This window comes from Lysobacter sp. GQ73 (genome assembly GCF_059758755.1).
In genome coordinates this window covers 399,430-860,802 of record NZ_JCAXEE010000002.1, presented here as the reverse complement: position 1 = coordinate 860,802, position 461,373 = coordinate 399,430, and the positions used below count along the sequence as shown (strand labels likewise).

At 65.8% G+C, this 461,373-nt stretch carries 376 protein-coding genes, 1 tRNA gene and 5 pseudogenes (2 of these 382 cut by a window edge); 213 read left to right on the top strand and 169 right to left on the bottom strand.

What is annotated here, in order from left to right; genetic code table 11:
- The 6 genes in view from AC6CH2_RS08550 to AC6CH2_RS08525 are tightly spaced (each overlapping or abutting the next) and all read left to right on the top strand, a layout consistent with a single transcriptional unit that may run on beyond the window.
- Nucleotides 1–309: the final stretch of an RDD family protein gene (locus AC6CH2_RS08550; RefSeq protein ID WP_498268867.1), read on the top strand. Its footprint begins 375 nt before the window's first position; the window shows 309 of its 684 coding nt (coding positions 376–684); its start codon lies beyond the left edge, outside the window; the stop codon is at nt 307–309.
- Nucleotides 306–1,322, top strand: coding sequence for a stage II sporulation protein M (locus AC6CH2_RS08545; RefSeq protein WP_498268866.1), 1,017 nt, complete (start codon nt 306–308; stop codon nt 1,320–1,322). Before AC6CH2_RS08550 ends, AC6CH2_RS08545 begins: the two co-directional genes overlap by 4 nt.
- Nucleotides 1,319–2,998, top strand: coding sequence for a DUF4129 domain-containing protein (locus tag AC6CH2_RS08540; protein ID WP_498268865.1), 1,680 nt, complete (start codon nt 1,319–1,321; stop codon nt 2,996–2,998). The genes AC6CH2_RS08545 and AC6CH2_RS08540 overlap by 4 nt, the downstream gene beginning before the upstream one ends.
- The gene (locus AC6CH2_RS08535; protein WP_498268864.1) at nt 2,995–4,221 is read left to right on the top strand and encodes a DUF4350 domain-containing protein; all 1,227 of its coding nucleotides are present in this window, start codon (nt 2,995–2,997) and stop codon (nt 4,219–4,221) included. The genes AC6CH2_RS08540 and AC6CH2_RS08535 overlap by 4 nt, the downstream gene beginning before the upstream one ends.
- A complete protein-coding gene (locus tag AC6CH2_RS08530; RefSeq protein WP_036147966.1) occupies nt 4,218–5,207 on the top strand; it encodes an AAA family ATPase in 990 nt (329 codons plus the stop codon). Before AC6CH2_RS08535 ends, AC6CH2_RS08530 begins: the two co-directional genes overlap by 4 nt.
- Nucleotides 5,204–6,595 carry a DUF58 domain-containing protein gene (locus tag AC6CH2_RS08525; RefSeq protein WP_498268863.1) on the top strand — a complete coding sequence of 464 codons (1,392 nt, stop codon included), beginning with the start codon at nt 5,204–5,206 and terminating at the stop codon, nt 6,593–6,595. Before AC6CH2_RS08530 ends, AC6CH2_RS08525 begins: the two co-directional genes overlap by 4 nt.
- A gap of 235 nt (nt 6,596–6,830) precedes the next feature.
- Here the strand turns inward: AC6CH2_RS08525 and AC6CH2_RS08520 are convergent, their stop codons facing one another.
- The 3 genes from AC6CH2_RS08520 to aroE are packed head-to-tail and all read right to left on the bottom strand — an operon-like array spanning nt 6,831 to nt 8,402.
- On the bottom strand, nt 6,831–7,094 hold the full coding sequence (locus tag AC6CH2_RS08520; protein ID WP_498268862.1) for a YkgJ family cysteine cluster protein: 264 nt from the start codon (nt 7,092–7,094) through the stop codon (nt 6,831–6,833).
- A complete protein-coding gene (locus AC6CH2_RS08515; RefSeq protein WP_498268861.1) occupies nt 7,091–7,525 on the bottom strand; it encodes a DUF952 domain-containing protein in 435 nt (144 codons plus the stop codon). The genes AC6CH2_RS08520 and AC6CH2_RS08515 overlap by 4 nt, the downstream gene beginning before the upstream one ends.
- A 7-nt stretch (nt 7,526–7,532) precedes the next feature.
- Complete coding sequence (aroE, locus tag AC6CH2_RS08510; protein WP_498268860.1) at nt 7,533–8,402, bottom strand: shikimate dehydrogenase; 870 nt, start codon at nt 8,400–8,402, stop codon at nt 7,533–7,535.
- 48 nt (nt 8,403–8,450) lie between these two features.
- Between aroE and AC6CH2_RS08505 the strand changes: the two genes are divergently transcribed.
- Together AC6CH2_RS08505 and AC6CH2_RS08500 are read left to right on the top strand one after the other, a co-directional pair.
- A complete protein-coding gene (locus AC6CH2_RS08505; protein WP_498268859.1) occupies nt 8,451–9,353 on the top strand; it encodes a TolB family protein in 903 nt (300 codons plus the stop codon).
- Nucleotides 9,354–9,418: 65 nt separating this feature from the next.
- Nucleotides 9,419–10,246 (top strand): hypothetical protein, encoded by an 828-nt coding sequence (locus tag AC6CH2_RS08500; RefSeq protein ID WP_498268858.1) that lies wholly within the window; start codon nt 9,419–9,421, stop codon nt 10,244–10,246.
- Nucleotide 10,247: 1 nt separating this feature from the next.
- On the opposite strand, the gene hemB is transcribed toward AC6CH2_RS08500, so the two are convergent.
- The 8 genes from hemB to AC6CH2_RS08460 form a co-directional block, all read right to left on the bottom strand.
- A complete protein-coding gene (gene hemB / locus AC6CH2_RS08495) occupies nt 10,248–11,240 on the bottom strand; it encodes a porphobilinogen synthase (RefSeq protein ID WP_498268857.1) in 993 nt (330 codons plus the stop codon).
- Nucleotides 11,241–11,470: 230 nt separating this feature from the next.
- Nucleotides 11,471–12,514: a sulfate/molybdate ABC transporter ATP-binding protein gene (locus AC6CH2_RS08490; RefSeq protein ID WP_498268856.1), complete on the bottom strand. Its 1,044-nt coding sequence runs from the start codon at nt 12,512–12,514 to the stop codon at nt 11,471–11,473.
- A gap of 21 nt (nt 12,515–12,535) precedes the next feature.
- On the bottom strand, nt 12,536–13,396 hold the full coding sequence (gene cysW / locus AC6CH2_RS08485; protein WP_498268855.1) for a sulfate ABC transporter permease subunit CysW: 861 nt from the start codon (nt 13,394–13,396) through the stop codon (nt 12,536–12,538).
- On the bottom strand, nt 13,389–14,255 hold the full coding sequence (gene cysT / locus AC6CH2_RS08480) for a sulfate ABC transporter permease subunit CysT (protein WP_498268854.1): 867 nt from the start codon (nt 14,253–14,255) through the stop codon (nt 13,389–13,391). Before cysT ends, cysW begins: the two co-directional genes overlap by 8 nt.
- Before the next feature lie 1,375 nt (nt 14,256–15,630).
- Nucleotides 15,631–16,638, bottom strand: a complete 1,008-nt coding sequence (locus AC6CH2_RS08475) for a sulfate ABC transporter substrate-binding protein (protein WP_498268853.1) — start codon at nt 16,636–16,638, stop codon at nt 15,631–15,633.
- 63 nt (nt 16,639–16,701) lie between these two features.
- A complete protein-coding gene (locus tag AC6CH2_RS08470; RefSeq protein ID WP_498268852.1) occupies nt 16,702–18,177 on the bottom strand; it encodes an OprO/OprP family phosphate-selective porin in 1,476 nt (491 codons plus the stop codon).
- A 139-nt stretch (nt 18,178–18,316) separates the two neighbouring features.
- Nucleotides 18,317–18,610 carry a hypothetical protein gene (locus AC6CH2_RS08465; RefSeq protein ID WP_498268851.1) on the bottom strand — a complete coding sequence of 98 codons (294 nt, stop codon included), beginning with the start codon at nt 18,608–18,610 and terminating at the stop codon, nt 18,317–18,319.
- Nucleotides 18,607–19,071: an RrF2 family transcriptional regulator gene (locus AC6CH2_RS08460; RefSeq protein WP_498268850.1), complete on the bottom strand. Its 465-nt coding sequence runs from the start codon at nt 19,069–19,071 to the stop codon at nt 18,607–18,609. The genes AC6CH2_RS08465 and AC6CH2_RS08460 overlap by 4 nt, the downstream gene beginning before the upstream one ends.
- A gap of 220 nt (nt 19,072–19,291) precedes the next feature.
- Here AC6CH2_RS08460 and AC6CH2_RS08455 point away from each other — a divergent pair, with 220 nt between their 5' ends.
- Together AC6CH2_RS08455 and AC6CH2_RS08450 are read left to right on the top strand one after the other, a co-directional pair.
- Nucleotides 19,292–20,152 carry an ABC transporter permease gene (locus tag AC6CH2_RS08455; protein ID WP_498268849.1) on the top strand — a complete coding sequence of 287 codons (861 nt, stop codon included), beginning with the start codon at nt 19,292–19,294 and terminating at the stop codon, nt 20,150–20,152.
- The gene (locus tag AC6CH2_RS08450; protein ID WP_498268848.1) at nt 20,149–21,699 is read left to right on the top strand and encodes a dipeptide ABC transporter ATP-binding protein; all 1,551 of its coding nucleotides are present in this window, start codon (nt 20,149–20,151) and stop codon (nt 21,697–21,699) included. The genes AC6CH2_RS08455 and AC6CH2_RS08450 overlap by 4 nt, the downstream gene beginning before the upstream one ends.
- A 166-nt stretch (nt 21,700–21,865) precedes the next feature.
- On the opposite strand, the gene AC6CH2_RS08445 is transcribed toward AC6CH2_RS08450, so the two are convergent.
- The 3 genes from AC6CH2_RS08445 to AC6CH2_RS08435 form a co-directional block, all read right to left on the bottom strand.
- Complete coding sequence (locus tag AC6CH2_RS08445) at nt 21,866–22,114, bottom strand: hypothetical protein (protein ID WP_031371268.1); 249 nt, start codon at nt 22,112–22,114, stop codon at nt 21,866–21,868.
- A gap of 203 nt (nt 22,115–22,317) precedes the next feature.
- Nucleotides 22,318–23,319, bottom strand: coding sequence for a chorismate transformation FkbO/Hyg5 family protein (locus tag AC6CH2_RS08440; protein ID WP_498269104.1), 1,002 nt, complete (start codon nt 23,317–23,319; stop codon nt 22,318–22,320).
- A gap of 14 nt (nt 23,320–23,333) precedes the next feature.
- Nucleotides 23,334–24,734 carry an NAD(P)/FAD-dependent oxidoreductase gene (locus tag AC6CH2_RS08435; protein WP_498268847.1) on the bottom strand — a complete coding sequence of 467 codons (1,401 nt, stop codon included), beginning with the start codon at nt 24,732–24,734 and terminating at the stop codon, nt 23,334–23,336.
- Between the two features lie 229 nt (nt 24,735–24,963).
- On the opposite strand from AC6CH2_RS08435, the gene AC6CH2_RS08430 reads away from it, so the two are divergent.
- The 10 genes from AC6CH2_RS08430 to AC6CH2_RS08385 all read left to right on the top strand — a co-directional run bounded on the left by AC6CH2_RS08430 (nt 24,964) and on the right by AC6CH2_RS08385 (nt 33,106).
- Nucleotides 24,964–25,233, top strand: coding sequence for a phosphopantetheine-binding protein (locus AC6CH2_RS08430; RefSeq protein WP_498268846.1), 270 nt, complete (start codon nt 24,964–24,966; stop codon nt 25,231–25,233).
- A gap of 58 nt (nt 25,234–25,291) precedes the next feature.
- Nucleotides 25,292–25,993 carry a COG4648 family protein gene (locus AC6CH2_RS08425; protein WP_498268845.1) on the top strand — a complete coding sequence of 234 codons (702 nt, stop codon included), beginning with the start codon at nt 25,292–25,294 and terminating at the stop codon, nt 25,991–25,993.
- A 206-nt stretch (nt 25,994–26,199) separates the two neighbouring features.
- Complete coding sequence (locus AC6CH2_RS08420; protein WP_498268844.1) at nt 26,200–26,505, top strand: ApeI family dehydratase; 306 nt, start codon at nt 26,200–26,202, stop codon at nt 26,503–26,505.
- Nucleotides 26,502–27,479, top strand: a complete 978-nt coding sequence (locus AC6CH2_RS08415; RefSeq protein ID WP_435397342.1) for a lysophospholipid acyltransferase family protein — start codon at nt 26,502–26,504, stop codon at nt 27,477–27,479. Before AC6CH2_RS08420 ends, AC6CH2_RS08415 begins: the two co-directional genes overlap by 4 nt.
- Nucleotides 27,394–28,131, top strand: coding sequence for a LolA-related protein (locus tag AC6CH2_RS08410; RefSeq protein ID WP_498268843.1), 738 nt, complete (start codon nt 27,394–27,396; stop codon nt 28,129–28,131). The genes AC6CH2_RS08415 and AC6CH2_RS08410 overlap by 86 nt, the downstream gene beginning before the upstream one ends.
- Nucleotides 28,131–30,473: an MMPL family transporter gene (locus tag AC6CH2_RS08405; RefSeq protein ID WP_498268842.1), complete on the top strand. Its 2,343-nt coding sequence runs from the start codon at nt 28,131–28,133 to the stop codon at nt 30,471–30,473. The genes AC6CH2_RS08410 and AC6CH2_RS08405 overlap by 1 nt, the downstream gene beginning before the upstream one ends.
- Nucleotides 30,460–30,891, top strand: a complete 432-nt coding sequence (locus AC6CH2_RS08400; protein ID WP_498268841.1) for a hotdog family protein — start codon at nt 30,460–30,462, stop codon at nt 30,889–30,891. The genes AC6CH2_RS08405 and AC6CH2_RS08400 overlap by 14 nt, the downstream gene beginning before the upstream one ends.
- Nucleotides 30,892–30,998: 107 nt before the next feature.
- On the top strand, nt 30,999–31,505 hold the full coding sequence (locus tag AC6CH2_RS08395) for a hypothetical protein (RefSeq protein ID WP_498268840.1): 507 nt from the start codon (nt 30,999–31,001) through the stop codon (nt 31,503–31,505).
- A gap of 118 nt (nt 31,506–31,623) precedes the next feature.
- Nucleotides 31,624–32,364: a 3-oxoacyl-ACP reductase FabG gene (gene fabG / locus AC6CH2_RS08390; protein ID WP_498268839.1), complete on the top strand. Its 741-nt coding sequence runs from the start codon at nt 31,624–31,626 to the stop codon at nt 32,362–32,364.
- 262 nt (nt 32,365–32,626) lie between these two features.
- Complete coding sequence (locus AC6CH2_RS08385) at nt 32,627–33,106, top strand: hypothetical protein (protein ID WP_498268838.1); 480 nt, start codon at nt 32,627–32,629, stop codon at nt 33,104–33,106.
- A gap of 227 nt (nt 33,107–33,333) precedes the next feature.
- Here the strand turns inward: AC6CH2_RS08385 and AC6CH2_RS08380 are convergent, their stop codons facing one another.
- The 3 genes from AC6CH2_RS08380 to AC6CH2_RS08370 are packed head-to-tail and all read right to left on the bottom strand — an operon-like array spanning nt 33,334 to nt 36,246.
- The gene (locus tag AC6CH2_RS08380; RefSeq protein ID WP_498268837.1) at nt 33,334–34,224 is read right to left on the bottom strand and encodes a glycosyltransferase family 2 protein; all 891 of its coding nucleotides are present in this window, start codon (nt 34,222–34,224) and stop codon (nt 33,334–33,336) included.
- Nucleotides 34,217–35,005 carry a beta-ketoacyl synthase chain length factor gene (locus AC6CH2_RS08375; protein ID WP_498269103.1) on the bottom strand — a complete coding sequence of 263 codons (789 nt, stop codon included), beginning with the start codon at nt 35,003–35,005 and terminating at the stop codon, nt 34,217–34,219. The genes AC6CH2_RS08380 and AC6CH2_RS08375 overlap by 8 nt, the downstream gene beginning before the upstream one ends.
- 38 nt (nt 35,006–35,043) lie before the next feature.
- Nucleotides 35,044–36,246 (bottom strand): beta-ketoacyl-[acyl-carrier-protein] synthase family protein, encoded by a 1,203-nt coding sequence (locus tag AC6CH2_RS08370; protein WP_498269102.1) that lies wholly within the window; start codon nt 36,244–36,246, stop codon nt 35,044–35,046.
- Between the two features lie 292 nt (nt 36,247–36,538).
- Between AC6CH2_RS08370 and AC6CH2_RS08365 the strand changes: the two genes are divergently transcribed.
- Nucleotides 36,539–37,222, top strand: a complete 684-nt coding sequence (locus AC6CH2_RS08365; RefSeq protein WP_435397357.1) for a YdcF family protein — start codon at nt 36,539–36,541, stop codon at nt 37,220–37,222.
- A 182-nt stretch (nt 37,223–37,404) separates the two neighbouring features.
- Here AC6CH2_RS08365 and AC6CH2_RS08360 read toward each other — a convergent pair whose 3' ends face one another.
- Nucleotides 37,405–38,112 carry a helix-turn-helix domain-containing protein gene (locus tag AC6CH2_RS08360; protein ID WP_498268836.1) on the bottom strand — a complete coding sequence of 236 codons (708 nt, stop codon included), beginning with the start codon at nt 38,110–38,112 and terminating at the stop codon, nt 37,405–37,407.
- 312 nt (nt 38,113–38,424) lie between these two features.
- Here AC6CH2_RS08360 and AC6CH2_RS08355 point away from each other — a divergent pair, with 312 nt between their 5' ends.
- Nucleotides 38,425–41,016 (top strand): serine hydrolase domain-containing protein, encoded by a 2,592-nt coding sequence (locus AC6CH2_RS08355; protein ID WP_498268835.1) that lies wholly within the window; start codon nt 38,425–38,427, stop codon nt 41,014–41,016.
- A gap of 85 nt (nt 41,017–41,101) precedes the next feature.
- Here the strand turns inward: AC6CH2_RS08355 and AC6CH2_RS08350 are convergent, their stop codons facing one another.
- The 4 genes from AC6CH2_RS08350 to AC6CH2_RS08335 all read right to left on the bottom strand — a co-directional run bounded on the left by AC6CH2_RS08350 (nt 41,102) and on the right by AC6CH2_RS08335 (nt 46,541).
- Nucleotides 41,102–42,916 (bottom strand): DUF885 domain-containing protein, encoded by a 1,815-nt coding sequence (locus AC6CH2_RS08350; protein ID WP_498268834.1) that lies wholly within the window; start codon nt 42,914–42,916, stop codon nt 41,102–41,104.
- 175 nt (nt 42,917–43,091) lie between these two features.
- On the bottom strand, nt 43,092–43,508 hold the full coding sequence (locus tag AC6CH2_RS08345; RefSeq protein ID WP_498268833.1) for a cytochrome c oxidase assembly factor Coa1 family protein: 417 nt from the start codon (nt 43,506–43,508) through the stop codon (nt 43,092–43,094).
- A 32-nt stretch (nt 43,509–43,540) separates the two neighbouring features.
- Nucleotides 43,541–45,757, bottom strand: coding sequence for a S9 family peptidase (locus tag AC6CH2_RS08340; RefSeq protein ID WP_498269101.1), 2,217 nt, complete (start codon nt 45,755–45,757; stop codon nt 43,541–43,543).
- Between the two features lie 73 nt (nt 45,758–45,830).
- Entirely contained in the window at nt 45,831–46,541 is a 711-nt protein-coding gene (locus AC6CH2_RS08335) for a glutathione binding-like protein (protein ID WP_498268832.1), read from the bottom strand.
- A gap of 210 nt (nt 46,542–46,751) precedes the next feature.
- Here AC6CH2_RS08335 and AC6CH2_RS08330 point away from each other — a divergent pair, with 210 nt between their 5' ends.
- Nucleotides 46,752–47,396: a TIGR00645 family protein gene (locus AC6CH2_RS08330; protein ID WP_498268831.1), complete on the top strand. Its 645-nt coding sequence runs from the start codon at nt 46,752–46,754 to the stop codon at nt 47,394–47,396.
- 25 nt (nt 47,397–47,421) lie between these two features.
- On the opposite strand, the gene AC6CH2_RS08325 is transcribed toward AC6CH2_RS08330, so the two are convergent.
- The gene (locus AC6CH2_RS08325; RefSeq protein ID WP_498268830.1) at nt 47,422–48,429 is read right to left on the bottom strand and encodes a hypothetical protein; all 1,008 of its coding nucleotides are present in this window, start codon (nt 48,427–48,429) and stop codon (nt 47,422–47,424) included.
- A 63-nt stretch (nt 48,430–48,492) separates the two neighbouring features.
- Between AC6CH2_RS08325 and uvrD the strand changes: the two genes are divergently transcribed.
- Nucleotides 48,493–50,673 (top strand): DNA helicase II, encoded by a 2,181-nt coding sequence (gene uvrD, locus AC6CH2_RS08320; protein WP_498268829.1) that lies wholly within the window; start codon nt 48,493–48,495, stop codon nt 50,671–50,673.
- A 268-nt stretch (nt 50,674–50,941) separates the two neighbouring features.
- Nucleotides 50,942–51,361 carry a hypothetical protein gene (locus tag AC6CH2_RS08315; RefSeq protein WP_498268828.1) on the top strand — a complete coding sequence of 140 codons (420 nt, stop codon included), beginning with the start codon at nt 50,942–50,944 and terminating at the stop codon, nt 51,359–51,361.
- Nucleotides 51,362–51,404: 43 nt separating this feature from the next.
- Here AC6CH2_RS08315 and AC6CH2_RS08310 read toward each other — a convergent pair whose 3' ends face one another.
- Entirely contained in the window at nt 51,405–53,759 is a 2,355-nt protein-coding gene (locus AC6CH2_RS08310; RefSeq protein WP_498268827.1) for a TonB-dependent receptor plug domain-containing protein, read from the bottom strand.
- Nucleotides 53,760–53,928: 169 nt separating this feature from the next.
- On the opposite strand from AC6CH2_RS08310, the gene AC6CH2_RS08305 reads away from it, so the two are divergent.
- Nucleotides 53,929–55,200, top strand: coding sequence for a phytase (locus AC6CH2_RS08305; protein ID WP_498268826.1), 1,272 nt, complete (start codon nt 53,929–53,931; stop codon nt 55,198–55,200).
- Between the two features lie 16 nt (nt 55,201–55,216).
- On the opposite strand, the gene AC6CH2_RS08300 is transcribed toward AC6CH2_RS08305, so the two are convergent.
- A complete protein-coding gene (locus tag AC6CH2_RS08300; RefSeq protein WP_498268825.1) occupies nt 55,217–55,798 on the bottom strand; it encodes a hypothetical protein in 582 nt (193 codons plus the stop codon).
- A gap of 184 nt (nt 55,799–55,982) precedes the next feature.
- Between AC6CH2_RS08300 and AC6CH2_RS08295 the strand changes: the two genes are divergently transcribed.
- The gene (locus tag AC6CH2_RS08295; protein ID WP_498268824.1) at nt 55,983–58,082 is read left to right on the top strand and encodes a S9 family peptidase; all 2,100 of its coding nucleotides are present in this window, start codon (nt 55,983–55,985) and stop codon (nt 58,080–58,082) included.
- Between the two features lie 357 nt (nt 58,083–58,439).
- Here AC6CH2_RS08295 and AC6CH2_RS08290 read toward each other — a convergent pair whose 3' ends face one another.
- Together AC6CH2_RS08290 and AC6CH2_RS08285 are read right to left on the bottom strand one after the other, a co-directional pair.
- Nucleotides 58,440–58,865 carry a GNAT family N-acetyltransferase gene (locus AC6CH2_RS08290; RefSeq protein ID WP_498268823.1) on the bottom strand — a complete coding sequence of 142 codons (426 nt, stop codon included), beginning with the start codon at nt 58,863–58,865 and terminating at the stop codon, nt 58,440–58,442.
- A 153-nt stretch (nt 58,866–59,018) separates the two neighbouring features.
- Nucleotides 59,019–59,351, bottom strand: coding sequence for a DUF2782 domain-containing protein (locus tag AC6CH2_RS08285; RefSeq protein WP_498268822.1), 333 nt, complete (start codon nt 59,349–59,351; stop codon nt 59,019–59,021).
- Between the two features lie 109 nt (nt 59,352–59,460).
- Here AC6CH2_RS08285 and polA point away from each other — a divergent pair, with 109 nt between their 5' ends.
- Nucleotides 59,461–62,232, top strand: coding sequence for a DNA polymerase I (polA, locus tag AC6CH2_RS08280; RefSeq protein WP_498268821.1), 2,772 nt, complete (start codon nt 59,461–59,463; stop codon nt 62,230–62,232).
- 429 nt (nt 62,233–62,661) lie between these two features.
- Here the strand turns inward: polA and AC6CH2_RS08275 are convergent, their stop codons facing one another.
- Entirely contained in the window at nt 62,662–64,644 is a 1,983-nt protein-coding gene (locus AC6CH2_RS08275) for a TonB-dependent receptor domain-containing protein (protein ID WP_498268820.1), read from the bottom strand.
- A gap of 266 nt (nt 64,645–64,910) precedes the next feature.
- Here AC6CH2_RS08275 and AC6CH2_RS08270 point away from each other — a divergent pair, with 266 nt between their 5' ends.
- On the top strand, nt 64,911–65,393 hold the full coding sequence (locus AC6CH2_RS08270) for a DUF421 domain-containing protein (protein ID WP_435395743.1): 483 nt from the start codon (nt 64,911–64,913) through the stop codon (nt 65,391–65,393).
- Between the two features lie 74 nt (nt 65,394–65,467).
- On the opposite strand, the gene hemF is transcribed toward AC6CH2_RS08270, so the two are convergent.
- Both hemF and AC6CH2_RS08260 read right to left on the bottom strand, forming a co-directional pair.
- Nucleotides 65,468–66,379 (bottom strand): oxygen-dependent coproporphyrinogen oxidase, encoded by a 912-nt coding sequence (hemF, locus tag AC6CH2_RS08265; protein WP_498268819.1) that lies wholly within the window; start codon nt 66,377–66,379, stop codon nt 65,468–65,470.
- Between the two features lie 163 nt (nt 66,380–66,542).
- Complete coding sequence (locus tag AC6CH2_RS08260) at nt 66,543–68,933, bottom strand: S9 family peptidase (RefSeq protein WP_498268818.1); 2,391 nt, start codon at nt 68,931–68,933, stop codon at nt 66,543–66,545.
- Nucleotides 68,934–69,463: 530 nt separating this feature from the next.
- On the opposite strand from AC6CH2_RS08260, the gene AC6CH2_RS08255 reads away from it, so the two are divergent.
- The 4 genes from AC6CH2_RS08255 to AC6CH2_RS08240 all read left to right on the top strand — a co-directional run bounded on the left by AC6CH2_RS08255 (nt 69,464) and on the right by AC6CH2_RS08240 (nt 75,738).
- Complete coding sequence (locus AC6CH2_RS08255; RefSeq protein WP_498268817.1) at nt 69,464–70,864, top strand: cytochrome ubiquinol oxidase subunit I; 1,401 nt, start codon at nt 69,464–69,466, stop codon at nt 70,862–70,864.
- 70 nt (nt 70,865–70,934) lie between these two features.
- Nucleotides 70,935–71,939: a cytochrome d ubiquinol oxidase subunit II gene (gene cydB, locus AC6CH2_RS08250; protein WP_435395739.1), complete on the top strand. Its 1,005-nt coding sequence runs from the start codon at nt 70,935–70,937 to the stop codon at nt 71,937–71,939.
- Between the two features lie 207 nt (nt 71,940–72,146).
- On the top strand, nt 72,147–72,404 hold the full coding sequence (locus tag AC6CH2_RS08245; RefSeq protein WP_498269100.1) for a YcgL domain-containing protein: 258 nt from the start codon (nt 72,147–72,149) through the stop codon (nt 72,402–72,404).
- Nucleotides 72,397–75,738, top strand: coding sequence for an ankyrin repeat domain-containing protein (locus tag AC6CH2_RS08240; RefSeq protein ID WP_498268816.1), 3,342 nt, complete (start codon nt 72,397–72,399; stop codon nt 75,736–75,738). The genes AC6CH2_RS08245 and AC6CH2_RS08240 overlap by 8 nt, the downstream gene beginning before the upstream one ends.
- A gap of 1,131 nt (nt 75,739–76,869) precedes the next feature.
- Here the strand turns inward: AC6CH2_RS08240 and AC6CH2_RS08235 are convergent.
- Entirely contained in the window at nt 76,870–78,702 is a 1,833-nt protein-coding gene (locus AC6CH2_RS08235; RefSeq protein ID WP_498268815.1) for a monovalent cation:proton antiporter-2 (CPA2) family protein, read from the bottom strand.
- A gap of 379 nt (nt 78,703–79,081) precedes the next feature.
- Here AC6CH2_RS08235 and AC6CH2_RS08230 point away from each other — a divergent pair, with 379 nt between their 5' ends.
- Together AC6CH2_RS08230 and AC6CH2_RS08225 are read left to right on the top strand one after the other, a co-directional pair.
- Nucleotides 79,082–79,219 (top strand): hypothetical protein, encoded by a 138-nt coding sequence (locus tag AC6CH2_RS08230; RefSeq protein ID WP_498268814.1) that lies wholly within the window; start codon nt 79,082–79,084, stop codon nt 79,217–79,219.
- A 257-nt stretch (nt 79,220–79,476) separates the two neighbouring features.
- The gene (locus AC6CH2_RS08225; RefSeq protein WP_498268813.1) at nt 79,477–81,273 is read left to right on the top strand and encodes an XVIPCD domain-containing protein; all 1,797 of its coding nucleotides are present in this window, start codon (nt 79,477–79,479) and stop codon (nt 81,271–81,273) included.
- Between the two features lie 841 nt (nt 81,274–82,114).
- On the opposite strand, the gene rho is transcribed toward AC6CH2_RS08225, so the two are convergent.
- Together rho and trxA are read right to left on the bottom strand one after the other, a co-directional pair.
- Nucleotides 82,115–83,887 (bottom strand): transcription termination factor Rho, encoded by a 1,773-nt coding sequence (gene rho / locus AC6CH2_RS08220; protein ID WP_498268812.1) that lies wholly within the window; start codon nt 83,885–83,887, stop codon nt 82,115–82,117.
- Nucleotides 83,888–84,144: 257 nt separating this feature from the next.
- Complete coding sequence (trxA, locus tag AC6CH2_RS08215; RefSeq protein ID WP_031373276.1) at nt 84,145–84,477, bottom strand: thioredoxin; 333 nt, start codon at nt 84,475–84,477, stop codon at nt 84,145–84,147.
- A gap of 256 nt (nt 84,478–84,733) precedes the next feature.
- On the opposite strand from trxA, the gene rhlB reads away from it, so the two are divergent.
- A complete protein-coding gene (rhlB, locus tag AC6CH2_RS08210) occupies nt 84,734–86,533 on the top strand; it encodes an ATP-dependent RNA helicase RhlB (RefSeq protein ID WP_498268811.1) in 1,800 nt (599 codons plus the stop codon).
- A 122-nt stretch (nt 86,534–86,655) separates the two neighbouring features.
- On the opposite strand, the gene AC6CH2_RS08205 is transcribed toward rhlB, so the two are convergent.
- Entirely contained in the window at nt 86,656–87,090 is a 435-nt protein-coding gene (locus tag AC6CH2_RS08205) for a hypothetical protein (RefSeq protein WP_498268810.1), read from the bottom strand.
- 273 nt (nt 87,091–87,363) lie between these two features.
- Between AC6CH2_RS08205 and ftsE the strand changes: the two genes are divergently transcribed.
- From ftsE to ung, 4 genes are all read left to right on the top strand, one after another.
- Entirely contained in the window at nt 87,364–88,050 is a 687-nt protein-coding gene (gene ftsE / locus AC6CH2_RS08200; protein ID WP_435395436.1) for a cell division ATP-binding protein FtsE, read from the top strand.
- Complete coding sequence (gene ftsX, locus AC6CH2_RS08195) at nt 88,047–89,057, top strand: permease-like cell division protein FtsX (protein ID WP_498268809.1); 1,011 nt, start codon at nt 88,047–88,049, stop codon at nt 89,055–89,057. The genes ftsE and ftsX overlap by 4 nt, the downstream gene beginning before the upstream one ends.
- A gap of 155 nt (nt 89,058–89,212) precedes the next feature.
- Nucleotides 89,213–90,067 (top strand): response regulator, encoded by an 855-nt coding sequence (locus AC6CH2_RS08190; RefSeq protein WP_498268808.1) that lies wholly within the window; start codon nt 89,213–89,215, stop codon nt 90,065–90,067.
- Nucleotides 90,064–90,774 carry a uracil-DNA glycosylase gene (gene ung / locus AC6CH2_RS08185; RefSeq protein WP_435395433.1) on the top strand — a complete coding sequence of 237 codons (711 nt, stop codon included), beginning with the start codon at nt 90,064–90,066 and terminating at the stop codon, nt 90,772–90,774. The genes AC6CH2_RS08190 and ung overlap by 4 nt, the downstream gene beginning before the upstream one ends.
- A 213-nt stretch (nt 90,775–90,987) precedes the next feature.
- Here ung and AC6CH2_RS08180 read toward each other — a convergent pair whose 3' ends face one another.
- Complete coding sequence (locus tag AC6CH2_RS08180; RefSeq protein ID WP_498268807.1) at nt 90,988–91,851, bottom strand: LysR family transcriptional regulator; 864 nt, start codon at nt 91,849–91,851, stop codon at nt 90,988–90,990.
- A 142-nt stretch (nt 91,852–91,993) separates the two neighbouring features.
- Between AC6CH2_RS08180 and AC6CH2_RS08175 the strand changes: the two genes are divergently transcribed.
- Complete coding sequence (locus AC6CH2_RS08175; RefSeq protein ID WP_498268806.1) at nt 91,994–92,401, top strand: tautomerase family protein; 408 nt, start codon at nt 91,994–91,996, stop codon at nt 92,399–92,401.
- 33 nt (nt 92,402–92,434) lie between these two features.
- Here AC6CH2_RS08175 and gcvA read toward each other — a convergent pair whose 3' ends face one another.
- Nucleotides 92,435–93,331, bottom strand: coding sequence for a transcriptional regulator GcvA (gene gcvA, locus AC6CH2_RS08170; protein ID WP_498268805.1), 897 nt, complete (start codon nt 93,329–93,331; stop codon nt 92,435–92,437).
- A 138-nt stretch (nt 93,332–93,469) separates the two neighbouring features.
- Here gcvA and AC6CH2_RS08165 point away from each other — a divergent pair, with 138 nt between their 5' ends.
- From AC6CH2_RS08165 to AC6CH2_RS08150, 4 genes are all read left to right on the top strand, one after another.
- Nucleotides 93,470–94,159, top strand: coding sequence for an FMN-dependent NADH-azoreductase (locus AC6CH2_RS08165; RefSeq protein WP_498268804.1), 690 nt, complete (start codon nt 93,470–93,472; stop codon nt 94,157–94,159).
- A gap of 134 nt (nt 94,160–94,293) precedes the next feature.
- Nucleotides 94,294–95,073, top strand: a complete 780-nt coding sequence (locus AC6CH2_RS08160; RefSeq protein ID WP_498268803.1) for a HipA family kinase — start codon at nt 94,294–94,296, stop codon at nt 95,071–95,073.
- Entirely contained in the window at nt 95,051–95,452 is a 402-nt protein-coding gene (locus AC6CH2_RS08155; RefSeq protein WP_435395428.1) for a DUF3037 domain-containing protein, read from the top strand. The genes AC6CH2_RS08160 and AC6CH2_RS08155 overlap by 23 nt, the downstream gene beginning before the upstream one ends.
- Before the next feature lie 84 nt (nt 95,453–95,536).
- A complete protein-coding gene (locus AC6CH2_RS08150) occupies nt 95,537–96,442 on the top strand; it encodes an EcsC family protein (protein ID WP_498268802.1) in 906 nt (301 codons plus the stop codon).
- A gap of 468 nt (nt 96,443–96,910) precedes the next feature.
- Here AC6CH2_RS08150 and AC6CH2_RS08145 read toward each other — a convergent pair whose 3' ends face one another.
- Nucleotides 96,911–98,233, bottom strand: a complete 1,323-nt coding sequence (locus AC6CH2_RS08145) for a sensor histidine kinase (protein ID WP_498268801.1) — start codon at nt 98,231–98,233, stop codon at nt 96,911–96,913.
- Nucleotides 98,217–98,924, bottom strand: a complete 708-nt coding sequence (locus AC6CH2_RS08140; protein ID WP_498268800.1) for a response regulator transcription factor — start codon at nt 98,922–98,924, stop codon at nt 98,217–98,219. The genes AC6CH2_RS08145 and AC6CH2_RS08140 overlap by 17 nt, the downstream gene beginning before the upstream one ends.
- Nucleotides 98,925–99,329: 405 nt before the next feature.
- On the opposite strand from AC6CH2_RS08140, the gene AC6CH2_RS08135 reads away from it, so the two are divergent.
- Nucleotides 99,330–100,124 carry a phosphatase PAP2 family protein gene (locus tag AC6CH2_RS08135; RefSeq protein ID WP_498268799.1) on the top strand — a complete coding sequence of 265 codons (795 nt, stop codon included), beginning with the start codon at nt 99,330–99,332 and terminating at the stop codon, nt 100,122–100,124.
- On the top strand, nt 100,121–101,800 hold the full coding sequence (locus tag AC6CH2_RS08130) for a phosphoethanolamine transferase (RefSeq protein ID WP_498268798.1): 1,680 nt from the start codon (nt 100,121–100,123) through the stop codon (nt 101,798–101,800). The genes AC6CH2_RS08135 and AC6CH2_RS08130 overlap by 4 nt, the downstream gene beginning before the upstream one ends.
- 25 nt (nt 101,801–101,825) lie before the next feature.
- Here the strand turns inward: AC6CH2_RS08130 and AC6CH2_RS08125 are convergent, their stop codons facing one another.
- The 3 genes from AC6CH2_RS08125 to AC6CH2_RS08115 all read right to left on the bottom strand — a co-directional run bounded on the left by AC6CH2_RS08125 (nt 101,826) and on the right by AC6CH2_RS08115 (nt 108,679).
- A complete protein-coding gene (locus AC6CH2_RS08125) occupies nt 101,826–103,094 on the bottom strand; it encodes a patatin-like phospholipase family protein (protein ID WP_498268797.1) in 1,269 nt (422 codons plus the stop codon).
- Between the two features lie 154 nt (nt 103,095–103,248).
- Nucleotides 103,249–104,652: a glycosyltransferase gene (locus AC6CH2_RS08120; protein ID WP_498268796.1), complete on the bottom strand. Its 1,404-nt coding sequence runs from the start codon at nt 104,650–104,652 to the stop codon at nt 103,249–103,251.
- Nucleotides 104,653–104,662: 10 nt separating this feature from the next.
- Nucleotides 104,663–108,679 carry an amino acid adenylation domain-containing protein gene (locus AC6CH2_RS08115; RefSeq protein WP_498268795.1) on the bottom strand — a complete coding sequence of 1,339 codons (4,017 nt, stop codon included), beginning with the start codon at nt 108,677–108,679 and terminating at the stop codon, nt 104,663–104,665.
- Nucleotides 108,680–109,442: 763 nt separating this feature from the next.
- On the opposite strand from AC6CH2_RS08115, the gene AC6CH2_RS08110 reads away from it, so the two are divergent.
- Nucleotides 109,443–110,132, top strand: coding sequence for a TetR/AcrR family transcriptional regulator (locus tag AC6CH2_RS08110; protein WP_498268794.1), 690 nt, complete (start codon nt 109,443–109,445; stop codon nt 110,130–110,132).
- Nucleotides 110,133–110,151: 19 nt separating this feature from the next.
- On the opposite strand, the gene AC6CH2_RS08105 is transcribed toward AC6CH2_RS08110, so the two are convergent.
- The 5 genes from AC6CH2_RS08105 to AC6CH2_RS08085 all read right to left on the bottom strand — a co-directional run bounded on the left by AC6CH2_RS08105 (nt 110,152) and on the right by AC6CH2_RS08085 (nt 114,047).
- Nucleotides 110,152–110,358, bottom strand: a complete 207-nt coding sequence (locus tag AC6CH2_RS08105; protein ID WP_498268793.1) for a hypothetical protein — start codon at nt 110,356–110,358, stop codon at nt 110,152–110,154.
- An 86-nt stretch (nt 110,359–110,444) separates the two neighbouring features.
- Nucleotides 110,445–111,821 carry an ATP-binding protein gene (locus AC6CH2_RS08100; RefSeq protein ID WP_498268792.1) on the bottom strand — a complete coding sequence of 459 codons (1,377 nt, stop codon included), beginning with the start codon at nt 111,819–111,821 and terminating at the stop codon, nt 110,445–110,447.
- The gene (locus AC6CH2_RS08095; RefSeq protein ID WP_498268791.1) at nt 111,822–112,520 is read right to left on the bottom strand and encodes a response regulator; all 699 of its coding nucleotides are present in this window, start codon (nt 112,518–112,520) and stop codon (nt 111,822–111,824) included.
- 137 nt (nt 112,521–112,657) lie between these two features.
- The gene (locus tag AC6CH2_RS08090; RefSeq protein ID WP_498268790.1) at nt 112,658–113,038 is read right to left on the bottom strand and encodes a hypothetical protein; all 381 of its coding nucleotides are present in this window, start codon (nt 113,036–113,038) and stop codon (nt 112,658–112,660) included.
- Nucleotides 113,039–113,063: 25 nt separating this feature from the next.
- A complete protein-coding gene (locus tag AC6CH2_RS08085) occupies nt 113,064–114,047 on the bottom strand; it encodes an alpha/beta fold hydrolase (RefSeq protein ID WP_498268789.1) in 984 nt (327 codons plus the stop codon).
- A gap of 141 nt (nt 114,048–114,188) precedes the next feature.
- Here AC6CH2_RS08085 and AC6CH2_RS08080 point away from each other — a divergent pair, with 141 nt between their 5' ends.
- The 3 genes from AC6CH2_RS08080 to AC6CH2_RS08070 all read left to right on the top strand — a co-directional run bounded on the left by AC6CH2_RS08080 (nt 114,189) and on the right by AC6CH2_RS08070 (nt 116,030).
- Nucleotides 114,189–115,031, top strand: coding sequence for a helix-turn-helix domain-containing protein (locus AC6CH2_RS08080; RefSeq protein WP_498268788.1), 843 nt, complete (start codon nt 114,189–114,191; stop codon nt 115,029–115,031).
- A gap of 116 nt (nt 115,032–115,147) precedes the next feature.
- Nucleotides 115,148–115,603 carry an SRPBCC family protein gene (locus AC6CH2_RS08075; protein ID WP_498268787.1) on the top strand — a complete coding sequence of 152 codons (456 nt, stop codon included), beginning with the start codon at nt 115,148–115,150 and terminating at the stop codon, nt 115,601–115,603.
- Nucleotides 115,604–115,673: 70 nt separating this feature from the next.
- Nucleotides 115,674–116,030 carry an ArsR/SmtB family transcription factor gene (locus AC6CH2_RS08070; RefSeq protein WP_498268786.1) on the top strand — a complete coding sequence of 119 codons (357 nt, stop codon included), beginning with the start codon at nt 115,674–115,676 and terminating at the stop codon, nt 116,028–116,030.
- 9 nt (nt 116,031–116,039) lie between these two features.
- On the opposite strand, the gene AC6CH2_RS08065 is transcribed toward AC6CH2_RS08070, so the two are convergent.
- The 3 genes from AC6CH2_RS08065 to AC6CH2_RS08055 are packed head-to-tail and all read right to left on the bottom strand — an operon-like array spanning nt 116,040 to nt 118,103.
- A complete protein-coding gene (locus tag AC6CH2_RS08065) occupies nt 116,040–116,513 on the bottom strand; it encodes a cupin domain-containing protein (RefSeq protein WP_498268785.1) in 474 nt (157 codons plus the stop codon).
- 37 nt (nt 116,514–116,550) lie between these two features.
- Complete coding sequence (locus AC6CH2_RS08060; protein ID WP_498268784.1) at nt 116,551–117,357, bottom strand: MBL fold metallo-hydrolase; 807 nt, start codon at nt 117,355–117,357, stop codon at nt 116,551–116,553.
- A gap of 41 nt (nt 117,358–117,398) precedes the next feature.
- The gene (locus AC6CH2_RS08055; RefSeq protein ID WP_498268783.1) at nt 117,399–118,103 is read right to left on the bottom strand and encodes a glutathione binding-like protein; all 705 of its coding nucleotides are present in this window, start codon (nt 118,101–118,103) and stop codon (nt 117,399–117,401) included.
- Nucleotides 118,104–118,219: 116 nt separating this feature from the next.
- Here AC6CH2_RS08055 and pdxR point away from each other — a divergent pair, with 116 nt between their 5' ends.
- Nucleotides 118,220–119,683, top strand: a complete 1,464-nt coding sequence (gene pdxR, locus AC6CH2_RS08050; RefSeq protein ID WP_498268782.1) for a MocR-like pyridoxine biosynthesis transcription factor PdxR — start codon at nt 118,220–118,222, stop codon at nt 119,681–119,683.
- Here the strand turns inward: pdxR and AC6CH2_RS08045 are convergent.
- Nucleotides 119,680–120,159, bottom strand: coding sequence for a hypothetical protein (locus AC6CH2_RS08045; protein ID WP_498268781.1), 480 nt, complete (start codon nt 120,157–120,159; stop codon nt 119,680–119,682). The genes pdxR and AC6CH2_RS08045 overlap by 4 nt on opposite strands.
- Before the next feature lie 451 nt (nt 120,160–120,610).
- Here AC6CH2_RS08045 and rpoH point away from each other — a divergent pair, with 451 nt between their 5' ends.
- Nucleotides 120,611–121,489, top strand: coding sequence for an RNA polymerase sigma factor RpoH (rpoH, locus tag AC6CH2_RS08040; RefSeq protein ID WP_498268780.1), 879 nt, complete (start codon nt 120,611–120,613; stop codon nt 121,487–121,489).
- A 164-nt stretch (nt 121,490–121,653) separates the two neighbouring features.
- Nucleotides 121,654–122,121, top strand: coding sequence for a DUF1203 domain-containing protein (locus tag AC6CH2_RS08035; protein WP_498268779.1), 468 nt, complete (start codon nt 121,654–121,656; stop codon nt 122,119–122,121).
- 99 nt (nt 122,122–122,220) lie between these two features.
- Here AC6CH2_RS08035 and AC6CH2_RS08030 read toward each other — a convergent pair whose 3' ends face one another.
- Both AC6CH2_RS08030 and tal read right to left on the bottom strand, forming a co-directional pair.
- Nucleotides 122,221–123,507 (bottom strand): NAD(P)/FAD-dependent oxidoreductase, encoded by a 1,287-nt coding sequence (locus AC6CH2_RS08030; protein ID WP_498268778.1) that lies wholly within the window; start codon nt 123,505–123,507, stop codon nt 122,221–122,223.
- Between the two features lie 16 nt (nt 123,508–123,523).
- Nucleotides 123,524–124,474 carry a transaldolase gene (gene tal / locus AC6CH2_RS08025; protein ID WP_498268777.1) on the bottom strand — a complete coding sequence of 317 codons (951 nt, stop codon included), beginning with the start codon at nt 124,472–124,474 and terminating at the stop codon, nt 123,524–123,526.
- 169 nt (nt 124,475–124,643) lie between these two features.
- Here tal and AC6CH2_RS08020 point away from each other — a divergent pair, with 169 nt between their 5' ends.
- The gene (locus tag AC6CH2_RS08020; protein ID WP_498268776.1) at nt 124,644–125,531 is read left to right on the top strand and encodes an NYN domain-containing protein; all 888 of its coding nucleotides are present in this window, start codon (nt 124,644–124,646) and stop codon (nt 125,529–125,531) included.
- A gap of 874 nt (nt 125,532–126,405) precedes the next feature.
- Here the strand turns inward: AC6CH2_RS08020 and AC6CH2_RS08015 are convergent.
- Nucleotides 126,406–128,664 carry a primosomal protein N' gene (locus tag AC6CH2_RS08015; protein WP_498268775.1) on the bottom strand — a complete coding sequence of 753 codons (2,259 nt, stop codon included), beginning with the start codon at nt 128,662–128,664 and terminating at the stop codon, nt 126,406–126,408.
- A gap of 542 nt (nt 128,665–129,206) precedes the next feature.
- Between AC6CH2_RS08015 and AC6CH2_RS08010 the strand changes: the two genes are divergently transcribed.
- Together AC6CH2_RS08010 and AC6CH2_RS08005 are read left to right on the top strand one after the other, a co-directional pair.
- A complete protein-coding gene (locus tag AC6CH2_RS08010) occupies nt 129,207–130,133 on the top strand; it encodes a hypothetical protein (RefSeq protein WP_498268774.1) in 927 nt (308 codons plus the stop codon).
- Nucleotides 130,120–130,770, top strand: a complete 651-nt coding sequence (locus AC6CH2_RS08005; RefSeq protein WP_498268773.1) for a DUF3106 domain-containing protein — start codon at nt 130,120–130,122, stop codon at nt 130,768–130,770. Before AC6CH2_RS08010 ends, AC6CH2_RS08005 begins: the two co-directional genes overlap by 14 nt.
- 457 nt (nt 130,771–131,227) lie before the next feature.
- Here the strand turns inward: AC6CH2_RS08005 and AC6CH2_RS08000 are convergent, their stop codons facing one another.
- Nucleotides 131,228–131,557, bottom strand: a complete 330-nt coding sequence (locus AC6CH2_RS08000) for a DUF4286 family protein (RefSeq protein WP_498268772.1) — start codon at nt 131,555–131,557, stop codon at nt 131,228–131,230.
- Nucleotides 131,554–133,032 carry a DUF3667 domain-containing protein gene (locus tag AC6CH2_RS07995; RefSeq protein WP_498268771.1) on the bottom strand — a complete coding sequence of 493 codons (1,479 nt, stop codon included), beginning with the start codon at nt 133,030–133,032 and terminating at the stop codon, nt 131,554–131,556. Before AC6CH2_RS07995 ends, AC6CH2_RS08000 begins: the two co-directional genes overlap by 4 nt.
- Nucleotides 133,033–133,153: 121 nt before the next feature.
- On the opposite strand from AC6CH2_RS07995, the gene AC6CH2_RS07990 reads away from it, so the two are divergent.
- On the top strand, nt 133,154–134,584 hold the full coding sequence (locus AC6CH2_RS07990) for an MATE family efflux transporter (RefSeq protein ID WP_498268770.1): 1,431 nt from the start codon (nt 133,154–133,156) through the stop codon (nt 134,582–134,584).
- A gap of 112 nt (nt 134,585–134,696) precedes the next feature.
- Nucleotides 134,697–136,583 (top strand): signal peptide peptidase SppA, encoded by a 1,887-nt coding sequence (gene sppA, locus AC6CH2_RS07985; protein WP_498268769.1) that lies wholly within the window; start codon nt 134,697–134,699, stop codon nt 136,581–136,583.
- A gap of 89 nt (nt 136,584–136,672) precedes the next feature.
- Here the strand turns inward: sppA and AC6CH2_RS07980 are convergent, their stop codons facing one another.
- The gene (locus tag AC6CH2_RS07980) at nt 136,673–136,912 is read right to left on the bottom strand and encodes a hypothetical protein (protein ID WP_498268768.1); all 240 of its coding nucleotides are present in this window, start codon (nt 136,910–136,912) and stop codon (nt 136,673–136,675) included.
- A gap of 85 nt (nt 136,913–136,997) precedes the next feature.
- On the opposite strand from AC6CH2_RS07980, the gene AC6CH2_RS07975 reads away from it, so the two are divergent.
- On the top strand, nt 136,998–137,774 hold the full coding sequence (locus AC6CH2_RS07975; RefSeq protein ID WP_031372121.1) for an SDR family oxidoreductase: 777 nt from the start codon (nt 136,998–137,000) through the stop codon (nt 137,772–137,774).
- Nucleotides 137,775–137,957: 183 nt separating this feature from the next.
- Here AC6CH2_RS07975 and AC6CH2_RS07970 read toward each other — a convergent pair whose 3' ends face one another.
- The 10 genes from AC6CH2_RS07970 to AC6CH2_RS07925 all read right to left on the bottom strand — a co-directional run bounded on the left by AC6CH2_RS07970 (nt 137,958) and on the right by AC6CH2_RS07925 (nt 149,401).
- The gene (locus AC6CH2_RS07970; RefSeq protein WP_498268767.1) at nt 137,958–138,635 is read right to left on the bottom strand and encodes a DUF4124 domain-containing protein; all 678 of its coding nucleotides are present in this window, start codon (nt 138,633–138,635) and stop codon (nt 137,958–137,960) included.
- Entirely contained in the window at nt 138,635–139,399 is a 765-nt protein-coding gene (locus tag AC6CH2_RS07965) for a DUF4124 domain-containing protein (protein ID WP_498268766.1), read from the bottom strand. The genes AC6CH2_RS07970 and AC6CH2_RS07965 overlap by 1 nt, the downstream gene beginning before the upstream one ends.
- 142 nt (nt 139,400–139,541) lie before the next feature.
- Nucleotides 139,542–140,108 carry an L-threonylcarbamoyladenylate synthase type 1 TsaC gene (tsaC, locus tag AC6CH2_RS07960; protein ID WP_498268765.1) on the bottom strand — a complete coding sequence of 189 codons (567 nt, stop codon included), beginning with the start codon at nt 140,106–140,108 and terminating at the stop codon, nt 139,542–139,544.
- A 115-nt stretch (nt 140,109–140,223) separates the two neighbouring features.
- The gene (locus AC6CH2_RS07955; protein ID WP_498268764.1) at nt 140,224–141,225 is read right to left on the bottom strand and encodes a lytic polysaccharide monooxygenase; all 1,002 of its coding nucleotides are present in this window, start codon (nt 141,223–141,225) and stop codon (nt 140,224–140,226) included.
- A 214-nt stretch (nt 141,226–141,439) separates the two neighbouring features.
- The gene (locus AC6CH2_RS07950; protein WP_498268763.1) at nt 141,440–144,010 is read right to left on the bottom strand and encodes a DNA topoisomerase I; all 2,571 of its coding nucleotides are present in this window, start codon (nt 144,008–144,010) and stop codon (nt 141,440–141,442) included.
- 241 nt (nt 144,011–144,251) lie between these two features.
- Entirely contained in the window at nt 144,252–145,307 is a 1,056-nt protein-coding gene (locus tag AC6CH2_RS07945) for an RDD family protein (RefSeq protein ID WP_498268762.1), read from the bottom strand.
- A 43-nt stretch (nt 145,308–145,350) separates the two neighbouring features.
- Entirely contained in the window at nt 145,351–146,109 is a 759-nt protein-coding gene (locus AC6CH2_RS07940; RefSeq protein ID WP_498268761.1) for a pilin, read from the bottom strand.
- 256 nt (nt 146,110–146,365) lie between these two features.
- The gene (locus tag AC6CH2_RS07935; protein WP_435397398.1) at nt 146,366–146,854 is read right to left on the bottom strand and encodes a DUF494 family protein; all 489 of its coding nucleotides are present in this window, start codon (nt 146,852–146,854) and stop codon (nt 146,366–146,368) included.
- A 102-nt stretch (nt 146,855–146,956) separates the two neighbouring features.
- On the bottom strand, nt 146,957–148,147 hold the full coding sequence (gene dprA / locus AC6CH2_RS07930) for a DNA-processing protein DprA (RefSeq protein WP_498268760.1): 1,191 nt from the start codon (nt 148,145–148,147) through the stop codon (nt 146,957–146,959).
- Between the two features lie 102 nt (nt 148,148–148,249).
- Nucleotides 148,250–149,401 carry a LysM peptidoglycan-binding domain-containing protein gene (locus AC6CH2_RS07925; protein WP_435397372.1) on the bottom strand — a complete coding sequence of 384 codons (1,152 nt, stop codon included), beginning with the start codon at nt 149,399–149,401 and terminating at the stop codon, nt 148,250–148,252.
- Between the two features lie 158 nt (nt 149,402–149,559).
- Here AC6CH2_RS07925 and def point away from each other — a divergent pair, with 158 nt between their 5' ends.
- The 5 genes from def to AC6CH2_RS07900 all read left to right on the top strand — a co-directional run bounded on the left by def (nt 149,560) and on the right by AC6CH2_RS07900 (nt 155,664).
- Entirely contained in the window at nt 149,560–150,072 is a 513-nt protein-coding gene (gene def / locus AC6CH2_RS07920; protein WP_435397371.1) for a peptide deformylase, read from the top strand.
- A gap of 179 nt (nt 150,073–150,251) precedes the next feature.
- Nucleotides 150,252–151,175 (top strand): methionyl-tRNA formyltransferase, encoded by a 924-nt coding sequence (gene fmt, locus AC6CH2_RS07915; RefSeq protein ID WP_498268759.1) that lies wholly within the window; start codon nt 150,252–150,254, stop codon nt 151,173–151,175.
- A 2-nt stretch (nt 151,176–151,177) separates the two neighbouring features.
- On the top strand, nt 151,178–152,533 hold the full coding sequence (gene rsmB / locus AC6CH2_RS07910) for a 16S rRNA (cytosine(967)-C(5))-methyltransferase RsmB (RefSeq protein WP_498268758.1): 1,356 nt from the start codon (nt 151,178–151,180) through the stop codon (nt 152,531–152,533).
- Between the two features lie 92 nt (nt 152,534–152,625).
- Nucleotides 152,626–154,380, top strand: a complete 1,755-nt coding sequence (locus AC6CH2_RS07905; protein ID WP_498268757.1) for an ArnT family glycosyltransferase — start codon at nt 152,626–152,628, stop codon at nt 154,378–154,380.
- A gap of 3 nt (nt 154,381–154,383) precedes the next feature.
- A complete protein-coding gene (locus tag AC6CH2_RS07900; RefSeq protein WP_498268756.1) occupies nt 154,384–155,664 on the top strand; it encodes an O-antigen ligase family protein in 1,281 nt (426 codons plus the stop codon).
- A 21-nt stretch (nt 155,665–155,685) separates the two neighbouring features.
- Here the strand turns inward: AC6CH2_RS07900 and AC6CH2_RS07895 are convergent, their stop codons facing one another.
- On the bottom strand, nt 155,686–156,516 hold the full coding sequence (locus tag AC6CH2_RS07895; RefSeq protein ID WP_498269099.1) for a glycosyltransferase family 2 protein: 831 nt from the start codon (nt 156,514–156,516) through the stop codon (nt 155,686–155,688).
- A gap of 205 nt (nt 156,517–156,721) precedes the next feature.
- Here AC6CH2_RS07895 and AC6CH2_RS07890 point away from each other — a divergent pair, with 205 nt between their 5' ends.
- Nucleotides 156,722–157,792 (top strand): CDP-glycerol glycerophosphotransferase family protein, encoded by a 1,071-nt coding sequence (locus tag AC6CH2_RS07890; protein WP_498268755.1) that lies wholly within the window; start codon nt 156,722–156,724, stop codon nt 157,790–157,792.
- A gap of 16 nt (nt 157,793–157,808) precedes the next feature.
- Here AC6CH2_RS07890 and AC6CH2_RS07885 read toward each other — a convergent pair whose 3' ends face one another.
- The 4 genes from AC6CH2_RS07885 to AC6CH2_RS07870 are packed head-to-tail and all read right to left on the bottom strand — an operon-like array spanning nt 157,809 to nt 162,354.
- Entirely contained in the window at nt 157,809–159,320 is a 1,512-nt protein-coding gene (locus tag AC6CH2_RS07885) for a PH domain-containing protein (RefSeq protein ID WP_498268754.1), read from the bottom strand.
- On the bottom strand, nt 159,320–159,946 hold the full coding sequence (locus AC6CH2_RS07880) for a PH domain-containing protein (RefSeq protein WP_498268753.1): 627 nt from the start codon (nt 159,944–159,946) through the stop codon (nt 159,320–159,322). The genes AC6CH2_RS07885 and AC6CH2_RS07880 overlap by 1 nt, the downstream gene beginning before the upstream one ends.
- Nucleotides 159,946–161,400, bottom strand: a complete 1,455-nt coding sequence (locus tag AC6CH2_RS07875; protein WP_498268752.1) for an SEL1-like repeat protein — start codon at nt 161,398–161,400, stop codon at nt 159,946–159,948. The genes AC6CH2_RS07880 and AC6CH2_RS07875 overlap by 1 nt, the downstream gene beginning before the upstream one ends.
- Nucleotides 161,401–161,433: 33 nt before the next feature.
- On the bottom strand, nt 161,434–162,354 hold the full coding sequence (locus AC6CH2_RS07870) for a lauroyl acyltransferase (protein ID WP_498268751.1): 921 nt from the start codon (nt 162,352–162,354) through the stop codon (nt 161,434–161,436).
- Nucleotides 162,355–162,506: 152 nt separating this feature from the next.
- On the opposite strand from AC6CH2_RS07870, the gene dtd reads away from it, so the two are divergent.
- Both dtd and rpoD read left to right on the top strand, forming a co-directional pair.
- Nucleotides 162,507–162,947, top strand: a complete 441-nt coding sequence (gene dtd / locus AC6CH2_RS07865; protein ID WP_498268750.1) for a D-aminoacyl-tRNA deacylase — start codon at nt 162,507–162,509, stop codon at nt 162,945–162,947.
- 71 nt (nt 162,948–163,018) lie between these two features.
- Nucleotides 163,019–164,884 carry an RNA polymerase sigma factor RpoD gene (gene rpoD / locus AC6CH2_RS07860; protein ID WP_498268749.1) on the top strand — a complete coding sequence of 622 codons (1,866 nt, stop codon included), beginning with the start codon at nt 163,019–163,021 and terminating at the stop codon, nt 164,882–164,884.
- 265 nt (nt 164,885–165,149) lie between these two features.
- On the opposite strand, the gene AC6CH2_RS07855 is transcribed toward rpoD, so the two are convergent.
- From AC6CH2_RS07855 to AC6CH2_RS07835, 5 genes are all read right to left on the bottom strand, one after another.
- The gene (locus tag AC6CH2_RS07855; RefSeq protein ID WP_498268748.1) at nt 165,150–165,515 is read right to left on the bottom strand and encodes a SnoaL-like domain-containing protein; all 366 of its coding nucleotides are present in this window, start codon (nt 165,513–165,515) and stop codon (nt 165,150–165,152) included.
- Nucleotides 165,516–166,815: 1,300 nt separating this feature from the next.
- Complete coding sequence (locus AC6CH2_RS07850; RefSeq protein ID WP_498268747.1) at nt 166,816–168,030, bottom strand: AGE family epimerase/isomerase; 1,215 nt, start codon at nt 168,028–168,030, stop codon at nt 166,816–166,818.
- Nucleotides 168,027–169,037 carry a carbohydrate kinase family protein gene (locus AC6CH2_RS07845; protein ID WP_498268746.1) on the bottom strand — a complete coding sequence of 337 codons (1,011 nt, stop codon included), beginning with the start codon at nt 169,035–169,037 and terminating at the stop codon, nt 168,027–168,029. The genes AC6CH2_RS07850 and AC6CH2_RS07845 overlap by 4 nt, the downstream gene beginning before the upstream one ends.
- On the bottom strand, nt 169,037–170,335 hold the full coding sequence (fucP, locus tag AC6CH2_RS07840; RefSeq protein ID WP_498268745.1) for an L-fucose:H+ symporter permease: 1,299 nt from the start codon (nt 170,333–170,335) through the stop codon (nt 169,037–169,039). The genes AC6CH2_RS07845 and fucP overlap by 1 nt, the downstream gene beginning before the upstream one ends.
- Nucleotides 170,332–171,381: a LacI family DNA-binding transcriptional regulator gene (locus AC6CH2_RS07835; protein ID WP_498268744.1), complete on the bottom strand. Its 1,050-nt coding sequence runs from the start codon at nt 171,379–171,381 to the stop codon at nt 170,332–170,334. The genes fucP and AC6CH2_RS07835 overlap by 4 nt, the downstream gene beginning before the upstream one ends.
- A 238-nt stretch (nt 171,382–171,619) precedes the next feature.
- Here AC6CH2_RS07835 and AC6CH2_RS07830 point away from each other — a divergent pair, with 238 nt between their 5' ends.
- Nucleotides 171,620–174,016 (top strand): GH92 family glycosyl hydrolase, encoded by a 2,397-nt coding sequence (locus tag AC6CH2_RS07830; RefSeq protein ID WP_498268743.1) that lies wholly within the window; start codon nt 171,620–171,622, stop codon nt 174,014–174,016.
- A 242-nt stretch (nt 174,017–174,258) separates the two neighbouring features.
- Nucleotides 174,259–174,331, top strand: a tRNA-Ile gene (locus tag AC6CH2_RS07825).
- Between the two features lie 247 nt (nt 174,332–174,578).
- On the opposite strand, the gene AC6CH2_RS07820 is transcribed toward AC6CH2_RS07825, so the two are convergent.
- The gene (locus AC6CH2_RS07820) at nt 174,579–174,851 is read right to left on the bottom strand and encodes a hypothetical protein (RefSeq protein ID WP_498268742.1); all 273 of its coding nucleotides are present in this window, start codon (nt 174,849–174,851) and stop codon (nt 174,579–174,581) included.
- Between the two features lie 195 nt (nt 174,852–175,046).
- Between AC6CH2_RS07820 and AC6CH2_RS07815 the strand changes: the two genes are divergently transcribed.
- From AC6CH2_RS07815 to AC6CH2_RS07735, 17 genes are all read left to right on the top strand, one after another.
- Nucleotides 175,047–175,466, top strand: coding sequence for a hypothetical protein (locus AC6CH2_RS07815; RefSeq protein WP_498268741.1), 420 nt, complete (start codon nt 175,047–175,049; stop codon nt 175,464–175,466).
- A gap of 1 nt (nt 175,467) precedes the next feature.
- The gene (locus AC6CH2_RS07810) at nt 175,468–176,103 is read left to right on the top strand and encodes a rolling circle replication-associated protein (RefSeq protein ID WP_498268740.1); all 636 of its coding nucleotides are present in this window, start codon (nt 175,468–175,470) and stop codon (nt 176,101–176,103) included.
- 92 nt (nt 176,104–176,195) lie between these two features.
- Entirely contained in the window at nt 176,196–176,549 is a 354-nt protein-coding gene (locus tag AC6CH2_RS07805) for a hypothetical protein (RefSeq protein WP_498268739.1), read from the top strand.
- A 3-nt stretch (nt 176,550–176,552) separates the two neighbouring features.
- Nucleotides 176,553–176,765 carry a hypothetical protein gene (locus AC6CH2_RS07800; protein ID WP_498268738.1) on the top strand — a complete coding sequence of 71 codons (213 nt, stop codon included), beginning with the start codon at nt 176,553–176,555 and terminating at the stop codon, nt 176,763–176,765.
- A gap of 28 nt (nt 176,766–176,793) precedes the next feature.
- Nucleotides 176,794–177,045: a hypothetical protein gene (locus AC6CH2_RS07795; protein WP_498268737.1), complete on the top strand. Its 252-nt coding sequence runs from the start codon at nt 176,794–176,796 to the stop codon at nt 177,043–177,045.
- A gap of 117 nt (nt 177,046–177,162) precedes the next feature.
- Nucleotides 177,163–178,797 (top strand): hypothetical protein, encoded by a 1,635-nt coding sequence (locus AC6CH2_RS07790; protein WP_498268736.1) that lies wholly within the window; start codon nt 177,163–177,165, stop codon nt 178,795–178,797.
- A complete protein-coding gene (locus AC6CH2_RS07785) occupies nt 178,794–179,117 on the top strand; it encodes a DUF2523 family protein (RefSeq protein ID WP_498268735.1) in 324 nt (107 codons plus the stop codon). Before AC6CH2_RS07790 ends, AC6CH2_RS07785 begins: the two co-directional genes overlap by 4 nt.
- The gene (locus tag AC6CH2_RS07780; protein ID WP_498268734.1) at nt 179,114–180,277 is read left to right on the top strand and encodes a zonular occludens toxin domain-containing protein; all 1,164 of its coding nucleotides are present in this window, start codon (nt 179,114–179,116) and stop codon (nt 180,275–180,277) included. The genes AC6CH2_RS07785 and AC6CH2_RS07780 overlap by 4 nt, the downstream gene beginning before the upstream one ends.
- A 4-nt stretch (nt 180,278–180,281) precedes the next feature.
- Nucleotides 180,282–180,785 (top strand): zonular occludens toxin domain-containing protein, encoded by a 504-nt coding sequence (locus tag AC6CH2_RS07775; RefSeq protein ID WP_498268733.1) that lies wholly within the window; start codon nt 180,282–180,284, stop codon nt 180,783–180,785.
- Nucleotides 180,786–181,081: 296 nt separating this feature from the next.
- Entirely contained in the window at nt 181,082–181,909 is an 828-nt protein-coding gene (locus AC6CH2_RS07770) for a site-specific integrase (RefSeq protein WP_498268732.1), read from the top strand.
- Nucleotides 181,910–182,539: 630 nt separating this feature from the next.
- Nucleotides 182,540–183,331 (top strand): NYN domain-containing protein, encoded by a 792-nt coding sequence (locus AC6CH2_RS07765; protein WP_498268731.1) that lies wholly within the window; start codon nt 182,540–182,542, stop codon nt 183,329–183,331.
- A 103-nt stretch (nt 183,332–183,434) separates the two neighbouring features.
- The gene (locus AC6CH2_RS07760; RefSeq protein ID WP_498268730.1) at nt 183,435–184,757 is read left to right on the top strand and encodes a hypothetical protein; all 1,323 of its coding nucleotides are present in this window, start codon (nt 183,435–183,437) and stop codon (nt 184,755–184,757) included.
- Between the two features lie 223 nt (nt 184,758–184,980).
- Complete coding sequence (locus AC6CH2_RS07755) at nt 184,981–185,508, top strand: hypothetical protein (RefSeq protein WP_498268729.1); 528 nt, start codon at nt 184,981–184,983, stop codon at nt 185,506–185,508.
- Between the two features lie 800 nt (nt 185,509–186,308).
- The gene (locus AC6CH2_RS07750) at nt 186,309–187,346 is read left to right on the top strand and encodes a hypothetical protein (protein ID WP_498268728.1); all 1,038 of its coding nucleotides are present in this window, start codon (nt 186,309–186,311) and stop codon (nt 187,344–187,346) included.
- 634 nt (nt 187,347–187,980) lie between these two features.
- On the top strand, nt 187,981–188,541 hold the full coding sequence (locus AC6CH2_RS07745) for an AbiU2 domain-containing protein (RefSeq protein WP_498268727.1): 561 nt from the start codon (nt 187,981–187,983) through the stop codon (nt 188,539–188,541).
- Between the two features lie 45 nt (nt 188,542–188,586).
- Nucleotides 188,587–189,129 (top strand): hypothetical protein, encoded by a 543-nt coding sequence (locus AC6CH2_RS07740; protein ID WP_498268726.1) that lies wholly within the window; start codon nt 188,587–188,589, stop codon nt 189,127–189,129.
- Between the two features lie 71 nt (nt 189,130–189,200).
- On the top strand, nt 189,201–189,494 hold the full coding sequence (locus AC6CH2_RS07735; RefSeq protein ID WP_498268725.1) for a hypothetical protein: 294 nt from the start codon (nt 189,201–189,203) through the stop codon (nt 189,492–189,494).
- 89 nt (nt 189,495–189,583) lie between these two features.
- Here the strand turns inward: AC6CH2_RS07735 and AC6CH2_RS07730 are convergent, their stop codons facing one another.
- From AC6CH2_RS07730 to AC6CH2_RS07700, 7 genes are all read right to left on the bottom strand, one after another.
- Nucleotides 189,584–190,282 (bottom strand): hypothetical protein, encoded by a 699-nt coding sequence (locus AC6CH2_RS07730; RefSeq protein WP_498268724.1) that lies wholly within the window; start codon nt 190,280–190,282, stop codon nt 189,584–189,586.
- A gap of 908 nt (nt 190,283–191,190) precedes the next feature.
- Nucleotides 191,191–191,700 (bottom strand): helix-turn-helix domain-containing protein, encoded by a 510-nt coding sequence (locus AC6CH2_RS07725; RefSeq protein WP_498268723.1) that lies wholly within the window; start codon nt 191,698–191,700, stop codon nt 191,191–191,193.
- 56 nt (nt 191,701–191,756) lie between these two features.
- Nucleotides 191,757–192,185 (bottom strand): hypothetical protein, encoded by a 429-nt coding sequence (locus AC6CH2_RS07720; RefSeq protein ID WP_498268722.1) that lies wholly within the window; start codon nt 192,183–192,185, stop codon nt 191,757–191,759.
- Nucleotides 192,182–193,516, bottom strand: coding sequence for a recombinase family protein (locus AC6CH2_RS07715; RefSeq protein ID WP_498268721.1), 1,335 nt, complete (start codon nt 193,514–193,516; stop codon nt 192,182–192,184). The genes AC6CH2_RS07720 and AC6CH2_RS07715 overlap by 4 nt, the downstream gene beginning before the upstream one ends.
- Nucleotides 193,513–193,902 carry a recombinase family protein gene (locus tag AC6CH2_RS07710; protein WP_057916336.1) on the bottom strand — a complete coding sequence of 130 codons (390 nt, stop codon included), beginning with the start codon at nt 193,900–193,902 and terminating at the stop codon, nt 193,513–193,515. Before AC6CH2_RS07710 ends, AC6CH2_RS07715 begins: the two co-directional genes overlap by 4 nt.
- The gene (locus AC6CH2_RS07705; protein WP_498268720.1) at nt 193,902–194,369 is read right to left on the bottom strand and encodes a DUF2924 domain-containing protein; all 468 of its coding nucleotides are present in this window, start codon (nt 194,367–194,369) and stop codon (nt 193,902–193,904) included. The genes AC6CH2_RS07710 and AC6CH2_RS07705 overlap by 1 nt, the downstream gene beginning before the upstream one ends.
- Before the next feature lie 177 nt (nt 194,370–194,546).
- Nucleotides 194,547–195,464, bottom strand: coding sequence for a hypothetical protein (locus AC6CH2_RS07700; protein ID WP_498268719.1), 918 nt, complete (start codon nt 195,462–195,464; stop codon nt 194,547–194,549).
- A 646-nt stretch (nt 195,465–196,110) separates the two neighbouring features.
- On the opposite strand from AC6CH2_RS07700, the gene AC6CH2_RS07695 reads away from it, so the two are divergent.
- The 10 genes from AC6CH2_RS07695 (at nt 196,111) to AC6CH2_RS07650 (ending at nt 203,136) form a co-directional block, all read left to right on the top strand.
- Nucleotides 196,111–196,317, top strand: a complete 207-nt coding sequence (locus AC6CH2_RS07695; RefSeq protein WP_057916339.1) for a helix-turn-helix domain-containing protein — start codon at nt 196,111–196,113, stop codon at nt 196,315–196,317.
- Complete coding sequence (locus AC6CH2_RS07690) at nt 196,314–196,784, top strand: hypothetical protein (RefSeq protein WP_498268718.1); 471 nt, start codon at nt 196,314–196,316, stop codon at nt 196,782–196,784. Before AC6CH2_RS07695 ends, AC6CH2_RS07690 begins: the two co-directional genes overlap by 4 nt.
- A 34-nt stretch (nt 196,785–196,818) precedes the next feature.
- Nucleotides 196,819–197,646, top strand: a complete 828-nt coding sequence (locus AC6CH2_RS07685) for an ATP-binding protein (RefSeq protein WP_498268717.1) — start codon at nt 196,819–196,821, stop codon at nt 197,644–197,646.
- Between the two features lie 14 nt (nt 197,647–197,660).
- Nucleotides 197,661–198,275, top strand: coding sequence for a hypothetical protein (locus AC6CH2_RS07680; RefSeq protein WP_498268716.1), 615 nt, complete (start codon nt 197,661–197,663; stop codon nt 198,273–198,275).
- A gap of 204 nt (nt 198,276–198,479) precedes the next feature.
- Nucleotides 198,480–198,908: a DUF6511 domain-containing protein gene (locus AC6CH2_RS07675; RefSeq protein WP_498268715.1), complete on the top strand. Its 429-nt coding sequence runs from the start codon at nt 198,480–198,482 to the stop codon at nt 198,906–198,908.
- Between the two features lie 10 nt (nt 198,909–198,918).
- On the top strand, nt 198,919–199,653 hold the full coding sequence (locus tag AC6CH2_RS07670) for a PD-(D/E)XK nuclease family protein (protein ID WP_498268714.1): 735 nt from the start codon (nt 198,919–198,921) through the stop codon (nt 199,651–199,653).
- Nucleotides 199,650–201,950, top strand: a complete 2,301-nt coding sequence (locus tag AC6CH2_RS07665; RefSeq protein ID WP_498268713.1) for a phage/plasmid primase, P4 family — start codon at nt 199,650–199,652, stop codon at nt 201,948–201,950. Before AC6CH2_RS07670 ends, AC6CH2_RS07665 begins: the two co-directional genes overlap by 4 nt.
- Nucleotides 201,943–202,545 carry a crossover junction endodeoxyribonuclease RuvC gene (locus AC6CH2_RS07660; protein WP_498268712.1) on the top strand — a complete coding sequence of 201 codons (603 nt, stop codon included), beginning with the start codon at nt 201,943–201,945 and terminating at the stop codon, nt 202,543–202,545. The genes AC6CH2_RS07665 and AC6CH2_RS07660 overlap by 8 nt, the downstream gene beginning before the upstream one ends.
- Nucleotides 202,542–202,751 carry a hypothetical protein gene (locus AC6CH2_RS07655; RefSeq protein WP_498268711.1) on the top strand — a complete coding sequence of 70 codons (210 nt, stop codon included), beginning with the start codon at nt 202,542–202,544 and terminating at the stop codon, nt 202,749–202,751. The genes AC6CH2_RS07660 and AC6CH2_RS07655 overlap by 4 nt, the downstream gene beginning before the upstream one ends.
- On the top strand, nt 202,744–203,136 hold the full coding sequence (locus AC6CH2_RS07650; protein WP_498268710.1) for a DUF6362 family protein: 393 nt from the start codon (nt 202,744–202,746) through the stop codon (nt 203,134–203,136). The genes AC6CH2_RS07655 and AC6CH2_RS07650 overlap by 8 nt, the downstream gene beginning before the upstream one ends.
- A gap of 173 nt (nt 203,137–203,309) precedes the next feature.
- Here AC6CH2_RS07650 and AC6CH2_RS07645 read toward each other — a convergent pair whose 3' ends face one another.
- The 3 genes from AC6CH2_RS07645 to AC6CH2_RS07635 all read right to left on the bottom strand — a co-directional run bounded on the left by AC6CH2_RS07645 (nt 203,310) and on the right by AC6CH2_RS07635 (nt 204,770).
- Nucleotides 203,310–203,531, bottom strand: a complete 222-nt coding sequence (locus tag AC6CH2_RS07645; protein WP_498268709.1) for a hypothetical protein — start codon at nt 203,529–203,531, stop codon at nt 203,310–203,312.
- 599 nt (nt 203,532–204,130) lie between these two features.
- Nucleotides 204,131–204,361, bottom strand: coding sequence for a hypothetical protein (locus tag AC6CH2_RS07640; protein WP_498268708.1), 231 nt, complete (start codon nt 204,359–204,361; stop codon nt 204,131–204,133).
- A 154-nt stretch (nt 204,362–204,515) separates the two neighbouring features.
- A complete protein-coding gene (locus AC6CH2_RS07635) occupies nt 204,516–204,770 on the bottom strand; it encodes a hypothetical protein (RefSeq protein WP_498268707.1) in 255 nt (84 codons plus the stop codon).
- Between the two features lie 835 nt (nt 204,771–205,605).
- Between AC6CH2_RS07635 and AC6CH2_RS07630 the strand changes: the two genes are divergently transcribed.
- A complete protein-coding gene (locus tag AC6CH2_RS07630; RefSeq protein ID WP_498268706.1) occupies nt 205,606–206,844 on the top strand; it encodes a site-specific DNA-methyltransferase in 1,239 nt (412 codons plus the stop codon).
- On the opposite strand, the gene AC6CH2_RS07625 is transcribed toward AC6CH2_RS07630, so the two are convergent.
- Nucleotides 206,841–208,244 carry a PIN-like domain-containing protein gene (locus AC6CH2_RS07625; RefSeq protein WP_498268705.1) on the bottom strand — a complete coding sequence of 468 codons (1,404 nt, stop codon included), beginning with the start codon at nt 208,242–208,244 and terminating at the stop codon, nt 206,841–206,843. The genes AC6CH2_RS07630 and AC6CH2_RS07625 overlap by 4 nt on opposite strands.
- A 131-nt stretch (nt 208,245–208,375) precedes the next feature.
- On the opposite strand from AC6CH2_RS07625, the gene AC6CH2_RS07620 reads away from it, so the two are divergent.
- Nucleotides 208,376–209,413, top strand: coding sequence for a DNA cytosine methyltransferase (locus AC6CH2_RS07620; RefSeq protein WP_498268704.1), 1,038 nt, complete (start codon nt 208,376–208,378; stop codon nt 209,411–209,413).
- 39 nt (nt 209,414–209,452) lie between these two features.
- On the opposite strand, the gene AC6CH2_RS07615 is transcribed toward AC6CH2_RS07620, so the two are convergent.
- The 5 genes from AC6CH2_RS07615 to AC6CH2_RS07595 form a co-directional block, all read right to left on the bottom strand.
- A complete protein-coding gene (locus AC6CH2_RS07615; protein WP_498268703.1) occupies nt 209,453–209,770 on the bottom strand; it encodes a hypothetical protein in 318 nt (105 codons plus the stop codon).
- A 393-nt stretch (nt 209,771–210,163) separates the two neighbouring features.
- On the bottom strand, nt 210,164–210,796 hold the full coding sequence (locus AC6CH2_RS07610; RefSeq protein ID WP_498268702.1) for a DUF3489 domain-containing protein: 633 nt from the start codon (nt 210,794–210,796) through the stop codon (nt 210,164–210,166).
- Nucleotides 210,797–210,866: 70 nt separating this feature from the next.
- Nucleotides 210,867–211,097 (bottom strand): hypothetical protein, encoded by a 231-nt coding sequence (locus AC6CH2_RS07605; protein WP_498268701.1) that lies wholly within the window; start codon nt 211,095–211,097, stop codon nt 210,867–210,869.
- Between the two features lie 181 nt (nt 211,098–211,278).
- Nucleotides 211,279–211,677: a hypothetical protein gene (locus AC6CH2_RS07600; protein WP_498268700.1), complete on the bottom strand. Its 399-nt coding sequence runs from the start codon at nt 211,675–211,677 to the stop codon at nt 211,279–211,281.
- Between the two features lie 183 nt (nt 211,678–211,860).
- A complete protein-coding gene (locus tag AC6CH2_RS07595; RefSeq protein ID WP_498268699.1) occupies nt 211,861–212,250 on the bottom strand; it encodes a DUF6900 domain-containing protein in 390 nt (129 codons plus the stop codon).
- Between the two features lie 923 nt (nt 212,251–213,173).
- On the opposite strand from AC6CH2_RS07595, the gene AC6CH2_RS07590 reads away from it, so the two are divergent.
- From AC6CH2_RS07590 to AC6CH2_RS07505, 18 genes are all read left to right on the top strand, one after another.
- Nucleotides 213,174–213,377, top strand: coding sequence for a hypothetical protein (locus AC6CH2_RS07590; RefSeq protein WP_498268698.1), 204 nt, complete (start codon nt 213,174–213,176; stop codon nt 213,375–213,377).
- A gap of 160 nt (nt 213,378–213,537) precedes the next feature.
- Complete coding sequence (locus AC6CH2_RS07585; protein ID WP_498268697.1) at nt 213,538–214,068, top strand: hypothetical protein; 531 nt, start codon at nt 213,538–213,540, stop codon at nt 214,066–214,068.
- A gap of 122 nt (nt 214,069–214,190) precedes the next feature.
- Entirely contained in the window at nt 214,191–214,733 is a 543-nt protein-coding gene (locus tag AC6CH2_RS07580) for an elements of external origin (protein WP_498268696.1), read from the top strand.
- Between the two features lie 3 nt (nt 214,734–214,736).
- Complete coding sequence (locus AC6CH2_RS07575; RefSeq protein ID WP_498268695.1) at nt 214,737–216,683, top strand: phage terminase large subunit family protein; 1,947 nt, start codon at nt 214,737–214,739, stop codon at nt 216,681–216,683.
- Nucleotides 216,684–216,747: 64 nt separating this feature from the next.
- A complete protein-coding gene (locus AC6CH2_RS07570; RefSeq protein WP_498268694.1) occupies nt 216,748–217,041 on the top strand; it encodes a hypothetical protein in 294 nt (97 codons plus the stop codon).
- Between the two features lie 104 nt (nt 217,042–217,145).
- Entirely contained in the window at nt 217,146–217,367 is a 222-nt protein-coding gene (locus AC6CH2_RS07565; RefSeq protein WP_498268693.1) for a phage head-tail joining protein, read from the top strand.
- Entirely contained in the window at nt 217,364–218,860 is a 1,497-nt protein-coding gene (locus tag AC6CH2_RS07560; RefSeq protein ID WP_498268692.1) for a phage portal protein, read from the top strand. Before AC6CH2_RS07565 ends, AC6CH2_RS07560 begins: the two co-directional genes overlap by 4 nt.
- Nucleotides 218,857–220,041 carry a S49 family peptidase gene (locus AC6CH2_RS07555; protein ID WP_498268691.1) on the top strand — a complete coding sequence of 395 codons (1,185 nt, stop codon included), beginning with the start codon at nt 218,857–218,859 and terminating at the stop codon, nt 220,039–220,041. The genes AC6CH2_RS07560 and AC6CH2_RS07555 overlap by 4 nt, the downstream gene beginning before the upstream one ends.
- A 1-nt stretch (nt 220,042) precedes the next feature.
- The gene (locus tag AC6CH2_RS07550; protein ID WP_498268690.1) at nt 220,043–220,435 is read left to right on the top strand and encodes a head decoration protein; all 393 of its coding nucleotides are present in this window, start codon (nt 220,043–220,045) and stop codon (nt 220,433–220,435) included.
- A gap of 3 nt (nt 220,436–220,438) precedes the next feature.
- Nucleotides 220,439–221,446, top strand: coding sequence for a major capsid protein (locus AC6CH2_RS07545; protein ID WP_498268689.1), 1,008 nt, complete (start codon nt 220,439–220,441; stop codon nt 221,444–221,446).
- A 4-nt stretch (nt 221,447–221,450) separates the two neighbouring features.
- Entirely contained in the window at nt 221,451–221,741 is a 291-nt protein-coding gene (locus AC6CH2_RS07540) for a hypothetical protein (protein WP_498268688.1), read from the top strand.
- Nucleotides 221,734–222,162, top strand: a complete 429-nt coding sequence (locus AC6CH2_RS07535; protein ID WP_498268687.1) for a hypothetical protein — start codon at nt 221,734–221,736, stop codon at nt 222,160–222,162. Before AC6CH2_RS07540 ends, AC6CH2_RS07535 begins: the two co-directional genes overlap by 8 nt.
- A complete protein-coding gene (locus AC6CH2_RS07530; protein WP_498268686.1) occupies nt 222,162–222,710 on the top strand; it encodes a hypothetical protein in 549 nt (182 codons plus the stop codon). The genes AC6CH2_RS07535 and AC6CH2_RS07530 overlap by 1 nt, the downstream gene beginning before the upstream one ends.
- A 52-nt stretch (nt 222,711–222,762) precedes the next feature.
- Nucleotides 222,763–223,521 carry a phage tail tube protein gene (locus AC6CH2_RS07525; RefSeq protein WP_498268685.1) on the top strand — a complete coding sequence of 253 codons (759 nt, stop codon included), beginning with the start codon at nt 222,763–222,765 and terminating at the stop codon, nt 223,519–223,521.
- Nucleotides 223,521–223,940 (top strand): DUF6631 family protein, encoded by a 420-nt coding sequence (locus tag AC6CH2_RS07520; protein WP_498268684.1) that lies wholly within the window; start codon nt 223,521–223,523, stop codon nt 223,938–223,940. Before AC6CH2_RS07525 ends, AC6CH2_RS07520 begins: the two co-directional genes overlap by 1 nt.
- Before the next feature lie 196 nt (nt 223,941–224,136).
- Nucleotides 224,137–224,358 (top strand): DUF7940 domain-containing protein, encoded by a 222-nt coding sequence (locus AC6CH2_RS07515; protein ID WP_498268683.1) that lies wholly within the window; start codon nt 224,137–224,139, stop codon nt 224,356–224,358.
- Nucleotides 224,339–224,815, top strand: a complete 477-nt coding sequence (locus tag AC6CH2_RS07510) for a glycoside hydrolase family 24 protein (protein WP_498268682.1) — start codon at nt 224,339–224,341, stop codon at nt 224,813–224,815. Before AC6CH2_RS07515 ends, AC6CH2_RS07510 begins: the two co-directional genes overlap by 20 nt.
- Nucleotides 224,812–225,111, top strand: a complete 300-nt coding sequence (locus tag AC6CH2_RS07505) for a hypothetical protein (RefSeq protein WP_498268681.1) — start codon at nt 224,812–224,814, stop codon at nt 225,109–225,111. The genes AC6CH2_RS07510 and AC6CH2_RS07505 overlap by 4 nt, the downstream gene beginning before the upstream one ends.
- Before the next feature lie 182 nt (nt 225,112–225,293).
- Here the strand turns inward: AC6CH2_RS07505 and AC6CH2_RS07500 are convergent, their stop codons facing one another.
- Entirely contained in the window at nt 225,294–225,758 is a 465-nt protein-coding gene (locus tag AC6CH2_RS07500) for a hypothetical protein (protein WP_498268680.1), read from the bottom strand.
- Between the two features lie 202 nt (nt 225,759–225,960).
- Here AC6CH2_RS07500 and AC6CH2_RS07495 point away from each other — a divergent pair, with 202 nt between their 5' ends.
- From AC6CH2_RS07495 to AC6CH2_RS07485, 3 genes are all read left to right on the top strand, one after another.
- A complete protein-coding gene (locus AC6CH2_RS07495; RefSeq protein WP_498268679.1) occupies nt 225,961–227,754 on the top strand; it encodes a sensor domain-containing diguanylate cyclase in 1,794 nt (597 codons plus the stop codon).
- 384 nt (nt 227,755–228,138) lie between these two features.
- The gene (locus AC6CH2_RS07490; RefSeq protein WP_498268678.1) at nt 228,139–231,447 is read left to right on the top strand and encodes a tape measure protein; all 3,309 of its coding nucleotides are present in this window, start codon (nt 228,139–228,141) and stop codon (nt 231,445–231,447) included.
- A gap of 292 nt (nt 231,448–231,739) precedes the next feature.
- On the top strand, nt 231,740–232,057 hold the full coding sequence (locus AC6CH2_RS07485) for a DNA-directed RNA polymerase subunit beta family protein (RefSeq protein ID WP_498268677.1): 318 nt from the start codon (nt 231,740–231,742) through the stop codon (nt 232,055–232,057).
- A gap of 627 nt (nt 232,058–232,684) precedes the next feature.
- On the opposite strand, the gene AC6CH2_RS07480 is transcribed toward AC6CH2_RS07485, so the two are convergent.
- Nucleotides 232,685–233,269 (bottom strand): GNAT family N-acetyltransferase, encoded by a 585-nt coding sequence (locus AC6CH2_RS07480; RefSeq protein WP_498268676.1) that lies wholly within the window; start codon nt 233,267–233,269, stop codon nt 232,685–232,687.
- A 501-nt stretch (nt 233,270–233,770) separates the two neighbouring features.
- Here AC6CH2_RS07480 and AC6CH2_RS07475 point away from each other — a divergent pair.
- Nucleotides 233,771–234,238, top strand: a complete 468-nt coding sequence (locus AC6CH2_RS07475; protein ID WP_498268675.1) for a hypothetical protein — start codon at nt 233,771–233,773, stop codon at nt 234,236–234,238.
- Nucleotides 234,239–234,866: 628 nt separating this feature from the next.
- Here the strand turns inward: AC6CH2_RS07475 and AC6CH2_RS07470 are convergent.
- Nucleotides 234,867–235,124 (bottom strand): helix-turn-helix domain-containing protein, encoded by a 258-nt coding sequence (locus tag AC6CH2_RS07470; RefSeq protein ID WP_498268674.1) that lies wholly within the window; start codon nt 235,122–235,124, stop codon nt 234,867–234,869.
- A gap of 285 nt (nt 235,125–235,409) precedes the next feature.
- Between AC6CH2_RS07470 and AC6CH2_RS07465 the strand changes: the two genes are divergently transcribed.
- From AC6CH2_RS07465 to AC6CH2_RS07400, 14 genes and pseudogenes are all read left to right on the top strand, one after another.
- Nucleotides 235,410–235,790, top strand: coding sequence for a hypothetical protein (locus tag AC6CH2_RS07465; RefSeq protein ID WP_498268673.1), 381 nt, complete (start codon nt 235,410–235,412; stop codon nt 235,788–235,790).
- Between the two features lie 24 nt (nt 235,791–235,814).
- On the top strand, nt 235,815–236,057 hold the full coding sequence (locus AC6CH2_RS07460) for a hypothetical protein (protein WP_498268672.1): 243 nt from the start codon (nt 235,815–235,817) through the stop codon (nt 236,055–236,057).
- A gap of 77 nt (nt 236,058–236,134) precedes the next feature.
- Nucleotides 236,135–236,344: pseudogene (locus tag AC6CH2_RS07455) on the top strand (alkylphosphonate utilization protein); the annotation flags it as partial.
- Between the two features lie 52 nt (nt 236,345–236,396).
- On the top strand, nt 236,397–236,750 hold the full coding sequence (locus tag AC6CH2_RS07450; RefSeq protein WP_498268671.1) for a YkgJ family cysteine cluster protein: 354 nt from the start codon (nt 236,397–236,399) through the stop codon (nt 236,748–236,750).
- A gap of 5 nt (nt 236,751–236,755) precedes the next feature.
- Nucleotides 236,756–236,959: a hypothetical protein gene (locus AC6CH2_RS07445; protein ID WP_498268670.1), complete on the top strand. Its 204-nt coding sequence runs from the start codon at nt 236,756–236,758 to the stop codon at nt 236,957–236,959.
- A 49-nt stretch (nt 236,960–237,008) separates the two neighbouring features.
- The gene (locus tag AC6CH2_RS07440) at nt 237,009–237,509 is read left to right on the top strand and encodes a hypothetical protein (RefSeq protein ID WP_498268669.1); all 501 of its coding nucleotides are present in this window, start codon (nt 237,009–237,011) and stop codon (nt 237,507–237,509) included.
- Nucleotides 237,510–237,960: 451 nt separating this feature from the next.
- A complete protein-coding gene (locus AC6CH2_RS07435; RefSeq protein WP_498268668.1) occupies nt 237,961–239,535 on the top strand; it encodes a hypothetical protein in 1,575 nt (524 codons plus the stop codon).
- Nucleotides 239,535–240,470 carry a hypothetical protein gene (locus AC6CH2_RS07430; RefSeq protein ID WP_498268667.1) on the top strand — a complete coding sequence of 312 codons (936 nt, stop codon included), beginning with the start codon at nt 239,535–239,537 and terminating at the stop codon, nt 240,468–240,470. The genes AC6CH2_RS07435 and AC6CH2_RS07430 overlap by 1 nt, the downstream gene beginning before the upstream one ends.
- A 6-nt stretch (nt 240,471–240,476) precedes the next feature.
- A complete protein-coding gene (locus AC6CH2_RS07425) occupies nt 240,477–242,186 on the top strand; it encodes a hypothetical protein (RefSeq protein WP_498268666.1) in 1,710 nt (569 codons plus the stop codon).
- Complete coding sequence (locus tag AC6CH2_RS07420) at nt 242,183–242,998, top strand: phage/gene transfer agent baseplate hub protein (protein WP_498268665.1); 816 nt, start codon at nt 242,183–242,185, stop codon at nt 242,996–242,998. The genes AC6CH2_RS07425 and AC6CH2_RS07420 overlap by 4 nt, the downstream gene beginning before the upstream one ends.
- Nucleotides 242,999–243,011: 13 nt before the next feature.
- Nucleotides 243,012–243,248, top strand: a complete 237-nt coding sequence (locus AC6CH2_RS07415) for a hypothetical protein (RefSeq protein WP_408951504.1) — start codon at nt 243,012–243,014, stop codon at nt 243,246–243,248.
- Nucleotides 243,249–243,250: 2 nt separating this feature from the next.
- On the top strand, nt 243,251–243,466 hold the full coding sequence (locus tag AC6CH2_RS07410; RefSeq protein WP_498268664.1) for a hypothetical protein: 216 nt from the start codon (nt 243,251–243,253) through the stop codon (nt 243,464–243,466).
- Entirely contained in the window at nt 243,453–245,666 is a 2,214-nt protein-coding gene (locus AC6CH2_RS07405; RefSeq protein ID WP_498268663.1) for a phage tail protein, read from the top strand. Before AC6CH2_RS07410 ends, AC6CH2_RS07405 begins: the two co-directional genes overlap by 14 nt.
- A gap of 2 nt (nt 245,667–245,668) precedes the next feature.
- Nucleotides 245,669–246,112, top strand: a complete 444-nt coding sequence (locus tag AC6CH2_RS07400) for a hypothetical protein (protein WP_498268662.1) — start codon at nt 245,669–245,671, stop codon at nt 246,110–246,112.
- 15 nt (nt 246,113–246,127) lie between these two features.
- On the opposite strand, the gene AC6CH2_RS07395 is transcribed toward AC6CH2_RS07400, so the two are convergent.
- The 13 genes from AC6CH2_RS07395 to AC6CH2_RS07335 all read right to left on the bottom strand — a co-directional run bounded on the left by AC6CH2_RS07395 (nt 246,128) and on the right by AC6CH2_RS07335 (nt 260,107).
- Complete coding sequence (locus tag AC6CH2_RS07395; RefSeq protein ID WP_498268661.1) at nt 246,128–246,961, bottom strand: hypothetical protein; 834 nt, start codon at nt 246,959–246,961, stop codon at nt 246,128–246,130.
- Between the two features lie 409 nt (nt 246,962–247,370).
- Nucleotides 247,371–247,820, bottom strand: coding sequence for a toxin-activating lysine-acyltransferase (locus AC6CH2_RS07390; protein ID WP_498268660.1), 450 nt, complete (start codon nt 247,818–247,820; stop codon nt 247,371–247,373).
- A gap of 2,338 nt (nt 247,821–250,158) precedes the next feature.
- The gene (locus tag AC6CH2_RS07385; protein WP_498268659.1) at nt 250,159–250,815 is read right to left on the bottom strand and encodes a hypothetical protein; all 657 of its coding nucleotides are present in this window, start codon (nt 250,813–250,815) and stop codon (nt 250,159–250,161) included.
- Between the two features lie 210 nt (nt 250,816–251,025).
- Entirely contained in the window at nt 251,026–251,883 is an 858-nt protein-coding gene (locus AC6CH2_RS07380) for a hypothetical protein (RefSeq protein ID WP_498268658.1), read from the bottom strand.
- A complete protein-coding gene (locus AC6CH2_RS07375; RefSeq protein ID WP_498268657.1) occupies nt 251,884–254,079 on the bottom strand; it encodes a peptidase domain-containing ABC transporter in 2,196 nt (731 codons plus the stop codon).
- A complete protein-coding gene (locus AC6CH2_RS07370; RefSeq protein ID WP_498268656.1) occupies nt 254,069–254,629 on the bottom strand; it encodes a hypothetical protein in 561 nt (186 codons plus the stop codon). Before AC6CH2_RS07370 ends, AC6CH2_RS07375 begins: the two co-directional genes overlap by 11 nt.
- Before the next feature lie 156 nt (nt 254,630–254,785).
- Nucleotides 254,786–255,019, bottom strand: coding sequence for a carbon storage regulator (locus tag AC6CH2_RS07365; protein WP_498268655.1), 234 nt, complete (start codon nt 255,017–255,019; stop codon nt 254,786–254,788).
- 319 nt (nt 255,020–255,338) lie between these two features.
- Entirely contained in the window at nt 255,339–255,995 is a 657-nt protein-coding gene (locus tag AC6CH2_RS07360) for a hypothetical protein (RefSeq protein WP_498268654.1), read from the bottom strand.
- 661 nt (nt 255,996–256,656) lie between these two features.
- Nucleotides 256,657–257,022, bottom strand: coding sequence for a DUF4189 domain-containing protein (locus tag AC6CH2_RS07355; RefSeq protein WP_498269098.1), 366 nt, complete (start codon nt 257,020–257,022; stop codon nt 256,657–256,659).
- 134 nt (nt 257,023–257,156) lie between these two features.
- A complete protein-coding gene (locus AC6CH2_RS07350) occupies nt 257,157–258,254 on the bottom strand; it encodes a TrbL/VirB6 family protein (protein ID WP_498268653.1) in 1,098 nt (365 codons plus the stop codon).
- A 19-nt stretch (nt 258,255–258,273) separates the two neighbouring features.
- Entirely contained in the window at nt 258,274–259,032 is a 759-nt protein-coding gene (locus AC6CH2_RS07345; RefSeq protein ID WP_498268652.1) for a hypothetical protein, read from the bottom strand.
- Nucleotides 259,033–259,110: 78 nt separating this feature from the next.
- Complete coding sequence (locus AC6CH2_RS07340; protein WP_498268651.1) at nt 259,111–259,452, bottom strand: hypothetical protein; 342 nt, start codon at nt 259,450–259,452, stop codon at nt 259,111–259,113.
- Nucleotides 259,453–259,471: 19 nt separating this feature from the next.
- On the bottom strand, nt 259,472–260,107 hold the full coding sequence (locus tag AC6CH2_RS07335) for a LuxR C-terminal-related transcriptional regulator (protein ID WP_498268650.1): 636 nt from the start codon (nt 260,105–260,107) through the stop codon (nt 259,472–259,474).
- A 918-nt stretch (nt 260,108–261,025) separates the two neighbouring features.
- Between AC6CH2_RS07335 and AC6CH2_RS07330 the strand changes: the two genes are divergently transcribed.
- The 4 genes from AC6CH2_RS07330 (at nt 261,026) to AC6CH2_RS07315 (ending at nt 267,211) form a co-directional block, all read left to right on the top strand.
- On the top strand, nt 261,026–261,532 hold the full coding sequence (locus tag AC6CH2_RS07330; RefSeq protein WP_498268649.1) for a hypothetical protein: 507 nt from the start codon (nt 261,026–261,028) through the stop codon (nt 261,530–261,532).
- Between the two features lie 14 nt (nt 261,533–261,546).
- Entirely contained in the window at nt 261,547–265,677 is a 4,131-nt protein-coding gene (locus AC6CH2_RS07325; RefSeq protein ID WP_498268648.1) for a phospholipase effector Tle1 domain-containing protein, read from the top strand.
- A 189-nt stretch (nt 265,678–265,866) separates the two neighbouring features.
- Nucleotides 265,867–266,814, top strand: coding sequence for a hypothetical protein (locus tag AC6CH2_RS07320; RefSeq protein ID WP_498268647.1), 948 nt, complete (start codon nt 265,867–265,869; stop codon nt 266,812–266,814).
- Nucleotides 266,815–266,860: 46 nt separating this feature from the next.
- Nucleotides 266,861–267,211 (top strand): GIY-YIG nuclease family protein, encoded by a 351-nt coding sequence (locus AC6CH2_RS07315; RefSeq protein WP_498268646.1) that lies wholly within the window; start codon nt 266,861–266,863, stop codon nt 267,209–267,211.
- A 903-nt stretch (nt 267,212–268,114) separates the two neighbouring features.
- On the opposite strand, the pseudogene AC6CH2_RS07310 reads toward AC6CH2_RS07315, so the two are convergent.
- Nucleotides 268,115–269,016 (bottom strand): annotated as a pseudogene (locus AC6CH2_RS07310) (IS3 family transposase).
- Nucleotides 269,017–269,311: 295 nt separating this feature from the next.
- On the opposite strand from AC6CH2_RS07310, the gene AC6CH2_RS07305 reads away from it, so the two are divergent.
- The 3 genes from AC6CH2_RS07305 to AC6CH2_RS07295 all read left to right on the top strand — a co-directional run bounded on the left by AC6CH2_RS07305 (nt 269,312) and on the right by AC6CH2_RS07295 (nt 272,300).
- Complete coding sequence (locus tag AC6CH2_RS07305; protein ID WP_498268645.1) at nt 269,312–269,752, top strand: transposase; 441 nt, start codon at nt 269,312–269,314, stop codon at nt 269,750–269,752.
- Between the two features lie 2,056 nt (nt 269,753–271,808).
- Nucleotides 271,809–271,961: a hypothetical protein gene (locus AC6CH2_RS07300; protein ID WP_498268644.1), complete on the top strand. Its 153-nt coding sequence runs from the start codon at nt 271,809–271,811 to the stop codon at nt 271,959–271,961.
- Nucleotides 271,962–272,051: 90 nt separating this feature from the next.
- On the top strand, nt 272,052–272,300 hold the full coding sequence (locus AC6CH2_RS07295; RefSeq protein ID WP_498268643.1) for a hypothetical protein: 249 nt from the start codon (nt 272,052–272,054) through the stop codon (nt 272,298–272,300).
- Here AC6CH2_RS07295 and AC6CH2_RS07290 read toward each other — a convergent pair.
- The gene (locus AC6CH2_RS07290; protein ID WP_498268642.1) at nt 272,265–272,801 is read right to left on the bottom strand and encodes a MepB family protein; all 537 of its coding nucleotides are present in this window, start codon (nt 272,799–272,801) and stop codon (nt 272,265–272,267) included. The two genes, AC6CH2_RS07295 and AC6CH2_RS07290, sit on opposite strands and share 36 nt — an antisense overlap.
- A gap of 1,545 nt (nt 272,802–274,346) precedes the next feature.
- Between AC6CH2_RS07290 and AC6CH2_RS07285 the strand changes: the two genes are divergently transcribed.
- Nucleotides 274,347–274,721 carry a transposase gene (locus tag AC6CH2_RS07285; protein ID WP_498268641.1) on the top strand — a complete coding sequence of 125 codons (375 nt, stop codon included), beginning with the start codon at nt 274,347–274,349 and terminating at the stop codon, nt 274,719–274,721.
- A 113-nt stretch (nt 274,722–274,834) separates the two neighbouring features.
- Here the strand turns inward: AC6CH2_RS07285 and AC6CH2_RS07280 are convergent, their stop codons facing one another.
- A complete protein-coding gene (locus AC6CH2_RS07280; RefSeq protein ID WP_487577342.1) occupies nt 274,835–275,476 on the bottom strand; it encodes a response regulator in 642 nt (213 codons plus the stop codon).
- A gap of 310 nt (nt 275,477–275,786) precedes the next feature.
- Between AC6CH2_RS07280 and AC6CH2_RS07275 the strand changes: the two genes are divergently transcribed.
- The 3 genes from AC6CH2_RS07275 (at nt 275,787) to AC6CH2_RS07265 (ending at nt 295,697) form a co-directional block, all read left to right on the top strand.
- A complete protein-coding gene (locus AC6CH2_RS07275; RefSeq protein WP_498268640.1) occupies nt 275,787–276,971 on the top strand; it encodes an EAL domain-containing response regulator in 1,185 nt (394 codons plus the stop codon).
- A 198-nt stretch (nt 276,972–277,169) separates the two neighbouring features.
- Nucleotides 277,170–281,879 (top strand): ATP-binding protein, encoded by a 4,710-nt coding sequence (locus AC6CH2_RS07270; protein ID WP_498269097.1) that lies wholly within the window; start codon nt 277,170–277,172, stop codon nt 281,877–281,879.
- A gap of 1,065 nt (nt 281,880–282,944) precedes the next feature.
- Complete coding sequence (locus tag AC6CH2_RS07265) at nt 282,945–295,697, top strand: autotransporter-associated beta strand repeat-containing protein (protein ID WP_498268639.1); 12,753 nt, start codon at nt 282,945–282,947, stop codon at nt 295,695–295,697.
- Nucleotides 295,698–296,740: 1,043 nt separating this feature from the next.
- Here the strand turns inward: AC6CH2_RS07265 and cpaB are convergent.
- On the bottom strand, nt 296,741–297,451 hold the full coding sequence (gene cpaB / locus AC6CH2_RS07260) for a metalloprotease secretion chaperone CpaB (protein WP_498268638.1): 711 nt from the start codon (nt 297,449–297,451) through the stop codon (nt 296,741–296,743).
- 112 nt (nt 297,452–297,563) lie between these two features.
- Nucleotides 297,564–299,357 carry a metalloendopeptidase CpaA gene (gene cpaA / locus AC6CH2_RS07255; RefSeq protein ID WP_498268637.1) on the bottom strand — a complete coding sequence of 598 codons (1,794 nt, stop codon included), beginning with the start codon at nt 299,355–299,357 and terminating at the stop codon, nt 297,564–297,566.
- Between the two features lie 594 nt (nt 299,358–299,951).
- Between cpaA and AC6CH2_RS07250 the strand changes: the two are divergent.
- Nucleotides 299,952–300,231: pseudogene (locus AC6CH2_RS07250) on the top strand (hypothetical protein); the annotation flags it as partial.
- A 347-nt stretch (nt 300,232–300,578) separates the two neighbouring features.
- Here the strand turns inward: AC6CH2_RS07250 and AC6CH2_RS07245 are convergent.
- From AC6CH2_RS07245 to AC6CH2_RS07235, 3 genes and pseudogenes are all read right to left on the bottom strand, one after another.
- Complete coding sequence (locus tag AC6CH2_RS07245) at nt 300,579–301,232, bottom strand: hypothetical protein (RefSeq protein ID WP_498268636.1); 654 nt, start codon at nt 301,230–301,232, stop codon at nt 300,579–300,581.
- 406 nt (nt 301,233–301,638) lie between these two features.
- Nucleotides 301,639–301,886: pseudogene (locus AC6CH2_RS07240) on the bottom strand (transposase); the annotation flags it as partial.
- Between the two features lie 655 nt (nt 301,887–302,541).
- A pseudogene (locus tag AC6CH2_RS07235) lies at nt 302,542–302,757 on the bottom strand (integrase core domain-containing protein); the annotation flags it as partial.
- Between the two features lie 1,920 nt (nt 302,758–304,677).
- Between AC6CH2_RS07235 and AC6CH2_RS07230 the strand changes: the two are divergent.
- The 5 genes from AC6CH2_RS07230 to AC6CH2_RS07210 all read left to right on the top strand — a co-directional run bounded on the left by AC6CH2_RS07230 (nt 304,678) and on the right by AC6CH2_RS07210 (nt 321,631).
- Entirely contained in the window at nt 304,678–306,813 is a 2,136-nt protein-coding gene (locus AC6CH2_RS07230) for a peptidase domain-containing ABC transporter (protein WP_498268635.1), read from the top strand.
- Nucleotides 306,803–308,188 (top strand): HlyD family type I secretion periplasmic adaptor subunit, encoded by a 1,386-nt coding sequence (locus AC6CH2_RS07225; protein WP_498268634.1) that lies wholly within the window; start codon nt 306,803–306,805, stop codon nt 308,186–308,188. The genes AC6CH2_RS07230 and AC6CH2_RS07225 overlap by 11 nt, the downstream gene beginning before the upstream one ends.
- On the top strand, nt 308,188–310,335 hold the full coding sequence (locus AC6CH2_RS07220) for a type I secretion system permease/ATPase (protein ID WP_498268633.1): 2,148 nt from the start codon (nt 308,188–308,190) through the stop codon (nt 310,333–310,335). The genes AC6CH2_RS07225 and AC6CH2_RS07220 overlap by 1 nt, the downstream gene beginning before the upstream one ends.
- A 73-nt stretch (nt 310,336–310,408) precedes the next feature.
- A complete protein-coding gene (locus AC6CH2_RS07215) occupies nt 310,409–319,642 on the top strand; it encodes a C80 family cysteine peptidase (protein WP_498268632.1) in 9,234 nt (3,077 codons plus the stop codon).
- Between the two features lie 1,593 nt (nt 319,643–321,235).
- Entirely contained in the window at nt 321,236–321,631 is a 396-nt protein-coding gene (locus AC6CH2_RS07210; protein WP_498268631.1) for a hypothetical protein, read from the top strand.
- 587 nt (nt 321,632–322,218) lie between these two features.
- On the opposite strand, the gene AC6CH2_RS07205 is transcribed toward AC6CH2_RS07210, so the two are convergent.
- Nucleotides 322,219–322,665 carry a DUF8243 domain-containing protein gene (locus AC6CH2_RS07205; RefSeq protein ID WP_498268630.1) on the bottom strand — a complete coding sequence of 149 codons (447 nt, stop codon included), beginning with the start codon at nt 322,663–322,665 and terminating at the stop codon, nt 322,219–322,221.
- Between the two features lie 2,007 nt (nt 322,666–324,672).
- Here AC6CH2_RS07205 and AC6CH2_RS07200 point away from each other — a divergent pair.
- Nucleotides 324,673–325,566, top strand: a complete 894-nt coding sequence (locus AC6CH2_RS07200; RefSeq protein WP_498268629.1) for a hypothetical protein — start codon at nt 324,673–324,675, stop codon at nt 325,564–325,566.
- 289 nt (nt 325,567–325,855) lie between these two features.
- Here the strand turns inward: AC6CH2_RS07200 and AC6CH2_RS07195 are convergent, their stop codons facing one another.
- The gene (locus tag AC6CH2_RS07195) at nt 325,856–328,204 is read right to left on the bottom strand and encodes a hypothetical protein (RefSeq protein ID WP_498268628.1); all 2,349 of its coding nucleotides are present in this window, start codon (nt 328,202–328,204) and stop codon (nt 325,856–325,858) included.
- 748 nt (nt 328,205–328,952) lie between these two features.
- On the opposite strand from AC6CH2_RS07195, the gene AC6CH2_RS07190 reads away from it, so the two are divergent.
- On the top strand, nt 328,953–329,225 hold the full coding sequence (locus AC6CH2_RS07190) for a DUF1488 family protein (protein ID WP_498268627.1): 273 nt from the start codon (nt 328,953–328,955) through the stop codon (nt 329,223–329,225).
- Nucleotides 329,226–329,540: 315 nt separating this feature from the next.
- Here AC6CH2_RS07190 and AC6CH2_RS07185 read toward each other — a convergent pair whose 3' ends face one another.
- Nucleotides 329,541–335,456 carry an AAA family ATPase gene (locus AC6CH2_RS07185; protein WP_498268626.1) on the bottom strand — a complete coding sequence of 1,972 codons (5,916 nt, stop codon included), beginning with the start codon at nt 335,454–335,456 and terminating at the stop codon, nt 329,541–329,543.
- A gap of 721 nt (nt 335,457–336,177) precedes the next feature.
- On the opposite strand from AC6CH2_RS07185, the gene AC6CH2_RS07180 reads away from it, so the two are divergent.
- Genes AC6CH2_RS07180 through AC6CH2_RS07170 form a run of 3 tightly spaced genes read left to right on the top strand, consistent with a single transcriptional unit; the run spans nt 336,178 to nt 337,727 of the window.
- Entirely contained in the window at nt 336,178–336,756 is a 579-nt protein-coding gene (locus AC6CH2_RS07180; RefSeq protein WP_498268625.1) for a hypothetical protein, read from the top strand.
- A gap of 31 nt (nt 336,757–336,787) precedes the next feature.
- Entirely contained in the window at nt 336,788–337,414 is a 627-nt protein-coding gene (locus tag AC6CH2_RS07175; RefSeq protein ID WP_498268624.1) for a DUF4238 domain-containing protein, read from the top strand.
- On the top strand, nt 337,356–337,727 hold the full coding sequence (locus AC6CH2_RS07170) for a DUF4238 domain-containing protein (RefSeq protein ID WP_498268623.1): 372 nt from the start codon (nt 337,356–337,358) through the stop codon (nt 337,725–337,727). The genes AC6CH2_RS07175 and AC6CH2_RS07170 overlap by 59 nt, the downstream gene beginning before the upstream one ends.
- Before the next feature lie 1,038 nt (nt 337,728–338,765).
- Here AC6CH2_RS07170 and AC6CH2_RS07165 read toward each other — a convergent pair.
- Complete coding sequence (locus AC6CH2_RS07165) at nt 338,766–338,891, bottom strand: hypothetical protein (RefSeq protein ID WP_498268622.1); 126 nt, start codon at nt 338,889–338,891, stop codon at nt 338,766–338,768.
- A gap of 403 nt (nt 338,892–339,294) precedes the next feature.
- On the opposite strand from AC6CH2_RS07165, the gene AC6CH2_RS07160 reads away from it, so the two are divergent.
- On the top strand, nt 339,295–339,738 hold the full coding sequence (locus tag AC6CH2_RS07160) for a hypothetical protein (RefSeq protein WP_498268621.1): 444 nt from the start codon (nt 339,295–339,297) through the stop codon (nt 339,736–339,738).
- Nucleotides 339,739–339,976: 238 nt separating this feature from the next.
- Here the strand turns inward: AC6CH2_RS07160 and AC6CH2_RS07155 are convergent, their stop codons facing one another.
- From AC6CH2_RS07155 to AC6CH2_RS07130, 6 genes are all read right to left on the bottom strand, one after another.
- Nucleotides 339,977–340,369 (bottom strand): hypothetical protein, encoded by a 393-nt coding sequence (locus AC6CH2_RS07155; protein WP_498268620.1) that lies wholly within the window; start codon nt 340,367–340,369, stop codon nt 339,977–339,979.
- A gap of 346 nt (nt 340,370–340,715) precedes the next feature.
- A complete protein-coding gene (locus tag AC6CH2_RS07150; protein WP_498268619.1) occupies nt 340,716–341,891 on the bottom strand; it encodes an aromatic ring-hydroxylating oxygenase subunit alpha in 1,176 nt (391 codons plus the stop codon).
- Nucleotides 341,892–342,068: 177 nt separating this feature from the next.
- A complete protein-coding gene (locus AC6CH2_RS07145) occupies nt 342,069–343,319 on the bottom strand; it encodes a hypothetical protein (RefSeq protein ID WP_498268618.1) in 1,251 nt (416 codons plus the stop codon).
- Nucleotides 343,320–343,847: 528 nt separating this feature from the next.
- Nucleotides 343,848–344,192, bottom strand: a complete 345-nt coding sequence (locus AC6CH2_RS07140; protein ID WP_498268617.1) for an SRPBCC family protein — start codon at nt 344,190–344,192, stop codon at nt 343,848–343,850.
- 67 nt (nt 344,193–344,259) lie between these two features.
- Nucleotides 344,260–344,694: an aromatic ring-hydroxylating oxygenase subunit alpha gene (locus AC6CH2_RS07135; protein WP_498268616.1), complete on the bottom strand. Its 435-nt coding sequence runs from the start codon at nt 344,692–344,694 to the stop codon at nt 344,260–344,262.
- A gap of 260 nt (nt 344,695–344,954) precedes the next feature.
- On the bottom strand, nt 344,955–346,193 hold the full coding sequence (locus AC6CH2_RS07130) for a hypothetical protein (protein ID WP_498268615.1): 1,239 nt from the start codon (nt 346,191–346,193) through the stop codon (nt 344,955–344,957).
- 318 nt (nt 346,194–346,511) lie between these two features.
- Between AC6CH2_RS07130 and AC6CH2_RS07125 the strand changes: the two genes are divergently transcribed.
- Nucleotides 346,512–347,348: a transglutaminase-like domain-containing protein gene (locus tag AC6CH2_RS07125; protein WP_498268614.1), complete on the top strand. Its 837-nt coding sequence runs from the start codon at nt 346,512–346,514 to the stop codon at nt 347,346–347,348.
- A 13-nt stretch (nt 347,349–347,361) separates the two neighbouring features.
- On the opposite strand, the gene AC6CH2_RS07120 is transcribed toward AC6CH2_RS07125, so the two are convergent.
- Complete coding sequence (locus AC6CH2_RS07120; RefSeq protein WP_498268613.1) at nt 347,362–347,817, bottom strand: hypothetical protein; 456 nt, start codon at nt 347,815–347,817, stop codon at nt 347,362–347,364.
- 1,439 nt (nt 347,818–349,256) lie between these two features.
- On the opposite strand from AC6CH2_RS07120, the gene AC6CH2_RS07115 reads away from it, so the two are divergent.
- The 4 genes from AC6CH2_RS07115 to AC6CH2_RS07100 all read left to right on the top strand — a co-directional run bounded on the left by AC6CH2_RS07115 (nt 349,257) and on the right by AC6CH2_RS07100 (nt 355,004).
- On the top strand, nt 349,257–350,330 hold the full coding sequence (locus tag AC6CH2_RS07115) for a right-handed parallel beta-helix repeat-containing protein (protein ID WP_498268612.1): 1,074 nt from the start codon (nt 349,257–349,259) through the stop codon (nt 350,328–350,330).
- 661 nt (nt 350,331–350,991) lie between these two features.
- Nucleotides 350,992–351,414 (top strand): fucose-binding lectin II, encoded by a 423-nt coding sequence (locus AC6CH2_RS07110; RefSeq protein ID WP_498268611.1) that lies wholly within the window; start codon nt 350,992–350,994, stop codon nt 351,412–351,414.
- 127 nt (nt 351,415–351,541) lie between these two features.
- Nucleotides 351,542–353,305: a hypothetical protein gene (locus AC6CH2_RS07105; protein ID WP_498268610.1), complete on the top strand. Its 1,764-nt coding sequence runs from the start codon at nt 351,542–351,544 to the stop codon at nt 353,303–353,305.
- 505 nt (nt 353,306–353,810) lie between these two features.
- On the top strand, nt 353,811–355,004 hold the full coding sequence (locus AC6CH2_RS07100; protein ID WP_498268609.1) for a hypothetical protein: 1,194 nt from the start codon (nt 353,811–353,813) through the stop codon (nt 355,002–355,004).
- Nucleotides 355,005–355,782: 778 nt separating this feature from the next.
- Here AC6CH2_RS07100 and AC6CH2_RS07095 read toward each other — a convergent pair.
- Complete coding sequence (locus AC6CH2_RS07095; protein WP_498268608.1) at nt 355,783–356,376, bottom strand: GNAT family N-acetyltransferase; 594 nt, start codon at nt 356,374–356,376, stop codon at nt 355,783–355,785.
- 372 nt (nt 356,377–356,748) lie between these two features.
- Here AC6CH2_RS07095 and AC6CH2_RS07090 point away from each other — a divergent pair, with 372 nt between their 5' ends.
- The 4 genes from AC6CH2_RS07090 to AC6CH2_RS07075 all read left to right on the top strand — a co-directional run bounded on the left by AC6CH2_RS07090 (nt 356,749) and on the right by AC6CH2_RS07075 (nt 361,152).
- Nucleotides 356,749–357,912, top strand: coding sequence for a sensor histidine kinase (locus AC6CH2_RS07090; RefSeq protein ID WP_498268607.1), 1,164 nt, complete (start codon nt 356,749–356,751; stop codon nt 357,910–357,912).
- A complete protein-coding gene (locus AC6CH2_RS07085) occupies nt 357,909–358,619 on the top strand; it encodes a LytR/AlgR family response regulator transcription factor (protein ID WP_498268606.1) in 711 nt (236 codons plus the stop codon). The genes AC6CH2_RS07090 and AC6CH2_RS07085 overlap by 4 nt, the downstream gene beginning before the upstream one ends.
- Nucleotides 358,620–358,743: 124 nt before the next feature.
- Nucleotides 358,744–360,108 carry an acyl-CoA thioester hydrolase/BAAT C-terminal domain-containing protein gene (locus AC6CH2_RS07080; RefSeq protein WP_498268605.1) on the top strand — a complete coding sequence of 455 codons (1,365 nt, stop codon included), beginning with the start codon at nt 358,744–358,746 and terminating at the stop codon, nt 360,106–360,108.
- A gap of 816 nt (nt 360,109–360,924) precedes the next feature.
- Nucleotides 360,925–361,152 carry a hypothetical protein gene (locus tag AC6CH2_RS07075; protein WP_498268604.1) on the top strand — a complete coding sequence of 76 codons (228 nt, stop codon included), beginning with the start codon at nt 360,925–360,927 and terminating at the stop codon, nt 361,150–361,152.
- 263 nt (nt 361,153–361,415) lie between these two features.
- Here AC6CH2_RS07075 and AC6CH2_RS07070 read toward each other — a convergent pair whose 3' ends face one another.
- Entirely contained in the window at nt 361,416–361,895 is a 480-nt protein-coding gene (locus AC6CH2_RS07070; RefSeq protein WP_498268603.1) for an SRPBCC family protein, read from the bottom strand.
- Between the two features lie 503 nt (nt 361,896–362,398).
- Here AC6CH2_RS07070 and AC6CH2_RS07065 point away from each other — a divergent pair.
- Nucleotides 362,399–362,524 (top strand): hypothetical protein, encoded by a 126-nt coding sequence (locus AC6CH2_RS07065; protein ID WP_498268602.1) that lies wholly within the window; start codon nt 362,399–362,401, stop codon nt 362,522–362,524.
- A gap of 382 nt (nt 362,525–362,906) precedes the next feature.
- On the opposite strand, the gene AC6CH2_RS07060 is transcribed toward AC6CH2_RS07065, so the two are convergent.
- On the bottom strand, nt 362,907–363,275 hold the full coding sequence (locus AC6CH2_RS07060) for a helix-turn-helix transcriptional regulator (RefSeq protein ID WP_498268601.1): 369 nt from the start codon (nt 363,273–363,275) through the stop codon (nt 362,907–362,909).
- Nucleotides 363,276–363,655: 380 nt separating this feature from the next.
- Between AC6CH2_RS07060 and AC6CH2_RS07055 the strand changes: the two genes are divergently transcribed.
- The 9 genes from AC6CH2_RS07055 to AC6CH2_RS07015 all read left to right on the top strand — a co-directional run bounded on the left by AC6CH2_RS07055 (nt 363,656) and on the right by AC6CH2_RS07015 (nt 385,440).
- Nucleotides 363,656–376,525, top strand: a complete 12,870-nt coding sequence (locus AC6CH2_RS07055; RefSeq protein ID WP_498268600.1) for an autotransporter-associated beta strand repeat-containing protein — start codon at nt 363,656–363,658, stop codon at nt 376,523–376,525.
- A 278-nt stretch (nt 376,526–376,803) separates the two neighbouring features.
- Nucleotides 376,804–377,598 carry a SapC family protein gene (locus tag AC6CH2_RS07050; protein WP_498268599.1) on the top strand — a complete coding sequence of 265 codons (795 nt, stop codon included), beginning with the start codon at nt 376,804–376,806 and terminating at the stop codon, nt 377,596–377,598.
- Between the two features lie 498 nt (nt 377,599–378,096).
- Complete coding sequence (locus AC6CH2_RS07045) at nt 378,097–378,699, top strand: hypothetical protein (protein WP_498268598.1); 603 nt, start codon at nt 378,097–378,099, stop codon at nt 378,697–378,699.
- A gap of 522 nt (nt 378,700–379,221) precedes the next feature.
- Nucleotides 379,222–380,490, top strand: coding sequence for a urate hydroxylase PuuD (locus tag AC6CH2_RS07040; RefSeq protein WP_498268597.1), 1,269 nt, complete (start codon nt 379,222–379,224; stop codon nt 380,488–380,490).
- A complete protein-coding gene (locus AC6CH2_RS07035) occupies nt 380,480–381,439 on the top strand; it encodes a Rieske 2Fe-2S domain-containing protein (RefSeq protein WP_498268596.1) in 960 nt (319 codons plus the stop codon). The genes AC6CH2_RS07040 and AC6CH2_RS07035 overlap by 11 nt, the downstream gene beginning before the upstream one ends.
- Before the next feature lie 133 nt (nt 381,440–381,572).
- Nucleotides 381,573–382,547: a urate hydroxylase PuuD gene (locus AC6CH2_RS07030; RefSeq protein WP_498268595.1), complete on the top strand. Its 975-nt coding sequence runs from the start codon at nt 381,573–381,575 to the stop codon at nt 382,545–382,547.
- A gap of 59 nt (nt 382,548–382,606) precedes the next feature.
- Nucleotides 382,607–383,911 (top strand): MFS transporter, encoded by a 1,305-nt coding sequence (locus AC6CH2_RS07025; protein ID WP_498268594.1) that lies wholly within the window; start codon nt 382,607–382,609, stop codon nt 383,909–383,911.
- A 91-nt stretch (nt 383,912–384,002) separates the two neighbouring features.
- Nucleotides 384,003–384,983 (top strand): Rieske 2Fe-2S domain-containing protein, encoded by a 981-nt coding sequence (locus AC6CH2_RS07020; RefSeq protein WP_498268593.1) that lies wholly within the window; start codon nt 384,003–384,005, stop codon nt 384,981–384,983.
- 244 nt (nt 384,984–385,227) lie between these two features.
- Nucleotides 385,228–385,440, top strand: coding sequence for a hypothetical protein (locus AC6CH2_RS07015; RefSeq protein ID WP_498268592.1), 213 nt, complete (start codon nt 385,228–385,230; stop codon nt 385,438–385,440).
- Nucleotides 385,441–385,501: 61 nt separating this feature from the next.
- Here AC6CH2_RS07015 and AC6CH2_RS07010 read toward each other — a convergent pair whose 3' ends face one another.
- Together AC6CH2_RS07010 and AC6CH2_RS07005 are read right to left on the bottom strand one after the other, a co-directional pair.
- Nucleotides 385,502–387,319 (bottom strand): peptidoglycan-binding domain-containing protein, encoded by a 1,818-nt coding sequence (locus AC6CH2_RS07010; RefSeq protein WP_498268591.1) that lies wholly within the window; start codon nt 387,317–387,319, stop codon nt 385,502–385,504.
- 26 nt (nt 387,320–387,345) lie between these two features.
- Nucleotides 387,346–388,041, bottom strand: a complete 696-nt coding sequence (locus tag AC6CH2_RS07005) for a hypothetical protein (RefSeq protein WP_498268590.1) — start codon at nt 388,039–388,041, stop codon at nt 387,346–387,348.
- A gap of 1,076 nt (nt 388,042–389,117) precedes the next feature.
- Here AC6CH2_RS07005 and AC6CH2_RS07000 point away from each other — a divergent pair.
- Entirely contained in the window at nt 389,118–390,320 is a 1,203-nt protein-coding gene (locus AC6CH2_RS07000; RefSeq protein WP_498268589.1) for a urate hydroxylase PuuD, read from the top strand.
- A 95-nt stretch (nt 390,321–390,415) separates the two neighbouring features.
- On the opposite strand, the gene AC6CH2_RS06995 is transcribed toward AC6CH2_RS07000, so the two are convergent.
- The 3 genes from AC6CH2_RS06995 to AC6CH2_RS06985 form a co-directional block, all read right to left on the bottom strand.
- Complete coding sequence (locus tag AC6CH2_RS06995; RefSeq protein ID WP_498268588.1) at nt 390,416–392,824, bottom strand: TonB-dependent receptor; 2,409 nt, start codon at nt 392,822–392,824, stop codon at nt 390,416–390,418.
- A 512-nt stretch (nt 392,825–393,336) separates the two neighbouring features.
- Entirely contained in the window at nt 393,337–393,804 is a 468-nt protein-coding gene (locus AC6CH2_RS06990; RefSeq protein ID WP_498268587.1) for a GNAT family N-acetyltransferase, read from the bottom strand.
- A gap of 232 nt (nt 393,805–394,036) precedes the next feature.
- Nucleotides 394,037–396,118 (bottom strand): TonB-dependent siderophore receptor, encoded by a 2,082-nt coding sequence (locus AC6CH2_RS06985; RefSeq protein ID WP_498268586.1) that lies wholly within the window; start codon nt 396,116–396,118, stop codon nt 394,037–394,039.
- An 85-nt stretch (nt 396,119–396,203) separates the two neighbouring features.
- Here AC6CH2_RS06985 and AC6CH2_RS06980 point away from each other — a divergent pair, with 85 nt between their 5' ends.
- The 3 genes from AC6CH2_RS06980 to AC6CH2_RS06970 are packed head-to-tail and all read left to right on the top strand — an operon-like array spanning nt 396,204 to nt 399,452.
- Nucleotides 396,204–397,400: an ABC transporter substrate-binding protein gene (locus AC6CH2_RS06980; RefSeq protein WP_498268585.1), complete on the top strand. Its 1,197-nt coding sequence runs from the start codon at nt 396,204–396,206 to the stop codon at nt 397,398–397,400.
- The gene (locus AC6CH2_RS06975; protein ID WP_498268584.1) at nt 397,397–398,473 is read left to right on the top strand and encodes a FecCD family ABC transporter permease; all 1,077 of its coding nucleotides are present in this window, start codon (nt 397,397–397,399) and stop codon (nt 398,471–398,473) included. Before AC6CH2_RS06980 ends, AC6CH2_RS06975 begins: the two co-directional genes overlap by 4 nt.
- A gap of 1 nt (nt 398,474) precedes the next feature.
- Nucleotides 398,475–399,452: an ABC transporter ATP-binding protein gene (locus tag AC6CH2_RS06970; protein WP_498268583.1), complete on the top strand. Its 978-nt coding sequence runs from the start codon at nt 398,475–398,477 to the stop codon at nt 399,450–399,452.
- 102 nt (nt 399,453–399,554) lie between these two features.
- On the opposite strand, the gene AC6CH2_RS06965 is transcribed toward AC6CH2_RS06970, so the two are convergent.
- The 4 genes from AC6CH2_RS06965 to AC6CH2_RS06950 form a co-directional block, all read right to left on the bottom strand.
- Nucleotides 399,555–399,956, bottom strand: coding sequence for a hypothetical protein (locus tag AC6CH2_RS06965; protein WP_498268582.1), 402 nt, complete (start codon nt 399,954–399,956; stop codon nt 399,555–399,557).
- A 323-nt stretch (nt 399,957–400,279) separates the two neighbouring features.
- Nucleotides 400,280–401,689, bottom strand: a complete 1,410-nt coding sequence (locus tag AC6CH2_RS06960; protein ID WP_498268581.1) for an FAD-binding oxidoreductase — start codon at nt 401,687–401,689, stop codon at nt 400,280–400,282.
- Nucleotides 401,670–402,764: a GNAT family N-acetyltransferase gene (locus AC6CH2_RS06955; RefSeq protein WP_498268580.1), complete on the bottom strand. Its 1,095-nt coding sequence runs from the start codon at nt 402,762–402,764 to the stop codon at nt 401,670–401,672. Before AC6CH2_RS06955 ends, AC6CH2_RS06960 begins: the two co-directional genes overlap by 20 nt.
- A gap of 178 nt (nt 402,765–402,942) precedes the next feature.
- The gene (locus AC6CH2_RS06950) at nt 402,943–403,695 is read right to left on the bottom strand and encodes a class I SAM-dependent methyltransferase (RefSeq protein WP_498268579.1); all 753 of its coding nucleotides are present in this window, start codon (nt 403,693–403,695) and stop codon (nt 402,943–402,945) included.
- A 376-nt stretch (nt 403,696–404,071) separates the two neighbouring features.
- On the opposite strand from AC6CH2_RS06950, the gene AC6CH2_RS06945 reads away from it, so the two are divergent.
- Together AC6CH2_RS06945 and AC6CH2_RS06940 are read left to right on the top strand one after the other, a co-directional pair.
- Nucleotides 404,072–404,845: a hypothetical protein gene (locus AC6CH2_RS06945; protein ID WP_498268578.1), complete on the top strand. Its 774-nt coding sequence runs from the start codon at nt 404,072–404,074 to the stop codon at nt 404,843–404,845.
- Nucleotides 404,835–405,473, top strand: coding sequence for a hypothetical protein (locus tag AC6CH2_RS06940; RefSeq protein ID WP_498268577.1), 639 nt, complete (start codon nt 404,835–404,837; stop codon nt 405,471–405,473). Before AC6CH2_RS06945 ends, AC6CH2_RS06940 begins: the two co-directional genes overlap by 11 nt.
- 163 nt (nt 405,474–405,636) lie before the next feature.
- On the opposite strand, the gene AC6CH2_RS06935 is transcribed toward AC6CH2_RS06940, so the two are convergent.
- Nucleotides 405,637–405,801: a hypothetical protein gene (locus AC6CH2_RS06935; protein WP_498268576.1), complete on the bottom strand. Its 165-nt coding sequence runs from the start codon at nt 405,799–405,801 to the stop codon at nt 405,637–405,639.
- 532 nt (nt 405,802–406,333) lie between these two features.
- On the opposite strand from AC6CH2_RS06935, the gene AC6CH2_RS06930 reads away from it, so the two are divergent.
- Together AC6CH2_RS06930 and AC6CH2_RS06925 are read left to right on the top strand one after the other, a co-directional pair.
- A complete protein-coding gene (locus tag AC6CH2_RS06930) occupies nt 406,334–406,516 on the top strand; it encodes a hypothetical protein (RefSeq protein WP_498268575.1) in 183 nt (60 codons plus the stop codon).
- Nucleotides 406,513–406,848, top strand: a complete 336-nt coding sequence (locus tag AC6CH2_RS06925) for a hypothetical protein (RefSeq protein ID WP_498268574.1) — start codon at nt 406,513–406,515, stop codon at nt 406,846–406,848. The genes AC6CH2_RS06930 and AC6CH2_RS06925 overlap by 4 nt, the downstream gene beginning before the upstream one ends.
- Before the next feature lie 193 nt (nt 406,849–407,041).
- Here AC6CH2_RS06925 and AC6CH2_RS06920 read toward each other — a convergent pair whose 3' ends face one another.
- Nucleotides 407,042–407,293, bottom strand: coding sequence for a nuclear transport factor 2 family protein (locus AC6CH2_RS06920; RefSeq protein ID WP_498269096.1), 252 nt, complete (start codon nt 407,291–407,293; stop codon nt 407,042–407,044).
- Nucleotides 407,294–407,533: 240 nt separating this feature from the next.
- Nucleotides 407,534–408,154, bottom strand: a complete 621-nt coding sequence (locus AC6CH2_RS06915; RefSeq protein WP_498268573.1) for a hypothetical protein — start codon at nt 408,152–408,154, stop codon at nt 407,534–407,536.
- 381 nt (nt 408,155–408,535) lie between these two features.
- On the opposite strand from AC6CH2_RS06915, the gene AC6CH2_RS06910 reads away from it, so the two are divergent.
- Complete coding sequence (locus AC6CH2_RS06910) at nt 408,536–409,090, top strand: GNAT family N-acetyltransferase (protein WP_498268572.1); 555 nt, start codon at nt 408,536–408,538, stop codon at nt 409,088–409,090.
- Nucleotides 409,091–409,142: 52 nt separating this feature from the next.
- Nucleotides 409,143–409,514, top strand: coding sequence for a low affinity iron permease family protein (locus tag AC6CH2_RS06905; RefSeq protein ID WP_498268571.1), 372 nt, complete (start codon nt 409,143–409,145; stop codon nt 409,512–409,514).
- Between the two features lie 22 nt (nt 409,515–409,536).
- Here AC6CH2_RS06905 and AC6CH2_RS06900 read toward each other — a convergent pair whose 3' ends face one another.
- Together AC6CH2_RS06900 and AC6CH2_RS06895 are read right to left on the bottom strand one after the other, a co-directional pair.
- The gene (locus tag AC6CH2_RS06900; protein WP_498268570.1) at nt 409,537–410,778 is read right to left on the bottom strand and encodes an MgtC/SapB family protein; all 1,242 of its coding nucleotides are present in this window, start codon (nt 410,776–410,778) and stop codon (nt 409,537–409,539) included.
- Between the two features lie 29 nt (nt 410,779–410,807).
- The gene (locus tag AC6CH2_RS06895) at nt 410,808–411,845 is read right to left on the bottom strand and encodes a zinc-dependent alcohol dehydrogenase (RefSeq protein WP_498268569.1); all 1,038 of its coding nucleotides are present in this window, start codon (nt 411,843–411,845) and stop codon (nt 410,808–410,810) included.
- A gap of 59 nt (nt 411,846–411,904) precedes the next feature.
- Here AC6CH2_RS06895 and AC6CH2_RS06890 point away from each other — a divergent pair, with 59 nt between their 5' ends.
- Both AC6CH2_RS06890 and AC6CH2_RS06885 read left to right on the top strand, forming a co-directional pair.
- Complete coding sequence (locus AC6CH2_RS06890; protein ID WP_498268568.1) at nt 411,905–412,741, top strand: response regulator; 837 nt, start codon at nt 411,905–411,907, stop codon at nt 412,739–412,741.
- Entirely contained in the window at nt 412,738–414,777 is a 2,040-nt protein-coding gene (locus tag AC6CH2_RS06885) for an ATP-binding protein (RefSeq protein ID WP_498268567.1), read from the top strand. Before AC6CH2_RS06890 ends, AC6CH2_RS06885 begins: the two co-directional genes overlap by 4 nt.
- Here AC6CH2_RS06885 and AC6CH2_RS06880 read toward each other — a convergent pair.
- Nucleotides 414,771–415,493 carry a helix-turn-helix domain-containing protein gene (locus AC6CH2_RS06880; RefSeq protein WP_498268566.1) on the bottom strand — a complete coding sequence of 241 codons (723 nt, stop codon included), beginning with the start codon at nt 415,491–415,493 and terminating at the stop codon, nt 414,771–414,773. The two genes, AC6CH2_RS06885 and AC6CH2_RS06880, sit on opposite strands and share 7 nt — an antisense overlap.
- 240 nt (nt 415,494–415,733) lie before the next feature.
- Between AC6CH2_RS06880 and AC6CH2_RS06875 the strand changes: the two genes are divergently transcribed.
- Nucleotides 415,734–416,636: a ribonucleotide reductase barrel domain-containing protein gene (locus AC6CH2_RS06875; RefSeq protein ID WP_498268565.1), complete on the top strand. Its 903-nt coding sequence runs from the start codon at nt 415,734–415,736 to the stop codon at nt 416,634–416,636.
- A 23-nt stretch (nt 416,637–416,659) separates the two neighbouring features.
- Here AC6CH2_RS06875 and AC6CH2_RS06870 read toward each other — a convergent pair whose 3' ends face one another.
- The gene (locus AC6CH2_RS06870) at nt 416,660–417,013 is read right to left on the bottom strand and encodes a hypothetical protein (protein WP_498268564.1); all 354 of its coding nucleotides are present in this window, start codon (nt 417,011–417,013) and stop codon (nt 416,660–416,662) included.
- Nucleotides 417,014–417,105: 92 nt separating this feature from the next.
- Nucleotides 417,106–417,942, bottom strand: coding sequence for a universal stress protein (locus tag AC6CH2_RS06865; protein WP_498268563.1), 837 nt, complete (start codon nt 417,940–417,942; stop codon nt 417,106–417,108).
- A 180-nt stretch (nt 417,943–418,122) separates the two neighbouring features.
- Between AC6CH2_RS06865 and AC6CH2_RS06860 the strand changes: the two genes are divergently transcribed.
- The 13 genes from AC6CH2_RS06860 (at nt 418,123) to AC6CH2_RS06800 (ending at nt 431,144) form a co-directional block, all read left to right on the top strand.
- Nucleotides 418,123–418,773, top strand: a complete 651-nt coding sequence (locus tag AC6CH2_RS06860; protein WP_498268562.1) for a BON domain-containing protein — start codon at nt 418,123–418,125, stop codon at nt 418,771–418,773.
- Nucleotides 418,774–418,799: 26 nt separating this feature from the next.
- Nucleotides 418,800–418,976 (top strand): cytochrome oxidase putative small subunit CydP, encoded by a 177-nt coding sequence (gene cydP, locus AC6CH2_RS06855; RefSeq protein ID WP_498268561.1) that lies wholly within the window; start codon nt 418,800–418,802, stop codon nt 418,974–418,976.
- Between the two features lie 6 nt (nt 418,977–418,982).
- Nucleotides 418,983–420,560, top strand: coding sequence for a cytochrome ubiquinol oxidase subunit I (locus AC6CH2_RS06850; RefSeq protein ID WP_498268560.1), 1,578 nt, complete (start codon nt 418,983–418,985; stop codon nt 420,558–420,560).
- The gene (gene cydB / locus AC6CH2_RS06845; protein ID WP_498268559.1) at nt 420,557–421,699 is read left to right on the top strand and encodes a cytochrome d ubiquinol oxidase subunit II; all 1,143 of its coding nucleotides are present in this window, start codon (nt 420,557–420,559) and stop codon (nt 421,697–421,699) included. Before AC6CH2_RS06850 ends, cydB (AC6CH2_RS06845) begins: the two co-directional genes overlap by 4 nt.
- On the top strand, nt 421,699–421,824 hold the full coding sequence (cydX, locus tag AC6CH2_RS06840; RefSeq protein ID WP_082559664.1) for a cytochrome bd-I oxidase subunit CydX: 126 nt from the start codon (nt 421,699–421,701) through the stop codon (nt 421,822–421,824). Before cydB (AC6CH2_RS06845) ends, cydX begins: the two co-directional genes overlap by 1 nt.
- A complete protein-coding gene (locus tag AC6CH2_RS06835) occupies nt 421,824–422,078 on the top strand; it encodes a cyd operon YbgE family protein (protein ID WP_498268558.1) in 255 nt (84 codons plus the stop codon). The genes cydX and AC6CH2_RS06835 overlap by 1 nt, the downstream gene beginning before the upstream one ends.
- Nucleotides 422,079–422,161: 83 nt before the next feature.
- Nucleotides 422,162–422,584, top strand: a complete 423-nt coding sequence (locus tag AC6CH2_RS06830) for a universal stress protein (protein ID WP_498268557.1) — start codon at nt 422,162–422,164, stop codon at nt 422,582–422,584.
- 52 nt (nt 422,585–422,636) lie between these two features.
- Nucleotides 422,637–424,316 carry an ABC1 kinase family protein gene (locus AC6CH2_RS06825; RefSeq protein WP_498268556.1) on the top strand — a complete coding sequence of 560 codons (1,680 nt, stop codon included), beginning with the start codon at nt 422,637–422,639 and terminating at the stop codon, nt 424,314–424,316.
- A 219-nt stretch (nt 424,317–424,535) separates the two neighbouring features.
- Nucleotides 424,536–424,892, top strand: coding sequence for a hypothetical protein (locus AC6CH2_RS06820; RefSeq protein WP_498268555.1), 357 nt, complete (start codon nt 424,536–424,538; stop codon nt 424,890–424,892).
- A gap of 157 nt (nt 424,893–425,049) precedes the next feature.
- Nucleotides 425,050–426,627, top strand: a complete 1,578-nt coding sequence (locus tag AC6CH2_RS06815) for a thymidine phosphorylase family protein (protein ID WP_498268554.1) — start codon at nt 425,050–425,052, stop codon at nt 426,625–426,627.
- Nucleotides 426,624–427,535 (top strand): ribose-phosphate diphosphokinase, encoded by a 912-nt coding sequence (locus tag AC6CH2_RS06810; RefSeq protein WP_498268553.1) that lies wholly within the window; start codon nt 426,624–426,626, stop codon nt 427,533–427,535. The genes AC6CH2_RS06815 and AC6CH2_RS06810 overlap by 4 nt, the downstream gene beginning before the upstream one ends.
- Nucleotides 427,532–430,024 carry a phosphoketolase family protein gene (locus tag AC6CH2_RS06805; protein WP_498268552.1) on the top strand — a complete coding sequence of 831 codons (2,493 nt, stop codon included), beginning with the start codon at nt 427,532–427,534 and terminating at the stop codon, nt 430,022–430,024. Before AC6CH2_RS06810 ends, AC6CH2_RS06805 begins: the two co-directional genes overlap by 4 nt.
- Nucleotides 430,017–431,144: an acetate/propionate family kinase gene (locus AC6CH2_RS06800; protein ID WP_498268551.1), complete on the top strand. Its 1,128-nt coding sequence runs from the start codon at nt 430,017–430,019 to the stop codon at nt 431,142–431,144. Before AC6CH2_RS06805 ends, AC6CH2_RS06800 begins: the two co-directional genes overlap by 8 nt.
- Nucleotides 431,145–431,149: 5 nt before the next feature.
- On the opposite strand, the gene AC6CH2_RS06795 is transcribed toward AC6CH2_RS06800, so the two are convergent.
- From AC6CH2_RS06795 to AC6CH2_RS06785, 3 genes are all read right to left on the bottom strand, one after another.
- Nucleotides 431,150–433,681: a cation-translocating P-type ATPase gene (locus AC6CH2_RS06795; RefSeq protein WP_498268550.1), complete on the bottom strand. Its 2,532-nt coding sequence runs from the start codon at nt 433,679–433,681 to the stop codon at nt 431,150–431,152.
- Nucleotides 433,682–433,805: 124 nt separating this feature from the next.
- The gene (locus AC6CH2_RS06790) at nt 433,806–434,063 is read right to left on the bottom strand and encodes a DUF6868 family protein (RefSeq protein WP_498268549.1); all 258 of its coding nucleotides are present in this window, start codon (nt 434,061–434,063) and stop codon (nt 433,806–433,808) included.
- A gap of 10 nt (nt 434,064–434,073) precedes the next feature.
- Nucleotides 434,074–434,625, bottom strand: coding sequence for a GNAT family N-acetyltransferase (locus AC6CH2_RS06785; protein WP_498268548.1), 552 nt, complete (start codon nt 434,623–434,625; stop codon nt 434,074–434,076).
- A 337-nt stretch (nt 434,626–434,962) separates the two neighbouring features.
- Here AC6CH2_RS06785 and AC6CH2_RS06780 point away from each other — a divergent pair, with 337 nt between their 5' ends.
- A complete protein-coding gene (locus AC6CH2_RS06780; RefSeq protein WP_498268547.1) occupies nt 434,963–436,417 on the top strand; it encodes an MBL fold metallo-hydrolase RNA specificity domain-containing protein in 1,455 nt (484 codons plus the stop codon).
- 12 nt (nt 436,418–436,429) lie between these two features.
- Here AC6CH2_RS06780 and AC6CH2_RS06775 read toward each other — a convergent pair whose 3' ends face one another.
- The 3 genes from AC6CH2_RS06775 to AC6CH2_RS06765 all read right to left on the bottom strand — a co-directional run bounded on the left by AC6CH2_RS06775 (nt 436,430) and on the right by AC6CH2_RS06765 (nt 438,630).
- Nucleotides 436,430–437,125, bottom strand: a complete 696-nt coding sequence (locus tag AC6CH2_RS06775; protein WP_498268546.1) for a murein L,D-transpeptidase catalytic domain family protein — start codon at nt 437,123–437,125, stop codon at nt 436,430–436,432.
- A gap of 18 nt (nt 437,126–437,143) precedes the next feature.
- Nucleotides 437,144–438,202 (bottom strand): L,D-transpeptidase, encoded by a 1,059-nt coding sequence (locus AC6CH2_RS06770; RefSeq protein WP_498268545.1) that lies wholly within the window; start codon nt 438,200–438,202, stop codon nt 437,144–437,146.
- A 71-nt stretch (nt 438,203–438,273) separates the two neighbouring features.
- Entirely contained in the window at nt 438,274–438,630 is a 357-nt protein-coding gene (locus tag AC6CH2_RS06765) for a GFA family protein (protein WP_498269095.1), read from the bottom strand.
- Between the two features lie 417 nt (nt 438,631–439,047).
- Here AC6CH2_RS06765 and AC6CH2_RS06760 point away from each other — a divergent pair, with 417 nt between their 5' ends.
- Nucleotides 439,048–440,745 (top strand): putative bifunctional diguanylate cyclase/phosphodiesterase, encoded by a 1,698-nt coding sequence (locus AC6CH2_RS06760; RefSeq protein WP_498268544.1) that lies wholly within the window; start codon nt 439,048–439,050, stop codon nt 440,743–440,745.
- 201 nt (nt 440,746–440,946) lie between these two features.
- On the opposite strand, the gene AC6CH2_RS06755 is transcribed toward AC6CH2_RS06760, so the two are convergent.
- From AC6CH2_RS06755 to AC6CH2_RS06720, 8 genes are all read right to left on the bottom strand, one after another.
- A complete protein-coding gene (locus AC6CH2_RS06755; RefSeq protein ID WP_498268543.1) occupies nt 440,947–443,073 on the bottom strand; it encodes a M13 family metallopeptidase in 2,127 nt (708 codons plus the stop codon).
- A gap of 456 nt (nt 443,074–443,529) precedes the next feature.
- Complete coding sequence (locus AC6CH2_RS06750; protein WP_498268542.1) at nt 443,530–443,844, bottom strand: hypothetical protein; 315 nt, start codon at nt 443,842–443,844, stop codon at nt 443,530–443,532.
- Between the two features lie 166 nt (nt 443,845–444,010).
- A complete protein-coding gene (locus AC6CH2_RS06745) occupies nt 444,011–444,421 on the bottom strand; it encodes an SRPBCC family protein (protein ID WP_498268541.1) in 411 nt (136 codons plus the stop codon).
- Between the two features lie 168 nt (nt 444,422–444,589).
- Entirely contained in the window at nt 444,590–445,276 is a 687-nt protein-coding gene (locus tag AC6CH2_RS06740) for a class I SAM-dependent methyltransferase (protein WP_498268540.1), read from the bottom strand.
- Between the two features lie 181 nt (nt 445,277–445,457).
- Nucleotides 445,458–446,459, bottom strand: coding sequence for an NADP-dependent oxidoreductase (locus tag AC6CH2_RS06735; RefSeq protein ID WP_498268539.1), 1,002 nt, complete (start codon nt 446,457–446,459; stop codon nt 445,458–445,460).
- 65 nt (nt 446,460–446,524) lie between these two features.
- Complete coding sequence (locus tag AC6CH2_RS06730) at nt 446,525–447,223, bottom strand: SDR family oxidoreductase (RefSeq protein WP_498268538.1); 699 nt, start codon at nt 447,221–447,223, stop codon at nt 446,525–446,527.
- 133 nt (nt 447,224–447,356) lie between these two features.
- Nucleotides 447,357–448,028, bottom strand: coding sequence for a TetR/AcrR family transcriptional regulator (locus tag AC6CH2_RS06725; protein WP_498268537.1), 672 nt, complete (start codon nt 448,026–448,028; stop codon nt 447,357–447,359).
- Nucleotides 448,029–448,113: 85 nt separating this feature from the next.
- Nucleotides 448,114–448,599 carry a hypothetical protein gene (locus AC6CH2_RS06720; RefSeq protein ID WP_498268536.1) on the bottom strand — a complete coding sequence of 162 codons (486 nt, stop codon included), beginning with the start codon at nt 448,597–448,599 and terminating at the stop codon, nt 448,114–448,116.
- Between the two features lie 261 nt (nt 448,600–448,860).
- On the opposite strand from AC6CH2_RS06720, the gene AC6CH2_RS06715 reads away from it, so the two are divergent.
- Nucleotides 448,861–449,073 carry a DUF6289 family protein gene (locus AC6CH2_RS06715; RefSeq protein WP_498268535.1) on the top strand — a complete coding sequence of 71 codons (213 nt, stop codon included), beginning with the start codon at nt 448,861–448,863 and terminating at the stop codon, nt 449,071–449,073.
- Nucleotides 449,074–449,249: 176 nt separating this feature from the next.
- Here the strand turns inward: AC6CH2_RS06715 and AC6CH2_RS06710 are convergent, their stop codons facing one another.
- The gene (locus tag AC6CH2_RS06710; RefSeq protein ID WP_498268534.1) at nt 449,250–449,732 is read right to left on the bottom strand and encodes a DUF4142 domain-containing protein; all 483 of its coding nucleotides are present in this window, start codon (nt 449,730–449,732) and stop codon (nt 449,250–449,252) included.
- A gap of 395 nt (nt 449,733–450,127) precedes the next feature.
- Between AC6CH2_RS06710 and AC6CH2_RS06705 the strand changes: the two genes are divergently transcribed.
- Entirely contained in the window at nt 450,128–450,745 is a 618-nt protein-coding gene (locus tag AC6CH2_RS06705) for a DUF892 family protein (protein WP_498268533.1), read from the top strand.
- Between the two features lie 191 nt (nt 450,746–450,936).
- Here the strand turns inward: AC6CH2_RS06705 and AC6CH2_RS06700 are convergent, their stop codons facing one another.
- The 5 genes from AC6CH2_RS06700 to AC6CH2_RS06680 all read right to left on the bottom strand — a co-directional run bounded on the left by AC6CH2_RS06700 (nt 450,937) and on the right by AC6CH2_RS06680 (nt 455,729).
- Complete coding sequence (locus AC6CH2_RS06700) at nt 450,937–451,491, bottom strand: cysteine hydrolase family protein (RefSeq protein WP_498268532.1); 555 nt, start codon at nt 451,489–451,491, stop codon at nt 450,937–450,939.
- A 67-nt stretch (nt 451,492–451,558) separates the two neighbouring features.
- Nucleotides 451,559–452,362 (bottom strand): exodeoxyribonuclease III, encoded by an 804-nt coding sequence (xth, locus tag AC6CH2_RS06695; protein ID WP_498268531.1) that lies wholly within the window; start codon nt 452,360–452,362, stop codon nt 451,559–451,561.
- A 54-nt stretch (nt 452,363–452,416) separates the two neighbouring features.
- Entirely contained in the window at nt 452,417–452,815 is a 399-nt protein-coding gene (locus AC6CH2_RS06690; protein WP_498268530.1) for a GFA family protein, read from the bottom strand.
- Nucleotides 452,816–452,818: 3 nt separating this feature from the next.
- Nucleotides 452,819–454,906, bottom strand: coding sequence for an FAD-dependent oxidoreductase (locus AC6CH2_RS06685; RefSeq protein WP_498268529.1), 2,088 nt, complete (start codon nt 454,904–454,906; stop codon nt 452,819–452,821).
- A 223-nt stretch (nt 454,907–455,129) separates the two neighbouring features.
- Nucleotides 455,130–455,729, bottom strand: a complete 600-nt coding sequence (locus AC6CH2_RS06680; RefSeq protein WP_498268528.1) for an RES family NAD+ phosphorylase — start codon at nt 455,727–455,729, stop codon at nt 455,130–455,132.
- A 394-nt stretch (nt 455,730–456,123) separates the two neighbouring features.
- Between AC6CH2_RS06680 and AC6CH2_RS06675 the strand changes: the two genes are divergently transcribed.
- Together AC6CH2_RS06675 and AC6CH2_RS06670 are read left to right on the top strand one after the other, a co-directional pair.
- Complete coding sequence (locus AC6CH2_RS06675) at nt 456,124–456,369, top strand: hypothetical protein (RefSeq protein WP_498268527.1); 246 nt, start codon at nt 456,124–456,126, stop codon at nt 456,367–456,369.
- Nucleotides 456,366–456,668: a hypothetical protein gene (locus AC6CH2_RS06670; RefSeq protein ID WP_498268526.1), complete on the top strand. Its 303-nt coding sequence runs from the start codon at nt 456,366–456,368 to the stop codon at nt 456,666–456,668. The genes AC6CH2_RS06675 and AC6CH2_RS06670 overlap by 4 nt, the downstream gene beginning before the upstream one ends.
- Before the next feature lie 27 nt (nt 456,669–456,695).
- Here the strand turns inward: AC6CH2_RS06670 and AC6CH2_RS06665 are convergent, their stop codons facing one another.
- Entirely contained in the window at nt 456,696–457,349 is a 654-nt protein-coding gene (locus tag AC6CH2_RS06665; protein WP_498268525.1) for a hypothetical protein, read from the bottom strand.
- Between AC6CH2_RS06665 and AC6CH2_RS06660 the strand changes: the two genes are divergently transcribed.
- From AC6CH2_RS06660 to AC6CH2_RS06645, 4 genes are all read left to right on the top strand, one after another.
- Complete coding sequence (locus AC6CH2_RS06660) at nt 457,275–458,609, top strand: SDR family oxidoreductase (protein WP_498268524.1); 1,335 nt, start codon at nt 457,275–457,277, stop codon at nt 458,607–458,609. The two genes, AC6CH2_RS06665 and AC6CH2_RS06660, sit on opposite strands and share 75 nt — an antisense overlap.
- Nucleotides 458,590–459,063 carry a DUF2269 family protein gene (locus AC6CH2_RS06655; protein ID WP_498268523.1) on the top strand — a complete coding sequence of 158 codons (474 nt, stop codon included), beginning with the start codon at nt 458,590–458,592 and terminating at the stop codon, nt 459,061–459,063. The genes AC6CH2_RS06660 and AC6CH2_RS06655 overlap by 20 nt, the downstream gene beginning before the upstream one ends.
- A 322-nt stretch (nt 459,064–459,385) precedes the next feature.
- A complete protein-coding gene (locus AC6CH2_RS06650; protein WP_498268522.1) occupies nt 459,386–459,688 on the top strand; it encodes a hypothetical protein in 303 nt (100 codons plus the stop codon).
- A gap of 98 nt (nt 459,689–459,786) precedes the next feature.
- Nucleotides 459,787–461,373 carry the 5' portion of a prolyl oligopeptidase family serine peptidase gene (locus AC6CH2_RS06645; RefSeq protein WP_498268521.1) on the top strand. It continues 417 nt past the right edge of the window, so the window shows 1,587 of its 2,004 coding nt (coding positions 1–1,587); the start codon lies at nt 459,787–459,789; its stop codon lies beyond the right edge, outside the window.

Genomic DNA, 461,373 nt, shown 5'->3' with positions numbered 1-461,373 from the left:
CTGGTCACCAGCCTGATCGATCCCTGGGGCCGCCGCCTCGGCGACATGGTCGCCGGCACCCTGGTCGTGCACGCCGCGCGCCAGACCGACATCCGCGCCGCCGCGATCAGCCCGCCGCTGGCGCCGTCGACGGTGCTGCTGCCGCACGAACAGGCGGCCGTGGTCGCGTTCGCCGAACGCGGCCCGGGCCTGACCGCGGCGCGCCAGGCCGAACTGGCCGACCTGACCGAGACCCTGACCCAGGCCCGCGGCGAAACCGCGGTGACCCGCCTGTACGGCATCGCCAACTGGCTGCTGGGGCGGCGATGAGGCAGGAGCATTTCGTCGCCCGCCACGAGGCCGAGTGGCGCGAACTCGAGCGTTGGCTGGAGATGCGCGCTGCGAGCGCCCGCAACGCGCGCAGCCACCGCCGCGACTGGACCGGCCTGCGCGACGACAAGATTCCCGAGCGCCACCGCCGCCTGTGCCAGCAACTGGCGCTGGCGCGCCGGCGCGGCTACAGCGCGGTCGTCACCGATCGCCTGCAGCAGTTGATGCAGCGCGGCCACAGCGTGCTGTACCGGACCAAGCCGGTGCACTGGCGGCGTGCGGCCGAGTACTTGCTGGCCGGTTTCCCGCGCCTGGTCCGCGCCGAGTGGCGCTGCATGCTGGCCGCGGCGCTGCTGTTCTGGCTGCCGTTGATCAGCATCTTCGTCGCCATCCAGATGCGCCCGGAACTCGCCGCGGGCCTGTTCGACGCCCAGTCGCTGGTCCGCTTCGAGCAGATGTACGACCCGGCCAAGCCCGACAGCGCACTGGGCCGCACCAGCGAAGACGACCTGCAGATGTTCGCCCACTACATCGGCAACAACGTCGGCATCGGTTTCCAGACTTTCGCCAGCGGCCTGGTCGCCGGGCTCGGCACGGTGTTCGTGCTGATCTTCAACGGCGTGATGATCGGCGGCGTCGCCGGGCATCTGCAGGCGGTCGGCCACGGCGAGCCGTTCTGGCGTTTCGTCGCCGGCCACTCCGCGCCCGAGCTCACCGCCATCGTCATCTCCGGCGGCGCCGGCCTGCGCCTGGGCCTGAGCCTGATCGCGCCCGGACAGCGCCGGCGTATCGATTCGCTGATCCACGGCGGCCGCCGCGGCGCGCTGATCTGCATCGGCGTGTTCGCGATGCTGGTGTTCGCCGCCTTCGTCGAAGCGTTCTGGTCGTCGATCGGCAGCGTGCCGGCGGGGATCAAGTACGCCGTCGGCCTGGTGCTTTGGGTGCTGGTCGGCCTGTGGCTGCTGCGCGGCGGCCGCAACGCCGTGCACCGCGACGACGAAGACGCGGCATGAAGCTCGAAGCGCTGACCGTCTCGCTGCGTCCGCGCACCGCCTGGGAAGCCTGCGAGCTCGGCATGGCCCTGGTGCGCAGCCACGCCGGCGCGATCTGGAAGCCCTGGCTGCTGGTGACCCTGCCGATCCTGCTGCTGCTCAATGTCGCCGGCTGGGCGCTGGACCTGCTGTGGCTGTCGGGCCTGCTGATGTGGTGGCTCAAGCCCTGGTTCGACCGCATCCCGCTGTTCGTGATCTCGCGCGCGGTGTTCGGCGAGACCCCGGGCACCCGCCAGACCGTGCGCGCGCAGCTGCGCTGGGGTGCGCGCTGGTGGCTGCCCTACCTGACCTGGCGCCGGCTCAGCCCGGCGCGGTCGTTGTACCTGCCGGTGGACCTGCTCGAAGGCGGCGACGGCGGCGAAGCGCGGCAGCGCCGTTCCGCGCTCGGCGCGCCGGTCTACGGCGTGTGCGCTTTGCTGACCCTGGTGTGCGTGAACTTCGAAATGGCGCTGGTCATCGGCAGCGTGCTCGGCGGGTTGATGTTCGTGCCCTTCGATTACCTGCCCGACACCTTCAAGTCGTTGATCGAAGCGATCGGCGTGGAGCCGCAGTGGCTCAGCGCCTTGTTCAACCTGCTGGCCTGGGGCGCGGTCAGCGTGATCGAACCGTTTTACGTCGGCGCCGGCTTCGGCCTGTACCTCAACCGGCGTACCCAGATCGAGGGCTGGGACATCGAGATCGTGTTCCGCCGCCTGCGCGCGCGCCTCGCCGCCGCGGCCGCGCCGATGCTGCTGGTGCTGTGCGCGATGATCGGTTTCTCGCCCGACGCGGCCGCGCAGACGCCGCCCGCGGTCGAGACCGGCGCCGCCGTGGACATCGACGCGGGCGCCGACGCGAGCGGGCAGGCCGCTGCCGACGATGGCGGCGGCGACATCGAGGAAGCCGTAGAGGACGCGGCGAGCGAAGCGCCGATCCGCGAATACGACGACAACGCCAAGAAGACGCGCAGGCTGCCGTCGACGCTCGGCGAGGTCTTTCGCGACGGCCGCAGCGACGATCGCGGCCTGCGCGATGCGGTCGCCCGGGCGATGAAGGACCCGACCGTCGACCCCAAGCGCAAGCAGAGCGTCTGGAAAGCCAAGTCCGAGAGCAAGGACAAGACCAAGGACGAACGCGAGGACGCGATCAACCAGGGCCTGTTCAAGGGGCTCAGCAGCGGCGTGGCGGGGGTTCTGCAGGTCGCGATGTGGAGCGTGGTGGCCCTGATCGTCGTCGCCCTGCTGCTGACCGCTTCGCGTTGGATCGGCTGGTTCCGCGACGGCGGCGTCGACGAGGACGAGGCGCCCGGCGACGTGCGCAACGCACCGCTGCCCGAACACGCGCCGCTGCCCGACGATATCCCGACCGCCATCCGCCGCCTGTGGCAGGCCGGCCGCCGGCGCGATGCGCTGGCCCTGATGTACCGCGCCGCGGTCGAATCGATGGCGCAACGCGCCGACATCGTGCTGGTGCCGGGCGCGACCGAAGCCCAGTGCCTGCGCGCCTCGCGCAAGCTGGCCTCGGCCGAAGACCGCGAGGCGTTCGCGCGTGCGGTGCGCACCTGGCAATACGCGGCGTACGCCGAAACTCTGCCGAGCGGCGACGACTTCGACGATCTGGTGGGCCAGCTGAGCCGGCGCTTCGGGTGGGCGGCATGAACCGCACCGGCCTGATCCTCGCCGGTGTCGGCGCGGCCGCGCTGATCGTGGTGGTGCTGACCGTCGGCGCGCTGTGGCGTCGCGACCACCACAAGGTCGAGGAAACCGTCGCCGCCGCGCGCAGCGGCGAGGCCGCGAGCAATCCGCTGTACGTGCTCAAGCTCGCCCTGCTGCGCGACAAGGTCAAGGTCGAGGCGCGCCAGCGCCTGCAACTGGCGACCCACCCGCTGCAGGCGCGCGACACGGTGCTGATCTACCGCGACCCGCGCACCCTGGCCGGCAGCGAAGCCGAGGCCTTGCTGGGTTGGGTCGAGCGCGGCGGTCACCTGATCGTGCGCACGCCGCCGCTCGAGGACCAGGTCGGCGACTCGCCGGTGCCGGTGCTCGATGCGCTCGGCATCACCCTGCTCGATGCCAGCGACGCCGCCGACCCGGAATACCTGCGCAACGAATGCGTCGGCCTGTACGAGCGCGGCCTGGAACCGAAACCCGTGTTCTGCTCGGCGCGCCGCTTCTATTTCTACAACAGCGACGCCGACCCGGTTTACGCCTGGGGCGACGAGGACAGCGCCTACGTGTATGCGCGCTTTCCGCGCGGCCAGGGCCATGTCGACGTGCTCGCCGACCTCGACTTCCTGTCCAACCGCACCGGCAGCGGCAACCCCCTGCTCGACCGCATCGCCCTGGGCGACGACGAGATCGCCGCGCCGGCGAACGCCGCGTTCGCGCGCCAGGTGCTGGCGCCGAACTACCGCGCCGGCACCGTGCACCTGATCTACGCCGCCGAAGTGCCCAGGCTGTGGAAGACCCTGCTGCGCGAGAGCTGGATGGCCTGGCTGCCGCTGCTGCTGTGCCTGCTCGGCTGGCTGTGGCAGCGCACCCAGCGCTTCGGCCCGCTGCGACCGGCGCCGGCGCTGGAGCGGCGCTCGCTGCTCGAACACATCGTCGCCAGCGGCGAGCACGTGTATCGCTACGGCTACGGCCCGCGCCTGTACGAGTCGGCGCGGCGCGCCTTCATCGCCCGCCTGCGCCGCCGCGACCCCTATGCCGCCGCGCTCGACGGCGAGCCGCAGATCGCGCTGTTGATCGAGCGCTTCAAGGCCGATCCGGCGCCGATCGCCGCCAACGACATCCGCGACGCCCTCACTCCGCCGCCGGTACGCGACCACGCCGCGTTCCGCGCCCGCATCGCCACTTTGATCCGCATGAGAAACCGCTTATGAGCCTCGACGCCGCTCCGCTCGTCCCGATCACCGGCACCGCGCTGGCCGAACGCGCCGCCGCCGTGCGCGACGAAGTCGGCAAGGCCTTCATCGGCCAGGCCGACGTGCTCGACCAGATCCTGATCGCCCTGCTCGCCGGCGGCCACGCACTGCTCGAAGGCGTGCCCGGGCTCGGCAAGACCCTGGTCGTGCGCGCGCTGTCCAAGGCCCTGGACTGTGGATACGCCCGCGTCCAGTTCACCCCCGACCTGATGCCCAGCGACATCAGCGGCCATGCGGTCTACGACCCCAAGACCGAGAGCTTCAACATCCGTCGCGGCCCGGTGTTCACCAACCTGCTGCTCGCCGACGAAATCAACCGCGCTCCGGCCAAGACCCAGTCGGCGCTGCTGGAGGCGATGCAGGAGCTGCAGGTGACCATCGAAGGCCACAGCTTCGAGCTGCCGCCGCCGTTCCTGACCCTGGCCACTCAGAACCCGGTCGAGCAGGAAGGCACCTATCCGTTGCCGGAGGCGCAGCTCGATCGTTTCCTGCTGAAGATACTGATCGGCTACCCGACCCGCGCCGACGAGAAGCGCATGGTGACCGCGGTCAGCCTGGGCCGCAGCGCGTCGGACTTCGACCTGTCTCAGGTGCGGCGCGTGCTCGGCCCGGAAGAGATCGTGGCGATGCAGCAGGGCACCGCGTTGGTGCGGGTCGACGAGACGGTGATCGACTACGTCGTGCGCATCGTCGGCACGACCCGCGACTGGGCCGGCATCGCGCTGGGCGCCGGCCCGCGCGGCAGCCTCGCCCTGGTCCGCGCGGCGCGCGCGCAGGCGGTGCTGTCGGGACGCGACTTCGTCACGCCCGACGACGTGCGCGAAATCGCCAAGCCGGCTTTGCGCCATCGCATCGCGCTCGCGCCCGAGCTGCAGATCGAAGGCCAGTCGCCCGACGACGTGTTGCAGGCGCTGTTGGCCAAGGTCGAAGCGCCCCGGCAATGAGCCGTGCCGCGCCACCGCCGTTGCCCGCCGGCGTCGCCGGCGCCGGCCTGAGCGTGCCGCGCGACCGGGCCCTGCCGCGTCGCGGCTGGGCCCGGCCGGCGCCGCGCTGGATCTGGCTGGCCTTGCCGTGGTCGGCGCTCGGCCTGGCGGCGAGCGCGGGCTGGCTGCAGGTCGCGGCCTGGCAGGTGGCGACCCTGGTCATCGCGCTGATCGCGATCGCCGATCTGCTGCGGCTGTTGTACGCACCGACGCCGCGGGCGGCGCGCCACATGCACGACACCTGGGCGATCGGCGTCGAACGCCCGGTCACGCTCGAGTTCGAAGCCGAGCGCCGGCAGCGCCTGGATGCCTTCGACCTGCACCCCGGCGGCTGGAGCATGCGCAACCTGCCGCGCCGGCTCGACCTGCGCCGCGGCGAGAGCGCCAGCTTCGAGTACGAACTGCGCCCGGGCACCCGAGGCGATTTCCAGTTCGACGGCGTGCAACTGCGCCTGCACTCGCCGTGGGGGCTGTGGTGGCAGTCGCGCATCGGCGGCGAGATCCAGCGCGTGCGCGTCTTCCCCAATTTCGCGCCGTTGGCCAAGTTCGCCATGTTCAGCGCCGAACAGGCCTCGCGCCTGGTCGGCGCGCACGTCAAAAGGCGCCGCGGCGAAGGCACCGACTTCCACCAGATGCGCGAATACCGCGTCGGCGACAGCCTGCGCCAGATCGACTGGAAGGCCACCGCGCGGGCGCGCCGGCTGATCTCGCGCGAGTATCAGGACGAACGTAATCAACAACTGGTGCTGATGCTCGACACCGGCCGCCGCCTGATGGCGCGCGACGGCGAGCATTCGCATTTCGACCACGTGCTCGATGCGGCCCTGGTCGTGGCTTACCTGGCCTTGCGCCAGGGCGACGGCGTCGGCCTGCTCGCGAGCGGCGGCGAAAGCCGCTGGGTGCCGCCGCAGCGCGGCGTCGGCGCGATCGACAACCTGCTGCGCGCCAGTTACGCCCTGCAGCCGCAGCCGGTCGCGACCGACTTCCTCGCCGCCGCGACCGAACTGTCGCTGCGCCAGCGTCGCCGCTCGCTGGTGATGCTGGTGACCAACCTGCGCGACGAGGACATGGACGACCTGCTCGCCGCCGTGCGCATGCTGCGCGGCCGCCACCTCGTCTGCGTCGCCAGCCTGCGCGAAGGCTCGCTCGATCAGGCGCTGGCCGAAGAAGTCGCCGACCTGTCCGGCGCGATCCGCGCCGGCGCCACCGCGCAATACCTGGAACACCGCGTCGCCGCCCACGAAGCATTGCGCAACCATGGCGTGATGGTGCTCGACGTCAGCTGCGACCAACTGGCGGCGTCCTTGGTCGAGAAGTACCTGGCGGTGAAGCGCGACGGTTTGCTGTAGGCGCGGGTGCTGAGTTCAGCCGGGTCAGGGCGACAGCAACAGCAACAGCAACAGTAAATCCCTACGACCGCTGCGCGGTCGTTCGCCCCCTTTTCTAAGCGGCGAGGGCAGGAACGCCGAAGCAAGCCTGCAATCGCAACGCCGTCGCCGCTCCCCCTAGGAAAAGGGGGAGGGCTTGCTCTAACGCCCCTTTACCCCGACCTGCCCCGCAGCCGTGAACGCGACGCCCGAGCGATCACTCCGGCCGGGTCTGCGCTTCCAGCCAGTCCAACCACTGCATGGCCTGCCCACGGTCCTCGCCGCACATCTCGCGCGATGGCTGCAGCGACCCGCAGAACGCCGGCCGCTCCGGCTTGCCGAACAAACGGCAACGCAGATCGTCGCCGAGTTGCACGCAAGGGATGCCGGCCGGCTTGCCGTGCGGCATGCCCGGGATCGGCGAGGTGATCGAAGGCGCGATGCAGCAGGCGCCGCAATGGCTGCGGCAGGCGAAGCTCATGGCGGCGCGGTGAACGGCTCGACCGCGCGTACCGCGCCCAGGGGAATCGCCGCGTACACGTGCGGGAAGAAATCGCCGCTGCGTTCGCTCCATTCGTAGCGCAGGGCCGGGCCGAGCGCGGCCGCGTCGATGCTCAATCGAAGCAAAGCGCCGCGCCCGCGCTGATGGCGTGCGATCACGCCGTCGAGTTGTTCCTGGGTCGCGCAGTGCATGAAGCCTTCGCGCAGCCATCCCTCGGGCGCGTAGGCGCCGGTGGCCTGCGCGCGCTGCCAGTCGACCGGGGCGGCGAAATGAAAGATCGTGTCGGGGCTAGGGGCGGGGCCGGACCGGGTGCCGGCGACGTCCGGTTGCCCGGACGGCTTGCGCTCGGCGGGGCCGGAAACGTTCGCCGCGCCGCGCTCGGGCACCGCGTCGCGGCCGTTCGCGCTCATCGCCGGCTCAGTCGGCGGTGACGAGGGCGTCGGCGCGTTCGCGCAGCATCGCGTAGACCGGATCGGTGTCCGGGCGCTTGCGGTGCCAACGCTCGAAACTCTCGGCGGCCTGTTCGACGAGCATGCCGAGCCCGTCGATGCGGTCGTGCGCGCCGGCAACCTTGGCCCAGGCCAGGAACGGAATCGCCACCTCGCCGTAGCTCAGGTCGACCGCGGCGGTGCGCGGTGTCGCCAGGCTCATCGGCAGGGTCGGCATGGCGTCGTCGCGCGCGGCCGAGGTCGCGTTGACGATCAGGTCGAAGTTGCCGAGCGTGCCGACGTCGGCGAGATAGCGCGGATGCACGCGGCCCGGCATGCCGAGCGCGTCGGCCAGGGCGTCGGCGCGTTCGCTGGTGCGGTTGACGATATAGAGGTCGCCGATGCCGGCGTCGAGCAGGGCCGGGGCGACGCCGCGCGCGGCGCCGCCGGCGCCGATCAACAAGGTGCGGCGCGAACGCAGGTCCAGGCCGTGACGCTCGGTGAGGTCGCGGATCAGGCCGGTGCCGTCGGTGTTGTCGCCTTCCCAGCCGGTTGCGCTGCGGATCAGGGTGTTGACCGCGCCGGCGCGTTGCGCGCGTTCGCTGAGGTGGCTGCAGATGCCGGCCGCGCGCGTCTTCAGCGGCAGGGTGATGTTGGCGCCCAGGCCGCCTTCGGCCGCGAACGCGGCGAGGGCGGCGTCGAACTGCTCGGGCGCGGCGTCGATCGCGATGTAGTCCAGGGCGATGCCGAGCTGGCGCCCGAACGCGGCATGGATGCGCGGCGACAGCGAATGCGAGACCGGGTGACCGAATACCGCATAACGAAGGACCGGGCTGGACGAACTGGAATCGATCGACATGGACGCGCCTCGTTCTAGACTGGTGACCCTCAATGCGGGAGACGCACGATGCGGCACGCCAGGGTCCGGTTCGGCCTCAGTCTACTCCTCGCCTGCGGGCTCGCCAGCACGGTTCAGGCCGCCCTGTCCGAATTCGGCATAGAAGGCATGGGAGTCGTATCGACCGTGCACAGCGAGGTGCGAGGCGCGGTGGCTCCCGACGGACGGCGCATCGTCTGGGGCAGCACCGACCGCCGCGGCGGCGCCGGCGGATGGGACCTGTGGCAGGCCCGCCTGACCGATGGCCGCTGGCAGGACCCGACGCCGTTGTCGGTGAACGCCCAGGCCAACGATTTCGACCCGGCCTTCAGCGCCGATGGGCGTTGGCTGTATTTCTTCTCGAACCGTCCCGGCGGCCACGGCGGCGACGATCTTTATCGCGCCGCGGTGCGCGAGGACGGCAGTTACGGCCCGGCCGAAAACCTCGGTCCCGGCGTCAACGGCCGCGGCGACGAATGGGCGCCGACGCCGAGCCGCGACGGCCGCCATCTCTTGTTCGCCAGCGACGGCTTCGGCGGCAGCGGCGGTCACGATCTGTTCGTCGCGCATTGGAACGGCCGGGCCTTCGCCGGGCGCACGCCGGTGCCTGGGGTCAACAGCGCCGACGACGAATTCGACGCGGCCTGGCTCGGCGACGGCAAGACCCTCGTGTTCGCGCGTTCCAAGGACGTCGAGAAACAACCGATCCGCCTGTACATCGCGCACTGCGACGGCACGCGCTATGCGCAGGCCGCGCCGCTCGCGCTGTCGTTCAATACCGAAGAGGCCTACACGCTCGGCCCGGCGGTCGACTGGAACAAACCCGGCGAGCTGCTGGTCAGCGGCTCGGCGAAGGCGCCGCGCGCCGGCAAGATGGACCTGTACCGGATGAAGGCGCCGGCGGCCGCGGGCAAGGACGGTTGCCTGTTATAGGAATTCTCGGAGCTAAGAATTAGAACCTGTAGCAATGGCCTGTGCTAGTCCTTCACGGAGAAGAGATGAACACATTATTGGAATTCTTGAGCAAAGTCCCGGCAGTAATTTGGTCTGGGCTTATCGCGTCACTAGTGACACTTTCTGGGGTCATGCTATCAAATTGGAGTAATACAGCTCGTCTTCTAAAGCAGCTGAGTCACGACAGAGAAGAGAAAGCGCGAGAAAGAAAGGCGGTTCTGCGCAGGGATGTCTATCTTCAGGCCGCAGGTGAATTTGTTCGCGCCGGCAGCAGGATTGGGTCTATTCCCCAGATAGATCCGACCAAGACAAACTATGCAGAAGGATTTGAAGATCTATTCGTAACAGCTTCAAAGCTGCAACTTGTTTCCAATGCTTCGACTTCAAATCTCGTCGGCGAGCTCATGGCCGTATACGGAGAGATCCTGCTTGATGTTGCAAGGGTCGTAAGTCCATTGCACGAAATCAAAATCGAATTAGGTCTCGTGAATCAAATGTATGAAAAGTACGTTGGCGAAACTAATAGAATTATTTCGGCAATGACTAGCTTTAACGAATCTGCAAAAAGAGAGTCGGAAGTGTTTTTCGCGTTATCGCAATCTTTTGAGTTCAATCAGAAGCAGTTCAGTGAATATGCAGCGCGGCGCCAGGAGCTAATGGAGAAGCAGATTGCACTGCAGTCTGACTTCTCGAGAGAGGTAATCTCGATGATCAAGAGGATTGAAGAAGCACGTACTCCAGTGATGATCGCTATCCGTCAGGAGCTTGATCTAGATGGGGATATTGAAAGCTTCAAAAAACAGGCGATTAAAAATCAAGGCCGTATCGAAGCGGCATTAGACATCGCGCTCAAAGACATGGGGCGCGGGTAACTCAGCGCGCCTCGCGCATCCACTGTGCCGCATCGAGCGCGAAGTAGGTCAGCACGCCGTCGGCGCCGGCGCGCTTGATCGAGGTCAGCGCTTCCATCACGCAGCCGCGTTCGTCGAGCCAGCCGTTCTGGATCGCGGCGCGCAGCATCGCGTACTCGCCGCTGACCTGATAGACGAAGGTCGGCACGCCGAACTCGTCCTTCACCCGGCGCACGATGTCGAGGTAGGGCATGCCCGGTTTGACCATGACCATGTCGGCGCCCTCGTCGAGGTCCAGCGCGACTTCGCGCAACGCCTCGTCGCTGTTGGCCGGGTCCATCTGGTAGGTGTACTTGTTGCCCTTGCCGAGCGCACCGGCCGAGCCGACCGCGTCGCGGAACGGGCCGTAGAAGCTCGACGCGTACTTGGCGCTGTAGGCCAGGATGCGGGTGTGGATGTGGCCGTCGAGTTCGAGCGCGTTGCGGATCTGGCCGATGCGGCCGTCCATCATGTCGCTGGGCGCGACCACGTCGCTTCCGGCGGCGGCGTGCGACAGCGCCTGCTTGACCAGGGCTTCGACGGTCTCGTCGTTCATGACGTAGCCGCGGTCGTCGACCAGGCCGTCCTGGCCGTGGCTGGTGTAGGGGTCGAGGGCGACGTCGGTGATCACGCCGAGGTCGGGGAAGCGCTGCTTGAGCGCGCGGATCGCGCGCTGGCACAGGCCGTCTTCGTCCCAGGCGGCGACCGCGTCGAGCGACTTGGCCTCCGGCGCGGTGACCGGGAACAGCGCGAGCGCGGGCACGCGCAGCTCGCTGGCGCGCTCGGCGACGCGCAGCAATTCGTCGATCGACAGACGCTCGATGCCCGGCATCGAGCCGACCGGCGCGCGGCCGTCGAGTTCGTGGACGAACACCGGATAGATCAGGTCGTCGGCGGTGAGGACGGTCTCGCGCATCAGGCGCCGCGAGAAGTCGTCGCGGCGCATCCGCCGCGGGCGCGAATAGGGATAGGTCATGGGCGCTAGTTTACCCCCGCCGGTCGCGGCGGCCTGCGACCGGCGGTCGCGCCGGGGCGCGGACGCTGCGTTCTGCCGACGCGCACAGGTCCGGCAGCGCGCCCGCACAAACCAGGAGTCCGGCCGGGTTTGCCGGTTCGGGCCGAATACACGCACTCGGCCCGGGGTTTGGGAGGCTGGCGCTGGCCCGCCTGCTCGGGCGGCGACTCGCGCCGCCGGCCGGCTGCGGCTTACTCCGAATACACCCGATAGCGCAGCGGGCGCACATGCACGGTGCTGCCCGGGGCCGGGGTGACCGCGTCCGGGGTCGCGACCAGGTCGAGTTCCAGCGGGCGGGTCTGGCCTTCGACCAACAGTTCCAGGGTGATCCGCTCGGCCAGACGGTGCGCGGACAGCACCCGGGCCGGCAGGCCTTCTCCGTCTGCGACCAGGGCCATGTCGTGCGGCCGCACGTACAGGCGCGCGCGGCTGCGGCTGCGGCTGTCGACCGGCAGGCGCAGGGCGTGGCCGTCGACCGAGAGCTGGCCGCCCTCGGTCTGGCCTTCGATGACGTTGGCGCGACCGATGAAGTCGAACACATAGGCCGAGGCCGGCGCGCTGTAGATCTCGTCGGGCGTGCCGGCCTGCTCGATGCGGCCGTCCTTGAGCACGACCACCCGGTCGGCCAGCTCCAGCGCTTCTTCCTGGTCGTGGGTGACGAACAAGGTGGTCTGCCCGGTCTGGTCGTGCAGGCGCCGCAGCCAGCGGCGCAGTTCGATGCGGACCTTGGCGTCGAGCGCGCCGAAGGGTTCGTCGAGCAACAGCACGGTCGGGTCGATCGCGAGTGCGCGGGCCAGGGCGACGCGCTGCTTCTGTCCGCCCGATAATTGTTCCGGATAGCGCGCGCCGAGCTCCGGCAACTGGATCAGGTTCAACAGCTCCTGCACGCGCTGGGCGATGGCGGCCTTGTCGGGCCGGCGCGCGCGCGGCCGGCTGCGCAGGCCGAAGGCGATGTTCTCGGCCACGCTCATGTGCTTGAACAAGGCGTAGTGCTGGAACACGAAGCCGACGTTGCGCTCGCGCAGGCTCAGCCGGGTCGCGTCGCGGTCGCCGAACAGCAGGCGGCCCGAGTCGGGTTGCAGCAGGCCGGCGATCACCCGCAACAACGTGGTCTTGCCCGAGCCGGACGGCCCCAGCAAGGCGACCAGTTCGCCCGAGGCGACGTCGAGGTCGACCGAGTCCAGTGCGGCGACGCTCGCGTAGCGCTTGGCGATGGCTTGAATGTGCAGATCCATGTCGGGCGGCTACCTATCGAATCAATGTCGGCGATGCGAACGCGCGAGCGCGTCGCCGTGGCGTGCCTCGAGCCAGATCTTGAACACCAGCGTGACCAGGGCCAGGCCGGCGAGCAGGGAGGCGACGGCGAACGCGGCCGCGGCTTCGCCGCCGAGTTGTTTGTACAACACCTCCACGTGCAGCGAGAGCGTGTTGGTCTTGCCCATGATGTTGCCCGACACCACCGTGACTGCGCCGAACTCGCCCATGGCGCGCGCGCTGCACAGCAGCACGCCGTACAGCAGGCCCCATTTGATGTTCGGCAGGGTCACCCGGAAGAACATCGTCCAGGCGCCGGCGCCGAGCGAACGCGCCGCGAGTTCCTCGTCGCTGCCTTGCTGCTCCATCAGCGGGATCAGCTCGCGCACCACGAACGGGAAGGTCACGAACATCGTCGCCAGGACGATGCCGGGCGTGGCGAACAGGATCTTGATGTCGTACTGGTTGAGCAGGTCGGCGAAATAGCCGTGGGTGGGGCTGAACAACAGCACCAGGCACAGGCCGGCGACCACCGGCGATACCGCGAACGGCAGGTCGATCAAGGCCAGCAGGGTGCGCTTGGCGCGGAACTCGAAACGGGTCAGCGCCCAGGCCATGAACACGCCGCAGATCGCGTTGACCGGCACCACCACCGCCGCGGTCAGCAGGGTCAGGCGCAGCGCCGACAAGGTATGCGGCTCGGTCACCGCGGCGATCCAGACCTTGAGCCCGCTGCCGAACGCGGCGCCGAGCAGCATCAGCAGCGGCAGCACCAGCACCAGGGCCATGATCGCGACCGCCAGGGCGATCAGGGTCCAGCGCACCCAGGCCGGTTCCTGCAATTGGTCGCGCGCGTCAGCCATCGCGGCGGCTCCCGTGCGCGAACAGCGCCGAGGCCGCGTTGATCGCGACCAGGCAGGCGAACGACATCAGCAGCAGCAAGGTCGCCAGCACGATCGCCGCGGTCACCCCGCCTTCTTCTTCCAGGCGGATGGTGATCAGCAGCGGTGCGATCTCGGTCTTCATCGGCAGGTTGCCGGCGATGAAGATCACCGAGCCGAACTCGCCCAGGCCGCGCGCGAACGCCAGCGAGAAACCGGTCAGCAGCGCCGGCAGCAGCTCGGGCAGGATCACCCGGCGCAAGGTGGTCAGACGCGAAGCGCCGAGCGAGGCCGCGGCTTCCTCCTGTTCGCGGCCCAGCGTTTCCAGCACCGGCTGCAGCGTGCGCACCGCGAACGGCAGTCCGATGAAGATCAGGGCGATGACGATGCCGGTGGTGTTGTTGACCAGCTTGATCCCGAGCGGCTGCAGCAACTGGCCTATCCAGCCGTTCTCGTCGTAGATCGCCGCCAGGGTGATGCCGGCGACCGCGGTCGGCAGCGCGAACGGCAGGTCGACCAGCGCATCGAGCAGGCGCCGGCCGGCGAAGCGGTAGCGTTCGAGCACCCAGGCGATCAGGGCGCCGCCGAACAGCGAGCAGACCGCGGCGATGAAGGCGGTGGCGAAGCTGACCTTGAGCGAGGCGATCACCCGCGGATCGCCGATCGCGCGCAGCCAGCCGTCCAGCCCGAGCCCGCCGGAGCGCAGGATCAGCGCGGCCAGCGGCAGCAGCACGATCAGGCCGAGCCAGGTCAGGCCCAGTCCCAGGCCGAGCCCGAAACCGGGCAACGGCCGGCGCCAGCGAACGGCGGAGGTCGGCAGGGGCAGGGCGTGCTCGCTCATGTGGCGTGGGCGGCCGTCTGAAGTCGGGGACAGAGGGGTGGGACGCTATCCCAGCGACGGGCGCCCAGGGAAATGCGCGTTGGTTGTTTCGAGGTGCGAGATGGCGATATGGCCAGGATGGCGCGGCCCGGAATCGCGGCGGGTGAAGCCGCGCGGGCCGGGCTAGGCGGGCCCAGCGGCGCTGGCCCTCCCGCGACCGCCGTGGCCCCCTCGGCCCGTGGAGCGCCGCGGGTCGGCTGGCCGCCCCGTCCGGACCGTCGATTCGCGGGATTGCGGTGCACAGGCTCATCTCTGCAGGGGCGAGCGAGTCGCGACCGCGGTCCTTCAACTCGCGCCGTATCGATAGGACTTTTGTAGGAGCGAGGTGAGTCGCGACCGCGGAACGTGCAGAGACAACGAACCCGCCGCTGTTCGTCGGAACGGCGTGTTCTCGCAGGGTAGGAGCGGCGCGAGCCGCGACATCGCTGCAGCGGTCTTGCGGCGCTTCTCTCAATCAGCATCAAGATCAACATCAAACCCAAAGCTTCCGCCACTAAAGCGGCGGGTTACTTTCTTTTGTCTAAAGCAACAAAAGAAAGGTAACCAAAGAAAAGTGCTTTTCTTTGAATCAAGGGCCCGCATGATCGATGCCGACGCGGGGATTTTTCATACGGGACATCCTTGTCCCGATGAAAAACGGCCTGCATCCCTGCAGGCCGCCCTTCGGGTCTCCCATGGCCTTCGCGAGTGCGCGGCGTAAAGCCGAAACGAAATCCACAGCCACAGCCACAGCCTTGATCGGCGGATACGCGTGCGACGTAGCGATCATTGTAGGAGCGACGTGAGTCGCGACCGCGGCCTCGCATTATCGCGTCGATGCCGGCCGTAGCTCGTCAGGGTAGGAGCGGCGCAAGCCGCGACCGGGCCATTACGGTCTTGCGGCGTATGGTGCATGGAAGGTCAACATTAAAATCAAAGCCAAAGCTCCGCCACTAAAGCGGAGGGTTACTTTCTTTTGTCTAAAGCAACAAAAGAAAGGTAACCAAAGAAAAGTGCTTTGTTTTGAATCAAGGGCCCGCACGAGCGGTGCATCCGCGGTGATTTTTCATACGGGACCTCCCTGTCCCGATGAAAAACGGCCTGCATCCCTGCAGGCCGCCTTCCGGGTCTTCTGTTGCCTTCGCTAGTGCGCGGCGGCGCACGGCGGGAGCGAGGAGCGGGAAACTAGGAACGAGCAACTAGGAATCAGAAACCAGAAACCAGGGTCAACGATGCCGGCCCGACCGACGGCGCGGCTCGCCGGCCGCCCGAGAGCCGCGGCTTGCTTTGCCGCCGCGGCGGCGGATGCGCGATGTGGGTTGCACAGGCAAGCCGCCGGCGCCCGTTCCCTGCGGGTTTACTTCGGCAGATAGATCTTGTCGAAGAAGCCGCCGTCGGAGAAATGCGCGGCCTGGGCCTTCTTCCAGCCGCCGAACGCGCCGTCGATGGTGACTTGCTTTACCGCCGGGAACTTGGCGAGCTCGGCCGCAGGCACCTTGCCCGGTTCGGCCGGACGATAGCCGTGCTTGGCGGCGAGGCGCTGGCCTTCGGGGGTGTACAGGAAACGCAGATAGGCCTCGGCCTGCTTGCGCGTACCGTGCTTGTCGACGTTCTTGTCGACCCAGGCCACCGGCGGCTCGGCCTTGATGCTCAGGCTCGGCACGACGATTTCGTACTTGCCGCGATTGGCCGGCTGCTCGAGGGTCAACAAGGCCTCGTTCTCCCAGGCCAGCAGCACGTCGCCGATGCCGCGGTCGACGAAGGTCGTGGTCGAGCCGCGCGCGCCGGTATCGAGCACCGGCACGTTCTTGAACAACCGGGTGAGATAGTCGATCACCTTGTCGCCGTCGCGGTATTTGGTCGAGGCCCAGGCCCAGGCGGCGAGGTAGTTCCAGCGCGCGCCGCCGGAGGTCTTCGGGTTCGGCGTGATCACGCCGAGGCCGGCCTGGGTCAGGTCGCCCCAGTCCTTGATGCCCTTCGGATTGCCCTTGCGCACCAGGAACACGATGGTCGAGGTGTAGGGCGAGCTGTGGTGCGGCAGGCGGCTCTGCCAGTTCGCCGGCAACTGCTTGGCGCTGGCGATGGTGTCGATGTCGCCGGCCAGCGCCAGGGTCACCACGTCGGCTTCGAGGCCGTCGACCACCGAGCGCGCCTGCTTGCCGGAGCCGCCGTGCGAAGCGCGCAGGTTGAGAGTCTCGCCGGTCTGCTGTTTCCACTGCGCGGCGAATACCTGGTTGACCTCGGCGTAGAACTCGCGGGTGGGGTCGTAGGACACGTTGAGCAATTCGACGTCTTTGGCCGAGGCCGAGGCCGAGGCGGCGGCCAGGGCCAGGCCGAGCAACATCAGGCGGAAGCGGGTTTTCATCGGTGAGTCCTGTGTGGGGCGACTGGGTAAGGAGGGTCGAAAGTGCGGCCTGCGGTGCCGGCGTCAGAAGGCGAACTGGGCGCGGGCGAAGAAGGCCTTCTCGTCTTCGCGATCGCGGCCCGCGGCGGCGCCTCCGTCGAATTCGGTCTGGGTGTAGTTGGCGACGAGCTTGAGATTGCCGGTGAGGTACCAGTTCAAACCCAGGCCCCAGGAGCGGGCCGCGTCGGCGACGGCGTTGCGGTCGGCGAAACGAGGGAAGGCCGCCTCGTCGATCTCCAGGCGCCCGTAGCGCGCGACCAGTTCGAACGCGCCCCAGCCTGCACCGCCGAGCGTAAACGGTTGATTAGGCCGGGCCACGCCCTTGTAGCCGGCGTCCTCGCCGGTCAGCACGTAGCCGCCGGTGAGCTGCCAGGCGCGGTGCTCGAGTTCGTCGGCGACCGCGCCGATGCGCAATTCCTGGCTGGAGCTGACGTACTCGCCGAGCAGGCTGAAGCCGTTGCGGTAGTACCAGGCCTGCGGCGACCAGCGTGTGTGTGCGCCGTCGGCCAGGGCGGTGCCGCGGTAATTGAAGAACTGGGTCTGCCCCGGGGTGCGATAGCGCGGCAGGAAGTTGTTGCCGCTGCCCTGCTTGTCGCCGCGGCTGCCGGCGAGGCCGAAGCCCAGGCCCGCCAGCGCGTTGCTGCGGTTCTTCCACGGCTCGAAGAACCAGCGCCCGGCGAGCTCGAAGTCGTTGTCGGGATTGACGGTCGGGCTGTCGCGGCCGTCGACCGCGCCGTTGTAGACGCCGAGTGCGTACGACACCGTCGCCTGCGCGAACTCGCCCTGCAGTTGCACGCCGAGGTCGCGGTTCGGGGTGAGTTCCGAGGCCAGGCCGAGTTCGATAAGCGCGGTCGAACCGCTGGACTGCAGGCGTTCCAGCCCGACCGGACTCTTGAACTTGCCGATGCGCACGGTGGCGCGCGGATCGAATTTCAGATCGAGGTAGGCATCGGCGATGGTGGCGCTGTCGCCGGCGAACTCCGGGGTCAGGCGGAAGCCGACCAACGAGCCCCAACTGCCTTCGATGGTCGGCATGATCCTGCGGAACAGGAAGCTGTCGTTCTGCGGCGCCGTTTCGTCGCCGATGAAGAAGCGGCCGTCGGCCTGCACCAGCGCCTTGAACTTCAGTTCCACATCGCCCGGCGGCGGCGATTTTACCGCCAGCCCCTTGCTCGCGCTGAGCGTCACCGACGGCGTGCTCGCGGCTCTGGCCGCGCTTTCCTCGGCCTGCAGTTCCAGGCGGCGTTCGATCACCCGCAGGCGTTGGTCGAGTTCGGCCAGATTGCCGCCGTTGGCGGCCGTATTGGCGCCGACCGCGCCGGCTCCGGCCTCGCCGCCGCCCAGGCGTTGTTCGATCGCGCGCAACCGCTTGGCGAGTTCTTCGACCGTGAGCGGAGCCGTCTGCGCCTGGGCCGGCAAGGCGAGTGCGCAGGCCAGTGCGCCCCACCGCCATGGCGTGGCGCGCGGCGCGGCCTTCGCGAGTCGGCCCGGGGTGTGCATGATGAGCTCCTTCAACGATGACTGGACAGGCGGCGAGCTCGAGGCTCGGGCCGGACGACGGGCAATGCGGATCGAGCGGCTTCGGCGCGCCGCGTACTTCAGCCTTGGCGTCGACAGCGGGTATCGAGGCGCACGACGCTCACGGACGCGGGCTCCGCGGCGGCGTCGCCGGCAGGCGTTGGCTGCGGGTGATGCTGACGATGCGCGAGCTGTGCACGACGACTTCGATCTGGCCCTGGCCGAGCTCGCGCACCGCGCTCAGCAGCTGGTACTCGCTGTCGCTGAGGTTGACGATGTTGATCTCGGGTTCGACCGCCGGCCCGGGCCGGTCGGGTTCGACTGTCCGCGTCCGTGCGGCCGCGCGTTCGCGCCGGCGCGGTTCGCTCGATGCGCGCGGGCCGGCGCCGTGTTCGCCCGGTACCCGCCGGCTCACGCGCCGTCTCCGGCCAGCGCGGCCAGGCTGGACCCCGGCGCCTGCGCCAGCTCGTGCAGGCTGCGCCGGTCGAGCACGTCGGAGATCGCGTCGCGCGCTTCGCGCATCAGCGAACGCAGGCTGCAGGCGTCCGGATCGGGGCAGTCGGAGCAGGGCTGATAGGCGCTGACGCTGGCGCAACGTACCGGCGCCAGCGGCCCGTCGATGGCACGGATCAGGTCGCCGATCATGATCTGGTCGGCCGGGCGGGCCAGGGCGTGGCCGCCCTTCTGGCCGCGCCGGCTGTCGATGAAACCGGCCTGGCGCAGGTCGACCAGGATGGTTTCGAGGAACTTGCCCGGCGCGCGGCTGTGCTCGGCGATCGTGCGCGCCTGCAGCCTGCCGCCCCGGGGCCGGCCGCCGTCGGCACGCGCCAGCGCGCACATCGCGCGCAGTGCGTACTTGGCCTTCATCGTCAGCATTTCCCATTCACCATGTAGGGAATGTCGCCGCGACCGGAGGCTCAGGGGAAAAGGTATTGCCTCATCTGCTTATGACTTGGGGCTATGTGGGCGGGGCGGGGCGGGTGGCGATGGCGCGGCCCGAGCGAGAGCCAGAGACAAATCCCCCTGACTCCCTTTCACAGGCAGGCGCTTCGGGCGAGCGTGGCCGACGCACGCGAAGCCGTTACGATGAGCGCCAATGCGTTCTCTCGCCTCGCTTCCGCCGCTCGCCCGCACCTGTCTGTCGGTGCTCGCCGTCCTCGCCGCCGCCTGCTGGCTCGCGCCGGCGTTGGGCCGCTACGGGCCGATCCTGCCCGACTGGGACGCGCTGTCGGTGCGGCCGGGCACGGCCGGGCACTGGTTCGGGACCGATGCGATCGGGCGCGACGTGTTCGCGCGCACTCTCGCCGGCGGGCGCCTGTCGCTCGGCATCGGCCTGCTCGCCAGCGTAGTCGCCCTGGTCATCGGCCTGGGCTACGGCGCCGTCGCAGGGCTCGCCGGCGGCAGAGTCGAGCGCGCGATGTTGCGAGTGCTCGACGTGTTCTCGGCGCTGCCGTTCCTGTTGGTGGTGATCCTGCTGCTGACCCTGTTCGAGCGCTCGCTGTGGTTGCTGCTCGCGGCGATCGGCGGTTATGTATGGATCGACCTGGCGCGGGTGATGCGCGCGGAGGCCGCGCGCCTGCGCGAGGCGCCGTTCGTGCTCGCCGCGCAGGCGGCCGGAGCGAGTTTCGGCCAGCGCCTGCGCTGGCACGTATTGCCGAACCTGATGCCGCTGGCCTTCGTCTACCTCGGCCTGATCCTGCCGCAAGCGATCCTGGTCGAGAGTTTCCTCGGCTTTCTCGGCCTGTCGATCGACGAGCCCTCGTCGAGTTGGGGCGGCCTGCTCGCCGAAGGCGTGCAGGAGCTCGACAGCGCGCCGTGGACCTTGCTGTTCCCGGCCGGGTTCCTGGTCGCGACCCTGGCCGCGTTCCAGTTCCTCGGCGACGGCCTGCGCGATTGGCTCGACGTGCGCGGCGATGTCCCCGACGGCGAGGCCAAGGTCGGGGCCGCGGCCGCATGAGCGCATTGCTGGATCTGCAGGCGTTGACGGTGGGGACGCGCACGCGCGGTGTGCTCGGCCCGCTCGATCTGCAACTGCAGGCCGGCGAATGCCTCGGCATGGTCGGCGAAAGCGGCAGCGGCAAGAGCCTGACCGCCCTGGCCTTGCTCGGCCTGTTGCCGCCCGAGCTGCGCGGCGAAGGGCGCCTGCAGGTCGACGGCGAACCCATCGCCCTCGGCGGCGCCGCGCACGCGCGCCTGCGCGGGCGCAGCCTGGCCTGGGTGCCGCAGGACCCGCTCGCGGCGCTGCACCCGCTGCGCCGGGTCGGCGCGCAACTGCTCGAAACCCTGCGCGCGGTCTGCGGCCTGTCGCCGGCGGCCGCGGGCGAGCGCGCCCTGGCCTTGTTCGAACGCGTGCAGCTGCCCGATCCGGCCAACGCGCTGCGACGTTATCCGCACCAGTTCTCTGGCGGCCAGCGCCAGCGCATCGCGATCGCCCTGGCGCTGGCGACGCGGCCGCGGGTGTTGATCGCCGACGAGCCGACTTCGGCCCTGGATGCGCGCATCGCCCGCGACATCCTCGACCTGCTCGATCGCCTGCGCCGCGAAGACGATCTCGCGTTATTGCTGATCAGCCACGACCTGCCGCTGGTCGGTGCCTACGCACAACGACTGTTGGTGTTGCAGCGTGGCGCGGTGGTCGAACGTGGCGACACCGCCGCGGTGTTCGCCGCGCCGACCCAGGCCTATACGCGCGAGCTGCTCGCCGCCGAGCGCATCGAAGCCTTGCCGGAAAGCGCGTCGCAGGCGCCGGTGCTGTTGCGCGGCGAAGGCCTGCGCATGCGCTATCCGCGCGCGGCGCACAGCGCGCTCGACGGCGTCGACATCGAGCTGCGCCGCGGCGAGGGCCTGGCCTTGGTCGGCGAAAGCGGCAGCGGCAAGAGCACGCTCGGCCGGGTAGTGCTGCGCCTGCTGCGCGGCGCGCAGGGCCGGGTGTCGATCGACGGCACCGAGCTCGGCAGCCTCGACGCGCCCGGCTTGCGCCGCCTGCGCGCACGCACCGGAGTGGTGTTCCAGGACCCCTACGCCTCGCTCGATCCGCGCCTGCGCATCGCCGAGATCGTGTCCGAACCCTTGCGCATTCACGGCCGCGGCGATGCCGCCGCGCGTCGCCGCCATGCCGCCGGGTTGATGCAGGCGGTGGGGCTGGACGAGGCCATGCTCGATCGCTATCCGCACCAGTTCTCCGGCGGCCAGCGCCAACGCATCGCGATCGCGCGCGCACTGGCGACCGACCCGGAGCTGTTGGTCTGCGACGAAGCGGTGTCGGCGCTGGACGCGCATCACCGCGCGGCGATCCTGGCCCTGCTCGCGCGACTCAAGCGCGAGCGCGGCCTGGCCCTGTTGTTCGTGACCCACGACCTCGCCGCGGCGGCGGCGGTGGCCGAGCGCATCGCCGTGCTCGAAGCCGGCCGCATCGTCGAAACCGGGCCGACCGCGCAGGTGCTGCGCGCGCCGCAGCACGCGCATACGCGGGCGCTGCTCGCCGCACGTCCGAGCCAAGGCTGACAGGTTCAACGCGGACGACCCGGCGCACACGAAGAGTCCGTACCGAGATCGCGCCCCGGAGCAGGGATGACGAATGCGGCGCCAGTTAGGCGGCTAAGACGAACGCACCCGGATTCAGCCGCCGCTCGCGCTGCGACGCCAGGACGAGCTCGCGCTCAGGCCGGCGTCAGACGATGCCGCCGCCGATGCCGAGGCGGACCACGCCGACCACGATCACGATCGCGTTGAGCAGCAGGCCGGTCTTGGCGCGGCCGTTCTTCTCCGAACTCGTGAACAGCACGCCGATCGCGGCGATGATCGCGCCGACCGCGGCGAACGGGATCAGGAACCAGTTGCCCCAGCCCAGCAGCGGGATCAGGGCGAGGATCATCCACAGCAGCGCGACGATGCCCCAGAGCAGGCTGATCAATCCCATCGTGTCGTACTCCGCAGTCGGCCGGTTTGGCCACATGGGCAACGTAGCGTCTGCCGGGGCGATTTCAAGTGCCGGAGGTGGCCGGGACCGATGGAAGCGCGCGTCGAGGCGACGCCGCCGCTGGCGCCGTAGTGGCGCCGGCATGCCCCGATTGATCGGCGATTCATCGCCGATTGCGGGTGATGAACGCCGCGCGACGGCGCTCAGCCGTGCGAGCCGTCGATCTCGACGCGCAACTCGTGGCGGCAGATCGCCGCATGCAGCAGGATGCGCGGCACCCGCTCGCCGAAGCGGCGTTCGAGCGCGGCGGCGACGTTGTCGATCTCCTCGGCGTCGCGCACGTACACCTTCAGGCAGGAGCCGCCGCCGAATGCGGTCGGCAGCTGCGGCCGGCGCTGGCGGGCGACGCCGAGCAGGCTGTCGAAGTTGGCCAGGGTCTCGTCGAGCTGGGCCAACACCGAATCGGCATGCCTGGATTCGTGGCCGACCACGGCCGCGGTGCCCGACAACAGCAGGGGCATCGCCGCCGGCTGCGGCGGCAGCATGGCGCGGGCGAAACTCGGCGGCTGCGGCCCGTACTTGCGCGGGTAGCGGTAAGCGCTGACCTGGCGCGGGTTTTCCAGCGGGGTGCCGGGCGTGCGCGAGGCCAGCCAGTACACCTGCAGGCGGCGCGCGCCGTCGACGCGGCCGATCGCGGTCGCCGCCGGCAGGCGGGCGATGTCGAAATCGCCCAGGCCCTTGGCGCGGCCCACGCAGAACACCCGGTAGCGCTCTTCGTCGCCGTGGCCGAGGGTGATGCCGTCGAGGTAGTTCCAGATCCGCAGCAAGTGCGGATAGCCGCGCGCTTCGGTGAAGGCGATCAGCTTGCGGTACAGGTATTCGGCGGCGCGCGCGATCTCGCCGTTGGTGGCTTCGCCCGGCAGCGGTTCGGGTTCGTCGAATTCGATCACGCCGAACTGCAGTGCGCCGTCTTCCGACCAGGCCAGGTCGCCGTCGCGGCCCTTGATCACCGGGCCGCGGCCGCGCCAGCGCTCCAGGCGCCGGTCGCCGAAGGGTTCCAGCGCCACCCGCAGATAGCGCGGGTCGTCGTGCCGCGGCGCCTGGGTGCCGAAGCCGAACACCGCCAGGGTGTCGTCCTGCGCCAGCAGCTCGGCCGGCGTGGCCGCGACGTAGTCGACCTGCAGTTGCGGCGGCATCGCCAGCATGGCTTCGGCCGCGCTCACGGGTTGCCCCGTTGCAGGGTGTCGCCGCGGAAATCCACGCCGACCTGGCGCTTGCGCCGCCACCAGCCGCGCAAGGCCTGCGGCGCCATGCGCAGCGCGGTCATCGCATAGACGAAGCGGAACACGCGCAGGCGGCGCAGCACTTCGCGGTTGTCGAACACGTCGCCGGCGAGCATCGAGATCACCGCCTGCTCGATCTGCCAGAAGTTGCGCGGGGCGTTGAACAGCTCGCGCATCACCGGCGTGGTGAAGCGATAGATGAACCACTGGAAATGGCGCAGGCCGCGCTTGAGGCGCTTGACCATCGCGGCCTGCAGTTCGGCCTCGCGCGCCGGCTCGCGCAGGGCGCCGTCGACCACCGCGGCGGCCTGCTCGCCGCTGTTCATGCCGAGGTAGACGCCGGAGGAGAACACCGGGTCGACGAAGGCGTAGGCGTCGCCGACCATGACCCAGCCCGGGCCGGTCATGCGCGAGCAGGTGTAGGAATAGTTGCCGGTGACGTGGACGTCTCCGCAGCGCTGCGCGCCCTGCATTCGCCGCCACACCGAGGGCTCGGACTCCAGCGTCCGCATCAGGAAGGCTTCGCTGTCGCCGCGGCGCTGCTTGAGGTATTCGGGGAAGCACACCGCGCCGACGCTCATCACGTCGCGCTGCAGCGGGATCAGCCACATCCAGCCGTGGGCGAAACGCTGCACGGTGATGTTGCCGGCGTCCTTGCCCTCGCGGCGCTGCACGCCGGTGAAGTGGCTGAAGATCGCCGCAGACTGGTGCAACGGGTTCTTCTGCTTGAGCTTGAGCTGGCCGCCGAGGAAGGTGTCGCGGCCGCTGCCGTCGACCAGGTAGCGCGGGCGCACCCGCAACTCGCTGCCGTCGTCGCCGCGGGCGTGGACCACGGCCGGGCGGCCGTCGGCGCCGAACTCGATCTTCTCGACCTTGACCCGCTCGCGCGCGTCGACGCCGTTGGCCCGGGCGTGGCGGAACAGCAGTTCGTCGAACTCCTCGCGCTTGACCTGGAAAGCGTAGCCATAGACCGGGTTGAGCGCGCGCTCGAAGCGGAAGGTGTTGTAGCGCTCGGCGTCGATCGGGAACTCGGCGCCGGGCTTGTGGATGCCGATCGCGCGCACCTGTTCGAGCACGCCGAGGCGATCGAGGATGGCCAGGTTCATCGGCAGCAACGATTCGCCGATGTGGAAGCGCGGGTGGCTGCCCTTTTCCAGCAGCAACACCTTCCAGCCCTTGCGCGCGAGCAGGGTCGCCGCGGTGGTGCCGGCCGGGCCGCCGCCGATCACCAGGACATCGGTGTCGATGGTCTGCGCGGCGTGGGAGGGGCTGGCCTTGCTGGAAGCAGCGGTGGCCGTCGGTGCGGCCGCGTCGGGCGCGGAGTCGGGCGGATTCATGCGCAAATGATAGCCTGCCGCCTCGGCCCGCTGCGCGACGGCGGCGGGTCGCCGGCGCCGTCGCGCCGCTGCGGCGCATCGCCTCAAGTGCCTGATAACGCAGGCCCGCCGCGGGCGGAAGCGGTCGCGGGACGGCACCGCAGGACGGGGCCGCCGCGCCCGGCGGTTGCGCCTGCGGCGCCGATGGCGGATCGTTGCGCCCCTCGTCCCACCGTGACCGGATCGCCCGATGTCTGAACAAAGTCCCGCCGAACGCGAACTGGCGCAGCTGCTGGTCGAGAGCCTGAACCTCGAAGACGTGGCACCGGAGGGGATCGATCCGGAAGCGGCGCTGTTCAACGAAGGCCTCGGCCTGGACTCGATCGACGCGCTCGAACTCGCCCTGGCGATCACCAAGCGCTACGGCTTCCAGCTGCGCTCCGACAGCGACGAGAACCGCCGCATCTTCGCTTCGCTGCGCGCGCTGTCGGCGCATATCGAGCAGCAGCGGGCCGCCTGAACGCCGCCGGCCGCGCGGCGACGAACCGCCCGCGCATGCGCCCGTCCCCGGAACCGACGTGAACCCTCCTTCGCCCAGCGCCCTGGCGCGCCTGTTGCTGGCGATCGCCTACCCGGTGCTCGCGCATTGGGCCAGCCACGACGGTGGCGGCGCACTGGCGGCGCTGGCCCTGGCCGATCTGGTCGTGTTCGTCACCATCGACGGCCTGCTGGGCCTGCGCTGGCGCGCCTGGGCGGCGACCCTGATCCTGCTCGCGGCGCTGGCCGCGACCGCCTTCACCCCGTACGCGCAGATGCTGCTGCTGGCCCCGCCGATGCTGTTCAACGGCTGGCTGGCATGGTGGTTCGGGCGCAGCCTGCGCGCGCCGCGCGTAGCGCTGATCACCCGCATCGTCGCGGCCCTGCACGAATGCCCGGTGCCGGCGCTGGCGCCGGAGCTGTATCGCTACACCCGCCGCCTGACCGCGCTGTGGGCGGCGGTGCTGGCGCTGCTGGCGCTGGTCAACGGCGCCCTGGCGATGATCGCCGTGCCCGACGGCGGGCTGGCGCGCCTGGGCCAGGTGCCGCCGATCGCGATCACCCAGGAGCAATGGTCCTGGTTCGCCAACCTGATCAACTACGGCATCGTCGGGGGGATGTTCGCCGGCGAGTACCTGGTCCGGCAGCGGCGCTTTCCGGTGCGGCCGGAGAGCGGCTTCTTCGATTTCATGCACCGCATGGCCAAGCTCGGCCCGGGTTTCTGGCGCGAGCTGTTCTCCTGAGGGCCTGAGGATGAAGGCCGGCCGCCGGCTGCCTGCCGCCGTCCGCTCCAGCTTGGCCGGTATCGCGCAAGCCCGGCGTTCAAGCACCGCCGCACACTGCGCTTTCGGTAATTCAAGGGCCGCCGTCGCAATTCGACGCCCCGCTGAATGCGCGTGCTTTATCCTGTGACCCTCGCCCCAGCCATCGACCGTCGCCGCCCGCCCGCATGCCCTTCGCGATCCCGTCCGATCATCCCTGCCTGCCCGGCCATTTCCCGGGGCGTCCGCTGGTGCCCGGCGTGGTCCTGCTGGAGCAGGTGATCGCCGCGGTCGAGGCCGCGCACGGGCCGCTGAGCGGATGGCGCCTGCCGCAGGTGAAGTTCCTGCTGCCGCTGCTGCCGGAGCAGGCGGCGCAGGTCGAACTGGAAACGCTCGGCGCGGCGCGCTGGCGTTTTCGGGTCCGTCGCGGCGACGACCTGCTCGCGAGCGGCGAAGTCGTCGCCGACCCGTCTGCCGCGGAGGCCTCGGCATGAGCGGCGAACACTGGAAACAACGCCCCGAAGGCGGCGGCCGCCTCGCCTTCCGCCTGATCGGCTTCATCGCCCGGCGCGGCGGCCGCTCGATCGCGCGCCTGACCCTGTACCCGATCGTCGCCTACTTCCTGGCCGTGCGCGGCCCGGAGCGGCGCGCCTCGCGCGACTACCTGGCGCGGGTGCTCGACCGCGCGCCGCGCCTGCTCGACATCGCCCGCCACATCCACACCTTCGCCGCGACCATCCTCGACCGCCTGTACATGCTCAGCGGGCGGATGGCGCCGTTCGACGTGCGCGTGGAAGGACTGGACAAACTCGAGCCCTATCTCGACCGCGGCCAGGGCCTGCTGCTGTTCGGCTCGCACCTGGGCAGCTTCGAAGCCTTGCGGGTGCTGTCGCGCAGCCGGCCCGGCCTGAAGCTTCGGGTGGTGTTCGACCGCGGCCACAACCCGGCCCTGACCCAGATGCTCGATGCGCTGGACCCGCAGATCGCGCGCACCGTCATCGACGCCGGCCAGGACGGCCCCTCGATCGTGTTCGCGATCAAGCAGGCCACCGACGAAGGCGCGATCGTGGCCTTGCTGGTCGACCGCGCCGCGCCGCACGAGCCGCGCACCACTGCGTCCTTCCTCGGCGCCCCGGCCGAGTTCCCGACCGCGCCGTGGCTGATCGCGGCGGCGCTGAAAGTACCGGTGGTGCTGGCCTTCGGCCTGTACCGTGGCGGTGCGCGCTACGACCTGGTGTTCGAGGCGTTCAGCGAAGGTGTGGCGATCGAGCGGCATAACCGCCCGGCGATACTCGCCGCGCTGGTCCAGCGTTACGCCGAGCGCCTGCAGGCGCAGGCGCGCGGCGCCCCCTACAACTGGTTCAACTTCTACGACTTCTGGCATGCCGATGACGCTCATCAAGCCTTGCATGTGGACTCTGGCGCTGATGCTCGGCGCCGGGTCGCTGCGCGCCGCTCCGGTTACTGAGGCCGCCGCGGCCCAGGGCGCGCCGGCCGGGGCGTCGGCTGCCGAAGCCGCGGTCGCGGCCGATCCGGACTGGATCCTGCCCCGGCTGGCGCAGCCGGTGCCGGCCCGCACCGACTTCGTCGAAGTGCGCGGCTCGGCCCTGCTCAAGGCGCCGCTGCGCCTGTCGGGCGAATACCGCCGTCCCGACGCGGCCACCCTGGTGCGCGAGGTGCGCGCGCCGTACGCCGAAACCACCACCATCCGCACCGGCGCCAAGCCCGGCCAGGGCGAGGTCGGTATCGTCCGCCCGGGCAAGCCGGCCAAGCGCTTCTCGCTGGCGCGCGCGCCCGAGCTGGTCGCCCTGCAGGCCAGCTTCGGCGCCTTGCTCGGCGGCGACCGCGCCCTGCTCGAACAGCATTACCGCGTGGCCGCCGAAGGCACCCGCCGGCAGTGGACCATCAGCCTGACCCCGAAGGACGCCGGCCTCGCCGCGCGCGTGCGCGAGATCGTCCTGCTCGGCCGCGACGACGAACTGCGCTGCATCGAAACCCGGCCGGCGCGCGGCAACGAACAGCAGCGCACCTTGTTGGCCAGCGCCGCGCGCGCCGCCGCCGGCGTCGCCGACGCCAGCCAGCTCGCGGCGCTGTGCCGCGGCCACGGCGCGGCGCGTTGATGACGCCGGCACGACGTCTCGGGCTCGCCCTGCTGTGGCTGGCCCTGCTCGCGCTGGCCGGCTGGGCGATCGGCAGCCGCCTGCAACTCAGCGGCGACCTGCGCCGCTTCATGCCGAGCGCGCAAACGCCGGCGCAGAAACTGCTGATCGACGAACTCGGCGAGGGCCCGGGCTCGCGCCTGTTGCTGCTGGCGATCGAAGGCGACGAGCCGGCGACCCTCGCCGCGCAATCGGCGGCGCTGCGCGAACGCCTCGCCGCACAGCCGCAGTTCAAGCTGGTCGCCAACGGCGCCGGGCAGGGACTGGACGCGGTGCCGCAACGCCTGCGTCCGTATCGCTATCTGCTGACGCCGACTTTCGACGAGCAGCCGCTCGACGCCGCCTACCTGCGCGAGCAACTCGACACCCGCGTGCAGGATCTCGGTTCGCCGGCCGGCGAATTGATCGAACCGCTGCTGCCGAGCGATCCGACTCTGGAAATGCTGCGCCTGGCCGAAGCCTGGCAGCCGGCGCAGGCGCCGCAGAGCGTGCACGGCGTGTGGTTCGATCGCGCCGGCAAGCAGGCCCTGCTGGCGGTCGAGACGCGCGCGGCCGGCTTCGACCCGACCGGCCAGCAAGGCGCGCTCGATGAAATCCACGCGGCCTTCGCGCAAGCGCGCGGCGCCAGCCCGGCCCGGCTGACGATCAGCGGCCCGGGCGCGTTCTCGGTCGAGATCGGCGGGCGCACCCAGCGCGAAGCGAGCCTGATCGGCACGATCGACAGTGTCGTGTTCGTGCTGCTGCTGTGGCTGGCCTACCGCAGCTGGAAGGCGCCGTTGCTCGGCGGCCTGCCGCTGGCGACCGCGGGCCTGGCCGGGCTCGGCGCGGTCGCCGCGCTGTTCGACGGCGTGCACGGCATCACCGTCGCCTTCGGTTTCACCCTGATCGGCGTGGTTCAGGACTACCCGATCCATTTGTTCAGTCACCAACGCCCCGGCCTGTCGCCGTGGGCCAGCGCGCGCAGCCTGTGGCCGACCCTCGGCACCGGCGTGGCCTCGACCTGCATCGCCTACCTGACCTTCTTCGTGTCCGGCGTCGACGGCCTGCAGCAGCTCGCGGTGTTCACCATCGTCGGCCTCGCCACCGCCGCGCTGGCGACGCGCTTCGTGTTGCCGGCGCTGATCGACCCTGCGCCGCGCGACGCCGCCGGTTCGCCGGCGCTGGCGCGGCTGTGGACGCGGCTGGCGCGCTGGCCGCGACTCGGCGTGGCCGGGGTGTCGCTGATCGCGGCCCTGGCGCTGGCGGTGATCCTGTTCGTGCCGGGCCCGTTCTGGCAGAACGACCTGGCCAAGCTGACCCCGGTGCCGGCCGACGCGCTCGCGCGCGACGCGCAGTTGCGCGAGGAACTCGGCGCGCCCGACGTGCGCTACGTCGTCGCCATCGAGGGCCGCGACGCCGAAGCCGCGCTGCAGTCCTCGGAAGCCTTGCTGGCCGACCTGCCGGCGCTGCGCCAGCGCGGTGCGATCGCCGGCTACGACCTCGCCGCGCGTTACCTGCCCAGCGCCAGGACCCAGCGCGAACGCCAGCAGCGCCTGCCCGATGCGGCGAGCCTGCGCAGCGCGCTCGACACCGCGGTCGCGGCGACGCCGTTCCGCAGCGATGCCTTCGCCGATTTCCTCGCCGACGTCGAACGCGCGCGACAGGCGCCGCCGCTGACCCCGCGCGACCTCGCCGGCACGCCGCTCGCGGTCAGCGTCGAAGGCCTGCTGCTGCAACGCGGCGACCACGCCACCGCCCTGGTGTCGCTGACCGGGCTCAACGATCCGGCCGCGGTCGCGACGGTGGTGCGCCGACACGGCGGCCAGTTGCTCGATCTCAAGCAAGCCTCCGAATCCCTGGTCGCCGACTATCGCGGCCGCGTGCTGATGGCGCTCGGCCTGGCCGGGGTGTTGCTCGCCGCTGCGGTCTGGGTGGCCCTGCGCTCGCCGCGCCGGGTGTTGCGCGTGCTCGCGCCGATGGCCCTGAGCAGCCTGCTGATCCTGGCGGTGCTGCGCGGCCTCGGCGTCGAGCTCAACCTGTTCCATCTGGTCTCGCTGATCCTCGCCGCCGGCCTGGGCCTGGACTACGCGCTGTTCTTCGACCACGCCGGCGACGATCGCGACGAACAACTGCGCACCCTGCACGCGGTGATCGTGTGCAGCCTGACCACGCTGCTGGTGTTCTCGCTGCTCGGGCTGTCGTCGATCCCGGTGCTGCGCGCGATCGGCGGCACGGTCGCGCTCGGCGTGGCGTTCAACTTCGCGCTGGCCTTGCTGATCGTGCGCGAACCGGCGGCGCCGGAGGCCGGCGATGCGCACGCGTGAGGCGATCGCCGCGCTGATCCCGCACCAGGGCCTGATGTGCCTGTGGGAAGAGCTCGTCGAGTGGGACGAGGAGCGCATCGTGCTGCGCAGCCACGGCCATCGCGATCCGGCGCATCCCCTGCGTCGCGGCGGCGTCCTGCACGCGGTGCACCTGTGCGAGTACGGCGCCCAGTCCATGGCCGTGCACGGCGGCCTGCTCGCGCGAAGGCACGGTGGCGCGGCCAAGCCCGGCGTCCTGGTGGCGCTGCGCGGGGTGCGCTTGCGGCTCGCGCGCATCGACGAGCTGCCCGGCGCGATCGAAGGCCGCGCGCACAAGCTCATCGACACCGGCGAGAGCTGGCAATACGAGTTCGAACTGCATCACGCCGGCGTGCCGATCGCGCAGGGACGCGCGGCGGTGATGGCGCGGCCGGACTGAATCTGCGCCGCGGCGCATCGCACCGTGCGTGTTCACACCCGGCCGGCGCCGGCGTTTCCTGGTGCAGAGGCGGCGATCGCGCCGCATCGCGTCCGGGAGCTTCGTGCATGCCGCTGCAGTTCCATTTCGACGATCTCAGCCCGCACCATGCCATCGACGAAGGCCGGGTCGGCCATCGCCTGCGCCTGCGCATCGTCCTGGGCCGCCGCGAAGGCGCGCGCCTGCACTGGCTCGAGCGCTGCGACCGGCCCTACGACGAAGACATGCCGGCCGATACCTGGGTCGACATGTTCCGCATCGCCGGCGGGCGCTCGGCGATCTTCGCCCAGTGGCTCGGCACCGCCACCGACGAGGGGCGGATCGAACTCGACTTCGACGCGTTGGCGACGATGCGGCTGGCGCCGGACGCGCAACGCACCCTGCAATGGTGGGTAGTCGCGGTCGACGGCGAGGACGAGGACGGCGCCTGCGCCTGGGCGCTATGGCGCGGCGAACAGCGCCTGCGCTGCGACGGGCAGGGGCGGCCGGTCGAGCGCGATCTGGTGCAGATCGACAGCCGTCGCGGCGACGACGGCGATCCGCCGTATCCGGATGGTTTCCGCGTTTCGACCTGAGCCGCGCGCGGTGGCGCCGACCGGCCGGCCAGGAGCGGCGACTCCCCGCTCCGCCGCGTGGCTTTCGCCACGGCGGCGGGGCGGGGACAATCGGACTTTGCCGCCCGGAGTCGCCCGCATGCCCAGCTCGCCCCCCTCGCCGCGCCGTGTCCTCGTCACCGGCGGCAGCGGCGATCTCGGCCAGGCGATCTGTCTCGCCCTGGCGACGGCCGGCTGGCAGGTGATCGTGCACGCCAACCAGCACCTGGAGCGCGCGCAGCAGGTGGTCGCGCAGATTCGCGAGGCCGGCGGCCAAGCCTCCGCGGTCGCCTTCGACGTCGCCGACGATCGGGCCGCGCGCAGCGCCCTGGAAGCCCTGCTCGAAGCCGGACCGATCCAGGGCGTGGTCAACAACGCCGGCATCCACGACGACGCGCCGATGGCCGGCATGAGCCTGGCCCAGTGGACGCGGGTGATCGACGTGTCCCTGCACGGCTTCTTCCACGTCACCCAGCCCTTGCTGCTGCCGATGGCGCGCGCGCGTTGGGGGCGCATCGTCAACGTGTCTTCGGTCGCGGCGGTGCTCGGCAACCGCGGCCAGACCAATTACGCCGCGGCCAAGGCGGCGCTGCACGGCGCCTCCAGGTCGCTGGCGCGCGAGATGGCCAGCCGCGGCATCACCGTCAACGTGGTCGCGCCCGGCGTGATCGAAGGGCGCATGGCCGAGGCGGCGTTCAGCGCCGAAGCGATCAAGCAGATGGTCCCGGCCGGCCGCGCCGGCCGCGCCGACGAAGTCGCCGCGCTGGTCGCGTTCCTGTGCTCGGACGCGGCCGGCTACATCAACGGCCAGGTGATCGGGATCAACGGCGGCATGGGCTGAGGGGCGCGGCCCGGTCGACGTGTACAGGCCGACGAGGGCGGGCCGACGAGGGCGGGCCGACGAGGGCGGGCGATGCGGGCGTCGGAAATCATGACCGCCGGGGCCGGGAGGCCTGCTTCAGCGCCGCGCTCGGCCAGCCTTGCGCCCGCGCGCCGATGCCGAGCATCGCTGGGCGGCGACCGCTCACCGGGCGCTCACCCGACGCCGGGCCGCCCGGCGTAGCATGAGCTGTCCGCCGCGAAGGCCGTACGGGAGACTTCCGATGTCGCGCAGCCTGTTCATCGCTTTGTTCGCGCTGGCCTTGTCGGCCTGCGCCAGTTCCCACGTGATCACCGGCCAGCCGCGGCCGCCGGTGCCGGTGTCGCAGGTGCGGGTGTATTTCGCGCCGCCGCCGAGCCGCTACGAGGAAATCGCCCTGCTCGAAAGCAACAGCGGCGCGTTCACCTACGGCGAGCAGAACAAGATGGATTCGGTGGTGGCCAAGCTGCGCGCCGAAGCGGCCAAGCTCGGCGCCAACGGCGTGCTGTTCCAGGGCACCCAGGACGGCTACGGCGGCAGCGGCGTCAGCGTCGGCGCCGGCGGCGGCAGTTTCGGCGGGCGCCACTACAGCGGCGGCGGCGTCGGGGTCAGCATCAGCCCGCGGCAGAAGTTCGCGCGCGGCGTGGCGATCTACGTGCTGAATCCGCCGCCGATGAACGACCCGGGCCCGCAGGCGCCGCCGGCTAATCCGCCGCGCAACTGAGGCGGCGCACGGCGTTCTTGTGGCACCTGCCGTCGTCATCCCCGCTGAGGCGGGGGTGAATGGATGCGCTTGCGAGCCGCTGGCTCGCGCATCCGTGAACGCCAGGGGCGCAGAGAGTTCCAGCGTTTTGGCCCGAAAGCCCTGGATTCCCTTCTTCGCGCGACTCACGCGCGGGTAGGCGACGAAGACGACTCGCACGCTCGGCGAGCCTGCTTCTGCGGTAGAGCTCAACGCGTATGCGTTTGCGCCTTGTGCTCGGCCGCGCCGGAAAACTCGCCGCTCGGGTCGTCGATCAGCGGCGGGTTGGCGCGGATGCTGCGATAGACCGCGGGGATGCCGCCGCGGCGCAGGCATTGGCCGACGATGTGGCTGGTGATGCGGCTGAAATCTCGCAGCGGTTTGAAATGGCTGGCGCGGAATTGTTCCTGCGAATCCTGGTTCCCATAGCGCGATTCGATCGGCACCGAGACGCAGCGGGTGCCCAGTTGCTGCGCCGCCGACATCAGGATCTGCGCCTCGAACACGAAGTCTTCGCCGGGCACGTCGCCCAGGGCGACCACCGCGGCCGGGTACAGGCGCTGGCCGCTCTGGCTGTCGGCGATCTGGTAACCGGTGCCCCAGGCCACGCCCCAGTCGCCGAAATTATTGGCCAGGCGCCGGTAGGTCGGCTGCGAGGCGCGCTTGCGCAGGCGCGCGCCGATCACGATGTGGTCGGGATAGCGGTTGGCGCTTTCGATCAGCCGCGGGATGTCCTCGGCGGCGTGCTGGCCGTCGCCGTCCATGGTCAGCACGGCGGCGAAGCCGCGGCGCAGGGCCTCGGCGAAACCGTCGCGCAGGCTCGCTCCCTTGCCCTGGCGCTGCGCGTGACGCAACAAGGTCACCGGCAGGTCGGCGATGCGATCGGCGGTGCCGTCGTCGGAACCGTCGTCGATCACGATCACGTGCGTGCACTGGGCCAGCGCGCCTTCGACCACTTCGCGGATGCGCAAGGCCTCGTTGAGCGCCGGAATGACGACCGCGACGTTGTCGCGATCCAGGCGCGGCGGACGGGTCCGGTGCGCGGTCGCCGTCGCTGGCGTGTGGCCGTCGCGTCCTGGCGAACCGGGTCCTTCAATCATGGATCAGCTCCACCCGCAGGGTCCGGCCGCTACCGGCCGGCAATGCGAGGCGATCATGGCCCGAGGCCAAGGCGTCGAACAAGGGCAGCATCGCGGCGCTGGCGTTGCCGGTTCCGCGACGGGACAGCCTGCCCTCGAGCGGCGACGGCGGCTCGTCGCTGAGCCAGGCGCGCAGCAGCGGTCCGTGTGCGCGGCGTTCGGCCGGCGCGCGCGCGAGCACCAATGCCGCGCCGAGCAGGCCGTCGCTGGGCCACATCGTCTGCAGCGGGCCGGTCGCGGCGCCGTCGTAGCCGACCAGCAGCACCGCCTCGTCGCCGGCGGCGATCTGGGCCAGCGCTTCGATCAAGCCCTGGGCGAAGGTCGCTTCGAGCGCGCTCAGCGCGGTGGTGGGGCGCATCGCGCCGGCGCCGATGGTCCAGTAGCCGGCGGCGGCGTTGTGCACCGAATTGTGGAAGCGGGTCGGCGAGATCGTCCGCGGTTCGCTCGCCAAGGTCGCGCACATGTAGTCGGTGATCGCCATGTCGCCGTGGCAGGACACGAATACCGAGGGCAGTTCGGCCGGATCGCGGGCGGCGGCCTGGCAGGCGGCGAGCGCGACTTCCAGGGCCACCGCCACCGTCTCCGGCGCGCGCCGGCGTTCGTTCGGCGCCAGCAACTGCGGCGACGGCCGCGAAGGCGCGTCGGCGACGAGTTCGCCGTGCACGGCGAAAGCGCGAGCGGCCTCCCACGAGGGCAGGCCGCGGCTCCAATAGCCCACGCTTTCGACGACGGCGCTGAGCACCGGCGAGCGCCTCGTCGGCGGGTCGAGATCGGCGGCGGTCATGGGCGCGCGAACACCAGCGAGCAATTGTTGCCGCCGAAGCCGAAGGAATTGTTCATGGCGTAGCGGATCCGGGTGTCGGCCGAATCGAAGCGGATCTGCGGGCCGTTGGCCGGATCGGGCACGACGCTGTTGAGCGTGCCCGGCAGATGCTCGCGTTCGAGGGCGAGCAGGGCGATGGCCGACTCGACGATGCCGGCCGCGCCGAGCGTATGCCCGGTCCAGCCCTTGGTCGAGGAGGCGTGCAGGGTGTCGGGGAACAGCGCGGCGATCGCCAGCGCTTCGATCCTGTCGTTGGCCGGCGTGGCGGTGCCGTGCAGGTTGAGGTAACCGACCTCGGCCGCGTCGACGCCGGCGCGGGCCATCGCGTCGCTCATCGCCAGGCGCGCGCCCAGGCCTTCGGGATGCGGCGAGGACATGTGGTGGGCATCGCTGGATTCGCCGTAGCCGCGCAGCTCGAGCGCGGCGCGTTCGCCTTCGTCGAGGCGTTCGAGCACGGCGTAGCCGCCGGCCTCGCCGAGCGACAGGCCGATGCGCTCGGCATCGAAAGGGCGGCAGGGCGCGCTGGAGACCAGTTGCAGCGAGTTGAAACCGAACAACACGCTGCCGCACAGCGTGTCGACGCCGCCGACCAGGGCCGCGTCGGCCAGGCCCGCGGCGATCAGGCGCGCCGCTTGGGCGAACACCTTGGCGCTCGACGAGCAGGCGGTGGCGACGGTCACGCAGGGGCCGCGCAGGCCGGTCGCGGCGGCGACGAAGGCGCCCAGCGAATGCGGCGTATGCAGGGTCGGCCGGGCCAGGTCTTCGGGGAATGCGCGGCCGTCGTCGCGCAGGCGGGTATAGGCCTCCTCGGTCGCGCCGATGCTCGAGGTGGAGGTGCCGACGATCACCGCGACCCGTCCGGCGCCGTGGCGGGCGACCGCAGCGGCCAGCGCTTCGCGCACGCCGTCGTGCTGCAAGCTCAGCCAGGCCAGGCGGTTGTTGCGGCATTCCCACCCGCTCAGCGCGTCCGGCAGGTCGGCGTCCTCGAGCCCTTCGACCCGGCCGATCCAGCAGTCCAGCGGCGCCTCGCCGGCGGCGAGCGGGGCGAAGTCGTTGGGCCGCAGGCCGCTGCGCCGCTCGCGCAGGGCGTCCGCCTGGGCGTCCAGGCCGCGGCCGAGCGCAGTGGTCGCGGTGTAGGCGCGGATCGCCAGCGGCGGCATCGGTAAAGGTGGGGACGTCACGTAGTCGGTAGAATCGCGCGGTGGGGAACGCCCGCAGTATAGCGAGGGGCGCTCGGGGCGCCGCCGGCGGGGCCGCGCGGTCCCGCTCGGCTGCCGCGATGCAGCGACGCTGAATGCTTCATGCGCGGGCGATCGAATCGGTCGGTGAATGCGTCTGAATCGCCTGTCCGCGCCGCGATGTCGCCTTGCGGCGGCGGCGCGGCATCCTCATACCGCAGTAACTCGTCGCCTCGTTCCGGTTTTCCTACCCATGCAGGTCGCTTCCGCCGCCATGTCCCACCGCCTCGGCCACCGCTTGTCCCTGTTGGGCGATCGCGACGTGCTGCACGTCGCCGCGGTGGCCTCGGCCGCATGCGTGCTCAGCGCCGGCCTGGTCTACGTCGGCTACTTCGTGCACGTGTTGCGGGTCGCGCGCAATGCGCCCTGCCAGCCCGAGCGAGGCGAATGCGTGCTGCTGTTCGGCAAGCATGCGCCCGGCGGCCGCCTCGACCAGGATTTCGAGGCGCGCCTGGACCGCGCGGTGTCGCTGTGGCGCGAGCGTCCGCCGCGCAACGTGGTGCTGCTCGGCGGCGGCGCCGCCGACGAGCCCAGCGAGGCCGAACTCGCGCGCCACGGCCTGCTCGCGCGCGGTTTCGCCGCGGATGCGCCGATGCAGCTGGAGTCGGAGTCGCGCGACACCCTGCAGAACCTGCGCAACGCCCGGGTCGTGCTCGGCGAGGGCATGCGCTCGCGCGTCACTTTGCTGAGCAGCCGCTACCACCTCGCGCGCTGCGCCCTGTTCGCGCGCCAGCTCGGTTACGACTGGGAGCTGTGCGCGGCCGAGCCGCGCCTGCGCCTGAGCCCGCGCATGATGTGGCGCCTGGCCGGCGAGGCGGCGTACGTGTGCATGAGCGACATCGGTGCGCGCTGGGCGCGGCTGACCGGCAACCGGCGCATGCTCGCGCGGGTCAGCTGAGCCCAATCGCTGAACCGCACCGCTGAACCGCGGGTGGCGTCCGGCCGCGCGACGCAGTTTCGCAATGCGAAAATCCGGCGTCGTGACCGGCGTCTGCGGCCCGTGTGACGGTTATCCGCAGTCGCCTGGACCGAACGTCCCTGCGCGCGCAGGTCTCGCCGGGCGGGCACGCGGCGCGAGGCTCAGACGCTGGCGCTGCGACGGGCCTTCGCCGGCCGCGCGGCCGGCACGCGGATCGGCTCGGCGGCGATCTTGCGCGACAGCGCCTCGCGCAGATGCGCTTCGTTGCCCGAGCACACCGCGAGCACGCGGCAGGGGCTCGCCGATGCGGCGATGTAGGCATGGCCCATCGCGCTGTCGAAATAGATCGAGTCGCCGACGTCCAGGCGCGCCGGCGCGTACAGCTCGCTGTGCAGTTCGACCGTGCCTTCCAGGACCAGGGCGAATTCCTCGCCGGTGTGGCGGATCAAATCGCCGAACTCTTCCAGCGAGCGCGCGTGGACCTCGGCGATGATCGGCACCAGGCGCTTGTTGAGCAGTTCCGAGGCCGGATAGAAGTGGTGGTAGTGCTCGGTGCGGATCGCATAACCCTCGCCGGCGCGGGTGATGCTGCGGCGTCCGCTGAAGTGTTCGTTGACTCCCGGCGGTTGCGACGAGAACAACTCGCCGATGTCGACTTCCAGGCCCTGGGCGATGCGGGTGAGCTTGTCGAAACTCAACGACATCTTGCCGTTCTCGATCTTCGACAGAGTCGAGATCGGCAGGCCGGTGCGCGCGCCGATCTCGGCCAGGGTCCAGCCGCGCTGACGGCGCAGCATCCGCAGCGCGATCCCGGGGTTCGGGACCGCGGGAGCGGCCGTGGTTACGTTCTGGCTGCGCTTGGCGGGCATGAAGGCGGCCGAGAGGGGTCACGGACGACTCTAGGCGGCCCCCCAGGCCTTGCCAAGCCGCTAAAGCCAACCGTTGTTTAATTATCGAAAATAGTTTTCCGATCCGGAAAGCGGGACGGCGCAGCCGCAGCCGCCCGGGAACAGGCGGATCCTCCCGTTTCGCAGAGGGATCGGGGCGATCGTCCGCGCTTCGCAGTCCGGGGCGCCGCCGCCGCGACCGCGTACACTCGCCGCGAACGTCCGCGCCCGGGGGCGACCGCCAGCGCATGCCGCGGAATACCGGGCGACGGCGCAGCTGCTTTCGGGGGTCAGATGAAGTCCAAGCGTTCGATGCGCGGCATCGCGGTGTCCGGCGTCGCGGTGATGATGTTGGCCGGTTCCCTGTGGGCGCAGTCGCCGCCGGCGGACCCGCCCGAAGCGGCCAAACCGCCGCCCGCGCCGGCCAAGGTCGAGTCAACCGGAGCCGCGCCAACTCAAGCCGCACCAACTCAAGCCGAGCCGATCAAAGCCGAGCCGATCAAGGCAGCGGCGTCCACGGCCGCAGCCGCCCCCCCGCGCACGCCCCCGCCGGTGGCGAGCCCGGCCCGGCCGGCCGCGTCGTCGGCGTTTCCGGCCGCCACCCGGGCGCTGCCGCTGTCGGGCGCCGCGCCGACCGCGCCCGCCAACACCAACACCAACACCAACACGAGTGCGGCCCGGCCCACGCGTGCTTCGCCGGTGCCCTCGAAAGTGCCGAACCCGTCGACGGATACGCCGGTCGCCGACGAGGCGGCGGCCATCGCGGTGAAGGCCGCGCCGGTGAAAGCCGCGCCGGCCAAGCCCGCGGCGGGCCCGGCGGCGGCGCCGGACCGGGCATCGCAAGCCACGACCGCGGCCAACGCGCCGGCGAGCTTCGCGCCGCTGCCGGAACCGTTGCCGGAGGCGATCGCCGACGCGATCGACCCGGCGCCGCCGACGCAGACCGGCGCCCGGTCCGAGGACGGCCAGGCGATCCAGGCCGCACTCGCCGGCGGCGACGCAGCGGCCAGCGAAATCCTGCTCGAGCCCGGCGCGGCCGCGCCGATTCCGGTGCTCAGCGCGCCGGACCTGGAAGCCTACGTCGACGGCCTGGTGCCGTTGGCGATCGCGCGCGGCGGACTCGCCGGCGCGGTCGTGGTGGTGGTGCGCGACGGCCAGGTGCTGTTGGCGAAAGGTTACGGCTACGCCGACGTAGAGCAGCGCAGGCCGATGGACGCCGCGCGCACTCTGGTGCGCCCGGGCTCGATCTCGAAATTGTTCGTCTGGACCGCGGCGATGCAGTTGGTCGAGCAGGGCAAGCTCGACCTCGACGCCGACGTCAACCGCTACCTCGACTTCACGATCCGCGACTACGCCGGCCAGCCGGCGACGATGCGCCAGCTGATGACCCACACCGCCGGTTTCGAGGAGTCGGCCAAGCATCTGTTCGCCGCCGACCCATCGCGGCTGTTGCCGCTCGAGCGGTACCTGAAGCGGGTGCAGCCCGAGCGCATCTATCCGCCCGGCAAGGTGCCGGCGTATTCCAATTACGGCGCCGCGCTCGCCGCCTACATCGTCCAGCGCATCAGCAAGCAGCCTTTCGACGACTACATCGAAGCCAAGGTGTTCGCGCCGCTGCGCATGCGCCAGTCGAGCTTCCGCCAGCCGCTGCCGAAGGGCCTCGCCGGCGACATGGCCAAGAGTTACAAGACCGCCGGCGCCGCGCCGATTCCGTTCGAGCTGGTCAACCCGGCGCCCGCCGGCAGCCTGTCGACCACCGGCCTGGACATGGCGCGTTTCATGATCGCGCAGCTCGACCAGCGCGGCGCCGGCGCGGCGACGATCCTGCAACCGCACAGCCTGCAGACCCTGCATGCGACCGCCTCGCGGCCGATCCCGGGCCTGGATGCGATGGCGCTGGGGTTCTTTCGTCGCGACACCCGCGGCCCGGTGGCGATCGGCCACGGCGGCGCGACCGAGGCTTTCCAGAGCAATCTGGTATTGCTGCCGGCGCACGGGCTCGGCCTGTTCGTGTCCGCCGACGGCCCCGGCAGCGCCGGGCGCGCGCTGCATCGCGACCTGATCCAGGGAGTGATCCAGCGCTATTTCCCGGTGCGTGCGGCGCAACAGCCGACGCTGCCGACGGCGCGTCTGCACGCCGAGCAACTCGCCGGCCGCTACGAGAACAGCCGTTCGTCGAGCAGCAATTTCCTCGCTATCGCGCGCCTGCTCGGCAGCGCCAAGATCGAGGTCAACGACGACGACACCCTGAGCGTGTCGGCGTTCCGCACGCCCGACGGCCGGCCCAAGCGCTGGCGCGAAGTCGAGCCCTATCTCTGGCGCGAAGTCGGCGGCGACAGCCTGCTCGCGGCCAAGCTCGACGGCAACCAAGTGATCGCGGTCAGCAGCGATGACGTGCCGGCGGCGATGTGGCTGCAGCCGGTGCCGGGATGGCGTTCGCCGGGCTGGATGCTGCCGTTGTTGTGCCTCGCGCTCGCGGTGCAGGCACTGGCGGTCCTGTTGTGGCCGGTCGCGGCGTTGGTGCGCCGCCACACCCAACGGCGATTGCTGCTGAGCGAACGCGATCGCCGCCTGCGGTTGCTGAGTTTCCTCGGCTTGATCGGCAATCTCGCGCTGGCCTTGCTGTGGCTGTGGATCGTCGTCCGCATCGACGCTTCGGTGCGGATGCTCGACGGCGCGCTCGATCCCTGGATTCGCCTCGCTCAGTTGCTGGGGCTGGCGAGCGTGGCGACGGCGGTGGTCGCGGTGCTCAACGCGCGCGCGGTGTGGCGCGCGTCGCCGCAGCGCCTGCGCCGGGTCTGCGCGATCGCGGTCGCCGCGGCCAGCGTGGCGATGGTCTGGTACGTATTTGCGTTGCGGACGATGAGTTGGTCGCTGGTGTATTGAGTCGCCGCGGCGAGCATCGCCTGAAACGACGAGGCCGCGGAGCGATCCGCGGCCTCGTTGCCTGATGCGGGATGTCGCCCTCGGCTCAGCGCTTGCCCTTTTGCGCCGGCACGAAGTCCTCGCGCACCGCCTTGCCGAGCAGGTCCGGCGGCAGCAGGCCCTGGTCGAGCAGGTAGTTGTTGAACTTGAGCCGGTCGAAGCGATCGCCGAGCGCAAGTTCGGTTTCCATGCGCAGTTCCAGGATGCGGCTGTAGCCGTAGAAATAACTGCCGGCCTGGCCCGGTGCGCGGAACATGTAGCGGTCGAGTTCCTGCTTGGCCATCGCCTCGGACAGGCCGACCTGCTCGGACAGCACCCGCCCGGCGTTGGCGCGGTCGGTGAGGCCGAGGTTGAGCATCGGGTCGAGGATCGCGCGCGCCGCGCGCAGCAGGCGGAACTGCAGCGCGATCAGCTGCCCGTCGAGCGGCTCGTACGGCACCATCTCGGCTTCCGCGTACAGCGCCCAGCCTTCGACGTTGACCGAGTTGAAGGCGAACATCGAACGCGCCAGCGAGATGCCGCGCTCGACCATCGCGGTGAACTGCAGTTCGTGGCCCGGACGGCCCTCGTGCGCGGACAGGGTCCAGGCCACCGACTCGTAGTTGAAGTCGTCGTACTGCAGGGCCTTGCCGTCGGGGCTCGGCACCGACAGAGGCAGCACGAACTGGCCTTGTTGACCGGTGTTGCCGACCAGCGGCGCCGGCAGGAAGTGCGGCGCCGGCTGCGCCGCCGATTCGGCCTCGCTGCCCAGGCGCATCACCATCGGCCGCTGCGGAACGTCTACGATCCCCTGCTCGCGGATGATCGGGTCGATCGCATCGATCACCTTGCGATAGCGCGGTTCGAGCTGGTCGTTGGGGATGGTGTCGCGCTTGAGCGCGCGTATGACCTGCACATAGTCCTGCGGGTCGGCGACCTTGAGCCCCTTGGCCTTAGCGACCAGCGGCGCGAGTTGCGTCATCGCCGCGCGGGTTTCCATGAACTCGACCTGGGCGCGGCGGATCAGCAACTGCGGGTCGACGTCGATGCCGAACTGCTTGAGCGAATAGGCGTACAGCTCGGGCGGCAGGCGCGCGTCGCTGCGCGCCTTCGGCAGCACCGTGCTGCGGGTCCACTGGCCGTACTCGCGCAGCTGGGTCTCCATCGCCCTCAGCGCCGGCTCGGCGCCGCCGATCTTGTATTTCTCGAACAGCTTGCGGATGCCGGCGACATAGGTGTCGACGTTGCTCAGGGCCTGCTCGACCTCGAGCTTGGTCGGCTGCAGCAGGTTGGTATCGCTCAGGCGCTCCTCATAGCGCTGGCGCGCGAGCGCGGTCAGCGGCTCGCTGCCCGGCGCCAGGCCGACATAGGCGTTCAGGCGCGCGAGCGCGGCGCCGTGGCGTTCGGGGGTCTGCTCCGACAGCAGCGCCTGCATGCCCGAGAACACGGTCTGCGGCGCGTCGAACCACGGCAGCATCAGGCGCTCGTTGAGCGCGCTGCCTTCGATGTTGTCCTCGGCGGCCTGGATCATGATCTGCAGGTCCTGGCGCACGTCGGGGTTGCGCTCGACTTCGAGCTTGGCCTGCAGCCCGCGCTTGGCCTCGGCCATCGCCGCGCGGAAGCGCTTGCCGACCTCGGGCTTGAGGTCGCTGACCTTGTCGTCGTAGCCGGGCACGCCGAAGAACGACATCTGTTCGGGGGCGAAACGGCCCTGCGCTTCGATCAGGATCTTGGCGTATTCGTTGCTCTGCGCGACCCAGGCCGGCACCGGCTTGGCGGCGGCTTGCGGTGCAGCCTTCGGCGCGGGGGCGGCGCCGGCGGGGGCGAAGGCGAGTGTGGGCGCGGACAGCGCGAGGGCGACGGCGAAAACGAGCGGCTTCATGAGGTGGCTCACTGGGTTGAAGCGGCCAGCATCGGCGCGGCGGCGCGCCGGGCCAAGCGCCGAAGGTCATGCGACGGGGCGGGATCGATTGGAGAACCACGAGTTCGAGCGGGCCGGGACCGCCACGACGATGCTGCGCCGGGCGGTCCTGTCGAAGGGGGCGTGGTCTAAGCGTTCACAGCAGATCGATCGAGGTGTGGTCCGCGTCGAGATTGACCCGCATCACGTGATAGCGCCAGGCGCCCTGCTCCTTGACCGCTTCGATCTGCACGTCGCCCTTGCCCTTAGGGCCGCGCACGAAGATGAACAACTTGGCCACGCCGTCCTCCTTCGGCTCGACCGCGCCGAGCACGAAGGTGTCCTCGAGCGGCTCGCCGAGCGCGGCTTTCACTTCGGGATTCGCGCGCGCCCGTTCCATCGCCTCGATGAACGGCGGGGTGTAGCGCATCGAATCCATCACCGAATAAGTCATCCATGCCCCGATCGCGAGGCTCAGGGTGAACAACGTGCCCAGGGCCAGCAGCAGGGTCAGGATCCAGTGACGCTGTACCCAGGGCTTGCGGTACGGCGCGGCGGGGCGGGAGGCGTTCATGGCAGGGCATCCATTCGGCGGCGTCGGCGCGCTCAGGGCTTGAGGCAGCGGTCGAAGAAGTCTTCGGTCAGGCGCAGCCGGTGCAGGTTGTCGCGGCCGCGCAGGCCGTGCTTGGCGCCCGGATAGGTCATCAGCTCGAACGGTTGGCCGCGCTGTTGCAGAGCGCTCATCAGCACGGTCGAGTTGGTGAACAGGACGTTGTCGTCGGCCATGCCGTGGATCAGCAACAGCTTCGAGGTCAGCCCGTCGATGTGCTCGAGCACGCGGCCTTCGCGATAGCCCTCGGGGTTGGCCTTCGGCAAGCCCATGTAGCGCTCGGTGTAGTGCGTGTCGTATAGGCCCCAGTCGGTGACCGGCGCGCCGGCGACGCCGCAGGCGTAGCGGTCGCTGGCCTTGGCCAGCAGCATCAAGGTCATGTAGCCGCCGTTGGACCACCCGTAGACGCCGATCTTGTCGCCGTCGACCCAGGGCTGCGACTGCAACCACTCGACGCCCTTGAGCTGGTCGGCCACTTCCACCGTCCCCTGCCTGCCGTACAGCGCGCCACCGAAGGCCGCGCCGCGGCGCGGCGTGCCGCGGTTGTCGATCGAGAACACCACGTAGCCGCGCTGGGCCAGGTACTGGTTGAAGTCCGGCGACCAGGTGCGCTTGACGGTCTGGGTGGCCGGGCCGCCGTAGACGTAGACCACCACCGGATAGCGCCGGCCCGGATCGAAGCCGGTCGGCTTGATCAGGCTGTAATGCAGCGGGGTCTTGCCGTCGGCGGCGCGGATGGTGCCGTATTCGACCGGGCGCTGAGCGGCGCGGTACGGCGCGAACGGATGCGCGGCGTCGTCGAGATCGTTGTCGATCAGCGCGGCGATGCGGGTGCCGTCGTTGCGGTACAGCTCCAGCTGCGGCGGCGTGGTCGGGTTCGACCAGGCGTCGACGTAGACCTTGGCGTTGTCGGCGAAGCTGGCCGAGTGGTAGCCGTCGGCCTTGGACAGGCGTTCGACCGGGCCGCCGGCGAGGGCGACGCGATAAACCTGGCTGTCGAGCGGCGAGTCCTTGCCGGCGGCGAAATAGACCTGGCCGGCGTCTTCGTCGACCGCGAGCACGCTGTCGACCGGCCAGTCGCCGGAGGTCAGCGCGGTCGCCTTGCCGTCGTCGCCGAGCAGGTACAGATGCTCATGGCCGCTGCGCTCGCTGTTCCACAGCAGGCGGCCGTCCTTGAGGAAGCGCAGGTCGTTGTGCAACGGCACCCAGGTCTTGGAGCGCTCGCTGACCAGGGTGCGCTGCTTGCCGCTGCCGAGGTCGGTCTCGATCAGCTCGAGCAGGTGCTGGTCGCGCGACTGGCGCTGGAAAGTCAGGCGCTGCGGATCGCGCCAATCGACGCGGGCCAGGTAGATGTCCGGGTTCTTGCCGAGGTCGATCTCGCGCGGCGCGGCCTTGGCGCCGACCGGCGCGACCAGCAGGCGCACGCCGACGTTGGCGTCGCCGGCCGCCGGATAACGCTGCTCGACCACGTCGGTGCGGTCCGGGTAGACCTCGTAGCGCTTCTGCACCGGCACTGCCGATTCGTCGATCCGCGCATAGGCGATCGCGCTGTCGTCGGGCGCCCACCAGTAACCGGTGTGGCGGTCCATTTCCTCGTCGGCGACGAATTCGGCGACGCCGTTGCCGATGGTGTCGCTGCCGTCGAAAGTGAGCTGGGTCGCCTTGCCGTCGGCCAGGGCGATCACCCACAGGTTGCGCTCGCGCACGAAGCTGACGTAACCGCCCTTCGGCGACAGCTTGGGATCGGTGGCGAAGCCTTCGCCGTGGGTGAGCTTGCGCACCGCGGCCTTGCCCGACTTGCCCAGGTCGTACAGGTACAGCTCGCCGCCGAGCGGGAACAGCAGGCGCTTGCCGTCGGGCGACCACTGGTAGTCGACGATGCCCGACAGCGCGGCGATGCGCTGGCGTTCGCGGCGCGCCTTCTCGGCGTCGCTGAGCACTTCCGCGCCCGGCAGCACGTCGTCGGAATCGACCAGCAGCTCGGTCTTGCCGCTGGCGATGTCGTACGCCCACAGGTCCAGGCGGTTCTTGTCGCGCTGCTTGCCGCGCAGGAAACCGACCCGGCTGCCGTCGGGCGCGATCTTGGCCTTGACCAGGCTCGGCCCCGACAGGGGCGCATCGCCGGTCAGCGCTTCCAGGGTCAGCCGGCCCGGCGCCGGCGCGGTGGCGGGCGAGGCGGCGAGGGCGAGGCTGGGCGTGGCGGCGATCGACATGGCGAGCAGGCAGGAAGCGAGGCGGTTGTTCATGCGGGCGAGGGTTCCGGAGCGTGGCCTCGGCGGCGAGGCGTCAAGGGGTTGGGGTCGGCGTGCCGAACAGATGGCGGCGCATCTCGTCGGTCATCGTACGGTCGGCACGGTAGGCCCGGCCCATCTCGTAGACGCGCCCGAACGCCGGCCGCGACGACAGCGCATCGTGCCAGCGCTGCACGTTCGGATAAGCGCTCAGGTCGACGTGATGCCATTCGTGCTCGCGGGTCCAGGGGTAACAGGCGAAATCGGCGATGCTGAGTGTATCGGCGGCGACGAACTCGCGCCCGGCCAGGCGCCGGTCGAGCACGCCGTACAGGCGCTCGGTCTCGCGCTGGTAACGATCGATCGCATACGGCACCTTTTCCGGCGCGTAGCGGTTGAAGTGATGGTTCTGGCCCAGCATCGGGCCGTAGCCGCCGACCTGCCAGAACAGCCATTCGCCGACCTCGACCTGTCCGCGCAGGTCGGCGGGCAGGAACAAGCCGGTCTTGGCCGCCAGATACTGCAAGATCGCTCCGGACTCGAACACGCTGATCGGCGCGCCGCCATCCGCCGGGGCATGGTCGACGATCGCCGGCATGCGGTTGTTCGGCGAAATGCGCAGGAATTCGGGCTTGAACTGGTCGCCGGCGCCGATGTCGACCGGCTTGATCGCATAGTCGAGCCCGGTCCCCGCCTGCAGGGCCTCTTCCAGGAACAGGGTGATCTTGTGGCCGTTCGGGGTCGGCCAGTAATAAAGGTCGATCATCGGCAACTCCGCGTCGAAAGGCCGCAGTGTAAGCGCGGCTCCGCGGCCGCGGCGGCCCGGCCGGTGGAATGGCGTGTGCCGGCGGCGCTGTGTCGTGGCGCCGCCGGCTCCGACTTCGGCTCCGGCTGAACCTCGGGCCGGCCCGACGTGGCGGCGTCATCCCGGCCCGGCTACTCTTGGCCCCTGTATCGCTTCAGTTACGGGCTTCGCATGACCGATCCAAAGATCAACCGACTCAACCCCCTGCCGGCGCTGATCTTCAGCTCGCGCTGGCTGCAGCTGCCGCTTTATCTGGGCCTGATCGTCGCCCAGGGCGTGTACGTCTTTCAGTTCGTCAAGGAACTGATCCACCTGGTGCACGACGCCGCGACGCTGACCGAGCAGGGGATCATGCTGATCGTGCTCGGCCTGATCGACGTGGTGATGATCTCCAACCTGCTGGTGATGGTGATCGTCGGCGGCTACGAAACCTTCGTCTCGCGCCTGCGCCTGGAAGGCCACCCCGACCAGCCCGAATGGCTGAGCCACGTCAATGCGAGCGTGCTCAAGGTCAAGCTGGCGATGGCGATCATCGGCATCTCCTCGATCCACTTGCTCAAGACCTTCATCGGCGCCGGCAGCCTCGGCCTGCCCTTGTGCGGCACGCCCGAAGCCTTCACCGCCGCGCAGGCCGCCGCGCTCGCCACCGCCAACGGCGTGGCCAACGCGACCGCGCGCTGCTCGGAGCTGACCTCCGACGGGGTGATGTGGCAGGCGATCATCCACTTGCTGTTCATCGTCTCGGCGATCGGCATCGCCTGGACCGACAAGCTCATGAGCACCACGGTGCAGAAGCCGGGCAAGTCCGCCCACTGAGCCGGGCGACGACGCGGCCGCCGGCTCAGCGCGCGCTGGGCGCGGCGGCCGGTCGCGGTCGCATGATCGCGCGCCGCAGCCGCACCGCGTCGGCGCGATCGGAAAAAACCAGGCGGCCGTCCTGGCTGTCGAGGCCGAGCGCGCGATACGCCGCCTGCGTCGAGGGGAATTCGCGCATCGCCGCATAACGGCGGAACAGGTCGGCGAACACCTTGCCGCCGCCGAGCCGGTCGAGTTCGGCGACGAACTCGGCCGGGGCGATTTCGCGCTCGCCGTACAGGCAGCAACGCGCATAACGCGACAGCACCGTGTCGAGGTCGAGGCGGCGTTCGCGTCGCAACGCCAGGTCGGCCTCGAGCCAGAACAGCGCGCCGCCCCAGTAGATGCGCATGGTGCTGGCGCGGTTCCAGCCGATCTCGCCCAGCGGCGCGCCGGCGCCGGCCGTGCGGCCGCGCGAGAAGCCGGCATCGAGCCGGCGCCAGGCCTCCTCGCCGTCGAACTGGCCGGCGCGGGCGCGCAACACGTTCTGGTAATAGCTCGCCAGGCCCTCGGCGAGCCAGCGGCCGTCCTGGCCGAGATAGGGGTGGAACAGGTGCGAGAGCTCGTGCACGGCGGTCCAGTCGTCGCGCAGTTCGTCGATGCCGGCGTCCGGGCGCACGTACAGCAGCACCGACACGCCGCCGTCGCGCCGGGTCTGGCCCCAGGGCACCGGGCTGGGATCGCCGCGGCGAGCGCTCTGTCGCCCGGCGCCGTCGCGGCTTTGCCGGATCAGCACTTTCGCCTCGCGCAGCGGCAGCCGGCCGTAGGCGGTCAGGGCGGCGTCGGTGCATTCGGCGAGCCAGCGCTGCAGCTCGTCGACGCGCGCGCGGTCGGTGACGCCCTCGACGATCACCCGCAGACGCGCATCGCCGACCCGGATCACCCGTTCATGGTTTTGGACCTGGGCCGCCGCACCCGCGCTGCAGGCGAGCACAGCGCCGCCGAGCAGGACGCAGGCGAACAGGCGGGGCAACGACGGCAGGCGGGCGGCCATGGTCTGTGTTGGAACGCGATGCGCTGCGAAGGTTCCCGTTTCCATCGCAGCTACAATGGCGGCATGGACGTATCGCATTTGCTCGACGCACTCAATCCCGCCCAGCGCGAAGCCGTTTCGGCGCCTCCCGGTCATTATCTCGTGCTCGCCGGCGCCGGCAGCGGCAAGACCCGCGTGTTGACCCACCGCATCGCCTGGATCAACGAGGTCTTCGGCGTGCCGACCCACGGCATCCTCGCGGTGACTTTCACCAACAAGGCCGCCGGCGAAATGCGCGGCCGCGTCGACGCGCAACTGCGCCAAGGCGCGCGCGGCATGTGGATCGGCACCTTCCACGGCCTGGCCCACCGCCTGCTGCGCCTGCACTGGCAGGAAGCCAAATTGCCGGAAGGCTTCCAGGTGCTCGACAGCGACGACCAACTGCGCCTGGTCAAGCGCGTGGTGCAGGCGCTGGAGCTCGACGAGACCCGCTTCCCGCCGCGCCAGATCGTGTGGTGGATCAACGCCCAGAAGGACGAAGGCCGGCGGCCGCGCAACATCCAGCCGGCCGGCGACGAATGGGCCGACGTGATGCTGCGTTGCTACGAGGCCTACCAGGAACGCTGCGAACGCGCCGGCCTGGTCGATTTCGCCGAACTGCTGCTGCGCGCTCACGAACTGCTGCGCGACAACGCGGCGCTGCTCGCCCATTACCGCAACCGCTTCCGCGAGATTCTGGTCGACGAGTTCCAGGACACCAACGCGATCCAGTACGCCTTCGTGCGGGTGCTCGCCGGCGACTCCGGCCGGGTGTTCGTGGTGGGCGACGACGACCAGGCCATTTACGGCTGGCGCGGCGCCAAGGTCGAGAACGTGCAACGCTTCCTGCGCGACTTCCCCGGGGCCAGCACCATCCGCCTGGAACAGAACTACCGTTCCAGCGCCAACATCCTCGATGCCGCCAACGCGGTCATCGCCCACAACCCCGACCGGCTCGGCAAGAAACTGTGGACCGACACCGGCCAAGGCGAGGCGATCGACCTGTACGCGGCCTACAACGAGATGGACGAGGCGCGCTTCGTGGTCGAACGCCTGCGCCAGTGGGTGCGCGACGGCGGCAGCTATGGCGACGTCGCCGTGCTCTACCGCAGCAACGCGCAATCGCGCGCCTACGAAGAAGCCCTGCTGTCGGAGCAGGTGCCGTACCGCGTCTACGGCGGCCAACGATTCTTCGAGCGCGCCGAAATCAAGGACACCCTGGCGTACCTGCGCATGATCGCCAACCGCGCCGACGACGCCGCGTTCGAGCGCGCGGTCAACACCCCGACCCGCGGCATCGGCGAGCGCACCCTCGACGAGGTGCGCAAGCGCGCCCGCGCCGATGCGGTCTCGCTGTGGGACGCGGCGCGGCGCATTTCCGAGGAGAACGGGCTCGCCGCGCGCGCGCGCAACGCCCTGGCCGGGTTCGCCCTGTTGATCGACACGCTCGAAAACGACGTGGCCGAGATGCCGCTGCCGGAGAAGATCGACCACATCCTGCAGCGCTCGGGCCTGCGCGAGCATTACGCCAACGAGTCGCGCGGCCAGCTCGATTCGCGCACCGACAACCTCGACGAACTGGTCTCGGTGGCCTCGCGCTTCACCCGCTCCGACGAGGACGAGGCCGCGGCGATGCCCGAGCTGATCGCCTTCCTCAGCTACGCCGCGCTCGAGGCCGGCGAAGGCCAGGCCCAGGCCGGCGAGGACGGGGTGCAGCTGATGACCCTGCACAGCGCCAAGGGCCTGGAGTTCCCGCTGGTGTTCCTCGGCGGTCTGGAAGAAGGCCTGTTTCCGAGCGGGCGTTCGACGGAGGAGTCCGGGCGGCTGGAGGAAGAGCGCCGCCTGGCCTACGTCGGCATCACCCGCGCCCGCGAAAAGCTGGTGCTGAGCTACGCCGAGACCCGCCGCATCCACGGCATGGACATGTACGGCGTGCCCTCGCGTTTCCTGCGCGAGATCCCGCCGGCCCTGCTCAACGAAGTGCGGCCGAAGGTGCAGGTGTCGCGCCCGGTCCACGGCGCCGGCTCGCGCCGCGTCGATTATGGCCATGCCGCGATCGAAGCGCCGCCGGTCAAGCTCGGCTCGCAGGTGCGCCATGCCAGCTTCGGCACCGGCACGGTGACCGATTACGAAGGCACCGGCGCCCATGCGCGGGTGCAGGTCAACTTCGACGATGCCGGCAGCAAGTGGCTGGTGCTGGCCTACGCGAACCTGCAGCCACTCTAGTCAACGTTCGACGCGTCGATGAAAGCGCCAAGTTCTCTCAGCCCGCATGCCGACGTGCGTCGTCGGCTCGGAGTCCTGCCGCACTCCGCACTCGGGAGATCGGCATAGGGTCGGTTCGGTGTGGCGCTCCGCACGTCATCCCCGCGAAGGCGGGGATCCAGGGCCTTACCGAAGCATTACTCTGAAGTCTCCGGATCCCCGCCTTCGCGGGGACGACAGCTCAAAGCCGCCGCCGGACCGAGTCGCCGCTCAAGCAAAGGAATGCATCATGAAACGAAACACCAGCGGATTTCTGCTGAGCCTGGCGGCGCTGTCGATCGCGGTGTTCGTGCTCGGCGACATCTACGTGTTCTCCAAGGTGTCGATCCGTCCCGGCTGGGCCGGGTTCCTGCCGCATTGGCTCGGGGTGTCGGACTTCGTCGGCCTGTGCTGCCTCGCCCCGGCCGCTTTGTTGCCGCAACGCCTGCGCTCGGCCGCGGCGGCGCTGGCGAAATGCGTGGCGCTGGCGCCGTTGCCGGTGTTGATCGCGTACTCGATCGATCACGCCGATGCCGGGCTGTGGATGAATCTGCTCTTCAACTACGGCTGGGTCGGCCTGCAGTGCCTGATCCCGGCGGCGATGTGGTTCGCCGTGCGCGGCCTCGTCGAGGGCGTACGCGCGCTGGCCAAGCGCGCGTGCGACCGTTGAGCGCGACCGCAGCCCCGAACCCAGGGCCGCGACTACGCCTGGCTCAGAACGCGTAGCGCAGCACCAACTGGTACACCGGGCCGGCCTTCTCGCTCTCGCGTTCGTACTCGTCGTAGTCGCGGTCCTGTTGGTCGCCGAGCGTATCGAACTTGTGGAAAGCCTCGTCCTTGGAGGCGTCGAGCAGGTTCGAGCCGGTCAGCCGCACCGCCACCTGCGAGCCGAAGCGCTTCTCGACGAAAGCTTCCAGGTCGGCGCCGTAGCGCGTCGACACTTCCTCGCCGAGCACGCGCGAAGCGGCATCCCCCTGGCGGCGGTAACTCGCGCCGAACGACATGCCCAGGCTCGGCAGGTCCTGGATGAAGCCGACGTTGAGCACCGAGCGCGGCTGGTTGTTGAAGCGGCGTCGGCCAAAGTCGTCGTCGACCTCGCTGTCCAGCCAGGAGTAGTTGAGGAACACGCCGGTGTCGGTCAGGCCCAGCGCGGTGAGCGGCGTGGACAGGTCGAACTCGGCGCCGTAGACGCGGCCGTCGCCGACGTTGGCCGCGGTGTATACGAAGCTGTCCGGGTCCAGCACCGGATAGCCGGGCGTGACCGGGCCCGCGCCGGGATGTTCGTCGAGGAACTCCTCGATCGCGTCCTCGTGATCGTCCAGTGCGGTCGCGCTGGGCCGGCCGGTGCCGACTATCTCGATCAAGTCGCGCACCTTGCGATAGAACAGGTTGAGGCCGACCACGCCGCGCCGGCCGAGCCGGCGTTCGTAGCCCAGGTCCAGGCCCCAGGCGGTTTCCGGGCGCAGCGCCGGGTTGCCGAGGAAATCGTTGTCGCCGTATTCCTCCTCCAGGGTCAGCGGCAGCGACTGGTTGAAATCCGGCCGGCGCACGGTGCGCGCGATCGAGGCGCTGAGCCGGTCGTTGTCGCCGAGCTTGAAGCGCAGATGCGCCGAGGGCAGCAACAGGCCGTAGTCCTCGTCGATGCGCACCGCGTCTTCGTCGTCCCCGGCCAGGCTGCGGATCTTCGAGCGAGTGCTCTCGTAGCGCAGGCCGGTTTCCCAATCGATGCGGCCGCGCTGGCCGGAGAACATCAGGTAGGGGTCGAGGCGGCGTTCCTCGATCCGGCTGGCCTGGCGTTCGAACTCGGCATAGGCTGGCAAGGGCTCGCCTTCGTCCTCGGCCTCCACTTCGCTGGTGCGCAGCGAGGCAGTGCGGCGCTTGTCCAGGCCGTCGACGCCGAACTCCATCTTGGCCGCGCCGAACGCGCGGCGGTGGGCCAGCTTGAGGCTGAACTCGCTGTCGCGGGTGTCGCCGAGGATGCGCGCGCCCTCGAAGCCGTCGAACGAGGGGGGGCTGTCTTCGTCGTCGTAGCCGACTTCCTGTTCGGTGTCGCGGCGGCGGTCCTCGAAGCGCGCATAGCCCAGGTCGATTTCGCTGCGGCCGCCGGCCAGGTCGAAGGCGTAGCGCGCGTTGAGGCTGGCGTTGTCCTGCTCGATGTCGACCTTCTGGTCGTTGACCGACAGCAGATGGGCGCGCGCCAGGCTGCCCGGGTCGTTGTACTCGCGCGAATGTTCGGTTTCGGTGCGCTCGGTGCGCACGTAGAACCCGTCGACGCTGAGCCGGCCGTTGCCGATCTCGCGGGTATAGGACAGGTTGCCGGAATAATCGGTGCCGTCGCGCACGTCGCTCTGGTCTTCGCGGTCGACGAAGTCGCCGTCGGGCGCCTCGTAACGCTCGCTGCGCTTGTGCTTGGGGTTGTGCCGGCCCTGCACGTTGAGGCCGCCGAGCAGGCGGCCGCCGCCGAACTCGCCGCTGCCGACCGCGCCCAGCACCGGCTTGATCTTGTCGTCGTCGAAGTACAGCGCGCCGGCGCGCAGATAGCCGCCGTCGAACTCGTAGGCGTCGCGCAACACGATGTTGAGCGCGCCGGCGACGGCGTCGCCGGACCGGTTGGCGCTGGGGCTGCGGATGATCTCGATGCGTTCGACCAGTTCGGCCGGAATGCGGTCGACGTAGAACGAGCGGTCGCCGCCGGCGCCGGGCACCTTCTTGCCGTTGATCAGGATCTGGGTGTAGCCAGGGTCGAGGCCGCGCAAACGCGCGCCGTCGTACTCGAGCACGTCGGAGACGAAACCCACGCTCGGCACGCGCTTGAGCATGTCGCCGACGGTCAGGGGTTCGAAGCGCTGGAAATAATCCAGCCCGTAGCTCAGGGTCGGCGCGGTGGCCTCGCTGCGATCGCGGTAGGCGATTTCGCCGGTCACCGTGACCCGGTCGAGTTCGGTCGCCGCGGCGGCCGCGGCGCTGGTGGCGGGCGTCTCGACGGCGAGGGCGGGTGCGGCGAGCGAGATCAGCACGGCGGCGCTGAGTGCGTGTGGGCTGAGCTTGAAACGTCGCGGGCTGCGCATGAAGTTCGCCGGTGAAGGGATGGCGAGCGTTGTAAGTCCACGCGATGGCAGGACGATGACTGTGTGCGCGATTTCTGCTTTTGCCGTGACATGCGTACGCCGGCGTTGTCATGAAACCTGCATGTGACGCTTCTATAACAGCGTTCGGGGAATTGCCGCGAACTCAAGCATGCCGATGCGCTCAACACTGATCCTGTCCGTCGCCCTGGTCCTGGCCGGTTGCGCGACCTCGGACGCGCCGCGCGCGAACGCCGAGACCGCCCGGGGCGGCTCTGTTCGGGCCGGCTCTGTTCGGGCCGCACCGGGTCAGCCCGCACAACGCGAGCCCGACGAACGCGGCGTAGACGAAGCCGATCCTTTGCTCGCGCGCGCCGGCATCGACCATCGGCAGATCGACGAGGCCTTCCTGACCCCGGCCACGCCGCAGGACAACATCGATTCGCCGGCGGTCTGGCGCGCGCCGAACGGACGCTTGTGGCTGCTGGCGACCGCCAAGCAGGGCGATGCGCTGGTGATCTACGACGGCGACCGCGGCGATGCGGTCGGCCGGTACGGGCGCGAGGGCGGCGGCCTCGGCGAATTCCGCCGGCCCAACGGCATCGCCGTGTTCGGCGACCTGGCCTTCGTGGTCGAACGCGACAATCGCCGAGTGCAGGTGCTGTCGCTGTCGCTGCCGGCGGCGCCGCTGAATCTGCCGGGCATCGCCGACACGCGCACGCCGCAGCTGCGCGCCTTGACCGCCTTCGGCGCCGACCGGCTGCGGCAGCCCTACGGTCTGTGGGTGCGCGCCGTGAGCGCGGACGCGCTGGAAGTGATCGTCACCGACGCTTACATGGCCGGCAAGGACGCCCGCGGCGACGAGATTCCGCCGCCGCTGCGGCAACTCGACCGGCGCATGCAGCGCTATCGCCTGGAACTGGGCGGCGCCAAACCGGGCGTGCGCCACGTCGGCGCGTTCGGCGACACCGGCGCGGCCGGCGCGATCCGCGTGCCCGAATCGATCTGGGGCGACCCCGCGCACGATCGCCTGTTGATCGCCGAGGAAGACCTGGCCACCGGCACGGCGGTGCGCGACTACACTCTGGACGGGCGCTACCGCGGCCGAACCCTCGGCCTGGGACTGTTCAAGGCGCAGGCCGAAGGCATCGCGCTATGGCAGTGCGAGGACGGCAGCGGTTACTGGATCGCGACCGACCAATACAAGGATCGCAGCCTGTTTCACGTGTTCGACCGCGCCAGCCTGCGCCATCTGGGCGCGTTCGCCGGCGGCACTGTCGGCAACACCGACGGCGTGTGGCTGCAGCAGGCCGGCTCGACCCGTTTCCCAGACGGCGTGTTCTATGCGGTGCACGACGATCAGGCGGTCGGCGCCTTCGACTGGCGGGATATCGCGCGCGCCTTGAACCTGCGCAGCAGCTGCCAGACGCATCCCGCGGGCTGAGCTCGTCCGTTGGGGCTCAGCGGTCGGCGAGCCTGAACGATTTCAGCAGCAGGTCGAAACCGGGCTGGGTCTGCGGCAGGTCTTCTTCGGCGCTCTGGGTGATCAGGAACGCGGTGCGATGCGCGCCGGTGATCTTGCGGTACTCGCGCCGGTGCGGCACCTGCACGCCGCCCAGGCTCAGCACGTAGCGCTCGCGGATCGTGCCTTCGGCGAAGGACGAGCGGTCGAAACGGCTGCTGCCGCTGATCATCGACGGCATCGCCTTGTCGGTGTCGGCGGAAAAGCCGCGGGCGAAATCCTCGAGTTCGGCGGTGGTGTCGGCCTGCACGATGGCGACGAAGATCGCCGAGCCGGGACTCTCCACGGCCATGTAGTGGACCGCGTCGATGCGTCTGTCCTCGGCCATGCTCCAGTTGCCGGGGATGCTCATGCGCACGCCGAGGCGGTCGTAGCTGAGCGGCCGGGAAACGTCCGCGGCGGGTTCGCCGCAGGCGCTCAAAGCGACGGCGCAGACGCCGGCCAGCCACCACCGGTACCAATGCCCGCGGAACCGCCGTCCGCGGAAGAAACACGAATGCTTTGCGGATTCGCGAGCCATCGACATCTTCCCTGAGTGCCGCCACCCCTGTGGACACGGCGCTCACCCTAGCAGCTCGCCGCCGGTTCCTCGCCTGCCGTTGGTCCTGGGAAGCAGGCCCCGGCGGGCACGACCAACGACACTGGGCCGCGGCCGCAATGCCGGCCTAGGCTGCGGTTTCTCGACCGTCGAATGGGGCCTGCCGATGTCCTTGCGTTTCGTCCTCGCCGCAGCGCTGGCCGTCAGCGCGCTGCCGGCCGCCGCCGCCGACCTGCACGGCGACCCGCGCAACCTGCAGCCGGCCGACCTGTTCGATCTGGAATGGGCCGACCGACCGGCGCTGTCGCCGGACGGCCGCCGCATCGTTTACCAGCGCAAGTTCTTCGAGCGGATGAAGGACCGCCGCCGCAGCAACCTGTGGCTGGTCGATGCCGGCAGCGGCCAGCAGCGGCCGTTGACCAGCGGCGCGGCCAGCGACGGCGCCGCGGCATGGTCGCCGTCGGGCGATCGCATCGCCTGGGTGTCCGATCGCGACGGCTCGACCCAGATCTGGGTGCGCTGGATGGACAGCGGCCAGCAATCGCCGGTCAGCCGCCTGACCGAGGCCCCGAGCGGGCTGACCTGGTCGCCGGACGGCCGCTGGCTCGCCTTCACCATGCACGTCGCCGCCGACACCACGCCGCTGGCGAAGTTGCCGGCCAAGCCGAAGGGCGCGGAGTGGGCCGACGAGGTCAAGCTGATCGAGCGGATGAACTACCGCGCCGACGGCGCCGGCTACCTCAAGCCCGGCTACGAGCACGTGTTCGTGATGCCGGCCGACGGCGGCACCCCGCGCCAGGTCACCCAGGGCGATTTCCAGCACGGCTCGACCCTGGCCTGGAGCCGCGACGGCCGCTCGCTGTTCGTCGAGGCCAATCGCCGCGACGACCACGAGTACCACCCGATCGAAAGCGAGATCTACCGCGTCGACGTCGCCACCGGCGCCGCGGTCGCGCTCACCGAGCGGGTCGGCCCGGACCGCGCGCCGGTGCTGTCGCCGGACGGACGCAAGCTCGCCTACCTCGGCTACGACGATCGCAAGCGCAGCTACCAGATCGCCCACCTGTACGTGCTCGATCTAGACACCGGCGTTTCCCGCGCGCTCACCGAGGGCTTCGACTACGAGATCGAGAACCCGCAGTGGGACCGCGACGGCCGCGGCCTGTATGTCGGCTACGACCGCGACGGCGTCAGCCATCTGGGCTGGATCGCCGCGAGCGGCGGCAAAGTCGAATCGGTGACCGACGATGTCGGCGGCACCGCGGTCGGCCGGCCCTATCCCGGCGGCAGCTTCTCGGTCGCCGGCGGCCGCGTCGCCTACACCCACGGCACCGCCGCGCGCATGGCCGACGTCGCGGTGGTCGCGCGCGGCGCCAAGCCGCGCGTGCTGACCGATCTCAACGCCGACTCGCTGGCGCGCAAACGCCTGGGCGAGGTCGAGACCTTGTGGACGAAGTCCTCGGCCGACGGCCTCGCCGTGCAGGGCTGGATCGTCAAGCCGCCGCAGTTCCAGCCGGGCAAGCGCTATCCGTTGCTGCTGGAAATCCATGGCGGCCCTTACCAGAACTACGGTCCGCGCTTCGCCGTGGAAACCCAGCTGTACGCCGCCGCCGGTTACCTCGTGCTGTACCTCAACCCGCGCGGCAGCACCAGCTATGGACAGGCCTTCGCCGACCACATTCACCAGAACTATCCGAGCCACGACTACGACGACCTGATGAGCGCGGTCGACGCGACCATCGCCAAGGGTTATGTCGACCCGCAGCAGCTGTTCGTGACCGGCGGTTCCGGCGGCGGCGTGCTGACCGCCTGGATCGTCGGCCACACCGACCGCTTCCGCGCCGCCGTGGTCGCCAAGCCGGTGATCAACTGGACCAGTTTCGCCCTGACCTCGGATGGGCCGTCCTACGTCACCCAGCATTGGTTCCCGAGCGGGCCGTGGGAGGCGCAGGAGCTGTACTGGAAACTGTCGCCGCTGGCCCACGTCGGCAAGGTCGTTACCCCGACCATGCTGATCACCGGCGAGAACGACTACCGCACGCCGATCTCCGAGACCGAGCAGTACTACACCGCGCTGAAGCTGCGCCGCGTCGACACCGCGATGATCCGCATTCCCGGCGCCTCACACGGCATCGGCACGCGGCCCAGCGAAACCCTGGCGCAGGTGCTCAATACGCTGGAGTGGTTCGAGCGTTATCGCAACAAAGCGGCTGCCGTGGCGCCGGCCGAGGCCAAAACAGTGGCGCCCACCGGTGCGGGCTCCTGAGCGACCCACCGCGTTGGACCGCTTGTCGTGCGCACGCGCTGATGCCGCGTAACGACAAGCCGAGGGCCTAAGGCAAAGGCTTCCGCGCGCTGAAGCGCGCGGGTAACTTTCTTCTGTCCAATGCGACAAGAAAAGTCACCAACGAAAAACGCTTTGTTCAAATCGAATGCCCGCAAGTGCAGGCATACGCGGGCATGCGCCACACGGGACATCCCTGTCCCGGCGGCTCACGGCGCGCATCCCTGCGCGCCGCCCTCCGGGTGTCTTTCGGTCTCGCGAGTTTCAGGCTGCGCACAGCCACAGCCACAGCGCCGGGCGTAGCCGGGGCGATGCAGCCCGGGTTTCGATCGGCTCGGTTCAATCCAGCTTCACCCCGAAATGGAACGCCTCGATGCGCAGGCGCTCGCGCAGGTAGAAGGCGTGCGCGTCCTGGCGGTGGGTGCCGGAATCCAGTTGCAGGCGCACGCAGCCCAGGCGCTTGGCCTCGGCCTTGAGCCAGTCCAGCATCGCCTTGCCGTAGCCGCGGCTGCGCACGGCCTGGTCGGTGATCAGGTCGTCGACGTAGACGTGCAGGCCGACCGCGAGCATCTCCATCACCCGCCAGCAGGCGAACGCCCGCGGCACGCCCTGTTCGTCGTAGGCGACCGTGGCCCGGCAGCCCTCGGCGATCTGGCGGTGCATCTGGGCGACGAACGCGTTCTCGTCGAGGTGTGGGCGCAGCTGCGACACCAGCGGCCAGACGGCGCGCAGTTCGGTGTCTCCGACGATGGTCTGGATGTTCATGAAGACAGGAATGAGTTATGAGAAGTGAGGAGTGAGCGCAAGCGTGGGCTTACGCGCATTCCTCACGTCTCGGCGGAGCTGCAGGCAGGGCCGCGAGCGCAGACGAGCCTAGCTCACTGCTCACTCCTCTCCACTCGCTCCTCAGCCGGTCAGTCACCAACTGAAGAGCTTGTAATACACCGGCGAGACCGTGCCCTCGCCCTTGCTGGTGTCGAGGCGGCCGTCGCCGTCGTTGTCGACCAGGTAATAGGTCGGGCCGCGGGCGGGGGTGACCTTGACCGCGCGCAGCTGGCCGGCGATCCGGTACTCCTCGATCACGTCGCCGTTCTCGACGGTGCGGGTGCGCACGTCGGCGCCCTGCAGGGCGGCGGTGGGGTCGTCGCCGGCGCCGCCGGTGCTGGCGCAGGCGGCGAGGAGGGCGGCGATCAGGGCGGGGACGATCGGTGCGGCGGCTTTGCGGGCCGGCGATGCGGTAGGGGCGCGCATGGCGGTTCTCCGTGTCTCAGGCCGACAGCATACGCCGCGCGCCCGTTAAGCGGCTGCATCCGCGGCCGTGGTCGCAGCCCCGACGATGGGGCAGCGTAGAATCGCCGGCATGAAAAGACTCGTCCTGATCGATGGCTCCAGCTATCTCTACCGCGCCTTCCACGCGTTGCCGCCGCTGAGCAACGACGCCGGCGAACCGACCGGCGCCCTGTTCGGCGTGGTCAACATGCTGCGCTCGACCTTGAACGAGAGGCCCGACTACGTGGCCTTCGTCGTCGACGCGCCGGGCAAGACCTTCCGCGACGACCTCGACCCGCAGTACAAGGCCAATCGCCCGCCGATGCCGGACGACCTGCGCGCGCAGGTGGTGCCGATGTGCCAGATCGTCGAGGCGCTCGGCCTGCCGATCCTGCGCATCGACGGGGTCGAGGCCGACGACGTGATCGGCACCCTGGCGCTGCAGGCCGCGGATGCCGGCATCGAGGTGACCATCTCGACCGGCGACAAGGACTTCGCCCAGCTGGTGCGGCCGGGCGTGGCCCTGGTCAACACCATGAGCGGCAGCCGCATGGATTCCGACGAGGCGGTGTTCGCCAAGTTCGGCGTGCAGCCCAACCAGATCGTGGACCTGCTGTCGCTGATGGGCGACAGCGTCGACAACATCCCCGGCGTCGACAAGTGCGGGCCCAAGACCGCGGCCAAGTGGCTCGGCGAGTACGGCACCCTGGAAAACGTCATCGCCCACGCCGGCCAGATCAAGGGCAAGATCGGCGAGAACCTGCGCGCCGCGCTCGGCCGGCTGCCGCTCAACCGCCAGCTGACCACGATCAAGACCGACGTCGCGCTCGACCAGGGCCCAGAGCAACTGGCCCTGCGCGAACGCGACGCCGAAGCGCTGCGCACCCTGTACGCGCGCTACGGCTTCAAGCAGGCGCTGCGCGAGCTCGAGGGCGGCGCCAACGCCACCGCCAACGAAATCGCCGCCGACCGCGCCGGCCTGCGCGCGACCGCGGCCGGCCATGCCCGCGCCTCGGCCAGCGCCGAGGCGCCGGATGCGGCACTGTCGGTCCAGGGCGAGTACGAGGCGGTGACCACCCAGCCGCAACTCGACGCGCTGGTGGCGGCGCTGCAGGCGGCCGACGAGTTCGCCTTCGACACCGAGACCGATTCGCTCGACCCGATGCGCGCCAACCTGGTCGGGCTGAGCTTCGCCACCGAGACCGGCCGCGCGGTGTACATCCCGCTCGGACACGATTACCCCGGCGCGCCGGTCCAGCTCGACCGCGCCGCGGTGCTCGACGCGCTGCGCCCGGTGCTGACCGACCCGGCCCGGCGCAAGCTCGGCCAGCACGGCAAGTACGACCTGCACGTGCTGCGCCGGCACGGCGTCGACCTGCTCGGCTATGCCGACGACACCATGCTCGAAAGCTTCGTCTACAACGCCACCGCCAGCCGCCACGACATGGACTCGCTGGCCAAGCGTTACCTCGGCTACGACACGATCAAGTACGCCGACGTCGCCGGCAAGGGCGCCAAGGCGATCGCGTTCTCGCAGGTCGCCATCGACGACGCCACCCGCTACGCCGCCGAGGACGCCGACGTGACCCTGCGCCTGCACCGGGTGCTCGGCGCGCGCCTCGCCGCCGAGCCGGACCTCGAGCGCGTCTACCGCGAGATCGAAATGCCGTTGGTGCCGGTGCTCGAACGGATCGAGGCCAACGGGGTGATGATCGACGGCGACGAACTGCGCCGGCAGTCGCAGGACCTCGGCAAGCGCATGCTCGATGCGCAGATCAAGGCCACCGAGCTGGCCGGGCGCAGCTTCAACCTGGATTCGCCGAAACAGTTGCAGGCTTTGTTGTTCGACGAGCTGAAACTGCCGGTGCTGGTGAAGACGCCGACCGGCCAGCCGAGCACCAACGAGGAGGCGCTCGAAGCGATCGCCGACCAGCACGAACTGCCGCGGGTGATCCTCGAATACCGCGGCCTGGCGAAACTGCGCAGCACCTACACCGACAAACTGTCGGAAATGGTCAACCCGGACACCGGGCGCGTGCACACCAGCTATCACCAGGCCGGCGCCGCGACCGGGCGACTGGCGTCGAGCGACCCGAACCTGCAGAACATCCCGATCCGCACCGAGGACGGCCGCCGCATCCGCCGCGCTTTCGTCGCCCCGGAAGGACGACGCCTGGTCGCCTGCGACTATTCGCAGATCGAGCTGCGGATCATGGCCCATCTGTCCGAGGACGTCGGCCTGGTGCGCGCGTTCGAATCCGGCGCCGACGTGCACCGCGCGACTGCGGCCGAAGTGTTCGGCAAGAAGTCCCTCGAGGAGGTCAGCGGCAACGAACGCCGCGCCGCCAAGGCGATCAACTTCGGCCTGATGTACGGCATGAGCGCGTTCGGTCTGGCGCGCCAGCTCGGTATCGGCCGCGGCGAAGCGCAGGACTACATCGCCCTGTATTTCAGCCGCTACCCCGGCGTGCGCGACTTCATGGAGCGCACCCGCCAGGACGCGCGCGAGCGCGGCTACGTCGAGACGGTGTTCGGCCGGCGCCTGTACCTGGAGAACATCAAGGCCAGCAACCAGGGCCTGCGCGCGGGCGCCGAACGCGCCGCGATCAACGCGCCGATGCAGGGCACCGCGGCCGACATCATCAAGCGCGCGATGATCGACATCGACGCCTGGCTGGCCGCGCATGCGAGCCGCGCGAAGATGATCCTGCAGGTCCACGACGAACTGGTGTTCGAGGTCGAGGACGGGTTCGTCGACACCCTGGTGGGCGAGGCCTCAAGGCGGATGGCGGCGGCGGCCAGCCTGCGGGTACCGCTGGTCGTCGACAGCGGGGTCGGCATTAATTGGGACGAAGCGCATTGATTATGCGGAAACCATTGATTTTGCTGGAATTGGTTTAATGAATCAGTCCTGAATCCAACAATTTATTAACTACGATCTTCACGAACTATCCATGTGCGGGATGGTCATATAGGTCGCGACAGATGCAACGTCTGTCGCTGATCTCTCCCTCCCCTGGAGTGATCCCCCGGAGCGAACGACCCCTCCCCAGGTCACGCTCCACCAGCCCCGCCGGCCCCCCCTGCCTGCGGGGCTTTTTATTGCCCGGGAGAAAGTTTACTAAGCACACTTAGCCTGTGCCAAGGTCGCGCCAAATCCCGCGCCAACCCCCTGAGCCCGGGCCGAGCCCGCACGCAGGCGCGTCGCCCCAGCCTGCGCTGTTTATCGCCGATGGGTTTATCGGCGATGCGCGATGGGTTTATCGACGGGGGCCTGCGCGGCCGCCGGGTTTTAGAATCGATAGGTCAGCGACAGGGACAGCTCGCGGCCCGGCGACGGGAAACCGATATAGCTTTTCGAACCGGCCTGATAACCGTAGCTGCCGTGGTCGTAATAAAACCGGTCGAACAGATTGTTGACCGCCGCGCCGAGTTTCAGGCGATCGTCGCCGAGCAGGTTCCAGTTCGCCATCAGATCGACCACCGCATAGCCGGGCTTGTCCGGCGCATCGGCGGCGATGCTGTTGGCTTCGTCCTCGACCAGGCGCGCGCGCACCGCGTACTGGGCCTGCCCCGACTCGGGCTGCCAGTCGTAGCGCACGGTCCAGGTGCGGCCGATGCTGGTGCCCAGGCCGAGGTCGGCGTCGTTGAGCGGGCGGTCGTCGAAGCTGTTGTCCGACTGCCACACGCCGACGCTCAGGCCCGAGCGCAGCCAGCGCTTGCCGATCTCGGCTTCGTAGCCTTCGACCTCGGCGTCGCCGATGTTCTCCCAATAGCCCCAGGCGGTGTGGCCCGAGTACACCGCCGAGATGTAATGCTCGATGTTCTGGCGGAACGCGGTGGCGCGGGCGAAATAGCCGTTGCGCTCCCACGACACGCCGAATTCGAGGTTGTCGGCGCGTTCGCCTTCGAGATCGCCGCGGTGGGTGTACAGCGCACTGAAGAAAGCCTCGCGGATGGTCACGCCGCGGAAGGCTTCCGAATAGGCCAGGCGGAAGCTCAGCGGCTCGACCGGCGTCCAGGCGATCGACAGGTTCGGGCTGAGCCTGGACTCGTCGTTGGCGGCGCCGGCGCTGACGCCGGACACGCCCTCGTGGCGGTAGTCGTCGTAGCGCAGGCCCGCCGACAGCTTCCATTGCGGCGACACGGTCCACTCGCCCTGGGCGTAAGCGCCGAACACGCGCGCGGTCTGCTCGGTGCGGCCCCAGAACGGCGGCGGCGTGGCCTGCTGGCGCGCGTGCAGGCGGTCGCTGCGGTAGTCTAGTCCGTAAGTGAGCGCCAGCGACTGCCACGACGCGGTGTTGCGCAGGTCCAGGCCGGTGCTGGTCTGTTCGCCGGCGCTGTAGAGCTGGCCGGTAGTGTTGCGGCGGTTGTGGTAGTCGCTGCGGGTGCGGTAGGCGTTGAGGCGCAGGTTCACGGCCTCGCTGTCGGGGTCGTAGCGGTGTTCGTAGGAGACCGTGTCGCGGCGCATGCGGTGGTCGGACAGGATGTAGCGGCCGTTGAAGTTGGTCATGTGCGGCCGTTCGTAATAGGTGCCGGTGTCGTCCAACTGCTCGGCCGACAGATCGAAGCTGTGCGCGTCGAACAGGCCGCTGAGCTTGAATTGGGCGCGCTCGTGCCGGTAGGCGGTCGGCTTGACCCGGTCGCCGTGGCCGTCGTCGTAGTCGCCGCCGTCCTGGTAGACGTAGGTCGCGAGCACGCCGAGCCGGTCGGACAGGCGGCCGTAGCCGGCCAGCACGCCCTTGTAGCTGTTGCCGCCGTTGAGGCCGGCCGCGGCCTTGACCAGGAAGCCCGCGTCCTGGTCCGGGCGCAGCAGGTCGAAGGCGTCGCGGGTGCGCACGCGCAGCGCGCCGGTCAGCGCGCCGGCGCCGCCGGTGGCCGCGCCCGCGCCGGCGTCCAGTTCGATCGACTTGATGAACTCCGGCTCGATCTGGACCCGGGTCTGGTGGTGATACAGCTCGGCCGGCTCCTGCGCACCGTCGATGGTGACGTTGAGCATGGTGTCCTCGAAGCCGCGCACGTAGATCTTCTGCGCGACCGGCGAGCCGCCGCCGACCGCGACGCCGGACTCGTTGGACAGCAGGTCGCTGAGGTCGGAGGCCTGGGTCAGCTCGATCTCGCCGCGGTCGAGGTCGAAATTGCCCGGCTCGCGCTCGGCGACCACGGTGATCGAATCCAGGGTGCGCGCCGTGTCGCCGGCCTCGGCGGAGTGGGCGAGCGGGGTGCAGGCCAACAGGGCCAGGCCGGACAGCAGACGCGAAGACGGGGCGGACATGGGGCGGCGTTCCTTCGGATGGGCGCGCAGACGCCTGCGGCCGGAACGGCGCAGGCGGACGCTGGGCAGGGAAGGCTTCGCGCTGGCTAGAGGACCCCGGGCGGGCGAAGCCTGGGCATTTTGCGGTCCGCGTTCGCAGGATGCAAATGCGAATCATGATCAACAAGCGTCGGCCCGCGACGGCTGGCGCAGCTCGCCACGCGCGATGACGCCCGATGCACGCTGCGGCGGGCCACAATTGGGCCTCGCCTTTCGGGAGCCGAGCCATGTCCGACGCCTTCGACCTGTCGATGCCGTGGTGGCAGTACCTGGTGCGCGCCTGCATCGTCTACTTCGTGCTGCTGGCGATGATCCGGCTGTCGGGCAAGCGCACGATGGGCCAGTTCACCTCGTTCGACATGCTGTTGATCGTGCTGCTCGGCAACGCGGTGCAGAACGCCCTGCTCGGGACCGACACCTCGGTCGGCGGCGGCCTGATCCTGGCCGCGACCCTGATGCTGTTGAACTGGGGCGTGGGCTACGTCGCGGCGCGCAACGACCGCATCGAGCGGGCGCTCGAAGGCGTGCCGGTGGTGCTGGCGCGCGAGGGCCACGTATTCCGCGACGTGCTGCGCCGCGAGCTGGTCAGCCGCGCCGATTTCGACAAGGCCATGCGCGAGAACGATTGCGCCCAGATCGACGACATCGCGGTGGCGATGCTGGAGACCAATGGGCATATCACTATCTTGAAGCGGCGAACTGGGGACTAAGAGCTAGAACGAGTAGTGAGCAGTGAGCAGAAGCAAGCCTGCGACGGCTTTACTCACTCCTCACTTCTCTGCGCTCACTTCTCCACTCCCAGCCAATCGCGCGGCACCAGGTAGCCGGCCAGCCGCGCTTCGTCGCTGTCGGGCTCGGGCTGGAAGCCGTATTCCCAACGCACCAGCGGCGGCAGGCTCATCAGGATCGACTCGGTGCGGCCGCCCGACTGCAGGCCGAACAGGGTGCCGCGGTCGAACACCAGGTTGAACTCGACGTAGCGGCCGCGCCGGTACAGCTGGAACTGACGCTCGCGTTCCCCGTAAGCCATGTCCTTGCGGCGTTCGACCAGGGGCAGGTAGGCCTCGAGAAAGCCGTCGCCGACTGCGCGCTGATAGGCGAAATCGCGTCCGAAGTCGCCGTGCAGATCGTCGAAGAACAGGCCGCCGACGCCGCGGGTCTCGTTGCGGTGCTTGAGGAAGAAATATTCATCGCACCAGCGCTTGTGCGCTCGGTAGCGTTCGTCGCCGCCGAACGGCTCGCACAGCGCGCGCGCGGTGCGGTGCCAGTGCAGCACGTCTTCGTCGAAAGGGTAGAACGGGGTCAGGTCGAAGCCGCCGCCGAACCACCAGGCCACGGTCTCGCCGTCGCGCATCGCGCGGAAATGGCGCACGTTGGCGTGGGTGGTCGGCAGGTAGGGGTTGTGCGGGTGGAACACCAGCGATACCCCGACCGCGCGCCAGGAGGCACCGGCGAGTTCCGGCCGCGCCGCGCTCGCCGACGGCGGCAGGGTGGTGCCGGAGACGTCGGAAAAGCCGATCCCGGCCTGCTCGAAGACGTTGCCGCCGCGCAGGATGCGCGTGCGTCCGCCGCCGCCTTCGGCGCGCTGCCATACGTCCTCGGCGAAGCGCGCCCCACCGTCGGCCTGTTCGATGGCGGCGCACAGGCGGTCCTGCAGGCCGGAGAGATAGTCGCGTACGCGGTCGAAATCGTTCATGCGCGCATTCTAGCGGCGTTGGCCCGGCGCGGACTTGATCTGGGTCAGATGGTTTAGGAACCAGGAACGAGCAACGAGCAACGAGTCGCGGGCACCGGCTCCACTCGTTCCTCGTTCCCCGTACTAGTTCCTAGTGACTCCTGGTTTCTAGTTCCTAGCTTCGTCACTTCAAGGTGCGATTGAACAGCTCGTGGATGCGGCGATACTCGTCGTACCACGAGTCGGCGCGCACGAAGCTGTGGCGCTCCATCGGGTAGGGCGCGAGCTCCCACTTGTCCTTGCGCAGCTCGATCAGGCGCTGGCTCAGCATCACCGAGTCCTTGAAGAACACGTTGTCGTCGATCATGCCGTGGGCGATCAGCAGGTGATCCTGGAGGCCGCTGGCGTACTCGATCGGCGAGGACTTCTTGTAGGCCTCCGGGTCGAGCTCGGGGGTGTTGAGGATGTTCGAGGTGTATTCGTGGTTGTACTGCGACCAGTCGGCGACCGGACGCAGCGCGGCGCCGGCCTTGAAGGTGCCGGGTTCGCGGAACAGGGCCATGAAGGTCATGAAGCCGCCGTAGGAACCGCCGTAGATGCCGGCGCGGTCGCGATCGCCCTGCTTGTTGGCGACCAGCCATTCCAGGCCGTCCAGATAATCCTCGAGTTCCGGGTGGCCCATTTGCCGGTAGATCGCAGTGCGCCAGTCGCGGCCGTAGCCCTCGGAGGCGCGGTAGTCGAGGTCGAGCACGACATAGCCTTCCTGCACGAGCAGGTTGTGGAACATCTGCTCGCGGAAGTAGTTGGGGTAACGCGTGCTGACGTTCTGCAGGTAGCCGGCGCCGTGCACGAACATCACGATCGGGTACTTCTTGCCCGGCTGGTAATTCTTCGGCCCGTAGAACTTGCCCCAGACGGTGCCGGCGCCGTGCCTGGACGGCACCTGCACGTACTCGGGCTGGATCCACTCGCGCGCGCGGAAGCCGGGCTTGCGGGTGTCGGTCAGGGCGACGGTGTTTTCGCCGCTGGCGTCGACCACCGCGAGCTGCGGCGGGGTGTAACTGTCGGAATGGCGCACCAGCACCTTGCGGCCGTCCGGCGAGAGCATGAAGTTCTCGACGCCGTCGAGCGCGGTCACTTCGCGCACCGCGCCGCCGTTGCGGTCGACCGCGCAGACTTCGTAGTCGCCGGGCCACTTGCGGTTGCACAGGAAGAAGAAGGTCTTGCCGTCGGCGCTCAGTTCCGGCTCGGAGGCCTCCCAGCGGCCGGAGGTGATCGCGCGCGGCGCGCCCGCGCCGCTGGCGATGTACAGATGCGAATAGCCGCTCTGTTCCGACAGCAGCCACAGCTCGCTGTCGCCCTGGCCGGCGCCGGGCAGCCAGCCGAAATCGTTGAAGTTCCAGCCGATCCAGGCCGGATCGGTGAGGCGGTGGCGGGGCTGCAGTGCGGCCTTGGCCAGATCGACCGAGGCCAGCCAGCGGTCTTTGTTGTCGATCGCGCGCACCAGCACCGCGGCCTGGCGGCCGTCGTCGCTCCAGCGGATCGAGACGCCGCTGCCGTCGCCGTCGGTCTCGATGCGGACCGGGCGCTCGCCCTTCAGCGGGTCCTTCCTGGCCGCCTTGCGCAGCGCGGCGAGCGGGTCCTCGCCGATGCCGGGCAGCCCGCCGAACTTGAGTTCGCTGGCCTTGGCGTTGGCCACGTCGACCAGCCACAGCTTTTGCGGCAGCGGTTCGTTGCGGCCGACGCGGGTGCGGACTTCCTCGAATTCCTCGTAGCCCGACTCGGTCACGTACTTGGGCATCTTGCCGGGGGTGCCGGCATCGCCTTTCTTGGCCTGGGTGACGACCAGCAGCCAGCGCGCGTCCGGCGACAGCGCGCTGTCCACGATCTCGACGTCGTCGCCGAGGTAGGCCGGCTTGGGCGCGCGGCTGCCGTCGCTGCGGCGCCAGGCCTCGTCCTGTTCGCGCGCGGCTTCGCGCTGGGCGCGGTCCTCGCGCAGGGTCTGCAGCATCGCCAACTGGCGTTCGCGCAGGTCGTCGGCCTTCGGCGGCTTGGCCGGGTCGTTCTCGGCGCGGACCTGGGCGGCCTGGCTCAGGCCCTGGCCGGCGCGCCACTGGTACCACTGGTTGTCGACCCGGAACACCAGGTTGCCGTCGCGGCTCCACTGCGGCCGCGACTCGGTGTCGTTGCTGCGGGTGACCTGGGTCAGCGCGCCGCTGCGCAGGTCGCGCACGAAGATGTCGCCGTTGCGCACGAAGGCCATGCGCGTGCGCTGGGCGTCGTAGGCCGGGTTGGCGCCGTCGAGATCGTTGCGCGCGGCGCCGTCGAGACGCTGCGCGGCGCCGCCGGCGACGCCGACCTGCCAGGTGTCGCGGATGATCGAATCGTCGCGCTTGAGCTGGTACTGCACGCGCTGGCCGTCCCAACTCCACCAGGCGCGTTCGACCGGCGGTCCGATCCAGTCCGGGTTGGCCATGGTGTCGGCCAGGGTCAGCGGCGCGGCGGACTGGGCGAAGGCGGCGGAGGCGAACAGCGCGCAAGGCAGCGCGGCGAGCGTGGCGAAGGAAAGGCGCATCGAGCGGGCTCTGGGACAAAAGTCCGCGCAGGGTAGCAGCCCGACAGCGCCCGCCGGGCCGGCCGTTGGTCATGCCTGGACGCGCGCTCTGCCTGCTCCGGCGCCGGTCGCGGCCCGCCAAGCCGGCAGCGTCGCCGGCGGCTTGTCCGAGCCTGCACGCAGGCTTTGCCGAAACCGTGCTCAGGCGCCGCGCCGCTCCGGCGTGGATGGGCTCCTCGCCGGCGTCGCGCGCCGCGACGTCCGCGTGCCGCATTTTGTCGCACGAGGCCGGCCGGTTTCGGGCGGTTCCGTGATCCAGTCCCGGGCCGGGCCGCGCCGTTCGCGATTTCATCCAGCCCTTGAGGCACCGGGCTTCGGCCGCGGTCGCGCGCGCCAGCGCCGCGGCTTGCGCGTCGAACGAACACGTCGCGATCACGTCTTTGCGGTTTAGGTGGTTCGACGAAATCGCCGCGATCGGCGTTTACCGGGCCGATACCGCGGCGCAAGATGAACAGGCCGGCGCACTGTATGGCGCCGTGGAGGCAATACACGTGGACGCCTTGTTGCTGTCGCGTATCCAGTTCGGCTTCGTGATTTCGTTCCATATCCTGTTTCCGGCCTTCACCATCGGCCTGGCCAGCTGGCTGGCCTTCGTCGAATGGCGCTGGCTGCGCACCCGCGACACGCTCTGGCGCGACCTGTATTTCTTCTGGACCAAGATCTTCGCCGTGTCGTTCGGCATGGGCGTGGTGTCCGGCATCGTCATGAGTTTCCAGTTCGGCACCAACTGGGCGGTGCTCAGCGAACAGGCCGGCAACATCCTCGGCCCGCTGCTGTCGTACGAGGTGCTGACCGCGTTCTTCCTGGAGGCGACCTTCCTCGGGGTGATGCTGTTCGGCTGGAACCGGGTCAAGGAACGCATGCATTTCCTCGCCACCTGCATGGTCGCGCTGGGCACGCTGATCTCGACGTTCTGGATCATCTCGGCCAACAGCTGGATGCAGACGCCGGCCGGCTACAAGATCGTCGAAGGCGTGTTCGAGCCCGACAGCTGGTGGGCGATCGTGTTCAACCCCTCGTTCCCGTACCGCCTGGCGCACATGGTGCTGGCGGCCTTCATCACCACCTGCTTCGTGATCGGCGGCGTCGCTGCCTCGTATCTGTTGCGCGGCGTGCACGTCGAGGCCGGCAAGCGGATGCTCAGGGCGGCGGTGATCTTCGCCGCGATCACAGTGCCGGCGCAGGTCTTCGTCGGCGACCTGCACGGCCTGAACGTGCGCGAGCACCAACCGATCAAGGTCGCGGCGATGGAAGCGCACTGGGAGTCGGGCGCGCCCGGCGAAGGCGTTCCGCTGGTCCTGTTCGCGGTGCCGAACGAAGAAACCGAACGCAACGACTACGAGATCGCGGTGCCCAAGCTCGGCAGCCTGATCCTCACCCACAGCCTCGACGGCGAGATCCAGCCGCTGAAGTCGGTGCCGGCCAGCGAGCGGCCGCCGGTCAAGCCGGTGTTCTACGCCTTCCGGGTCATGGTCGGGCTCGGCCTGGCGATGCTGGCGCTGGTGCTGTTCTCGCTGTGGCAGTGGTGGCGCGGGCGTCTGTACGTATCGCGCGCGGCGCTGTGGGGCTGGCGGACGCTGACTTTGAGCGGTTTTGTCGCCCTGCTGTCGGGCTGGTACGTGGTCGAGATCGGCCGCCAGCCGTATGTAATCTATGGCCTGCTGCGCACCGCCGACGCGGTCAGCCCGATCGCCGCGGCCAGCGTGATGACCTCGCTGATCGTGTTCGCGGTGGTCTATTTCGTGGTGTTCGGCGCCGGCATCAGCTATCTGGTCAAGCTGATCCGCAAGGGCCCGCATCCGCACGAGCCGCCACCGCGCAGCGAGCAGGGCGAGAAGACTCCGGCGCGGCCGCTGTCGCTGCCGGACGAATCCAGCGAAACCGGCGCCTAGCGCGACGGCTCGAATGGCGCGCGACGGCCGATGCCGCGCGCGCTCATGCAAAGCACGATGGAGTAGGACGATGGAATACTGGCTGCCCGTGATCTGGTTCGGCGTGATCGGCTTCGGCGTGCTGATGTACGTGTTGCTCGACGGCTTCGTGCTCGGCCTCGGCATCCTGGCGCCGTTCGCCGAGGACGAAGGCCAGCTCGACCACATGATGAATACCGCCGCGCCGATCTGGGACGGCAACGAAACCTGGCTGGTGCTCGGCGGCGCGGGTTTGCTGGCGGCGTTTCCGAAGGCCTATGCGCTGGTGCTGTCGGCGCTGTACCTGCCGGTGTTGCTGATGCTGATCGCGCTGGTGTTCCGCGGCGTCGCCTTCGAGTTCCGCTTCAAGGCGCGGCGCGCCAAGCCGGCCTGGGGCGCGGCGTTCGCGCTGGGCTCGATCTTCTGCGCCTTCGCCCAGGGCCTGATCCTCGGTGCGATCGTCGAGGGCATGCCGATGCAGGAAGGCAAGTACGTCGGCGGCATGTTCGACTGGTTCAGTCCGTTCTCGATGCTGACCGGCGTGGCGGTGGTGTTCGGTTATGCGCTGCTCGGTTCGACCTGGTTGATCCTCAAGACCGACGGCCGCATGCAGCAGATCGCCCGCACCCTGGCGCGGCCGCTGGTGCTGGTGGTGGCGGCGTTCATCGGCCTGGTCAGCGCCTGGCTGCCGTTTCTGGACTCGCGGATCATGGCGCGCTGGTTCGAGGGCGGTAACTTCCTGTGGCTGTTCCCGGTGCCGCTGCTGGTGATCGGCAACGCCTACGCGCTGTGGCGCGCGGTGATGCGCGAGGGCCGCGACGCCCAGCCCTTCGTCTACGCCTTGCTGTTCTTCGTGCTGGGCTTCCTCGGCCTGGTGCTGGGGATCTGGCCGAACATCGTGCCCGGGCTGTCGATCTGGGACGCGGCCTCGCCGCCGTCGTCGCAAGGGTTCGTGCTGGCCGGGCTGGTGGTGCTGCTGCCGGCGATCCTGGGCTACACGTACTGGTCGTACCGTGTGTTCCGCGGCAAGATCGCCGCCGACGCCGGGTATCATTGAGGCGGCCCGGCGTTCGCAGGTAGGACCGGGACGCCGCCCATCGGGGCCGCCGTCCGCACGACTGGGTCGTCGAAGCGGGCCGGTCCTAACACTTCGGCTTGCGCCTGGCGCTGAACGCCCAGGTTCGCGACACCCGGACGGGCGGGTATGCTGTACATCACATCTGCGGCGCAGAAAAACCCGTCCCCCGGCCGTACCGCCCGCCCAATGCAAGCCTACGTTTACAAAAGTCTCCGCAAGGCAGACACCTATGTATTTTTGAGCGAGCGCGACGATTTCGCCCGTTTGCCCGATGCTGTGCGCGACCAACTCGGCACCCTGCAGTTCGTGCTCGAAACCGCGCTGACCCCGGAACGCAAACTCGCCCGCGCCGATGCTGCGCTGGTCCGGGAAAATCTGCGCCTGCGCGGTTTCCATCTCCAGTTCCCGCCGGCCCTCGATCAGGCGCGGACACCCGATGCCTGAGGCCCAGACCCCGCGCGCGCCGTCCCGCGACTTGGCCCTCGCGCTCGCCGCCGGCCTGGTGCTGGCGCTGGCGACCGGTTTCGGCGGCAGCCTCGGCGGTGCGTTGGCGGCCTTGATCGGCGGCGCCCTGGCCCAGCCGGCGTTCGCGATCGCCGCGCGGCTGTGGCAGCGGCGCGACGCCGCGCTGCAGTGGCGCAGCGAATTGCCGGTGCTGGCGACGCTGTGGGGCGGCGCGACCGCCGCCGCCGCGGTGCTGGTCGCCTGGCCGCTGAGCGCCCTGCTGCAAAGCGGCTCGCTGCTGGCGGCGCTCGGCCTGAGCGTGGTCGCCGGGCTGGTGCTGCTGGCGCTGTGGCGGCTGTGGCCGCTGTGGCAGGAAGCCGAGCGCGAAGGCGCGGCGCTGGCGCCGCAATGGGCGCGGCTGCCCGACCTCGATCTCGGCGCCTGGCGCGGCCTCGGCGTGGCGGCGATCGTCGCCGGCCTGGTCGGGCTGATCCTGGTGCTGGCCTGGCCGGGCCTGTTGAACGGTGGCCTGCGCTGGACTCTGGCGGTGCTGTTCGCCCTGGTCTCGCCGGCCCTGCACGTGCTGTTGCAGCGGATCGCGCCGGCCGACTACCTGCCCGGCGTCGATTTCGACCCGGAACTCGACACCGTCACCCAGGTCGACGAACTCGGCGACGACGAAGCGCTGGAGCCGGCCCTGTACGCCGCCGCGCGCGCCGGCAAGGTCGAGCGCGCGCTGGAGCTGATCGAGCTCGGCGCTGACGTCAATGCATTGCCGGCCGCCGAGGACCGCGACCGACGCAGCCTGCCGGTGCTGGCCGCGGTGCTCCCCGACCTGCGCCTGTTGCGCGCCCTGATCGGCGCGGGCGTCGATCTGAACGCCGCCACCGCCGGCATGACCCCGCTGCTGGCGGCCACCCGCGACAGTTGGCACGGCCGTCCCGACGCGGTCATGACCCTGCTCGCCAACGGCGCCGACCCGCGTCTGGCCGACCACGAAGGCAACACCCCGCTGCACCATGCCGCGCGCAGTTCCGACCCCGGCGTCGCCGCCTTGTTGCGCGATGCCCAGGCCGAACTCGACCCGGTCAACCACGACGGTTTCTCCCCGCTCGGCGTGGCCTGCGCCAGCGGCAACTGGCGCCTGGCCAAATTCCTGCTCGAGCGCGGCGCCAAGACCGAACAGCCCGGCGGCGCCCCGGCGCTGCTGGCCGCAGCCGGCGGCGAGGAGGACGACCCGGCCGGCGTGCAACTGCTGCTCAAGCACAAGGCGCGCATCGACGCGCGCGACGGCCAGCGCCGCAGCGCCCTGCATGTGGCCGCGTTCGCCGGCCATCTCGACATCGTCACCGCGCTGCTCGCCGCCGGCGCCGACGCCGGCGCGATCGACAACCAGCAGCGCACGCCGCTGCTCGAAGCCGCGCGCGGCGCGCGCCCGGCGGTGCTCGAACGCCTGCTGGAACACCTGCCGCAGGGCGGCGTTGCCGAAGCCGCGGCGCTCGACGCCGACGGCGCCAGCGCGCTGATCCTGGCCTGCCAGGCCGAGACCGCCTCGCCGCCGCTGGTGGTGCGCCTGCTCGACCTCGGCATCGACCCGGAACTGCGCGACCGCCACGGCAAGCGCGCGGTCGACCGCGCCGCCGAAGCCGGCCGCTGGTCGCTGGTGGCTGCGCTCGACCGCGCCTATCCCTTGCCGGCGGCGGTCAGCGGCGAAGGCGACAGCGAGGACGGCGAGGGCGAGCGGGTCATCGTCGACCGCATGCCCGCCGCACTGCTGCGCGACGGCCTGCGCGAAGGCCGCGCCGCCGAACTGACCGGCCTGGCCAAGCTGCTCAGCCCGAGCGAGCTCGGCGCGCAATTGCACGAAGAAGACGGCCAGGTTCCTTCGGCCGAGCGGATCGACTGGCTGCTCGGCCAGGGTGCCGACGTCAACGTGCGCGACGCCAACGGCGACACCGTGGTGTTCGCCCTGCTCGACCGCACCCCGGACGCACTGCCTGCCCTGCAGGCCTTGCTGCGCCATGGCGTCTCGCCGGCCGGTCGCGGCGGCCTCGGCCGGTTCCTGGCGACCTGTTCGGCCGGCGACCAGGCCTCGCGCGGCCTGGAGCAGTTCGCCCTCGACCTGATCGAACGCGGCGCCGACGTGTTTTCGCCGACCCCGGCCGGCGATCCGCCGCTGGCGATCGCGGTCCGGCTGGGCTGGTCGCGCCTGCTCGAACGCCTGCTCGCCGCCGGCGTCGACCTCAACACCCGCGACAGCCACGGCATGAGCGCGCTGCACTTGGCCGCCGCGCTCGGCCGCGAAGGCATGCTCAAGCGCCTGGTCGCGAACGGCGCGGCGCCCGACCTGCTCGCCGCCGACGGCCAGACTCCGCTCGGCGTGGCCCTGTCCTCGGGCCGCCGCGATCTGGCCGACTGGCTGGACTGGCGCGGCTGGGCGTTGCCGCGCCGCCCGCTGCACGCCCAGGACGTCCCCGCCGCGGCCATCGTCGGCGACGCCGACGCGGTGCGCCGCCTGCTCGATCTCGGCCTGCCGGTCGATGCGCTCGACAGCCAGGGCTGCACCGCGCTGCTGCGCGCCGCCGGTGGCGGCCATCGCGTCGTGGTCGACTTGCTGCTCGCGCGTGGCGCCGACCCGCAACTCGCCGCGCATTCCGGCGCGACCCCGCTGTCGGCCGCGGTCAGCATGCGCCACGCCGAAATCGTCGACCGCCTGGTCGCCGCCGGCGCCTCGCTGGAGCAGCGCCTGCCCGGCGACCTGACCGTGCTGATGGTCGCCTGCGCGCTCGGCCTGACCGACCTGGCCGCGCGCCTGCTGACCGCAGGCGCCGACGTCCATGCCCGCGACGCGCAAGGCCGCATGGCCCTGCATTGCGCGGCGATGTACGGCTTCACCGCGCGCGAGCGCAGCCGCCTGGTGGCCCTGTTCGACACCTTGTTGCTCGCCGGCGTCGATGCCGACCAGTCCGCCGCCGGCGCGACCCCGCTGCTGTTGCTGCTGGGCGCGCGCGCCGAACCCGGCACCGCCGCCGACGAGGACGTGCTGATCGCCGGCCTCGAACTGCTGCTCGACCACGATGCCTCGCTCGACGTCCAGGACCCGCGCGGTTTCGGCCCGCTGCACCTGGCCGCGCTGCACGGCCTGTTGCGGGTGGTTCAGCGGCTGATGCGCCATGGCGCCAACCCCGACATGCGCGATGCGCTCAACCGCACCCCGCGCGAGATCGCGGTGATGCGCGGCTTCATCGACATCGCCGCCGAGTTCACCCCGCCGGCGCCGGGCAACGGCGGCAACGTTTCGATGGCGCGATTCCTGCGCGGGCCGGGCGGCTGAGTTCGGGCCCGTCTCGCATCTGGCCGAGGTCGCCGGCTGCAAGGGTAGGAGCGGCGCGAGCCGCGACCGCGCTAATCAATCTTGCGGCGTCCCTACCGTGAGCGGCATAAGCCGCGACCAAGGAACGCGTAGAGATCGCATCGCCGTCGTCACCGATCGAAGCCGTGAACCGTCGCGGGGGTAGGAGCGAGGCAAGTCGCGACGGCGGCGCTTCAACCTCGCTGCGCCACCGGCTGGGCCCCTGTAGGAGCGACGTGAGTCGCGACCGCGTTGTAGCGCTTTACTGCGTAACTTTGGATCAAAAGCAAAGCTTCCGCTCCGTAAAGGGTGCGGGTAACTTTCTCGTCCAAAGCAACAAAAGAAGTCACCAAAGAAAAGTGCTTCTTCTTGCAAGGGCACAAGCCCGCACGATCGAAGCCGACGCAGGGATGCTCCAGACAGGCCATCCATGGCCTGCTTGCGCACGGCCCGCCTCCCTGCGGGCCGCCCTACGGGTCTTCTTTTGACCGTCAGAGCGGCAAGTCAAAATCAAGGCAACGGCGTTGCGATCTGACCACGGCAGGAGCGGCGTAAGCCGCGACCACGCAATCCCGATCGCCTACGCCGGCAGCCGCAGATTCGCGGTCGCGGCTTACGCCGCTCCTACCCCGGCGAAAGCACGCGGCTTCGATGGATGACATTGGCCTTGTCGTCTCTGCACGTTCCCGTCGCGGCTCACGCCGCTCCTACAGGGATGACGTCACCGCCACCGTGATGTTCTGGCTCCAGCTACAGCTCTGACTGTGCGTTTTGTTGCTTCAGACAAAAGAAAGTAACCCGCCGCTTTAGTGGCGGAAGCTTTGGGTTTGATCTTGATCTTGCTGGGTAGCGAAGCCGCAAGACCGAACCGTCGCGGTCGCGACTCACGTCGCTCCTGCAAAAGTCCTACCCATTCGACGCGAGTCGAGAGATCGCGGTCGCGGCTCGCGCCGCTCCTGCGCTGGCGATAACCCGCCGCCTAGCCCAATGACGACGGCCTCGTCATCTCTGCGCGTCCCGCGGTCGCGACTCACGTCGCTCCTACAGCGATAGCTTCGAAGCACACCGGTAGGTGCGCCGCGCGTATTCCGAGCGCCGCGCCGCCGGCACCGCTCAATGCCGCGTCACATGCTCCGGCACCGGCCCCTGCTTCTCGACCATGTCGGCGAGCATGCCTTCGCCCCGGTCGGCATCGAACAGTTCTTCCAGTTCCTTGCGCGCATCGCGGGCGCTCTGGATCAGCGCGTCTTCGTCGTCGTGGACCAGGTACTGGGCGTTGAGCATGCGCTCGTCGAGCTCGCGGAAGCGTTCGACATGATCGCGCGCCGTCTCCGGGGCGACACCGAGTTCGACCAGCACGTCCTCGCCGAGCTTGAGGCTGGAATGGAAGGTCTCGCGCATCGGTTCGGCGCCGAGGTCCATCAGGTCCCAGGCGTGGCGGCGGTCGCGCGCGCGGGCGAACACTTTCGCCTTCGGGTACAGGCGGCGGATCGTGCGCACGGTGCGGATGCCGCTGTCGCGGTCGTCGATGGCGATCACGAAGACCTTCACCTGCGCCGCGCCGGCCGAGCGCAGCAGTTCAGGGCGGGCCGGGTCGCCGTAATAGATCATGTTGCCGAAGCGGCGCATGAAGTCGACCTGCTCGGCGCTGTTCTCGATGGCGATGAACGGGGTGCGGTGCGCGACCAGCAGGCGCGCGACGATCTGGCCGAAACGGCCCATGCCGGCGATCAGTACTTGCGGGTGGTGGTCGGGAATGTCGTCGTAGGGCCGCTTGGGCTTCTCGGCGGGCGCCGCGTCTAGCATGCGCTGGGCGCCGATCATCAGCAGCGGGGTCAGCGCCATCGACACGCCGACCGCAGCGATCAGGCGGTCGCGGGTCGGGTCGTCGAGCAGGTTGGCCTTGACCGCTTCGTTGAACACGATGAAGGCGAACTCGCCGCCCAGCGACATCACCGTCGCCAACTGGAACGCGCCGCGTTTCTCCAGCCCGCCGGCGCTGATGCCGACTGCGAACAACAGGATGAACTTCACCGACAGCAGCACCAGCACGATGCTGGCGATGGTGCCCGGCTCGGCCAGCACCCGCTGCAGGTCGATGCTCATGCCCACGGCCATGAAGAACAGGCCGAGCAGCAGGCCCTTGAACGGTTCGATCTGCGACTCGAGCTCGTGGCGGAATTCCGAATCGGCCAGCAGCACGCCGGCGAGGAATGCGCCGAGGCCGGCCGAGAGGCCGGCGATCTGCATGATCCAGGCCGAGCCGAGCACGGTCAGCAAGGCCGCGCCGGTGAAGACCTCGGGCATCTGGGTGCGCGCGACCACGCGGAACACTTGGCGCAGCAGCACCCGGCCGCCGAACACCACCGCGGCGATCGCGCCGACCGCCTTGGCCACCGCCATCCAGTTCAGGCCCTCGACCGCGGCGGCCTTGCCCAACAGCGGAATCGCCGCGAGCAGGGGAATCGCGGCAAGGTCCTGGAACAGCAAGATCGCGAAGGCGAGCCGGCCGTAGTCGGTGGCGAGGCCCTTGCGTTCGGACAACAACTGCAGGCAGACCGCGGTCGAGGACAGGGCCAGGCCGAGGCCGACCACGGTTGCCGCCTTCCAGCCCATGTGGCCGCCGAACATCGCCAGCGCGCCCAGCGCCAGGCCGCTCAGCAGCACCTGCAGGCCGCCGGCGCCGAACACCGGCTTGCGCATGACCCGCAGGCGCGCCGGCGACAGCTCCAGGCCGATCACGAACAGCATCATGACCACGCCGATCTCGGAGGCCGCCAGCACCGGTTCGGCGTCGCGGATCACCTTGACCCCGTAGGGCCCCAGCACCACGCCCGCGGTCAGGTAGCCGAGCACCGCGCCCAGGCCGAAACGACGGAACACCGGCACCGCGATGACCGCGGCCAGCAGGAACAACAACGCGAGTTCGAGACCGCCACCGTGCATGAGCACCTCCGGCTGGGATTATGGCGCGATACGCCGGGGCTGCGACGATCGCATCCGCGCTGGTTTACGCAACGCTGCGTAGCGGAGCAGGATGACGCCGGGACTTTGCAGTGGTTGCCCGCTGGGCGGATTTCAATCGGGCGCGGGGACTGCGCTGCACGGATATTGATCGCGGATTGCGATGGGCGACTGGTCCGAGCGATTTTTTCCAGGCGTTTTGCTGAAGCGATGGCCGCGGCGCCGCCGTTCGACTCGAGCGCGTTCTCAATCGCAGCCCCTGCGAAGGCTTCCGGGGACAATGACGGGCGAGCCGCCGGACGCTTTCGAGCATGCGGCGGCGTGCAGGAACGCAGTCCGTCCACGAACAAGGAGGTTCATCATGCGAGTGCTGCTGGCGGTGTTGGCGTTAGTGTTGCTGAGCGGTTGTCAGCCGGGTTGGGAAGAGCAGGCGCGCGGCGCGGCGGTGTTGGCCGCGCCGCATCGGCCGGCCGGCGGGGAGCCCCCGCGCGGGCTCTGATGGCGGAGCGGACGCTCCGCAGGGCATCCCGGCCCATGACCGGGCCGGGATGCGGCGCAAGTTCGTCCTGAACCTTGAACCCATCGTCCGGAGCGAGCGCCCGCGCCCGAAGCCACGGCGAGGGCGAATCCGCACCCCTCCATTCGGTACCGAATTGCCCTGGAAGCTGAACGAGAGGCATGATGCGGGTCCGCCGGCGGCCTGGCCGCGGGCGGCCGGGTTCTAGGGGACCCGGTCACCGACAAGGAGCAGTGCATATGAATGCAGCAGTCGATTCGAATCCCGGCGGCGGTATCACGCCGGCCGGCGCCAACCACCCACGCTGGTACGCCGGGCAGCCGGCCGCGCAGGACGGAACTTCGGGCTATACCGCGTTGCTGCCCGCCGACGACGAGTGGTCGCGCGACACCGTATTGCGGGCGATCGTCGCCGACGCCTTGCAGCGCAACGGCGAGGTGGTCGACGAAGACACGCTCGAAGCCACCGTAGCCGCAGCGGGCGCGCCCGGTGGCGCGCTGGCGCAGGCCGCGCTGAGCTGGAAGTTGCACCCCGGCGAAACCCGCGCCGACGGCCGCGTGTCGCCGCCGTTCCACGGCTATGCGGTCGAGGTGCCGGCCGAATTGCAGACCTCGCTGGTCGGCTACGCCAAGACTTGGTCGGCGCAGCGCGATGCGGCGCCGCCTGCGCCGATCGACGGCGCGATGATGCAGTTGACCACGCTCGCCCGCAGCGGCGGTCACCGCGACATCGAACAGACCCTGGAAGCCATCGACGCAGCGATCAAGGCCGGCAGCGCGGCCAGCCAGGCCGGGCGCCCGCTCGACGCGGTGGCGATGAGCGCGGTGCTGGAATTCGCGACGCGCAGCGGCCACGAGCGCGAAGCGGCGAAACTGTTGGAACGCTACAGCGCGATCAAGGACGTGACCGCTGGCGTCAAGACCCTCGGCCAGAACGCCGGCCGGGTGTTCAACGGCCGCGATCCGGTCACCGGCAAGGCGCTGCGCACCGACGATCGGGTCGACGCCGCGTTCGACTTGCTCGACGGCGGCTTCAAGATCGCCGGCGGCATCGGCAACGTCGCCCTGATGATGGGCGCGCGCAACGCCGGCCTGGTCGGCAGCCTGATCGGCATCGCCCCGATGGGCGCGGCCATCGTCGCCTTCGCCGCCGGTGCGTTCGAGCTGATCAAGCGCGCGCGCGAAGCCTTGCTGGCGCCGCGCTGGGACGAGTTCCGCGAGCGCTTCCCGTTCGCCGAAGGCATGGAGCCCAAGCGCGCCATGAACGGGGTGCTGCGGCAGATCGCCGGCATGCCGGTCGACGCCGGCAACGCCTTGTCGACGGCGACGCGCATCCTCGACGGGCTCGGCGAGAACCCGGAAACCCGCGAGCGCTTCCTCGCCTTCCTCAAGCAGAAGGTGCAGCCCGAGTCGCTGGTCGACACGCTCGCCGCCGGCGGCCTGGACCGTTTGAATTCGCAGCAGGCGATGCAGCTGGCGCAGGCCGCCAAGGGTTCGGCGAAGGAGTTCATGGACCTGGAGCTGCAGGACGTCAAGCGCTACGTGCGCGATCGCGATGGCGATCGCGAGCGCGGCACTTATCTGTTGCCGCCGGAACTGCGCGACGTCGCCAACCGCAACAACAACCGCGTCGGCGGCGCGGTCGAGGACGGGCTGCGGGTGGCGGCGATCCTGAGCAGCGGCGCCAACGCGCTCAACGGCATGTACAAGGAGATGCTCGGCAAGGTCCAGGGCAGCGAGCTGGGCCAAGGCAAGCTCAACGAGCAGCAACAGAAGAATCTCGCCGCGGCCCTGGTGCCGGCCATGCGCGAGGGCGGCCTGACCCAGGTCGATCATCTGCTGGCGAGCAAGGACGGCAGCAAGCTGTTCGCGGTGCAGGGCGATCCGCAGTCGCCGACCCGGCGCATGGTCACCGTCGACGTCGCCGCCGCCTCGCAGCAGAGCGTGGAAGCCAGCAGCCAGCTCGCCGCGCGCGCGATGGCCACGGCCGAGGCCCCGACGCTGCAGGTCAATCAGGGCGGCGGGCGCGGGTTCTGAGGAAGCGTTCGCGCACGGGCCGCATGCGGATCGCGCATGCGGTCTGTGCGAGAGACGCAGTGATGGTTTCGTCGCGACCCGGAGGCTGCGTTGTCGCGGCTTGCGCCGCTCCTACCCTGAAGCGACGCCGATCCTGCACCGCGTTTGATTGCTGCTTCAGGCGTGGCTGTGGCTGTGGGCCGCTTCGCACTAGCGAGCGCCAAAGAAGACCCAAAGGGCGGTCCGCAGGGATGCGGGCCGTTTTTCATCTGGACAGGGAGGTCCCGTATGTAGATCCCTGCGCAAGCACCGATTGTGCGGGCTTGTGATTCAAAGAGAAGCACTTCTTTGGTTACCTTTCTTTGTTGCTTCAGACAAAAGAAAGTAACCCGCCGCTTTAGTGGCGGAAGCTTTGGGGTTGATCTTGATCTTGATCGAGATGTTTCTCGAACCGCGCGCCGCAAGACCGTAACGGCGCGGTCGCGGCTCGCGCCGCTCCTACCTTGGCGAGGACACGCGGTTTCTTCGGATGACGGCGGCCTCGCGATCTCTGCGCATCCCGCGGTCGCGACTCACGTCGCTCCTGCAGGGGAGCCACCGAAGACGACGCAAGATCGGGACATGGTGGTCGCGGCTGCGTCGCTCCTACCCTGTCCAGGCTGCGGCCGCCACCGCCGCGAGAGTGAGAGGTCGCGGTCGCGACTTACGTCGCTCCTACACAAAGCCACAACCGCGAAGCGAGACCGAGACGCGAACCCGAACCCACAAACCCCGGCGTCGCTTCCCGACATGCGAACCATCCGCGCCCACAAAAGAAAACGCCCCGCATCGCGGGGCGTTCTCGTTACCGCGCCGGTAAAACTCAGCGCTTCATCGAACTGAAGAACTCGTCGTTCGACTTGGTGGTCTTCATCTTGTCGAGCAGGAACTCCATCGCGCCGATTTCGTCCATGCCGTGCAGCAGCTTGCGCAGGATCCAGATCTTCTGCAGCAGCTCCGGTTCGATCAGCAAATCCTCGCGGCGGGTGCCGGAGCGGTTGATGTCGATGGCCGGGTACACGCGCTTTTCGGCGATGCGGCGGTTCAAGTGGACTTCCGAGTTGCCGGTGCCCTTGAACTCTTCGTAGATCACCTCGTCCATCTTGCTGCCGGTGTCGATCAGCGCGGTGGCGATGATGGTCAGCGAGCCGCCTTCCTCGACATTGCGCGCGGCGCCGAAGAAGCGCTTCGGGCGGTGCAGGGCGTTGGCGTCGACGCCGCCCGACAGCACCTTGCCCGAGCTCGGCACGACGTTGTTGTAGGCGCGGGCCAAACGGGTGATCGAATCGAGCAGGATCACCACGTCCTTCTTGTGTTCGACCAGGCGCTTGGCGCGCTCGATCACCATCTCGGCGACCTGGACGTGGCGCGCGGCCGGTTCGTCGAAGGTCGAGGAGACCACTTCGCCGCGCACGGTGCGCTGCATTTCGGTCACTTCTTCCGGACGCTCGTCGACCAGCAGCACGATCAGGTGCACGTCGGGATGGTTGTGGGTGATCGCGGTGGCGACCTGCTGCATCATCATCGTCTTGCCGGCCTTGGGCGGCGAGACGATCAGGGCGCGCTGGCCTTTGCCCTGCGGCGCCATCAGGTCGAGGATGCGGCCGGTGATGTCCTCGGTCGAACCGTCGCCGCGCTCGAGCTTGAACTTGCGCCGCGGGAACAGCGGGGTCAGGTTCTCGAACAGGACCTTGTTCTTGGACGCTTCCAGCGGCTCGCCGTTGATGCTGTCGACGACCGACAGCGCGAAATAGCGCTCGCCGTCCTTCGGGAAGCGGATGCGGCCCGACAGATGGTCGCCGGTGCGCAGGTTGAAGCGGCGGATCTGGCTCGGCGAGATGTAGGTGTCGTCCGGGCCGGCGAGGTAGGAGGCCTCGGCCGCGCGCAGGAAGCCGAAGCCGTCGGGCAGGATTTCCAGCACGCCGTCGGCAGCGACGCCTTCGCCGTGGCGGGTCAGGACCTTGAGCAGGGCGAAGATGACGTCCTGCTTGCGGGCGCGGGCCACGCCTTCCTGGATGCTGAGCTGGTCGGCCAGGTCGAGCAGCTTCGGCGCCGGCATCCGCTTGAGGTCGCCCAGCGAGTACTGCGGGAAACCCTCGGGCACCTGCGGGTGCGGGCGCGGGACGAAGTTCTCGCCGTTGCCGTTTTCGAACGAACCGTCTTCATCGCGCTGCTGCGGGCGGTTGTTGCGGTCGCGGTCGCGGCGGTTGCGGAAACGGTCGCGACGGTTGCCGCCGCGGTTATCGAAACCGGCGTCGCGCTGCTGGCCTTGCTGCGCCTGCGGGTTGCCGCGGTCGTTGCCCTGGGCCTGGCCCTGGCCCTGGCCTTGCGGCGCGGCGCTCTCGACGCCGGAGGCGGCCGGGGCGGACTCGCTGGCGCTGGCGGCCGGAGCAGGGGTGGGGGCGGGGGCGGGAGTGCGGGGCGCGGCGGCAGCCGGAGCCAGCGCGGCCGGAGGCGGCGCGGCGGGCGGCGCCGCAGGAATCAGGGGGCTGGCATCGCTGGCAGCGGCCGGAGCGGACTCGGCGGCTTTGCTGACGCGCGGCTTGCGCACGCGCTTTTCGGCGATGTCGCCAGCGTCGGGGGTCTTATCGGACAAGCGGAGGTTCCTCGCTAAGCGGCGAGCGCTCGCATCGGGCGAGCGGGACGTCAGGGACGTGGGTTGATAGATGGGTATCAGACGGGGTGCGGCGGGTGGGACGCGAGGTCCGACGCCGGGTGTTGCGAAACTAGCACTGCTGCCGCGTGGCGGCAAGCTTCCCGAGCCGGGCCGTTCACCTTGCCGGGCAAGGCCCGGAGCGCTTGCGCCCGCGCGGGGGCGGGCGTAAGCGAGGCGGCTTCACACGACAGGAAGCCTCAGATGGCCTTGTCGATCATCTGGGTCAGCAGCGACTTGATGTTCGGCGGCGCGCCGAGCTGGCTCGAATGGACCTGGCCGTCCTTGAACATCAACAACATGGGAATGCTGCGCACGTTGTAGCGAACGCCCAGCGCCGGGAATTCCTGGACGTCGACCTTGACCACCTTGGCCTTGCCTTCGTACTGGTCGGCGAGCTGTTCGACGATCGGGCCGATGGCCTTGCACGGGCCGCACCAGGGGGCCCAGAAATCGACGAGGACGGGTTCGGACGACTGCAGCACGGTGGCGTCGAAGTCGGAATCGCCAGCATGCAGAACTTTTTCGCTCACGGGGGTCTCCTGCGGGGGTACTCGCCCGTACGGAACGGGCTATTCTTGAACGGAACCCCGGGCGGGCCATGCCGGGCGGGGGCTTACGCTAAACTGGGGCGTTTCGCGGCACCTTCAAGGGCTGCGCCACGGTCTCCTCGAGCCTGCCTTCAGAGTTCAACTCGGGCGCCGGCTCGGCCCCGGCAGTCTGCTTCGCCGACGCCACCCACGCAAGCGACCACCAACTGCGCCCAGTGCGCGCGGATCTCTGAGAAGCATGAGCGACAAGCCTTTAACCGATATCACCTTTTCCTCGTTCGACCTGCACCCGAGCCTGTTGGCCGGCCTCGAGGCCGCCGGGTTTTCGCGCTGCACGCCGATCCAGGCGCTGACCCTGCCGCTGGCGCTGACCGGGCGCGACGTCGCCGGCCAGGCCCAGACCGGCACCGGCAAGACCCTGGCCTTCCTGGTCGCGGTGATCAACCGCCTGCTGACCCGCCCGGCCCTGGCCGAGCGCAAGCCCGAAGACCCGCGCGCGCTGATCCTGGCGCCGACCCGCGAGCTGGCGATCCAGATCCACAAGGACGCGGTCAAGTTCGGCTCCGACCTGGGCCTGAAGTTCGCCCTGGTCTACGGCGGGGTCGACTACGACAAGCAGCGCGAGCTGCTGCAGAAGGGCGCCGACGTCATCATCGCCACCCCCGGCCGCCTGATCGACTACGTTAAACAGCACAAGGTCGTGTCGCTGCACGCCTGCGAGATCTGCGTGCTCGACGAAGCCGACCGCATGTTCGACCTGGGCTTCATCAAGGACATCCGCTTCCTGCTGCGGCGCATGCCGATCCGCACCGAGCGCCAGACCTTGCTGTTCTCGGCGACCTTGAGCCACCGCGTGCTCGAGCTGGCCTACGAGCACATGAACGAGCCCGAGAAGGTCGTCGTCGAAACCGAGTTCATCACCGCCGCCAAGGTCCGCCAGAAGGTCTATTTTCCGGCCGACGAAGAGAAAGTGCCGTTGTTGCTGGGCCTGTTGTCGCGCAGCGAAGGCGCGCGGACGATGGTGTTCGTCAACACCAAGGCCTGGGTCGAGCGCGTCGCGCGTTCGCTCGAACGCGGCGGCTACCGAGTGGGCGTGCTGTCGGGCGACGTGCCGCAGAAGAAGCGCGAGTCGCTGCTCAACAAGTTCCAGAAGGGCCAGCTCGAAATCCTGGTCGCCACCGACGTCGCCGCGCGCGGCCTGCACATCGACGGCGTCAGCCACGTCTACAACTACGACCTGCCGTTCGATGCCGAGGACTACGTCCACCGCATCGGCCGCACCGCGCGCCTGGGCGCCGAGGGCGACGCGATCAGCTTCGCCTGCGAACGCTACGCGATGAGCCTGCCCGACATCGAGGCCTACATCGAACAGAAGCTGCCGACCGCGCCGGTCGACGCCGAATTGTTGATCGCGCTGCCGCGCACGCCGCGCGAGATCCCGGCGGGCGAGGAAGGCGAGGAGAACGAGAGCATCGGTTCGATCTTCAAGGAAGCGCGCGAGCAGCGCGCCGCCGACGAACAGCGCCGTGGCGGCGGGCCCGGCGGCCGCAGCGGCAGCCGCAGCGGTTCCGGCTCTGGTTCCGGTTCCGGCCGCGGCCCGCGCAGCGAAGGCCGCCGCGATGGCGCGCCGCGTCGCGAACGTCCGCCGGTCGAGGCCGCCGCGGCCCCACCGGCCGACGGCGAGACCAAGGTCGCCGCGGTCGAGGCCGCGCCGCGTCCGCCGCGCAAGCCCAGGCCGGAAGGCGACGTCGCCGCCGCCGGCGTGCCGGCGGCCGAAGGCGAGCGCGCACCGCGCAAGCGCCGTCGCCGTCGTGGCGGCCGCCGTATCGAAGGCGCCGAAACCGGCGCGCCGACTGCGAACGCAGCCGAGGCCTCGGTGGTCAAGCCGGCGCCGAAGCCCGCCGCCAAGCCGGTGCAGAAGCCCGCGCACAGGCCGGCCGCATCGGCACCGGCCGGCGAGGCTAAGCCCTCGCTGCTGGGCCGCATCGGCCGCAAGCTCAAGTCGCTGGTCGCGCGTCCGCCGCGTTCGCAGCACTGATCGCCTGAGCCGCGCGCGATCGGTCGACGGCAGGCGTGCGGCCTGCCGTCGACGTTCCGCAGCTATCGAGCCCAATCCGGCACCCGACCTCGTCGCCTCGACGAGGTTCGCGCGAGCTTTCGTCACAGCGCCTTGCTGACGAACACCGACCAGGTATTGGCCGAGGTCTCGACGAGTTGGAACACGTCGAGATCGCCGTCGTTGTCGATATCGAGCGACTGCAGCTGATTGCCGTAGCTCGGCGACGGCGGCCAGCCGACGCCGAAGGCGCCGCCGGCGTACGGCCAGGTGGTGAACACGCCGCTGCTGCCGGGTTCGAAATGGCCGCGGCGGCCGCTGCCGCCGGCGCTGCACCAGATCGTCAATCGCCAGTTCGGCGGTGCGCTGCCGAACGAGGGAAACACGATGAAGCGGGCGTTGCCGTAGCCGGTCGAACCGGCCGGACAGGCCAGGGTGGCCACGTTGAGCGGCGGGTCGTACTGCTCGGCGCCGGCGTGACCGGCGTACAGGCCGAGAGCGAGCAGGGCGAGGGTCAACTGCGCCTTGGTCGTTTGCATGAGAATGCTCCTTGAAGAGTCGACGACGGTCCGCGCCGGCCCTCGAGGCCGGCGGCGGTGCTTGCGGGTGTCGGACGATCAAGGTGCTGCAAGGCGTGGCGCGGGCGGGTAAGCACCGGCCCGTTGCGGTCGTGCTGCGCCGGCCGGCCTGGGAGCCGGTCGGTGCCGTCGATGCGTCGTCGATGCCGCGCGACGACCGCAGCGCGAACATAGGCCAAACGCCCGGGCCGAAACGTGATGTCTCCGGCGATTCGCTCTGCGATACTTCCGGCCATGACCGTATTGCGCTTCGACAACGTCAGCAAACGCTACAGCAGCGGGCACGAGGCCCTCAGCGAAGTCAGCTTCGAGGTGGCGCCGGGCGAGATGCTGTTCGTCACCGGTCACTCCGGCGCCGGCAAGAGCACCCTGCTCAAGCTCATCCATCTCAGCGAACGCCCGAGCCGCGGCGCGGTGTTGTTCGGCGAGCGCAACCTGCTCAAGGTCGGCGGCCGCCGCGTGGCCCTGCACCGGCGCGAGATCGGCGTGGTGTTCCAGGACCATCGCCTGCTCGCCGACCGCAGCGTCGCCGACAACGTCGCCCTGCCCCTGTTGTTGCGCGGCCTGCGCCGCGCCGACATCGGCCGACGCGTGCGCATGACCCTGGAGAAGGTCGGCCTGGGCGCGCGCGCTTCGGCTCTGCCGGGCGAGCTGTCGGCCGGGGAGCAGCAACGCGTGGGCATCGCCCGGGCGATCATCGGCGAGCCGCGGTTGTTGGTCGCCGACGAACCCACCGGCAACCTCGACCCGACCCTGTCGGCGGAAATCATGACCCTGTTCCAGTCCCTGCCCGAGCGCGGCACCAGCGTGCTCGTCGCCAGCCACGACCTGGCGCTGGTCAAGCGCATGAAGAAGCGCGTGCTGGTGCTCAACCAGGGCCGCCTGGTCGACGACATCGCGCCCGAGGACCTGGCCGAATGAGTTCCTTTCCGACTCAAGAGTCTCCCCGCGAGACGTCTCCCGGCATCGAAGCCCCGGCCTCGCGCGACGACGACCTCGCGGTCGAGTCGGCGGTGCAGTCGCGGCTCGGGGTGTGGTTCGACCACCATCTGTACAGCCTGGTCGCCAGCGTCGGCCGCCTGCTGAGCAAGCCCTGGGCGGCTTTGCTGACGATCGGGGTAATGGCCGTGGCGCTGGCTCTGCCGCTCGGCCTGTGGGCGGCGCTGAGCAACATCGAACGCTTCGCCGGCGAAGTGCAGCAGTCGCGCCAGATCAGCCTGTTCCTCAAGCCCGAGATCGAGCTCGAACGCGCCCGCGCCCTGGCCGAGGAGCTGCGCGCGCGGCCCGAGGTCGGCGCGGTCGAACTGCGCACGCCGGAACAGGGTCTGGCCGATCTGCGCGAGAAGAGCGGCCTCGGCGACAGCCTCAGCGCGATCGAAGGCAATCCCTTGCCGAGCCTGTTGCTGGTCACGCCGAAGGGCGACGAGCTGGCTCTGGCCGAATCGCTCGGCGCTCTGGCCGAGACCGACCTGGTTCAGCACGACGCCGGCTGGCGCCAGCGCCTCGACGGCTGGCTGCGGTTCGGCATCCGCCTGGCCTGGCTGCTCGCGGCGATGCTGGGTCTGGGCGCCTTGCTGGTGGTCGGCAACACCGTGCGCCTGGACATCCAGTCGCGGCGCGAGGAGATCGGGGTGCTGCAATTGCTCGGCGCCACCGACGGTTTCATCCGCCGGCCGTTCCTGTACCTGGGCGCCTGCTACGGCCTGGCCGCCGGCGCGGTCGCGCTGGCCTTGCTGACCGCAGCCGACCGCACTCTGCGCGAACCGCTGGCCGCCCTCGCGACCAGTTACGGCAGCCATTTCGAGCTGCAGGGCTTCGACCTGGCGCAGGCCCTGGCGATCCTGGCCGGCGCGGCCGCGCTGGGCTGGCTCGGCGCCGGTTTCGTGACCGGCCATTACCTGCGCCAGAGCCGCTCCGGCCAAGGCTGAGCGGCCGCGCGTCGTCGCGCGGTTGTCAGGATGTCGCCTGAGACTCGGATTCGGCGGCCGCTTCCGCCTAGAATCGGGTTCCCCCGCCTGTGCGCTTGGCGTCGATGCCCCTTTGGGCGTCGGCCCTGCGTCGCCGACACGGTACCGCTCCTGATATGCAAAGCCAGAATCTTCGTCACTTCGAAAACACCGCGCCGCGGGTGATGGTGGTCGACGGCTCCAAGCTGGTCCGCAAGCTCATCGCCGATGTCCTGATGCGCGAGCTGCCGAACACCCGCATCGTCCAATGCGGCAGCATCATCGAGGCGCGCGTCGCCCTCGACCACGGCGAGGTCGACCTCGTCACCACTGCCCTGGTCCTGCCCGACGGCGACGGCATCGCCCTGGCGCGCGCGGTGCGCGAAGCCGCGGCGCAGGCCTACGTGCCGGTGATCGTGGTTTCCGGCGACGCCCAGGCGCACCTGGAGGCGCGCCGCTTCACCGAAGACGTCACCGATTATTTCGACAAGGCGCTCGGCCCGAACGCGCTGGCCGAGTTCATCCGCGGCTATGTGCAGCCGCAGCCGATTCCCGGCGCGCGCGTGCTCTACGTCGAAGACAGCCGGGTGGTCGCGGTCGCGACCAAGCGCATGCTCGAGCGCCACGCCCTGCAGGTATTGCACTTCATCGGTGTCGAGGAAGCGCTGGAGCATCTCGAGGCGCATCGCGCCAGCGGCGCGGCCGGCGGCGATGCCGGCGCCGACCTGGTGCTGACCGACGTGTATCTGAAGGGCGAGCTGGGCGGCAAGGATCTGCTCGCCAAGTTGCGCAACGATTTCGCATACGGCAAGCGCCGCCTGCCGGTGCTGGTGATGACCGGCGACGCCAACCGCGACAACCAGAGCGAGCTGCTGCGCGCCGGCGCCAACGACCTCGTGCTCAAGCCGATCGAGGAGCGCCTGCTGGTGACCAAGACCCTGTTCCAGTTGCGCCTGTCGCGGCTGTCCGAGTCGGCGGCGCTGCCGGCATGAGCGACGCCGACCGCGAGCCCAGGCTCGAAGCCTCCTGGAAAGCCCGCGTCGGCGACTGGTTCGCGCGCGAGGACATGCAGTCGCTGTCGCGCTTCCTGCGCGAGCGCAAGGCGGCTGGCGCGCGCATCTTCCCGCCCGGCCCGCAGATTTTCTCGGCCTTCGACGCCACCCCGTTCGACCAGGTCAAAGTCGTCGTCCTCGGCCAGGACCCGTACCACGGCTACGGCCAGGCGCACGGGTTGTGCTTCTCGGTCCAGCCCGGCGTGCCGGTGCCGCCGTCGCTCGACAACATCTTCAAGGAAATCCAGCGCGACCTCGGCATCGCCCGGCCCGATCATGGCTGCCTGCTGCCGTGGGCGCGGCGCGGCGTGCTGCTGCTCAATGCGGTGCTGACGGTCGAGGAAGGCCGCGCCGGCGCGCACCAGGGCAAGGGCTGGGAAGGCTTCACCGACCACGTCGTCGACACCCTCAACCGCGAGCGCGACGGCCTGGTGTTCCTGCTCTGGGGCAGCTACGCCCAGGCCAAGGGCAAGGTGATCGACGCCGGCCGCCATCGCGTGCTGAAGGCGCCGCACCCCTCGCCCCTGTCGGCGCACCGCGGCTTCATGGGCTGCGGGCATTTCTCCGCCGCCAACGAGTACCTCGCGCGCCGCGGCCAGGCCCCGATCGACTGGACCCTGCCGCCGCGCGATGCTCTGACCGCCTAAGCGCCTAAGCGCCTAAGCGCCTAAGCGCCTAAGCGCCTAAGCGCGGAAGGCTTAGGGTAGGAGCGGCGCGAGCCGCGACCGCCCCATGCGGTGTGCGGCGTATGGCGATGTCTGTGCGTGTTGTCGCGTTGCGCTCCGCGATGGTTTCGCCGCGACCCGATGTTTCGCGGTCGCGGCTTGCGCCGCTCCTACCGTGGAAGCAGAGGCCTTCATTCATCCGAAATAAGCCCGCAAGGCCTCGCCGGCTTCGCGCAGGGCCGGGTTCGCATCGGCCGGCGGCGGCAACAGGCGGAACACGCAGGACGGCAAAGGCGGCAGCCGGTTCGAACGCGCGATCATCAGGCCCTCGCCGATCGCCGAGGCGTTAAGGCAGCCCAGGCCGAGCCCCGCGCGCAAGGCGGCCTGTACGCCGGTCACGCCGCTGCCGAGGTGAGCGATGCGATGGGCCACGCGCTGCCGCTGCAGCGCGCGCAAGGCGGTCTGGTGCAGGCTGCAGCTCGGCGGCAGCAGCACCAGCGGCAGGCTCGTCTCATGGCGCAGATCCAATCCGATCGCCGCCGCCCAGGCCAGCGGCTCGCGCCGCAACTCGCCGTGGCTCGCGCGCCGGCGCGGGCGCGAGGCCGATTCGACCTCCATCGTCAGCGCCAGGTCGAACGAGCCCTCGGCATGGGCCTGCGCCAGCGCCGCGCTCTGGCCCATCGTCACCTGCAATTGCAACTGCGGGCAATGGCGGGCGAGGTGGCGCAACACGCCGGCGATGTCGTCGGGGCGGAAATAATCGCTGATCGCCAGTCGCACCTCGGTGCGGCGCAGTTCGCGGCGCACGTCGTGCAGGGCCAGTTCGCCGAGCGCCAGGATCTGCCGCGCGTGGCCGATCAGGCGTTCGCCGGCCGGGGTCGGCACGACGCCGTGGCGCGAGCGCAGCAGCAAGGCGGTGTCGGCGGCGCGTTCGAGTTTCTGGATCTGCTCGCTGACCGCCGACTGCGAGCGGAACACGCGTTCGGCGCCGCCGGAAATGCTGCCGGCCTCGGCGACCGCGACGAAGGCCTTCAACTGTTCGAGGTCGAGCATGCTCATGGCGATCCGTCTTTGGCGATCCTGTGCCATCGGCCGATCCGATGGATACGGCCGGATCTTCCCGCTATTCCGATGGATGACGCAAGCCTAGGCTGTGCCCATCCACCCCGCCGACTTCGGCCCCTCACACAGGACCCAGCCCATGCCGCACATCAACCTGCAACTCTCCGGCGCCCCCGACGCCGAACTCAGCCGCCGCGCCGCGGCGATCGTCGCCGACCTCACCGTGGAGATCCTAGGCAAGCCGCGCGAACTGGTCGCGGTCGCGATCCACTACGTCGACCGCCCGCACTGGTTCATCGACGGCCGTTCGCTGGCGCAGTGGGGACGCAACGCCTATCACCTCGACATCAGCATCACCGACGAGACCAATACCAAGGCCGAGAAGGCGCGATACATGCAAGCGATGCATGCGGCGTTGTCGGCATTGATCGGCGAGGTCCACGAGACGTCCTATATCCACGTCGTCGATGCGCGTGCGGCCGCCTACGGTTACGGCGGCCTGACCCAGGAGCAGCGTTATCAGGCGGCACGGATCGCCGCCGCCTGAAGCGCGGATGCGTCGGCTGCCTAGACTGCCGGTTCAGCCCGCGGCCGCGCCTTCCGCCTGGCTGCGCAGCCAGTCGCGCAGCGCCAGCACCTCTGCGCTCGGCGGGGTGTCTGGCCGCACGAACCAATGCGGATAGCCGTCCAGCACCGGGCCGAACGGCTGCACCAGGCTGCCGGCGGCGAGGTCGTCGGCGACCAACGCCAGGCTCAGCAGGGCGACGCCGTGGCCGGCGATCGCCGCCTGGATCGCATGGCTTTCGTCGGTGAAGCGCAGGCCCGCCTCGACATCGAGCCCGGTCAGGCCGGCGCGTGCGCACCAGGTCTGCCAGGTCGGCGTGTCCTCGGTCGGATGGCGCCACTCCGAATGCAGCAAGGACTGCGTGCGCAGGTCCTCCGGGCCTCGCACCTCCAGGCGCGGGCTGCACACCGGAGCGAAGCGGTTGCCGATCAGCGGTTCGGCGATCAGGCCCGGATAAGGCCCGCGGCCGTAGCGGATCGCCGCGTCGGCGACGCCGCCGTGCAGGTCGACCGGGTCGTCGGAGGCGTGCAGGCGCAAGTCGAGGTCGGGGTAGGCGGCGCGAAACGAGGCCACTCGCGGCACCAGCCATTTGGCGGTGAACGACAGCGGCGCCGACACGGTAAGCGCGCGCCGTTGCCGTCGCGCGGCGATCGCGGCCAGGGCCTCGGCGAAGGCGTCGAAGCCGTCGCGCAGCACCGGATACAGCGCGGCCGCCTCGGCAGTCAGCGCCACCCGCCGGGTCTGGCGCTCGAACAGGCGCACGCCGATCTGCGCTTCCAGCGCGCGGATCTGGTGGCTGACCGCGGTCGGGGTGACCGACAGCTCTTCGGCGGCGCGCTTGAAGCTGTGCAGGCGCGCGGCCGCCTCGAACGCGCGCAGAGAGCCGAGCGGGGGCAGGCGGCGTCCGGACATGGGTGAAGAGAATTCTCCTATCGGCTGAGTAATCGGAGTTTGTCGGGTTTGGAAAGCCGGATCAACATGGCGGAAGCCAGCGCCATCCCGGCCTGAACATGATCAGGGCTCATCCATGGGCCCGTCGCGAGAACCGCCATGACCCGACTCCTGCACATCGATTCCAGCGCCCGTCCCCATGCCTCCGACCGCGAGGCCCACGGCTCGCACAGCCGCCGCCTCAGTGCCCGCTTCGTGCGCCGCTGGCGCGAGCGCCATCCCGACGACGCGATCGTCCAGCGCGATGTCGGCGTGGCCCCGCCGACCCCGGTCAGCGGTCGCTGGATCCATGCCGCCTTCACCCCGCTCGCCCGGCGCGAGGACTGGATGCACGAGGTGCTGGCCGAAAGCGACGCCCTGATCGACGAGTTGATCGCCGCCGACCTGATCGTGATCGGCGTGCCGATGTACAACTTCGGCGTACCGGCCCCGCTCAAGGCCTGGATCGACAACGTCGTGCGGGTCGGCCGCACCTTCGGCTTCGACCGCTCGCGCGAGGGCGAGCCGTACTGGCCGATGCTCGCCGACGCCGGCAAGCGCCTGGTCCTGCTCAGCTCGCGCGGCGACTACGGTTACGGCAAGGGCGAACGGCTGGAGTCGATCAACCACGTCGAACCCTCGGTGCTGACGCCGATGCGCTACCTCGGCATCACCGAGGCGCACGGCGTCGCGATCGAGTACGACGAGTTCGGCGGCGAGGAGCTGCGCCGCTCGATCGAGAGCGCCGAAGCCGAGGTCGACGCCCTGGTCGAGCGGTTGTCGCAGGGCGAAGCGCGCAAGGCGGCTTGAGACGTCGAAGCCGGTCGCGTGGCGAATCCATGCCGCGGAGTTTGCTTTTGGCCTCGCTCGACCTAAGGTGAGCGGCCTGATCGCGAATCGCCGCGATCGCCCGTCACCGCCGAGCCCGCCGCAATGGAACGTCCGTGTTAAGGACCGTCTGCGCCACCCGCTACGTCACCCCGCTGCGCGAGGGCGGCTCGCTGCCGGCCGTGGTCGAAGCCGACGACGATGGCCTGTATGTGATGAAGTTCCGCGGCGCCGGCCAGGGCCGCAAGGCCCTGGTCGCCGAGATCGTGGCCGGCGAACTCGCCCGCCGGCTGGAGCTGCCGGTGCCGGAGATCGTGCTGATCGAGCTCGACCCCGACATGGCCCGCACCGAGCCCGATCCGGAGATCCAGCACCTGATCCGCGCCAGCGAGGGTCTCAACCTCGCCGTCGATTACCTGCCCGGTTCGGTCAACTACGACCCGCTGGTCGACCGCCCGAACGACCAGATGGCCTCGCGCATCGTCTGGTTCGACGCCTTCGTCACCAACGTCGACCGCACCGCGCGCAACACCAACATGCTGCTGTGGCATCGCCGCCTGACCCTGATCGACCACGGCGCCGCGCTGTACTTCCACCACGACTGGGCCAACGCCGGCAATGCCGCGGGCAGCCGCTTCGTCCCGATCAAGGATCACGTGCTGCTGCCGTTCGCCAACGCCATCGCCCAGGTCGATGCGGCGATGGCCGCGGCGGTCACGCCCGAACTGGTGCGCTCCATCGTCGAGCTGGTGCCCGACGACTGGCTGGCCGACGAGCCGGGCTTTGCCGACGCCGCCGCGCACCGCCAGGCCTATGCCGATTATCTGAACCGCCGCGTGCAGGCGCCGCGCGCGTTCGTGGAGGAGGCGCTCCATGCCCGCTCGCTCTCCCTATGACTATGCGGTGATCCGCGTGGTGCCGCGGGTCGAACGCGAAGAATTCGTCAACGTCGGCGTGCTGGTCTCGTGCCCGGGCTCGAGCCTGCTGGTCGCCGGGATCGAACTCGACGAGACGCGCCTGCGCGCGCTCGACCCCGGCGTCGACATCGACGCGGTGCGCCTGCATCTGCAGGCGATCGAACGGATCTGCCGCGGCGGCCGCGACGCCGGTCCGATCGGCCAGTTGCCGGTGCGCGCGCGCTTCCACTGGCTCACCGCCAAACGCAGCTCGATCATCCAGATGTCGCCGGTGCACACCGGCCGCTGCCTGGAGCCTGGGCAGATCGTCGAGCATCTGCTGACGCGCATGGTGCGGCCGATCCCGCCGCGCGAATGAACCCCGCGCCGGCGCGGGCTTGTTGCCCGTCGCCGGCGCCCCTATGTTCGCCAGAGCGCGACTAACGCAACGGAGCCAGAGCGAATGGAGCAGGGCCAGGAAATCTTCGAGCACGCCGGCGACGCCGCCGACCTCAAGCGCGCGGTGGCGCTGCTGGAAACCCCGTCGATCACCGCGCGCATGACCGCCTTCGTCGGCGCGCCGATCGAGTTCGGCATGTCGAAACTGCCCGGCTTCGTCAGCCGCAGGATCCAGAACATCGTCCACGGCGCCCTGCACAAGGCCGCCGCGGCGGCGCTGTGGACGGTCAAGGACGAGCCGACCAAGGCCTCCTCGACCAAGAGCCACAAGCTGGTCGCCGGCGCGGTCGGGGCGGTCGGCGGTTTCTTCGGCGCCGCCGGGCTGGCCGCGGAGCTGCCGGTGTCGACCGTGGTGATGATGCGCGCGGTCGCCGACATCGCCCGCAGCGAGGGCTTTTCGCTATCCGATCCCGAAGTGCAGGCCGCATGCGTGGAAGTGTTCGCCTTCGGCGGCGGCAGCGACGAGGACGATGCGTCCGCGTCCGGCTATTACGCCGTGCGTACCGCGCTGGCCGAAGTCGGCCGGCTGGAACTGGCCGGACTGGCCGGCCGGCGCGGCGCCCAGCACGCCACCCATGCCTACGCCAAGAAACAGGCCACGGCCTGGATGAGCAAGCTGGTCGACGTCGTCGCCACCCGCTTCGGCGTGGTGGTCGGCGAGAAGACCGCGGCGCAGCTGGTGCCGGTGATCGGCGCGGCCACCGCGGCGACGATGAACATGCTGTTCACCAATCACTACCAGGACATGGCGCGCGGGCATTTCATAGTCAAGCGCCTGGAACGCAAATACGGCCACGCCGAAGTCGCCCGCGCCTACGAACGCCAGCGCACCGACCCGACGCTGTCGGCGCCGGCGTCGCCGCCACGGGCCTTGCCGGCGCCGCGCGCGGAGGACGCCGAGGGCGGCTGAGCGGCTGACGGTTGATTGTGAGTAACGAGTAACGAGTAGTTAGCAACTAGCAACAGCAGCTAGTGACTAGTGACTAGTGGTGGGTAGTTGGTAGCTGGAGTGAGTAGCCAATAGCGAGCAGTGAGGAGCTGGCAGCGAGCGGCATTACCCGTCCGCCCGTCATCCCCGCGCAGGCGGGGATCCAAAGGCCTCAAGCGTTCTCGCACGAAAGCCCTCGATCCCCGCCTGCGCGGGATGACAGGTTGCGGGCCTTCGCATCGGCGAGAGCCGGCGTGCGGCGGCACCTCCCGCCGCTCCAGGTAGGAGCGGCGCAAGCCGCGACCGCGGACTGGCCGGTGCGGCGTAACGGCTAGTAACTAGTAGTGAGTAACGAATGATGGGAGGAACGAGCACTAGTTGCTCGTTCCTAGTTCCTACTTGCCACTTCCCCGAGCCCGGCAGCGAACCGCCGATCGCCGCGCGGCTGCCTCAATCGGAACGCAGGCTCAGGGTCGTGCGCGTGCCGCGTTCGGCCGCGTCGAAACGCAGGCTCCAGCCCAGGTGTTCGCACAGGCGCGAGATCAGGTCCAGGCCGATGCCGCCGCCTCCGCGGCCGCCGCGTGCGACCCGCGCATAGATCGCGCTGATTTCTTCCGGGGTCATGCCGTGGCCCGGATCTTCGATGATCACGGTCGCGTCCGCGGACAGGCGAATCGCGATTTCGCCGCGGTCGCTGTTCTCGATGGCGTTGCGCAGCAGATTGCCGATCGCCGCCTGCACGATCGGCAGCGGCGCGACGATCTCGCAATGCGGCAGCGGCGCCAGCGCCAGGCTGAGGTCCTTGTCGCGGGTCAGGTGGCGATGGTCTTCGACGATCTCCGGCAGCAACTGGTCCAGGGCGACGCGGTCGGCGCTCGCGGCCAGGCGCTGCGGGTCCTTGGCCAGGGTCAACAGCAAGGAGATCAGCTGCTCGACGTCGCGGGCGGTGCGGCGGATCCGTTCGAGTTGCAGGCGCGCGCCCGGCGGCAATTCGCGGTGTTCCAGCGCGAGCTCGGTCGAGCCGGCGATCACCGCGATCGGCGTGCGCAGCTCGTGGCTGGCGCTGTCGATGAAGGCGCGTTCGCGCTCGACGAAACGGTCGTTGCGTTCGAGGTAGTCGTTGACCGCATCGGCGATCACCACCAGTTCCGAACTCGCCGCTTCCGGCACTTCGACACGCTGGCCGGCGCGGTCGGGCTGCAGGCCGCCGATGCGCTGGGCCATGTGGCTGAGCGGGCGGACCAGTCGGTGCACGCCCCAGCCGATCATCACGGCCAACAGCAACAGGGTGGTGATCGCGGCGCCGGCGATGGTCAGCGCCATGTCGAACTCGCTGTGCTCCATGTCGGTGATGTCGAGCGACAGGGTCAGGCGCGCGCCGTCGACCTCGCGCACCATCACCACGCGTTCGGTGCCGTCGACCAGGATGTCGTCGTGCACGCCGGGGCCGAGCGCTTGCAGGCCGGCGGGGATCGGCCGCGCGCCGCGACTGTCGTAGAGCTGCAGCGACTCGGTGTCGATCCAGCGGTAATCGGGATCGACTTGGCGGCGCTCGATGAAGTGATCGAGCTCGGAATCCAGCAGCGAGGTCCACACCAGGTGCTCGGCGTGCTCGTTGACGACGAAGCCCTGCACCACCACCGCGACCGACAGCAAGGCGGTATAGCCGAGCACGCCGAGCAGGATGCGGCGCTGCAGGCTCGAACGGAACCCGCCGCGCGCGCCGGCGGCGTCGCGGGCGGAACCGGCGCCGGAGTCAGCCGGCGTGGTCATCGCGGTCGCGCTCCGCGGCCGGTACGGCGATCCGATAGCCGACCCGCGGCAGGGTCTGGATCAGCTTGACCGGATAGGGCCCATCGACGGCGCGGCGCAGTTCGTAGATATGCGAGCGCAGCATGTCGCCGTCGGGCGGGCTGTCGCCCCACAAGGCGTGTTCGAGGCGTTCGCGGGTGACCGCGGCCGGGCTCGACTGCATCAGCACTTCGAGCAACTTGCGGCAAGCCGGATACAGGTGCAGGGCGCGTCCGTCGCGGCTGACCTCCAGGGTGGTCAGGTCGAGCTTGAGGTCGGCCAGTTGCAGCACTTTGCTGCGGTTGCGGCCGGCGGCGCGCGCCGTCAGCGCTTCCAGCCGCACTTCGAGTTCGGGCAGGGCGAAGGGTTTGGTCAAATAGTCGTCGGCGCCGGCGCGGAAGCCGGCGATCTTGTCGGGCAGTTCGTCGCGCGCGGTCAGCATCAGCACCGGTACGTCCGAACCGGCTTCCTCGCGCAGGCAGCGCAGCACCTCGCGCCCGTCCAGGCGCGGCAGCATCCAGTCCAGCACGATCGCGTCGTAGTGTTGGGTCACCGCCAGGTGCAGGCCGGTCGGGCCGTCGGGCGCGGCATCCAGGGTGTAGCCGCGCGCCTCGAAATAATCGAAGAGGTTGGCGACCAGGCTGCGATTGTCTTCCACCACCAACAGGCGCATGCGCCGAGTCTCCCGCCGCGGTTCGCGGCTAGTTGCGATAGTGCCCGATTCGGGCCGGCCGGGCCGCTCAGGGGCCGGTTTGAAGCGGGTTTGGAGCCTTTAGGGACGATGGGGCCATGAGCGCGGGCGGTTACGTTCGCCCGCAGTAAACCGCCAGCATCGCCCGACTCGCGTCGGAACGATGTCGGAGCGCGGCCGTGCCCCCTCGCAGCCCGCGTCGAAGTCGCGCCGCGATCCACGCCGGCAGCTGAACGCTGTCGGCCGCGGCGGCGCGACCGTCTGCCCTTTAACGAAGCGCGAACCTGGCTCCGACCGCTCTCCGACAGCGGCGCTTCGATGATCGCCGCCGGTCCGGTCGATCCCATTGCGGGACGCCTTCGCCGCCTTGCGAGCCCGCCGCCGTCGATGAACGATTCCGCCTATTCCCTCGCCCGCTCCGGGCCTTCTTCGCCGCCCCAGTCATCGTATTTCCTACTCCTGCGCAACCCGTTCCTGCGCAGCCACTTCGTCGCGCCGCTGCTGGTCTGGTGCGCGGTCACCGCCTGGGCGATGAGCGGCGGCGACTTCTGGCTCGCCGATCGCCTCTACGCCTGGCAAGGCGGGCGCTGGGCGCTGCAGAACGCCGACCTGACCGAGCGGCTGATCCATCGCTTCGGCCGCGACGCCAGCACCGCCGCCTGGTTCGGCGTGCTCGCACTGTGGCTCGTCGCGCGTCTGCGCCCGGGCCTGAGCGAGTGGCGACGCCCGCTGGCGTATCTGCTGCTCTCGACCGTGCTGGCGATCGCGCTGGTCTCGGCGCTGAAGTCGCTCACCGCCGTCGACTGCCCCTGGGACCTGCGCCGCTACGGCGGGGCCGACGAATTCTTCGGCCTGTTCTCGCAGCGTCCGCCGGGTTCCGGCCGCGGGCGCTGCTTTCCGGCCGGCCACGCCAGCGCCGGCTATGCCTGGGTCGCCCTGTATTTCTTCCTGTCGTGTGTGCAGCCGCGATGGCGCTGGTTCGGGCTGTCGGTCGGCCTCGTCCTGGGCCTGCTGTTCGGCGTCTCGCAACAGCTGCGCGGCGCGCATTTCCTCTCGCACGACCTGTGGACCCTCGCCATCGCCTGGTCGGCGGCGCTGGGGTCGTACCTGGCGATGGCGCCGCTGCGCCGCGCCGCGCCGGCCGCCGTCGCCTTGCCGCCGTCGCCGAGCGCCGGTCGATGAATGCGATCGTTCATGTGCGGCTGCGCTGGCCGGCCTGGTTCGGCTATCGCCCGCAGGCCAGCGTCGAGACCATCGCCCTGGTCGCGAGCCTGTTCTTCGCGGTGTTCGCCAACGGCGCGTTCTGGCGCGCGGCCTCGGCCGCCGGCGCGCTCGGCGCCGGCGACGGCGCCCGGGTCGCCGCCTGCATGTTCGTGGCGATCGTCGCGATCACCCTGCTGCTGCTCGGGCTGTTGTTGAATCGCTGGACGGTGAAGCCGCTGCTGACGGCGCTGTTGCTGGTCACCGCCGCCGCCGCGCATTTCATGAGCCAGTACGGCGTGTACCTCGACACCGGCATGATCCGCAACGTGCTGCAGTCCGACGGCAAGGAGTCCGGCGAATTGCTCAGTGCCGGCCTGATCCTGCCGATGCTGTTGTACGGGGTGCTGCCGTCGCTGCTGCTGTGGCGGGTGAAGCTCACGCCGCGCCCGCTGGGCCGCGCCGTGCTGGTCCGCGTGGGCACGCTGTCGGCCGCGCTCGCGGTCAGCGTGCTGGCGCTGATGCTGTCGTTCCAGGACGTCTCGGCGCTGATGCGCAATCACAAGGAAATCCGCCACCTGGTGACCCCGGCGAATTATCTGGTTTCGCTGGCGCGGGTCGCGTTCGACGACTCGGCCTCGCGGGCGCGCGGCCGCGAGCCGGTCGGCACCGATGCGCGCGTCGTCGCGCGCCCGCCCGGAGCCAAGCCGCGGCTGCTGGTGCTGGTGGTCGGCGAAACCGTGCGCGCGCAGAACTGGGGCCTCAACGGCTACCGGCGCCAGACCACGCCGGAGCTGGCGCGGATCCAGCCGGTCAATTTTTCCGACATGACCGCCTGCGGCAGCAGCACCGAGGTCTCGGTGCCGTGCATGTTCTCGCCGTACGGGCGCGAGCACTACGACAAGCGCCGCATCGAAGGTTCGCAATCGCTGCTCAACGTGCTCGAATACGCCGGCATCCAGACCCTGTGGCGCGACAACCAGACCGGGTGCAAGAACGTCTGCACGGGCCTGGCGTTCGAGTCGTTCGAGCACGACCGCGATCCGGCCTTCTGCGATGCCGAGCGCTGTTTCGACGAGGTCATGCTGCGCGGCCTGCGCGAGCGCCTCGACCGGCGCGGCGGCGACGCGGTGGTGGTGCTGCACCAGCTCGGCAATCACGGGCCGAGCTATTTCCGCCGCTACCCCGAGCGCCTGCGCCGCTACACCCCGACCTGCGACACCAACGAGCTGGGGCGCTGCAGCCGCGAGGAGATCGTCAATGCCTACGACAACGCGGTCCTGGCCACCGACGAATTCCTCGCCCGCACCATCCGCTACCTGGCCGGCGATGCGAGTCGCGACACCGCGCTGATCTATCTGTCCGACCACGGCGAGTCGCTCGGCGAGAACGGGCTGTACCTGCATGGCGTGCCATATGCGATCGCGCCGCAGACCCAGACCCGGGTGCCGATGGTGATGTGGCTGTCGCCGGGGTTCAGCGCCGCGCGCGGCGTCGACCTGCAATGCCTGCGCCGGGAATCGCGGCTGCCGGCCAGCCAGGACAACCTGTTCCACTCGGTGCTCGGCCTGATGCAGGTCGAGACCGGCGTCTATCGCAAGGAACTGGACCTGTTCGCGCCGTGCGTGCCGGGCGCGAGCGCGACCGCGACGGATTGAGACGGCACGGCCCGCGCCGACGCGCTCAGCTCGCGCCCCACCAGCGCCGGTGCAGCACGCGCCGGTGGCTGTAGCGCAACAGGCGCCGGACTTCGCTCTCGTCGGCGCGCTGCGGATACGGCCATTGGGCGCTCTGGGTGCTGTCGGGATGCCAGCCGTTCTGCCGCCACATCGCGTCGACCGCGGCGAAGTAACCGTGGTTGACCAGCACCTCGAACTCGGGCGCGAGGAAACGGTCGAGATCGGTGCGGAACTGGCCGATCACCTCGCGCACCAGACCCGGGCCGTAGCCGTCGGCGCCTTCGTCGCGGGAGCCGTTCAAGCCCCAGTACATGCCGATCAGCGAGCCGCTTTCGGCCTGGCCGAAGAACAGTCGCTTGCGCAGCGCCTCGGCCTGATTGCCGACCACCTGGGTGTAGCGCAGCAGCCGTTGCAGCCACCAACGCCGGCTCTCGAACGCGAACGGTCCGCCGCCGTCGGACACCAGCACTTCGCGATAGCGGCGCATCGCCGGCTCGGTGGCCAGGTTGTCGTAAACGCCGCCGTCGCTGAGCTCGATGCGCCCGCGCAGTTCTTCGCCGTCGTCGCCGCGATAGTGGCCGTGCTGGTAGTCGCCGGGTTCGGTGTCGAAGCGGACCGGGCCGAACACCGGCGGAAACGACGAGGACGCGGCCACCGCGCAGGCCAGCCGGACGCGTCGCGCGCCATCGCGCAGATAACCGGCCAGGTAGTCGCCGACCCGGCGCCGCGAGAACTCCCAGTTGACCCCGAAGGTCAGGTCGGTGGCGCAGAACACGAAGGCCGGCGACTCGGGCAACTGATCGAGGGTGCGTTCGCCGAAGATCGCGGTATAGCGGCGTTCGAGCAGGCCGATCCGGTGCGAGGGCCACAGCCAGTTGTGGGCGAAGGTGGCCAGCACCGGCACGGTGCGCAGGTCGCGGGCGACGACCTCGCGGAACGGTTCGACCACGACCGCGCGAAAATCGATGCGGTCGCTCCAGGCGGCGAAGGCTTCGCCGTCGAGGCGGGTGTCGAGGTAGCGACAGGCCAGCCAGGCCGAGACGATGCTGCCGCCGGAGACCGAGCTGAACAAGCTCACGCCGGCGAGCAGCCCGCTCTCGTGCAGGCGCAACAGGGCGCCGAGATGGAACAGCGCGGCGCGATAGCCGCCGCCGGACAGGCAGACGGCCCGGCCTTCGCGTTCGCCGGCGCCGCGCGTGTCGGCGGCGAGCGCGGCTCGGCGCGCTTCGCGGCGCACGCGCAGCCGTTCGAGTTCGACATCGGTGCTTTTCATGGAGGCGGCCTCGCCGGTTCGAGACGCGACGGGAGCATCGCGCGTTCAGCCGGATATTGTCGCCGGCGAGCGTCTGCGGTGTTGGGACGGGCGCCTTGCGATGCGCCTCGTCCCTGGTGTTTGCCTCTGCCCGCGTCGGTCGCGGCGGCGCGGCTCAGGCTTCCAGTGTCTGGGCGGCCGGCGCACGCATCGGCGCGGCCGGCGCCGCGGCGGCCTCAGCGGACAGGTCATGCCGAGACAGGCCGGGCCGAGGCGGGTCAGGCTGAGTCAGGTCGGGGCCGGCCAAGTCCGGCAGCAAGCCCCATTCGGCCAGCGCGCGCACCGCGGTCGCTCCGCCTTCTTCGGCGCGGATGCGTTGGCCGAGCTGCGAGGCCGCCTGCACCATCGGCGCCTGCAGGCCGGCGGCGATCGCCTGCGCCATCTGCGCCGCGGTTACCGTCACCCGGTCCAGGGCCGGCGGCGCGGCGCCCAGTTCGTGCATGCGCCGCGCCCAGAACGGTTGGTCGCCGAAGAACGGCACGAACACCGAGGGGATGCCGGCGCGCGCGGCCGCCGCGGTGGTGCCGGCACCGCCATGGTGCACGGCCAGGGCCATGCGCGGGAACAGCCAGTCGTGAGGCGCGTTGTCGATCACGTAGGTGCGCTCGTCGCGGCGCCCGGGCTCGCCGCGCAGGCCGCCCCAGCCGGTCGCGAGCACCGCGCGGCGGCCGCTCAGGCGCGCGGCCTCGAGCACGGTCTGGGTGAAGCCCTCGGCGTTGTTGGCCAGCATACTGCCGAAGCCGATGTAGATCGGCGGGTCGCCTTCGTCGAGGAAGTCCTGCAGGGCCGGCGGCGGTTGCCAGGCCTGCGCCTGGTCGAGGAACCAGCCGCCGGTGACCCGCGCCTCCTGCGGCCAGTCGCTCGGTCGCGGCAGGATGTGCCGGCTGTAGCCGTACAGCACGCGTTTGCGCAGGCGATCGCGCTCGAAGTACGGGCCGTACCAGGGATAGCGCGGCAGGCCGAGCTGCGGCCGGATCACGTCGTTGACCGCGGGCTTGAGCGTGTACCAGGCCAACAGCTTCATCAGTTGGTACAGGCCCAGGTTGATCGCGCCGGGGAAGCGCGCCTTCGACCAGAACGCCAGCGGCGAGAGTTCGCGCGACGGAGTGAACGGCTGCAACTGCGCTTGCACGAAGGCGATGCCCTCGGCCTCGCCGAGCGCTTTCGCCAGTTGGGTGGCGATGCCGTTGCCGATCAGCAAAGCCGCGCCTTCGCAGGCCGGGCGCGTTTCGCGCACCCAGGTCGCGGCCATCGAGGCGAATTTCTCGCGCGTGTGCTTGACCAGGAACAAGGGGTTGAGCGCCTTGTCGACGGTCTCGGGGTTGTTGGTCAGCAGATCGCTGAAGTCGGCGCTGAGGGCGAAGAACTCCAGCCCGGCCTCGCGCACCATGCCGGCGAAGTTGTCGCTGGTGACGATGCGCACCCGGTGGCCGGCCTGGCGCAGGGCCACCCCGAGGGCGACGCAGGGACGCGCGTCGCCTTGGGTGCCGACGGTGAAGATGACGATGGCGGCGGACATGGGCGTCTCCTTACGAATACGCGACCGCGAGCGCGGCCGGCGTCGGTGGGGGCGAGGGCAGCGGCCGCGACGCCAGCCGCTCGCGCAGCACGCGGGCGATGTGCGCGGCCGCGCGCGGTTCGAGCATCGACTGGTGGTGGCAGTCGATGTCGTGGATCTCGATGCGCCCGCCGATGTAGGGCTGCCAGGCGGCGGCGTGGTAGTGCAGCAGGCCGTCCAGGTCGACGTGCTCCTTGAGCCCGGCGTTGAAGAACACCACGTCGGTCTCGATCGGCGCCGGCCGGTAGCGCCGCGCCAGCATCAGGTTGTTGCGGGTGACCGCGGTGACGTTCTCGATCAGGCGCGCGTCGGCCTTCATGATTTCCTGCACCAGCGGGATCGAGAACACCTCGTACTCGCGGCACAGCAGGTCGGCCAGGCTGCGCATGTCCTGCGGCGGGTTGTCGCGGATGCGGTGATGGAAACCGAGGAACTTGAGCACCGCCAGCGCTTGCTGCGCTTCGCTCTGGCTCTCGTGGGCGTCGGCCACGAACGGATACGAATCCATCATCGCCAGCAGTTCGACCCGTTCGCCGGTCTGCTGCAGCTGCGCGGCGATGGCGTGCCCGATCAGGCCGCCGAGCGACCAGCCGAGCAACCGGTACGGCCCCTGCGGCTGGACCCGGCGCATCTGCGCGATGTAGTCGGCGGCGATCTCTTCGATGCTGCCGGGCAGGGCGCCGCCGCCGCGCAGGCCCCGCGACTGCAGCGCATACACCGGCAAGGCCTCGTCGAGGTGGCGCAGCATGCCGGCGTAGGACCAACTGAAGCCGGTGACCGGGTGAATGCAGAACAGCGGCCGCTCGCGGTCCGACGGGCGCAGCGACAGCAGCGCGCCGAGCGGGTCGTTCTCGCCGCCGCTGCGTTCCAGGTAGGCGGCCAGGCCGGCGATGGTCGAGCCCTCGAACAGGGCGCCGAGCGACAGCTCGCTGCCGAAGTGCTGCGGGAACGCGGCGACCAGTTCGGCCGCGGTCAGCGAATCGCCGCCGAGCTCGAAGAAGTTGTCGTGGATGCCGACCCGTTCGAGCCCGAAGATCTGCTGCCACAGCGCCACCAGCTTGCGTTCGATGTCGCTGCGCGGCGCGGCGTAGACGGCCTGGCGGCTGCGCTCCGGCGGCGCCAGCGCCTTGCGGTCGAGCTTGCCGCTCGGGGTCAGCGGCAAGGCCGCGAGTTCGACGTAGACGCTCGGCACCATGTACTCGGGCAGTTTGGCGGCAAGGCGGCGGCGCAGGCCGTCGCGGTCGAGGCTCAGGCCGGTGGCCGGCACCAGGTAGGCGGCCAGCATGGCCGGGCCGCTGCCGTCGGCGTGCAGGGCGACCGCGGCCTCGGCCACGGTTTCCTCGGCGCTGAGCAAGGTTTCGATCTCGCCCAGTTCGACCCGGTGGCCGCGGATCTTGACCTGCTGGTCGGCGCGGCCGAGGTATTCGATGACGCCGTCGTCGCGCCAGCGCGTCAGGTCGCCGGTGCGGTACAGGCGCGCCGGCATGCCGGTCTGCTGGTGGCTGGAGGACTGGTCGAACGGATCGGGGATGAAGCGCTCGGCGGTCAGTTCGTCGCGGCCCAGATAGCCCTTGGCCACGCAGGCGCCGCCGATGTAGAGCTCGCCGACGCTGCCGGTCGGCACCGGGTTGAGGGCGCTGTCGAGCACGTAGGCGCGGGTGTTCAACAGCGGCCTGCCGATCGGCGGCGGCGCGCCGTCGGCGATGTCGGCCGCGCTGATTTCGATCGCGCTGGCCCACACCGTGGTCTCGGTGGGCCCGTACAGATTGGTCACCCGCGCGGCCGCGGCAAGCAGGCGCTGGGCGAGCTCCGGCGGCAGCGCTTCGCCGGTCGACAGCGCGTGCACGCCGTCCAGGCGCACCTCGGGGTTGGCCAGCAGCATCCGCCACAGCGACGGCGTGGCCTGGACGAAGTTGAGGCCGTGCTCGGCGATCAGCCGGGCGAGGGCCAGCGGATTGCGCACCACCTCGGCGGTGGTCACGACGATGCGCGCCCCGACGCTGAGCGGCAGGAACAACTCGAAGCAGGCGATGTCGAAGGCGACCGTGGTCTGGGCCAGGAACCGATCGGCCGCGGTCGGCGCGAACAGGCGCTGGGTCGCGAGCAGGAAGTTGGCGAGATTGCGTTGGCTGACTTCGACGCCCTTGGGCCGACCGGTCGAGCCGGAGGTGTAGATCAGGTAGGCAGTCGCGTCGAAACGCGCGCGCGGCAGCGCGAGGGCCGTGTCGATCTCGTAGGCCTCGTCCTGCTCGTGCGCGAACAGCACCGGCAGGGCGCGGCCGGAGAAGGCCTCGGCGAACTGCTGCGTGGTCAGCAGCAGACTCGGCGCGGCGTCGTCGAGGGTCAGGGAGATGCGTTCGGCCGGCGCTTCCGGGTCGAGCGGCAGATAAGCCGCGCCGGCCTTCCACACCGCGAGCAGCGACGCGATCAGGACCTCGTCGCGCGGCAGGCCGATCGCGACGATGTCGCCGGGGCGCACGCCGTGTGCGATCAGGCGATGGGCGAGGCGGCTGCTGCTCTGGTCGAGCTCGCGATAGCTCAGCACGGTGTCGCCGGCGATCACCGCGACCGCGTCCGGAGTGCGCGCGGCCTGCTGCTCGAACTGCTCGAGCGCGGTGGTTTCCGGCAGCGGCGCGTCGGTGTCGTTCCAGCCCCGCAGCAAGCGTTCGCGCTCCTCCTCGCCGAGTACGTCGATCGCACCGAGGCTCAGGGAGGGATCGGCCAGGACCGATTCGATCAGCCGCATCAGCCGGCGCCGGTGCTCGTCGAGTTCGGCGGCCGGATACAGGGTCGGATTGGCGTCGAGATCGAAGCTCAGCCCTTCGCCGTCGTCGCGGTCGTAGACGAACACGGTCAGGTCTTCGGCCGAGCCGTTGTGCAGGTTGTGGCCGGTCGCGCGATGGCCGCCGAAGCTGCCGTAGTCGAAGGGCTCGATGTTGATGCCGAGCCAGGCCAGGTGCTGGTCGGGATTGACCAGGCCGAGGTCGCGGCGCAGGTCCTCGTAGCGGTACTGCTGATGGCGCAGCGCCTGCTTGACCACCCACGAGACCTGCGCGAACAGTTCCGGCATGGTCATCCGCGGGTGCATCGCCAAACGGATCGCGACCACGTTGGCGACCATGCCCGGGGTGCTGCGCAGGGCATGATTGACCCGGCCGGTGACCGGCATGCCGAACACCAGGTCGTGCGCGCCGGTGGCGCGGTGGTAATAGGCGGCGATCAGCGCGATCAGCGCTTGCGGCAGGCTGACCCCGCAGTCGCGCGCGATCTCGATCAGGCGCGTGCGCGCCGCCTCGTCGAGGAGGCCGCGCGCACGGCGCAGGCCGCCGTTGTTTCGCACCCGCCGCCGCGCCAGGGTCACCGCCTCGGGCAGGGCTGCCAATTGCTCGCGCCAGAACGCGCGATCGCGCTGGAAACGCTCGGAGCCGCGGTAGGCGGCTTCGCTTTCGACCAGCGCCGCCAGCGAGCCGTAGCCGCAGGGCGCGGGCTCGCGGCCTTCGACATAGGCGGTGTACAGCTCGCTGATGCGGCGCACCGTCATCCCGCCGCTGTAGCCGTCGTAGATGGTGTGGTGGGCGCGCTGGTACCAGCAATAGCGGTCGTCGGCGAGCTTGAACAAGGCGCCCACCCAGAGCGGGTCGTGGACGAAGTCGACCGGCTTGGCCAGTTCGGCCTGCATCCAGGCCTCCGCGGCGGCGCGCGGGTCGGCTTCCAGGCTGAGGTCGAAATACGGGAAGTCGCTTTCGTATTCGTCGCGCACGATCTGCCGCGGCAGGCCGCCGTGCTCGACGATGCGCACCCGGGTGGCATCGGCTTCGCGGGTGAATTGACGCAGTGCGCGCAGGAACTGCTCGGCATCGACCGGGCCGAGAATCTCCACGGCTTCGGCGATGTTCATGGAGGCTTCGGCCGAGGCGATCTTCTGCCCGACCCACAGTCCGCGCTGGGCGGTGGTCAGGGGCAGGGCGGGGCTGTGGGATTCGTTCATGGCGCGCATCCTTATGAGGCGGCCGTTGGCCGCACGCCGCCAGCGGCCGGCGGACGCAATGCCCGACGACGCGTTGTGTTCGCGCGCGATCCCGCGGCCGACTCGTCGTTACGAGTGGCCCCCTCTCCGTTTGGTTTCGAAACAAAAAGTACGTCGTCGCCGCGGCGTCCGGCGCCGGGGCAGAGCCCTGTCCGTAATCACTGGCTGCGCTGATCGCAGATGGCGGGCTTGAGTTGTTATGTGGTGACTGCGACAACGACTATCCGCATCACGCCTCGTTGCCGCTTGGGAATCAATATCCCTGAGCGCTCAAGCCGTGTCCATCGAGATCGGTGAGAGACGGATCACAAGTCGAATATTTACGGGGACCGCGTTGAGAGCCGGATCACAAGTCGAATATGTGAAGCTTTTTCTACAGCGGACAAGAATCCACGAATATTCTCGTCGCGGCGAGGATTTGGATTTTTATCCCGGGTAATCGGTTGTTCGCGCGGTATCGCAAGCCTGTTGCGAATCACGATCGGTTTGTGACGAAGCGCGGTGGGCAGGCGTCGCGGGTTTTCGGTTTCGCCAACGATTTTGTCGCCCGCGAATATCGGTGCGACTGCGCGCGGCGAGTTGCCGAGGCGGCGCCGCCCGAACTTCGACGCACGGCGGCAAGCGTTCGCGACGCGGGTGAATGCCGCGACCCCAAGCGACCCCGTCGGTCCGGGCCCCCGGCCTGGGCTATGATGAGAGTCATTCTCATCTGAGGCTCGGGCCGATGTCGTCCACGCCGCCGTCGTTCGCCGGTCCGGGACCGGACTTTCCGCCGCTGCGCGGCACGCAGCCCCACCGCGCGGCGCAGGCTGCCACGGCGGCGAGCACGGCGAGCACGGCGATCGCGCCGAGCCGCGACGCCGTGCTCGACGTCGCCGCGCGGCTGTTCGTCGAGCGCGGCACCGAGCGCGTCGCCCTGGCCGACATCGCCGCCGGCGCCGGCCTGGAGCTGGCGGCGCTGCGCGACCACTTCGCCAGCCGCGAGCACCTGTTGCTGGCCTTGCAGCAGCGCTTCGTCGAAGGCTTCCGGGTCCGCCTGTTCGAGGCCATGGAGCGTTGCAGCCCGAACGACTGGCCGGCGCGGCTGCGCGCCTGGGTGCAGAGCGCGGTCGACGGCTATCTGGACCAAGTCGCGTTGCACGACGTGGTCTTCCACGACCAGCGCAGCCACGACCGTCATGCGATGCAGGAAAACCCGGTCGTCGATCAGCTGGTCGAGTTGCTCGAAGGCGGCATCGCCGCGCGGGTCTGGGCCGCGCCGGACCCGCGCCTGACCGCGGTGATCTTCTTCACCGCGATGCACAGCGCGGTCGACCGGGTCATCGCCTGCGGCGAACCGCGCGACCGCCAGCGCCTGGTGCAGACGCTGGTCGGCTACTTCGAGCGCTCGGTGCAGTGGTGGGCGCGCTTCTGAACCCGGCCCACGGCCGCGGTCAGGCGGCGCGCGCGTCGGCGATGCCGCTGCGCAACCAGCCGCGGATCTCCTCGTCGTGCAGGCCCGCATCGGCGAGGGCGATGGCCTGCGCCCAGCATTGCACGGCTTGGCGGCGATCGCCGCCGGCCTGATGGCCGATGGCCTGGTTGGCGAGATCGAGCACCCGCGATTCGAGGTCGTCGGCGGCATTCATTTCCGCATGCATGAAGACTCCTTCCGGCCGCCGTCATCGGCGGCCTGCGCATGGGCTAACGCACCGCGCCGGAAAAAGGGGTCATCGCCGGGCTCCGTTCATTGCAGATGAAACGATTGCTCGAGAGGGGCGGACTCGGCTGGGGATTCTTCGCGCTGGGGGTGACGGCGGCCGCGCCATTCGCCGGGCTGGTGCCAGGGGAAGCGCAGCACGAAGCGCGCGCCGCCCAGCGGCGAGTGCTCGATGTGGACCTCGCCGCCGTGGCGGTCGACCACCTGGCGCACGATGCTGAGGCCGAGACCGAAGCCGCCGGTGGCGCGGTCGCGGCTGCGGTCGAGGCGATAGAAGGGTTCGAACACGCGTAGACGGTCTTCCGGCGGGATGCCGACGCCGTCGTCCTCGACCACCAACTGCCAGCCCTGCTCGACCGCTTCGGCGCTCACCCGGATGCGGCCGTCGGCGTAGCGCAGGGCGTTGCGCATCAGGTTGGAGAAAGCGCGGCCGAGGCTGCGCGGATCGACCACCACTTCGCTCAAGGCCGGCGCGAGCGCCCACTCGATGTGGGTGCTGCGGATGCGCAGCTCCTCGGCCGAGACGCCGGTCGAGGCGCGCAGGAACGCCGACAGCTCGACCCGTTCCAGCGCCGGCATCGGTCCGCTGCGTTCCAGCATGCCCAGGGTCAGCAGCTCGCCGACCAGCAGGTCGAGCTCCTCGACGTCGCAGCGCAGGGCGTGCACGCGGGCGCGGCCGACCCGGTCGTCGAGGGTGTCGCCGAGGTTGGCCAGGCCGAACTCCAGGCGGGTGATCGGCGTACGCAATTCGTGCGAGGCGGCGTTGACCATGTCGCGCTGCGACTGGATCAGGCAGCCGATCTGGTCGGCCATGTTGTTGAAGTACACGCACAGCTGGCGGATAGACGAGCCCGCCGGCAGCCGCGCGCGCGCGGCGAGGTCGCCGTCGCCGAAACGCGCGGCGGCTTCGCGCAGCCGTTCCAGGTCGCGCCAGTGCGGCTGCAGCCAGATCATCAGACCGACCAGCACCATCGCGAACACGGTGACGTAGGCGATGTAACGGATCGGGAAGTCGCTTTCGTCGTAGCTGATCTGGACCACGTCGCCGCGGTCGAGGCGGACGTAGACGTGATGGTGCTCGGTGCTGACGTGGTCGCTGGCGCTGCCGGTCGCGGCCAGTTCGGCCCGCACCCGCGGCGGCAGGCGCAGCGCCGTCGCCGGCGACAGCACGCTGTAGCGGTCCGGGGTGTTGCGGTTGAGCGCGGCCACGCGTTCGGGCAGCTCGTCGACGCCGACGCCGCGCAGGTGCTCGCGCAACAGCGCGAGCTCGCCGCTGAACTCGTGCCGCGCCGATTGCGAGTACTGGTCCGGGAACAGATACGGGAAGGCCTGCTGGACCAGCAACATCGAGCACAACAGCAGGCCGGCCACGGTCAGGTACAGCCGCGCCAGCATCGCGAACATTCAGTCCTCCCAGGCGATCGGACTGAACAGGTAGCCGCGGCCCCAGACGGTCTTGATCTTGCGCGGCTCGTGGGCGTCGTCGCCGAAATGCCGGCGCAGCCGCGAGATGCTCACGTCGACGGTGCGGTCGACGCCGTCGAAGCCGATCCCGCGCCAACGCCGCAGCAACTCGTCGCGGTTGAGCACGCGGCCGGCGGCCTGGGCCAGGATCACGAACAGGTTGTAGTCGGCGGTCTTGAGGTCGATTTCCTGGCCCTTCCATCGCACCTGGCGCGCGGTCAGGTCGATCTGCAGGCCGCCGTAGGACAGCATCGAGGAGCCGGTGGGCTGCGGCCGCGCCTGGCTGCGGCGCAGGATGGCGCGCAATCGCGCCAGCAGCAGCCGTGGTTCGACCGGCTTGAGCACGTAGTCGTCGGCGCCGACTTCCAGGCCGGTGACCTGGTCGAACAGATCGCCGCGCGCGGTCAGCATCACGATCGGCAGGCTCGACTGCTTGCGGATCTGGCGGCAGACATCGAAGCCGTCCATGCCGGGCAGCATCAGATCGAGCACGATCACATCGGGCGGATCGTCCTCGAGCGCGGCCAGCGCCTGGTCGCCGCGCAGCACCACCGAGGTCTGAAAGTCGTAGCGTTGCAGGTACTCGGAGATCAGCCCGGCCAGTCGGGCGTCGTCCTCGATCAGCAGGACTTTATTCATGGCCACCTCGTGCGAGCCGGCATGGTAGCGCCGGCGGGTGGCGGTCGTCGGGACCGTACAAATAAACACATCTGGTATGGAAGGCTGCCGCGGGCGGCGCCTGGCGCGGGACAGGACTCGAGCGTGCGTTCGCAATCTTACCGGGCGATGGGCGGTGAACTCGGAAACGCGGCAGTGAGGGCATCGAAGGCGGCGCCGTGAGTAGGCTTGCTGACAGTGATGCCGCGATCGTACCCAGGGTTGCAAGCGCGATGCGCGGACGGCGGCACGAGCGTCGACGCGATGGCGACGTCTCGATCCGACAGCGTAATGGCGCTGGCTGTACGCAGAGACAAGGCGAAACCGATGGACGGAGCGCGAGCGCCTACCAGCGGCGCATCGGCGGCCATCGCGCAACGCACGACGGCGGCTTTGCGCCGCCGTTTTGGCCGAGACACGAGCCTGGCGATGGCCAGGCACGAACATCTTCGTTGTCGTCGAAACGCGCCCGCGCGGCCACGATTGGTGACAAACGTCATGCCGGCGCGCCGCGCGGCGCTGCGCTCAGAGCGTCGCCCACAGCCGGCGCGCTTCGTGCGCGATCACTTCCGGAAACTCTTCCGGATAGAAGAGCTTCGCGCCTTCGATGAAACGGATGCCGCGCGAGTTCGGGAACAGGCGGTCGAGGTAACGCGGGCTGGCCGGCGAGAAAATCGTATCGCCGGTGCCCCACACGATCCGCACCGGCTGGATGCAGCGCTTGAGCGCCGCCTCGATGCCGGCGAGCGGGTTCGGGTCCAGGCCCATCGCGTAGGCGTCGGTGAGGCGGGTGCGCTGCGGCGTGCTGACCAGCGGGGCGAAGTAGGTCTCGATCGCCTCGTCGGTCGGATGATCGCGATAGGTGAAGCACTGTACGCCGATGCCTTTTTCCGAACGGGCGAAGTCGTGGTCGGCCAGTTGCGGCGGAAACGTGTCGAGGGCGAAGCGGCCGCGGCGCGCGGCTTCGATCACCGGCACCACCGCGGCCGGCGGGCTGTCGTTCTCGACGTCGCAGTTGGTCAGCAGCATGCTGCGCACGCGCTGCGGGTACTCGACCAGGAACATCTGCGCGATCGCGCCGCCGCTGTCGTTGGCGATCAGGTCGACGCTGTCGATGCCGAGCCGGTCGAGCAGGGTCGCGAGCATGTCGACCTGCGCATCCGGCGCCACGCTCTGGCCCTCGGCGACGCGCGTATAGCCCAGGCCCATGAAGTCGGCGGCGATGCAGCGGCGGTACGGCGCCAGATGGGCCATCGCGCCGCGCCACTGGAAACTGTTGAGCGGGAAGCCGTGCAGGAATAGAGCCACCGGCCCCTGGCCGCGTTCGACGTAGGCGATCTCGCCGAACGACGTCGCCAGGTAGCGGCGCGCGGCATGGAAAGCGGCGGCGTTCCAGGGGACGGCATCGGCACTGGCCGCGGTCGCGCCGGACAGGCCGGTGGCGCAGGCGCCGAGCAGGCCGACGCTGGCCGCGCCGACGCCGAGGTGGAGGAAGGTTCTGCGATTCATGTCGTCTCCAGGGGCCCGAGGGCGTTTCGATGGGAGGCGATGATTGGCGCGCGCGGTCATGCCGGCAATGACGCCGCAGGTGTAATCTTCATGACCTCGCAGGTCATGGTTTTGCGGGTGGCCGGCTCCTATCATGGCCGCATGAGCGCTGCCCTCGCACCGAATCCGAAAACCCGCCCGCGCGATCAGGGCGTCGGCGCGTTGCTGCGCGAATGGCGTGGGGTCAGGCGCTGGAGCCAGCTGGACCTGGCCCTGGATGCGGGCGTATCGGCGCGGCATCTGAGCTACGTCGAGACCGGAAAGTCGCAGCCGAGCCGCGAGATGATCGTCAAGCTCGCCGACGCGCTCGACATGCCGCTGCGCGAACGCAACGCGCTGTTGGTGGCGGCCGGCTTCGCGCCGAAGTATCCCGAGACCTCGCTGGCGACACCCGAGTTCGCTCAGATCCGGCGCGCGATCGAATTCATCCTCAAGCAGCAGGAGCCGTATCCGGCGTTCCTGTTGAACCGGCATTGGGACGTGCTGATGGCCAACGAGGCCGCGGTGCGCACCAATGCCTTCGTCATGCGCGGCCGCCCCAACCGCCACGCCAACATGATCCGGCAGATCTTCGACCCCGAAGACCTGCGCCCGGCGGTCGCCAACTGGGAAGAAGTGGCCGGCGAACTGATCCGCCATCTGCACACCGCGGTCGCGGCGACACCGGGCGACGGTGTGGCGCGCGCCTTGCTCGACGAGGCCATGGCCTATCCCGGTGTGCCGAGCCATTGGCGCCGGCGCCAGTTCGATGCGGCGCCGTCGCCGTTGCTGACCACGATCCTGCGCCGCGACCGGTACGAGCTGCGTTTCTTCTCGACCATCACCACCTTCGGCACCCCGCGCGACGTCACCATCGACGAGTTGCACGTGGAGTGCTGTTTCCCGATGGACGAGGCCACCGCGCAGCTCTGCCGCGCTTTGCAGGACGGCTCGCTCGCGGCCTGAGCGAGCCGGACGCCGGGTCTCGAGCGCCCGGCGCCGGCGGGACGAATCCGATAATGCAACCAAATGGTTGCGTTTCGATTCGGGCGGGGCTAGCCTTCGGTTCGGAGGTAACCGCCATGACCGCATCCACCGACCGTATCGAAAGACAGATCCTGCTCAAGGCGCCGCGTTCGCGGGTCTGGCAGGCCCTCGCCGACGCCGAGTCCTTCGGCCAATGGTTCGGCGTCCGCTTCGAGGGCCAACGCTTCGTGCCCGGGCAGACCACCCAGGGCTACATCACCTATCCGGGCTACGAGCACTTGCTGATGCAGGTCGAGGTCCAGCGCGTCGAGCCCGAGCGCCTGCTGTCCTTCCATTGGCATCCCTATGCGGTCGACCCCGAGGTCGATTATTCGCAGGAAGCCCCGACCCTGGTCGAGTTCACCCTCGAAGAGGCCGACGGCGGCACCTTGCTGCGGGTGGTCGAGTCCGGTTTCGACCGCGTGCCGGCCTCGCGCCGCGACGAAGCCTTCCGCATGAACAGCGGCGGCTGGGACGAGCAGATGAAGAACATCGAGCGCTATGTTGGCTAAGCCGGGAGCTTCGGCCCGGCACGCCTCGAAAGGGCCGGCACCGCGAAAACCGGCCCTGCTCAAACCGGTCGTGTCCAAGCCGTCCCTGTCCAAGCCGGTCGTGTCCAAACCGTCTCTATTCAGGTCGGCGCGGGTGTTCGCCGCGCTCAGCGACGAGACTCGCCTGCGTCTCGTCGTGGCCCTGTGCGCCGGCGGGGCGATGTCGATCGCGCAGCTCACCGGCGGCACCGACATCAGCCGCCAGGCGGTGACCAAGCACCTGCAGGTGCTGGCCGGAGCGGGCCTGGTGCGCGACCTCAAGGCCGGGCGCGAACGCCTGTGGGAGTTCGAGCCCGCGCAACTGGACGAAGCGCGGCGCTCGCTCGATGCGATCGCGCAGCAATGGGACCAGGCGCTGCTGCGGCTCAAGGCCTTCGTCGAAGACTGAAGCCGCCGCTCATCGTTCCGCCAGGTCGTGCAGCGGCAGCCGGTGTTCGCGGCAGTACTGCGCGTACTCGGCGCGCTGGGTCTCGGCGCTGGCGCGCAGCCGCACCGCACCGCCGGGGCCGAGGAATTCGACCGTGCCCATCACCACGACCAGGGCGATCATCGGTTCGTCGCCGACGATCTTCCACCAATCGGTATTGCCCGGCGGTTCGTAGACGTAGTCGCCCGGTCCGATCAGTTCGCCGCTGCACAGCAGGCGGCTGCCGCTGAGGTTGTAGGCGTGGATCTCGCCGGTGTGGCGGTGCAGCGGCATGACCACGCCCGGGTCCATGCGCAGCAGTTCGACGAAACCCCGGTCGTCGGCGAGGAAGCGCAGGGGCTTGGCGGCCTTGCCCGGCGTCGAGGAGGGAATCCACGGCAGCTCGGCCGTAGTGGTGAAACGCGCGGGCAGGTAGTCGCGCAGGGCATCGAGTCCGCTGGACATGGGATTGTCTCGTAGGAAGAGGGAGGCGCGGCGCGGCTCAGCCGGCGACCGCGGCGAAATAGCGATCGAACGATGCCTCGACCGCCTCGCGGCCGCCGCCGACGATGTTGCGGCCCCAGGTGTAGCCGTAGACGTCCTCGAACGCATAGCCGGCGAGGCGTTCGCGCATCGCCCGCACGTCGCTGGGCTTCATCGGGATGTAGTTGGGATAGCTGTACATGAAGGTCACGTGTCGGCGGTCGAACACGACCTGCAGCGCGTCGCCCGGGAACAGCGCGCCGCCCGCGCGCGGGCCGTGCTTCCAGTGCAGCGCGGTGCTGCCGGGGAAGTGGCCGCCGCAACGGATCAGGGTTACCCCCTCGGAGAGTCTGTATTCGTCGCCGCGCCAGTAGCGGATGCGCTCGGACCGGCGCTGCACCCATTCGCGATCGGCTTCGTGGAGCAGGATCGGCACGCCGCCGAGCGCTTCGCTCCACTCGACCATCGAGGCGTAGAAGTGCGGATGCGAAATCGCGATCAGATCGACGCCGCCGCGCGCGCGCAGTTCGGCGACGGCCTCGTCGGTGACCAGGGCCAGGCACTCCCACAGGATGTTGCCGGCGTCGGTCTGCAGATACAGCATGCGCTGGTCGATCGCGAACGCCGGCGCCAGGCCGATGCCGAGCACCCCGGCGTCGTCTTCGAGCCGCAGGCTATGGGCTTGCGCCAGCGCTTCGTGGCTGGTCCAGGTCTGGCCCTGCCAGCCGACGTACTGGCGCTCGTCTTCGCAGATCGGGCAATGCGCCGGCAAGCCGGCATGAGCGGCGAACTGGGTGCCGCAGGTTTCGCAGATCGGCAGGGGCATGGCAGGCCTCATCCAAAGTGGTTATGCGGGCGCGGAGCGGTTCAGGCCTCGGCCTTCGCCGGGCCCTGGTTGAACAGCAGCTTTCGCGCTTCGTCCGACAGCGCCGGTGCCTTGCCGTATGGATCGTCGATGCCGGCGTAGACATGCTGGGTGGCAGGGCGCGCGGCGATGGCGTCGAACCAGCGCCGCAGGTGCGGGGTCGCGGCGAGGTCCTGGCCGAGCCCGAGATGCGGCACGACCCAGGGGTAACAGGCGATGTCGGCGATCGAGTAGTCGTCGCCGGCGAGATAGGCGCGGCCGGCGAGGCGGCGATCGAGCACGCCGTACAGACGCTGCACCTCCCGGGTGTAGCGTTCGATCGCATACGCCAGCGGCTCCGGCGCGTACACCCGGAAGTGACCGGCCTGGCCCGCCATCGGGCCGAGCCCGGCCATCTGCCAGAACAGCCACTGGGTGACTTCGAGCCGACCGCGGGCGTCGTCCGGCAGCAGCCGGCGGGTCTTCTCGGCGAGGTAGAGCAGGATCGCGCCCGACTCGAACACCGCCAGCGGCTCGCCGCCGTCGCGCGGCGCGTGGTCGAGGATCGCGGGGATCTTGTTGTTCGGCGAGATGGCCAGGAACTCGGGGCGGAACTGTTCCCCGGCCGACAGGCTGACCGGGACGATCCGGTGGGCGAGGCCGGACTCTTCCAGGAACAGCCGCAGTTTCAAGCCATTCGGGGTCGGGCTGTAGTAAAGATCGATCATTGGGAGGGCTCGTCGGGACGGTTCGTTGAGAAGGGACCGGGCGGCGCGGCGCCGCATCCGTGGAGCCAGCTTAGGAATAGACTGGTGCCCTGGATGAGCCAAAACGGTTGGATTTTATGGGGCCAGTTTTCCCGTTTCCCCTCGCCCTGCCGGAGCACGGCCAGGGCCGCCTGACCCAGGCACTGCACCAGCAACTGCGCTCGGCGATCCTCGACGGCCGCCTCCCCGCGGGCGCGCCGCTGCCGGCGACGCGTCGGGTCGCCGGCGGACTCGGCGTCGCCCGCAACACCGTGGTCGCCGCCTACGACCTGCTGATCGCCGAGGGGTATGCGCTGCCGCGCAAGGGCGCGAAGGCGGTGGTGGCCGACGTCGCCGGCCGCCGCGACCGGCGCGCGCCCGCGCATTTGCCGCAAGGACCGGAAGACCCGCGCCTGAACCCGTTGTGGCGCGCGCCGTTCCTGCATCCCTCGCCGCCGCGCGACCTGCCCGAGCGCTGCTTCCGCCTGGGCATACCCGACCATCGCCATTTCCCGCACGAGGTCTGGCGGCGTTTGTCGGCGCAGAGCCTGCGCGAATGGTCGAAGACGCGGTTCGGCTATCCGCCGTCGGAAGGCATCCCCGCCTTGCGCGAGGCGATCGCCCAGCACGTCGCGTTCGCGCGCGCGGTCGCCTGCGCGGCCGGCGACGTCATCGTCACCTCCGGCGCGCAGCAGGCCTTCGACTTGCTGGCGCGGCTGTTGGTGACGCCGGGCGAGACCCGGGTCGCGGTCGAGGAGCCGGGCTATCCGCCGTTGCGCGCGGCCTTCGCCGCCGCCGGTGCGCGGCTGGTGCCGATGCCGGTCGACGACGAGGGCCTGTGCGTCGATCGCCTGCCCGGGGATGTGCGCGTGATCAGCGTGACGCCGTCGCACCAGTCGCCGACCGGCGTGGCCTTGTCGCTGCGCCGGCGCAAGGCGCTGCTCGAATTCGCCCGCAGCCATCGCGCGGTGGTGATCGAGGACGACTACGACGGCGAGTTCCGCTTCGGCGGCCGCCCGCTCGATGCGCTGCAGACTCTGGATCGCGACGCCCTGGTGTTCTACGTCGGCACCTTTTCCAAGAGCTTGTTCCCGTCGCTGCGCAAGGGCTTCGTGGTGGCGCCGGCGTGGGCGCGCGACGCCCTGATCACGGTCAAGCACTGCGCCGATTCGCACTGCGACACGATCACCCAGTCGGTGCTCGCGGCGTTCATTCGCGATGGTCATCTCGCCCGCCACGTGCGGCGCATGCGGCCGATCTACGGCGAGCGCCGCGAGGTCCTGCTCGACGGCCTGCGGCGCGAGCTGGCGCCGTGGCTGGAGCCGATCCCGTCGGAGGCCGGCCTGCACCTGGCCGCGCGCATCCGCGACCCCGCGCTGGCGCCGGCGATCCTCGCCCGCATGCTGCGCGAGCTGCCCGGCGCGCAGTCGGTCGGCGACTATGCGATGAATGCGCTGGAGCGGCCGGCGCTGAGCTTCGGTTACGGGGTAATCGATGCCGGCGAGATCGCCCCGGCCCTGCGGCGGTTCCGCCGCTCGCTGGAAGCGCTCGGCAACGCTTAGCCGGGCGCCGGCCGGGCTCGGTCCGAGGACGCCGGGGTCGACACCGGGATGAAGCAATGCGGCTTCATCCGGCCGAAGTCGGTCCTGCGTTCGCTGCGCACGCGCGGGTTCGGGTCGAGCACCCGGCCGCCTTCGTCGCCGTGAAGGTAGACCACCCAGTGCCAGCTGTCCTCGCGGCGGTTGTAGCGGATGCCGGCGATGCCGCTGCGGTCGAGTGCATCCCAGCGGGCCAGGCGGCGTTCCGGCCCCGCGTGCAGGCCGAGCAGTTCGAGCATGCGCCGCAACTGCCCGGCGTCGCTGAAATAAGCGTTGCGCACCGTGCGGGCTCGGCCGCCGCGGCCGAGCACCCGGTCGCGCGGGCCGATGCCGAGCCGGCGCGCCAGCGCCCGCGCCTGGACATAGCCGATGCCGCCGAGCATCGCCACGCAGGCCAGGCCGCAGCCGGTGGCGTCTTGCTGGGTCTTACGCTGGATCACGGGCGGTCCGGGGAGGGCGACGCCCCACTGTAGGGCGCGCCGGCCGCCGGGGCGAGGCGGCCGGCGGGGAACCCTGGCGCGGATCCGGGGTCGAACTCCGGGTCGTCGCCGGCCCGTCTCGCGCCGATCTCGCGATCTGGGACCCCGGTCCTGATGGAATGTGCGCCCGGATCGGGCCGATAGTGGTGTTTCGTTGCGCCGGTTCAGCCGGCGGACGGTGCCGAGGTCGGTGGTTCGAACGCCCGGGCCCCGGCCCGAACCGGCCCGGCGCTCGGTCGGCTTTAATAAGTTATTAATTGCAAAGGGTATGTTGATGTCCGCGCCGCCGCTCACCGGTCCGGCGCTCCGCCGCCCGGGCCGCTCCAGGCCCGATCGCCCGTTCCAGTACCGCAACACTGTGAACTTTCTCCAGCTTTAGCAGTCATATATCGCGACTGCTAAGATGACCCCCATGACCTCTATCGCCCGATCCACTGCTCTAGTCGCCAACAACCTGCCTGTGCCCAGCGCGCTCGGTTCGCTGGACGCGTACATCGGCGCCGTGCACCAGATCCCGGTGCTCAGCGTGGAGAACGAGCAGGCGCTGGCGCGCCGCTTCCGCGACGAGGAAGACCTCGACGCGGCCCGCGAACTCGTTCACTCGCACCTGCGCTTCGTCGTCCACGTGGCCCGCGGCTACAACGGCTACGGGCTGCAGATCGGCGACCTGATCCAGGAAGGCAACATCGGCCTGATGAAGGCGGTCAAGCGTTTCGACCCCGATCAGGGCGTGCGCCTGGTTTCGTTCGCGGTCCACTGGATCCGCGCCGAGATGCACGAATTCATCCTCAAGAACTGGCGCATCGTCAAGGTCGCCACGACCAAGGCGCAGCGCAAGCTGTTCTTCAATCTGCGCAGGAGCAAGACCCGCCTGGGCTGGATGAACGCCGAGGAAGTGCGCCTGGTCGCCAAGGACCTCAACGTCTCCGAGCGCGAAGTGCTGGAAATGGAATCGCGCCTGTCCGGCCGCGACATCGGTTTCGACGCGCCGTCCGACGAAGACGACGATCATGCGCCGCCCTCGCCGGCCGCCTACCTGCGCGCGAGCGACGAAGACCCGTCGCAGTCGTACGAGCGCGAGGACGAGGAAGACAGCCAGCTCGCCCTGCTGCGCGAAGGCCTCGCCGGCCTGGATGCGCGTTCGCGCGACATCATCAAGCGTCGCTGGCTCGATGCCGAGAGCAAGATCACCTTGCAGGAACTGGCCGACGAGTACGGCGTCAGCGCCGAGCGCATCCGCCAGATCGAAGCCAATGCGCTGAAGAAGATGCGCGGCCTGTTCGCCGCCTGAGCGGCGACGGACGAGTTCGACGACGACGGCCCGGGAAACCGGGCCGTTCGTTTTTGCGGTGCGCGAACCCCGCGCGGCGTTCGCGTTCGCGCAGCGCAAGAAGCGGATATCGCCGCGCGCGGGACGGGACTACGTTGCCTGCCTGTCCTCCAGGGAATCGCGCCATGTCTCGCTATCGCATCACCGGCCTGTCGCCGGAACCTTTCGCCACCCTCGGCGCGCTCGACGACGCCAGCCTGCGCGCGCACGGCATGCGCCGCGTCGTCGCCGACTCGCCGAACGGTTACCCCTGCCGGATCAGCCTGGCCGACGCCGCGCCCGGCGACTCGGTGTTGCTGCTGACCTACGAGCATCATCCCTGCGACGGCCCGTATCGCTCCAGCGGCCCGATCTACGTGCGCGAGGGCGCCGCCACGGCCTCGTACGACGACGCGCTGCCGCCGTTCCTGCGTACCCGCAACTTGTCCTTGCGCGCCTACGACGCCGAAGGGTGGATGCGCGGCGCGCGGGCCATCGACGGGGCCGACGCCGAAGCGGTGCTGGCGGAACTGCTCGAGGATCCGGACACGACCGAAGTGCATGCCCACAACGCCCGCACCGGGTGCTTCCTGTGCCGGATCGATCGCGTCTGAGGCGAATTTGCGGCCCGCCGCAGCCGATACGAAGGGCGCCGTGAGGCGCCCTTCGTCGCAGCCGCAGCGATGCACGACGCAGCGCGCGGCGTTCTGCTTTCACGACGGCGGTGTTGCGCCGCCGGTCCGCGTCGGCTCGCCGGTGCCGAAGATGATGCGGGCGTGGCGTTGGTAGGTGAAGTACGCCCACGACCAGTTGAGCATCACGATCAGGCGGTTGCGGAAGCCGATCAGGAAGAACACGTGCGCGGCGAGCCAGAACACCCAGGCGAGGAAGCCGGAGAACTTGAAGCCGCGCAGATCCACCACCGCGGCGCGGCGGCCGATCGTGGCGAGGTTGCCGAAGTCGACATAACGGAACGGCTCGACCGCGCGATGGCCGAGGCGAGCGCGTATCGCCGAGGCGACGTGAGCGCCCATCTGCTTGGCCCCGGGCGCGACGCCGGGCACCGGCTGGCCGTTGGCCTGCTTGACGCTGGCCAGGTCGCCGGCGACGAAGATCTCCGGATGCCCGGGCACGCTGAGGTCGGGTTCGACCAGGACCCGGCCGGCGCGGTCGCGCGGCGCATCGAGCAGGGCGCCGAGCGGCGACGCGGCGACGCCCGCTGCCCATAGCACGGTGCGCGACGGTACGAACTCGGCGCCGAGACGATAACCGCGGCCGTCGATCTCGGCGACCGGGGTGCCGGTGACGACTTCGACCCCGAGCCGCTGCAATTGCGCGCGGGCCTTTTCCGACAGCGATTCGGGAAAGTTCGAGAGCACGCGCGGGCCGGCCTCGATCAGGCGCACGCGCGCCTGCGCCGGGTCGATGCGGCGGAATTCGCGGCGCAGGGTCTTGCGCGAAATCTCGGCGAGGGTGCCGGCGAGTTCGACCCCGGTCGGGCCGCCGCCGACCACGGCGAAGTGCAGCCAGGCCGAGCGTTCTTCCTCGGTTTCGGCGGCCTCGGCGCGCTCGAACGCGAGCAGGACCCGGCGGCGGATGTGCAGGGCGTCGTCGAGGGTCTTCAGGCCCGGCGCGTCGTCGGCCCACTCGTCGTGGCCGAAATAGGCATGGGTCGCGCCGCTGGCGAGCAGCAGGTAGTCGTAGCCGACGACCTCGCCGTCGGCGAGGCTGATCTGGCGCGCGTCGGCGGCGATGCCGGTGACTTCGCCCAGGCGCACCTCGACGTTGGCCTGCTTGCGCAGGATGTGGCGCAGCGGCGCGGCGATGTCGGGCGCCGACAGGCCGGCGGTCGCGACCTGGTACAGCAGGGGCTGGAACAGATGATGGTTGCGACGGTCGATCAGGGTGATGCGCACCTCGGCCGAAGCCAGGGCGCGCGTCGCCCACAGACCGCCGAACCCGCCGCCGACGATGACGACGTGCTTGCGGGAATCGCTCATGACGATGGAACCTCGATCAGCCGAGATGACGGGTAAGCAGCTCTTCGAGCTTGCGCTGGTCGGCGGCGAAGCGGCGGATGCCGTCGGCGAGCTTGTCGGTCGCCATCGCGTCCTCGTTGTGCTGCCAGCGGAACCCGGCCTCGTCGAGCGCCGCGCCGGGCGCGGCGCGCTGGCCGTCGTCGTCGAGCGCGCGCGCGACCGGGTCTTGGCCGGCTTCGAGTTCGCCGAGCAGCTCCGGCGAGATGGTCAGGCGGTCGCAACCGGCGAGCGCGAGCACTTGCCCGGTGTTGCGGAAGCTAGCGCCCATCACCACGGTAGCGTAGTCGTGGCGCTTGTAGTACTGCCAGATGCGCGCGACCGACTGCACGCCGGGGTCGTCGGCGGGCGTGGCCGGCTTGGGCGTGCCGTTGGCGAGGTGCCAGTCGAGAATGCGGCCCACGAACGGCGAGATCAGGTACACGCCGGCCTCGGCGCAGGCCACCGCCTGGGCGAACGAGAACAGCAGGGTGAGGTTGCAGTGGATGCCTTCGCGTTCGAGCCGCTCGGCGGCGCGGATGCCCTCCCAGCTCGAAGCGATCTTGATCAACAGGCGGTCGCGGCCGATCCCGGCCTGCTCGTACAGCTCGACGATGCGGCGGGCCTGGGCCAGGGTCGCGTCGGTATCGAAACTCAGGCGCGCGTCGACTTCGGTGGAGACGCGGCCGGGGATCAGCTTGAGGATTTCGCCGCCGATGGCGACGGCCAGGCGCAGGCCGGCGTCGTTGACGCGCGCGGCGGTGTCGGCGCCCTGCGCCGCGGCGACCGCGGTCTGGATCAGCGGCGCATAGGCCGGCAAGGCCGAGGCCTTCAGCAGCAGGGAGGGGTTGGTGGTCGCATCGAGCGGGCGGAAGCGGGCGATGGCTTCGATGTCGCCGGTGTCGGCGACCACGGCGGAGAGTGCGCGCAGTTGTTCGAGCTGATTGGTCATGGCGATGAGAGGTGTCGTGTCGTTAGGGTCCCCGCCATTCTCACTGATCGAGGTTAGCGCGTCATGACTGTGGCGCCCGTTTCGGCCGCCGGGCCGCGGCAAAGCGCCGATCGCGGGCTTGCGCTAGGCTGGCCGCGACAGGGCCGGCACCGGCCCGCAGGGGAATCGCATGGCCGCAGAGGAAAAACGCATCGCGCTGCTGATCGACGCCGACAACGCGCCGGCGGCGAAGATCGACGTGATCCTGACCGAGGTCGCGAGCTACGGCATCGCCAACGTGCGCCGCGCCTACGGCGACTGGAAGAGCCCGAACCTGAAGAGCTGGGAAGCGGTGCTGCACGACTACGCGATCCGGCCGATGCAGCAGTTCGCCTACAGCAAGGGCAAGAACGCCTCCGACATGGCGATGGTGATCGACGCGATGGACCTGCTGTATGCGGGCAACCTCGACGGTTTCGCGATCGTCTCCAGCGACGCCGACTTCACCCCGCTGGTGATGCGCCTGCTGACCGAGGGCGCCAAGGTCTACGGCTTCGGCGAGCAGAAGACGCCCGAGCCCTTCGTCAACGCCTGCTCGAAGTTCACCTATGTCGAGGCCCTGGCCCAGCCGGTCAGCGTCGACGGCCTGCCCGACGAGAGCGCGGCGACCCCGGCGCGCAGCGCCAAGGACCTGCGCAGCGACACGCGCCTGGTGCAGATGCTGCGCCGTGCGGTCGACGCCGCCGGCGGCGACGACGGCTGGTCGCGCCTGGCGACGATCGGACAACAGATCGGCAACCAGGCTTCGTTCGATCCGCGCAACTACGGCTACCGCAAACTCAGCGACCTGATCGAGGCGATGGGCCTGTTCGAGATACGCCGCGACAACCTGACCGTGTGGGTGCGCGACAAGCCCAAGGGCGGGGCGAAGAAAACATCCGAGAGCAAACCGCCGGCGAACCCCCCGCCGGCCGCCAAGCCTGCCGCGAACAAACCGCCGGCGGACAAGCCGGCACAGAACCAGGCACCGGCGAACAAGCCCGCTGCGAACAAACCGAAGGTCAAGCCCAAGACCTGATGCCGTGCGCAGAGCGACGCAGCAAGGGTAGGAGCGGCGCAAGCCGCGACCGCGAATCGTCGATGGCCGCGATGTTCTTTTGGGGCACGAAACATAGTCCTGCGCCGTGGTTTGGCTGTGCCTCTGCATTGGCCTTGGTCGTGGCCGTGCGTAGTTTCGCACTAGCCAAGGCAATAGAAGACCCAAAGGGCGGCCCGCAGGGATGCGGGCCGTTTTTCATCGGGACAGCGATGTCCCGTATGGAAAATCCCTGCGTCGGCATCGCTCGTGCGGGCCTGTGATTCAAGAAAAAGCAACTTCTTTGGTTACCTTTCTTTTGTTGCTTTAGACAAAAGAAAGTAACCCGCCGCTTTAGTGGCGGAAGCTTTGGGTTTGATCTTGATCTTCCCACGAGAGAAGCGCTGCAAGACCATCCCAGCGATGTTGCGGCTTGCGCCGCTCCTACCCTGGCGAAGGCACGCCGCTTCGACGAATGACGACGGCCCTGCCGTGTCTGCGCGTTCCGCGGTCGCGACTCACGTCGCTCCTACAGGGACACACCCGAAGACGACGCGACATTGGGACATGGCGGTCGCGGCTTGCGCCGCTCCTACCCTGGCGAGGGTGCGCCGCTTCGACGAATGACGATGGCCCTGCCGTGTCTGCGCGTTCCGCGGTCGCGACTCACGTCGCTCCTACAGGGACACACCCGAGGACGACGCGACATTGGGACATGTCGGTCGCGGCTTGCGCCGCTCCTACCCTGGCGCGGGCGCGCCGCTTCGACGAATGACGACGGCCTCGTTGTCTCTGCGCGTCCCCGGTCGCGACTCACGTCGCGCCTGTCGGGGTGAATTCGCAGCGGCAAAACCTTGCGCGACACCAGAAGCGCAACTCAATACAAATCGATCGGATCCACATCCAGCGACCAGCGCACCTTGCGCGCTTCCGGGCAGGCATAGATCGTCGGCAGCGCGGCGTCCAGCGCGGCGTGCAGGTGGCGCCGCTCCAGCGCGGTCAGGATCAGCTGCGCGCGCTGGTAGCCGGCGCGGCGCGGCATCGGCGCGGGCAAGGGCCCGTTGATCTCCAATGCGGGCCGCTGCCCCGGCGGCGGGCGCCGGCGCGGGTCGGCGAAGGCGTCGATCTCGCGCCGCGCCTTGGCCAGGAACGCGTTGGCGGCGTCGACCTCCTGCGCTTCGGCGCGCAGCAGGGCCATGTGCGCGAACGGCGGAAAATCGGCGGCCTCGCGCTGCGCCAGTTCGGTTTCGGCGAACGCGGCATAGCCGCCGGTCAACAGGGTGTGCAGCAGCGGATGATCGGGGTGATGGGTCTGCAGCAGCACCTGGCCGGGTTTGTCGGCGCGGCCGGCGCGGCCGGCGACCTGGATCAACAACTGCGCGAGTTTTTCCGGCGCGCGGAAGTCGGCGCTGAACAAGCCTTCGTCGATGCCGACCACCGCGACCAGGGTCAGGTTCGGCAGGTCGTGGCCCTTGGCGAGCATCTGCGTGCCGACCAGGATGCCGGGCGCGGTGCCGAATTCGGCCAGGTGCTGTTCGAGCGCGTCGCGGCGCTGGGTGGTGCCGCGGTCGATGCGCCGCACCGGGTAGTCGGGGAAGCGCGCGCTCAACGACTCTTCGATGCGCTCGGTGCCGGCGCCCTGCGATTGCAAGGCCAGGCCGCCGCAGTCGGGGCAGGCGTCGGGGGCGGGTCGGCGGGTGCCGCAGTGGTGGCATTGCAGGCGCCGGCCGCCGCCGTGCACGGTCATCGGCGTGCCCTTGAGCGGGGTGCTGCAGCGCGGGCAGTGCGCGGTCCAGCCGCAGTCGTGGCATAGCAGCACCGGCGCATAGCCGCGGCGATTCTTGAACACCAGCACCTGGCCGCCGGCGTCGAGCGCGCGGGCGATGGCGTCGACCAGTTCCGGCGACAGCCCGGCCTCGAGCGGGCGCTTGCGCACGTCCACCACCCGCACCTGCGGCGCCTGCGCTTGGCCGGCGCGGCGTTGCAGGCGCAGATGGCCGTAACGGCCGGCCTGGACGTTGCGCAGCGACTCCAGCGACGGCGTCGCGCTGCCGAGCAGGATCGGTATGTTCAGCGCCTTGGCCCGGACCAGGGCGAAGTCGCGGGCGTGGTAACGGATGCCGTCCTGCTGCTTGAAGCTGCCGTCGTGCTCCTCGTCGATCACGATCAGCCCCGGCTGCAGCAGCGGCAGGAACGCCGCCGAACGGGTGCCCACCGCGACCCGCGCCTCGCCGCGCGCGAACGCGGCCCAGGTGCGGGCGCGTTCGCGATCGGACAGGCCCGAGTGCAGGGCATGGATCGGCACCCCGAGGCGGGCGCGGAAGCGCGCCAGGGTCTGCGGGGTCAGGCCGATCTCGGGCACCAGCACCAGGGCCTGCCGGCCGCGCGCCAGGCAGTCGGCGATCGCGTGCAGGTAGACCTCGGTCTTGCCGCTGCCGGTGACGCCGTCGAGCAGGAACGGCACGAAGCCGTCGGCGGCCAGCACCGTGTCGACCGCGGCCTGCTGTTCTTCGTTGAGCGCCGGCCCCGGCCGTGGCGCCGGGGCGCGCGCGCTGGCCGGCACCGCGATGCGTTCGGCCAGGGCGCGCTTGGCCAGGGCGCGCGCGGCGCTGCGCCAGTCGTCGAGGGCCTCGTCGAGGCGGTCTTCGTCCTGCGGGCCGTCCTGCAGCAGGTCGGCGAGGCGGCGCGGGCGGCCGTTGCGCAGGCTTTCGCGGGCGGTGCGGCCGGCCTCGGTCAGGCGCCAGGCCCAGGCGTGGGTGTCGGGCAGCGCTTCGCCGTGGCGTAACGGGCCGGGCAGGGCGGTCGCCAGAACCTCGCCAAGCGGCGCATGGGTGTAGCGGGCCAGCCAGCGCAGCGAATCGAACAGCTCGCCGTGCAGCAGCGGATCGGCGTCGATCCGACCCAGGGCGGTCTTGAGCGCGGCCGGGTCGACCTCGTACTCGGGCGCGCCGACCTCGGCGACCACCCCGACCAGTTCGCGGCGGCCGAACGGCACCCGTACCCGGTGACCGACCGCAGTCCCGGTCTCGCCGTCGGCCTGGCCGCCGGGCGGCAGGTAGTCGAACAGCCGCGGCAACGGCAGCGGCAGGGCGACGCGCCAGACGGTCGCGGGCGGCGGAAAGAGGGCCTCGGGCATGGCGCCAGTCTAGCGACCGCGAACGATCGGCGGCAGCCGAAGGAGTTGCGGGGCATAGCTCGCGGTTACGTGACAATAATCACGTAAGTCGCGGTATACGAAAGAAAAACCTCCTTATCCACACGGGCTGTGGATAAATCTGTGCATGGCGGGTCGGCAGCGGGGCGCGAGAGCGTTGAAATAAGCCCTCGGGTTAGGTTGGTGAAAAAAGTGCCAACGCGGTTATTTTTATAATTATCAATGGCTTAGTCGTGAAACATGGCTGTCATGCGGTTCCTGGGGGCGTCACCCCAAGGCTTGATGACGTTTCCATTACTGCTGTGCACAACCACTTTTGGCCGCAAGCCGCGTCCTGCTTCGCGCTGGCGCGCGTCGACGGTTTGTCAAGCGGTTTTGCGGGTCGCCAGCCTCGCTATGATGGAGCGTATGGTGAAGCCGTCCCGATGAGTTCCAGACCCCCGGCCGCAGGCCCTTCCGCCCCCCGGCAAAACGCTCCGGCAGCCCTCTCCGCCTTCCTTCGCGGAGTCGAACGGCGCGGCGCGGTGCTGGCCGAACTGCAGGCCGGCGATGCCGCTGCCGGCGACGCCGCGCTGGCCTCGGCCATGGCCGGTTTCCGCCAAGTCGCCGCCGAAGCCCCGCTCAGCGACTGGCCGACCCGGTTCTGGGCGCTGTTGCTGTCCCAGCCCGGCCTGCGCCATCGCACCCCGGTCGCGATCGCGGTCGAGGCCACCGACCGGCTCGCCGACCTCGGCAGCGGCCCGCGCGCCGCCCTGCTGCTGCGCCTGGCCGCCGGGCTCGGCGAAGGCGAGGCCGCGGCGGTGCTCGGCGTCGCCCCGGCGACCTACCGCCTGGCCCTGCAACGCGCCCTGCCGCGCCATGCCGACGGCCGCGCCGATCCGCAGGCCTGGCAGCAACTGCGCGAGCAGGTGCACCGCCGGATCAAGACCCTGCCGGCCGAACGCCTGGCACGGCTCGGCCAGGTCCGCGAGGCGGCCTTGCAGGGCGTGGCGGCGGCTACCGGCCCCGGCGCCACTGCGACGGCTGCGCCGCGCCCGCGTCCGCGCTGGCTGATGCCGGTGCTGTGGGGCCTGCTGGCGCTGTGCGCGCTGGCGTTCGCGGCGACCTTCTGGTCGTTCGGGGGACTGGCCGGCGGCTGGCTCGACGGTCCGGACGGGGTGCGAATCAGCGCCCTGCCCGATGCGGCCGCTCCGGCCGAGCGCTACAGCCACGAAGCCGGGCTGGTCGCCCACCGCGATTTCGAGCTGCTCGCCGATCCCGCAGGCCAGGCCGCGGCGAACGAGGTCGACTTCCACAGCTGGTTGGCCGCGCGCGACGCCGGCACGATCCCGCTGCTGCCGCCGCCGCCGCTCGATGCCGCGGTTGCGCCGGAGACCCCTGCCGCGGCACCGGGGTCGCAAAATCATGAGTCCGAAACCGACGGCCTGGAGAGCAACGATGTGTCGCAATGACCGTCACCGTCGCCGTCGCGGGTTCGGCGGCCTGATCCTCGCCGTGGCGGCGGTGTTGGCCCCGGCCGCGGCCTTGCCGCCCGACCTGAGCGAGATCCTGCAGCGCCTGCCGCCGCCGGTACAGGCGCGCTTGCGCGAAAACGGCCAACGCTGGGCCGGCTGGAATCAAGACCAGCGTCGCGACTTCAATCACCGCGCGGCGCAATGGGATGCGTTGGGCGCGCAGCAACGCGGCGAGCGCCGCGAACGCTATCTGGCCTGGCAGGCGCTGAGCGCGGTGGAACGCGCCCAGGTCCAGGCCGCGGCGGCGCGCTACGCCGCGCTGCCGCCGGACCGGCAACTGGCCTTGCGCGCGCAGTTCGACGCGCTCGACCGCAGCGAACGCCGCGGCTGGCTGCTCGGCCCCGCGCTCGGCGCCGATTACCCGGCCCTGCAGCCGTTGCTGGCGCAGATGCCCGAGGGCCAGCACGCGGCGATGCGGGCGGCTTTGCGCGCGATGACGCCGATGCAGCGCAAGGACCTGGCGGTGCTGGTCCAGCGCACCCCGCCGCACGACCGCCAGCGCTTGCGCAGCGGGCTGCTGTCGACCCCGGCGCCGAACCGCGGCGCCTGGCTCAGCGACGAACTGCAGCGCTGAGCGGCGTGACCGCGGTGGCGGCGGCGAACCTTGTTGCATCGGCGGTCGCCGAGGCCTGCCAGCGTCGTTGTCAGCTTCCGTCAGGTCCGCGGCATGATCGTCGAATACATTCGCTACACCCTCGCGCCCGACGCCTGCGAGGCGTTCGAGCGCGACTACGCGCGCGCCGCCGCCGGGTGGCAGGCTTCGCCGCATTGTCTGGCTTACTAGCTCTCGCGCTGTGCCAGCGAACCGCATCGCTATCTGTTGCGGATCGATTGGGACAGCGACTAGGGCGATCTGCAGGGTTTTCGCCGCAGCCCGGAATTCCGCGACTTCCTCGCCGCGATCGGCGGCTACATCGGCGCGATCGAGGAGGTGCGGCACTACGCGCCGACGACGGCGGCCGGCGCCGAAACAACGAGAGGACGAGCGTCGCGCCGTCGCCGTTGGCCGATCGGCGCGGGCGCGTCGCGAGTCAGCGCGGCAGCGTGCGCAACACCCGGCGCGAGGCCCTGAAGCGGCCGTCGAAGCGAGCCACGCCGTCGGCGCGCAGCCGCGGCGCATGCTCGCGCAGGTAGGCCTCGAGGGCGGCCGGGTCGCGCAGGCGGTAGCGCACGCACAGGGCCACGCGGCCGTCGGGCGCCGCGGGCTCCAGGATTTCGTGCAGGTCGGCGCCGAGAAAGCCCGGCAGCGCGCAGATCTCGGCGATGTGCGGACGCAGCCACTGCAGATAGGCCTCGGCGATGGAGGCGTCGAGATCGAGGTCGACCTCGTAGATCGTTTCCCCGCCCGGGTGCGCGCTCACATCCGCACCACGGCGGCCACCATCAGGATCATCGCGGCGAAGGTGAACAACACGAAGTACAGCGTGCCGATCACGCTGTAGCGCAGCAGGGTCAACAGCCAGCCGTTGCCGTACACGCGCTTTTGCATGATCAGCAGGTACAGCGGCATCCACGCCCACAGCAGGCCGATGCCGGTCCCGCTGATCCAGCCGAACGCGCTCCAGTGCGGCGTGATGGCGTTGCCGAGCATCATCAGCACGAAGATCGCCAGGATCGACAGGCACAGGTAGACGTGGCTGTACAAGGCGACCGCCAGGTGCTCCAGGTAGCCGCGGCCCGAGCCCAGGTAGGCGAGTTTCAGCAGCAGGGCGAACAAGGGCACCATCAGGAACAGCGCCGACGGCACCGCGCTGAGCAGCTTGTGGAAATAACGCCAGGGTTCTTTCTGCAGCAGTTTGAAATTGGCCTCGCCGCGGCCGACCTGCTTGTTGAGCCAGTCGTTGGCGAACTTCGGCCACCAGCTCACGGTCAGCGGATTGGTCTGCGCGTTCCAGGGCTTGCCGTTGAACGACAGCGGGTCGTCGATGTCGTTGCAATCGGCTTCGCCGTAGCGGTCGTGATCGGACTCGCGCGTCGCCCGGCCTTCGCTGGCGACGGCGTGAGCGCTTTGCAGCCGGGCGATGCGGCAGCCGGCCTCGGCGTTGATCCGGCGGATGCGGTTGCCCAGTTCGAGCGCCGGGTCCGACTGCGGCGCCAGCTTGGCCAACTCGGCGCGCAGGGGCGCGATGCGCTCGTCGCGCGCGGCTTCGACCTCGGCCAGGGTCTTGGCCTCGGCCAGCGCGTCGACCTGCGGGATCAGTCCTTCGCGCCGGCCTTCGGCCTGCTGCGCGGCGACCTGGGCGCCGTCGAGCCCCTGCGCGACCCGCAGCGCATCGATGCGCTTGTCGGCCTGGCGGTTGAGATTGCGGATCGACACTTCGATCGGGTTGCGCGCCTGCGCCGGCACCGCATCGGCGGCGGCCTGCAGCTCGGTCACCGTGCGCGTGCGCAGGGCCTCGACCTCGGCGATGCTCTTGGCCCGCTTGATCGCCTTCTTGCTGTTGCCCAGCCGCACGGTCGCGCCCTGCGCGTCGTCGAACTGGATGAGATTGCTGTTTTCGTCGATGTGGATCGCGAACTGGGCGACGAAGAACGTCAGCACCGAGACGATCACGAACAGGCGCAGCGGCGCGACGTAGCGCACGCGGTGGCCGCCGATGTAGTTGCGGGCGACCCGGCCCGGAGACAGCAGATCGCGCAAGGTGCGGAAGATGCGCCCGTCCAGGTGCCAGAACGACTCGAACACTTCTTCCAGTGCGTGGCCGGCGTGGCGGATCGGGTTGACCACCGACTGGCTGCAGTGATGGCAGTAATGCCCCTGCAACAAGGTCTGGCAGTTCTCGCAATGGGTCAGGTCGCCGTGGCCGCCGGCGGTTTGGGATGAAGAGTCGCTCATCTGGAATCGATCAGGCTCCCCGGCCTTCACTTTCGAGCGGGTAAGATAGCCGTCCGCCGCGACCCGGCGCCAGCGCCCTAGACCGGATGCGCGGCCGCAGTCGTGCTGTTGGTCCTCTCCCATGTCCGTGTCATCGCCTTCCCTTTCGCGCGCCGGTCTGGCCGCGGAGATCCGTACCACCGTCGTCCTGGCCGCGCCGCTCGTCGCCGGCCACGTGTCCACCGGCCTGATCGGCTTCGTCGACAACACCCTGGCCGGCCACCACAGCACCACCACCCTGGCCTCGGTCACCATCGGCACTGCCTTGTGGTGGCTGCCGATGATGGTGCCGATCGGCACCCTGCTGTCGGTGCCGCCCTCGGTGTCGCAGCTCGAAGGCGCCGGCCGCCGCGGCGAGATCGGCGGCCTGTTCCGCCAGGCCCTGTGGATGGCGGTGCTGCTGAGCGTGTTCCTGTTCGCGTTCCTGACCCTGATCCCGCATGCGCTCGCGGCGATGGGGATCGCCGCGGAAATCATTCCCGGCGCGCGCGACTTCCTGCACGGCATCCGCTGGGGCGTGCCGGCGCTGACCCTGTTCTTCTGCATGCGCTATCTCAGCGAGGGGCTGCACTGGACCTTGCCGACGATGCTGCTCAGCGCCGGCGGCCTGCTGGTGCTGCTGCCGCTCGGCTACGTGCTGACTTTCGGCAAGTTCGGCCTGCCGGAAATGGGCGCCGGCGGGCTCGGCATCGCCTCGGCGGCGATGCTGTGGGTGCAGGCGGTCGGTTTCTTCCTGGTGCTGCGCAAGGCCAAACGCTTCGCCGACCTGCGCCTGTTCGAGCGCTTCGACCCGCCGCATTGGCCGACCATCCGCGGCCTGCTCGCGACCGGCCTGCCGATCGGCGTGACGGTGCTGATGGAAGGCAGTCTGTTCATCGTCACCGCGCTGTTGATCGGCCGCCTCGGCGAAGTGCCGGCCTCGGCGCACCAGATCGCGATCAATCTGTCGGCGCTGTGCTTCATGGTGCCGATGGGCCTGGCCGAGGCGACCACGGTGCGGGTCGGCCATTCGCTGGGCCGGCGCGACTACCACGGCGTGCGCAATGCCGCGTTCGCCGGCTACGCGATCGTGGTCGGCACCCAACTGCTCTCGGGGCTGCTGCTGTTGACCGCCAACGACTTGCTGGTGAGCTTCTACACCGCCGACGCCGCGGTCGCGACCCTGGCCGCTTCGCTGCTGCTGTACGCGGCAGCGTTCCAGTTCCCGGACGGCATCCAGGTGCTTTCGGCAGGCGCGTTGCGCGGGCTCAAGGACACCCGCATGCCGATGATCCTGGCGGCGCTGGCCTATTGGGGCGTCGGCATGCCGGTCGGCGCCGGGCTCGGTCTGGGCCTGGGCTGGGGCCCGAAGGGCATGTGGATCGGCCTGATCGCCGGCCTGACCGTGGCCTCGCTGCTGCTGTGCACGCGCTTCATGCGCTCCAGCGAACCCGAGCGCCTGGCCCGGCGCATGGCCGAGGAATCGCCGCACGAAGTCGACCCGCGCGAGACCGGCTGCACCCGCGAAGCCTGAACGACAGGGCCGTTAGCGGCCCGTTACCGCTTGAAAAACTGCGTTACGAATGGCGGATGAAACCCGGCGCCGCGCCGGGTTAGTCTGCCCCTGTACCCATGGAGCCTGTGCAATGAACGATACCGCCCCGCGTCGCGGCCCCCTGGCCCGTTTCTTCGTCGGCGCCTGGGACACGATGAACTTCACCCGCCGGTTGATCTTCAACCTGGTGTTCTTCGGCTTGTTGTTCGTGTTCCTGATCGCCGTGGTGTTCGGCGGCCGCGCACAGCCCCTGCTCGAACGCACCACCCTGGTGATCGCGCCGGAAGGCAACCTGGTCGAGCAATACAGCACCGACCCGGCTTCGCGCGCGCTCGGCCGCGTGTTCGGCGACAAGGACGAGGAAGTGCAGTTGCGCGACCTGTTGCGCGCGCTGGATGCGGCCAAGGACGACAAGCGCATCGAGCGCGTCGTGCTGCGCCTGGACAAGCTGCAGACCTCGGGCATGGCCTCGATGCGCGAGCTGTCCGCGGCGGTCGCGCGGCTGAAGGCGAGCAAGAAGGAAGTCATCGCCTTCTCCGAGAGCATGGACCAGCGCCAGTACCTGATCGCGGCGCAGGCCAACGAGGTGTTCCTCGACCCGATGGGCGGGCTGCTGCTGGAAGGCCTCGGCCGCTATCGCCAGTACTACCGCGAAGGCCTTCAGGACAAGCTCGGCGTCGACGTGCACCTGTTCCGCGTCGGCGAGTTCAAGTCGGCCGCCGAACCCTACATCCTCGACGCGGCCTCGGAAGAGTCCAAGACCGCCGACCTGTTCTGGATGAACGACCTGTGGTCGCGCTATCTCGGCGACGTCGCCAAGGCGCGCAAGCTCGATCCGGCCCAGCTCGCCGCCGGCATCGACGAGTTGCCGCAGCGCCTGGCCGCGGTCAAGGGCGACCTCGGCAAGTACGCGGTGCAGCAGAAGCTGGTCGACGGCCTGAAGACGCGCGAGGAAGTCGACACCCTGCTGACCAAGCGCGGCGTGGCCGACGAAGACGCCGACGGCGGCTTCCGCCAGATCTCGTTCGAGTCCTATGTCGCCGGCCTCGACCGCGTGGTCAATCCGGCCGACACCCGTCCGCAGGTCGCCATCGTCGTCGCCGAGGGCGAGATCTCCGGCGGCGAGCAGCCGCCGGGCACGATCGGCGGCGTCTCCACCGCGGCCCTGCTGCGCGAGGCGCGCGACGACGATCACGTCAAGGCGCTGGTGCTGCGGGTGGACTCGCCCGGCGGCGAAGTGTTCGCTTCCGAGCAGATCCGCCGCGAGATCGTCGCCCTGAAGGCCGCCGGCAAGCCGGTGGTGGTGTCGATGGGCGACCTGGCCGCCTCGGGCGGTTACTGGATTTCGATGAACGCCGACAAGATCTACGCCGATCCCTCGACCATCACCGGTTCGATCGGCATCTTCGGCATGATCCCGACCGTGCCGCGCGCGCTGGAGAAGATCGGCGTGCACACCGACGGCGTCGGCACCACCCGCCTGGCCGGCGCCTTCGACATCACCCGTCCGCTGTCGCCGGAAGTCGGCGCGGTGATCCAGAACGTGATCGACAAGGGCTATGCCGACTTCACCGGCCGCGTCGCCAGCGCGCGCAAGCGCCCGGTCGCCGACATCGACGCGGTCGCGCGCGGCCGGGTCTGGAGCGGCGCGCAGGCCAAGGAACGCGGTCTGGTCGACGCTCTCGGCGGCCTGCCCGAAGCGATCGCCGATGTCGCCGCCCGCGCCAAGCTCGGCAAGGCCGGGGACTACCGGGTGCGTTACGTCGAGAAGATGCCGACGCCGTTCGAGCGCTTCTTCGCCGGCTTCGCCCAGAGCCGCGCCGGCGCGGCGCTGCTCGGCCAGTCCGATCTCGCCCGCGGCCTGCTCAGCGAGGCGATGCCGCAGGCGGCCGCCGACCTGCGCTTCCTGCGCAGCTCGATCAAGCCGACCAGCGGCGTGCCGATCAAGGCCCTGGCCTACTGCTTCTGCGAGCTCTGAGCCGGGTAAGGCTCGTCAGTTCGCAAGACCGGAGCGCAACACCGAACGGGCCGCATCGCGGCCCGTTCTTTTTGGTCCGCGCCCCGGCCTCAGCCGCCGGCGGCCTCGATCGCCGCGCGCTGCTGCTGCGCGGCTTCGTCGACCGCGTGCTCGGTCGACCTGGCCTGCTCGATCGGGCGCTCGATGGCCTCGCGCATCTGCGTGGCCTGCGGCTCGACCGGGCGTTCCTTGTCCGGAGGCTGCGGCTTGGCGCAGGCCGCCAGCGCGCACAGCAGCGCGGCGCTCGCCAGGCGGGCGGTGGCGGTCGGTACGATCCGTTGAGGCGTCATGGCGGGCTCCTGGGTCGGCGAACGCCGTTATGCTACGCCCGTCGCGCAGCCCGCGCGTCGATCCGAGACTGATCTGGAGGACGGCATGGACCCGAAGCGTTGGCGATTGGACGGACAGCTTGCGCTGGTGACCGGCGGCAGCGCCGGCATCGGCCGCGCGATCGCGCGCGAACTGCTCGGTTTCGGCGCCGACGTGCTGCTGGCCGCGCGCGACGCCGCGGCGCTGGAATCGGCGCGTGCCGAGCTGCTCGAGGACTTTCCCGAGCGCGAGGTGCAGGGCTTCGTCGCCGACGTCGCCGACGACGAACAGCGCCGCGAACTGCTCGACTGGGTCGAGGATTTCGGCGAAGGCCTGCACATCCTGGTCAACAACGCAGGCGGCAACCGCAGCAAGCCGACCAACGACTACACCGAGGACGAGTGGCGGCAGATCTTCGAGATCAACCTGTTCTCGGCCTTCGAGCTGTCGCGCTACGCGCATGCGCTGCTGACCCGCCACGCCTCCTCGAGCATCGTCAACATCGGCAGCGTGTCGGGCAACCTGCACGTGCGCACCGGCGCGCCGTACGGCATGAGCAAGGCGGCGATGCACCAGATGACCCGCAACCTCGCGGTCGAATGGGCCGAGGACGGCATCCGCGTCAACGCGGTGGCGCCGTGGTACATCCGCACCCGCCGCACCTCCGACAAGCTCGCCGACCCGGACTATCTCGACGAGGTGCTGCTGCGCACGCCGTTGGGCCGGATCGGCGAAGCCGAGGAAGTCGCCGCCGCGGTCGCCTTCCTGTGCCTGCCGGCGGCGGGCTACATCACCGGCGAGTGCATCGCGGTGGACGGCGGGTTCCAGCGCTACGGGTTCTGAGCGCGCGGGCATGCGCGACCGGAACCCGCCCTGCTGCGTCTTCGGACGTATCCGGCGCCTGCGCCGAGGCGCGATAACAGCAGGCGCATCGGCCGCGGGCCCGCGTTGCTACTTGTGCGTCCAGGTCGAGGATTGCGACGCCGGCGCGCCGGCGCCGGGACGCCCGACGCCCGACGCACGACTTCAAGGCGCGGCGGATGCCTTGCCGCAGGTGCTCTCGCTGACGATGCGCTGGATCCGCGCGACTTCGGCGGCGGACGCGTCGCGGCTGTCGCTGCGGCCGAAGCGCAGGGCCGACTCGGCTTCGCGCAGGCGCTGTTTCCAGTTTTCGCACAGCGCTTCGTCGGGCAGGCGCTGGCATTGGTCGTCGACCATCTGGCAGGCCACGCCGGCGCCGGACGCGGTGGTGCCCAGGCCGGTGGTCTGCAGCGTCGCGCAGCGCTGCGGCGGGCGGCCGTCGTCGCTGAGGTAACGGCCGTTGTCGTAGGTGCGGCATTCGAACAATACCGGCGGCGGCAGCCGGTCGCCGTCGGCGATGTTGGATTTGGGCGCGACCGGCTTGGCCGCCGGCGGCCGGCTCACCGACGGCAGCTGCGAGGACACCGGCGGGTGCGGCGGCGGGGCGTTGCCGGATGCGATCGGCGGCACCGGCGAGGTGATGAACAACGGCGGCGCCGCGCTCGACGGCGCCGAATCGATCACCCGCTTTTCCTGGCTGCTGCCTTTCGGGCACGGCGTGTCGTTCTGCACGGTCAACTGGCCGAGCGCATCGGTGCAGCGATAGATCACGACCTTGCCCGGTTGGGCGGACACGCCGGCGCAGGCCAGCAGCAAGACGGGCAAGCACCACCACACACGCATCAGTAAGCTCCGCAATCGGCGTTCAGGCGCGCATCGATGCCGCGCTGTTCTTGGGTGATCTGGGCGCGCTCGCTCTGCAGCGCGCTGTTGTAGCGGCGGTCGCCTTCGTAGCGGCGGTCGCGCAGGCGGCTGCAGACTTCCTGCTGCGGCAGTTGCTGGCATTCGTCGCGCACCAGCTGGCTGCCGTAGTAGACGCCGTAACCGTAGTCGTAGCCGCCGGAATAATACCCGCCGGAGCGGGCGGTGCCGGCGTAGGCGACGTTGCCGTGGCGTCCGGCGATGGCGATGCGCGCGCCCGGGTCGCCCAGGCGCGGGGTCGGCGCGCCGACGCGGCCGCCGAGCGAGCTGCGGTTTTGATAAACCGGCACGCCGTAGCCCAGATCGACGATCGGCATCATCCGCGGATTGCCGTCGCCGTTGCTGCTGGTGTAGCGGCTGCCGTCGGGGCGGACGCATTCGTACATCGGCTGCGGCGTGTGCACGATCAAGCGCTGCGGCCGGCGTTCGGAGGCCGCCGGGGCCGGCGCGGCGACCGCGGTTTCGAGCGGGCGCGGCGGCGGGTCGACCGGGCGCATCATGCTCATGGTCTGCTGACGCTGGCCGTCGCTGCACGGCGTGTCGCGCAGGCTGATATGGCCGCGCGCGTCGGTGCAGCGGTAGATCAGCACTTCGGCGGCGCGGGCCGGAGCGAGCAGCGCCGCGCCGCTCAACCAGGCGGCGAGCACGGCCGGGACGAGGCGAAGGCGGCGGCGGGCAGGGGACATGCGCGCATCTTGCGCTTCCGCTGCGTTAGGGGAAAGTCGAAAGGAGGAAGTCGCGCCGCGGCCCGATCAACGGGCTCGGGCGCCGCCGGGGCGTTGCGTTCAGCGTCGCGGCGGCATCGCGCGGCACCGATCCGCGCGGCGTTCAGGCGCGCAGGACATCGCCGCTGAGCGCCTCGCGGATCGGGGTCGGCGCGGCCAGGCCGCCGGTTTCGCCCACGCAGACGCCGTCGCCGAGAGCGAGCAGGGCCGGGTCGAGTTCGTCGCGGCGGAACGCCGGCGGCTGGCCGGCGAGATTGGCGCTGGTCGAGACCAGGGCATGGCCGAAGGCCTCGCACAACGCGCGCGCTTGCGGATGGGCGGTCACCCGCACCGCGACGCTGCGGTGGGTGCCGCTGATCCACGCCGGCACCGCCGCGGTCGCCGGCACCGCCCAGGTATGCGGGCCCGGCCAACTGGCCAGCACGGCCTCGCGGCGTGGCGCCGGCAGCGCGTTCCAGTCCACCCAGGCATCGAGCTGGGCGAGCGAGGCGGCGATCAGGATCACGCCTTTGTCGACCGGCCGCCGCTTGATCGCGAGCAGTCGGTGCACTGCGTGTTCGTCGCGCGGATCGCAGCCCAGGCCCCAGACCGCTTCGGTCGGGTAGACGACGACGCCGGCGCGGGCGAGCGCGGCGGCGGCTTCGGCGATGGACAGGGCTGGCGCGGACATGGCGGCTCCGGACGGTGGCAGCGGCGAGTGTCGCATGCGCGCGCGGCGCCGCTCCAGGCAGACCGCAACAAGCAGGGCCGCTCCAGCCGGAGCGGTCCTGCGCGGTCGAGCGCGGTCAGTGACCGTGGTGGGCGTGTTCGTCGGCGTAGGGCCGGGCCGACTCGGGCAGGCGCACGTCGAAGGCGTAGGAGCGGTTGCCGCTCAGCCAGACGCGATTGCCGGCGGTGCCGGACTTGGCCTGGATCAGGTCGGCGCCGCGCTTCTCGCCGATGCGGGCGAAACGCGAACGCGCGTTGACCTGGTCGCCGACCCGGCGCGGCCAGTCCACCACCGAGGTCTCGCCGGCGCGCAGCACGGTCTCGACCTTTTCCGCATCCGATCCGTCGGCGTTGAACACCCGCAGGGTGACCGTGGTGCCGACTGGATAGTCGTTGGCGACGTTGAGGTGGCCGGCGTCGCGCCAGACCGAGTTGCGCTCGGCCAGTGCGTTGCTGAAGTTGACGTCCATGCAGGTGTAGAAGGCTTCGGTCGAGTCCGAGCGCTGCCAGGTGTTGTAGATCACGTGGCGGCCGGTGCGGTTCGGCAAGGTGCAGGTGATGTGGTAGTTGTTGCCGCTCGACAGCGGCACCTTCGCGCTCTTGCAGAACTGCTGCATGCTGCTCCACTGCAAGGCGGTGCTCGGGTTCCAGCCCTGCGGCGTCACGTAGAACGTCCATTCCTTGGTCGCGTGCGGCGCGGTCGCATAGAAGGTGAAGGTGTGGCTGCTGCCCGAGCGCAGGGTGGTCGCCTGCCAGTCGCTGCGCAGCACGTCGAGGCCGCGGAAGGTCGGATTGCCGCCGCTGCACAGCTTGCCGTCCGGCACCACCGCCTGGTGGTTGCTGTTGGCGTTGGCCTGGTTGATGCCGTTCCAGTCGTAGAACAACTGCGGTCCGGCGACCGCCCACGCGGCGCGGCAGGCCGGGTCGGCCGGGTTCTCTTTATTGCCGAGATAGCACTTGTAGATCCGGCTTTGCGGATTGACGAAGGTACCGTGCGCCCAGACGGCGGACACGGGCGACAGCGCCGCGCACAGGGCGGCGCCGGAGACGAGCAGAACGGTGCGGAAAGTACGGGACATGACGACTCCTGTCGTTGGGATAGGTGAATGCACCCCCCAACAACATCGGTCGCAGATCGATTCGCGCGATTGCTATCGCGTCTTGAATGCGCACGATCCTAGGCGCCGTTCCGGCGCGAATCTGTGCGTGCGGTCGCCGTGCGAGCAGACGCCGGCGCATGGAGCGGCGGCGGAAAGCCCCGAAGCGGGCTTCCCGTCACGCCGCGCGCTCGCTTCAGGCGAGCGCTTTCTTGACCACTTTCTTGACCGCCTTCTTGCTTGCGGGCTTGCTCGCCCCGGCGGCGGCAGGCGCGACCGCGGCGGTGGCCTTGCTCGCGACTTTCTTGACCGCCTTCTTCGCCGCCTTCTTGGCCGGCGCCTTCTTGGCCGCGGCCTTCTTCACCGCTTTCTTGGCCGGTGCCTTCTCGGCGGCGGTCTTCTTGACCGCGGCGGTCTTCTTGGCGGCTTTCTTGGCCGGTTCCTTCTTCGCCGCGCCCTTCTTGCCGAAGCGGCCGCGCATCGGCTTGCCGGTTTCTTCCATCAGCTTGACCACTTCCTCCAGGGTCAGCGAGGCCGGCTCGCGATCCTTCGGAATGCGGCCGTTGAGCTTGCCGTCGCTGATGTAAGGGCCGAAGCGGCCGTTGAGGACCTGGATGTCGCTGCCCTCGAACTCCTTGATGATGCGGTTGCGGGCGATCTCTTCCTTCTCTTCGATCAGGAACACCGCGCGCGCCAGGTCGATCGTGTACGGATCGTCTTCCTTCTTCAGCGAGGCGTACACGCTGCCGCGCTTGGCGAAGGGGCCGAAGCGGCCGACGCCGACGCTGACTTCCTCGTCCTTGTCCAGGCCGAGCTTGCGCGGCAGCTTGAACAGTTCGAGCGAATCCTCGAGCGAGATGGTGTGCATGCTCTGGCCGGGGCGCAACGAGGCGAAGGTCGGCTTGTCCTCGTCCTCGGCGGTGCCGATCTGCGCATACGGTCCGTAGCGGCCCAGGCGCACGCTGACCGGCTTGCCGCTCTTGGGGTCGATGCCGAGTTCGCGCGCGCCGGTGGCTTCGCTGCGATCGACCGATTCCTTCTTGTCCTCGACCAGTTGCTTGAACGGCCCCCAGAACCGCTCCATCAGCGGCACCCACTCTTCCTCGCCGCGCGACACCGCATCGAGCTCGTCTTCGAGCTTGGCGGTGAAGTCGTAGTCGACGTACTGGGTGAAGTGGCCGGACAGGAACTTCGACACCGCGCGGCCGACGTCGCTGGGACGGAAGCGGCGGCTGTCGAGCTCGACGTACTTGCGGAACAGCAGGGTCTGGATGATCGAGGCGTAGGTCGAGGGACGGCCGATGCCGTATTCCTCGAGCGTTTTGACCAGCGAGGCTTCCGAAAAGCGCGGCGGCGGCTCGGTGAAATGCTGGTCGGCGTGGATGCGGTCGAGCGGCACGCGGTCGCCGGTCTTCATCAGCGGCAGCTTGCGGCCTTCGTCCTCGTCCTCGGCGGCCTTGGCGTCCTTGCCTTCCTCGTACACGGCGAGGAAGCCCGGGTCGATCACGGTGGTGCCCGAGGCGCGGAAGCTGTGCTCGGAGCCGGCGGCGAGGTCGACGCTGACCGTGTTGAGCGTGGCCGGCACCATCTGCGAGGCGACCGCGCGCTTCCAGATCAGCTCGTACAGGCGGCGGCCGTCGTCGTCGAGGAAGCGCGAGACCTGCGCGGGCGTGCGCAGCGCCGAGGTCGGGCGGATCGCTTCGTGCGCTTCCTGCGCGTTCTTGGACTTGGTCTGGTAGGTGTTGGGCTTGTCCGGCAGGGCCTTGGTGCCGAAGTCGCGGGCGATCACGTCGCGGATCTCGGCGACGGCCTCCTGCGACAGGCTGACCGAGTCGGTACGCATGTAGCTGATCAGGCCGACCGTGCCCTCGTCGCCGAGCGCCATGCCCTCGTACAGCTTCTGCGCCACGCGCATGGTGCGCGAGGTGGTGAAGCCGAGCTTGCGCGAGGCTTCCTGCTGCAGGGTAGAGGTGGTGAACGGCGCGGCCGGGCGGCGCTTGCGTTCCTTGCTGACGACGTCGGTGACGTGCAGCGCGCCGTTGGCGGCGGCGACCAGGCGCTTGCGCGCGGCCTCGGCGGTGTCGCCCTCGGTGATGGTGAATTGCTCGAACTTCTTGCCGTCGAGCTTGGTCAGCTTGGCGGTGAAGGCCTGGGTCGGGTGCGCGCACTCGGCCTCGATGCTCCAGTACTCGCGGGCGACGAAGGCTTCGATCTCTTCCTCGCGCTCGACGATCATGCGCAGCGCCGGCGACTGCACGCGGCCGGCGGACAGGCCGCGCTGGACCTTGCGCCACAGCACCGGCGAGAGGTTGAAGCCCACCAGGTAGTCGAGCGCGCGGCGCGCCTGCTGCGCATCGACCAGATCGCTGGCGATGGCGCGCGGGTGGCTCATCGCCTCCTTGATCGCGCGCGGGGTGATTTCGGTGAACACCACGCGCTGCAGCGGCTTGCCTTCGAGCAGGCCGCGCTCGCGCAGGATCTCGCCGATGTGCCAGCTGATCGCCTCGCCTTCGCGGTCCGGGTCGGTCGCCAGGAACAGGTTGTCGGCGCTCTTGGCGGCCTTGGCGATCGCGTCTACGTGCTTCTCGTTCTTCTCGATGACGGCGTAGTCCATCGCGAAGTGGTTGTCGGGGTCGACCGCGCCCTCCTTGGGCACCAGGTCGCGGACATGGCCGTAGGAGGCCAGGACGGTGAAATCCTTGCCGAGGTACTTGTTGATCGTCTTGGCCTTGGCGGGCGACTCGACGATGAGGAGGTTCTTGGCCATGGGTACTCCGCAGGCCCGGTGCGGGCGCTGCACGGCAACGATGCCTCGTGAGGGGCAGGGGTTAAGAAGGCGACGCCCGCAGCGTTCGGCCGCGGGCGTTCAGGTTTCCTTTTTCTAGTGGAATCACGAGCCGGCCGCAGCTGTCAAGCGCGGCCTGCCGGAAACGCCAATAAATTGGCACTGAAACACTTGAAGAGGGCGTGATGGCTTGTAGCCTGTTCAGCTTACAGAGCGTTGCGGCTCAGTTCCCGAACATCGGTAGCAAGGCCATCGCGAGCACGACGCCGACATAGAGTAGCCACAGCAGGCCGCCCAGTACGAGCACCACGATCGCGACCGGCCCCAGATCGCGGCGCTGCAGCTCGGGGCGCGCGGTGTAGGCCCAGCGGTCGACCACCTGGGTCTTGGCCAGGATGTCGTGCAGGCCGCGCTTGCGGTCGGTGAAGGCGATCATCAGGAAGCCGACGCACAGGCTCAGGTACGACAGCAGGCTCGAGGCCCAGCGGCCCAGCGCGCGCATCCGGGTCAGGCGGCGGCCGTCGGCGTCGACGACCTTGATCCCGACCGCGAGTTTGCCGAGCGTGGCCTGCATCGAGGAGGACTCGAAGCCGGCGTAGTAGGCCGCGCTGATCAGGCCGATGCAGGTGTAGACCACGCCCATCAGCACCGCGATGGCGACGCCGGGGTTTTCCAGCCAGGCCGACGAGGACAGCCCCGAGGCCGAGGACAGGCCGAAGCCGACCAGGCCCACGGTCAGGACCATGCTGACGGCGTAATAGGCGATGCCGACCAGCAGCGAGTCGATCATGTACGCGGCCAGGCGCTTCCAGAAACCGACATGCACCACCTCGAAGCCGTGGACGACGGTGGCGTCGTCGGCGACGCCGGCGCGCGGCGCCGCATACGGCGAGACGGGCTCGGCCGCGCCGCTGCTGCCGTCGTAGCCGGGCGTGGCGGGAGCAGGGGCGCCAGCGGCCAGGTTGGCGGTGGCAGCCATCGGCGCGGCGGCCGTGCCGGCCGCGGCCTCGGGCTGGGGGTCGCTGCGGAGCGCCGGGTGCTCGGCCGCGACCGCCGCGGCGCCGGCCTGAACTTCCTGCGGGCGCTCCTCGGCCGCGAAGCCGGGCTCGGCGACCAGCTCATGGGCGAGTTCGCGCCAGGGCCGCCACTGCGCCAGGCCGTCGCGCCAGACCAGAGTGTCCGGGCCCAGCTCGCCGCCGTGGTGGAGGGCGGCCATGTCGGCGCCCTCGAGCGGTCCATGCCGGTTGCGCTCGTTGTCGCTGTAATACCACTGGCTCATCGCGAATCTCTGTCCTGTCCTGGTTCGTTGTTGCGGAGGGCGCTCAGCCGCGGCAGTTCTGCGGCAGCAAGCGGTCTTCGACCTCCGAGCTGCAGGTCCACTCGCCGCTCGAGGGGGCCAGCTCCAGCCAGACCTTCTGGCCGTCGGCCTTGCGGCCGATGCCGCGCAGCTCGATTTCGATGCCGCAGCCTTCCAGTTCGCCGAACTTGACCGAAGCCACGCGGGGGCTGGCGTAGGCGATCGCGGGCTGAAAGCCCTGGCTGTCGTTGTCCGGGCATTGTTCGTTGGCGGCCACGTACTCGGCGACCTGGAGCTTGTACTGGCCCGAGCCGTTGATCGCCTCGGTGATCTTGGCCCGCACCGTGTAGTCCTGGTAGGCCGGCAGGGCGATCGCGGCGAGGATGCCGATCATCGGGATCGCGAGCACCGCCAGCACGATCGCGACGATCGCGCAGCCGGACAGGCCGCGCCGCGGCGGCGGCGCCTGGCGCTGGTTGAAGTGCGCGGCGGCGGCATCGGCCGGGTTGGCCGAGCGCTCGGAATAGGGCGGCGGGCCCGACGCCCCCGGGGTCTGCGGCGGCAACGGCGGCGGCGCCACCGGCCTCGGCGCCGACGACAGCAGGTCCTCGTCCAGGCCGAGTTCGCCCGAAAGGCGCTCGAGCGGCAGCCATTCGCGCAGGCCTTCGCGCCACAGCAAGGTGTCGCGCTGGATGCGGCCCTCGCGGTAGTGGCCGCGCACGGCGTCGGCGTCGATCGGGCCGACACGGCCCTGGGCTGCGTCGTGGTAATACCAATTGGTCATGCTGTCCCCCTGATCTCGCGATCGTCCTTGTGAGTGAGCCGCCGGCATGCCGACCCCCGCGAGAGGGCCGTCGGCCGGACGTGGCTATGCCGCCGCGGCCGCCCCAGGCGCACGGTGGACGCAAGAAGCTAGCATGCCGGCCGGCGTTCGGCCTTCGGATCGACTCGGGGAAGCGTCGGCGAGCGGGGATGGCGGCTCGTGCCGCAGCCGGGGCTGCGGCCTGGGGGCGTCGCCGTCGCGGCGACGCGGAGCCGGTTTAGTGCACCGGCTCGGGTTCGTCGGCGAACATCTGGGTTTCCATCCAGGCGTAGGCCGCCTCGGAGCCGGGCTGGTTGAACAGGACCATCAGCACGACCCATTTCAGGTCGTCCAGGTCGAGTTCGTCCTGGTCCAGCGCCATGGCCCGGTCGAGCACGAGCTCGCGCTGGCCGGCGTCGAGGATCCCGTGCTGCTCCAGGAACAACAGGAAGCCGCGGCATTCGACGTCGAGCTTGTCGAGTTCGGGGCCGAAATAGACCCGGGTGGGGCCGCCGGTGCGCGGCGGGCTGACGGCCGGACGCTGCAAGGCCAGCGCATCGAGCCACTCGAACGCCTTGTTGATCTCTGCGGGACTGAACCCGGCCTGGCCCAACTCGTCGAACAGGGGGCCGCTGCGGAGCGAATCGCGGTCGCGGACAAGGTCCGCATCTTCAGTGAAGTAATGCTCGAAAAGGTACAGCAGGACGTCCAGGATGCTCTCTTTCATTTCCCTCGGCCTGCGCCGCATGCGGCGCGGTGAGTAGGAGTTGCTGATTGACCGTCGGGCGGCCGACCTGTCTTGAGTCGGACCGCACGGCGATGACGTGGTTCAGCGGTTGCGGAAATAACGGCCGTGCTGCGCCGCGACGCGACCCTCAAGCTCCATGACCAGCAGCATGGAGGACAGTTCCGCGGTCGTCAATCCAGTGCGTTCGACCAACCGATCCATACCGGTTGGGTCGTGGCCGAGGGCGTCCCACAAGGACTGGTAGTCGGGATCGGTGAAATCCGGGCGGCCGTTAACTCCCTGGGACGGGTCGTCGCCATCGTGATCGCCCTCCATGACGGCCGCGTGGCTGGCAGAGATGGGGATGCCCAGGCGGCGGCGCAAGTCGTCGGCCAGCTCGGCCGCGAGCGGGGCCAGGGCGGCGGCGACTTCGCCCGCGCTTTCGACCAGGCCGGCGCCTTCGCGGATCAGCCGGTGGCAGCCACGCGCCAGCGGGTTGTGGATCGAACCGGGCACGGCGAACACCTCGCGCCCGCATTCGCTGGCCAGGCGCGCGGTGATCAACGCGCCGGAGCGTTCGGCCGCCTCGATCACCAGGGTGCCGAGGCTGAGCCCGGCGAGGATCCGGTTGCGGCTCGGGAAGTGCTCGGGCCGGGCCTGGGTGCCGGGCAGGTGTTCGCTGATCAGCGCGCCTTCGGCGGCGATGCGCGCATGCAGGTCGGCGTTGTTGCGCGGGTAGGCGACGTCGGGGCCGGTGCCGAGCACCGCCAGGGTGACCCCGTCGGCGTCGAGCGCGGCGCGGTGGGCGGCGGTGTCGACCCCGGCGGCGAGGCCGCTGGCGACCGCGAGCCCCGAGCGCGCCAGGGCGCGGGCGAAGTCGGCGGCGTTGTCGCGCCCGCCCGGGGTCGGCGAGCGGCTGCCGACCACGGCCACCGCCGGATGCCAGAGCAGGGCCGGTTCGCCGGCGACGAACAGCGCCAGCGGCGGGTTCGGCGCGCGCCGCAGCAGGCCGGGGTAGTCGGGGTCGTGCCAGCCGACCAGGTGATGGCGGGGTGCGTGCAGCCAGTCGAGCGCCCGCGCCAGGGCGTCCTGGTCCGGTGCGCGCAGGGCCTCGATCTGCTTGGGGGCGAGCCCGGCGGCCTGCCACTGGCTGGTGCCGGCGGCGAGGGCGGCGGCCGGGCTGGGGTGAAGTTCGAGGAGTTGACGCCGTGCGGCGGCGCCGCCGCCGGCGGCGATGAGGGTCAACAGGGCGTGGAGGTCGTCGTCGGACAACTGGATCTGGGGCGAAGGCATGGAACAGCCTAGCCTGCAAACGACGACGGCGCCCGAAGGCGCCGTCGTGGATCGCTGTAGGAAAAGCCCGCAGGCTTTTTCCTCAGAGGTCAGGCAGACCGATCAGTAGGCCGCATCGGGATGCTTGAGCTCGTAGCCGACCTTGGTCTGGCGCACGCCGTCCATGATCAGGCCATAGCTGACCTTGTCGAAGGTGCGGAACACCATGACGTGGCCGGAGAACTCGTCCGGCAGGCGCACGCGCGAGGCCTTGCCGACCAGGGTCGGGTCGCGGTCCGGACCGACCTTGACCCGGTCGACGGCGCGGGTGCCGACCCGCCAGGTCGAGAACACCGTGCCGTTGTCGACGCCGTCGCGGGCACCGACCGACAGGGCGATCACGTCGCGCGGGCCGCCGTGCTTGACCAGGTCGGCCACGGCCAAGACCTGGGCGCGGCCGTAGTCGAACTGGGCCTTGGGCGGATGCGGGAAGAACTGCAGGTCGTAGGGCTGGGCTTCGACCGGGATCAGACGGTCGCCGACGCGGATTTCGCGGCCGGTGTCGTCGATGACCAGGGTGCTGGCCTCCATCCCGTTCTCGGCGCCGCGGCTGACGGTGCCGGTCGAGACCTGCATCAGCTCGTAGCCGAGCAGCTCGCGGCCCTTGTCCGGCACGACCACGTCGGTCCAGATGGCTTCGAAGTCGACCGTGCGGCGACCGCGGAAGTCCAGGTCGGCGGCGCGCATGATGTCGCAGCAGGCCACGCGATCCAGGCGGGTGTAGCGCTGGGTCGGGCGGACCACGGCGTAGCGCGTGCCCGGGGTCTGGTCCGGCAGGTTCTTGATGTAGGCGACCTGGCCCTGGGTGACGCGCAGGCGGTCCTCTTCCAGGCCGACCACGTAGGGCAGGTGCTCGAACTCGTCCACGACCCGAAGGTTCTTCAGGAACGGCTCGATGTCCGACAGCGGGATGCCGCTGATCGGGGCTTCCTGGCGCGGACCCGGCTTGACCTGGGCCGCGACGCGGTCGAGGTAGGCCAGCGAGATCACGTCGCCCGGATAGATCAGGTGCGGATTCTTGATCTGCGGGTTGGCCTGCCAGATTTCCGGCCACAGCCACGGCCGCTTCAGGAAGCGAGCCGAGATGTCCCACAAGGTGTCGCCCCGTTTCACCACGTAGGTGTCGGGGTGGTCGCCACGCAGTTCCGCCGCAATGGCGTACGTGGCAACAGTCAGCAACGCGGCGGCGAAAACCGCGCGGATCGGTTTAAACATGGCGGCCATCTACCTGATTCCCCTTCCAGGTTTGCCCTCTGCGGGCACCCGGACTATAGCCCAGAAGCTGCGAACGTTAGCAGGCCTTTGCAGCCTATAACGGGGTTACAATGCAACCAAAGCTTGCGTATGTGACCCACGCCCCCATTTTCGACGCCATGGCCCTGCTCCCAATCCTAGAATTCCCCGATCCGCGTCTGCGGACCAAGGCCGTGCCGGTCGACGCCGCGCACGTGACCTCGCCGCAGTTCCAGAAGCTGCTAGACGACATGTTCGAGACCATGTACGAATGCCCCGGCATCGGCCTGGCCGCGAGCCAGGTCGACGTGCATCAGCGCTTCATGGTCATCGATGTGTCGGAAGAAAAGAACCAGCCGCTGGTGTTCGTCAATCCTGAGATCGTCGCCAAATCCGGCGAGCAGGTCTACCAGGAAGGCTGCCTGTCGGTGCCCGGCATCTTCGCCGACGTGACCCGCGCCAACGAGATCACGGTCAAGGCGATCGGCCGCGACGGCGCAGCGTTCGAGCTCAGCGCCGACGGTTTGCTCGCGGTGTGCGTGCAGCACGAGATGGATCACCTCGACGGCAAGCTGTTCGTCGACTACCTCTCGCCGCTCAAGCGCGAGATGGTGCGCAAGAAGCTCGCCAAGCAGCGCCGCCAGTCGGCCTGAGCGCCGCGCATCGGGGCGGGAGTGGGGAATCGGCGCGCCGCCGTGCGGCGCGCGCGGGTTTTCTGCTCCCGTTCTTCGTTTCTGTAGTCTTGCGCCCGCGGCGTCGGCCCGGGCGCGATGATGCGCGCCGGTCCGCCGGTCTTTAATTCCCAGTCCCGATCCCCCATTCCCGAGCCCCCATGCGCATCGTATTCGCCGGTACTCCCGACTTCGCCGTACCGAGCCTGCGCGCCGCCGCGCAGCGCAACGAGGTGGTGGCCGTCTACACCCAGCCCGACCGCCCGGCCGGGCGCGGCCGCGAACTGGCGCTGTCGCCGGTCAAGCGCGAGGCGCTGGCGCGCGGCCTGCCGGTGATGCAGCCGGAGAACTTCAAGAGCGCGGCCGCGCGTGCGGCCTTGCGCGAGCTGCAGCCCGACCTGATGGTGGTGGTGGCCTACGGCCTGATCCTGCCGCAGTCGGTGCTCGACATCCCGACCTATGGTTGCTGGAACGTGCACGCCTCGCTGCTGCCGCGCTGGCGCGGCGCGGCGCCGATCCAGCGCGCGATCGAGGCCGGCGACCGCGACAGCGGCGTGTGCCTGATGCAGATGGAGAAGGGCCTGGACACCGGGCCGGTGCTGTTGTCGCAATCGCTGGCGATCGGCGAGGCCGAAACCGGCGGGCAGTTGCACGACCGCCTGGCCGCGCTCGGCGCGCAGGTGCTGAGCGACGGCCTGGGCCTGTTGCGCGCCGGCATGCGCCCGATCGCGCAGCCGCAGCCGCAGGACGGGGTGACCTATGCGCACAAGCTCGACAAGGCCGAGGCGCGCCTGGACTGGGCTCAGCCGGCGCCGGCATTGGCGAACAAGGTGCGCGCGTTCAATCCCTGGCCGATGGCCGATGCGAACATCGCCGGCGAACGCGTGCGCGTGCACGGCGCGATCGCGGTGCCGCTGCAGCATTCGGCCGAACCCGGCAGCGTGCTGCAAGCCGGGCGCGAGGGCATCGACATCGCCTGCGGCGAAGGCGCCCTGCGCATCCGGGTGCTGCAACGCGACGGCGGCAAGGCGATCACCGCCGCGGATTATTTGAACGGCCGGCGCGACCTCGCGGTCGCGCGCTGAGCATGAGCGACCGGCCTACTCCGTCCGACCGAGCGCGCGGCAGCGTCGCGCACGCCGACGGACTGCATAGCGGCAGCAAACCGCGCGCGATCGCCGCACGCGTGCTCGACGCGGTGATGCACCGCGGCCGGTCGCTCAAGGCCGAGTTGGCGAGCGCGCTGCCGGGCCTGGCCGACCCGCGCGACCGCGCCCTGGTCGAGGCGATCTGTTTCGCCGTGTTGCGCCAGCCGCTGCGCTACGAGGGCGCGCTCGCCGCCTGGATGGCGCGGCCGCTGACCCGCCGCGACGGCGAACTGCGCGCGCTGCTGTACGTCGGTCTGGCCCAGCTCGACCCTTTGCAATTGCCGGCGCACGCCGCGCTCGACTCCACCGTCGAGGCCGCGCGCGGCCTGGGCTATCCGCACCAGGCCGGCATGGTCAACGCACTGCTGCGCCGCGCCCAGCGCGAAGGCCTGCCCGCGCTCGACCCCCGCCATTCGCACTGGCCGAGTTGGTTGCGCGGGCGGCTGCGCCGCGACTGGCCCGAACACTACGAGACGATCCTCGCCGAAAGCGCGGTGCCGGCGCCGATGTGGCTGCGGGTCAACCCGCGCCACGGCAGCCGCGAGGCCTATCGCGAACGGCTCGCCGAGGCCGGCCTCGACGCCGAGGCGGTCGAAGGCCTGCCCGATGCGCTGCGCCTGCAGGGTTCGGTGGCGATCGCCGCGCTGCCCGGGTTCGCCGAGGGCGCGGTGTCGATCCAGGACGCCTCCGCGCAATTGGTCGCCGACGCGATCGCGGCCGCGCCCGGTGCGCGCGTGCTCGACGCCTGCGCCGCGCCCGGCGGCAAGAGCGCGCACCTGCTCGAACGCGACCCCGATTCGCGCCTGACCGCGCTCGATGTCGACGCGGCGCGCCTGCAGCGCGTGCGCAGCGGCCTGGCCCGGCTGGGCCTGGCCGAGCGCGCCGAGTTGCGCGTGGCCGACGCCGCCGACCTGCCGGCGTGGTGGGACGGCGAACCCTTCGATGCGGTGCTGCTGGACGCGCCGTGTTCGGCGACCGGCATCGTCCGCCGCCAACCCGACGTGGTGTTGCACCGGCGCGAATCCGACCTCGCCGCCCTGAGGGTGCTGCAGGCCGGCCTGCTCGATGCGCTGTGGCGCACGGTCGCGCCCGGCGGCGTGCTGGTGTACGCGACCTGCTCGATCCTGGCCGAAGAGAACGAGGGTCAGGTGCGCGAGTTCCTGGCCCGCACCGCCGATGCGCGCGCCGAGCCCTTGCCGGCGCAGTTCGGCCACGACCGCGAGGTCGGCCGCCAGCGCTTGCCCGGCGACGGCGGCGGCGACGGTTTTTTCTACGCGCGCCTGCGCAAGGGTTGAGCCAAGGGCGAGCGCTGGCCCGGATCGAACCGCGGCCTCTCCACCGGATGCGGCCGGCCGCTTATCATTCGCGCACGTTCAAAGGCCCGCGCATGTTCGACAGCGCCCGTTCCCGCCCCGCCTGGTTGTTCTGGATCGTCGCCTGGCTGGTGCTCGGGGCCGGACTCGGCCTGCGCGATCCCTGGCCCGCCGACGAACCGCGTTTCGCCCTGGTCGCGACGCAGATGATCGAGAGCGGCCAGTGGCTGTTCCCGCACCGCGGCGGCGAGCTGTACTCGGACAAGCCGCCGTTCTTCATGTGGATGCAGGCGCTGTCGTATCTGGCCACCGGCCAGTGGCGGGTCGCCTTCCTGCTGCCGTCGCTGCTGGCCGCGCTGGGCACCTTGTGGTGCGTGGTCGACCTCGGCCGGCGCCTGTGGACGCCGCGGGTCGGCTACTACGCCGGCTGGGCGCTGCTGCTCACCGTGCACTTCGTCTACCAGTCGAAGAAGGCGCAGATCGATCCGCTGGTGGTGTTCTGGATCACCCTGGCCAATTACGGCCTGTTGCGCCATCTGCTGACCGGCCCGGCCTGGCGCTGGTGGGTGCTGGGCTGGTTCGCCGCCGGCATGGGCACCATCACCAAGGGCGTCGGCGCGCTCGCCTTGTTGATGCTCGCACCGTTGGCGCTCGCGGCGCTGCTGCGGCCGCTGCGTGCCGCGCTGGCGCCGGGCGGCGCGGCGCATCGCGCGCTGGCCTGGGTCGAGTTGCCGGTGCGCGCGGGCATCGGACATCGCGCATTCTGGCTCGGGCCGCTCGCGTTCGTGTTCGCGGTGGCGCTGTGGATCGCGCCGATGGCGACGGCGGCGCTGACCCATCCCGACCCGGCCTATCGCGGTTATCTCGACGACCTGCTGTTCCGCCAGACCGCTCAGCGTTATTCCAACTCCTGGGACCATCACCAGCCGCCGTGGTACCACCTCGGGGTGATGCTCTCGATGTGGCTGCCGTTGATGTTCGCCCTGCCCTGGGCGCTGCCGGCCTGGCGCCGGCGCCTGGCCCGGCTCGATCCGCGTTATCTGCTGCCGATCGCCTGGTGGCTGGCGGTGATCGTGTTCTTCTCGATTCCCCAGGGCAAACGCGACGTCTACATCCTGCCGGCGCTGCCGATGGCCTGCCTGGTGTTCGCGCCGCTGTTGCCGGGCATCCTGCGCCGGCCCTGGCCGCGCCGGATCGGCTTCGGCTTCGCCGCGGCGATCGTGCTGGCCCTGTTCGGGGTGGGCCTGTCGATGTGGTTCGGCGACCCGGGCTTCGAGCGCAAGCTGATCGCCGAGCGCGATTTCACCGACGGCGCGCGCGGGCTCGCCGCCGGCGTGCTGGCGATTGCGAGCTGGGGCCTGGCCGCGCTGCTGTGGGCCGGGCCGCGCCGGCCGATCCTCGGCATGGCCGCGACGCTGTGCGGATTGTGGGTGTTGAATGGCGTGCTGGTCGCGCCGGTGCTCAACGACTCCTCCTCGGCGCGCGGGGTGATGACCAAGGTCGCCGAGCGCATCGGCCCCGACGCCGAGCTCGGCCTGGTCGCCTGGAAAGAGCAGAACCTGCTGCGGACGCAGTCGCGCACCACGACCTTCGGCTTCAAGACGCGTTGGCCCGAACAGCTCAGGCAGGGCCTGGCCTGGCAGGCCCAGGCCCCGCGCACGCGCTGGCTATTGGTTCAGGATCCGGCGCTGCCGGCCTGCGTCGACCGCAACCGCGCCGAAATAGGCGGACGTTCCAATCGCCGCATCTGGTGGCTGGTGCCGTACGCTGCGCGCGAAACCTGTCCCGCGGCTCCGCCGCTGCGGCCGCATGAAGACGATACGGACTGATCCGTGCCCCAACCGCAAGTACCCGACGTTCCCTTCCGCCCCGAAGCCCTCGCGGGCGAGCCGCGCCGCCTGGCCGTGGCCCGGCGCACCCTCGAACTCGCCCTGTTCTGCCTGCCGGCGCTATTGATCTCGACCCCATGGGGGCTGGCGCCGTTCACCGCGCTGGCGCTGGCCGCGTTCTTGATGGCGCCGGGCCGGATCGCCCAGGGCTATCGCGAGATCGGCGGCGCGCTGCGCCTGCTGCTGATGATGGCGGTGGCGGTGGCGGCGATCGTGGCGGTCTCGACCTTCCTCCACGACGTGCGCTGGCGCGAGGCCGACAACCGCCTGCGCCTGCTGACCCTGCCGTTCTTCGCCCTGATGGCCTACGCCTACCGGCCGTCGCGGCGCTGGCTGTGGGCCGGCGCGCTGGTCGGCCTGGCCGGCGCCTTCGCGGTCGCGGTCTACCAGGTCGGCGGCGGCATGGACCGCGCCGCCGGCTGGACCGCCAACGCCATCGTGTATGCCGAAGCGGTGATCGCGCTGATCGTGCTGGCGGTGTTCTGCCGCCCCTCCGGCGAGCTGCTGTGGACCACCCTGGCCTGCGCGCTCGGCGTGGTGGCCGTCGCCCTCAGCGGCAGCCGCGGCACCTGGCCGGGGGTGTTGATCGTGCTGCTGATCGGCCTGCTGGTCAGCGGCGGACGCGCGCGCCGGGTGTCGTGGGCGGTGCTGGCGACCCTGGCGCTCGGCGCGGTCGCGGCCTTGTGGATCGGCCCGCTCGCCGAGCAGACCCGGATCGAGGAACTGCGTTCGGACGTGCACCGGCTGCGCGAGGGCGACAGCGCCTCCTCGCTCGGCGCGCGCCTGAGCCTGTTGTCGTTGGCCGGGCAGACCTTCGTCGAACATCCGCTCGACGGCATCGGCGTCGGCAGTTTCGGCCGCGCGGTGAGCGCCCTGCCGGAATGCCGTCCGCCGGCGGCGCGGGTCGGCTTCTGCCGGCTCACACACGCCCACAGCGACGTGCCGGAATGGGCCGCGACCATGGGCCTGCCGGGCCTGTTCGCGATCCTGGCGGTGTATCTGTTGCCGCTGGCGTTGTTCGCCCAGCGCCTGCGTGCGTTGCCGGCCGGGCGTTCGCGCAGCAGCGCGCTCGCCGGCCTGGTGCTGGTGCTGGTCTACATCGCCAGCGGCCTGACCCAGTCGATGTTCGCTCACCAACTGGTCGCGTCGTTCTATGCGGTCGCGGTCGGCCTGCTGTACGGCTTCAGCCTGCGCGAGGCGCGCGGCGACGAGGCGGCGACCTGAGCCTTGCGTCGCGCCGTGCGTTCAGTCGCGCGGCGTGGCGTCGTCGTCCCGGCGAGGCGGCGTCGTCAACGGCTGGCCGCGTTCGAGCATCCACAGCATGATGGTCTTCTGGCGCACGTAGTTGGCGCGCACATAGGCGTAGACCAGGCCGTGCCAGCCGTCGAGGAAGCCGCCGCGCAACAGGTAGCCGCGCCAGAAGCGCCAGGCCGGCGCCAGCACCAACTTGCCCAGGCTCGCGCGCTTGCCGCGCGCGTATTCGTGCTCGGCCATCATCCGCGCGTAGCGCTCGGTCTTGCTCAGTTGCTGTTCGAGCGAACGGTAGGGGTAGTGGATCAGGTCGCCGGCCAGAGTCGCGACCGCGCCGTCGACGCTGGCGGCCTCGTGGATCTCGCGCTGCCCGCGCCAGCCGCCGCGGCGGCGGTCGAACAGGCGCAGCACCCGATCCGGGTAGGCGTTGCCGTGCCGCAGGAACTTGCCGAAATACTCCGACAGACGCGCGAAGCGATAGCCGGCGGCGTCTCCGAAGCCGCGCGCGCGCGCCGCCTCGATCGACGCGCGCAGCCGCGCGTCGACGCGTTCGTCGGCGTCCAGGCACAGCACCCAGTCGTGCGCGGCCTGTTCGACCGCGTAGTGCTTCTGGCTGCGGAAACCGTCGAAGGCGCGTTGCAGCACGCGCGCACCGGCGGCCTGCGCGATCGCCGCGGTGGCGTCGTTGGAATAGGAATCGACTACCACCACCTCGTCGCAGAACGCCAGCGAAGCGATGCAGTCGCCGATGCGGTCGGCTTCGTTGAACGCGATGATGCAGGCCGACAGGCGCGGTCGTTCGGCGACGGGCGGGGGCGTGTCGATGGCGGCGGTCCGGGGCGGTGGTTGGGGGGCGGCGGCTCGGGGGCAGGATACTCCGGTGGGAAGGGCGAGGAGCTAGGGATTAGGAATCAGGAACGAGGAACTAGGAACGAGGAACTAGGAACGAGTGAAGCTTTGGGCTTCCACTCGTTTCTCGTTCCTATGAACTCGTTCCTCTAAACTCGTTCCTGGCTTCCAGGCATCCGCCATGTCCGACTACCTGCTCTTCGCCACCGAGCGCTACGCCTTGCCGATCCTGCGGCCGCTGGCCGATGCGCTGCATGCGGCCGGCCACACCGCCCATGCCTGGTTCGCCGACGGCGCCGCGGCTTCGTCGCTGCCGGCGCCGGTGCGGATGCTCGCGCCGGGACGCGAGGGCCTGCGCGCGGCGGTCGCGCTGAAGCCGCGCGCGGTGTTCAGCGCGGCGAACTGGGTGCCGCCGTTCGTCGCCGGCGCCAAAGTGCAGCTGTTCCATGGTTTCAACGTCGAGAAACGCGAAGACGCGCGCGGCCACTTCCGCGTGCGCGGCCTGTTCGACCTGTATTGCACCCAAGGGCCGGCGACCACCGCGCCGTTCCGCGCCCTGGCCGCTCAGGCCGGGCATTTCGCCGTGGTCGAAACCGGCTGGCCCAAGCTCGATCCGCTGTTCGGCGCCGACGACGGCGGCGCGGCGAAATGGCGCCGCCTCGCCGGCCGCCGCGAGACCGTGTTGTTCGCCTCGACCTTCACCGAGCGCCTCAGCGCCGCGCCGCACCTGTTCGAAGCGATCGCCGCGCAGGTCGCGTCGGGCGAACGTTATTGGCTGCTGACCCTGCATCCCAAGTGCGCGCCGGAACTGTTCGAGCGCTATCGCGCGCTGGCCGGCGCCAACGCCACTTTCGTCGAGACCGAGGACCTGATCTCGGCGCAACGCGCGGCCGACGTGCTGGTCGCCGACACCACCTCGGTGGTCTCGGAGTTCGTGGTCCAGCGCAAGCCGGTGGTGACCTTCCGCAACCGCGCGCCGAAACCGCACATGATCGATTTCGACGTCCCGGCGGCGCTGGCGGCCAAGCTCGAACAGGCGTTCGCGCCGAGCCCGGAGTTGCAGGCCTCGATCGATGCCTATGCCGACGCGATCCATCCCTATCGCGACGGCCGCTCCTCGCAGCGGGTGATCGCCGCGACCGAGCAGTTGCTCGACGGCCGCCTCGGCCCACTGCGGCGCAAGCCGTGGTCGTCGCTGCTGCGCGGTCTGCAGATCCGCCGCGAGCTGGGTTATTGGGGCCCCGGCGCCTGAGCGGCGCCGCCGCGCCTCACCAGCGCAGCGGGCGTTGCGAGAGGATCGCCGCGAGCCGGGCGTGGATCTGCCGGGCTTCGTCTACGGGCAAGAAGCGAATCCGCAAAGGCGGCGCCAGCGCGCCGGCGCCGGCGGTGTCGAGCCACAGGGTCGCGGTGCCGCAACTGCGGTCCAGCGGCGAGCGGGTCAGCTGCAGCGCCTGCAGCTTGTCGAGTTCGGCGAACCGCCACGAGCGCCGCCACCAGCCTTCGCGCACCGCCACCAGCACCTCGCCGATCGCATAGCCGATGCGGCGGGTCCGGCGTTGCGCCTTGAACGCCGCCCACGGCAGCCACAGCAGGGCCAGCGCGCTCCAGGCGCCGACCTGCCAGTACAGCGAGAACACCGCGAGCAAGGTCCACGGCACGTCGGGCAGGAACAGCCGCCACCAGGCCGCATCCGGCAGTGCGCGCCATTCCAGGCGGTCCCAGTCGGCGCGCGGCAGCAGGTGTTCGATCAAGCCGTCGCAGACCTGCGCGGTGGCGACCGGCGCGAGCTCCTTGAGCGAGCGGCCGTCTTCGTTGGCCTCGGCGCCGACCGTGTCGACGCTGAGGCTGCGGCGCTTGAGCAGGCGGTGCATCAGGCCTTCCTCGAGCGTCCAGGCCTGGATGCGCCGGCGCGGCACGGTGGTGCGCCAGCGCCCGAGCAGGCCGCGCTCGGCGGTCAGGCGGCGCCCGTGTTCGCTCAGTTCGAAGCCGTAGTAGCGCAGCAGCGCCAGCACGATCGACAGCAGCTTGAGCAGGCCGGCGATCAGCGCGACCGAGGCCACCGCGATCAGCGCCACGCCGATCCCGTCGAGGTGATAGGCCTCGACGTAGCCGGACAGCCAGCGCGTGGCCTGGCTACCGAGGCGCTGGGGAATGCGCGCGTTGAAGTCCGGGGTGTATTGCGACAGGCCGGCCAGGGCGGCGCCGATCAGGACCAGGCCGCCGTTGGAGACCAGGCCCAGCCGCAGCACTTCGGCCGGCGACAGCCGCAGCAGCACGTCGGCGCGCTCCTCGGCCTGGCCTTCGGCGAGCGCCGCGCCGCGCCTGCGCACCAGCGCTTCCAGCGCCAGCGCGTCGTCGAGCCGGAGCACGCGCATCTGTGCTTCGGCCTCCTTGCTGCCGGCCGATTCCATGCGTACCTCGGCGACCCCGAACACGCGGTGCAGCACGGTCTGGTGCAGGGCCACGTTCTGGATCCGCACGAACGGAATCACCCGCAGGCTGCGGTTGAACAGGCCGCTGCGCACCACCACCGCATCGGCGCCGATGCCGTAGCGGTAGGTGAAGTAACGCCACAGCGCCACTAGCACCAGCATGCCGACGCCGATCAGCGGCCACAGTTCGTTGCGGTCGCCGCGGCCGAAGAACAGCAGCGCGGCCAGCGGCACGACGAACTGCTTGAGCTGCTGGATCAGCACGAACAGCCACGACATCGGATGCAGGCGGCGGTCGGCGCGCGTGTTCTCGTCGTCCGGCGCTGTGGTCGAATCCGGCGCGCTCATCAGGCGTCTTCGTCGTGGTCGAGCTGGCGGCCGAGGCGTTCGCGCAGGCGCTCGGCGTCGAGCGCGTCGAGATGGTCGATCGAGACCGCGTTGTGGCGGGTGCCGGCGGTGTGCACGACCAGGGTCGCCAGGCCGCGCAGGCGTTGCAGCGGGCCGTGCTTGAGATCGAGATGTTGCACCCGGGTCAGCGGCACCAGGGTTTCGCGTTGCCAGGCGACCCCGCGGCGTACCGCGAAGCCGTGTGCGTCGAGCCGCCACAAAGTGTTGCGGTAGCGGCGCAGGCCGATCCAGGTGCCGATGCCGGCGCCGAGCAAGGCGCCGCTGAGCCCGCTCGCGACCGCCACCCAGGCGCCGATGGTGAGCATGCCGAGGATCACCCCGGCGATCGCGAACACCACCGCCAGCGACACGCTGACGTCGATCGTGCACAACAGCACGGCGCGCGAGGGCAGTTGTTGCCAGCCGGTCGCGCCGGTGTCGCCGCCGGCCGGCGCGGGATCTGGCAGGGGCGCGCCGGACTCGACCGGCGAGTGCTCGTCGGACGCGCGCTCGACAGGTGCGGGCCGGTCGGGCGCGGGCCCGATGGACGCGGGCTCGGCGGCGGTGGGGTCGGGCGTATCCGTCATCAGGGTTCTTTGGCGTACAGCGGTTCGGTTTCGGTGTAGTCGCGGCCCTGACGATACAGCGCGAGCCGGCCCTGCATGCGCTCGCGCGACCTCGGATCGAGCTCGCCGTCCTTGAGCCGGGCCAGCGCGTCGGTCTGGAACGCCACTGCCTGGGCGAAGTCGCCGTTGGCGGCCAGCGCGGCGGCGACGGTGTCGAGTTCGGCGGCGCTGAGCCGTTCGCGCTTGGCGATCATGTGCTGGCCCAGCGCCAGGGACTGCTTGGCGTCGCGTTGGCCGGCGATCGGGCAGGTCGCGAGGATCCAGACCCGGTCGTTGCGCGCCTGCGCCATGCCGGCGTCCTCGGCCTTGCGCAGCCATTCGACCGCCTGGCCGCAATCGCTGGTCAGGCCGGCGGCGCCGGAGCGGATGAAATCGGCGTAGCCCATCATCGCCTGCGGGTTGCCGCTTTCGGCGCTGCGGCGCAGATGCGGCAGGGCGCGGCGCAGGGTCTGCGGGCTCAGCGACAGGCGGTCGTTGGTCGACAGCAGGATGTTGGCCACCGCCAGCGCCGATTCGGCGTGGCCGCTGTCGCTGGCGCGCTCGAGCGCCGCCAGCGCGGCGTCGCGGTCGGCGGGGATGCGGCGCGATTCCAGCCCGGTGTAGAGCAGGCGCCCGTACAAGTACTGCGCCAGCGTTTCGCCGGCCTCGGCCTTGCGCTGGATCGCCGCGACCTGGGTGTCGATGTAGGCCTGGTAATCCGGCCAGCGCTCGTTGAGGCGGTTGCGCTGCGACTCGTCCTCGCGCGGCGCCAGCTCCAGCGCGCTCAGGGTCGACGGCGCCTGTCCGTCGCCGAGGAAATCGCCGAGCAGGTGCTGCAGCAGAGCGGTCTCGCCGCCGGCCTGCGCGGCCGCCGCGGCCATGAAGCTCGACAGCTCTTCGGTCTGGCGTTCCGGGCGGGTCTTCCAGCGGCCGTCCTCGCGCACGAACTCGGGGCCGAACACATAACGCTCGCCGGTCGGCGGCCGCACTTCGCCGAGCGCGCGGTCGGCGTCGATCATCGCCACGTGGCTCAGGGTCGGGAAATTGCCGTCGGCGTGGCGCATCACCACATGGCAGAGCTTGTCCTGCACGCAGTGGCGATAGGCCGCGCGGCCGTCCCATCCGGCCAGCACCGGCGCCTCGTACTTCGCGCGCAGCCCGTACACGGTCAGGCGGTCGGCGACCGGCAGGCGGCGGACCTGTTCGGTCGAGCCGTACAAGGCCACATCGCGCAGGAAGGCGTAATGCTGCGCGGTCGATTCGGCGACCAGCTCGGCGCTCGCGCCGTCGTCCTTGGCCGCGAGCCGGGTGTAGCGGCCCCAGGCCGCATCGACTGCGTTGACTTCGGCCTGGTCGACCTTGGCCTGGTCGGCGCCCTGCGCGGCGGCGATGGCCGGGCCGCACAGCAGGGCAAGCATCAATAGCGCGTAACGCATGAGGCGTCCTTGTCGAGCCGACGGGCCGGCGTCCTACCTCGAACGATAGGGATTGTCGTCGCCGTTGCCGGATGGACGCAGCGTATAGCGTTTGTAGGTCCACTGGTATTGGGCCGGATCGCGTCGCGCGATCCGTTCTACCGCCGCGTTGAGCGCGACGCAGGCGCGTTGCGGATCGGGGTCGGCGATGCCTTCGGGCGCGGCTTCGATGCGCAGGGCGAAGGCCGGATGGTCCGGATGCGTGTCGATGCGTTCGCAATATGCGAACAGCACGGTCGCGCCGGTGCGTTCGGCCAGGCGCCCGAGCAGGGTCATGGTCAGCGCGGGCACGCCGAAGAACGGCGCGAACTCGCCGTCGCCGGCCTTGGGCTGCTGGTCGGGCAGGATGCCGACCACGCCGCCGGCGTTGAGGCGCTTCCACAGCTGGCGCACCGCCGAGCCTTCGGCGCGGACCTGGGTGACCCGCTCGGCCTCGGTGTCGGCGCGCACCAGGTTGAGGAAGGCCTCGCCGATCGCCGACTCCGGCGGGCGGTACAGGATCGCCAGCGGAGTGCGGAAGGCCAGCCACTGGTTCAGCAGTTCCCAGTTGCCGTAGTGCGGCGCGGCGACGATCAGGCCGCGCCCGGACGCGAGCGCGGCGTCGAACAGCTCGGTACCGTGTTGCTCGCGCAGCAGGCCGAGGTTCTCGGCATGCGGCCGGGTCCACAGGCGCAGGGTCTCGACCGCCTGGCGCGAGGTGGTGCGCACGATCGCGCGCTGCCACTGCTCGCGTTCGGCCGGCAGCAGGTCCGGGTAGGCCAGCTCCAGGTTGACCCGGGCGACCCGGGCCTCGCGGGCGTTGCGGCGCTGCCACAGCGCGGCGATCGCGTCGCCCAGGCGCATCTGCCAGGACCAGGGCAAGCGGCCGAGCGCGCTGGCGAGGACATACAACAGGCGGGCGACGAAACGGGTCATCGCGCGAGTGTAGCCGCTGCCCCGCGCGCGCCTGCCGCGTCCGCACCGCGCGAATGTGCCGGATGCGGCACATATCGAAGCCGGCTCGCCGCCGATGCCGGCACGATCCAGGCTTTACAATCGCGTTCGTGTTTTCCAGGCGTACGAGCCGCATGCTGAGTCTGATCCAGCGCGTCACCCAGGCCTCGGTGGCCGTCGACGGCGAGACGGTCGGGGCGATCGGCCCCGGCCTGCTGGCCCTGGTCGGGCTTGAACCCGGCGACGGCGAACCCCAGATCGCCCGCATGGCCGAACGCCTGCTCGGGTATCGGGTCTTCGCCGACGAGGCCGGCCGCATGAACCGTGGCCTGGCCGACACCGGCGGCGGCCTGCTGCTGGTCAGCCAGTTCACCCTGGCCGCCGATACCAGCAGCGGCATGCGTCCGGGCTTCAGCACGGCGGCCGCGCCGGCCCTGGCTGAACCGCTATTCAACCGTCTGGTCGAAACCTGCCGGCAACGTCATGCCGGAGGGGTGGAAACCGGCCGCTTCGGCGCCCATATGGTCGTCAACCTGGTCAACGACGGCCCGGTCACCTTTCTCCTCCGGTCCTAAGACCCGGCCTCCCAGGCCGGACCTGATATACTGGAGCGTTCCCTACCCTCAATAGCGCGGTGGCGCAGCCCATGGCCAACGAACGTCAGCCCCCTCCGTCCGATATCAAGCTCCTGATCAGCAAGGGCTTGGAGCAGGGCTATCTGACCTATGCCGAGGTCAACGATCACCTGCCCGACGATCTCGTCGACGCGGAACAGATCGAAGACATCATCGGCATGATCAACGGCATGGGCATCGAGGTGCACGAAGTCGCACCCGATGCCGAAACGCTGTTGCTCGCCGACGGCAACACCGGTAATCGCGAAGTCGACGACACCGCGGCTGAAGAAGCCGCGGCGGCGCTGACCGCACTCGACGGCGAAGGCGGCCGCACCACCGACCCCGTGCGCATGTACATGCGCGAGATGGGCACGGTCGAGCTGCTCACCCGCGAGGGCGAAATCGCCATCGCCAAGCGCATCGAAGAGGGCCTGAACCAGGTCCAGGCCTCGCTTGCGCTGTTCCCCTCCACGATCCAGCTGATCCTCGAAGACTACGAGCAGCACAAGGCCGGCAAGAAGCGCCTGGCCGAGATCGTGGTCGGCTTCAACGATCACCTCGACGAAGAGCCCGAGCCGCCGGCGCCGCCGGTCGTGGTGGCCGAGGCCGATGCCGACGCGGACGACGACGAAGAAGTCGAAGCCGCCGGCGACGACGCCGAGACCGAAGAGACCGTCTCCGGTCCGGACCCGGTCGAAGTCGCCGCGCGCATGGAGGCCATCGCCGACCTGTACGGCAAGTTCCTCAAGGCCCAGGCCAAGGGCGAGGCCGGCGTCAAGGCGGCGACCAAGCTGCGCGAAGACATCGCCGCCGTGTTCGTCACCCTGAAGCTGCCGCTGGCCCTGACCGACAACCTGATGCGCAACCTGCGCGACGTGGTCGGCTCGATCAAGGACCACGAGCGCAAGATCCTCGACCTGGCCACGCGCATCGCCAAGATGCCGCGCAAGGACTTCATCCGCGCCTGGGAAGGCAACCAGACCAATCTGGAATGGGTCGACGAGCTGCTCAAGCGCAAGCAGAAGTGGTCTTCGGGCCTGCGCGACGTCAAGGACCAGATCATCGCCGAGCAGCAGACCACGATCGAGATCGAGCAGGCCTCGTTCCTGACCCTGGCCGACATCAAGGAAATCAGCCGCGCGATGGCCTACGGCGAAGCCAAGGCGCGCAAGGCCAAGAAGGAGATGGTCGAGGCCAACCTGCGCCTGGTGATCTCCATCGCCAAGAAGTACACCAACCGCGGTCTGCAGTTCCTCGATCTGATCCAGGAAGGCAACATCGGTCTGATGAAGGCGGTCGACAAGTTCGAGTTCCGCCGCGGCTTCAAGTTCTCGACCTACGCCACGTGGTGGATCCGCCAGGCCATCACCCGTTCGATCGCCGATCAGGCGCGCACCATCCGTATTCCGGTGCACATGATCGAAACGATCAACAAGCTCAACCGCATCTCGCGTCAGATGCTCCAGCAATACGGCCGCGAGGCCACGCCGGAAGAGTTGGCGAAAGAGATGGACATGCCCGAGGACAAGATCCGCAAGGTCATGAAGATCGCCAAGGAGCCGATCTCGATGGAGACGCCGATCGGCGACGACGAGGATTCGCACCTCGGCGATTTCATCGAGGACACCAACGTCGAGTCCCCGGTCGAAGCCACCACCAACATCAACCTCTCCGAGACGGTCCGCGACGTGCTCGCCGGCCTGACCCCGAGGGAAGCCAAGGTGCTGCGCATGCGTTTCGGCATCGACATGAATACCGACCACACCCTCGAAGAGGTCGGCAAGCAGTTCGATGTGACGCGCGAGCGTATCCGCCAGATCGAGGCCAAGGCGTTGCGCAAGCTGCGTCACCCGAGCCGTTCGGAACAACTGCGCAGCTTCCTCGACATCGATTGATCGGCGTCGCTGAGGTCGCGTAAGGAAACAGGCCCCGCTCGCGGGGCCTGTTTCGTTTGCGGGGTCCGTTGTATCCCAGGCTCCGCGGCGCGCGCGGCCAGGCTTGTCGCTGACGGCACCGTGGCCTTGTGCCGGCGTCGCAGGCGTCGCGCAGCCCCCTTCGGCGCATCGCAGGCATCGTGGCGCGATGCGATGCCGCGCCGTCGAGCCGTTGGCCGACGAAGCGGGTGGCGGTGCGCCGCGATCCGATGGTTCCGGTAGGCGCTCAGCCGTAGAAGAACTGCTCGTGCACGATCTTGCCGTCGCGCACCTTGTACACCGCGACCTCGGCCATGGGCATACGGCCCATGCTCTTGTAGGTGGCATCGATGCCCATGGCCAGACTGAACCAGTCGCCGCCGACCGCCGGATCGCTGCACCAACTGCTGTGGATCTCGACCACGTCGGCCATGAAATCGCGGCCCTTCCGGCGGATCGCCGCCAGCCCTTCGACATTGCCGAGCGGACCGTCCTGTTTGCCGGGCGCCTCGATGCTGACGGCATCGTCGGCGTAGAGCTCGTCCTGTATCTGCTCGTGCCGGCCGGCGCGGCACAGCTCGACGTAACGGTTGGCGATCTGTTGGGTGTCCATGGCGGGCGCGTCCTCGGGTTGGGCGCTCAGGATAGGCCCGAGTGCTTCGACCGCGGTCATGGATCGTGGGATGGGCGGGGGGCTTCCGACGAGCGGAACATGAATACGCAGGCGATGGATGCGTTTGGCTTGGCGCGATTCCTGTCGTGCCGACGAAACCCAGGGTAGGAGCGGCGCAAGCCGCGACCACGGTGCCTCAGTTTTGCGGCGAGGCCGACCGAAAGTCCTGTAAGAGCGGCGTGAGCCGCGACCGCGCCGTCTCCGGTTGCTGCGTCGCCGGCCTTGAGGCGGTAAAGCAACATCAATAGCAAAGCTTCCGCCCCCTAAAGGATGCGGGTAACTTTCTTTTGTCCAAAGCAACAAAAGAAAGTCACCAAAGAAAAGTGCTTCTTCTTGCAAGGGCACAAGCCCGCACGATCGAAGCCGACGCAGGGATGCTCCAGACAGGCCATCCCTGGCCTGCTTGCGCACGGCCCGCATCCCTGCGGGCCGCCCTACGGGTCTTCTCTTGGCCGGCAAAGCGGTGAAGCAAATCAAAATCACGGCAACGGCAACGGCAACGGCAACGGCAACGGCAACGGCAACGGCAACGGCAACGGCAGGCGGCCGACAGCCGACATATCGCGTCTGCTCTTGGGTAGGAGCGGCGCAAGCCGCGACCACGCGATCCCGATTGCCTGCGCCGGCAGCCGTAGGTTCGCGGTCGCGGCTTGCGCCGCTCCTACCTCGGCGAATGCACGCCGCTTCGATGGGGGACATTGACGTTGTCGCATCGACACGTCCCTTGGTCGCGACTTACGTCGCTCCTACAGGGATAGCGACGCGGCTTTGATGGCCGCTCTGTTGCTGTGCGTCGCATCGCACTAGCGAAGGCCATAGAAGGCCCGGAGGGCGGCCTGCATGGATGCAGGCGGTTTTTCATCGGGACAGGGATGTCCCGTATGAAAAATCCCCGCGGCGGCACCGCTCATGCATGCCTTTGATTCAAAACAAAGCAACTTCTTTGGTTATCTTTCTTTTGTTGCTTTAGACAAAAGAAAGTAACCCGCCGCTTTAGTGGCGGAAGCTTTGGGTTTGATCTTGGTCTTGATCTTCCACGAGGAATGCACCGCGGGACCGCCGCAGCGATGTCGCGGCTTGCGCCGCTCCTACCCTGACCAGGCTGCAGCGGGCATCGGTGCGAGATTGAGAGGTCGCGGTCGCGACTTACGTCGCTCCTACCCCAAAGCAAAGACCGCGTTGCATAAAAAACGGGGCGCAAAAACGCCCCGTTCCGATCACGCGATAACGTCGCAACCACTTAACCACCGCGCAACAACCGCATCACCTCGTAGCACGCGCCCATGGTGTGGTAGTCGGTCTTGCCGGCCGGGCTCTTCTCGTCGCTGTACTTGCGGTTCTCGCGATCGAGGATGCGGTACCAGGCGCCGTAGCGGTGGTCGACCATGTGCTGCCAGGCATAGGCCCACAGTTTGTCGTACCACTGCCAGTACAGATTCTCGCCGGTGCGCGCGGCCAGCAGCGCGGCGGTCGCCAGGGACTCGGCCTGGACCCAGAAATACTTGTCGTCGTCGCAGACCGAGCCGTCCGGGGCGAAGCCGTAGAACAGGCCGCCGTGTTCGCTGTCCCAGGAACGCGCCACCGCGAAGTCGAACAGATGCCGCGCGGTCGGCAGCAGCCACTGCGGGGCTTCGCCGTTCGGCGACAGGTGACGGTCGAGGATCAACAGCAGCTTGGCCCACTCGGTCTGGTGGCCGGGCTGGAAGCCCCATGGGCGGAATAGGTGTTTGGGGTCGTCGCGGTGGTAGTCCCAGTCGATGTTCCAGTCGCGGTCGTAGTGCTCCCACACCAGGCCTTCGGACTTCGCTGCCTGGCGCTGGGTCATGTTCTGCGCCAGGGTCAACGCGCGGTCGAGATAACGGCGCTGGCCGCTGGCCTCGTACGCCGCCAGCATCGCCTCGCACATGTGCATGTTGGTGTTCTGGCCGCGGTAGTCGCTGAAATTCCAGTCGGCGTCGGCTTCGTCGCGGTACAAGCCGTGCGGCGCTTCCCAGAAGCGTTGTTCCAGCAGGTCCCAGGTTTCGTCCATCCACGCCGCGGCCTCGTCGATGCCGGCCTTGAGCGCGGTCGAATAGGCGAGCAGCACGAAGGCGCCGCCGTAGCAGTGGTTCATCCGGTCTTCGGGCTGGCCGTCGCGGATCGTCCAGGCGTAGCCGCCGGTCTGCGCGTCGCGGTGCTTCTCGCGCAGATAGCGCAGGCCGTCGCGCGCGAGCTCGCGGTAGTCCTCGCGCTCGAACTCGATCGCCGCCATCGCGTAGTTGAAGACGAAGCGGGTGCTGCTGACCAGGTGCCGGTGCGAGGCGTCGTAGACCGAGCCGTCGTCGCGGAAATAATGGAAGAAGCCGCCGTCCGGGTCGCGCGCGACCGGATCGTAGAACGCCATCGTGTCGGCGATGTGCGCGCGCAGGGTCTCGGCCTTGCGGAAATCGGGGAGCGGGTGCGAAGGAAGGTTCATGACTGTTCCTGCATCAGGCGTTCGACATCGGCCGCGCTCGGCATCGCCGCGAAGGCGCCGTGTCGGGTGGTGGCGAGGGCGCCGGCGGCCGCGGCATAGCGCAGCGCGCCGATGAAGTCGGCCTCGTTGGCGAGGAAGTCGCCGAAGCCGGCGGCGTTCACGCCGAGGCTCGACAAGCGCTGCAGCAGGCCGCCGACGAAGGCGTCGCCGGCGCCGGTGGTGTCGGACGGGGCGACCCGGAAAGTCGCGACCTCACCCTGGCGCGTGCGGGTATGCCAGCGGATCGGCGTGGCGCCGTCGGTGATCAGCACGCAGGTCGCATAGCCGTGCCACAGCCGTTGCAGCGCGGCTTCCTCGCCGCCGAGGTGGCGGGCGAGGAACTCGAACTCGCTGCCGCACAGCTTGATCAGGTCGGCTTCGAGTAGCGCCGCCAACAGCCGCGGCGCCGGGTCGAAGCCGGCCGGCCACAGCGACGGCCGCAGGTTCATGTCCATGCTGACCAGCGCGCCGGCCATGCGCGCGCGGCGCATGCCGGCCAGCGTGGTCGCGGCGATCGCTTCTTCGGTCAGGCTGTTGGAGCAGACGTGGAACACCTGGGCGTCGGCGAAGCTGTCGTTGCTGAAATCCGCGTCGCGGAACAGCAGGTCCGCGGCCGGCGGCCGGTAGAAACTGAAGCTGCGTTCGCCGTCGCCGTCGAGCGAGACGAAGGCCAGCGCGGTCTTGGCCTCGGCGGTGCGCAGCAGGTGACGTGTGTCGACACCGTAGTCGTGCAACTGCGCGGCGATGAAGTCGCCGAACATGTCTTCGCCCAGCATGCCGACGAAGCGCGCATTGCCGCCCAGGCGCGCCGCGGCGACGGCGACGTTGGCCGGCGCGCCGCCGGCGTACTCGACGAAGTGACGCGGCTCGCCGGCGACCGACGAGGGACGTGCGAGAAAATCGATCAGGGCCTCACCAAAGCAGACGATTGCGCCGTTGCGCGGTTCTGCCGATAGCACAACGGACATCAATGCATCACTCCCGAAGCCTGGGCGGTGACGTGCTGGCCCTGACCGGCGGCGACGCGCGAGCCGCGCCAGCCGTACCAGACGATGAAGGCGTAGCACACCACCGGAATTACGAACGAAGGTTGGATACCGATCCGGTCGGACAGCACGCCCTGCAGCCACGGCACGACCGCGCCGCCGACGATGCCCATGATCAGCAGGCTCGAAGCCTTGCTGGTCATCGGCCCGAGCCGCTCGATGGCGATGGTGAAGATGGTCGGGAACATGATCGAGTTGAACAGGCCGATCGACAGCACCGCCCACATCGCGATCGAGCCCTGGGTGCTCATCGTCACCGCCAGCAGCGCGATCGCCGCGACCGCGAACAAGGCCAGCAGGCGCCGCGCATCGAAGCGGCGCAGCAACGCGGCGCCGATGAAGCGGCCGACCATCGCGCCGCCCCAGTAGTACGCCAGGTATTCGCTGGCCTGGGCGTGGTCGATGTTGCCGATTTCCGGCGCCGAGATGTAGTTGATCAGGAAGCTGCCGATCGAGACCTCGGCACCGACGTAGACGAAGATCGCGATCACGCCGAAGAACAGATGGCGCTGGCCCAGCACCTCGGCGAAGCTGTGGTGCACCGGGTCGGCGCTCTCGGTGGCTTCGGCCAGCGAGGGAATGCGCATCTGGTACACGAACACCGCGAGCAGCAGCAGGCAGCCGGCGATGATCATGTACGGCATCTGCACCGAGGCCGCTTCATGGGCGCGGTAAGCCGCCTGCTCGGCGACAGACATCGCCGCGAGTTCGGCGGTGCCGAGCACCGCGGTCGACAGGATCAGCGGGCCGATCACGTACGGGAACACGGTGGTGCCGAGCGAGTTCAAGGCCTGGGCGAGATTGAGCCGGCTCGGCGCGCCGGCCGGGTCGCCGAGCAGGCTGATGTACGGATTCGCCGACACCTGCAGCAGGGTGATGCCGCTGGCGAGCACGAACAGCGCGCCCAGGAACAGCGGATACGACGGTATCCGCGCGGCCGGGAAGAACAGCGCCGCGCCGGCTGCGGCCACGATCAGCCCGATCACGATGCTGTTCTTGTAGCCGACCTTCGCCACCACCTTGCTCGCCGGCAGCGACATCAGGAAGTAGGCGCCGAAGAAGGTCGACTGGATCAGCATCGACTGCGCGTAGTTCATCTGGAACACGGCTTTCAGATGCGGGATCAGCACATCGTTGAGGCTGGTCAGGCCGCCCCAGGTGAAGAAGATCGTGGTCACCACCGCGAGCGCGGCGGTGTAGGACATGTCGCGACGGGTCATGCGAACTCTCCGGGCGGAACGAGCACCTCGCTGCTGCTGCGGGCCTGCAGACGGACGGGGGCGACGGTATGGGCGGGCGGCATGTCGGGGTCGCGCAGGCGCTTGAGGATCAGTTCGGCCGCCTGGCGGCCGCGTGCGCGCGGGTCGACCGCGATGGTGGTCAGGGTGGGGGAAGCGACCGAGGCTTCGGGAATATCGTCGAAGCCGATGACGGCGAAATCGCCGCCGGGGCGGCGCCCGCGCGCGACCAGGCCGGCCATCAGGCCCAGCGCGACCGCGTCGTTGTAGCAGACCGCCGCGGTCGGGGCCGGGTCGCGCACGAACAGCGCGCCGGTCTGCTGCGCCGCTTCCAGGCGCGTGGGCGCGCATTCGACCAGCCACTGCGGTTCCGGGTCGACCCCGGCCTCGGCCAAGGCTTCGCGATAGCCCTGGCGGCGCTGCCGGCACGAGCTGGAATCGCGATGGCCGCCGAAGAAGGCGATGCGGCGATGGCCGCGTTCGAGCAGATGGCGCGTCGCCAGGCGCGCGCCGTGGGTGTTGTCGAGGGCGAGGAAGTCCCAGTCGGTGGAATCCAGCTCGCGGTTGAACACCAGCACCGGGGTGCGTTCGCCGACCTGGGCGCGCACCCGCGCGCCGTCGCTGCCTTCGGCCGGCGACAGGATGATGCCGGCCGGGTCGTGCTCCATCAGCGAAGTCAGCACCGCCTGCTGGCGTTCGACCGACTCGTTGGTGCTGCCGAGCAGAGTGACGAAGCCGGCGGTGGCCAGCCATTCGTCGACGCCGGCGGCGAATTCGGCGAAGAAGGGGTTGGACAGGTCGTTGATGACCAGGGCCACGCCGGTCGACACCTTGCGCCGCAGGTTGGCGGCGCCGCGGTGATAGACGTAGCCTTGGCGCTTGAGCTCGGCCTCGACCCGGGCGCGGGTGTCGGCGTGGACCAGCGGGCTGCCGCGCAGGACCAGCGAGACCGTCGCGCGCGACAGGCCGCAGGCCCGGGCGATGTCGGCCAGGGTGACCCGGCCGCGGGGAGCGGGCGCGTCGTTCATCGTTGACACCTCACAAGGGGTGGTCGGTCGGCAATCATGGCTCTGGGCGGCTTTTGGATCGTTCTAAATGCCGTCATCCTGCGGCCTCGGGCCCGTCCCTGCATTCTGCATTGCAGCATGAAGGGGCCTGGGCCGCGTGTTAGCTTGCCCGCATTTAGAACGATCTAAAAGTGGCCGCCGGGATTTTTGCCGGTCCGGCCGTGTCCGGGCCCTGTGCCCTATAGACGGAGTGCCCCGGATGACCCGGCCGACCCAGCCTCTCACCTCCCGCCGCGCCTGTCCCGCCCTGCGCTGGCTGGCCGCCGCCGCCCTGGCCGCCTGCGCCCTCGGCGCGAGTGCCGGTCCCGCCGGCCAAGCCCCGGACGGCGAGGCCGGCCGCCGCGCCTACGAATCGGTCGACCCCTTCATCGGCACCGGCGGCGAAGGCCACACCTTCCCCGGCGCGGTGGTGCCGTTCGGCATGATCCAGCTCAGCCCCGACACCGAGATCCAGCCGCGCAAGCAGGCCTACGGCTGGGCCGCCGGCTATCGCTACAGCGACAGCAGCATCGTCGGTTTCTCGCACACCCATTTCTCCGGCACCGGCCATTCCGACCTCGGCGACGTGTTGCTGATGCCGATCGCCGGCGAGGTCAAGCTCGAACGCGGCGACTCGAAGGTGGCGCGCAGCGGCTACCGCTCGCGCTTCCGCCACGACGACGAAGTGGCGCAGCCGGGCTATTACGCGGTCACCCTCGACGACTACAAGATCCGCGCCGAACTTACCGCGACCGAGCGCGTCGGCGTGCATCGCTATCGTTTCCCGAAGGGCCAGGCCGCGCACGTGCTGGTCGACCTGCGCACCAGCCTGTACGACTACCCGGGCAAGGTGCTGTGGTCGCGGCTGCGCCTGCGCACCGACGGCACCGTCACCGGCTTCCGCGAAACCCGCGGCTGGGCGCCGGGCCGTCAGCTGTATTTCGCGATGCGGTTCTCGCGCCCGGTCAGCGGCCACGGCTTCCACGACACCGAGGCCGACGTCGCCTACAAGGGCTTCCCGCCGCCGGGCGAAAAAGACCCGACGAAACGCGCGCAGATCGAAGGCCGCCAGGTGGTCGGCAGCCTCGACTTCGCCGAGGCCGAAGGCAGGGACCTCATCGTCAAGGTGTCGATCTCGCCGGTCAGCGAAGACAGCGCCATCGCCAACCTCGACGCCGAAGTGCCCGGCTGGGATTTCGACGGCGTGCGAGCCCAGGCGCGCGCGAGCTGGACCGAGGCCTTGTCGGCGATCGACGCCGACGCGCCCGAGCCGATGCGCAAGAGCTTCTACACCGCGCTGTATCACACGCTGATGGGTCCGAGTCTGTTCATGGACAGCGACGGCCGCTACCGCGGCCCCGACAACGCCGTGCACCAGGCCAAGGGCTTTCGCTACCACTCGACGTTCTCGCTGTGGGACACCTACCGCGCGCTGCACCCTTTGCTGACCCTGGTGCAGCCCGAGCGGCGCAATAACGACTTCGTCAATTCCCTGCTCGCCTCGCGCCGCCACAGCCCCTACGGCATCCTGCCGGTCTGGTCCTTCCACGGGCAGGAAACCTGGTGCATGGTCGGCTACCACGCCGTGCCGGTGATCGCCGACGCCTACATGAAAGGCATCCGCGGCTACGACACCGACGAAGCCCTCGACGCGATGGTCGCCAGCGCCAGCTACGGCCCCTACGACGGCATCGCCCAGTACATGGAACTGGGCTATGTGCCGATCGACGAAGAAGGCGAGGCCGCCTCGAAGACCCTCGAATACGCCTTCGACGACTGGACCATCGCGCGCATGGCCGCCGACATGGGCCGCCGGGACATCGCCGCCAAGTTCGAGAAGCGCGCCGGCAACTGGAAGCACGCCTTCGACGCGAACACCGGCTTCATGCGCGCGCGCAAGCGCGACGGCGCCTTCCGCGAACCCTTCGACCCCACCGCCAGCGGCTACGGCACCGACTACACCGAAGGCAACGCCTGGCAGTACTCCTGGTACGTGCCGCAGGACGTCGCCGGCCTGATCGACGCCCACGGCGGCGACGCCAAGCTCGTCGCCAAACTCGACCAGGTCTTCGACGCCAAGGTCGACCCGAAGGTGTTCGCGCACATGGAAGACATCACCGGCCTGATCGGCTGGTACGCCCACGGCAACGAACCCAGCCACCATGTCGCCTACCTGTACGGCTACGCCGGCCAGCCCTGGCGCACCCAGGAACGCCTCAAGCAGATCATGGCCAGCCAGTACGCCCCGCGCCCTGACGGCCTGGCCGGCAACGACGACCTCGGCCAGATGTCGGCCTGGTACGTCTTCACCGCGCTGGGCTTCTACCCGGTGGCCCCAGCCAGCAACGAATACGCCATCGGCCGCCCCTTCCTGCCCAAGGCCACCCTCAACCTGCCCAACGGCAAACGCTTCACCGTCGTCGCCGACGGCCTGGATGACGCCCACACCTACATCGGCGCCGCCACCCTCAACGGCCGCCCGCTGGACCGCAGCTTCCTGCGCCACGAAGAGATCATGGCCGGCGGGGAATTGCGATTTACCATGCAGGGCACGCCGAACAAGGCGTGGGCGAGCGATCCGAAGCAGCGGCCTTATTCGATGAGTGTCAGGCGCTGAGGGGCATTGCCCGCCATCTCTTGTCTCTGCGCCGATGAGCGTCTTTGGTGAGGCGCTTGGATAGCCACTTCGATATGGCGTCCAGATATGGGCCTTCGATTGGCAGAAACCGGCCGGGGAGACCAAGCTGCTGCCTCGTTCTGCGCCGGCGTTAGCGTCCTGGTCTCGCCATGCGACGGCGCCGGCACATGGCCGCGCCGCTTACGCCCGCCCCGCCCAACCATTAGAATCCCTGCTCGCGCGGGCCTATAGCTCAACGGTTAGAGCAGAGGACTCATAATCCTTTGGTTCCAGGTTCGAATCCTGGTGGGCCCATACCAACGAAGCCACCGGCGACAGCAGAAGTGTTACCGCCGCTGCCGCCGCAATCTGGCGCCAGAAGGCCTTTTCCTTCGAATCCCGAGCGCGATCCATGTTGATCGCAGCAATCGTCTTCAGCCTATCGAGCCCCAACGCATCCGCCAGCATCACGGCGGTTTTGTCGTCTGCATGCGATACGCCGGTTCGGTAGTTGCTGAGGCGATTTGGTCGAACGCCAAGCGCCTGCGCAGCTGCGTAGTCGCTATCGATTCCTTTCGCCAGCTTGAACTTGTCGAGTAGGTCGGTCGTGTACGACATGGCTATCTGCCTTTACGCATTCGATGGTGTGATCTGGAGCGAACTCGACTTGCAACGTCTTTTTCTTCTTCAAAACGTATCGAGCTTCGTACGCTTCCAGCGCTTTGCAAATCTCTTTTCCTGCACGCACCTGCTCTAGCTTTGCCGGGTCGGTAACGCTAGGCGGCGGCACGACAGGTGTAGCTCCTAAAGCGATCAAAACAAGCAACGTATTCATCGCAGGTCCCCGTAGCCGTTCGTCGGCAACCTACATGACATGGGCATCCTACCCCTTGACGTAATTCAAGGGATAGGCATACTCCACCCCGTCTAGATCAAGGCCTAGACATAGGCAACCGCCGGGGGCGGTGCCCGGCACCCCCTCCCCCGTTGGAGCCGGTGCCGCCGCCCCCGGCCACTACGGGGGGTAGGAATGGACGCTTTCGAACAGGTGCTGGGGTTGCTCCTGGCTCAGAACGGTTACTCGCTGGCGATCTTCGCCGCGCTGTTTATCGCCGTCGTCGGCGTCTTCGTTCTCGTGGTCGAGCTGTGCGGCGTGTACCGCTGGCTGTCGGACCAGCACGAACGCGAGGTCCGCTACCTCACCGACTGGTGGACGCACGACGACGGCGAACCTATCCCCGGACTTCGGGAGACCATCCGACAGTCCCTTGGCCCTGACCCCGATGCGCCGTTCGCGACCTTTGCCGGCAGCATCGACGAATTCCTAGCGGCCCAGCGGCCGTACCCCAGCGAAGACCACCATTGCGTGTATCGCTTCGGCGATGGCGAGTGCTTCGAGTGCGCCGACCTCGCTGCGCTAAATCGCGTACCGCTGAGCGCGCAGGCGTGATGTGGAGCCCCGCCATGTCGAGCTTTTGGATCAACCGGAGTTGTACGGTCAAGCGGATACGCGTGTTCGCGACGCCTGGGCTCAGCTTCTCGGGCGACACGCCGCACATTGCTTCGCAACTCTCACTTTTCGACAGCAGCGTTTCTATCGAGACCGACGCACGGGACAAGTCCTCGTTGCCGATCGCACGGGCAACAACGGTTCTGTGCATCCAGAAGCGGCCGATAAAGCGTTTCGTGTCTTCGTCAGCAAGATCAGTGGCGACATCTACGGGCGCAACTGGTCGAAAAAATGGCACGGCGGGCTGCAATGGGTCCGAGGGAGTGAGTTCCACAAGGATGGTCGGCTGCACTTCCACGCGCTGCTATCCGCGCCAACAGACGATCTTTGGCGGCTTACTCACCTTAAGACGCACCACCGCTGGTGGCTCCAAGAATTCGGCTTCAACCGCCTAGAGCGACCTCGCAGTCAGCACGACGTGCAGAGCTACGTCGCTGACTACGTCGTGAAAGACGGGTTACTCGATTTTTCGCGCAACTTCGGCGCGTGGTCACCGCCACGCCTCGACTACAGCGCAGCACCGCAGCAAAGCGCCTGGTCGGAGGGCGCGCAAGACACATCCGACGCAAGCGACTGAAGAACCTTCGGGCTTGGGCAGGGAACGCGAATGGGTGGGCCGCAGGGCTCTTACCCATTCTTGACCCTACCAATCCGCCCGAGATTTGTGTGATGCCAACTAACGACGACAGAGAGAGAAACGACATGAGCAACCAAGCTGAAGACTTCGCAACTGTCACCATCCGTGGCCCCGTCGAGACCGTGACCCGCACCGGCAAGAACGGACCTCGCGCGGTGTACTTCCACCCCGCGACGCTCGAAACGCCGATCTTGAAACAGCAATTCGAACTCGAAGTCGACGGCCCGAACTTGGGCTACGCCGTCGGGCGTGCCTATCGCTGGAACGTCATCGCCGACATCGTTCCCGGCCGCTACGGCCCGGAACTGGCGCGTCGCATGTCGCTCGTCGAGGTCGAGGCTCCGGCACAGAAGCCGGTGGCGCCGGCCCCGCAGAAGGCGGCGTAAGTCATGGGCACCGTGTACGTGCAGGCCTGCGATTCGCAAAACATCGCGGTCGACGGCACGTGCACGGTGCCCGTGTGGGTCGAGAAGCCGGAACAGATTTTTCCGACGCTCTCGGCCGCAGAAGGCGCCGAAATCGCGTTCGCGATAGCTGGCGTTTGGACACTCGGTCTGTGTTTGCGCCTCTACATCCGGGCAAGCCGCGAGCAACGTTACTAACCCTCCCCCCCAATCGGAGATACCCCGCATGAACCGCAAGACCCTCGAAAGCAAGCTCCACACCGCCAAGGTCACCGCGCAGAACGTCGGCAAGAAGATCGCCGCCGGCGGTGCCGCGATGCTCGCTCCCGTCGCCGCGTTCGCCCAGGCGGCCGACCCGGCCGGTGCGATCAAGACCGAGATTGCCGGCGCCAAGAACAGCGTCGGCGAAATCCTGGTGGCGCTCGCCGCGATCATCGGCCTGCTGCTGTTGTGGGCCTACATCAAGCGCGCTCACTGAGCGGGCGGCCACAGCAGGAACCTACCCACACGGGGCGGCATGCCGCCCCTTCTTATTTGAGGTGCGACATGGGCTACCTCGTAATGCTGGCCGTGCTACCGGCCCTGTGGCTCGCATATGAAGCCGTCTAACCTGCGTGCCGTCCGGGCCGCCGTTCTTTTCGCCCTAGCTGCGTTGGCAGCTCCTGCCGCATTTGCCGCCACAGCGTGCCCCCAGGACTTGCCCCGCGTTTGTGATCGACAGCAGGCCTATGCCGACGCCGATTCGCAGGCGCGTGCACGTGGCGCGGAGAACTGCCAGTACGGTGTTTACGAGACCAAGGTCGACGGCGCAGTGATGGACGCGCAAGGCGGCGGGTATCCGGCGCGGTTTCGTTGCAAGCAGCAGAACGGTTCGGCCGAATCGATCTTCCGATCTACCGGCATGGAAATGGCGTACTTCTTCGGCTGCCCGTCGCCTAAGGTTTGGAACGAGTCGATGAAGCAATGCTTCGATCCTGACGAATGCTCAAGGCGCAACACCGAAGACGGTTTCAAGAACGCGGGTGAGGTCGTGCGGCCGTTCTCGTCGAAGTGCGTTGCGGGCTGCACGTATGCGGTTACAGGCAGTTCGCCCAGCGTGACAGTGCAAGGTATGACGGCTGGTGTCTTTGAGTTCACTGGGGCGATGTGCCCTGATGTGCCATCGATGCCGAAAGACGACGCGAAGAAGAAACCACCGCAAGAATGTCAGCCTGTGGCCGGTCAAACGCTCTGCCTCAAGCCAAATGGCAATCACTGCTATACCGCAAGTTCTGGCCGACAAATTTGCTGGACGCCGGGCGAAACCGGCGAAAAGAACGATGGCGACACGCGTCAAAAACGCGATGCCGGACCCAATCCGATTCCGCCGGCTAATCTGCAACTTCCATCCGGCGATTCGCTCGCCAAGAAAGGCAATTCGATGACGACGAACACGACCACCAGCAATGGCGGCGGTACGACGAACATCACGACTACGACCACGAACTACGCCACCACGAACGGCACCAACGCGAACGGCGGAACGGGTTCGGGTGGTACTGGCTCCGGCGGTGGCGCCGATGGCGAGCCGAACACCGGAACCGGTGGCAAAGATGGGAACGGTAACTCTGCAAGCGGGGGCGGCGATTGCAAGACACCGCCTGTCGTTACCGGGGATGCAGCTCTGAACATGGTCGCAACGCAGGCCTGGGAAACGCGGTGCGCAGTCGAAGCGGGCAATGCGGCTAAGGTGACCGGCGACGTAGGCGATTGTACGAAGCCGTTCACCGTGGAAGGAACGAACGCCAACGCCGTGAAGCTGCGGGCGATGCGCGCCATCGTGTGCAATGGAGCAGTCAAGGTGACCGGCGACGTAGGCGACTGCCAGCAGCCATTCACCGTCGAAGGAAACGGCGCTGACGCGATCAAGCTGCGCGGGTTGCGCGCACAGATTTGCGATCAACCGGGTTGGACCAAGACCGACGGCACCGAGCCCGGCGACGGCGATCCCGCCGGCGACCACGAACCCAAAACGCGAATGCTCGGCGTGAGTACCGACATGCTCGACGTTGGCGGGTTCTTCGGTGGTGGTGGTAGTTGCCCGAGTTTGGGAGTGATCAAAATCGGCCCGTTCGCAACCGTGAATCTCGATGAGGCGACGTGGTGGTGCACGCTCGTTTCGATCATGCGTGCGGTGATTCTCATCTATGGCGCATATACCGCGCTCCGAATCTTGATGGGGAATGTATGACGCAGATTGGCATGATGTTTGCCGCGTTCGCGGCCAAGCTCTACAACGTGTTTAAGATCGGGGCGGCGTCCATCGTCGCTCGCATCCTGGGCACGTTCGGACTCTCTGCCGTGTCGTTTAGCACCGTGCTTCCAAACCTGAAGGAATTCGTTAAGGGCTACGCGAACGGGTTGCCGGCGCAGGCGATGGATTTCATGTCGGCGATTGGGCTCGACGTCGCGATGACAATGGTGTTGTCCGCGCTGACCGTACGGCTTGCTTGGAAGACGTTTGTTATCCCGAAGTCGGTCGCCGATGAGCTGGGCGGGAGCGGGCTATGATCTTTTGGTATACCGGGCAGCCCGGCCACGGCAAAACGCTCCATGCGATCGATCACGCAATCGACCTCCGCAATGAAGGGCGATTGGTCTACGTCTGCAACGTACGCGGGTTCAAGCACGAAGAAGCTCGCATGTTGCAGATGTCGCCGGAGCAGTTCTGCGACTGGATGAATTTTCTTCCCGACGGCGCGGTCGCGGTGGTCGATGAGGCATACGAGCACGGCATGTTGCCGAAGCGCCCGCCGGGCTCTCGTGTGCCGGAGCACGTGCAGCAGCTTGCCAAGCATCGGCACAGAGGCCTGGATTTCATCTTCGTGAGCCAGTCGCCGGCTAAGCAGGTCGACGAGTTCGTGCACGACCTCATCGAGCGACACGTGCATGTGCGGCGCCGCTTCGGCTTGCCCTTCGCGCACCTGCGGACGTTCGACCGATTCGAGCGCAACCCGGAGAAGCGACAGCCACTCATCCTCAAGCGTGTTCGGTTGCCCAAGCGGCCGATGGGCCTCTACGAATCGACCGTACTCGATACGACCGAGCGGAAGATTCCCTGGTACTACGTGACGGCCGTGGTGATGGTGCCGGCGTTGCTGTGGTGGGGCTGGCACACGATGACCAACGTGGAGGGGCGATTGACTGGCGAGAAGGAGATTGCCGCCACCACAGAAGCAAAGGCGCACGACACCGCGGCGAACGGAGCGGGAGCGACGGCCGCCGCGGTGGGGGGCAAGCCTTCCGGCGATGACCTGCGGAAAACCGACTACGTAGCGTGGTTGGCGCCTCGCATCGGTGGTCAACCTTGGACTGCCCCGGCATACGACAGCCTCACCGTTCCCTCGCAGCCGCCGCGCATTTTCTGCATGTCGTCGGGTTACGACGGCGACGAGTCCTGCACCTGTAAGACCGAGCAGGGAACCAATTACAAGGTTGAGGACAACCGCTGTCGGATGATCGCTCGCCAAGGTCAGTACGAACCGTTTCTCAACGAGGACATCGCGGAACGCAACCGACTCGACGACGTGACGCAGCAACGCAAGCTTGCCGCTTCTGAGGTCGAACGGGGTAATTCCGCTTCAAAGCCCGGCGCTTCCGAAGACCAGGACCCGGGCGCTACTCTCATCGGCGGCGACGTGCTGCCGCCCACCGTTTCCAAAGGAGGCTGATCACATGGCTATCGAACTCATCACCGGGTATCCGGGCAGCGGCAAGTCCCTGCGCGCCATTCATCGCGTCGGGCTGGCTGTTGAGGCCCGCAGGCCGGTCTATGCCTTCGGCATGGGCAGCCAGCACCCCGCAGCCGCCCGCCAGCTCGACCACCCGAGGGAATGGAGCCGGCTACCGGCGGGTTCGCTGCTCGTCGTCGACGAGGCCCATCGATTCTGGCCGGGTCGACCTGGGACGTTGCCGGCTGACTTCTTTAACCTGGAAACCGGAGATCCACTGCCGGGCCTGGAGCTGCTGACCTTGCTGCTGGTGACGCAACACCCTCGGCAGCTCGATAAGGGCATACGCGGGCTCGTCCGGCGTCATGAGCACCTGGTGCTATGTCCCGGGGTCCACGCGGCTGACGTCTTCTCCTGGGAGCGCTGTAACGAGTTTCCTCGCAGCTACCAGGAACAGGCCACCGGCCGAGAGCTGTTCGCGTTCCCCAGGCGCGCAATCGTCGCCTAAGGCCCCGCAGCGAGCACAGGGGGCATTCCAGCCCAACGCCTCACCCGCGCCCGCGCAGGCTTCGCACGACGGCTTGAGCGGGCCTGCTGACGCAAGGTCGACGGCCGGGACCGACCCGCCCGAGTACCCGCCTTATCGAGATCGACCCCACGACGCCGGCAGCTTGCCGGCGTTCTCGTTTCTCCTGCAGGAGCGCCAAATGTGCCTAGCCTTCTATCGCAACTTACAGTTGCGCAATTCTAAGTGTGCTGGCATGGTTCGGCGGGGGTGGGGACCACACGCAAGGAGCGAGCGAAGTGCATACATGGGATGACGCTGCATCACGTTGGTTAGACGAGACTCGCCACAAGGCAACGCACCTAAACGACCGCGCGAAAGTCGAGGTGCTCGATGCTTGGTTCAGTGGTCGCGAGCTTGATGCGATTCGAGGCGATCACATCTCGAAGGTTGGCCGCAAGATCGCCGACCGAACGTCGCCAGCAAATGCGAATCGCTATCTCGCATTGATCCGCGCAGTGCTTCGCAGAGCGCATCAGGTGTGGGAATGGACGACTCGATGTCCGAAGGTCGTCATGTATCCAGAGAAGAAGCGGCGTGTTCGCTGGCTCACGCCCTCGCAGGCGCGAAAGCTGATTGCGAGATTGCCCGATCACCAGCGCGACATAGTTCGCTTCGCTCTGGCGACTGGCTTGCGCCACGGCAACATCGTTGGCTTGCAGTGGTCCCAGATCGATATGCGCAGGCGTCTTGCGTGGATACACGCAGATCAGGCGAAGGCACGTCGGCCGATTTCAGTGCCTCTATCGGCTACGGCAATGGACGTGCTGCGGCGACGCAGAAAAGACCACGAAATACATGTTTTCGTGTATCACGACCGGCCGATTAGGTGTGCGAATACGAAGGCATGGCGTGATGCCCTCGCGAAGCTAAAGATCAAGGATTTCAGGTGGCACGACTTGCGGCACACCTGGGCAAGCTGGCACGTGCAGAACGGAACGCCTTTACACGTGTTGCAGGAGCTTGGCGGCTGGCAAAGCGAGGCGATGGTTAAGCGCTACGCGCATCTTGCGCCAAGCCATTACGCACGTTACGCGGAGACGATCACGCGAGTTTTTGCGGCGTAAACGACCGGAACCAGGGGACTCATAATCCTTTGGTTCCAGGTTCGAATCCTGGTGGGCCCACCACCCCTTTCGGAAGGGCGTTTATCTCCCCCTCCGCAGGTCGAGAAAACCCCCTTATTTTCGAGGGTTTCGGCGAAGTCCGTGGTTTCGGAGAACCGGCGAAAAACGCCGTTTGGCGAAGTTTTCGCCAGTCAGTCCTCTCTCTTCTCCCTACCTGTGGTCTCGGAACCACAGGCCTGGATTTTCGCCCCTTACAAATCAACGGGTTAGCCGTGGACTTTTTTGCGAGTTTTTCGGCGATCAACAGGTCAACCAACACGTCAAACTCACTCTCCGAAACCACAGGTCCGGAGAATGAAAAGTGCTTGGGTCTACCGTTCTGGTCGCTGACGAAAAACGCCCCGAGTCGCACATCGCCGTGAGGTTGATGGTCAAGCTTTGACGCGCCCACGGCTACGGTTTTCAAACCAGTCTATTCACTCAGGGGAACACTGAGGAACAATAGGCCACATCTATCAACAGGTTGTGCAGATCGCCGTCGAGCCCGTGAGCTGCTGGATACAATGAGGCGTCGTTGGGAGGCCGCCCAACGGGTGCCCTTGCTTACAGCCCAGATCGGAGCCCAATGGAATGAGCGCTTCACTAAGCCACCTGGACGGTCGGGTCGCCGTCCTCGTTGATTGCGACAATGTTTCCCCTGACATCCTCGAATACGCCCTGCTCATGGCCGCCCAATTCGGACGGGTCGTCCTGCGCCGTGGCTACGGGAACACAAGCACTCTCGGGGCCAGATGGCAGGAAGCTTTGGTCCGCCAGGCATTCACCCCCCACCTGCAATTTCAGTATGCGTCCGGAAAAAACACGGCAGATATCGCGCTGGCGCTCGACGCACTAGAGGCGATGTTCGACGAGCGCGCCCTGACGTTTTGCCTGGTCACGAGCGATTCTGATTTCGCGTACCTATGCCGTAAGCTGCGCGAACGTGGGGCAACCGTTTGTATCGTCGGCGAATCCAAAGCTCCCGAAGCCTTGCGCAACGCTAGTGATCAGTTCTTCGAGTGGATACGGGAGCCATTAGAAGAAGGTGCGTTAGGCGAGGTCGCAAACGGGGGCCGCGCGAAAGGCGAGTCAGCTACCAAGCTAGATGGCATGAGGGCTGAGGCGCCCAAGCCGATCGTAAGGCGTCGCCCGCGCTTCGTTGTGGACGCCGTTGAACTACTAGCGGGGGCAATGCCTGACGGTAAGGTGACGTTGAGCGCATTGGGCATATATCTCCGGCGAACTGATCCTGCGTTCTCGGCCCAGGCTTACGGTCATTCCGGACTCTTGAACATGCTCAAGACCTACGACCTGCTCCTTTTAAAGCAAGAGGAAGGTGGCCATTGGTCGGTCAGCCCGAAGCCTCAGGCCCAAATACCCTAGGTACGCTGTCAAATCACGGCGTGATCGGGGTCTGGTGTCGGTCGGATGCGTGCTCTGGACTCGCAAGGATGAGTAGGATGCAACGACGCGCCATGAAGCGGGCTTGGAAGTCCTGATTCCAATAGAGGCAGATAGAGAAGCAATGGATGCGCAGCTGAATCAGCTTCTTCGGGAGCGCGCGATGACTTCCGTATGCTTGGCTGGTACGGTCGATATGGCTTGGGAAGCCTACATGTCGAATCGCACCTTACTGCACGGTTGCAGGTTCGTATTAAGTGCGGAAGACGGAAATCGACCAGGCTTCGCGGTGAACCGCACTCTCCCTGGCGGATTCGTTGTTCGCAACGTGTTTGCTGAAGGCAAGCTCTATTTTCTTGACGAAGACACCTTGAAGGACGCGCTTGCCGGGACAACGACGGTAGGCTTCGATCATTCGATCGGGCTCGATACGCAGACCGTCAGCTATCTGGAGCCATACATCACGAATCGGGCCAAAGTGCCGGCGAACTTCGCTGACGTTTTTGCGTTTATTGCGAGCCCCGACGTAGACGTCAATCCCATGCCCTACATGCTGGAGAACTATCAGCGAATCTACTGCGGGACGGCGGAGCAGCAAGCACGGATCTATAGCAAGATCCTATTTTATGAAACTCTCCGAACGCTTGATAGGTCGCATTTTCAGAGCGTGAACGAGCCTCGATCTACGCTTGGCGCCGATGGGCTGCATCGTCGAGCGCAAGAGCTTATGTCTCAGTTGATCTACGAAGGCCAGACCGCGCCGCATAAGAATCAGCTAGCGCTCCAGTTGGAGTGCTTTTACGCCCTACTGCTGAAGATGGCAGCTATTCAGGTTTCCAACCCTCGACGTTCGACGGAAAGCAAGCTGTTGGATTTCCTTCGTTTCTGCGATTCAAGCCTTGCGACAATCTGGAAACGGGAGACGTTAGTCGCCTTGCACTACTTCGAACGAGGGCAGAAGTTTTCGTTCTTCGGTGGCGTCCAGAAGGGGCGCGAGGATACATTCGCATCGCTCCGGGGAATGGCTTGGGATCTGTTCCATGTACGTCGAATGGAGGGAGAGATGGCCCTACAGCCGGGCGGTAGCGCACGTTACTTCATTCCGGCATTCCTAACGTGCGACGCTGGTTTGATCGAAGTAATCGACCTGTGCCCGCTGATGGCGATTGTCGTAGGCGAGACCGGGAGAGGTCCCGTGCCGTTTTATAAGGAGGACGGGTGGGCCGGTACGGCTTTGGAAGCGCTGGAGCTACAGCATCGCATACACGGCCTCTTTCACAGTGACGATGCCACCTCCGCGCGGATGAGCAGGGTGCCCGAGGCGAGGTCGAAAATATTTGAGACCGTGCGATCGCTAGAGGTCGAACTGGCAAGCATCGCGAAGATACGTGTTCCGGCCGCTGTGTAGCGAGCGACGCCTAAAGTGCGCCGCTCAGAAGTTGCAGTCGCTCAATCTGTTCCGCCCACAGGAAAGGCGGTTTTGATTGCCTAGTCATTGACGGTATGCCGCTAGGTGAAGTGTCGTCCGATATGAATTCGACCGGCAGCAAGCCAGCCTCGTCAAGTTCAACAACCTCGCGATGTATCCGAAATGGCAATCGTCAGCCTTTCGCTAATTAGTAGGGTGCCTTTTGAACACTGTCGCCAACGTTAAAGAGCGTCACGAACTAGCAGTCCTCAACGCAGCGTTGAGAGAACATAATCGGCTGCACGGTTTAGCACTACAAATTGTCGCTCGTCCTGATCCGCCTGATGCCATCTTGTCGGATGGTTCCATCACGACATGGATGGAGCATACCGATGCCTTTTTTTCTGGTGAGTGGGCAAGAGACCTGACCACTCATGCGGCGGCTGTGGTCCATCGTCCCATGGAGCAACGCGGGTGCATTGAACCCGACGCTCAACTTGCGGGTGCCTTCTGCAAGGGGGTTCTGGACAAGGCTGGCAAGGCCACGTATTCGGACTGCATTGCTCAGTACGGCCCAGGAATATTAGTTGTGGGTCTTGAATCGCCATGGCTTGACGGGGACACAGTCCGTGAGATTAATGAAGCCTGGACTGGGCTGGGAAGCCCTGACATCTCGGCAACGTTTGCGCATGTCTACTTCGGCTACCGGAACTCCTCAGGTAACCAGGCTATGGCTTGGCCGGGCAGCTAACAATCCATTCAAGCTGAAGGCGTTCGCGGCTCGCAGATCACACGCTAGACCGCTCCCAATCATACTCATCACCGCGGAACTCAAGATATGAAACCTTCTAGGTTGGCGCTCTTCCTGGTGGTAATTGCGCTTCCAGCAGCGGCGCAAGACTCGGCAGACCTTCAGCGTCGCCTGACCGCGTTCCAGGGTGCTCAAGACGCATGCAAAGCTGCGGTGCTTTCCAATCCGGAGGCAGCCGCACCCTTCGTGAGTGCGACCAAGTCGTCGCTCAGTAGTATTTGCGAGTGCGCGTCGTTGTTGACCGTTGCAAGCAAATCAAAGGAACAGATTTCATTGCTCGCATCCGGCGACCGAGCTACATCTCTTCAAATCGTTGGCGAGGTGAAGAAACATTTCGTTCAATGCGTCAAGATTAGCTAGCACGTATCGGAACAACTTCGGCCGCTGCCGCTTCTTGGTTGGCCGTAACATAGGCGTCAGGGTCATATCATCATGGCGAGCCAGCCCCACTCACAGATGCTGCAGAGCAACGTGGCTATTGACTATTGGTGCTTTGGACATCGCCCTAATGGCTACTAATTTAATCAAGCCGAAGCCGCTTCGCGGCTCGGCGGCAGCGTCTCAGTAAAAATAAAAAGTCGAATGCCCAAAGCGTCAAGAACGTATAGTCCGCTATCGGCCAGGAGCGGTCATTTCCGGCCCGGTGCGCCACGCTTTCGAGCTCGTCCTATAGGCGGAATCGTTCAACCGGATGGATTGCGTATATTGGCGAGATTCAATCAACTACTCGGAATGCGGTGATGGCTGACCAAGAATGCGACGAAATGATGGCCCGTTATTTCGCGGACATGGAAAAACATTCTCGCGAGCAGCTAACCAAAGCAGCTGACTTGATCGCGAAATTCACGTCGTTAGCCGCATCCAGAGGCGTGATCCTGGGCGCGGAGTCATTCGAGTACATCCAAACAATAGGCATCGTTGCCAAGGCGCCAGGCATCGCAAGGGCGTTGTTGGGGCCAATAGGGATTGAGCGCGACGGGCTACTACCGTTCGACGAGATCGCGGGCCGATTTTCTCCCAGCCCTTTTTACGAAGGATGCTTCGCTGGGCCTGACTTTATCTTGATGGCCCACCCTTGTTACCGGCGCGGAATGCACGAAGTCAACAACTGGGCCCCAAGGTTTATAGAGCTATTTTGGCGGTTCAACGGCCCCGGCATCGAAAAATATATCGCTCTCGACGAAGACCGGGTACGGATCGACGTCAACGGACGTGGCTATGTCGAGGCCGACACCTGGTACGGCGCTCCCTTCGACGAGGACATACGAAACATCAAACCCGGAATTGCCAAGCTGCGCCCGCCTTTGGATCTCGAATCTCGGCATCTGTCTTCCTTCTTCGCTAACGCGTACTGTCTAGACATCAAGTGGAGCGAGTCAGATGGCATCAAATCGTTCCAGGCCCTGGAAATGAAGACGCAGGACATCCGGGTCAAAGTCGGGGAGCAGCACTATTTACCCGCCCGCTACCTGCACGGCGAGTTCGATCTGGCGGCCAATTGCTTCAGGCACTTCGACGGTGCGATCCAGTTTTTCACGGAGGAGGAATATTTCCAGAGGAGGGATTTCGACTTCAATATGACGATGAAAAACCCTGCGCACATCAAGGCCAGGTCAAGCAAGGTCTTCAAGATCAATGGCCCATTGAGGACGGAAGACTGGGTCGAGTTCTGCTGCCACTTCTATACAGCCAATCCGCTTACCTTCGAGTACTTCAGCGGTGAGTATCCAAAGCACGTCACTGAGATCCTCCAAAGGATCAGGGGTCACACATCGTGACTCACTGACAAGACTTAACATCGCTGCTGTGTGAGTTTGTGGGGGAGGTCCGCTTCGGGTCGGAGGCGGTCACGAAGAATAGGGGCAGAGTGCAATTTCAAAGACCCGGCCCTGAACCGCCATAGTCGTCGAATACCACGCCGAAGCCCGCTTCGCGGCGCGGTTCAGCTCAATTCAGGCGTTAGGCCATGCGAACAATCTTTTCCGCGCTCAGGTGGATTCCATTCACGGTCTCAACGGCTATTACGGCTGTTGAGATATGGCTTTCGTTCGGCACAAACTCTGCGTCACCGACGCCACTACTTAATGATCTTAAGACAGCTGCTCTTTTCGCTTTTCCAATTCTCGGAATTGCGCTGATCCTGGCCTTCTCACGTCCACCGCAAGCCTCGTATTTCATGGCCGCTGGTGTTACAGGAGTGCTCTTGGTGGTTTTGCTACTGTTGGCAACGGCTGACCAGCAAGTCTCCCGGGGCGTTATCCACTTGTGGCTCGGCGTCGTGGGTTGGGTCGGCATTGTTCTAAGTGGCCTTGCGCTTCTGAAAGATCGTGGGCGCATGGTCTAACAGTTCATTCAAGCCGAAGCCGCTTCGCGGCTCGGTTCAACTCAATCCCGGCGTGGGCCCTGCTACCCATGACAGCGCTTAAGATTCTTGGCCACATCATTGAAGAGACGACTGCCGCTCGCGCGCATTATCAAATCTGGTGGGCATTACGAAATTTGGCCTTGCCAGAGTTCCGCGAGACTATGAATGATTTCAAACATGTCCTGTTCTTCCATGCTTCAAACTCAGGCCACTACAAGCTCATCTTCGTCGCTCTAGGTAAGATTTACGATAGCGACACTCGCTCAGCCGGCATCGCCGCACTCAAGGCCGCACTGCACACTGAGGGACGAGCTGACGTCTCGGACAGGCTCCAACTTGACTTGTCCCCAATGAAATCTCATGTTCAACGCATTCTGGGGATTCGCAATCGCACCGTACTGCACAACGAACACGCTTCAGAGCGTACCGAAGTCTATGAGATCTATGGCATAAAGCCAGATGAGATACGGGAGGTGATCGATGCGATATCAGAGGCCATTAATGCGGTGGCTGACGCACTTGGGCATCCGCTTCGCGTTCCTGAGGACAGGTCCTATGAGACGGCCACTCTCGCCATGCTAGAGCGGCTGCAGCACGGCGGAACTTAACGATTAGTTCAAGCCGCGGTTCTTCTAATTCGGACGTTAGCTGCCTTGGATACTATTCTCACAGCTTGGAACAAGAACGAGCTGACTTCGCTTGTCAGCAACCTTGACCGTCCGGGAATTGTTGGTATAGACGGGCTCACGGCCTCAGGCAAGTCGTGGTCGGCCAAACACCTGAGCTTGAGCCTAGGCTGGCCCGTCGTCGGCTGTGACAGCTTTGTGCGCTATGGCAAGCTCTTCTATCCGGACGCCCTAGACCTTCCAGCACTAAAAAGCACACTGGACAGCTGTCGAAGGCCTCTGATAGTCGAAGGCGTCATGTTGAGGCTCGTGCTACAAGCTATTGGGATCTCCGCCGATCACAATATCTATGTTCGGCGCCGCAATCTCGACGGTTCGCTGCATTCTCCTGAGTTTTTTTGTTCGTTTTCTGCACCTGACTTAATAGCCGGCGAAAACGAGCTTTGTCGCATAATTGGCGTCAAAGACAATGAACCAATGCTTGCTCGTGAATTGATTAGGTACCACGAGGCTTTCTGCCCATTTGAGTCCGCCAGGATCGTGTTCGAGAACTCGTATCTCGGCAGCTAGCGATCTTTCAAACCGAAGCCGCCCAGCAGCTCGGTTCTATTCCGGCGTCAGCTTCGAAAGGACACTCCGCAATGGCTAAGAATATAGAGGTCTGGCAGAGCAATGCGGCGAGATGGATTTCCGCATTGGAGACAGCACTAAAAGAGTGCCGGGAGAACGACGTCGTTGTGCCCTATCGACAAGTCGCTTTGGCATTCCCTTCGCTTGAGCCAAACCCACGATCGTTTGACGCCCCGCTGATAGACCTCGATCAGCTTAAGCAGTGGGCATCGGCACAAGGCTGGCAAATACGGGCCGCGCCGGAAATGGCGCCAGAAGGGAGCGGTGCTAGTCAGCCGCCTGTTCGCTTCACCAAGCGAGCCTGACAATTAATTCAAGCCAAAGCCGCTTCGCGGCTCGGCCCAATAACTATTTGTGCTTGATACATCACAAGACCTGCGGGCTAGACCGAAGCTCAAGCTGGATGTTTGTTCTCGTGGCCGTAGCACCCCGCGTCCTCGCGCTTCTCTGTTCGCCAGTACTCGATCTCTTCATCCATCGCGGCGGCGTCGTGGACTTCGATGTCGTAGGTGTCCATGTCGACCCAGTCATCGAACGTCCGTTCCTGCATGATTCGCGTGACCTCATCGATGTGCAGCGAACGGTCGATGATGCTCCTGTAGCCGAGGCCGAACCAATCGCCCATGTCGGTTTGATCCGGTAAGTTCTCGACGATCCACTCCCCGGTATAACGTTCCGGTGAGTACTCCAGGTGGTCGACCTCGTCCTGCAACGTCCAATTGCCCTCGGCCATCCGGCGATCCCGGTGGGACTCGTAGTCGCGGAAGAATTCTTCGTGACTAATGTCCGCGTTAGCGTCGCCTTTCCAGTCGTACCAGCGCACGTCGATGCCGGTCTGGTCCCAGCGCGTAAACGCAGCCACCAGTGCCGCCTTCGTCGGCGCGAACACCCATTCGTACTCATTGAGAAAGCGCTGGCCGGAAGTGCAGCCGACGCCGTTCGCCGCAAACGGTCGAATGTCACGTTGCGTCGCCCAGAACTGCTCAAGCGCCGTCAGTGTGGGGAGTCGAACGAAGACTGCATTTCCAGCGAGGGGTAGATTCTCAGGCAGCGGAATTTGAACGGGGAGTAACGATTTCTTCGACGTACGCACTCATGTTCCCCTGGTTAATGTCGGTCGATAGTACCGATATTGCCGCGAGGGCAGAACCACCCTTCGCTATCTTAGATTTATGTAGGAAAACGCTTTGATCCCGCGGCGCGTGTCGGCTCGCTGGGCTTGCGATACCGAGCTGACGGCTCACTCCTCTGTGGAGCTGGCCCAATTGAGACCGCCGATTCTCGGGCCAAGTTCCAAACGCCACGACGAATGCCGAGAACGGTGGTGATCTGCCCACGTCCCACCGAACGGACCCTCGACATAGAGGAGCTTCCGGCGCACCAGGCGCCCTGGCTCGCCCCACTCATCGGGCTCTCGCTCTTCCTCGATCACCGCGACGGACGTCTCCGGATCGTACTGCGGAGGCTCGCTACGGGTACGCAGCCAGCAGGGATAGCGGGACACACAAATCGACATGAGGCGAAGTTCAGTGGCTGGACGGGCGACGTGCTCGCTGGTTCCGTATGTTACGAGAGCCAAACGAAGTCGGCTGAGCGCGATTGGGCGCGTGCGCCGTCAACCCGGGGTGACGGGGCGCAACGGCCCGTAGCCGGCTAGCTCGGCGCGTACCGCGCCTCCCTGGCTGGAAAGCCAGCGTGCGACCCACCCCAAGGCGGCGGCGTCGGTGCGGAAGGGGCGGCTGACGTGATCCTTGAGGCCAAGGTGTCGGCGAATGGTCGCGACCGCCGCCAGTTCTCCGTGCGCGGGGGCCACCGTCGCGAGCCACGCGTCAGGGTCGTCATCCGGTACCACGACAAGGTGGGACGGGAAGATCGAACCGGAAAAGGGCGCCTCCCAATGAAAGCCGGGAGGCAGATCTTGTAAAGGCCGGAGAGCGTCCATGGCTGGACATTAGTTAGGCGCTGTCTCGCGGGCCGAGACGCTCCGGCCAGGCGCGGCGGTCACTCGGGTACGGCCTTCTTTGCCCTCTTTTTGGTGGCCTTCTCCTTCGGCCCCGCTGGCCTCTGCGCTTTGGGCCCGTGCTGTTCCAATACCGCCAGGACTTGCCGTTTGGACATGCCACGCAGTATCGCGATCTTCTCGATGACCTCTGCGCGGGGGCGGGCGGCGGCTCGTTCCCAGTTATAGACCGACTGGTGGCTCGCACCGAGCAAGGGAGCGAAGGCTTCTCGCGAAAGACCGAACCTCTCACGCAACTTGCGCAGGCCGCTGGGCGAGAAGCGTGTCCGCGTGGTCGGCGCGGTGGGGTCGGCGTCCACGTTCCCGCTCTTGCGCGGCCCTTTGGACAGCACCTTGATACCCCGCTGAAGCTGATCGATATCGGTCTTGAGCGAAGTGATGGTCTTGCGTTGTGCGAGCACCTGTTTGCGAAGGGGTTCCATCTGTTGCTTGAATTCTTTTCTCGTTAATCGGACGATTTCGTCTTTCAGCACAGAAGCAATATTCGGCATGGGGCGTCCTCTATCTCTCAGGGTGGATGGAACGGATTCACTGTGTCGGAACAGAGTTAACGCGCTTGCAGGCCGACACGCTGGAGTTGGTCATGCCAGAGCAACGGCGGGCTCACCACCAGCCGTGTCAACCGTATATCGGGGAGCGTATCGTCCAGGATCGCTTCGACGATCTGCGGAGCCAGCAGGGTCATGTTGATCATGCGGGCGACATAGCTGTGGTCAGTGCGTTCTCTGGCCGCGATCTCCTTCATGGACGCCACCTCGCCGGTGTCTAGCATGTCGCGCCAACGAAAGCCGCGCGCTAAGGCTTGCTGCATGGCGGTCAGATCCGGCGCGGCGCCGGCATGTCCGACGCTGGCTGCCTGCATCGTCCTGCGTCCCGATCGCCGCCTCAGACGAATCGGAATCGACACGGTGGCCGCGCCGTCGTTGGTATAGAAGGTGCTGGCCTCCCCGTTGGGGTGGATGACGTCCTCGGTCATGCGGCGTGCCTTTGCAGATCATCCGCCAGTAGCTGGATGCCCAACGGGTGGAACCGGATTTCCAGGCGTTCGGGGGCGACAATGATCTTCTCGATCAGTTGCCGGGCAATGAGTTGCTGCTCGGCCGGGAATAGCGAGTCCCATATCCGGTCCATTTGCCGCATCGCCACGGTGATCTGTGCTTCGTCCAATGCCGTGTCCTGGAACCGCGCCGCCGATAAGGTAGCTTGAATCATCTCAGGAGACTGAATAATCCGCCGGAACTGCTTCACCACGATCGACTCCAGCTCATTGGCAGGCAGGCGCGGCAGGGGCGATCGGGCCAGCTTGCCCCGGTCCATCAGCTCCTTGCTTAGGTAATAGCGATAGAGTTGTCCATCGCGCTTGGTCGTATGCCACGGGGACAAGGCTGCACCCTGCGAATCGAACAGCAGGCCTTTCAGCAGAAAGGCCACGTTGGCCCGCGAGTGGTTGGTGCGCGCATGGGCGTTGATCGCGAGTATCTCGCGCGTTCGCTCCCACAGCGCCGCATCGATGATGGGTGGGTGGGTGTTCTCGAACTCTGTGTCCTTGTGCTTCAAGTGACCGAGGTAGGTTCGATTGTGGAGGATCTTGTGGATTGCGCCTTTGTCCAGCACCTTGCCTTGCGCGTGCCGCCCGGCTGCACTGGTCCACGACTTGTTGCGGTACTCGGCGTGCAGCGCGAGCTCGGCGACCTTCTGTATCGAGCGATCCTGCGCAAAGCTTCGGAACACCCAGCGAACCACTTCGGCTTCTGACTCATTGATCGCCAACCGGCGATTCCTGACGTCGTATCCGAGCGGTGGAACTCCGTGCATCCACAGTCCCTTCTTTTTGCTGGCCAAGAACTTGTCGCGGATGCGCTCGGCGGTCAGTTCCCGCTCGAACTGGGCGAAGGTCAGCATGATATTAAGCACCATGCGGCCCATGGCATCGGTGGTGTTGAAGTGCTGGGTCACCGCGACAAACGTCACGTTGTGTTCTTCGAGGATCTTGAACAGCTCAGCGAAGTCGAACAGCGACCGGGTGAGGCGGTCGATCTTGTAGGTGACGACGATGTCGATCCTACCGGCGCGAATATCGTCCAGCAGGCGCTTGAGGGCCGGGCGGTCCAAGTTGCCACCGGAGTATCCGCCGTCGTCATAATAGTCGCCGACCGGAATCCAGCCCTCCGAACGCCGGCTGGCGATGTAGGCTTCGCCGGAGTCGCGTTGGGCGTCGATGGAGGTGTAGGCCTGCCCAAGCCCTTCCTCGGTGGAGACGCGGGTGTATACGGCACACCGCTGCCGCTTGGGCGGGAGGGTGTTCATGCCGCGAGCAGCACCAGCCGTGCCGGCGTCGTTTTGCACTCGATCACCAAGGTATCGTGCTGATAGAAGAATCGCAGCAACTGCCCCATGTCGGCATCGGTCGTCGCCAGTCGTCCCCAGTCGCACACGGCGATGACGTCGATCTTTCGCGCTGCCACATCGAGCAACAGTCGCTGGAAGTCCGGCCGGATCTGCGTGTTCGCGCAGTAGCCGTTGTCGATGTAGGTGCTGAGCACCGGCGGCACGTCGGCGCAGCGCCGCAGGGTATCGGTGATCACGGTCTTCTGGTAGCCAATGAAATCGGTGTCGGCCCACAGCGTCTGGCAGTACATCGCGATGCGCAGCGGCTCACGCGGATCGGTCGGCGGGATGATGAACGGGTCCATTAGGGTTTGTCCTTGGTTGAGGGATTGCGAAGTCCGAAGAAGGCCGGGCCGGACCAGCGGGTGCCGGTGATCTCGCGGGCGATGACAGACAGGCTCCGGTACTGCCTTCCGCAGTACTCAAAGCAGCGTTCGTCCAGCACGCGAACGGAGTGCAATGCGCCGTGGTAATTTCGCGTGAGCACGGCGCCCACGCGCATCGTTCCTTCTTTCTTGGGTTGGACGGCGCCGGTTTCGAGCAAATGTCGAATCCGCCGCTCGTTGGATCGAAGCAGGTCCGCGTGGCTCTCTTGGGCAGCCAGCTCTTGCAGTCGATGGGTTATCCGGCGCTCGACGTACTTGCGATTGTTGATGCCGGGTTCCCGCCCAAACAGCTCTTCCCACATCGCCTTCAGTTCGCTCCAGCCCAGACTTTGCAGCGCGGCAATTCTCGGACTGACCTTGCTGGGTGGGGCAGTGGATCGTTTCACGTCTCTCTCCCTTGCGGTTTGAAGGTGCGGACATACACCCTCGGTTCGGAGACGTTTGCAAGTCCACGGGTTTCTCCAGCCGATGCATCGATATCGGCGCGCAATCGAACGACCGCGAGCGCCAACAAGTTCGCTACTGCATCGAGTCGAGCGTGGGCTTCAGCCTGCTTAGGGTCTTCATTCATGGTCATCAGGGGATGGGGCATTGGACGTGCTCGGCGGACCGGCACGCGAGGGCGGCAAGGCTTCCTTCCTAATCCAGACATCGCCCTTCGCCGTATCGATGAAGCGACGAAGTTCCGAGGGAAGGGCCTGCCACAGCGAGGTGTATTGACCGCCGTAGCGTGCTTGGCGCAGGAGCGGTTTCCATTTGACAGATTGATGCCCCGCTTCGTGCGCCGCCGCGAGCAGACCGACGACCTCCTTCTGACTGCGCCGGAGCACGATGGCTTCATCGCCAATCGCCAGCCGGCCGCTCGCGGGGTCGTGATCGAACCAGACCGGGTAGGGCGCGGTAATGGCATCCCCCAGGCGCCGGAAATCCAGCCAGAGCCCTTCGGTTTCCATGCGCACGACTTCGTCGAGGGCCAGGATCGTGCGATGGGTGTCGGCGAGTTGGGTGTTGATCAACGGCGAGGAGGTCAGCACGATTTGCCGGCCAACCGAGTCGAGCTGCAGGCACGAGAGGATCGGCGCAAAGTCGATGTACCAGCCGGCGCGCAGCAGATAGACCGGCACATCGCCCGCGGCGGTGTTGAGACTCGCCAGGCGCCACAGCCGGTTCTCGATCAGCATGTCCGGCACGGCCTTCGGTCCCGCGAGCCGGCGAGTCAGCAACGCCGGCAACCAGTCGAGCTGGACCTGCGTCGACATGTACTCGGACGTCATCTCAACGTCTGCCGCACACACCACGCATTTCACGTCGCGCTCTTGATACGAGTGCAACTGGAGGGCGAACTGATGGCCGCACCGTGCGCAATGGATTCGCCGGGTGCGCCGGGTCTTCGCCAACGCTCCCAGCGTGGCGAAATCGCTCATGGCGTCGCCGTCGTAGGGCAACAGGGCATCTGCCGGTTCGGATTCGAACCAGTTCAAGTATCGGTACAGCACGATGTGTCCTTCGAAATCGTAGGCAATAGCTGCCCGTCAGGCCCAAGCGGGCTAGGTACAGGTGCAGCCGATGAAGCGACTCAGCGGATCAGGGAATCAGCGAATCGTTAGATCCGGAATCAGATCGGGTATCTGTCCGCCGCCATGGGCGGCAAGGTCGAGTTTGCTCCGTAGTACAGGAGCAACGAGAGAGTGAGAGGGTTGAGCTGAGTCCGTGAACGTCGCCGCCGTGGCAGTTTGAAACAATCCGTTGTGCATAAGTTTGGCCTTTGGAGGAGCCACTTTTAGTTGGTTCTGTCTTGCTGAATAGCAGCCTATCCTGTCGCCGAAGCTGTGCGCAATATCACTTGCGCATCCGCTGACACGTGATCCGCGTTCCGGTCGATTGTGTTCATGCTTCGTTTGGATTGAGGGCGGTCACGAGCGAATTCAGTGAGCAATCGGCGTCGGTTCCTCACTCGAATGCGCAAACCTCTATCAGTCGGTGATCGAGATTTGGTCAGTGAGGAATTGATCCTCGATTCCTCATGCATTCCTCACTGATTCCTAGCTCGTTCCCCCCTTACATTCCTCACTGCGCTTGACCGACGCTTCTTGCACGGCAGAACACGCCGCATACAAGGAGCAGAACATGAGCAGTGGTTTCTACTCGCCCGAGGAGTTGTCGGCGCATTGGCGCGTACCGGCGAAGACCTTGGAGCGCTGGCGCACCGAAGGTATCGGGCCGCGCTTTTGCAAGATCGCCGGTCACGTGCGCTACCGGCACGACGACGTCGAGCAGTTCGAGACCGCCTCGATGCGGTCGTCCACGACGACTCCGGCGCAGGTGTCTGCATGACGCTGCTGGAACAATGCATCGGGCGCCCCGCATCGGAGCTGGCCGAGTTCGCGCCCGAGCTGTTGCTCGACCTGAAGCAGCAGGTGGTCGACGCGCTCGCGACCGCGAAGGCGAACGCCGACTGGATCGATCGCGCGCTCGAGTTGCGCTATAGCCGCATCGCGGCTCAGGCACGCCTGGCCGCCGGCAAGGACGCCGGCACGGTGAGCTTTGCCGATGGCGACGTTCGTGTCAGCGTCGAGCTGCCCAAGAAGATCGAGTGGGATCAGGCCCGGCTCGCGCAGATCGTCCAGCGCATCCGCGCCGCGGGCGAAGACCCCGGCGAGTTCGTCGAGATCAGCTACCGCATCAGCGAGAGCAAATACAGCGGCTGGCCGGTGTCGATGCGCGCGAACTTCGACGCGGCACGCACGCTCAAGACCGGCAAGCCTACGTTCCGCCTCTCTACGGCGGGCGGTGAACTGTGACCAAATTCGCAATTTTGAGTGGGGGTTGCCGCTGATGGTCCTGCCTATCGTGACCGCCGAGCAGCGCTTGGCCGAAGTCCGTGGCGTCAAGGGTGTGCTGATCGGACGCTGGGGTCTGGGCAAGACCTTTCAATTATGGAGCCTGGACCCGGCGACGACCTTGTTCGTGGACATCGAGGCCGGCGACCTGGCGGTCAAGGACTGGCCGGGCGACAGCTTGCGCCCGCGCACCTGGGAGGACTGCCGCGACTTGGCCGTTTTTCTGGGTGGCCCGAATCCAGCCTTGCGCGATGGCCAGCCGTTCAGCCTTTGGCACTACGAGCAGGCGTGTGCGCGCTACGGCGATCCCACCGTGCTTGATCGCTACCGCACGCTCTTCATCGACTCGATCACCGTCGCCGGTCGGTTGTGCCTGCAGTGGTGCAAGGGGCAGCCGCAAGCGTTCTCGGAAAAGACCGGCAAGCCGGACACGCGCGGTGCCTATGGGCTGATGGGGCAGGAGATGGTCGGCTGGCTGACCCACATCCAGCACACCCGCGGAAAGCACATTTGGTTCGTCGGCATCCTCGACGAGCGCATCGACGACTTCAATAAGAAGGTCTACGAGCTGCAGATCGACGGCTCAAAGACCGGACTGGAGTTGCCCGGCATCGTGGACGAGGTGATCACGCTCGCGCAGATCACGTCCGGGGACGGCCCGCCGTACCGCGCCTTCGTCTGCCACACCGCCAATCCGTGGGGGTTCCCGGCCAAGGACCGGTCCGGTCGACTCGATCAGATCGAGCCCCCGAACCTGGGCCAACTCATGCGCAAGCTCGGCGCGCCCGAAGCGGCAGCGCCGAACGACCCCTCTCTTCACTGATTCGCAGGTGCCCCATGACGGCTTGGAACAATTTCAACGACGTGGAAAGCCCGTCGTTCGCACTCATCCCCAAAGGCACGCTGGTCAAAGTCCGCATGACCATCAAGCCCGGCGGCTACAACGATGTCAATCAAGGCTGGCTGCATGGCTGGGCCACGCGTGGCGACAGCGGCGCGGTCTATCTTAACGGCGAGTTCGTCGTGCTCGAAGGCAAGTACGCGCGGCGAAAGCTGTGGTCGTTGATCGGCCTGCACAGCGACAAGGGCCCGACCTGGGGCCAGATGGGCCGCAGCTTCCTCAAGGGCGCGCTGAACTCGGCGTTCGGCCTGCATCCCGACGACGTGAGCGCCGCCGCGCAAGCCGGTCGCTGCATCGAAAGCTTCGCCGATCTCGATGGCCTGGTCTTCGCCGGCAAAGTCGACTGGGAGCGAGACCAGCATAACGAAGACAAGGCGGTGATCAAGATCCCGATCATGCCGGACCACCCCGGCTACAAGGAGGTCATGGGCACGGTGCCCGTGCCGGGCAGCGGTCAGGCCGGGTCGTCGGCGTCCGTGCCGGCGCACGTCGCACACGCGGCTCAAGCCGCGGCGTCGCCGGTAACCGGTCGCCCCGCATGGGCGCAGTGAGGCGTGACGGGCCATGAGGCGTACCCGGCTGCAAGATCGATACCCCAACCGCGAAGGCATCTATACGGATCTGCGGAAACTCGGACGTAGCGAACTGGAAGTGCAGATCCAACACCTGCTGCGATCGGCTCAGCAACTTCACGAGCACGCGAAGGCGTTGATGGACTACCGCGACCAAATGGTTGAGCGGTCCAGACAGGGTCGATGACGTGCTGTTGGGCGTGCGGAAAACCTGCACGCGGCTTCGGCCACCTGGACCTGCGCCGGCGGATCGGTGATCCGCGGCGCGCGCCCTACCGATGGGCGTTCTGTTCGACAACCTGCCAGAACGCCTTCCACCAACTCTACGACACCCGACGCCGGAGCGATCCGGCGTCGATAGAGGAGCTTTTGCCTGTGACTCACCCACTTACCCATGACGCTCAACGCGCCTGCTTGCAAGCCATGGCCTCCGTTGCCGATCGCATCGGCTTCGACGTGCCGCTCGGGCACTACAACCAAACGCAGGCCACGGAGGTCATCGAGGCCATCACGCAGGCCTACGAGGCAACAGTCCGAGCACAGTCGAACCCTGACGCCTACAAGGTCAAGCCGCCGCTCGACGGCTTCGAGAACGACACGATTCCCTTTTGACCATCGACCGATGCTCGATTTCAACACCCACGATCTGTCCGAACTTGTCGGCACGCTGATCGACACGGCCATGGAGCGCGAAGCGGCGTTGCTGCCGCCGCGCGCGTACCTGGGCGCATCCAGCCTGGGCGAAGACTGCGCGCGCCGACTGCAGTTCCAATACTTCAACGCCCCCAAGGACATCGGCCGCCATGTTCCCGGTCGGGTACTCCGCGTATTCGCACGGGGCCATCGCGTCGAGGACTGGATGGCTGACTGGCTGCGCCAGGCCGGCTTCGACCTGCGCACCCGCAACGAGCGAGGAGAGCAGTTCGGCTTCTCGACCGCGCATGGTCGCGTTCGTGGTCACGTGGATGGTGTGATCGTCGCCGGCCCGGACACCTTCCGCTATCCGATGCTTTGGGAAACCAAGGCGGTCGGCGCGAAGACGTATCGTGAGTTGCAGAAGAAGAAACTCGCCGCCAGCCGCCCGGTTTACGCCACGCAGGTCGCGCTATATCAGGCCTACCTCGGCTTGCACGAATACCCCGCGCTGTTCACCGCGATCTGCGCAGACGACATGGAAATCTACGCCGAACGCGTGCCGTTCGACCGCGGCCTGGCGCAACGCGCGTCCGACCGCGCGGTCCAGATCCTGCGCGCCTGCGATTCCGCGGAACTACTCCCCCGCATCAGTACCACTCCCACCCATCAAACCTGTCGGTACTGCCCCTGGCAGGACCGTTGCTGGAGTCTGCCCCCTTGAACGATTGGAACAATTTCAACGATGCCGGTGACGCGCCGAAAACGGCGTCCCCTACGCGGGAACGCGAGAACACGCGCAGCGATCTGCTGCGTCACCTCGAAACCGTACTGATCGACCTTTATCCGAAAGGCAAAGCTCGCCGCGACAAGTTCACAATCGGCGACATTCACGGCGCTGCCGGCGATAGCCTGGAGGTCGCTCTAACGGGCGACAAGGCCGGGCTTTGGAATGATCACGCGACCGGCGACGGCGGCGACATCTTCGACCTGTTGGCTGCGCACTTTGGCTTGGACGCGCGACGAGATTTTTCGGCCGTGCTTAAGCGCGCTTCCGAGCTGCTGGGCCACATCTCGGCGGCGCCGTCCGCCCTGGAGAAGAAGCGGTATCGGTCGGAACCGGCGGTCGACGTTCTTGGCCCGCACACGGCGCGCTGGGACTACCTGAGCGCGGACGGCGAGTTGATCGCGTGCGTCTACCGCTTTGATCCGCCGGACGGTAAGCAGTACCGCCCCTGGGATGCGAAGCGACGCAAGCACCAGGCGCCGACGCCGCGACCGCTCTATAACCAACCCGGCCTTGCTGCGTCGACGGAGGTCGTCTTGGTCGAGGGCGAAAAATCGGCGGATGCGTTGATCGCACGCGGTGCCTGCGCCACGACCTCGATGAATGGCGCCAACGCTCCGATCGAAAAAAACGACTGGTCGCCGCTCTGCGGCAAGCACGTGCTTATCTGGCCGGACAAAGACAAGCCCGGCTGGGAGTACGCCATGCAGGCGGCGCAGGCTGCGTTCAAGGCCGGCGCCGACTCGTGCGCGCTTCTGCACCTGCCCGAAGACAAGCCGCTGGGCTGGGACGCAGCTGACGCTGCCAAGGACGGGTTCGACATCGAGGGCTTCCTGCGTGCCGGCGAACGCACCTTCTTGCTGCCTGGCACCGACGACGCGCCGCCGCCGATCGATTTCGCTGGGCTCGATTGGAGCAGCGACGATGGTCTCGGTCTGGCCTTCACCCGCAGATACTCCGACGACTGGCGCTACTGTGCGGCCTGGGGTCAATGGTTGAGCTGGACCGGCGCCCGATGGAATCCGGATCGAGCGCTCGTTCTGCAGCATTTGGTTCGTGGCGTCTGTCGTGCCGCGCAGGAATTTTCCGAGCGGCAGTCGCAGCGGTCCAAGCTGGCCTCGGCATCGACAGTGGCAGGTGTCGAGCGCCTGGCCCGAAGCGATCCGCGACATGCGTCCTTTGCCGAGGACTGGGACCGCGATTTGTGGGCATTGAACACGCCGCTCGGCATCGTGGATCTGCGCGATGGGGAATTGCGTCGCCATGCTCGTGGCGAGCACATGACCAAGCTAGCCACGGCCAGCCCGCAGGGAGACTGCCCGACTTGGCGCCGTTTCCTGGGCGACGTGACCGGAGGTGATGTCGAACTCGCGGCCTACCTCCAGCGCGTCGTCGGTTACTGCCTGACCGGCGTCACCCGCGAGCATGCGCTGTTCTTCCTCTACGGCACCGGCGCCAATGGTAAGTCTGTGTTCGTAAACGCTCTCGCCACGATTTTGGGCGACTACGCCACGAACGCGCCGATGGAAACGTTCATGGAAAGCCGCGGTGAGCGTCATCCGACCGATCTGGCCGGATTGCGCGGTGCCCGTTTCGTTGCCGCCAGCGAGACCGAGCAGGGGCGGCGCTGGAACGAGGCGAAGCTGAAGGCCATCACGGGTGGCGACAAAATCACCGCGCGCTTCATGCGTCAGGACTTCTTCGAGTACATCCCGCAGTTCAAGTTGGTGATCGCCGGAAACCACAAACCCGCGATCCGCAACGTAGACGAGGCCATGAAGCGACGGCTGCATTTGGTGCCATTCACCGTCACCATTCCGCCCAGGCGGCGTGACGGTCGCCTAACCGAGAAGTTGCTGGCCGAGCGCGACGGGATCATGGCCTGGGCGGTCGAGGGGTGCTTGCAATGGCAGCAACTGGGCCTGCGCGCCCCGCAGTGCGTCATTGACGCGACCGACGAATATTTTGAAGGCGAAGACGCGCTAGGTCACTGGATCGAAGAACGCTGCTACGTGCATGCACAAGCCAGAGCCAGCACCGCCGACCTGTTCTCAGACTGGCGGGAATGGGCCGACATCAGTGGAGAGTTCGCCGGCTCCGTCAAGCGCTTCTCTGACCTGCTGATGGCGAGGCAATTTCAAAAGCACCGGGGCAGCAAGGGAGTTCGCCAGTTCATCGGGATCAGTCTGAAACCCAAGGCTCTAACTCAGTTCGGGGGCGCGAGCCATGAATGAAATCAAGCATTTGCACCGTGAGGTGACAGGTGAGACAGGTGTGCTAGTTCCCCCTTATGTGTGCGTGCGCGCGCACACACGCGTATTAACCGGCAAGCCAGTCACATCCGTCACCCAGCCAGCAGACATCGATGCGCCGCTCATCGTTGCGCTTGACTTGGGCACGTCGCTAGGGTGGGCGCTTCGCCTTTCCGGCCAAGCCATGAGCGGCACCGAGCACTTCAAGGTCGGCCGCTTTGAAGGCGGCGGCATGCGCTACCTGCGCTTCGTCCGCTGGCTCGATGATCTGTGGCGCTTCGCCGGCCCGCCGTCGACGCTCTACTTCGAGGAGGTGCGTCGTCACCGCGGCGTCGATGCCGCGCACGTCTACGGCGGCTTCCTGGCGCAGCTCACCGCGTGGTGTGAGCGTCATGCGGTTCCATACCAGGGCGTTCCGGTCGGCACGATCAAGAAGTTCGTCACCGGCAGGGGCAACGCCGACAAGGCGGCGATGATCGAAGCGGTCAAGCGATGGGGCAACCGGCCAGAGGACGACAACGAGGCCGATGCCATCGCGCTGCTGCATTGGGCAATCGCGCAGGAGGCGAGGGCATGATCGCGCGCGAGTTTCGATACCGATCGCCGCTGGGGCGCTTCGTGCCGGAGACGCTGGATCTGGACCGGCTCAAGCGCGAGGGCTGGCGCGAGCAAGGGTTGCTCGTCGTGTCCGCTGAGGACACGCGTCTGGACTGGGTCGAGCGGCAGTTGCTGAGCCAGATTGCCGAGCGCCTCTACGGCAAGCGGGAGAAGACACATGGCTGAGTGGACCGTGCAGAAGGTCGCCGATCAGTTCCAAGAAGCCGCCATCACGGCCCGCCGGTTGCCGGCGGCGAAGGTGCAGGGTTATGCATCGTACTGGCCTGATATCCAGCGACAGTCGTGGGAGGGCTATGCCGACGAACGCATCGTCCTGCGCTTTGCGGCGTCGCCGGCAGCAATCGATCGTTTCGGCGAGACCGTGCGTTGGCTGCGATGGCTGGACGAAGAGCAGCGTCGTCTGATCTGGCTGCGTGCCCAGCAGGTGCCTTGGCGTGAGATCTGCGTGCGGACTGGGCTGATCCGTAAGACGGCCTGGCGTCGCTGGCAGCATGCACTGGTGCTGGTCGTGACGCATCTCAACGGGCCGCTGCCGCGCTTTGCAGAGTAATCACCGTCGCTATCGGAAGCGAATTCGATGTGACTTTGTGCCGTTGGGGGCGGGTGGGGGTGATTGGGGGCAAATGGGGAAACCGTGGGTGTCCCAAACTCCCAGGTTTTACCCTAGCCTAGTCGGCATGCTGATCGCGGTGTGTCGGCCCTACCGTACTCCGTTCGCGCGGTCTATTCGGTAGAGGTGAAGCCGCGATGATTGAGATGATCCTCGATCATGTCGTAACGCGGCTCCTTCCAGGAGAATTCGATTCTCATCGCGTCGTCGCTCTCTAGGAGCGGCGAGGCGGATATCACGCCTGGCAAGGTACGTACCGCCGCCAATACGTCTTCCCGGAATGAACCTATAGTGCTGTGGTGGAACGAAACTCTGCGCACGATCAACTTCGGCATTACTTTCCCTGTGCAGCACAAATCGACGCGCGCAGCCTAACAAAAGATTCTGACAACGAAGTTGCCGTGATCACATGCAAAACGTGTCACTTCGCGTACAAATTACCGCGAGTGATGAGACGCGATGCGACGTTGAAGTCCTGGGGCCGACGTCGTGGCGGCAGAGGTCCGACGTGCGGCATCGCGATATCACCGCCACGGCCTTACCCACGCAATGCGTTAGCGACCCAGTCGCCTCGCTCAGCATGGATCAGCCTCACTCCTCGGTCTCGGAGCATCGCAACTAGTCCTTCGGGCCACTCTTCGTTCTCTGTCTCGAAATAAAGAGTAGCCTCGACGAGCGTTTCGTGCAGCAATCTGCAGTCCTTTATCCCCGGCGTGCTCACGATGAGCGAGCGAGCCAACAGACCGATGTCTGCGAGCTTCGACGGCCGATCCGCTCTTGTGATAATGATTAGATGCATGGCCATGATCGTTACTCCCCCACCCCAAGCCATGCTCGTCCTGCCGACGCACGAATCAACGACCGTTGGTCGGGAGCCGTAAGTCTTTCAGCCCCATCCATCGATTTTGTTCGTGGCGGCTGCCGGACTGGTTTGTCAGTCGCTTCTTTCGAGTCCGAAGTGCTTGAGGTGTCTGTCGGAAACTGCCGGCACGCCGCAACCGATCCAGACAAACGACACCTCCACGGTGAATAGGGTCTCGTACTCAATCTGTAGGTCTATCGCGCCGGGAAGCTCGCTGAGCGCCACCACGCCCAGTTCTCCCAATGGGACCGCGCTGAGGATTGGATTGGTTGCACGTCTGAGCGAGATGCGTTTTCGTTGCATAGGAGTCCTAAGCCACTTCACGGCCCATTGGCTGATCCATTCTCCACTCTCGGCGAAAGTCAGCCATACGCTTCGCTCTTCAAAGGGTTAGGACGAGACCATTCGACCAGTCTTCGTTTTTCCCTAGCTTGGTCGGGATGCTGAGCGAGGTGGCTCAGTGGTGCCAGTCGCAAAATTCGGCATGGACCAACGCAATATTTAGGTCGCTGAGTGTGTCATCGAGGCTAGGCGGCCACTCTTGCTTCTCGGTCTCAAAGCTGAGGATAGCTTCGCCGGGTGTGGCCTTTAGAAGCCGGCAGTTCGAGACACCTGGGATGGTTTCTAGAGCGTGGCGGGCCGACTCCGCGAGGTTGCGGACTATTGTCTGTTGCTCGGGCCTTTCTGTGACGATGACGAGATGCTTCTTCATCGAACGCGTCTCCGGGAGCGCTGAACCATTTTCCCACTGCTCCGTCGGCCGTTGACTACCGCCGGTCGGTAAGCCGATCAATAGCTCGATAGAGAAAGCGCAGCAGTGCGGCCGCCGTGCAGGCCTCGCAAGCGGGGCGCGGACAGCGGCCACCTGGGGCCCCGGCCTTCGTTTGGCGGGGCGTGTAGGCCCATACGTTGCGCTAGGCGGCGAGAAATCGCGGGTCCTTCCCCTGGCATAGATCGCGCGGGGGGCCAAGCCGCGAAACCCCGCTAGCGTCTGTCGCTGAAAATTGGTTCGCAGGCGCTGAGTTGGCGTGGCGAAGCCGCCCCCGGAGGGGCGACTCGCTTTCATCTCTAGAGAGCCGTGCGGACGTGGACACGGATGACAACAAGCGACCATCCTTGTTGGTTCAAGTCCGAAATGACCTTTGTCGCATCGAGCGCAATGACAGGACTCCCCGTCAGAGGCGCTGACCGCTTGAAAGGGCGAGCAGGTTTACCCCGGTTTGAAACGAACTGCTCTGGTGGTTCGCTACCTGCCGGGATTGCGAGGAACGTGTTGCTTCGGGTTGTGCTGTAGATATCTGTATACATACGGGTTCTCCAAATTGATGTATGCGTATTGGATAGTTCCAATACCCATCTATTTAGCGTTTTCGATTTCCCATGCAGGTGGGCAGGTACCCTCGGCCGACCTGGCGGGAACTGGCCTCATATCAGACCGGCTTAAGCCGGCCGGTGCAGGCAGTTCCGCACAGCGATTTGGGCAGGACTTCTTCCTTTCTGTTTGTACTTCGGTCCAGCCAAGTGAGCGGGCCTCGGAACTGAGTATTTTGAGCCTTCAGATAGAACAGCGCCCCATCGAGGCGCTCATTCCGTTTGCGCGGAACGCAAGAACGCACTCCGACGCGCAAGTCGCGCAGATCGCCGCCAGCATCGTGGAGTTCGGCTGGACCAATCCGGTCCTGGTCGACGGTGCCAACGGCATCATCGCCGGCCACGGTCGTTTGCTTGCCGCTCGCCAACTCGGGCTCGCACAGGTACCAGTGATCGAGCTGGCCCACCTGACCCCGGCGCAGAAGCGCGCCTACGTCATCGCCGACAACCGCCTGGCCGAGAACGCCGGCTGGGACGAGGAACTGCTGAAGCTTGAGTTGGCCGAGCTTCGTGACGCGGAGTTCGATCTGGACCTGCTGGGCTTTACCGAAGACGAGCTGGACGATCTTTTGGTCGATGACCAGGCCGGACTGACCGACGACGATGAGGTGTCGGAGCCGACCGAACATCCGATTTCCCGACCCGGCGACGTCTGGATCTGTGGCGCCCACAAAGTGCTATGCGGCGATGCCACCAGCAGCACCGACTACCGGGTTTTGCTCGGCGACGAGCTGGTGGACATGACCTTCACCGATCCGCCCTACAACGTCGATTACGCCAACAACCCGAAGGACAAGCTGCGCGGCAAGCATCGTCCGATCCTCAACGACAATCTCGGTTCCGATTTTGGCGCGTTCCTCCAGGCCGCCTGCCAGCAGATCCTGACGTCGACTAATGGCGCGGTCTACATGGCCATGTCGTCGTCAGAACTGGACCGCCTGCAAGACGCCTTCCGCGCGGCTGGCGGTCGCTGGTCCACGTTCATCATCTGGGCCAAGAACAAATTCACGATGGGGCATGCCGACTACCAGCGGCAGTACGAGCCCATCCTCTACGGCTGGCGCGACGGCAATGACCGCTTCTGGTGCGGCGCGCGCGATCAGGGCGACGTGTGGTTCATCGACCGCACCAGTAAGAACGACCTGCATCCAACCATGAAGCCGGTGGCGCTGGTCGAGCGGGCCATCCGCAACAGTAGCAAGACCCGCGACCTGATCCTCGATCCATTCGGAGGCTCGGGCACGACCATGATCGCCTGCGAGAAGACCGGTCGCCGCGCGCGCCTGATCGAGCTTGATCCGAAGTATGTCGACGTCATTGTAAGCCGTTGGCAGGACTACACAGGAAAGATCGCTACTAGAGAAATTGACGGTGCTCCGTTCTTTGGTGCATCAGCTGAAGTAAGTAATCCCTAGGAGAGACTTTGATCGGCGAGCCAAAAGTTAGACCAGATAAATGGCGTGAACCCGAGATCGCCGACAGACCCAACCACTAGGCCTACACCGGCTCTGCTGGTGATTGAAATCAACTCGTCAACAATTTCTGGACTAGGCATTCTGTAGTTGATGTCGCTTTCGAAGTCCAAATTCGTAACAACCAAACATGCGTCGTGAGCATACTTAGCAGATCTAGCTTTCAAGGCGCCAGCGCGCGCTATAAGGTCGAGCACCGATAGCCTACTCATCTTCCAAGAACCAATAACCTGAATTTCAAGCGCGGTCCGGTGCCCGTCGAAATCCTCGACTACTAGATCAAGATCATAGTGTTCCTCCCAGCCAGCTACATTTGGTAGCGTCTCAAGCCAGGCGCCGATGTTTTGTCTCGCCATCACCTCGAAACTTTCCACGGCTCGAATCTTCTTGTCATTGACTCGAAGCAGCGCTCGAGCTGAGTACTCGTCGCGTCGGCCCTGATCAGAAGCCTCAATCTGTTCTATGCCTTGGGGTGACAGTTTCTCAGCTCGAAAAGTATTGGCCAACCCCAAGAACTCCGGAAGTCGAAATATCCAGAAGTCCTCAACGCCGGCCTCACGATTCATCTCGCTTATAAGATTTGGTTGTGGACCGATGATTTCCTTGTCCCGCGATTGCCACCAGTCTTCTTTCTTTTCCAAAGTAACAAAAATCAGCTTCTTGATGGCATTGGTCTTGGCGTGTTCAATTACCTGCTTCCATAAAATCAGATCGCCATACTTGCGCTGATATACGAGTCCAGCATGCGAGAACACGTCATTCTTGCTGTCATCTTCGTAACCTGGTGGAATCTTAGCCAGATAACGAGCTGCACCCAGATTGTAAATTGCATCAAGGGCTGCTTGATTCTGCAGCGGGGGACCTACGCGCCCCTCGAATATTCTATCGATCTCATCTCGTATGTCGTCGTCCAAGCCGATTTTGGGTTGAGCCTGGTGGGCTAACGTAAGCGCATTCTGCGCCGCTTCACTAGCTTCGTTGAGCGCATCAATTATCGGAACCGGATCAACCCCAATTCCTCGCTCCGCAAGTTTTAGTTTGGATATCTGATCGACAATGCTATTGATCGAGTTTTTCACGCCACTGATGGCGTTGCTGGTCCTACCACGCTCCGACGCGATTGAGCGCAGTCGATTTCTCTGAAATTCGAGTCCTACTTGGTGCGGAATCCATATGCGATCGCCCAGCTCGCGAAAGATGGCTAGCAGGAGCTCGCGTCCCTCTTTCGCAACCTCGTAAGGCTCTAGCAAAACATTCGTGTCGAAGACGACTATTCCATCCCTTATGAGGGCCTCAATCTGCTCATTCGATGGACGATAGAACTCGAAAAATTCCTTCCTCATGCTGCGATCCTTGCGTTCAGGAGTAATTGTTGCGAAGCCAATTCATGGAAAGTCGGGCGTTCGATTGTAGTGCCTGCGGCCATTCTGTGGTACGGCCGATGCCTTTGCTACATTCCTGGCCTATCGACTAGATGCGGCCGGCCTATTACAACGAGATCGAACCGTATCTATGCCAGTGGCTGAAGAATTTGATGGCGGCCGGACTGATCCCTCGCGGCGACGTCGATGACCGAGACATCCGATCTGTTTGCGCAGACGACCTACGCGGCTACGGCCAATGCCACTTCTTCGCTGGCGTCGGCGGGTTCGCCTACGCCTGCCGACTCGCAGACTGGCCCGACGACGAGCCGATCTGGACCGGCGGCTTCCCCTGCCAGCCGTTCAGCGTTGCAGGCCGCCGACGCGCGCAGGTGGACGACCGCCACCTCTGGCCGGAACTGCGCCGCCTTGTTGCATCGGCGCGACCCGCTCTATTCTTGGGCGAGAACGTTGCTGGCCTCATCGCGCTGGGCCTCGACGGAGTTCTTGCTGATCTGGAAGCCGAAGGCTACGCCAGCCGGGCGGTTGTTGTTCCAGCTTGTGCCGTCAACGCCCCGCACCGACGAGGGCGCGTTTGGATCGTCGGTCGCCGTTTGGCCGACTGCAGTCGCGAACGACGACAACAAGTCGCCCGAGGCGCATCTGGCGATGACGTCGCGGATGCCGGGCGGGCGGCGGCGGACCATTGCCAGTTTGCAAGTGGCGGCGAAGTTGGTCTGGCCGACGGCGACCGCAAACGATCCGGAGAAGCGCGGCGACTTTGCGGCCGAGCGACGCAATGGCCTGCCGGGAGTAGCGAAAGCGATCTGGAGCACACCGCGCGCGGGCGACGGCGAGAAGGGCGGCCCAAATCAGCAGTTCGGCAGTGGGTCAACCCGACCGCTACCTGCGCAGGCGGTCTGGGCGACGCCGACGACGCGGGATCACAAGGACGCGTCGAGCGTTGGCAGCGCACCGGAGAATGGGATGCTTGGAAGACAAGTCAAGCCCTCGCCAGTCGCCGGGTACCTGAATCCGGAATTCGTCTTCTGGCTGATGGGATATCCGCCAGAATTCCTAAGCTGCGCGCCGCCGGCAATGCGATCGTCCCGCAGGTCGCCGCCGAAATGCTCCGCGCCCTGCGGGGCTGACGCTGCGCTCGGATACAAAGTTGACGAGGGGGCTCCGTCTTAGTCAGCGGCCAGCCCGAGGTAGCGGGCATAGTTGTAGCCGTCCGTGCGCACGTATAGCGTCGCGCGGCCGGGCGATCGAATCTCCAGGGCGTCGCTGTAGATTCCGCAGAAGTCGGCTAGCCAGTCGCGATCGCGAAGCGGCTGCTTGGCAAATGCGTCGTACTCGTCGGCAGTCAGCTCCTTCACCTCGACGATACGAGCGAACTCGGCCGGCACATTGGTATAGAGCAGTTCCCGTTGAACCCAGGACAGGCTCTCGGCCTTGCGTGCGAATCGGACCTTCCGAATGCGGGGCTTGATGTGTGTGGTGATCATGGTGGTCTTCCGCAGTGGGCGTGCCGACATGAACGCTTCCTTCCCGATGGGAGCCAAGCGGTATATCGCGGTATCGCGCGTACAACTGAAGTTGTTAAGGCGTCGGACAAGAATGACGTTTCTGAGAACAAGATGATGCCCGACTAGGCCGTCGACCGAAGGATTTTCGCGCTGGGCACGGCGGGATTGGTATCAGGCGACTTCGTACAGACCCGTGGGGTGCATCGGCTGATCTCTATGCGCGGGGGGACATGAACGCTTCCTTCCACTGGGAAGCCAAGCGGATTCCTATCCGGCGCAAACACCTCCACGATGGCGTTAAGCCCTCAGACAAGAACGCACTCTCCCGCCATGGAAAGCGACCGGGCTTATCGCCCGGCCGCGTTTGCTACTTCATTCCTCCTCGTCGGACTTGATCTCGGGCGTCGCCTCTTCCTCGGTCTGGATTCGGTACACGCGGTCTGCCTTGCCCTCCTTGTCGCTGATCAGTTCGTAGCCCTTCTTCTTCAGCGCGCCGGCAAAGAAGCCTCGTACCGAGTGCTGCTGCCAGCTCGTCGCTTCCATCACCTCTTTGATGGTCACGCCCTGCGGGCGCAAGAGCAGCGCGACGACTTGGTCGACCCGGCTTTGCTCCCGCTTCTTCGGCGGGTTGGGCGCTCCCGAGCGGGCGTCGCTGGCCGGTTCGGTTTCTGAATCGCTGGTCTCGGTGTGCGCTTGGGCGGGCTCGGCTGGCGTCATTGCCGTCTCGTCAGCAGCGTCAGCCTCAGTCCCTGTGTCGGCTTCAGAATCGGCGTCGGCGTAACTGCTTGCTTGCGGCGGGGTGCGGTCGACCGCTTGGTAGCCGGCGTCGGTGAGGGCATAGACCGCGCCGTCGGCGACGATGAGGTCAGCCCGCAGCAAACCGCGCACCACTGCCGCGCGTGCACCGCCGCCGAGATTCTTGGGGAAGTGTTCGAGACGTCCGTTGTTATCGGCGGCAAGGTCGATGACCGCACGTTGGCTCGGGGTTAGTTCGATCTGGGTCATGGTCGTTTCCTTCGTAGTTGAGTGGGTGTTCTGGTAAGCGCGCTCTGTCGATTCGGAGCGCGCGGATGGATCAGCCGGTGAGGACTTCGCCAATGGCTTTGCGGACGTCGATCTCGCCTTGGGCGACTGCGTGGATGACGTCGTCAGGGAGCTTTTGAAGGAAGAAGGTGGCGCGGCGTTCGATCTCGCGCTGGGCAACCCCTATCCAGTCTTGCAGCACCGTCAGTTGCGCCAGCGCCGAGCGGTTGCCGTCCTTTATGCCGCCCAAGTAATCCTTCAGGATCTGCGTTCCGTCTCTCATGTGTGGCCTCCGTGGCCGTCGTTGGTGTTGGGACATGAACGCTTCCTTCCCCAACGAAACCAAGCGGATTTCGCGATAGAGAACGAGCGTTCTCCATCGTGTACAGGTGTCGGACACCTTCGTGGCGCGCGAACGAGAAAGCGCCCCTTAGGGCGCCTTCAAATGTTCGTGCTTGGCTGAATCAGGTTGCGCCAATGGCGGCTTTCGCATGTTGGAGTCCACGGCGCGCGAGACTCAGGCCAATTCGGTACTCGGCGTCGCGCGGGGTGGTTTGCAGATGGTCGTCAATGCTCTCGATCATTTCGTCGAGGTCGGGCTCGGGCGTGGGCGCGCTGGCATTGAGCAGCTCAAGGATTTCCGGAACATCGCGCGCCAAGTCGGTCAGGTGCACCGCATGAGCGCCAGTTTTCGCGAGCATCTCGATGATCGCGATTCCGTGGGCTGCAATTCCGCCGGCTGCTTCCAGCTCTTCGGTGGGCAGCGCGCTTCCGGTGCCGCTGTTCAGCGCTTCCAACGCAGCGCGGCATTCTTTGAGGGCGGCCAGGGCTTCGCGGAATCGGAAAGTGTTGTTTGAGTTCATGGTGGCCTCCGTGGCCGTCGTTGGTGTGGGGACATGAACGCTTCCTTCCCCGACGAAGCCAAGCAGATTCAGCGATAAAGAAGAATCGTTTTCGGGCGTAGACAGGCGTCAGACAGCTGCGCTGGACCGAAGCAAGAACGCCCCCGTTTGGGGGCGCACCCGTTCGGCTTCAGGCAATGAGATTCAGGCGATCCGGCGTTGCCGGATGGCGGTCGGAATGAGCACGTCGCAGGCTTTTCGCTCGGTCCAGTGGTACGCCAGAAGCTCGATCTCGGGGATAGGCAAGGTGACTACGGTTTCCGCCCGCTGGTCGAGGGACCATTCGGCAGCTTCACCTTCGCCCAGCCAAATGCTGCCCAGCATGGTGTGTCGTTCGCTAGTAAGCGCGTCGGCGTGGCTCCCGTTGGCCGCGCGCACCGCCGCCGCGTAGCCTGCCAAGTAGGCGGCAGTCAGTGCGGCGTCGATGACCCAGACCGAAACACTATGGAAGTCCAGGCTGTCGTTGCCTCTTGTCTCTAGCGTTGTGACATCCAAATGCTGCTGGGCAATGGTCGTGAGCGTCTTCTTGTTCATGGCAGCCTCCTTGGCCGTGCGTTGGGTGGACGCATGTACGCTTCAACCGCGAAGGAAGCCAAGCGCATAAGACGGGATAGCGTCGATAAATCGCAGCGGCGTACAGCGAACGAACAGCTAACGGCCGAAGCTGTCCGTAACCTCTCTGATCCCTGTTTTTGCTTGCCTTCGACGAAGATTGAAGCGTTCATTCCGTCACCGCGCTTGGCGGTGAACGCAAGGGCAAAGGAATGGAAGACGTAGAGCGAGCGCTCTTTACACTGAGCACGTTTCCCGACCGCATACGATGGTTGGTCGAGCAAGCGCCGACGGATCTGTCGCCAGTGTGGCCGTACGGCAGTTGCGGGGTTGAGGCATGCGTGGCACTCGCCGATTTCCTTAAACCCTGGACACGCCTCGACCGCGCGCGTCGTACTGAGCCCGTCGAGCTTTGCTCGCGCGTGGCTGCCGCCGGCGATGAACTTCGGAACTGGGAGCGGCGGGTACGAAGCGGGTTCAATCCAATCAAACGTCGACCAAAGCGGCGCAACATCGCAATCGCCAACGCTTTCTCGGATGCGGCTCGCCAGATCGATAGCTACCTCCAGTGCCGCACTGCCCTGACGGCGCGTCAATGGGTCGAACACGCGCTAACGGAGGTTGGCCGATTGGATGTATGGCGACCCCGTGATTCCGACTACCAACACGGAATCAGTCTCGCGCTCAGCGGTTTGAAGCAAGCACTAGGCAAGTTCCCGGAGTAATCGCCCACGGCAAATGCGAAGCTGTCCGAGACCTGTTTGCACGTGCAAATTCGCCGGCATGCTATTGGCTTCTGCGGGGAAGGAAGCGTTCATGTCGACGCCGCAACGACGCGGCGAAACGGAAGAGAACGACGATGGCGAATATGTCCGATTGCCGATTCCAGAACACCGCATTGGGATATGGCCGAATGCGAACAGGCCTTGGAAGATATGGCCGATAGCGATCCCGAGCGGCTCAGCGATGGGGAACTGCGTGCGGCGCAGCGACTTGTCACTAGCTGCCTCCACATCGTCAAACTGTTGGCCGAGCGAGGCTCCCTGGAATTTGTGCCCGACATGGACCTTGCGACGGTGGTCGGGGAGTTGAACGACGCAGCGGATTGACCGGCTGAGAATCCAAACCCCAGCGCCCCATCGGGCGCTGGGGTTCGTTCTCTTCTATGCGGCGGATGTCCAGTTTCTGTGCGCAAGAAGTGCTTGCTAACGCTCGCGCGTGAAGCGTTCATGCACCTGCCGCGACGGTGCGGTGGACAAGGATGAAGAAATGAACGATCAAGAACAAAAGGCCCGCGCTGATCTGCTACGTCTGCGCGACTGCATTGAGCGCATTCTTTTGGCGAATGGACCGATATTCGATTCCGGTCATAAGCTGACACTACGAGCTTGCCAGGGGTTCTTCCATCTACTTTCGGCGAGCATCATTGCCGCAAGGTCGAATCGGATCTATCCGGGGAACGTAATTCGATGGGTCGAGTTATGTCGTCTGGAGTTGATCTTACTCGAACGAGTGATCGATCAAGCCGACGACTGGGACAAGCGGCGCGCATTGCCCATCGAGTTCAGTGAGGACGAGTGGGTCCTGCGAGCGCTATACGACCAAATCGATCGCTATCTCGACGGACTGGAGCCCGAGTACGCTCCGCTGCCCGCGCACGTTCTGGACCGGGTCTTGCGTCAACTTAGACTGCTGACGGCCTGGGATGTTACGGACAGTCAGTACGAGCTCGGCTTGCAGTTCAGTATCCGGGGGGCGAAGCGCGCCTACGATGCTGCGGAATCAGCGTCCCGCAGTTGACCGGAGCCGCGCGAGAGCGCACACCCTTGCCCCCGATGGGGGCAAGGGTGTGCGCTCTTCCATAGACCATTGCGCGCCGAACCCGGCGGTCGCGGTGGGCCTACCGAGTCGATCCTTCTACCGTGGGAATTTCCATCCGCGCCTATGGCCGCCACCGTGGCGTGTCCGATACCGCTGTGCGCAAGGCCATTGCGTCCGGACGCATCAGCGCCGAGGCAGATGGCACGATTAATCCGGCTCGCGCCGATGCCGAATGGGCGGCCAGCACCCGCGCGCCGGACCCGCCCTTGGCAGTGCCAGTGCGGGCGCGCGCGGCCAACGGCGCGGCCGTTGACGAGATGGCCGGCGTAGCGCCGGTCAGTACCAAAGGCGGCAGCAACACCTACGCGCAGGCGCGCACCGCCAATGAGGTGCTCAAGGCGCAGCACCACAAGCTGCGCATCGCCCAGCTCAAGGGTGAGTTGATCGATCGTTCACAGGCGATGGCGCAGGTGTTCGCGCTGGCGCGGGCCGAGCGCGACGCCTGGCTCAATTGGCCGTCGCGGATCAGCTCGATGCTCGCCGCCGAACTAGGCGTTGACCCGCACACGATGCATGTCGCGCTGGAGCGCGACGTGCGGCAACATCTGACCGAACTCGCTGAGTTCAACGCTCGACTGGATTGATCCTTGTACGATGGCTTCGAGCACGTTGGGAAAGCGTGGCGCGAAGGCCTGACACCCGACCCGTTCCTCGACGTCTCCGATTGGGCTGACCGGGACCGGGTGCTGTCGAGCACCTCCTCGTCGGAGCCGGGCCGCTGGCGCACCGCGCGTACGCCGTACCTGCGCGACATCATGAACGACCTGTCGCCGGCCTCGGCGACGGAACGCGTCGTCTTCATGAAGGGCGCGCAGGTCGGCGGCACCGAGTGCGGCAACAACTGGATCGGTTACGTCATCGCCTGCGCACCGGGGCCAATGATGGCCGTGGCGCCCACGGTCGAGATGGCCAAGCGCAACTCGAAACAGCGCATCGACCCTCTGATCGAGGAGTCGCCGTCCTTGCGGGAGCGCATTGCGCCCTCGCGCGCACGCGATGCCGGCAACACGATCCTGGCCAAGGAGTTCCGAGGCGGGGTCCTGGTCCTGACCGGCGCGAACAGCGCAGTCGGTCTGCGCTCCATGCCGGTGCGCTACCTGTTCCTGGACGAAGTGGACGGCTATCCGCGTGACGTGGAGGGTGAAGGCGATGCGGTGGCGCTGGCCGAGGCCCGCACCCGGACGTTCACCCGCCGCAAGATCTTGCTGGTCTCGACGCCGACGATTGCCGGCGCCAGCACCATCGAACGCGAGTACCTGGCCTCGGACCAGCGGCGGTACTTCGTCCCGTGCCCGCACTGTGCCCATAAGCAATGGCTGCGGTTCGAGCAACTGCGCTGGACCTGGGGCGACCCGCGCTCGGCCCGCTACATCTGCGAGTCCTGCGAGCAGCCGATCGGCGAGCACCACAAGACTGCGATGCTGGCGGCAGGCCGCTGGATCGCGACGGCGCCGAAGAACAAAGGTAAGACCGCCGGCTACCACCTGTCGTCGCTGTACTCCCCGGTCGGTTGGCGCAGCTGGGCCGATATCGCCGCCGCCTGGGAGTCGGCGCAGGGATCGGCCACCGCACTCAAGGCGTTCAAGAACACCGAGCTCGGGGAGACCTGGGAAGAGGAAGGCGAGGCTCCGGATTGGGAACGCCTGCTGGAGCGCCGGGAGGATTACCGGATTGGCACCGTGCCGGCCGGCGGCGTGCTGTTGACCGGCGGCGCCGACATCCAGAAGGACCGGATCGAGGTGTCGGTCTGGGCTTTCGGCCGGGGCCGCGAGACCTGGCTGGTCGAGCACCGGGTGCTGATGGGCGATACCGCCCGCGCCGCGGTCTGGAATGAGCTGGGCGGGATTCTGTCAGAGCACTGGACCCACGCCAGCGGCGTGCTGCTGCCCTTGACCCGGTTGGGCCTGGACACCGGCTTCGCGACGCAGGAGGCCTACGCTTTCGCGCGTGGCGTCGGCGATCCAAGGCTGTTGCCGATGAAGGGCGTTGGCAGCGGCGCGGCGTTGATCGGCACGCCCACCGCCGTCGACGTCAGCGTGCCCGGCAAGCGGTTGCGCCGAGGTTTGAAGCTGTTCGCCGTCGCGGGCGGCATCGCCAAGCTGGAGTTCTACAACGCCCTGCGCCTATCGATCGAGATCGGTCCCGGCGGACAGCCGGCGTTTCCGGCCGGCTACGTCCACTTGCCGAAGATTGATGGCGAGTTCCTCCAGCAGCTCACCGCCGAGCACCTGATCAGCCGCCGGGACCGCCACGGCTATCCGGTTCGGACTTGGGAGAAGCGACGGGATCGGAACGAGGCTTTGGACTGCTACGTCATGGCACGTGCCGCGGCGATGCAGGCGGGCGTCGATCGCTTCGAGGAACGGCATTGGGTTGAGCTGGAGCGCAGTCTGAAGATCGTGAAGGAATATGCATCAGTGGACACTGCGCCATTGAGGGATATCCCCCATAGCCACGCGATTGGCGGAGCGAGTACCGTCGCGGCCGGGCATCGATCGCGCAGGCTGGTGCGGAGCCAATGGCTCGGTGCATGATGAGCAGTGCCAATCGGCGGGAGCCGATAGGACGGCGCACAGGGAATACTCAAGGAGCGGACTCATGATCCCGACATTCTTCAAGGGCAGCACCGACGTCAAGGACATGCTTCAGGACCTGGTGGACGACGGGCTGATCGGGATTCATGGGGGACGCGTTGAGGTTCGTAAGCGTCTGACCGAGCTGGACGCCCTGCTAAGGCGCGAAGGGCTGCGGGGCTACAACACCTCCACCAGCATCAATCACCCCGATACCGAAATCGGCGTGGCGTTCTACATGGATCTGTTTACGCCAGCGGAAGCGCGAGCTTCGCTACTTCGTGGATATGACCTCCGGTACCGTCAGCCGGTCCGGTAACGCTAAAAGAGCCCGGCCCTTCGGTCGAGGCCGAACACCCCATTCCCCCTCATGAAAGAAGCCGCCCGCTGGGCGGCTTCGTCGTTTCTGCCTCTCGATTTTCAATGTCTGATCTTCCCTATACCCATGAGCAGCTCAAAGCGCTCAGGGCAGCGCTTGCCCGCGGCGAACGTCGCGTCAGCTTCGGCGACCGCCTGGTCGAGTACCGCAGCGTCGATGAACTGCTGGCGGCGATCCGCGAGATCGAAGCCGCCCTCGCCGGCACCGAAGGCCAGCCACACCGCGTCCGCCGTTTGCGCGTGACCACGAACAAAGGATTCTCATGAGTTGGTGGTCCCGCCTCCGAACCTCGATGTTCGGAGGCCCGCCCGTGCACGAAGCATCAGGCTACGGCCGCCGCTCGACCGCCTGGCAACCCAGCAACCCGGGTGCCGTGGCCGCGTTGCTGGCGACCGGCGACGCCTTGCGGGTGCGCTCGCGTGACCTGGTCCGCCGCAACGCCTGGGCCAATGCTGCGGTCGAGGCGTTCGTCGCGAACGCAGTCGGCACCGGCATCAAGCCGCAATCGTTGCTGGCCGACCAGTCCCAACGCGAGAGTCTGCAATCCCTGTGGCGCGACTGGTGCGACGAGGCCGATGCCGCCGGCCTGACCGATCTGTACGGTTCGCAGGCCCTGGCCTGCCGCGCGTTGCTGGAAGGCGGTGAGTGCCTGGTCCGGCTGCGCCCGCGCCGCGCCGAGGACGGCCTGTCGGTCCCCCTGCAGTTGCAGTTGCTCGAACCCGAGCACCTGCCGATGTCGCTCAACCGGGAGGAGCCGAACGGCAACCTGGTCCGCGCCGGTATCGAGTTCGACCGGCTCGGTCGACGCGTGGCGTACCACCTGTATCTGTCGCACCCGCAGGACGGGGCGATGGCGCCGATGTCGCGGCACGGCGGGATGGAAACGTTCCGGGTGCCGGCGCCGGAAATCCTGCACATCTTCCGACCGCTGCGGCCGGGCCAGATTCGCGGCGAGCCGTGGTTGGCACGCGCGCTGGTCAAGCTTAATGAGCTGGACCAGTACGACGACGCCGAGCTGGTCCGCAAGAAGACCGCGGCGATGTTCGCCGGCTTCATCACTCGCGACGGTCCAGAAGACCCCTTGCCCGGCGACGGGCCGCCCGACGAATCGGGCAATGCACCCCTCGGTCTGGAACCGGGCACGTTGCAGATTCTGGAGGCGGGGGAGAGCGTCACCTTCTCTCAGCCAGCCGATGTGGGGTCGAGCTACGACCCGTTCCTGCGCGCCCAGTTCCGCGCCGTCGCCGCCGCCATCGGAATTACTTACGAGCAACTCACCGGCGACCTGTCGGGAGTGAACTACTCGTCTATTCGAGCCGGTCTGCTGGAATTTCGGCGCCGCTGCGAGATGGTCCAGCACGCGGTGCTGGTCTACCAGCTATGTCGGCCGATCTGGAACGCGTTCGTCGATGCGGCCGTGCTGTCGGGTGCGATCGAGCTGCCTGGCTATCGGCGGCGTAAGCGTCAGTACCGCGCCTGCAAATGGGTGCCGCAGGGCTGGAGCTGGGTCGATCCGGAGAAGGAGTTCAACGCGATGATCCTGGCCATTCGGGCCGGGCTTCTGTCGCGCTCCGAAGCCATCGCCAGTTCCGGCTACGACGCCGAGACCATCGACCGCGAGATCGCCGCCGACGCCCAACGGGCCGACGCGCTCGGCTTGGTCTTCGACACCGATCCCCGTGTCGTCGCCCGCAACGGCGTCAAGCACGCCCCACCACCGGCCGACACGCCGTCCCCCGAATCGAAGCCTACGTCATGACCGGACTGCCCCACCTGGCGGCGCGCGTGTTCAACACGCCGCTGCTCATTCAACGCGCCAAATTGGAGGTCATCCTGGGCGTGTTGGCGCCGAAGTTCGAGCTGCAAACCCTGCCGCCCCCGCAAATGGCGCCGCCGGGTCCGGCGCCGCCATCCACCCTGCCGACACAGAACGGTATTTTCGTCCTTCCGGTCCACGGCACCCTGGTGCAGCGGACGGTGGGATTGGACGCGCTATCTGGTTTGACCAGCTACCAGTCGATCGCACGCCGGCTGGACGCGGCGTTGGCCGACGAGTCGGTCCGCGGCATTGTTCTAGACATCGACAGTCCCGGGGGCGAAGCCGCGGGCGTGTTCGACCTGGCCGATCAAATCCATGCAGCGCGAACGCGCAAGCCAATCTGGGCGGTGGCCAACGACGCTGCATTCTCGGCCGCCTACGCGATCGCGAGTGCGGCCGATCGCGTGTTCCTGACGCGTACCGCCGGTGTCGGTTCGATCGGCGTGATCGCGTTGCATGTCGATCAGTCGCAATCGGATACGAACGCGGGATTGAAGTTCACCCCCATCCACGCGGGTGCGCGCAAGAACGACGGTACGCCGCATGGTCCCCTGACCGACGAAGCCCGCAACTCGATCCAGACCGAGGTCAACCGCCTCCACGAACTGTTCGTCCTGACCGTCGCCGACCAACGCGGTCTCAGCGCGGAGGCCGTACGCAAGACCGAAGCGGCGCTGTACTTCGGCCAGGATGCCATCAACGTCGGCCTGGCCGATCGCCTCGGCACGCTCAGCGATGCCGTGCAGCAGATGCACACCGAACTCGACGCCGCGATGCGTCCCTTCCCCTTGGAGACCCCCACGATGTCCACCCCCGAAGCGACGGCACCGGCCGTCGTTGATCTTGACGCTGCGCGCGCGCAAGCCCGCAACGATGCCCTCGCCATCGCCGAGCTGTGCGAGTTGGCGGGCCAGCCGCAGATGACTGCGACGCTGCTGGCCGAAGGCGTAACGCCTGCTGTCGCCCGTCAGCGTTTGCTCGCGGCAAAGGCCGACTCCGCTGAAATCACCAGCCACCTGTCGCCGAACGCACCGACGTCGACCACTGCTGCGTCGCTCGACGACAACCCGCTGATCCAAGCGGTCAAGGCGCGCGCTGCGCTCGCGCGCAAGGAGCACTGAGATGCGACTGACCACCTACCCGCCGGTCCATGAGGGCCAGAACCTGGGCGACTTGCTCAAGTTCGAGGCCGACAACCTGTACTCGCGCGACCAAGTCACCGTCGCCGCCGAGCAAGTGCTGAAGCTCGGTCATGTCGTCGGGCGCCTGACCGCGACCGGCGAGATTGCTGCGCTCGATCCCGCGGCCACCGATGGCCGAGAGGTCGCTGCCGGCGTCGCCATCGTGCCGATCACGACCACGACCGACCCGAGTCCGGACGGACTGATCGTCGCCCGACACGCGACGGTCGCCGACCACGCCCTGGTTTGGCCGATTCGATCCACCCCTGAACAGCGCGCCGCAGCCATCGCGCAGCTGCGTGGCATCGGCATCCTTCTGCGCCGCGGAGTCTGATCCATGTCGATGAATAACCCGTTCCACAACCCCGCGTTCTCGATGAGCGCACTGACCACCGCGATCAATATCCTACCGAATCAGTACGGCCGTCTGGACGAACTGAACCTGTTCCCGGTCAAGCCGGTGCGCACGCGCCAGGTCACGGTCGAGGAACGCAACGGCGTGTTGTCGCTGCTGCCCACACAGCCGGTCGGTTCGCCGGGTACGGTGGGAAAACGTGGAAAGCGCTCGCTCCGCGCATTCAATGTGCCCCACATCCCACACGATGACGTCGTTCTGCCAGAGGAAGTGGTCGGTGTGCGGTCCTTCAGCACTGAGTCTGAGCTGGAAACGGTCGCTGGCGTCATGGCTGATCATCTGCAAGCCATGCGTAACAAACATGCCATTACGTTGGAACACTTACGCATGGGCGCCCTTAAAGGCGTGATTCTTGATGCCGATGGCACCGAACTGGCGAATCTATTCAGTATCTTCGGCATTGCGCCCAAGATCTTTGACTTCCAGCTGTCTAACAAAGATACCGACGTACGTCAGAAGTGCATTGATCTCAAGCGCTATATGAGTAAGGCGCTCAAGGGCGAGCGCATGAGCGGCATTCATGTTCTCGTCTCCCCCGAATTCTTCGATGCGCTATCGGGGCACGATAAGGTCAAGGAGGCCTATCATTTGTGGCAAGAAGGCGCGGCTCTTCGTGATGATATGCGGTCGGATTTCCGTTTTGCCGGAGTTCGATTCGAGGAGTACACTGGTGAAGCCAGTGATGCAGAAGGGAATTCGCGACGCTTTATCTCCGAGGGCGAAGGACATGCGTTTCCCCTGGGTACTTTAGACACATTTGCAACCTACGTTTCGCCCGCAGATTTCAACGAGAGCGTCAATACGCTCGGTCAGCTTCTTTACAGCAAGCAGGCACCTCGCAAGTTCGACCGCGGCACGGACCTACATACGCAGTCCAATCCGCTGCCGATGTGTCATCGCCCGGCGCTGCTTCCCAAGCTGAAGGCGTAAGCCAGTGAACGCCTTCTCCACGATGGACGACGTAGTCTTCGACACGATCGCCGTCGTCGCGCAGGTTCAGCGCCGTCCTAACCCCTCGGAACGAACCCTCCTTGTCGTGCGCGACGGCGTCGAGCGTTTGGGCGAGTTCCAGCAGGTGGTCGGCCGCGCGCGTCACGTTATTGCCCGCAATCGCGAGTGGACGTTCCGACGCGGCGACGAGGTCACCCTCGACGGGCGAACCCAGCCCGTCGAAGCGCTGGTGAAGGACGACGGCCTGGTGAACGAGGCCGTCTTGCATGGCTAGCCTTGCCCCCACTTGGACGCTGTTGCAACGCGTTGCCGAGCGCCTGGCCCAGATTCGGACCGCGGATAGCTACCGCACCAACATTGGCTCGGCCGTCGTCTTGGAGCCGGCGCAGCATCCTGAGGACGCGGCGGTCGGGCTGACCCTGGCGTCGCTGGGCATCCAGCGCGATAGCAACAAGCCGCACGGTCGCCACCGCCTCCTGCAAGCCCTCGCCGAGGCCTCGATCCCGGCTTCGCTGATCGATGCCCACGCCCAATGTCATGCGATCGCGGCGGACATTGAAGACGCCTTGGAGGATTGGATTCCGCTGCCGAACGCCCTGCCGGTGCAGGTCGAGGACATCGTGTTCCTCGATCGGCCGGAAGGGCTGCCGGTGGTCGCCGTCCAAGTGGCCCTGACGATTCGCTACCGCCGCTGATGGACCTGTCGATCGATGCGGACGGTGCGCTCGACGCCGCCAAGCGGATCAGCGGCATTCCGGCCAAGGTCGCCCTGGCCCAGCGGCGTGCGTTGGGCACGCTGCGCCGCCGTTGGCCGGTGATTGCCCGTCGCGATGTCCAGACCGAGTACGCCCTTACGGCCGCGCGTATCCGCACGGGTCTGAGCGTACGAATGACCGCGAGTGGGGTGGAACTGGTCGGCGTCGCGCGCGGCGTCGGCCTGCGGAACTTCGCCTCCAAACGCAGCGCCGATGACCGCGGTCTGGATTACACCGCGGTCCGCGGCCGGCGCAGCTTCAAGCGTTCCGGCTTCCATCGCCGCCACGGCGGTGCCGAGATCGCCTTCGAACGCACCCCGATCTCGGGCCCGAAGCGCGTGCCACGCACTCCGATCCGTCGCCTGTACGGGCCGTCGCTGGCCCAGATGCTGCGCAAAGGCGACCGGCCCGAGCGCATGGGCCAAGCCGGCCTGGACGTGATCACCGCCGAGATCGACCGGCTGCTGCTGCGCTCGCTGCGGCGCTGAACCGGCGGCCGTCTGGCCGCCCCGACCCCCCTATAGAGGAGCAACGCGACCGATGGCCGCGCAGGACCTGTTTTCCTTTCAGGGCAAGGTCTTCCTTGCCCAACGCCACACCAACGGCAAGCCCGGCCCGGTGCGGTGGGTCGGCAACGCCCCCCAATTGCAGCTCGCGTTGGAGGTCCAGAACTCGGACAAGACCGAGTCCTTCAGCGGCAACCGAATGCTGTACGGCCGCCTGGTCCAGAGCAAGACCGCCAACGTCAACCTGACCCTGGACGAGGCCACCCCGGAAAACCTTGCCGAGGGCCTGTACTCCATTCCTGCGACCTTGCCAGCAGGAGCGATCAGCAACGAGCTCCTGCCGCCCGGACTGAAGGCCAACGACGTAGTCGTGCTGGACCGCGGGTGGATCAGCGAGCTGTCGTTGACCGACAGTGCCACGCCGCCGGTCACGGTTCCACCGGCGAACTGGTGGACCGAATCGGCGTCGTCGGGCCTGATTGGGCTGCGCAAAGTCGATGGCCACACGCAGCCGTTCAAGGCCACCTACCAGCACGGCGAGACGGTCAATATCGCCCTGTTCAACACCCCGCCGCCGGAGCGGATGCTGTTCCTGGACGGCATCAACACGGTCAACGGCCGCCGGGCGAAGGTGACGCTGTACCGCGTCGCGTTCAACCCCATCGAGCAGCTCGACCTGATCTCGGAGGAATGGGGCAGCCTGCAGCTATCCGGCGCTGCGCTGTTCGATGAAACCCGTGCGCTCGACCCGAACCTGGGCGGCTTCGGTCGGATCGAGATGGTGAGGGCGTAATGGCGCGCAAAATCAAACGCCCCAAGTCGCCGCCGGCCGACGACCTGATCGTTCTGCAGCCCAACCGCGTACTGCCGCTCGGCGATCGCACCGTGACCGTGCGCGAGATGGGGTTCTTCGAGAGCTTGCGGCTGCACAGCGAGATTACCGCGCTCGTCGCCGACCTAGTCGACCAAACCGACGACGGCAACGTCGACCTGGGCCGCCTGCATCGAATCTGCGCGCAGCATCCTGATGCCACGGTCGCACTGCTGGCCCAGGTTAGCGATCAATCCGTCGAGTTCGTGCATTCGCTCAGCGCCGCGCAAGGCGACTTGCTGCTTCTGACGTTCTGGGCGGTCAACGCGGATTTTTTTCTGCAGCGCGTGATCGCGGCGCTGGAGCTGCGACGCGCGACCCCGGCAGCGACTGGCCCCTAGTTCTCGCCACCCTGATCGATCACGGCCACGACTGGTCGTGGGTCGAACGCGCCACCGCGCGCCAGTTGTCCCTCTTCTATCGCGCCGCCACCGAGCGGGAGCGAAACGCGCGCGCTGATCGCATCGAAGACACGAATGCCGGCTTTAACGGCGGGCGCGATGTGGCCCGCTTTCTGAAACAACTTCGAGAGAACCCATGAAACTGATTGATAACTGGCGCTGTGCCTGGCGCTTCCTGAGCGTGCAGGCGATGTCGCTGGCGTTGGCCGTCCAGGCGACCTGGCTTTCGTTGCCCGATGACCTGCGTGCACATGTGCCGCTGTGGGTGACGGCCAGCGTGACCGCCTTCCTTCTCATCACCGGCCTGATTGGCCGCCTGTTCCAGCAGCGAGGTCCCGATGGCACGCCTCTCGGTTGAGGCGGCCGGCGGCATCAATGTCGTCGCGTTCCTCGACATGATCGCCCACGCCGAAGGCGTCGAACGCTTCAGCGAGCATGGTGGCTATGACGTGATAGTCGGGGGAGGTCGTTTCACCAGCTATGCCGAGCACCCGCGCCAGCTGGTGTGGCTGCCGAAGTACCGCATTCACTCGACGGCTGCCGGCCGCTACCAATTCTTGTGGCGCACCTGGAACAGCCTGCGTAGCCGATTGAAGTTGCCGGACTTCGGTCCGGCATCGCAGGACCGCGCGGCCATCGAACTGCTGCGTGAAAACGGCTCGCTCCCCGACATCAAGAAGGGCTGGATCAGCTCGGCCGTGCGCAAGTCGCGCAAGACCTGGGCCTCGTTGCCCGATGCCGGCTATGGCCAGCGCGAGTTGCCCCTGGAATCGCTGCTGATCGTCTACCAGCGGTCCGGCGGACACCTGGCATGATCGCGCGCCTTCAAGCGTGGGGTATCGCCCTACTTGCTGCCGGCACCGCGGTGCTGGCGGCTTTTGGATGGGGACGATGGCGAGGTGCACAACGCGCTCGTCACTCGGCTCGGGAACTGATCACCGCCAGTGAGCAGCGGGCAGCCAGCGCCGAACGCGTCGTCACACATTCCGAAACCCGATCCGAGGTCGATACCCTTGTCCTGCAATTACCTTCCGCCGAAATCGCGCCGGTGGGCGATGCTGTTACTGATTCTGCCGCCAGCCGGCTGCGCGACGAATGGTCGCGTGATTGAGGCCAGCACCTCAGGGTGTGAATGGACGCGTCCGATCTATGTCGCCGAGCAAGATGTGCTGACCGATGCAACCGCGCGGCAGATTCTGGCTAACAACGAGACCGGTCACCGGTTGTGCGGTTGGAAGCCACGCATAAAGGTCGGGGCAAAACTGGAGTGAGACGACACTTGGGAGTGGCGGATCAAGCCCGCGTCATTCGCGCGCGTATAAGGCAGGTTGCGTTGCCGAACAGCGCGATGACGATGCTCACAATCCAAAGCCAGTAGCCGATGTCTTTGGACACGATCGTGCCCGAATGACCGGCCTCGTTAATGATCATGGTGTGCCGAAACAGGAAAGCGATCGCGACGAGAAGTGAAGCTGTCGCTGAAATCGCACCGAACGCGAAATACTTCTTGCGCAGCAGAAACCATGAGAAAAGCAGCGTTGGGTTGGCGTACCACTCCCAAACACCAATGACTGGTCCGAGCCAGCCGGAGATCAGCTTTTCGTAGGATGGATTGCTGTAGGTGTAGCCATTCCCTGTCATCGTGAATGCTGGCAGTGGCAGGCACACAACGAAGGCAAGCAAACTTAAGAAAAGAAACGCATTAATCAGGCGTCGCTCGGCTCTGTCGAAGGAAGTCCCGTCCGCACTCACGCTCATTGTGTTTGATCGTCCTTGTTATCCGATTTGGGTCGAAAAGAGCATATCGGAACCTGGGCCAGCCTGATAAGACGTGATACTTCACCCGTGGCACATTTGAGCCGAGCGCAAAGCACATTTCAGTGAGCCCGACTCTGGGGATCGCTGGTAGCTTTGAGTCGATTGCTGTGGTTTAAAAGGGGGGGATTCTCAGCGAGGAACCGTGACCCGCCTCACCGTCCGCCTGCCGGCGCTCTCGGTATTCTGGGTTAGGCCTGGAGGGCTGTGGATGGAAGGATTCCGAAGGCAAATAGGTCGGGTGCTAGCGCTGGTTGCGCTATGGACGTTCGCGACCGGTGGTTGGGCGGCAGACTTCCGCTTGGAGCACCTGTATGCGTCCAGCGCCTTGCCTCCGGAGCAGGTCATTGCCGGTGCGCGCGACGACGATTTTCGCTCGGTCGGCACGACCGAACTGGTCAACCCGACGGGAGCTCCACAATGGTGGCGGGTGACCTTGCGGCGTTCGGTCGCAGATACCGAGTTGCCCCAGTTGGTGTTTACCCACCCGAGCCGCAAGACGATCGAGCTTTGGCAACCGGGTGCCTCGGTGCCGTTGCGGCGGGCCTCGCACGATTCCAATAGCCGGGGAGCTCGGTCCACGCGCTTTCATGTTTTTGGCTTAGATCCCAGTCTCCAGTCCGGGGACGTTCTGTACCTCAGGGTAACCTCAGCGACCCGGACGCCGTCCGTTCTATCGATCGTTCCGTTGGCCGAGGTCTACGAATCGGAGCTTGCCCATGTCCGCTACCGGACATCCGTGTTGGTCGCCCTGGCGTTAATCTCTGTCCTCGCCTTCGGCTACTTCATAGCGCTGAGCGAGCGCGGGTATGCCTACCTAGGCCTGACGCTGGCCGCTCAGCTGATCAAGCTGATGATTGACGGTGGGGAAATCGGGCAGTGGCCTTGGCTGGCTGAGATGGCAGCGGACCGAAGGGCCAGCATCGTCATCAGCACGGCCGCCGTGCTGACGGGAATCCGATTCATCGCCTTTTTCCTTGGCTTGCACCAGCATCAGCCGCGAATTGCACGCGCGTTGAATATCTGCAGCGCCTTGCTCGGCGGACTGCTACTGATTTCGCTGATTCAGGTCTGGCCGATTAGCGCGTACTTCGGAAACACCGTAATGCTCGCGGCTTTCAGTATCGTCGCCATTGCGGGACTCCGAGCGCTGCGGCGAAACCAACGCGAAGCATTGTATTTGCTGATCGCCTGGGCGCCGGTGATGGCTATCCTTGTCGCGGTCGTGGGCGGCTACCAGGCGTGGTGGCCGATGACCGATTGGATCGAGTCGTCCTTACCTGCGGGTCTCGCCTTTAGCGGCTTCGGCCTGTTCCTCGGATTGACCGACCGCCTTCGTCAGCTGCGAAAGGATCGCGACGCCGCACAGCAACGATGGACGTTCGATAAGCTGACGGGCGTGATCACGCGCGACGCAGTTGAAGTTATGCTGTTGGACCAGATGGAGCGTTCGGTTCGCCATCGGCAGCCACTGGCCGTGATCTTCATCGATATCGATCGATTCAAGGAGATCAATGACCGTTACGGTCACTCGGTCGGAGATGACGCCATCCGCATCGTGGCGATGCGGGCGCGAAGTTGGCTCCGTGCGGAACACCTCATAGCGCGCTACGGTGGGGACGAGATGCTGGTGGTTCTGTATGGTCAAGACCAGCTCGCAGCCGTCGAGGTTGCCGAGAATTTGCGCTTGGCGGTGACCCAGAATCCCATGTCGCTGCACGGACTCCAGGTGCCCATCACGCTCAGCATGGGCGTCGCGGATATGCGACCAGACGATACCCTGACTGATTTGCTGAATCGGGCAGATGCCGCGCTCTACCAAAGCAAGATGAATGGGCGAAGTCGAGTCACTGCCCATAGTGCCGTGGTGGACACTTACTCTGAGCCCTCTGCGGCTCGGGGATTACCGCCGGAATCTGTGAAAGGCATCAATCTCTAACGCAACGGCTCCAGAGCCCGGGTCGACGCGGGCTAGATTGGGGAGCGGCCAAAGACATATGGCCGCACTTATCCGCCAATCCATAGGGGCTTTGCCATGAAACTTCACAGAATCGCTGCGGTACTCCTTTCATTCGGCCTGTTGCTTTGCGCCGGCTGCGAAGTACCCACGCCGCCCAACCTGGTCGATGCGAGTGCGAAAGCGGCGGGTGCTCAAGCACAGCGCATTCTCGTTGAGTCCGCTGCGGCAGCCGACACCAAGGTAGGCTCGTAAGGCTGAATCCGCCTTACTGTTAGAACGTAGTCGTTTCGCTGTTCCGCTGAGGCCTGCTCAAGGCGGCAGCACTTCCTGACGCCAAGCGCGTCCATTCGTTCCCTGCCTTTCGTGCTCTGGTCGCTCACGCGACCGGAGCGCTTTCCTGCGCGCGAACTCTTGATAGCTAACCGCGATACCACGATCACGCTGCTGATCAAGGCGAACGCCGCACAACTCAATCAAGCTCTGGAGCAAGCCGGCACCCGCGCGCGCGTCTTTGGCGCCGATGCCGAGCGTGCCGGACGTCGGGCGAAGGACGGATTCGACCACTCCCGGATCAGCGTCGAAGCGATCGCCCGACAACTGAGCCAGGCGAGAACGCAGCTCGTCGCCTTCATCGGCTTGCAGCAAGCGGGCGAAGCGGTCGGCGGCTTGGTCCGCGCCGCGGACAGCTATGCCAATTTGACGGCGAAGATCAAACTCGCCACCACCTCGCAGGCCGGCTTCAACCAAGCCGAAGAAGCGGTCTTTGCGATCGCACAGCGAACCTCGACAGCGCTCGATTCGACGGCTTCGTTGTTCGGTCGTCTGAATGCCGCGCTGAAGGAACAGGGGACTTCGCAGCGCGAAGTGCTCGGGTTGACCGAGACGATAAACAAGGCCTTAGCTGTCTCGGGTGCCACGGGCGCCGAGACCGCATCGACGATCCTGCAGCTCAGCCAGGCATTCGCCTCCGGCACCCTGCGCGGCGACGAGTTCAACTCGGTCAATGATGCGGCGCCGCGCCTGATGAAGGCGTTGGCCGACAGCATGGGCGTATCGGTCGGGCAACTGCGTAAGCTCGCGGAGGCAGGCAAGCTCACCAGCGAACAATTGCGCATAGCCTTCTCCGGTGAGCAGGCGCAGAAGATCGCGGCCGAGTTCTCGCAGCTGCCGTTGACCATCGAGCGAAGCATAATCCAACTCGATAACGCCTTTACGCGGTTCATCGGGCAGCGCGATCAGGCGGTCGGCACCTCAACGGCCGTGGCGCAGTCGATCCAAGGGTTGTCTCAGAACTTCGAGGGCCTGGCCAATATCGCAGGCTTCGTCGTGGTGGCTGCGTTGGGCCGCTTGATCGCGAACTTGACCCAGGCCGGCACGGCCAAGATCAAGGCCATGCGCGAGGCCCGGCAGCTCGCACTGGAAGAGTTGTCCCAGGCGCGCGCGGCAGAGACCGCGGCCCAGGCCGAGCTGGCCCGCGCCCAAGCGCTGGCCACTGCCGGCGCCGGCACGACGCGGGCCACCGCCGCTGAGGCGGCTTTGGCCGCGGCGCAGGCTCGTACCGCAGCGGCGACCACTGCCGCCACCGGGGCCGTGGGCGCCAAGGCCCTGGCCGTCCGGGGGCTATCGTCGGTGCTGACCTTGATGGGCGGGCCGCTGGGCCTGGCAATTACCGGTATGACACTGCTCGCCAGCGCCTTCGCGACGGCCAGCCAGAACGCGAAAGCGGCCCGTGTCGAGTTCGAGGGCACCATCAAGGCGGCGCAGCGCTTCCGCGAGCAGCAGGACATCGACAGCGGCGTCGACGCGGGTAAGCGCCTAATCGCGCAGCGCGAGCAACTGCGCAAGGAGCTCGATGACCTGGAAGGCTTGCGCCGTGGCGGTGGCGGTTTTCATATCAATGAAGGCCAAAGCGCCGGTCGTCTTCTGTTCGGCGAGGATCTCGACCAGGAGATCAAACGCGTTCGGTCGCAGTTCGCTCGCACTAAGCAGGAGTTCGAGGGCGTCCGACAATCGCTCGCCGATCTTCGCAGCGCGCAAGCCAAAGGCGGCCGTACCCGGCAGCAAGTCACCCAGCAGACGACTGAGTTCACCAAGGCGCTGGGTGAGCAGAACGAAAAGCTCAAGATCGAGCGCATCGAACGTGAGAAGGGCCTGCGGGCCGCACTGGAGTACCAGGCCGTCAAAGCGGTGGGGCTTAGGGATGCGGCGCAGCTGCCCCAGGACACACGCGCGGCCATTGACGAGCAGATTCGCGAACGACAAGCGGCTCAGTCGGTCGTCGATGCGGGCAAAGCCAGGACTCGCGGCGAGCGCGAGGCGGCACGGCAGCAGAAGGCGCTCGATGCGCAACGCAAGCGGGACGCGGCCGAGCAGGCGAAGCTAAAGGCAAAGGAACAAAAGAGCGACGACACGCTCGCGCGTACGGTCCAGGATGCTGAAGTCGCCCTCCTGCGCAACCGCGGGCAAGGGGGCGCCGCGCGACGCACTGAACTCAATGAAGAGTACAAGCAGGCCCTGGCGGATCTGCGTGCGAAAGGAAACAGCGCTGACGAACTGAAGATCAAGCTGCGCATCGATACGGATGTAGCCAAGGCCGAACTCGAAGATCTCCAAAGCCAAGTGGATCGGATCTTCGGGGAACAGTCTCGTCAGGAACAGTCGATTCAAGCGCGTCAACAAGCGGGATTGCTGACCGAGATCGGCGCGCGGCGGGAACTGGTCGACCTGCACGCGCGTACCGCGGCAGAAATCGAACAGTTGCTTCCAGCAATGGACGCGCTGGCCGCCAAGACCAGCGCGCCGGAATCGATAGACCGGGTCAAGGATCTCGCCGCGCAGGTCGCTGCGCTCAAAGTCCAATCGAACGAACTGGTCGTTACGTTGACCAATGGGTTCGAGAGCGGTTTGACGAACGCACTGGAAGGCCTGGCGACGGGCACGCTCACGCTGCGTCAAGCCTTGACCGGCTTGGTGCAGGATATGGCGCGCTCGTTGGCGCAACTGGCGGCGCAGCAGCTCGCGGCGATGGCGACCGCTAAGCTGATGTCGGTCATTGGCAGAATCGCGGGCGGCGGTAAGACGCCCGATATCGCCCAGCCGGATCCGGTCCAGGCAGCCGCGGCGGGTGCCGCCTATGCCACGCCGATCACTGGTGCCTCGCTGGCGCTGGGCGTGGCCGGTGGTGTTGTGCTGAAGGCCGCTGCGGCCATGCAGGTCGCTGCGACGACGATGATCGCCGCAAATGCGACCAAGAGCGCCAGCGGGTTTTTCGCGGCCGGCGGGTTTACCGGCATCGGCCCCAAATACGCACCTGCCGGCGTGGTCCACCGCGGCGAGTTCGTTCATCGGCGCGAGGTCGTGCGGCAGCCGGGCGCGCGATCATTTCTGGAACGCTTCAACCGTGTCGGTATGGCAGCGCTGGACGGGTTGCGTGGCTACGCGTCCGGCGGGTTCGTTACCCCGGCTCCCCGCACACCCGCACCAACGCGTGGCCCAATCACCGGTCGCTCGGCGGCATCATCCGAAGGCGAGCGTCGCAACTCGCAAATCACCAACGTCCTGTATCTGGACCCGCGGGAAATCGTCAACGTGATGAGCACCCAGGCCGGACGGCAAGTGATCTTGTCCACGATTCGGGCCAATGCCCCCACCGTCCGCGAGGACCTGGGTTGATCGTCCCAACGTGCGCGAACGCGAGTCGTCAGTATCCCGGTCGGCGGATCGTTCCCCCCCGGCACTATCCGCCCTGCACGCCCCGGCCTCATCCGGGGCGTGCTTTTGTTCGTCTCTAGTCTTTGGGACCTGATGCGCATCAGGTCGGAGGATGTAGCGGATTCATATATTTCAAGAATGTCCCTGATGCGGCGCTACAGGGTTGTTCCGCTAAGCATGGAGATTCATGATGAGGGGTGGCTGCCATTCTGCGGTGGCCGCACTTCCCCTAGTGAAAAACAGGACGTATTTCATGAAGAAAATGAATGTTCTGGCCGCGACCCTGCTTGTCGCTTTCCTGGTGGTTCCGCCCGCCGCTCAGGCTGCCGATCCGGTCATGGCCATCGTGAACAAAGCCGCCGACAAATGCATCGATAGGAGTTTGGATATCCCTCAAGACCCTAACGCAGTGCGCGCACAGCTATGGTCATGTGGCGGAAATCGGCCCTACACCACGCCCACCAACCAAATTATTACCTTTGAATGGGTAGGGCGATTTGGTGGAGGTCCTTGGGAAACCTATCGACTCCACTCTGGCACCTCACTGTCTGGGTCGTGTTTGAGCGTTTAGAACAACTCCCTGCTCAACGCGGCGACGCTCTCCTTTAGCCCGTGCGTTCCTGGCGATAGAAGTCAGATGTGGATGCGCGCAGCTGAGAACAAGGATCTAGTAACAACCGCCAAATGGATCAACCTCAACAGTGGCAAATGCATTGATGCCAGCAGCCCTTACAATGGGTGAGACTTCAGCAGTATGACTGCGCGCGCGATAGCTGGGGGCCGCAGGACTTCCAGGCGTACTACACGACATCACCTTTCTAGTCCGCCGCAAGTCGCAAAGCCGACTTGAGGAGCAGCGTGCGACCCTGATGAACGACCGTCATGACGCAGCAAACCCGGGATGGGTTAGCAGCTTCATTGCCATCAACGTGCCCGGCTCTGGCCGGGCACGTTATTTGGCCCCGCGCGAGATCGTCAATGTCATGAGTACGCAAGCCGGCAAGCAAGTCATCTTGTCCACAATCCGGGCTAATGCACCGACCGTTCGTCAGGACTTGGGCTAGCGGTCGCACCAACTGCGACGGTCGATCCCGATACTGCGTCCGGCGGGTTTGATCCCCCCTGTTCTCTACCGCTATGCGCGCCCGGCTCCCCCGCCGGGCGTGCTTTTTAATTGTTGGGGGGATGGGGCGAGCCGCTAGGTGCAACTTGATATTGCTGAGACGTTGTCAACATCGATATCGCACTGCAGTGCATATGGCGTGTCTGTATCCCCTTCCGCAACAGGAACGCAGTACACCAACTGTAGGTAGTTCGGCATTGATTGGACAAACCGTAGGCGCCCGCCCAACTGTGTCACCACCCGTCTGCTGGCGTGATTTTCACTGGCGACTGCGCAGATGAAATGCTGGGGGCGCAGTCGCTGGGATGCCCATGCATGAAGGCACCTAGCGGCCTCGCTTCCGTAGCCGTGCCTTTGAGCATCTTCACGTATCCACAGTCCCAGCTCAGGGGTCGGCGTAGTTGCGGCGTACAAACCGGCCATTCCCAAGAAGCGCTTATCCTCGGCGCTGCGAATGGTAAATGTCCAATCGGCACCCTGGGTGTTCGAGATCAACCATTTGCGCCATAGGGCCGTGAAGATGCGACGTGACGTGGGTGATTCCCACTCAAGGAAGCGGGTGAGCGTCCGCGTCAGGCATTGGAACGCCTCGTCTGCATCTCGGTAGCTGAGCGGACGCAATGCGAGCCGCTTGGAGGGGATGCACGGATTGGAATTCACCCCAACGAGTTCCCCGGCAGATGGGCGCAGCCTCGCATCCCAGGAGGTCTGAAACCTGGCTCTGCGCTGAGTCAGCGTCAGGCTTTAAGCCTTCATGTTGATGTATAGTACATCTATTGATATGCTATTTCCATCTAAATAGCCCGTTCGCTGGACTTTGCGCCGGAAGCTCCTGTAATGACATCTTCTCGACGTGCTCGCGTAACGACTGGAGCGCGTGGCGCCCGACACAGTGCGCCCGTGGAACCGGATCGCATCATCTTTATCGCGTCCGCACAGGGCGACAGTAGCGCTGGCGAGTCGGTGAGCGTGGTTGTGGTGTGTTGGCCTACGGTGCCACAAGCCTGGATCGGAATCGGCCACAGCTTGCGGACTATGCTGGTAGAGCGGGGAAAGACGATGCCCGGCGTCCCGTTGCCAGAACGCGCGTCTTGGCTTCGCGATTGCGCGCCACAACTTGCGGCCCCTTTTCAGCGGACGGCCTTGGCAGAGGAAACCTCCGTGGCGGCTCTGCTATCCCGCACGCCGATGCGCGTTGCAATCGCGGTGACGGGTATCGACTCGAATCGGGTCGCAATGACGAAGTTTCACGGCACTCCTCTTGAAGCGTGCTTGACGACGTTCGATCACGAAGCCCGGCTCGCTTCGCAGCGTGACTTCAGGCTCGCCATCAGTACTTCGCAACCGAATTCGATCCAAGCCGAGTACCGCGATGCGCTTAAGGTTGCGCGTGACCGACTGCCAGGTTCGATTCTATTGCGGGATCTCAAACTGGACTTCTGGCCTAGCGGTACGGAACCTCTACCGTTGGAGCTGGCGAAAGTGGTCGCCGCCTCGGCGCTTCGTCATTTCCAGTCAGGAGGTGATGCCGATTCGGTATTTGATGCCGCGAAGGCCAAGTTCGCAAACGATCCGTTCCCGCGTGGATGGGGAAAGAGTCGATTACGGCGTTCCGTCCGATCAGGCTAGTGGTAGCGTTCGAACTCGTCTAGGAATTTCGACGCTCGAACGATCAAGGCTCATTGCGATCTGCATCAGGCTAAACGAGGTAACGTTATGACGTCTGGATTGGAGCTCGACGAATTCGACGGATGTGTATGGTTTTGTTTTGCGAACTGCAGGATATTCGTCAACGTCTCGACATCGTTCCGCTCGGCATTCGGGATGAGGAGGCCTACCGGGACAAGGTGAGGGCATATGTGCAGCTGTTCGAAGATCGTGTGAGTGCGATCGAAGAGGGGCGGCCGGGTCACGAGCTGTAGGGAGTATTCAGGGACGTGGCTATGCCTTGCGCTTGAACGGTAAGTGATGATCCCCGCTGGGAGCGGAAGGGCCGTACGGACAAGTATCGCGCTCAGCAGAGCGGTCAGAACACCGAGTCAGGCCCGCCGCGGTTGGCCTCAGTCGGCCAGCAGTGTGCACAGAGCCAGGTGTCTGTAGCCGAATTTAGAATCACGGCGAAGACCACGGGAAGGAATGCTGCGGTTGGGCCGCCGATCTGTACCCGGCGGCCACCCATTAAGGAAATCAGCAAGCCCGCGACGATGGCGGTGCGCGGTCCGTTAGGGGCCTGGGGCGTTTCCCCGCTGCGCTATCCCTACTCTGGCGAAGGGGACTTGAGTCTCACCCCGCGGCCAGAGCCATAGCTAGGGGTATTTTCACCGATCAACTCAACGCCTGCGGCGTCCAGGGCGTTGATGATCTTGGTCAGGGTGTCGACCACACCGCGAACATTGCCCGGACTCGCTTCCATACGTTGAATAGTGGGCAGCGATACGCCTGCCTTCTCGGCAAGCGTCTTTTGGTCCATGCCTGCCAAAGCGCGGGCAGCACGAAGTTGGCTCGCCGTAATCAATGTAGCGACTCCGCAGGCAAGACGATCGGATGTGAGGCGGCAGAAACGGTGGGGCAGGCAGTCATCGTGGTCATCGGTGGGGGGGCAGGGCGGCAAATCATCGCCAATTGCATGCGATCCGGCACCCTCGCTAGGGGGCTTGTCATTTTTGCAGCATCTATCTTGATGTGCAAAACATCTATTGATATCCTTTACACATCTAGTCTGATCATGGCCGAGCTTCGGGCGGGCGGTCTAAGTGCGCGTCCACTTGGCGCATGACACATCGATTCAGGAGGTTTCCACATGACTGCGCCACTGCCCCAATTGTCCACCTTGACCTTTGTCGGTATCCAGCTCAACGCCGCAGTGGAGATCGAACTCCGGGGCAACCTGTCGTTCCTGGAGGTCTATCGAGCAATCCAGCAAGGAACCTTGCTGCGGGAAATCGATCGTGTTGCGCCGGGCGCGTACGATTTCAGCGCATACCCGCAGGACAGCGAGCAGTGCGCGGCCTTGCATGAGGCGCTACGACAAGCCGCGAGTGGTGTTGAGGGGCTCGAGCGACGCAAGCTTGGACTGATTTCCTCCGGCATCCATTTGGTACTGGCCCTGATCCTGGAAGCGATCAAGCAGTGCTATTGGCTTGCTCCCCGCGTGAACCTACAGAACGCACCCTCTGCGTGAAGTCGTGGCCAGTACGAGGTAACTATGCCGTTGGAACCCGATCTCGAGTTGGCCGCGTTGCCCTGGCCTGTCCTGGCATTTGTTGAGGACTATTTGGCAAACGATGATCGCTCCAGCGACGCGGAGTTGGCCGCTCATTTCATGGCCAATGGCTTGACGCGGGCGCAGGCGATTCGCGCGCTGAGGTTCCGTCGTGCCTATCAGGATGCATTCTTCCTGACCCACGAGACGCCTATCCGCTGCGGGGCCCGCCCACATCAAGCCTAACGTGATCGTCTAGTCCTGCTAGCGCGAAGGCTTTGTCCAGTGCCCACTGGTGCCCCATTTCCCTGGAGTCGAAGATGATTGTGAAAGACAGTAATGGTACGCCGCTGGTAGATGGCGACTCGGTTTTGGTGATCAAGGATCTCAAGGTCAAGGGCACCTCGGTCACGCTCAAACGCGGCACGCTGTGCAAGAACATCCGCCTGACCGACGACGAGGAACTCATCGAGTGCAATGTTGAAAAGGTCAAAGGCCTAGTGCTGCGCACCGAATTTCTGAAGAAGGCTTAGTTCAAGAAAGGTGCGCAACGCCGTTCGTTGCAGTAACTCTCTGGAGACGCTGATGACATGCAACGATCAAAAGCTAAATGAGTTGCGGCGGCGAATTCCAGTGTTCCGTTGTATTGACGGATGTCACGACTGTTGCGGGCCGGTGACGGCGTCCTCAGAAGAAATGGCGAGGCTTCCGATCAAGACCGAAGCCGAACATGCGGCAGCCCTGGCCGAATGGACCTGTCCGCACCTAGGGCCCGGCGGCTGTCAAGAGTATGGTGAGCGGCCGCTGATCTGTCGACTGTTCGGGACGACGCTTCGACTTGCCTGTCCCAATGGCTGCCGCCCCGAGCAGATGATCGACGAACAGACCGAACGCGAAGTCCATGCCTTCCTTCGACAAACCCGACAAGTGCTGGTCTGACGCCCATGATCGACCTCTCGCCGGCCGAGCGCGCAGCGTTCCTCGTATTGTTGAAGCGACCGCCGCTGTTCAAGTGGGAGCGAGAAGCGCTTACCGAGCGGGTGTTGGCAAGCCTGGAGAAGAAGGGGCTGATTCTCCGTGGCGAGCAGGAGTGGCGGGTTACGGAGCAGGGACGGCGCCGAGCGGAATCGGCACGCAAGCCGCGATAGACCGAGCGGATCGATGCGCGCGCGACCACCTAGGCAAGTGAGCCGAGTCATGAGCTGCGACGTCACCTACCATCCATTCAATTCGAGCGAGATGCGGAGTCTTTACTTCGCGAATCTGGATGATCCCTGGGCCTATTTGCGTCTGGGGCGGCAGTTCAATCTAGAACCTCCCGTCATTGACGCGCTCGGACGGGCTCTGACGAGAGCCGGCCAGCTTCCTGCGGATGTTCCGTTTCATGAGGGGCACGGCCACTGTCTCGCGATACTCGCCGGTTTCGTGCGTAAGTATTGGTACTTGCATGGTCGCGCCTTCTCGCACGTCCTCAGCGCCCACCCGGAGTTTCGTCGCTACGTGACGCACTGGAGGAGTTTGCTGCCGCCAGCTCATGCGGAATCGGTGCACAGCGACGGCATCCTGCACAACGGGCGCTGCGGTGTGTTTATGGGTGAGGACCAGTTGCGCCAGCTGTCCGCCGATTACATAACTCGGACCGAGACGCGCGCCGTCCTGAACGAGACATTTCAGCACAATCTGCCTGTGTTCTGGTAAGCCGTTGATTTCGCGATAGAGAATGGTTTCGGCCTGATTGAAGCTGCAGGTTTGGTCTGTCCGCATCCCTTCGACCCTGACGATACAAAGTCGATGCTACCGCTAGGGCACTGTGAGTTGGACGGCGTCCGGCTATACATCAACGCAGCTACGGGCCAGCGACGACAGGGGGAGTGATGGAGTCGACTCCCGTGTGCTTGATGTGGAAAGGAGCCACCACGTGGCATGCAAGGTGTGTGGTGCGATGCGCGCGCGATGAGGTTGCCGTGTAAGGACGGCTCGCAGCGGAAGCAAACGAACGGGCAGACCCGAACAAAGCACACTTTCCATGATTGCGTCAGCGCGCCCCGCAGGCGCATTTTTCCCATACTTCACGTCGGATCGCGTCCTCTCAGTGCGATCCCTCCCCTATGCGCCCGGTTCCTCACCGGGCGCTTTTTTTTGGATGGCCATGACCCTACGAACTGGCGTTGCAGGTGATTACTACGATTTCCTCAACGTCCTGCAAGCGGCGCTGTGCGCCGAAGGGCACGTTTGGGGCCTGCTCTACGTCGGCGTTGGCAACGGCACCTTGACGGGTACGGACGGCGCGGCAGGCGGTTATCGGGGCGGACCCGCCAGCGTCGCTGAAGGCTTTACGATCACGGCGCTCGATGCCAACCGGTTCCAGGTGGTCGGCTCTGTCGCGGTCGACCTGGGAGTCGCGCAAGTCGGTCAACCGTTCGAATCCGAGCGTTTGCGTTTCCGCATCAACGCGGGCTCTACGCCGTTCGCCGCGGGTGACTGCTTTACCCTGAACACCTCGCCGCCCTGGACACTGCTGCGCCGCATCGGCGTGCGCAATCCCACCTTCCACTCCGGCAGCTTCAGCAACCTGGGCAACCTCTTCGACGGCACGGTCGACACCTTCGGCTCGTGCCCTGTCGCCAATCTTCCGGCAACCGCCGGCATCGAAATGATCGGCCCGACGGCCATACGGGCAATCACGTTGGGCGTCGCCGACGCGATCAATCGCGGTGTATCGACCTTCGAGCTGCAAAGCTCGGTCGAAGGCTCGACCTGGACGAAGGTGCAGGAGTGGACGGGCGTGCGCTGGATCTCGAATCGGGCGCGTCAGACCTTCGTGGTGACGGGCAATCGACCGGCGGCTCGATGCTGGCGAGTCCTGTTCACTGCAGCGAACGGTGGCACCACTCTGGATTGCAGCGAACTGTCGTTCCAGACCGATCTCAACGCCGACTTCGAGCTCGAGGATCGGGCGCAGTGGATCGTCCGCGCTCCCGGCCTCGACGGTCGCAAGGCAATCTTCATCGGCGCCGAACTCTACGAAGACCCCGCGCGCGCGGCCTACAACCTCAACTGGTACGGCTTCCGCTTCCACAACCCGCTCCTGGGGGTGCGTTCGCAGGTCAACAACAGCGGACTGCGGAACCTGCCGCTGCGCGACGGCCCGTTCGGCTACTGGCTGGCGATCAACGGCCAGCGGGTGGTCATCGTGGCCAAGATCGGTACGGTTTATATGTCCGCCTACCTCGGATTCGGGTTGCCTTACGAACCGCCCTCCGTGCACGAGTTCCCGATGCTGGTGGGCGCCTGCGGCAGCAACGAAGCGGGGACGCCGGATGCGACCGACGCGAACTTTCGCGCCTTCTTCGACCCCGGTCGGTACGGCCTGGTGGCGTACTACCCCGACAACGTCTGGCGGGCCCACGCCAATCGCCACCAAGTCAGCAACGATAACGGCGACAACGAGACGCAGGGGAAGGTCTATCCCAGTGCGATGTCGACGGATGGCGCTCGTGCCTGGCTGCGGGAGGATCTTGATGGGTCCGCGCCGCTACTGCCGCTGATCCTGCAACACCTCAACGTACATCACCACTGGGGCGAGTTCGACGGCTGCGCCTGGACCACCGGGTTCAACACACCTTCGGAGTCCCTGATCGATCGCGACGGTACTCAGTGGATGGTGGTCCAGAACACCTTTCGGACTTCTCCCGACAACTACTTCGCCGTGCGGATGGACTGATGGCTTACCTCACCAGCGCCGCGAACGATCCGAACGAGTTGCTCGACAAGCTGCGGTTGTTTGCGCCTTCGGCCGGTTGGGCAGTCGACGGATTTCGCGATCGCACCGCGGCAACCGGGAAGGCCCTGAGCCTGCACGCCGGTAGCTTGTATGCGACCTGGATGTCGCAAACCACGGGTGGCGACGGCAACAATCCGTCGCCGTTCTTCCTCGGCTTTGGGCATACCGGCTACGCCGCCAATGCCAATCCCGATGTCCAAAACGAAGCGAGCCTGCCGGTCTGGACCAACTTCGTACAGGGCCCCTACAGCGCGGTGTACTTCTTTGGCGGTAGTGGCACCTCGCCCTATCTGCATGTCGTCGTGGAAACGCAGGCCGGTACTTTTAAGCACTTTGGCACCGGGCGCCTCGTGACGCAGGGTGCCGTAAATACGGGTCAGTACGTCTACGGGAGCCAGTGGTACTACCACAACGCCTACATCGACAGTCCCAACGCCGGACAGCACAGCGTCGCTTTCGACGACACCTTCGCCAATTACGTCTCGCCGAGTACCCGGGTACGAGCCGACTACGATGGCATCGCCCCGCGCTGGCATGCGGTTCCGACCGACAACAACGACTCGCGGCGCTTGGTGTGCGGATGGCGATCCGCGATCTCCCCGTTGGGCTTGCCGCAGCGGACCGGGCACAGCATGCTGACCGGGCGCGCACCGGGCTACCCGCTTTGGTGCGCGGTGCCAAGAGGCGCCGGCCTATTCTCCGGTATCGGCCATCCGCCAGATCTGCGCTTCATTCGCCTGGACAGCTACGCGCCTGGTGAGGAGGTATCGCTGGGCACCGACCGCTGGAAGGTATTTCCAGTGCACCGCAAGAACGGACCCGTCGGCACCCCGACCAGTGGCATCTACGGCTACGCCTACCGCATCAACGAGTAACCCCTCATGCTTTGGCACGGCCTGTGGCCCCTGACATTCAGTGGCCGGCCGGACTATGCCGAACAGCCGAAGGCCTGGGACGGCTCGCCGTCGATGGCGTTGGCAAGTACCGCAGATAGCGGGGAGCTCGCGTATGGCGTGCCGCCCGTCGTCGCCGATCGGCGATCGGGTGCGTGGCAGCCGATGTTTGGCGACGATTTCTACGATCGTATCCACGCCGCACCGCAAACGCTCAACCTGGGCAACGTCAGCAGCGTCCAGCAACGAGCCATCCGGGTCTGGAACGCGTTCCGCGCCCGCGCCTTGATGCTGGCCGACGCGTCGCTGACGGGGGGCGAAGGCATTGTGCTGACGGCGCCCGGCGCAACCCCTCTGTCGTTCCCGCCGCTATCGGAACAGGTATGGCAGGTCGCGGTCGGCACCGACGGCCCGCCGGTCATCGCGGCCACCTTGGCGTTCCAGTTCGCTGGCTTCGAGCTGATCCCGGTGGTCATCACCGGCCAACGCATCGTGGCCTGGGCGTTCACCCCGGACTGGTCGCGCGGCGTCCTGGAACGCCTGGCGTGGAAGACCGACATCCTGACCAGCCCGACGCAGGTCGAGCAGCGCCGGGGGCTGCGCTCCACGCCGCGGCGCTCTTTCGAGGCCACGATGATCGTGGACGGACGCGAGCGGGTTCTGCTGGACCTGGTCGTGTTCGGTTGGGGCGGCCGGACCTGGGCCCTGCCGATCTGGCCCGACGTCCAGTGGTTGTCGGGCGACCACGCGCTTGGCGTCCGGGTCATCGCCTGCGAGCCGAGCCATCGGGACTTTCGCGTCGGTGGTCTAGTGCAACTGCGGGGACGCACCGCCTTCGATGTCGAGGTCGCCGAAGTCGAGAGCATCGGCCCCGCGTCGATCACGCTGCGCCATCCGACCATCAAGGCTTGGCCGCGCGGCACTCGGCTCTATCCGGTGCGTACGGCCCGTCTGGCCGAACCGCCCAAAGTGATGCGCCTCAGCGATCAGGCCGCTTCGGTCACCGCCCGGTTCGAAGTAGCCGAGGACTGCGAGTGGCCGGCCATCAAGGATGCGCCAACCTACCGCGGCCATCCGGTCTTGGTCGACCGGCCCGATGAGTCCGAGGCGTCGTCGTCGGGATGGCAACGCGCCTTACTGACTTTAGACAACGAGTTCGGGCGCCCGTTCGTCTTGGACCCGGCGGACTGGGCCGCGGTCGTGCAGAGCCATCGCTGGCGCATGCACGGCCGGGCCGAACGCGCCCACGCCCGGTCCTGGCTCTACACCCTGCGTGGACGCCAACAGGCCGTCTGGCGGCCGACACACGCCGACGACCTGGCCTTGGTCGCCAACGTGGCCGCCACCGCCACGGCGCTCGACGTCGCCAACGTAGGGTTGAGCCGGTTCGCTGGCATGCGGCCGGGGCGCCGCGATCTGCGGATCGAACTGAAGAGCGGCCAGGCCTTCCATCGCCGGATCACGGCCGCGGCGGCGATCGACGACGACATCGAGCGATTGACGATGGATGAGGCACTCGGGGTGGACGTTCGTCCGCACGGGGTCCACCGCATCAGCTTTCTGGTCCTCTCCCGCGGCGACGGTGACGAGGCCGAAATCGAGCACCACACCGACAGCGACGGCGCCGCCGACGCTTCCCTTGTTCTTCGCGCTGTGCGCGACTCCGACAGCGACGACAACGGCCCCGCATCGGCATGACCTTTGAACAGTTGGAACGGTCGACTGCCGCGGGCAACCCACGGCGGCTGTACGAGTTCGTGCGCGGCGCGAAGCGTTGGCGCTACACCGGTGGCGACCGCGACTTCCAGCTCGATAGCCAGAGCTATCGGGCGGTGGCCGTTCGCGACGACGGCATCCGCCAATCCGGGCACACCGCCAGCGACGTGCTCACGATCACGGCGCCCGGCGATTTCGAGGTGGCCCGCCTGTACCGCGGTTTGCCGCCGTCCACCGAAGTCGCCGTCATCGTCCGGGACGTCCACGAAGGCGATGGCGACGCGCGTGTGGTCTGGATGGGTCGGGTGGCGGGCGTCAATCGCCCTTCGCTGGAAAGCACCGAAGTCCGCTGCCAATCGCTCGATGCCGCCCTCGGACAACCGGGGTTGCGTCTGGCTTGGACGCGCGGCTGTCCGTACACGCTGTACGACCGCAACTGTGGGGTGAATCCACAGGTGCATCGGGTCGCTGCTGCGCTGACCAGCGTCGCCGGCAACCTCGTCGCTGCTGGCGAGTTCGGCCAATACCCGGACGGCTGGTTTGCGGGCGGCTTCCTGGCCTGGGACCTCGGCGAGGCAGGCCTGGAGCGGCGCGGTATCCGATCGCACCAAGGCGAGCGCCTGACCTTGCTCGGTGCCGGCGACGGCCTGCGCAGCGGCCAGACGGTTTGGGCCTATCCGGGCTGCGGCCGATCGATGGCGATCTGCCACAGCAAGTTCAACAACGCCCCGAACTACGGCGGCGTGCCCGGACTGCCCGGCAAGTCGCCGTTCGACGGCACGCCAATCTTCTGATCCTCGGAACTGCATGAACATCTGGGTCCAACTCGCGATCTGGGTCGTGAGCTATTTCGTTTCGGCGGCCGCACGGCCGAAGCCGCCGCAGCCCAAGCCGGCCGCGTTCGGCGACTTCCAATTCCCCCAGAGCACCGAGGGCACGCCGCAGGCTGTGGTCTTCGGCGATGTCTGGACGAGCGACTGGATGGTGCTTGGTGTCGGCCAGTACCGCACCCAGCCGATCAAGCAAAAGGGCGGCAAGAAGTGATCGTGACCTTGGCTCACCTGCGTCGTGTTCCTGCCTTCGGAGCCCGGCCAGGCTTCTGCGCACAAGGCGCACGCGACTGGTTCGTCTACCACGGCCTGGACTGGAGCGCGTTCGTACGCGACGGCATCGACGCAGAGGTGATCGAAGCCACTGGCGACGCCCTGGGCTTGCACCTGGTCGCGTTCGCGCGCGCGGAGGTTGAGCGTGGGCAGCAGTAAGAAGCAGACCGTAGGCCATCGTTATCTGTTCGGCTTGCACATGGGGTTATCCCGCGGACCGCTGGACGAGTTGGTGGAGATCCGGGTCGGCGACCGCGAGGCCTGGAAAGGCTCGATCACCAAGAGCGGCCGGATCTTCATCAACAAGCCCGACCTGTTTGGTGGCGACAAGGGCGAAGGCGGCATCAAGGGCTGGCTCGATGTGCTGATGGGGGAGGCCGCCGAGGCAGTGCTGCCGGCGCTGGGCGCGTTGCACGGCATTCCTACGCCTGCGTTCCGCAACGTCACCACCCAATACTTCGACGGCCAGATCACGGCCAACAACCCGTACCCGAAGCCGTGGAAGATGCGTACGCGTCGTGCCCTGGCCGGCTGGGATGGGGCGCCGTGGTATCCAGAGAAGGCGGTCATCTGGCTGGCCAACGGAGCCATCCGGGCCATGAACCCGGCGCACATCCTGGTCGAATGCCTGACCAACCGCGACTGGGGACGGGGCCTGGACCGCGGCGTGCTGGACGAAGCCAGCTATCGCCGGGCGGCAGACACCCTGCATGCCGAGGGGTTCGGCCTGTGCCTGCGCTGGAGCCGTCAGTCCTCGATCAGTGAGTTCATGCAGGTCGTCATCGACCACATTGGAGCGGCGCAATACACCGATCGTTCGACCGGGCGGTCGATGCTGAAGCTGCTGCGGGACGACTATCGAGTCGACGACCTGCCGGTGTTCGACTACGAGTCCGGCCTATTGGCGATCGAAGAAGACGAAGGATCGGCGCAGGACGGCGCGATCAATCAGCTGATCATCGGCTGGTACGACCCGATCACCGACGAAGAGCGTCAGGTCCGGGTGCAGGACCTGGCCGGCATCCAAGCGACCGGCGGCGTCGCCTCCGGCACCACCGACTACAAAGGGCTACCGACGGCCGATCTCGCGGCCCGGGTCGGCATGCGTGACCTGACGGTGGCTTGCTCCGGGTTGAAGCGTTTGAAGCTGCGCTTCGACCGCCGCGGCGGCGTACTGGCGCCGGGCAGCGTGTTCCGCATCCGCGATCCGTTTCGAGGCCTGGACAACCTAGTCCTCCGCGCCGGCACCTACGATGACGGCAAACTCGCCGAGGGCGCGATCATCGTGTCTGCGGTGCAGGATGTGTTCGGACTGCCTGCGACGACCTATGTGGAACCGCAGCCGCCGCTCTGGATGCCGCCGGATCGCAATCCGCAGCCGTCGCCGAACCGTCGGTTGATGGAGGCCAGTTACCGGGATTTGGCCACAACGCTTAACGCCGCGGCGCTCGCTGCGGTCCCGCTCGATGCCGGTGCTGTCCTGGCCGTAGCCGAACAGGCGAGCGGCTTGGCATTGAACTACCTGCTGATTACCCGTGTGGGCAACGGCGAGTTCCTAGAGGCCGGTGTTGGGGATTGGTGTCCGACCGCGGCGCTCGCCGACCCGATGGACCCGACCACCGCGACGGTGCAGCTGGCGTCCGGCCGTGGGCTGGATCAGGTAGCCGCAGGCACTGCCGCTCTGATCGAGGACGAGGTCGTCCGCGTCGTGGCGGTCGACCCGCAAGGACAGACGGCGACCTTTGCACGCGGCTGCGCCGACACCGTGCCTGTGCTGCACGCGGTCGGCGCACGCATCTGGTTCTATGACGACTATGCGGCCAGCGATCCGACCGAATACAGCGTTGGCGAGACGGTGCAGGCCAAGCTGCTGACGCGGACGTCCAGCGCGGTGCTCGATCCGGCACTGGCGCCGATCGATGGCATCAAGCTGATCCAGAGGCAGGCCCGGCCTTACCCACCGGGGGATTTGAAGCTCAACGGCCAGCGATACCCGGCGTCGGTCGAGGGCGACCTGGCCGTGACTTGGGCGCACCGCGATCGTCGGCTACAGGTCGACCAACTGGTCGACCACGGCCAAGGATCTATCGGCCCAGAGGCCGGCACGGTCTACGTGCTGCGACTACTCGATGCCATCGCCGGCACGGTGCTGGACAGTCCGGCGGCCATCACCGGCACCAGCCACATCACATCGCTCAGGGGCGTCTTTCGCTTACGCACCGAGATCGGCTCAACCCGCGACGGGTTTACGAGCTGGCAAAAAGCGACCCACACCTTCGACTTCAAGAATGGACTGCTGCGCACGGAGACCGGCGACGAGCTGATTTCCGAGACTGGCGACTACCTACTCATCGAGTAATTATGGCGAATCAGAAATTATCCCAGTTGCCGGCGGCAAGCGCATTGAACGGCACCGAGATACTGCCCGTTGTGCAAGGCGGACAAACACGCAGCACAACAACAGCTACGGTTGCCGACCTGCGTAAGGGCGCCTGGCAGACGCCGACGCTCAACGCACCGTGGACGAACTATGGAGATGTTTTTGCCTTGGCCGGCTACCGCCGAGATGCCGGGCGTGTGCAACTTCGAGGGCTGGTGAAGGCAGGGAGTGGGGGCACCGTTGTCTTCGTGCTGCCCGCAGGGTTCCGCCCACCTGCACAGCAGATCTATACGGCTGTGAGCGATTCGAGCGTTCCGGCACGTGTCGACGTGAGAACAAATGGCGAAGTACTGGTATCGCAGCCGGCCGCAGGTGTGCTCGGCTGGCTCTCCCTGGACGGCGTCGGCTTCTTTGCTGACCCTTAGCTTAGTCAGATGCAGTCAACCCATGTGCAGTTCTTCCAGCAAGCTGTCGATTAGTGACCCCACCGAGCCGTCCTCAAGTGAGTCTGGATCAACTGTGGCGTTCCAGATCTTCTTCTGCACATTCTGCCGATTGAACCGAAAGCGCCTCTGTGATGCCTGATGTCCGAGAACACTCAGAAGTCCGTCTTGAGAAAGAGAGAACCCAAGTGCAGGCGGGCCGGAAGCCGCTGATACCCCTTCAACGGTTGCCAGCAGCAGCTCTCGAAATTTCTGGCGTATCGCCAAGAACACCGGCTCGTCGAGATTGCTGTGGAGCGTTCCAATTCGAGCGCAAATTGACTCAAGTGCAAGTTCGACCTGAATAGTCTCGCTTCCGAAACGCGGAAGCCCGGGGGACACTTCCATCAGGCTCCAGTCATCCACATTCGTAATGCCACCGAAGTCGCAAATCCTTCCGTCCATCGCCCAGTTAGAGCTAAGCATCCCGCCCAGAAAGCAGCGGTGGTAGTACGCATGGCCAGCTTGCATAGCGCAGTTGTCAGCGAAGCGACGCAGACTTCCAATCTGGCCTAGCAGTTCCGTCATCTGTCGAGTGCGTCTAGCGTCGGCAAACTGCGCGCTTAAACGATCACCTCCCACGGGTGTAAACATCGGGGCGCGTTGCATATGCGCAGGGCGGTAGAACGACGGGCGAATAACGAGAGCTCTGCGGCGATCTGGGGACTGGAGCGTGAAGGAAGCGTCGACGCCGGTGTCGATGATGGCTACAACGGGGACGCTTCCGACGGGAAACTCCCTATGAATCAGTTCGCCGACGAGTGATTCTCTGACCGCTTCCTCAAGCCACATGCATCCGTGATTGTGCAGCCAATCCGCGTGCCGGCCGACTAGCGGGGTCGGACCAATGCCCTTCACTTGGAACCCCCCTGAGATTCCAACGCGCCCACTTCCACCGTGAGGAGTTAGGGCATCGTCTCCATACCGGTCGGCATAGAAAGTCTTCCGCTGAGACAGGTACTGGGTTGGGAGGTCGCCGGGGAGTGGAACTAAGTAGGCAAACTCGTCCAGCAGCCAAGCCTTGACTAAACACCAATCTAGATTAGCTGCGGGCGTCATCAGGGTCTCAGAAAACCAACGACGGTTGATCCAAATAATCCGAGGGGCGGCGATGCGTAACGTTTCAAATGGACAGCATAAAGCAGCCGCACATGAAGTCAGATCAGGTCCTTGTTGTGCCATTCTAGCTTGCAGACGATAGCTACTCATCGATGCCACGGCTCATCGCGCGTTGTGCACACAGGCGAGCGAAAGCCCCAGTGCGTCGTCGGTGGAAGTAGATGGGTGCGTCGGGGCGCAATTCTCCTAGCGCACGTTTCGCGACGTTGCGCGCATAACCGGGCAGAGTCAGAAAGTCTCTGATCCAGAAGTACGGGCCTTCAGTCCACTCGCTCAACTTCAGGATGTACTGATTGTCGACTGATAAGCGACGATGCACATCTTCTGCGAGGTGTGCCCAAGTGACGTATCCGACAGGCCGCCCACTGCCGTCGTAATAGATTCGGTACTGTTCAACGAGGATCGCGGGCTCAATGTAGAGTCGGACCGCTACGAGCGGATACCGCCCGTAGAGAGGACTGCGGGCCATCAGATGGACCATCTCGCCGATCGCTTGGGATTGAACAAGGCGTTGCGGGTTGGGCCCAGACATCAAGCTTCTCCTGTCCGCCGAACGGCGGCAACGGATATAGCGGATGGATACAATGCCCACACAAGAAGGATGCCGGAATGGACGAAAGGCACCTTCAAGGCAATAGACGCGCCGAACAGGGCGATGGCCGCTGTGCTCGCAAGTGCAACGCCTGGAACACTCCAAATCGACTGCGCATCGGCGTCTTGCGCCGCCGCCGTTTGCCATTCCAAAAGGTTCTTTCCGCTAATTGCGGAGGCGCTGGCCTGAATAGCCGCACATGCAACGACCCAACTTTGTGACCAGCATCCAGCCAGCCGGACTGTTAGCGCAGAAAGAAGCCCAAAAACGTCGCGAGCTGCCTTCGAGACTGCCCCGTGTATGACATACCCAAGCATTCGGCGTACCGTCTGTACGGTGGGCCATACTCCTATGAAGGTCACTGCGCAGAAGATGGTCCGCGACGAGCCCGGAGCTTGGAACGCCCATGCCAATAGCGCAATAGACAATGCGCCAGGAAGCGCCATGCCGCAAAGCTGCATCTTAACTGTGTGTCCGAAGGAGGTTCTGCTCAGAGCGGAGCGAACTGTTTGGCGCCGTGAGGCCCAGAAGATCTGATAGTTCTGAATGTCTCCGCGGGTCCACCGGTGTACGCGTCGGAGCAGGCTGGCGGGGTTGCGAGGAAAGGACTCACTTATCAGAGATCCGCCCTCATAGGCGCACCGAAGTAGTGCTCCCTCGATCGTGTCGTGACTGAGGATGCAACCTTCGGGCAGGTATCGCGACGCACGCTGGAATGCTCGGACGTCGTACATTCCTTTGCCGGGATACTGCGTTCGGCTAACCCAATCGAACAGAAAGTTGCGGGACGATGCGACTGGAGCACACTCACTCGCGACAGGTCCACAGAACGCGCTAGCAATCCGCCAGTGTGTCAAGCTACTAGGTCGCGTGGAGAAGCGCGGCACCACTATTGCATAGCCTCCGACAATGCTCCCAGAATCCCAGCGCGGCTCATTGAGTGGATGAGCGAGCACGCCAGCCAACCGCTGAACGCAGTCGCGTGAGAGACGGGAGTCCTCATCGAGGCTCAGAACGTATCGTGCGCCGACGAGTTCGTCGAGATCCCCTGTCACGACATCGAGCGCAGACTTCTCCCCAAGGATAATGCTATTGAGCTGGAGAAGCTTCCCACGCTTGCGCTCCCAGCCGATCCATCTGCCATCGATGAGCTGAGTTCGCGATCTATGGAGAAGGTTGATGGCGAGTCCATTCCTTCGCAACTGATCTACGCGCTTCTCCAAGTAAGCGCGCAGGGCGGCTTCGCGATGTGACTCCTCTCGAACTCCTGAGTCTGGATGATCCGAAAGGAGCGCCATGGAGACGTTCTCGTCCGCGGCTGAAGAGAGGTTCCACACAGCGTTCTCGATGACATGATCCAGCTGACTTTCAGATACCAGGACGACGGGCACAGCCAGCACGACACGACAGCTTTCGGGAAGGCCACTCTCGACGAAATCCAGCCTAATCCTCGGCGCAGGTTCGATGATGCTCCCAACTATAAACTCGATTAAGGGGGCGCTTGCGACGAACGCAAGTAGTAGTAGCGAGCCGAAAGTAGCGACAGAGACGAGAGTGTGTAGTGATTCAGGGAGTCCGAATGCGCTGGTGACTCCGATTGCTAAGAGTAGACAGGAGGCCTTGTAGACTATGAGCTTTAAGTTAAGAAGTTGATCGGATTGATTAGGCCAGTTGTGAAATCCGCGCCGATTCGAAAGAGCTATGCGATACGCTGACTTTGTATCCTCTGACATAGTTCCTAGGTCGGATTTCCAGTGCGTCGGGGTACGGCCGTCGATGGGGTAGAGCAAGTCCATATATCTGCTTGGGCGCAAGCTCGTCGAAACGATCAGCGCATCAATTGTGGCTTGTATCTGCTCCGCCGACGCCGAACGTTTGAGCTGAGCGGCGAGAGTGAGGAGGCCGGCTTGCTCGTACGCGAACTGGGACAACGCACATTGTCGATATGTCAGTCTACTTCTTAGCGCGCGGACAGACTGGGCGAAGTCGAGAATGCTCGATGCCGGCGATGACTTCCAATGCTTTCGGGCAAGATGTGCGATGCGATGCTTTTTTGGGCGAAAGAGATCGCCGATACAGATGGCACGCGCTGCACCCTGGCTGAGCGCGGACATCAGCGCCGCCAGTACGCTCCCAAACTCCAGAATTCTTGAGTCTTCCGCGCGAAGACATCTGTCGATTGCCCTGTGATATCGCGGAGATCGCCACGTAACTTTTCGGATCATGCAGGGACATCCTGTCAAAACGCCGAGCAGTCACGCTGCTCGGCGATGGGGCTTTACGGACACTGGTTCAGATTTGCCTTGTATCGGAGGAGCGCCTTGACCGCGTAGCCTTCGGCTTCCTTCTCCCCGACGATGCCACGCCCGTGCGCGGACTCGTGTGCCGTTACCAGAAGCGCATGCTGAAACGGCGTCATGTTGGTTTGCATCGGCGGATGCTCGATGCCAGTGTCGGGATCGATATAGGGCCCCGTGCTGTTGCTGGCGCTGAGCCCATGGGCATAGATGTAAATGGCGTTGTGCGCAGAATCCGACTGTCCGTAGAGCGGGTCGCTGTTTGCCGGCGGGTCGTTGGCTGGCTTGTGAACTACATCTCCTGTCGTGCGGTCCTTGAAGGCCCAGTCGTTCACGTAGCTGAGCGTGGAGCTGCCTGGGACGCCCATACCAGGAGATGCCTTATCGAGCTCACATCGGACATCGTTCATGTCTGGAATGCCGCGCCATTCAATCGCGTAGAATGCCCCCGCTCCGGAGTAGCAGTAACTCCCGTCCTCGTTGTATGACGGACCCGCCCAGCTACTTCCAGCGTACGGATTTGACGTACTCGAGTCTCTGAAGCTCCGCGACGTCACCGTCACAGTGGGCATGGTCGCGGCTACGCCGCCATCCCCAGCGAATATCTCGTCGAGCTCGTGCATGGCTAGTGTTCTCATTCTTTCTTCTCCTTCGAAGTGTGTGAACTGCGCGGCACGCGACTTTCAAGGGGCAATCATGCTTTCGATGAGCAAAGCGATCCCCAACCGCGGCGGGTCGATGCCCGCGCAGACTAGACTTACGTCTTGAGTTCGTGTTCAGTTCAAAAAGTGGCTATTGCCCCTGAGTAGGGACTCACATAGATTGATCTCCGTTTTCTCCGAGGTGGACTAGAAGTCCCTACACAGCGCCTGGCGGCCGTGCGTATAGGGACCGCTTCGCGCGAAGTGGGTTCGGAAGAGTGTTTCCGCCCTCGCTTCTGCACTCTTGCGATCGGCGGGTGTGAGGTTGCGCCCCAGGTCCGTCACGATTGTTTGTAGATCTGCCTTTTCTTGGCCTTCGGAACCCAGTTCCATGAGCTTGGTGTAGAGCAAGGCCAGGACGGGGTCCGGCGAAGTCAGGTGGGTGTACGGGCTCCCCGCACGGCGCGTTGAATTAATCGAAGCGGCGAGCGATGCCATTGTCCAATCGCCAGCGGCGATACCTTGTTCAATCAACTTGGGGACGGCTTGGCGGTAGCGGGGGTCGTCCGGCGGCGGAGCATCCCCGTTCTGTTCGCGGTAGCTGCCGGCTACGTAGCAAGTAGCCGCTGCGCTGTTTCCGCGCTGCGCGAGGTCAAGCAGGAAGTCCCCGACTGGCACAGTTCTCGCGGCGACGTCGGCGGAGCACTCAGCCTGCGCTTTGCGTAGGTTGTCACGTTGGACAGGCGAGAGCGCCGCCTCCGGGTTCGCTGCAGAAGGACCTGCCATCGCCTTTGCTGTCGCGCGGAATCTGTCAGCCTGACGGCAAGCGAAAGCAGCCCGGACGATTGTTCTCTTACGCTCATCGTCGATGGTACCTAGGTCTTCGGCTTTGCCGGAGGGTGTGGGCAGCGACTCTCCAGCCGCCGAAACGCCGGCGGCCGCTTCATTCGACCGAGCGGCGGAGCTCGGCTCCAACGGGGCTACTTGCTCAGGACGCCTAGAGAACATCCAGGCGGCGACGAGAACGGCCGCCGCCGCGATAGAGATTACAAGTACCTTCCGCATTTAACTTGCTCCTGTTGTTGCGTTATGGGATGACTCAATAGCTAACGATAAACTGGTGTCAACTGGTCTTGGAGCTGCAGCCAGGAGTTGTCCGTCGCGAAGAGCCAGAACGTGGTCAGCTAAACGAACCGACTCAACGCGATGCGCAATAGAAACGCGAGTTACTTTCATGTGCTTAATGCTGTCGAGGATTGCAGCTTCGGTTGTGGGGTCGAGGTGGCTAGTCGCCTCATCGGTTAGCAGAATGCTCGGGTTTCGATAGAGAGCACGAGCAAGGAGAATCCGTTGGCGCTGCCCGCCGGACAAGGTCGACCCCATGTCCCCAATCAACGTTTCGAAGCGCATGGGCATAAGTTGGATATCGCTGTATATCGCAGCTAACATCGCGCATTGGACAACTCGATCCTTATTAGGATTTACGTCGAAGAACGAAATGTTATCTGCGATTGAGCCGGAAAAGAGCGCGTCATCTTGCAATACGACTCCCATCATGGAGCGGGCCGTCGTCTTGCCAAGCTGACGCAGGTCGATGCCGCCAATGAGAATCGAGCCTTCGAGTGGATCAAGGAGGCCTGCGATTAACTTGGCTACAGTACTTTTGCCAACTCCAGATGGGCCGACCACACAGACTGAGGTGCCCGTAGGGAAGGTGACGGAGCAGTCCTTTAGTATCCAGCGATCCTTGTCGGAATACCGAAACGATACGTTGCGAAACTCAATTGAAAATTCCGTAGGCTGTATGCGGCTGTCCCCGTGAAGATGCCGTTCGATCGGCTCGGATGTAATGTCCGAGATACGTTCGCCGTGCATTTGCATCATCTTCAGGTCGACCACGAAGTCGATCAAGCTGCTCGCACGTGCAGCAAACTTGTCCGAGTAGGCGATGAAGGCCACGAGCATGCCGGCACTGAAATTCCCGCTGAATGCAAATATCGATCCGAGAACGAGGAGGCAGATCCGCAATAGCCCGAAGAGGAGCGTGTTAGCGGTTCCAAAGGTCAGGTGTATCGATTCGAGGACCGCTCTAGCCCCCAGCGTCCTTGTCATCGCTGCTGCATAACGAGAGGTCTGTGCACTTTGGCGGTTTGCGAGACGCAAGGCAGTGACACCTCGTACCGATTCCAGAAACGTGCTTTGCTGTTTTGCGGATGTCGTGATCTCACTCGTATTAAGTCGGTTCAAGGTGCTGTAGGAGGCATGCCTAAGCACCCCGTAGACAATGACGAAGATGCAGACAACTAATGTCAATTGGGGGCTATAGAGGAACATGACCCCGAGCGTGAGAATGCTTACCGCAGCATCCAAGACTACCTCAGCCACGCGAGTGGTCAGCGTTCGCTGCACGGCCGAAACAGAATCGAATCTAGAAACGATGTCGCCAAGGTGTCGCGAACTGAAATAGGCGTCCGGAAGGCGTATCAAATGTGAATAGACGCTACTGACCCAATGAAAGCTCAGCTGCTGGCCGAGGGAGGTCATTGCCCAGGAGCGGGCCGCTGAGAGCACGGCCTGGATTATCATTAGTAGTGCGAATGAAGCGCCGACGATCATTACGAGGTTGGTGTCCCCGGTCGGAAGTACCTTGTCCACAATGGTCTGCATCAAGAGCGGCGATGCGAGACCAAGCAGTTCGACGAGGACTGCGAGGGCCACGATTTCACTGACTGCCCGCCGTAGACCAAGGGTCCTGCCGGCGAAATCGGCCAGACGCACCCTGGTCTTCGTCACATTTCGTGAAAAGTTGCTGGTTGGGGTAACAGAGAACGCAACACCGGTGAATCGGTCGGATAGCTGCTGGCGGCTGACTTTGATCGGGCCGCATGCTGGGTCGATGACCCTCGCATGCCGGCCATTGAACTCAGTAAGAACTACGCAATGATTCAAGTCGAAGTGGAGGATTGCGGGCAGTTGCAGCTTTCCGAGTTCCTCTAGATCAAGCCGGTAGCCCGTAGCTTGAAGCTGCATCTGAAACGCGGCCTCAACCAATGCGCTTCCGTTCATGCCACGCTGGGATAGCCCGACGCGAGTCCTTAGCTCCCTCAGGCTCTGCGTGGCGCCATGGTACTCGGCGATCATAGCGAGGCAAACCAATCCACATTCAGACGATTGCGTCTGCATGATCGGCCGCACTTTGCGTCTCCAGCCAAATCGGACGCCAAATGCGTTGTCCGGCTGCGGCGAATTGTCAGCGGCCATTGTTACCTTCCTTGGTGAATAGCCTCATTAGCTTAACAGTCGATTTACTCGTTACTGCTCGGATTGACATGCCGGCACGCAGGCGATGGGCTTGCTTAGTAGTCGCGAGATCATCAAGACGGAGTACTACGTCAAATCGGGTCCCTGCAGGCGGCGGTCGTGCTTCTCCGGCTGATTCGGATACGCACAGGACCTTACCGCGTGCGATCGCGTCGGATAGGGCTGGAAATTGAACAGCTAGTGTCCGTCCTTCCTGCAGGTGCGCGAGTTGAAGCTCATCAACTACTAGGACCCCAACTAAATCGCGCTGATCGGGGGCGCCGCACGGTGACGCCGTCGCGTACTGGATGCGTCCATCTGCGTAGGTGGTCTTCTTGTACGAATAGCAGTTCAGAAGGAGCACCAGGCCCGTAAGCAGTGGAAGACTTACGCCGGCAAGAACGAACACGCCCCACGGACGGGCAATTCGAGCCCGGGCCAGCCCTTCTGTGCTCGCGGCCTTGATCGACTCGCTGCGAAATAGCTCTTCGGAGTGGGTCACGTTCTTCACTACCGGTTCCATCGAGTGCTCCAAGTTGCCGCTAAGTCGATCCTGCCGTACTGGCAGCTCACTGGCTGAGAATCCCGCCGGTCCAGTAGGAGCGAGCGATCCATGCTACCAATGCGAACGCTGCTCTCGGCCTCCATGACCTGCCGGTGAAAGAGATCAGACATCGCCCTTTCCTCCTTGTCGTGCCGCGTCCCCGCTGCCTCCAAGCCGGCGCCGGCATCGAGCCTCTTGACGCACGACGGACACCGACCTTGGGGCCGTAATGCCGACTCGGACTTCGCCCGGGAAGCGTGGCGTCAGCAGGCGGACCTCGACGTTATCCCGAATCATCAGCGCCTGCCCTGGACGGCGAGTGAGGACGACAATCGAAGCTACGTTCTTGGCGCTCATAGGCGAGCGTGAACTAGGCCGTACACATCACAGGCCTCGCGCAGCAGACGACTGCTGCCGCTCTCGGTCTCCACACAGAACTCAAGTAGCTCGTGCGGCAGCATGTACGCGACGACTGATTCGAGCGCGCCATAGAGAGCGGGTGCTCGCACTTCCGTAGGCAATCCGGTGTCGAGGTGGCGCTGACGGGCGCGGGCGCGCGCAGCGGCGATGCACGTTGCCCTGGATGCAAAACGAACGTGCTCGTCATCGCCGTTGACGGAGACCCGCCAGTTCAGAGATCCGCGGCATACGGCGTCGAAGTGCACGACCCTTGTGCTTACCATCCCTCGTACTCCTTGAGAACGCCAATTCGACGTGCAAATCCTTCGCCGACCCATTGCGGGTGATATGTGCGCTCCAACATCTGATCCGGATGCATGAAGAGGCCACGAGCTTCACGCTCGGCTGTGTTGCATAGCGCAGGAAATACCGCCCAAAAGGTAGGGTCCACAATTTCGTGACTTGGTAGGGTCAGCCAGGCGTGCAAGCTGACGCGAGCCCCCGGGGCAATGCCGGTACGCAACATCTGCTCCAAGCCTTCAATGGGTGTGTGGCAAAGTCGCCGTCCATCCTGGTAGACGTAGCCCAAGGTGAAGGCGATGCGGACGCGCAGCTGGGCCTCCAGCATTCCGCGCACCATGGCCGTCACGCCGTACCGCTCGGCTGCGATGACGTCTTCGCGCAGCCGTCCTAAGCCGTAATCCCTGAGCCGCCGAGTGGATTCGATTGCTTCGACCGAAGCGAACCGCATCGGGAGTGGCTCAAAGCGAGGCGGATTAAGTCCCCAGAGGACGGCACGCGCACGCGCCGCCTCGAACTTGGCTTCATAGACTCCAGTAGCGCTCTCCGGCGAACGCTTGGCCTTCTTGAACAGCCGGCCTAGCCAGTTTGGCAGATTGGGGGGCATATACGTTGGTGACTGGAATTGAGACACAAAGCCCTCCTGACCGCCCCTGTCGGGACGGTACGGCTGAGGTCGGGTTGGAAGGGGGGCGGGCTTAAACGGGTCGGGAAGTCCGAGTCCGCGTCAACATTCGACTCTGCTTCGGTCAGACCGAGATTCTGCAGGCAGGGTGTAGGTGGCGAACGTTCTCGATCTCGCGCCGGATGGCTCTTCGCGAAGCGATTTGGCTAGCCGCTTGAGCTGCAGATACCAGCATATGGATACTGAAGATTGCGATCAGCTCGGGAAGCGCGTAGGCAGACCCTATAGCGAAGAGCACTGACGACATCACCGCCGCAACTACCCAGGCCCAGAGCGCTCCTCTGGCCAAGTGATCAACTCGGCACCTGAGCCATCGGACCTCAATGACTTCGGCAGTTCCCCAACGATCATGGAGAAACTGCCTCAGCTCCGACACATACCTTCGTTGAGCTACGGCAAGCCAGACGTGAAGGACAACCACCGCTAACCAAAGAATCGCAGCGAGCCCAGCCAAGGACGGCAGTGATAGAGTCACGGCGAGATGGAGCAGGCTGAGCAATAGCGCGATGCTGAGTGTAGAGGCCAGGGCAAGACGTTCGTGCGTCCTATCGTCACTCGACCAGGCCGCGACTTCGTTTTGAACGGGAATCGTGTTCATTCGGTACTCCGATCACCTGCTGCGCGCCGGCAAGCTACAGCCGCTGTAATGAACGCGGCATTCGGCGCCATTGCTCCCTCTTTTGCAGCCAGCGAGGCTGTCTTGCTGAGCTGACGTCTCGTCTGGCGCTCTCGCCGTTGTAGAGGTGACGTCGCTGCTTGCTAGGGCAATGCATTGATCCCTGTAAGTCATGTACACGGCACACTTCGTTCCGCCACGCGCTTTACAGTCCGCCACAGCCGACTTCTCGGCCCTCTTCTTGCTTGACTCGTTTGCACTTGATCCGAAGCTGCCCGCGCCGTCATCTGCGAGGGCACCCCACCGACTACTCCACTGCCTTGCAGGCGTGTTCGACGGAATCGGGCCACAACTGGCCATGGACTGGGCCGACCCCATCGGCGCCGTAGCGTTGTAGGGCATCTCGCCCGGCGGACACCCGCCCTCCGCGCGCACAGCGGTGGCGAGGATGAGGATCAAGCACGCTGGGACCAACTGGACTGCTCGCATGGCTATTAACCCCTGTCCTTCTTCTTAATCTCGTTGGAATGTTGCGGAGTGGAGTCGCTCATGGCTACCCGGATTGGCGGGCGCTGGACCTCGTCTCGGGTTTGCTGCGGAGCCGGCGGAAGCGGGTTACTCGCTGTGTTGGCGGTCGTCCCGGAAGCCCCATACTTCCCGAATGCCGAGTTGGACATGACGCTACCGATCTGGCCCTGGAAAAAGACGGCAGCCATCGGCGGGACGGCGATGATGACCACGGTCAAGATCATTCCCACACTTCCTTGCTGCATGGCCTGATTGCTGATGCCCTCGGTGCTGAGCCCGGGGATATTCACGAGCTTGCTGAGCCACATAAAAGTAGCGATACGGACCGTCAGATCAAGAAGCAGATTCGCCACGAGACTTAGCATGGCCAGAGAAAATAGCGTGCCTAACCCATACTTAAGCCAGGTGGTGAACATTCCCTTTGTTGCAGGGAATGCCAAGGCAAAGATGAAGAGGGGCCCCAAACCAATCCAGAGGTTGATCGCGAACGTCCATAGCAGCAGCATACAGCCGGCTGCGATGGCGGGACTCGCAGAGCCGATCGTTGCCCAGGTTTTCGCAGATCGCTTCTCCTCAATGAGCTCAGGATCAGGCTCAAGAAGCTGAACACCGTCAATAGCCGTCATGGCGACCTGGACGACGGCGAGGGACCTGTCGATGCTGCTCGCTGTGGATTCGTTTTCCTTGCCGGTGACCAGATAGTGGACGGCTTTGTCCATGTCCTTCGTGAGGAAGGAGTTGAGCGGGATGCTGTTGACCGCCATCGTGGTGGCGATGCCGAAGATCAAGGCGATCCGTGTTCCCTGAAGGACCAGCCCCATCATCGACTCGCGGGCTCCGCTGAGGATGCGGTAGCCCTGGAAAAGTAACCAGAGCGTCACCAGGCTGAGCCCGATGCCGCCGACGAACGCCATCGATCGCCCCATGAGGGCGAGACCAAAGTCCTCGACACGAGACGTAATCCACCCGCTGACGAGCCGGAACAGGGCATAGTCAGCTAGGCCGCTTTGCGAGGACGGCGAAAGCCAACTGAGTACGTCGGTGGGCAGTTGCAGGAAGTCCATTTCTGTTTATCCGTAGATTTCAATTGCCGAGTGCGGACTTCACAACATCGGTCGGAACAATTCCGTCGAGAGCGCCCTTTTTGCCGCGCATGGCGCGCTTCGCCAGACGGGTGTGGTCCCACTTGAGGGCTGCGATGTAGTCGTCGTACGCCTTCATGCGCGCCTGCCAGTAGTCAAGCTCAAGCTGGTTCCTGGCGACAAAGCGACTGGCCTCGTTCTCGTTTGCGGCTAGGGCGCCCTGGCTGCTGCTGACGCTGTCGCGCTGGTTCTCGATCTGCCCGAACTCGCGGCTACGTTGCATCAGCGTTCGTAGCATCGTTACTGAGTCGTTGTACTTGGCGTTCTCGGCGTAGACCATGCGCTGACAGATTGCTTGTTGCTCACCAACGACGTTTCCATCCATCTGGGGCATTGCCTGTCGGAACACCTTGGTCAGCTGATCCTTGATGCCTCGGCCAGGACCGGGACACATGTCTTCCATGCCGTAATCGGCAGCCCGCGGCGGGAAGTTGTCCTCCATCTGCGTCTGTCCAAAGTTCAAACGCTGCAGCTTGATCACCTGCTGCTGATAGTGGCTGGCCGTTTCCTGCCACCGCTTGGCGTTCTTGCCGAACTCGACCGCGTCCTTGCTGATCTGCTCCATCTTGGCCATCAGGCCGAACGGGTCCTTCACGACCATCTGCGCACCTACCTGACCAAACCCGAACCCACTGGCGGCGATTAGCAATGCAGCGACCTTCTTGACGGAGCGACGATGCGCTGTGCTTCGAGACTTCATAGCGACTCCATGTCGTTTCTGTGGATACAGCTCAGCCGATGGGTGGGTATTGTCCAGAAGCCCAACTGGCTCGGTGGGCTATGGGCCCTGCAACTGAGCAATGCTCGTGAATTCTGTTCGGTAGTGGAGGAAGCGATGCTTGCCTTGGTCAATCACGATCAGCACCAGGCGCTTGCCTTTCCGCTGCTTGAACTTCCACTGGGCAACGCGAAAGCGAAATGCTTGACTGTCCAGCTGCATGACAGCTCCATCCAGACGAAGGCGTTGGACAATGTCTGCCAACGACTCCGTAGTGACCTCTAGACGGGACAGCGGCACATCTTCGCCGTTGCAATAGAAGTGAATGATCGCCTCGATAACATCCGCGTCCTCACTTGAGACGTTAGCGACGGGAAACGGAACTACGTTACTTCCATCCATGGGTTCTTCTTGACTCCTATTAGTCGTCCAGCAGGTAGGTCAGTCCGCTGTTAATCAGGTAAGACGTAAGCCCCGCGCTTTCAGGCAGGTCCAGCTTCTGCAGGGCTCTCACCTTGTGTGAAGAGACGGTCTTGTTGGTAATACCTAGAGCCTCCGCGACACTGGACACCGATTCGCCCTTACAGAGCATGATGATCACGCTTGCCTCTCGCGGCGTCAGATCTCGCCACGGGTGGCCCTGGTTCTTTTGGACGTCGACCTGAGGGTCCATATACTTGTGCCGTTGCGTAGCAGACTTGATCGCCTCTAGTAGCACCGACCTTGAGCTGCCCTTGCTTACGTAACTGAATGCTCCTGCATCCAAGACGGCCTCCGCTAGGAGGGCGCTATCCGATCCCGAGTAGGCGACCACACGGATGTCAGCGGCGTGGTCCAACACGGCTCTTAGGAGCGGCAACCGCTTCAGCTTGCCTGGCATAACGAGATCGAGGATCACGACGACGGGGCCGTCGGCCACGCCATCGAGCACCTCAAAAAGCGCCTCGCTATCCTTGGCCGATGAAATGGCCTCTTCCCGCACGTCCATCCGGTCCTGCAACAACTTGGTGACCATCAACACCGAAGAAAGATGGTCATCTGCAACGACATACTTCATGCACTTATCCTTAAGCTCGTTCTGCTTGGTGGCCTCCGGCCCCAGTCGCTATGTGCGTAGTCTTGCCCCAACGAAGGGGTGTTGTCATTACTGCCAAAATCTGAGATCGCGATCATCTAGAGAACTTGGAGGCGCGCCACCATGATCATGCCTTCCGATGGCGCCTTGCTCAGTAGCGCGGCAGAAGCCGCCCGAAATGCGAGAAGCTTCCGTGTCATGCGGAGTCGCTGACGCGCAGGTAGTAGGAATTTTCTGACAGCTAATCGAGGCTCAGACTTACGCGTGGATCAGAGTAGCGGCGTGGGGTAGGTGCTTGTAGGTGCTCATAAAGGCTCAATTGGAGGATCTGCAACCGGCTGCTTTTTCGATTGCAACGCTGGCGCGGCGACTCCGCTAAGTGGTTGATTTCGTGACGTTAACTCTCGTTGGCACCTCGTGCATTAACAGCGAGTGTCTGAGCCATATCTACTTCGACCGCTCGATGGGTGGCGACGAGTCCTTCCGTTCTTCCAGCGAGCGAGTCGCTTGCCCTTGGGGCTGAAGAGCCGACAGAACGACGAGGTCGACGGACCAGCAGGACTAGATGACCCTGCTCCCACTTTGCGAAGCGCGATAGCCCCGAGCGTTGTCTCACTGGTGATCAGCGATGCCATCGGGCTGCGGGCAGATCGCCATGACAAGTGTGCTTTGTCATCCCGCACCCTATTCGCTCCGGCGGCCTGGAGCCACACTGGTCAACCGTCGGAAACGTGGCAATCAGCGGACTTGTCCGATGCCCATCTCAGAAAATTCTGAGGCTTAGTTTCCGGACTTCGGCGATACTCTCGGTTTGCGTAGTCGCCATAGACCGACCCACTCTGCCATTTGTTGAAGGAGCAATCACGGATGACAACCCAAGGTACTTCACCCGAAACGCGATTGACCGATATCCCCTGGCCGCTAACTTTCGATGAATTCTCATTCGGTGTTCGCTGCTACAACACCTTGGCTAGCAACATCATCTTCATGAACCATCAGTTCGCAGTGGAACTCGATGGACCATCCGGCCAGCCAAGCTCACCCGAGTGGAAGGACCGCTGGACTGCCGGTTTCATCGTCATGTCTGAAGAGATGCCGCCAGACCCGGTAGAGCTTCGGTGGACTTCGCTGAGTGGTGTTGAACACTACGCGGAAGTCAACCTCATTGATGACATATTTCCCGAGCAGGTAGTCCTACACAACGTCCCCAAAGAGGATGTCAACGTAGATTGGGCGCGGTACGAAGGCGGTAAAACCAGCCCCCCCCAGATTCTGATGGAAATCGACGACCGGACCGTCAATGTGTACATGAAAGCGCACGTGTTGACCAAGTCCCCTCCGAATCCTGATCGGCCTGACATTGTGAGCAGCCGAGACTTGGTGCTGGCCTGGTCGAGGACGTACTAAGGAAGCTCAACGACATGGAAGACACAAAAGACAAGAAGAAGGTAGTTCATCTTGCCGAGGACGGACTACCGAAGGCCGATGTTTCGCACTATGTCGCAACACCGGAGCACCTAACAAGCTACGACCGTGCCGCCGACGAACTCTACAAGTTCAAGGTGCCTGCGTTGCTCGACACCCAGGATCGGCACTCGTACCTCTTGATTGGTCTGATGGACGGCACAGGCAACGATGCCGCGAAGGACCCGTTGCACGCAACTAACGTTGCAAGGTTTGAAACCCAGGTCTACGGCCTCAAGCAATCCGGCGTCAATGTCGATGTTGTGTACAGAGCCGGTCCCGGCACGCAGAAAAACGTCCTGGCCGAAACGCTAGACGCGGCGACCGGCCATACTAGCGAATCAATTGCTGAGCGCACTTACCGGGATTTGGTAGATCGCGCGCAAGAAATTTATGAACGTGATCCGGACGCGAAGATCGCAATCCATGCCGAAGGATTCAGTCGAGGTGCAAGTCAAGTTCCGCTTCTGGCGCGGATGATTCACGAGCGCGGCATTCCGAACTATAGCCGGCCTGAGTTTGTTCAAGACGAACACGGGAACGTTACGAAAACCTACCCGCATTTCCACCAAGCTCCTGGAGACACGCCGCTATCAGTCGGCCTTTACGATCCGGTGCCTACCGGAGCGATGCAGAAGCTGGATCGGCGTTTGCCGCCATCAGTTGTCTCTGGCTTCCAGATCAATGCCGCTGACGAGAAGCGTGGAACTTTTCCTGTTGACCGCATCATTCCGGCTGGGCTGTCGGAGGATGGACGCTTCCTGAGCGTCAGCGTGGCCGGCGCGCACTCGGACATTGGGGGCAGTTACCTGCGAAATGGTCTAGGCACGCGCAGTCATAACCTGATGACGGACTATCACAACGCTCTGTTCAGTGAGCCACTCTTGCGGCGATTGCCGGAGACCTACGACCCTCGCTTGAACGTCATCCATCGCTCGGAAGAAGGCGGTGTCTTTAAGTACATACAGTTCATTTCTGCCGCAGAGCGACATACGCCAAAAGGCGAAGTAACTAAGCTCATGCCAGACGACGGCAGTCATGTGTCAACAGACACGGCTGTTGCACTGGCTCGGCATCGGCCGGAGCCGATGGCAGCGACAGTTGCAGACGTTGTGCAGCGCGCTACTCCTGTGGTCCGCTCTGTTCCTCAGCAGATGACTGCCGTTCCTGCCGAAGAAGCGTTGGAGCAGTGGTTCAAGCATGTCGGCAAAGTCGAAGTTGAGCCGTACCGGCCACCGGTGCAATTGAGCCCGGGTGCCAAGGTCATGGCGGCGGCCGGCGTCGCCGGCATTGCCGCGAGCGTGGTGGACGCGAAAGCCAGCGCCGACCGGACCAGCACGCTACTTTCGCAAGACAATCCGCTAGCCGCTCAATCCGAGCTGACGCACTTTGCCGCCCGGGGGGCTGGCGGCTGGATAGGTGGTGCTTCTGCCGGCCTCGTCGCCACTGCGGCGGCAACTGGCCCCGGCGTCGTCGGTTTCATCGTCATTGGTGGCGCGGCCGTGGCGGGCAGCCATGTGGGCGAGCACGTCGCTACCGTGTTGGACAGCTACAAGACCCTTAAACAGACCGATCGACAGGGCGTTCACTGGGAGTCCAACGGGCTCCAATGGGTGCGGAAAGACCTGGGCGACATGATCGACGACGGCCAGAACAAGGTCGTGAAGCAAGACTTTTCGGCTGATCCGGAGAAAGCAAACGAACTGAATTACAGGGCCAGCAGTTCCGCAACCGAACTGGCCATTGGGAAGTTGCAGCCACCGCGGAATCCGTACGCGCAGGCGGCAACAGACGATGATCCGCCGAGTCAACGCCGCGCCGATTGGGAGCGTAACCCGCAGACCGGCACCTGGGATCGCAGGGTGGTCCTTGGGTTTGAGCAGCCCGGCGTGCCGATGGTTCGAGTCGATACGGCAAACCCCGAACGTGCAGCCGAGCTCGATCGCGCCTCTCTGCAAGTCATCCGCGAGAACATCGCCAACGGGCCTGCCCCCATGGCTGCTCGCTATGAGATGGTGCATCGAAGCGAGGGCTGGGAACGATTCGGCGGGGTCCCGCCCTCCATCCAATCCGCGCTTCAGGACGATTCGTTAACCGCGTCGGATGGCAAGTTGTATCAGCGCACTGCGGAAGGGCAGTGGCAGCGTAATGGCGAGTCCGTCGTTGCCGCCGGCAACCTTCGTTATGAACTGGACAGCACGCGCGCGGCGTTGCAACCGCAGTTGGCGCAGCATCAAGAACAAGTCGCCGCAATTCCGCCTCGGCAGCCGCCCACCTTGGAGGACATCGAGCGAAAGGACCTGATGGCGACCTATCTATTCCACGGAGTTAAGCCAAATCCTGAGGAATTGGAGGCCGCGCTGGAAGCAGTCAGGCGCACCCAGCAGGAGCAAGGCGTCAACCCACTGACGACTTCGCTTCACCTGGGACTCAATGCGAAGAAAGAATTTGATATCAACAGTCCGATTTTACACATCGGCCGTGATGCGGATGGCGCGAATAGGCCACAGGTCGTGACCAGTTCGTTGGAAGTACAAATGGCCATGCTTGACTTGCGTTCGCCACCGCCGACAGCGCCGGAAGCGCCAGAACTACGAATTGCGAATCTGTCACCGCAGCAACGCGAAGCATTGGAGCAAGTCGTGCGCGAGGCGAACCACTTGGGCCTACAACGAGATGATGTGCAGGCCACTGCTCGCCAGGCCGTCGCCGATGCAACCGATGGTGTTCCCGACATCGTCACGACCACGGTCGACGCCGCTCAACTGCAATCGGCGCCTAAGCCCGAGGCTGCGCGCGAGGTAGACACGCCTTCACCCACGCGGGCCAAGGCTGCGGTTGCGGTCGTTGAACCTGTCGTTGAGAAGCGGCAGGAAAATCCATCGGAGCAAGACCGTACAGAGCCTGGGCGCGAGCCGCTGGGAACTCTAGACGGTGTGCAACAAACAGCTACTGTCGCTCCGCTCGCTGCTGCGACGCCCCAGCCCGTTCGTGAAGCGGAGAACATTCGAACATTTGCCGAGCCCAGTTTACCCTCAGCACCGAAGCAGGCCGAGCCTGCGACTGTCGCCGTGGCGCCAGCCGAACCGACGAGGCCCGACGTAGTCGTTGTGAAGCCGCCGGAACAGCAAACGCCCGCGCCACAGCGCGCGCCTGACGCGCCAACGCCCACGCCTGCCCAGCCCGCCCCTCAAGTCGCGCCTGTGGCGGCCGAAGCCGAGCCCGCGCCGGATGATGGAACCTTGCGCCGCGGTGATCAGGGACAGGACGTGGAGATGCTGCAATTCCGCTTGCAGCGGGTTGGCTATGGCGGATCGCCCGATGCACCGTTGCAGCGCAACGGTCACTTCGACGCCGCCACCGAGCTAGGCGTGCGTCAGCTACAACGCGACCATGGTCTGCCGGAAACGGGAAGCGTCGATCCCGAAACTGTGCAGGTGCTCGCAGTTGCCCAGCATGCCAAGATCGAATCGCGGAAGGCTGAGAACGCCGCAGTTGAGAGCCCGGCCGCCGAAAAGTCCACTCGAACTGCTGAATTGGCGGCCGTGGTCAACGGCGAGCGAACTGCCGAAACCATCGCAGCATCGCTGACATCGCCGCTACTCGAGGTGCAACCGACCGAAACGAACCATCGAGTCGAACCTTCTGCCGCTCCCGACGTAGATCATTCGAAAGACAGCGAACAGCCCCATGCGCAGGCCGCCGACAAGGCGACGCCAGCACCGGCAATGGACGCTCAGGATCTGGCGCGCATGTCTCCTGCGGACCAAGCGATGTTCGCGAAGATTCGCGCGGGCGCGCCCGGCCACGTCTCGGATGAAACCGTGGCGGCGGCGATGCTCGCGGCGAAGCGAAACGAGATTCATGACGCAGGCAGTATCAAGCTGGTAGCCGCCGCCAACGGCAAGCTTTGGGTGGAGGCAAACACCCCGGGCTTTCATTCCGGCGTATCGCTTTCCGAGCCGCCGCCCGCGATGCAGGACACCCTGCGCGAGACGCAGGCGGTCAACCAGCGCCGCGAGCAGCAACTGGCGCAGGAGGCATCGCAACGCAATCCGGATGACCCGAGCCGTGGCCCTTCACGATAATCGGAGGAGCTACTGTGTTCTCCAGTTAATCGCCCAGTTGTCAGAGCGTGAGTTCACAGTGAAGGATGGAATCAGTTGGCGCAGTTGGTGACGCGCATATCTGGCTCGGAAAGCAGTCCCTGCCTGACCGCGTATGACATCGCATCTGCAACGAAATGAGAGCCGGCTCGACAAAGGAAAATGTCAACGATGAAAACGAAGCGCACTCGCCTTGCCGCCCTATTTTTTCTGACTGCTTGCTGTGTGCCAGTGCAAGCGGCCTCACCTAGCAACGACTCTGACGCCAAACATGCCATCAAGCTTTTTCATGATCATTGTCTTGTGCTTCGATCGAAGCCAGGCGAATTTGCCAAAGCGTTGGATAACGCAGGCACACGCCTGAAAGGAGATGAAGCCAGGCTGGTTGGCATTCGGGAAATAGGTGACAGCTGGCGCACGTTTGACGGAAATTATGCTTTCTTCCGGAACGAGTACTCGCGCTGCTATATGTACATCCTCCCTCGCGAGATTACTGGCGTCCTGGGAGAGTTCGGTGACATGGCAGATCACCCGCCGCGCGGAATGACCAGCCGAGAAATTCTGCCTGACAAGCAGCAGAAGTTTGTCAGCTTTGTCTGGGCCGGAGACGGAGCTTTGGTTCCAACGCGTATGATCATATCCCCAAGCATGGACGGGGGTTCACATTGGACTCTCAGCGCCATCGATTACAGTGATGAGCCCCCTCCCATCATTTGGGATCAGATCGGTCCCGGCATCGATACATCCAAAATGCCACGCGCACGATCACTAAGCGCCAATATTGCGATATATCCGCTAGACGGCAGCAAGGAGTTAACCAGCTGGATTGAAACCAATAAAATCAATCAGCAGGTCGATGGGTACGGAGATATATGGACTTTTGACCCAAGAAAACCGGCCAAAGGCTGGAGCCGTCTAGGCAAAATCGTATCCAAGGATGGCAGCACCGAGGTTTACACTTTTCGGGCTGGCTACACCTTGACCAACTATTTGAACTACAAGGCAGCCACCCAAGCAACCCAGGTGGCGTTGTCCAGAGCCGGAAAGGGCGAGGAACCTCGTACCGATCCTGCCAGTGGCGCTCCCTTGCCGACGAGGAAAACGGGGACTGGCGGATAAGATCGCTTGGAGAAGTCGAATGCAACGCGGAATCACGGGACCGTACATGGTCTACTTGCTCGCGGATCAGCGCGCAGGTCCTTATGTGGTCGGCATCGGCGGTCTTCTCGATGAAGTGATGCGGGAGGTTCGTGAAACGCATCGAAAACGAGTCGCGACGTCCGGCGATCGCGACTTAGCTGCCTTTTGCTTGGTGTGGTACGAACGAATGGAGACGTCCGCGGAAGCGCGCACGCGCGCGGCCGAGATCCGGCGTTGGCCTCATCGTTGGCAACGGCGGTTGATCGAATCGGTCAATCCAGATTGGTGGGAACAGTCCCAGATGGAATCCGGGTTTCCCCGCTCGTTCTGGCAATGCATTCCAGAAAAGGCTGGCAGCCGAGGCAAATCGGTCTAGTCAACGGCATTTGAGGTCATGGGAAACCTTATGAGCAAGATCATCTTTGCGATCGCGTTGATCTCCCTTCTTCCCGGGACTGGATTCCGATGACTCTTGCCCTCGACTTGTGCTTGACCAGCCCTGATGCCGTCGGAGGGGCGGGCCTGATTGCCGTCTCGCCATTGGCCGCTCTGGGCAGGCCATGGGGTCATCCGCGGCTAGTGAGCGCGGCTGGCACGTGTCGATACGCGGCGACACTGAGGGCGCGGAGCCTCTTGATGCAACCGACTTAACCTGCCGGGCGCATCGGATTTGATGCCCATTCTGTAGGTCATCTACGCCATAAAACCGCTCTATTTGGACCAGCGCTAAGCCATTGAAAACAAAGGAAACGCAGAATCGACCATTGGACTAAAAAACCAACGGGCAGAGAAAAAAGGGCGAGGAGAGACCGAATTCGACCGTAGGCAGGCCGGTGTCGCGAGGACCTTGGTCGAATGCCTCTGGCGGAAACCCTCGGAAATAAGGGGTTTTCCGTTGCCGATGAAGTCGGCAGAGACCTTTCGAAGTGGGGGAATTGGCGCGCCTAGTGGGATTCAAATCCCCGACCAATGGCGGCGTCTAGAGGGTGGGGGGGCGGGGCGGGCGCGCAGTGCGCCAGGGGCTCAGGGTCAACGTGGGGACGAGGCGCCGCGTCGATCAAGGGGCCAAAGCGTCCGGAGGCCAGGGGTAGGTCTGGGACATAACGTGTGATTCCCGGGAGTCGCAATCCATAGCCATGCCCTGTGTGGATTGCGAAAGTAACTATTAGAATCTCAAATGTTAATGTAGCCTCCTCCCCGCATTAGGTCTGAGCGGAGCTGGGAAGGCCGGCCTTGGGTTAAGCGATGAATGAATCGCCCAGGTTCTTGTAGACAGTCGTCAGCCGTTTAGTGCGTACCGCTTTTCAAGCTCTATCGGGGGCAGGCCGTCGTTGGAACTGTGCCGTCGCTTAGGGTTGTAGAACAGCTCGATGTAGTCGAACACATCGCCCTGCGCATCGGCGTGGGTGCTCTAGATCCGTTGCTTGATCCGCTCGCGCTTGAGCAAGTGGAGAAGCTTTCCGTCGCCGCATTGTCGTGACAGTTTCCACGCCGGCGCATGCTCCGCACGATGCCGTGGGCCTTCAGGAAGCTTTGCCAGTCTTCGCTGGTGAACTGGCTGCCTTGATCCGAGTGCAGGAGCAGGCCGGGCTCGGGTTTGCGGCGCCATCGTCCGTAGCCCTCTATGGCGCGCAGCCCCTCTTACTTCATCAGGCGTGCAACGCGGTGTTTGCTACACGTTCACCCAGCTCGCGCAGGTCCTTGGTGATCTTGCGATGACCGTAGATCGAGCCGTTCTCCAGCCAGCTGCGCTTGATCAAGCCAAGCGGGCGTTGATCGTCGCGCGCGCGAACACAGATCGGCTTCGCGAAGCCATGCGTAGTAGCGGCTGCGGTGCACGTGGAACACGCGGCACATTGCCGCCAGTTCGAACTCGTCGGTGTGCTGCTTCATGAAGGCGTACTTCACCTCTATCCCTTGGCAAAGTATGCGGCGGCTCCTTTAGGATGTATCGTTCATCAGTGACCCGGCGCAGCTCCGCTTTCAGGCGACGCACTTCCGCGTTCTAGTTACTTTCGACACGGCGAACCAAGTCGCTCCTTCCTTGCTGTCGCCGCCAGTTGTACAGGGTGTGCACCGACACCCCAGTCGCTCGGTCACTTCGGCCACCGGCCGACCGTACTCCACGATCTGCCGGACCGCTTCGATCTTGAATTCATCGGTGTAACGCTTCGCGCTCATAGCAACCTTCGCTGAAGCCATAGTCTATGGCTGCGAGATGTCTACGAGAACCTGGGCGATTCATATGGACAGCTACAAAGCGCGTGATGTTCTTCAGGTCCGCCTAAAGCTATCCCTTTCTCATCATAAATCACGCTACCTAACAATAGGTCCCGCTGCTCGCGAGGCTGCCCGCGCAAGGCTTTGACAAGTCAATTATTTGCATGTATTACAGGCGGCAAAAAGTTATCAATTTGATCTGGTCATGCTCGCTCAGGCCGAAGCCGAAGCGGCTATACTCCGAGGTTAAGTTCGTATGATTAAGTATGATTCTTCCTCGCTTGATTGGAAGGCCCATCTAAATGATGAGCAGTGGAATGCTATTGTGTCAGCGCTCCCCGGAAATACAGGGACTAGGGCGAGGCACGATCGGCAACACCATTACAGATCCTTTGTCGAGGCGGTATTGTGGGTGGCGGCTAACCAAGCGTTTTGGAGTGAGCTTCCCCATGAATATGGTTCGTGGCGAGCGATCCATATTCGCTTTGTTCGGTGGTGCAATGCGGGTATTTGGCCCAAGGTTGAGAGCGCTCTAGGAGCTAGTGACGACGGCGAGTTGTTAGGTCGGCTTCGAGCTCAACACCAGCAGGACCAGTTTAGACGTAGCCTTTGGCATGCGCGAAGAACGATTAAAGAGACAGATGATCTGAAATTGTCCGAGCAGCGGATAGTAGAAGTGCCAGCTAAGTTAGGCTAACTCGGCTATTGCTTCACAAACTTTGGCATTGTGGTAAGTAGGATGCCGACGAGCCTCGAATAGTTCGCATCTGTATGCAAGCGACCACGATGATCGGTGAGGTCGGGCCGCGGGGGGGGGGGGGGGCGATCTAAGCCGGACAAGATCGCCAATGCTATGTGCTTAGTGGTGTGGCGAAAATTGATCCTTTTGACCATCCGTGCGAATGCGTCGACCGATCGTCAGGGCATCCGTTGAGCGTGGTGAAGGTCAAGCCGGCCCATGGTAAATAAGGGTCCTGGCGAAACGTTTGTACCTGTTTAGGCGTTTCAGTCGCGGAGGTGGCTGGTGTCCTGGGGGAGGCGCAAGCCGCCTCTCCCGTGAAGCAGTCTGAGTTTCGCTTCTCCGAACTTTGGTCGATCTATTGCGTCTGATACCGGAAGAGTATTCGCCGCGTACAGACAGCCCTTCTATCTCCGTAGGAGGCTGGGCAGGCTACCCACCGGGTGCATGCGCTTGGCTCAATGACGTTCGAAGCTGCTACCGAGCTACTTGGCAATGCCCGCGATAGACGCACCGATTGCCCCACATTTCTTCCTCCTCAAGCACTGGTGGTCTGAGTGGAAAGTGGCTGCTTCTTCAGAAAGCCTGCGCGGCACACGCCGGTTGCACTTTCACATATGAATGCGATCGACTTCTCGAAGAGATATGTGCCGAAAGATGTAGGTGATCTTGTCGACGATTCGTATCAATGCCGCGAGCGTCGTCAAGACCTGGGTTGACGGTCTCATCCTCTACGTAGGTAAACCGCCAGAATCTGCGGCGGCGGATTGGCCCCCCCCTTTGCCCACCGCCCTGCACGCCCGGTCCCCCAGCCGGGCGTGCTTCTTTTTGTGCCTATGACTCTGCGAACTGGCGTTGCCCGCGACTACTGCGATCTCGTCACTCACGCCAACAGGGCGCTCTTGCCCAATGAAGAAGGAGGCACAGAGCACTGGGCTGCTTCGATGCGGACCAAGATCCCTTCCTCGTCGAAATGGCTGGTGGACAAGCGCGCTAGGCTTGCCGGAGCTATCGCCCGCTACGACGACGAAGCTAAGGCGGCTCGATTGTTCGCGGAAAGTCTTGATAGCCGAAGCAACGAGCTAAGCAAGAACCTTCGGCGATAGGCCGAGCACTCGCGCTGCACGAGATGGGCCTGGACCCGAACACAATCTCGGCGATTGGAGTCCAGAGTGAGCCAAGGTTGCTACCTAAATAGCACCTGGCCCGGCGCATCTTGACGTGTCTTCGCCAGGCCAAAGGCGAGTAGCGATCTACATCAGAGGTCATGTCGTACGTCGTTATGACCTCTGGAATTGAAATAGATGCGACTAATGAGGCGCATGTGCACTCATGCGTGCGCCGCCGAATGAAGAATCTGCATGTTGCCGGACCTGTTGTCCGGCAACATGGGAGGCAAACATCACGGGAAGGTTATTGGATGTTGCCGACCGCCTCGGGCAGATTGATCATGACCCACCCGATTGGCGAGAGGGTGACGAGCTACTCAGGTGCTTGCGCCTGAGCGCTCAGGAAGCCGTACTTTACAATAGTCTTCGGCGCGGCCGCTATCAGCGGCGATCCTCTAAGCTTCGACCCTTACAGCTGCTGGAGGGTGAAGCTAACCTCGACGGAATCGCGGCACTTGTAGTACTTCTTCGGGAAGCGCATGAAGCAGGAAACGCGGCTTGAGCATTTGATATAAGACGATCACTGCACTCAGCGCTGTTGATGGCGCCTGCCCGGGCCCCACTATTTTATATCGCATTGGAACTCTTTGAATTCTTTATTTGGGAGGTCTTTCCCTTGGCTGCCGGAGAGGAGATAGCCTTCGATCTAGATAGAGATGAACTATATGAGCAATTAGGAATTTTCAGTCGCACAGCCCTGCAACTAGAGGATCAGGGGACGATTGGATTGGTCGACGATTGATCTACCCGTGAGTGGCGGAAGACATTTTCCCATCATTTCGGTTTCGATCTGTACTTCGGGCTAGGTCCGCGTTTTCGGCTGATTAAGCCGCCTGAAGGCGCCGATGAAGATGCGCGCAATGGGGCTGTCTGCTTTGCGCAGCGGCATTCAACAAAAACTAATCCAGGACGAAGTTACGGCGAAAGTGCGCGCGATTAGCATCCAAAAAACCGGAAGGGAAGCGTTCTTCTTCCGAAACTACATCCTCGTGAGCTAGATCGCCCCCGCACAGTCGAGATCGCGGTCAAGGCCGCACCAATGCCTCTGGTATCCCCCGCTCACGCTTATTCCGAATAGGGTCATTCAGATGGCAACTGCTCAGCAGCAGGTGGATACCCGTGATTTGGCCGCCTTGCTGGCGGGCACCGATGAGCAAGACCGCGTTGACCAGCTCGCGTACGAAGCCGAGCGCCTGATTCCTCATAATCTTCGCGTCGGCGGCGTCTACGCGGCCGGGTTGGTCAGCGACCTGCTCTGTCCGACTTTTGAGAACGAATTGAGAACATATTTAATGAGTACATCAGGCTTGAAAGAGTTTTCGCACCTGTTGCGGTGATTCAGCTGTCCCATCCGCCGCAAGGGGAAGAAAGTGCTGGGTCTGCCATTGCTGTGTTCGTACTGCGTCTTTTGCAGTTGGACTACTCCACGGTGGATATACGCGAATGGCTCTCTTTCCGCCTTTGCCGTTGCGCGACATGATGCCTTTTGCAATCAGGAGCTTCTGATTGAAGATAAATTGCCCCCGGTAGTCAGCGTCTGACACACTGACTACAACAAACTGCACGTCGTCAGTGATATCGAGCGGCGCAATTTCACTGTCTGGCGTCGGTCGTTTCCAGATTGTCACGAACTGACCAATCTTGGTTGGTGTTGTCTTGGCAACGCGGAAGGCTATGACATAACCATCAAGGCCAAAGCGGAAGGCTCCATACTCCGCACTTTCAGCCTCGCGCTGGACTGGGTGCGTCACCTCCATCCCGGCGTACTCATATACATCTCGAATGGCGGTATTCAGCTGGTCCAAGAAAGGATTTAGCGTGTTCTTGCTGGAGGTCATGGGGTTCCTACAGGGTGTTGCATCTGAGCAACTGTGGGGACGTTCTTGCCGTGGTCGGCTACCGACGCGACGGGGCAGGGTGCAACTCCGGGGACTTGTGAAAGCTGGAGCCGGCGGAACCGTCATCTTTGTACTTCCTATAGACTTTCGCCCGCCCGCGCAGCAGATCTATACGGCCGTGAGCGATTCGAGTATTCCTGCTCGCGTCGATGTGAAAGCGAATGGCGATGTCCTGGCTTCGCAGCCGGGGGCGGCGTGGCCGGCTGGCTATCTCTGGATGAGTCTTGTTCTTTGCTGAGTAGCATATATCGGCATCAGCGAGCTGTCTGTAACAGGATAAGCCCTTGTTGCCAACAAATCGGCCCGCCGCGCTTGCGGCAGAGATTGTGCAAAGAGAAAGGCCCCGTTGTCGGGGCCTCTTCTGGCTACCCGCTGAAACCTACTTCCAAGATGCAATTTCCTTCCTAAGATCAGGATTATCAGCCAGTTCCGCTAGCAGTTGGGGAATCTCGGAATCTTTCTCGAGGCACTCTCTAAGAACTTTGAGTAAAAGCACTCGGCTTTCACCGTTTGAGCGATCCTTCACGAGCGAAATTAACTCGGGCAATGTTGTCTCGCTCACAGCAGCCCTTAACGCCAGCGCTAAGTCATCTTTGGCAACCAGTCTGTACTGCTCGATTTCGCCAGGTCCGACATATCCCGTGCCGGCGGCATCCCCTAGCAGAGCTATCGCCTGCGCGGTACTTCGGGCAGCTACGATGGGGATCGCTCGATCGACGAGACCGAGCTCACGACGGCGCTAATCGACCTGGTGCCGGCACCAAGTGTCCCACCCGATGCATCGTCAACCACCCCCCGCCATCGTGCCGTCCCTGCCCAAGCCGGAAAGGTTGATCCAAGACATGACTAGCTTCGATCCCCTGGCTGGCATCGACTTGCTCTTTGCCTTAAGCGGAAGAACGACGAAGCACGAGATGTTGCTCGCACTGCCGCGGCATAGTGACACTCCCCTGCTTTGAGTCGGGAATGGCCGAAGTGCAAGTTGAGTGATCCCTGCGAAGCATGTGGACTTCAGTCCCGAGGTGCTTCCCTCGGCACTGATGGGACTCCGCGGCGAGAGCCGGGTCCGGACTGCAGTCGTAGCGGATCACGGCAATTGGGCTAAGACATTTCCCTATAGGCATGCTTTGGTGGGCTTTGTACGATGCCCTATATTGTGATGACCATCACTTTGTTCGGATTCCACAGGTAGTGCTTGAAGGGGATGGGCTCAGGCCCGGAAGCGTAGTCACCACAGAAACGTCGTTGCTTCGATCGCGGCGTTGGGGTGCCTGCATTCACAACTACTGCTTTCAGCGAGCGCTCGAGTGGAGTTCGGCGAGGGCAAGGGCGTAGGAACGACGGAAGGTCCGCGAGTCAGCGACTGCGATGGAGGATGCGTCTTGCGACGAAATCCGTTCTATCTTGAGTTCAATGTGCCGACGGCAATCGAAGTCCGCTGCGCCTTGGTAGCTCTGACTTGACCTACTAGGAGATGCCGCTGAGATGAACATTGAAGTCACCGCGAAGCAATACGCAGAGAGGGTCAGCGACCTGGATTGGCAGAAGATGATTTTTGCGTTGCCGCCAAGGATGGCTGCCAGGGTGAGGTGCAGTGAAGAAGAGTACCGGCGCTTTGTCGAGGCGGTCGTCTGGGTGGCGTGCAACTATGCATTTTGGAGCGAGCTGCCAAGCGCCTACGGCCAATGGCGAGCGACCTACGTGCGCTACATGCGTTGGCTCGATGCCGGAATATGGACTGCGATCGATCGCGATCTTGCCTCGGATAGCGTCTGGGCCGTTGCGTTCAGGCTGATGTTGGAGAAGCAGTTGCACCAACAGCTACGTCGACGCTCGCGTATCAAACGGAAGGTGCCCTAGTCGACCATGGTGTACGGCCAGGCAGGTCTTCGCGCAGCGCGCCGTTCGCCGACGGCTTCATGCCGCCGCCCGCGTCGCCGGAATCGACACTGGCGCAAGCGGCGTCGAGTGGGTCACCCGACTAGGTAGGTCAATCCATTGCGTTCCAGGTATCGGCCGATCTCTTCGTTCGACCTCAGCCCCAGCTTGCGCATGGCGTTGTACTTGTGAGTGGTCACGGTCTTGTAGCTACGCGAACTATCGATTGCAATTGCCTGCAGATTCTCGCCACGTGCAAGAGCAAGCACGACTGCCTGCTCGCCCGATGTGAGTTGATACCAAGGGTGATTCTTCGCGGACACCACATCTATCGCTGGATCGACGAAGCTATTGCCGAGCATCACTGCGGAAATGGCGTCGATAACGATTCGCGGGCCGCTGGATTTGGAAACGAAGCCTAGGGCGCCGAATTCCAGCGCCGACAGGGCCAGGCAAGGCAGTTCTAATCCCGTGTAGATAATGATTCTCAACTGAGGCTGCCTGGAGAGCGCCTCCTTGAGCAAGGCAATACTCTTGAATCTGCCGGGCATATACAGGTCCAGAACCAGGCAATCCAGCGGGGCCGATTCCAGGATTCGGAGAAGGCCGTCGCCGTCGGAAACCGAACCCACGACGACATTGTCGCTACCCAGCTTTGCCTCTAGCATCTCAGTCAGTGCGAAGACGATGATGGGGTGATCATCCGCAATCAGTACTTTAATAGGGTTCTGATCCATGCTCGGCTTGAGCCCAAGGAGCGGATTGGAGACGGTTTGACCGGCCAATTGTCACCAGTATCACACATTGTTCACTCACGTTCGCTCACGTGGCAGGTTAGACGCTACCTGTGCCGGGTGCCGCGCATCCCGGTCGACGAGCGCCTACTTGGCCAGGATCGGGAGCTGCTTTCCTTGGATCGTCGCGGGCGACTAAGGAGGACCTACCAAGGTGCAGAAGACCGTTTGCGGCGCTGGGACGAGAACAAGCAAAGTCCTGATAGTCTGGTTCTCGAGCTTGTCCGCCGCTTTTGAAGGGAGCTAAGCAGTCATGGTGGCGCCGCCCCGCACAAGCTGCCTCGAGATCCTTATCGTCGACGACGACCCGACCATGGCCGAGATCATTGCCGCCATGCTGTGTGACGCGGGAGAGGCTTCCCTTTCGATCGCCTACGCAGGCGAAGAGGCGCTGGCGATCGCCACCCGGCGCAAGATCGATGTCCTGGTCTGCGATTTGAACATGCCTGGGAGGGATGGGGTTTGGTTGTTGACCCGGATGGCGGAACTTGTCGTTCGCCCATCGGTGATCCTGATCAGCGGGGAAGATCCGAGAGTGATCGATTCTACAGGGCAGCTCGCCGAGGCCCGAGGGCTGACGTTGCTCGGCACGTTGCGAAAGCCCATCGAGCAGAAGGCGCTGCTGAGCGCCCTGTATCGGTATCGGTACGAAGCCGCGCCGGATGCGCAGAAGTCCTCGCGGCCGCCATTCGATTCCGCCCGGATCGCGCAGGCGCTGCGCGGGGACGCTGTGCAACTGGCGTTCCAGCCTAAGGTGTACCTGCCCGATAGGACGCTTGCCGGGGCCGAGGCTCTGCTGAGGTGGCATGATCCCGAGTTCGGCTACATACCCGCCAGCGAAGTCGTCGATGGTGCAGAGGCGGTCGGCTTGATAGATGAGTTGACCTTGGCCGTGCTCGCGAAGGCCATTGCTGCACGCAGGGCGATGTCGAAGCGAAAACTGGACGTCGGGATTTCGTTCAATATATCGATGAGAAGCTTGAACAATCCGGAGCTCGTCAATCGGATGGTAGACCTCACCGCCGCCTCGAACGACCGTTTCGATCGCTATACGGTGGAGGTGACCGAAACCCACCTGATGCACGAGCCGGCCAAAGTCATGGAGTCGCTGATCCGATTCAGGTTGCGGGGGTTCAGGATTGCCATCGACGATTACGGCATGGGCGCAGCGGCGATGCAGTTTCTGATGAAGTTGCCGAGCAATGAGCTGAAGATCGATCGGATGTTCATCGCCGCCGCACCGGCCAGCGCGCAAGCCTACGTATTGCTCCAGTCGGCGGTCGAATTGGGATTGCGGCTCGGGCAAGTCGTGGTAGCCGAGGGCGTGGAAACCCAGGTCGAGTCCGAACTGGTGGAGGCGCTTGGTTGCCAGCAGGGGCAGGGATACCTCTACGGGCCGCCGATGGATGTGGATGAGTTGATCCGGCGGTATCATTAGCGGTGCCAGACTGGGGCTGGCGTGGGACGATCCGCTGGCGTGCGTTCGTGTTCGGGTGGGGAGCGAATTCGGACGTCTTCGTGGACGACGGACGTTTCGATCGGCTTCGACGTCGGGAGATTGCGGTCAGTTTCGCTCGGAGGACACGCGTGCGACCCCGGTATAACTGTTGAATACGGCGAATCAGATAGCGTGAACATGCCGCGCACGGTCGTCCATGTGCTTGCCCTGGTCCTGCTTATACTCGGCTGGACCAAGGCCGCTGCCAGGCCTGCGCCCAGTCCGGACCCGTTGTCGACAATCAGCCTGAGTCATAGCCGCGGCGAGGGCGCGTTCGACCTCTTCGATCGCCACAAAGGACTCGCCAGCGACCGAGCCCTGAAAGTCCTGGTGGACCGCCACGGGTTCGTATGGGTCGGTGGCAACAACGGCCTGCACCGTTTCGACGGCAGGGACTTCTATACGCTCGACCGTGATCCGAACAATCCCGATTCGTTGGCCAGTCGGATCTCTCAATTTCTGGCTGACACGTCTGGTGCGCTGTGGATCGGAAACGAGGACGGCGTAGTCCAGCGTCTGGATCGCGCGACGGGACGACTGGAGCGCACGCCGATACGGACCGAAGACGGTCAAACTGCGACGTCCATCTATTGGATGGGCAGCGACAGTACCGGCGCTCTGTGGCTGCACACGAATCTGGGGCTCCTGCGAATAGCGACTTCACGGCGAACGGCTTCCGTGGTGATGCCGAGCTCAGCATTCACTAGCGATCTGACGAGCTTCGAGTTCGATCAGGACCGCAGAATCCTGTTCGCATCGGTCGGTTCCGAACTCAACGCGATTCGATTCGACGCTGATCGCATCGATCCTGTTGCTGTCTTGGCCACGATTCCGGGCGGCCGGTCGATCACCGGCATAGCGGCCGATGCAGAAGGGTTGTGGTTCGTCGCCGGCGACCAGTTGTGGCGCATGCGGGCAGGCGGCGTCCCAAACCGGATCGCCACTCCGGTGCCCATGCTGCGGGCGACGACGATGGTGGTCGATCGCAATGGAGTGCTCTGGCTCGCGAGCAACATCGACGCCAAGGGCGGTTTGTACCGGCTCGACCCGAAGCGCGGCGAACTTTCTGTCTATCGCCACTACGCCACTGATCCGCAGAGCCTGGCCGACGACCGAATCTGGTCGCTTGCGGTGGACGGCAGCAACACACTGTGGATAGGCACTCGTGGCGGCGTCAATCGGCTCCGGCTGATGGACAACGGTGTCAAGAGAATCGGCTTGCCAGGCAAGAACACGGCCGCCGTCTGCGCGCTGCACGAAAGCGCGAACGGCGAGCTCTACGTGTCTCTTTGCAGCGAAGAGCTACGCAAGTTCGATTCGGTGCGTTGGAGCTGGGAGGCGATTCCGCCAGCGTTGCGACAAGCCCTAGACGCGACGTATCCGGGCATAGCCACGACTATCAGCGACATTGTCGACGACGGCGAAGGTGGGCTGTGGGTCGCTGGTGGCATGGGGCTTGTGCACTGGGGCCGCAACGGGCGGGCGGACCCAATTCCGTTCGAAAACCGGCCCGCGGTCTATACCACCGCCATGGTCGTGGATAGGACGCGTGGTCTGTGGGTGATAACGCATTCTCACGGCCTGGCCCTGGTACCGCCCGGGCAGAAGCGGCTGCGTAGCATTGGGATCGGCGCGGATCGAATCCTGACGAGCCTCGTCGCCGGACCGGATGGATCCCTGTGGCTGGGCTCCGAGCGTGGGCTGTTGCACTACCAGCCGGATTCGGGCCAAACGACCCAATTCAGCCATCGCCCCGACGATCCGGGCAGCCTGTCCGACGACCATATCCTCGACTTGTACTTCGACGGCCGGGGCGTGCTTTGGATCGGGACCCGCGCGGGACTGAACAGGGCGATGTTCGGTCACGATGGGCGCGTCCGCTTCCGTCGCTACGGCGTCGCTGATGGGCTTCCGGACCAGACCATCGAAGCGATATTGAACGATGCCGCGGGCGAGATTTGGGTAGGCACGGACCGAGGCATCGCCCGGTGGCTTCCAAAGGCAGATCAATTCAACGCCTATACCTCGATAGACGGGATTCCCGACGACACTATCAGGAAGTCTGGCGCGGTGAACGGTCGCGACGGCAACCTCTACTTCGGTACGTCGAAGGGACTGTGGCGAGTGGATCCCCGCCGTCTGAGCCATACCGATCCCGGCGTGATTTCCATCGCCAGCTATGAGATTGGCGATGCGACATTCGTCAACTATCTCGGTCGCGAGTTGCGTGGGATCAGGACCTCATTCAGCGACGGCCGCATCGCCTTCCGGATCGCGAGCTCCGGCGCGTCGCGTTCGCTGTCGTACCGCCTGGCCGGCTTGGAGGAGCAGTGGCAGGACTTGCCGGCCGACCTATCTATCGCCTATCACCATCTCGCGGCCGGGAAGTACGAATTGCAGGTCAGGCAGTTCGATGGCCAGGGCGTCCAGGTTCGGGAATTGTTGTTGTCGGTGGAAGTCGATCCTTCGCCTTGGCTTACTTGGTGGGCCAAACTTACCTACGCGGCGGCAGCTGTTTCGCTGGCGACGTGGCTCATTCTCTCCGTCCTCGCCGGCCGTCGTCGCCGCCGCGAGTACGTAAGTACGTTGCGCGAACGCGACCAGCGCCTGCGCCTGGCGATGTCGGCCGCTGGCGGCGTAATGGTGGAAATCGACCTCCAGCGCGGCGGCGTCCGTCATTTGGACGATGCCGCGCTGGGGGCTATCGATATCACGGACTATGTCGCCCTGGTTCACCCGGACGACAGGAAGGCGATAGAGGAATCTTTCGAGGGCCTGCGCGGCCTGTCGGCGGGAGATCTCGATATCGAGTACCGGCTGCGCAGTACCGATGGCCGGTGGACCTGGGTCAGGTTACGCGGCCAATTGATGGGGCAGCCCGGCGGCGTGCGCGAGATATTTTCCGGCATGATCCATGACGTGTCCCAAGAGCGGAGCTATAGGGAATTGCGCCAGCGAGGAGAGTTCCTGGCGGTTATGAGCCACGAAATCCGCACGCCCTTGAATGGTGTGGTCGGCATGATCGATCTGCTCGACAGGACACCCTTGAGTACCGATCAGCGAAAGATGCTTCACACATGCAAGGAATCCTCCTCGATCCTGCTATCGCTGATCAACGACGTCCTGGACCTGTCCAAGATAGATGCGGGGAAGCTGGACCTGCAGAAGAGCGACGTACCGATACGTGCCCTGGTCGAGTCCGTCGCCGGTGCGTTCAGCTCCCAGGCCTACAAGCACGGCATCGACATCGATGTCTGCATCGCGGCCGACGTGCCGGGGCATGTGGTGGGCGATGCCACGCGCTTGCACCAGATCTTCGCCAATCTGATCGCCAACGCAGTGAAGTTCACCGAGAGCGGCGGCGTCGAGATCGATGTGACGATGGATGGGCCCGACAGGCTCCGGTTCCAGGTGAGCGACACCGGCATAGGCATGGACGAGGAGGGTATTAAGGGCTTGTTCCTGCCGTTCCAGCAGATATCCGGGACCACTCAGCGCTACGGCGGCACCGGACTCGGCTTGAGCATCGTCAAGAGCCTGGTCGAGGCCATGGACGGACATATCGTATGCGATAGCCGATTGGGGCGCGGCACGCGCTTCGACCTGGTGGTCTCGGCCCCGGCCGACGCTTCCTGCGAAGCGACGCCGAAGCGATTGCATGGCGTTCGTGCACTGGTGGTCGCGCAAGATGAGGGCGGCCGGCGATTCGTCCGCGAGTTGCTGCATTGGCTGGGCGCGGAGGTCGAATTCGTGTTCGGCGTCGAGGAGGCCATGACTCGGTTGCAACAGGTCGCTGCGGCGCCGATCGACGTGATCCTGATCGATAAACGAGAGCCGCTGCAAGTAGGCGTCGAATTGACCGAGCGCGCCGGCACCGCACAGTCCATGCCTATCGTCGCCGTCCGCAGGCACAACACGGGCGACGTTACACCTGATCGGCTCAACTGGATCGACGGTTGCCCGCTCACCGAGGCAGGACTCCTGCGTGGTATCGAGCTAGCTCTACGGCGAGTGAAGGAAGAGCGGCAGTCGCCCCCCTACCGGAACCCGGCTTCGCCCTCGAATGTTCCCTTCGCTCAGCGACCGATCGCGTTGCTGGCCGAAGACAACCCGACGAACCGTGAGGTCGCGTTCCGGCAGCTCCAGTTGCTGGGACTCCGCTGCGACATGGCCAAAGATGGGGAAGAAGCCTGGACGCTGCTACAGCGCTATCCAGGTCGCTATTGCGTGCTGATCACCGATGGGCAAATGCCGCGCCTGGACGGCTATCGACTGGCCGAACGGATTCGTAACAGCGAGGCGAGGCACGGGGGGGCGAGATTGAAGATCCTGCTGTTGACTGCCAGCGTTCTCGTCTCCGATCGAGAGCGATGCTTGGCGCTCGGCATGGATGGCTTGCTCATCAAGCCCATGCTCATCGAGGATTTGAGGGCAAAGTTGCGCGATATCCTCCCTCCCGACGGCTTCATCGAGCAGGCCGACGCAGCGAATTCGCGAAGCGGCATTCCCGCTGGACTATCGAAGCTGCTAACGCTGTTGAACGGCAATGAGGCCGCGTTGCGGCGTCTGCTCGAGATCTACCTCGGCACCAGCGAAGTCGACGCGACGGCGCTGGAAAGCGCGATGCAATCGCGGGATCGTCGAACGATGGGCGAATTGGCGCATCGGATGAAGTCGGCCTGCTTCCAGATGGGACAAAGAGCGGCCGGAGATTGCTTCGAGCGGGTCGAGCAAGCCGCAATCGGCGACGATGCGACGCTGCATGCGTTGACCGACGAAGCGCTTCAGGAGCTTCGTCGCTCGTTGGAGATGGCAAGGCGCTATCTGGCCCAGTTCCATTCCGGTTGACCAACTCCCACGCGCGCAGCCGTGTCGAACGGATCGCCGCGCGCCCCGCAACGCCATCGTCCTGATTAGGCCCCAGGGACAGCCGAGTCGCGGCGAGTACAGCCCCAGTGCCCGCCCTCGTCGATTGAGCGGCTCTAAGACTTTTCCCAGTATCGAGGCTGATAGGCACCTGCTTAAAATGAGATATACGTCACATTAAGCTAGGGCTATGTCGGGGGACTCGAATGTCAACACAGATGGCTGCACTTCCCAATTGCTGAAGCATGGCCCGGACAAGATCCGGTGGGTCGCGCGTGCTCTATCGCAGCGCTGCGTCGGACTTGAAGCGCCTATAGGACGCCGCCGCCAGCGAATGGCTGGGGCCGGCGAGGGATTGCAGCGCATCCAGGCGATCTGCCTGCCACCGTCAGGGCACGATGGCGAAGGAGTTGCCGCGGGTCGACGAGGGGCGCTTAGCCGCCGCATATGCGCAGCATCAGCCCATCATCGTCGAGCTATTGAACCATGCCGAAGATTTCGAGCTTTGAAGCAGTCGTAGCAGTTCGATCTGACATGAATGCATACGAGGGGATGCTATGGAATCGAATCTTACTGGCCATGCAGACGCAGACGCTGGTTGGCATCGCTATCGAATGCTCACTGAAGCTAACGCTTCCTCACCACAAGAAGCGGCCGGTCCACAGACTATTCGTCGATTGCGACTCATTTCCCAACGATCGTCGTGCACAGTCATTGCGAGACGGCGAATTCGCTTGCGACTTCGCTATTGCCGGGTGTAGAAGCCTTTGGAATCGAACGTGAGCGCTTATGTCCGGAGAGGGGAAGCAGCGCTGTTCCGGTTCCGCACATTGCGCCCGTTCTTGCCACATCTCCCCTAGAAGCCGCTGCATGGTTCGCTCCGCGAAAGCTTCAGCTCATCATCCGCTGCACGCGCTCGCCGCAGTCACGCACGAAGCGTGAATTTCTTCATCCAACGCATCGACTTGTTCGTACCCAACAACTGTCACTGACATAGGTCGGCGCACCTTCACCTTACAGGCGCACGCGACTCACACGGAGAAACATATGAACCGTATCTTCCGCATCCTCTGGTCGCAGGCGCTGAATACCTGGGTGGTCGTCTCCGAACTCGCCACGTCCCGCGGCAAGAGCCGGGGCGGGGTCGACAAACGCAAGCGCGTACTCGCGCTGCCGCTCGATCGCGACCAGGTCGAGGGCACGCCACCAGCATGCAACTGGTCGCTGCAACTGGGCGTTTTCTTCGTGTTGCTGTCGCTGTATACACCGACCCAGGCGGCGGACCGGCATTGGGACGTCAACCGCACCTCGATCGGCCTCGGGGGCACCGGCACCTGGGGGGCGGGCAATGCTTTCTGGAGTACCAACAACGATGGCGTAAGCGGCCCTTACAGCGTCTGGAACAACGCGGCCCTGGACGATGCCTTCTTCGGCGGTACCGCCGGCACCGTCACCCTGGGCGGGCCGATCACCGTCCACAACATGACGTTCCAGACCAGCGGTTACACGGTCACCGGCAACACTCTGACTCTGGGCGGGGTCAACCCGACCATCTCGGTCTCGGGTACGGCTACCATCGCCTCGACGATCAACAGCACCAGCGGATTGACCAAGACCGGTACCGGCACGCTGATCCTGTCGGGCAACAACAGTTTCGGCGGCGGCATGACCGTCAACGGGGGCGCCCTCAACGTAAGCGGCACCAACAGCTTCGTCGGCGACATCAATATCAATGGCACGCTGATCGCCACGGGCGCCGCCGGTCTCGGGGCCGCGACCAACAATATCAACGTCACCGGATCGTTGAACATCGGCACCGTCGGAGGCACCCTGGCGGGGCGCACGGTGACGCTCACCGGAGCCACGACCATTCAGGGCGGCGGCGTCGGCAGCGCCTTCTATACCGGGACCGGCAGTCTCTTCGTTGCCGATGCCAACACACTGAATAACGACGCCAATAACTACACCGGCACGACCTCAGCCAATCGCGGTCTGACCTTCACGTCGGTACGCAATCTTGGAGAGGCTAGCGCCCTCGGCGCCCCCACCACGGTGGCCAATGGCACTATCACTCTGGCGAACCCGAACGGTTCGAGTGTCACCCACTCCTATATCGGCGACGGCGATACGTCTAACCGCAATTGGTCCGTCTTCGTTAACGACAACCGCTCAGCGGGACTCGCAAACGCCGGCACCGGCACCTTGACTCTGACCGGCAACATCTCGTCAGCAAACGGCACGGCGGGGTTCAGCGCGCAAACGGCCGATCTGGAACTGCTGGGTGTCATTTCCGGTACTCGGGTCGCACTCGCGGCGAATGCCGGACGGACCATCACCCTCGGTACCGCCAACACGAACGCCGGCGTCAACATCACCGGCGCGGGGACCGTCAGGGCCAGCGTGATCGGCAATACCGGCGTTGCCAGTTCGCTGGGCACCGGCACCACCAGCATCGGCAGCAACGGCACGCTGAGCTATACCGGCGCCGCCGCCAGCAGCGACCGTGCCTGGACCATCAGCCAAGGCACCCTCGCCAACAACGGCAGCGGCGCCTTGACGCTGACGGGCCCGGCGACCATCGGCGGTACCGCGACGCTAGGCGGTTCCTACACTGGCTCCGCCAACGTCTTGGCCGGGGTCGTCTCCGGTGCCGGCAACCTGCGCAGCGCCGGTGCTGGCACCTGGGTGCTCACCGGCGCCAATACCTATACCGGCAGCACCACCGTCGACAGCGGCGTACTACGCGCAGGCTCGGCCGGCGCCTTCGGCGCCTCGAGCAGCTTCGTCGTCAACGGTGGCACGCTCGACATGAACGGGTTCGACAAGACGCTGCCCAACATTACCGGCAGCGGCGGCACGGTGGCACTGGGCAGCGCTATCCTGACCTTGCAGGGCGCGAGCGGGGGCACCGGCACCTACGCCGGCAGCATCACCGGCAGCGGTGGCCTGACCAAGCTGGGCGCCAGCACCCAGACCCTGACCGGCGCCAGCACCTATACCGGCGACACCACCATCGGGGGCGGCATCCTCGCTCTGGACTTCAGCCCCGTTGGCGGCCCGAGCAGCGGCATCATCGGCAGCGATTCCACCCTCAACCTGGGCGGCGGCCGGCTCAACATCATCGGTGCCAACGGCGAAAGCAACACCCAGACCTTCGACGGCCTAAACATCACCGGCAGCAACAACACCATCGACGCCAAGTCCGGCACCGGTGGCAGCCTGACCGTCAACCTGGGCGCCATCACCCGCACCGGTGGGCTGATCAACTTCAACCTGCCCACCAGCGGCAACATCACCACCACCAATACCGTCCTGGGCGGCTGGGCCACCGTCAACGGCACCGACTATGCCAAGGTGGTCGGCGGCAACATTACCGCCTTCGTCGACGCCGACTACACCGACAAGGACAACGCCGCCAATTGGCTGGCCAACGAATACATCACCGACGTGAACGGATTCTTCGGCGCGGTGAGCGGCAGCGTCCAGTTGGCCGGCCTGCGCTACACCGTGCCCACCTCCACCACGGTGACCGTGCAGGCCGGCCAGACCCTGGGCGTGGACGGCACCATAATCGTTGCGCCTTCGGTCCTCAACACCAACCAACTCGTCACCGGCGGGATGATGACCGGCCCGATCGGCGGCGCATTGGGCGTGCAGCAGAACAGCACCGGCAACTACACCATCGCCTCGCAGATCGTCGACAACGGCGGCAGTATCGGCTTCACCAAGGCAGGCACCGGGCTGGTCACCCTGGCCGGCACCAACAACACCTATACCGGCGCCACCCAGGTGGTGCAGGGCACGCTGGCGGTCGCCGACATCGGCAACGGCGGCGCAGCCAGCAGCATCGGCGCCTCCTCCGCCGATCCGGCCAATCTACGCTTAGAGGGCGCGACCTTGCGCTATACCGGCCCGGGCGATACCAGCGACCGCGGCTTTACCTTCGCCAAATCCGGCGCCATCATCGGCTCCGGCGTCGAAGTCACTAATGCCGGCGCTAACCTCACCTTCGGCGGGCTGGTCACCAGCCCCGATGGCGCCAACTTCACCAAGAGCGGCGCCGGCACCCTGACCTTGTCCAACGACAGCAACGACTTCACCGGCATCACCACCGTCAGCGGCGGCCTGCTGTCGGTCGACACCCTGGCCAACGGCGGCGTGGCCAGCGGCATCGGCGCTGCCAGCAGTGCATCCGCCAACCTCGTCCTCGCCGGCGGCGGCCTGCAATACACCGGCGGCACAGTCAGCACCAACCGCGGCTTCACCGTCGGCGCCGGCAACGGCACTGTCGATGTCAGCAATGCCGCGACCACCCTAACCGTCAGCGGCGCGGCGGTCGGCACCGGTCGGCTGACTAAGGACGGCGACGGCACCCTGGTGCTGTCCGGCACCAACACCTACGCCGGTGGCAACACGGTCAACCGTGGCATCCTGCGCGCCGGCTCAACCCAGGCGTTCGGCGCAGCCAATGGGCCCATGACCCTGGCCAACACCGCCGGCGTGCTGCTCGACCTGGAGGGGTTCAACAACGGCATCGGCCCGCTGAGCGGCGGCGGCGCCAATGGCGGCAACATCACCCTCGATGCCGGCACCCTGACGATCAATGGCGACGGCGGCAACTACTCGGGCGCCATCAGCGGCACCGGCGGCATCACCCGCGCCGGCGGCGGCACCCAGACCTTCAACGGCTGCAACAACACCTACACCGGCCCCACCAGTCTGCAGGGCGCCACCCTGAGCGTGAACTGCCTGGCCAACGGCGGGGTCGCCAGCGGCATCGGCGCCTCGGGCAGCGCTCCCACCAACCTGGTCTTCAACAGCGGCGGTTTGAGCTACACCGGGGGCAGCGTCACCACCGATCGCGGCTTTCAGCTTGCCGGCGGCAACAGCTCGATCAACGTGACCAATGCGGCCACCACGCTGCAATTCACCGGCCAGATCATCGGCGCAGGCGGCATGACAAAAGCCGGCGCAGGTACCCTGGTCCTGTCCGGCACAAACACATCCACCGGCAATACCCAGGTCACGGGGGGAATACTGCGCGCGGCCACGAACAATGCCTTTGGTCCCCAAGGGTTCATGACCTTGAACAACACCGCGGGGGTGCTGCTGGATCTGGCCGGGTTCGACACGACGGTGACCGCGCTCAACGGCGGCGGCGCCATCGGCGGAAACATCACCCTGGGCGACGCCGTGCTGACCCTCACCAACGGCGGCAGCAGCTACGGCGGAGCCATCAGCGGCACCGGCAGCCTGGTCAAGAACGGCGGCGGCGAACAGGCGCTGACCGGCTGCAACAGCAGCTATACCGGTCCCACGGTTATCAACGCCGGCACCTTATCGGTCAACTGCCTGAACAACGGTGGCGTCGCCAGCTCGATAGGCTCCTCCAGTGCCGCGCCCACCAACCTGGTGGTCAACGGTACCTTGCGCTATGTCGGCACCGGCTCCAGTACCAACCGCGAATTCACCCTCGGCACCAGCGGCGGCGCCCTCGACTCCTCCGGCACTGGCACCGTAACCTTCGCCCACACCGGCCCGGTGACCTTGGCCGGCGCCAACACCGCGCGTACCCTGACCTTGACCGGCACCAACACCGGCGACAACGTGTTCTCCGGGCAACTGGACAACAACGGCACTGGCGCTACCTCGCTGACCAAGGCAGGCACGGGCACCTGGCGCCTGACCAATAACAACAGCACCTACACCGGCGCCACCATCATCAACGGTGGCGTGCTAAGCGTCGATCAGATGGCTAACGGCGGCGTCGCCAGCAGCATCGGCGCCTCGTCGAACGCCCCCTCCAACCTGGTGATCGGCAACAGCTCGACACTGCGCTACACCGGTGCGGGCGACACCACCGACCGTCGCTTCACGCTGACTCCCGGCGTTAGCTTCATCGAGTCCTCCGGCACCGGCGCGATCCAGTTCACCAACACCGGCGCGGTCACGTTGTCGGGCACCAACACCGCGCGCACTATGGCCCTGGGCGGCACCAACACCGGCGCCAACACCTTCGGTGGCACCATCGGCGATAACGGCACCGGCGCAACCACCCTGGCCAAGAACGATAGCGGCAACTGGATCCTCACCGGCAACAACACCTACACCGGCAATACCGTCATCAACGACGGCAACCTGATGGTCGGCAACGGCGGTACCACTGGCAATGTCGGCAGCGGCGAGGTGATCATCGATTCGCCGACCTCGACCCTGTCGCTCAACCGCAGCGATACCTTTACTCTTATCGGTAGACTGAGCGGCCCCGGCACGCTGGCCCAGATCGGCACCGGCACCGCCATACTGCAGCCGCCTGTTCAGACCAGCAACAGCGTCGGCGCGGTCACCATCAGCGCCGGCACGCTGGAGAACCGAGGTGGCTTGGTCACGCCGACCCTCGACATGACCGGAACCTCGACGTTCGCGGTAACCGGGGGAGGTGCATTCGGTGGGCCGGACCAAACCCCTGCAACGATCACAGGCGACGCGGGCAACCAAACCGTCCGGATGGCCGGCGCCGATGTGTTCGATGCCCAGGGCGATCTCGGCGGCGGAAGCGATACTTTCGACTTAAGCGGCTTGATGCGCTTCGGCAACCTCAGCCTGGGTGATGGCGATGACACGCTGATCCTGCGCGATGGCTTCGAGTTTAGCGACGGCGCCAACGTGACCGGCGGCGCCGGCAGCAACGACAACCTGGTGGTCGACAACACGGGGCCGCTCGTGCTCAGTAATGACGGAACGACGGCCGGCTTCGAGCGCCTGACCAAACAGAACACAGGCACGCTGACCGTCGTCGACGACCACAGCTTTACCGCGGGCACCGACCTCGTCGGCGGAACTCTGGACGTGGTCGGCCGGCTGGAGACACCGGCCCTGTCAATGGCCGACGGCACCGTGCTCGACGTGGACGGTACCGTCGAAGCTGCGGGCGGCGCGGCTACGACCCTCACCGGTAGCGCCGGTACCAACACCATCGCTGTAAACAGTGGCGGCACCCTGCGCGCCGACGGCGACCTCGGCGGCGGCAGCGATAGCGTGACCGTCGCTGGGCTTCTGGATACCGGTACCAGCGGCAGCCTGGAACTGGGGACTGGCGACGACACGCTGACCTTACAAGACGGAGCCACCCTCGCCGGAACCGGCGTGGGCGGAGGGATCGGCGGCGACGACCAGTTGGTGCTGGACAATGCCTCGGCGCTGACCGTCGAGCTTGGTCGAGTCGAACACTTCGAGCGCTTGGTCAAACAGAATACCGGTACCGCCACACTGAACGGAGCGGAGATTTTCGACACCAGCGTGACCGTCGCTGTCGGCGCGCTGGAAGTCGAGGCCGGTAGCATCATCGAAACACCGGTCTTCGACCTGGGCGACAACACCGAACTGATCGTCGATGGCACGGTCCAAGGCGTCGGCGGCGGGTTTTCCCAGATCAACGGCAGCGCCGGCGACAACACCGTCACGGTGGGCGCAGGCGGCAGCCTGGCGGCCAGTGGCGATCTCGGTGCGGGCAACGACATATTGGACGTGGCCGGCGCCCTCTTCACCGGCAGCGGCGTGCTCGCGCTGGGCGACGGCGACGACACCCTGACCATCCACGAGAATACCAATATCGACGGCACCGTTTCGGCCGGCGCCGGCAACGATACCTTCAACACCCACATCGACACGGTCGCCGACCTGGGCGCCGTGCAGGGCTTCGAGTCGCTTAGCAAGACCGGCACCGGTGTGTTGAATATCAACGGGCCGATGAGCTCGGACTTCACCACCGTGACGGTGGCCGAAGGCACCCTGAATGTCGCCGCCGGCGGTAGCGTGGTGCCCGCGCCCGGCAACACCCTGGACACCATCGTGGCCAGCGGCGCCACCTTGAATGTGGACGGTAGTTACGGCTGCGGTCCCGGCAACGATTCGATGACCGTGGCCGGTACCGTGGCGGGCACCGGAACCATCGATCTGTGCGCCGGCGACGACCGTCTGGTGCTGCAGGATGGCGCGGCCCTTAGCAACACGATCAACGGCGGCCTGGGCACCGGCGATACGCTGGTGCTCGACAACGCGAATCTGCTGACTTTCAACGGCGGCAATACCGCTGGCTTCGAAGTGCTGCAGAAGACCAACACCGGCACCGCGACGGTCACCGGCAGCCAGGCTTTCACCGGCGGTACCCTGGTCGACGCCGGCACCCTCGACGTGGACGGCGCGTTGGAAACGCCGACCGTAGCCATCGCCGATGGCGCCACGCTCAACGTCGACGGCAGCATGCAGGCCGCGGGTGGAACCGCCGTCGCGGTAACCGGCGATGCCGGCGTCAATACGGTGGTCGTCGGCGCTGGCGGCACCCTGCTGGCCGACGGCGACCTGGGGGCTGGCAACGACGTGCTCGACGTAATCGGCACGCTCGACACCGACGGCGGTGTGTTCGTGCTCGGCGATGGCGACGACAACTTCGTCGTGCACGACGGCACCGTAGTGATCGGCACCATCGACGGCGGCGCCGGTGCGGATACCCGCACCTACGACATCAACACCAGCGCCGACCTCGGCGCGCTGCAGAACTTCGAGGGCGTGACCAAGACCGGCACCGGCGTGCTCAACATCAACGGCCCGGGCGCTACCGACCTGCAGGAAGTACAGGTGCTCCAAGGCACCCTGGACGTGCACGCGGGTGCCAGCATCGCCGCCGCCGCAGGCACTGCGCTCGACGCCACTGTGGCCAGCGGCGCCACCTTGAACGTAGACGGCGCGTTCGGCTGCGGCAGCGGAGCGGACAGCCTGACGGTGGCCGGCACGGTAAGCGGCAGCGGCACGGTCAATCTGTGCGGCGGCGACGACACCTTGACCCTCAGCGACGGCGCCAACATCAGCGGCTTGACGAATCCGATCGACGGCGATGCCGGCAACGACCGACTGGTGCTCGACACGGCTGGCGTCATGACTTTGAACGGCGGCGATGTCGCCAACTTCGAAGTGCTGCAGAAGGACAACAGCGGCGAGGCGATCCTGGCCGGGCCGCAGGCATTCAGCGGCGGCACCATCCTAAACAACGGCACTCTGACTGTGGTCGGCAGCCTCGACACCCCGACCATGACCCTGGCCGACGACACCACGCTCAATGTCGACGGCAGCGTGCAGGGCGGCGCGGGCGCCGCGACGACGATCACCGGCAGCGCCGGCAGTAACACCGTCAACGTCGCTGCGGGCGGAAGCTTGCTGGCCACCGGCGATCTGGGCGACGGCAGCGACCTGCTCGATGTCGCCGGTAGCCTCGACACCGGTGCCGGCGTGCTCGACCTGGGCGCGGGCGACGACACGCTCAGCATTCACGACGGCACCGCCATCGTCGGCACGGTCGCCGCCGGCAGCGGCACCGACCTGCTGAACGCCGACATCGTCACCAGCGCCGACCTTGGCGCGGTGCAGGGCTTCGAAACGCTGAGCAAGACCGGCGACGGTGCACTCAACATCAACGGCCCGGCCGCGTCGGACTTCATCACCGTCGATGTACTCGACGGTACCTTGAACGTCGCTCCGGCGGGCAGCGTGATCGCTCAAGACACCACCGTCGCCAACGGGGCAACCCTGAACGTCGACGGCAGCTACTCCGGTACCGCCGGCAACGACAGCCTCACCGTGGCCGGCACCGTGACCGGCGACGGCACGTTGGAGCTGCTCGACGGAGACGATACCTTCACCATCCAGGACGGCGCCGACCTGTCCGGGTTGAGCAATCCCGTCGACGGCGGCGCCGGCGCCGACACCTTCGTCGCCGACCTGGCCGGCACCGCCACCCTGGGTGGCGCGATCGGGTTCGAAACCCTGACCAAGGCCAACATCGGCACCCTGCATATCGACGGTCCGGCCGCTTCAGCGTTCACCACCGTCAACGTCAACGGCGGCACCCTCGACATTGGCGCTGGCGGCGACGTGAGCGGGGTCAACACCGCCACGGTAGCCAATGGTGCCAGCCTGGTGGTTGACGGCAATCTGGGCTTCACTGCGGGTGCGGACAGCTTCACCGTGGCCGGCAACGTCAGCGGATCCAGCGCGATCGATATGCTCGACGGCGACGATCAGTTGATCCTGCAGGACGGCGCCGACATGAGCGGCTTGGCTTCGCCGATCGACGGCGGCACTGGCGTCGATACCCTGATCGCGGACTTCGCCGGCAACGCGACCCTGGGCGGCGCGACCAACTTCGAGACCCTGACCAAGACCAACACCGGCACCTTGAACATCGACGGTCCGGCCGCATCGGACTTCACCACGGTCAACGTCGTCGGCGGCACGCTCGACGTCGGCCCCGCCGGCAGCGTCAGCGGCGTGGTCACCACCACCGTGGCCAACGGCGCCACCTTGAACGTCGACGGCAGCTTCACCGGTTCGACTGGCGACGACACGATGACCGTGGCCGGCGCCATCGCCGGTACCGGCACGATCGCCCTCGACGACGGCGATGACACCTTGACCCTCAACGACGGCGCCGACCTGAGCGGCTTCGCGGGCGTGCTCGACGGCGGCGCAGGGACCGGCGATGCGGTCGTGCTCGACAACGCCGGGCCGTTGAGCTTTGGTGCCGGCAGTGTGGCTAATTTCGAGTTGCTGCAGAAAGACAACACAGGCACCGCGACCCTGACTGGAGCGCTCAGCTTCAGTGGCGGTACCAGCCTCAACGGCGGCGAATTGGCCGTGGCCGGCACCCTGAGCACGCCGACCCTGGCGATGGCTGACGACACCGCCCTGACCGTCGACGGCAACCTGGACGCCGGTGCAGGTCTCGCCGCAGCGATCACCGGCAGCGCCGGTATCAATGCCGTAACTGTCAACGGCACGGCGCTGGCCAATGGCGATCTGGGCGCGGGCGAGGATGTGCTCGACGTCGTTGGCACCCTCGACACGCAGGGCGGGGTGTTCGCCCTCGGCGACGGCGACGACAGCTTCGTGGTCCATGACGGGACCACCGTTCTGGGCACCGTCGACGGCGGCGCTGGTCTGGATACCCGCGTCTACGATATCAACCTGAGCGCCGATCTGGGCTCGCTGACCAACTTCGAAGGCGTCACCAAGACGGGTACTGGCGTGCTCAACATCACCGGCCCGGGAACGACCGACTTGCAGGAAGTCAGCGTGCTCGGCGGCACCTTGAACATCGGACCGGCCGGCAGCGTGACCGCGATCGCCGGCAGTCCGCTGAACACGGTGGTCGCGGCTGGCGCCACCCTGAACGTCGACGGCAGCTTCGGCTGTGGCGCCGACAACGACAGCATGAGCGTGGCCGGCACCGTGTCCGGCAGCGGCACCATCGACCTGTGCGACGGCGAAGATGTGCTGACCCTCCAAGACGGTGCGGTACTCAATGCGGTGATCAGTGGCGGCGGTCACGGCACCGGCGATACCGTGGTGCTAGACACCGCGAGCGCCTTCACCTTTGACGCCTCGAACACGATCAACTTCGAGTATCTGCAGAAGGACAACGCTGGCATCGCGACTCTGGTGGGCGCGCAGAGCTTCAGCGGCGGCACAACCCTGAACGCCGGCGAGCTGAGCGTGGACGGTACGTTGCAGACGCCGACCGTGGCGATGGCCGACGACACCGTTCTGTCGATCGGCGGCAGCGTGCAAGGTCTGGCATCGGATCCGACGGAGCTGACCGGCAGCGCCGGCGTCAATACGGTCGAAGTGGCTGCCGGAGCGAATCTGCTGGCGACCGGCGATCTGGGCGACGGCGACGACGTGTTCGACCTGGCCGGCACGCTCGACACCGGCACCGGCACGCTTGCCCTCGGCGACGGCGACGACCGCTTCATCATCCACGAGACCACTGCCGCCACCGGCACGGTCGAAGGCGGTCTGGGCATCGATACGATCGAAGCCCACATCGACGGCGCCAACAGCGTGCCGCTGGGCAGCATGCTGGGCTTCGAATCGCTGGCCAAGTCCGGTACCGGCACTCTGCAGATCAACGGCCCGTCCGAGTTCATCGACGTCGACGTGATCGGCGGCCTGCTCGAGGTCACCGCCACCGGCAGCGTCGCGGCGCAGAACACCAAGATCGCGGCCGGATCGACCCTGAAGGCGACTGGCCCCTACACCGGGACCGACGGAAACGACACCTTCGATTCGGCGGGCACGGTGATCGGCAACTTCGAGTTCGGAGCCGGCAATGACCGAGCTGATTTCCGCGGTGGCGACCTGAACGGCCTGACTCGCTTCGATGGCGGGGCTGGCGGCGAAGACCAGGTGAACTTCCATGGCATGATCCTGGATCAGAGCGATGTGAACCCGCTGTCCAACTGGGAACGGGTGGATCTGCTGACCGGCACGCAGCTGACCCTGACCGGACCGCTGAACCTGGGCAACGGCCTGCTGTCGATCGACGGCACTTCGGAGCTGATCGGCATGAGCGGTGCCAACCTGACCGGCAATGTGGCCAATTCGGGCGTGATCACGGTCGGCAACGCCCGCTTCGGCATCAGCGGCAACTACACGGGTGGAGGCGGGTTGACGGTGACGGTGTCGCCAGGCGGCCAGAGCTCGGGCGGCCTGAATATCGGCGGCGACGTCATCGGCACCACCGCGGTGACCTTCCTCAGCGACGGCAGTGAGACCCCGCAGCAGCCGGCCTCGATCCAGGTGATCTCGGCGCCGAACGACAATACGGGCACCGAAGGCAATTTCACCGCGGCGGGTGCTGGCGTGGTGCGCTTGACGGGCAGCGTGCTGCCCTGGACCTTCGACCGTCAAAGCGACGGCTGGTACCTCAACACCGAAGCCAACAACATCCTGCCGGAAATCGGCGGCTACGCCATATTGCCAAGCATCGGAGCCGCCTTGGTCCAAGAGAACAACCGCCTGCTGTTTGAACGTATGGCTGGCGTGCGTGGCGACACCCCGCGCTGCGGCTCGCACGAAGAAGAAATGGAGCGCGCGTACTGGTCACTGGAGGGCGACTGCCACGGCTTCTGGATGGCCGCGACTGGCAGCGAACTGGAGATGGGCGCCAACCCAGGCTTCGCCTTCAGCGGCGACACGCTTGGCCTGTACGCGGGCGTCGACACGCAGTTGCAGGATCGCGAGACCCGCACCTTGCGCGGCGGCCTATTCATGGCGTTCCAGCGAGGCAACTACTGGGCCAGTGGCACCAACTCGACTGACTTGCAAGGCATCGGCGAGGCTAACGTGCGCGTCGAGACGCCCATGGTCGGCATGTATGGCAGCGTCAGCTGGAAGAATGGCACCTACCTTGACATGACCCTGGTCGGGCAATTGCCGGAGGCCACCATCGCGGTCGCCGATGGTTTCAAGGAAGAGATCGGCGGGAACAGCCTGACCGCGAGCGCGCAGCTCGGGCATCGCTTTCGCTTGAGCAACGGCTGGACCGTCGAACCGCAGGTCAACTTGAGCGCCAGTGCGATGCAGTGGGAAGACAAGCTCGATGCCAGCGGCAAGCAGTTGGTGATGGACGACGACCTGCTGGGCACCGCGCGAGTAGCGGTGCGCGCCGATAAGACGTTCGAGACCGCCGGCGGTGCGCGAGTACGTCCGTGGGCGACGGTCGGTGTGCAGGACACCGTGGGCGAGAAAGACAACGCCCTGGTCGTGCTGCCGCCTGGTGCCGCCGGACAGGTGCAGGCATTCCCGAACCACGAGCTAGGACTGATGGCGACCGTCGATATCGGCGTGGAAGCCGAGTTGAACGAAAAGGTCAGCGTGTTCGGCGTGCTGTCCTACGGCGAAAGCCTGGACGGCAGCGACGTCAAACAGCGTCAGGCCAACCTGGGTGTGAGGATCCGTTGGTGAGCGAAGGGCGGCCGGCACCTGACGGTCCGGCCGCCTGTCGCGCCGCAGCAGCTTGGGCGCTCGACTAGACAGCCTCTTTGCCCTGCCCTACTGACTTCGGTACCGACGCCGAGGTATACGAATCACTCGGCCTGTTCGATGCACTGCCCCAGGGCGAAAGCCCGAATGACAGCGGCACCATGCGACGCCGGGCCAATCAGGACATGAAGGTCCGCTAATGAAGGAGAGTAAGATTGGCGCCCCGTAACGCTGCTGTAGCCACGAGGTTGGAGCCAAGCGTAGCTGACCACCTCTCTCGCCAGGCTCCACATCAAAGCGGCCGAGACAAGGCGATGAACTTTCTATGGTTGAATGAACTGGGTGACGATCGCTGGCAGCTGACTCGCGACGGAAGCTGGCATGCAGTCATACCACTGATCGCATTCTTGAATACGAGCAACATACGTAGCGGCGAAATGTGGCTTGCCACTTTTGATCATTGGGGCCGACTGCAACCACGAAGGTATTCGATCGAACGTATCGCCGCCCTCCGCGAAGGGGGAGACCCCTACGTCACCATATCGGCCTCCATGGGAGACTGGCCTTGGCCCGAACTTCTCCATAGGACTAGTACTACCGCCTAAAGAAGTTGAGCATCGACAGTCGTTTCCGGCCCGAGGAGTGGGCATGTCCCGCCTGCGGAATAGCCAGTCGCTTGATTGGTGGAGAGCAAGTCGCCACTACCTCGGCTACGAAGTTCATAATCGACACCGCGCCCAGAACAATCGATCGGTAAACCCCATGGCGTATACCAGACTGTCGATAGCAACTCCTTCCAACTAGGCATCCTTGCTAGGAAGCACCCGCACCGACTGATCGACGGTTCGCCCAGTCGGAACGCATCCGCTTCAAGCGGCGACTTTCGTCGTACAAGCCCATTCAGAGAACCTCCGGCACCGATGATCTTCCGTCAACGTGCTCGATTCGTCTCTATCGTCCTTACAACCGAAGCAGATCCCTTCTATGCATCTTCCAGCTCCCAATGATGTGAACCCGAGGCCTGATCACGGGCTAGTGGCATGAGCGCGCAACGGGGGCGCCTCGACATAGTCTTTACCGTCCGAGGGCAAGTGGAACTCTTCGGCTTGATCGACGATCCAGCCACGGCCGTTCTTCGCCTCTAGACTGAAGCTGCCCATTGGCGTATCGAAAGTGCCTAGCACATAGTTGTCGATCATCGTTTGGCTAATCGAAAACCTACTCTCGGTCGAATTGAAGTCCTCAAATCCGCCCGACCAACGAATGATGTCTCCATTGACTTCGACATCGTCTATTACGCCGTGCAAGATCAAGCCAGCCTGAGGCACGTACACTTCGATCTCGTCACCGACGTCTTTCGCTTCCAGTACATACGGATCATAGGCGACGAACTGGCGGCCGTTCGCGACCTGGCGCTCTGCAGCGTCCAGCACGCCGGGAACGACCTCGCTCGGCCCGATCAGCCTCAATAGATTCTTACGCGGCTTCGCTGCAATCAGGCGAGTCCTGTCGAGCAAATAGGTCGAGCTGCGCCGCTCGATGGCAGCCTGGATGCCGTCTAACGCCGGAACCAGCATGGTAGCCGCATCAGCTGTCGATATTGCGAGATCAGTATGTAGCGGGCCATGCGCAACCTCTATGCTTGCTGGCGAACCGGTCCGATCGAGCACGACCCCAATTGCGGCCAAGCCCAGTGCTACGCCAAAAGCTAACGATCTACTTAGGCGGATCCGCATGAGAACCCTTTCTTTCCGTCGGAGACAGCCGACCGCACGGCGGCCAGGGGCGTCCGAGAGCTACGGGAAGTCAGTCTGGCCGGATAGATCCGGCCAGACTGCGGTTGATGAATCAGTAGTATTCAGAGACGAGCTTGGAGCGTTCGTTTATTGCCCGAACGGAATCGGTCACGTTCGCGATACCCATTGGCAGGCCGATGGCCAGGTCGGGTAGAGTCGTGTACAGATACGGATTCGAGTAATAGGGAATGGCGTTCCCGCCCATTACGTCCTTAATCAGGCTGTATCCCTTGGCGTAAGGTGCTGACCCACCAGGCGCGTCGCCATGGTGTAAACCCATGTTGTGACCGAACTCATGACGCATCACGGTAGTGCCGCATGCTAGAGAACCGGTGCCGATCATGTTGTACTTGCCGGCCGTCAGCCACGCCACGCCGCAACCATCTTCGGTTCCTTCGTAATAGACGGCATCGGCGGCCAGCTGCGTACGGGTAGACGCCACGAGCGGATCTCTGAGAGCGACATTGAGGACATCGTTTAGCGTTGTAGCCTGGAACTGGCGCTTTAGCAGTCCGACGGGCTTGACGTAGAAGTTTGCTCCGGAGTTATCCAGCGCTTCATTCGTCAGGCGCACTCCTTCCAACAGTCGCATCTGGGCCGCTGTTTCCCCGAGCCGCTCAGCTGCTTCTTCACTGTATATCAGCAGCATGGTGATGAGCCGACTATCTAGCGACCAAGCACCGGCTGCAGTACGGACAAAGCGCACGGATTCTCCGCGTCGAACGGCGATCGTCCCAAACGTTGTGTCCTGACCGGTGACGTTGAAGTCCGATGCAGCATCGCTCTTGACAGTAACTTTGTCGCCCGGGCTGCCAATAAGCGGCAGCTTCAACAACGGCATCCAGTTGCCGTCCGAGGCGGAGTAGCGAATCGTCGGCGACTTCATATCGGGCAGCTGGGGGGTGCCGAGACTGCTCGCGGTATAGCTCATGCTCGGGCTGGATTGAAGCACCCAGAGCGCGCGCTCCTTGATGTAGATGAAGTCGTATCGTGAGCCCGCGAACAATCTCAAAGTGGCGGTCGTATCGACATTCAGATTCGATATGGTTGCCACGCTGGTTGCTTCGGAGCTGATGCTCACTCGGTCACGGTCGCCTGCGGATTCTGGAAGACGAATTTCCGGAATGGTTGCGCCGTCGCTGAACTTTACTTGCGTGTACGGCACGACAGGCGCTTGCATCTGAGGCCCGGCGCTGTTGGCGCTCAACGCCATGATCGGAGTCTTGATGCTGATCCAGCGGTTCAGACTCCGGCGATAGAGGAAGGCATATTGGTCCCCTGCTCGCACGTTGAATGTGCTGGCGTACATGATGTTCTGCGGGCTGACTCGGCTCGTCGATGAAGCCGTGGATGAAACTACGAGCAAGCTGCCGTCCGGAGCGACTGCTGGGAGCGTGACGTTCTGAACCCAATCGCCGTTAGCGAGATTGAAGCGCAAGAAGTTCCCGCTCGGGTATGATGAAATTGTACCGCTCCCGCCATTGGTGTTTGGACTAAGCGTCGCCCCGGCGAAGCTCCATTGGCGGCGAGCCGCTTCATAGACAAAGGATGCGTGGTCGCCGGACCGGATGCGCATTGAGCTCAATGGATAGTCAGTATTGGCGGTCGCCAATTGACTGTCATAGGCCGCCGAGGAATGAATTGTCACCTTGTATTGATCGCCAGCCGCATCGGATAGCGTGAGACGTGGGGCCCAATCGCCATTGCGCAGATAGAAGTCGATCGCCGGGTAGTTGCCGGGTATGTCGCCCCCGCCAATCCGATTTGGACTTAGGTCGATTGCCATTGCATTAGCTGAGGAAAGCGCAAGAAGCGCCACCATTAGTATCTTGGTCACTGTGTTCATCTCCATGGACTAGGTTGCGGCGCGTAGCGCCAACACGGTGAATCGTCGCTGAGCGCATTTAGCATTGCTGTTAGTTGTTTGATAGCCGCGAAGATGAACTTCGAGCTACTGCGCATCGACCTTTTACCTGCGGCAACATCACGGGCGAATCGCGCTTCGCAAGCATGCTATTAGGCATTCGAATGAAAAATCACTTCTCGTCACATCGTGAGCCTTGGTGAGACGTCATGAGCACGCTCGGTGACTGACACCACTTTTCCTATAGAGATTCATCGCATGTCGTCCCGCGCTCCCTGTGATGCGGGTAGACCTTTACGGTCCGACACGATCTTCGAGATTGGCGAGCACGGACCCTAGCCAATGATCAACGTTCTTCGTACTGACTCGATACCCGTCGCCGCTGAGACGGCGTGGAGCCAATAGTGGATGCTCGACTATTCGCACTGGCATCAAGTTCAAGTCCGGCGAACGGCTCCCCACCTTTGAGTAGCAAGCCGGGTTGGAGCCAAATCCCCCAGCGACCGGGAGACTAGACGTGAAGAAGCGTCTCTCGAAGAGCAGATCATCGGCTTACTGCGTGAGGCGGGCGCTGGCATGGCGATCAAGGACCTGTGCCCCCGGCACGGCCGCAGCGCGTTGGCGCACTATCTGTGGCGCAGCAGGTTCGGCGGCATAGCCGTGCCGGACGCAAAGCGGCTGCACGCGCATCCAGGCGTTGGCGCAGCGATACGAGCGATACGGCGCTGGGATGATCCACTTCAAGCTCAGGCAGACGGGAATGCTCGTCAGCTACAAGCAGCTCGATCAGCTGCACTCATGCAGCACGCTCCAACGCCGATGCCGGCGCAGGATCGAAAGGAAGAGGGGAGAGCGCGTCGCAGGGCATGGAGCCGGCGGTACTTGCCCATCGCGTGCATGCCCAGGAAGCAGCGGTGCTCGTTCGACGGGTCACCCAGCGGGTTCCGCGCGTCCGCTCGCTGCCGGCGCTGCTGGTCGAGGAGGTACAGGTTCGGGAGCGGCACTGCGACCTGGTTGCTGCTCTGCGGCATGTCCGTCCGCCCCGATGGCCGTGGGTGGCCGATGGGGTAGATCGCCAAACGTAGTGGCGTGCTAATACCAAGAATAGAACTGTTTCGACAATTCTATGAAGAGGGCAACCGCCAACCCCCTAGACGGCAAGAGCCCCGCCGAAGCGGGGTCGTGGGTTTGCCGGTGGGGCGGTCAATTCACTTCCTTGCAGTTCTGACCTTGGCACTGGATCACCAGTGATCGCCCGGTAGACGGGCAGCTAGCTCTGTACACGTTGCCGCTCACGACAGCTACGCCGCCGGCGCTGCAGTCACGCTCGGCCGCATAGCGAAGTGCAGCGTCGTACACGCTTCCAGCTTGGGGTGACGCAGGGGCGGCCGGCGAAGTTGCCGAGGCCGAAGCCCCTTGGGAGAGCGGGGCAGCTACCGCGGTCTCCTGGTCGTTCACATATATCGCCATGCCCCAGCCGGCCTTGCGATAGTTCGCGGTACTTGTGCTGACCCCGAATGCCGTATTGCCGTCGGACCAGGCGTCAGTCACGCTAACACTACCCGAGTATTGGTCGCCGACGCCCTCGATAAGAACGCCGTTCGCACCGTATTTCGCTGCCTCGATCTTCAGGCGATCGATCGCTTTGTTGGTCTTCTGTCGGTCCGTGATCGCCCAGGAAGCGTCGCTGTTCGACTCCAAGATCGCGATCTTCTCGAATCGCTCAGGTGGGTCGACATAGAGCCGGACAAGGGCCGGATCTATGGGCGGGCGAGCAGTTCCTATCAGGATGCTCGATGAAGCGCAGCCTGTAGCCGCGACAGTGAGTACTGCTGCCAGCAGGTGTCTATGAAACATTTGTCTCTCCTTTCCCTTGATATTGCCGGCTCCCTGTGGGCCGGCGGATTCGCTTATCGTTTGTGCCTTCCGGCCCGCCTAGAAATCAATAGCGGTATCGCCGGGGGCTAGCGGCAACTCTGCTTGAACTGGGGGAGGCTTCCGTGCCAACAGCACAGTGTCAATCTACCGAGAGCCATTCTGCGAGTGTCCACAGCTTCCCGACCGACCACTTGCTCATCCGTTCCATCCGGCCCGAAGCCACTCGCTCATGTGTTGACTCATCCTCCAGATCGAAATCCAAAGGGCTCAGCGATTCGACGTCGTAAGCCATAGGCAGCATCTTGGTGTTCTTGTCCGAAATAGCGAACTTAAGACCTTGGATGTGTGACACACTGTCGCGTCGATCGGTTAAGTTCGCCGCGACGTTTCTTTTTTGGATATCTCGTTCTTCAGTGACCCGGCGCAGTTCCGCCTTCAGGCGACGCACATCCGGGTTCTGGTCGCTTTCGACACGGCGAACCACGTCGCTCCTTCCTAGCTGTCGCCGCCAGCCGCACGGGCTGTGCACGGACACCCCAGTCGCTCAGTCACCTCGGCCACCGGCCGACCGTACTAAACGATCTGATGAACCGCTTCGATCTTGAATTCATCAGCGTACCGCTTCGCGCTCATAGCCACCTCAGCTTAAGTCATAGCCTATGGCTGCGGATGTCCACGAAACTGTGGCCGATTCAAGGCGCGTAGCTGCACGCTCAGGCATATAGTCGTAGCGCCACGACTATGCAACCGTACAGAATCCAGGCAAACAAGATTAGTGGAAGTGATTTTGAGGGCCGATATTGCCGCCCACCCCTCTCTCTTACTATCGATTTCACTGCTCCCCCCTGCGAAGGTTACAAAGGTCCGAGCCGGGCCGTGCCTGCCCGCATTTGCTGGCTGTTAATCCACAACAGCAAGTTTGCTAAGTATTTGCATCTGCGATGTGTTTGGATTTATGAACTATCTTGTGTCCACTCAATTCCGAGAGCATCACATTCGAAGAGAAACACTCAAGTGCAAACGCACCACCCAAGCGGATCAATAATTAGAATGAGCTATTCTGATTCGGTAGACGGCAGTGCTCGCATGCCCCTTGGGGTGTCTTCCAGTTCCTTAGATTCCATTGTCACTGCTTCCATTTGCGCCAAGCATGACAATTGAAAGCTACGGAGGGCAGGTATTCGAGGCGAATGCTCTGTTCGCATCTGAGCAACGGACGCAATTGAATCCAAATTGATTAGCTATGATTAGGTATTCCTCCAGCTTTTAGCGGACTCCAAAAGTGGAGCTAAGTGGTATCTGCCACCTTCTGTTGGACTAGAGTGATGCCGCCGAGTGCGGTGTTGGGACACTCGTGGTTGTATGTCGATGGCCAGGGGTTGCGGATTCCAACATCTTGCAGATCGATTTGAACAAAGTTTGGGCCAGCCAGTCGTAGCGAACGGTCCGGTTGTAGCGTTCGACATACGTTCTGCTGCGGCTTGCCGGGCTGGATGTAATCCAGCTAGCGCCGTGTTGCTCTGCCTGGATCAGCAAGGCGCCGCTGACAGTTGTGTTGCGCGAGTTTTCACAGGTCGATTGCAGATTTGTCCATCTGGTGCTTTCCTGAATCCCTTGCGTGGGCCTTTCGACTTTCCGACCTACGCACGCGGTGGGCTGCGTGCCGAGTCTGGCGACTCGCCCCCCTATCGGAGAGGAGGGCGGAGTTAAATGTGATGAAGTTCGCATTTATGATCCAATGCTATCGGCGATCTTCCGGCGCCGATATTAGGAATAGTCTTAGAGCGGCCGGGCCCACCGAACCAGCATATGCCCGGTGTTTGGAGCCTTTTGTGTTGACCGAGCAGACCGCTCCGGTGTCGCGCATGCACCGGAGGCGGGCCGCCGGCGCAGTGGGCCAAGCAAGCTCCGCCGCCTGGATGATCGCGCCTTTTGCGCATGGCAGGGAACTGTCCGGCGCGGGCAGCCGGGGCCGCGCTGGGTTCGCTGCCGTGTCGGACCGAAAGCACCCGTAGGCCGCCAGTTCGATCGGGGCTTGGCGATATCTACGCGAACCGAATCGGAGGGGAATCTCGTTCCGAGATATCACGGGTAAAGGATTCCTCTGCGCTATCGAGTGTCTGCACCATTCGCGGGCGTGATTGCCGATAGGTGCCGGCAAGCCGCTCGGACGAACTACCTGCCAATCCGGCCGCTGCATCGGCCGCAGTCGCGCTCGCCCAGTTGCAAGTAGCCGATCCGAATTCGCTGCGCCAGCCTTTGCACGGATTGCCACTCTTCGCTGTCGCTGCCTGTTCCAAGCGATACGATTCTTTCATCGACGAACGATGGAATTCCCATGCCACCCGTTGCAAGCTCGTTCCCGGCGTTCTCCACCAATCTAGTGAGTTCCGGAAGATGAACACTCATTGTGTACGCCTGGCGAACATGGGGCTTTCTGCTTGCCTGGATATCTAGGCATGATCTCCGGTCCGGGTAGGCGCTTCGGACGCGCCCGTGCACGTGAAATGTCCTAAGCAGATCGTTGGCGCATAGTTGCCAACCTGTAGATCCGCTGCTCGCGGGGGTTATGGGTCAGTCGCTATGCACAAGATCGTTGGTCGACTTCGCGATGCCTTTGAATGCGAAATGCTCCGGGCCCACGCACTTCTACGTGCGGCTCTCGGTCAATGTCTTGGCTGTCGTGGCGCAACTCGCAAGCTGCCCGATACGGATGCACTAGTCGTCATTCGGGGGATTGCGGAGTGCGTTCCGCTTCGCGATGTCGATCCGGAGCGACCTGTGACCGGCAGCGAAATCGTAGAGTCGCAGCGCCACAGCACAGGCCATGAAATTGCGGGGCCGAGATGTGCAGTCCGCCCCGTGTCTCTCCATTGAGTCGGCCATCAGTCGGCAGACGATGCCGGCTGGCACGCTTTGCTCTGTGAGATCGAGACACTGCGGGGAGTCGCTGTTCGCCCAGAAGGTGGGCGTGCGCGGCGGTTGACAGTGCTTCGCGGCTGAGCGAGTTCGGTTCGCAGGGGGGGGCGGGGGGCGAAGAAAGCCGTTGCGCACGCTGCGATTGCTGACGACTGGGATGGTGCAGCTCCCATTCTGCCGAAGTCGATGGAGCCAGGGCAGGTCGAGGTCGACAGCCGACTGGCCAGTACAGCGACTTGCGCAGAAGAGCGCGATTCGGGGCTGCTCGTACCAGTTGCATAGCGCCGTCTGCGGTCGTACCAAGCCCCTGCGCTGACACGCCGCGAACGACCCGTGAGCTACCACCTATGTGCAGTGAGGCACATTCAGAACTCTCAATCTAAGACGTTTCCCTATTGCAATTGCCTGTGGGTCAGGGAAGCCTGTTTGATATGTGAGACTTGAATCACGTTTCTATAAGACGCATCGATCGAGAGCGCACCGTGATCGGTCCCCGAGGAAGGGGATGTCAAAACTCCAAGCGATCGACGATCGAGCCCATACGCTGAGTTCAGCTCTGGGTTGCTGCCGCATTCTGCTGTCCCTAGTGAAAGGGAAGGAGCAGGATCCCGGCTACGCGGCTTCGATCGCCGACCTGAAACATGCGATAGCGCTCTATGGCCGGGCGCACGACGCTAAGTTTTCCGTAGCCAGCCTGCGCTATTCGAGGCTGGGGAGAGTCCGTTTGCCTTTGGCTTTTCGGACCGAAGCGGACGGGTATCAGGTGCTTTTGAACCGATCGTCCGCCCAGGCTCTGGTGTTCCAACCGGGTAGTGCAGCTCCGAAAATCATAAGTAGCGAGGAACTGCAAATGAGCTGGACAGGCGAGAGCATCAGATTGCTCGATTCGCCGCCGAAGTTCGATATCCGCTGGTTTCTCCCCGAGTTCGCCCGCCACAAGCGCCTGTTGGCTGAGGTGGTGTTCGTCTCACTGGTCCTGCAGTTGCTCGCACTGGGCTCCCCGCTGATATTCCAGGTGGCAATGGACAAGGTGCTGGTGCATAAAGCGCTCTCGACGCTCGATGTCCTAATGTTTGTGCTGGTAGCGATTGCGGTGTGGGAAGCGGTCTTGACCGGATTGCGGGGGTACATCTTCACCCATACGACCAACCGAATAGACATAGCCATCGGCGTCAAGCTGTTCAGGCACTTGATGGGTTTGCCGCTGCGCTACTTCAAAGCACGCCAGATAGGAACGATCGTAGCCCGTGTACAGCAGTTGGAAGGGATTCGATCCTTTCTTACCGGCTCGATGCTTACTCTCTGTGTCGACGTCGCGTTCGCCTTCGTCTTCCTGTACGTGATGTCGCGTCTGTCGTGGAGCCTGACCTGCATCGTTCTAGCCGGTCTGCCGTTCTACGTCGCCGTCGCGTATGCGAGCACCGGGCCGCTGCAGAGCCGGATCAAGCGCCAATTTCAGGTCGCTGCGCAGAACAAGTCCCTGCTGGCCGAGTCGGTTGCCGGGATGGAGACGATTAGGAGCATGGCGGTCGAGCCCGGGATGCTACGCCGCTGGGAGGCGCAGGCCGCGGAGGCGGCGGAGGCGGGATTCCGGACCCAGAGCTTGAATAGCTTGGTCAGTCATGGAGTGGCGCTGCTGCAGAAGGTGATCTCGGTGGCCATCGTTTGGTATGGAGCCCACCTGGTGACTTCGATGCAGATCACCATCGGGCAGCTAATCGCCTTCAACATGATGGCGTCGCATATCAATGGGCCGATCTCGAGGCTCACGGATCTCTGGCCACAGTTCGTTCAAGCTCGGCTGGCGGTGGAGAAGTTGGGCGACATGCTGAACCTGCCGATCGAGCAGAATCGGACGGCAACGGAACCGGCCAGGCCGATCAGCGGTTCGATCCAGATACGCGACTTGGTGTTCCGCTATCAACCGGACTCGGAGCCGGTACTGAAGGGAGTGTCGCTCAGCATCGAGCCAGGAGAGAGCATCGGCATCGTCGGTCCGTCGGGGTCGGGCAAGAGTACCTTGGCCTATCTTCTGCAGAAGCTCTATGCCCCGGATGCTGGCGAGATTCTTGTCGACGGAATACCGCTGCAGAAGCTGAGCGCGAAGTACTTGCGCAGTCAGATAGGCGTGGTGCAGCAGGACAGCTATCTCTTCAATCGAAGCGTCCGTCACAACATCGCCATTAGGGACACCTCGGCGCCACTGGACGATGTCATAAGAGCCGCGAAGCTTGCCGGCGCTCACGACTTCATCCTGCAGCTTCCGACGGGGTACGACACCATCCTGGCCGAAGGAGGAGGCTCCCTATCCGGCGGACAGCGTCAGCGCGTCGTCATCGCACGCGCATTGATGGCCGACCCCAGAATACTGATATTTGATGAGGCGACCAGCGCCCTCGATGACGAATCTCAAGGGGTGATTCAGCGGAACATGGCTGAGATAGCCAAAGGGCGCACGGTCATCACCATCGCCCATCGTCTTTCCGCGGTGCGGCGATGCGATCGCATCGTCTCATTGGAGCAGGGGCGCATTACCGAGGTAGGAAGCCACGACGAGTTGATTGCACGTGGCGGGTGCTATGCCAAGTTGCGCGAGCGGCAACGTTCGTTCGGGAATCCGGGGGCAGGGCATGCTGCTTGATCGCTTAAAGTCGGCCTTCAATACCGTCCATTCCGCGGGCGGGACGGAGTTCCACCCGAACAAGACTCGGGACGAACACGAGTTCCAGCCGGGCTATTTGGAAGTCATCGAACGTCCGCCAGCACCTTGGTCGCGCCGCACCGCCGTGGCACTGGCGGCGACCTTCGCCGCAGCGCTGGTGTGGTCGACTTTCGGGCAGCTGGATATCCAGGCCAACGCGTCGGGGCGCCTGTTGGTCCCAAGCAATTCCAAAGTAGTCCAGTCCGTGGAAGGCGGCGAGATAGCGGCCATCCACGTGCGCGATGGCGCGCGCGTCGAAGTCGGCGACGTACTGGTCAGCCTGAACCCGATCGGCGCCGACGCAGAGCTCGGAGAGTTGCGCGGCCAACTGAACTTCAAGTTGCTGGAGCAGGCCAGGCTGCAAGCGATGCTGACCGACGATCCGGTGGCCAACTTCATTGCGCCGGAAGAGGCGCCAGCAGAGCAAGTGGCGATCGCCCGCGAGCACCTGCTCAGCATATCGAGGGAGATGCAGGCTAGCGTAGCGGGCATCGAAAGCGAAATGGCGGTCAACCGAGCCAACCAGAAAGGACGCGAAGCGGACATCGCAGTCCTGCAAAAGCTGGCAACGAACGTCATGCAGCGGTTGGACGCGTACCGCGTACTGGCAGCCGATAAGCTGATTTCCAATGTGGAGCTGCAGCAGCAAGAGAAGGAGCGCCTTGAGATAGAGCGCGCGGTCGCGCAGCAGCGATCCGAGCTGGCAGTGATGAAGGCCCAGTATCAGTCGCTGAGCAATCAGCGCAGCGGCTACCTGGCGAAGACGACGAAGGAGCGTCAGGACAGCCTGGCTTCGGTGCGGTTGGAGGTATCGAATCTGGCTCAGAAGCTGGTCAGGGCAAAGGAGAAGCTGCGCTTGCAAACCCTAAGGGCGACCGTGGAAGGCGTGGTGCAGCAGCTTGCAGTGCATACCCGGGGCGGCGCAGTGCAAGCCGGCCAGCAGCTGATGGTGATCGTACCCGACGAAGCATCCCTGCAGGCCGAAGTCATGGTCCTGAACGGGGATGTCGGATTCGTAAGGCCAGGCCAATCGGTCGAGCTGAAGATCGACTCCTTCGCCTATACGCGATACGGCACGGTGCCCGGAACGATACTCAACGTATCGCGCGATGCGGTGAAGGACGACCGGCTCGGGCTGGTGTTCCCGGCCAGAGTCGAGCTACGCCGACTGCATATGGCTCTGGACGGCAAGACATTTCCTTTGCAGGCGGGCATGGGTGTGACCGCGGAGATCCGCACGGGCAAGCGACGGGTCATCGACTACGTTCTCAGCCCCTTGCGCGAGTACCAGTCCGAAGCGCTTGAGGAACGGTGATGTCCAGGTCGATTGAAGCTTCTCTCCCGAGCGTAGGAGCCGACGGCGCCTTCGTCGATGACGGCCTGGCGGCCCTGGCCTACGCGGCCCGCCATCACCGGATTTTGGTCGAAGCCGAGCAATTGTGCCATCAGCTAGGTCGAGCGCAGGGGACGGCCAGCCGCGTCGATATTTGCCGTTGCGCGCGTTCGATCGGGTTGAGAGCGAGAAGCGTCGACAGCGGCATCGAGCGGATAGCGGCCTTGCCGCTGCCCGCGTTGCTGAAAACAGCCGACGGATGGCGGGTACTGGAATCGGTGAACGAGAATGGCGTGCTCCTGCGTGTTCCGGCAACAGGCGAGTGCCGGCATTCGTCTTTCGACGACCTCGCCGAGCGGTGGCCAGGCCAAACGATCCTTCTGGGCGAAGCGGACGAACCACCGGGACGGCAGGCGTTCGGCTTCGCCTGGTTCATCCCGTCGGTGATCAAGCACATCCGGCAATTCAGAAGCATTCTGTTGGTGTCGTTGATGCTGCAACTGATCGCGCTGGTGACACCTGCTGTGTTCGAGAACGTCATCGATCGGGTCTTGGTGAACCGGAGCGTCTCAAGCTTGCAAGTTCTGGGAATAGCGCTGCTTGCATTGGCGGTATTCGATTTCGTCTATGGATTTATGCGTTCCTGGCTATTCTCCAATCTCGCGGCGAAAATCCACTCGGAGCTATCGGCCCGCGTCTATCAGCACCTCATGGCGTTGCCCATCGGCTACTTTCGCAAGCGGAAGACCGGCGAAATCATCGCTCGCATAGGCGAGATGGATCATATCCGTCAGTTTCTGACCGGTTCGACGCTGACGGTGGTGCTGGATCTGCTCTTCCTGGGACTGTTCCTCGCGGTAATGCTTTCGTACAGCGTCAAACTGACTTGGATCGTCCTAGGGACTTTATTGGTCTACTTTCTATTGTGGATGCTGTTCGGCCCCATGTTGCGCAGCCGGACCGAGCGCGAGTACGAGTCGAGCGCCGACAGCACCGCGTTCTTGACTTCGTCGGTGATGGGAATCGAGGTCATAAAGACAACGGCTACGGAGGAGAGCTTCGTGCGCCAATGGGAGAGCGGCTTCGCCAGATTCGTACGCGCCTCGTTCCGGGCCAGCGTGCTGGGCATATCGATCGGTCAAGCGGTGGACGTGGTGCAGAAGCTGTCCAGTGCGTTGCTACTGTGGTGGGGCATTAGGCTGGTGATGGAGGATCAGCTCAGTCCGGGCGAGCTGGTAGCGTTCAATATGCTTGCCGGGCATCTCACGCAGCCGATTCTGCGCCTGGCCCAAACCTGGCAAGACTTGCAGCACACGACCATCTCGCTGCGCCGCATAGGCGACGTACTGGATGAGCCGACCGAGGAAGGCAACGGTGGGCTGGCTTCGATCCCGCCGCTGCAGGGCGGTGTTTGCTTTAGAAATGTTCACTTCCGCTACGGCGAAGACGGCCAAGAGGTACTGCGAAATCTCTGTCTTGAAGTGCGCCCCGGTGAATTCGTCGGCATCACGGGGCCCTCCGGATCGGGCAAGAGCACGATCAGCCGGTTGCTGCAGCGTCTCTACGTGCCCCAACACGGCCAGGTACTGGTGGACGGTATCGACATCGCGATCGCCGATCCGGTTGCGCTGCGCAGGCAGATCAGCGTGGTTCCGCAGGAAAGCGTGCTGTTCTCCGGAACGGTTAGCGAAAACATCGGCGTATGTAGGCCGCAATCTTCCGAGGCGGAGATTGTCGAGGCAGCCATTCTGGCGGGCGCCGACTCGTTCATACGTTGCCTGCCCCACGGCTATGAAAGCCAGGTCGGGGAAAGGGGATCGAGCTTGTCGGGCGGGCAGCGGCAACGCATCGCTTTGGCCAGGGCGCTGCTCGCCCGTCCCAAGCTGCTACTGCTCGACGAAGCCACCAGCGCGCTGGACTACGAATCGGAGGCGGCGATCATGGCCAATCTGGAGGCCATCGCCAGCGGACGCACCGTCATCAGCATCGCGCACCGGCTGAATACGCTGCGCTATGCCGACCGAATCCTGGTGGTCGATCGCGGCGCGGTCGTCGAAAGTGGATCGCATTGCGAGCTCGTCACGAGTGACACGGCTTACGCCCGGTTGTGGCGATTGCAGATGGGCTGAGTGGAAGCGGCGGCGAACAGATAAAGCATCAAGCGCGAGACAACGACAAACGATCGGCAACAGGGGCTCCGCCATGGCATACACAATCTCCAAACCGAAGCTGAAGAATGGCAAAACGGTGGACCTGGTCAGCTGGGAGGGCGTGGTCCCGCCCAATCACTCCCAAAGAATCGCCGACAGGCCGTGGCTGGGGACGGAGGCCCGCACTAGCTTCAGCTTCTACGAATCCACTAACGAGTACATGCGCAACGATTGGGCGCGCCGGAACATGCAGTCGCAGGCGTTCACTTTTCCGTCTGCGTCGGGAGAGAGCGCGGCCACCGTAGTTTTGTACTACCACGCGGAAAGCGATACCTGGCACACCACCGATGCACTCGACATCGACCACATCGTGCAGTGGCGCGACTACTTCGGCCAGCTTGGCGTAGCGAATCACGCCGAAGCGAATATGGCCTTCAATGATGTGCGGAACTTGCGCATGCTGCCGTCGGTCATCAATCGTGCGCGCGACAGCGCCGATCGGATATTGGCTGTCTTCGGCGCCGACTCGAGGGAGTGGCGCGCCTGGGTCGATAGTCACTTCGCATTCGATCCAACAAAGACGCATCCGGACTTCGACCCGGACCTGGACTGGGCGGGCCGAACGAAGCACACGCAGAACCAGCGCTGGGTGCCGGAGGACGGCCGAGTCGGACTGAGTTTCGATGCCAAAGTGCTCGGGAAGTGGTTCGAGGCCGAGCTGCAAAGGTCGTATGTGCGCAGTGTGACGGTGACCAATGCCGCGGGTCAGACCCAAGAGGTGCGGCTGTTTCGCTGTGCCGCCTCCGGACAACTTGTCACTCGCGACGCGTTTGACATCGATCACAACGTGCCGTTCGACGTATTGTCGAAGAAAATGCACGACGACGCTGTCGCGGCGGGCCGCAATGTGACCCGGGCCGAGGTTCTGGATGCCTATAACGAGGTGAGCAATCTGCGCTTGGTCAGCCGCAGCGTCAACAGCTCGCACGAGTTCGAGGTCGACGCCCATAACGAGTTTCCGGACGACGAAGTAGCGGAGATCCCTGGTGAGTTCGACGACTTCATCGACGATAGTCCTCAGCTGGGCGTCGCGCCGCGGTTGATATCGGATGTCAGTGTCGACGAGTGGGATAAGCCGCAGATAGCTGCGGGCTACGAGGACGGCGACAGCCGCTATGGCCGACAGATCATTCTTCAGCTCGAGAACGACCCGGCCGCGACCGAGGCCGCCGCCCGCCTTGCAGCGAAGCATCCCCGAACTAGCGTCATCGTCCAGCTAGATGAGAAGGGCAGCTATCGAGTGGTTTACGGCGATATGTCGGCATTGGCGGGCAGCGTCGAGCCGATGCGTTGGCAGATTGTCGGCCACGGCCGCAGCAATGCGAACGGCCAGCGCACGCTGGGCGGGATGGAGGCCGCGAAGCTGGCTAAGCACCTGACAGCTTTCCACGCGAAGCTGACCGAAACCATCCATAGGAATGTCGGCACGCCAGCGCGGATCAGCCTGGTGGGTTGCACCCTGGAGCGAAACGGCGAGCAGGAAGGTTTCGGCTACCGCTTCGCCAGCGCGCTCAAGTCGCCCTTGATCGAGGTGTCGATCCATACCTCGGACCTGGCGATCGATCGTGAAGGCCGTAAGTGGCCGACCTTATCGTCGGGTGAGATCGCGTCGGTCTTAGACGACAATAAAGTGATCTATCGATGGCGCTGGGAGGACGGGGTCGTGCAGACTCGCGAACAGCCTAAGCGGATCGTGCTGATCGGACCGGACCGGATCAACGTCGAGGAACTAGTCGAGGACATCCGCCTCTCGAACAAGCCGCTGTCGGAGCTCAATGCCACCGAGAGGGCGGCCCTGAGTCGCTTCTACCCGAATGCGGCGGGAACCGACCTCGACGAAGCCGGGCTGCAGGCGGCGCTCGCGAGCCCCGCCGAGTACGCCAAGCTGCTAGGCATTATCGAGCGCATTGCCACGATTCATCTTGGCTCGCCCGATTCCGTCGGCCTGGGCGCCGGTGCGCTGGTGAACGCCGAGGACGACCCGGCGCAGCGAGCCGCCGCACGCCGGCAACTGGCGGGCAAGGGTACTGTCAGGGTCGATGGAGCGGATATTTCGCTGGCCCTGTTGTTCGATCTGGGGGCGACATTCGATGGAAGTCCGCTGACACCGGAGCTTGCGGCAACATTCGGTGCGGACGCTTCCGGGAAGAAGATCGCTTTCGACCCGGTCCGGCTGGTTGGAACGATGGCCGAGGTGCCGACGCAGGCGGAGCTCGAGGCGTTGGCGCAGATCGTGAAACGGCAGTTGTCCGACAACCAAGGCAATATCGCGGCGCTGCTGCGCGAAGGGCCGCTGACCGATGCGCGAGCCGACGATCTGCTTGAAGCGCTCAGGAATTCGAACCCTTCGGCTCTGGAGGTGGAAGTAGCCGTCAAGATAAAGGATTGGTACGGCGACAACGCATCGGCGCGCGCGAACTGGTTGGCCATGGCGCAGGGCTTGGATCCGGCGCAGCGGAAATTGGTGCAGAAGCTATATATCGAGGCGAGCGAGGCATCCGGTTTCGATGTCGTAGAGTTCAGGAAAGTCCAGGCCGCCTATCCCGATCTGCCCAAGACCGAACTCCTGCAGAGGATGGCGATGGATGTGGCCGAAAGGAGAGTGCGATACGACAGCGACGCCAGCACTGCGATGAAGATCGCGGCATGGAATGAAGAGGATGCCGAGAAATTCCTGATTCATTCCCGGCTCGGCAGGCGAAGCAGAACCGGCGGCATCAGCATCGACGCCGCCAAGATAGATCGGTTTATCGACTCGGCTAGCGCTATGGATCGAATCCGCATCACCGCGGCGATGCTGAAGCTGTCTGGCGAGGCATATCGGAATTTGCGAGAGCAGGTGGAAGGGGCGGGCACCAAGGGTTCGAGGGAATTCTTCAGTCAGGTGGATCGCGAACGTACCATCCTATCCAATCACGGCAAGGAGATCGCAGTCAGTCGAGCCGGCCACGCGCTGAACGCGTTTGCGACCTTGAACTCGGTGCGCCAGCTGGTAGGCGATTGGAACCGGATGAGCGCCACCGACAGGTCTCTCGGCCTGGCGATGACGGTCGGCGGCGTCGCGATGTCGCCGCTGAGCGCTGGGATCGCGAAAGCCTTGGGCTACTTCGGCAAGGCACTCAATGCCGTCGACAGACTCGGCCAGGCCGCCAAGGTAGTGGAAGCCGGGGTACTGGACCTCGCGCTGGCGCCGGCGACGTTCGCCGCGATCGGGTTGCAGTGGAAGTCGTTCTGGACCAATAGTGGAGACGTCAACAGCTTCGAATACAAGTCCTTGGTGGCCAACACGGTCATGACCACGGTGACCACCGCGTTGAGCCTGGCCCTGACCGGAGTATCGATCGCTGCTTCGCTGAGCACTGCGGTGGCCGGTTCGGTGCTGGGCGCCATCGCCGCGTCGGCAGGGCCAATCGGTGTCGCCATCGCCGCGGCCGGATTCATCATCAACGGCATCGTCCAGGGCGCCCTGGTAGTGGCTGAGTACGACGAGTACTTTGCCAATACTTCGGCCAAGGTGGAAGCCTTCTTCGCTGCCTGGATCGGCGTGGAAACCGACGGCGTCAAGCGAGCACGCGAAGAACGTGCGGCACAACAGGACGCGACCCACTTGCAGCAAAGCCTCAACAGGGAGTGGGAAGAGGTCAAGAGCTACTTGTCCGATCTGTTCTCCAAGGACGGCTACAGGAGCCTGCACTACCGTGAGCGCTCGCATCAGGTCTTGCATGGCACGATCAAGGCCCAAAACGGCAACTTCACCCATGTGCTGCAAGACCAATCCAACCATGGCGCCATGGGTGCGGTCGTGTCTGGCCGAATTGCCGACGGTGGCGGTGTATGGGCCGATCTCGCTGCCGCCGACGAAGAGTACGAGGCGCATGGCGTCGTCGACAAGAGCAACCTGTTCAACTTGGGAGGTGCCACGCTGAAGAGCGCGAACGGCGGCAGCGAGGCCGACGCCTTCAAGCTCGATGCCGCTACCAATATCGGGGCGATCGACGGTTCGGGCGGGCAAGACACGCTGGTGCTAGATGCAGGCGGCCTTCGCGTCTACTTGGAATCATTCGACACAGGGCAGAAGCTGGCTTATGCAGGGGAGACGGTCATCCTTGATCATGTGACTCGGTCCGGGGATCTGGCGAACGAAGGGCCCAACGTGACTAGGTCGGTCAGCCGTACTGTCGACATACGCGGCATCGAGGCCTATGTCATGAATGGCGTCGGCGAAAGGTCCCTGATAAAAGGTGGGGCCGGCGATGAGTTCTTCGATGTGTCCGGAACCGATGTGGCTATCTCCGGCGATGCCGGCAACAACACCTATTCCTTGAACCAGGGCAACCGGATTTCCAGTACCTCCAACGATATCGTCTTGTGGAACGGCAACGTTGATGCATTCGTTGCCTTGCTCGGCGTGCCGGGTAGGACCTCGCAGAGCTTGCTTATCGACCTGCCCGCGGACTATCGCGATATCAGGGTGCGCCGGGTCGGCAACGATCTTCAGCTTTCCTACGAGACCGAAGTTCGAAGCCTCAACCCGCTTGCGATCACCCTGCCGTCCCGCGTCCATACCCGGACTCTTACCATCGGCGGCCTATACGGCAAGGATGGCGGGCTCGACGCCAGCAAAGGCATTCGCTTGCGCGATCCCCACGGCAATGACTTCGCGCCGACCTCACTCGGTTTGATTGACGACCAGTGGCGGTCGCTATCGGCGGTGGCCAAGAGCTTCGTGTTCGGGGCGACGACCGGTTCTGAGTCGCGAAAGTTGGTAAGCGACGCGGCTAGCAGTACCTATTCGTTGAAAGCGGGTTCCGGCCGCTTCGTCGCCGAGGCGCATACCAGTCAATCGATGCAATTCGTGTTGGAGGCCAGTCTCGACGATCTGTACTACAGCGTCTGCAGGGGGACGCTGACCATCATTTCGGTTCCTGGCAAACCTAAGCTGGAGCTCCAGATACCAGGCTATGCCGAGGCCGTCAAAGCGGGCGTCGTCAGCGTTTGGCTGGTACCTCCACGCACGGCGGGTCAGCAATCCAGCATCATAGGCATCGAGCTGCCGTCGATGACCGTCGACGCGGTCGGCCAGTTGAGGGCGATCAGCAACCCACTGGTGCAAGCGCAGACGGACGGCCAGCTGACCGCGGCCGCCCAGTCGGGGTATGCGCGCATCTATGATTCCGCAAAGGACTTTCAGATCGAACTGGATGCCGCCGGCGACCTACCCTATACGCAATTGCGGGTAGGCTCCGATCTGGTCTTGTATCAGGGCGAGTTTTCCGCTCCCGAGAAGGTACGGGTCACCGGATATTTCAGTAGTATGAGCAAACCTTCGATCCGTGTTCGACGCGGCGCCGCCGTCAGGAAGCTATCGATCGATCCATCGGCGTATGTCGGCGATGCCCTTGATAACGAGTTGTCTGGCACGGACGCGACCGAGTTCGCGGGCCTGGAAGGTGCCGATACCTATTATCTCTCAGCCGACTCTGGGCTGAACCGCTGGGTCATCGACAATATGGCCGCGGACTTGAAGATGGACACCCTAGATCTCGGCGACACCCCATTGAAGCGGGTGCGCGGAATCAAGCGCGTCGGCGACGATCTGGAGATCCTCTTGTCGGCTGCCCGCCCGTCCTTCAGTGGTAGGCCTGCGAACCGGGCGCTATCTAATCCTAATCTCCTCGACGGTGGTCTGATCGAAAAGACTGTCGTTCTACGAAACTACGTGATTGATCCCCGCGCCAGGCATCTGCAGCTCATGGTTGGCGGATTCATGTTCGCCTTGCCGTTGGTGGATGTCGACACCGGCTACTTCCTCTACGAGACTGGAAAGACAGCCCTGGTCGCAGGCGAGGGCGTGCACCAATTGCGGGTGCCAAGGACGGGCAGCTTGCATCTCTTCATGGCCGGTGGACTGCCGCCCGAAGGCTATCAGCTGACGGTGGAGGGCTACGACCTCAAGCTGGTCAGGAACGGACAGACGGTCTACCTGCGCGACTACTACCGCAATCCGGGCAGCGTACATTTCGTTTCGCCGCAAGCGGGGTCGCACGATGCGGACGGCAAACATCCGGTCCTCATTCCGAGCGGCTTCGCAGCCGATGCGCAGGCGCTTTATGCGCGGCAGGGGGTTCCGCGCGACAAATGGGTGCCCTACCTCTTGAATGGGGTCGATAGCGAAGCGGAGTTGCGGTCGATCGCTGCACTAGCCGGACAGGGCGAGATGGCGACGGACTTCGATAAGCTGCCTGAGCAACAGGACTTCACTGTCTATCTGAAGGCCCATCCTGGCTCGGGAAATGCGGAGCGGGTGCTATTTGCGACGGGAGGCCAAGGCAAGAACGGCTTCAAGTTCTACCTCGATGAGCAAAACTACCTTTGCTACAAGGCCTACGTCACCACGAGCTGGGGGAGTGGGGTCGAATTCACTCTCTATTCTAACTCAGCGAGAATTTACTCAGTTGGCCCTGTTGCGCGGGCGAGCGACGATGAGTTCCTGCTCAAGTTCCGAGACGGCAATACCCTGGACGTGACCGCGAGTGGGCCCAATGGTCCGACGACGACGAACAATATCAGCCTGAGTCCGCCAGGCGCTGCGCCCTACTATTTCAGCCTGACCCGAGGTCTGAACAAGGTCTTGTCGAATGATGCCAATCTCGTTCGCAAGGTCCTGCCGGCCTTGGCCGACGCTGGCGAGGCCGCGAGTATTCTCGATACGGATGGGGCGACTTGGGCGACCGGTCCGCAGGCCGCGATGGATTTTGCCCAGTTGCCCGAATCTGCGGACTTTACCGTCTATTTGAGGGTGCCTTCGAACCCTGGAGATTCCGAGCGGGTATTGTTCGCGACGGGAGGAGTGGGGCAGAACGGGTTCAAGTTCTATCTCGATAAGGACGGCTATCTCTGTTACCAAGCCTATATCTCTAAGGATGGGTTGAATGGCGTCGCGCAAACCCTTTTTTCCCAGTCCGCGAGAATATATCTAGGAAGGCCGGTCGCGCGGGCGAACGACACCGAGTTTGTGCTGACCTTCAAAGGTGACAACGCTCTGGACGTGATCGCGCGCGGGCCGAATGGTCGGATGATCACCCGTGGTATCAAGCTGGATCCGAGCGGGGCCGATGCTGAAAGCTATTTCAGCAAAACCCGAGCGTTGAGCGGTGTCTTGTTGCCGGATCGCAACAGCATTCGCAAGCTTATGCCGGATTCGGCCAGCAGCGACCAGATCGACGGCATCTTCTGCTCGAACGGCCAGGCATGGGGCTCCATTCCCACGAATATCGCGCTGTACTACAGGGTCAATGGCTTCTCCAAGGAGAAGGCCGATGCAGCGATCCGCGCGGGGTTGATCTCGTTGCCGGACATCGAAGCTGCCTGTCTTGCGCTCAGGCAGTCCGAAGGGCGGCTGTCCGAGGATTTCGTCATCGCCTATGCAAAAGCGAAGCAGAGCTGGCTGCACGTGCAAGGCGGATTGGAGTATGCCGAAGCCTTGGAGGCACTGGGCTACCAGCCCGAATTGATCACGGAAGCCTACCGCTATGGCCTTTCGGTACAAGACATGCGGGTCTATGCCTCATGGGAGAAACAGCGGCCGGCCGAGGTGCGCCTGGCCGACTTCGCCTTGGCCTTGTATGCGGAGAGCAAGTCCTATCTGATGATCCATGCCAAGCCCGTCGAGTTCTTAAATCTGCACGACGAGCAGTTGCTGGGGGCGCTGCTGGATGCGTTGAGCGTACCCGATTGGGACCGGCCGAGGATCTTTCACGGCGTGGCCGCGAACGCCACCTCGAAGGCGCTCGAGAAGTTGGAAGTTATGATCGGCAGCAGGTACGCCTCGAACGATCAGAAGAAGCGGGACCTGGAGGGCTGGTTGGCCGTGACCATGGGCAGCAGTCTGGAACAGCAGGCCAGCTTCATGCCCGATTCGGCGCCGGCCGAGCGAGCAGCCTTCCTCAAGTCGGTGTTGGTCTACAAAGGCTTCCTACCCCAGCGGGCGGCCGCCCTGGCCACGATGATGGCTTCGGCCGGAGTGTTGGACTACGAGATCGTGGAGAGTCTGTTGAATGCGGGGGTCGAGGATGCGGAACAACTCGGCAAGTTGGTCCGGGCCGGAGTGGATGGCGGCGACCTGCTCGCGGCCAACAGCCAGCGCTTGGACTACGAAGCCGGCAAGCGTGGCGCTTTGATCCAGGTGTCGACCACCCTTCCGCTCCTGCAGCGTACGCCGTCGGAATGGGACACATATTTGGCGCTGGAATTCCTGGGCATCGGGCCGCAGGGCCAGATACACAAGCTCGGCGACGATCCCGAGCAAGCGAACCAGAAGATGGCAGAACTGGGTTTGGTGCAACTTATTCGCCCGGGACCGGTGCTCGGTTTGGGCGGATCGGTTCCGTCTCCTGTTAATACACAGGAGGGGCTGGTTTGGATGTGGCAGCAGGGCTATCTCGTTCACGGGCTGAGCCACGCCGACTCGACCGAAACCGGGTTCGGCCGGAGCAATGTCCGCAACCTGGTCGATGGTAGCGGCTTTAGCGGCGAAGCGTTCTCGTGGCGCGGCGCGAACACGACCCAGGCGGTGAAGGAAATCCGGCAGCAGGACGGGCAGAGCGTCGAGAAACAGGTAGTCAGGATCGAGGACCTGTCTCTCGTTCAGGCCGATCCAACCAGCAGCGAGATCGTGGCCATCCGTTTCGACTTGAAGCACAAGATCGCGCTTTCATCCTTGACGCTTAAGACCAGCTACAACCCGGCCGACACGACACAACTGGACGCCACCCGCACTGGTACCTACATCGTCGAAGCGCTGGGCGCGGACAATGCGTGGGTGAAGGTGTCCAGGCAGGATCTGCAGTGGATCGCCAAGCCGGGCGAGCAGATGGGCGATATAACGACCATGACCGTTGCGCTGGATACCGGCGGCATTCCCTATCAGAGCTATCGTATCCGCGGCATTTCGGGCAGCTATGACCGGGATCGCTGGATCGACGAGGTTGAATTCACGACGGTGCCGATCGAGCTGGCGAAGGTGCCCAGCGACTTGCTTGATGGAGCGGCCTTGGTCGCCGAAGCGGGGTCAGTGTCCGATAGGTCTGCTGACAAGTTGTTCGACGACATTGCGGCCTTCGACCCTGAGGCGGGCGTCGATCTGGGCATTCCAAAGGGCAGAAGGCATGCGGGCCAATCGGGGGTGTTGGTAGCGCCTTTGGCCGTCGACATTCCCGTGCTTTGAAGGGCGAAAGCGGCCGATCTTTCAGCCGCATTCTAAGCGCGGCAGCGCCGAAGGCGCTTCGTACGCGCCTGTACTGGAGCGTGAACTCACATGCTCTCTTCTGTCGTTCTAAAGGGATAGAGTGCAGTGCTAAGGTCTAATAGGTTGGCCCGGGTGATTCGTGCGGTTGGTATGCTGCTGTTTGTCGTGCTCGTTGGGGCATTGGTCGGCCTGATAGCGGGGGGCATGTCGCCCTTGCTCTATGCGCTGTTCGCATGATCGATAGCAAAGAAAGCGAATGGCGTTTTGGCGACTTGACTATTAATGTGCGGATGCTGATCGGCGAATGTGCGGACAGGGATTTACCCGTAAAGCGGGAGTATGCGTCCTTCCATAGGCGCTGCAGGGCATATGGGCTTTTCCTGGAGCTAATGCAAGTGGCGAGCAGTCGCTGGGTCTATGCGTGAGGTGCCTGATGCGAAGGGTGGGGCGCTGGAGGTAGGGATTTGGTCACGGACCGAAAGTGAAATCGGAAGCTCCCCACTCGGGGCGGATTCAGCCGGCGACGAAGAGAGAATGGCTGCGCAGAAGTCGGCCGAGGCTCTCGTATTGGCGAAGTCATAGGCTCTTGATGGGGAGCTTCGCCGCTCATATGCGGGGAAGCGGGTTTTGAAGACTAGCTCGCGCAAGTGGATGGTGAATTGCGAGCGCGAATCGGGCCCCTGAGCTACGGCCGCGACCGCGAGTCTCATAGAGCGAATACTCAAACCGAGCAAGTCATGCCGTATTAAACGTATCTGTGTTCTCGTCTCGATGCATTGGGGCTATCGGCCGCTGTCCGATCAAGCAAGAATTAGGCCCTCAGGACAGGGGTTGTCTATGCTGTTAACAGGATTCTATCGATCTATAGGGCGCGAAGTCGAAGTGGAGCAAGTTCTTTGCCACCTTGCGAAACGGGAGGGCAAGGAATTTTCTGCGGGTGATGATGATATTCCAGAGAAGTGGCGCGAAGAAATTCGGAACGATATAGAATGCCCCTCCTGCTTTATAACAGGCGCCGAGGTGGCAAAGGTGTCGCCGCCGACATTAGCCGGATCCACTAAGCGCCGATGGGGCTTTCGATATGCCGATGAAGGAGGGCCTTCAAAGCATTTGCCTGAGTGTGACTTCGTAGGGGTAAGGCTGGGGAAGTTGCCGGGGAACATAGTGAAGTTCGATGACGCAAGGACGCAGATCCAGCGCGCAGTTCGCGAGTTGGTGGCAAGGGCTATGCGTCTAGGATTCATAAGCTATTATTCAGCTCGAAATCTCCGTGAGTGGGTGTTAAGCGTAAGGAAGGAGTCGAGTATTCTCGTAACCCTGGATCCGCGCGTACCTAAGTGGATCCAAGGCATGCACCGCTCCATAGAGATTGACTACGAGTCCCTTCCGTACGGAGTCGAACTCACGAGAAGCATAGTCAGAATCCCTGGTTTCGATTGGCGAGCAGCCGCGATAGCTGCCTACAGAAGTCGGCATGCAGAGCTGTTGGGCGTTCTTGGGCGCGAGCGATTGTGGTTGCATGACTCGGCGGATCGCGTCCAGAGACTGGCTAGTGCCAATCACGGGAAGTGTGTGCTTGATCCCGCGGCGATTCGTATCGAATATGATGTCACTTTGCGCCTAGCCTCATTTATATCTGTTAATTGCTTGCTTATAAAAGGAGCGCCGAAAGCGAAGCGAGTGGCGAATGAGTCGGCATTGTTCGCGTTCGCGGCCTTGTTGCTATTTGTTTCTGGATGGGATCTAGGGGCGGCCATTAATCGGTTCGCGGACATTATGAATGACAGATCTTCGCCTGCGACGGGGGCGGAGGCCCTCGACTTCATGAGCGTGAATCCATTCGAGGACTACGAGGCCTGGGGTGAGCTCAAACGTTTGCAGGCGCTTAGTGGGTTTCACACGGTTGATTTTGATGCGCGCGAAGACATCTTTAAATTGGAGCGGCAACTTCAGGCTAAATTTTCCTAGCGCGCGCATGCGTGCATTGCAGGCATGTGCTCGTGGCGCGAGGAGGGGCGCTTAAAGCATGTTGCGCCCGTGCGACTTGTAGGACGTCGAGCGGCGAGCTGTCCGGGCAGCTTGCCGCGTTGCGAGGCTACGGCTAACTCGGCCGACTTCGCCGTCAATTGCTCGTGCAAGGCGTAATAGGTGAAGCCCTCGGTGTTCTCCTGCATCGTGAGGTTCAACTGCGGGAACGTACCGAAAGGGTCGTGACACGCGGCCGAGCTTGGAACGCTCGTTATCGTCCCGTAGGTCGGCACCATGACGATCCACGCTCTGTCTTGCGCAACCGAGTACTCCGCAGCCTGCTCTGCGGTAGCCGGGACGCAGCGCAATCCCTCCTGTGCGTATTTCGCGAGATGCCAGTGTTCCAACCCACTTAGGATTTGAACTCATGAAGCGCGGCATGCCAGTGATATTCACGCTGGACGGCATGGAGTACCCAGTGCACCTCTAGTAGCCACCTAATAGTTCATTCAAGGCGACACCGCGACGCGGCTTAGCCCGCTAATGGCCGCTCGTGGCCGGAAGCAGTCGTTGGTCTATGACGGCTCCTATGCCGAATTGACCCTTTGCAGCACCGACAGGATCTCAGGCTTTGCATATGCCCAGTTGTGGCACTTGAAACTCCGCAGATCTTCGATAGGCGTTTTGCAGCCGACGCAGCGCAAGCCTGCAATGGCTTTGGGAGCTTCCGTGTTGACATACTTCTGATTGCCCAGAATCACCTGCGCGATCATCGCCCTGGAATGCACCTGCTCCAGCGCGGACGACACGATATCCAGCCAGGAGATCTCGCGCTGGCATTTTGGACAGTGTCGATGATCCGCATTGAGCCAAAGCGGAGCGCCTATGGTCTTTTCCGGGATTCCCAGCAATTGCTCGATGGCGCGCACGTCCTCGCATGCCGTCACCCAGCGGTGCTTCCCCGGCAGTGAAGCCGGGGAGTCGTAAACCTCACGAAAGACAGCGTCACTAACGGGGATGGTATTGCGTTCCATGTCTCCTCCTAAGCGTGCGTTTTGGAACTGTGGGCAGGGTGGTCGGCTGTGACGTCGTGGCCGCGCCGGTTACAACAGTTATCGCGTTGCCTGGGCCAGGTACTACTGACACGGCACGCTCAGTACCTCGCAGTTGGGCTGGGAGAACTCGGCACAGGCTTCAGCCGACTCCTGGTCGCGCGCCAGATACTGTTGCGACGTGCAATCGGAGGAAGGGCAGGACAAGTACACCTGGTGCATCGAGGCCTGCAGGCCGATCACCCGATCGCCCACCAAGTTCCGCGCACACTGCAACGCTTCTTCGGGCGTGTTGGCGGTGACTTCTGTGCGGGCGCCGCAACTGTTTTCGTCTTCGTAGAAAACCTCGATTTGCCGTGTGGAGAACGTGTAAGGGTTGCCGCCGCAGGTTCGCGGATTACTGGCGCCCCCGCCCGCGCCTGGCACGCGGCACGCATCGTCTCGACACTGCATACCTGCGTTGCAGCTCTGCAACATGCCCCGGCAGCAGGGTTGGCCTGCGTCACCGCAGGGGCGGCAAAAGCCCCCGTGCGGCGTGCCTTCACGGCACAACGGTTCAGTCGCGCATTGGGGCTGGTTGAAATAGCCGCAAGCCTTGCACACGCCCTGCGAGCACTCGCCGGGAGAGCATGGCGCCACGCCAGCCAAATGGCAGCAGCGCTGACCGGGCATTCCGCAGCTCTCGCATATGTTCCGGGAGTTGCACTGGTTGCCGCCATGGCACAGGCTCCCGGGCATGCAAGGCTGGCCATTCCATCCGGCCTCCACACAGGTAGCGTGGTGCGCGGGATGCGGCGCCGCGCCGGCGTTACAGGGCGGATCGCCATTGCAGACAGGCATGCCCGGATACCCGCAGCCCACGCACATCCCGTTCTGCTCCACGGAGCGGTCGAAGCAACCGCCCGCGCATGAAGGCTGCCCCAATCGCCCACAGGCTTGGCAGGTGCCGTACGGACGGTTGTTCCCGACGACTAGATCGCAGGTCAGCGAGGGTGCCTGGCAGGTGCCTACGCCGATGGCAGGCTGCGGCGGACAGCAGGCTTGGCCTTCGTGCAGGCCACAGCCTGCCTTGCAGCGCCGCTCCTGCGGATCGCACACGGCGCCTGTGCACATCTCGCGGACTAGGCCGGTAGGCACATAGACGCGTCCGTCGGACGTCCATCGTGGCGCCCGCGTGTCCGGACCATCGCAGCACACCTGTCCCGCACGGCCGCACGGGGATACGCAAGTATTGCTGGCCAGGTCGCAACCCAATCCCGTATTGCAGGTCACCAGCGGCCCCGATGTTGCCGGAAAGTCGATGGGCCGCGGCGGTGTGCAGCAGACCTGGCCCGGACCGCCACATTCGACCAAGAGCGGCACGATGTCCCGTGGGCGCAACACGCGCTGATCCGACGGCTGGCCGGAGCCGTGGGGAGCAAGAACAAGCAGGAAGACGGAAACGGCGCAAATCCAGCGGCTCATCGGCATGCTTCTTTGCGTAGATGCCTGCTACAACGCACCCCAAGGAGGGGGGCGGTCATCATTGGACCGCTACTGACCGCAAGCCGCCGCTAAGGGGTGTCTCGATCTCCTTGTGATGGAACGTCGTGGCCGAAAGCGGCAGGAAGTTGGCCGAACTTTAGGGAGCTCGTACAATCCTCGACCGGCCCCTCATTGGCCCCCAGGAGCCCCCAAACGCCCCCATTAGCCCGTCAAGAGGGTTTGAGCCGGGTTCCCTTGGCTCCACCAATTCCCATTCGCTCGCAGTAGCTCTCACCGCCCCCAAATTGGCCCTACTGATCAGGGTGCGGCATGGCCAGCGTCCGCATTCGACCCGAAGCCGCGCCGACTCTATCATTCTTGATACTTGCCGTCGGTTAGACGCCCGCCCCTTCTTCGCACCATGACCTCCATTCCGATTTCCGAACTACAGCAGATCCCATTTGTTGATGCGGAGACCTTTCAAGGGCGCACGCTGACCTCATTGACCTTCTTCGTGCGCGACGAATGGCACATGTGGTTTCAGGCGGGAAAGGCCTCATCAAAGTCAAAGGATCGCTAGCTGAGGGCTACTACTTTGGCGATGCACCGGCCCACGAGAGCGACGCATTTCTTCAAGTCCTCGACTTCATTGCACAGCGATGCGCGTGGGGCGGCGTGGTACTGCCCTACAAGGGCCTGATGGCAGATTTTTTCAACTTAAGCGCGACAGTCCGCAAGCTTGACTTTCTAGCGGAGCATTCGTCCGTCTTTGGCCCATCCGCATCTCGGATGGTAATCACCGAGCTTGAGTACCTCTTCTCGCTGTGCCGCAGCATATTCGATCTACTGCAAGAGATCATCGCCGCGCAGTGGGACACCGTGAAACTTTTCGACCAGTCGATCTCGAAGCGACAAATGCCATCGAGCTTCGCCAGGATGTGTCTGAGTGAAGGTCGTGTGCGAACTGTGGAAGAAATTCAATCTCAGTTCCGAGTTCCTGAACCGCTTGCTGCATTCTACGCACGACGCGCCCCGTTCTTCCAGATGCTTCGCGCATCGCGTGATCGCTTCATGCATGGAGGCGTTACGCTCGAACTGATTTTCGTGACTGAAAAGGGCTTCGCCGTGCCACGCAGCATGGCGCCGTTCAGCAGCTTCGACGTATGGACAACAGAGCACATGCTTCCAAACGAACTTTGTTCGCTACGGCCAGCCATTGGCCATCTGATCCGGGAGACCTTGCTAGCGTGCGAGGACTATGCGGCAACCTGCCAATCCGTAATTCAGCACCCGCCCCCCATGGCGCCAGGCCTGCGGCTGTTTGCACGCGGGTATTTCAACCAAGCGCTTTTGGATTGCTTGACGGCCACTGAGAACTGCGATTGGTGGCCAGCACCACAGACGAGGACCGCTAATTGAGGCCCCCGTAAAGGCACTACTCGTACAGGTTGTACGGGCGCTCATCGCACATGACCGCTAGCCGAGGGCAGTGGGAAGCTGGCCCCGAGTTCACCCTATGTGCGCCTCCCCTCGTGGCTCCTTGAGGAGATTGAAGCGCGATGTGACGTCGAAGAGATTGAGGAACCGGACTTCCTGATGTCACTCTTGCCTCCTGAAAAGAGACGCTTGGCACCGCCACAGATACGAATGATGTAGCACTGCGCTCGGTCGTCGGCCCCGGAGGCTTCCGCCCTGACCAATGGAGGGGTCAGAGGTGCTCCGGAGGTACTTCGGGGTCTTTAAGCATCAAGGACATAACTGGCTGCTCGAAGGCGGCCCGGCCCCAGCGGGTAAGCACGTCGTGCAGCGCTTCCCAAAGTAGCGACGGCGGCAACTCGCGAATGCGGTCGTACCTCGTATCCCAGCCCTGCGCGATTGCCCGCTCGCCGTTGCCGCGCAGCAGGTTGATGATGCGAGCTTTGAGCTGTGCATGGCCCGGCCGGTGGCGTGCCTTATAGTCCAGGGTCTCACGCATCGTCTTGTGCGCCAAGTAGTAGCACTGCGCGATAGACAGATGCTCAAGATGTGAACGGAATATCCCGCGAGCGTCATCCATGTTCGGCGTGGGCAAGCCACGATTGGTTACTAGGTGATCGAGGTATGTCACCAACTCCTCGACGCCGAGATCGCGGGCGAGTGCCGGAGCATGGTCTCGCCATGCCTCGGGCCACTTCCCGCGAGGCAAGTCGCGAATCGCCCGCTGCAGCGCGAGAGTGTTCGCGGAGATGCGCCACACCACGCGCGATAGATACGCGGTCAGTCGCCCGTCCTCTTCGACCTTCACTACCCCTGCGGGCGTCGACTCATCAATGGCGAGCACCCCTTTGTTCATAAGCTCGAACAAGGTGCCGATGAATTTGTTCGTGGGCTCGAAGCGCTGGCCGAAGCTGGCCAGGGGTGTCAGTCTCCAGCTCACGTGATCGAGCGGACTGGCGCGCAACAGGGCGACCAAGGTCGCCGCCTCAAGTAGGCTCAGGTCCTCGGCGCAAACGCGCGTAGATTCAGGCTGCGGATAGCGCGCCAGCGCCGCCGCCAGCCGGTCTTCCGGCTTGTCGGGCATCTCGGCGAGTTCCTTCATCTCGCGCGCGATCGCCGAGTCGACGCGCGATAGCGACAGCGTCGCTAGGCTGGAAAGCACTGCCTTGCCGCCGCTTACTTCCGCCAGGTCCGCTCCCCATTGCTCTAATAGCGCTTGGCCAGTGGCGGAGGGGGTCGCGCGCAACCAGTGTAGAGCCCCAGTGAACATGGTCACGGGGTCTTTGAGATTTTCGACGTCAACGATGAGAGATTCCAGAGGCGCGGGAAGGCGGTCGTCTTCAGCGTGCGAGGTCCCAGCGGCGCGCTCGGCGAGTTGGGCTAGTACAGCGCCAGCGCCGGCCGGGTCTTCCGCGTGAGTCGCATACGCCTCGAAGGTAGCCCGACCGATCCACCACGGCAACCCTGGCTCGGGGTTGGTACACAGCAGCTTTACTTGGTCGGACTCGGGATCTCGATGCAGCACTGCGTCCGCAGCCAGCATGAGGCCCCAGCGTTCGCGCACAGCACCACTGAGTTGCGCCTCAACCTCACGCCAGCGAGTAGTGAAGTCGAAGCTGAAGTGCCCGAAGTGCAGCACGCCGTCCAGACTGGGCGTGGCGACATAGGCACCCCAGGCGTCAAGATCCTCGCCCCCTGTGCCGTGCGAGTTCCAGGCTCGCGCCACCAATGCCGCCGCCGCTTCGCGCAGCCGGTCCTTCTGCTCCGTCTCAAGCGCTACTTGGAGCAGAAACTTCGGTGCGACAGTCGGGTCACGGCCATCGGCGACGTGTGGGACCGCCGGCACGAACGCTTCGAGCTGATCCAGGACGGTTTCATAGGCGCTGGTCTCGCCGGCGCGCGCTCGATGCAGCGACAGCATTGCGCGCATCTCCGCGAGGGAAGCAAGGTTTCGATCCCCAGTCTGCGCGTCGTGGCTGACCAAGCGCTCAAGCGCCTCGATTACGCGCTCGACATCGGCCCAGCGCGCCAACCGCATTGAATAGACATAGGCTTCATGGAATACGTCTTCGTGGCGCGCGCCTGGCAGCGTGCGCATCAGGGCGTCCAGGATCTCCGGGTCAAGTTTGCCGGCGACGCGCTGCTTGCCCGCAACAATCGCATGCGGCCAGGCCCAGTCGGGGTAGAGCGCGCGCGCCCGCATGGCCTGCGGGCCGGCATCTTCGTGATAGGTGCCGAGCACGTGGAACAAGGCGTGGAAAACAATCATTGGCGGGCGGTCGTGCGAGAGCGCCGACTTGAACAGCGCATTGACGCGCAACCGCCGGTCGGCCAGGCGACGACTGGTCTGCGCGCCGCCCAGTCCGCGCATGCGTCGGCCCCAGCGGCCGCCCAAGATCCACGCGAGCACAGCCTGCGCCTCTGGATGCTCGCCAACGTTCGCTTCGCTCAGCAGAGCTTCGGCGCCGGCGTCATCGCCTTGCATACCGAGGCAGAAGCCGTGCTTGGCGCGCTCGACCGGATTGGAATCGGCCGCAGCCGCATAACCCGATGCCGCGGAGGCGTAGTCTTCCAAAAGCAACGCTAGATCCGCTTCGCTCCAATGCGCCGCTGGGGCAGCACTAGCTGAGCGTGCCGATAGCACCTCGCCAAGCGTGGGTGGCATGCTTGAACGTTTCGGGTGCTTTGGCATCGAAGTCTCACACGTACTACAGTTCAGCTGCATCATTTGGAGGGCGAAGTCCGCGATCGTTCGCGAGCCATACTCCAGCGTATCAAGGATCCGGCGCTGGGAAGGCTTTTCCGCACAGATGCTCATTGCAAACGTTTCGCCCTGCGGGCGGGCCTCAACTGGCCCTATCCGATTGACCCGCGCTGCCGTGCCGTGTCGCTCTATGTCCCTGAAATCGCTCTGCTTACGGGACCTTGACCAGGTAGGGGGTCCAGGTTTGAATCTCGGGCCGCATACGTTCCCCCATCGACATTCATTGGCCCCCATTAGCCCCCATCAGCCAGCCAAGACGGTTTGAACCCGGTTCCCGTGGCTCCACCAACCCCATTCGCCCCCAATAGCCCTCAGCAGCTCCCACTGGCCCTCATTGGCCCCAACGGGTCAGGGTGAGGCATGGTGAGTGTCTGATTTCGACCCAAAGCGGACATCTGCGGAGCGCACGTTCTGCACCCTGGTGGGTCCGGTTGTACATCAGCTTGTTAGCGTAAACCAGTTGTCCTATGATCGAGTCAAGGGGGATCGCCCACCATCAGGTGCGCTGTGGATAAGCCGTATAACCGAGCCCAGAGATTCAGCTACTAGGTAGTTTGGCGCTCTCATGGAGTGGAATATGCAGGTTTCGTTTAGCGGTAAGTACGCAATCAATCCGCAGACGTTCGGGATCAACTTTGAGGCAATCGTTGATGGATCCAGTGTCATTTGCATGATTTCCACCGAAGCATTGCGAGACATAGATCCAAGCAATGCACAGGGCACTGCACAAGATCAATTCACGTCAAATCGCTCCGCATTCGAGCGAATTGCAGAAAAGAAAATTCGCGACGGACAACCTACGCCGATTGCTATCACCAGCGCCGATGTACGCGCCTAGCAATTAGTTCAAGCCGAACCCGCATAGGGCACCGCTTGGGTGCTTATCCTCTACGCTAGCACCCAGCCAGAGCCAGGTCGCGCAAGTCTCGCCGCAGCTGAAGCCGGACTCGGATGGCCCAAATTTCTCGAAGCTCAGCGGCGCCTTCTGACTTGCGATCTTGCCCTTGTTCCAAGGAGCTCGGCGATGCTTGCGCTTGGCAGCCATGGCTTACTCCAAAATGAAGGGAGGACCAGCCTGCTATTGCGCCGAGATGACCGCTACCGCTTCCGACCCAAAGCACGACAACGGGCCTATCCGGACATGATGTCCGACTTAGGATTCGCCGTCGCTCTGGGTCGGTGCGGGACGCGTGGCGCGTGCGTTTCGCGCCGAGGTGTTCCTGCCCTGCTGCTTTTGCCGTCGCGCCAACACATCAGTGCGCGCGCCTCCGCGCTCCGCGTTCCACTGTTCGCGGCCGGCCGCGGTCAGCACGATGACGGCGCCCTCGCCCTCCAAGTACTCGCCGTGCAGCTCGCCATCCGGTCCGCCGTCCCGCCAGGAATGCGCGGTCGCCACCAGTTCACCATCGATGTCACGCCACGTGGTTTGATCGACCGATCGCCAGCGCAGTTGCTCGGCGATATGCGGGTTTACGACCAATTCCCAGCGGGGCATCGCGCCCAGCCGCGGCCGCGCCACGAGCTGGACCGGCGCACCCGTCGGCAGGTTGTGCACCAGTTCGGTCGGATCTCCTGTCGGCTGCATGAGCACACCCAGCAAGCGCAAGTGGCTCCACTCGTACCGGGAATCGACGTAGCGGCCGCGGTAGCACGTGATCTCGCCCAAGACGAAGTCCGCGGCTGCGTGGTCGGCGACATCGTCGTTGACGCCCTCCAACCACGCCGTCTCGTCGCCACGCACCTCGGACAGGACCGGGCGCCTTACGAACGCCGGCCGCGCGTCGACGTCGGTACGAAGCCAGGCTGGCGTTAGTTGGAACTCGTGCAGCAGCTCGTCGACCCGGTCGCTCGGGATGTGGCCGGCGGCAGCCAACTCGCCGGCAACGTGCCGCAAGGCGCGCAGCGCCCCCATTACGTGGGGATAGAAGAAGGTGTTCTGCAGGCCAAACCTCGACAGGCGCGCCTCCAAGCGATGGATGCCTGCCTGACCAAAGGCATCCACACCGCCCCACCCGTCGATCAGCTGTTGAACGCGGCGGCGCACGTGGTCCTCGGACACGCCGGTGACCTGGGCGAGCAGCTCGATGGCGTCGCGAAACGGCGCGCTCCAAGCCGTTGGATCGGACACGGACGGCGGTCCGAAAGGTTGCGCACGCAACTGGTCGGCGCGGCCGGGTGCGCCAATGGGCGGAAGCGCGAGGCTGTAGAACGCGGGCATCGGGGTCGTCACCGGGTCGACCTCTCGTCCCCAGTGGGTGGCGAGCCGCCGGGCAAGTTCTCGAATACCAAAGTCGGCATTGTTGATGAGGCCCATAACCAGCGCGACGAGCTCGGCATCGGGCTCCACGCGGGTCGCACTGTGCATCAGGCGCAAGCCATCCAGGACAACGTCGTCCTCGCCACTGGCTAAGAGGGTGGCCATCAGGTGCGCGAACGCATGCGGATCGGCGGACGCAAGCGCAAGCGCCGCGCGGCCGGCATGCCAGCGCACGTCGGTCACCGGCAACGAAAGCATGCGTTCGATCAGGGAGGCAGCGAGCGTGGCGTCGGTCAGCGCCGCATCAACGCTCACATCCTCGCCAAGCCGGTAGTCGCGCGTGCTCGGCAATTGCTCTTCCACCGCCGCCCACATCGCAGCCCAATCGGGTGACGCGGTGAGCACCGGCCAGATATCGTCGACATCCCACAGCAGCGCGCTGACCTGCTCCTCTCCCGCCACCAGCGTGGCGATGAAGTTGGCATAAGCCGTGGGAAACACCGCGTCGCCCTCCAGCTGCAGGCGCGCCGCGAAATAGCGGCGCAGCCCGCCACCCCATATCCACGACCAGCGCGCGCTGCTGTCGCCTGTCGGCGGATAGGCGGCGACCAGGCGCGTCGCGGCCGCATGATCGCCGGCGGTCAGCGCGCGGTCCACCAGGCCGAAGCGGCATTTGTAATCGGCCTGCAGCTTGGGATGGCGATCGAACAGGGCCAGCGCCGCCGGGAAGTCCGCGTCCGGCAGCACGCGTACAAACGCCATCGAGGCCTCGTAGCTGATTTCCCCACCCGCGCCGTCCGTATCCAGGCGCGCGATCAGTTGCACCATGTCTGGCACGTTGTCGTAGCGCGTGGGCGAGTTGCCCATTCGGCGACGCAGACCGGGAACACCTTCCAGGCGTTGCAAGGCGGCGTCGACCGGGGTGGCATCTTCGCCACGTGCGAGCAGCGCGGCGCGCAAGGCCGCCAGTGCATCCGGCCGCACGTCGATCAGTGCGTGTCGCTCGATGTTCCCAAGCAATCGATCGCGCACGTGACCCAGCTGCTCGGGCACTGTAAGACGGATGGCCTCGTGCAGGAATTCACCTTCTTCCGATTCTCGGTAGTAGGCGGCACGGTGGAAGGGCAAGCACAACGCCACCCACAGCTCGACACAGGCCAACACGCGCGACGGGTCGCGGCGCATGGTGCCTTTCATCAACCCGTCAACCATCGCCGGGAAGTCGATCAACTGGTTCGCAAGCAAGGCATCGGCAACGCTGGACGCAAGTGCTGCGCTGTCGGTGGCGGCCTCGGCTACGAGAACATGGGCCAATCGGTGCGCTGCATCGCGCCCTTCGGTGGCGCTCATCCCGATCGCCTGGCGCGCCAGCACGCGAACGCGCTGCGCCCGACCGGGCGGGTCTGCCCGGTTGGCGGCTTGCAGCAGGCTCGCCCAGAAGGCGTACTGCGGATCCTTCTTGGCCCGCAGGGCGTAGCCCAGGGTCTCGCCGCGCTGCTGCGCGAGCAGTTCGCGCGCGCGCTCGGGACGTCCAATTCGCGCCAGCGCCTGCGCCAGCCGTGCCGTGCAGGCCAGAAACTGGCTGGGGGTGCCTTCCTCGCGCTGTCCCAGCAAGGCGTCCAGCCGCCCTTGAGCCCCGTCAACATCGTTGCTCACCCCGGCCACAGCTTCCGCCACCAGGATCTGCAACGGCGTGTGGCGACCTCCCTGGCGCGGGTGTTCGGCGAGCACCTGATCGAAAGCCGCCACCGTGCCCGCGAACTCCGACGCGCCAACGCGTGCGGCCGACCGGAGCAAGGAACCCAACACCTCGGGGGCCGCCTTGTCGAGCTGCAGGGCGGCGAAATGCTCGTCCACCCCGCCCGTGCCGGCCCGGCACACGTAGCGCATGAAGCTGGCGCACAGTTGTGCTGCGGCGCCAGCGACGACGTTCTGCGGCGCGCGTCGGCTACGCGCGGCGAGCTGTCCGGTATCTAGGGCAAATTGCTGGAGCGGGCGCAAGACGGCCATTCTAGGCGGCGATGCCGGCGGCGCCGGTAGGTCCATCCACACGCCCAGTTCAGCGGCGTCCACGACAGCGCGGACGAGGTAGCCTGCCCGGCCGAAATCCGTAGCGTTGTCCAGTTCGTTCAGCGCCGGCGTCGACACGCCGTCATACAGGGCGCGCGCTTGCGCGATGAGGCCGCGCCGCGCCGCGAGCAGTGGCGTGGTGCGACGAAGTCCCCGCGGTACCAGCGCGAGCGCCGCAGCGTCGGCGACTGCTTCGGCGAGCGCCGCGGTCGACTGCGCGAGCAGGTCGGCACCATCCGCCAGCAACTGCCGTGCCGCTTGGGTCGCCAGTAGCGCCCGTGCCGTCGGCTCCAGGCGAAAGTCGGCGATCAACGCGTCGCGGTCAGCCAACGGATTGCGAGCGAGCGCGGCCAGCGCCGCGCGCTCGCGCAGCTGCAATCCCACCTCTTCGGGCTCGTCGATCGGACCGGGCTCGCGTTGCAGCGCCTCGACGACGCGGTCGATCCCTGCGACCAGTTCGGCGGGCGATCGAAACTCGCTCGCGCGTTCGGCCCACTGGCCAAATTCGTCCACGCGCATGGACGGCCCGTTGCTCATGCGGTCGCTGCCTAGGTCGTGCAGCGGTTCGATCTGCTCGAACAAGGTTCGCGCCCGATCCAGGTTGCCCTGCTTCAACCATGCATCCACGACCAGGAAGCCGTCGCCCCCGACTTCGTCGAGGAAATCCTCGGCCTCCTCGAGCAGCCCCAGTGCCAGTAGCGCCCGGATCGATTCGTCCGGTTCGTCGAAGGCCTCGGCGCGCCGATACATCTCGTCCGCGGCCAGGATTAGCGTAAAGGCCGCGGTTGGGTCGACCACCTTTTGTAGGGAACGAAACGCGAGGCGAACGTCCGCGCGAATCTCCGACGCCGCGCGCCCAGCCAGGTATTGCGCGCGGAACAGCGTCGGTGTGGCCAAGGCCAGCGCTTCGCTGTGCGCGCCGGCGCGCATCAGGTAGCGAGCCGCCAGAAAACGCTGTGGCGAATTCGCGGGAGCCCGTGCGGCCAAGTCGGCCAGCTGGTGGTAGGCGCGCGCCGAATGGTCTGCGTCCGGCAGTCCGTAGCGCGTGCGCGTGAGCCGGGTCAGGAACAGCCGAAAGCTGTTGTGGAAGATGGACCAAGCATGGCCTGAACGCTTGAGCAGGTGGCGAACCTGACGCCAGGTCCGCTCGATGGCAGCCGATGGATACAGGCTTTCCAGGTCTCGCGGGTCCAGCGGTGCTTCGGCCCGAGCCACCAAGCCTAAGATGTCGAGCACCTCGTTGTCTTCTTCCAGGCCGCGCAAGGCGGCCGCGTACAGTGCGTCGATGTCGCCCACGTACTCGAACCCTTCGCGCAGAATCCGATCACGCGTGGCGCTATCTTCCGCTGCGACCAACGCCTGTAGTAGGTAGTGCGTCGCCAGCGGATGACCCAAGGTCAGCTCACGCAAGCGCGGCCGAGATACCGCCGTCGGCACGCCGAGGGCATCGGCCATGGCAGCGATGGCCACCAAGGACAGCCCCTGCATTTCGACCTGGCGCTCCGCCACGCTGGCCTGGTCGCGTACGGCCGGAGGTATGTCGGGCAGGTCGACGCGCTGGGTACCCAGGATGAAGAGCACCCCGTCAGGCACCGCTGCCGGCAGCGGCAAGTTGGCCAGAAACGATCGCATCGGTCGCTCTTCGCGCGGCACATGGTCCAGGCCGTCGACGATGATCAAGGTGCGCAGGCCGTCGGTGGTAAACCGCTCGCCGGCCTGAGCCAGCAAGGCTTCAATCTCTTCGCGGCGGTGGCGCTCGTTCTCTCTCAGAAACCGTAAGCCGGGCAGGCCGGTATTGCGTAGGCCGGCGGCCACGTCGTCCAGGAAGTCGGCGGATTCCCCGCGACCGATGCCTTGCGCTCCGCCGGGCACGTAGGCCAGATAACGCACGACCACGAGTTGTGGCTCGGTTTCCAGCGCGATCTGCAGCAAGGTCGACTTGCCTGAACCGGGCGGGCCGACCAAGGACACGTAGCCGCTTGGATGGTCGCGTACCGCGCGCTGTAGTTGCGCTTCGGTGTCGGGATTTCGTTGCACGGCCACGCCGACCGGGAATTGATGGCGACGTCGCGGCTCGTTCTCGGGCCAGCTCATCTCCTCGAGGAATTCGGCCCGCGTCCACCGATCGCGTTCGGGCACGCGCGCGACCAGGTGCGGGAGACGATCGGCGATGCGGTCGACTTGTGGCTGCGTTCGGCTCGTGATGCCGTAGCGCGCCGCAAAATCCGGCTGGTCACCGTGCACCAGTTCCACGTGCTGGAAGAATTCCTCAAATTCGGGTTCGGTCAGCCCGGAGGCCACATGCAGGTCGTCCAGGAACGGGCCCCACGGCGTGGCGCGCCACTGCGCCAGCGACCGGTCCGGATTGGCCTGCCACTCGGCGACGAACTGCCGTGTCGTGCCTTCGGTTCCGACGCGATCAGCGTCGGACGGCGTATCGTCCACCACGACCCGCAGGCGGATGCGCACGTCGGGGCAGCTGGCTTTCAGCTCCTGCCAGGCTTGCACCAGCCCGGGCAGCAAACCCGACCCACCGGTCAGGAGCGTAGCGATGCGAAACGGGTCCGGATCGCGACTGGACTTGAACTGGTGGCCGATGACTTCGTCGTCGAAGCCGAGTACGACGTCATCAGCGATGCCCGCACACCGATCCGCCACACCCACCCAGCGCAACTGCCGGGTCTGGAGGCCGTGGTAGATGGCGGCGGCCGCAGACGCGTACTGACGCGTGTAGCCGAACATCGCATTTCGTTCGCCTGCGCCAGGCGCGCGCCGAGGCGGTGGTGTACCGCCAGCGGCGCCATCGCCGCTGGGGTCGTTTGGATCGGGAGCGCTCATCCCGCCATCTTAAAGAATCGCCTTTGCTCTGCGTAGGTGCTTGCCCGTCGTGGCGTGGCCCGTCAGAACGCAGATAATTCGACCGGCACCGCGCGGCGCTTGATCAAATTGATGCAGGCGCCTGCATAAGACCCGCGTCAACCTCCCATGCGCGATCAAATTCTCGAAAGATGCTGTCGCCAGATCCAATTTCCGCTTTTTGGCCGAAAGCGATCGGAAGCGGGGCGAGTCCGGAGAGGGCAGCATAGTCGCTGGCCGGGCCTCTCATCGGCCCCCAAACGCGCCGATTAGCCCATCAAGAGGGTTTGAACCCGGTTCCCGTGACTCTAGGCAGCGCTGAGCATAGCCCTAAGAACCCACGGGAGCCGATGAGCTAGTTGAAGCTTGCTGTCGGTCTGCTACCCGCCGACGTCCTCCCCATAGGTCGCTCCGCATTTGTAGCTGCGCGTACCTCTTTCGTGATCCCGGAGTGCCTCCCAAAGCGCCGCTTGCCGCTAGCTGGGGCTGCTTTCCTGGCCTAACGAATCAACGCTTCCCGTTACCAGAGTCAGGTGCTCGGGTCGTCCGACAGCTCAGAGCGCACGTCGAAGATTCGCATATCTCGGAACCAGCTCAGGGGGCAGGTATGAGTCTCACACGCATCTTTTGCTTGTTGATCACTTTGTTGATGACAGTTGGCTGCACGACCTTTGGTCAGCAAGGTGCTGCGCCCTGGCCATGGAAAGATCGCTTGCTTTGCAAAGAGGGTAAAGAGTGCGAAGTAGCTGATGCGCGCGAAGCCTATGCGAGGGCGAGCGAATTCTGCCGGCAAGTCCACAGCTATTACGAGTCCCAGGGACTCTACTCGGATTCGGGACGGCTGGGTGTGGGGATTGTTGGGGTGTTAGCAGGAACTGTCGCATCACCGCTATCATCGGGTGCAGCGGCTAAGGCTTGGGCAGGCTTATCAGGCGCCACGAATGGGCTCCAGACCCAAATGGATGGCGCATTCTCCGGGGCGATTTCGATTCGCAGACAAGAGGGAATCAATGCCGCCAGAGTGCGCGCCGCGCAGGACTTTCACACCGCGATGACAGCAACATGGTATGCGACCAAGCCCAACTATGACATAGCTGTCATGCGCGCCGTAGACATGGCAGCAGCATGTTCGATGGGTGCTAGTCAAGCCGACCGAGAGACGCTAAAGGCACTAGATGCCCGTTAAGCGAAGGAAAAAAGCGGCGTTAGGGGGCGCTATGGCCTACACAGGAAATGCCAAGGTTCAGCACTACGTGCCCAGGTTCCTGCTGCGGCACTTCGGCAGAGGCAAGAAGGACAAGCTCTTCGCCTTCGACAAGCAGGCAGACCGATCATTTCCCACCAACGTCAAGAACATCGCAGCCGAGTCGCGTTTCTACGACTTCGACATCGAAGGGCACCAGCTGACGATCGAGCCCGGCCTGGAACGGGTCGAGAGCGCGGCAAAGCCCGTCGTCAAGAAGATGCTCGATGAGGATTCCTTGGCCCCTTTGACCGGCGAGGACAGGGCTGCCATGAGCATCTTCCTAGCCGTGCAGTTCACCCGAACGAAGTGGTTCCGGGAGCAGTTTCGAGAGATGCCCAAGATGCTCGGCGAACACGCCCGCCGCGTCTTCGGGGAGTACGCCGACCTCAGCAGCATTGCCGATCAAATCAAGATCCCGGACGACAACGAGCTCGCGTTTCAGATGGCTGGCTTCATCACTGAACACGCGCGCGAACTCGCGCTGCGGTTCGCGAACAAAGTTTGGATGCTCGCGGCGACCGATTCCAAATACCCCTTTTATGATAGGCGACCACCCGATCGGCCTGCAGAACCAAATCGACATGGCGCCGTACGGTAACCTCGGCTTGGGAGTGAGGGGCATCCAGATCTACTTTCCACTCTCTTCCAGGCGCGCACTCGCGATGTGGTGCCCGTCGCTGCTGGAAGCGTTTCGCTTGGCCGTGAAACTGCGCGGGGAAAGCGGCGCGCGTGCTGTGCTTCACGCGCTGGAGAACGGGAGTCTCCTTCAGTACACGCCCGACAACGTCACGCACTTCAACACCCTGCAGATCGCGCATGCGGAGCGGTTCGTGTTCTCCAGTGTCGATGAGTTCTCACTGGCAAAGCGGATGCTAGCCGACAATCCGAGCTTCCGAATCGGGATGCGATAAACCACCAACTAGTTTCGGAACTCAGAATGGCTCGTGGTCAGTCTGCCCGCATGCCTCATGCAGGCGCGACCCACTACACGCCAGAAGAGAAGAATCACTTCCGACAATGCCTGCAGGTCCGCCATCCGACATGGAGGAGGACGCGGTCCTCCAAGTTGCTACGGATCGCAGTCGCGCCTACTGGCATGCGCCCAATGGTGCATTACCCGTGCCCCGCATTTGGCAACCATCGCCGAGCCACAGGTTTGACATGCCCCATGGCCATCGGGGAGCGCCTCTTTGCGGCTGCCATCAACTCGGGCGTATTGCATTGGGTGGTGTCCGAGAGGCCTAGGAGTGCCTTAGCCAGTTTGGAATGGGGTCTTCGCACCGCGCGAGACTGGTGCCACGCACTTCAGCTGACGGCAGAGATCCCTTCGCCAGTCTGGTCAACAGCCCCCTAGCAGCCCCCCGGCGGCGCCCAACGCATCCCAACAATCCCCATAGAGAGTTGGAACCGGGTTTTGGCGGCTCCACCACTGCTTCCCGAAGTGCGTTTATTTCCCCCGCCGTGGGTCGAGAAAGCCCCCTTATTTTTGTGGGTTTCCGCGTAAGCCGTGGTTTCGGAGAACCGGCGAAAAACGCGTTTTGGCGAAAAATTCGCCAGCCAGTCCTCTCTCTTCTCCCTACCTGTGGTCTCGGAACCAAAGGTCCGAAAATTCGGTCCTTACAAATCAACGGGTTAGGCGTGGACTTTTTTGCTAGTTTTTCGGCTATCAACAGGTCAACCGACACGTCAAACTTACTCTCCGAAACCACAGGTGCGGAGAATGAAAAGTGCTTGGGTCTACCGTTCTGGTCGCTGACGAAAAACGCCCCGAGTCGCACATCACCGTAGGGTTGATGGTCAAGTTTGACGCGCCCACGGCTACCAAGTTCAAACTAGTCTCTTCACGCGTGGGAACGAACAACTACATACACGATATCAATCGGAGTTTAGTTCGGACCGATTGGTCAGTGCCGCCATGGGTCGAAGTCGAGCTGGCCTGATTCGGCATACTATCCGCCTCGGTGTCGAAGTGCGTAGCGCTCGCCGCCAGGAAGCGAGCCTAGATCGCTCATCCCGTTTGACCGGGTCCACGAGAAGGCGTGATTCAAGCCCGCATCCGTTTGGCTGATGCCCACGACTACGGCGTCGCGCCAATGCCAACAACTGAGACGTCTTCCCCTCCAGGTAGCGGCGTGATGTGGGCAAATTCATCGGTTTCGCTGTTCCAATAGAACGACTGAACACCACCGTCAGGCACCGTGAACTCACCTACGACCTCGCCGCGCGCATTGATCTCTATCCCACCATTCGATGCTCAATACGACGGTCGATCCAAAGTTCGCCCACACGGCCGTGCGATAGCCCGCCCCGTTGCTAAGGTTGCGCACTCCCAGAACATGCGGTCCCTTGATCGACGAGACACGACACCGCTTCGCCTCCAATGGGAGCGGCAAGGACTGCGCGACGTATGCGTTGAAAAGACCCGTGCGAGTCCAGTAGATCGGCCGTATCCCCCCCGACCGGTCGGGACAGTTTACGATGACAGTAGGACCGCTGGAACTGCCGCCAGAGACATCGACCGAGATGCAGTTCGTGTCGGAAAGCCCTAACAGCCCGACAGGCAAGGCGGTGGCAGTCGCGCTATTGAGCCACGCCGCCGGCTGTGCCAAAAAGCTACCGTCTCTCGACACACCTGCCACCACCCCCTCTTGGTTGAAGGCGGTTGCCGAGGTGCTCTTTCCATTCGGCAACGGCATCAACCGCTGCGCCATCGGCGAACCTCCAGTGTTTCAAACGACGGCTTGCGAAACGAGGTTTGAGTCCACGCAGTTGCCGACGATCTTGCCTAAATTGGCTATTGCCCCGGCCGAGCAACTCCTTCCCAGGGCCAACCCGGGCAGTATCGATTTCTGGTTACCTGTAGCGAGGAACGCCAAAGTCGTGCCATCCGTGTCAGCGCACGCCCCCACTACAAATGCTTGATCGTTGACGCAGATGCCTCTGCACTGCTGCCCGGGAACAACCGCCACCTCTGCTAACTGGGCAATGGCGGAAGCGGCGCAGCCAGAGCAATCAGGCATACGATCGCAGGCGGCATGGGGGCGCCAATCTTGATGGGTTCGAACATGTTGGAGAGCTCCATCTCTGGAGGGTGAAATCGGCGGCGGCTTCGGTGGTCGTCAGGCTGTTCCGAGCAAATGATTCGAATCCGATGCTCAGCCTACTCATCAATCTCTTTTCGCATCATCGTGACTGGCGCGGCTCTCGATCCTGATTGCCCGTCCAAATCGGCCCATTTTTTGCCACCTGCCGCGGTCAGCTTTTCGGGCAGGTAATCATCCGATACGTACTCCAGGCATTTTCCGGACACGCCCTTTTCCTTTGCGCACTCAACGCGCGACCCTGGCTGCTGGCCCAGGTCGGCTGCGTAGCAGGCGCGGATTTCGTTGAAGCTCTCTAAGCAGAAGAGATAGTCCAGATAGTTGGTGGGCACGTGGTTTTCGGCCTGAACCGGTGCTCCAGCAACCAAGCCAATCATTGCGGCAAAAATGACTGGCTTCATTCTCAAAAGAGAGAATCGCTTCAACCTCAATCGACTATCTTGCAATGCCATATCGGATCCTCGGATACCCACGGCCGGTTGGCCCTCCGAACAGGCTAAGGAAGAATGAGATTTCTCGGTCGTGATCATGATCAGTAAGTGAGAGACGGTGAGGAAGCAATCAAGATCGGCGATGGGTAAGGCTGGCTAGCCGGTCAATTGGTCTCATCCGCAGGGAGTCGAGCGACCCCTGGACTGAGACCACGCATTTCGCGCCGCTGGCTGTGTAGGCGACGGGCCAAAAACATTCCGTCGCTCGACCACTTACGCCAACAGACCGCCGGGCTCAGTCACGTGCCGAACTGCTTATGCCTGAGGCTCGGCTGTATCGCAATCTCAGCCGAACCCTGCCTAGAGTCTACGGGTTGATCCCGACCTCGCTGCACGCGTCGGCGCCAAGTACGTCCGCAATATTTTTTTGAAAGAGCTGCAGCCCCCGCTCGTTCGCCCCGAATAGGAATGTCGAAGCCAGACCTGACGTGAGGTTGGCCTGAATTCCTTCCACCACGGGAAAATCTTCGCCGACCACCGTTTGCATTAGCAAATCCCTATTGCGCTTCCAGTGACCCCGTGCCTTGTCATCTTTTGCCGGTTCGCTAGTGTACAGCGATGCCTCTGCGACACATCGGCTGGGATCGCCACCTGGATCCGGATAGATTCGCCAGACTTCAAGATGGTCTCCTTGCCACACCAACAGTGTGCTTGGAAACAGCAGATAGATCACGACACTGTGTGGAAGCAGTTTGAGAGCGGAATTTGCCTGCCCGCGAAGTTCGAGAATGCTTCTTCGCGGATAAACGATGCGCTGATGGGGATCGAACGAATCAACCAAGCCCAGTGAGGGAATGAAAATCGGTGCGATCGTGGAGCGGTGCAGGGTGCCGAAGTGCCAGTTCTCCAGGAAGCCTTCCATGATCAACTTCCAGTTGGCCTTCGGGGTCAGTCGTACCGTATCGAAATGGTTGAACCGATGAAAGCCATAGTGGGCTATCTCATCATCGAGCAACCCCAGTGGCGAATCGTCCGCGCGCGAGGTAGGCGCGAGCGAAACCCAAATCAGACCGTGCCGTTCGATCGTAGGCAGGCGTATCAGGCTCAGTGTCTGTGGCTGCTGGTCCGAGAAGGCGTCCAGCGGAAAGACTCGACGCAGGCAACCTTGCCGATCATATGTCCAGCCGTGATATGGACATGAGAAACTGGCGGCCACGCCTTCCGCGTCGACCACCAGGCGCGCGCCACGATGCCGGCACGCATTGAGGAAGGCCCGTGCCGCACCCTCGTCGTCCCGCACGAGCAGTATGGGAACGCCTGATAGGTCGTCGGTGATGTAGTCGCCTGGGTTGGCGATTCGACAACTGAGCGTCACCGGCAACATCCGCTGTTTAAACAGGAGACGCTGTTCGTGCTTCAGTCGTTCGGGGCTGACATAATCCGCAACGGGCTGTCTTAAGACAGCTCCCGTCGACGGCACCACGTGACCATCCAGTCGGCCGAATATCCGCTTGACAAGGGCTTCTTGTTGCTCGGCACGCATAGGGCGCCCCCTCTGCCTATTCTGTTGGGCGCGCGACTCAAGCTAGAGCGGAGCGCACCTCGCTCCGCCACGAGCCAGTTGCGGCAGGCATCCTAGTCGAACTTTCGCATCTGTTAAGCAGAATGGCCTCGAATATGGTCGTATCAGAAATTGCCCCGGCTGGCTATTGATCTAGCACTACTTACTGCCGCACATCCTGTAAAGGAAAGAGCGGTTATTATATTCCAATGGGCCAAAGGTCATAGTTCCCGCGGCAAAGCAGCCGTCTCGCGAAACGGCGGTAACTTTCTCTGGTCCGTTAGACGGATCGATTGGGGCACCCACGTTAATCATCGTCCCGGTGCTTACAGTCAGCCGGAATGGTTTGGTCACTACTTCTGTCTCTCCGCTTTCAGTCACTACAACTTGCGCAGTGCCGACCAGAAACCCGCTTTCACTGTAATGCAGTGGCACTACACCAGCCTCCGGGTGATCGGGATCCAAGGTCGCACTGAAGATTGTTAGATCATCGTTTGCAGGACGCCAGATAAATGCTCTGTCGCCGATCTCACCGTCATTGCGGCGGACATAGCCAGCAATGCTGCCATCCTTGAGGACTCCAATGGGGTGGCTATCGGAAGGCCCGCCGTCGGGCGTCATGACTTTCGGCTCATCGTTTCCAACCCAGGCCACGGTATAGATCCCGGGATGGCGAGGAGTCCCCGCGATGAATTGACAGGTGCCGACCACACTGTTGCCCGCAATCAGGTCGGCTTTGCAGTCATCGCTCTGATGCGGAAAGGGCAGTGCATGGGCAACATAGTTGATCAACAGGCCATTCCGTCTCCAAACAATGGCGGTTCGGCGTGTGCTACCCGAGATGGGGCAACTTCCAACCACGGCTGGATTGACCGTGTTTTCATCTTCGACGTTACTCGCAACGCAATTCCTTCCCCCTAAGCCGAGCAGCCCGACCTTCAGCTCGGTCGCCCGTGCGGTGGTCGATCGCCAGAGTGCGGGATACGACCTTCCCTGACTGTCGATCGTCGCTCCGACCGCGACGCCGGAAGGGCTGACCGCGGAGACAGTTGCTCGGTCGTGGCCGAGCGCTGGCAGTAGAACGATAAGATCGCTCTGTTGCGCAAGCCAGACATAGGCATGCTGTTGTCCATTCGAGGTGCAGTGCGCGAAGGCGGTACCGTTGTTCGCTAGAGCACCAGCTCGGCACGCCAAGGGCTTCTGAATGGTTTCCCAGTAGTCGGGGCGGTTGTACCGCCTCAACACCTTATCAGCACCACATGTCATGACCACCTTGCCTGAGTCATTCACTCCGCTTGGCGAGCACCCCAGGAAAACAAAATCCACTACGTCGGCCATCGCGGCACACGAAATGGCGGCGAGAGCAGTTGCTGCGGCCAGATTACTGGGCCTGAAAATTTTCCTGTTCATGGTTGATATGCTCCGCTGAGAACTGACGTGCGCGATAAGGTGGCCGTGCCAAGCTTCATAGAGAAGTCGGATGAGCCGAGCGCCCAGCAATGGCGGTAGTGGCGATTTAGTCGCCATTGCGCATGAGTGTTGCACTCAGTCAAACGTAACATCGTGATGAATATCTAGGTTCCGCTGCTACTCACGGAGTCTCACGAGACTCTTCGAAAAGTCGGCACTGGCCGTTCCGCAAAGCATGGGAACGACCATCCAACAGCTTCGGCTTAGCTTGCCAGCCGCGTCCAAATCTTCGAGTACCGCGGCGGTGTCGTCGTGCGTCAACATGTCGTGGATGTCCACTTCGAACTTGGTCAAGGGACGGGTGAGGTTGCTGAAGTTTCTGTGATGCTCGCTCATGGTGCTGCTTCCTGGAGACAGCCCGGCGCCTATCACCGGCACCAGTCACATCTCGCCGCTCAAAGACGCGCATCGGGTAGGCGCAGAAATTTGCTCGACGCGCGATGGGCTGGCCAGCTGGCAGAAAGCTGCTCACACCTTCGACTTCAGAAATGGCCTGCTGCGCATCGAGATCGGCGACGATCTGGTAACCGAGGCGGGTGGAATCGGCTGTCCACGCAGTTCGAGAATGCTTCTTCGCGGATAAACGATGCGCTGATGGGGGTCGAACGAATCGACCACGCCCAATGAGGGAATGAAAATCGGTGCGATCGTGGAGCGGTGTAGGATGCCGAAGTGCCAGTTCTCCAAGAAACCTTCGACGATCAGTTTCCAGTTGGCCTTCGGGGTTAGTTGCACCGTGTCGAAATGACTGAATCCATGGAAGCCATAGTGGGCAATCTCATCATCGAGCAATCCCAGTGGCGAATCATCCACTCGTGCGTTGGGCGCAGCGAAACCCAGATCAGACCGTGTCGCTCGATCGTAGGCAGATGTATCAGGCTCAGTGTCTGCGGCTGTAGGTCCGAGAAGGCGTGTTGGGGAATGACACGACGCAGGCAACCTTGCCATATGTCCAGCCGTGATACGGACAAGAGAAACTGGCGGCCGTGCCTTCCGCGTCGATCACGATGCGCGAGCCACGGTGTCGGCATGCATTGAGGAAGACCTGTGCCGCGCCTTCGTCGTCCCGTACGAGCAGTATGGGAACACCCGATAAGTCGTCGGTGATGTACTCGCCCGGCTTGGCAAGTCGACAACTGAGCGTTACTGGCAACATCCGCTGTTTAAACAGGCGGCGCTGTTCGTGCTTCAGTCGTTCGGGGCTGAGATAAGCCGCAGGGGGCTGCCTCAACGCAGCGCCTTTCGGTGGCGTCACGCGGCCGTCCAGACGATCTAATATCCGCTTGACGAGTGCTCGTTGTTGCTTCTGGCGCATGTGAGGTGCCCAGCTTCCGGTTCTATCAGACGCGCAACGTAAGCTTGACAGTTCAATCTAGCCCGCCACGAATGGGTCGTGGCGGTTATCCTGATCATCCTCGCGAGCCATTGGCGATATCTGGATGGTGCTCTACGTGTAGATCCAGCACAGTGAGGATCAAACCGCAGGGCTCCAAGTACGCGCGAGGCGCATCCTCCGCAGCTAAAGCAGTTCTGATTCGATCACATCAGGTGTTACACGATAGGCTGTCGGCTCGCTCAGTCTCCGCACATGCGGAACAGGTACGCATGACGAAACCAACCATCCGAGTCACTTGGGCTTGCGATTCCTGCAGCAAAGCATCCTGACTTGGAGACAGTACTAATGGTTTCAGACGGCGCTCCTTGGGGGTCTAGGTCGACTATTGCCCCAGTGCTCGAAGTTAGGCGGAATGGTCTGTTCAGAGGGTCCTCCCCCTGTACTGCAGCATTGCCGACCAAGTGTCCACTTTCACTGTAATGCAGTGGCCTGACACTGCTTTCCGGATGATCAGGATCCAAGGTGGCGCTGAAGATCGTCAGATCGTTGTTTGCCGGATGCCAGATAAATGCCCTCTCGCCGATCTCAGGTTCAGATTTTCGATGAACATAGCCTGCGATGCTGCCATCTTTAATTACCCCAGTGGGATGGCTGAAGGAAGGCTCGGCGTAGGGTGTCATGACTTTCGGCTCATCGTTTCCAACCCAGGCCACGGTATAGATCCCTGGATGGCGAGGAGTCCCCGCGATGAATTGACAGGTGCCGACCACACTGCTGCCTGCAATCAGGTCGGCTTTGCAGTCATCGCTCTGATCCGGAAAGGGCAGTGCATGGGCAACATAGTTAACCAGCAGTCCATCTCGTCTCCAAACAATGGCCGTTCGGCGCGTGCTGTTCGAGTTGGGGCAGCTTCCGACTACCGCCGGATCGACCGTGTTTTCATCTTCGACGCTATTCGCAACACAGTCCTTCCCCCCGAGGCCGAGCAGCCCGACCTTCAGTTCGGTCGCCCGCTCGGTCGGCGACCGCCAGAGTGCGGGGTACGACCTTCCCTGGCGGTCGATTGTCGTTCCGGCAGCCACACCGGAGGGGCTCACCGCGGATATGGTTGCGCGGTCGTGGCCGAGCGCCGGCAATAAGGTGGTGAGGTTGTTCTGGTGCGCAAGCCAAACATAGGCGCGCTTCTGTCCGTTCGAGGTGCAATGCACGAAGACCGTTCCGTTGTTTGCCAGGTTGCCTGCTTGGCAGGACAAAGGTGCTTGAATATTAATGACCTTCCAGGTCGCATTGCTGGCGCGTCGGGCCAGCATGGAGCCATCTTGGCATGTTGTGACCACCTCGCCTGAGTCGTTTACGCCATCTCCTGTGCAGAAAAGGCTGTAGGTAACGTCCACCACGTCGGACATCGCGGGGTACGAAATGGCGACGAGAAGAATCGCCGCGGCAGTACTGTTAGGTCGGCGAACCTTCTTGTTCATCGTTGACGCGCTCCTCATAGGGGCTGACATGCGCGGTTGGAGGGGGCTTTGGCGAGAAGCCATAGAGCCGAACTCGACACAATGGCGATGCAGCGCTCTGGTCGCCATCGCGCATGAGCGTTGCACTGAGCTCAATGTGACGCTGTGACAGCTAGCCAGTTTCAGCTGTTGCTCACGGAGTCTCACGAGTTTGTTGTCTAAAGGTTTCTGGCTCACCATAGCGTCTAATTTTCGCCCACTCGGCTCAGTCAGTTGGCATAAGCCGCGAACCGAGCGATTTACGATGTAATGCTCATCAGGTAGGCCGCGGAGAGGATGATGGGTGCGAAGCGATTTCTGTTTTGGACGTTGCTGGTCCTGTCTTCAGGTTGGGTGTGCATGGCTGGCGCTGTGAACAGGGCCGCGTCCGAGGCCGAACTCAAGGCGCAGATCCAGGCAGTACTGGTGCCCTCGCCGTATCGACTGTCGTTGGCGTCGCGCCGCGGCACCATTCGTTACCGGCTGGCCGAGCGCGACGGTGCGGCGGCTTGGCCGTGGCCACAGACGGGTGAGCAACATGCAATGCGCACCTCTGATGGACTGTTGTTGACAGTTTGCAGGGATTGCGGCCGCGAAGCCGCACCTGGCGCAGAAGCGTTGACGCGCTACTTGGCACCCACACCATGGCTGCAGAGCAGTGATCGCGCGATGGTCGGTTTCGCCCGGGCCGCCGGTGGGGGCAGTGTCGACGCACGCATGCGCCGCCTGGTTGTGGCGGTGCGAACGCATTTGTCCGGGCCTGTGGTCTATCGGGATTACCTCAGTGCAAGCGAGGCCTTGGCACGGCGCGAGGGCGATTGCACCGAGTACGCGCTGCTGCTTGCCGCGGCGGCGCGGGCGCGCGACATACCGGCTCGGGTCGTTGCCGGTTTGGCCTATAACAGCCGCTTCGTCGGCCGTGCGCACGCGTTCGGACCGCATATGTGGGTGCAGGTCTGGAACGGCGAGCGCTGGGTCAGTTACGACGCGGGCCTGGACGAATTCGGCGCCGGCCATCTCGCGTTGATCGTCGGCGACGGCAGCCCCGAGAGTATGCGCGGAGCGATGCAAGCGATCGCCGGGCTGCGGATCGAGGATGCAGTCGGCGTATTGGGCGATAACCGCGCTGCGGACTGAGTATTGCGACTGCCTATTCGCGCGGTGGTTCCCGCCGCATCGGCAGCTCGGGCAGTTCCTGGCCGTCGTTAAGCCATTCGGCGTCCCCGGGCCGGCTGATGCCGCCGACGAAGATCATGTCCAGGCCCGGATCGGCCAGGCTCTCGGGCACTACCGGGGGCTGCGCTTGCGACGCCATGTTGGGCGAAGTTGGTAGCGCCGACTGTAATGGGAGCGACGAGGCGGTGGCGTCCGCCGGACCAGCTCCCGCCGGAGCGGCGGCTGCCAAGGCCAGGGCTGTGCCCAGCGCCAACCGATAGGAAACACAGATCGGGCCGCTGGCTTGCCGCAATAGCGCTGCGCGCTCCGCATCGCTGCGCCCATCAAGGCAATGCACGGTTTTGCCGCACAGGCCGCAGTGGCTGTCGAGTTGGCTGCGCGCCCGCGCGTCTAGCGGGCAAGGCTGGTCGATTCTGGGATAACGTGCCATGGCGGGTCCTTGCGCCGAACGAGGCGTATTTGTAGCACGGGGCTGGGCGCTTGGGGCGCCGGGATGTCGGGCAACGATAATGGCTCGATCAAATCTTTCGCCAATTCGAACAGGGCTATAGGCTCCGGAAGTGGATTTGCTGCATATTGGCGCGCCGTCGGCCGCGCGGAAATGCAGGTGTCGCCGATCGGCAGATCGCGGGCAACAGGATCGCCTTAATGTGAGCCCTTTGTTTCCCTACAAGCCGAGGTTGCTTTCTTTTGTCATGATTCGATCAACGCGTCCATTTTGATCGAACACTACGATGATTCTCGTCGTCTTCGTGATCGCATTCACTGGCGGCTCGAAAACAAAAAACGTGAGGGTAGACGATTCGAGTGCTTCCTCTTGTATCAATTCAGCCGGCAATGCCGATGTATCGGCCAGTGGAGCGCTGAGCTTGAACTTTATACCGCGGGCTTTTAGTAGAAGTTCGACGTTGGCGCGAGTCTCTCCGACTCTAATTCCTTCAGTCGCAGCCTCGGCAGGCCCATGCCTCTGGCAAGAGGCCGAGTAGATACTGAAAGATGCCAACAGCAATCCGTTGATAGCGCGTTTCAATGATCAGGCCCTTGTGGTTCGAACTGCACTCCAGTTGTACGGTCGCTTCCCAAAGCATGGCCGCCAGAGTCAGGCTTGGCAGCGGGTCTAGTTCCATAAGACCTGAATATCTCCATCGGCGCTGCGCTCGCCCGTTGGTCCAGTCCGCACTACTTGCGAGGCAGAACCATTTAATCACCCATGTCCTGTAATTCGGCATTCCACAGGAAAGCCACTACTGCTTGTGGACTCCAGGGCAATCCATGGTCCATAACCTCGCCGAGCGCGATGGAACGCTCCGCATACATAAGCTTTCGGCGGCGGCTTAGATTCTACCTGCGAACGCAACGCCATTCTATATAGGCGTGCATAGCCTGGCCGCAAAGACGGATCAGACGGTTCGAGCGGAATTCCGGTGTCTTCAGGGGGTATCGATTAGCTCCATGCCGTGGAGATGGACGCGGGACAGGCAGCGGAGATTTACTCCGCGACGAGCGATGCGGTATTACCGCAGGGTTATCGGTGGGTACGCAGCTTCGCGGAACGCTCCGGCAGCCGCTGGATTCGATGGCCCCGGATGCCGCGGCGATTCCGGCGTCGAGACGGACGGCGAGCCGCGGGTCGAAGACGTGCGCCGTGCTTTCGGCGCGATCACGCCCCTGTGCATGTCCCGCGATGCTGCTTGCGTCTCAAGGACTCAGGCTGTCCTCAATCGAATAGGTGCGGGCAATCAAACTGTACAAGCGTGATGCACGGCAAGCCGACTCATGGGGGCTAGTCTGGATCATGGTGCCGGCGAAAGACCGAAGTGCCGACCCGCTCGCTGGTACGGCGCGAACGGCCGCGCCGACCCTGCAGCCTTGGTCGAGCGCCTGCGCGCGCATCGCCATCATCCGGCCACCACTCCAGAGAAGAAAACCATGATGAGTATCGGAAACCCCACACGCGCGGCATCGCCCGCCCCGATCGTTCGTACGCTCGTCTGCGGCGCACTCGTCGCGTTCGCCGGCACTGCCAACGCGCAGCAAGCGCTTCGCGGCTGGCAGCTGACGCCTGTCAACACCGGCCTGGCCGCGATCGGACGGCAGACCTGCGATTCGCTGCCGCGCTACACCGGCAATGCGAGGTTGCCGGCGGGGGCCCGGATCAGCGAAGTGCGCTTCGAGGCGCCGCTGGATTTGTCCGCCGGCGACATCGTCATCGAACGTTCGTGCTTCCGTCCGGCCTCGCTAAGCGAAGGCACCCCCGTGGTGACCACGACCGACTATTCGCGCTGCGTCGACGACGCCTGCCCGCCGGCCAAGGGCCGTGTCGAGATCCGCGATTCGGAGATATCCGGCGCGCTGATCTCGCAAAGGCGTATTTCGCGTTCGTGCGCGTTCCTTGGCGTGGGCATCCTCGAGCGGAACTATATTCACGACACCGGCAGCGGCATCTGCTTCTACAACACCGGACCGCAATACGACGCCATCGCCGACGGCAACTACGTCCACCGTCTGCGCTCGTACGGGACCGGCTCCAGCGCTTCGCACAACTCGGCTGCGACCGTGCGCGACTTCTCCACTGCCGTCAATCCATTGCGGCGCATGCTGATCCGCAATAATCGCCTCGACATCCGCTCGGGCAACGACACCGGTTCGCTGTTCTTCCAGACCGCCGCCGACATCGATCAAGTCCGCATCGAGGGCAACCTGTTCGAAGGCAACGGCTACCAGCTGATCCTGGAGTCTCGCTGGGGCAATAGCTATGGCCGCGCACTGAGCGTGGTCGACAACCGCTTCAGCGTGACCGGCTACGGCTACGGCTACGTTTACGACGAGGGCGCGCGACTCGGCTATGGCTGGAGCCACTGGACGGACAACTATCGCAACGACCCCGCTCAGCCCGATCACCGCGGCGATGCGCTAGCCAATCCCGAGCCGTACTCGGACTGAAGGACGGCGACGCATCGCCGCTGCGGCGGAGGCCGACTGGTACCGACGCACAACGCCCCTGGAACAGTTACGGCGGCGGCTACACCGCCGCCGGGTACCGGAAAGCTGGCGGCCGCTGCCACTGCGGAGACTGATCGAGGCGTGCAGGCAGCACGGTCGCACTCGTGCCGCCTGCGGGCTTTCCGCCCGCCAACCGCCTTGCCTATCCGCCGGTCTGCGATCACGACACGAGTCCTTCGCTCGCGGCGCCTTAGCGCGCGGGCTGGCTCAACTGCCTCAGTCGCGCTGAAGCATCAGCGCCGATTTGGCGACTGTGCGCACGAAGCTTCTCATTCATTGGCTACCGATGCTTTTGTGAGTCAAGTCGCATTGGCGCGAAATAGAAGCCGAATTCTGTGAGACCTATCAAGCATCGATCAAAGAACTTGGCCGCAGCTTCCGCCTGACAGCGTAGTAGCTGGCGATGCGCTAAGACGCAGATGCTTGAACCCAAGACGACGGCACTTCCGTCGAATCGCGATCCACGAACTGCTCGACGACACCGTTCCGGAAGCAATGCCATGCGCATCGGTTCCGCGGAGTCAGCGGCATGACAGCCGGTGAAGGCGCCAGCGGCGCCTCACTCAGTCCTGGAAGCCAAACAAGATAAGGAGATTCCATTATGGCAGGCATCAAATGGTCGGACCCTCAATCCCTGGAGTACATCCCCGACGGCAAGCTCGTGACGTTCACGGCGATGCATCAGGCCGAGTACACGCAATACGTCCAGGTCATCGACGCCAGCGGCAACCCCATCAGTTTCTATTGTCTGGATGGCAGTAAGGCGAGCTTTCCGATCTCGGGAAGCGGCGTCAACGTCGGCTTCCTCCAGAACGGAGCCGGCAGGTTCACCATGGCGCACGGAATGCAGGTCCAGTTCGGCAGCAGCGGGCCGTACGTTCCGCAGGTCTCGGCGGGCAATCCAGTCGTGTTCTTCATCAACAAAACACTCGGTGGGGGCAACTTATACGTGACCGAAGACGGTACCGATAATGATTTCAACGATACCAACTTCGTGATCCAGTGGTACCAGTACGTGGGCTGACCCGCCTTCGCCCCCCCCCCCCGCTCCCGACTGAGATGGGGACGGCGCGACAACTCATGAATTCCCCTGGCTGCCGCGATGGATCGCATGGATTCACCACGGAGCGCAACAATGACGGAGTGCAGCAATGAAGACCCATATCATTATCTTCGGCGCACTCGCCAGTGCGCTGGCGATGTGCACCGCATGTAAGAAAACCGAACCTACCGTCGCTGCTTCATCGATCTCCAAGGATCAAGCACCACCGTTTCCCGGCGGCGCACCGATCACGGCGGCTGACCTGACCGCGACTCCGGCGGCTCTGCCCGTCGCCCCGCCGCCTTACAACTACGACCCCTACAAGCCCAATATCACCCACGCGGAATACGCCCGCTTTGCCTGGCGGCAGTTCATCCACTTCAATTCCCCAGCGCAGAAAAACGGAGTCGCTGCCGCCGGCAAGTCTCCGGTAGTGCGGGGGAGCATCGATCCGAACCGCAACTTCGCCGCCTCCGGCGCCAGCGATTTCCACCAAAGCGGCAGAACCGCCGGTTCCAACTTCAGCAGCAATCAGCTGCTCTGGGAGACCTTTGCTCACCGGTCCGAGTTGTTCCCCGTCGGATCGGGTCCCAGAGGGAACCTCGCTACTTTGGATCCCGAGTACGCCTTCCAGAATGTCAAGGTCGCCTCGACCGACGCCCGATTCAACAATCTCGACGAAAATACCCAGATCGGCCAGAACCAGATCTTCTTCCCGAAAAACGGCAGCACGCCGTCGGCCAATCCCCAGGACGATCACATCATATTGTTCCAGGCCAGGGTGAACCCGGTTGAATACGATTATGTAAAGTCGATCTACAACGCCGAGAATCCCCCGTCTGCACTGGAACTGCCTCCCAACGGGACGAACCCGGGAGAATCCGTGGAGGTCAAGTCGGCATGGCGGGAAATGACTCCCGCCTTGATCGCGTCCGGCCGCTATCACACGGCCGAGGCCCTGTACTACTACCAGGAGAATGGTAAGACCCGGGCCCGGGTGGCCACCTTCGGCCTGGTCGGCCTGCACATTCTGCGCAAGATGGAGAACTACCCGACCTTCGTCTACACCACCTTCGAACAGGTCGACAGTCTGACCACGCCAGACAGCAAAGCCACCGGACTGTATGTCGTCAACCTCTATGACGAACTCCAATACGATGCTTCGGTACCCCAAGGGAAGCGGCCGTCGGCCATCCTCAATACCGGATCCAATCGGACCGTGGTCCCGCTGCCCTTGGCAGGCGCGATAGACAGCGCCCATGGCTACGATGTCGTTCCCGGAAAATTCGCCGTGCCTAAAGGGTTTTCGGGTCCGATCAGGGTCCAGAATCCGCCGGTAGGGACCAAGGCTGTTTTCGACATCAACGCCGAAGTCCAGCAGGCGATGGCCAATACGCCCGAGTTCAAGAATTCGGTGTGGCGATACTATCGTCTCGTGGGGCTCCAGGTGTTGCCCACGAACGAAGACGGCTCCATCACGCCGGCTAAGCCTGATCCGCTTACCCAGGACTATTACCTGGCGAATATCGTGATCGAGAGCAGCCAGCCCGGCATCCAGCTGTTCAAGGGCGGAGTCAAGGATCCCCATCCCGACAAGCAGGACTTCACCCTGCTTGCCAAGCGCGGGCTGCCGAGCATCCTGGACGTAAAGAAGTTGCCTCCGAATTCCGACCAACTGGTGATGGGTGGATGCATGGGCTGCCACGGCAACGCGCAATACCCCAGGGACAAGGTTTCCGGCACGGGTCCGAGCATCTTCAGCTTCCTGATCAACGGGGACACCATGGGAGGGCTAGGCTTCAGCGCCGACGAACGCAACGAATCCCCTGCCGAGTTGAGCGCGAAAAGGCTGGAGTATCTCTATCCGAAGTAGGTATGGCGTGGGCCCGGAAGCGCTTGCGCTTCCGGGCGATGCGTTGTGGTCGCGCGGCGCCCTCGAGGCTCAGCCCAGGTCGCGGAAAGCCGGGAGCTCACCTGATCATCGTTGCGCTCGGAATCGAGTCTGCCTGTCGAGTAGCGGGCGCAGGGGGACTAAGCAGTTGAGACATTACCCAGCCGCAAGTAAGGCGCGTTCAAACGCCTCGGGACTGAGGCGACCTACCCGAACCGCCATCGCCTCGACGATTGGACTGGGGTTTTGCTGCGCCGGCGGCTACAGTTTTACAAGCTGGTCTGTCCACGGCTGGGGGACGACGAGCAGCCTAGTGGGGCCTATCCCAGCTCGTTCTAGGTCGGGAGATCAGCCCCCTCGGCGGCCCGAGCGACCAGGGCAATTTGTCGGCTAGGTTACGATATCGGTTCCGAAGACTGCCGGCGACGGCAATCTCGGTTCCCGGTGCAAAACCGGGCACTAACATAGCGCGACAGGGAGGGCCATGATGGATGTAAAGATTAAAGGAACAGGGGGCGCATCACGTGCTGCGCTGATAATGGTGCTGACGTGCGCGTCGGCAGTCGCGAACGCGAACGTTCTGATGTTCCACGGGCAGGGGGAAGCGGGGGAGCGCCAACTGTACTTCGCGAATCTGTCGAGCATCGCGGATCGTACCCCGATGGACGACATCCTCGGCTCAACATCCGTGTTCGAGATGGAAGTGCTGACTGTGTACGAAGCCGCCCAGGGCCCCGACTGGTCCGCTACAAAGCTGCAGTTCGAATGTCCAGCGCCCGCGGCTCCCCAATGGCCGGGTTCGCGTAAGAAGAAGCAAACCGAACCGGCGGCGCCGCGGCCATTGCGTTGGCGTATCGGCAACCGAAGCTACCAGCTCATGCGCGACGCGAATGAGGTGCCGATCGCGCCGACCGCATGGGCGCCGGTGACCGATCAGGTTATGGGCAAGGCCGGGCTTTTGGCGTGCAACGAGTCTGCGGTGCGCGCTGCCATTCGGAGCAGCAGCGCAGCTTCCGGCGTCGACAACGCCAAGCTCAACGTTTCGCTGGCCCCGATGGGGGTCGGTGACGTCGTCTCCGTGCAGGACACATTGAACTTCCTTGGCCTGCGAACCCTGGCGTGGAACCAGCTGTGGAAGCGGGAGAGGCCGAAGGGCAAAGCCGACAGGCAACTGACTGCAGCCGAGTTGGCCAAGAGCAATGCGGCCTTGGAAGGCATCGGGAAGGAGATGTCGCGACTGAATGACGAAGCCAACGCGTTCGCGAAGCCGCGTCTTGAGGCTCACGAAGCCGAGCAGGAATTTCTAGCCAAGGTCGCTCACGTGCGCGGCGGGCGACAGGTGACGCAGCTCGAATCGTCGATGTTGATGGTCTGGCTGGCCAAGCCCCAGGAGCTGGTCGCGGCCCGCCTGGGCGCGAACCCTCGCCTCAGCGAGGTGGGAAACCTGCGTTTCATTAGCTACTCGAACCAATCGGACACACGGTCGGCCACCGTTAGCGCAGCTTCGGGCCGTGTAATACAGGAACACGGCGCTTTCGCAGCTTGCACGGTGAGCTTCGTCCTGGCGCAGGACGCTAAGAACGTGTGGCGCGTAGCGGACATCAGAATCGAGGCAGAAGGGCCGGCGGGTAGTCTGTGCCGATCCTTGTTGAACACGCCCGAAGGCGGAACCTTGGGATGACGAATCGCCTGGCCAATAGCATCGGGTTATGACCCAAGGCAGCTTTGATTGGAAAAGTCAGCCCTCCGTTTGAATCACCGTCAATAGCCACATCGTTTAGGGGTCGAACGGAGGCTGGCCAATTGCGGCCCAGGTGGGTGCGTTGGAACATCAAGTGAAGCAGCCGCCAGAACGGCCCGGATAGTCAGGGCTGGTGGTGGGCAAGAAGGACGGATCGGCATCAACGAGAGAATCCAATGCAAGCGAGTGAAGCAAAAAACAACGGGGATTTGCGGTCCGGGCGAGCGTAGGCTTCGGCTTTTCCCGTGCTTCCCCCGCATTCTGGTGTTCGGCTTGGGGTTGCCCAGGTCGGCATGATCCGGCACGGATTGGGGGACGCAGAGCATTGGATCGGCAGTGCCCAGTTCAACCGAATGCTGGCGGATTACCAGATATCGCCCGGACCGGCCGAGTCCGGTGGGCGCTCAGAGGTGGGCTGAGCGCACGCAGGATGACGTTACGTTCAATATTAAGGAGTGCCGGCTCCTGACTGGTCATCAGACGCCGCGCGTAGCTTGGCCTGAATGCATTCATGGACGGGCCTGCGTTGCACTTCCTAGAGAAGCAGCGCCCGGGTTGTAAAGATGCGCCACTCTTCCCGAGCGACAGTCCGTCCAGATCGGCGCTGAGTAGCTCACTCCTTGCCTGTCGATGGGCAAACTCGTTGTGGTACTTGAGGGACGTCCCCGACATGGCTTGCGGGCATCCCACGCATGACTGCGACCTCTCGCATGTTCGTTCAGCGGCGAGGCTTGCGAAGCATGGGCACGACGGGCGGTGCCGCGCCGATTTGGATCTCGCAAAGCACCTCGAAACCATAGTGCCGATAGAACGGGACGTTCTGCGGTTTTGACGCCTCCAGGTACGCCAAGGTTTGATCCTGGTCGCAGCGGGCGAGGGCGTGGCGCATCAAGGCCCCACCGATGCCTTTTCCTTGAGCGTTCGGGTCGACGCCTATCTGCGGCAGATACCAATGAGCTTCACGGGGGTGCGACTGGCCCATCTTCTCGAACGTCGCAAGCAGGTCGTCGAGGTGCTCGCGCTTCGCTGTTTCGCGGAACATCTTTTCCAGGGGCTCGCCGTTGGGTTCCACACCTGGGGGCAACCAGAGTGCGGCACCGCTGAAGTCCGCCGACACGTAAGCCGTGCCGTGCTCGAAACAACTGCCCGCGAACTCGCGGGTGGCCAACGGCATGGTCAGGAGGTAGTCGTGCGCGGACGGCCAGGCGAATCGCGCGGGCGGGTCAGTGATGAATGCAGCGACTATCGCTGCGATCGCGCGCGGCATCTCATCTGCAGTGGCGCCACGTATCTCGGTCGACGTCTGGTTCATTTTCGTCCTCCCTTCTCAGCCGTCCCGCCACTGCGAACGGCTCAGGCGCGGTCCGTTTGCGCAAGCTGAACTCCATGAGGTTGCGGCCGTCGCCCCGAACGGAACAGGCCTTTTCGGCTAAGCCGCCGACTTCGCTAGGGTCTCACTTTTCTGGGGTGGGTGCCTCATTCCCCTGGAACAGGATTCCCGTGTCCCGCAGGGCGTATGGATATGCCCCATGAACGCCATCTGGCGGGTCGCCAAGAGAGACCTCGAGTGCCTGCGCCAGTACGTTGCGGCGCGCGGGCAAAGCAGCGATGAGGGCGAGCCTGCCTTCGCATGCCATCGGGCTCCTCTCTTCGCCACTGTTTCGCCGTCGGGCGATGAGGTAGGTTGCAGGCGTTCCCGCTCCTGCGAGCCCCCCCTGCGATGACGCCCGCCCACGACTTTCCGATCGATCAGACGCCGCTGCCGGAGTCGCCCATGTCGGACCGCGCGCCGTTGCGTCGCGTCGGCTGGGCGTATGTCGGCGCGTGGTCGTTGTTGGGCTTGGCGTACTTGTCGGCGTTTCCCCGTTACCCCGGCGCGTCCCTGGCCGGATACCTCGCGGATGCGGCGACCAATGTCGTGCCGGGGGCTTTGTTGGGGTTGGCGGTCGTCGCGACGACGCGGCGGATCGCGTGGATGCGGCCGTCGCCGGTGGGATTCGTGGCGATGCAGGGGTTGTTTGCTTTCTCGTACTCCTCGATGTGGATGGCGGCGATGGCGGCGGTGGTTCAACTGCGCGGAGGCGAGGTCGCGCGATACGCGACCTTGACCTTGGGCTCGGGCCCGAATCGCTGGCAGGTGATCCAGGGTATCGCGGTGTATCTGGTGATTGCCGGGCTGGCTTATGCCTATCGCGGAGATCAGCGCTCGCGCGAGCAGGCCTCGCGCGCCGATCGCGCCGAGAGGCTGCGCAGCGAGGCCGAGTTGGCCATGTTGCGCGCGCAGCTCAATCCGCATTTCATGTTCAACACCTTGCACTCGGTGCATGCGCTGGTGCGCCGCGATCCGGCCGCCGCCCAGGCCGCCGTGGAGCAGTTGGGCGATCTGTTGCGTTACGCGCTCGCAGCCAAGACCGGCGCGTACGACGACGTGCGGTTGTCGCAGGAGTGGGGGTTCGTGCTGACGTATCTCGAACTGGAAAGTCTGCGTCTGGGCGAACGGCTGCGGGTCGATGCAGTGATCGCGGACGACGCGCGAGACGCGATCGTTCCTGCGTTCACCTTGCAGCCATTGGTCGAAAATGCGATCAAGCATGCGATCGCGCCGTCGATCGCCGGTGGCACGGTGACGATCCGCGCGCGCGTCGACGGCGACCGCCTGCAGCTGAGCGTCGAAGACGACGGCAGCGGCGGCGCGCCCACGGCGGCCTCGACCGGCGTGGGTTTGTCGTTGATCGGGCGGCGCCTGCGCGAGCGCTACGGCCGCGAGGCGAGCCTGCGGGCCGATGCGCGTGTGTCGGGCTTCAGCGCGCGGATCGAGCTGCCGCTGCTGCGGAGCGTCGCGCCATGAGCCAGGTGCCGCTGCGCACGTTGATATGCGAGGACGAGCGCTTGGCGCGGGAAGCGCTGGTCGAACTGGTCGAAAACGATGCGCGCCTGGAGTTGATCGGCCTGGCGGCGTCGGGCGACGAGGCGCTCGAGCACATCGACCGCCTGCAACCGACGCTGGTGCTCCTGGACATCCAGATGCCGGGCATGAGCGGGATCGAAGCGTTGACCCTGGCGCGGCATCTGCCGGCGGTGATATTCACTACCGCCGACCCGACCCATGCCGCGCGGGCGTTCGATCTCGGCGCGTTCGACTATCTGCTCAAGCCGTTCGGGCACGCGCGGTTTTCCGCGGCGATCGATCGGTTGACCGCGCGGATGGAGCCGATCGCCGCGCCGGCCCCGTTGCAGCGCCTGTTCGTGCGCCACCGCGACGGCATCGTTCCGGTGCGCGTGGCCGAGGTGAGCCGGCTGGAGGCGCAGGACGATCACGTCCTGCTGCATGCGCCGGGAGGGCCGTACTGGTGTTCGACACCGCTGTCGGCGCTGGAGGTCCGTTTGGACCCCGAGAAGTTCGTACGCGTCGGCCGCTCGCACATCGTCAATCTCGATCGGGTCGTGCGGCTGTTTGCGCACGATGCGCGCCGCTTCGCGATCGTCATGGCCGACGGCAGCGAGGTCGTCGCCAGCCGCGAGAGTTCGCAGCGGTTGCGCGCGGCGATCGCCTGAGCCCGCGCCGTTCGCCGGCCCCCCGGCCCGTTGGCGCCGCGATCGGGCGCGTTCGCCGATCCGATCGCACGGCGCGAGCTGCTCCCCGCTAGGGTCGCCGGGACTTCACCGAAGGACCGATCCCATGCTTTCGCCCATCGATGCCTCCCACACGCTGGCTCGCGCATTCCTCGCATGCGCCCTCGCTCTCGCGGTGCCGGCCTGTGCACAACAGTTCATGCAAGGCCCGGAACAGCGGGTGTTGGACGGCGAGCCGGTCGCGTTGACCCTGACCGGGCTGTCGCCCGGTTCGGTGGTCGAGGTGCAGGGCGAGCGCTCGCTGGACTGGCCCGCCCCCACGGTGCAGCGCTCGCGCGCGCAGTACCGTGTCGACGCGGCCGGGCGCGTGGAAATCGGCAGCAGCATTCCGTTGTCGGGCAGCTATAGCGAGGCCGATGCCAGCGGTTTGTTCTGGTCGATGGGGCCGATCTTTGCGTATGGCGGCGGTCGCAAGGCGCACGAGTTCCGCTTCACCGCCTTCGTGCAGGGGCGTGCGGTGGCGACGACCACGGTCGTGCAGATCCATCGCAAACCGGAGGTGGCGATGGAAGAAGTCGATGCGTTTCCCGGCGCGGTGCTCGCGCGTCCGCCGGGGCCGGGACGGTATCCGACCTTGATCGTGCTCGGCGGAGGTGAGGGCGGGGACTACACCGCGCGCCAGTTCGCGCCGCGGTTGGCCTCGGAAGGGTTCGTGGTGCTCGGCTTGCCCTATTACTCGCCGGTGTTCCCGGGGCAGGCGCGCGCGCAGATCCCGCAGTTGCCGTCGCGGTTCATCGACATCCCGGTGGACCGGTTGGAAGGCGTCTGGGCGTGGCTGAAGGCGCGTCCGGAGGTCGACGCGGAGCGGATCGGTTTGTACGGAATCTCCAAGGGCGCGGAATTTTCGCTGATCGCGGCGACGCATTACCCCTGGCTCAAGGCGGTGGTGGCGATCGTGCCCAGCGATGTGGTGCGCGGCGGCTGGGGACACGGCGACGAAACCGACGGCGCGGCGCACTCGTCGTTTTCCTTTCGCGGTAAGTCGCTCGCGTTCACGCCCTACGTCGGCTTCCACGCCGACATGGTCCGGGGAGCGAAGGATATGATGTTCGACCTGCGCGGCACCTCCGATGCCGGGCGCTGGGCGTACCCGGGCAAAGCCGCGGCTGCGCGAATTCCGGTGGAACGCTATACCGGGCCGTTACTGGTTGCCGGCGGCATGGCCGACGGCGTGTGGGCCTCGGGCATGGCGGTGCAAAACATCGCCGAAACGCGCGCCGCTGCGGGACTCGCGACGACGGCGCTGATTTTCCGCAACGCCGGCCACGGTTTGGCGGGCACCGGGTGGCAGCCGGGAATGGCGACCTTCGGCGGATCGGCGTCGGAGAACGCTAAAGCGCAAGCCCAGACCTGGGCGGCGACGCTCGGGTTTTTACGGCGTACGCTCAAGCCGCAGGTCGTGTTGCGCTGAGCTTGCCGCGCATGGTCGGAGCGAAGATTTCGCCGGCCGCCGTAGCGTGCCGTTGTGAGGCGAGCATCGCGCGGCATGGCGATCCAGATCTTACGCCGCCGGCGATCGATGTGATCGACGTTCGGCCGTATGCCGACCTGCATCTGCCGTTATTCCCGCCGACTTCGGGCCCCCGCAAGCCGGATTCGTGCGCGCGCTGCGGACCCGTAGTCCTCTTGATCGGAGGCGGGGAGGCGGACGAATGGGAGAGTTTCCGCGCGGGTCGTCGTCGGCGGCGTCCTGTTGCCCGGCAGGCACGCTCCTCCACTGCGTTTCCCGCTACCACCAACGCGGGCGTCGCAGACGCACGGACGCTGCAAATCGAACTCCAGGCTCTGACAGAACGGTCGGTCGGCCGTGATTCTTTTAGTTTCTGCAGGGGTCAGGTAGAGCGCTCGGCCTGAAGCCACTGAACAGATACAGGTCGGCGATGGATGTGATGCCTTGGCCGGGCTTATCTGACAGTGATTGGCGCGAAAGCGATTGCGAGAGACATCGGAGCGGCCTGTTCACGGATGGAGAGTTCCAATGCGCATCACGTTTTCGTTTTGATCCATGCACGCGCGCGTCTGACAGTGGTCGGGAAATAGGCTATGAATAATGGGTCAGGTGGCAGGTTCGAGCTTTACTGATCGCATTCGGTGCGCGAACGACACCCGACGACGGATAGAAGCGCTGGCTGCCCGTGCTGCCATAAGCGGATTGGTTTCATGATGAATACCCCGCTGATGCCCGCGAATCATTCCCAGCGCCATTGTTAGGCACATGGAGTAAGTGATGAATTCGACGATGATGAAGAAGGTGGCGGCCGCGGTGTTCGGTGTCGGCTTGATGATCGGCGCTGGCGGCACCGCTAGCGCGCAGGTGGCCGGACAGTTCTGCAGTCCGAACGGCGCTACGACGACGATCGTGCAGAATGGGCGGCGGAATTATTACGTCTGCAACAGTAACAGGTGGGTTTTCGTCAAGTCTTGCCCGATCGGCGGCGGGCCTTGCTACTCCTGAGCACGCGCACGCAAGTTCGGCTTGCCTTCGGATGAACCTGCGTACGGCATGACCGAAGACGCCGTGCTCGCGTCGCGAGCGCGGCGTTACTCATGACCAGTCCCGTTTGAACTAGTGTCTGGCCCCGATCGGATCTCATCCTGGACCAGCATGGGATTGCGCATCACGCAACTCGAATGGCGTCCGGCGAAACCATTCAAGCTGTTGCGCCGATTCTTGGCGTCGAGCCGTCGCGCCAAGCACTCTCTCAGCGCAGCTGCCGTCTACACGCCTTCCAGGTAGTAAGCCTTTTGCGCCGGATAGTAGTCGTCGAACGACGGCAGCGGCTTGCCTTCGCGTGCGGCAACCAACATATCGAGGTAGTACTCCCAGCCTGGTCCCACGTCGCCGGCCAAGGTCCTGTCGCTTAGCGGTTGTACGAAGCGCAGCTCCGTCGTGTCGTCCATTTGCGTCAAGGTCAGCTCGATGCGCCAATCGCCATGGTCGTCCTTCATGGTGACGACCAGGCGGCCTGGGCCTTGGCATTCTTCGATCTTGAGGTCGGTCCATGGCTGGCCTTTCTCATGGGCCAGTTGCAGCCGTACCACCTTGCCAGGGCCGGCATCGCCTTCCCAGGCGCCGAACCAGCGCGCGGTTTTTTCGGGCTCGGTTACGCTCGCCCAGATGTCGTCGATGGGGGCGTGGAACCTGCGCGTGATGACCAGGTCGTTGCCACGAAGGTGGCCGGTGGGCTTGGGGCTCATGCCGTCTCCTCATTGTCTGCGCGATCGCGACCCTGCCGCTCGCGTTCGCAGGGGACTTTAACGCAGCTCGGATCGTACGGCGCGACGCATGGGTTGCATCCGGGGCATTTCGAACAGGCGCAGTAACCTCGGCGACCCAAGACGGCGCGGTGAAGCGCTCGACAATCTTTCCACGACCTCAAGTCTCGGCCGGCAACCACTGCTGCCGGGGCAGCACGGCGTCGAAGCGCCCTGGTCTGGTAATTGCCGGCCGTCAAAGCCGGCGCCAGGCAGCCATCGCCGAGCCGGCGAGCCGGTCGATGCGCACCATGGCCGGCCGGTGCCGGCCCTTTGTCGCGCGAAAACAGGGCCAGACGCGCGTGCGCGTGACCTGGACTCGAGGATGGGAGATCGCAGCGTCCATGCTCTGGCGCGGGATTGAGAATACCGTCGGGCGTTGGCAGACTGCCGGTTCGCCTTGCAAGCCATTCCACGCAGCAACTGCATTCGAGAGGGGCTAAGTCATGGAGCAGTGGGTAATAACTGCCGTATTGGTCGCGCTGGCTTTCGTCATGGGGAGCGTGGTCAGTCGCCTGCGCAAGATCCAGCTTGATCTGGACGCCATCAAGTCGCATCTGGATCTGTCGTAGCAAGCGCGCACGATTGGATTCTGCGGCACCGCCAACGTGTTGGCCCGCGGTAGCATGAAGATTGGAAGCCGCGCAGTACGGATCGGCGGCATCGAGCATGCAGTTATCGGCAGGGCCGCAGGCGTCCCCAAGCGACAGGCCTTCAGGGATCGACCGGAAGTCGTCGGCGCCGATACGGCATGCGTTCGCGCACGCCTAGGCGGTACTCACGCCCGCACCGGCACAGCGATGCCTCACTCGGGGCGTACGAGGCGCGCCTCGCTGTCCGTCTGCCTTCGTCATCGCCATCGTGCGCCGCGCTGATCCCTCATAGCGACGGACAAGCGATGCGAGCGCTCAGCGCGGCCGTCTGCGGAGCTCGACGACTGAGTCGCGGTCTCGCCTAGGAGTAGTTCTTCGCGAGAAGCGCAATGATCCCGGCTACATTTTCCCGGATCCGATGCGGCAGACGCCTTAGGTCCTGCAGACATTGATATTCGGTATCGTCCTGGGCGTAATCGTGGCTGCGGACGGCCGAAACCCACGCATCGCCTTCCGGCTTCATCGGCCCGCGGCCGGTACCGACCCATTCAAGCGTCACCCCGGTCGCCAGGGCGATTTCTATCAGGTGATTCATCGAAGGAAGGCTGCCTCCCTTCTTTTCCCACTGCGCTACCGCACTACGTTGCACCCCTATCTTGCTCGCCAACTCTTGCTGGGACAGGTTAGACAGCGTCCTGGCTCGGCGTATCCGGTCTTCCATATACTGCATTCGGCGTACTCCGTTGCTCCCGATGGTGGCTTTGTCCGGTTCCCCTAACCAGTTATCAAGTCGCACGACAAGCTGTGCGAACTTGCTCACCATCCTTGGCACCAAGCAGAACTACAGCGCGTTTCCCGCGTTCATCTTGCAAGTGTGATTGTTTGCGCACATTGCAAGTATTCACAACTTTCCAGCAAATAGGTGCGCAAAGGCTCACGGATTCCGCGTTCATGTATCGCGGCCGCAGGCCTCCGTCCTGCGGTATCGCTAGCCACTGGGACGAAAGTCACGCATCGCTCTAAGGGTCCTATGTCGCTATTCATGCGGTTCATGAATGGGCTGGGGATTCTGTATCCGTCGCATCCGTACGCCGACGTAAGGAGAAGACCATGCGGAAGAACGCCATGAACCGTTTCTGGGCAAATCGGTTCAGCAAGAAGTGGGGACACGAACGGCGCAAATCCGCACCCCTGCATCCTCTCAGCAAGAGCATCAAGATCGGGCTGCAGTTCCTGATCGTCCTGCAGCTGATACAACCCGCCGTCGCGGCTGCGCAGGATGCAACCTGGACGGGTGCGGGCGGCGGGTCCTGGACGAACGGCGGTAGTTGGAGTTCGGGCTCGGTGCCGACGGGCACGGCGACTTTCAACACCTCGTTCGTCCCTGTGGTGTCGTTCGGTGACGGTACGAACAGTTCGATCGGGACGGTGCGGTTCGGCGCACTCGCACCGCAGTACACCTTCAACCTCGGCACCGCTTCCGGCGCGACCCTGAATCTGACCGGCACGGGCATCGAGAACAACTCGTTGTTCCAGCCGGTGTTCAATGTCGGGGTAACGGGGGCGGGGGCGCTCAATTTCAATGGCGCCGGCACCACGGCCGCCAACGCGCAGATCAATGTAGGCGCCAACGGCGATCTGGGTTTCGGCGGCACGGCCACCGCGGGTTCGGCGGCGATCAGTGTCGCCACCGGCGGCACCGCCGCGTTCATAGGTTCGAGCACGGCCGGCAGCGCCACTCTCACTATCGGCGGGAACCTCGACTTCAACGGTTCGGGCAGTGCCGGCGACGCCACCATAGGCGTCAACAGCGGCGGCACGGCGCGCTTCCTCGGTACGAGTACGGGCGGCAACGCACGCCTCACGCTCAATGCCGGCGGCAGTCTCGACATGACCGGCCTGACCGCCGGCTCGATGACGCTCGGGTCGCTGAGCGGCGCGGGCTCGGTCAATCTCGGCACCAGCCGCCTGGCGCTGGGCGCCACCGGATTGAACTCGACCTTCGGCGGCGCCATCGGCGGCGCGGGAGGCCTGGACTGGAACGGCACAGGCCTGTTGTCGCTGTCGGGGGCCAATACTTTCGGCGGCGGCCTCACCGTCAATGCGGGCAGTGTCTTCGGCGGCAACACCGCGGCGTTCGGTACCGGCGCGATCGGCCTGGGCAATGGGACATCGCTGACGCTCGGCGCGAACGGCGGCTTCGCCAACGCGATCAACGTCGGCGCCGGGTCGGGCGCGACGGTTTCGGCCGCGACCGGCTTCAATGCGACGCTCGCAGGCAACGTCAATCTCGGCGCCGGTTCGACCTTGGCGTTCGGGCGCTCGGGTGCGACCGGCGGATTGCTGCTCAACTGGGGCGCCGGATCGTCCATCGCCCCGGGAGCCCGGCTGTCGGCGGATTTCGGAACGCTGGGCCTGGGCGCCGGCTTCGACGGCGGCCTGCTGAGCGGCGCCGAGCTCAATGTAGGCGGCACCGGCGCGTTCAACCTCAATGGCGTAAACCTGACGCTGGGGCGTTTGAGCGGAACCGGCAACCTCTCTTTGGGCAGCGGCTTCCTGTCGCTGGGGGCCACCGGCCTGGACTCGACCTTCAGCGGCGCGATCGGCGGTGCGGGCGGCTTGAACTGGAATGGCACGGGCCTGTTGTCGTTGTCGGGCGCGAATACCTTCGCTGGCGGTCTTGCGGTCAACAGCGGCACCGTTTTCGCCGGCAACACCTCGGCCTTCGGCACCGGCGCGATCGGCTTGGGCGGCGGTAGTTCACTGCGATTGGGCGCCAACGGCGTGTTCGGCAATGCCATCAATCTCGGCGGCGGACTGGGCGCCACGATCTCGGCGGGCACCGGCTTCAACGCTACGCTCGGCGGTAACGTCAATCTGGGCGCCGGCTCCACCCTGGGCTTCGGCGCGACCGGCGCGACCGGCGGACTGCTGCTCAATTGGGGCGCTGGCTCGTCGATCGGTCCCGGCGCGGCGCTGTCGGCGGATTTCGGAACGCTGGGTCTGGGCGCAGGATTCAACGGCGGACTGCTGGCGAACGCCGGGCTGAACGTCGGCGGCGCGGGCACGTTCAATCTCAACGGAGTGAACGCCACGCTGGGCCGTTTAACCGGCTCGGGCAATCTTTCGCTCGGCAGCGGGTTCCTGTCGCTGGGAGCGACCGGACTCGACTCGAACTTCAGCGGCGTGATCGGCGGCACCGGCGGCCTGAACTGGAACGGCACGGGCCTGCTGTCGCTGTCGGGCGCCAACACGTTCGCCGGCGGACTGACGCTGGGCGGCGGTACCTTGAGCGTCGGCAACAGCCTGGCGCTCGGTACCGGCGCCTTGTCGATCAATGGCGCGGCCACACTCGAATCGAGCGCCGCGGTGACGCTGGCGAATGCGATCGCGCTCAATGCCGACCTGACCGTCGGCGGCGCGAACAATCTGGGCCTGGCAGGCAATCTCAGCGGCGCCGGCGGCCTGACCATGAACGGAACCGGGGTGCTCAGCCTGAGCGGAAACAATTCGCTGTGGGGCGGCAGCTTCAGCCTCGCCAGCGGGACGCTGCAGTTGGGCAACGCGAACGCGCTCGGTACCGGGCTGTTCAACGTCGACGGCGATGCAGCGTTCGGCCCCGGCTTCGCCGGCTTCAATTTCGCCAACGCGATCAATCTCGCGCCCGGGGCCAACCTGGCCCTGGGAGGCGATTTCGACTGGAGCATGAGTGGGGTCGTCGCTGGCGACGGCAGCCTCAGCTATGCCGGCCCCAGCCTGTTGACGTTGAGCGGCGCCAATACCTTCACCGGTGGCTTCTCGCTCAGCGGCGGCCGCGTGCGCGCCGATCATCTGTCCGCCTTCGGCACCGGAGCCGTGAGCCTCGGCGGCGGCGAGCTGATACTCGGGCTCAACGGGACGTTCGGCAATGCGCTCGATCTTGGGGCCGGGGCGAGCGGCACGCTGTCGGTCGGCAGCGGATTGAGTGCCGGATGGGGCGGCGGCCTCGATCTGGGCACGGGCGCTACCCTCCACTTCGGCACGGCCGCCAACAACGGCCTGCTGACGCTCTCGGGTGGCGGGTTGCTGGGCACCGGTACCGGCGTTTCGGTCGACTTCGGAACGCTGCAGTTCGGCGATGCGGCCACCGCGGGCCTGTTCGGCGGCAGCGCCGTGAACCTCGGCGCCTCGGGCGCACTGAATCTCAATGGCTTCGACGCCACGTTCGGCAATCTGAGCGGCAGCGGCAGCATCGGCCTGGGAGGCAATCTTCTGTCCGTGGGCGGGTTGGGGCTCAACGGCAGTTTCGACGGCACGATCGGCGGCGCCGGCGGTCTTCTCAAGCTGGGCGCCGGCACCTTGAGCCTCAACGGCGCCAATACGTTCAATGGCGGGGTGAATCTGTCGGCCGGCGGCCTGTTCCTGGGGAACGCAGCGGCGCTGGGTACCGGCGCACTCAGCGTCACCGGCAACGCCGGGCTGGGAGCGAACGTCGGTGGGCTCGATATCGGCAACGCGATCAACCTCGGCGGCGGTGTGGCGCTGGACATCGGCGGCACCAATGGCCTGGCCCTGTCGGGCGTGATCGATGGCGCAGGCGGTTTGAACTTCAGCGGCACCGGCACGCTGACGCTCGACGGCGCCAATACCTTCGGCGGCGGTTTCGGCCTGAGCGGCGGCGGCGGTCTGAGCCTCGGCAACGCCAGCGCGCTGGGCGCCGGCGCACTGAACGTGTCGGGCCTGGGCGGCAGCCTGAGCGCCGGCCTTTCCGGCTTGAACCTCGGCAACGCGATCGACCTCGGTGGCGGTGCGACGCTCGGCATCGGCGGCGCCAACGACCTGTCGCTGTCGGGCGTCATCGGCGGCGCGGGCGGCCTGAACTTCGGCGGCACCGGCACCTTGAGCCTCAACGGCGCGAATACTTTCGGTGGCGGCTTCGGCCTCAGCGGCGGCGGCAGCCTGAGCCTGGGCAACGCCGGCGCGCTGGGCACCGGCGCACTGAACGTGTCGGGCCTGGGCGGCAGTCTGTCGGCTAGCCTGTCCGGCCTGAACCTCGGCAACGCGATCGACCTCGGCGCCGGTGCGACGCTCGACATCGGCGGCGCCAACGACCTGTCGCTGTCGGGCGTCATCGGCGGCGCGGGCGGTTTGAACTTCGGCGGCACCGGCACCTTGAGCCTCAACGGTGCGAACAGCTTCGGCGGCGGCTTCGGTTTGAACGGCGGCGGTAGCTTGAGTCTCGGCAACGCCGGCGCGCTGGGCACCGGCGCGCTAAACGTGTCGGGCTTGGGCGGCAATCTGTCGGCCGGCATCTCCGGCCTGAACCTCGGCAACGCGATCGACCTCGGCGCGGGCACGGCGCTGGGCATCGGTGGCGCCAACGACCTGTCGCTGTCGGGCGTCATCGGCGGCGCGGGCGGTTTGAACTTCAACGGCACCGGCACGCTTGCGCTCAACGGCGCGAATACGTTCGGCGGCGGTTTCGGTTTGAACGGCGGCGGTAGCTTGAACCTCGGCAACGCCGGTGCTTTGGGCACCGGCGCGCTGAACGTGTCGGGCTTGGGCGGCAGTTTGTCGGCCGGCGTCTCCGGCCTGAACCTTGGTAATGCGATCGACCTCGGCGCCGGCGCGGCGCTCGGCATCGGCGGCGCCAACGACCTGTCGCTGTCGGGCGTCATCGGCGGCGCGGGCGGTTTGAACTTCAACGGCACCGGCACCTTGACCCTCAACGGCGCGAACAGTTTCGGCGGCGGTTTCGGCTTGAGCGGCGGCGGCAGCTTGAACCTGGGCAACGCCGGCGCGCTCGGCACCGGCGCGCTGAACGTATCGGGCTTGGGCGGCAGTTTGTCGGCCGGCGTCTCCGGCCTGAACCTCGGTAATGCGATCGACCTCGGCGCCGGCACGGCGCTCGGCATCGGCGGCGCCAACGACCTGTCGCTGTCGGGCGTCATCGACGGCGCCGGCGGGCTGAGCTTCGGCGGCACCGGCACCTTGAGCCTTAACGGCGCGAACACCTTCGGCGGCGGTTTCGGTTTGAACGGCGGCGGTAGCTTGAGTCTCGGCAATGCCGGCGCGCTCGGCACCGGCGCGCTGAACGTGTCGGGCCTGGGCGGCAATCTGTCGGCCGGCATCTCCGGCCTGAACCTCGGCAACGCGATCAACCTCGGCGCCGGCACGGCGCTGGGCATCGGCGGCGCGAACGACCTGTCGCTGTCGGGCGTCATCGACGGCGCCGGCGGGCTGAACTTCGGCGGCACCGGCACCTTGAGCCTCAACGGCGCAAATACTTTCGGTGGCGGTTTCGGCTTGAGCGGCGGCGGCAGCTTGAGTCTCGGCAACGCCAGTGCCTTGGGTACGGGCGAACTGAGCGTGTCGGGCCTGGGCGGCAATCTGTCGGCCGGCATCTCCGGCCTGAACCTCGGCAACGCGATCAACCTCGGCGCGGGCGCGGCGCTGGGCATCGGCGGCGCGAACGATCTGTCGCTGTCGGGCGTCATCGACGGTGCGGGCGGTTTGAACTTCAACGGCACCGGCACGCTTGCGCTCAATGGCGCGAATACGTTCGGCGGCGGCGTCGGCCTCAGCGGTGGCGGCAGCTTGAACCTCGGCAACGCCAGTGCCTTGGGTACGGGCGCACTGAACGTGTCGGGCCTGGGCGGCAACCTGGCGACCGGCATCTCCGGCTTGAACCTCGGCAACGCGATCAACCTCGGCGCGGGCACGGCCCTGGGCATCGGCGGCGCGAACGACCTGTCGCTGTCGGGCGTCATCGACGGTGCGGGCGGTTTGAACTTCAACGGCACCGGCACGCTTGCGCTCAACGGTGCGAATACGTTCGGCGGCGGCGTCGGCCTCAGCGGTGGCGGCAGCTTGAACCTCGGCAACGCCAGTGCCTTGGGCACCGGCGCGCTAAGCGTGTCGGGCTTGGGCGGCAATCTGTCGGCCGGCATCTCCGGCCTGAACCTCGGCAACGCGATCAACCTCGGCGCCGGCGCATCGCTGGGCATCGGCGGCGCGAACGACCTGTCGCTGTCGGGCGTCATCGACGGCGCGGGCGGCCTGAACTTCGGCGGCACCGGCACCTTGAGCCTCAACGGCGCGAACAGTTTCGGCGGCGGCTTCGATTTGAACGGCGGTGGTAGCTTGAACCTCGGCAACGCCGGCGCGCTGGGCACGGGCGCGCTGAACGTGTCGGGCCTGGGCGGCAATCTGTCGGCCGGCATTTCCGGCTTGAACCTCGGCAACGCGATCAACCTCGGCGCCGGTACGACCTTGGGCATCGGCGGCGCCAACGATCTGTCGCTGTCGGGCGTCATCGACGGCGCGGGCGGTTTGAATTTCAACGGCACCGGCATGCTGAGCCTCAATGGCGCGAATACCTTCGGTGGCGGCGCCAATATTCAGTCCGGCACGCTGTCGGTAAACGGTTCGCTGCTTTCTCCGACCACCATCAATGCGGGCGCCACGCTTATCGGCACCGGCAGTCTGGGCGACGTGACAATCGATGGCGTGCTTAACGCAGGCGGTATCGGCACGGCCGGGACGCTCACCATGGGGTCGTTGTTCCTGGGCAGCGGTGCGACGCTCAATTACGACCTGGGTACCGCCGGCGGCGTCAACGATCGGGTAATCGTCAATGGCAATCTGACCCTCGACGGTACCCTCAACGTCAACGACATCGGTGGGTTCGGGCCGGGCGTCTATCAGTTGATCGGCTACAGCGGCACCCTGAACGATCAGGGGTTGCTCATCGGCACGCTGCCGGGGCCGTTCTCGCCCGACAGCGTCCAAGTGCAGACGGGCGTGGCGAACCAGATCAACCTGGCCGTCAACGCTGGCGCCGTCGTGCAATTCTGGGACGGGGTTAATTTATTGCCCAACGGCAGTGTCGATGGCGGCGCGGGCGTATGGTCCGCTGCGCCCACGACCAATTGGACCAACGCCAACGGCACCGCCAACAGCGGCTGGGTCAACGGCGCCTTTGCCGTCTTCCAAGGCACGGCGGGTGTCGTGACCGTCGTCGGCCCGGTGGATTTCGGTGGGCTGCAGTTCGCCTCCAACGGCTACGAGATCGCCGGCGGCATCGGCGGAGTGCTCACGACCGACAACGCCAGCACGATCATCCGCGTCGATGCAGGACTGACCGGAACGATCTCGGCACAGATCTCCGGTAGCGGCGGACTGGTGAAAAACGACACCGGTACTCTGGTGCTCTCGGGCGCCAACAACTTCACCGGCGGCGTCGACCTCAACGCAGGCGGCCTGGTGGTGGGCAATGCGGGGGCGCTGGGGACCGGCTCGTTGGATGTATTGGGCAACGCGGGCCTTAGCGCCGGCCTTGCGGGCTTGAATCTTGGCAACGCGATCAATCTCGGCACCGGTGCGGCGCTCGACATCGGCGGCACCAACAGCCTGGCCCTGTCGGGCGTCATCGGCGGCACGGGCGGCCTGAACTTCAGCGGCACCGGCACGTTGACCCTGAGCGCTGCGAATACGTTCGGCGGGGGTTTCGGTTTGAACGGCGGCGGCAGCCTGAGCCTGGGCAACGCCGGCGCGCTGGGCACGGGCGCACTGAACGTGTCGGGCCTGGGCGGCAGCCTCAGCGCCGGCGTTTCCGGCTTGACCCTCGGCAACGCGATCGACCTCGGCGCCGGCGCGACGCTCGGCATCGGCGGCGCCAACGACCTGTCGCTGTCGGGCGTCATCGGCGGCGCGGGCGGTTTGAACTTCGGCGGCACCGGCACCTTGAGCCTCAACGGCGCGAACAACTTCGGCGGCGGCTTCGGTTTGAACGGCGGCGGCAGCTTGAGTCTCGGCAACGCCGGCGCGCTCGGCACCGGCGCGTTGAACGTGTCGGGCCTGGGCGGCAGCTTGAGCGCCGGCGTCTCCGGCTTGAACCTCGGCAACGCGATCGACCTCGGCGCCGGCACGGCGCTCGGCATCGGCGGCGCCAACGACTTGTCGCTGTCGGGTGTCGTCGGTGGCGCAGGCGGCCTGAACTTCAGCGGCACCGGCACCTTGAGCCTCAACGGTGCGAACAGCTTCGGCGGCGGCTTCGGCTTGAGCGGCGGCGGCAGCTTGAATCTGGGCAACGCCGGCGCGCTCGGCACCGGCGCACTGAACGTGTCGGGTCTGGGAGGCAACCTGAGCGCAGGCGTCTCCGGCCTGAACCTCGGCAACGCGATCGACCTCGGCGCCGGCACGGCGCTCAGCATCGGCGGCGCCAACGACTTGTCGCTGTCGGGTGTCATCGCTGGCGCAGGCGGCCTGAACTTCAGCGGCACCGGCACACTCGCGCTCAACGGCGCCAATACCTTCGGCGGCGGTTTCGGTTTGAACGGCGGCGGTAGCTTGAACCTCGGCAACGCCAGTGCCTTGGGCGCCGGCGCGCTGAACGTATCGGGCTTGGGCGGCAGTTTGTCGGCCGGCGTCTCCGGCCTGAACCTCGGTAATGCGATCGACCTCGGCGCCGGCGCGGCGCTCGGCATCGGCGGCGCCAACGACCTGTCGCTGTCGGGCGTCATCGGCGGCGCGGGCGGTTTGAACTTCGGCGGCACCGGCACCTTGAGCCTCAACGGCGCGAACACCTTCGGCGGCGGTTTCGGTTTGAACGGCGGCGGTAGCCTGAGTCTCGGCAATGCCGGCGCGCTCGGCACCGGCGCGTTGAACGTATCGGGTCTGGGCGGCAACCTGAGCGCAGGCGTCTCCGGCCTGAACCTCGGCAACGCGATCGACCTCGGCGCCGGCACGACGCTCGGCATCGGCGGCGCCAACGACCTGTCGCTGTCGGGCGTCATCGGCGGCGCGGGCGGTTTGAACTTCGGCGGCACCGGCACCTTGAGCCTCAACGGCGCGAACAGCTTCGGCGGCGGCGTCGGCCTCAGTGGCGGCGGCAGCTTGAACCTGGGTAACGCCGGTGCGCTGGGCACGGGCGCCCTGAACGTATCGGGCCTGGGCGGCAACTTGGCGACCGGCCTCTCCGGCTTGAACCTCGGCAATGCGATCAATCTCGGCGCGGGCTCGGCGCTGGGCATCGCCGGCGCCAACGACCTGTCGCTGTCGGGCGTCATCGATGGTGCCGGCGGCCTCAACTTCAGCGGCACCGGCACGCTTGCGCTCAACGGCGCGAACATCTTCGCTGGCGGCGTCGGCCTCAGCGGTGGCGGCAGCTTGAACCTCGGCAACGCCAGTGCCTTGGGTACGGGCGCACTGAACGTGTCGGGCCTGGGCGGCAACCTGGCGACCGGCATCTCCGGCTTGAACCTCGGCAACGCGATCAACCTCGGCGCGGGCACGGCCCTGGGCATCGGCGGCGCGAACGACCTGTCGCTGTCGGGTGTGATCGGCGGCGCAGGCGGCCTGAACTTCAGCGGCACCGGCACGCTCGCGCTCAACGGCGCGAACAGCTTTGGTGGTGGCGTCGACCTGGGCGGCGGGACGCTGAGCCTCGGCAATGCCACGGCGTTGGGTACCGGTTCGCTCGATGTCGGTGCCAGTGCGGTACTGGAAACAGCGGCGCCCTACAGCCTCGGCAACGCAATCAACCTGGCCGCGGGCGCGGAGCTCGCGTTCGGCGGCACCAGCGACCTGACGCTGGCGGGGAGCATCGCCGGCGCCGGCGGCCTGAGTTTCGACGGTCCGGCGGCGTTGACGCTCGGCGGCGACAACACGTTCGGCGGTGGCGTCGAACTGCTCGGCGGCACCCTGATGCTGGGCAGCAATACGGCGTTGGGCACCGGTGCGCTGGCGGTCAACGGTGCGGCGGCCATCGGTTCGTCCACCGACGTTTCGCTCGCCAACGACGTCGCTATCAACGCCGATCTCGCTTTCGGCGGCAGCGGCGGCCTTGGCCTCAACGGTCAACTCACCGGCGCCGGCAGTCTGGCCATCGGTGGCACGGGCGCGCTCAGCCTGGGCGGCGACAACAGCGGCTATAGCGGCGATATCGATCTGCTCGCAGGGGCGACGGTCATCGCCAATCGCGACACGGCCCTGGGCACCGGGGTGGTGACCGTGGCCGGCGATGCCAACCTGGGTTCGATGAGCGGTGCCAGCCTGGGCAATACGTTCGTGTTGAACGGCGATCTCTCTATCGCCAACACGGCGCCGTTGTCGCTTACCGGCGATATCGGCGGCAGCGGCGGCATCAGCCTGGACGGCCCGGCCGGTGTCGCGCTGAGCGGCAACAACACCTTCGCCGGCGGATTCGATCTGCTCGGCGGCAGTCTGAGTCTCGGCAGCAACACTGCACTGGGCTCCGGGACGCTTCGTGTCGGCGGCGATGCGGTGCTGCAGGCCGGTGTCGCGAATTTGAGCGTGGGCAACGCGATCGACCTGGGATCTACGGCAGCGCTGACGCTCGCCGGCACCAACCCGTTCGTGCTCAGCGGCGCAGTCAACGGCAGCGGCGAGCTGGTCAAGGATGGCGCGTCGACGGTCACGCTGACCGGCGAGATGTCCGGCTTCGCCGGCAATTTCGATATTCTCGGCGGCACCCTGACCGTCGTCGATGGCGTGACCGCGGGCATCAGCAGTGCGGCTGCGACTACCGCGAACTTCGGCGACTTCAACGACACGTTGACGCTGACGACACCGGGCTCGCTGGCCGGCACGGTGAATCTCGGTGGCGGAAGCGACGTTTTCAACAGCACGCTCGCGGGACTGAGCGCGGTGACGGGCCTGGTCGACGGGCAGGGCGGCGTCGATCAGTTGTCGCTGACCGGAAGCGGCCAAGCCACCCTGGCAAACAATGCCTTCGCCGGTTTCGAGAATCTGAGCCTGATCGGCCCGGGAACCCTGGTCGTCGCGAGCGGAACGACGGCCAACTTCCTCGCCGCATCCATCGGCGACAACACCGCCGGCAGCGGCACGCTCGTGGTCGACGGGACGTTCGCAGGCAATGCCACCGTCGCCGCAGGCGGCAGCCTGGTCGGCGATGGCGCGATCGGCGGCAACCTGGCGCTGAGCGGGACCCTGGCGCCCAGCGGTCTTCCGGGCGCGACCGGTGCCGCGGCCGGGACCGGCTCGGCCGGTGCGGTGCTGAGCGTGGGGAGTTTCGCCAGCGCCCCTGGCTCCAGCGTGATCCTGCGGCAGACCGGCGCCGGTGCCAGCGACAGCTTGACCGTGGCCGGCGCCGCCACGCTCAACGGCGGCACGCTGGTAGCGCTGCCGCAAGCGGGCGCCTACGCCGACATCACCGATTACCGCATCATCGACGCGCAGAGCCTGGGCGGCACCGGCTTCTCCTCGGTCACTCAGACCGCGTTGCCGTTCCTGTCTGCCAGCCTGTTCGCGCAAGGCAACGATCTGTATCTGCGTCTCGAGGAGGCCAACCGCTTCAATGAGTTCCCCGGGTTGCCGGGCAATCAGCAGTCGGTTGCCGATGCCTTGCAGAACCTGGCCGACAGCGGCAGTCCCGCGGTCGAGGCACTCGTCGCCGCCGCGCGCGGCGTGACCGCGGAGCAGGCAGTCCCGATGTTCGACACGCTGACCGGCGAAACTTATGGTTCGTTGCTCAGCGCCTCGCGCTACGGCGCCGAGCGTTTGCAGCGCAGCGTCGGCCAGCAACTCGACGTGGGCCGGATCGAGCGCGCCGATGCCGGTTTCACCGCATGGGCATCGACCTTCGGCGGCGATGCTGCGTTCCAGGGCAACGATACCCTGGCCGATATCGACAACGATCTCTGGGGGCTGACCGTGGGTGCGGACGCACCGATCGGCGATGGTTTCCGCGCCGGCGGCCATCTCGGCATGGCCAAGTCGGACTTCGATGCGCCGCGTCGCGGCGACAGCGTCGACGGCGACCAGTGGTACCTCGGCGCTCACTTCAGCTATGCACCCCGTCCCGATGGCGGCGCATGGGTGCAGGGAGCGGCCGGCTACACGAAACACAGCTTCGATGTCACCCGTCCGGTGCATGTCGGAGTGTTCAACCGCACGGCCCGGGCCGATGCCGATGCCGACGGTTGGTATGCGATGGCGGAAGCGGGATGGCGTTTCGAGACGCCTGGCGCAAGCATCGAACCCCTGGTCGGTATCTACCACAGCCGCCTGAGCCTGGATGAAGTGATCGAAACCGGCGCCGGCGAAGCGAATCTTCGCGTCGAGGGCGAGGACTACCGCACGACCACCGTGGGCGCGGGGGTGCGTTTCACCGGCAAGGCCGGGCGTCTGCGCCCGACTTTGGATATTCGTTACCTGCACGATCTCAGCAACGACGCACCGCGCACGCAGAACCATTTCCTCGCGGCCCAGGTGCCTGGGTTCGCGGTCACCGGGTTCTCGCCGGACCGCAACCGCATCAATGTGGGCGCGGGCCTGACGTACGCGTTCACTCCCAGCGCCACCGGCTTCGTCGAGTACCGCGCAGATCTGGGCGAAGACGACCAGGCGCACGCCGTTCAGGCGGGTTTGCGGTTCACCTTCGGCGGCACGACGCAAATAGCGGCGGTGCCCGCTGCCCCGTGGGCGCCGGCTCAGGCCGAAATACCCGCCGCGGCGACGGTAGCAAGCTCGGCTGCCGAGACCTCCGCAAATGGAGACTCCGCGACGAAGCTACCGGCGGCCGCTGTCGCGGCGGCGGCGACGGTGCCTTCCGCGGCGGCCGCCCCCGAGCCCGCCCGCACCGCTTCGACGGCCGGCGGAATGTGCAAGGCCCGACCGCAGGCACAGGCGCCGCTCGATGGCTGCTCGCGCTACTCCACCGTGCCTGGGGATTCGGTAACCGGCATCGCGAACCGCATGAGCACCGGCGTGCTCGAGCAACGGATGGTGGCGCTGTACCGCGGAAACACGGCCGCTTTCAATGGGCAGAACATGAACCGGTTGAGGGCTCATGCCGAGATCGGCATTCCGTGTGCGGACGCGGTCAACGATATTCCAGTGTCCGAGGCGAAGCAGGTGGTGGGCCAGCACGCCAGGAGTCACATCGCGCGCCATGGGCAGTTCAAGCCCAGTGCTGCGGGGTCGGCAACGGAACAGCCCATGCAATGCGGTGACTGAGCAACAAGGTCAGTAGGCCACTCGTTCGTGCGCGAAGCCCGGTGCCGTCCGGGTGTCCACGGGCGCCGGTCGCTTCGCGCGTGGGGTGCGGGTAAGAACGCGATCAGGCGCGGTTCCGGAACTGACCGGTCCGCGTCCGAGCCGCAATGACCGTCCGGCGCTAAGGCGCCACGCGCCACGGCAGGCGCCCGTGCGCCGGAGGTTGAAACCACAATGCCGATACAGCCACCTCGCGCTCACGTCGGTGCGTTCGCCGACTGGCATCAGGAACCGGAATCATGCTGATCTACGACCGCGTCGTTCCGCTCAACCGCGATAGCCATCGCCGCTTGCGCATTCGTGCCTCGCACGACAACGCCCGCTTCGCAGCCAGGCTCAACTCGGTGCCGATAGTCACGACCGAGTTCCCCGATGCGGCCACCGAGTACGCGATCGTCTTCGCCAAATTGGCCGACGGCGACTTCCTGCCTGCGGTACTCGTGGGGCTGCGCAACCAGCAGAACCTGTATGTGGACGAGCGCGACCGCTGGCGCCGCGGCTACGTGCCGGCCTTCCTGCGCCAGTACCCGTTCGTCCTGGCGGAGGACCGCGACACCGGCACGGTGACGATGTGCGTGGACATGGCCTGCAAAGGCTTGTCGGAGGAAGAAGGCGAACCCCTGTTCGGCGCCGATGGCTCCGACACGGAGAGCCTCGCCCGGGCGATGGGCTTCCTGCAGGAACTTCACGCCGAGTTCAAGCGCACCGCCCAATTCGCCGCCAAGCTCAAGGAATTGGATTTGCTGGAAGAGCGGGTAATCCGCTTTGGTGCGGGCGACCCGCCGCAGGCGAGTTTGAACGGTGTCTACGCGGTGTCGGAAGAAAAGCTGATGAAGCTGGACCATGCGCAACTGCCCGAACTGTTCCGGACCGGCGCTCTCGGCCTGATCTACACCCATCTGCTGTCGATACGCAATCTCGAGAAGCTGTCGGAACTGGCGCTGCAGGAGCAAAGCGGGAACAAGCCACCGGGCGAGACATCAAGCTATCTGGGCCCCGATGCGGATCGATCCCTTATGCAGGCCGAAAGGTGACTCGCCACGCGAAGGCCTCCTCAAACAAAGGCTCGGAAATCTCTGCTGGCCGGGCGGCGCGCGGATGCTCGATCGAGGCGGGCGACATGGCATGAGGTTCTGCGAAGTCCAGTTGAAGGCGGCGTCCGCACACGGCTGGAGCCGCCGATCCCGGTAGGGTCGCCCGAGAGCGCCACCGCGCGGATCCCGTCCTCGCCTGAGCGCCGGGTTCCAGCATCGGTACCGCGCGGCCAGCGCCGGTTCGGGGCCGGCAGGCTATCGGGGCGCTTCACGATTCCAGCCGCTGCATGGCCTTGGGCGGCAAGGCTTACGTGTCGTCGGTCACGTGCGGACCCGGATGCGCACGGCCATGCTGCGCAGCCTTGGCGACGGCTGGCCGCAGCCGGCGCCGTGCGGCGTTCGTCATAGGGAGTGCTGAGATACGGGAAGTCGGCGGCTGGCGATCCACTGGCCTGTGTTGGAATCGCTTGGCCGGCCGGCCTAAGGACGGGACGCTTTATGGGTATGCACGTCAGCTACCATCCGTTCTCCCCAGCCGGAGCGCGCGGCTTGTACTTCGACGACCTGGGGCGCGGTGCGTGTGTCGAACGCGTGGCGTTGCAGATGGGATTGGCTCCGGAGGCTTCGGCCAGACTGAGGACGCTGCTGTCGAATGGCGGCTGCGCTCGCCCCGCGGGGATGAGCCGTTACGAAGCTCGCGCTTCCAACATGACCATGGTATCGGCGCTGTTGCACGACTGCTGGTATACGAGCGACTGCCGCTTTTCCACGCTGCTGGAGCCTGCCGATTTCAACCGATACGCGACCGACTGGCGGCGTCCCGTAGCCGAGGCGATCGTTCGCGAGCGGTCCGATCATGAGAGCGGTGTGGACCGCGACGGCGGTATCGTCTTCCTGAGCTGCGAGGGATTGAAACGATTGCGTGTCGACCATGCCGAAAACGCAGCGATGCGCTCGCAGTTGTCTCGTCTATTCCCGCGCGGCTGGCTTCCGGTCTTCTGGGCAGCGGTGGACCATGCCGTCGCACGCGAGTGTGGACTGATCGAAGCGGTGAACCTGGTACGCCCCGACGTAATCGCGCCGTCGTCGCTGATGGCGTAGTCGCCGGCCGGCCAGTGGCTTTGAAATGTTATTCGTTCTATGGAAGAGCGGCTCGGTCCCACGCGACTGCGCACGGGTGAGAAAGAGTGAGCGTCCGACGTTATGAGGATTCGTGCACAGAAGTGGCCCGCGTCCTATCTGATAGCGTTGCCTTACGTACCGCATCCGCAGCGCGGACCGGCAGGGAAGTAATGAAGGGGGGTCGGAGATGATCGGCGCAGCTGCTGCGAGCGGCTCGAACGCTCGCACCTGTTTCCGGGATTGAAGAGACCTCCACGGCGCGGCCGCAAGCTCGGAGTCGGGCCTCGCATGCCCACTTCACGAGCACCGCCGGGCCGCGTTCATGCCGCTTGACCCGGCGCGCCGAACGATGGGATCGATGGCGCCGTATCCCGGGACAATGCGTTTGCCGGTAGCCCCGATTGGTACAGGGCCGACGGTTCAACCGATTAACCGCCCCCGCATGCAATACGAAACGCGAAGCAGCCGCGGCGATCGCGAGATGCACCAGGAGACTCCGCAATGATAGGGACATTGCTCGACTTGGCGGCCGATCTGAGCCGCTGGCTGCATGTACTCGCTGCGGTCGCCTGGCTGGGGGGCGGCCTCTGGGTAAGGCGTCTGACCTTGCGCGCCAAGCCTCTCCTGAATCAGCGGGCCGAGCTGGAGGTCTGGGACACGCACAGCCTGTCGTTCTGGCGGAGCTCGAAAGTCAACGCGCCTAGCGTGGCGGAACTGGACGGCATGGTGTGGTCGTTCAATCAGATTCGCTGGCTGATCGGCAGCGGGATCGTGCTGTTCGGCCTGATCTACTACCGGCAACCGCTCGCATACTTGGTCGACCCCAGTGTCGCGCGGTTGTCTGCCCGCGACGCGATCGAAATCTCGGCGCTAGGGCTGGTAGGCGCGCCGCTCCTCAACGAATTGGTCAACCGCATACCGCTGCGTCACAAGGCCTTGTACATCGCCGCAACCATCGCTCACCTCCTCGGCTGGGTGTGGCTGTATGCGAACCTGTTCTCCCAACACGGCGCCATGATCCAGATCGGCGCCATGCTGGGCGTAGTGATCGCGTCCAATGTCCTGTGGTGGCTTTATCCGAGAATGCGCAAGGCTTATGACGCGGTGCTGAAGGGCGAGCAGCCGGATCCCGTCGACCGGCTGCACTGGGATCGACGCGGCCTGCATGCGCATATCACTTTGGCGGTCGTCTTCCTGATGCTGTCCAGTCACATGGGAAGCCTGGTCCGCGCCAACAGCCACCCGTTCCTGACCATCGCCGTCGTGCTGGCCTTGAGCGTCGGGGCTCGCTGGGTCTTCGATGTCACCCACCGCAACGGCGGGGTCATGCCGATCCAGCAGCGCTGGATATCCGCGGCTGCGGTCGTGGTGCTCGGGCTGGCCATGACCTGGATGGCCTTGCCGCGCTCTCCCGCCGAACGGGTCGCCGCTCATACTGAAATGCCTGCTCCGGCAAGCGTTACCGCGCAGCCGATCGAGCCCTCGGGACCGACTCCGGTCGCCGGCTCAGCCGTCGCCGGCGATGCTTCCTCGCGCGCCGGCGCGATCGTTCAACGCCGCTGCGCGGTTTGCCATGCCGCGCAGCCGAGTTTCCCGGGCATGGCCTCGCCTCCGCGCGGCATCGTCTTCACCTCCGAAACCCTGCCTGTGTATGCGGGGCTGATCGCCGCGGTAGTGCAGAGCGAGCGCATGCCGCCCGGCAATGCCACCGACATGCAGCCGGACGAGCGCAAGGCGGTGACGCAATGGGCGAGCGACCATGCACGCTGAGCTGATGCCGTACTGGTATCCGATAGCGCGCAGCGAGGACGTGCGCGACCGCCCGGTCTGCGCATCGCTGTTGGAGAACGACCTCGTGTTGTATCGGGCCGGCCGGCAGATCGTCGTGGCCGCCGATCGTTGCCCGCATCGCGGCACGCGGCTCAGCCTGGGCCAGCATCGGGAAGGCATGTTGATCTGTCCTTATCATGGGCTGGCTTTCGGGCATGAGGGACGCTGCACTCATATACCGGCACATCCGCACCTGACGCCGTCGCGGCAGTTCCAACTGTCCACTTATCCCGTGGTGGAGCGCTGCGGACTGGTCTGGACCTGCCTTGGGCCTGCACCGCCGCCGTTCCCGGAACTGAGCCCCGATTGGGACGACCCCGCATTTCGCCAGGTGGCGCCGGATCCGGTGCCGATCGCCGCCAGTGCGGGCCGGCAAGTGGAGGGCTTCATCGACGTGGCGCATTTCGCGCACGTGCACACCACGACCTTCGCCGACCCCGCCAACGCGGCCGTGCCTGCATATTCGGTCCAGGTCGACGAAGGCCGGCTGCGTTTCGAGTATTGCAGCACGGTCTCGAATTACGCGGTCGGCAGCGGAATGACGGCGGACGACTTCGTGTGGCGTCGCAGCTTCGACGTCCGCCTTCCTTATCTGGCCCACCTGACGGTGCACTTCCCCAACGGGCGCCTGAACATCTTGAACGGCGCCAGTCCGGTGGCGAACGACCGCACCGTGCTGTTCTCTCCGGTGTGTTTCGACCTGGAACTCGGCACGGACGAGGCGGTGAAGAATTTCAACGCCCGCATCTTCGCCGAGGACCGGCTGATGGTGGAAAACCAGCAGCCGCGCCATCTTCCGCTGGAGTCCGGCGAAGCGTCGTTCGCCGCGGATCTCGCTTCCGTTTACTACCGGCGCCTGTTGCGCGAAATGGGGCTGGCCACCGCATGAGCAGCGCTCCCGACTCCTGTGCGTTACCACCGGTTTTTCGACGCCGAACGAAGTGGGGCGACAACGCAGCAGACTGGAACCGCTGCCGGATCAGCCGGAACAGATCCTGATGATGGATGCCTTGATCGATTTCATGACCGATATCCTGCGTTGGCTGCATGTGATCGCCGCGATCGCCTGGTTGGGCTTCGTGCTGTGGCTGCGCAGGCTCGCGATCAGGGCCCGCCCGGTGCTCGACTCTTCGACCGACCTTGAGGTCTGGGACACCCATAGCCTCGGATTCTGGCAAACCGAAAGAGTCGCCCAGGCGAAGGCCTCCGATCTGGAAGGGCTGGTCCTGTCGTTCAACCTGATTCGTTGGCTGTTCGGTACCGGCCTGCTGCTTTTCTGTCTGATCTATTACCGGCAACCCCAGGTTTACCTGCTCGACCCCGCCGAGGTGTCGCTGTCGTCCCGCGCGGCGATCGCCCTGTCGCTGGCCGGGCTGATCGGCGCTCCACTGATCAATGAAGCGATCAATCGCATCCAGCTGCATCGCAAGACGCTCTATTACTTCGCGTGCGCCTTGCATGTTCTGGCCTGGACGTCGTTCTACGCGGACCGGTACTCGCAGCACGGCGCGATGATCCAGATCGGTGCGATGCTCGGAACGACCGTATCGGTCAACATACTCGGCAATCTGTATCCGGCGACGCGTGCGGCGATAGCCGCGGTGATGCGCGGCGAACAGCCCGATCCGCTCAGGAAGCAGTACTGGGATCGACGCAACCAGCACTCGTTTCTCCTGCCCGCGATCGTCTTCCTGATGCTTTCCAGCCACATGGGGAGCGCCGTCAAAGCCAATGGCCATGCATTCGCCACCATCGTCGTCGTGCTGGCCCTCAGCCTGGCCTCGCGCCATGTAATCGAGATGGTCCACCGCAACCACGGCATCGTGCCGGCGCGATTGCGCTGGGCCGGCGTCGCTGCCGCGCTCGCTCTGGTGCTGGCATTGGCCTGGTTGGCAGTCATCGAGGATCAGGCCGGTCCTCCGGCCACGGCAGGCGCAGCCACCGCCGCCCCCGGCTCGTCGTCCGCAAGGATGGTGTCGCGCACACCTATGCCATGAGCCCATCCCGCATCCCGCGACGCGTGTGGTCCATCGGCCTGGTCTCCGGGATGGGCGGGATGCTGGTGATGCTGGATGCGACGCTGGCCGGTCTCGTCCTGATCTCCGTGCAAGCCGACCTCAACGCACCGCTCGAAGACGCGCAGTGGATCGTGTCCAGCTATCTCATCGCCATCGCCGTTTCGCTGCCGACCTCGACATGGTTCGGCGGCCGGTTCGGGCACGGGCGCGTCTGGGGCGCGGCCTTGGCGATCTTCATCGGGGCGTCGGTCGGCTGCGCCTTCTCGACCAGTCTCGACACCCTGATCGCCGCTCGTATCGTCCAGGGGCTGGCAGCCGGCCTCCTGCTTCCGACCGGGCACGCCATCCTGATAGGAGGCGCCGAGCGCGATCAGATGGGCCGCGTCCTCGGCGTCGTCGGCACCTTGATCAGCCTGGCCGCAGCGATCGGGCCGGGCATCGGCGGCTGGTTGGTCGATGTCGCTTCATGGCGGTGGCTGTTCTGGATCAACGTGCCGCTGGGAGCGATCGCCGCGGTGTGGGCGGCGAAGGTGATGCCCGGTGGCGTCGCGCAGCCTGGGCTCAGGCTGCCTCTGGGACAGCTGGTCCTCATCGCGACCGGGTTGCCATTGGCGCTGTACGGGGCGGCGGAGATCACCTCCCGCCAGCCCTCGGGGAACGGTTGGCTGACCCTCGGCGGCAGCGCCGTGCTTCTGGCCTTGTTCGTCGCGGTTGCGCGCACGGGCAAGTCCTCGCTCCTGGCACTCGAGCTGATGCGAAATCGCCAGTTCCGCGCGTCGTCGCTGCTGGGCGTGGCAAACAGCGCCAACCTGTTCGGGGGGCTGCTGTTGTTTCCGCTGTACTTCCACGCCAAGCATGGGATGAGCCACTCGCAGATCGGCGCGATGCTGGTGTTCATGGGGGCCGGAACGGCCTGCGCGCTGTATCTCGCCGGTAACCTGGTGGACCGCTTCGGCCCCCGGCCCGTGGTTCTGGCCGGCGCCGCCATGCTGGCGGTGTCGGCGGCGCCCTTTGCCCTGGTCGCGGTGCCGCCCGACATCGCCGCGGCGCTCATGTTCGTCCGCGGCATCGGGTCGGCCTGGACGACGAACCCGGCCACCACGGCCGCCTATGCCGCGGTGGACCGAAAGGACATCGGCGGCGCCGCCACGCTGGTTCACATCGTGCAACGCGTCAGTGGCGCGCTGGGCGCGGTGGCGGTGGTCGCGACCATCGGATGGCTGGGCGGAAGCGGCGGCCACGGCGAAATGCGCGCGATGGCGCTGATGGTGGTTCTGCCGCTACTGCAGGCGTGGTGGGGGACCTATCTGACCGGATATCGCGCGGTGCACGAGACGAGCTGACCCGGCGCTGCGAAGCGCGGGCGTCGGCGGCAGCACGGTGGCGTGACCAAGAGCCTGACAATGCCATCGACGGTCCGCAATCGGAGGACTTATGAGCTACTCAGAGAAACTCATCGACCATTACTACCCGGTTGCGAGACTGCAGGACCTCGAGGCCGCGACGGCGGAGGGCAAGCCCCTGGCGGCCGTGCTGCTCGGCAGGCCGCTGGTCATCTACAAAATTCAGGGCGAAGCGGTGGTCGCGGACGACCGCTGCCCGCATCGGGGCGAAACGCTCTCCGCAGGAGCGGTGAGCGAAGCCGGGTTGCAGTGTCCCTATCACGGTCTGCGATTCGCCCATCTGGGGGCCTGTTCCAGAATTCCGGCTCATCCCCAAGTGCAGAACCTGAAGCGGTTCGACCTGCGCTCCTACCCCAGCGTCGAGTCCCATGGGCTGCTGTGGACCAGCCTTGGAGCAGGCGTTTTCTACGACTTCGGGCCAGAGCACGAGAGCGAACGCCAGCGGCTGGTGGTGGCGCCGCCTGTAACTGTCAACGCATCGGCTGGCCGCCAGGTCGAAGGCTTCATGGATATCTCGCACCTGCCATTCGTGCATCGGGCGACGTTCAACGATTGCACCGCCGAGGCCATGCCGGCGTACAAGGTCGAGCCGTTCGACCGGGGCTTCGATTTCGAGTACAGCAGCTCGCTGGGCAACTATCCGATCGGCCATTCGTGCCCAAAGGATTTCATCTGGCGCCGCGCCTACCGGATCCATACGCCATTTATCGCCGTCCTGGACATCTATTTCCCGGACGGGCTGTTCACCATCTTCAACTGCGCCTCTCCCGTCGGCGAGGAGCAGTGCGTCTGGTTCTACCCGATCCGATTCGATAAATCGTTGAGGCTGGGCTCGGATGCGGAGGTCAATGCCTTCTCGCAGAAGGTGCAAGCCGACGACCTTGCTGTCGTTGAAAGGCAGCGGCCGAGGTATATCGACCTGACGAGCGACTCCGAACAGTCCTTCGGCGCAGACCTGGCGTCGGTGGCCTACAGAAAGATGTTGCGGGACCTGGGCTTGGTCCGGGCGTGAGGTTCGCTCATCCTGTCACGACGAATGTCCCTCCAGGCCTATGGGATGCAGCGACCCGAGGTCTCGCAGGAGGCATGTGCGACATTAAGCCAAAGCCAGGCCGCGATTCGGCTTGAGCCGGGCGTTTGGCCATGGAGGGAGATCAATGAAGCCTAATCCAATGGAGGCGGCAACGGGCTATCCTCCGGCTCGCAAGCTTTGGATAGCGGCTTTCTGAGGTGGCGCTGCCACCTTGATCTGCTGTTTGGTAGTCATCGTAATCCACCCGGCGATCGCATCCTCGGCGAAATGGATCTATTGGCTGGCGATCGGGTCTGCAGTCCTGTGCACGGTGGCTGCCGTAAAACTGAGGAGCTTTGGAAAGTTCGACGCGGCAGACGAGGGCGCTTGGCTCGCGCGCTCGGGCGCGCGCGATCCGAAGGATGCAGGGGATGGCTCGGGCGAGGTCGACGATTGACGATGGGTCCGGCCGGCGATGAAACCATGTTGCGGCTCGGTGGTGAGAAATGCTCGTCCGACTACATCTTGGGGCCGCGGTCCGGATCATCCTGACCGCGCTGTCCGGCCTCCTGCGACGATTGCCGATCGCGCTCCTGATTGAAGGCCTGCGCTTCGCGCAAAGTGTCCTGCATCGGCGGGGCCGGGTCGGTGACCGAGATGCCGGTATGAAGGCCCGGGATGTGTGCGCCGACCCAAAGCTTTCCGTTGGCGACGCCGACCGGTCCTATGCTCTCGGCGTCGGGTATGCCGTTGCGTTTGGCCGCCAGCATCGCCGCGGCGACTGTATCGTCCGGTATATCGGCCGCCACGTTTCCGCGGATTTTCGCGAACATCGCTTGGTCGCCCGGCGACAGGCGAACCGCGTCTGCCGTAGGGGTGGTGTTGATGGGAGTGGCCTTCAGCCCCGCCTCCTGCGGGGTTGGCGCGGCCTGCACCGGAGGCGCCGCGGCTAGGCTCGGGGGAGTGTAGCCAGCCTCGCGTGGATTGGCCGCTGCATTCGGATCGGGACGCGCAGCGATGTTGACGTTGGCGACGAAGTCTCGCGCAGGCACGCCCTGCACGTGGTCGGCCGTCCGCTGGATGATCGCCAGACCGGCTTGCGTGTTGATGGCGGCCATCGTCTGTCGATCGGCCATGCCGTTGACCTGATCGATGCCGTGCCAGAGTTGGAAAGCCTGTACCGCCCGCTGCGTGTCGGGGCCGAATACGCCGTCCGCCTTGAGCGGCTGTTTGACGTGATCGTTGATGCCGAGCTGGATCAGGCTCTCTTGCAGCTTCGCGACCTCCGGGCCGCGCTCGCCGAGCTTCAGCGTGCCGTCCGCCACGGCGCTCCGGGTCTGTCGAGGGTCGTCATGCTTGGGTTTCTGTGCGGCGGCGTGCAGGTAGTTCGGAAGGCCGTTTTCGTCGGTCTGCAGCCAATCGTCGCGTTGGGTCGGCGGTTGAAACTGACGAATTTCCCGTAGCGGATCATTAAGATCAATACGTGCCTGTACTGCACTAAGGGTTGTTATGTCGGCAGTCCCGGTAGGTACAAGCTTCTGCTGCCGCTGGAAGTTGATTACCGCTTCCTGCGTGCTTCTTCCGAATTCTCCATCAGCAGCGAGGGTATTCCCATGCGCATCTGTGATCCCGAGGGCACTCAGACTTTCCTGTAAAGCGCGAACATCCGAATTGCGGTCGCCTAAGGCGAGGGAGCGCGGATCAGGAACCGTATACGGAACGCCCTGCCACTTGGTAGGCGCCAGATCCCCGATCGTCACATGCCGCCAGGCTTCGTCGGGCTGCATTCCCTTTTCGACGGCCGATTTGTACTGCGCCCGCATCGTATTGAGTGCTTCGCCAATTTCGGCAGCTGTCGTATGCATTCTGTTGCCATGCTTCTCATAGCGAGCATAGGCATGCCCCGGGTTGTCCGGGTCTTCTACGCTAGCCCATTCCAAGCAGGCGGCCTTCTGAGCATCGTGCAGAGTCGCGCCCTCAGCGCTGACGATGTACCTGTATATATCGATGCGCTTCATCCTGATCAGGTGGTCCGCGAACATTTTCTCCTGATTCTCGGGGGTGTACTTCTCGGAGACATCGAATTTCAGATCTCCGACTGTCATTAGCATTGTTTTTGGAATGACCTGAAATTTGCCAACGGCAAATAGCCTATCCGGATCGCCTGATGGCAGCGCTTGCCGGCGCATGATCTCGGAGATCTGCATCTCAGAGAAATCGATCGCCTCAGTCGCACCAACAATTCTGTTCTTCCCATTGATTACGGTTGTGCCCTTGTTGTACGAGTTGTAGTGTCCTTCTCCTTTGCTGATCAGATCGCCTAATGCATTTCCCATGTCGACGCCTCCCTGCAGTCCTCAACTTACTTCACCGATATTGCCCATTCTTCAACTATTGGCTCTGACCCGTCATGACGCAGCCTCATGATGTCCCCATATGCCTTCACACTCAGGCTTTGGCCATCGTTCGAGAAAGTCATGTAGCAGTAACCATCGTCGGCACAACCGCTGATCTCACGAAAATCGGTACAGACCCGACATACGTCAGCTACCTCTTTTGCCTCACAGCGACTCTTATAGTCATCGCCTACAGTCACCTTCAGGCATTCGTCCTGGCTCGCCGCCGGCTGCCACCCGTCAGCGATCAACGATTTTCGGAAGGGCGCATAAGCCATCCCGGCCTTGTACTTCGAATCCAGCGTCTTAGTCTGTTGGACGGTAGTTACCCCAGCTAGCGCAGGTTTCGGCTCATTTGCTTGTGTAGCAGCATCGCAAGCCGAAAGCCCCCCCACAGCTATCGCGGCAGCGACGGAAAGGTCGCGAAATCTCATCGTCTTATTCTCCATTTGATCTGTGCCCGCTGGCGCAGACTTCGCTTTGACGGATCGCTGCACTGAGGGCTTCCGCTTCGGCTGATACGGCAGTTCCCTGATGGGTGTCGGCCCAAGCTTTTGGATGGCCTGCGAATTAACGACGGCGAGGTCGCGAAACAGTACGGCTTCATGCGCTCGCGCACTCAAGTTGCCGATTGGCGTCCTATTGAGGTGGATATCGATCATCAACTGGTTATGTTCCGGGCTTGGTGCGTACTTATCATAAGCTGAGTGCTGAAGATACTTCTGTCGTCACAGCAATAAGTGGCGTTAGTTTGAAGCTGCCAGTGCCGCCGCTTGAATCATGAGCTCCATCTTTTCCGGAGGGGCCTGCCAAGTATTGATGTCGCCATATGTCGTGATCGAAATTATGTTTGTGTTTCCAGAAAGAGAGAATTGCATCAAGCACAACCCATTTGATGTGCACGACTGTAGCTCAGGCAGTTCGGTGCAGAGATGGCACCAAGAGCCCCCCCTTCTTGGCTATGCACTCTTACTCGTAGCTGCCGACGACATCCTTGTTGCAGGTCTTGCTAACCACCGGGGTCCATCCCCTTTCGAGGAGCAGCGTTCTGGCCTGAAGGTAATTCAGCGATTCAATCGTACTTTCAAGATCGGTCGGGGCGGTGGTCGTCTCGGGTTGATTCGCTGAAATTTTCCGACCGGATGCTGCGCTGCATGCCGATTCGCCGCACTGTTCGCAGGAAGTCGACAGCAGGTCGTGATGGCCGCGAGTGCTGATGAAAATGCGGTGGTCTTGATGTCCATTGGTCCCTTGGGGCTTGCTCCTGCCGCCAGCATCTATCAGATTCCAACGCGCAGTCAATGCTGTTCGTGCCGCGCAGGATCGTCTCTGAACACAAGCGCAAATAGCAGTTGCGCCTCAAAAGGTAATTGCTGCTGATACAAAGAAAAAAGCACATTTAAAGTAGCGCAGGCATCCGCTTTTTAGCGAGATGCAGAGTAATGGATTGTTTGAGTGGTAGTCCTCACTGTTTGGGCGAGGACGCGGATGTGCCGCGTGTGACTCGATGGAGGTCGCCGATTCTCGGGGCACGGGAGGCACTCCGCCGGGATCTGGAACGATGAAGTTCTGCGACTGGTCCGTGCACGCCGCGACCGTGCGCATAGTGAGGCTGCGTGAGTGAACCGCCACTCGGTTCGGAAGTAGCGTTTGCCGGCGATACGAGCAGGAACAGGAAGCGCCCGACGGTCGAGACGGTTCTTTCGATCGTCGGGACAGGGCTAAGGGAGGTCTGTTAATGGTTGACGCGTTGCTCGATTTCGTCGTCGACATCGCCCGCTGGTTGCATGTGCTCGCCGCGGTCGCCTGGATGGGGTTCGGCTTGTGGCTCAGGCGCCTGGCGTTCCGCGCCCGTCCGCTGGTAAGCCCGGACGCCGAGCTGGAGGTCTGGGATACGCATAGCCTGGGTTTCTGGCGGACCACGAAAGTCGCCGCGCCGACGGCTTCGCAGCTCGAAGGCCTGGTCTGGTCGTTCAACCAGATCCGCTGGCTGTTCCTGACCGGCCTGGTGCTGTTCGGCCTCATCTATTACCGGCAGCCCCAGGCCTATCTGCTCGACCCCGGCGTGTTCTCGATGTCCGGGCGGGCGGCCGTTACGTTTTCGTTGCTGGGGCTGGTGGGTGCCCCGTCGATCAACGAGGCCATCAACCGCATTCCGCTCCGGTATCGACGCACTTACGACGGCTTCTGCGCGATCCATGTCCTGGCCTGGGCCTGGGTGTACGCAAACCTGTTTTCGCAGCACGGCGCGATGATCCAGATCGGCGCGATGTTGGGCGTGACCATCACCGCCAATATCCTGTGGTTTCTGTACCCGGCGACGCGCGCAGCGGTCGACGCTCTCGTCCGGGGCGAGCGCCCCGACCCTGCCAGGAAACAACTCTGGGACCGGCGTAACCAGCATTCGTACCTGCTGCCGGCGGTCGTCTTCCTGATGCTGTCGAGCCATATGGGCGCGATGGTGCGGGCCAACGGCCACGCCTTTCTCACGATCGCCGCGGTCCTGGTCCTCAGCGTGGTCTCGCGTTGGGTGCTGGAGGCGACGCACCGCAACGGCGGCGTCATGCCTGCGCGAATTCGCTGGCTCACCGCCTGTGCGGCGCTGGCGGCAGGCATCGGAGCAGGCTGGCTCGCCTGGGCGCGGCATCAGGATCCGGTTCCTGACGAGGCCACACCCGCGGCCGCAATCGACAGGCGCCCCTTGCGCGCGCAAGAGATCGTCCTGCGCCGTTGCGCCGCCTGCCATGCTGCGCAACCCAGTTTTCCGGGCGTGGCCGCGCCGCCTCGCGGAATCGTGTTTACCTCCGAGACTTTGCCTGGCTATGCCGGCCAGATCGCGGTCGCGGTGGGCAGCGAACGCATGCCGCCCGGGAACGCCACCGAGATGCTGCCGAGCGAGCGCAAGGTGCTGACCGAATGGGCGAGCGGCCATGTGCGCTGAGCGGTTGCCCCGCAGTACCGGCCGCGTGCAGCGAAGAAGTAGCCGGCACGCGACGCGATGATCCGTCGATCGCGCCGCGTGCGCCTTTCACCGGATCAGAAGTTCAGGCCGATGCTCATGCCGTAGGTGAGCGGCGGCAGGTACTGCGACACCCACAGGTACTGGCCGCCGCCGGCGTTGAAGCGGCCGGCCGCGGTGCGGGTCTTCTCGTCGGTGACGTTCTGCACGTACGCGCTGGCCCACCAGCGCCGCTGCGGCTCCTCGTAGCGCAGCGAGATGTCGCCGCGGCCGTAGGCCTTCTGCCGGTCCTCGGCGCCGAGGTTGAACACGCTGAGCCAGGACTCGGTCTCGTAATGGGCGGTGAGCCGCGGGGTCAGGGTGCCGCCGTTGCCGAGATGGAAGTCGTGTTCCCACATCAGGGTCACGGCGAAGTCGGGTGCGTGCGGCAGATCGTTGCCGCTGACGTTCATGCAATTGCTGATGCCCGACGCCGGCGGGCAGGCCGGAAGGCCTTGGTAGTCGTTGCTGCCCGCGTACAGCAAGGTGCCCAGTTCCTTCTGCGGAATGCCCGACACAGTGAGGTTCAAACGGTCGTTCTCGCCTATCAGCGCCGACAGTTCGCTTTCGTAGCCCCATACCTTCGTGCTGTCGCCGACGTTGCTGAAGCCCAGGCCGCGGTTGCCGTCGGGGAAGGTGACCGGCGCCGACAGTTGGAAGTCCTTGAAGTCCATGTAGTAGAGCGCGCTGTTCCAGGTCAGGCGTCCCTGCATGAAGCTGAATTTGCCGCCGATCTCGTAGTTGGTAAGCTCTTCGTGACCGTAGGTGGCGCCGCCGTCCTGCAGGCCGCCGGATTTGTAACCGGTGGAGGCGCTCGCGTAGATCAGGCCGTTGTCGCCGACGTCGAAGTCGGTGCGCAGCAACCAAGTGGTCTGGCTGTGGCTGTACTTGCCGTCGTTGACGGTGGAGACGTTGAAGCCGTTGCTCGGGCTCGGGATCGTGCCGGTGGAGATCGGCACCTGCGGCACCGCCGGGTTGTAGGCCCAGCCCCAGCCGCGCCCCCCGACGTTGCGTTTCCGATCGTCGGTGTAGCGCACGCCGGCGGTCAGGCGCCAGGCGTCGTTGACGTTCCAGGTGGCCTGGCCGAAGCCGGCATAGGAGTCGACCGTTTCCTTGGGCTGGATGAACGAGCCCTGCCAGGCCACCGTGCCCTGTTGAGTGCCGTTGAACAGCGGAATGTCGAAACGCATCGAGTTGTCTTCGGTGGCGTAGTACAGGCCGACGATCCAGTCGACGGTGTTGTCGCCGGTCGAGGCCAGATTGAACTCGTGCGAACTGCTTTCGTACTTCGACTTGTTGGTGCGGTCCTCCTGGAACGTCGCGCCGGTGGTGAAGCTGGTCGGCACCTGCACGCCGCTGTCCTGGTCGTAGGTCGACGCGCCGTCGAGCCGGGAGAATCCGGCGATGTAGCTCAGGCGCACGCCGTCGTTGATGTCCCAATCCATGCGGCTGCGCAACGCATAGGCGTCGCGGTCGATGTAGGGCGCGGTGTCGATCAGCGCCGACCAGAAATCCTGCCCGGGCCTGGGCCGCTGCATCAGGTTCATGCTCGGCGTGCCGCGGTCGCGAAAGTACTCGAGCGCCAGGTTCCAGGCGAAGGCCTCGCTGGGTTGCCAGAGCGCGCTGACGCGCACGGCCGCCTGATCCTGTGCGTTGTACTTGTCGCCGCGGGTGACGAACAGGTTCGCATTGATCGGCTGGAACAGAGCGGGGTCGCCGCCCGAAGCGGCGTATGCGGCGCGTTGCGCGTCCACGTTGGGCAGCTGGGCGGAGGGATTTTGATAGTCCACGTAACCGTCGTGTTGCTCCTGAGCGAACGCCACGCGCATCGCGAACGTATCGCTGATCGGCAGGTTGACCGCGCCGCGCGCGCCGAGGGCGTTGTAGTTGCCGATCGACAGCTGCGCGTTGCCGAAGAAACTGCCGATCTCCGGCTTGGCGGTCTGGAAATTGACCGCGCCGACTGTCGAGTTGCGCCCCCACAAGGTGCCCTGCGGCCCGCGCAGCACTTCCGCGCTTTCGATGTCCAGCAGCAGGCCGGCGGCGGCTTCGGCGCGGGGCGAGTACACCCCGTCGACGAAGATCGCCACCTCCGGGTCGGCGTATTCGGTCTTGGCCTGGTCGTTGCCGATGCCGCGCAAGGTCACGGTGATGACGTCGTGGTCGCCCTGGCGGGTGGCCTGCATGCTCGGCACCAGCTTGGTGATGTCCTGCACGGTCATCACCCGCTCTTTGCCGAGCGTTTCGGCGTTGATCGCGCTGATCGCCACCGGCGTCTTCTGCAGCGGCGTTACCCGCTTGGTGCCGGTGACGACCACCGAGTCCAGGGTCTTGGGCGCGCCGGTTTCGCCGGATGGTTCGTCCGGCGCCTGATCGTTGGGTGAGGCCATCGCGCCGCCGGAAGCGAGCGCTAAAAACACCGCGGTATAGAGAAGCGAATACTTCATCTTTAACCCCCCAGGGTTGGTCTTGCGGTTGTTGGCTGTCCTCGGGACAAACGGCCCCGGACACGCTCTCGGCTGGTGCGAGGCGGAGCGTGCACACCTATGACAGCGCTGTCAACGAAGGCGACAAAGCGCGCCGCAGTCATGTTTCCGGCGAGCGGAAACAGACGGGCGGCCGTGAACTCGCGTTCGCCGCAACGCAGCAAAATTAGATCGAGACACTCCGATAGAAGTCTCAAAAAAATGTCCGCAATCGGGACATCGCGCTCGTCCGTAACTACGCGAGTTGCCCGGTCGAAGACAATGCGCGCAATCGCAGCGATCAGGTCTTTTCGACTCGTCCAGGACAATTCGCCTTGGCATCCGGCGGTTGCGCGGATGACGCCGCGGGTATCGGTTGTAAGAGCGCGACGAGCGTCAAAATGTCCACGGGACAATCGGCTCGGGGCCGACGACGCGAGCATGACCAGGCGTTTCGCGAATGCGAACGGGCTCGTCTGCGCCGGTGATGCGGCTCAGGGAATGGCGATCCGCATGACCGGCACCGTCGGTCCCAGAGACGTCGTCTGTTCGCCGACGATGGTGAAGCCGACCGCGCGATAGAAGTCCACCGCCGCCGGCCCCGCGACGACGCGAAGGCTGTGCACCCCACGACGCGCCAATTCCAATTCGACCGCGCCGAAGATCGACCGCCCGAGCCCGCGTCGCCAGTGAGCGGGATCGACGAACATGCCGTCGAGTTCGGCATGGCCGTTCTCGACCAGGTAGGAGGCGAATGCGACCGGTACGCCGGCGCTTTCCGCCAATACGACTTGGCCGGAAGCGAACAAGCGAACGTCGAGATCGATGTGCCCGGGTTCTTCCATCAACCGGCGCAGCACTTCGCCCGTCTCGACCGCGAGCGATGCCCGCCGCATGACCTCGATGAGCGCGGGTCGGTCGCCCGGCAGGGCCCGGCGGATATGGATGACGGTATCGGCCATGGGTCTCTCAGGCAAAACGGAGCGGCCCGGTGGTTCCGCTGTGGCCGCGGCGCGCAGCCAGTTCGGTCTCGCGGCGGACCATCACCGGCGTCCAGGCCCTGGTCGATTCTATCGGAGCGCTTGGGCGGGCGCCGTCTCCGGGCGTCGGTCGCGGCCGCGCGGAATTGGCGACGGCCGCTCCCGCAATGGACGAGCAAGGCGTTGCGAAGACTCGCCGATGTCCAGGCCTGCGCTACCAGCGCTTGGTCAGCGTCAGCCGGACCGAGCGCGGCGCCTGCGGGTAGAGTTGCGAGAAGCCGCCGGTGATGTAGTAACGCTCGTCGGTGACGTTGTCCACGTTGAGCAACAAGTCGAGATGCTCGTCGAAGGCGTAACGCGCATTCAAGTCGAGCCGTGTGTAGGACGGCAGGAAGAAACCGTTGGAGGTCGTGGCCGCCTGCTTACCGCCGTGGAATACGCCGCCGCCGACGGTAAGGCCGGACAGTGCGCCGTCGAAGGTCCACGACGTCCACACGCTGGCCTGATGGCGCGGCACGCCGGCCAGGCGATTGCCCACGATCGATGCATTGGTGTCTTGCAGGATGCTCGCGTCGGTGAAGGCATAGGAAGCGACCAGCGTCCATGCGTCCGACGGGCGCATCGACACCTCGGCCTCGATGCCGCGCGAGCGCAGTTCGCCGGCCTGGATCACGAAGTTCCAGTCGACCGGGTCGGACACCACCGCGTCGGTCTTGCGCAGATCGAATGCCGACACGGTGGCCTCCATGCGGCCGTCCATCAGGATCGATTTCACGCCGATCTCGGCCTGCTCGCCGCGGGTCGGCTTGGGAATGATCCCGCGTTCCAGCAGCCCCGCATCGGCTTCGTTGCGGAACGAGCGCGCCCAACTCGCATAGAAGGACAGATCGGGCGTCGCCAGATAGGACAGGCCGGCGCGCGGCGAGAACGGCCGGTCGCGGCGGGTGACGGCGGGGTCGACGCCGCCGGTGTAGAACGACAGCGTGTCGGTGCGCTCGTAGCGTCCGCCGAGCAACAGGCGCCAGCGCTTCCAGGACATCTCGTCCTGGAGGTACAGCGCGGCGGTATCGAACTCGTAGCGGCTGTCGCCGGTGTCGAGATAGTCGCGGGGCCTGGCGCCGTGTACCGGCCGGTAGAGATCGATCGGGTTGCCGTAGGCGATCTTGCCGTCGAGGTACGCCAGCCGGTCGATGCTGCGCTCGGCGCCGATCAGCAGGCGATGGCGGATCGGCCCGGTGCGCAGGCTGCCGTAGAGCTCGGCCTGCGCGGTCGCGTCTTTCTGCCGCTCGCGGTAGGCGACGAAATTGCGATTGACCGTAGTGCCGCTGAGCAGCGGGAAACCGTAGTTGAAGAACTCCTCGTGCGGCACTTCGACGTCGGACCAGAACGCCCCCAGGCGCAGGCGCCAGTCGGCGCCCAGCAGGCGATCGAACTCCAGGCTGCCGTTCCATTGCTCCTTGCGGATGCGCATGAAGGCCTCGCCGTAGTTGCGGTCCGGCGGAACCCGCAGGAACAAGGGGCTGTTGCCGAGCCCGCGATCGAACGCGGCGTCGCGTGCCAGGTACTCCAGGCGCGCGAGCAGCCGGGTGGCGTCGTCCGGCCGCCACTCCAGGGCCGGCGAGACGAAGCTCTGGCGGTTGTCGATGCCGTCGCGGAAGCTGCCGGCGTCTTCATGGGCCAGGTTCAGCCGGCCCAGCAAGGTGCCGTCGGCCGTCAGGCGCCCGCCCAGGTCCATGCCCAAGCGCAGGTAGTCGTCGGAGCCCGCGGTGACCGAAGCCTCGGCACCGAAGCTGTCGCGGGGGCGCTTGGAAACGAAATTGATCACGCCGCCGGGTTCGAAGCGGCCATACAGCGCCGATGCCGGGCCCTTCAGTACCTCGATGCTCTCCACGCCCTGCAGCTCGATCTCCGGCTGGGACAGGCTTTGGCGAAAACCGTCGCGCAAGGTGCTGATGGCCTGGAAGCCGCGGATCCGGAAGCGCTGGTTGCCGGAGAACCCGATGGTGCGCTGCACGCCGCCGATGGTCTCGGCGGCCTGGCCGATGTTGGACACGTTGCGCAGGTCCAGCAGTTCGCGCGGCACCACGTTCACCGAGAACGGCGTCTCCAGCAACGCAGCGCCGGTCTTGGTCGCCGTTTCTCCGGGAATCCGGCCCAGTGGACGCCCGTAAACCGTCACCGCGTCCAGGTCGGTCGCCGCATCGGCAGTGCCGGGTTGTTGAGCCGAGGCGGGAGCGGCGGCGGCAAGGGCCAGCACCAGCGGCGGGAACGCCGCCGTCGTCAGGGGGTTGCGCATGGAGGGACTCGAAGCCTTTAATAAAACGATATAACATTCCATCACAGTTTGGGGTCTAGTGGCTCCATGTCGATGGGGGGATCCGATGAATCACTGCTCGTACGGGCTCGGCGTGGCATTGGCAGCGGTGCTGCTGTGCGGCTGCGATCGCACCGCACCGGCGGCCGACGCGACCGCCGCTGCGGTCGCCGAGGTCGGCCAGCCGATTCCTTTGCGCCACGCGCAGCGCCTGACGCTGGAGCGCCGCGGCGGCTTCGTCGTCGCACGCTTCATGCCGCCGCCGTATTCGGCGCAGGCCGGGGGCGAGCGGCCGGCGACGGTCGTGCTGGCCCCGGCGGACGGCCCTGCGCCGGCGTTGCGCGGCGACCTGCGCGAGGCCACGGTGATCCGCACTCCGGTGGCCCGGGTCGCGACCAATGCCGGGTCCGACGAAGCCTTCCTGGGCCAGCTCGGGGTCAAGGACCGGCTGGTGGCGGTGGGCGGTCTGGGGTCGTACGACGACGACATCCGCCGCAAGGCCAAGGCCGGGGAGATCGGCCAGGTCGGCTACAACTGGCACTCGCCGCCGAACCTCGACGTGCTGCTGGTCGCCAAGCCCGACGTGTTTCTCATGCGCGTTAGCGATCCCGCGCATACGCCGGTGCTCGACCGCGCGCGATCGCTCGGACTGGCGGTGCTGCCGACTTTGGCCGAGGAGGAATCGAGCTATCTGGCGCGCGCCGAATGGATTCGTTTGTACGGCATCCTCACCGGCACCGAAGCCCGGGCCGAACAGATCTTCGCCGAAGTGGAAGCGCGGGTGGCCGAGCTGAAAACGCTGGCCGCGAACCGGCCGAAGACCCGGGTGCTATGGGCCTATCCGAACGGTGCCGACCGGTGGATCGCCACGGTGCGAGGCATCGAGGCCAGCTACATCGGCGATGCCGGAGGCATCAACCTGATGGCGCGCGCGCAAGCGCCGGGCCGGGATTCGGCCGACATCGTATCGACCGAGGCGATCCTGCCGCTGGGCGAGCAGGCCGATGTCTGGCTGATCGGCGACATCCATGCGGTGCCGCCGCGCAATTCGACCATCGAGCCGGGCTTTCGGGCGTGGCGCGAGCGGCGTCTGTTCGGCAACACCGGCCGCACGGCGGCGAGGGAGAACGCGTACGACTGGTACCAGACCGCGCTGGTGCGACCCGACTGGGTGCTGTCGGACTTCGTCAAGGCGCTGCACCCCGAGCTGGTCGACGAGCCGTTCCGGTTCTTGAAGCCTTTGCCGCAGGGAAGTTACCAATGAGCGCGGCATCTTTGCCGATGCCGTCGCCCGCGCATCGCCGCTCGCCGATGCCTTACCTCGCCGTGGCCGCGTTGCTGGTCGTCCTGGGCTTGGCGCTGATCGCGAGCCTGGCGGTGGGCCAGGTGGTGCTGTCGCCGTCGCAGGTCGTGCGGGCCCTGGCCGAGTTCGGTACGGCCAGCAACGAATCGCGCATCGTCTTGGAGCTGCGCCTGCCTCGCGTGTTGGCGGCGCTCGCCGGCGGCAGCGCGCTGGGTTTGGCCGGACTGTTGATGCAGACCTTGTTCCGCAATCCCCTGGCCGACACCTGGTCGCTCGGGTTGATGGCCGGCGGCCAGTTCGGCGCGGCGCTGGTGGTGGTGGCCGGCGCGGTCGTCGGCCCGGCGGCATTGGAGATGATCGCCTGGCTGGACGGGGTGGGCATCGTCGCCGGCTCGGTCCTGGGCATGTCGGGCGTCGCCCTGTCGATGGTGTCGATGGCGCGCCGCGTCAGCACGATCACCCTGCTCGTGCTCGGCCTGATGCTGGGCTTCCTGGCGCAGGGCCTGATCAGCGTGCTGTTGCACTTCACCAACCGGACCCAGTCCCGCGTCTTCTCTTCCTGGAACGATGCGACCTTCGCATCGATCGTCTGGCCGGACTTCGCCACCCTGCTGCCGCCGCTGCTGATCGGGCTGGGCCTGGCGGTCTGGCTCGCCAAGCCGCTGACCGCGCTATTGCTCGGCGAAACCTATGCCGAAAGCCTCGGCGTCAACGTGCCGCGGCTGCGGCGCCTGGTGCTCGCGGCGACCATCCTGCTGGCCGCGCCGGTGACCGCGTTCTGCGGCCCGGTCGCGTTCGTCGGCCTGATCACGCCGCATCTGGCGCGCGGGCTGGTCGGTTCGGCGCGCATCGGCGCGTTGATCCCGGCCACCCTGCTGCTGGGCGGGCTGCTCGCGCTCGTGGCCGACCTGGTGGTGCATCTGCCATGGAACCAGCACTTCCTGCATCTGAACGCGATCCTGGCCATTCTCGGTGCGCCGGTGGTGATCGTGCTGTTGCTCAACTCGCGCAGCCTGCGCGCCGAGGGGGCCTGACGTGTTGAGCACCACCGAGCTGGGCATCGGCTACGGCCGCAAGACCGTGGCGACGCTGCCGCCGACCACGGTGAAGGCCGGCGAATTCGTCTGCCTGCTGGGCCGCAACGGGCAGGGCAAGTCGACCCTGCTGCGCACCCTGGGCGGGTTTCTGGCGCCCACCGCCGGCGAGGTGCGCTTGAACGGCGTGGCGGTCCGCGCGTTGCGTGGAGCCGCACGCGCCCACCGTATCGCCGTGGTGTTGACCGAACGCCCGCAGATCGGCGCTTTGAGCGTGACCGACCTGGTCGAGATCGGCCGCCAGCCGTACACCGGCTGGGCCGGCGTGCTGACCGTCCGGGACCGCAGCATCGCCGCCGATGCGTTGGCCCAGGTCGGCGGCGCGCATCTGGCGTCCCGCTCCGTCGACAGCCTCAGCGACGGAGAGCGCCAGCGCGTCATGATCGCGCGCGCCTTGGCCCAGCAGCCCGACCTGATGCTGCTCGACGAGATCACCGCCTTCCTCGACCTGCCCAGCCGCGTCACGATCATCGACATGCTGCGCCGCATCGCCGCGGAGCAAGGCATGGCGATCGTGCTGTCGAGTCACGATCTGGAACTGTCGCTGCAGACGGCCGACCGGTTGTGGTTGCTGCCGGGCCAGGGCCGTTTCGTCGATGGCACGCCGGAGGACGTCGCCCTGTCCGGGGCGATCGGCGAGGCGTTCGATCAGCAGAACATCGCCTTCTCGCTGCGTTCCGGCCGATTCGAAAGCGCGGTCGCCTCGGACCGGACCGTGCAGGTCGAAGGCAGCGACCTGGCGACCGAGTGGTTGGTCCGCTCCCTGCGCCGGCGCGGCTACGGCGTGACGACCGATCCCGGCGAGGCCACGCATCGCATCGCCGCGTTGGCGGACGGGCGATGGATGATCGACGGACGTCATCGGGCCGCCTCGATCGCGGCAGTATTGGAGGCGGTCTCGGCGGCTCCGCCTTCGTAGCCGAGCGTGTAGACCGCGCTTCAGTCTCGGCGCCGCCGTCGAAACGCGCGGCGGCGCGGGGCCGGGCATCGGAGCATCGGTAGGGCTATCGACGCCTGAGGCTCACCCCAGGTACTGGAGGGTGAAATCCATCTCGACGTTATTGCCGCTGATCGGCCCGGGCTTGTCGAGTCGGTACCGGTCGCTGTCGCTGACGTAGCCGCCGTCGCTATCGCGGCCTTGGAAGGGGTCCAGCCAGCGCACCGACACCGAGTTCTGCGACTGGTCGAGAATGTTGTAGCTCACCGAGCCTTCCGTACCGCTCATGTACTGGTCGGACTCGGACTTCCATTCGCCCTTGTCTCCGGACTTGATCAGGGGCGGCGGGTAATCGTCCCATTTTCCGTGCGGCAAGCTTTCCGAATTCTGGTTGAGTTGCAGATCGTAGGGGGTGTTGTTCTTCAGCGTGACGACGACCGAGCGCGCGGCGTCCTTGGACTGCTTTTGGGAGCTGAAATCCGACATGGCTGCTGTCTCCTGTGGGGTCGATAACGCTGCGGTGGGCCGCGGCATCGGCGAGTCCGGCCCGATCCGGCCCGAACGTTGCCTGGACGAATGGAAACACCGGCCGAGCGCAATGTGGCTCACGAATATTCATTCTGTGATCGCGTGAGCCCGATCGGGCTCCGCAGCCTGTGGCGGAGCGATGAATTGGCCGCCGGCGTTCGGAGCCAGCGGCGGCAGCGTCGGCTCAGTGGCATAGACCAGGCAATCCGCACCTTCGTCCAGCTATTCAGCGACTCGCCGACCGTATCGCAGCGGCAGCGGCGAGGTGGAACTTGGCGCATTCAATCCAGCACGGCCAGGCGGTCCGCCTGCATCCGTCCGCTCCAGCCCCGCGCCGGATCGTGAAACAGATCGTCGGGGTCATGGCGCGCCCGCAGTGCGCGTAACCGGGCCCAGGCTCGGCTGGAATAGCAGCGATGGAGGGTACGGCCTCGCTCCTCCAGGTCGAATTCGTTGATGTAGCAGCCGTTCGAATGCGGCTCCAGAGCGTCGTAGAGAGACTTCAGCCAGAGACGGTTGGCCTCGTCGTCGGGCTCCTCGTTCCACTGGGCATAGGTGGAGACGAAGAATTTTCCTGACACCGAGAACGCTGCGTCGGGGTATTCGCAAGCAGGCCGCGGAACGACGAGCGCCCGGGTCGACCGCGACGGCTGGCGCGGCAGGTGATCGAGCAAAATCCGCGCGGTCTCCGCCGCCTCGTCGGTCAGCACGTTGTCCGCGCGATACCGCCGGGACTGCATCATCGCGTCGGTCTGGCGGTAGATCGCCTCGAAATCCACGGTCTGTTCGACCGGAGCCGGATCGTGAAACACGCACGACAGGCGCGACTGCAACTGGCGATGCAGTCCGGCGGCCTCGTCCTCGCGGTCGCAGAAGGCGGTCGCGCTGAGCACCACGCTCACGCCTTCGGGGGCGGTTCCGTCCAGCACCAGCATCGACTGCAGGCGGGGGTCGGACGGCGGAGCCGAGAGCGTCGCCATCGCCGGGCCGAGCGCCGCGGACGGAAGGCGGTAACTGCGGTTGATCATCGCTCTCGGCATCGGCCAGCAACGCAGGTAGAACTTCGTCGCCACGAAGAACGAACAAGGCCCTGCGCCTCGGGCGGCCCATAACAGATCGCTGTTCTCGCGTTCGTCGGCATGCAGGATTTCTCCGTCGGCGGTTACCACATCGATGGCGACCAGATTGAAAACGCTCATGCCGCCCCAGGCGTCGCAGTTGATGCCCAGGCCGCCTCCCAGCAGGAAACCGCCGAGACCCACGCCGCCGCCGTGGCCGGTCGGAAACGCCAGACCGAAAGCGGAGAGCGCCCGAGTCAGCTGCGCGCCGGTGACGCCGGGGCCGACCACCGCCAGGCGCTGGTCCGGCACGATCTCCAATTCGTTGAGCAGCGACAGGTCGAGCAGGATGCCGTCTTGCTGCAGGAAGCAACCGGCATAGCTGTGGCCGCTGCCCTTGACGCTCACGCCAAGGCCGTGGGTGCGCGCGAAGAGCAGCGAGTGGACCACGTCGGCGACCGACGTGGCCCGGATGATGTATTCCGGATAGCGCTCGAACCTGCGTCCGTTCCAGGCGGCATTGCAGTGCCAGCTCGCGTACTCGGCGTGATGCCGGGACCTGACCTTGCAGTCGAGACTGCGCGAGAACACCCGGTAATCGTCGGGCGACGACCTATGCTGAAGCGTTTCCATGGCGGATTACCTCCGGGACAGGGGCGGCAGGCACATGCATTTCCGGCGCGGCGTTCGCCGGCTCGCGGGTCAGGGCGAACAGCGGCAAGGGCTTCAGGCCCAGCCTGAGCTTGATGCGTTCGTTCAAGCGGCCGGCTTCGACGACCGGAATGGCGCGGTCGAAGGCGTGCCGGTACAGGTGGGCGAAGCTGATCGTGTAGGGACTGAAGTCGGTCCGGTCGTAGCGCATCCCGGCGGACCATATGCACAGTGCGTCCCGGTCCACGAAGCAGATCAGGCCGCCCGCCAGCTCCCCGCCCTGTTCGACCAGGCACAGGCGCACCAGGCCGCCGCAGGCGCGGACGAATCCCGCCAGGACGGCTGCGGGAAAATACTGAGGCGTTCCGTATCTCGCCGTGGTTTGCTGGCATAGCCGGGCCAACTGGTCGAGCCGGCCGTCGAACGGCGGCTCCAGCAGGCCGACCGTGGCCTCGCTCTCGGCGAACCGGCGCAGCTGACGCTTCATTTCGCGGCGCCCATCGGTGGGCAAGGCGGCGACGAGCGAGGCGAAGTCCGCATGCCCGCGAAGGTCGAGGCGATACCGATCGACCATATGGCGCGCGGTCAGGCCTCGACTCGCCGCGTGTTCGATCAGGTGTCCGTCGGCGACGTTCAGAAAGCCGAAGTACCGCGCCTGCTCGCTTTTCGCCACCATCGCGAGTCGGTCCAGCATGGCCGGCAGTACTTCGCCGATGCGGATCGTCGAGACGAGACGGCTGTCGAAACAGTGCATGACGTGGCTGAACAGTCCGAGCTGGCCATCCTGGCCCGACAGGCCGGCCTTCGCGGCGAGCAGGCCGAACGGATCGACGACCGCCACCCGCTGCAGATAAGCCGGCATGAACGCGACGAGACGCCCCCGATCGCGGGCCAGGAGATAGTAGGTCTGCAGGACTTCCAGCAACGGCGATCGCTCGGCGGCCTCGAGAAACCGCCAGTCGTAGAAGAACGACGCGCCGCTCGCCTCGTAGAGCGATTGATAGTCGCCGCGATCGATATCCGCCAGCGATCTCGCGATTTCAACGGTGACCGACATCGCGCACCCTCCCCCGTTGCTGAATCCATTTCTGCGATCGCTCGCTCCCGCAGGGAGCGAACGGAGAGTATCCGTCCGGCCCGGCGCCAGGGACGCGCGCCGGGCTTCCATCGTTGGCGCAGACCGCTGCGCTACACAGGATCGGTTGGTTTCGCGCCGGAGCGGGTGGCGCGCGAGGCTATCGTTTTCGGCACTCGACGACCGCGGCGTGCGGCCTGTCGATGTAGGCCTGCAATGCATGCGGCAGCGCCTCATGATCGCGGCGCCGATCGATATCCGGGTCGCTCCATGTCACCGTGACGGCGCCCGCCGCCTTCAGCGCGGCGTCGATCGATTCGGCCGACCAGTACCAGGCGTGGACGCTCGCGTCGTGCTGCTGATAGCAAAGATCGAGCCGGATGCGGCTTCCGTCGCGGTAAGGAGACTGGCCGTCGTCGGGCGTGAGCCGAAAGCCGCAACCTTCGTAATAGCTCGGCAATGGCTCGAAGCGAGGGTGGATGGGCAGGGCGATCAATCGTCCGCCGGGACGCAGGGGACGCATCATTTCGGCGCACATCTGGGTCAGCTCGGCGGCGGTCGTCGCGTACGGCAGCACGTACACCGACAGCACCAGGTCGAACGACTCCGCGTGCTCGGGCGTCAGCGAGGAGGTGAACTCGACATCCGCCTGCTCGAGCTGCGCGAGGCGCCTGGCGTAGCTCAACATGCCGTCGGCCAGGTCGTAGCCGACGACTCGCCGGGCGCCGGCGGCCTTCAACGTTCTCGAATAAAAGCCGCTGCCGCAGCCGAAATCGAGCACGTCGAGCGACTCCAGGTTGCCCAGGGCGGCCTTGACGCTCGGCGTCTCGATGCGCTTACGGAACGGCCAGTTGGCCATGTCCTCGTAAAGGGCTCCGAGCCGATCGAATTGAGCAGCGGTTTCCTTGGCCATGGCATCGACTCCCGAGTCGGATGTATCCATCGAACGCAGGGCGCCATACTTTGGAAAACGGCTCGCGGGAAAAGAGCGGGCCATCAAGCTTTCGGGTATGAGCAACGGCGAAAACCGGTTTTTGTGACTGCTCAAACCGATTTCTGTGCCACCGGGTTCGGCGTGTCCGTTGGCGCTGCGTTACGGCGTTTATCCATCGCTCAACGACCTCGCTGAGCGATTCGGTAAGCGAACTCCGTGAGCGATTTCGCCGATCGGTCGGGCGCGGACCCAACCCATCCGGACCCAGTCTGCCGAACGCCCTGCAGGCCGTCGCCCCTCTCCATGAGCGCGCGCTGCTTGTTATGCTGCCGGTTCTCCATGGACTGGACTGGCTTTGTCGCTCCGAACCGCTCATGCCCGGACCTGTCGCGGCCGCATCGTCCGGCTACGCGTCGCCGTCCCCGAGGGCGAAGGCCGTTACTGCCTGCACTGGATCGACGAGACCGCCCCGGCGGGAGATCCTCCGCGCCTGTGGTACGGTCGCGTGCAATCGCGCGCGCAGGATGCGGCCGGCGAGCCGGCACGCAGTCTGCGGATCCTGGAATCGATGACCGCGCGTGCCGCGCCGGTGAGCTTGGGCCTGATCGCGGCCGCGGGCGAGGACGAAGACTGGGTCCATTGGGTAGTCGCCGACGACGACTCGCCCGGCCTGATGCCGCCCCATCGCGCAAGCGTGATCGACCGGGCCCTGGCCGGCGGTCAGCGCTGGCTGCCGGGTTTTCTGGCCGCGGGGTTCGTCGCGGTCACCTCGATGCTGTGGCTGATTTCCGGCGCCGGCGACGGGTTCCTGATGTGGTGTGCGGTGCTCGCCCTGGTCGTCTCGAGCCTGGCGGCCTTGATGACCGGAATCATGCTGTACGAGCATGCTGCGACGCTGCTCGAGAACCATCGCTATCGCGAGGCGATCGAGGCGTCGGAAGCGGGCTTGCGCCGGGCCCGTGCGCGGGTGCGCGAACATCCCGCGAGCGATTCGGCGGGTCGGAACGAAGCCGAGGCCCCAGCGAAAGCCGAGCACGAAGCCGAGCGCGAGGACTACGAGCCCTTATCGCCTCGCCGCCCGCTGGCCCGCGGCCGCAAGCGCAAGCGCAGGGCACGTCATGGACGCTGAATCGATCCGACTGCTGCAGTTGCGGGGCGAGCTGCTCGGCCTGGAAGTGGAGACCGAGTCCGGCGGCGGCAACCATCTGCACTTCGATGTCTACCGCTTCTCGTTCGGCGAACGTCGTCTGGTGTTCTACAGCCTGCGCGGCAACCGCCGCGTCGCGCCGTTTCTCGCCGCCGGCGACCGCGTCGAAGTGGTCGCCCATTGGCCGGGGCAGACGCGCGGCGAGGAGGGGCTGGTATACGCGCTGCGCAATCTTGAGGACGGGCGCGTCTACCTCAGCCATGCGATTTTCCGCATCCGGTTCCCGGCGCACGCGATGACCGCATTCACTGCGCGCCGGCAGCGGGAGATGGGGCGAATGCTGGGCGGGGTGGCGTTGGGCACGATGTCGCTGCTGGCTGTCGTCGCCTTATTTGCCGGCTCGGAGCCGCAGTGGAGCCTGCTGATGGCCTGCGCGGTATTTTTCGCGGTCGGCCTTGCCGTGATCGCGCTGTCGGCTGCGTCGGTGCGCGCTTTGTGGCGGCGCGGATGGGTCACCCCGCGTCAGCACCTGACCGACCGCATCTACGCTGCGCTCGGGCTGGGCCCGGCGGTGGCTTCGCGCTTGCCGCCGCGAGTCTACGAGGTTTGAGGCTTTCCGCTCGTGCTGCGCCGCTCGGTCAGTGAAGCACCGCACCGGGCGCGATCGAAGGCTCCGACATGCGCTCGACCGCGAAGCGAATGCGGGCGTCGACGTAAGGCAGGTCGGTCGTGCGCGCATGGGCATACACACGGCGGACCACGTCGGCGAACTCTTACTGAGCCCGATCGGCGTCGGGAAGGCCCAGCAGCCAGGCGGTCACGGTGGCATCCATCAGGTCCAGGGCCTGCTCCAGCCCAGGCGCTCGGCGCGTGCCCCGCTTAAGCGTACGCCCGGCGTGGCCGCGGATAGAGAGTTGACGTCGGTCTTGGGCGTTCATCGAAGTCTCCATATACGGTCGAGCGGTATCCTGGTTCTCATGGAATAAGTCGAAGGCCGCGAGCCGCGAGCCGCGACCGGTCCGGGCCGGCAAGTCCTCGCTGTGCGTGGCCGGTATTCGGCACGGCCTTGCCGTTAATGCGCATGCAACAGCCATGCCAGCCGTTGCCCGTTGTCCGTTGCCCGTTCCCCGTCGCTGGCGCCGTCGCCCGTCGGCGCCGGCCGAGCGGCCGTGTTTGGTGCGTAGTTATTGCCTGCGGCCGCAGTTATTTCGTCGTCGCGGGCGGCGAGGGGCCACGCGGCGGCCGCGGAAGCCGGACTTCCCGCGCAGCCTCGGCGACGAGCAGCCGCCGGCCGATCGGGCAGGTTCCGCAGCGCTCCTGCTGAAATTTCTTCATGGGGACGCCAGCAACGGCCGCCGAAGCGTCGCCAGGCGTGAATAAAACCGAGCGCGATTGTGATGCGACGCTAACGGCGCATCCGCCATCTTGGCGGCGCGAGCACCGCCGAACGCATTCGAGACGAGGCGCACCATGAGCAAGATCAAGGGCGAAACCCCGCACAACGAAGAGGTCTGGACGGATCGGGGCGAATTGCGCAATCCCACCGACCGCTCCGACCAGCCCGGGCAACTCGCGCCGGACCGCGACCAGACCAGCGCGCCAGCCGATCCGGGTGAGGCTGCAACCCCCGATGCGCGGAGCGGGCGGGCATGAGCACGCACGCTGGATCGCCGCAGCGTACGACCATGTGGCGGGCGCACCGCGCCGCTGCCGTATGGAAGCCGCTGCTGATGGGGTATGTCGCCGCCGCGGCGGCCTTCGCCTTTCTCGGGGCTGGAGCGAGTCCGGCCATCGGCACGAAGTCCGGGCAAGGCGGTCTCGTCATGGACCGCTTCGATGGTGCTGCACGCCGCGCCGTGCGGTCCGTTCCTGCCTCCGGGATCGTCGGACCGCGTCTGGGGGATCGCGACGGCGACTGTATTCGCGATGCCGCCCGATGCATCGCCGAGCGAGACCCGTCGCATGACCCTCCGCTCAAGCCCTAGCCGAATCGTGAGGCCGCCAACGCGTCGGCCGGACTGAGCCGATGCAAGCGCCGATGGCGGTCGAGCGCGCGTGGAGGACTGGGCGCGCGATTGCAGCGACACGGTGCCCGATGTGCCCGATGCGGGTCCGCACCTGGTGCCATGGCGACCTGGCCGGCCAGGCGCGGCACGAACCGCTCTAGCCGTCGTATCTCTACGGCCTACCCGGTTCGACCACGAAGGCCCGGAGTTCGGCCATCTTTCCGTCGCGAAAACGCCAGACGTCGCAATAGGCGCTAGGCGCCTGCCGGCCCCGATCGTCTGCGCCGGCGACGTCGCCCATCGCGACGACCCAGTCGGCCTGCGCGATCATGTCGGTCACGGTGAACTGCGGCGGATCGGCGTAAGCCGTCTGCATCCAGCGGCGGACCGCATCCTTTCCCTTGAGCGTTTGGTCGCCGACGATGGTCCATTCCAGATCGTCCGTGCAGAACGCCAGGAAGCCTTCGATGTCTCCAAGCCGATCGCCCGGTTGGCCGCTTCGAGGACGGACTGGTTGCTCTTCGGCATTCGCGCCTCCACCGTTTGGCCCATCGCGATTAGCTGCGCCGCGACGGTCGTGAAGGTAGTAACGAATGCCGCGTTACATCGCCGTGAACCGCGCGGCGAGGGCAAGCGCAAGGCCGTCGATGCGGCGGCGATCCGGTCAGTGCGAAAGCAGCGTAGGCACCGAGGCGTGCGCCATCAGAAAGCGGGTCACGCCTCCGAGAACCTGTTCGCGCAAGCGCGAGTGGCTGTAGCCGCCGGCGACCAACAGATCTGCCGAAGCCTCCCGCGCATGAATGTCGATGAGCGCCCCGACCTGCGCGGCCGGCGCCGAACGCCTTATCACTCGCGCGCTGACCTGGTTTCTCTCCAGGTGCCCGATCAACAGCGCATCCAGCGATTCGCAGCGCGACGATGCCGGGTCCTCGTCGACGATGAGCAGGTCGACCGAGCGCATGCGCCGCAGCCACGGCATCGCATCGTGCAGCGCACGCGCCGATTCGCGGGACGATTTCCAGGCGATGACCGCCTTGTCGAAACCGGGCGTGAGGGCGTATGTCGGGATCAGCAACATGGGTCGGCCGGAGGCGACCAACACGTTGGCGGCCAGGCGTTCGCGGGCCTCGCGCTGGTCGCCGGCGACGGTGCCGACGACGACGAGATCGCTCTGCCGCGCCGGCTCGATGCATAGCTCGGCGGGGGTCGACCAGTATTCCTGTGCCTGGTGAATCCGATACGGCACCGATTCGGCGGCGAGGCAGTCCTCGACCGCGTCGGCCATCGCCTGGGTCGTGGCTGCCGCGCAATCGCGCATGCTCTGGTATACGCCCGCGGGGTAGTAGGCCCAGGCTTCGGCGATCGGCGCCGCCTGGCTCACGCCCACCAGCGCGGTTACCCGGCCGCCCCCGATCCGGGCGAGGGCGCAACCGGCGCGCAGCGCCGGGGATGGAATGTCGCCCATGAGCAGGGGAACGAGAATGTCCTTGAACACTGTGCCGCCCTCGGTCGCCGATTCGTGAATCGATACTGGCCTGAGCCCTGGCGGCCGTGTTGACGCCGATCAAGTGTCCGCGCCGACCGCCGCGCCGGTATTTGACATGGATCAAGGACCGGGATGTCCGCAGGCCTAGCCTGCGAGTCGACACCCTCTCAGGAGTTCGCCGTGACTACCCAAGCCATCGATACGACCCGTTCGGCGCCGGCCCCGTCCCTGCGCTGGTCGCAAACGCTGCGCGACCGCAGCCAGGTGCTGATCCGTTCGATCGGTCCGCAGGACCGGGACGCCGAGCGCGCCTTCCTCGAAGCGTTGTCGTCCGAGGCTCGGCGCTTCCGCTTTCTCGGCCAGGTCAAATGTCCCAGCGAGCAGCTGATCGATCGCCTGACGGATCTCGATCCCGATAGCGAGGCGGCGTTCGTGGCGGTAATACCCGAAGGCAGTGCAGAGCGCATCGTCGGAGTCAGCCGGTACAGTGCGTCGGCCGACGGCGCCAATTGCGAATGTGCGGTGACGGTGACCGACGAATGGCAGAACAAGGGCCTGGGCAGCGCGTTGATGAAGCATCTGATCGAATTCGCGCGCAAGCGCGGCATTCGCCGCATGTACTCGGTGGATCTGGCCGAGAACCTGCAGATGCGCGATCTGGCCCGCTACCTCGGTTTCCATGTGCGGGTGGATCCGGACGACGCCAGCCAGGTCATTCACGAACTGTCGCTGTAACGCCGCGACGACGCCTGCGTCGTCTTCTCCATGCCGAAGCAAGGGAGCCATCGTGGTGGCGACGCAGACCTTCGATCGATTCTCCAAGCTCGCGGCGCGCTTCGCCGGCCGCTCCATGGCGTTCGCCCTGGCCGTCGCGATCATCGTCGCCTGGCTGGTCACCGGTCCGCTGTTCGGATTCAGCGACACCTGGCAGTTGGCGATCAATACCGCGACCACGGTGATCACCTTCCTGATGGTGTTCCTGATCCAGAACACCCAGGGCCGCGATACCGAAGCGATCCAGATCAAGCTGGACGAGCTGATCCGCTCGTCCGGTGCGGCCAATAACGCGCTGATGGACGTCGAGGAACTCGACGAGGCGGCCTTGGACCGTCACCGCGCGCGTTACGAACGGTTGGCGCGGCAGTCGCGCGAATCCTGAGGCCGGCCGCCGACGCGGCTGTTCAGCCGAGCGCGGCGACCGCGGCGAACGTCGCCGCCATCGCCAGAATCCCGGGAATCAGCCGCAAGGCGAAGCGACGGCTGCCCTTGACCGCGGCCACCAAACATTTAAGCAGCGAGTTCGCAGCGAACGCACCGATCAGGCCCAGCTCGGCCCAGCCCGCCTGATCGGCCTCGCGTGTCGCGGTTTGCGCCGCCGACGCGGCGGCGGCATGGACGTCGACCAGGCCCGAGGCGGTCAGTACCCACGGCAGGCTGGCGTCGCCGAGGTAGGTCTTGGCGATCGCCGCAGCCAACATGACCGCGGTCAGCAAGGCGACGAACCGCAAGGCCGACAGCGGTTCGAACGGGCGCTTGGGGATCAGCGTGCGGGCCGCGACCGGCAGCGGCGAGGGCCGCCGCAGCGACAGCCATGCCGCGACGGCGACGACCAGGCCCGAGGCCGCCAGGGCCGGAGCCGTGCGTTGCAGCATCGCCGGCGACAGCGCGCCGATCACGACCGCGAGCTGCACCACCGTGGCGATGTTCGACATCAGCGCGGCGCTGGCGGCGGCGTCGGCCAACTGAGGCGCCGCGCGGGCGCGGTCGGCCATCGCGGCCACCGTCGCGGTACTGGACACGAAACCGCCTGCGAGGCCCGCGATCGACAGGCCCAGCCCGGCTCCGAACAACCGCAGGGCGACATAGCCCGCCGAACCGATCGCCATGATCGCGACCGCCAGGACCCACAAGGTGTGCGGATTGATCGACTGCCAGGGATCGATGGTGCGGTCGGGCAGCAACGGCAGGACCACGAATGCGGCCGCGGCCAGCAGCAGGAGATCGTGCAGTTCCTGGCGGGTCAGGATGCGTTTGCTGAAGCGATGCAGGCGCTGCCGGCTGGCCAGGACGATGGCCGTCACCACGCCCAGTGCGCCGGCCATGGCCGGCGAACGCATCGCCAAGGCGCCCAGCAGCAACGTGGCCAGCAGCGCGATTTCGGTGGTGAGCCCTGGATCGTGATTGCGCGTTCTCAGGTAGGCGGCCGTAACCAGCGCGCACAGGAACGCACCGGCGACCAGCAGGGCCATGTCGCCCAGGCTCGCGGCGACCGCGCCGGCCAGGCTGCACAGGATGAAGCTGCGGATGCCGGCGGGCTCGCGCAGGGGACCGCCGCCTTTGGCGCGTTCGCGCTCCAGGCCGATCAGCACGCCGATGCCCAGGGCGACGAACGCCCCGTTGACCTCGGGCGAGAGGACGTTCATCGCAGCGGTCTCATCGGCGGAGCGTCGCGTCAGGCTACCAGGCTCATGTCCAGCACGGCGCGTCCCTCGATCTCGCCGACCCGCAGGCGATCCAGCACCACGTTGACCCGGTCGAGCGGATAGGGCTCCACCATCGCCTGGACCTTGCCGCTCGCCGCGATCGCGATCGCCTCGGCCAAGTCCTGACGGTTGCCGACGATCGACCCCCGCAGGGTGATGCGCTTGAGCACCACGTCGAAAATCGGAGTGACGAACTCGCCGGGCGGAAGCCCGACCATGCTGATCGTGCCCTTGCGCCGCACCATGCCGAGGGCCTGGGCGAAGGCGTTGGGCGACACCGCGGTGACCAGCACGCCCTGCGCGCCGCCGCCGGTGCCGCGGCGCACGTCCTCCAGCGCGCCGAGGTCGTTGGCGTTGACGACGATCTCCGCGCCGAGCGAACGCGCCAGTTCGAGCTTGCTTTCGTTGACGTCGATCGCGGCCACGTGCAGTCCCATGGCCTGGGCGTACTGGATCGCCAGATGGCCCAGTCCGCCGATACCGGAGACGACGAGCCACTCGCCCGGGCGCGCCTGCGTTTCCCGAATGCCCTTGTAGCTGGTGACGCCGGCGCAAAGAATCGGCGCGAGTCCGACGAAGTCGCAGCGATCGGGCAGGATGGCGACGTAGTCGGCCTGCGCGATCGCGTACTCGCTGAAGGTGCCGTTGACGCTGTAGCCGCTGTTGGATTGCCGTTCGCACAGCGTTTCCCAACCGGTGATGCAGTATTCGCAGCGGCCGCAGGCATGGTGCAACCAGGCGATGCCGACCGGGTCGCCCGGGCGCAAGTGCTTCACGCCGGCGCCGACTTCGGCGACGGTGCCCGCGCCTTCGTGACCGGGGATGAAAGGCAGGACCGGCTTGACCGGCCAATCGCCCTGCACCGCATGCAGGTCGGTATGGCAGACGCCGCTGGCGCGCAGCTTGACGAGGATCTCGCCAGGGCCGGGCACGGGCACGGGCAAGCGCTCGATCGCCAGCGGAACGCCCAGGCGGTGCGCGACCGCGGCTCGCATCGTAGCGTCCATCGAACTTCCTCCGATCCAGTCGCTTTCGACTTTGGGCCGGGCGAGCGGGCAGGATCTTGATGCAGGTCAATCGATGCCGCGAAGCTTGCGGGCGACGCCGGATCGGCCCATTCTTGCGCCGTACCTACCCGCAAACGGCCGCCATGCCATCGCCCGCAAAGGACGCGACGTCCTCGGCCAGCCCGCAGCCCAGGCTGCTGGTGGTCGACGACGACGCCGACATCGTCGCCTTGCTCTCGCGATACTTCGGCGCGAACGGCTATCGGGTGAGCGGCGCCTCGAGCGCAGCGCAGGCGCGCGCCTCGATCGCGTCGGAGGCGGTCGATCTGGTTCTGCTCGATCTCGGCCTTCCGGACGAGGACGGCCTGTCGCTGCTGCGCTGTCTGCAGACCGAGTGGCGCGGGCCGGTCATCGTGATCACCGGGCGCGGCGAGGCGGTCGAGCGCGTCGTGGGCCTGGAGCTCGGCGCCGACGACTACGTGACCAAACCGTTCGACCTGCGCGAGCTGCTGGCGCGGACGAGGTCGGTGCTGCGCCGCGCCGCCAGCCGGCCGCCCGCGCCTGCGGCCCCGGCTTCGGCGGGTCTGGCGTTCGAGGGCTTCCGCCTCGAGCTGGGGTCGAGACGGCTGACCGACGCGGCGGGAACCGAAGTGCCGTTGACCACCGGCGAATTCGAATTGCTCAGGGCGCTGCTCGAGAAACCTCGCCAGGTGCTCAGCCGCGACGAACTGATGACCCGCATGCACGGCCGGCAAGCGGGTCCGTTCGATCGCAGCATCGACGTGGGTATCGGCCGGTTGCGGCGCAAGATCGAACCCGATCCGGCCGCGCCGCAGTTGATACGGTCGGTGCGGGGCGCGGGGTATCTGTTCGCTGCCGAGGTCCGCGACGCATGAGCGACGCCACGCTGCTCCCCGGATTGTTCGAAGCCGTCCCCGACGCGCTGATCGTCGTCGACGGCGACGGCCGCATCGTGCAGGCCAACGCCCAGGCCGAACGTCTGTTCGGCTATCCGCACGGCGCCCTGGCGAAGGTGGCCATAGAGCAGCTCATCCCGGAGTCCGCGCGCGAACGGCATCGCGCTCACCGCGCGCACTACATGGTGCAGCCGCACGTGCGGCCGATGGGGGTCACGGGCCAGAGCCTGATCGGACAACGGCTCGATGGCGCCCAGTTTCCGGTCGAGATCGCGCTCAGCCCGATTGGCGGCGATCGCGAGCCGCGTTACCTGGCCTCGGTGCGCGATGTTTCCGAGACGCAGCGAGCCCGCCAGGCGCTGGTGCGCGCCCGCTACGATGCGCTGGCGGCGCGGATAGGCCAGCTCGCGCTCGAAGCGCAGGACGAATCCGGGGTGGTCGACCACGTCCCCGCGCTGCTGGCCGCCGCGCTGGATATCGCCGGGGTCGCGGTGGTGTTCGTGTCCGACGACCGCCAGAGCGTGACCACGCGCGCTTCGATCGGACTCGATGCGACGGCGGCGGCCAGCGGCTCGCCGGTCGGCTTCGACCGCGAGAAGCTGCTGGCGCGCATCGCCGAAGGCGAGACGTTGGTCGTCGACGATCTCGCCCGCGACCAGGCCGAAGGCGGCCGCTTTCCTTTGCTGGCGTCGGGCTCGGGCAGCGGCGCCCTGCTGCCGTTGGCGGACCGGGGCCGGCCCGTCGGCGCCCTGTTGGTCGTGGCGGCGCAGCCGCGCCGTTTCGATCACGACGCCCTGCACCTGCTGCAATCGGTGGCCAATCTGATCGCCGCCTTCGTGCAGCGCCGACGCACCGAAGAGCAATTGGCGCACTCGCAGCGGCTGGATGCCGTCGGCCAGCTGACCGGGGGCATCGCCCACGACTTCAATAATCTGTTGACGGTGATGTCCGGCAGCCTGCAACTGCTGGAAATGGAGTGCGAGCACATGCCCGAGGCCAGCGAACTGATCGCCAGCGCCTTGCGTTCGGTCGGACGCGGCGCGGAGCTGACCGGCAAACTGCTCGCGTTCGCGCGCCGGCAACGGCTGATGCCGCAGACCGTCGATCCGGCGGCCCTGTTGCGCGACGTCGAGACCATGCTGCAACGCACGCTGGGCGACAGCGTGCGTCTTAACGTGCTTTGCGGGGAGCATCTGCCGCCGGCGTTCGTCGATCCGACCCAGTTGGACGCGACCTTGGTCAATCTGGCCTTGAACGCCCGCGACGCCATGCCGCGCGGCGGCGAGATCGCCATCGAGGCCGGCGAGCACCGGGTCGAGGAACCTACCGCGACGGACCAGCTCGCGGCGGGACGTTATGTGCGCATCGCGGTGACCGACACCGGCCGCGGCATGGCGCCGGAGGTCCTGGCCCGCGCGATGGAGCCGTTCTTCACCACCAAGGACGCGGGGCGCGGCAGCGGATTGGGACTCAGCATGGCCTACGGCTTCGCCAAGCAAAGCGGCGGGCATCTGCGCATCGAGAGCGCGCTCGGATACGGCACCCGCGTCGAGCTGTACCTGCCCGCCGCGCAGGCGGCCACGACCGCGGTCGCGGCGACTGCCGCGGCGCGCGTCAGCGGAGCGGGCGAAACCTTGTTGGTGGTGGAGGACGACGAGGCGGTGCGCAAGATCGCAGTGACCTTCCTGCGCTCGTCCGGATACCGGGTCGTCGCCGTCGCGAACGCCGAGGACGCCTTGCGGGAGCTGTCGGCGAACCCGTCGATCGCCCTGCTGTTCAGCGACGTCATGCTGGGCGAGGGAATGACCGGCAAGGAGTTGGCGGTGGCTGCGCGGGCGCTGCGGCCGCAACTGCCGGTCTTGTTGACCTCGGGGTACGAGGTCGATGCCGCCGCCGAGCCGGTGGGTTCGGAAACGTTCGAGCTGTTGCGCAAGCCCTATCGCCGCGAGCAGTTGACCGCGGCGATCGCCCGCTCGCTGGATCCGAGCACCGGCGAGACGTCCGCGACTCAGTGACAGGCGGCGCCGTCGCGCAGCACGCTGTGCAGGCCGTTACGGTCCTTGATGCAGATGTCCCGCCCGGCGACGCTGATCAGGCCGCGGGCCTGCAGGCGCGACAGCACGCGGGTCACGGTTTCCAGGGTCAGCGACAGGAAATTGCCCAGTTCGGCCCGGGTCATGCGCAACTGCAAGCGGCTGGGGCTGAAGCCCAGCAGTTCGAAGCGCGAGGCCAGGTCGAACAGGAAGGTGATCACGCGCTGATCGGCGCCGAGCGTGCCCAGGGCCAGCATCCAGCTCCAGTCGCGGCGGATCTCGCCGGCCAGCAGCGCGGTAATGCGTTCCTGGAATTGCGGCATTTCGTCGCGCAGTCGGGCATACGGCAGTTCCCACAGTTCGCCGGTGTCCAGGGCCATGACGTCGCAGGCGTAGCTCGGCATGTCCAGGGCATCCAGTCCGAGCAGGTCGCCGCGCATGCGGAAGCCGGTGATCTTCTCGCGGCCGTCCTCGCTGACCACGGCGGTCTTGAAGAAGCCGGCATGCACCAGATACAGGGCGTGGCGGGCCTGTCCGGCGCGGAACACGTACTGCTTGGCGCTGACGCGACGGCGCTGCAGCGGCCATGCCTGCAGCAACCGCTCCAGGCTGAGGGTTTCGTGCGCGCGCCCGACGCAAGCCGAGTGGAAGTAGGGTTCGGCGGAGGGCTCGGGGTGGCGAGTGGCGTCGAGCAACATGGCGGCGGTCCGCGGTGGGTTCGAAGCGACATTACCCGCGCCGGCGCCCGCCACGATTCCAAAGCGGTAACCGTCGGTAACGGTTTGTAACCGGCTTTCGCGCGGGTCGTGGCCCGGCGCGTGGCGCGGTGCGTTGCGGGCGTCGCCAGGCCGCGAGCTTGATCCGGGTCAAAGCATGGCCGCGCGGCCGGAGCAGAGTGTCTGAAACACCATCCGGCATCGAGCCGGCCAGGAACCGCCTTGACCCTTCTGACGCGATTCACCGACCCGCGCGCGGTCGATCTGTGGGACAGCCGGTTCCGCTGGCGCAGCGGCGGCCGGCTTCGGGACCGCACCATCGATGCGACCTGGCAAAGAGTCGCGCAGGCGCTGGCCTCGACCGAAGGCGACAACGGCGCCTACTGGCGCAGCCGTTACGCGTTCGCGTTCGGAAGTTGGCAGGTACTGCCCGACCCCGCATTGCTGCGCCACGCGGGTACCGATACCCCGGTGCCGCTGCTGTGCGAGCCGCGGGCCGTCGTCAATGCCGGAGTCTTCGTCACCGATCCGCATACCCGCCAGGCGCGCTTCGATCACAAGCGTTTCGGCGCGGCGGCCGCCCTGGCGGTGCGCATGCTCGACGACGCGGCGATGGCCTACGGCCCCGGCGGCGAGCAGCCGCTGCGGTTCGGCATCGGCCTGATCGGCCTGGGCGACGCCTTGGACCGCCTGGGCCTGGCGTATGCCTCGGGACGCGCGCCCGCGGTCGCCCAGGCGATCGCGCGGAGCCTGGCCTTCGGCTGTCTGCAGGGGGCGCTGCAATTGGCCGGGGAGCGCGGCAGCCCCGCCGACGACGGCACTGGCGGCCTCGCCGAGCTGTGGCGGTACCGCGGCTTGCCGGCGGCGCTGACCGACGCCGTCGCGCGCCAGCGGCGGCATCGCTGCCTGACCCGGATCGAGGCGCAGCCGGAGCTGGCCCGGCTGGCCAACGGCGCCAGCGAGGCCTTGGATCCGGCCCGTACCCCGCAGGTCAAGGCATCGGGAAGCGAGGAATGGGAGTTGCACATGGCGGTGCGGGCGATACGCGCGGCGGTCCAGCCGTGGATCGATGCGCCGGTCGGCGCGGCCGCGACCTGCCGCGAGCCGGCTCTGATCGACGGCTGAGCGGGAGTCGCCGCTGCGCCGGCTCAGCGGGCTCGGAACAGTTTGCGCAGTATCCCGGTCGTGCCGTGGCGCAAACGCGACAGCAGACCGCGTTCGTGCGCGGGAACGGCGGCGAGCGCGGTCGGGTCCATACCCGCCAGGTCCGCACTCTCCAGATCCGCACTCTCCAGGTCCGCACTCTCCAGGTCCGCACTCGCCACTTCCATGCCCGGCAAGTCCATCCCCAAGTCCGCGCCCGCGGGTTGCGGGGCCGCCGCGGGAGCCGCGTCGGGCCCCAGCACGGCGATCACGACGTCGTCTTCGATCCAGCGCAACTGGCGTCGCAGCGCCGCTTCGAGAGCGGCCGGTTCGTTCGGGGCAGGCTCAAGGCGAGGCATGACGGACTCCGGGAAGGGACCGGCGATCGGCGCCGGCGCGGGCGCAGACGCGCCGGCGGGCCGAGGAGGCGAGCGCGCCACGGGCGGCCATGTCAGTGCCCGAACAGAACGGGCAGGTCGGAGGCGATCAACAGCTCGCGGGTGACGCCGCCCAGCGCCCACTCGCGCAGGCGCGAATGTCCGTAGCCGCCCGCGACCAGCAAGTCGGCGCGCATCTCGCGCGCGTAGTACAGCAAGGCGGCGGCGACAGTCTGGCCGAGAGCGGGCCGAGCCATGCGGGACGCCTTGACGCCGTGGCGGACGAGATGCTCGACGATCCGGCGCGCGGAGGGCTCGATGTCCTGGCCGTCGTCGGTTTCCACCGTCAGCACTTCGACCTTCTCGGCGCCCGCCAGCAGCGGCAGCGCATCGTGGACCGCGCGCGCGGTTTCGCGGGTCGGTTGCCAGGCGATCGCCACGCGGCGCGGCGGCACCGTCAGCACGCAGCGCGGCGGCACCACCAGGACCGGCCGGCCGGATTCGAACAACAAGGCGACGAAATACTCGTGCGGCACGACCGCCTCGAGCGTGTCGCCCACGGCGCCGGCGACGACGACGAGATCGGCGTCGTAAGCCTGCCTGGCGGCCAGTCGCGGCGCCTGCGAATACAGCGCTTCGGTCAGGCGCGCTTCCGCGGACGCCGATTCGCTCTCCAGCCGGATCTTCAGCTTCGCCAGATTGATCTCGCCGCGTTCCCGCAACACCGAATGGATCTCGGCCGCCGCCGCGTCGGGCGTCAGTCCCCACGGGTGGGTCATCGGCATGGGCAGGTCGACCATTTCCAGCGCGGTCAGATGGGCGCCGTGCGATTTCGCCAGCGCCAGGGCCAGGGTCAGCGCGTCGCTGTCGCCGTCGCTGCCGGTCATCGGAATCATCAAGTCCTTGTACATGAGCGTTCTCCGCAGCCGCGATCGGCGTAGCGCTTATTTCCGGCCCGGCGCCGGCCCTGCGTATTGATCTGGGTCAACGCTCGCGCCGGGCGCGGCCGCGCGGCGAGGACTTGATCTGGATCAAGCCGGCGGTTCGCCGGCACGGGCGTAATGGCGTCGGTTTTCCATCCGGAGTCGGCCATGAACAGCGAGCGGTTGCGCAAGTACGTCCTGGAAGAACTGGCGTTCGATCCTCGGATCGACGCTTCGGGCATCGGCGTCGGCGTCGACGAACGCATCGTCAAGTTGACCGGGCATGTCCACAGCCTGGCCGACAAGATCGCGGTCGCCGAGGCGGTGGAACGGGTCAAGGGCGTGCGCGGCGTGGTGCTCGACATCGAAGTGCGCAGCCCGCCGGATTCCCACATATCCGACGAGGTGCTGGTCAAGCGCGCCACCGACGTGCTCGATTGGGATACGACCTTGCCGGCCGGAGCGGTCAAGGTCAGCGTCGACCAAGGCTGCCTGACCCTGACCGGCACCGTCGATTGGCAGTTCCAGCGCAGCGAGATCGAAAAGGACCTGCGCTGCCTCGCCGGCGTGATCGACATCGACAACAAGATCGCGATCCGCAGCATCAGCTGCAAGCAGGACGTCAAGCGTTCGATCAAGGACGCGATGCACCGCCGCGCCGACGTGCAGGCCTCGAACATCCGGGTCGACGTCGACGAGAACGGCAAGGTCACCCTCAAGGGCAAGGTCGAGGACTGGCAGGCGCGGAACACCGTCGAGGACGCGGCCTGGCTGATCGCCGGCGTCAAGGACGTCGACAACCGGGTGCGCGTGCGGTGATAGAGGCCGGCCCGCCGCCGGGATCGGTGCACGGTCCGGTCGCGACGCCGCGGCTCAAGCGCGTACTGGCGCGGGGCATCGTCGCGACCATCGCGGTGAAGCTGGCGCTGCTGATCGTGTTGTATCTGCTGTTCTTCTCGCCGTCGCACCGACCGCATATCGATGATGCTGCGGTCGACCGGCGCCTGTTGCCCTCTAGGTGAATCGCCATGCCGGACTTACATGTCGTCGATCTGTCGCGATTGCAATTCGCGCTGACCGCGTTGTACCACTTCCTGTTCGTGCCGCTGACCATCGGCCTGGCCCTGATCATCGCGATCATGGAAAGCGTGTACGTGATGACCGGCCGGGCGATCTGGAAGCAGATGACCCGCTTCTGGGGCATGTTGTTCGGCATCAATTTCGCCATGGGCGTGGCCACCGGCATCACCATGGAGTTCCAGTTCGGCACCAACTGGGCGTATTACTCGCATTACGTAGGCGACATATTCGGTGCGCCGTTGGCGATAGAAGGCCTGATGGCCTTCTTCCTAGAAAGCACCTTCGTCGGCCTGTTCTTCTTCGGATGGGACCGGCTGAGCAAGCTGCAGCACCTGACGGTCACCTGGCTGACCGCGCTGGGCGCGAACCTGTCGGCCCTGTGGATTCTGATCGCCAACGGCTGGATGCAGAACCCGGTCGGGTCGCAGTTCAATTTCCAGACCATGCGCATGGAGATCACCGACTTCGCCGCGGTGGTGTTCAACCCGGTCGCGCAAGCCAAGTTCGTGCACACCGTCAGCGCCGGCTATGTCACCGGGGCGATGTTCGTGCTGTCGATCAGCGCCTGGTATCTGCTGCGCGGGCGCAACGTCGAGATCGCGCGCCGCTCGATGGCGGTGGCCGCCAGCTTCGGCCTGGCCGCCTCGCTGTCGGTGGCGGTGCTCGGCGACGAGAGCGGGTATACGGCGTCGGAAAACCAGAAGATGAAGGTCGCAGCGATCGAGGCCGAGTGGCGGACTCATCCGGCTCCGGCCGCGTTCACGGTGTTCGGCCTGCCCGACATGGAGCGCCGCGAAACCGCGCACGCCCTGCGTATTCCGTGGGCCTTGGGACTGATCGCGACGCGGTCGGTGGACCAGGAAGTGCCGGGCATTCACGAGTTGGTCGAGATCAACCGCCAGCGCATTCGCAGCGGTATCGCCGCATACGCGGCCTTGCGCGAGCTGCGCGAGGACCGCGACGATCCGGGCAAGGCCGCCGCTTTCCTGGCGCTGCGCGACGATCTGGGCTTCGGCCTGCTGACGTTGCGTTACGTCGCCGACCCGGCGCTTGCCGACGAGGCCGTGATCGAGCGGGCAGCCTGGAGCACGGTGCCGAACGTGCCGGTGCTGTTCTGGTCGTTCCGGATCATGGTCGGGCTGGGCCTGTTTTTCATCGCTCTGTTCGCGTGCGCGTTCTATCTGTCGGCCCGCGGCCGCCTGGAGCGGCCGATGTTCCTGCGGGTGGCCCTGTGGAGTCTGCCGCTGCCCTGGGTCGCGGCCGAGCTGGGCTGGATCGTCGCCGAGTACGGGCGCCAGCCGTGGGCGATCGACGGCGTGCTGCCGACCTTCCTCGGCGTGTCCTCGACCAGCTCGGCCCAGGTGCTCGCGAGTCTGATCGGGTTCGTCGTGCTCTACACCGGGCTGGCCGTGGTCGACGTGATGCTGATGTTGCGTGCGATCCGCTCCGGGCCCGACCAACTCAAGTTCTGGCCGGCGTCGCGCCGCGATGCCGCCCGACCCCTGCCGGCGAGGATCGCGTCATGATCGACCTGATCGACTATTCGTTGTTGCGCACGATCTGGTGGGTCCTGCTCGGCGTGCTGCTGATCGGCTTCGCCCTGACCGACGGTTACGACCTGGGGCTGGGCGCGATCCTGCGCCTGATCGGCCGCGACGATATCGAGCGCCGCATGGCGCTGGAATCGATCGAGCCCAACTGGGAAGGCAACCAGGTCTGGTTCATTCTCGGCGGCGGCGCGGTCTTCGCCGCCTGGCCGTTGCTGTATGCCGCGTCGTTCTCCTCGTTCTATTTCGCCATGCTCCTGTTGCTGGTCGCGCTGATCCTGCGGCCGGTCGGGTTCGCGTTCCGCAACCGATTGCCGCACGCGCGTTGGCGCGGCGCCTGGGACTGGGCGTTGACGGTGGCCGGCGCGGTGCCGTCGCTGGTGTTCGGGGTGGCGTTCGGCAATCTGCTGCTGGGCGTGCCGTTCCATTTCACTCCCGAATTGCTGCCGGTCTACGACGGCGACTTCATCGGCCTGTTCCGGCCCTTCGCCCTGCTGGCCGGCGTGATCAGCCTGGCCATGCTGGTGATGCACGGGGCCTGTTTCGCCGCGATGCGGGTCGAGGACCCGGTCGGCGCGCGCGCCAGGCGCATCGCCCGCATCGCCGCCGCCGTGGCGGCCGCGGCTTTCGTCGGCGCCGGCGTGTGGTTGCGCTTCCTGCCGGCGCCGGCCATCGTCGGCAGCCTGCGCGCCGATGCGCCGTCGGATCCCCTGGTCAAGCACGTGCTGTTGATCGATGGCGGATGGTTCGCGAACTACGCTCTGAATCCGTGGATGACCGCGGTGCCGGTGGCGACGGTGTTGGCCCTGGTCGCGGTGGTGTTGATCGGCAAGCGGTGGCTGGCGTTCCTGGCCAGCGGCACCGCGGTGGCCGGAATCATCCTGACCGCGGGGCTGGCGATGTTCCCGTTCCTGATGCCGTCCTCGACCGATCCGGCGCACGGCCTGACGGTCTGGGACGCGTCCTCGAGCGAGCGCACGCTCGGCATCATGCTGGTCGCCGCGGCGATCTTCCTGCCGTTGATCCTCGCCTACTCGGCCTGGGCCTTCCGGGTCATGCGCGGCACGGTGACGCGGGCCCACGTGGCATCCCAAGACGACGCCGGAGGCGCCTACTGATGTGGTACTTCGCCTGGATACTGGGCTTGGCCCTGGCCTGCAGTTTCGGCGTGCTCAACGCCATGTGGTTCGAGCTGCGCAGCGATGAAGAGCGCGATCGCCGCGAAGTGCTGGAGGACGACTGATGGCGCGCGCCGTCTCGCTGCTGCTGGCGTCGGCCCTGGCCCTGGGCTTGCTGTTCGTTCCGGCGATGCGCGGCGGCGAGATGACGGCGGCCGCCCACGGTTGGCTCAGTCCGTTGATGCTGTCGATCTGCGCGGGTTTCGTCCACGGCCTGGGCTATCGGCCCGCACGGCCGTGGGCGCGGGCGCTGCTGCACCCGCTGCTGCTGTGGCCGGCGATGGCCGGGCTGGCGGTGATCTGGGCGCGCAGCTTCTAGGCGGGGCTTGCTTGATCTCGGTCAAGACGGGCGCCGCACGCGTGCGGGATCCTGTGGCTACTCAAGTGCCAAGGAGAACAGTCATGCGCATCCTGATCGCGGTCGACGGCAGCGACGCCGCACTGCGCGCCGTCCGCCATGCGATACGTCTCGCCGGCGAGCTCGAAGAGCCGCCCGAGCTGCACCTGCTGTATGCCGACGAGCCGCTCATGCGCAGCGTGGCGCTCAGCCTCGGGCTGGAGGGCACGGCTCGCTTCCACGCCGATAACGGCAAGGCGGCGACGCAGAAGGCCAGGGCGCTGTTGAAACGGGCCAAGGCCGTTTGCGAAGAGCATCTGGTGGTCGGCGACCCGGCCGCCACCGTTCTCAAGTTCGCCAAGACCCGCCGTTGCGACCTGGTGATCATGGGCTCGCACGGGAGGTCGGCGCTGAAGAGTCTGTTGCTCGGCTCGGTGACCAGCAAAGTGCTGGTCGGCTGCCCGGTGCCGGTGACGATCGTGCGCTGAACCGCCCGCTGTCGAGGCGGCACGGCCGCCATACCGCAAGGAGTCGCCGCGCATGTGGGAGACGCTGACCGCCGGCCAGGATCTCGGCCGGCTGCACACTCTGGCCTCGGTCCTGGTGCGATACGGGTTCGGCGATCTGGTGCGTCGGCTCGGGCTCGCGCGGACGCTCGCACGGGCCGGCCGGATCTTGCCGCTGGAGCGCCTCGAGCGCTTGGTGGCGATGCCACCGCAGGTGAGGGTGCGCTGCGCGCTGGAGGAAATGGGGCCGACCTTCGTCAAACTGGGCCAGGTGCTGGCCACGCGCGTGGACTTGTTTCCGCCGCAATGGATCGCCGAGTTCAGCCGCCTGCAGAACGCCGTTCCGGCCGTGCCTTTCGAGGCGATCCGCTCGGAAATGTCGGCGGCGCTGGCAGGCGATCCGGCATCGATGTTCGCCTGGCTCGATCCCTCGCCGCTGGCCGCGGCCTCGATCGCCCAGGTGCATCGGGCCCGACTGCCGGACGGTCGCGAGGTCGTCGTCAAGGTACGGCGCCCCGGCATCCGTCCGCTCATCGAGGCCGACCTGCGCCTGCTGCAGTACGCGGCAGGCAAGATCGAGGCGAAGTTTCCCGACATGCGCCGCTATCATCCCCTCGGCATGGTCCGGCAGTTCCACGCATCGCTGCTGGGAGAGCTCGACCTCGCCGCCGAGTGCCGGCATGCCGAACGCATCGCCGCCGACCTGGCCGGCGACGGACGCGTCGTGGTTCCGGCGGTGCACTGGCCGTACACGAACGAGCGGATGAACGTCCAGGATTTCGTCGACGGCATCGCCGTAGCCGACCTGGCGGCATTGGACGCCGCTGGCCTGGACCGCACCGGAATCGCGCGCGCCGGTGCGCAGGCCGTGCTGAAAATGATGCTCGAGACGGGCTTTTTCCACGCCGATCCCCACCCGGGCAACGTGTTCGTGCTGCGCGACGGCCGCATCGCCTTGATCGACTTCGGCATGGTCGGCCGGCTGTCGTGCGCGCGCCGCGCGGAAGTGGTGAGCTTGTTGTTCGGATTGGTCGAAAGAGACCCCGAGCGCGTCACCGAGGTGCTGCTCGACTGGACCGGGCGGGCGGATGTGGAGGAAGGCCAGCTGGCCATCGACATCGACGCGTTCATCGACCGCTATCACGGGGTGCCGCTGGGGCGGCTCGACCTGGCGGCGATGCTGCTCGAGGTGGTGGCGCTGCTGCGGTCGCATCGGCTGGCGTTGCCGGCGGACCTGGCCCTGTTGATCAAGGTCTGCCTGACCCTGGAGGGGATGGGCCGCAGTCTCGACCCTGGGTTCGACATGGCGCTGCAGGCGCGCCCGTTCCTGCGCCGGGCGATGAGCGCGCGGCTGCATCCGGGCGCGGTCGCGCGCCGCGGCGCCCGGTCGCTGGCGGATACCGCCAGCGTGCTGGCGAGCCTGCCCCAGGACCTGCGGCGGGCGCTGCGCGCGATGCGCACCGGCGGGGCGCGGCTGCATATCGGGATGGACGAGCTGCGCGGTTTCGGCAGCCAGATGGCCCACTCGGCCAACCGCCTGGCCGGCAGCATGGTGATCGCCGCGCTGATCGTCGGCTCGTCGATCGCGATGACCGTCGAAGGCGGGCCCACATTGTTCGGCCTGCCGCTGTTCGGGCTGATCGGTTTCGCCGGGGCCTCGCTTGCCGGCCTGTGGCTGCTGATGTCGATCTTTCGCAGCGGCGGCGGACGTTAGCGCTGCGCCTGCGCCGGAGGGCGGTCGTCGACGCAGGCGGGCGGCAGCGCCGAAGCCTTCGGGAACGCGCCGAACCGGATCTTGATCTGAGTCAGTGCGCTCGCGCCCGGGCGGATTAGCCTGCAATCGCCTGCACGAGCGGGCGCCGGCGCCGACGCATCGCACGGTGCGGTCGGCTGCCGGTCCGATCCGGCTCGCCAACCTGGAGGAGGATCGATCATGAGACGGCTGCTTGCACTCGCGTTGGCGGTTCCCCTCGGCGGCTGCGTGTCGCAGATCTTTCTCGACGGCAGCCCGGCCGATGTGGGTCATATCGCCGGCGGCGCGGTCGAAAAGCGGGTCTACGCGATGTCCAGCGAAGCCTGCGGTCGAAGCGAGCCGGTTCTGCACTATCGGCTGCTCCAGCGCGGTCGCGACGGTTGGGTCTCTACGTGCGCCGATGTCGAAGGTTTCGCGTTCCGGCCGGGCAACGATTACTTTTTGCAGGTCACCGAGCATCGGGGCGAGGGCGATGCCGCGCCGGTCCGGCTGATCCTGAAGAAGGTGATCGAGATGCGGCCGCGCGCGCGAAACTGACCGCGCAGTCCGGTTGCGCGCCGGCGTGCGCGAAGCCGGCCGGACGGTAACGCGCAGCGAGCGAGCGGGCGACGGCGGCATCGGCCGCGATTGACCGAGGTCAATACCGCGTCGTTCGAGCGCTCTAGTGTGAGATCGGGTTTTCCTGGATCCGCACATGCCATCGACGCAGAGCCACGACGGCCCCGACCCCGTCCGCGATCGCGGCCCCGATCGCCGCCCCGATCGGTCCGGTGCCGGCTTGCCGGTGCGGCGTGCGGGCATCGACACCTACCGGCAGCCCGTGGTGTATCTGCACCGGGACTGCACGGTGTCGCGCGCCGAGGGATTCGCGGCGCTGACCCGAGTGCGGGTGCAATGCGAGGGGCGCGAAGCCGTGGCCCTGCTGAATATCGTCACCGGCGAGTGGCTGGGCACGGACGAGGCGGCGTTGTCCGAAGCCGCATGGCAGATGCTCGCGCCGGAACCCGGCGCGACCGTGAGCCTGGCTCACGCCGAACCCCCGGGTTCGGCCAGCGTGTTGCGCGCCAAAGTGTTCGGAAAGCGTCTGAGCGAGGCGCAGTTCGAAGCGGTGTTGCGCGACACGCTCGCGGCCAGGCTGTCGGACATCGAACTGGCGGCCTTCGTCACGGCCTGCGCCGGCGACCGCCTGGACCTCGACGAATCGGTCGCGCTGACACGGGCGATGGTGACCGTCGGGGACCGGATCGAGTGGGGCGCGGGACCGGTGCTCGACAAACACTGTGTCGGCGGCCTGCCCGGAAACCGGACCACGCCGATCGTGGTCTCGATCGTCGCCGCGCTGGGCCACCGGATTCCGAAAACCTCCTCCCGGGCGATTACCTCGCCGGCCGGCACTGCCGACGTCATGGCGACCATGACGGATGTCGACCTGGACGTCGCGGCCTTGCGCAGCGTGGTGAACCGCGAAGGGGGCTGCATGGCGTCCGGCGGGAGAATGCGGTTGAGTCCCGCCGACGATGTCCTCATTCAGATAGAACGGCCCCTGGACCTGGACGGCGACGGCCAGATGGTCGCGAGCATCCTGTCGAAGAAGGTCGCGGCCGGTTCCACCCACGTTCTGATCGACATCCCGGTGGGCCGCACCGCCAAAGTGCGCACGATGGCCGCCGCCGATGCGATCGCGCGGCGCCTGGCCTTCGTCGGCGAAGCGCTCGGCCTGCGCATCGGCATCCATATTTCCGACGGCGGCCAGCCGGTCGGGCGCGGCATCGGGCCGGCGCTGGAAGCGCACGACGTACTGGAGGTCCTGCGCAACTCGCCGCAGGCGCCGGGCGATCTGCGCGAGCGCGCACTCGACGTCGCCGGCGCGGTGCTCGAGCTGTTGCCCTGCATCGCGCCGGGGAGCGGGCGCGCCCAGGCCGCGGGCGCGCTCGCGTCGGGGGCGGCGATGAGGAAGTTCCTCGCGATCTGCGAGGCCCAGGGCGGCTTCCGCGAGCCGGGCAGGGCGCGCTTCGTCGAACCCTTCGTCGCCTCGTTCGACGGGCGGCTGGGCTGCATCGACAACCGCCAGCTGGCGCGCATAGCGAAGCTGGCGGGCGCGCCCCGCCAGCCGACGGCCGGAGTGGTGTGCACGCTGCGCGAGGGCGATTCGATCCGGCGCGGGATGCCGCTGTTCCTGGTTCATGCCGGATCGAAAGGCGAACTGGCATATGCGCTGGACTACGCCAGGGCGCATCCGGAAACGTTGAGCGTGCGAGGCGCGCCGAGATGACCACGGTCGTGCTGCCCTTTCCCGACGATGGCGCGCTGGCGGGTTCGGTAGCGCGGGCGTTGCACGCGCGGGTGGGCGAGCTCGAGTGGCGGCATTTCCCCGACGGCGAGTCGCTGGTGAGAATCGACCCTGCGATCGAAGGCGCCGACGTCGTCGTTTTCGCGAGCCTGGCCGATCCCGACCGCAAGGCCTTGCCCCTGCGGTTCGTCGCCGACACCGCGAAAGCGCTCGGCGCGCGCAGCGTCGGCCTGGTGGCGCCGTATCTGGCCTACATGCGCCAGGACGCCCGCTTTCGCCCGGGCGAAGCGGTCGCGGCCAGAGCGTTCGCCGGGTTCCTGGATCAGAGCGTCGACTGGCTGACGACCGTGGATCCTCATCTGCATCGCATCGGCACGCTCGGCGAGCTCTACCGTATCCCCGTTTCCTGCGTGGACTCGACGCCCGAGTTGGCGAAATGGATACGCGGCGAGGTCCGCGACCCGATCCTGATCGGCCCCGACGGCGAGAGCGCGCAATGGCTCGCGGGCATCGCCCGGCAGGCCGGGATGCCTTACGAGGTCTTGCGCAAACGACGCCGCGGCGATCGCGAGGTCGAGGTGAGCGCGCCCGACCCGGAACGCCTGCGGCGCTTCACTCCGGTGCTGGTCGACGACATCGTTTCCACCGGCCGGACGCTGATCGCCGCCGCCGAACAGTTGCGCGGGCTCGGGCTTGCGCCGCCGGTCGCCGTGGTGATCCATCCGGTCTTCAGCGGCGACGCCTATGAGCTGCTGAAACGCTCCGGGCTGGAACGCATCGTCAGCACCGACAGCATCGCCCATGTCAGCAACCGGATCGGCCTGGCCGAATCGATCGCCCGCGCTGCGGCCGCGCACCTGGAAAGAATCGGCAAAGGAGCCGGGCCATGATTTACGACGAAACCCCTGAGGAACTCGCGCTGGCCTGCGCCACGAGCGCGGAACTGGACGCCCCGTCGCGGCGCCGGATCGAGGCCGAAGCGGCGGATCGGCGCACCAGGGACCGCGGCTTCGCCCACTGGGCCGCCGGGTATGGCGCGATCGTGCACGATCCGCTGACCCAGGTGCGGATTCATGCATGGATCGAAGCGCTGGTCGGGCAAGGCGCGCTTCCCGATGCGGCGACCGGCTATCGCCGCCTGGCGGCTGCCGACCGCATCGCGAGCGCCGGGATGTGGCTGGTCGTTCACATGACCTACGCCCAGGCGGTTCGGCTGGACGGCGGCGCGTTGGACGCCGGGCAGTTCAAGCGCCATCCCGAGGGCCATACCGGCGGTTCATTGAACATGGTTCCGGCCTACGCCGGTTATCTCGCGGTCAATGCGCTGACCGGACACACGCGCGCCTGGCTGATGGGGCAAGGGCACTGCGTCGCCGCGGTGGATGCGCTGAATCTGCTGACGGCCAACATGACGCCGGAGCATGCCGGACGCTACGGCCTGGACGACCGGCGCCTGTCGCGGTTCGTCGGCGATTTCTATTCCTGCGAGGTGGGCTGCGATGGACACCCGGCGTCTCCGTTAGGCTCGCATGTGAACGCCTATACCGCCGGCAGCCTGCAGGAAGGCGGCTATCTCGGCTTCGCCGAACTGCACTACGTGCATGCGCCGCTGCCCGGGGAACGGCTGGTGGCCTTCCTCAGCGACGGCGCTTTCGAAGAACAGCGGGGCAGCGATTGGGCGCCGCGTTGGTGGCGCCCTCACGACTGCGGCCTGGTCGCGCCGATCATGGTGCTCAACGGGCGCAGGATCGAACAGCGCAGCCAGATCGCCCAGGAAGGCGGGGAGCGCTGGCTGCATGCGCATCTCAGGCTCAACGGATTCCAGCCGATCGGGCTGGACGGGCGCGATCCGGCGAGCATCGCCTGGGGCATTCACGCGATCGAGCTGCGCGAACAGACCCGCATCGACGCCTATGCGAGCGCCGGCTTCGACACCAGCGCGCCGTTGCGGTACGGGATCGCGCAGGCGCCCAAGGGATATGGTTTTCCGGGCGCCGGCAGCAACCGCGCCCATAATCTGCCGTTACCGGGCAATCCCTCGAGCGACGAGGACTCGCGCCGCCAGTTCAACGCGGCATGCAGGACCTTGCACGTAGCCGAGCCGGAGTTGCGGGAGGCGATCTCGGTTCTGGCCACGCACGCTCGGCAGGGGCGGCCGATGGAGCGGGACCACGCTCTGGCCACGCGGCGGGTGCGCCCGCCCGCAGCGCCGTCGCCGCGATGGCGCGCGCTCGGAGAGTCGGCCTCGCCGATGGCGGCGCTGGACGAATGCTTCGTGGCGATACTGGCGGCCAACCCCGGGCTGCGGGTGCGCGTCGGAAATCCCGACGAGCTGCGCAGCAACCGTCTGGACCGCACGCTGGACCTGCTCAAGCATCGCGTGCAGTCGCCCGAGCCCGGCGTGGCCGAATCCCATGCCGGCAGCGTCGTCACCGCCCTCAACGAGGAGGCGGTGGTCTGCGCCGCACTGGCCAACAAGGGCGGCATCAACCTCGTCGTCACCTACGAAGCGTTCGCGGTGAAGATGCTCGGTGCGCTCCGGCAGGAACTGACTTTCGCCCGGCAGCTGCGCCGCGCCGGCCGGGCTCCGGGCTGGCTGTCGGTTCCGCTGGTGTTGACCTCGCACACCTGGGAGAACGCCAAGAACGAGCAGTCGCATCAGGATCCGACCCTGGTCGAGGCCCTGCTCGGCGAAATGCAGGACTCGGTGCGGGTCGTCTTCCCTGCGGACGCGAACAGCGCTTGCGCCGCCCTGCAGGCGGTGTACGCCGATCACGGCCGGATCGTCGCGTTGGTCGTCCCCAAGCGCGCGCTACCGGTCGTGCTGGATGCCGAGCAGGCGACGAGGCTGCAACACGACGGCGTGCTGTTCCTCGAACAGGATCTCGACGCGGCGCTGGACCTGGTCGCCACCGGCGCCTACCAGTTGGCGGCGGCGAGGAAGGCCTGGCGCCGCCTCGCCTTGCATGGCGTAGCGGCGAATCTGATCTATCTCGCGGAGCCGGGCCGGTTCAGGACGCCCCGCGACGAGGAAGAAGCCGGCTACGTGCACGACGACGAGGCGGTAAGGCGCTGGTTCGCGCCGGGACGGCCGAGGGTGCTGCTGACCCATATGCGTCCGGAACCGTTCCTGGGTGCGCTGCGCAGGTTGGACGACGGGCCGGGCCTGACCGCCGCCCTGGGCTATCGCAACCGCGGCGGCACCCTCGACGTCGACGGGCTGATGTTCGCCAATCGGTGTACCTGGGCGCACGTTCTCATCGCCGCCGCCACCGTGACGAACCGCAGCGCGGCTGCCTGGCTCAGCGCCGAAGAGTACGACGCGGCCCTGGGCTGGGGCACGCCGGGAGTGTTGTGGCGGGACGAGCGCGATGAATGAATCGGACGAAGCGAGCGTGTTGGTGCTCAACCTGGGGTCGGCCACGCTCAAGGCGGCGCGATTCGAACGCTGCAGCGCTTCGCCGGCGCGGCCGATCCGGCTCTCGCAGCGGATGCAGATCGCACTGGACAGTTCGAGCCCCGACCTGGACGCCGCGCTTGCCGAGGCGATCCGCACTCTGGATCTGGCTGCGGCACCGGCGCTGGTCGGACACCGCATCGTCCACGGTGGCGATGCCGAGCGCGCGCGCGTGCTCGACCGCGCCGAAATCGATCGATTGCATGGGCTGACGGGCCTCGCGCCGCTGCATCAGGGCGCGGCGCTCGGCCTGGTGCGCCGGGTACAGGCGCAATGGCCGGCGGTCCGGCAATACGCGGCGTTCGATACCCTGTGGCATGCCCGCCTGCCGGCCAATGCCCGGCGGCTCGCGGTGCCCAAAGCCTGGGATGCGCTGGGCATCAGGCGATACGGCTTTCATGGTCTCGCGTTCGCCTCGGCGATGCGGCGCGTACAGGCGGCCCACCCACGCCTGGGTCGGGAGAAGACAGTATTGGCTCACCTGGGAGGCGGCTGCAGTCTCTGTGCGGTGGCCGACGGGCGAAGCCTCGATACCACGATGGCGAGCACCCCGCTCGACGGACTGCCGATGGCGACGCGCAGCGGGTCGCTGGATCCCGGCGCCTTGCTGCATCTGTTGAGAACGCAGGGGCTTGGCGCGGATGCGCTCGAGCAGGCGCTGTACCACCAATGCGGTCTGCGCGGAATATCCGGGCTGTCCGGCGACGTGCGCGAGCTGCTCGCCGCGGGCGGCGCCGACGCGGCGTTGGCCCTGGACATCCTGGCCTTGCGCACCGCACAAGGCATCGCCTCCATGGCGACCCGGCTGGGAGGAATCGATCATCTGATTTTTTCCGGCGGCATCGCAGCCAATTCGCCGCCGGTGCGGGCCGCGATCGCGAGCTATCTGGGATGGCTCGGCATCGGGTTGGACCGGGCCGCCAACGCCCGCGGCGATGCGCGCATCGACAGTCCGCAAAGCCGCGCGCGCATCTGGCGAGTGGATGTCGACGAAGAGTCCGAGATCGCCGCCGCCGGCGCCGTTGCGACGTCCTGCCTCTGACGCTCTCATCCCGGGGCGGTGCGGCGTCGCCGGGCGATCGAAAACCGGCTGCGGGCGAGCTCGATCGCGCCCAGTCCGCACAGCGGCATGAGCAAGGCCAGGCCGGACAGGCCGGGCGGAGGCGGCGCGAATCGGAACCACGCGCCCGGGGTCTCGAACACGGTGACCACGAGCAACATGCCGAGCGCCGACAACACCAGGACCCAGAATGCCTTGCCGGCCGGGCCGAACCAGTGCGCAAGGGCGCGGTCCCGGTTCGCCACGATCAGCCCGAGGTTCCCCGAGATCAGGGCGATGAAGGACAGCGCCGCCACCTGCTCGGTCGGCATGCCCCGGCCGCGTCCGATGAGATAGACCGCCGCCGCCGCGGCGAAGACGATCGCTCCCTGGCTCAGGCTGCCCAACAGGGTCGACAGGTCCAGCAAGCGCTGCGAAGGCGGTCTCGGAGGCCGTTGCATGACGTCGGCGCTGCCGGGTTCTCGCTCGAATACCAGCGCGGACGCCGGATCGATGATCAGTTCCAGGAATACGACATGCAACGGCATGAGCACCAATGGGGCGCCGAGGACCAGCGGCAACAAGGCCAGGCCGGTGATCGGCACATGCACGGCCAGGATGTAGCGAACCGCGCGCACGATGTTGTCGTAGATGACGCGGCCCTGATGCACCGCCCTGACCACGGTCACGAAGTTGTCGTCGAGCAGGACGATCGCCGCCGCCTCGCGGGCGACGTCGGTGCCGCGCTCGCCCATGGCGATGCCGACGTGGGACGCGACCAACGCCGGAGCGTCGTTGACGCCGTCGCCGGTCATGGCCACGATTTCCCCGCTTCGCTTCAAGGCATCGATCAACCGCAGCTTGTGTTCGGGCTTTACGCGTGCGAACACGTCGGTCTCGCGTACATGCCGCGCCAAGGCCGCGTCGTCGAGCGCTTCCAGCTCGGCGCCCAGCATGGCGGTGTCCGGGCGAGCCAATCCAGCCTGCGCGGCGATCGTTCGGGCGGTATCGAGATGGTCCCCGGTCAGCATGATCACTCGGATGCCGGCCGACTGCGCCTCGGCGACGGCGTCCCGGACTCCCGGCCGCAGCGGATCCTCGAACCCGAGCAGGCCGCGCCACTCGAAGCCGAAGCCGCGCGCCGAACTCGGAAGCCGCGCCGCGCCCTCGTTCCATACGGCCGAGGCCGCGGCAATGACGCGCAGGCCCCGGCGCGCCATCTCCGCGGCGAGCTGCAACACGGCCGAGCGCTGGTCGACGGTCAGACCGCACAGGTCCGCGATCGCCTCCGGCGCGCCCTTGCCGGCGACCTTCAGCGACGGATCGTCCGGGCTCTGCCGGACGTGGACGACGGCAAGCAGTTCCTTGGACAGCGGATACTCGCGAACCGGTGTCGGGCCGGGCCGCGGCTGCGGTCCGAAACGAGCCGCAGCCGCGACACGAATCGCCTTGTCCATGGGGTCGAACGAATGCTCCGGGCAAGCCTCGCTCGCGCAACGCAGCAGCGTCTCGAGCCCGGCGGAATCCGCGGCCGCCGGCGTAGAACGCTCGCCGCCGATCGCCAGTTCGACGAGCGCCATTTCGTTCGCGGTCAAGGTGCCGGTCTTGTCGGTGCACAGGACGGTCACCGAGCCCAGCGCTTCGATCGCCGGCGCGCGGCGGATCAGGGCGTTGCGACGCGCCATGCGCCAGCTGCCCAGGGCCAGAAATACCGTCAGCACGACCGGGAACTCCTCGGGAATGTTGGCCATCGCGAGGGTGACGCCCGCCAGCACCCCTTGCAGCCAATCGCCGCGCGTCCAGCCGTACAGCAGCGCGACCGATACGCTGGCGCCCAGGCCGAGCACGGCGAAGATCAGCACCGCACGACGGATTTCCCTCTGCATGGGCGTAGGCGGCGACCGCAGCGTGTGCAGGGCTTCGCCTATCCGGCCGAGCTGCGTGGCCGCGCCGATGGCCTCGACCTGCGCCAGGGCGTGGCCGCGTACGACCAGCGTGCCGGCGCGGATGAGGTTTCGATCCGATCCGCCGGCCGGGACCGTGCCCCGCTGTACCGGCATCGATTCGCCGGTCAGCATGGATTCGTCGAGCATGAGGTCGTCGTCGCCGAACACCCGGGCGTCGGCGGGGACGCGATCGCCCTCCGCGATCGCAATCGCGTCGCCGACCACCAACTCCGACGACGGCACCGAGCGGATTCTTCCGTCCCGGATCGCGCGCGCCCGCGGGCTGCTCAAGTCCCGAAGCGCTTGCAGCGCGCGCTCGGACCGGTAGTCCTGGTACACGGTCAGGGCGACCACCAGCGTCACCGAAACCGCGAGCGCGGCGGCCTCCTGCGCGTCGCCCAACAGCAGGTAGACAACCGAGGCGAGAATCAGCAGGAGCAGCATCGGCTCGCGCAGGACGCCGGCGACGATACTCAGCCGACTGCGCCGGTCCGGCTCCGGCAGCGAGTTGGGTCCATCGGCTCGCAAGCGGCGGGCCGCTTCGTCGCTCGACAACCCGGTCGGGAGAGTGCGGGCGTCGTGGTCGGGCTGCATATCGGTCGTTCCTTGCTGTTCCGGCGAAAGCGCGCGCGACCCGATCGGCACGATGCGGGGGCGCGGCGGCGGCGCGATCCTTCCGCGCCGTTCTTGCGGGACGGCCGGTCTTGCGCTCGCCGGCTCAGAAGTACGGCGTGTAGCGAACGAAGCAAAGCACGAGATAAGGGACGATGAGGAACATCCATATGCCGATCTTGTACAAGCCCAGCAGCAAATAGGCGGTCGCGTCGAATCTCGTTGCGGACAGCGCGAACCAGCGGCGGTGCAGGCGGTAGATCGGTTCGTGGAACGCCACGAAGCCGAAGAACCCGAGCAGCAGCAGGCCGTAGTTGAAGATGGCGCACCACATCAGGAAAGAGGGCCACAGTGCCGGATCCATCCACGTATCCTCACAAGGTCAGTTCATGGACGACCTGACTGGCGTCGTCGGGGTCGCTGCGCGTGCGGAAGCCCAGGTAAGCGGCGAGTTCGCGCATGTCTTGGTTCTGCGCAGAATCGACCGAATGCATGCGGTGGATGTCGCGCATTCTCGCGACCTGGATCAGATGCTTCATCAGCACCGAGCCCAGGCCCCTGTGCTGCCAGCCGTCGGCGACGACGACGGCGCATTCGCACTGGGCGCCGTCCTTCGTGGCGCTGTAACGGCTCACGCCGACGAGCGTATCCCCGGCGGCGCTGTCGAAGGCGCCGAAGGCCACGTCTTGGTCGTAGTCGATGTCCGTCAAGCGGCGGATGAGCTCATCGCTGGGATGGCGGGTCTGTCCGAGGAAGCGAAAGCGCCTGCTGCGGTCGGACAGTGCCTCGATGAAGGCGCGTTCGGCCGCGCCGTCGTCCGCGCCGATCGGGCGGATCGCGACCTGGCTGCCGTCGCGCAGGGTTTCCGTCCAGCGCGGCGTATCGGGACCGACGGCGGGTGAGGTGGACAGGGACTGGCTGGCCATGGCGCTCTCCTGTGCTGTCGGTCCAGCCTAGGGCCGCATCCGCGGGCCCGATTGACCCAGGTCAAACCTCCGGCCGAAATCGCTGACCCAGATCAATGCCGGTCGCCGGCCCGGGCCGCAATCTGACCGCGTCGGGAGAGCCTCGTGCCGGCCCGGCTCGCATCGCGTCCTCTCGCGGGCGGATTCTCGGTCGGCGCGGAGCGGCGGCTCGGATGACGCGGAGCTCGGGCGGCGCAACCCGCGACCGCCTGGGCCAGCCGGCGTTTCGGGTTCGGCCGGCATCGAATCCAATCGCGTATCCGCCAGTGCGCGGATGGGTATTGCAAAGGGGCAGGCCATGGACACCGCGTCGTCGAAATCCTCCGTATTCCGTTTGACGTTCCTCGGCGCCACCGGAACCGTCACCGGTTCCAGATACCTGGTCGAAGCAGGCGGCAAGCGGCTGTTGGTGGATTGCGGACTGTTCCAAGGCTACAAGACGCTGCGGCTGCGCAACTGGGCGGAGTTTCCGGTGGATCCTGCGTCGATCGACGCGGTCGTGCTGACCCATGCACACCTGGACCACAGCGGCTATCTGCCCAGGTTGGTCGACGCCGGGTTCGCGGGCGCCGTCTGGTGCACGCCGGCCACGCGCAGGCTGTGCGGGATCCTGCTGCCGGATTCGGCTCACTTGCTGGAGGAAGAGGCGAACTACGCCAATCGATCCGGCGCGACCAAACATCACCCGGCCGAGCCGCTCTACAGCCTGGCCAGCGCTCATGAGGCGGTGCGGCGAATGCGCAACCAGGATTTCGATGCGCCGTTCGAGCCGGTGCCGGGAGTGACCGCCAGCTTCAAGAGCCAGGGACATATCCTCGGCGCCGCGGCCGTGACCCTGAGCTATCGAGGCGTGCGCCTGACCTTCAGCGGCGACATCGGCCGTTACAACGATCCGGTGATGCAAGCGCCGAGCCGGCCCGCGGCGAGCGACTGGATCGTCGCCGAATCGACCTACGGCGACCGCGAGCATCCGCCGGGCAGCATGAAGCAGGAACTGTGCGACGCCCTCAGACCCGTGTTGCAGCGGGGCGGCGTGGCCCTCATTCCGGCATTCGCGGTAGGCCGGGCGCAGTCCTTGCTGCATGTGATCGCGCAACTGCAGACGGAAGGGGCGCTGCCGCCGGTGCCGGTCTATCTGAACAGTCCCATGGCGACCGATGTGACCTCGCTGTACCGGCAATATTCCGGCCAGTTGCGGCTGGACGACGCGGCCTTGGAGCGGATGTACCGCAACACCCGCATCGTCAACAGTCCGGAAGAATCCAAGGAACTCAATCGGCGCAAGGGCCCGATGGTGATCGTCTCCGCGAGCGGCATGGTGACCGGCGGACGCGTGCTCCATCACCTGGTCGCGTTCGCTCCGGATCCGCTCAATGCGATCGTCCTTTGCGGCTTCCAGGCCGGCGGCACCAGGGGCGCGCTGCTGGCCGGCGGAGCGCGGCGTGTGCGCATCTACGGCGAGGACGTCGAGATCAACGCCGAAGTGAAGCAGCTCGCCGCGGCCTCCGCGCATGCCGACGCGACCGAGATCGTCGCCTGGCTGCGATCGGCGGCAACGCCTCCGCGCGGCGTCTTCGTGACCCACGGCGAACCGAACGCGGCGGACCGGCTGCGGGTTCGCATCGAGCGCGAACTGGGCTGGCCCGCCTTCGTCCCGGAATTCGGTGCGACGATCGATCTCATGAAGCAGGACGCGGAAGAAGGTATGGCGACTATCGACCGCCTGATACGCGAGAAGGTCGCCGCGTCCTAGTCCCGCGGGCGGTCAACGCTGAACCAGCGCGGCCCGGTCGGGACACTGGAGGAAACGCGAACGCGCCAGCCAGTCGGGGTCGGGGTAGTAAGCGAACAGCAACTGCCCTTGCTTGAGCGAGTCGATCATCTGGTGAGCCACCGCCGGACGCAGGGCGGGGCAACCGTAACTGCGGCCCAGGCGCCCTTGCTGCCGGGCCAGGCCAGGATCCACATATCGCGCTCCGTGCATGACGATGGCCCGCGCTCGCGCCTTGTCGTTGATGCCCGGTTCCAGGCCGTCCATGCGCAACGAATAGCCGTTGCCCCCCATGTACGTATCGGCGGTCAGGAACAGTCCCAGACTCGACTGATGGCTGCCGTCGCGATTGGAGAAGGCGGTCGCGAAGTTGTCTCCGCTGCCGCGACCGTGCGCCACGAATTCGGTGAAGAGCAATCGGACCTGCTGCAGGTCGAAGACCCACAGGCGGCGCTCGGTCGAGGGCAACGAATAATCGATCAAGGCCAGCCGTTGGGCGGCGGATGCCGCTCCGGAGCGAACCGCGCAGTCGCGGGCGTCGAGCGCCAGCTTGAGGACGGTTCGGTCGATGTCCGGAGCCGTCGCCTGCAGTCTGGACAATATGTCGCCAGGAGCCGATGCAGGGGTCGGCGTTGCGGCCCGAGCCGTGGCGGCCAGCAGACTCAGAGCGATAACGGCGAGGCGCAACATGGCGACAGCATAGCCGACTCAGGGCGGGTGAATCGGCGAAGCCTCGGCATCCGTTTGCTCGGCTTCCAGGATCCAGTCGCCACCGGGGTCGCCCAGCCAAAGCGGTTCGTCGGTGACGACCAGGGTCGCGCCTGGCGCGAGCGTCTCGTAGACATCGGCGGCGAATTGCGGGTCGATGGTCAGCCGGCCGGACGCCACCAGTTGGCGCAAGTCGGGCTGGGCCGGCGGCGGGCCATCGATGGAGACAGCGAGCCAGCGCAGCGCGGGACGTCCGGGAACCGCCGGGCTCGGCCCCGGGCCGGTGCCCTCCAGCAGCAAGTACACACGGGTTCCGAGCACTTGCTCGGCTATGACGATGGGCGCGCGGCCGATTTCGACGGCGTTGCGCAGCACCACCATTTCGCGGTCGCGGACGCTCAATACGATGGTCACCGGACCCACGGGAGAGCGATCGGGCGTCCAGGCGAACGCTGCCGGCGGAGCGGGCGCGAGCGGACCGGCGTCTGCAGCGGTTGCGGTGAACAGGGCCGGGTAGATCACCGCCGGCGCCGGGAGCGCATCGGCGACGATCACCGTCATGCCGCGTGCAGTGACCTCGAACAGTTTTTCCGCGAATGCATACGGCAACCGGACGCAGCCATGCGAAGCCGGATGCTCCGGAACGGCGCCGGCATGCAGGGCCACGCCGCCCCAGGTGAGGCGCTGCATGAACGGCATCGGCGCATTGTCGTAAAGATTGGAGAAATGCTCCCTGCGCTTGTCGAGTATGGTGAATACGCCGGTCGGCGTTTCATGGCCCGCCTTGCCGGTACTCACTTTCGAGATGCCGATACGCACGCCGTTGCGGTACACGTAAGCGCGCTGATCGCGCAGGCTGACCAGGATCGTCACCGGGCCCCGCGGCGACAGTTGCGGCGTCCAGGCATAGCCCTTCTCGGGCAGCGCCGGCGTCGCCGGGGCCGTCGATTCCCGGCAGGCCGCCGGCACCGACGCGAACGCGAGCAGCGCGGCGAGCCAGCAGCAAGACAACTGCAGCGCGAGCGTTGCGCGGCGGTGGCGGAAAAGGGGTTGCCTCATGCGCCTGCAGTCTGGCGCGCGCCCGCAGCCCTGGCTTGATCTGGATCAAACGATCCCCGGCCGCTAGAAATCTATCGGTTCGCGCCATCCTTGAAAACGCGGGTCGCCCCGGCCAGCACCTGTTCGTCGAACAAGCGCGCATTGATTCCTCGGGCACCGCGGCTCTCATCGCGCGGTATCCAATGGGTGAGGCAACCGCAGTGCCTGCAGCGATGGAAGTCGACATGCCGGCCGTTCCACGAGTACGTCTCGGTCAAGGACGAAGCCGGCAGATGCTGCACCGCCTCCGCATCTACATAGGCCCAGAGCACGCCGTAACAGCGGCACAGGGAGCAATTGCACTCGGTGACGGTCGGGGGAAATTCCGTGAGCACTATCTCGACCCTGCCGCAATGGCAGGATCCCCGCGCAGCTGTTGAGTCGCACATGGGCGTCGTCCGTTCGGGCACCGCCGAATCGTAACGAGGGCTCGTTAAGGGCCGGTGCTGCCGAAGCGGGTGCCGGCCCGATTCCGAAGGATTTGAGGCGGCATCGTGCCCAGCCGGTGTGGGTGCTCTTTTCGCGCTCGGCATTGCGGTGCGGAAGGTCCCGAGGGGAGATCGAACCTCGGTTCAGGCGTCGACGACGATCCCGAATGATTAACCATTCAGTCGGTGGGGTCATCGGCGTTGCGCCGCTGATCGATAACCCGGTCTATCAAGGAGCGTTCGCGTCGGCGCGGCCTGGCAGGGGCCGCGCCGGATTGACGGGAAGGTCACGGGTCCCGGGGTATAGCGATCCTCCAGCGCTGCTTGGAACCAGGGTGCCTGGAATCATGGAGTTCGTCGGCTCAAAGAGGGCGTCCAATGTACGACGCAGCGGTCCACAACGTTGTCGGCCAGCCAGGGAGCGAGGCGGGCTACCGAGCGGTAGTGCAGTCGGCCCTCGACGCGATCATCGTCATCGATGAATTCGGCCGCATCCAGGAATTCAATCCGGCCGCCGAGCGCGTGTTCCACTGGAGGCGCGATCAAGTCATCGGGCTCGATATCGCCGAGGTCGTGATCCCGCCGGAGATGCGCGACAGCCATCGGCAAGGCATGCGCCAGCACCTGATGACCGGCGCCTCGACGATCCTCGATCGCAGACTGGAACTCGTGGCCATACGCGCGGGCGGCGAGCGGTTCCCGGTCGAACTGACCGTGACCCGGATCGACGGCGAATCGGCGGCGTATTTCACCGCCTTCATACGCGACCTGACCGAGCAGAAACGCTTGCTCGCCGCCGAGGCCGACCACGCCCGGTACGACATCGTGACCGGCCTGGAACGCTATTCCGTCCTGGAGCCTCGGATGATACGGGCGGTCGAGAGCGGCGCGGCATTCGCTGCGGTGATCTTCATCGACCTGGATCGGTTCCACGGCATCAACGGCTCGCTCGGGCATAACAACGGCGACGAGGTGTTGAGAGCCGTCGGCGTCCGCCTGCTGTCGCTCGCAAGCGAACAGGTCGCGGTGTGTCACTTCGCCAGCGACGAGTTCGTGGTCATCCAGCAAGGCGGCGACGGAACGGCGGCCGAGCGCCTGGCCGAAAGCATCCGGATGTTGCTGACCTTGCCGTTCGAAGGGGCGGGTTACCGGGTGCTGCTGACCGCGACGATCGGCATCAGCTACGCCCCAGCGCATGGACATATTCTGCTCGACCTGATGCGACGCGCTCAGGCGGCCGCGGAGCGCGGAAAGAGCCTGGGCCGCAATTGCGTGTGTCCGTTCCAGACCGAGGACATGCAGGACATCGAGGACCGCATCGTCATCGGCCGTCACCTGCAGGAGGCGGTACAGGCGGAGGAGTTGGTGCTCCACTACCAGCCGCAGTTCGCGGCTTCGGACATGCGCCTGACCGGCTTCGAATCGCTGCTGCGATGGAGCAGCCCGATGCTCGGCGATGTGTCGCCGGAAAGGTTCGTGCCGATAGCCGAGGGACTGGGCTTGATCCGGGAAATCGGCGAGTGGGTGATACGCGAGGCTTGCCGTCAGATACGCTTTTGGCTGGACGCCGGCCATGCGGGATTCACGGTTGCGGTCAACGTGTCTGCGCAACAGCTCAGGCGCGCAGGCCTGCACCGTACGGTCGATGCGGCATTACGGGAATTTCGGGTGCCGGGGCAATTGCTCGAAATCGAATTGACCGAAAGTTCGGTACTGGAGAACCTGGTGCGAGTGAAAGACGAACTGGGCAGACTCAAGGCCTTGGGTGTCCTGCTGACCCTCGACGATTTCGGCACCGGCCATTCGAGTCTCGCCTATCTGAAGCACATCGCCTGGGACAAGCTGAAGATCGACAAGAGTTTCGTGCGGGGTTTGCCGCATAGCGCCCTGGATGCGTCGGTGGCCCGGGCGATCGTGAACTTGGCCCGGGATCTGGCGCTTCGGGTGACCGCCGAAGGCGTGGAGACCGTCGCCCAAGCCGACTTCCTGCGCGAGCTCGGGTGCGACGAGTTGCAGGGTTATCTGATGGGGCAGCCGGCCCCTCCCGACCAGGCCGGGAGACATTTCAGGACCTGAGCCGCCGTCGCCGCGGAGAGGCTCGGTCCGGCTCCGGCCTCATGTACTCGATGCGCTCGGCCCGGCTGGAGAGCCGCTCCGCCGCCCGGACTGGGGATGCGAGGGGTTCGGCGCGACTCCGCGCGCGGCCGACCGGCCGCATTATGGCCCGCACGCTCCGTGCACCCCGACCGGGAGTGCACGCCGGCTGCGCGGTGCCGGTTACCAGATCTTGATCCGCTCGGCCGGCGCCAGGTACAGCGCCTCGCCCGGCTTCGCGCCCCAGGCGTCGTACCACGCGTCGAGGTTGCGCACGGTTTGTGCGCGCTGCGCGGCCGGTGCGTGGCCGTCGGTGAGGATACGCTGGCGCAAGGCGGCATCGCGGATCTTGCCGCGCCAGGTTTGCGCGTAGGCGAGGAAGAAACGCTGGTCGCCGGTCAGGCCGTCGATCACCGGCGCCGGCTGGTCGCCCAGCGACTTGCGGTAGGCGAGGTAGGCGATGGTCAGGCCCGACACGTCGGCGATGTTTTCGCCCGAGGTCTGCTTGCCGTTGACGTGCAGACCCGGCAGCGGCTCGTAGGCGCTGTACTGGGCAGCGAGCTTCTGGGTGGCTTCGCGGAAATGCCGGGTGTCCGCCGGGGTCCACCAGTTGGCCAGGCGGCCCTGCGCGTCGAACTCGGCGCCGGTGTCGTCGAAGCCATGGCTGATTTCGTGGCCGATGACCGCGCCGATCGACCCGTAGTTCGCGGCCGGGTCCGCCGCGGGATCGAAGAACGGTTTGTCAAGGATCGCCGCGGGGAAATTCATCGCGTTCTGCAACGGCAGCTGCACCGCGTTGACCGTCTGCGGCGTCATCCACCATTCGCCGCTGTCGACCGGCTGGCCGAGCTTGCCGAGTTGGTAGCGGTATTCGTGCAACTCGGCGCGCAGGCGGTTGCCCAAGGCGTCGTCGGGCCGGATCTCGAGCTTGGCGTAGTCGCGCCAGCGCTCCGGGTAGCCGACGCTGACGCGCATCGCCTTCGCCTTCTCGCGGGCTTTGGCCTTGGTCTGCGCCGTCATCCAGGCGAGCGAGTCGACCCGTTCGTCGAACGCGGCGAGGATGTTGCTCACCATCTGCTCGACCTTCGCCTTCGACGAGGCCGGAAAATACTTCTGCGCGTACAGCTTGCCGACCGCGTCGCCGAGCGAGTGGCCGGTCGCGTCGAGCGCGCGCTTTTCGCGCGCGCGCGCCTGCGGCGTGCCGGCGAGGGCGGTGCCGTGGAAGCCGAAGGCGAGGTCGGTATAGGCCTTCGGCAGCTCGCCGGGGCCGCGCAGGGCTTCGTTCCAGGCGGCGTGGTCGAGGGCGTGGAAGACGAGATAGTCCTTCCACACCGGCAAGGGCTCGCTGCCGACCAGCGCGGCGATGCCGGCGATCCCGCCCGGCTGCCAGGCGACGATCTTCGGCTGCGCCGACAGCCCCGCCGCGTCGAAAAAGGCGCTCCAGTCCATGCCCGGGGCGCGCTCGGCGAACTTGGCGGTCTCCCAGGGATTGTTGGCCTTGTGCACGTTCTGCGACTCGAGCAGCGGCGCGTGTGCCTTGGCGATCTTGGTTTCCAGGGCCAGGATCGACTTCGCCTTGGCCTCGGCCCCGGCGATCCCGGCCTGCTTCAGCAACGCGGCCACATAGGTTTCGTAGGCCTTGCGCGCGTCCGCCATTTCCTTGTCGGCGGACAGGTAGTACTCGCGCTCGGGCATGCCCAGGCCGCCCTGCATCAGCGTGGCGACGTAGGCCCGCTCCTGCAGGCCCTGGGCGACGAACACGCCGAACAGATTGGCGGTGTGGAAGTTGGTGGCGTTGAGCGGGTCGGTATCGGCGCGCACGCCGGCGCCGAGCACGCGCGACAGGTCGCTGCGCGTAGCGATCGCGCCGATCGCATCCAACTGCGGCTGCAGCGCCTGCAGCCCGCGTTTTTCGATGCCGGCTTCGTCCAGGTAGGCGGCGTGGAAATCGGCGATACGGCGCGCGTCGCTGCCCGGCGCGGGCTTGCCGGCGGCCAGTTCCGCGATCAATGCCGCGTTGCGCCGTTCGGCGGTCTCCAGCAGCACGGTGAACGCGCCGTAGTTGGAGCGGTCCGCGGGGATCTCGAAGGTCTTGCGCCAACCGCCGTTGGCGAAAGCGTCGAAGTCGTCGCCCGGCTTTACCGCCTTGTCGAGGCCGGCCAGGTCGATACCGGATACCGGCGTCGCGGCGGCGGCCGCCACCGGGGCGGGCTTGGGAGCGGAGTCGGTCGGGGCCGGCTTGCACGCGGCGAGGGCGGCGGCCAGCGCCAGAGTCAGGCCGAGGGACAGCAGGTTCGGTCGGTAGGGCATCGTGGTCGTCCGAGGCGGAAGCTTTGGGGATGGCCGATGCCTACGCCAGAGTCCTGGGCCACCGCTGCGAGGCGGTGGTTGCGGCCGGCGGCCTTCGAGAACGACCCATTGTGCGTTAGCGCGTCCTCGGCATGGAAGTGCACGGATTCGATAGGCCCTGCCGAAGCCGCGCAGCAGGAACACGAACGGAAGAGTTGCGGCGGGACGCCGGCCGGTGCTGTGAGTAAAGGCGATCCAGACCGACTGTTGGCCACCGGGCGCGCAGAGTACGCAACGCCTTCGCCGACCGGAGAAGCGCATCGTCGCGAGGGTTAGAGTGCCGCGATCGGAGGCGGTGCGGTCGCGGGTTACCTCGCTCCTACAAAGACCTGCGGGCGGTGCCGCGAGGCAGAGACAGCGCATTCGCAGCTCGCGTCGCTCCCATCCCGACGGGCTGCCGCCGCGCCTCCGACACGCCTACCACCTTGCACTCGGCGCCGAGCTCAGGTCTTCGTACAGCCCGAACACGTCGTGGCCATCGACGCCCGGGTCGCCGATGGCGTACAGCGTTCCGAACACCGCCTCGTAGCTGGCGCTGCGATAGATCAGGCACAAGTCCGCTGCCGGCACGCCGGCCGCCAACGCTCGCTCGATGGCCGGGCCGACCTGAGCGAAGCTCGCGTCGGGCTGGCGTTTGCAGTTGGCGATGATGTTGTCGAGGCAGGAAGGATCTTCGAGCGGATTGATGATTTCCTGCCACAGATGCTCGACCAGTTCTTCTCTCGTAGCCATTGAGGATTCCGCGCGAGCGGCCTGGGGGACGTTGGAACGGAAGGGCGCGCATCGCGAGATCGAATGACGTGCGCGGCCGGCGCCCGCCGGCCGCCGTGACGGGCGTAGCCGCGTTGTTCGGCGGCTACGCCCGTCGTGGCGGCGCGATGCGCTGGTGCGGTTGTACTCAGGCCCTGGCTTCGACGTAGCGCCCGAAGTTGTCGAGGATGGCCTGCCAGCCCGCGCGCTGCATCTCGGCCGGGTTCTCCGACTCCGCATCGAAGGTGGACGTCACCCGCACGCCGCCGGGGCCTTCGACGAACTCGGACTCGACCTCGCGGCCGTCGTCCATCCGGTAGGCGATGATGCGCTGGGGTTCGACGCGGGTGTAGGTGCCCTCGAAGTCGAAGCCGAAGCTGCCGTCCTTGGCTTCCATGCGCGCCAGGAAGCGGCCGCCTTCGCGCAGGTCGACGGTGCTGCGGGTGGTATGCCAGTCGTCCTGCGGGGCGTTCCACTGCTTGATGTCGTCCGGGGTGTTCCAGGCGCTCCAGACTTGTTCCAGCTTGGCGTTGACGACGGTCTCGACGGTGATCTTCATTGGCTTCTCCTTGGGTGCCCGCAGTGGGCGTTCATTACTACGTCGAACGGGCGGGCGGCAAAACGACAGACTCGCAGAATATTTTTTCGGCCTCGATACCGCGAGCCGTAACCGCAGCCCGGAGGCGAGCCAAGCCTGTCCGAACGACTGCCGCGTGCGCCGAGCCGGCTAGGCCAAGGCCCGCCATCCCCGCCAGGACAGCCCGGCATAGAACAGCTCGACCTGGCCGAAACCGGCGAGGCCGAGCAGTTCCTCGTCGCGGGCGGGGCCGACCATTTGCAATACATCGACCAGTCGCCCGCAGGTGCTCTCGACCTGGTCCGGCTCGGCGCCCGATTCCAGGGCGAAGTCGCGGTAGCGATCGAGCGCGGTCCGGGCGTCCGCCGAGGCGAGGTCGATGCACAGGTCGACCAGGACGAACGGCGCGCCCGGTTTCAGGCGCTTGCGGATGTCCCGCAGGGTTCGTTCCTTGCCGCCGTCGTCGGCGACGAAGTGCAGGGTCAGCAGGCAGGTGGCCGCATCGAACGGCCCCGGCGGCGCGTCGAAAACATAGCCGTGATGCCAGTCCACGCGCCCGGCGGCGCCGATCCGGTGCATCCGTTCCCTGGCCGCGTTGAGCATCTCCCCCGCCGGGTCGACGCCGGCGAAGGTCCATTGCGGGCATCGTGTGGCGAAAGCCTCCAGCTCCAGCCCGCCGCCGGCGCCGAGGACCAGGACCTTTCCGGCGTCGCCGATACGCTCGCGGATCAGCTGCGCGGCCATGCGCTGCATATGCGCGTAGGCGGGCACGAATGCGGCCGGGCCCTGCGCATAGCGGCGGACGACCTCGGGGTCTTCGTAGTGCGACGGTGGCATCGGCCGAACTCCGCGAGGAGAAGGGCGCTAGCCTAACGCCGGAACCGGGCGGTTGCGCGGGGTGCGGGCCGTCGCTGGTGACGGCATCGCGACCGAGCGGCAGGGAACGCCGGATCGCCGCGGGGCGTGCGCCGGCTCGGCTCCGCCGCGCTGCCGCAGGCCGCCCTCGCCATGACGCGGCTCATCGCATTTCGACTACGACCTTGCCTCGCGCGCGGCCGGTCGCCAAATAGTCCATCGCTGCGTTGGTCGATGCGAACGGGAACACCCGGTCCACGACCGGTCGGATGGTTCCGGATTCGATCAGCGATGCGATCCGGCCCAGTTGTTCGCCGTCGGCGCGCATGAAGACGAACGAATACGCAACGCCATGGCGCTTGGCCTTCATGCGGATGCCGAGGCTCAGCAAGCGCGTGGCCTGGCGCAAGGGCCAGCTCAATCCGGCTTCGCGGGCGAAGGCCGGGTCCGGCGGCCCGGAGATGGAGATGAGCTTGCCTCCGGGCTTGAGCACTTCAAGCGAGCGTTCCAGGGTGCGCTTGTCCAGGCCGCTCAATACCACGTCGTAGCCGCTGAGCACCTCGGCGAAATCCTCTCGTTTGTAGTCGACGACCACGTCCGCGCCGAGGCTCCTGACCAGCTCGACGTTGTCGGTGCCGGTCGTCGTCGCCACCGTCGCGCCGAGGTGTTTCGCCAGTTGGATGGCGAAGGTGCCGACGCCGCCGGAGCCGGCGTGGATCAGCACCTTCTGTCCTCGCTTCAGCGCGGCACGTTCCACCAACACCTGCCACGCGGTGAGGCCGACCAGCGGGATCGATGCGGCCTGTTTCATATCGAGGTTGCCTGGCTTCAAGGCCACGTCGGCTTCGTCGATGGCGATGAACTCGGCCAAGGTGCCGATCCGGTCCTGGTGCGGCCGCGCAAACACCTCGTCGCCCGGCTTGAATCGGCGGACCTCGGATCCGACCGCCACCACGACCCCGGCCACGTCGTTGCCCAGGATCAGCGGCAGGCGATAGGGCAGGATCAGTTTGAATTCGCCATCGCGGAGCTTGGCGTCGAGTTGGTTCAAGCCGGCGGCGTGGACGGCGACCAGCACGTCCCGGTCGCGCAGTTCCGGCTCCGGCATCTCGCCGAAGCGCAATGCGGCGCCGGCCTGGTAGCGATCGACGATGAAGGCTTTCATAAGGCGGCTCCTGGTATCGGAAATGGCTCGCGGCGGACTATCGGCCGGCGGCCAGAGGAATTCGACTATGCGCCGATGTAGGCGCGCGGCTGCGCCACCAGCCCGGCATGCACCTGTTGCGTGGTGGGGTCGGCCAGCAGCTCGGGCTGCCCGGCCTCGAGAGCGGCGATGGCCTGGCGCACGAGGTCGTCGGGGGCGATTTTCTGTCCGGGAATGCCGCGGCCCATGTCGGTGTCGATGACCGCCGAATGCACCGCCAACAACGCGGTGCCCTGCGCTTTCAGTTCCTGCCGCAAGGCATTGCCGAGCGCCCAGCCCGCGGCCTTCGAGGCGCTGTAGGCGCCGGTCCCGGCCATCGTGAGCCAGCTCAATACCGACAGCACGTTGACGACCGCGCCGCCGCCGTTGCGGGCCAGCACCGGCGCGAACGCCTGCACCAGGCGCAGCGGGCCGAGCGCATTGGTATCGAACTGGCGATGCAGCGCGCCGATGGTGTCCGGATCGAGCAGCGAACCGAACTCGGCGATGCCGGCGTTGTTGACCAACAGCGTGACATCGCTCAACTCATGCGCCAGCGCGGCCACGCGTTCGGGCTGAGTCACATCCAGCCGCACCGGCACCACGCCGGGCAGGGCGACGCTGGCCGGGTCGCGCGCGGCGGCATACACCTTGGTCGCGCCCGCCGCCAGCAGGCCGCGTGCGAATGCGGCGCCGAGGCCGCGGTTGGCGCCGGTCACCAGCGCGATGGAACCTTCGATCTTCATGGGAGAGCCTTCTGAGCAGTCATAGGGTGTGGAACGGGGCCGGCGCCGGGGGCGGCGGCCGGTTGGAATACCCACCAATATGATGATCGTCATATTAATAGGCGAGTCGAAACGCCCTGCCATCAGGAGGGAGTCAGGATTCGGTGGGAAGAAGCTGCTTCAGCGCCGCTTCGCGCAGCCCGTCGGACAGCATGGGGTCGTCGACGGCGCGCGCCAGCACCAGGGCGCCGACCATCGTCGCGATGGAGGACAGGGCGCGCTCGTGCGCCGCCGGCTGGCCCCAGTCGGGCGAGTGGCGGGCGACGAGGTCGACCATTTCCTTGATGCGGCGGGTGGCAGCGCGCCGGACCTCGGGCGCCTGGCGCGGCATTTCCGAGCCGAGCGCCGCGGTGGCGCACCCGGTTTCGATCCGCTCGAGGTGTTCCTTCGAAAGGTAGGCCCGCATCATGGCCGCGAGCGCCTGCTCCGGCGGCAGGCTGGCGGCGATGCGTTCCATCATCGCCACGCTCTCGCCGCCGGCGCGGTCGGCGGCCTCGGCCAGCATCGCCTCGCGCGACGGGAAGTGGGCGTAGAAGCCGCCGTGGGTCAGGCCGGCGTCTTTCATGATGTCGGCCACGCCGGTGCCGCCATAGCCGCTGCGACGGATCGCGCGCGCGGCGGCGTCGACGATGCGCTCGTGGGTGGCTTCCTTGGATCGGGCGGCGACGCGTTTCATATGATGATCATCATATTTCAACTTTCGGCACGGCGCAAGAGGCCGCCAGAGCGGGATCGGCCGCCAGCCGGCCGTGCCGCAGGCCAGCAAGCGAGGCGAGCAGCCCCGGCGGCCAGTGACTCGAGGGGCATGGCCCGTTCAGCATTCGGGTGAGCTGATGCGCGAGGCGCGTCGGTCAGGGGCAGCCGAAAGACAGGCTATGTATGCGCTGCCGCGAGGCGTCGGGTCGTACCTGCAGAAAGCAGGCTTCGTCGTCGACGGCGTAGTGCAAGGTGCCGGCGTCGTCGCCCTCGTAGGTTTCGCCTTCGCCCCAGCGCTTGCGCACGTCGTCGAGAGACTGGCCCGGGCATACGCCCGAAGGCGTGCAATGACCTGGGTCGGTGGACTCGAGCATCAGCACTTGGCCGGGCTCGATCATCTCGATGCGCAGGCCGCGATAGACCAGGACGTAATCGTGGTCGCCGGGCGCGCCGGTCGTGCTGAGGGGCTGGCCGAGCCGCTTGCGTACCTCGGCCAGGGAATCGCCGATCTGCAGACCGGCCAGGCCCAGTTCGCTGCGCGGCGGCGGGCCGGGCGTGGCCGCTTGCGCGCGCTCCACCGATTGCAGCGACAACAGTGTCAGCAGCAGCGCCACGATGGCGGAGCAACGGCGGATGGGCATGGCGGCTCCAATGGCGGGCAGCGATCGCGTCGGCGGCGCCGGGCCCGGTTCGTATCTCAGAAATCGCAGCTGCGGGCAAGTCGGCAGTTTCCGATCGCGGGGCCGGAGTCCGCTCAGCGCGAATTCGCAGCGGCCACGCAATGTTCGACAGGTACACCGTGGCGCGTGCTGGCGGATTCGCGATGCCGGACACGGCCCGCCGCCGCGCGGACGCTATCGTGCCTGTGCGGCGATCCGCCGCACGCCATGGAGAGGATGACGATGCGCAACATCAAGTTGATCGTGTTGGGAGCCCTGTTGGCGGCTTCGGCCGGGACCGGCGCGGCGACCAGCTCCGCCGGCTGTTATTGCTCGGTCGTGTACTACGACGCGGCCGGCACCGTCGTGGGCATACGTCAGCCCGCCGGCTGCGGCGACCCGGGCTGGGGCATCGTGACGATCCGTTCGAAGGCCTACGCCGGCTGCATCATGTAACGCGCGGGTCGGCGGCAACACGAAACCGCCCGGCGCGTCCGGGCGGTTTCGTTTCGTATCACGGAGGCAACGCTCGCATGCGCCCATGCAACCGGCCGTCGAAAGCCCGCGACGGCGCGCGGCCCGCGCAGCCCGGTCAGTTCGTCCAGGTCTGCGGCGCACGACGTTTGCGCGGCTCACATGCCGGCGGCGATCGCCTTGGCCGTTTCCAGATGCATCGCCACATGGCCGCGAGTGTCGTTCAAGTGTTGTTTCACCGTGGCCGAGGTCGCCGCCGGCAGCAATTTGCGGTCGATCGTGTCGAGCGCCTCGGCATGGCCCTTGACCATCGCGTCGATGTAAGCCTTGGCATACGCCAGTGCCGGGGTGCTCGCCAAGGTACTCAGTTCCTTGGCGCCCTTGCTCTTTTGTTCCTGGACCTCGGGCCCGTCCGACAACGGGCCGAGGGTCTTGGTCTTGGCCAGATTCGCGGAATGTTCCTTCTGCATCAGTTGCGCGTACTCGAGCACATCGCCGGAGACCGATTTGCCGATGGCCTGTTTGGCCGCGGCGATCTCGTGTTCGTTGATCGCACCGAGCAAGCCCAGCGCAAGGCCGTCTCCGGCCGAAGCGGTGCTGCTGCCTGCCGGTTTGTCGGCCATCGCCGCGGCCGTGGGCATGGGCTGCTTCGCAGGGGGCTCGCGCCCCTGCGCCACAGCGGCCGAGGCCGAAGCCATGGCGAGGGAGATCACGGCCGCCGTAATACACCGATTGCGCAGATTTGTTTTCATGTGGGTTCCTCGTGGGGTCGATGGTCGGGAGCGCCGGACACAACCTCCCTCGGTCCGACACTGCGCGGCGGACGGTTAAGAATGAGTCGATCAAGCCGGGGCGCCGAATCACTCGGACTGAATGAATGCCGTGGACGAAGCGATACCGGAAGCGTGTGCACCGGCGTTGAAGTCGGCGATCTTCGCCGGCGGATTAACCGTTCAGACGGATATACGCCGCACTCACGCAGGCTTATCGATCCAGCGTTTACTACTGGGCCTTCATCAACCCAGAGGCGATTCGCATGGCTAGGGCCAAGAAGACGGAACATTCGCAAGTGCACGAATTGCTGCTGCAGGCGCTGGAAACCGAACGCGGCGGCATCAAGGTATATACCGCTGCGGTGAAAGCGGCCCAGAACGAAGACTTCAAGGAAGAGTTGCAGGGTTACCTCGAAGAGACGCGCACGCACGAGGAAGTCCTGACCCGGGTGTTCGAAACCCTGGGCCTGGATACGGAAGCGTCGAGTCCGGGACGCGAGGTGGTTGCGCACCACGGTGCCTCGCTGGTGGGCGCCATCGAGATGGCGCTCGCCGCCGGCGATCCCGCCGCCGCCGAAATCGTCGCGGCCGAGTGCGTGGTCCTGGCCGAAACCAAGGATCATCAGAACTGGGAACTGATCGGCAAGGTGGCCGAACGCGGCGGCGAACTGGGCAAGGTGCTCAAGCCGGCGTTCGAAGCGGTGGAAAAAGACGAGGACCATCATCTTTATCACACCAAGGGCTGGTGCCGTGAACTGTGGATCCAGAGCCTGGGCATGCCTGCGGTGCTGCCGCCGCCGGAGGAGGTCAAGCAGGTCGAGACCGCGATCGGCGCGGCGCGCGCGGAGAACGCCCGCGACCAGATGCTCAAGCGAAACTAAGCCGTCGAAGCCGGAGCGCTAAGCGTCCCGGCACTGTATGCGCGAAAGCAGCATGGCCCCGTCGGCATCGGCGGGGCCATTGCTTTGCCGGAAGCGCGAACAAAGCGCAATCGTCGGCAAGGCGCCGCGTATTGCAGCTTCACGCACCCGATTGCCGGACGGCGCGCAGGTCGAAGCCGAACCCGCGACTTCTACGGCCTGATCGAGCGCGACGCCGCGCTGGAAGCGCCGATCGATTCGTGCAGCATGCTCAGCGCCCGCATGCTGCGGGCGCGGGTGGGCGCGGCGACGCAATCCGACGGTACATGAACCTGCAGGTCCCGCATATGCGCATCGATCGCGGTGGCCGTCACGCACACGTCGGTCGAAATGCCGGTGACGACGACGCGTTGAACGCCGCAATGTTCGAGCAGTACCGCGAGCGGGGTGGAGTGGAAGGCGGACTGCTTGGGCTTGAGGATGTAGTAGTCGTCGGGTTCCGGCGCCAGCTTTCTCGCCAGCGGCGCGCCCAGGCACGAGTCCTGGCTGCACACCGCGACCAACTCGCGGAAGTCGGCGTGCCATTGGCCGAAGTTGTCGTTCGCATAAATCACCGGCGCGCCGGCCTTGCGGAAGCGGCGGCGCAGGCTGGCGATGCGGTCGGCCACCGGCAGCGCCAGCTTGAGCAGCGCCTCGCCCGCGTCGAAGTCGAGCAAGTTCATCATGTCGACGATCAGCAGGGCGGGACGCGAGGGGGTTGGTTTCATGTGGGAATCGGATGGCGAGCGAAAAGGAACGAAATCCGCATGGCATAGCGCCGGCGGGTAGAACCCTTCAGGTCTCGCGCCGCGGGCGGCCGAGGGTGATCCAGGCCGGCGCGTGGTCGCTGGGCTTGTGCAGTCCGCGCACCCAACGATCGACGCCCACCGTCCGCAGCCGCGGTGCCGCCGCCGGATTCAACAGCAGATGGTCGATGCGCAGGCCGGCGTCGCGTTCCCAGTGCTGGCGAAAATAATCCCAGAAGGTGAACAACGGCGGCGACGGGTGCTTGGCGTCGAGCGAGTCCAGCCAGCCCTGCGCGAGCAGGCGTTGATAGCGTTCGCGGCTTTCGGGTTGCAGCAACGCGTCCTTGCGCCATGACTTCGGGTTGTAGATATCCGCATCGGTGGGGACGACATTGAAATCGCCGGCCAGCATGGTCGGGTGTTCGCTGCCCACCAGAGTTTTCGCGTGGCGTATCAGGCGGTCGAACCATTTCAGTTTGTAGTCGAATTTCGGCCCGGGCTGGGGATTGCCGTTCGGCAGGTACAGGCAGGCGACGACCAGGCCGTGCGCCGCGGCCTCGAGGTAACGGCCCTGGATGTCCGCCGGGTCGCCGGGCAGGCGGCGCCGGATCTCCAGCGGCTCGCTGCCGCGGCTCAGGATCGCCACGCCGTTCCAGGCGCGTTGGCCCTGCCATATCGCGCCGTAGCCGGCCTGCTCGACGGCTTCGATCGGGAACTCGGCGTGGTCGGCCTTGAGTTCCTGCAGGCAGACGATGTCGGGCGTTTCCTGTTCCAGCCAGCGCAGCAGATGCGGCAGGCGCGAGCGGACCCCGTTGATGTTGAAGGTAGCGATTTTGAGATTGCGCCGAGCCATACGTTCCTCGTGCGGAATGCTCTCGACCGTCGGCCTGCGCGGCCGCTGCCGGACTCAAGCCCGGTCGGATGGATGATGCACGCCGTCGGTGACGGGGACGTCGGCGATCGCGAGCGGATCGACGCCCTGCAGGCAGCCGACGTTGAGTCCGTATTCCTGTGGGTCCGAGCGGCGCTGGTGATGGGTGTAGATGCCGCAGACCGAACAGAAGTAATGCCTGGCCGTGCAGGTGTTGAAGCGATACAGGCTCAGCCGGCCGAGCCCCTTGACCACTCGCAGGTCGGCCAACGGCACCGTGGCCACCACGGCCCCCTTGCGGCGGCAGATCGAGCAATTGCAGCGGTGCGGGTCGACGACTCCGTCAGGGAGACGGACTTCCAGCTCCACCGCGCCGCAGTGGCAGGTCGCACGATGTACCGGGCCGATCCGGACGCCGCCGATTTCCTTCAGCATCGTTCAGTTCTCCAATGGTGCCGGCGGCGAGCCGCCCGGTTGGCCACGGCGCTCGCGCCGGGCGCGCAGCGCATCGCGGAATTCGAGGCAGGCCGGTACGCCGCACAGCAGCACGGCCGGTACGACGATCAGGCTCCACACGCCGATGCCGGCTGCGGGTTGCCGCGGATGCAGGCCGCTGTCGCGCCAGTCCCCGAAGAAGATCGCACCCAGGACCAGGCCGATCGCCGGCGCCATGTCGAGGACACTGTGAAGGTGCTGCTCGGCCGGGCTGATCTCGCGCAGGCGGTAGGCGCTGCGCGTATCCAGATAGCCCACGACCGCGTGCGCGGCGACCAGCAGGCCGATCAGACACAGGTTGGCCGGGGTCAGCGCCAGGGCGAGTCCGAGCGCCAGGCCGCTCCCGATCAGCGCCAACTGGACGAGGTGCAGCGCCGATTCGCGCAACCCGGAGGTATGCGGGAGGTCGGTGCGCCGGTGCAGCAGGAAATCGGCCAGGCCGCACAGCAGCCAGACCAGATAGCCCGCATACAAGGCCGCCACGGTCACGACGGGGGCTTCTTGCCGGAGCCGGGTTCCACCGGCGACAACGGCTGCTGCGCAGGACCGTTGAGCACCTCGCCGGTCAGAGCGTCGAAGCGCGAGCCGTGGCAGGGGCAAGTCCCAGGATTTTTCCTGCGGGCTCCAGCGCACCGCACAACCCAGGTGCGGGCAACGGGCCGAGAACGAATGCAGGGCGCCATCGCCGCTGCGGTACACCGCCAGGCGTTGCAGGCCGCGCCTGAGAATCGCGCCTTCGCCGAGCGCGATCTCCTCCACGCCGCTCACGTCGCCGCCGGCGACCCAGTCGGTGTATTGGGCCGCGACGTTGGCGTTCTCGCGCACCCAGGTCGCGCCGGCCTTGACCGGTTTCCGGCTCGGGTCGTACACGTCCGCCCACGGATGCCCGCGACCCTGCACGAGTTCGCTCAGGATCAGGCCGGCGATCACGCCATGGGTGACGCCGTTGCCCGAGTCGCCAGTGACCAGGTAGACGTGATCCTTTCCGCCGGGATCGGCGCCGATGTAAGCCAGCCCGTCGGACGGCTCCATGATCTGTCCGGACCAGGCATGGGTGAAGCGTTGCAGCGCCGGAAACCGCGCGCGCGCCCACTCCTGCAGGCGCACGTAAGCGGTCGGGTCGGCGTCCTGCCCGGTCTTGTGGTCTTCGCCGCCGACGATGGCCCAGCCGCGGCCGGCATCGTCGCGATCGGCGACCCAGCGCACATAGTGATACGGATCGGCATCGTCCCAGATCAAGGCATCAGGCAACTCGCCGCGCGCGCATTCGGCGGCGACCACATAGGTGCGGTACGCCGCCTGCTTGGTATGCATGACCACGCGCTCGTGGAACGGGGTATGCGTCGCGACCACCACCGCGCGGGCATCCAGGCGGGAGCCGTCGTCCAGCACGACCGTCGCCGGATGCCCGCCTTCGACCTCGGTCGCGTTCGCCAGCAGGCAGCCGACGCCGCGTGCGACGGCTTGCTCGGCGAGCGCACAAATCAGTCGCCCCATGTCGACCCGGGCCTGATTGGAGAACTCCAGCACCGGCCCGAGCTGGGGCCAGTCCGGCAGGCCTTCCAGCAGCAGACGGGCATTGATGCCGGCGTCCCGCGCGGCCTGGGCTTCATCGCGCAAACGGCTCAGATCGCCGTCGTGGGCGAACAACAGGCCGGGAACGCGGACGAAATCGCAATCCTGGGTGGCATGGCAGAACTGCTCGATCCAGTCGATCGCGGCCGCATGGCTTTGCGCCGCCACCCGCGCGCCGTCGCGGCCGTGCCAACGCTGCAGATGGTAGTAGCGGTCGTCGAGCGCGCTGGCGAGATGCGCGGTGGTGCGCAACGATTCGCCGCCGCCGAAGCCGGCCCGGTCGACGACCAACACCTCGCGGCCCTGTTCGCGCAGCATCAAGGCCGTGGTCAGGCCGGCGATGCCGGCACCGATGACGATGACGTCGACTTGCGACTGCGCCGGCTGGCGCTTGAAATGGGCCTGGGTCAGATCGTCGAGCGTGTCCCAGAGGGCCAAGGTGCGTGCGGTAGTCATCGTTTCGATCCGGGTGTTTGCGGCCTCGGTTGCCTGGGGCCGGCGGCCGTGGGCTTCGCTGCCAGGTGTCTTCGAACGGTGCGGTCCCGATCCGGCGACGCCAGGGCCCGGTCCGCCGGAGGCGGCGTCAGCGCGTCGTAGAACACCCGGTCCAGGGCGACCTGGGTCTTCGAAGCACTGGGAGTGACCGGGGCGTTGCGTTTCATGTCCGGCGTGCCACACGTCAGCGCCTCAGCCTCGGGTCGATGACCAGGGGCTCGGTGCGGATGGATTGGAGGTGGACCTTGTCGACGTGCGTCGGATTGATCAGGTAGTTGCATTGGCTCGGTGCCAGGGCGCTCGGCACCTTCAGGGCTAGCGACTTGTGCTCGCGGGCCCACTGATCGCCTATGCATTGCGCGTCGCTGCAATAGGGGTAGCCGGACCAGGTCGACGGCAGCGCGGTCTGGGCGACGATGCAATCGGTGGGCAAGGTCGCGGTGGCCAGCAGCACCTCGCCGCTGGTCTTGCCGGTGGCGTGCGCCAAGTGCTCGAGAATCGCGCCGGCTTCGGTCGCCGATGCATAGATCACCGGCGTGCCGGCGGAGCTCCAGCGCCCCTCGCGATAGACCGGTTGAACGCCGAACGGCGCATCGGCGTCGGGCGGTTCCACCACGCGGAAGACGGTGGTGTGGCTGAGCGCCTGGTCGCCGGTGCCGGCCATGTGCGGTTCCGACGGGGTCGCGGTCGAGCCGGAGGTCATCGCGGGCGGATCGCTCGCGGGAAAGCTGTCTTCGAGCGCCTCGTCCAAGCCTTCCTTGCCGTCTACACCTGACTGATTCATGTGGGCCTCGCGAACTGGAACATCGTGGGTCGTGCCGCGCCCCGGGCGCCGCCGGCGTCGTAGCCGCGGCCGGGTTGCGTTGTCTCGCTTCGATTTGAGGCCCGCCCACGTTCGGCAGGCGTGAGGGACCGCGGGTTCGTGCGCGACCCGGATTTAACGAAGCGCGCATGGACGCCGCCGGCGGCGCGAGCGTACGAATCGGCAAGGGCCGGCCTCGGTCTTCAGTCGCGCATCGAGCAGCGTGGTGCGGCACAGGAGCGCGACGACCGTTCGACGAAGGGGTTGCGCTGCCGTTGACCCGGTCTTCGCACGCACTTAATGACGGCGGCGGCAGCTTGTTCCTTGTTCGCCCCGAATGTCCGGGCGATCCCTCCACCGTTCACGAGGCAGGTTCATGGCTATCAAGAACGCTACGACCCGATCCACCGACGGCGCCGGAAAACCGGCCGGCAAACGCGAATCCGGCAAGCGCGAGCTGATCGCGCCGAACGGGGACAAGCGCCTGATCAGGCGCGATGCGCAGGGCCGGATCAAGGAAAGCGACGACCTCGGACGCTCCTTGTCGCAGGACGTGCGCAAATCGGCGAAGACCACGGTGCCGGCGGGCCAGGGCGACCGCGGCGACCAGAAGCGGAAATGACCGCGCCGGCCCGCAGCACGCGCGAGCGGCTCAAGACGCGAGAGCAGTTGGACGCGATGCTGACGAAGCTGGAGACCGAACTTCCGGCGATGGCGCAGGCTTGCGAAGGCAACGCAGGCTTCGACGGTTGCGTGTTCGAAGGCGAAGCCGATGCGATCCTCGCGAGCGCCGGTCCCGCGGATCGCGACTACGTGCGGGAAAAACTCCAGTGCATGTCGGCGTCGCTGGGCCTGATTCCTTCGGAACACGAGGGCGAATCGTGCATGAGCCGGCCGCCGGCCGGTTCCGCGCCCGACTAGGCCGGCATGAGAACGGGCGCTCGTCCGCTAGGTTTCGGTGGTCCGCGATCCACCGCCGGCGCCTCCACGCGCCGTACCCTCGAGGTCGCCGTTGATGCGGGCGGACCGATGGGCCCGCGCGCGCAGGCAGGCGCCGAGGCCCAGGCCGACCGCGAACGCCGCATAGACCAGCGCACGGTCCTGCAACGGCAGGCGGCTTTCGAAACCGGGAGTCAGCCGTTGCGGCACGACGCGATAGTCGACGAAATAAGCGGCGACCGTAGTCGCGGCCGCAGTGGCTGCGATACGGCCAGCCGTGAGCGCGCGCGGATCGCGAGCACGGCCGCCCAGCAGCGCGCGTTCGAAGAAGCAGGCCCAGAACACCGAGCTGGCGTGATGGATCGCATAGCCGGTGGCGGTGTAGCGCAGGGTGACCCGGTCGCGCCGATAGGCGCGCCTTCCCCACAGCCAATGACTGGTGGCGTTGGTCGCGCCGGCCGCGGCGCCGCTGCGTCGCCGGCTCAGTAAGGAGGCGACCGCCGTGGACAGTGCGCTCGCTACCGTACCCGAGAGCAAGGCACGGCCGAGCACGAGTGCGGCGTTGCGGCCGGGCGCGGAGGTCGAAGCATGCGCATCCTGATCGCCGGTGCCGGCGGGATGATCGGTGCGGCGCTGGTCGCGCGGCTGCAGCGCTCGGGACATGAGCTTCTCCTCGGCGTACGGAGTACGGACGATGCGCGCCGGCGCTGGCCGCAGTGGCCGGCGATCGGCATCGACTACCTGCATCCCGAGCCCGAGCGTTGGCGCCGGGAACTGGCTTCGGTGGACGTGGTGGTCAACGCCGTCGGCATCTTTCGCGAGCAGGGTAACCAGCGCTTCGATGCATTGCATGTGAAGGGGCCGGGGGCCTTGTTCGAGGCCGCGGCCGATGCCGGCGTCGCTCATCTGGTGCAGATCTCGGCGCTGGGAGCGGCGCCCGGCGCGGTCAGCGGCTACCTCGCCTCCAAGGGCCGCGCCGACGCCGCGTTGGAGGCCCTGGATCGGCGGACGAGCATCGTCCAGCCTTCGTTCGTGTATTCGCCGGCCGGCGCCAGCACGCGCTGGTTCGCCATGCTCGCGGCGCTGCCGGTCACCGCGCTGCCCGGTGGCGGGCGCCAGCGGATCCAGCCGATCCATATCGACGATGTCTGCGAGGCGATTGCCGCCCTGATCGAAGCGGCCTCGATCGAGCGCGATGCCGCGCGCATGGCCCCGGCCGAGCGCCGCGCCGCGCACACGCGCATCGCCTTGGTCGGGCCGCGCCCGTTGACGGTTCGCGAGTACCTTGCTGCGTTCAAGCACGCGCTCGGTTTCGCGCCGCACTTCGTCGCCCTGCCCACCGCCTTGCTGCGCTTGGCCGCGCCGTGGCTGGCCCTGCGCCGCGGCAGCATGGTCACGCCGGAATCGCTGCGCATGCTCGAGGCCGGCAACACCGCCGAGCCGGGCCCGGTCGCCGCCTTGCTCGGACGCGCGCCGCGCGACGCTGCGGATTTCATCGATGCGAGCGACCGGCCCGGGTTGCGCCGCGAAGGGCAACTGGCCTGGCTGCTGCCGCTGCTGCGCTGGGCGATGGCGACGATGTGGATCGCCACCGGCATCGTCTCGGCCTGGGTGTTTCCGGTCGAGGACGGCCTCGCGCTGCTCGCGCGCACCGGTATCGAAGGTCCGCTCGCCCGGGCCGCGCTGTACACCGCGGCCCTGCTCGACATCGGCCTGGGCGTGGCGATGCTGGCGTTGCGGCGTCGACGCTGGATCTATCGCGCGCAACTGCTGCTGATCGCCGCCTACACTGCGACGATCAGCGTGTTCCTGCCCGAATACTGGGCCCATCCGTATGGGCCGATCCTGAAGAATCTGCCGGTGCTCGCCGCGATCGCGGTGCTGCACGAACTGGACGACCCCCATGGACCTGCTGATCGTTAAGTACCTGCACATCCTGTCCTCGACCTTCTTGTTCGGCACCGGCGTGGGCACCGCGTTCTATCTGCTGTTCGCCAGCCGCACCCGCGACGCGCGCGTGGTCGCCGTGGTCGCGCGCTACGTGGTCATCGCCGACTGGTTGTTCACCGCCACCACCATCGTGTTCCAGCCACTCAGCGGGCTGTATCTCGCGCACCGGCTGCATATCCCTTTGACCACGCCTTGGCTGTACTGGTCGATCGTCCTGTTCGCGATCGCGGCCCTGTGCTGGCTGCCGGTGGTCTGGCTGCAAATGCGCCTGCGCGACATCGCCGAGGCCAGCGCGCGCGCCGGCGAGCCGCTGCCGCTGCGCTACGCCGCCTATCTGGGGTACTGGGCGGCGCTGGGGGTGCCGGCGCTGCTGTCGTTCCTCGCCATCTTCTATCTGATGACCGCCAAGCAGGCCGCGTTCGGCTGAGCCGAAGCGGCCTGCAAGTCCAATCCGGCCGTAGAAAATTCTGAACCGATCAGGGGCCTGAACGCTTCATCGATCCGCGCGCTGCAGTCCTTTCCAGCGCCTGCACGAATTGCGAATTCAAAAGCATCGGCGATCTCGCAAGTAACTCGAACCGAGTGTCGGACGTCGCGAAAAACTTGCAGCGGCGGCGCGACGGCGGCGTCTATTTGCGTTGCGCCGGCGTGATCGGTGGCATCGCCGGAATACACCGCTGTCTAACGCATGCGCAGTCAACTTCGATCTCAGCCAGGACATGGCGTTCTGGCACAGAAGGAGAACGATCATGGGCAACAACACCCAGAACGAACGCAACCAGGACCAGCAGAACCGCGGTCAGCAGGGTCAGCAGAACCAGGGTCAGCAGAACCAGCAGGGTCAGCAGAACCAGGGTCAGCAGAACCAGGGTCAGCAGAACCAGCAGGGTCAGCAGAACCAGGGTCAACAGAATCAGGGTCAGCAGAACCAGCAGGGCCAGGGTCAGCAGGGCCAGGACCAGCAGAACCGCAATCAGCAGAACCGCAATCAGCAGAACCAGGAACAGGAACGCGAACAGGAACGGCAGCAGCAGGAGCGCAATCAGCGCTGAGCGCCGTTACGGAGCCCCGGTTCGCCGGGGCTCCGCATATCCAGGCACTGCCCGCCCATCCCGTCGTCTGCCCACACCCTGCACACGTCCACGCACGCATGCACAAGCCATCGATCAACGATCTGTATCTGCATAAATCGCTTTCGTCGCTGTCCTCGGCCGAAGGCGGCTGGGTGTTCAAGGTCGGCACGATCGATGCCGATCGGGACCGCAGTGGCAGCAGTCTGTGGCTCTACGACCGGGCCGGCCGCTGCAGCCGTCTGACCGCGGGCGAGCAGTCCGCCTTCGGGCCGCGATGGTCCTGCGACGGCGAGGAGCTGGCGTTCCTGCGCCATGTCGACGGCAAGGCCCAGGTGCACACGATGGCCATCGGCGGCGGCGAGCCGCGCCGGGTCACCGACTGGGGCGGCGGGGTGCTGGCGGTGGAGCAGTGGAACACCCGGCGGGGCAAGTTGCTCGTGCTCGCGTACAAGATCCACCGGCCCGACGACGAGCCGCAGATCGTCGACTACCTGCCGTACAAGCTCGACGGGGTCGGCCGTCACGCCGGGCGCTCGACCTATGCTTACGTCGTCGACGAACACAGCGGTGCCTGCGAGCCTCTGGTGGACTCCGGGGGCGACGTTACCGAAGCCCGATGGGGCCCGGACGGGGAAACCCTGGCTTACCTGCAGCGCGGCAGCGGCGCGCAGCGGCATGCGCTCGACCTGTGGCTCAAGCAGCCGGGCCGCGAGCCGCGACGCCAGACCAGCGAACTGGTGTCGATCAGCGGACTGAGCTGGTCTCCCGACGGCACCCGCATCGCGATGGCCGGCAGCGAGGTCGAAGGCAGTTCGATCTCCGGCCTGTACGTGATCGAGATCGCCAGCGGCCGGCTGCAGCGGATAGGCGAGATCGAACTCGCCATCCCGAGCGCCATCCAGTGGCAGGCCGACGGTGCGCGGCTGCTGGCCCTGGAAGCCTTCCGCGGCTCGCAGCGCATCGTCGCGGCGAGCCCGCAAGGCGAGGTGCAGGTGGTCTGCGAACTCGAACGGCAGCAGATTCTCGACATGGCCGCCGAGGGCGATCGGATCGTGTTCATCGCCGCCGGCCTGTCCACCGGCCCGGAACTGTGGCAGGCCCATGCCGACGGCAGCGACGTGCACGCGGTCACTTCATTCAACGACTGGCGCTTGCAGCGGCCGCGGCCGAAGGCCGACAAGCACCGCTTCCGGGTGCCCGACGGGCAGGGCGGCAGCGAGACGGTGGAGGGCTGGTTGCTGTTGCCCGAGGGCGACGGCCCGTTTCCGCTGCTGATGGACATGCACGGCGGGCCGCATAGCTACGTTTCGTTCGACTACGAAACCCATGTGCACTGGCCGGTCCTGGTCGAGCAGGGTTGGGCGGTGCTGGCCTTGAACGCGGTCGGCTCCGGCAGCTACGGCCTCGACTTCGCCGAGCGCATCCGCGGCCACTGGGGCGAGCGCGACCTGCCGCAGTGGCTCGAAGCGGTAGGGCAACTACGCGAACAAGGCGTCTCCGGCCCGGAGCTGGCGGTGTTCGGGCATTCCTACGGTGGATTTCTCTGCGCCTGGGCCCTGTCGCACGAGGTCCCCCTGCTGTGCGGCGCGGTCTCGGCCGGCGTGCTCAACCTGGAGTCGCATGCCGGCACTTCGGACACCGGCTACTACGTCGGGCCGTATTCG

Coding starts and splice junctions, on each gene's coding strand:
- AC6CH2_RS07595 (WP_498268699.1), bottom strand. CDS start 212,250: ATGAACAAGAAGACGCTCACGACCATTGCCCAGCAGCATTTGGATGTC.
- sppA (WP_498268769.1), top strand. CDS start 134,697: ATGAACGATACCGCCCCGCGTCGCGGCCCCCTGGCCCGTTTCTTCGTC.
- AC6CH2_RS08275 (WP_498268820.1), bottom strand. CDS start 64,644: ATGTCCGCCCCGTCTTCGCGTCTGCTGTCCGGCCTGGCCCTGTTGGCC.
- tsaC (WP_498268765.1), bottom strand. CDS start 140,108: ATGTCCGCGCCAGCCCTGTCCATCGCCGAAGCCGCCGCCGCGCTCGCC.
- AC6CH2_RS07545 (WP_498268689.1), top strand. CDS start 220,439: ATGTCGATGAATAACCCGTTCCACAACCCCGCGTTCTCGATGAGCGCA.
- xth (WP_498268531.1), bottom strand. CDS start 452,362: ATGGCTCGGCGCAATCTCAAAATCGCTACCTTCAACATCAACGGGGTC.
- AC6CH2_RS07265 (WP_498268639.1), top strand. CDS start 282,945: ATGAACCGTATCTTCCGCATCCTCTGGTCGCAGGCGCTGAATACCTGG.
- AC6CH2_RS07205 (WP_498268630.1), bottom strand. CDS start 322,665: ATGGAACGCAATACCATCCCCGTTAGTGACGCTGTCTTTCGTGAGGTT.
- pdxR (WP_498268782.1), top strand. CDS start 118,220: ATGGGGCCAGTTTTCCCGTTTCCCCTCGCCCTGCCGGAGCACGGCCAG.
- AC6CH2_RS07105 (WP_498268610.1), top strand. CDS start 351,542: ATGAAGACCCATATCATTATCTTCGGCGCACTCGCCAGTGCGCTGGCG.
- AC6CH2_RS07400 (WP_498268662.1), top strand. CDS start 245,669: ATGGCGAATCAGAAATTATCCCAGTTGCCGGCGGCAAGCGCATTGAAC.
- fmt (WP_498268759.1), top strand. CDS start 150,252: ATGCGCATCGTATTCGCCGGTACTCCCGACTTCGCCGTACCGAGCCTG.
- AC6CH2_RS07675 (WP_498268715.1), top strand. CDS start 198,480: ATGACGTGCTGTTGGGCGTGCGGAAAACCTGCACGCGGCTTCGGCCAC.
- AC6CH2_RS07620 (WP_498268704.1), top strand. CDS start 208,376: ATGCGGCCGGCCTATTACAACGAGATCGAACCGTATCTATGCCAGTGG.
- AC6CH2_RS08470 (WP_498268852.1), bottom strand. CDS start 18,177: ATGCACACCCCGGGCCGACTCGCGAAGGCCGCGCCGCGCGCCACGCCA.
- AC6CH2_RS07510 (WP_498268682.1), top strand. CDS start 224,339: ATGGCACGCCTCTCGGTTGAGGCGGCCGGCGGCATCAATGTCGTCGCG.
- AC6CH2_RS08030 (WP_498268778.1), bottom strand. CDS start 123,507: ATGAGCGATTCCCGCAAGCACGTCGTCATCGTCGGCGGCGGGTTCGGC.
- AC6CH2_RS08235 (WP_498268815.1), bottom strand. CDS start 78,702: ATGCACGGTGGCGGTCTCGAACTCGCGTTGTTGTTCCTGCTGGCCGCG.
- AC6CH2_RS07615 (WP_498268703.1), bottom strand. CDS start 209,770: ATGATCACCACACACATCAAGCCCCGCATTCGGAAGGTCCGATTCGCA.
- AC6CH2_RS07750 (WP_498268728.1), top strand. CDS start 186,309: ATGGCTGACCAAGAATGCGACGAAATGATGGCCCGTTATTTCGCGGAC.
- AC6CH2_RS07380 (WP_498268658.1), bottom strand. CDS start 251,883: ATGCGGAAGGTACTTGTAATCTCTATCGCGGCGGCGGCCGTTCTCGTC.
- AC6CH2_RS06705 (WP_498268533.1), top strand. CDS start 450,128: ATGGCTAGGGCCAAGAAGACGGAACATTCGCAAGTGCACGAATTGCTG.
- AC6CH2_RS07690 (WP_498268718.1), top strand. CDS start 196,314: ATGACGCTGCTGGAACAATGCATCGGGCGCCCCGCATCGGAGCTGGCC.
- dtd (WP_498268750.1), top strand. CDS start 162,507: ATGCTGAGTCTGATCCAGCGCGTCACCCAGGCCTCGGTGGCCGTCGAC.
- AC6CH2_RS07850 (WP_498268747.1), bottom strand. CDS start 168,030: ATGAACCTTCCTTCGCACCCGCTCCCCGATTTCCGCAAGGCCGAGACC.
- AC6CH2_RS06990 (WP_498268587.1), bottom strand. CDS start 393,804: ATGGCCGATACCGTCATCCATATCCGCCGGGCCCTGCCGGGCGACCGA.
- AC6CH2_RS08055 (WP_498268783.1), bottom strand. CDS start 118,103: ATGATCGATCTTTACTACAGCCCGACCCCGAATGGCTTGAAACTGCGG.
- rhlB (WP_498268811.1), top strand. CDS start 84,734: ATGAGCGACAAGCCTTTAACCGATATCACCTTTTCCTCGTTCGACCTG.
- AC6CH2_RS07500 (WP_498268680.1), bottom strand. CDS start 225,758: ATGAGCGTGAGTGCGGACGGGACTTCCTTCGACAGAGCCGAGCGACGC.
- AC6CH2_RS06860 (WP_498268562.1), top strand. CDS start 418,123: ATGAACAGCGAGCGGTTGCGCAAGTACGTCCTGGAAGAACTGGCGTTC.
- AC6CH2_RS08105 (WP_498268793.1), bottom strand. CDS start 110,358: ATGCATGCGGAAATGAATGCCGCCGACGACCTCGAATCGCGGGTGCTC.
- AC6CH2_RS08430 (WP_498268846.1), top strand. CDS start 24,964: ATGTCTGAACAAAGTCCCGCCGAACGCGAACTGGCGCAGCTGCTGGTC.
- AC6CH2_RS07590 (WP_498268698.1), top strand. CDS start 213,174: ATGGCCGAATGCGAACAGGCCTTGGAAGATATGGCCGATAGCGATCCC.
- AC6CH2_RS07420 (WP_498268665.1), top strand. CDS start 242,183: ATGACCTTTGAACAGTTGGAACGGTCGACTGCCGCGGGCAACCCACGG.
- AC6CH2_RS07110 (WP_498268611.1), top strand. CDS start 350,992: ATGGCAGGCATCAAATGGTCGGACCCTCAATCCCTGGAGTACATCCCC.
- AC6CH2_RS08085 (WP_498268789.1), bottom strand. CDS start 114,047: ATGAATCGCAGAACCTTCCTCCACCTCGGCGTCGGCGCGGCCAGCGTC.
- AC6CH2_RS08345 (WP_498268833.1), bottom strand. CDS start 43,508: ATGAACGCCTCCCGCCCCGCCGCGCCGTACCGCAAGCCCTGGGTACAG.
- AC6CH2_RS07215 (WP_498268632.1), top strand. CDS start 310,409: ATGGCATACACAATCTCCAAACCGAAGCTGAAGAATGGCAAAACGGTG.
- cydX (WP_082559664.1), top strand. CDS start 421,699: ATGTGGTACTTCGCCTGGATACTGGGCTTGGCCCTGGCCTGCAGTTTC.
- AC6CH2_RS07300 (WP_498268644.1), top strand. CDS start 271,809: ATGAAGATGCGCGCAATGGGGCTGTCTGCTTTGCGCAGCGGCATTCAA.
- AC6CH2_RS08090 (WP_498268790.1), bottom strand. CDS start 113,038: ATGACGTTTGTCACCAATCGTGGCCGCGCGGGCGCGTTTCGACGACAA.
- AC6CH2_RS07880 (WP_498268753.1), bottom strand. CDS start 159,946: ATGACGGATACGCCCGACCCCACCGCCGCCGAGCCCGCGTCCATCGGG.
- AC6CH2_RS06730 (WP_498268538.1), bottom strand. CDS start 447,223: ATGAAGATCGAAGGTTCCATCGCGCTGGTGACCGGCGCCAACCGCGGC.
- AC6CH2_RS08455 (WP_498268849.1), top strand. CDS start 19,292: ATGCGTTCTCTCGCCTCGCTTCCGCCGCTCGCCCGCACCTGTCTGTCG.
- AC6CH2_RS08120 (WP_498268796.1), bottom strand. CDS start 104,652: ATGTCCGCCGCCATCGTCATCTTCACCGTCGGCACCCAAGGCGACGCG.
- AC6CH2_RS07980 (WP_498268768.1), bottom strand. CDS start 136,912: ATGACGCCTCAACGGATCGTACCGACCGCCACCGCCCGCCTGGCGAGC.
- AC6CH2_RS07120 (WP_498268613.1), bottom strand. CDS start 347,817: ATGGCACGTTATCCCAGAATCGACCAGCCTTGCCCGCTAGACGCGCGG.
- AC6CH2_RS07095 (WP_498268608.1), bottom strand. CDS start 356,376: ATGAACCAGACGTCGACCGAGATACGTGGCGCCACTGCAGATGAGATG.
- AC6CH2_RS07610 (WP_498268702.1), bottom strand. CDS start 210,796: ATGACCCAGATCGAACTAACCCCGAGCCAACGTGCGGTCATCGACCTT.
- AC6CH2_RS07070 (WP_498268603.1), bottom strand. CDS start 361,895: ATGAGCCCCAAGCCCACCGGCCACCTTCGTGGCAACGACCTGGTCATC.
- AC6CH2_RS08360 (WP_498268836.1), bottom strand. CDS start 38,112: ATGCCCGCCAAGCGCAGCCAGAACGTAACCACGGCCGCTCCCGCGGTC.
- AC6CH2_RS08270 (WP_435395743.1), top strand. CDS start 64,911: ATGTCCGACGCCTTCGACCTGTCGATGCCGTGGTGGCAGTACCTGGTG.
- AC6CH2_RS08315 (WP_498268828.1), top strand. CDS start 50,942: ATGAAACGAAACACCAGCGGATTTCTGCTGAGCCTGGCGGCGCTGTCG.
- AC6CH2_RS07555 (WP_498268691.1), top strand. CDS start 218,857: ATGACCGGACTGCCCCACCTGGCGGCGCGCGTGTTCAACACGCCGCTG.
- AC6CH2_RS07605 (WP_498268701.1), bottom strand. CDS start 211,097: ATGAGAGACGGAACGCAGATCCTGAAGGATTACTTGGGCGGCATAAAG.
- AC6CH2_RS08490 (WP_498268856.1), bottom strand. CDS start 12,514: ATGGATCTGCACATTCAAGCCATCGCCAAGCGCTACGCGAGCGTCGCC.
- AC6CH2_RS06950 (WP_498268579.1), bottom strand. CDS start 403,695: ATGGCCAAGGAAACCGCTGCTCAATTCGATCGGCTCGGAGCCCTTTAC.
- AC6CH2_RS07295 (WP_498268643.1), top strand. CDS start 272,052: ATGGCAACTGCTCAGCAGCAGGTGGATACCCGTGATTTGGCCGCCTTG.
- def (WP_435397371.1), top strand. CDS start 149,560: ATGGCCCTGCTCCCAATCCTAGAATTCCCCGATCCGCGTCTGCGGACC.
- AC6CH2_RS08370 (WP_498269102.1), bottom strand. CDS start 36,246: ATGCCGCCGCTGGCGATCCGCGCCTACACCGCGACCACTGCGCTCGGC.
- AC6CH2_RS07955 (WP_498268764.1), bottom strand. CDS start 141,225: ATGTCCCGTACTTTCCGCACCGTTCTGCTCGTCTCCGGCGCCGCCCTG.
- AC6CH2_RS06715 (WP_498268535.1), top strand. CDS start 448,861: ATGCGCAACATCAAGTTGATCGTGTTGGGAGCCCTGTTGGCGGCTTCG.
- AC6CH2_RS07050 (WP_498268599.1), top strand. CDS start 376,804: ATGCTGATCTACGACCGCGTCGTTCCGCTCAACCGCGATAGCCATCGC.
- AC6CH2_RS08355 (WP_498268835.1), top strand. CDS start 38,425: ATGAAGTCCAAGCGTTCGATGCGCGGCATCGCGGTGTCCGGCGTCGCG.
- AC6CH2_RS07355 (WP_498269098.1), bottom strand. CDS start 257,022: ATGGCCAGTTGTGGCCCGATTCCGTCGAACACGCCTGCAAGGCAGTGG.
- AC6CH2_RS08540 (WP_498268865.1), top strand. CDS start 1,319: ATGAAGCTCGAAGCGCTGACCGTCTCGCTGCGTCCGCGCACCGCCTGG.
- AC6CH2_RS07145 (WP_498268618.1), bottom strand. CDS start 343,319: ATGAACAGGAAAATTTTCAGGCCCAGTAATCTGGCCGCAGCAACTGCT.
- AC6CH2_RS08340 (WP_498269101.1), bottom strand. CDS start 45,757: ATGTCGATCGCCGCCACGCCCAGCCTCGCCCTCGCCGCCTCGCCCGCC.
- AC6CH2_RS07725 (WP_498268723.1), bottom strand. CDS start 191,700: ATGCCGAATATTGCTTCTGTGCTGAAAGACGAAATCGTCCGATTAACG.
- AC6CH2_RS07635 (WP_498268707.1), bottom strand. CDS start 204,770: ATGAAGAAGCATCTCGTCATCGTCACAGAAAGGCCCGAGCAACAGACA.
- AC6CH2_RS07830 (WP_498268743.1), top strand. CDS start 171,620: ATGACCCGGCCGACCCAGCCTCTCACCTCCCGCCGCGCCTGTCCCGCC.
- hemF (WP_498268819.1), bottom strand. CDS start 66,379: ATGAACGATTTCGACCGCGTACGCGACTATCTCTCCGGCCTGCAGGAC.
- AC6CH2_RS07600 (WP_498268700.1), bottom strand. CDS start 211,677: ATGAACTCAAACAACACTTTCCGATTCCGCGAAGCCCTGGCCGCCCTC.
- AC6CH2_RS06770 (WP_498268545.1), bottom strand. CDS start 438,202: ATGAGGCAACCCCTTTTCCGCCACCGCCGCGCAACGCTCGCGCTGCAG.
- AC6CH2_RS07950 (WP_498268763.1), bottom strand. CDS start 144,010: ATGGCCAAGAACCTCCTCATCGTCGAGTCGCCCGCCAAGGCCAAGACG.
- AC6CH2_RS07695 (WP_057916339.1), top strand. CDS start 196,111: ATGAGCAGTGGTTTCTACTCGCCCGAGGAGTTGTCGGCGCATTGGCGC.
- AC6CH2_RS06690 (WP_498268530.1), bottom strand. CDS start 452,815: ATGCTGAAGGAAATCGGCGGCGTCCGGATCGGCCCGGTACATCGTGCG.
- AC6CH2_RS08240 (WP_498268816.1), top strand. CDS start 72,397: ATGCCTGAGGCCCAGACCCCGCGCGCGCCGTCCCGCGACTTGGCCCTC.
- AC6CH2_RS08515 (WP_498268861.1), bottom strand. CDS start 7,525: ATGAGCGCGAACGGCCGCGACGCGGTGCCCGAGCGCGGCGCGGCGAAC.
- AC6CH2_RS07425 (WP_498268666.1), top strand. CDS start 240,477: ATGCTTTGGCACGGCCTGTGGCCCCTGACATTCAGTGGCCGGCCGGAC.
- tal (WP_498268777.1), bottom strand. CDS start 124,474: ATGACCAATCAGCTCGAACAACTGCGCGCACTCTCCGCCGTGGTCGCC.
- AC6CH2_RS07200 (WP_498268629.1), top strand. CDS start 324,673: ATGGCACATGTGGTTTCAGGCGGGAAAGGCCTCATCAAAGTCAAAGGA.
- AC6CH2_RS06985 (WP_498268586.1), bottom strand. CDS start 396,118: ATGCGCAACCCCCTGACGACGGCGGCGTTCCCGCCGCTGGTGCTGGCC.
- AC6CH2_RS07525 (WP_498268685.1), top strand. CDS start 222,763: ATGGCCGCGCAGGACCTGTTTTCCTTTCAGGGCAAGGTCTTCCTTGCC.
- AC6CH2_RS08080 (WP_498268788.1), top strand. CDS start 114,189: ATGAGCGCTGCCCTCGCACCGAATCCGAAAACCCGCCCGCGCGATCAG.
- AC6CH2_RS07075 (WP_498268604.1), top strand. CDS start 360,925: ATGAATTCGACGATGATGAAGAAGGTGGCGGCCGCGGTGTTCGGTGTC.
- AC6CH2_RS07100 (WP_498268609.1), top strand. CDS start 353,811: ATGGATGTAAAGATTAAAGGAACAGGGGGCGCATCACGTGCTGCGCTG.
- AC6CH2_RS07745 (WP_498268727.1), top strand. CDS start 187,981: ATGACAGCGCTTAAGATTCTTGGCCACATCATTGAAGAGACGACTGCC.
- AC6CH2_RS08420 (WP_498268844.1), top strand. CDS start 26,200: ATGCCCTTCGCGATCCCGTCCGATCATCCCTGCCTGCCCGGCCATTTC.
- AC6CH2_RS07585 (WP_498268697.1), top strand. CDS start 213,538: ATGAACGATCAAGAACAAAAGGCCCGCGCTGATCTGCTACGTCTGCGC.
- AC6CH2_RS08110 (WP_498268794.1), top strand. CDS start 109,443: ATGTCGTCCACGCCGCCGTCGTTCGCCGGTCCGGGACCGGACTTTCCG.
- AC6CH2_RS07530 (WP_498268686.1), top strand. CDS start 222,162: ATGGACCTGTCGATCGATGCGGACGGTGCGCTCGACGCCGCCAAGCGG.
- cysT (WP_498268854.1), bottom strand. CDS start 14,255: ATGAGCGAGCACGCCCTGCCCCTGCCGACCTCCGCCGTTCGCTGGCGC.
- polA (WP_498268821.1), top strand. CDS start 59,461: ATGAAAAGACTCGTCCTGATCGATGGCTCCAGCTATCTCTACCGCGCC.
- AC6CH2_RS07020 (WP_498268593.1), top strand. CDS start 384,003: ATGAGCTACTCAGAGAAACTCATCGACCATTACTACCCGGTTGCGAGA.
- AC6CH2_RS07845 (WP_498268746.1), bottom strand. CDS start 169,037: ATGTCCGTTGTGCTATCGGCAGAACCGCGCAACGGCGCAATCGTCTGC.
- AC6CH2_RS07680 (WP_498268716.1), top strand. CDS start 197,661: ATGACGGCTTGGAACAATTTCAACGACGTGGAAAGCCCGTCGTTCGCA.
- AC6CH2_RS06760 (WP_498268544.1), top strand. CDS start 439,048: ATGTACGACGCAGCGGTCCACAACGTTGTCGGCCAGCCAGGGAGCGAG.
- AC6CH2_RS06825 (WP_498268556.1), top strand. CDS start 422,637: ATGTGGGAGACGCTGACCGCCGGCCAGGATCTCGGCCGGCTGCACACT.
- AC6CH2_RS07280 (WP_487577342.1), bottom strand. CDS start 275,476: ATGGATCAGAACCCTATTAAAGTACTGATTGCGGATGATCACCCCATC.
- ftsE (WP_435395436.1), top strand. CDS start 87,364: ATGACCGTATTGCGCTTCGACAACGTCAGCAAACGCTACAGCAGCGGG.
- AC6CH2_RS08020 (WP_498268776.1), top strand. CDS start 124,644: ATGGCCGCAGAGGAAAAACGCATCGCGCTGCTGATCGACGCCGACAAC.
- AC6CH2_RS07855 (WP_498268748.1), bottom strand. CDS start 165,515: ATGGACACCCAACAGATCGCCAACCGTTACGTCGAGCTGTGCCGCGCC.
- AC6CH2_RS07815 (WP_498268741.1), top strand. CDS start 175,047: ATGGACGCTTTCGAACAGGTGCTGGGGTTGCTCCTGGCTCAGAACGGT.
- AC6CH2_RS06935 (WP_498268576.1), bottom strand. CDS start 405,801: ATGAACGCCCAAGACCGACGTCAACTCTCTATCCGCGGCCACGCCGGG.
- AC6CH2_RS07995 (WP_498268771.1), bottom strand. CDS start 133,032: ATGAGCGACTCTTCATCCCAAACCGCCGGCGGCCACGGCGACCTGACC.
- AC6CH2_RS06795 (WP_498268550.1), bottom strand. CDS start 433,681: ATGCAGCCCGACCACGACGCCCGCACTCTCCCGACCGGGTTGTCGAGC.
- rpoH (WP_498268780.1), top strand. CDS start 120,611: ATGACCTCTATCGCCCGATCCACTGCTCTAGTCGCCAACAACCTGCCT.
- AC6CH2_RS07645 (WP_498268709.1), bottom strand. CDS start 203,531: ATGCCGAAGTTGATCGTGCGCAGAGTTTCGTTCCACCACAGCACTATA.
- AC6CH2_RS07625 (WP_498268705.1), bottom strand. CDS start 208,244: ATGAGGAAGGAATTTTTCGAGTTCTATCGTCCATCGAATGAGCAGATT.
- AC6CH2_RS07395 (WP_498268661.1), bottom strand. CDS start 246,961: ATGTGGCTTGAGGAAGCGGTCAGAGAATCACTCGTCGGCGAACTGATT.
- AC6CH2_RS07155 (WP_498268620.1), bottom strand. CDS start 340,369: ATGGCATTGCAAGATAGTCGATTGAGGTTGAAGCGATTCTCTCTTTTG.
- AC6CH2_RS06775 (WP_498268546.1), bottom strand. CDS start 437,125: ATGTTGCGCCTCGCCGTTATCGCTCTGAGTCTGCTGGCCGCCACGGCT.
- AC6CH2_RS07445 (WP_498268670.1), top strand. CDS start 236,756: ATGATCGACCTCTCGCCGGCCGAGCGCGCAGCGTTCCTCGTATTGTTG.
- AC6CH2_RS07030 (WP_498268595.1), top strand. CDS start 381,573: ATGACCGATATCCTGCGTTGGCTGCATGTGATCGCCGCGATCGCCTGG.
- AC6CH2_RS08095 (WP_498268791.1), bottom strand. CDS start 112,520: ATGAATAAAGTCCTGCTGATCGAGGACGACGCCCGACTGGCCGGGCTG.
- AC6CH2_RS07040 (WP_498268597.1), top strand. CDS start 379,222: ATGATAGGGACATTGCTCGACTTGGCGGCCGATCTGAGCCGCTGGCTG.
- cydB (WP_498268559.1), top strand. CDS start 420,557: ATGATCGACCTGATCGACTATTCGTTGTTGCGCACGATCTGGTGGGTC.
- AC6CH2_RS07805 (WP_498268739.1), top strand. CDS start 176,196: ATGCCAACTAACGACGACAGAGAGAGAAACGACATGAGCAACCAAGCT.
- AC6CH2_RS07320 (WP_498268647.1), top strand. CDS start 265,867: ATGAAAACGAAGCGCACTCGCCTTGCCGCCCTATTTTTTCTGACTGCT.
- AC6CH2_RS07440 (WP_498268669.1), top strand. CDS start 237,009: ATGAGCTGCGACGTCACCTACCATCCATTCAATTCGAGCGAGATGCGG.
- AC6CH2_RS08075 (WP_498268787.1), top strand. CDS start 115,148: ATGACCGCATCCACCGACCGTATCGAAAGACAGATCCTGCTCAAGGCG.
- AC6CH2_RS06830 (WP_498268557.1), top strand. CDS start 422,162: ATGCGCATCCTGATCGCGGTCGACGGCAGCGACGCCGCACTGCGCGCC.
- AC6CH2_RS06960 (WP_498268581.1), bottom strand. CDS start 401,689: ATGGAAACGCTTCAGCATAGGTCGTCGCCCGACGATTACCGGGTGTTC.
- AC6CH2_RS06755 (WP_498268543.1), bottom strand. CDS start 443,073: ATGCCCTACCGACCGAACCTGCTGTCCCTCGGCCTGACTCTGGCGCTG.
- hemB (WP_498268857.1), bottom strand. CDS start 11,240: ATGACCTATCCCTATTCGCGCCCGCGGCGGATGCGCCGCGACGACTTC.
- AC6CH2_RS07010 (WP_498268591.1), bottom strand. CDS start 387,319: ATGGGAAATGCATTAGGCGATCTGATCAGCAAAGGAGAAGGACACTAC.
- AC6CH2_RS07345 (WP_498268652.1), bottom strand. CDS start 259,032: ATGAAGTCTCGAAGCACAGCGCATCGTCGCTCCGTCAAGAAGGTCGCT.
- AC6CH2_RS08435 (WP_498268847.1), bottom strand. CDS start 24,734: ATGAATCCGCCCGACTCCGCGCCCGACGCGGCCGCACCGACGGCCACC.
- AC6CH2_RS08380 (WP_498268837.1), bottom strand. CDS start 34,224: ATGATTGAAGGACCCGGTTCGCCAGGACGCGACGGCCACACGCCAGCG.
- AC6CH2_RS06745 (WP_498268541.1), bottom strand. CDS start 444,421: ATGAAGATCACCGTCGAGACCGTCGTCAACGCCAAGCTGGAACAAGTC.
- AC6CH2_RS07130 (WP_498268615.1), bottom strand. CDS start 346,193: ATGAACAAGAAGGTTCGCCGACCTAACAGTACTGCCGCGGCGATTCTT.
- AC6CH2_RS07175 (WP_498268624.1), top strand. CDS start 336,788: ATGGCCTACACAGGAAATGCCAAGGTTCAGCACTACGTGCCCAGGTTC.
- AC6CH2_RS07045 (WP_498268598.1), top strand. CDS start 378,097: ATGGGTATGCACGTCAGCTACCATCCGTTCTCCCCAGCCGGAGCGCGC.
- AC6CH2_RS06975 (WP_498268584.1), top strand. CDS start 397,397: ATGAGCGCGGCATCTTTGCCGATGCCGTCGCCCGCGCATCGCCGCTCG.
- AC6CH2_RS07365 (WP_498268655.1), bottom strand. CDS start 255,019: ATGAGCGCCAAGAACGTAGCTTCGATTGTCGTCCTCACTCGCCGTCCA.
- AC6CH2_RS06805 (WP_498268552.1), top strand. CDS start 427,532: ATGATTTACGACGAAACCCCTGAGGAACTCGCGCTGGCCTGCGCCACG.
- AC6CH2_RS07520 (WP_498268684.1), top strand. CDS start 223,521: ATGGCGCGCAAAATCAAACGCCCCAAGTCGCCGCCGGCCGACGACCTG.
- AC6CH2_RS07925 (WP_435397372.1), bottom strand. CDS start 149,401: ATGTTTAAACCGATCCGCGCGGTTTTCGCCGCCGCGTTGCTGACTGTT.
- AC6CH2_RS06660 (WP_498268524.1), top strand. CDS start 457,275: ATGCGCATCCTGATCGCCGGTGCCGGCGGGATGATCGGTGCGGCGCTG.
- AC6CH2_RS07720 (WP_498268722.1), bottom strand. CDS start 192,185: ATGACCGAGGACGTCATCCACCCCAACGGGGAGGCCAGCACCTTCTAT.
- AC6CH2_RS07460 (WP_498268672.1), top strand. CDS start 235,815: ATGCCGTTGGAACCCGATCTCGAGTTGGCCGCGTTGCCCTGGCCTGTC.
- AC6CH2_RS07710 (WP_057916336.1), bottom strand. CDS start 193,902: ATGGACCCGTTCATCATCCCGCCGACCGATCCGCGTGAGCCGCTGCGC.
- AC6CH2_RS07990 (WP_498268770.1), top strand. CDS start 133,154: ATGTCCGTGTCATCGCCTTCCCTTTCGCGCGCCGGTCTGGCCGCGGAG.
- AC6CH2_RS08175 (WP_498268806.1), top strand. CDS start 91,994: ATGCCGCACATCAACCTGCAACTCTCCGGCGCCCCCGACGCCGAACTC.
- AC6CH2_RS08400 (WP_498268841.1), top strand. CDS start 30,460: ATGCGCACGCGTGAGGCGATCGCCGCGCTGATCCCGCACCAGGGCCTG.
- AC6CH2_RS06815 (WP_498268554.1), top strand. CDS start 425,050: ATGCCATCGACGCAGAGCCACGACGGCCCCGACCCCGTCCGCGATCGC.
- AC6CH2_RS07450 (WP_498268671.1), top strand. CDS start 236,397: ATGACATGCAACGATCAAAAGCTAAATGAGTTGCGGCGGCGAATTCCA.
- AC6CH2_RS08125 (WP_498268797.1), bottom strand. CDS start 103,094: ATGAAAAGCACCGATGTCGAACTCGAACGGCTGCGCGTGCGCCGCGAA.
- AC6CH2_RS07785 (WP_498268735.1), top strand. CDS start 178,794: ATGACGCAGATTGGCATGATGTTTGCCGCGTTCGCGGCCAAGCTCTAC.
- AC6CH2_RS06850 (WP_498268560.1), top strand. CDS start 418,983: ATGCCGGACTTACATGTCGTCGATCTGTCGCGATTGCAATTCGCGCTG.
- AC6CH2_RS07820 (WP_498268742.1), bottom strand. CDS start 174,851: ATGAATACGTTGCTTGTTTTGATCGCTTTAGGAGCTACACCTGTCGTG.
- cysW (WP_498268855.1), bottom strand. CDS start 13,396: ATGGCTGACGCGCGCGACCAATTGCAGGAACCGGCCTGGGTGCGCTGG.
- rsmB (WP_498268758.1), top strand. CDS start 151,178: ATGAGCGACCGGCCTACTCCGTCCGACCGAGCGCGCGGCAGCGTCGCG.
- AC6CH2_RS07225 (WP_498268634.1), top strand. CDS start 306,803: ATGCTGCTTGATCGCTTAAAGTCGGCCTTCAATACCGTCCATTCCGCG.
- AC6CH2_RS07650 (WP_498268710.1), top strand. CDS start 202,744: ATGGCTGAGTGGACCGTGCAGAAGGTCGCCGATCAGTTCCAAGAAGCC.
- AC6CH2_RS06790 (WP_498268549.1), bottom strand. CDS start 434,063: ATGGATCCGGCACTGTGGCCCTCTTTCCTGATGTGGTGCGCCATCTTC.
- AC6CH2_RS08155 (WP_435395428.1), top strand. CDS start 95,051: ATGCCCGCTCGCTCTCCCTATGACTATGCGGTGATCCGCGTGGTGCCG.
- dprA (WP_498268760.1), bottom strand. CDS start 148,147: ATGCCTTCGCCCCAGATCCAGTTGTCCGACGACGACCTCCACGCCCTG.
- AC6CH2_RS07800 (WP_498268738.1), top strand. CDS start 176,553: ATGGGCACCGTGTACGTGCAGGCCTGCGATTCGCAAAACATCGCGGTC.
- AC6CH2_RS07000 (WP_498268589.1), top strand. CDS start 389,118: ATGGTTGACGCGTTGCTCGATTTCGTCGTCGACATCGCCCGCTGGTTG.
- AC6CH2_RS08520 (WP_498268862.1), bottom strand. CDS start 7,094: ATGAGCTTCGCCTGCCGCAGCCATTGCGGCGCCTGCTGCATCGCGCCT.
- AC6CH2_RS08290 (WP_498268823.1), bottom strand. CDS start 58,865: ATGAACATCCAGACCATCGTCGGAGACACCGAACTGCGCGCCGTCTGG.
- AC6CH2_RS08450 (WP_498268848.1), top strand. CDS start 20,149: ATGAGCGCATTGCTGGATCTGCAGGCGTTGACGGTGGGGACGCGCACG.
- AC6CH2_RS07335 (WP_498268650.1), bottom strand. CDS start 260,107: ATGAAGTATGTCGTTGCAGATGACCATCTTTCTTCGGTGTTGATGGTC.
- AC6CH2_RS06665 (WP_498268525.1), bottom strand. CDS start 457,349: ATGTCCCGAGCGCTGCAGCCGCGCGACCAGCGCCGCACCGATCATCCC.
- AC6CH2_RS07775 (WP_498268733.1), top strand. CDS start 180,282: ATGGCTATCGAACTCATCACCGGGTATCCGGGCAGCGGCAAGTCCCTG.
- AC6CH2_RS08535 (WP_498268864.1), top strand. CDS start 2,995: ATGAACCGCACCGGCCTGATCCTCGCCGGTGTCGGCGCGGCCGCGCTG.
- AC6CH2_RS06765 (WP_498269095.1), bottom strand. CDS start 438,630: ATGTGCGACTCAACAGCTGCGCGGGGATCCTGCCATTGCGGCAGGGTC.
- AC6CH2_RS07790 (WP_498268736.1), top strand. CDS start 177,163: ATGAAGCCGTCTAACCTGCGTGCCGTCCGGGCCGCCGTTCTTTTCGCC.
- gcvA (WP_498268805.1), bottom strand. CDS start 93,331: ATGTCCGGACGCCGCCTGCCCCCGCTCGGCTCTCTGCGCGCGTTCGAG.
- AC6CH2_RS08395 (WP_498268840.1), top strand. CDS start 30,999: ATGCCGCTGCAGTTCCATTTCGACGATCTCAGCCCGCACCATGCCATC.
- AC6CH2_RS07185 (WP_498268626.1), bottom strand. CDS start 335,456: ATGTTCGGCTACACGCGTCAGTACGCGTCTGCGGCCGCCGCCATCTAC.
- AC6CH2_RS06885 (WP_498268567.1), top strand. CDS start 412,738: ATGAGCGACGCCACGCTGCTCCCCGGATTGTTCGAAGCCGTCCCCGAC.
- AC6CH2_RS07715 (WP_498268721.1), bottom strand. CDS start 193,516: ATGAACACCCTCCCGCCCAAGCGGCAGCGGTGTGCCGTATACACCCGC.
- AC6CH2_RS06810 (WP_498268553.1), top strand. CDS start 426,624: ATGACCACGGTCGTGCTGCCCTTTCCCGACGATGGCGCGCTGGCGGGT.
- AC6CH2_RS08330 (WP_498268831.1), top strand. CDS start 46,752: ATGACCGATCCAAAGATCAACCGACTCAACCCCCTGCCGGCGCTGATC.
- AC6CH2_RS07965 (WP_498268766.1), bottom strand. CDS start 139,399: ATGTCCCCTGCCCGCCGCCGCCTTCGCCTCGTCCCGGCCGTGCTCGCC.
- AC6CH2_RS07085 (WP_498268606.1), top strand. CDS start 357,909: ATGAGCCAGGTGCCGCTGCGCACGTTGATATGCGAGGACGAGCGCTTG.
- AC6CH2_RS07780 (WP_498268734.1), top strand. CDS start 179,114: ATGATCTTTTGGTATACCGGGCAGCCCGGCCACGGCAAAACGCTCCAT.
- AC6CH2_RS07135 (WP_498268616.1), bottom strand. CDS start 344,694: ATGCGCCAGAAGCAACAACGAGCACTCGTCAAGCGGATATTAGATCGT.
- AC6CH2_RS07430 (WP_498268667.1), top strand. CDS start 239,535: ATGGCTTACCTCACCAGCGCCGCGAACGATCCGAACGAGTTGCTCGAC.
- AC6CH2_RS08260 (WP_498268818.1), bottom strand. CDS start 68,933: ATGCGCCTTTCCTTCGCCACGCTCGCCGCGCTGCCTTGCGCGCTGTTC.
- aroE (WP_498268860.1), bottom strand. CDS start 8,402: ATGTCGATCGATTCCAGTTCGTCCAGCCCGGTCCTTCGTTATGCGGTA.
- AC6CH2_RS07180 (WP_498268625.1), top strand. CDS start 336,178: ATGAGTCTCACACGCATCTTTTGCTTGTTGATCACTTTGTTGATGACA.
- AC6CH2_RS07875 (WP_498268752.1), bottom strand. CDS start 161,400: ATGCGTTACGCGCTATTGATGCTTGCCCTGCTGTGCGGCCCGGCCATC.
- AC6CH2_RS06750 (WP_498268542.1), bottom strand. CDS start 443,844: ATGGCTACGAGAGAAGAACTGGTCGAGCATCTGTGGCAGGAAATCATC.
- AC6CH2_RS07170 (WP_498268623.1), top strand. CDS start 337,356: ATGATAGGCGACCACCCGATCGGCCTGCAGAACCAAATCGACATGGCG.
- AC6CH2_RS06655 (WP_498268523.1), top strand. CDS start 458,590: ATGGACCTGCTGATCGTTAAGTACCTGCACATCCTGTCCTCGACCTTC.
- AC6CH2_RS08325 (WP_498268830.1), bottom strand. CDS start 48,429: ATGGCCGCCCGCCTGCCGTCGTTGCCCCGCCTGTTCGCCTGCGTCCTG.
- AC6CH2_RS06700 (WP_498268532.1), bottom strand. CDS start 451,491: ATGAAACCAACCCCCTCGCGTCCCGCCCTGCTGATCGTCGACATGATG.
- AC6CH2_RS08205 (WP_498268810.1), bottom strand. CDS start 87,090: ATGCAAACGACCAAGGCGCAGTTGACCCTCGCCCTGCTCGCTCTCGGC.
- AC6CH2_RS07190 (WP_498268627.1), top strand. CDS start 328,953: ATGGAGTGGAATATGCAGGTTTCGTTTAGCGGTAAGTACGCAATCAAT.
- AC6CH2_RS07670 (WP_498268714.1), top strand. CDS start 198,919: ATGCTCGATTTCAACACCCACGATCTGTCCGAACTTGTCGGCACGCTG.
- AC6CH2_RS07535 (WP_498268687.1), top strand. CDS start 221,734: ATGGCTAGCCTTGCCCCCACTTGGACGCTGTTGCAACGCGTTGCCGAG.
- AC6CH2_RS07505 (WP_498268681.1), top strand. CDS start 224,812: ATGATCGCGCGCCTTCAAGCGTGGGGTATCGCCCTACTTGCTGCCGGC.
- AC6CH2_RS08310 (WP_498268827.1), bottom strand. CDS start 53,759: ATGCGCAGCCCGCGACGTTTCAAGCTCAGCCCACACGCACTCAGCGCC.
- AC6CH2_RS06670 (WP_498268526.1), top strand. CDS start 456,366: ATGACCGCGCCGGCCCGCAGCACGCGCGAGCGGCTCAAGACGCGAGAG.
- AC6CH2_RS06940 (WP_498268577.1), top strand. CDS start 404,835: ATGGACGCTGAATCGATCCGACTGCTGCAGTTGCGGGGCGAGCTGCTC.
- AC6CH2_RS08410 (WP_498268843.1), top strand. CDS start 27,394: ATGCCGATGACGCTCATCAAGCCTTGCATGTGGACTCTGGCGCTGATG.
- AC6CH2_RS07935 (WP_435397398.1), bottom strand. CDS start 146,854: ATGAAAGAGAGCATCCTGGACGTCCTGCTGTACCTTTTCGAGCATTAC.
- AC6CH2_RS08415 (WP_435397342.1), top strand. CDS start 26,502: ATGAGCGGCGAACACTGGAAACAACGCCCCGAAGGCGGCGGCCGCCTC.
- AC6CH2_RS07230 (WP_498268635.1), top strand. CDS start 304,678: ATGTCAAAACTCCAAGCGATCGACGATCGAGCCCATACGCTGAGTTCA.
- AC6CH2_RS07350 (WP_498268653.1), bottom strand. CDS start 258,254: ATGGACTTCCTGCAACTGCCCACCGACGTACTCAGTTGGCTTTCGCCG.
- AC6CH2_RS08180 (WP_498268807.1), bottom strand. CDS start 91,851: ATGAGCATGCTCGACCTCGAACAGTTGAAGGCCTTCGTCGCGGTCGCC.
- AC6CH2_RS06675 (WP_498268527.1), top strand. CDS start 456,124: ATGGCTATCAAGAACGCTACGACCCGATCCACCGACGGCGCCGGAAAA.
- AC6CH2_RS07270 (WP_498269097.1), top strand. CDS start 277,170: ATGCCGCGCACGGTCGTCCATGTGCTTGCCCTGGTCCTGCTTATACTC.
- AC6CH2_RS07315 (WP_498268646.1), top strand. CDS start 266,861: ATGGTCTACTTGCTCGCGGATCAGCGCGCAGGTCCTTATGTGGTCGGC.
- AC6CH2_RS06955 (WP_498268580.1), bottom strand. CDS start 402,764: ATGTCGGTCACCGTTGAAATCGCGAGATCGCTGGCGGATATCGATCGC.
- AC6CH2_RS08100 (WP_498268792.1), bottom strand. CDS start 111,821: ATGTTCGCGATGCTGGCGCGGCTGTACCTGACCGTGGCCGGCCTGCTG.
- AC6CH2_RS08530 (WP_036147966.1), top strand. CDS start 4,218: ATGAGCCTCGACGCCGCTCCGCTCGTCCCGATCACCGGCACCGCGCTG.
- AC6CH2_RS07125 (WP_498268614.1), top strand. CDS start 346,512: ATGGGTGCGAAGCGATTTCTGTTTTGGACGTTGCTGGTCCTGTCTTCA.
- AC6CH2_RS06650 (WP_498268522.1), top strand. CDS start 459,386: ATGGGCAACAACACCCAGAACGAACGCAACCAGGACCAGCAGAACCGC.
- AC6CH2_RS07325 (WP_498268648.1), top strand. CDS start 261,547: ATGGAAGACACAAAAGACAAGAAGAAGGTAGTTCATCTTGCCGAGGAC.
- AC6CH2_RS07795 (WP_498268737.1), top strand. CDS start 176,794: ATGAACCGCAAGACCCTCGAAAGCAAGCTCCACACCGCCAAGGTCACC.
- AC6CH2_RS07890 (WP_498268755.1), top strand. CDS start 156,722: ATGTCCGACTACCTGCTCTTCGCCACCGAGCGCTACGCCTTGCCGATC.
- AC6CH2_RS08135 (WP_498268799.1), top strand. CDS start 99,330: ATGAACGATTCCGCCTATTCCCTCGCCCGCTCCGGGCCTTCTTCGCCG.
- AC6CH2_RS08460 (WP_498268850.1), bottom strand. CDS start 19,071: ATGCTGACGATGAAGGCCAAGTACGCACTGCGCGCGATGTGCGCGCTG.
- AC6CH2_RS07485 (WP_498268677.1), top strand. CDS start 231,740: ATGAAGAAAATGAATGTTCTGGCCGCGACCCTGCTTGTCGCTTTCCTG.
- AC6CH2_RS07970 (WP_498268767.1), bottom strand. CDS start 138,635: ATGCGTGTGTGGTGGTGCTTGCCCGTCTTGCTGCTGGCCTGCGCCGGC.
- AC6CH2_RS08475 (WP_498268853.1), bottom strand. CDS start 16,638: ATGAAAACCCGCTTCCGCCTGATGTTGCTCGGCCTGGCCCTGGCCGCC.
- AC6CH2_RS07885 (WP_498268754.1), bottom strand. CDS start 159,320: ATGAGCGCGCCGGATTCGACCACAGCGCCGGACGACGAGAACACGCGC.
- AC6CH2_RS06710 (WP_498268534.1), bottom strand. CDS start 449,732: ATGCCCACGGCCGCGGCGATGGCCGACAAACCGGCAGGCAGCAGCACC.
- AC6CH2_RS07565 (WP_498268693.1), top strand. CDS start 217,146: ATGTCTGATCTTCCCTATACCCATGAGCAGCTCAAAGCGCTCAGGGCA.
- AC6CH2_RS07080 (WP_498268605.1), top strand. CDS start 358,744: ATGCTTTCGCCCATCGATGCCTCCCACACGCTGGCTCGCGCATTCCTC.
- AC6CH2_RS07065 (WP_498268602.1), top strand. CDS start 362,399: ATGGAGCAGTGGGTAATAACTGCCGTATTGGTCGCGCTGGCTTTCGTC.
- AC6CH2_RS07655 (WP_498268711.1), top strand. CDS start 202,542: ATGATCGCGCGCGAGTTTCGATACCGATCGCCGCTGGGGCGCTTCGTG.
- AC6CH2_RS08130 (WP_498268798.1), top strand. CDS start 100,121: ATGAATGCGATCGTTCATGTGCGGCTGCGCTGGCCGGCCTGGTTCGGC.
- uvrD (WP_498268829.1), top strand. CDS start 48,493: ATGGACGTATCGCATTTGCTCGACGCACTCAATCCCGCCCAGCGCGAA.
- AC6CH2_RS06680 (WP_498268528.1), bottom strand. CDS start 455,729: ATGAATCAGTCAGGTGTAGACGGCAAGGAAGGCTTGGACGAGGCGCTC.
- AC6CH2_RS07685 (WP_498268717.1), top strand. CDS start 196,819: ATGGTCCTGCCTATCGTGACCGCCGAGCAGCGCTTGGCCGAAGTCCGT.
- AC6CH2_RS07385 (WP_498268659.1), bottom strand. CDS start 250,815: ATGAGAACACTAGCCATGCACGAGCTCGACGAGATATTCGCTGGGGAT.
- AC6CH2_RS08225 (WP_498268813.1), top strand. CDS start 79,477: ATGAATGCAGCAGTCGATTCGAATCCCGGCGGCGGTATCACGCCGGCC.
- AC6CH2_RS06820 (WP_498268555.1), top strand. CDS start 424,536: ATGAGACGGCTGCTTGCACTCGCGTTGGCGGTTCCCCTCGGCGGCTGC.
- AC6CH2_RS07560 (WP_498268692.1), top strand. CDS start 217,364: ATGAGTTGGTGGTCCCGCCTCCGAACCTCGATGTTCGGAGGCCCGCCC.
- AC6CH2_RS07220 (WP_498268633.1), top strand. CDS start 308,188: ATGTCCAGGTCGATTGAAGCTTCTCTCCCGAGCGTAGGAGCCGACGGC.
- AC6CH2_RS08115 (WP_498268795.1), bottom strand. CDS start 108,679: ATGAACGAATCCCACAGCCCCGCCCTGCCCCTGACCACCGCCCAGCGC.
- AC6CH2_RS08440 (WP_498269104.1), bottom strand. CDS start 23,319: ATGCTGGCGATGCCGCCGCAACTGCAGGTCGACTACGTCGCGGCCACG.
- AC6CH2_RS08285 (WP_498268822.1), bottom strand. CDS start 59,351: ATGCGCGCCCCTACCGCATCGCCGGCCCGCAAAGCCGCCGCACCGATC.
- AC6CH2_RS08035 (WP_498268779.1), top strand. CDS start 121,654: ATGTCTCGCTATCGCATCACCGGCCTGTCGCCGGAACCTTTCGCCACC.
- AC6CH2_RS07150 (WP_498268619.1), bottom strand. CDS start 341,891: ATGCGTGCCGAGCAACAAGAAGCCCTTGTCAAGCGGATATTCGGCCGA.
- AC6CH2_RS06930 (WP_498268575.1), top strand. CDS start 406,334: ATGAGCAAGATCAAGGGCGAAACCCCGCACAACGAAGAGGTCTGGACG.
- AC6CH2_RS07340 (WP_498268651.1), bottom strand. CDS start 259,452: ATGGATGGAAGTAACGTAGTTCCGTTTCCCGTCGCTAACGTCTCAAGT.
- AC6CH2_RS06785 (WP_498268548.1), bottom strand. CDS start 434,625: ATGGCCAGCCAGTCCCTGTCCACCTCACCCGCCGTCGGTCCCGATACG.
- AC6CH2_RS06890 (WP_498268568.1), top strand. CDS start 411,905: ATGCAGGTCAATCGATGCCGCGAAGCTTGCGGGCGACGCCGGATCGGC.
- AC6CH2_RS06925 (WP_498268574.1), top strand. CDS start 406,513: ATGAGCACGCACGCTGGATCGCCGCAGCGTACGACCATGTGGCGGGCG.
- cydB (WP_435395739.1), top strand. CDS start 70,935: ATGGAATACTGGCTGCCCGTGATCTGGTTCGGCGTGATCGGCTTCGGC.
- AC6CH2_RS08140 (WP_498268800.1), bottom strand. CDS start 98,924: ATGCGCCTGTTGGTGGTGGAAGACAATCGCAGCCTGGTCGCCAACCTC.
- AC6CH2_RS07765 (WP_498268731.1), top strand. CDS start 182,540: ATGAGCGCTTCACTAAGCCACCTGGACGGTCGGGTCGCCGTCCTCGTT.
- AC6CH2_RS08505 (WP_498268859.1), top strand. CDS start 8,451: ATGCGGCACGCCAGGGTCCGGTTCGGCCTCAGTCTACTCCTCGCCTGC.
- AC6CH2_RS07275 (WP_498268640.1), top strand. CDS start 275,787: ATGGTGGCGCCGCCCCGCACAAGCTGCCTCGAGATCCTTATCGTCGAC.
- cpaB (WP_498268638.1), bottom strand. CDS start 297,451: ATGCGGATCCGCCTAAGTAGATCGTTAGCTTTTGGCGTAGCACTGGGC.
- AC6CH2_RS07025 (WP_498268594.1), top strand. CDS start 382,607: ATGCTGGTGATGCTGGATGCGACGCTGGCCGGTCTCGTCCTGATCTCC.
- AC6CH2_RS08335 (WP_498268832.1), bottom strand. CDS start 46,541: ATGATCGACCTTTATTACTGGCCGACCCCGAACGGCCACAAGATCACC.
- AC6CH2_RS07735 (WP_498268725.1), top strand. CDS start 189,201: ATGGCTAAGAATATAGAGGTCTGGCAGAGCAATGCGGCGAGATGGATT.
- AC6CH2_RS08165 (WP_498268804.1), top strand. CDS start 93,470: ATGACCCGACTCCTGCACATCGATTCCAGCGCCCGTCCCCATGCCTCC.
- AC6CH2_RS07005 (WP_498268590.1), bottom strand. CDS start 388,041: ATGATCGATATCCACCTCAATAGGACGCCAATCGGCAACTTGAGTGCG.
- AC6CH2_RS08305 (WP_498268826.1), top strand. CDS start 53,929: ATGCCGATGCGCTCAACACTGATCCTGTCCGTCGCCCTGGTCCTGGCC.
- AC6CH2_RS07245 (WP_498268636.1), bottom strand. CDS start 301,232: ATGTTTCATAGACACCTGCTGGCAGCAGTACTCACTGTCGCGGCTACA.
- AC6CH2_RS08015 (WP_498268775.1), bottom strand. CDS start 128,664: ATGCCCGAGGCCCTCTTTCCGCCGCCCGCGACCGTCTGGCGCGTCGCC.
- AC6CH2_RS06870 (WP_498268564.1), bottom strand. CDS start 417,013: ATGCCTCGCCTTGAGCCTGCCCCGAACGAACCGGCCGCTCTCGAAGCG.
- AC6CH2_RS06685 (WP_498268529.1), bottom strand. CDS start 454,906: ATGACTACCGCACGCACCTTGGCCCTCTGGGACACGCTCGACGATCTG.
- AC6CH2_RS07570 (WP_498268694.1), top strand. CDS start 216,748: ATGATCCCGACATTCTTCAAGGGCAGCACCGACGTCAAGGACATGCTT.
- AC6CH2_RS06965 (WP_498268582.1), bottom strand. CDS start 399,956: ATGTCGGATTTCAGCTCCCAAAAGCAGTCCAAGGACGCCGCGCGCTCG.
- AC6CH2_RS07465 (WP_498268673.1), top strand. CDS start 235,410: ATGACTGCGCCACTGCCCCAATTGTCCACCTTGACCTTTGTCGGTATC.
- AC6CH2_RS08300 (WP_498268825.1), bottom strand. CDS start 55,798: ATGGCTCGCGAATCCGCAAAGCATTCGTGTTTCTTCCGCGGACGGCGG.
- AC6CH2_RS06895 (WP_498268569.1), bottom strand. CDS start 411,845: ATGGACGCTACGATGCGAGCCGCGGTCGCGCACCGCCTGGGCGTTCCG.
- fabG (WP_498268839.1), top strand. CDS start 31,624: ATGCCCAGCTCGCCCCCCTCGCCGCGCCGTGTCCTCGTCACCGGCGGC.
- AC6CH2_RS06720 (WP_498268536.1), bottom strand. CDS start 448,599: ATGCCCATCCGCCGTTGCTCCGCCATCGTGGCGCTGCTGCTGACACTG.
- AC6CH2_RS07285 (WP_498268641.1), top strand. CDS start 274,347: ATGAACATTGAAGTCACCGCGAAGCAATACGCAGAGAGGGTCAGCGAC.
- ftsX (WP_498268809.1), top strand. CDS start 88,047: ATGAGTTCCTTTCCGACTCAAGAGTCTCCCCGCGAGACGTCTCCCGGC.
- AC6CH2_RS08150 (WP_498268802.1), top strand. CDS start 95,537: ATGGAGCAGGGCCAGGAAATCTTCGAGCACGCCGGCGACGCCGCCGAC.
- AC6CH2_RS07515 (WP_498268683.1), top strand. CDS start 224,137: ATGAAACTGATTGATAACTGGCGCTGTGCCTGGCGCTTCCTGAGCGTG.
- AC6CH2_RS07390 (WP_498268660.1), bottom strand. CDS start 247,820: ATGTCTGGGCCCAACCCGCAACGCCTTGTTCAATCCCAAGCGATCGGC.
- AC6CH2_RS06900 (WP_498268570.1), bottom strand. CDS start 410,778: ATGAACGTCCTCTCGCCCGAGGTCAACGGGGCGTTCGTCGCCCTGGGC.
- AC6CH2_RS06865 (WP_498268563.1), bottom strand. CDS start 417,942: ATGTACAAGGACTTGATGATTCCGATGACCGGCAGCGACGGCGACAGC.
- AC6CH2_RS08385 (WP_498268838.1), top strand. CDS start 32,627: ATGTCGCGCAGCCTGTTCATCGCTTTGTTCGCGCTGGCCTTGTCGGCC.
- AC6CH2_RS08295 (WP_498268824.1), top strand. CDS start 55,983: ATGTCCTTGCGTTTCGTCCTCGCCGCAGCGCTGGCCGTCAGCGCGCTG.
- AC6CH2_RS08405 (WP_498268842.1), top strand. CDS start 28,131: ATGACGCCGGCACGACGTCTCGGGCTCGCCCTGCTGTGGCTGGCCCTG.
- AC6CH2_RS06800 (WP_498268551.1), top strand. CDS start 430,017: ATGAATGAATCGGACGAAGCGAGCGTGTTGGTGCTCAACCTGGGGTCG.
- ung (WP_435395433.1), top strand. CDS start 90,064: ATGAGCGACGCCGACCGCGAGCCCAGGCTCGAAGCCTCCTGGAAAGCC.
- AC6CH2_RS08145 (WP_498268801.1), bottom strand. CDS start 98,233: ATGACCACGCCGGCTGACTCCGGCGCCGGTTCCGCCCGCGACGCCGCC.
- AC6CH2_RS07375 (WP_498268657.1), bottom strand. CDS start 254,079: ATGGCCGCTGACAATTCGCCGCAGCCGGACAACGCATTTGGCGTCCGA.
- AC6CH2_RS07945 (WP_498268762.1), bottom strand. CDS start 145,307: ATGAGCCAGTGGTATTACAGCGACAACGAGCGCAACCGGCATGGACCG.
- AC6CH2_RS07550 (WP_498268690.1), top strand. CDS start 220,043: ATGCGACTGACCACCTACCCGCCGGTCCATGAGGGCCAGAACCTGGGC.
- AC6CH2_RS07055 (WP_498268600.1), top strand. CDS start 363,656: ATGCGGAAGAACGCCATGAACCGTTTCTGGGCAAATCGGTTCAGCAAG.
- AC6CH2_RS08545 (WP_498268866.1), top strand. CDS start 306: ATGAGGCAGGAGCATTTCGTCGCCCGCCACGAGGCCGAGTGGCGCGAA.
- AC6CH2_RS06835 (WP_498268558.1), top strand. CDS start 421,824: ATGGCGCGCGCCGTCTCGCTGCTGCTGGCGTCGGCCCTGGCCCTGGGC.
- cpaA (WP_498268637.1), bottom strand. CDS start 299,357: ATGAACACAGTGACCAAGATACTAATGGTGGCGCTTCTTGCGCTTTCC.
- AC6CH2_RS07035 (WP_498268596.1), top strand. CDS start 380,480: ATGCACGCTGAGCTGATGCCGTACTGGTATCCGATAGCGCGCAGCGAG.
- AC6CH2_RS08060 (WP_498268784.1), bottom strand. CDS start 117,357: ATGCCCCTGCCGATCTGCGAAACCTGCGGCACCCAGTTCGCCGCTCAT.
- AC6CH2_RS07415 (WP_408951504.1), top strand. CDS start 243,012: ATGAACATCTGGGTCCAACTCGCGATCTGGGTCGTGAGCTATTTCGTT.
- AC6CH2_RS07835 (WP_498268744.1), bottom strand. CDS start 171,381: ATGAACGACGCGCCCGCTCCCCGCGGCCGGGTCACCCTGGCCGACATC.
- AC6CH2_RS08445 (WP_031371268.1), bottom strand. CDS start 22,114: ATGGGATTGATCAGCCTGCTCTGGGGCATCGTCGCGCTGCTGTGGATG.
- AC6CH2_RS07940 (WP_498268761.1), bottom strand. CDS start 146,109: ATGACCAATTGGTATTACCACGACGCAGCCCAGGGCCGTGTCGGCCCG.
- AC6CH2_RS06915 (WP_498268573.1), bottom strand. CDS start 408,154: ATGGCCGACGCGGTCGAGGACTGCCTCGCCGCCGAATCGGTGCCGTAT.
- AC6CH2_RS07870 (WP_498268751.1), bottom strand. CDS start 162,354: ATGACCCGTTTCGTCGCCCGCCTGTTGTATGTCCTCGCCAGCGCGCTC.
- AC6CH2_RS08365 (WP_435397357.1), top strand. CDS start 36,539: ATGTCCCACCGCCTCGGCCACCGCTTGTCCCTGTTGGGCGATCGCGAC.
- AC6CH2_RS07060 (WP_498268601.1), bottom strand. CDS start 363,275: ATGCAGTATATGGAAGACCGGATACGCCGAGCCAGGACGCTGTCTAAC.
- AC6CH2_RS08525 (WP_498268863.1), top strand. CDS start 5,204: ATGAGCCGTGCCGCGCCACCGCCGTTGCCCGCCGGCGTCGCCGGCGCC.
- AC6CH2_RS08190 (WP_498268808.1), top strand. CDS start 89,213: ATGCAAAGCCAGAATCTTCGTCACTTCGAAAACACCGCGCCGCGGGTG.
- AC6CH2_RS07290 (WP_498268642.1), bottom strand. CDS start 272,801: ATGACCTCCAGCAAGAACACGCTAAATCCTTTCTTGGACCAGCTGAAT.
- AC6CH2_RS07435 (WP_498268668.1), top strand. CDS start 237,961: ATGACCCTACGAACTGGCGTTGCAGGTGATTACTACGATTTCCTCAAC.
- AC6CH2_RS06780 (WP_498268547.1), top strand. CDS start 434,963: ATGGACACCGCGTCGTCGAAATCCTCCGTATTCCGTTTGACGTTCCTC.
- AC6CH2_RS07905 (WP_498268757.1), top strand. CDS start 152,626: ATGTTCGACAGCGCCCGTTCCCGCCCCGCCTGGTTGTTCTGGATCGTC.
- AC6CH2_RS08005 (WP_498268773.1), top strand. CDS start 130,120: ATGTGTCGCAATGACCGTCACCGTCGCCGTCGCGGGTTCGGCGGCCTG.
- AC6CH2_RS06735 (WP_498268539.1), bottom strand. CDS start 446,459: ATGAAAGCCTTCATCGTCGATCGCTACCAGGCCGGCGCCGCATTGCGC.
- AC6CH2_RS07975 (WP_031372121.1), top strand. CDS start 136,998: ATGGACCCGAAGCGTTGGCGATTGGACGGACAGCTTGCGCTGGTGACC.
- AC6CH2_RS08350 (WP_498268834.1), bottom strand. CDS start 42,916: ATGAAGCCGCTCGTTTTCGCCGTCGCCCTCGCGCTGTCCGCGCCCACA.
- AC6CH2_RS08065 (WP_498268785.1), bottom strand. CDS start 116,513: ATGTCCAGCGGACTCGATGCCCTGCGCGACTACCTGCCCGCGCGTTTC.
- AC6CH2_RS07160 (WP_498268621.1), top strand. CDS start 339,295: ATGACAGTAGGACCGCTGGAACTGCCGCCAGAGACATCGACCGAGATG.
- fucP (WP_498268745.1), bottom strand. CDS start 170,335: ATGACCCGTCGCGACATGTCCTACACCGCCGCGCTCGCGGTGGTGACC.
- AC6CH2_RS07305 (WP_498268645.1), top strand. CDS start 269,312: ATGATTAAGTATGATTCTTCCTCGCTTGATTGGAAGGCCCATCTAAAT.
- AC6CH2_RS06995 (WP_498268588.1), bottom strand. CDS start 392,824: ATGAAGTATTCGCTTCTCTATACCGCGGTGTTTTTAGCGCTCGCTTCC.
- rpoD (WP_498268749.1), top strand. CDS start 163,019: ATGGCCAACGAACGTCAGCCCCCTCCGTCCGATATCAAGCTCCTGATC.
- AC6CH2_RS06880 (WP_498268566.1), bottom strand. CDS start 415,493: ATGTTGCTCGACGCCACTCGCCACCCCGAGCCCTCCGCCGAACCCTAC.
- AC6CH2_RS07660 (WP_498268712.1), top strand. CDS start 201,943: ATGAATGAAATCAAGCATTTGCACCGTGAGGTGACAGGTGAGACAGGT.
- AC6CH2_RS08245 (WP_498269100.1), top strand. CDS start 72,147: ATGCAAGCCTACGTTTACAAAAGTCTCCGCAAGGCAGACACCTATGTA.
- AC6CH2_RS06980 (WP_498268585.1), top strand. CDS start 396,204: ATGAATCACTGCTCGTACGGGCTCGGCGTGGCATTGGCAGCGGTGCTG.
- AC6CH2_RS08230 (WP_498268814.1), top strand. CDS start 79,082: ATGCGAGTGCTGCTGGCGGTGTTGGCGTTAGTGTTGCTGAGCGGTTGT.
- AC6CH2_RS06740 (WP_498268540.1), bottom strand. CDS start 445,276: ATGCCACCGTCGCACTACGAAGACCCCGAGGTCGTCCGCCGCTATGCG.
- AC6CH2_RS08500 (WP_498268858.1), top strand. CDS start 9,419: ATGAACACATTATTGGAATTCTTGAGCAAAGTCCCGGCAGTAATTTGG.
- AC6CH2_RS07640 (WP_498268708.1), bottom strand. CDS start 204,361: ATGCAACGAAAACGCATCTCGCTCAGACGTGCAACCAATCCAATCCTC.